Here is a 453,943-nt window from a genome sequence, read left to right on the forward strand (position 1 = left end):
TGTCGGCCGCCACCTGGCGGCCTTTCCTGGCCGACGTGCCTGGCGCCTCATCGAACAGGACTCAAAGCCTGCGCCGCGCGCCACCGCGAAATCCATCTGCAGCGGCGCTTTTGCAACGGCCGCCGCGCCGCATCGCGGAGACGATGCGACGCGCTCTTTCGTGGCGATGCTGTAGAACAACGACCTGGACTCCGCCGCGCGCAAGCAATGCACAACGATCGCTTTGGATCCGCTTCCTTCTCGCCCAGCCGGCGCGACCTGCTGCGTCTGGCCGTACTGGTTCCCGCTGCGTGCGCAGTGGGCATGCTGCCGGGCTGTGCGAAGCCGCCGCGGTTCGACGGCAGCTTCATCCAGCCGTGGCGCAGCCACCTGCAGCTGGGCGCGCAGGACTGGCAACAGCACATGGCGCTCGCCCAGCGCCTGGGCTGCCGGCAGATCGTGGTGCAGTGGGCCGGACTGTACGGCGGCGGCGGCGATGCGGACTGGACCCTGCCGGACAGCACGCTGCAGCTGATCTTCTCCACCGCCGCCGCCGCCGGCCTGCAGGTGCGGGTCGGCCTGCCGTATCACAGCGGTTGGTGGAAGGCACTGCAGGCGCCGGACCTGACCACGCTGGATGCGTTCCTGGCGCTGACCCTGGACCACGCGCGCGCCTATCTGCAGGCCGCGCCGTGGAGCAGGCAGGCCAACTTCGACGGCTGGTACCTGCCGTACGAACTGGAGCAATTCCACTGGGCGCAGGACGCGCGGCAGCAGCGCCTGTGCAGTTGGCTGGCCGCGCTGTGCGCTGCGGCCAGCGCCGGCACCGAGAAGGTCAGCGCGATCTCCACGTATTTCAGCCGGCTGCAGACCAGCGGCTCGCTGCCGCAACTGTGGAATCGCATCCTCGACCAGGTGCCGCTGCGGCCGATGGTGCAGGACGGCGTCGGCGTCGCCGGGCTGGACAACCTGGACGGGGTGAATCCGCTGCTGGCGGCGCTGCGCGCGCGCCAGGTCGCCTTCGACGTGGTGGTCGAGCTGTTCGAGGAATTGCCCAGCTCGGCCGCCGACGGCAGCCACTTCCAGGCGCAGACCGCCGATGCCGCACGCATCCAGAAACAGCTGGACTGGGCGCAGCGCAGCGGCGCCGCCGGCATCTTCGCGTTCGCGCTGGACCCGTGGCTGTCGCAGGACTCGCCGCGCGCGCAGGCGCTGCGCCGGCAGTGGCGCGCCGGGCGCCAGTAGCCGCCCGGCGCGCGCCCGCTACAGGGCGCGGCCGATGATGTCGCGCAGGATCTCGCTGGTGCCGCCGAAGATGCGCAGCGCACGCGCGTCGGCCCAGGCGCGGCCGATGCCGTATTCGCTGCTGTAGCCGTAGCCGCCGTGCAGCTGCAGCAGCGCGTCCAGCACCTGGCCCTGGATCTCGGTGGCGTTGAGCTTGGCCATCGCCGCGGTGGTCGCCTGCAGCCCGCCCTGCATGTGCGCGTCCAGGCACTGGTCGAGGAAACTGCGCAGCATCGCCAGCCGCGACGCCGCGTCGGCGAGCACGAAACGGGTGTTCTGGTGGTCGATCAGGTGGCGGCCGAACGCCTTGCGCTGGCGCACGTAGGCCAGGGTTTCTTCGAGCATGCCCTCGGCCGAGGCCGCGGCGCGCAGCGCGATCGCCAGGCGTTCGGCGGCCAGTTGTTCGCCGAGGTAGTCGAAGCCGCGCTGTTCCTCGCCGAGCAGGTGCGAGACCGGCACCGCCACGTCCTGGAAGAACAGCTCGCTGGTGTCCTGCGCGTGCTGGCCGATCTTGGCCATCGGCGCGCCGCGGGTGACGCCGGGCAGCGCGGTCTCGACGCAGAACAGGCTCAAGCCGCGCGCGCCCAGTTCCGGCGCCACGGTCGCCACCACCACCGCCACGTCGGCGTTGCTGCCGTTGGTGATCCAGGTCTTCTGGCCGTTGAGCAGGTAGTGCTCGCCCTGGCGCACGGCGCGGGTGCGGATCGCCTTGAGGTCGCTGCCGGCGCCGGGTTCGGTCATCGCGATCGCGCCGATCGCCTCGCCGCGCGCCATCTTCGGCAACCACGCGTCGCGCACCGTGTCGCTGCCGTACTGCATCAGGTACGGCGCGACCATGTCCGAATGGATCGAGAAGCCGATGCCGAGGAAATTGGCCCGCGCCAGTTCCTCGATCACGCAGGCGGCATGCCCGGCGTCGCCGCCCAGGCCGTAGGGTTCGGGCAACTGGCAGTTGAGCAGGCCGGCCGCGCCGGCCGCACGCCACAGCGCGCGCGGGGTGATGCCGTCGCGCTCCCACTGCGCGTAGTGCGGGGCGATCTGGCTGTCGATGAAACGCCGCACCTGGGCGCGGAACAGCGTGTGGTCTTCGCGGAACACGGGGCGCTCGCGCATGGCTCAGCGGCCGACCGGATCGGTGCCGCTGAGCTGGCCCTGCAGCACCGGCGCATTGCCGCTGCCGCTCAGGAACAGGCTGTAGTGGTCGCCGGGCTGCAGCGACGGCAGCGCCAACGGCGCGCTGTCCTTGCTGCCGCACGCGGCCACCAGGCGCGCCTTGACCGGGTTGATCGCACGCGCGCCGCTGGCGCCCGCGGCGACGGCCGGGAACACCACCGCGCCGTTGTCGGCGATCGCCAGCCGCGCCTGGCCGCAGTCGCTGGCCAGGTTGTAGAAGCGGATCTCGGCCTTGAGCGCATCGCTGCTGCCGCCGCCATCGGCCAGCACCGCCAGCGGCCGCGACGGCGTGGCCGCATCCAGCACCAGTGTGGTGAAACTGCCGGCGGCGACCTGCGCCTGCTCGCGGGTCTTGCCGGCCACGCGCAGCGCGAACGGCTTGCCGCCTTCGATGATGGCGTAGCGGGTGGCGCGGGTGGCCGGGCCGATGCGCTGTGCGGCGCCGTTGCCGATGCCGACCTCGAGCGCGGCGTTGCCCGGGTTGAGCACGCGCACGAACGCCGAGCCGGCCGGCGGGCGCGCGGCGTACAGCTGCGCGAGGCGGCCTTCCGCGGCGCCCTGTTGGGCGTTGGCGGCCAGTGGCGCGAGCGCGGTAGCGGCGAGCAATGCGAGCATCAATTTCATCGTGGCGTTTCCTGGCTGCGGAGCGTGCGCGCCATGGCATAGCGCTGCTCCAGTTGTTTGCGATCGACCTTGTCGCTGTTGCCGGTCGGCAATGCGTCCACGGCGATCAGTTCGGAGGGAATCATGTAGGCCGGCACGCGGCGGCCGAGTTGCTGCTTCCAGTCCTGCAGCGCGTCCGGCAGCGGCTGTACCGCACCGGCGCCCGCTACGGTCAGTTCGACGAAGCCGATCATCCGCACCAGGCTGCCATCGGGCCGGCGCAGCACCACCGCGGCACCGGCGACCACGCCGTCCAGGGTCGACAGCGCCGCATCCACTTCCGCCAGTTCGATGCGGTAGCCGTTGAGCTTGATCTGGTCGTCCCTGCGGCCGCGGAAGTAGAGCCGGCCCTGCGCATCGACATCGCCCAGGTCGCCGCTGCGGTAGGCGCGTTTGCCGTGATGGTCGAACAGCACGCCCTGGTCGAGGTCGGGACGATCCAGATAGCCGCGCATCACGTGGTCGCCGGCCATGCAGATCTCGCCGGCGTCGAGGAACACCTCGGCATAGGGCTTGGCCACGCCGATCGGGAACGGGTTGGGCGCGGCCGCGCGCAGTGCCGGATCGATCTCCACCCAGGTGGTGGAACAGGTCGCTTCGGTCGGGCCGTAGGAGTTGACGATGCGCGCCTGCGGGAAGCGCGCCCACAGCTCTTCGGCCACGCGTGGGGTCAGCGACTCGGCGCCGAACACGAACACCCGCAACGCGGGCAGGTGTTCGGCAGCGAAGCGCGGGTTGAGCAGTTGCTGGCGCACGAACGACGGCGTGGATGCCCACACCGCCACCTCGGACTGGCGCAGGCGATCGACGAAACGTTCGCTGTCGGCGATCACCTCGCGCGGGCACAGCACGCAGCACCCGCCCAGGCCGAGCGCGCCGCACAGGTCGAACAGCGAGAAATCGAAGTTGAACAGCATCTGGTTGAGGAACGCCGGCGCCGAGCCCAGCGCCAGACAGTCGCGAATCCAGCCGGCGAACAGGGCCACGCTGTCGCGGCCGATCTGCACGCCCTTGGGATCGCCGGTGCTGCCGGAGGTGAACATGATGTAGGCCAGGTCCGGCACCGCCAGCGCGCGCGCGGCGTCGGCACCGGGACCGAACGCATCGGTGGCGGCGTCGTAGACCGCGGCGGCATGCACCAGCGCGACGATGCGCTGCAGCCGCGCCGGCGGATTGATCGTATCCACCGGCACATAGGTCACGCCCAGCTGCAGGCAGCCGAGCATGGCCACTACGAAGGCGGCCTGCTTGTGGCCCCAGATCACCAGCGCATGGCCCGGCCGCACGCCGGCGCGCTGGGCGCGGGCGATCCAGTCCTGCGTGGCCAGTTCCAACCCGGCCCAGTCCAGCACGCCGTCGGCAGCGTGCAACGCCGGCGCCTGCGCGGCATGGTCGCGCTCGACGAAGCGGCAGCGGTCGAAATCAAAGCGCATGCGTGCGACTCCTTGCGCGGTCCGCGCTCAACGCCGGTGCGCGGCCACGTACTCGGCCAGCACCTGCACCGATTCGACCAGCGTGTCGATCTCGTCGATCGGCAGGGTCACGCCGAGGCGGTCCTTGACCTCGACCATCAGCTGCACCTTGGACATCGAATCGAACAGCGATTCCATGTATTCGTCGGGCTGCACGCGGGTACCGATCACGCTCTCGACGATGTCGCCGAGTTGGGTCTGGAGGGTCTGCATATCCATGGGGTTCACCTTGTCAGAACTGGAAATAGAGGAAACGCGATGCCTTGTGCAGGCTCGACAGGCACAGCGCGAGCAGCGCCAGCATCGCCAGCAACCACGGCAGGTTCGGCTGCCAGCGCATCCACGCGCGCGGCGCCGGGCTCGGCTTGGCCAGCGCGGGCGAGTACACGCCCATGATCTGGTGCGCATTCGGCGCCAGCCACACGATCGCCAGCAACGCCGCGACGTAGAGCGCCTGCAGATGGTGGCCGATCAGCAGGCGCCAGGCATCGCCCACGCCCAGGCCGGCGACAAGGCCGAGCCCGTGCAGGCTTTCCATGCCGCGCAGGCCGGCCATGCCCTGCACCAATCGCCAGGCATCGCCCACCCCGTCGGCGCGGAAGAAGGCCTGCGCCACCAGCACCGCGGCGAAGGTCAGCGCCAGATAGCCGGCATGCTGCAGCGGCCTGGGCGTGCGCAGCGCCGCCGGTTTGCGGCCGACGACGAAGATGCGCCAGGCATGGTTGATCGCCAGGTAGGCGGCATGCAGCAGGCCGAAGATCAGGAACTGCAGGCCGGCGCCGTGCCAGATCCCGGCCAGGCCCATCGCCCACACCGTGGGCAGCACGATCAACGACGCGAAGCCGCCCGTCGACGCCACCGCGGCCGGGCCGCTGGCGCGCCCGTGGCGGCTGCGCCAGCGGGTCACCGCCATCGCCACCGGGTAGTACAGGTAGGCGGTGATGTAGCGGGTCAGGGTCATGTGCCAGCGCGACCAGAACTCGATCACGCTGGTCGCCTTGTACGGCGAGTTGAAGTTGAGCGGGAAGCGGATGCCGAACATCCGCGCCAGCCCCAGCGCCATGTCCGAGTAACCGGAGAAATCGAAGTACAGCTGCAGCGCGTAGCTCAGCGCGGTGGCCCAGGCGCCCCACAACTGCAGCTCGCGGGTGCTGGCGAAACCGGCATCGGCGTACGGCGCGATGCTGTCGGCCAGCAGCACCTTCTTGGCCAGGCCGATCACGAACAGCATGCCGCCGACCGACAGGTTGTCGGCGTGGAAGCGGTAGGTCTCGCGCCTGCTGAACTGCGGCATCATTTCCTTGTGGTGGAGGATGGGGCCGGCGATCAGGTGCGGGAAGAAGGTCACGAACAACACGTAGCTGAGCGGGCTGCGATCGTTGACCAGGCCGGCGCGGCAGTCGAGCAGGTAGCCGATCTGGGTGAAGGTGAAGAAGGAAATGCCCAGCGGCAGGATCAAGGCATCCATCGGGCCGATGTCCACGCCCAGGCCGTGCACGAAGGTGACCATCGCCGCGACGTACTTGTAGTGCACCAGCAGCGCAAAGTCGGCGGCCACGCCTAGCGCGAGGACCAGCAGTTGCAACCGCGGCCGCCTGGCCAGCGCCAGCACGCTCAGGCTGACCAGGTAGTTGAACGCGATCGAGCCGAGCAGCAGCACCACGAACTGCGGGTTCCACCAGCCGTAGAACACGATCGAGGCCACGCACAGCCACAGCGCGGCCAGGCGCGGCTGCAGCGCACCGAGCAGGTAGTGCACGCCCAGCGCGATCGGCAGGAACAGCAGCAGGAACAGGAAGGAGTTGAACAGCATCGTCGGTCGGCGCTCAGTCGATCCCGGCCAATGCCGCCTGCTCGCCATCGGTCAGCGGCAAGGACAGGGCCATTTCGGAGAATTCCCAGATCACCAGCTTCAGGCTCGGCGGCCATTGCGCGCGCTGCGGCCAGACCGCCAGCAGCGCGCCGGAAAACTGGCCGCCGTCCAGGCTCTGGTTCCACACTTCGCGGCCCAGGGCATTGCCCAGGCGCTCGCCGAACAGGCTGCGGCGCCCGTTGGAGCTGCCCAACAGCAGCACCTCCACCGGTGGCGTGTCGTCGAGCAGGCCACCGCCGCGCAGCGGTGCGATGCTCTGCTCCGGTTCGCGATCCAGCGCCGGACGCCAGGCCGGCGGCGCGTGCTCCAGGCCGGCCAGCACGATTAGGTCGCCCATCCGCGGCGTCGGCGCACCGGGCGCAGCGACCGCGAAGGCCTGCCCGCCGCGCCCGCCGAGCAGCGGCAGCGCGGAGGTGGCTACCGCATCGGCCGCGCGCTGCGCGCCGATCCGGTTCATGTGCACATCGGTGCGGAAGAACACCGGCGCGTCGCCGGCCTGCAGCACCGGCAGCAGGTCGGTCGATGCCACGCCCGCGGCGGCCAGCGCCTGTTGCCATTGCCCCAGCCGCGCGCGCATCGGCGCCGAGTGGCGCAGGCCGCAAGTGTGCGCCTGCTCGATCCGCGATTTGTCCGGCACCACCACCACCAGCAACTGCACGCCCTGCGCCTGCAACTGCCGCGACCAATGCCGCATCAGCCGCACGCGCTGCGCGAACACCGCTTCGCCGGCCGCCGCCGGCGGACGCAGGCCATCGCGGTAGAACAACCAGCCCGGGCAGCCCAGCGCGACCTGCGGCCCCGCATCGCCGAGCAACCTATAGCGCAACGCCGCGCCGACTAGGTCGGCGCGCGCCTGCAGCGGCAACTGCAACGCCGCATCGATCGCACGGCCGGCCTCGCCATCGCTCCAGCGCGCCGGCGCCAGCGCCGCCGCCGGTAGCGGCGCGCGGCCCAGCATCCAGCCACCGGACAGCAGCCCGGCGACCAGCAGCATCATCACCACCGCAGCGGTGGTCACATGCGCACGCGCTGGGGCCGCCGCAGGCAGGGGCGCAGGCGCGCCGGGACGTGCAGGCATCGGCTACTTTCCCACGGCCTTGTGCAGGCGCGCCTGCCACTGCGGCGCACTCATGATCGAGGCGTTGTCCCACTGCCCGCGCGCATCCGGGCCCTGCGCATAGGACGGCTCGAACATCTGCCACACCAGCACCTGCGGCCTGGCCTTCTGGAACTCGGGCGATTCCAGGTATTCCAGCAGCATCGCCCAGGGACCGACGTTGCCGGGCTTCCAGTTCACCGAGACCGGGCGATCGAGCAGGTTGGACAGTTTCTGCGGGAAGCCGAAGTACGGCTGCACCATGCTGTGCCCGGTGACATGCAGCGGCGCAGGCGCGTCGTCCAGCAGCGCCTGCTGCTCGGACTGGCGGCGCACGGTGAAGGTGTCGCGGCCGATCGCCTTGCGCTGCGCATCGGTCAGGAACAGTTCGGCCAGATCGCCGAAGCGGCGCTCGGTGATCTCGCTACCCAGGGCCATGCCGGTGCCGTCCTGGCCGTGCAGCCGCGGCACCCGCTGGCGCACCTGCGCGGCCACCGCCACCGCCACCGCGTCGGCCGCCGGCTGGGTCCAGTGCTGGTCGCTGCGGTAGAACACCTCCTGCCCGCCCTGCTTGACCTGGCGCAGCACCTGCAGCGCATCCACCGCCGGCACCTGCGCCTTGCCCAGGCCATCGTGGATCAGCGCATAGCGCCCGCGCACCGCATCGCTCATGCGCCTGCCGTCGGGCAGCTTGTCCTCGTAGAACAGCGCCTTGTCCGGCAACACCAGCACGTCCAGCTCGACGCCGGCCGCGGCCAGCGCGGTACGGGCTTCGGCGATCAACGCGGTGTTGCGTTCGATCGCCGCGCCATCGACCTCGGTCAGGCTGCCCCAGGCCGGGAACAACCAGCCGTCCTTGCCGACCAGCACGATCGAGGAATCCTGCGCGGCGGCGGAGGCGGCGGCCGGAGCCGGAGCCTGGGCCAGCGCCGGCACGGCGGCGAACGCGCACAGCAGGCCCAACCACAGGGCGCGGGTACGCATGGGAACAATCGGGGCGACAGCATCGGTCATGGCGGTTCTTTCGGCAGGTGTCAGTAGTTGAAGGTGGCGGTGGCGAACAGGCCCTTGGCGCGCTGGGAATCGCCGCCGCCGAGCGCGAAGCGGTACTGCACGCTCAGGTCCAGCGAGGAGCGCGCCGCGTTGTAACGGTCCTCGCGGAACCAGTAGCGCACGCCGAGGCCGGGGCCGGCGCCCAGCGACCAGCTGCGATCGGTGTCGGACAGGGCGAACGCCTGCTCGCCGATCAGCGGGTAGTCGATGCCGCTGACCCGCGAGCGCTGGTCGAGCCAGTCCGCGGCCACCACCAGATACGGATTGAGCACCCAGCGGGTCTGCTCGGCACCGAACCGGTAGCTGCGGCCGGCACGCAGTTCCGCAGCGGCGAAGGCTTGCGTGCGATGCAGGCGGCCATCGGAGTCGAGCAGGGTTTCGACCGGCGCGCCGCTGGCGTCGAGCCGATCCACGCTGAAGCGCGCGCGGTTGTCGTCCCAGCTGTAGCCGGCCTGCGCATAGCCGCTCAGCGTCCACCACTGGTTGACGTCGGTGCGCACGCCGGTGCCGTGATAGAAGCCGTAGGTCAGGTACGACATCCAGCCGCCGGCATGGTCGTCCAGGCGATAGCGCGCCAGCGTGTTGATCTGCTGCGGCTGGTTGGAGTCGCGCTGGATGCGGCACTGGATCGCGGCCGCGTCCGGATAGACGCCGCCGCTGCGGGTGCCGCTGCCGAGGAACTGGCGGCGCTCGATGCCGGCGCTCAGGCCGGTGCGGCCGAACGCGTAGCGCACGCCGAACGATCCGACGGTGGAGGGCCAGCCGGCGCTCGAACGCGAGCGGCTCAAACGCTCGGCGCGGGCGCGCGCGTCCTCGGTGGCTTCGCCGGTGCACGGGTCCACGGCGCGCACCGATTCGAACGTGCCGCCCGCGTCGTACAGCGTGTTGGCCGCGCGCGCATACGCTTCCAGCGTGCCATGGCGGTTGTTGAGCGCCGCGGGCCGCCAGAACGCCTCCAGCGTGCTGAACACCGAATCGCCGGGAGTGCTGATCGCCGTGCCGCCCAGGTTGCTCGCAGCCTGGCGCGCGCCGCGGTAACCGGCCGAGGCGGTGATGCCCCACTCGCGCCCGAGGTTGGCGATCGAACTGCGCGTGTTGTAGCGCTGCGCCGTGTCCAGCGGCAACGCGCCCTGGTCGGCGCGATCGATCGCGCTGCGCAGCAGCGCCACCGCCTGCGCGTTGTCGCCGTTGGCGGCGCTGGCATAGGCCTGGTCGAGCACCACGCTGGGCGGCGCCTTGCCGGTGGCCTCGGCCGCGCGGAAATCGTCGAGCGCCTGCGCCGGTTGCCCGTCGCGCTGCTGCAGGTAACCGCGCTGCATCAGCAGCCCGGCATCGGCCGGGCGCTGGCCCAAGGCGCTGTCCAGGCGCTGCCGCGCCTGCGCGCGTTGCGCAGTGTCGCCGGCGGCTAACGCAGTGGTGAGCAGGTTCTGCAGGCTGGCGTTGTCCGGGTTCTCCTGCAGCGCGCGCTGCGCTTCGCGGATGGCCTCCTGGTAATCGCGCCGTCCGTAGGCGGCGTAGGCGCGCTGCGCGGCGCTGCCGGTGCCCTGCAGGTCGGCCGGCGTCAGTTCGCACTGCGTGCCGTACGGCGTATCGCGGCATTGCTGGAACGGCGCCGGGTACGTCGCCAGGGTCAGCGACGGCGCCGGGCGCGTGCTGCGCAGCGCCTTCTCGCGCTGGGCGATGGCCTGGCCGAGTTGCTTGCGCGCGGTCTCGTCCGCGCCGGCCAACGGATCGGCCTGCAACGGCTGCAGCAGGCGCGCGCCACGCGCACGATCGCCCGCGGCGATCGCCGCATCCACCGCCAGCAGGCGCACGTTGCGTTGCTGCTGCGGATCCAGCCAGTCCTGGCGCAGGGCCGCGTCGAAATCGGCATTGGCCTGCTCGGTATGCAATTGGCGCTGGCGCAGATACGCGCGCATCACCAGCGCCACGGTGTCTTCGCTGTCGTTGTCCAGCGCCGCGTCGGCAGTGGCCTCGGCGGCGGGCAACTGCCCGTCCAGCAGTTGCGCGGTCATCAGCAGCAGGCGATGCGAGGCCACGTCCGGCGCATACGCCACCGCTTGCCGGGCGTACCCGGCGGCGGTGGCGAAGTCCTGTTCGATCAATGCCTGGTAGCCCTGCTGCGCCGGCTTGACCGCGCGCTGGCGGCCCAGCGCCACGCGCTTGGCCTGCAGGTCGGCGACATTCGGCGCGCCCAGCTGGATCGCCGCGGCGGCGGCGGCCTCGGCCTGTTCGAACTGCTGCCGGGCCTCCAGCGCGGCCACCCACAGCACCGCCCAGGCGCCCTGCTGCGGCTGCTGGCGGAAGGCCTGTTCGGCCTTGTCCGCGGCCTCGGCCATGCGATCGTTGTTGTAGGCGTCATAGGCCTCGGTGGCGAGCGCGAAGGCGCGCCGGTAGGCCTGCTCGGCCGGGCTCGGATGCGCGCTGGCGCGTGGCGCGGGTGCACCGCCGGCGCGCGCAGCCGCCGCCGCCGTGGCGGGTGCCGCGTTCGCGCTGACCGCCAAGTGCGGCAATGCCGGATCCTGCAGCCCATCGGCGAGCGCACGGCGTGCCTGCGCGCGCGCTTCGTCGCCGCGGCCCAGCTTCTGCAGCGCGTAGATCTGCAACAGGCGCAGGCGCACCACGTCCGGGCGCAGCCGCGCCGCTTCGGCGGCCTGGCGGCTGGCCTGCGGGTAATCGCCGCGGGCGTAGGAGGCGTAGGCATCCTCGGCGATGCGGTAGGCGGCGCCGGCCAGCGGCAGTTGCTGCGCGTGCGCGGTGACGCTGCCCAGGCCGAGCAGGCTCAGTGCGATCACGCCGGAGAGCAGGCTGATTCTCATACGCTCAGCTCTCCGCCAACGCTGTACTGGGGATTGGCCGCACGGCGATGCTGCTCGCGCACGGCGGCGGCGATCGCCGCCTGGGTGGCGACGCCTTGCTTCACCAGGTGGTCGCCGATGCGGCCGTCGCGTTGCGGCCGGTATTCTTCCAGCACGCGCTCGAACTGGTCGCGCGCGATCAGGCGCAGCTCCACCAGCAGATCGCCCAGCAGCGGCACCGCGTCGACGCGGTAGCTTTCGCCGCTGATCAGGCGCAGGCCGGCGTTGATTTCGCTTTCGCGCGCGATCGCCTGCCTGAGCACGCTCGCGTCCAGGTCGTGCAGCAGCCGCGCCTGCTCTTCTTCGGACAACGCGTTGGAGACCGCGACCGCCACTTCGCCAAGCGTGTCCGACGGCAACGGCAGCAACCGCCATTGCACGCAGGCCTGCACCGACAACGGGAACCGCCCGGCCTGCAGATACGCCACGTCGATCGCCGCGCGCGGCAGGTCGCCCTGGAAGGCGATGGCCTCGGCCAGGGTTTCGTCGTCCAGCCAGCCCTGCGCCACCAGGATCCGTCCCAACGGTTGCTGGCGCCCGCCCTCCTGCTGCCGCAGCGCCTGCACCAGGCGCTCGGGCTCGACCGCTTCCCACGTTGTCAGCAGTTCGCCCAGGCGCCTGCGCGTATGCACCAGCTGCGCGGCGCTGGGGAAATCGTGCATGGTCTTGTCCCACACCATGCGCTTGCCGAACAGCAGGTACAGCAGGAACAGGCGCCAGGCGCGCGCGGTGGCCATGAAGTTGATCATGTTGCCGACCACCATGCGCGGGATCGACATCAGCGCGTGTTCCCAGCCGTACAGGCGGTTGACGAAGTAGAAGCGCTGCGCCACCCGCGTGGCCAGCGCGGCGGTGGTCAGCAGCGCCACGTTCATCTGCCAGGTGCCGCGCTGGAAGATGGTCGGGAACTGGGTGTCCCACGCGCCGGCGATCTTGAGCAGCCAGAACAGCAGCAGCTGCAGGAAGATCAGATAGGCGAAGACGCTGACAAACGAGGTGACGATGCCCTTGCGGTCGCGCGCGAGCAGGTACTTGGTCGCCAGCGAACCGCGCCAGCCCAGCGTTTCCCAGCTCTGCAGGCCGATGCCCAGCACCCAGCGCGCCTTCTGCCGGTACGAGGCGCGGAAGTTGTCGGGGAAGTATTCGCGCACGCACAGCGCCATGTGCAGGGTGCGCTCGCGCACCGGGCCCCAGCCGAACCACGACGGGCGGCGCACGCGGAACTGCACCGGGAAGCGCGCGAAGATCGAGTGCATGCCCATCGCCGCCAGGCGTGCGCCGACGTCGTAATCCTCGGTCAGGCTGTCGGTGTTGAACGGCTGGTTGTCGCTGGCCTCGCTCAGCGCCAGCAGCGCCTTGCGCGAGAAACAGGTGCCGACACCGGCCGACGGCACCATGCCGGACACGCTTTCGCGCACCACCAGGTCCTTGGCGTGCCATTCGGCGAATTCGTCCATGTACACGCCGGCCACCAGTTCGTACCACTCGCGGTCCAGCGAGGTCACCGGCAACTGGATCATGTCCTTGCGCGGCAGCAGGTAGTTGAAGAAGCGCAGCTCCATCGGGTGCAGCACGTCTTCGCTGTCGTGCAGGACCACGCCGGCGAACTCGATGTCGTTCTGCTTCTCGTACTCGAAGATCGCCAGCACCAGCCAGTTCAGGCAGTCGGCCTTGCTGGTCGGGCCGTCGTGCGGCACCTCGATGCGGCGCATGCGCTTGTAGCGGCGGCGCATGCGTTCCACCTCGGCGATGGTCTGCTCGTCGTTGGGATAGGTGCCGACGAAGACCATGTAGTCGTGGTAATCGAGCACATCGATCATGTTCTCGACCATCTGCCCGATCACGTCGAACTCGGCCCAGGCCGGCACCATGATCGCCAGGGTCTGTTCCGGGCGTTGCAGCAGGTCCTGCTGGGTCAACGGCCGGTATTCGCTGCGTTGCTTGACCACCACGCTGCGCCAGATTTCGCGCACCCAATACCAGGCATCGATGAACAGGTCGTCGAGGCTGGAGATCAGGATCACCACCGCGACCACCACCGCCGCCGTCTCCAGGAAGGCGTAGTAGTTGGCCAGGTGGATGTTCCAGTACAGACTATCCACGTGCGATCAGTTCCCGCTCTGCGCGGAGCGGCGGCGGCGACGGACCTGCACCACGCGCGCGGCCAGCAGCATGAACACGATCACTCCCACCAGCACCACCAGCCACACCATGTGCTGCTGCCACAGCGGCTCCGGGTTGCTCTGCTCGGCCATGCGCGCGCCGGTCGGGTCCTGCCCGTCGAAGTCCTGCACCACGCCGCTGGCATCCAGCAGCGCCAGGTTGCCGCGGATCAGCCGGAACGGTTCGGCGATCTGCGGTCCCTGCGTGCCCAGCTCGCGGTAGATCACCCCGGTGTTGGCGCCGCTGCCGACCACTTCGACCAGGGCGGCGCGGTCGAGCCCGGCCAGGTCCAGCAGCACCTGCTTGCCCGGGCCGGACACCACCAGCTTTCCGTCGCGCACCGCCCCGCTCTGCGCCAGCCCCTGCGGCGCCAGCACGAAGCTGAGGTAGGGACCGATCGGCGCGATCGCGGTCTTGGCATCGCCGACCTTGAGCGAGGCCTGCATCGGCGAGGCGCCGGTCGCGCCGGCGAGATGGATCACCTTGAGCAGCGACGCCGGTGCGTCCTGCAGCCAGACGCTGGGCACGAACACTTCGTGCGCGCCGGCCAGCTGCGAGGCCGCGCCGACGAAATCGGCGGCGAGGCTGCGCTCGGCAAGACGGATGTGGCTGCTGGGCAGCACCGACACCGGGTAGCCGGTGGCCGGATCATGGCAGTACGGACGCGCCGGCTGGCGCAGGAAACTGATCCGCACCTGGTTGCGCGCGGCCAGCGCGTAGCTCGGCACCTTGGCGACCAGCCGCTGCGGCTTGCCGTCGGCGTTCAGCACCTTGGCGCCCAGCAGATAGTCGTTGAAGAAGATCGAGGCGACCGCGCCCTGCCCGGCCGGGTTCGGCGCCGCGCTGACGTCGATCACCACTTCGCTGGGCAGGCGCCCCTCGCTGGACAGCGCGCCCAGGTCGAAGTTCGCGGTGCGGTCGCCGCGCGAGACGATGTCCAGGGTCCCGGCCATGTCGCCGAGGCGGCCGAGCAACACCACGTCCTTGTCGGCCGGCGGCAGCAACGCCGTGCTGACCAGCAGCGCACGGCCCTGTGCATAGGCGCGCCATTGCTGGGTCAACAGACCGGCGACCTTGGCGCCGGCGCCGCTGGCGACCAGCAGGGTCGGATGCCCGCCGACCAGCGCCACCTGCACCGACGCGGTGCCGGCCGGCTGTTCGAACCCGGCCATGTCGGCCTTGCGCCACGCGGCGAACGCGCCGGCCGCGTCCGGCGCGGCGCTGGCGACCTGAGTACCCAGCGCATCCAGCGCGGCGCGCACGCCGGCGCGCAACGGATCGCTCAGCACCGCCACGTCGACCGCGAGCGGACCGCCATCGCCGAGCGACAGCAGCGCGCCGACTTCGGCCAGGCTGCCGATGCGGTGGCTGGCGCTGCCATCGGACAAGGCCGCATAGGCGGGGATGCCGGCCAGGCTGGCCGGGATCGCCAGCCCGCGCAGGTCCACGCTCGCGCCCACCGCCGGCAGCGCGACCACGTCGACGCGCTTGCCGCCGTTCTCCAGCGCCGTGCCCACGCGCCAGGCGGTGTCGTAGCTCTGCACGCTGCTGGCGCGGCCCTCCACCAGCAGCCGCACGGTGGCCGGCAACGCGCCCCAGGCCTTGGCCACGGTGTCGATCGCGCGGCCGTCGAAGCGGTAGCTGAAGCGCGACTCCGGCGACAGCCGCAGCACGTTGGCCGGCGCGCTCTGGTCGGCGCACTCGTACTCGGAGACCACCGACCACCAGCCCACGCCGAAGCGCACGAAGCCGTTGGCGCGGGCGAAGCCGTCGATGCCGATGCGCTGGCTGACATCGCCCTGGGCATCGGTGATCGAACGCGCCGACACCGGGTCGCCGTCGATCGACAGCAGGCTGGAACTGCGCCCGGTGTGCCCGCGCACGTAGCGCGCATCGACCTGCAGTTGCGCATCGCGGGTCGCCACACCGGCCGGCACCGGCAGGTAGATCTCGCGCTGGCTTTCCTGGCCGCTGAGCACCAGCGGCTGCTTGAAGCCGAGTTCGCGCAGGGTCATCGAGCGGGTGACCGTGGTGGCGCCGGCCCACTCGCCGAACTGGCCGGCGACGGAGTCGGCGGCAGCGGCAGGCGGCAGCGCGGTCGCCAGGACCAGGGCCAGCGGCAAGACCTGGGGGAAGCGTGCGGTAGGACGGCGGGTCTGGGTCATGGCATCGATTCTGAAAAAAGAGGGAGGTGGGACACCGCCGCGGCACGGCCGGGCACGAAACTGTCGAAGGACTGGCCGCGCAGCGCGGCCACGATCCGCGCCGCTGCGCGGCCATCGCCGTAGGGGCTGGCGTGGGGCAGGAACCGCGCGGGCCGCGCCGGCAGCTCGCAGGCCGCGGCGACCGCGGCCACGATCCGCGCCGGATCGGTGCCGACCAGGGTCACCACGCCGGCCTGGACCGCCTCGGGGCGCTCGGTGACCTCGCGCATCACCAGCACCGGCCGGCCCAGCGCCGGCGCTTCTTCCTGCACGCCACCGGAATCGGTCAGCACCACGTGCGCGCGCTGCATCAGCCGCACGAAGGCGAGGTAGTCCTGCGGCGCGATCAGGTGCACGTTGTCCAGCCCGCCCAGCTGCGCGTGGACCGGGCCCTGCACGTTCGGATTCAGATGCACCGGATAGACGATCTGCAGGTCCTGGCGCTGCGCCAGTTCGGCCAGCGCACGGCAGATGTTGGCGAAGCCGTCGCCGAAGCTTTCGCGGCGATGCCCGGTGACCAGCAGCAACTTGCGCCGCGGATCCAGGAACGCGAACTGCGCATCCACCGTCGCGCGCAACGCGGCATCGCGCTCGAGCCGCTCCACGGTCAGTTGCAGCGCATCGATCACCGTGTTGCCGGTGACGCTGATGCGGCCGGACAGGTGCTCGCGCTGCAGGTTGCCGCGCGCACTGGCGGTGGGCGCGAACAGATGGTCGGCGACCACGTCGATCACCCGCCGGTTCATTTCTTCCGGCCACGGCTGCTGCAGATTGCCGGTGCGCAGGCCCGCTTCGACGTGGCCGACCGGAATGCGCCGATGGAATGCGGCCAGCGCGGCGCTCATCGCGGTGCTGGTATCGCCATGCACCAGCACGCGGTCAGGCTGCACCTGCGCGTACAGGGCATCGAGTTTGGCGAGCAGCCGCGAGCACAGGCCGTTGAGGGTCTGGTCGGCCACCATCACATCGAGATCGTGATCCGGCTGGATCGCGAACAACGCCATTACCTGGTCCAGCATCGCCCGATGCTGTCCGGTGATGCAGACCAGGGGATCGATGTCCGGCGCGGCGCGCAGCGCGCGGACCAGCGGCCCCATCTTGATCGCCTCGGGGCGCGTACCAAAAACGCAAAGAACCTTCACCAACCACTCCATTGGTCACCAACTAATAGTGACCATCGTCACACAAGATGTGCGAACTGGTGTGTACAAATCGTGCGAACTACAAGACGATGGTCAGCCTGATGCGGCGCATCGCCAAGCGCAGCGGGGCGTTTGGCCTCCGTCCTGAGCGAGTGAAAGCTTGAATTTGCAGGGCGTATCGCCAGCCTCGCGCTGGCGTCGCACGGGTGCGTGCGCCGCCGGCGGCGCCGCGTTCCGCCGCCTCACCGTCGCTGCACAACCGCTTGAATGGTGCGGCGCAGCGCGATATCGGCCCCGCCAATCGCGCCGGCAGACGCTCAGCTTCGAACCCAGCGGTCTTGCTTCGGGGTGCCGAAGCAAGGCCGCTGTCTGCTGGCGCTGGAGCCGCAGCCCCTCTCTGCAAGGTCTGCGACCGCTGGTCGCAAGCCCTGCGCGAGCGACCTCGGTCGCGACGCAGGAAGCGCGCTCCTGCCCTACTCGCCCACGTACGGCGAGGCCAGCACCTGCGGGCGGCGGCCGAGGCCGGCGCCGAGCCGGTCGAGCACGAAGCGCACGTAGAGGTTGGTGCTGAACTGGTTGTAGTCGCGGGCGTTGTTGAAGATCAGCCGCCCGCCCAGGAACAGCTGCGGGGCCAGCTGCCACTCGGCGGCGCCGGCAACGTTGTAGGACACGCCGGTCTTGCTCTGCCCGGCGTAGACCGGCGCGGTGTAGGTGTCCACCAGGCCCAGCAGCGCGGCCAGCGATGCGGCGTCGTAGGCGTCCTGCTGCATCTGCGCGCTGGTCGGGAAGTAGTTGCTGTCGTCGCTGCGGAAATGCTGCACGCCGACGCTGGCGTCCACGCTCCAGTTGACCTTGCGCCCGGACGAACGCCCGCTCCAGTGCACCGGGAAGCCGAGATCGACGTAGTCCTGCGGGCTGAAGTAGCCGCCCTGGCCGTAGGTGTAGCCGCTCAGGTTCTTGTCGTACTGCATCGCGGTCAGGTTGAGGCCGGCGGTCAGCGACTGGTTCTCGGTCTCCAGCGCGTGCACGTACACGCCCAGGTCCACCTGGCGGTGGTCGTTGTCGGCGACGTTGTGGCCGACCAGGCGATCGGCGGTCAGGTTGGCGTAGCCGCCGAGCAGGCCGTTGTCGAGCGTGGCCGACAGGCGCACGCCGTTGCTGGTCACCCCGCCCCAGCTGAGTCCCGCGCGGCCGTCGTCGACGCCGGCGAAGGACAGCAGGCTGTCGCTGACCGCGCGCCGGAACGCCTGGCCCGAGTAGGTCAAGTTCTCGCCGATCTGGCCGCGGTAGCCGACGCCGCCGACGATGCGCTGCTCGGGGAAGCCGACCGGGGTGCTGCCGAGGTCGGCCGCGAAGCCGCCGTGCTTGTACTTCACCGACACGCCGACGCCGCTGGCGTCCTGGCCCATGCGCCGCGAGGCCGAGCCGTTGGCCGCCATCGTGTACAACGCCTGGCTGAAGCCGGCCGGGGTCAGGCTGGCCGCGGTGGTGTTGGCGGCCAGCGCCTGGAAGCGGGCGATGTCGGCCGCGCTGAGATCGGCGCTGCGCGAGGCGTCGCCGAGGATGTTGCTGGCCAGGGTGCTGATCGACACGTCCGCGGCGACGTTGCCGAGCAGGAACGCCGACAGCGGCTCGGCGTACAGCGCCTGCAGTGCCGCGGCTTCGCGCTGCGCGTTGGTCAAGGTGGCGTCGGTGTCGTTGTACAGCTCGTTGTACAGGCCGGTGTTCACTGCATAGGTGCGCAGCGCGTTGCGGGTGGCGTTGGTGTCGCCCTCGGTGAGCAGCAACTGGTACAGGTCGCTGCCGATCAGCTCGTTGATCGGAGTGCGATCGGCGGCCAGCGCATCGCCCATCGCCGCGGTCGGGCCGGCACCGAAACGGCTGGCGGTGGAATAGGCGGTGTCGAGCGTGCCGGCGTCGAGCAGGGTCGGGGTGACATCGACGCTGAGCTTGCCCTCGCCGACCGCGAATTCGCCGTGCAGCGGCACTTCCAGATCGTTCAACTTGCCCAGTCCGGCCTCGCCGTCGCGTGCACGGTAGGTGGCACCGGCGGCCAGGCTGTCGCTGTTCTCCGACTGCACTTCGCGCAGTTCGTCGAGCACCGTGCCGGTGCGCGCCGGGGTCGCCAGCGCCTGCGCCTGGCGCGCGCTGCCGGTGGTGGCGACGCGGTCGTCGGGATAGTAGGACGGGGCCAGGCTGGCCGCGGCCGGCGCGCGCTGGCCCGGCACCGGCAGTGCCGCCAACTGCACGCCGCCGGCAACGCTGGCGGTGGCCGGCGGCGGCAGGTCGTCGCCGCCGCCGGCGTAAGCCGCGCCGGCACCGGCCGGCATCGCCGGCAGCGGAGCCTGGCCGGCCGCGGCATAGGCCGGCGCCGGATAGCCGCCGCCGAGGCTGTCGGAGACCACCGCCGGGCTGCGCGGCATGCGTCCGCTCATGCCGGCGAACGGGTTCAGCGGGCGCCCGGCGCCGGCGAAGGACGCCGGCCCGTTGGCGGCCGGCAGGCCGTTGTCGTGCTGGCCGGCCTCGCGCGCCTGCGCCGCCAGCGCGGCGCGGAAATAGCTCTCGGCCTTGCGGCTCTTGCCGGCGCTGCGGTACACGCGGCCGGCGGCGCTCAACACCGCCGGCGAATCCGGCGCCTGCGCCAGTGCGCGCTGCAGATAGTCCTCGGCGCTGTCCAGGTCGCGCAGCGCGGCGGCGGTATTGGCCGCGGCGATCAGCGTGTCCAGGTCGTTGGGCGATTGCTGCAGCTGCTGCTGATACAGCACCAGCGCCTGGCGCTGGTCGCCGGCACCGGCATACAGCCGCGCCAGCGCCGCCACCGCCTTCGGATCCTGGTTCTGCTGCGCCAGCAGCGGCGCCAGCGCGTCGTAGGCCGCTTCCAGGTTGCCCAGTTCGCGCAGCGCATCCACCTGGCGCAGCGTGTAGCCGCTGCGCAGGGCCTGGTAGCGGCGCTGCTGTTCGGCGTTCATGTCGGTGTCGCGCAACTGGCGCAGCGTGGCCGCCAGTTCGGCGTCCTGCTGCGCGCGCAGCAGCACGCTGGCGTACTGCAGCCGCGCCTCGGTGTTCGGGTTCTGCGCGACCAGGCGCTGCGCCAGGGTCAGCGCGCGCTGGTTGCTGCCGATGTCGGCATAGGCGCCGGCCATCGACGCCAGCAGCGCCGGCTGTTCCAGCGCACCGCCGAGCGCGGCCTCGGTGCGCGCCAGCAGCAGCTGCGCCTCGCCGGCGCGGCCCTGCTGTTGCAGCAGCCGCGCCTGCGCGGCCTGCTGTTCGACCCAGGCGGTGTTGCGCAGCGCGCTCATTTCCGCGGTCCGCGCCGCGCCGGGAATGCGTTCCAGGCTGGCGTAGGCGCTGGCCCAGTCGCCGCGTTCCTGCGCCAGCAACGCATTGGCGTACAGCGCCTCGGGCATGTCGCCATGCACCGCGAGCAGGCCGTCCATCACGCTGCGCGCTTGGTCCGGGCGCCCGGCCTGCTGGTACAGCCGCGCCAGGTCCAGCCGCACCCACGGATCGCCGGGACGCTCGACCATCGCCGCTTCCAGTTCGCTCTGCGCCGAGACCGTGTCGCCGGCCTCCAGCGCCTGCTTGGCGCGGGCGCGCTGCACGTTGGAGCGCAGCGTGGTTTCGCCGCCGGCCTTCTCGCGCTGCGCCGGGCTGAGCTTGGCGAACAGGGCGCTGGCTTCGTCGGCACGGCCCTGGCGGCTGTACAGGCCGATCAGGCCCTGCAACGCGCCGGCATTGTCGGCGCTCAGCGCCAGCGCCTGGCGATAGCTGCGCTCGGCCGCGGCCGCATCGCTGGCCGCCTGCAGGTCGCCGAGCAGCACGTAGCCGGTGGCTTCGTTGGGCTGCAATTTGAGCGACTGCTGGGTCAGCCGCAGCGCTTCGTCGCTGTCGCCGCGGCCACGCGCGGCCTGCGCCTGCTGCAGTTGCAGCCAATAGCGCGCGCTGTCCAGCGCCGAACGCCACTTGCCGTTGCCGGCCGCGGCCGGACGCAGCAGCTCCTGCGCCTCGCCGAAGCGTTGCTGGCGCAGGCGCACCGAGCCCAGGCCGCCGAGCGCGTCGGCATCGCGCGGACGCGCGCGCAGCACCTGGGTGAAGCGCTGCTCGGCCACCGCCAGGTTGCCGGCGTTGAGCGCCTTGAACGCCTCGCCGAGTTGTTCGCCGGCCGGATCGCCGGCCTGCGCGGCACGTTGCTCGCCCAGCTTGGTGGCCTTGGCGGCGACCTCGGCATCGTTCGGATTGGCCGCCAGGAACGCCTGGTACAGCGGCGCGTCGGCGCTGCCGGCATTGAGCCACAGCAGCGCCTGGCGCCAGGCGGCGCGCGCCGGGCCGCCGACGTCGGGACGCTTGCTCATCGCACCGAGCTGGGCGATGCCTTCGCGCCGCGACGGTTCGCGGTAGGTCAGCACCTGCGCCAGCGCCAGCGCCGCGGCGCCGTTGTTGGGCTGCGCGGCGACCAGCCGACGCAGGCCGTCGCGGGCGCCGTCCCAGCCCTGCGGGGTGCCGGCCAGGGCCTGGTAGTACTCCAGCGCCAGGTGATCCGGCGGCGCCTTGCCGTCGAACAGCGCCTGGTACTCGCGCACCGCTTCCACGTAGCGTCCGGCCGAGGCGGCGCGGCGCGCGTTGCGCAGGTTGACGCTGTCGCCAGTGCCGCCGATCGCCTGGCTCAGGCGCTGCGTCTGCGGCGCCTGCGGATGGGTGTTCTGCAACTGCTGCAGGCGCTTGCGCGCCTCGCCCTGGCGGCCCTGCGCCAGGTCGATCTGGGCCAGGCCGAGCAGCGCATCGGGCTGGTTGGGATCGACCCGCAGCAGCTTGCGCCAGGTATCGGCGGCGAGATCGTCGCGGCCCTGGTCGTGCCAGTAGTTGCCCTGGCTGACCAGTTGCTGGGTGGCGTTGCCGGTCTGCGCGTGCGCGTTGCCGGCGAGCAGGCACAGATCGATCATGCCGGCCAGGTAGAGAGGTTTGAGTTTCATGCGGAACATTGGGTTCTCCAGGCGGGCTGCAGCAGGCCGTCTGCGGAAAAGCGATAGCGGTTATCGAGCCAGCCGCGCCCGAACAGGACCAGCACCCGATCGTAATAGGGAAGTTTCGCCGCGGCGGCATCGCCGGGCGCGGGAATCTGTTGCGCCTGCGCCTTCAGCAGCAGCGGTTGGCGCAGCGCGCTCAGGTACGGCAGCAGCGCGGCGGCGAAGCCGGGCGGCGCGGTGCCGCTGCCGACGCCCAGGCGCGTGTCCACCTTCTCGCTGAAATGGCCCTGCGCCTGCAACTGCTGCAGCGGACCGGACAGGTCCTCGAGCAGGGCATTGCGCAGCGGTTCGCCGGCATCGAGCATGCCGGCCCACAGGTACACGCGGACCGCGTCGTAGCTGCCCAGCGCGCCCTTGCCCGGATCGACCGCGAACGCGCGGCCGTCCCAGCCGATCCAGTCCGGGGCGAACCCGACCGGCGCGCTGTCGCGCAGCAGGCGCGCGCTGCGCTGCGCCAGTCCGGCCCACGGCCCTTTCGGATCGGCGGCGGCGAACCGGCGCAGCAGCTGGATCGGCATGTAGCTGGGATTGAGCGTCCAGCGCGGCGGCTTGGCGAAGCCCTGCATCGCCGGCAACAGCATGCCGCCGAAGCCGGGCAATTCGGCCAGTTCGTGGCGCCGCACCAGCGCCAGCATCTGCATGCCGGCCTGGGTGTAGCCGGGACGCTTCCACAGGCGTCCGGCCTCCAGCAGTGCGTAGGCGATCCACAGGTCGGCGTCGCTGGCGGTGTTGTCGTCGAGCACGCGCCAGCTGCCGTCGCCGGCGCGGCCCCACAGCCAGGCCGGCAGCACCTGTTGCGGGCGGCCGCCGCTGAGGTTGTGCCGGGTCCAGCCGAGCAGCCGGTCGAACAGCACCTGATCGTTGGCGACCAGCGCGAAGAACAGCGCGTAGGACTGGCCTTCGGAGGTGCTGCGCTGGTCGGCGTTGCTGAAATCGATCACCCGCCCGCTGGCGTCGATGTGCTTGGCGACGAAGCCGGTCCACTCGCGCCACGGCGCGCAGGCCGCCGCCGCGGCGGCGGCCGGCAGCGATGGCAGCAGCGCCGCAGCGCCCGCGGCGAGCGCGCCGCCGAGCACGCGGCGGCGCTGTCGCGCGTGCGGGGTCATTGCCCTTCCCGCAACCGTTGCGCCGAATGCCGGCGCAGCACCACGCGTGCGGCCAGCGCCAGCAGCAGGCTCAGCAGCACCACCGCCAGGCCGAGCAGCAGCGGATGCTGCGAGAAGTACCAGCGCGCCCAGGTCGGCAGCGGCAGGTGGCCGACGTAATAGGACTGGTTGCCGGCCAGGCTGCGGATCTTGCCCTGCTGCAGCAACACCACGCTGCCCTGGAAATCCTTCAGCGTGGCCGGCTCGAACCACGCGTCGAACAACTGGCCGACGCTGGCCGGATCCTCGGCCAGCAGCGCGACCACGCTGCGCCCGGGCTTGAGCGGCGACTCGAAGCCCATCAGCACCACGTCGCCCGGGGCCGGCTTCACCGCCACTTCGGCGGTGGTCGGCAGGTCGGTGCGACGCGCGTCGAAGGACAGGAAGCCGGGCAGCTTGTCCTTCACCCAGTCGGTCATCGAGAAGCGCCGGCCGGTGGCGCCGTCGCCGATCGGCAGGTACTCGCTCCAGCGCTGGAACAGCGGCTGCGAGCGCGAGGAACCGAACACCAGCAGGTCGCTGTCGGCGTGCTGGTCCACTTCGCCGGCATGGATCAGGGTGGCGCGCAGCGCCGGATAGCCGGTGGAGGCGCCGAGCTTGCCGAGCAGGGTCAGCAGGTTGGACACGTCCTGGTCGCTGGCTTCGTCCGGCACCACGATGGTGGATTCGGACAGGTCGGCCAGGCGCGTGAACGGATAGCCGGCATTGCCGAATGCGGCCAGGTTCGGCATCGCCATGTAGTGGTGGAACGAACTCAGATCCACGCTCGAATCGGCGTCGATCGCGCCGGACACGTCGGGGAAGGTGTTCTTGCATTCGCCGGCCTGCGGGCGGTCGAAGAAGAAGTGGAAGCGCAGCTGGCTGTTGGCCGAGAACGGGCCGGTCGGCAGCAGCAGTTTCTGCTCCACCGGCATCGCGCCCTTGGCCTTGAGGTCGTGCCACCACTGCAGCGGCAGCGATTCGGCATACGGACGCCCGCTCAGCGGCAGCGTGGTGACGAAGGCATCGTTGATGCTGACGTTGAGCGCGGACTTGTTGCGCACGTCCGGCACCGTGTAGCGGTAGCGCAGGTTGACCGGGATGCCGTCGCGCTGCCACACGAACAGGTCAGGCGGCAGCTGCAGGCCGACCCGGATCAGGTCCGGGTGGTAGCCGCTGACGTTGAGCTGCGAGGTCTGCGCGACCAGGTCGGCGAAGCGCACCGGGCCATCGCTGGAAATCCAGTTCGGCGCGTCGTAGGGCTTGCGCGGCTGCGCCTGCTTGAGCTCGCCGATCCTGGCCACGGCGCCGTTGAACGGCGTGCCCAGCGCCAGCGCGGTGGCGGCCTGCTGCAGGTCGTTGTCGTTGCGGCCGAGCACCAGCAGCAGCTTGCCGGCCGGATCGCGCGGATTGGAAACCACCGCCAGGGTTGGGCCGGCGATCTCGCCCAGGCCGTTCTCGGCGGTCGCCAGTTCGGCCGGCAGCGTGTTCGGGGTGGCGAACAGCACCGCGTTGCCGGTGGCCGGCACGTCGCCGATGGAGACGTTGAACACCGCGCCGCGGTAGCCGGCTTGCGCGCCGAACCACGAGGACACGATGCCGGCGCTGCGCAGCGTGGCCAGGTCCGGACGCTGCGGGAACACGAACGGCAATTCCAGCCGGCGCGTGTCGCGCTTGTCGTAGAACGGCACCGGCAGCAGCGCCAGGTCGTTGGCCAGCACCAGCGGCGTGGTGCTCAGCGACAGCCGCGTGGCCGGGTCGATGTTCGCCCACAGGCTGGTGTGGTCGGGATCCTCGCATTCGCGGGTGTAGTGCCCGATCAGCTGCAGGTTGAGCTGGTTGTAGTCGCTGACCAGGCGCGGATCGATCGGCACGTCGGTCTGCTGCAGCTTGCCGGCGTTCTCGCGGGTCACCGGCAGGGTCGCCACGGTGACGCCGTTGACGGTGACCTTCAGGTGCGACAGCTCCGGCAGCAGCGCCGGCGAGTAGCTGTAGCTCAGGTGCAGCGTCGCCGCCTCGACCACCTCGTCGGTGCGTGCACTGAACGACACGCCGGCGCTGCCCTGGATGCCGCGCAGGGTGATCTCGTAGTCCATGCCGAGCTGCTTCAGCGTCGCCGAGCGCTCCTGCACGCCCAGCGTCGGCGCGGCGGGCGCCGGCGCTGCCGGCAGCGGCGCAGCGGCCGCGCCGGCGGTGGCCGGCGCCGCCGGAGTGGCGGGAAGCGTCGGCTCCTGCGCCAGCGCCAGGCCGGACAGGATGGTGAGGCAGCATGCAGCCAAGGCAGGTAGACGCATCGAGGGAAACCGGAAGAAAGAGGAGAGGAAAGACGGGGAAACGCGGCTCACGGCGCGGATTCCTCGCCGGCCGGACGCGAACGGAAACCGCCGCGTACGCTGTCGCCGACATGCTGGCCCAGGCGCTGGAAGCCGCGCATGCTTGCCGCGAACACCTGGCCCATCGATTTCCAGAAATTGTCGCGGTCGTGGCGGCCCCACTGCGACACCCAGATGTCGGCGCGGGCGAAGGTACAGGCGACCAGCCAGCGCTCCTGCTCGATCGACATCGCACGGAACTGCACGCTGATGTGCCCGTCGCGATCGTGGCGCACGATCGCCGGCAGGCGCCGTTCGACGTTGCGATGCGACAGGCCCACGTCGACCAGCATGTCCGGCTCCACCGGCGACGCCTCGACCAGGTTCAATGCCATGCCGCCGGTGGAGAAGTTGACGGTGCGGCAGGCCAGTTCCTTGCCGTCGGGCAGGTATAGCGTGGCCGGGATGTCCAGCGGCACGCGATGCGAGCGGCGCACCTGGCGCATCTCGCTGGCGGTGGCGATGGTGGCGCCGAGCAGCAGCACGTTGTAGACGGTCCACACCAGGTTGAACCAGATCGTCTGCGCTTCGCCGGTGGCGTCGGTGTAGACCAGGCGCAGCGCCCCGGCGGCCAGGCCGGCCAGGTTCAGCACCAGCAGGAACAGGTAGGGCTTGGCGATCTGCCGGTCGAAATAGCTGCGCGTGACCAGGCCGCCCTTGGGGGTGACGTTGAACTTGCCGAGCTTGGGATTGAACAGCGCCACCAGGGTCGGGCGCAGGATGTACCAGGCCAGCGTGGTCTCGTAGACCTCGTTCCACAGCAGATGGCGGAACTTGCCCTGGGTGCGCAGGTTGGTCAGGTTGGCCTGCATGATGTGCGGCAAGGCGTAGGCCAGGATCATCAGCGCCGAGGCGTGGATCACGTGCGCGCCGAAGAACAGGAAGGCCAGCGGCGCGGTCAGGTAGATGATGCGCGGCAGCCCGTAGAAGAAGTGCAGCATCGCGTTGGCGTAGCACAGCCGCTGCGACAGGCGCAGGCCCTTGCCGAGCAGCGGGTTGTCCAGCCGCGCGATCTGCGCCATGCCGCGCGCCCAGCGGATGCGCTGGGCGACGTGGCCGGACAGGCTCTCGGTGGCCAGGCCGGCGGCCTGCGGCACGGTGATGTAGGCGCTGCGGTAGCCGCGCCGATGCAGCTTCAGCGCGGTGTGCGCGTCCTCGGTGACGGTTTCCACCGCCACCCCGCCGATTTCCTCCAGCGGCTTGCGCTTGATCACCGCGCACGAACCGCAGAAGAAGGTCGCGTCCCACTGGTCGTTGCCGTCCTGCAGCAGGCCGTAGAACAGCTCGCCCTCGTTGGGCACCTTGCCGTGGTTGCCGAGATTGCGCTCGAACGGATCGGCGGAGAAGAAGTAATGCGGCATCTGCACCACCGCCAGCATGCGGTCGCGCAGGAACCAGCCCATCGCCACCTGCAGGAACGAGCGGGTCGGGATGTGGTCGCAGTCGAAGATCGCCACGTACTCGCCGCTGGACTTCTTCAGCGCGGCGTTGATGTTGCCGGCCTTGGCGTGGAAGTTGTTGGTGCGGGTGACGTAGTGGATGCCGGCCTGCACGCAGAACTCGCGGAACTCCTCGCGGCGGCCGTCGTCGAGCAGGTAGATGTTGAGCTTGTCCGCCGGCCAGTCCATCACGCTGGCGGCCAGGATGGTGGAGCGCACCACCGACAGCGGCTCGTTGTAGGTGGGAATGAACAGGTCCACCGTCGGCCATTGGCTCTGGTCGGCGGGCAACGGCACCGGGCGCCGGTTGAGCGGCCACAGCACCTGGAAATAGCCCAGCACCAGGATCGTGAAGGCATACACCTCGGCCAGCAGCAGGCCCAGGCCGAGGCTCAGATCGACCACGCTGCTCACCCCCATGGTCTGGGTGATGCGCCACCAGATGTAGCGCGAGGACATCGCCAGCGACAGCGACATCATCACCAGCACGGCGAGCCGGCTACCGCTGCGGCGCAACAGCATCGCCGCGGCGAACACCACCAGCGAGAACAGCATCTGCTGCGGCACGTCCATCGGAATGGCGACCACGAACACCAACAACAAGGCGCCCAGCGCCCACAGCGACCAGGTGGCCAGTGTGTGCATGGGTTGACCGGTACGCGATGCGGACGCAGCGCTCATCAGCGATTCCTAACGAAAAGGGGGCGAAGCCGGCGCGCGTTTTCCCCTCCGCGCGGCGACAGGACGACGATGCGCGGCGCCAGCGGCCGCGCGCGGGTCAGCGGTTCTGGAAACGCTTGAGCGGGCTATCGGGCGCCGCTGCGCGCGCGCTGTCGCTGTCGAGCAGTCGCTGGAACAACCGGGTCAGCGGCGTGGCCGCGCTGGCCGGCGCCGGCTCCGGCAGCGCGGGCTTGGCCAGCGGCGCGCGCGCCGGTTCGGCCGCGAGCGGCCGGACGGCAGGCGGCGCTGCCGCCAGCCTGGGCTCGGCCGGCGCCCGCACCACCGACAGCGTCGGCGCCGGTGCAGGAGCGGCGGCAGGCGGCAGCGCCGCGGCAGCCGGCGGTTCGGCGGCGGCAGGCTCCGGCGCGCTCAGCCGCGCCCCGGAAAAATCCTGGTACGCACTGGCGCCCTGGCTGCCGAGCTTGGCGAACAGGCTGGAAATGTCGTCGGCCGCATCGGCGCCCGCATGGTCGGTTTTCTTGGACATCGATCACCCCCTAAGATGATTTTTTGTAGCCGGTGAAATCGGATGGCCCGCTCAGGCGACCCGGCACAGCACGAAACGACGGACATCCTCTTCGACGGCCGGCACTGCGCGGATCCCCAGACCCGCCAACATGCCGGCCTGCTCGAACCAGGCGTGGTACACCCCTTCCAGGAATCCATCCGCTCCGGCCGTCTCCCCGGCCAGGGCGATCTGCAACGGCGAGCCGACGTGGGCCAGGTCGACCCGGTCGGCCTGCTCCTCGAAGCGCGCATAGCCCCACTCCATGAGGTCCCAGACCCGGTTGACCGCGGCCTGCGCCTCGTCCAGCGTGGCGCAGGCCCCGATCGGATGCTCGCCGGCGAAGCGACGCCCGATCCGCGCCATCAGCAACCCCAGGTCCTCCGTCGACAGCTCCGCCGCGAACTCCTGGGCCAAGGCGCGCAGAAAGCCGCGCCACTGCCGCGAACAGGCCTGGGTGCGGAAATGCGTCTGCAGCTCGGGAGAGCTCATTCGGTGCTGCCTCTGATGGAAAAATGACGCGACGAGCGCCTGGCAAGGGTATCCAGCAAGCACGATGCCAAGATGGCAGCCGCTGCCACTAATGCGACACAGTTCTCACTTTCAGCGCCAATGGTAGCCCACTGCTGCGCCACAGCAAAGTCCCTACAACCGAATCCTCGCTGCCATTTTCGTCGCAACCGGCCGCAGCGAGGCAGGCACACGTCCCACTATGCGGGATCGGCGGCCACGTCAAAGACCTGGCGCAGATAGGCCAGGTACGCCGGGTCGTCGCACAGGTTCTTGCCTGGCGAGTCGCTGAGCTTGGCCACCGGCTGGCCGTTGCAGCGGACCATCTTGATCACGATCTGCAGCGGGGTCGGCCCCAGGTCGTTGGTGAGATTGGTGCCGACGCCGAAGGCGAGCATGCAGCGGCCCTGGAAATGCGCGTACAGCCGCATCACCTTGTCGATGTCCAGGCCGTCGCTGAACACCAGGACCTTGCCGCGCGGGTCCACCCGCTGCCGCTGCAGGTGCGCCAGCACGCGCTCGCCCCATTCGAACGGGTCGCCGGAATCGTGGCGCATGCCGTCGAACAGCTTGCAGAAGTACGGGTCGAAATCGCGCAGGAAGGCGTCCAGCCCGACCACGTCGGACAGGGCGATGCCGAGGTCGCCGCGGTATTCGCGCGCCCACGACTCCAGCGCCGCGGCCTGCGAATCGCGCAGCCGCGGACCCAGCGCCTGGAACGCCTGCAGGTATTCGTGGGCCATCGTGCCCAGCGGGGTCAGCCCGTAGCGATGCGCGAAATACACGTTGCTGGTGCCGACGAACTGCGCGCCCAGGGTCTCCTGCAGCACCGGCAACAGCTCGCCGTGCCAGGCTCGCGAATAGCGGCGGCGGGTGCCGTAGTCGGCAATCGCGCAGCCGCCGTAGCCGCTGCTGTCGCGCAACAGCGCGATCTTAGCCTGCAGCCGGCGCAGGCCCTCGGCGTGATGGTCGCCGCTGGTGTTGCGGAACCAGACCTCGTTGACGATCGCCAGCAGCGGCACCTCGAACAGGATGGTGTGCAGCCACGGCCCGCGGATGCGCAGTTCGATCTCGCCCGGCACCGTGGCCGAGGCCTGCAACTGCAGGTACTTGCGGTCCAGATGGAACAGCCCGAGGAAATCGGCGAAGTCCGGCTTGATGAAGCGCAGGCCGCGCAGGTAGTCCAGCTCCTCGGCGCGAAAGCGCAGCGTGCACAGCGCGTCGATCTCGTCGGAGATCTGCCCCAGGAACTGCGCCAGATCGATGCCCGGCGTGCGGCACTTGAAGCGGTATTCCACCTGCGCGCCGGGATGCTGATGCAGCACCGCCTGCATCATCGTGAACTTGTAGAGGTCGGTGTCGAGCAGCGAATCGATGATCATCGCGCGATTATGCGCCCAGCGTGTCGCCGGCTCCCGCCTCCACCCCTGTAGGAGCGGCTTCAGCCGCGACCGGGTCTTACCGGATGATGTCTGTCGCGGCTGAAGCCGCTCCTACAGAAGCGTCAGTGCGCGGCGCTGCGCGCCAGCACCGCCTGCGCCGGCTTGTGCTGCACGGTGAAATCGCTGTCGTGCGCGCCGCCGGCATCCGGATCGGTGTACCAGCACCACAGCGCGATGCCGGCGATGCGCTGCTCGCCCAGTACGCGGCGCCAGTCCTGCAGCACCTGCGCCTGCAGCGCGGTATCCACCGCGGCGCGGCGTTGCTCGGGACTCTCCCAGGGCGCGGCCAGGCTGCCGCGCGCCGAGCGCAGGCCCAGTTCCGCCACCCACACCGGGCGTCCGCTGCGCGTACCCAAGGCCTGCACCCGCGCCGCCGCGGCGCGCATCTGCGTCAAGCGCTGCGCCGGCACCGCCGACAGCGCCGGATACAGGCTGGTGCCGACGAAATCGAAGCGTTCCCAGTAGCCGAACCGCTCGGCCTGCTCCAGGCCGTCGGCCACATAGCCGAGCGGACCGCGATAGACCTGGCGCACTGCCGCCACCAGCGCCGGCCACTGCGGCGCGTCCTGCAGGCCGCGCAATTCGGTGCCGACGATCAAGGCCGCGGCCCGCTCGTCGGCGGCGACCTGCGCCAGCTGCAGCAGCGCGCGCTGGTAGGCGCCGAACCAGGCCGCGCGATCGGCCGGCGCGGCGTCGCCGGCCCAATGGCCGGGGATCCACAGATGCACCTTCAGCACCGGCTGCAGGCCGGCCGCGCGCATCTGCCGCAGCCCGGCGCGCACCTGCTCCACGCTGCTGTCGCTGCCCAGCACCGGATCGTCGGACTGCGGCGTGGCCTGCCAGACGAAGGCGACCAGCAGCGCGCGCTGCGCGCCGGCATCGGCCAACTGCTGCAGCGAGCGCTGCGCCGCGTCGCTGCCCCACGGCGCCTGCGCCGACACCTTGACGTTGGCGCCCATCCACGGCGCGGCCGCGGGCGTGGCCGCGCCACAGCCGCACACGCTCATCGCGAACAACATGCCCAGCAGCCACCTCAAGGCGATCGACGCCATACCCGGTAGGACCCTTGTCGGTAGACCAGACTGTAGCCCGGCAGGCCCTGTCGCCACAGCTGCGGCAGGCGCCGGTTGACGCTGTCCAGGACCCCGGCCTGGCTCGCCGGGTCGGCCACCACCACCTGCGCCGGCATCTGCCGCGGGTCGTCCAGCGCGCGCTTGAAGCGCGGGTCGAACGGCAGGATCAGGCCCTGCGCATCGCCGCGCGCCACGATCACCGCGTAGCCGGCGCGATCGTCGAGCAGGGTCGGCAGCCGCGCCTCGGCCAGCCAGGCGCCCAGCCGCGCTTCGTCCGGATGCCGCGGCGCCACCGGCGCGCGCAAGGCCGTCGCCCAGTCGCGGGTGGTCGAGGCGGCGGTCTGCGCGATGACCCAGCCGCTGGCGACGCCACCCAACAGCAGCAGCGCCAACGCCGGCCAGCGCAGGTCGCGGCGCAGGTCGCCCAGCAGCAGCGCCGCCGGTACCACCATCAGCGCCAGGAAATCCAGCGGCTGCGCGCTGAAGCGCGCCCATGCCGCCAGCGTGCCGGCGCCGATCACGGTGACCGTCGCCACCAGCACCCAGCGCCAGGTGTTGCTCAGGCGCGTGCGCCGCACCAGCAACAGCAGCGGCGTGGTGACCAGGCCGGCCAGCGCCAGGTACAGCGGCGGCCACCACGGCCGCGCCATGGCCTGCTGCAGCCACGGCTGCAGCGCGGCCTGCGCGTAGCTGCCGCGGAACGCCGAATGCTGGTCGCGCACGAACAGCAAGGCATCGCCGAAGAACAGATAGTTCAGATACATCCAGGTCGCGACCGCGAACAGGAACGGCAGATAGCACACCAGGTAGAACGACAGCGGCGCACGCCGCAGCATGCCCTGCGGCGCGATCAGGCCCAGCCACGGCGCCATCGCCACGGCCAAGAAGCAGGCGCGCTCGTCGACGAAGAACAGCAGGCACAGGCCCAGCGCCAGGCGCAGGTAGGCGAAGGCTTCCGGATCGTCGCGGAAATGGCGCAGCGCGCGGCAGGTCAGGTAGAACACCAGCAGGCCCAGGCCCTGGTTGTTGCCCGACAGCGTCGGCCACAGGAAGAACGGCTGCAGCACCAGCGCCGCGCACAGGCCCCAGGCCCAGGCGCGGCCCAGGCCCGCGGCGAGGTCGCGCCACAGCAGGGTCACCATCGCCGCGCCGGCCAGCACGTCCACCAGGTACGGCAGCAACGGCGTGGACAGCCCCGGCACGCCGCCGATCAGCAGGCCCAGGTACAGCGACGCCTGCGCGTACAGGAAGCCCAGGTATTCGGTGCGGAAACCGGCCGCGTCGCGCAACAGCAGCAGCTTGGCGTACTGCGCCATCGCGTCGTCGCTCATGTAGCCGTGCGCGAGCAAGCGCTGGCACAGCAGCGCCAGCAGCGCGGCGGTGACCACGAACACCGCGACGCCGCGCGGGCGCCGCGGCGTGTCAGTCGTCGAGTGCGGCGCGGCGCTCTTCGGCCATGTGCTTGCTGATGCCATGGGTGGTCTTTTCCCAGTAGAACGGATTGTGGATGAGCTGCCACAGGCCCTTGTAGGCGGCGACCGACTGCAGCAGCCAGTACAGCGGCACGGTCAGCGCATACGGCGCCAGCCGGAAGTAGTCGCGCTTGAACGCCGCCAGCAAGGTCATGTAGATCAGGAAGCCGTTGCCCAGCAGCAGGTTGAGCAGGCTCAGGTACAGCAGCGCGGGCGGGAAGAACGGATTGAACGCATGCGTGTCGGTCAGCGCCCAGATGCCGTAGATCAGCCACATCGGCGGGGCGATCAGCGCGGTGAAGAAGGTGCCGCCGACGAAGAACTGGAAGCCCCAGAAGCCGCGGAAACCGACCGAGCGGTACAGCTGCACCGGATCGCGCATGTGCACCAGCCAGGTCTGCATGTAGCCCTTGAGCCAGCGCGAGCGCTGCCGGATCCAGTTGGGAATGCTGACGTTGGCTTCCTCGAACGTGGTCGAGTTGACCACGCTGACCCGGTAGCCCTGCTGGGTCAGGCGCACGCCCAGGTCGGCGTCCTCGGTGACGTTGTACGGATCCCAGGCGCGCACCTTGCGCAGGATGTCCAGGCGGAAATGGTTGGAGGTGCCGCCCAGCGGGATCGGGATGCGCAGGGTTTCCAGCGCCGGCAGGTAGAAATCGAACCACAGCGTGTATTCCAGCGTGAACATGCGCGTGAGCCAGTTCTCGTCGGCGTTGTAGTAGTTCAGCCGCGCCTGGATGCAGGCCACGTCGGCCGGCGACTTGCGGAACGCGGCGACCGCGCGCTTGAGCTGGTCCGGCTCCGGCTTGTCCTCGGCGTCGTAGATGGTGAGCATCTGCCCGCGCGCGAACTGCAGCGCGTAGTTGCACGCCTTCGGCTTGGTCTTGGGCTGCGACGGCGGCACCCGGATGATCTCGAAGAACGCCTCCAGGCCCAGCGCCTTGGCCGCCTCGATGGTCTCGGTGTCGTCGGCCTCCAGCACCAGCTTCACGTCCAGCTTGGAGGTCGGGTAGTCGAGCCGGCGCAGCGCGTTGGCCAGGATCGGCAACACGTCCGGCTCCTTGTACATCGGCACCAGCACCGTATACACCGGCAGATCCTCGTCGCTGAGCGCGGCCACTTCCGCGTCGGTGACCTTGATCTCGATGCGGCGCCGCGCGCCCAGCCAGGCCAGCGCGAACTTCAGCGCGAACGTGGCCACGAAGGCGATGCCGACCACGCTGTTGAGCGCGATCAGGCTCGGTACCGGCCAGATCGCCAGCGCCAGCAGCGACAGCGCCGCCACCGTGCACAGCGACACCACCTGCTTGCGCGTGACCACCTGCTTGGCCGAATGCTCCGGCGCGTGTTCGGCGAGCAGGTTCAGCGCGTCGTGGGTGAGCTGCGCATCGGCCTGCTGCTGCAGGCCCCAGACGACATCGAACTTGGAGGTGCCGACGAAGCGCACGTCCGCGCCGTACTGGTTGCGCGCCCAGGCGAAGGTCTCCGGGCCGGGATCGGCCACCGCCAGCACCAGCCGGCCCTCTTCCATCCGCCACGGCAGCACCAGGCGCTGCGCGTAGTCGGCCAGCCGCGCCGGCTCGAACAGCGCCGGGTCGATCGGCTGCTGCAGCAGGTTGACGAAGTTCAGCCCGAAATGCGCCGACAGCACCGTGTAGAAGCGCAGCGCGGTGACCCCGCGCTGGGCCAGCACCACGTCGCCCAGGCGCGAACGCCAACGCGCCTGCAGCGCCAGCGCCTCCTGCAACTGCGCCGCGTCGATGACCCCGGCTTCGACCAGCGCGGTGCCGATCGGACTCTGCCAGCCGCGCGGCTCGGGCACGCTGCCGAGCGGACCGATCGCGTCGCCGGCCATGCCGGTCGCCGCGGGAGGGTTGACCGCCGCCACCGTCAGAACCGCCACCAGGCGGCGACGAACGGACCGCCGGCGCCGCCGGTGTTGCGTCCGGCCACCGGCTGCTGGTAGCCGAGCTGCAACTGGGTGCCGCCGGGCAGCGTGTGCAGCAGCGAGGCCTGCAGCTTGGTCAGGTCGTAGTTGTTGCTACGGATCGGGGTGCTGTCGCCGGGCGCGTAGACCGGGTTGGGGCCGTTGCCGTTGCCCAGACCCTGGATCACGTTGAGTTCGCCGATCAGCATCCAGCGCGGCGCCAGCGCCAGGCCGCTGCTGATGTCCACCCGCGCCTCGTCGGCCGAGTCGCCGCCGCGCAGGCGTACCGCCGCGCCGAGGTCAACGTAACCGTCGAGGTTGCCGGCCCGATAGCCGCGGCCGACGCTGTAGCGCAGTTCGGCGCCGTAGTCGCCCTGCCCCAGCGCCGGATGGTCGCGATTTTTGGCCACGTCGCGCCAGTCCTGGCGGCCGTAGCCGGGGATCAACGCCAGTACCTGCAGCGCGCCCTGCCACGGGCCGTCGTTACCGTCCGGATCCAGGCGGTAGCGCAGCCCGACTTCCTGGTCGGCCCAGCCGGTCGCGTTCCGGTCCTTGTAACTGCCGTCGTTGCGATAATCGACCTTGCTGAAATAGAAGTTGCCGACCAGGGTCAGGTCCGCGCTCAGGCCGTACTCGGCGTAGAGATTCAGCTGGTCCTGGCGGCTGCGCCCGGCATCGGGGAAATTCTGGTCCTGGCCGTGGCTGTTATAGACCGCGCCGCCGTCGCTATGGCTGGCCTTGAGGATCGCCAGCGCGGCGCCGTCGTCCTGCACCCAGGCACCGGCGAAACACGGTCCGGCCACGAGTGCGGCCAGGCCCAGCGCCAGCGTCGACAGCCTGCGTGCGCGCCGGGCAGGTCGGTGCCGGGCGCGGCCAGCGCCGGCCACGGAAGAGGGAGCCGCGCATAGGCGCGACCACGAGCGCAGACGCTCGCCGTACGACTGGTTCATCGCAATTGTTTCCTGGAGGGGGGCCCCTGGAACAGGGAGCAGGAAACGATTCCGTAGCGGAATCGCGACAGGAACGTAGCACCTTTCCTATGTGATTCAAATCACGCGATAAATGAACTGCTCATCACGCATACAGCCTGTGGCGGCGCACGCACCAGCCTGGTGCTGCGTTCAGCCAGGACGGCGCCAGCACAGCCTGGCGAAGGTCACCCAGGCGTGCAGCCAGATCACCGCCCACACCGCCGCACGCACCGGCGCGGTGCGCGCCGGCGCCTCGAACTTGCGGAAATAGCGCCACAGCCCGCGATGCTTGTGCCATTCCACGAACCAGGGCCGCTTGCGGCTGGAAACGCCGCGCACGTGCAGCACGCGCAGTCGGTTGCACACCGCCACCGTGGCCCCGGCCTGGCGCGCGCGGCGGCACAGGTCCAGGTCCTCGGCATGCAGGCGGTAGCCGGCGTCCCAGCCGCCGATGCGGTTGAACAGCGCCCGCGGCAGCAGCATCAGCGCACCGGAGATCGCGTCCACGCGCTGCAGCGGCTGCGCGGGATCCACCGTTACAGCCAGCCGCGAACCGGCCAGCGGATGCCGCAGCATCGCCGCGAAGTCCGGATCGCGGCGGCGCACTGCGGCGTCGGCGCGGCCATGCTCGTCGACCTGCTCCACCCCGAGCAGCGCGTCGCCGAGCGCGGCGACCTGCGCGCGCAGCAGCGCCAGCGTGTCGGCCTCCACCATCAGGTCCGGATTGACGAACGCCAGCCACGGCGCATCGCTGGCCGCCGCGCCCTGGTTGCAGGCGCTGGCGAAACCGGGATTGTCGGGGTTGGCGACGAAGCGCACGCGCCGATCCTCCAGCGCGTGGCGCTGCACGATCGCCAGGGTGTCGTCGCGCGAGGCGTTGTCGACCACGCGGATCTGGGCGACGTCCGCCGCCGCGCGCAGCCGCTGCAGGCAGGCGTCGATGGTGCTGCCGCTCTCGTAGGTCACCACCACCACGGCCATCTGCTGTTCGCTCATGCGCCGATTATCCGGGCAAAGCCGCGCGCGCAGAAGGCGTCGCACCTCGCCGGCGTTCCGCGCGCGGCGATTCTGCGGCGTGGGCCCGCGCCGACGCGGTAGAATCTCCGGTTCCATGCCTTGCGCGGTGTAGATGACGGCTAGCGCCCACTACCGCGCGCTGCCGCCAGGATCGATACGCATCGGTCGCCCAGTTCGCTGGCGGCCGTGCATGCCGATGGCCCGGCAGCGTCGCCGCTTTTCGACCGATGTCGCCGTCGGCCGCCGCCGCAAACCCCAGCATCCCTGGTCTAGACCAACTTCCAAAAGGCGCGAAGCATCGCGCCATTGCGACGCCACGCGTGCGTCCACGCCGCCGGGACAGGCCCGATGAGCGCGCACCAGATCCACGGCATGAGCCTGGCCCTGGCCGCGGCGGACTGGCCGCCGCTGCGCAGCGACGAGGTGGACGCGCTGCTGCGGCACATGGGCCTGCCCGACGCGGTCCGCGCCTTGCGCTGGCACAGCCCGCGCCCGTTCTCCGCCGCGGCCGAGGTCGACAGCGCCGTGGGCACGCTGTTCGTCAAGCGCCATCACCGCAGCCTGCGCGATGCGCGCACGCTGGGCGAGGAGCACCGCTTCATCGAGCACCTGCGCGCGCGCGGCATGCCGGTGCCGGTCCTGCTGCGCGCGCCCGATGGCGCCAGCGCGATCGCGCTCGGCGACTGGACCTACGAAGTGCAACGCGCCGCCACGGGCGAGGACCTGTACCGCGACACGGCCTCGTGGCTGCCCTTCGCCGACACCGCGCATGCGCAGGCCGCCGGACACGCACTCGCGCTGCTGCACCAGGCCGCGGCGGGCTACACGGCGGCGCCGCGCAGCACCACCCAGTTGGTCGCCAACCTGCGCCTGTTCGGCAGCGCCGATCCGCTGCAGGCGCTACAGCAGGACCTGCGCGCGCGACCGGCGCTGGCGGCCTGGCTGCAGCGGTGCGACTGGCGCGGCGACCTGCGCCGACACCTGCTGCCGTGGCACGCGCGCGCCTGGCCGCTGCTGCGCTCACCGGCGCCGCCGCTGTGGACGCATGGCGACTGGCACGCCTCCAACCTGCTGTGGCAAGGCCATGGCGCGGCCAGCGCGGTCAGCGCGGTGTTCGATTTCGGCCTGGCCGACCGTACTTTCGCGCTGTTCGATCTGGCCACCGCGATCGAGCGCAACCTGGTGCCGTGGCTGGAGCTGGACGCCGGCGGTCGCGCGCGCGCCGACCTCGATCAACTCGACGCGCTGCTGCACGGCTACGCGCAGCTGCTGCCGCTGGACGCGGCGCAGTTGCGCCTGCTGGCCGCGCTGTTGCCGATCGTGCATGCCGACTTCGCGCTCGCCGAGATCGACTATTTCGCCGGCATCACCGGCTCCGACGCGAATGCCGAGATCGCCTATCGCCGCTACCTGCTCGGCCATGCCGACTGGTTCGGCGGCGAGGAAGGCCAGCGCCTGCTGCGGCGGTTGCAGCGCCACGCGGACACGGCGCGATGAGCGTCTTGCGTTCGCTGCCGCACGCGCCGGCGCGCCCATCGCGCGTGCATGCCCGGTCGCGCTGCCGGCATCGCGTCCGCCCCCGCCTCCGCCGTTGCCTGCGCGCAGCGGCCTCCGTCTTTTCCATTCCGACTTCCGCTTAGAGGTTCTCTCATGTCCCATGCCTTCCCCGCACTCGCGCCGCTCGCCCTGGCCTTGGCGCTGGCCGCCACCACCGCACCGGCACGCGCCGCCGATACCGAGACGCAGACGCCGGTCGAGCTGGACGCGGTCAACGTGCAGGGCGAGCAGCCGCGCAACCGTTCCGCGCTGGGCGGCTACGGCGACGCCGCGCTGCTGGACACGCCCGCCTCGATCGCGGTGATCGACCGCACGCAGCTGGACGACCGCCAGGTGCGCGTGCTCAGCGAAGTGCTACGCGCCGACGCCTCGGTCGGCGACAGCTATGCGCCGATCGGCTACTACGAAAACTTCGTGGTGCGCGGCTATTCGCTCAACGCCGCCAACAGCTACCGCATCAACGGCCTGACCGTCGCTGGCGAGCAGAACGTGGCGCTGGAGAACAAGCAGCAGGTACAGGTGCTCAAGGGCCTGTCCGGGCTGCAGTCAGGGCTCACCGAGCCGGCCGGCGTGATCGGCTACACGACCAAGCGCCCGCAACAGGTGCGCACGCTGACACTCGGCACCGACGACGACGGCGGCCGCTACGCCGCGGCGGACCTGGGCGACTGGTTCGGCCGCGAGCGCCAGTTCGGCCTGCGCGTCAACGCCGCGCACGAGGACATCCGCAGCTATGTCGAACATGCCGACGGCCACCGCAATTTCCTGTCGCTGGCCGCGGACTGGAACATCGATCCGCAATCGACGCTGCAGTTCGACGTGGAATACCAGGACCGTCAACAACGCTCGGTGCCCGGCTATCAATTGCTCGGCGGCGAGCGCGTGCCCGGCGACGTATCGGTGCACCGGCTGCTGGCCTACCAGCCCTGGTCCAAGCCGGTCGGCATCGACTCGCTCAATGCGCAACTGCGCTATCAATACCGCTTCAACGACGCCTGGCGCGCGCAGCTGGCGGCCGCCCTCAGCCGCGCGGTGATCGACGACTATTCCAGCTTCGCCTGGGGCTGCTACGGCGCCGCCAGCTGCGCCAGCGACGCGATCCCCAACTACTTCAGCCGCGAAGGCGACTACGACCTCTACGACTATCGCAGCCCCGACGACACGCGCCGCAACGACCAGGTGCAGGCGACCGTGTCCGGCAGCTTCACCACCGGCGCGCTGCAGCACCAGCTCAACGTCAGCGTGGACTATCTGCAGCGCACCATCGATCGGCATGGCTCGATCAACGAATGGATCGGCAGCGGGAATATCAAAGCCGATCCGCCGCTGCTGGCCCAGGCCGACGCCGAACTCGGCCTCAAGCGCCGGCGCCTGGACAGCACCCAGCAATCGCTGCTGGCCAGCGACCGCATCGGCATCGGCGAGGCCTGGCAGCTGCTGCTGGGCGCGCGCCAGGTGCGCTACGACGAGCGCGCCTGGGACCGCGACGGCGCGTTGACGCGCCACACCCGCCGCTCGGAGTTGCTGCCGCAGGCGGCGCTGCTGTTCAAGCCGCAGGACACGCTGTCGCTGTACGCCAGCTTCGCCAAGGGCCTGGCGCCGGGCGGCACCGCGTCGTGGTTCGCCAGCAACGCCGATGCGATCCTCGCCCCGACCAGCGCCTACCAGACCGAAGCCGGCCTGAAATACGAGCGCGCCGGCCTGGCGCTGGGCGCGGCGGTGTTCGACATCCGCCAGGCCTATCAGTACGCGCAGCCGCAGGCCGACGGCAGCTTCCTGTACCTGCAGCAGGGCCGCCTGCACAACCGCGGCATCGAACTGTCGGCCGACGGCGCGATCGGCGAGCGGCTGCACCTGCAGGCCAGCGTCGCCGGCATCCGCGCGCGCGCCGAGGACACCGGCACGCCGGCCTACGAAGACCATCAGGCCTTGAACGTGCCCAGGCTGCGCGCCAGCGCGCAGGCCAGCTGGGACGTGCCCGGAGCGAGCGGCCTGGCGCTGCTGGGCGGCGCGCAGTACAGCGGCGCCAAGTACGCCGACCGCAGCGGCCGCGTCGCCGTCGGCGGCTACACCGTCTACAACCTGGGCGCACGCTACGCGACGCGACTGGGCACGGTGCCGACCACGCTGCGGCTGAGCGTGGACAACCTGACCGACAAGCGCTACTGGCGCGACGTCGGCGACTACATGGGCGACGACTATCTGTTCCTGGGCGCGCCGCGGACGGCGCGGCTGGCGCTGCAGTTCGATTTTTGAGGGCCGGGATTGGGGAATCGGGATTGGGGATTCGTAAAGGCCGGAAGCGGGACGCGGAGCGTCACCGTCGCAGCAGCGGTTTTAGCCGCGACCGGGCTTCCCTGGAACGCCTGTCGCGGCTGAAGCCCCTCCCACAAGGGCAGGGATTGGGGAATCGGGATTGGGGATTCGTAAAAGCCAAGCACAGGACACGGAGCGTCACTGTCTTAGGAGTGGCCTTGGCCGCGACAGGACTTCCCTGGGAAGCCTGTCGCGGCTGAAGCCGCTCCTACAAAAACGAGCGCATCGCTTCGCGCTCGCGGAACATCCCCAATCCCAATCTCCAATCTCCAATCCCGAATCCCGGCCTTCCAACCATGTCTCCCCTCGAACTTCTCGCGGTATTAGTCAATGTGCTCGGCGTGTGGCTGACCGCGCGCCGCGTGCGCTGGTGCTGGCCGGTCAACGTCGTCGCGGTACTGCTGTACGCGTGGCTGTTCTACCAATGGAAGCTGTACTCGGACATGCTGCTGCAGGGCGTCTACGTGTTCCTGCAGGCTTATGGCTGGTGGCGCTGGAGCCAGGGCCGGCTGGACCACGGCAAGGTCCAGGTCGGCCCGCTGCCGCGGCGCGAAGCGGCGCTGTCGCTGCTGGCCGGCGCCGCCGGCGCGCTGTCGCTGGGCTGGCTGATGCATCGCCATACCGATGCCGCCCTGCCGTGGCTGGACGCGGCACTGTCCGCCTTCAGCCTGGTCGCCAGCTTCTGGGCGGCACGCAAGCGCATCGCCAACTGGACCCTGTGGATCGTGCTCGACTGCCTCTATGTCGGCGTCTTCGTCTACAAGGGGCTGTATCCCACCGCGGCGCTGTACGCCGGCTTCGTGGTGCTGGCGATATACGGCCTGTGGCTGTGGCGGGCGGACCTGCGGCGCGCTGTCGCTGCGCAGCCGTTGTCATGAGCCTGCGCATCCGCCTGCGCCGCATTCGACGCAGGCCGGCGTCAGCGAGCAGCCGATCGTCGTGACCGGCGTGCAAGAGGCGCAGACGATTCACGTCAGCCTGCGGTAGCCCGGCGTGCCGGTCGCGCCGCGGTGCCACGAGCGCACGCGGCATCGCTATGCTGGAGCATTCTCGATCCCGGGCATGTGCAGTGAGCGCAGTGTTGTGCAAGCGACTGCGGGTGGCTTCGTGCCATTCGCCGCGGCAGGCGTTGCAAGCGAGGCCTGCCGAGACTGCAGTCGCTCCCACGAGTTTCGCTGCCTGCGACCATGGGCAAGAAAAGTGCAGCACCGCCACGGAGACCGCATGCCCACACCGTTGAATCCCGCCGCCGGCTTCGGCCAGCGTATCGTCGATGCACTGCTCGCGCGCATCGTCGGCGGCGAATGGGCCGCGGACCAGCGCCTGCCGGTGGAGCGCGAACTGGCCGCGCTGTTCGGCTGCACCCGCATCACCTTGCGCGAGGCGCTGCAGCAACTGGAATCGGAAGGCTACATCTACCGCGAGAACCGGCGCGGCTGGTTCGTCAGCGCCGCGCGCGTGCGCCACGATCCCACCAGCATCGCCGGCTTCATGCAGTACGTCGCCGCGCAAGGCGGCACGCCGCGCACCGAACTGCTCGGCGCGCGCCGCCAGCCGGCCGGCGCGACGCTGGCGCGGCACCTGGAACTGGACGATGCGCAGGCCGAGGTGTTCGTGCTGCAGCGCCGGCGCTGGATCGGCCGCCGCGCGGTGCTGCTGGAGACCAATGCGATTCTCGCCGCGTGGGCACCGACCCTGCTCGATCACGACCTGGCCGGCTCGCTCAGCGCCGTGCTGGGACAACGGCTCGGATTGCGCCAGGCGCGCAGCCGGCTGTCGATGTATCCGGCCACGCTGGTCGCCGAGCAGGCCGCGCTGCTGCAGTCCACCGCCGGCACGCCGTGCTTCCGGCTGCAGCGGGTGTGCTACGCCGCCGACGGCCGCGCGGTGGAATTCGACATCGAGTCCTGGCGCCACGACGTGCTGGAAGTGACGGTGGAAGTGCAGGCGCCGCCCGAGTGAGGCCGGCCTGCGCCCTGGCCGAAGCACGGCGAACATGCGCCTGTAGGAGCGGCTTCAGCCGCGACAGATTGCCGGCAACTTGTCGCGGCTGAAGCCGCTCCTACAGGTGTCGCAGACTAGGCGTCGAACAGCGCGCGCTGCGGGTCCGGCGGCGGCAGCTCGGCGTACAGGCGTTGCAGGTCTTCGCGGCGCGCGCGCAGCGGATCGTGCATCAGGAAGCCGGCCAGGCGCGCGTGCCAGGCCGGCCAACGCGTGGCCAGCGCGTCCATGTCGCCGTCGGCGGCGCGGCCTTCGCCGCTGCGCGCCACGTAGGAAGTGACGGTGGAAGTGCAGGCGCCGCCCGAGTGAGGCCGGCCTGCGCCTTGGCCGAAGCACGGCGAACATGCGCCTGTAGGAGCGGCTTCAGCCGCGACAGATTGCCGGCAACTTGTCGCGGCTGAAGCCGCTCCTACAGGTATCGCGCGCTAGGCGTCGAACAGCGCGCGCTGCGGGTCCGGCGGCGGCAGGTCGGCGTACAGGCGCTGCAGGTCCTCGCGGCGCGCGCGCAGCGGATCGTGCATCAGGAAGCCAGCCAGGCGTGCGTGCCAGGCCGGCCAACGCGTAGCCAGCGCATCCATGTCGCCGTCGGCGGCGCGGCCTTCGCCGCTGCGCGCCACGTAGGCGGTCTCGCACAGCACGTTGCGCCAGCCGAGTCCGGCCATGCGCAGCGACAGGTCGATCAGCGCCGCGTACCAGGAACCGTAACTGCTCGCGTCCAGGCCGCCGGCGCGCTGCCGCGCCGCACCACGCAGGGCCACCGCGTGGCACACCGCCGACGGCAGCTCCGGATGCTCCGGCGGCAGCGCTGCGCAGGCGCGCGCCAGGCGCTCGCCATCGTCGGGCAGCGGATTGATCTCGCCCAGCCGCGGCCAGGCGCAGGCTTCGCCGGCATTGCTCCATGGCGTGGCGCTGGCGATGGCCGCATCGCGCGCCAGGCACGCGCTCAGTTGCTGCAGCCAGCCGGGCAGCGGTTGCGCATCGGCGGCCAGCACCACCACGTCGGCGGCGGCGCAGGCGCGCAGCATCTCGTCCAGGTGCGCGACCTCGCCGAGCATGCGCGGGCGCCGGGTGTAGTCGGCCTGCAGGCGGGTACGCGCAAGCCAGGCCTCGATCACGCGCTGACCGCGCGGCCCGGCCTGCGCGTCGTCGGCCAGCCACACGCGGGTGCCGGCCGGAGTGTGCGCCTCCAGCGCGCCCAGGCATGCGTCCAGCGCAGCGTCGTCGACGCCGACCGGCAGCAGCACGATGGGCAGGGTCACCAGCGCTTACTTCTTGCCCGAGGCCGGCAACGGCTGCATCGACTTGAACTTCTGCCCGTACTCGTCGGTGAGATTGCGCGCTTCCTGCGGGTTGCGCACGATGGTTGGAGTGAGCAGCACGATCACTTCGTTGCGGGTCTTGTCCTGCGTCTTCTGACCGAACAGCGCGCCGACCACCGGCAGCTTGCTCAGCAGCGGCACGCCGGCGCTGCCGTCGGTGGTGCTGTCGTTGATCAGGCCGGCCAGCATGATGGTGTCGCCGCTCTGCACCGCGGCCTCGGTCTTGACCCGGCGCGTATTGATGTCCACGTTGCAGGACGCGCTGTTGGCCACGGTGGAGGTGCCCGAGGTGCACGCCGCCGGACGCGCGCCGGGCGTGCTGACTTCCTGCACGATGTCCAGGAACACCATGCCGTCCTTGGTCACCCGCGGACGCACCTTCAGGATCACGCCGGTATCGATGTACTGCACCGACGAGTAGGTGCTGTCGGTACCGATGCCGGTGTTGATCGAGGTCGAGTTGATCGGGATGCGCGTGCCCACGTTGAGCGTGGCCTCGGCGTTGTTGCGCACGAACACCGACGGGGTCTGCAGCAGCTTGAGGTTGGTGACCTGGTCCAACGCGCTGATCACCGCCGCGGCGTTCTTGCCGAGAAAAGTCCAACCAAGACCGCTACTGCTGGTGACCTTGCCAGCGATGTCACCCCAGATGCTGCGTCCCGCGGCGCTGGGCAGGCCGGCGCCGGCGCCGAGTCCGGTGCTGTTGGCCACGGTTCCGTCGGCGGAGGCATTGACCGAATTTTCGAAGAACCAGTTAACGCCGTACTGCAATTTGCCGGTCAGGCTGACCTCAGCCACCTGCGCCTCGATGTGCACCTGCATCGGCATCACGTCGAGCTTCTCCACCACGTCGCGGATCGAGCGCCACGACTGCGGCGTGGAGCGCACCAGCAAGGTGTTGGTCTCCTCCACCGCCGACACGCCGACCTTGTCGCCCTGCACTTCCAGGGTCACGCTGCCGTTGCCGGAGGTGCGCGGCGACAGTTGCAGGCTGCCGTTGCCCAGACCGCCGCTGCTGCTGCCGGACGAGGAACCACCGCTGCTTGAAGACAGGCTGTCGCTGCTGCCGTTGAGGCTGCCGCTGCCTCCCAGGCTGCCGTCGCTGCTGCCGTTGAGGCCGCCGCCGCCCATCTGGCTCAGCTGCGTGCCCGGCATCAGCGAGGCGTTGGAATCGCCGCGGTTGCCGCCGGCGCCGAACACTTCGGCCAGGCGATCGGCCAGGTCCTTGGCCTTGATGTATTTCAGTTCGTAGGAGAACAGCCGGCTGCCGCCGCCGGCGCTGTCGATCCGGTCCAGCCACTCCTGGATCTGGTCCAGATAGCGCGCCTGCGGGGTGATCACCAGCACCGCGTTGGCGTTCTCCAGCGGCATGAAGCGGAACATGCCGGCGCTGGGCGTCTTGCTGTTTTCGCCGAACACCTTTTCCAGGTCGGCGGCGACCTGCTCGGCCTTGCCCGTCTGGATCGGGAACACGCCCACCGACATGCCCGACAGCCAGTCCACGTCGAAGATCTGCACCGTACGCAGGTAGTTCTCCAGTTCCGCGCGGGTGCCGCCGAGGGTGATGACGTTGCGCGAGCCGTCGATGCCGACGATCGCGTTCGGCCGCGCATACGGCTCCAGCACCTTCTTCATTTCGCTGGCGGAGATGAACTTCAGCGGCACCACCCGCACCTCGAAGCCGCGCGCGCTGGCCGGCGAGGCGGTGCTCGGCGCCACCGTGCCGGCCAGGGCCTGGTCGGCGGGCACGATGTTGTAGCGGCCGCCGCTGTAGACCATGCGCGCGTTGTTCCAGCCCAGCACCATCTCCAGCAGGTTCAGCGCCTGCGCCGGCGACACCGGCTTGGGCGTGGCCAGGGTCACCGTGCCCTGCACGCCCGGCGCGATCACGTAGTTCTGCCCGAGCATGTCGCCGAGGATCGCCTTGACCACCGCATGCACCGACTCGCCTTCGAAGTTGAAGGTGGCGCTGCCGCTGCTGGCGTTGCCCAGTGACGGCGCCGGCGCGGCGGCGGCGCCGGAATTGATCATGGTGCCGCTGCCGCGGCGGATCACCGGAGCGACGCGGTCCGGCACGTCGTTGGCATCGGCCGTGCCGGTGGTTCCGTCGGTCGTGGCGCTGGTGCTGCCGGCGGCGCCGACGTTGGGATTGATCGCGGCGCCGCGGCGGACGTCCGGCGAGGGCGTGGTGGCGCAGCCGGCCACCAGGCCGATCGCGAGGAACAGGGAAAACAAGCGCGGCGTCATGCGATCACTCTTCAAGGGTTCTGGCCGGGGGTGGTGCCGTTCTGGCGCTGCTGCTGCAACTGCCGACGGCGGGCTTCGATACGTTCGCGGATGGCTTGCAACTGTTCCGACGACGGCGCCGGCGCGGCCGCCGGTGCGCTCGGCGCAGGCGTTGTCGGCGTGCCGTTGGCGCCCGCCTGCGGCGTGGCGGCGACGGGATTGACCGGGGCGTTGACCGCAGGCGCGGCAGGTGGCGGTAGCGGCGGTAGCGGCCCCGACCCCGACTGCATGCCCGGCGGCCGCGCGCCTTGGCCGAGCGCGGTCGGCGGCTGCCCGCCCTTGCCGTCGAACACCTGCAACTCCAGGGTCTGGGTGCCGCTGCCGCCGCTGACCACCGCGCGGCGCGGTTCCAGCGACAGCAAGCGCCAGCCCTTCACCGGGTCGTGGCCTTCCTGCAGGCGCAGCGACTCGCCCTGCTCTGTGGTCAGCGTGGCCATCTTGAAGCTGTCGGTGAGCAGCACGCCGGTCAGGCGCACGCTCGGCGCGGCGCCCTGGCCGTTATCGGCGCTGAGGAAGAACGGATGCGGCCGGCGGTCTTCGGCGAACACCGGACGCGCGGCGATCTCGGCGTAGCGCGAATAATCGCCGAGGCGCTCGGCGGACGCCGCCGGCAAGCTCGGCAGGCGCTGGGTCATGCTCGGATCGTCGGGCAGCGGCACGATGCGCTGGCCCAGGCCGGCCAGGCCCAGCGCCCAGATCAGCAGCCCCCACAGCGCCAATGTCGCCAGCCACACGGTGCGCAGGCCGATCGCTTCAATTCGCATGCGCGCCCTCCACTTGTTGCGGCGGCTGCGGCATGGCCGCATCGCGCATGGCAGGCGGTGCCTGCGCGGGCGGCTCGCTCGGCCCGGGGCCGGCGGGCGTGCCGGCGTCCATCGCCGGCGCGCCGGGCGGTGTCCCCACAGGCGGCGACGGTGGCATGCCCGGCGGCACGCCTGCGGCGGCGGCGGGCGGCGGCAGCATCGCGTTCGGGCGCAGATAGCCGGCCAGTTCGAAGGCCACGTCCAGGCCGTTGCCGCTCTCGCCCGGCGACAGTTGGTAGCGCTGCGCCATCACGTTGAGGTTGTCCACGAACAGCGCCGGGGTGCCGCTTTCCAGCGCGTGCAGCACCGCCGCCAGTTCCGGCGTGCCGCAGCGCAGCCGCACCTGCACCGCGACGCGGGTGAAGCGGTCGCGGCGGTTGTCGGCGGCCAGCGGCGAACGGTTGCTGATCGCGCAGCTGCGGTTGCCGGGGCTGGCGGTGGCCACCGCGCTTTCCAGGCGCTGCACCAACCCGGCCGAAGCCAGCTCGGCCGAGGTCTCGCGCAGGAAGCCCGGGCGCGCGGCCAGGTCGCGTTGCGCCTGCTGCAGCCGCTGCGCCACCTGCGGCGCCTGCTGCAACTGCATGCGCACGCGCAGTTCGCGCTGGCGCAATTCCTGGATCTGCGCCTCGACCTCGCGCATCGGCACCGTCCACCACGGATGCACCAGCAGCAGATAGGCCAGCGCCAGCGCCGCCAGCAGCAGGCCCAGCGCCAGCCAACGGTCGCGCTTATCGACCTGCACCGGCATTGGCGGCCTCCTTGCGCTTGGTTCCGGCCAGTTCGGCGGTCAGGGTGAAGCGGTCGCGGTGGCTGCCCGGATCGGCCTGCAGCACGCCGGTCAGCGACGGCGTGCGCCACAGCGGCGAACCCTCCAACCGCCCAACCAGCGAGGACGCTTCGCTGCTGAGGCCGATCAGCTGCAACTGGTCGCCCTCGACCGAGAATTTTTCCAGATAGGTGCCCTCGGGCAGGCGCTTGCTCAGTTCATTCCAGATTTCCAGCGCGGTCGGGCGCTCGGCGCGCAGTTGGTCGAAGAAGGCCGCGCCTTCGACCAGGTCCACCAGTTGCTGGCGCTGCGCGGACACGCCGCGCGCGCGCTGCGCGCCGCTGTCCACTTGCGCTTGCAGCTGCTCGAGCGCGTCGCGACGATTGTCCAACAGCTGCCAGCCGGCGGCGAACAGCGCCAGCAGCGCGGTCGCGGCCAGGATCGCGTTCCAGCGCCGCATCGGATCGGCGCGGCGATGGCGCTGCTCCGGCGGCAGCAGGTTCACGCCCAGCGGCGCGCCGTCGGCGCCGGCGACATCGACTCCGGCCAGGGTCGGGCGCAGCGCGCCGGCGCTGGCGTGCAGTTCGTCCAGCACGCGGCGCGGCGCCACCACCAGTTCGGCGTCCAGTTGCGCATCGTCGCGGCGCGCGCCCAGGCGCACGTCGTAGACCACCTGGTCGGCCTGGAACGGCGTCTGCCGGTCGATCTCGAAGCGGACCACGTCGCGCAGGTGTTCGGCGGCCGCGGCCGGAAGGCGCAGCGTGCGCTGCAGCGCGGACTGCGCCGGCAGCAGCCAGACCCGCGGCAATGCGGCCAGGCGCGGGCCGAGCACGGCCTCCAGGTCGCTCGGCAGCAGCGGCCACGGCAACGCCAGCGGCGTGCCCAGTTCGGCATCGATCTGGCGCGCGACGTACAGCTGTTCGCCCTCGCGCCACAGCAGCAGCCGCGCCTGCGACCAGCCCAATTGCAGCTGCCAGCGCGGCGGCAGCCACGCCATCAGCGAACGCTGCCACCAGGCCAGCAAGCCGCCGGCACCGGGCGCCATGCGCACGCCGAGCTTGTCCATCGTGTCCCGCCACGCAGTCATCGAACGGTCGATCCTTCTTCCCATCGCAGCACAGTGTAGGCGGAGCCCGGTAGCGCCGACGAGCCTGGACGCACCACCGCGCGCAGCACCGCCGCGCGCCCCGCGGCCAATTGCGCCCGGCTTTCGATGCTGTAGGTGCCGCCGCCCCCGCCGATCGCCGCGGCCTGCGCCGGGTCGTTGCGCTCGCGTTGCGCCAGCACCTGCTGCGCATCCAGGCCGAGCGCGGTCAGCACCGGCGCCGGCGCGAAATCCGGCGCCGGACGCGAAATCCCGCTGTACAGGGTCAGGTTCGGCAGCAGCTTGGCGTACAGATCCGCGTCCATGCCCAGCACCAGTTGCAGTTCGGCCAGGCTCTCGAACGGCGCGTCCTTGGCGCCGTACGGCAGCCCGGCGGCGGCGTAGTCCGGGTCCTCGGCGCCGCCGTTGGGCTGGCTGAGGTTGTCGGCGTCGCGCCAGTCCACGATCGCCGCGGCGATGCGGTCGGCGCGCTGCGGATCGCCGCCGACCGCGCGCACCAGCGCCGCCAGCAGCGGCGCGTCGGCCAGGTTCAGATCGACCTTGCCGCTCTCGTCGGTGATCCGCAAGTCGATGGTGGCGTCTTCGTACTGCCAACGGTAGCGGCGCCCGTCCGCGCGCCAACCCGGCTGCGTCGGCGTGCCGGCGAGCCGGGTCAACGCGTACTCCAGCCCGGCGCGGGCGCGTTCCTGCGCCGCCGCGCCGTCGCCCAGCACCTTGCCCTGCAGGCCCTCGGTGCGCGCGGTCAGCGCGAACGCGCCGATCAACGCGGTCAGCAGCGCGATCAGCCACAGCACCAGCACCAACGCCGCGCCGCGCGCCTGCCGAGGTGTCGCGCTCATTGCCGCGCCTCCGCGCCGCCGGCCTGGCGCAACGCCACCACCAGCGGCGGCCACACCATGCCGTCGTCGCTGCTCAGTTCGATCGACACCAGCAGCGGCAATTGGTCGGTCTTCTCCCAGCGTTCCTGCCAGGGGCCGATCGTGCCGCGCTCCGGATCGATGCCGCGGTAGCGGAAGCGCACCTGGCGCAGGCCATCGGCCAGCGGCTCGGGCGCACGCGGCTTCTCTTCGGCGATCTGCTTGCCGGCCTGCACCTGCACCAGCGCGATCGCCAGCCGCTGCCGGCCGCTATCGCCGCTGACACTGAGGTCGTGCACGTAGGGACCGCCGCGGCCCAGGTAGTCGGGAAGATCGGCGACGAACTGCATGCGCTGCGGTTCGCCGACGAAGCGCACCGGCTGCAGGGTGCGGCTGTCGATGTCCAGCGCCAGCGCCTGCGCGCCGCTCAGGCGCCGGCGCAGGAAGCCCTCGACCGCGCGCATGCGCTCGCTGCGCCCGGCGATGGTCTCGCCGCGGCCGCTGATCGCGGTGGCCGAGCGCAGCGTGGCGAAGGCCAGGGTCAGCCCGCCGACCAGCAGCACCGTGGCCAGCAGCACTTCGATCAGGGTGAAGCCGCGCGCGGCGGCGCGGCGCGGTGCGCGGTTCACTGCGGCACTCCGTTGTTCTGCGCGCTGACCAGGCGCAGCGTCTTCCACTGCAGCGCCTGCGCCGGCGCATCGCCCCAACGCACCTGCAGGTTCAGCTGCAGCAGCGTCGGCGCGCCCGGCGTCAGGGTCGTGTCAGGCGGGCGCCGCGCATCCACGTACGGCGCCACGTCCAGGGTCCAGCGGTAATGGCCCTGCTCGAAGCTGCCCTGTTCGCGGCCGGGCTGCAGCGGCTGCTCCACGCCTTGCGCGGCCAGCACCGATTGCGCGTACAGCGTGGCGCGGCTGAGCTGGTCGGCGCGCTGGACCTGGCGCGCGGCGCCGGACAGCGAGCCGAGCAGCAGGGTCAGCGCCAGCGCCAGCAGCGCGAACGCCACGATCACCTCGATCAGCGTGTAGCCGCGTTGCGCCTTCATGGCATGCCCTGCTGCGGCGGGCGTCCGACCTTGACCTCGCCGGTCAGCCAGGCCACGTCGATGCGCCAGCTGGCCTTGCGGGTCAGCAATTCGATGCGCCCGCCGGTGGCGGCGCCGTCCTCGAAGAACTGGATCGCGCCTTCGTCTTCGCGCCGCTGCGCCTCGCGCGCGCCGCTGAAGCGGATCGCCAGCGACGGCGGAATCTCGCCGTGACGGCCGTTGGGCGCCTGCCAGCGGTGCGCCTGCGGATCGATCAGGAAACGCTGCGGCTGGCCGCTGGCGATCGCCTGCGCCCGCGTGTAACGCAGTTGCGCGGCGATCTCCTTGGCCGATGAGCGCAAGCGCATGCCGTCGATGCCGCCGGTCAGCACCGAGGCCGCCAGCATCGCGGCGATCGCGATCAGCCCCACCACCAGCAGCATCTCCAGCAGCGACACGCCGCGCATGCGCGCACGCGCCAGCGGTACGCACGCGTGCGCACCGCGCTGGGGAACGCCGGCAGGGGCATGGATCACGGCGCCGGGATCACTCGTACTTGATGTCGGCGTCGTAGCTGGTGCCGCCGGGCTGGCCGTCCTTGCCCAGGCTGATCAGGTCGAACGGCTTGCCGTCGCCCGGCACCTTGTACTCGATCGGGTGGCCCCACGGGTCGTTCAACTCGGCGGGCTTGGCATACGGGCCGAGCCAGCCGCTGACGCCGCCCGGCGCGGCGACCAGGTCGTCGAGCTTGGACGGCAGCTTGCCGGTGTCGAGCTGGTAGTTGTCGATCTTGCCGGCCATGGTCTGGATCTGCGACTTGGCCAGGTTGGCCTTGCCGCGATCGGCGCCGCCCAGCACGCGGCTGCCGACCAGGGTCAGCACCGCGCCGATCAGCACGATGACGATGATGATTTCCAACAGGCTCATGCCCGACTGGCGCGCGGCGGAAGGAGAACGGGTCAGGGAACGGATATTTCGCATTGCATCGGATCCTTGCGGTGGAAAACCTTATGTAACCGAACGCGGTGACAAGGGTCGCCATCGTGTGCGGTGCGTGCAGCTGCGCTTCATGCGCGGGAACGGGATTGGCGTGGCGGCGATCGACGCATGCCGCAGTTCGAGCATGATGTGGCGCACAGATGCCGTGGTCATGGTTGCCGCCATCGCTTGGACCGCGCGCGGCGCCCTGGGTTCACGTTGCCATTCATGGCGCGGCACCATGGGCGCCGGAGGCGCCATGGCACAGCGCGTGAATGCTGCCGGCATTGCCGTTGCCGTCCATGGCGCGACATCGCCGCGCCTTGACAGACCTGCCCGGCCATCCATGGCCGGGCGTTCGGCCATGCGCGAACCAGTGGTTCGCGAACGCATGGCATCCTTCAATCCGGCAATTCGCTGCGCCTTGGGTTCACGCCGCCATCCCTGGCGCGGCACCACGTGCGCCGGAAACGCCGGCCCGGCCATCCGTGGCCGGGCGTTCGGCGCCACATGCGCCATGGCGCAGCGCGAGGATGCTGCAAGCATGTCCGCTGCCGTCCATGGCGCGACATCGCCGCGCCCTGACAGACCTGCCCGGCCATCCATGGCCGGGCGTTCGGCCATGCGCGAACCAGTGGTTCGCAAACGCATGGCCTCCTTCAATCCGGCAATTCGCTGCGTCTTGGGTTCATGCCGCCATCCCTGGCGCGGCACCACGTGCGCCGGAACCGCCGGCCCGGCCATCCGTGGCCGGGCGTTCGGCACCACATGCGCCATGGCGCATGAGCGTGGCGCCTCACCCAATCGCATTGGTGAGGTCGTATAGGGGGACGAGGACGGAAATGATCACCAGCCCGACCACCGAGGCCAGGACCAGGGTGATCAACGGCACAAGCGCGGCGAGCAGGCGGTCGATCGCCTGCGCGGTTTCCTGTTCGAAGGTGTCGGCGGTCTTCAGCAGCATCGTGTCCAGCGCGCCGGATTCCTCGCCGACCTGGATCATCTGCAGCGCCAGCCGCGGGAAGCGTTTGCCCTTGGACAGCGACGCCGACAGGCCGTGGCCGTTCTTGACGTCGTCGGCCGCGGCGCCGACGTCGGCGGTCAGCGCCAGGTTCGACAGCACGTTGCGCGAGATGCCCAGCGCGGCCAGCAGCGGCACGCCGTTGCGCAGCAGCGTGCCCAGGGTGCGGGTCAGCCGCGCGGTTTCCAGCCGCGCGATCAGCACGCCGATGAAGCGCTGCTTCAGCAACCAGGCGTCGAAGCTGGCGCGGAACACCGGATCGCGGCGCTTGCGGTCAATCGCCAGCAGCGCCAGCCCGGGCACCACCAGCAACACGATCCACCAATCGCGCACGAACAGGCCCACGCTCAGCACCGCCTGGGTAAACCACGGCAGCTGCACGTCCAGGCTCTCGTACATCAGCGCGAACTGCGGCACCACGTAGCCGAGCAGGAACAGCAGCGCGCAGCCGACCACGCTGACCAGGATCGCCGGATAGATCAGCGCATTGATCACCCGCCCCTTCAGTTCGCGGCTGCGCTCCAGGTATTCGGCCAGGCGCTGCAAGGTGTCGTGCAGGCTGCCGCCGGCCTCGCCGGCGCGGACCATGTTGATGTACAGACGCGAGAACAACCCATGCTGCCGCTCCAGCGCGGTGGACAGCGGAGCGCCGCCGCGCACCGCGTCGCGGATGTCGCCGACGGTGCGCTTGGAACGCTCGTCCTCGGGCAGTTCGAGCAGGATCGTCAGCGCGCGGTCCAGCGGCTGGCCGGCGCCGAGCAGGGTCGCCAGCTGTTGGGTGAACTGCACCAGCGCCGCACCGTCGAACGGCTTGGGCCGGAACAGGCCGCGCAGCGAGGTGCCGCCGCCCTGCGCCGCGAGCTTGGCCTCCATCGGCATATGCCCCTGCTCCTGCAGGCGCAGCGCCACCTCGGCGTCGCTGGCGGCCTCCATCTGGCCTTCCAGGATCTCGCCGTGCGGGTTGAGCGCTTTGTAGCGGTACAGGGGCATTAGGGCTGGGAATGGGGAAAGGGGAATCGGGAATGGGAAAGCGGGCTGCGCGCGTGCCGGCGCGGCCGCGGCAGCGCCACGATGCAAATGCGCGCTGACGCACCTGCGCGCATCAGGTTTCCTCCGTCACGCGCAGCACTTCCTCGATCGTGGTCTGGCCGCTGAGCGCCTTGCCGATGCCGTCCTCGTACATCGTGCGCATGCCCGCTTCGCGCGCCAGCTGTTCGATTTCGCCCATGCCGGCGTGGCGCATCACCGCGCGGCGCAGCGCGTCGTTCATCACCAGGAATTCCATGATCGTGGTGCGGCCCAGGTAGCCGGTCGGCGCGATCGCCGAAGGTCGCGGGCGGAACAGGAAGATCTCGCCCTCGGGCTGCAGCCGGCGCAGTTCGAACTTCTCGATCTCCTCCGGCGAAGCCGGATAGCGCTCGGCGTGGGTCGGCTCCAGCCGCCGCACCAGGCGCTGCGCCAGGATGCCGTTGATGGTGGAGGTCAGCAGATAGTCCTCCACGCCCATGTCGAGCAGGCGGGTGATGCCGCCGGCGGCGTTGTTGGTATGCAGCGTGGACAGCACCAGGTGGCCGGTCAGCGCCGACTGGATCGCGATGCGCGCGGTTTCCAGGTCGCGCATTTCGCCGATCATGATGATGTCCGGGTCCTGGCGCACGATGCTGCGCAGCGCGTGCGAGAAATCCAGCCCGATCTGCGGCTTGGCCTGGATCTGGTTGATGCCCTCTATCTGGTATTCGACCGGATCCTCGACAGTGATAATCTTGACGTCGGCGGTGTTGAGCTGGCTCAGCGCGGTGTACAGCGTGGTGGTCTTGCCCGAGCCGGTGGGGCCGGTGACCAGCAGGATGCCGTGCGGCTGCTCCAGCACCTTGCGGAACTGCGGCAGGAATGCGTCGGTGAAGCCGAGCCGGTGGAAGTCGAACACCACCGTCTCGCGGTCGAGCAGGCGCATCACCACGCTCTCGCCGTGGGCGGTGGGCATGGTGCTCACGCGCAGGTCCAGTTCCTTGCCCTGCACGCGCAGCATGATGCGTCCGTCCTGCGGCAGGCGGCGTTCGGCGATGTTGAGCTTGGCCATGATCTTGACCCGGCTGATCACCGCCGCGGTCAGGTTGGCGGGCGGGCTTTCGCCGTCGATCAGCACGCCGTCGACGCGGTAGCGCACCTTCAGCCGGTTCTCGAACGGTTCGATGTGGATGTCCGAGGCGCGCAGTTCCACCGCGCGCTGGATCACCAGGTTCACCAGCCGGATCACCGGCGCTTCCGAAGCCAGGTCGCGCAGGTGCTCGATGTCGTCGGCCGCCGTGCTGTCGCCGTCGGCGGTCTCCACGATCGCGCCCATCGCGCTGCGGCCCTGGCCGAACCAGCGCTCGATCAGGTCGTCGATCTCCGAGCGCAGGCCGACCCGCGGCAGCACCTGGAAACCGGTGGCCAGGCGCACCGCATCGGCGGCATAGGCCTCGTGCGGGTCGGACATCCACAGTTCCAGCACGCCGTCGTGCTCGCCCAGCGGGCACACGTGGAATTGCTTGAGGAAGCGCAGCGACAGCGGCTGCGCCTCGGGCAGGTGCTCCGGCGCGGTGGCCGGCAATTGCTTGGCGTCGAGCAGCGGCAGGCCCAGCACTTCGGCGCTGACCTCGGCGTGGTCGCGTTCGGACACCAGCCCCAGCCGCGCCAGCAGCGACAGCAGGCCGCCGCCGGATTCGCGCTGCAACTGGCGCGCGCGCAGCAGGTCGCCCTCCTTGAGCCGGCCCTTGGCCAGCAACGCATCGACGATGCGCGCCTCGGGCATATCGACAGCGGCAGCAGTGTCCTTGACGAGCGCGTTCACACAATCCCTCCAGAGCGTGCGGCGACTTTAGCAGTTCGGCGCGACTTGCCGCCTGCCTGCGCCGCGCCGGCCCGCCGCACTGTCTACGACGCCGCAGCAGCGCGGCACGCCGTCATTGGCATGACATACGCGGCGCGCAACATCGCGCGTTGCGGCGTCGTATGCACGGCGAGCGCGGCGTCGGCGCTGCAGCGCACAAGCGCGGCGGACAGCGGCCGCACGCCTGCGCAACGGTGGCTGCGCCGGCAGCGGCCGCGAACGCTGCGCTCGCGGTTTTCAGCTCCCGAACGCAGAAAACCCGGCCGAAGCCGGGTTTCCTGGGTCACTCCGGCGCCGTCGCCGGCGCCGTCCACTGCACGCTTACTGGCGCGCGACCAGGCTGACGCCGCTGTAGCTCGAGGTGCCGACCAGCTTGACGTAGTAGGTGCCGGCCTGCGGCGCGGTGAAGCGCACCGTCTCGTTGTTGCCCGGACGCGCCGACTTGGCGTCGTAGCTGGTGGTGCTGGGCTCCTTGTCGAAGCTCACGTACAGCGACACATTGCCGCTGCCGCCGTAGGTGAGGAAGCTCAGCACCGCGCCAGCCTCGGCCTCGAAGCTGTACAGCACCTCGTTGCCTGCGGCACCGGTCAGGCCGGCCACCGCCACCTTGTTGGTCAGCGCGGTCGCCGGCGGTGCGCATTCCTCGGTCTGCGGATCGCACGGCACTTCCAGCGCCTTGTCCAGCGCGGCCTTGGCGTCGACGATGCCGGTACCGATCGGGGTGCTGGTCGGGATCGACACCGGGAACGGACGCGCGGTCTGCTTGAGCAGGGTTTCCAGCGCGGCCGGGGTCAGCGGCGCATTGCCGGCGGCGATCGCCGCGCTCTGCACCAGGGCCGCCACCGCCGCCACGTGCGGCGAGGCCATCGAGGTGCCGCCCATGCCCATGTAGGTGTAGTTGCCCGAAGTCGGCGTGGTCGCGCCGGTGTAGCCGTTCTGCCAGACGTAGCCGCCCGGGTTGCCGTCCACGCCGCCGCCGCCGCCCGGACCGGACAGGTCCACCGCCGCGCCATAGTTGGAGTAGGAGGCGATGCCGCCGGTGATGCGCGTCGCGCCGACCGCGATCACGTTGGCGCAGCTGGCCGGACGGAAGTTGGCGGCATTGCCGGCGCTGTTGCCGGCCGCCACCACCACCGTGGTGCCGCGCGCCACCGCGCCGTTGATCGCGTCCTGGTACAGCGCGTCGCAGGTGCCGCTGCCGCCCAGGCTCATGTTGATGACCTCGGCCGGATTGGCGTTGGCCGGCACGCCGGCGACGGTGCCGCCGGAGGCCCAGGTGATCGCGTCGGCGATGTCGGACAGGTAGCCGCCGCACTTGCCGAGCACGCGCACCGGCAGCACCGTGGCGTTGGGCGCGACGCCGGCCATGCCAACGCCGTTGTTGGTGGCCTCGGCGACGGTGCCGGCGACATGGCTGCCGTGCCAGGAGCTGTCCTCGGCCAGCGAGCCCGCATAGCACTCGTTGTCGTTCTCGACCCAGTCGCCGTAGTCCAGCGCGCCCGGCACGCGCGCGTCGGTCGGACGCCGCGAGGTCTCCGCATCGGAGATGAAGTCATAGCCCTGCAGCAGGTTCACCGCCACGTCCGGATGGTTCGGCAGGATGCCGGTATCCAGCACCGCGACGACCACGCCGTCGCCCTTGGACACGTCCCACGCGGCCGGCGAGTTGATGCCGCCGGTGGCGCTACTCAGATGCCACTGGTACTGCGCGTACAGCGGGTCGTTGGGCACCAGCTGCGGCTGCTCCAGCGCAGCCTTGGGCAGCTCGGAGCGCTGCTGTTTGAGATCCTTCACCGCGTACTTGACCGCCGGATCGGCGGCGATTTCCGCCACCACCTTGTCCACGTCGGCCTTGCTCAACTTGCCCGACAGGCGGATCAGGTCGGCGCCCACGCCGAGGGTGCGCACGTATTCGGCGCGCACGCTGGCGGCCGCGGCACGGGAGATGCCGTTGCTGCCGCCCAGGCTGGCGCGGGTCACCGCCGACTGCACCGCCGACAGCTTGGCGCTGCGGTCGCTGGCGGCGGCGGTGCCGGCGTTGTAGCGCACCACGATGCGGCTGGAAGTCTGCGCGTCGGCCGGCGCGGCCTTGGCCGGCTGCTTGACCGGCAGCGACGCGGCACCGGCCGCGAATGCGCTCGAGGCCCCAAGCGACATTGCCAGCATGGCGGCGGCGATGGCATTGATACGGAGATTTTGCTTGTCGATCACGTTGACGTCCTCTTCAAAGTTTCGTGGATCAGGCGACTGTTGCGGCCGTAAAAAAACTCCTTTTTCCCGAATCCGTTGGCCGGCCCAGCCAAGGTCCTTAGGTCTGCCCCCTCAGGCCATTGCGTGGGCGGACGGCGGCACGCGCCGCCGTCCGCGATGGCTCACCAGCCGAAGCCGGCACCGATGCCGACCGAGCTGTCGTCGCCGCTGAACGCGCCGCCGATGGTCAGCGTGGCGCGCTCGCTGAAGGCGCGCTGGTAGCCCACCGACAGCGCCGACTCGCCGTTCTGGAAACCGACGCCGGCACCGACCCGGTTCTGGGTGCGGATGCCCGCGGCGCTGGTGGCCATGTTGAGCATCGCCGCGCTCATCGCGCCCTGCCGGTCGATGCGGCGGTCCTGGTCGCGTAAGCGCGCATCGACATCGCCGCGCAGCACGTCGAAGCTGTCGGCCATGGTGTTGAAGCGCGTGTCGGTGTACGACTTGGCGGTGGCGACGCCGCTGTCGAGCTGGCCCTTGTTGACCGCATCGGTGGCCTGCGTGCCGGCGGCGACGTTGGCGACCTGGCGCTCGTTGCCGGCGCTGCCCACCGACACCGTGTTGGCGCGGTCGGCGACCGACCCCTGGCCCAGCGCGACCGCTCCCTGCGCGGTGGCGCTGGCACCCTGGCCGAGCGCGGTGCCCGAGGCGGCGGTGACGCTGGCGCCCTCGCCCATCGCCACCGCATTGGTCGCCACCGCGGCGATGTGGCTGTTGGCGCCCACCGCGGTGCTGCCGTCGGCGTTGACCTTGGCGTTGCTGCCGATCGCGGTGTCGTTGGGGCCATGCGCATAGGCGCTGCCGCCGATCGCGGTGCCGGTGACGTCGTTGGCGCGCGCCGCGGTGCCGACCGCGGTCGCGCTCGCCCCCGCATCGGCCACGACCGCCTCGCCGACCTGCGCGGTGGACGCGGTGCCGGACACCGTCGCCGACTCGGACGCCGCCTGCGCGGTGGCCACGCTCGACTCCGGCTCGGCCACCGAGGCCACGCTGGCGACACGCGCATTGCGGGAGACACTGGCAGTGCCGCCGCTGCGCGCATCCAGTTCGCTGACCTTGCCATCCAGCGCCGCCAGCGCATCGCCGACGTTGCTGTAGCTGGCGCCCTGGATCACGTAGGTCGGCGCCACGAACAGGCCTTGCGCGCCGAGCCCGGCACCGCCGCCGAGGAACGTGGCCATGTTGCTCAGCGACTGGTACAGCTGGCTGCCGTTGATCGCCTCGGTGCTGCCGGCGGCGATGCTGCCCGCGGTCAGATTGACGATGCGCCGGGTGGCCGGGCCGCCGCGGCCGTTGCCGCTGCCCAGCGACACCGTATCGGCCTCGTAGACGCGCGAACCGGCGCCGAGCGCGACCGCATTGTCGGCCGACACGCCGGCGTTGGCGCCGATCGCCACACCGTTGCTGCCGCTGTTGCGGACGAAGCTGTTGTAGCCCAGCGCCACGCCGTTCTCGCCGATCGCATTGGTCTGCAGGCCGATGGCGGTGCTGCGTGCGCCGCTGGCCGAACTGCTGGCGCCCGACGCGGTCGCGCCGGCGCCGCTGGCGAGGCTGTCCACGCCCAGCGCGGTGCTGCGCAGGCCGCTGGCGGTGGCGCCGGCACCGGCCGCGGTGCTGTTCACACCGCTGGCGCTGGCCACGCCGCTGCCCGAGCTCTGGAAGTCGGCGCTGGTTTCGCCGGCGGCCGCCGCCACCGCATCGAGCTGCGTCTTGTTCACCGCATCGGTGGCGTTGACCGCCGCGCCGACGTTGGTGATGCGACGCGTGGCCGGCGCGCTGACCCCGTTGCCGCCGCCCACCGACACCACGTTGGCTTCGCTGGCGCGCGAACCGGCGCCGAGCGCGACGCTGTTGCTGCCGCTGGCCCAGGCGCTGGTGCCCAGCGCGGTGGCGTTGATGCCGCTGTAGGCGTAGGCATCCTGGCCGATCGCGGTGCCGCCCTGCGCGGTGGCCCAGGCGAACTGGCCCACCGCGGTGGTCTGCGCCGCGGTGGCCCAGGCCGACGCGCCGAGCGCGGTCGCATCCTCGCCGGTGGCGCGGGCGCTGTAGCCCAGCGCCGATGCATACGCGCCGGACGCGGTGCTGCCCCAGCCCAATGCCGAGGCGTAGTCGCCCGCCGCCTCGGCGCCGTAGCCGAAGGCGCTGGTGCGGGTGCCGCTGGCACTGCTGAACGCGCCGACCGCAGTGCTGTAGTCGGTCGTGGCTTCGGCCTTGTAGCCGTTGGCGGTGGACTGCACGCCGCTGGCCGTGGCGCCGGCGCCGCTGGCGCTGCTGAACGCGGCGGTGGCCTGCGCGCCCGCACCGAGCGCGGTGGCGCCGACTTCGCTGGCGGTGGTGGTGCCGTCGAGCAGCACGTTGCCGGCGTCGTCGGTGTAGTACAGCGAGCCGCCGATCGCGGTGCTGGACTCGCCGGTGGCAGTGGCGTTGTAGCCGGACGCGGTGGCGTACTGCGCACCGGCCAACGCGCCGCTGCCGAACGCCGAGGCGCCGGTGCCGAAGGCATTGGACGCCTCGCCGGCGGCGGTGGCGTAATTGCCCTCGACATAGCTGCCGACGTCGTCGGCCGGCGCTGCGCCGCCGCTGGCCTTGAACTGCTTGCCGGTGGCATCGGCGGACTGCTTGACCGCATCCAGCTGCGCAACGTTGACCGCATCGGTGTCTTCGGTACCGGCGGCGACGTTGGCGATCTGCCGTTCGCTGCCGACGCTGCCCACCGACACGGTGTTGTCGCGATCGGCCTCGGACCCTGCGCCCAGCGCCACGCTGTTGCTGGCGGAGGCATAGGCGCCGTAGCCGAAGGCGCTGGAATCTTCGGCGCTGGCGTAGGCCAGACTGCCGATGGCGGTGCTGAAATCGGCGGTGGCGCCGGCGCCGGCACCGAATGCCGACGAATTGGCACCGGAGGCCTCGGCCGGAATCAGCCCGAAGAACGAGGTGCCGCCGACCGCGACGCTTTCCTCGCCGGACGCCACGCTGGACTCGCCCAGCGCCACGCTGCCGCTGCCCGAGGCGGCCGCACCGACACCGACCGCGGTGCCGTAGTCGCCGCTGGCGAGCGCGCCGTAGCCCAGCGCCGAGGACAGGTAACCGCTGGCTTCGCTGTAGCCGCCGAGCGCGGTGGCACCGATGTTGGAAGCGCTGCTGCGGAAGCCCGTGGCGGTGGCCTGGTTGTCCGAGGCCACCGCTTCGCTGCCGGTGGCGGTGGAATAGGTCCCGCTGGCCTGCGCGCCGGCACCGCTGGCGGTGGCGCCGATCTCGCTGGCCAGCGCACCGTTGCCGATGGCGATGCTGTCCTGGCCCAGCGCCTGACTGTCGCTGCCGAGCGCGACCGCATCGCTGCCGCTGGACACCGCGTTGAAGCCGATCGCGGTGGCGCCGGCGGCCAGCGCATTGGCGCCGCCGCCCAGCGCGGTGCTGCCGTCGCCGATCGCATTGGCCGCCTCGCCGGCGGCCAGCGCATTATCGCCTTCGACATAGGCGCCGGCATCGCTGGCGTCGCTGCCGCTGGCCTGGAAGTACTTGCTGGTGGTTTCCGCCGCCTGCTTGACCGCATCGAGCTGGGCGACGTTGACCGCGTCGGTGGCGTCGGTGCCGGCGGCGACGTTGGTGATCTGGCGCTCGTTGCCGGCGCTGCCCACCGACACGCTGTAGGCGCGGTCTGCGACCGAACCCGCACCCAGCGCCACGGCGTTGGAGGCGGTCGCCTCGCTGCCGGCGCCGATCGCCACTGCGCTTTCCGCATCGGCCAGGCTGTTGGTGCCCAGGGCGATGGTGTTGACCTGGTTGCCCAGCGCCTGGAAGCCCATCGCCACGCTGTAGTTGCCGTAGCCGAACGCACCGCGACCCACCGCGGTGGCGCTGAGGCCCGGTGCCCAGCTGTTGAAGCCGATCGAGGTGGCGCCGCTGCCGCTGGCCCACGCCCCGGTGCCGAATGCCGAGGCATTGGTGCCGGTCGCCCAGGCCGAAGCGCCGAACGCCGAGGCGCCATCGGCGGTGGCCCAGGCGTACGCGCCGCTGGCGGTGGCGTCGTCGCCGCTGGCCCAGGCATTGTCGCCCTGCGCCAGGCTGTAGCTGCCGGTCGCACGCGCCTTGTAGCCGCCGGCGGTGCTGTGGTCGCCGGTGGCCTGCGCGCCATAGCCGGTGGCGGTCGCCAGCGCGCCGGTGGCCTGTGCGCCGGCACCGATGGCGGTGGCGTTCTCGCCGGCGTTGGCGCCGATCATCTGCGCATTGCCGTCGGCATCGGTGATCGGCTGGTTGTACTGGTCGAACGCCTGGCCCTGGCCGCCAATGGCGGTGCTGCCGGCGCCGCCGGCGGTGCTGCCGTTGCCGAGCGCGACCGCATCGCTGCCGATCGCGGCGGCGCCGCTGCCGTACGCGGCCGCGCCGTTGCCGTAGGCGTTGGCCGCATCGCCTGCCGCGACGGCGCCCTCGCCATCGGCGTAGGCGCCGACCGTGCCGCTGCCGCTGCTGGTGAAGAACTTGGCGGTGGTCTCGGCGGTCTGCTTCACCGCGTCCAGCTGCGCCACATTGACCGCGTCGGTGGCCTGGCTGCCGGCGGCGACGTTGGCGATCTGCCGTTCGCTGCCCACATCGCCGACCGACACCGTGTTGGCGCGGCGCGCGACCGAGTTGGAACCCAGCGCCACGCTGTCGGCGGCGAGCGCGGTGCTGTAGTAGCCGATCGCGGTGCTGTTGGCGCCGCTGGCCCAGGACTCGGCGCCGAGCGCCGTAGCGAAGGCGCCCGGCGCATAGGCGAAGTAGCCCAGCGCGGTGCTTTCCAGGCCGGAGGCCTCGCTGAGGCTGCCGCTGGCCAGGCTGTAATCGCCCGACGCGATCGCGCCGGCGCCGAACGCCGCCGAGCTCTCGCCGCTGGCCTGGGTCTGCACGAACAGGCCCAGGCCCGGGATCAGGTCGGCCGGGCCGCCGACGGCGACGCTGCTGGCGCCGGTCGCCGCGCTCTGCGTGCCGATCGCGGTGGCGTAATCGCCGCTGGCATTGGACACCGCGCCGAACGCCGAGGCCTGCGCGCCGCTGGCATAGGCGCCCACGCCCACCGCCGAGGCGGCAAAGCCGCCGGCATCGGCGCTGGCGCCCAGCGCGGTGCCGCCGACGCCGGCGCTGGTCGCACCGGTATCCACCGCCACCCCGCCATTGGTGATCAGCGGGTCGCCGTTCTCGTCGACCGCTACCCCACCCACGGCCACCGCCGCCGGGCCGGTGGCCTGCGCGTTGGTGCCGAACGCGGCGCTGTTCTGCCCCGCCGCGACCGCGCCGCTGCCCACCGCGGTCGCCCCGCTGCTCAACGCATCGGCGCCAGCGCCGAGCGCGGTGCTGCCGTTGCCGATGGCATTGGCCGCCTCGCCCGCGGCCAGCGCATCGTCGCCTTCGACATAGGCGCCGGCGTCGCTGTTGCCGGCGCTGGCCTGCAGATACTTGCCCGCTTCCTGCAGCTGCGCGACGTTGACCGCATCGGTGGCCTCGGTGCCGGCGGCGACACTGGTGATCTGCCGGGTCAGGCCGCTGGCCACGTCGCCGACAGAGACGCTGTTGTCGCGGTCCGCGTAGGAATACGCGCCGAGCGCGACCGCGCTGGATGCGGAACGTTCCTGTGCATCCGCGAGCCAGCTGCTGACCCGCGCGCCGTAGCCGATCGCGGTCGCGTCGGTGCCGTTGGCCGCGCTGTTGGCACCGATCGCGGTGCTGCTGTCGTGGAACATCGAGGTCACCGCATCGGCGCCGAGAGCCACGCTGTTGGCGGTCCACGCGGTGGACGCCTGGCCGATCGCCACTCCGCCCTCGCCCGCGGACAGCGCATGGGCGCCGAGCGAGACGGTGTGCGGCGCGAACGAACCGGCGCTGTGGCCGATCGCCACCGAGTCGACGGCATCGTTATCAAAGCTCGGGAACACGTTGGCGTTGTAGCCCAGCGCGATCGCGTAGTTGCCCTGGCTCTGCGCGCCCGCGCCCAGGGCGACGCCGCCGACGCCGGTCGCCGCGGCGATGCCGACGCTGTTGCCGGCACTTTCGGCGGCGGTGCTGACGCCGCCGATGGCGACGCTGTCGGTGCCGCTGGCCAGGGCATTCATGCCCATCGCCACGGTGCTGGTCGCGGTCGCCCGCGCGCCGATACCGGTCGCGGTGGCGTAGTCGCCCGCAGCGCGCGAGCCGTAGCCCACCGCCGTGCCCAGCGCGCCGGACACTTCGGACAGGCCGCCGACCGCGGTGGCGCCGTCCTGGAAGGTCTGCGCGTGGTAGCCCAGCGCGGTGCTCTGCACGCCGCTGGCGGAACTGCCGGTGCCGACCGCGGTGCTCAGCGCATCCAGCGCCTGCGCGCCGCCGCCGACCGCGGTGGCCGCAGTGCCCAGCGCCTGCGTGGTCTGCTCGCGACTGCCGACGATGAAACCGTCGTCGTCGTATTCGTAGACGGTGGCGACGCCGCCGATCGCGGTCGCCGACTCGCCATTGGCAGTGGCATTGGCGCCGAGCGCGCTGGCGTTCTGGCCATTGGCCACCGCGCCGCTGCCGATCGCCGAGGCGGCGGTGCCGCCGGCGAAGCTGCTGGAGCCGAGGGCGGTGGCGTAGTCGCCATCGGCCAAGGCGTTGGAACCGGAGGCGGTGGCGTCTTCGCCCTGCGCCAGCGCGCTGCCTTCGCCGTTGGCGGAGAACAGGCGCGCGGTGGTGTCGGCGACGTTGGCGACCGCATCGAGCTGGTCCAGGTTCACCGCATCGGTGCCCTCGGTGCCGGCGGCGACGTTGGCGATCTGGCGTTCGTTGCCGGCGCTGCCGACCGACACCGTGTCGGCGCGGTCGGCAGTGGAACCCTGGCCCAGCGCGACGCTGCCGGCGGCCGACGCCTTGGCGCCGTAGCCCAGCGCGGTGGAGTCCTCGGCCTGCGCCCATGAGGCGCCGCCGAGTGCGGTGCTGGAGTCGCCGTCGGCCGAACTGAGCCAGCCGATCGAGGTGGAGAACGCGCCGTTGGCCCAGGCGCCGGCGCCGAACGCCGAACCGCCTTCGCCCTGCGCTTCGGTCGTCAAAAAGCCCAGCACGCTGCCGCCGACCGCGGTGCTGGATTCGCCGCTGGCCAGGCTCGACTCGCCCACTGCCACGGCACTGCCGCCGCTGGCATTGGCGCCGTAGCCGAACGCGGAGGCGAACTCGCCGCCGGCCTGGCTGAAGCCGCCGTTCGCGGTGCTCGCCAGACCGCCAGCTGCGGCGGAGAAACCGGTCGCCGTGCTCTGCACGCCGTCGGCGCGCGCGGCGGTACCGAGTGCGGTGGAGAACGCGCCGTTGCCCTGCGCCCCGGCGCCGAACGCGCTGGCGCCCTGCGCCGCGGCGCTGGTGGTGCCTTCCAGCAGCACCTCGCCGTTCTCGTCGACGATCGACAGCGCACCGCCAACCGCGGTCGCCGAGGCGCCCGTCGCGGTCGCGTTGCTGCCCACCGAGGTGGCATTGCCGCCGATGCTGGTGGCGCCGCTGCCGAGCGCGCTGCTGCCGTTGCCGATCGCGTTGGCGGCTTCGCCGGCGGCCAGCGCGTTGTCGCCTTCGACATAGGCCCCGGCGTCGCTGTCGGCGCTGCCGCTGGACTGGAAATACTTGGCGGTGGTGTCGGCGGTCTGCTTCACCGCGTCGAGCTGGGCCACGTTGACCGCGTCGGTGGCTTCGCTGCCGGCGGCGACGTTGGTGATCTGGCGTTCGGCGCCGGCCTTGCCGACCGATACGCTGTTGTCGCGATCGGCGAGCGCATCGGCGCCCAGCGCCACGCTGTTCTCGCCCTGCGCCACGGCGGCATTGCCCAGCGCGGTGCTGTTGTAGCCGGACGCGCTGGCGAAGCCGCCGACGGCGGTCGCGAAGTCGGCATCGGCGGTGGCGCCCAGGCCGACCGCCGCGGTGGCGGTGCCGTTGGCGACGCTTTCGGCGCCGAGCGCGGTCGCGCCGATGCCGCTGGCGGTGCTGTAGTAGCCGAGTGCAGTGGATTCCAGGCCGTTCGCTTCGCTGAGCGCGCCGCTGGCCACGCTGCCGTCACCGCTGGCGTTGCTGGCTGCGCCGGTGGCGGTGCTCTGTTCGCCGCTGGCGTTGCTTTCGGCGCCGACCGCGGTGGCGTAGTCGCCGCTGGCGCTGGCGCCGTCGCCGATCTGCAGCGCCTGCGCCTGTACGGCCGAGGGCAGTACGGATCCGCCGGCGCCCAGCGCCATGGCGATCGCGGCCGACAAGGCCAGGCCCTGCGCGCGCCCAGCCCTGCCTTCGCGAACGAGCTGGCCGCGGGAATCGCCGCTGGCCAGTTCCGAGGCCACGGTCCACATCCCCAACGCCTTGTTCCAGACCTTGCGATAAATCCGATTCATCGAGTACTGCTCCTCAATAGGCTGGTTTTTGGTCAAAAAGCCACCCTCGCCCGGCATTCCAGCCGGCCGACCCCCTGTCGGTATTTGCGCCGCATCCCTGACCCGGAGCGCGAGAGGCTGGTGCCTGTCGCTGCGCGTCTGCCTTGATGAACCAAGACGAAATGCGGAACTGTCTGGAGTGTTAACCCCGTATCTTGAGTACGTCAAGTTTTTGACTAAAAACGGCACGAACAGGGATGGAAATCTCGGATTTACAACTTAATTGTTAATATTTCGATAAATTTCAATCAAAACAAGACATTCCGCCAAATTCTCGGCACGGCACTTGCCATGCGTTGACATCGGGAGGGAGCGACATTCGCTGCTGCGCCAAGGGTTTGACGCAGATCGGGGGTGATGGCGGAAAGCGGTTGCCGCTGGTCTGAGGGAGGGGCCGCGTTCCGCCGTGCACAAGCGCAACTGCGCAGAACGCGGTCGTTGGCCGGCGGTAGAAGGCGATGGCCGGGCAGTCGCCGGCGGGTGCGCATAGCGGGGGCTTCTTCAGCCGGTTGCAAGCTGCGGCGGCTGGCGGTCACTCGGCGATTCGGGACGGCTCCGGCAGTTCACCGAGGCTTCGCCCGTACCCTCATCCGCCCCTGCGGGCCACCTTCCCCCGAAAAGGGGGCCATGGTCCCGAGGGGAGAAGGGAACAGCCGAGCGCGCAAAGCCCCTCTCCCATCGGGAGAGGGGTTGGGGTGAGGGTGCGGCGCGCAGCGTCTCGCGATGTTTAGGGTGCACGAGGCTTCGCCCGCACCCTCATCCGCCCCTGCGGGGCACCTTCCCCCGAAAAGGGGGCCATGGTCCCGAGGGGAGAAGGAAACAGCCGAGCGTTCGTAGCCTCTTTGCGCCGGAGGCGCAGGGTGAGCCCGTATCACGCAGCCGCGCCCGCCGATGGCGGACGCGGCAGGCGGGCGCTCAGCCCACCCACACCCGCGCGTTGCGGAACATGCGCAGCCACGGCGAGGCATCCGCCCAGCCCTCGGGGTGCCAGCTGAGGTTGAGCGCACGCGGGGTGCGCTCGGGATGCGGCATCAGGATCGTCACCCGGCCGTCGTCGCTGGTCAGGCCGGTGATGCCGTCGGGCGAGCCATTCGGGTTCAGCGGATAGCGCGCGGCGACCTCGCCGTTGCCGTCGACGAAGCGCAACGCCACACGCGCGGCGGCCTGGTCCACGGCGTTGTCGAACTCGGCGCGGCCTTCGCCGTGCGCCACCGCCACCGGCATCCGCGAGCCAGCCATGCCGCGCAGGAAGATCGATGGCGACTCCACCACTTCCAGCAGGCTGGTGCGCGCCTCGAACTGCTCGCTGCGGTTGCGCAGGAAACGCGGCCAGTGTTCGGCGCCGGGGATGATGTCCTTGAGCTGGCTGAGCATCTGGCAGCCGTTGCACACGCCCAGCGCGAACGTGTCCGGGCGCGCGAAGAACGCCGCGAACGCATCGCGCAGCGCGGGCCGCTCCAGGATCGAGGTGGCCCAGCCGCGGCCGGCGCCGAGCACGTCGCCGTAGCTGAAGCCGCCGCAAGCCGCCAGCCCGACGAAATCGGCCAGGTCCACGCGACCGGCGATCAGGTCGCTCATGTGCACGTCGAAGGCGCGGAAACCGGCTTGCTCGAACGCGTTGGCCATCTCGATCTGGCCGTTGACGCCCTGCTCGCGCAGGATCGCCACCTTGGGCCGCTGCCCGCTGGCGACGAACGGCGCTCCCACATCCTCGGCCGGGTCGAACGCCAGCTTCGGCTTCAGCCCAGGCGCGGCGAAATCGCGCGCCACCGCGCGTTCCTCGTCGGCGCTGTCGGGGTTGTCGCGCAGCTTCTGCATGGCGTGGCTCACCGACCACCACGCGTCGAACAACTCCTCCCAGCGCCATTCGACCAGGGTCTTGCCGGCCAGCCCCACGCGCACCACCGCGGCGGTGCTGGGGCGGGCGATGCGCTGCGCGCACTCGGTCAGCGCGTGCCGCTCGATCAGATCGGCGAACGCGGCGCGGTCCTCGTTGGCGACCTGTACCACCGCGCCCAGTTCCTCGTTGAACAGGCTGCGGAAGGGATCGTCGCCCCAGGCATCGAGATTGATCTCCAGGCCCTGGCGCGAGGCGAACGCCATCTCGCACAGGGTGGCGAAGGCGCCGCCGTCGCTGCGGTCGTGGTAGGCCAGCAGCAGCCCGGCCTCGCGCGCATCGCGGATCAGTTCGAAGAACGCGCGCAGGCGCTGCGCATCGTCCAGGTCCGGCACCGCGCCGCCGAAGGCCGGCAAGCCGCCCTCGGCATGCACCTGCGCCAGTACCGACCCGCCCAGGCGCTGCTTGCCGCCGCCCAGCCCGATCAGCCACAACTCGCTCTCCGCCTCGCGCGCCAGCAAAGGCGTCAGCTGCGCGCGCGCGTCGGCCACCGGGGCGAACGCGGTGACGATCAGCGACACGGGTGAAACGCTCTTGTGCGTTGCGCCGGGACCGGAGAATGGGGAATCGGGAATCGAAGAAGCGGAGTCGTCGGTCGCGGAAACGTCGCGCGTTTCCCCATTCCCGATTCCCGATTCCCGATTCACGGCGGTCACCGCCCACTGCGCCTGCATCGACAACGAATCCTTGCCGACCGGAATGCTCAGGTCCAGCTGCGGGCACAGTTCCATGCCCACCGCCTTGACCGCAGCGTACAGCCGCGCGTCCTCGCCGGCGTGGTTGGCCGCGGCCATCCAGTTCGCCGACAGCTTGACCTGCGCCAGCGCCTCGACCGGCGCCGCGCACAGGTTGGTGATCGCCTCGCCGACCGCCATGCGCGCCGCCGCGGCGGCATCGAGCAACGCCAGCGGGGTGCGCTCGCCGATCGCCATCGCTTCGCCGGCGTAGGTCTCGAACCCGGCCAGGGTGATCGCGCAATCGGCCAGCGGCAGCTGCCACGGACCGATCATCTGCTCGCGCGCGGTCAGCCCGCCGACGCTGCGGTCGCCGATGGTGACCAGGAAACTCTTCGCCGCCACCGCCGGATGCGCCAGCACACGCAACCCGGCCTCGCGCAGGTCCAACGTGTCGGTGTCCAGTTCCGGCCAACGCGGTGCCGGCGGCCGCCGCGCATCGCGGTGCATCTTCGGCGGCTTGCCGAAGAGGACGTCCATGGGCAGGTCGATGGGGTGCCGGGATTGGGGATTGGGGATTGGGGATTCGTGAGAAGCAGGTGCGGCTGGCTGTTCACCATTCCCGATTCCCGATTCCCCATTCCCGTCGCCGAAGACCCCATATCCCACCACCAGCCGTTCCTCGGCGGTCGCCACGCCGACCGCGGCGAACGGGCAGCGTTCGCGTTCGCAGATCGCGGCGAATTCGGCCAGGCGCGCCTGCGGCACGCCGAGCACGTAGCGTTCCTGCGATTCGTTGCACCACAGCTGCATCGGCGACAGCGACGGGTCGTCGCTGGGCACGCGGTCCAGGTCGATGAGGCCGCCCACGCCGGAGTCGTGCAGCAGTTCGGGAATGGCATTGGACAGTCCGCCGGCGCCGACGTCGTGGAACCAGCGGATCGGGTTGTCGGCGCCCAGCGCCACGCAGCGGTCGATGACCTCCTGCACGCGCCGCTCCATCTCCGGGTTGTCGCGCTGCACGCTGGCGAAATCCAGGTCCTCGGCGCTGTCGCCGGAGGCCACCGAACTGGCCGCGCCGCCGCCCAGGCCGATCAGCATCGCCGGGCCGCCGAGCACGATCACCGCATCGCCCGGCTGCAGGCGGATCTTCTCGACCTGGATGCGGTCGATCGCGCCGAGGCCGCCGGCGAGCATGATCGGCTTGTCGTAGGCGCGGGTCAGGTCCTGCGTCTCGGGCAGTTCGAAGCTGCGGAAATAGCCGAGCAGGTTGGGCCGGCCGAATTCGTTGTTGAACGCGGCGCCGCCGAGCGGGGCCTCGAGCATGATCTCCAGCGCCGGGGCCATGCGCGGGTTCAACGGGCGCTCGGCTTCCCACGGCTGCGGCAGGGTCGGGATGCGCAGGTGCGAGACGCTGAAGCCGGTCAGGCCGGCCTTGGGCTTGCCGCCGCGACCGGTCGCGCCCTCGTCGCGGATCTCGCCGCCGGCGCCGGTGGAGGCGCCCGGGAACGGCGCGATCGCGGTCGGGTGGTTGTGGGTCTCGACCTTGATGCAGAACGCCGACGGCGTCACCGGCTCGCTGCGGTATTCGCCGCTGGCCGGGTCCGGGCGGTAGCGCGCGGCCGGATGGCCTTCCACCACCGCCGCATTGTCGCTGTACGCGCTGAGCGTGTGCTGCGGGGTCTGCTGGTGGGTGTGCTTGATCATCCGGAACAGCGAGCGTTCCTGCTCCTTGCCGTCGATGCTCCAGCTGGCGTTGAAGATCTTGTGCCGGCAGTGCTCGGAATTGGCCTGCGCGAACATCATCAGCTCGACGTCGGCCGGATCGCGGCCGAGTTCGCCGAAGCGCTGGCGTAGGTAGTCGATCTCGTCCTGGGCCAGGGCCAGGCCCAGCCGCGCGTTGGCCGCTTCCAGCTGGTCCAGCGCGATGCGCTCGACGTCGCCGCGCACCGGCGCCTGGAACAGCGCCTGCGCCTGCGCGGCGCCGTCCAGCAGCGACTGGGTCATCGGGTCGTGCAGCAGCTTGGCCAGCGCCGCCTGCTGGATGGTGTCTTCCGGCCAGCCGGCCAGGTCCAGGCGGGTGCCGCGCTCCACGCGGCGGATCGCCAGGCCGGCGCCGCGCACCAGTTCGGTGGCCTTGCTCGACCACGGCGAGCGCGTGCCCAGCCGCGGCACCACGTAGCGCGAGCGGATGCCCGCCTCGGCCACGGCCGGCGCGTCCTGCGCCTGCAGGATGCGCTGCGCGGCGGCGGTATCCACCGCGCCGTCGGCGTCGCTGTCGATGAAGTAGACGTGCCAGGCGCCTGCGATGCGCAGACCGGGAACGACGGATTGCAGGCGGGTTTCGAGCCGAGCGCGACGGAACGGCGAAAGGGCGGAAGCGCCCTCGAGGACGATCATGTCCGGGGAACCGTGTGAGGTAAACGGGCTGCGTAGTGTAGCCGGGACTCGGGACCGGGGACTCGGGACTCGCAAAAGCTGTTTTAAGGGAGCGGGGAAATTCCCAGAAAATCAATGACTAACACACACGACGCGAACGCCCACGTCAACGTTCACATGCCGGGGGACGCGCGTTTGCGAATCCCCAATCCCAAATCCCCAATCCCAGCCGCTTAGCGACTACCGCCCGCCCGACCCGCCTCGGCCGCACGCTTGTCCAGCGCCTCGCGCAGCTGCGCCGGCGGCAGGTAGCCGCCGAGCTGGGTGCCGTCCGGGGCGAAGATCGCCGGAGTGCCGTTGACGCCCAGACGCTGGCCCAGGTTGTACTGCATGGTCACCGGGTTCTTGCAGCTGGCCGCGCTCGGCACCTTGCCGTTGGCCTTGGCCTCGGTCAGCGCCTTCTTCTTGTCGGCCGCGCACCACACCGCGACCATGTCCTTGTAGTCCTGGCTGCCCAGGCCCATGCGCGGGAACGCCAGATACTCCACCGCGATGCCCTGCTTGTTGAGCTCGGCGATCTCGCTGTGCAGCTTGCGGCAGTAGCCGCATTCGATGTCGGTGAACACGCTGATGGTGTACTTCGGGTTGGCCGGGGCGAACACGATGCGCTCGGTGCGCGGCGCCGATTCCAGCAGCTTGCGGCGGTAGTTCAGCAGGCCCTCGCTGGAGGCGAACTGCTTTTCCTGGATGTCGAACGGCTGCGCCTGGAACAGGTAGCGGCCGTCGTCGGACACGTACAGCACCTGCCCGCCGACCACCACTTCGCGGAAGCCCGGGAACGGCGCGGCGCCGATGAAGTCGGGCTTGAAGTTCGGATCCAGCTGCAGCAGCGCCGCACGCACGCGCTGGTCGCCCGGGGTGCCGGCAGGAGCGACGGCCGGCTTGGCCGGGGCGGCGGCGGCGCCGGTGGGCGAAGCCGGCTGCGCGCAGGCGGAAAGGGACGTGGCGCCCAGCAGCGCAAAAAGAGCAAAACGGAGCATTGGCTATCCATGTAGGGCTGCGAATCGGCTGGATTGTCGCATACCGATTGGTCCGCTCCATGTAGACAGGCTGAGCGGCCACGGCGCGGTCCGCGCAGGCGGACAGGGGCGCCGCCGGGGGCCTCAGCCGCGCGGATGGTGCTTGCTGTGCAGTTTCTGCAGGTGTTCGCGCGCCACCAGGGTGTAGATCTGGGTGGTGGACAGCGAGCTGTGGCCGAGCAGCATCTGCAGCGCGCGCAGGTCGGCGCCGCGGTTGAGCAGGTGGGTGGCGAAGCTGTGGCGCAGGCCGTGCGGGCTGACCGAGGTGGGGTCGATGCCGGCCAGCGCCGCATAGCGCTTGACCAGGCCCCAGAACTGTTGCCGGCTCAGCGGACGCCGCGCCGCGTCGATGAACATCGGCACGGTGCCGTCGCTGGCCGGCACCGCCTGCCCCGCCGCCAGCGCCGGCCGCGCGGTGTCCAGATAGCGCTGCAGCCAGTGCTGCGATTCCTCGCCCAGCGGCACCAGACGCTCCTTGCTGCCCTTGCCGGTGACCCGCAGCACACCCTGGCGCAGGTTCACCGCATTCGCCGGCAGGTTGACCAGTTCGCTGACGCGCAGCCCGGCCGCGTACATCAGCTCGAGCATGGCGCGGTCGCGCAGGCCGGCCGGGTCGGTGTCGTCCGGCGTCGCCAGCAGCGCGTCGATCTGGCTCTCGGCCAGCGCCTTGGGCAGGGAGCGCGGCAGCTTGGGCGGGTCCAGCAGCGCGGTCGGGTCGTCGCTGCGCTCGCCGCGGCGCAGGCGCAAGCCGAAGAACGCGCGCAGCGACGACAGCCAGCGCGCGTTGCTGCGCTGCGAATAGCCCAGCCGGGTGCGCCAGGCCAGGTAATCGAACAGGGCCTGGCGATCGGCCCCGGCCAGGCCGCCGCCGGCGCCGTCGCGCCAGCGCGCGAAGCCTTCAAGGTCGCGCCGGTAGCTGTCCAGGCTCTGCCGTGCCAGGCCCTGTTCGGCCCAGGCGGTGTCCAGGAACTGCTGGATCGCGGCGGCGTCGGCATCGCGCAGCGGGGCGAGCCGTTGCGCCTGTTGGCGGCGTTCGGCTGGGGTGTGGAGGTCGGGCATCGGGAGAGCTTACGGGACTCGGGATTCGGGATTCGGGATTCGGGAAAAGCCTAGCGCCGACTTCGCGCGGCGCAAGGCGTTGGCGGCGCGGGCCGGTGACGCGCCGGTGGCGCTGCCGCTAAGCTGTGGCGATGACCGCCGCGTCCACCGCCACCGCTTCCCGTCCGCGCGCGCTGCTGCCGTGGCGGCTGCTGGCGCTGTTCTACGACGCCTGGCCGGTACTGGCGCTATGGTTCGCGATCTCCGCGCTGTTCACCCTGGGCTACACCCTCGAAGGCCACGCGCCACGCGAGAACATCGCTCCGTTCAGCGCCTTGCAGTGGCTGTTGTGGCTGTGCTGCTGGCTGGCGGCCGGGCTGTACGCGACGCTGAGCTGGCGCCGCGGCGGCCAGACCCTGGGCATGCGCCCGTGGCGGCTGCGCCTGCATGGCGCCGATGGCGGCACGCCGAGCTGGGGCGCGCTGTGGCGGCGCTACTCGGTCGGCACGCTGTCGCTGCTGCTGGGCGGGCTGGGGTTCTGGTGGGCGCTGGTAGATCGCGAACGGTTGACGTGGCACGACCGCGCCAGCGGCACGCGGTTGGTTCGACTTCCGAAGAAGCCCTGACCGCAACACATGTGCGCGCGGCGAATCCCCATGGCCGCGCCAATGCCACTGCGGCGCAAGGAGCTCGGCTCAGCCCGGACGCGCAAGGCGTTTCGCGACGCGGCGCAACGTCGCCTCCAGTAGATGTCCGGCCAGATACAGCAATAGCAACAGCGGTGGCACCAGCAACAAGTAACCGGCAACCCAGGACATGCCGCGCAACCAGGCGTCGACCCCGAGCGCATCCAGCAACAGCAACTGCGGGGTCAACGGCAGTTGCAGCAACACGAAGTGCCCTTTGTCGTCGGCACCTTGGGCACCCACACGCACAACGCGGTCGGTACGGCATACAGCAGGCACAGGCCCACGCCGAGCAGGCTCAACCGGCGCCGCGACTCAACTGCTGCGTTTGCGGAACAACAGCCACGACACGGTCAGCATCACCAGCGGCGGCAGCGCGTAGGCGATGCGGTAGTCGAACTTGAGCGCACCGGCCATGCGCCCGAAGAACAGCTGCAGCAGCCAGAACACCAGCGCGAACAGGATGCCCAGGAACAGGCGCTTGCCCATGCCGCCGCTGCGCAGCGCGCCGAACGCGAACGGAATGGCGGCGAAGCACAGCGCCAGCACGTTGACCGGATAGAACCAGCGGCTCCAGTACTGGTCCTCGTAATCGCGCGCGTCCAGGCCGTTGCGGCGCCGGTACTCGATGCTGGTGTGCAGGTCGTGCGCGGACAGGTTGCGCGGCTTGGCCAGGCCCGAGGCTAGCGCGGCGGCATCCAGCCGCGAGGCCCACGGCAGGCTGTCGAACTTCTCGCGCTGCACCGAGCGCTCGGCGAAGGTGTCGCGGTAGGCCTGCTTCAGGGTCCAGCCGCTGCTGCGGTGCTCTGCGGTGGTGGCGTGGGTCAGCGAGGCCAGGCGCCCGGCCTGGTCCAGCGTGTACAGGCGCACGTCGCGCAACTCCAGCCAGGTACCGCCGTTGCCTTCCAGGTGTTCCTCGCCGGCCTGCGCGTTGAGGAAGGTGTCGCCCTCGCGCGCCCACACCCCGGAATAGCGGGCCATGCTCATGTTGCCGTTGTACTTGGCGTTGGCCTTGATCGTGTCGGCCTGGTTCTGCGCCCACGGCGCCAGGGTCTCGCCGCTGAACACCATCGCCACGGTCAGCAGCAACATCGTCGCCGCCGCGGCCACGCTCAGCCGCGGCCGCGACAGGCCCAGTGCGCGCAGCGCGGTCAGTTCGGAGGTGGCCGCCAGCTGCCCCAGGCCCATCAGCACGCCGATCACCGCGCCGGTCGGGAACAGGGTGTAGGCGCGCCGCGGCACGGTGTAGGCGACGAACGCCACGGCGTGGCCGAGGCTGTAGCTGCCCTTGCCGATGTCCTTGAATTCGTTGGACAAGGCCATGATCACGTCGAGCCCGAGCAGGACCGCCCAGGTCAGCAGGACGGTGCCGAGCACGGCACGGCCGACGTAGACGTCGTGCAGGTTCGGGCGCAGCCTCATGCCGCCTGCCTCCGCGGCCGCGACAGCTGGCCGTCGCGCAGATAGGTCCACACCGCCAGCACCAGCAGCGGCACGGTCAGCCACCACAGGCCCAGCGCGCGCGGCAGCTTGTCGGTGCTCAGCCACTGGGTGCCGATGAACATCAGGTTGGTGCCGACCAGGTAGGCCAGGAACGCCAGCATGATCCGGCCGTAGCGCTGCTGCCGCGGCGAACTGCGCGACAGTGGCAGGGTCAGCAGGGCGAAGGCCAGCGCCAGCAGCGGCGGGGCGATGCGCGCGTGCAGCTGCGCATTGGCCTGCGGCCGCGGGTCGCCGATCAGCTTTTCGGTGGGCAGCAGCTCCGGATCGTCGTCCTTGCGCGCCTCGCTGCGGTCCGGCAGGGCCACGTCGTTGCTGACGTAGCGCATCAGCCGGTAGTCCATGTCGTCGCCGGCCAGCGGCCCTTCCACGCGGTAGCCGTCCTCCAGGCGCAGGTAGCGGTCGGCCTTGCCTTCGAAGAACATCGCGCCGCGCTGCGCGGTGACCACGTCCAGACGGCCGTCCTTCTGCCGCTGCATGAACACCTTGCCCAGCTTGGTGCCGTCGCCGGACAGGGTGCTGATGTAGACGATGCCGCCGTCGGACAGCGGGGTGAAGCGCCCGGCCTCCAGCCCGGCCATCAGCAGGCTGCGGTTGGCCTCGTCGATCAGGCGGTCGGAGGTGCGGTCGGCCCAGGGACCCAGCCACAGCGAGCACAGCCCGACCAGGACCACCACCGGCACCACCAGCATCAGGATCGGCCGCAGCAGGCGCCGCGGGCCGACGCCGATGGCGGTGATCACCGCCATTTCCGAGTCGCGGTACAGCCGCGCCAGCGCCAGCAGCAGGCCCAGCATCAGCGCCAGCGGCAGGATCAGCGGCAGATACACCACGAATTGCAGACCCAACTGGGAAAACAGCAACTTGGCCGGGATGCGGCCATCGGCGATGTTGCCCAGGATGTCGACCAGCACACCGCCGACGCTGACCACCAGCAGGACGATGAGGGTGGCCAAGAAGCTCTGGATGAAATCGCGCAGCAGGTATCGATCGAGCTTCGGCATGGGGGTGGGTTGATTTAAACTCTCGGATTCGTTCGCGGCGGAGCCAGCCTAACCCGGCTGGACGTAAACAGCCCGCGATTGTACGGATTTGCCAACGGAATCTGATCAATGGCCCTGGAATTCACCCTGAACCACGACGCCCCGGCTACTGCGGCGTTCGATTGCATCGTCGTCGGCGTGTTCGCCGACAAGCGCCTGTCGCCCACCGCCCAGGCCCTGGATGCGGCCAGCGGCGGACGCCTGACGGCCCTGGCCGGCCGCGGCGACCTCAACGGCAAGACCGGCGCCAGCGCGCTGCTGCACGACCTGCCCGGGGTGACCGCGCCGCGCGTGCTGGTGGTCGGCCTGGGCGAGGCCGCCAAGTTCGGCGTGCCGCAGTACCTGAAGGCGGTCGGCGACGCGGCGCGCGCGCTGAAGAGCGGGCCGGCGGCCAAGGCCCTGTTCACCCTGTCCGAGCTGGAGATCAAGGGCCGCGACCAGGCCTGGGCGATCCGCCAGGCGGTGATCGCCAGCGACCACGCCTGCTACCGCTACACCGCCACGCTGGGCAAGAAGAAGCCCGACGACAGCGGCCTGGCCAGCCTGGCCGTGCTCGGCGAGGACGCCACCGCGCTGGCCCAGGGCCAGGCCATCGCCGCCGGCGTGAAATTCGCCCGCGAGCTCGGCAACCTGCCGCCGAACCTGTGCACCCCGGCCTATCTGGCCGAAACCGCCGCGGCGTTCGCCCATGGCATCGACGGCGCCGAGGCCGAGATTCTCGACGAGACGCAGATGCAGGAACTGGGCATGGGCTCGCTGCTGGCGGTGGCGCGCGGCTCGGCCAACCGCCCGCGGCTGCTGGTGCTGAAGTGGAACGGCGGCGGCGACGCCAAGCCCTACGTGCTGGTCGGCAAGGGCATCACCTTCGATACCGGCGGCGTCAACCTGAAGACCCAGGGTGGCATCGAGGAGATGAAGTACGACATGTGCGGCGGCGCCAACGTCATCGGCACCTTCGTCGCCACCGCCACCGCGCGCCTGCCGCTGAACCTGGTGGTGGTGGTGCCGGCGGTGGAGAACGCCATCGACGGCGACGCCTACCGTCCCTCCGACGTGATCACCAGCATGTCCGGCAAGACCATCGAGGTCGGCAACACCGACGCCGAAGGCCGCCTGATCCTGTGCGACGCGCTGACCTACGCCGAACGCTTCAACCCCGAGGCGCTGATCGACGTGGCCACCCTGACCGGCGCGTGCATGGTCGCGCTCGGCCACCAGACCGCCGGCCTGATGAGCAAGCACGACGACTTGGCCAACGAGCTGCTGGCCGCCGGCGAGCACGTGTTCGACCGCGCCTGGCGCCTGCCGCTGTGGGACGAATACCAGGGCCTGCTCGATTCCAGCTTCGCCGACGTCTACAACATCGGCGGCCGCTGGGCCGGCGCCATCACCGCCGGCTGCTTCCTGTCGCGCTTCACCGAAGGCCAGCGCTGGGCGCACCTGGACATCGCCGGCGTGGCCAGCGACGAAGGCAAGCGCGGCATGGCCACCGGCCGGCCGGTGGGGTTGTTGTCGCAGTGGTTGCTGGACCGCGCCGCAGGCGGCGCGGCGTGATTGGGGATTCGGGATTGGGGATTGGTGAAAAGCACCTCCCCTTTTCCCCCGTCCCGCACCATCCGCCGACGATCGTGACCTGCTTTAGCCAATCCCCAAGCCCGAACAGCGAATCCCCGCTCTGATGCGCGCCGATTTCTACCTGATCGCCAAGCCGCGCTTCCTCACCGAGCCGCTGCGGCTGGTCTGCGAGCTGGCGCGCAAGGCCAACGACGCCAATCTGTGGACGCTGGTGCTGGCGCGCGACGAGGCGCAGGCCGAGGAGCTGGACGAGCTGTTGTGGGCGTTCGACCCCGATGCCTACATCCCGCACCAGATCGCCGGCGCCGATGTCGACGAGGAAGAGGCGCAGGTGCTGATCGTCCCGCCCGGCCTGGAAGCGCCGTCGCGCGCGCTGGTGATCAACCTGCGCGACGACGCTTACCTCGGCACCTGCGAGCGCGTGCTGGAAGTGGTGCCGGCCGACCCCGCCGCGCGCGAGCCGCTGCGCGAACGCTGGAAACAGTACAAGGCGCTGGGCTTCGAGGTCAGCAAGTACGACATGTGATGGCGCCGGGAGTGGGGATTGGAAATTCGGGATGGATCCCTGCCCTGTCCCCCTTCATCGGCATCGCACCGCAACGAATCCCGAATCACGAATCCCCAATCCCGGCTCCCAATGACCACCCTCGCCCCCAGCTACGACCCCACCTCCTTCGAATCGCGCCTGTACGCCCAGTGGGAAGCGGCCGGCTATTTCAAGCCGTCCGGGCAGGGCGAGCCGTACACGGTGCTGCTGCCGCCGCCGAACGTGACCGGCACCCTGCACATGGGCCACGCCTTCCAGCAAACGCTGATGGATGCGCTGGTGCGCTACCACCGCATGCGCGGCTTCGACACGCTGTGGCAGGTCGGCAGCGACCACGCCGGCATCGCCACCGAGATGGTGGTGTCGCGCAACCTGGCGCTGGCAGGCAAGGGCGAGACCCGCGACTCGCTGGGGCGCGAGGGCTTCATCGCCAAGGTGTGGGAATGGAAGGCGCAGTCGGGCGACACCATCGAGCGGCAGATGCGCCGCCTGGGCACCTCCAGCGACTGGTCGCGCAGTACCTTCACCATGGACCCGCAGCCGTCGGCGGCGGTGGTCGAGGCGTTCGTGCGCTGGCACGAACAGGGCCTGATCTACCGCGGCCAGCGCCTGGTCAACTGGGACCCGGTGCTGAAGACCGCGATCTCCGACCTGGAAGTGGAGAACGTCGAGGAAGACGGCTTCCTGTGGTCGATCGCCTACACGCTCGAGGACGGTGCCAGCTACGAGCACGTCGAGCACGATGCCGACGGCAACGAGACCCTGCGCGAGACCCGCGACTACCTGGTGGTGGCCACCACGCGCCCGGAAACCCTGCTCGGCGACACCGCGGTGATGGTGCATCCGCAGGACGCGCGCTACGCGCACCTGATCGGCAAGACGGTGACGCTGCCGCTGACAGGCCGCCAGGTGCCGGTGATCGGCGACGACTACGTGGACCGCGCGTTCGGCACCGGCGTGGTCAAGGTGACGCCGGCGCACGATTTCAACGATTACCAGGTCGGCGTGCGCCACAGCCTGCCGATGATCAATCTGTTCACCCCGACCGCGGCGATCAACGACAACGCGCCGGAGAAGTACCGTGGCCTGGACCGCTACGACGCGCGCAAGGCGGTGCTGGCCGACCTGGAAGACCTCGGCATCCTGGTCGAGACCAAGCCGCACAAGCTGCAGGTGCCGCGCGGCGACCGCACCGGCCAGGTGATCGAGCCCTACCTCACCGACCAGTGGTTCGTGAAGATGGACGCGCTGGCCAAACGCGGCCTGGAACTGGTCGAGTCGGGCCAGGTCACGTTCGTGCCGCCGAACTGGATCAACACCTATCGCCACTGGATGGACAACATCCAGGACTGGTGCATCAGCCGCCAGCTGTGGTGGGGCCATCGCATTCCGGCGTGGTTCGACGACGCCGGCAATTGCTACGTCGGCCGCGACGAGGCCGAGGCCCGTGCGAAGAGCGGCCTGGCTGCCGACGTCGCCCTGCACCAGGACAGCGACGTGCTGGAGACCTGGTTCTCCGCGCAGTTGTGGCCGTTTTCGACGATGGGCTGGCCGGATCCGCAGGCGATGGCCGAGCGCGGCTTCGACCGCTACCTGCCGTCGAGCGTGCTGGTCACCGGCTTCGACATCATCTTCTTCTGGATGGCGCGGATGATCATGGCCACCGACAGCTTCACCGGCCAGGTGCCGTTCCGCGACGTGTACATTACCGGCCTGATCCGCGACAAGGACGGGCAGAAGATGTCCAAGTCCAAGGGCAACGTGCTCGACCCGCTGGACATCATCGACGGCATCAGCATCGAGGACCTGGTCGCCAAGCGCACCACTGGGTTGATGCAGCCGCGCATGGCCGAGAAGATCGAGAAGGCCACGCGCAAGGAATTCCCCGAGGGCATCATCGCCCACGGCGCCGACGCGCTGCGCTTCACCATCGCCGCGTTGGCCGGCCACGGCCGCGACATCAAGTTCGACTTGGGCCGCGCCGAGGGCTACAAGAATTTCTGCAACAAGTTGTGGAATGCCAGCCGGTTCGTGCTGATGAACACGGAGGGACGGGACTCGGGACTCGGGACTCGGGACTCGGCACACGTACCGGTCACCGATGCCGAGAAGTGGATCCTGGTGCGGCTGGACAAGGTCGCCGCCGAGGCGCAGTCGCATTACGCCGCCTACCGCTTCGACCTGCTCGCGCAGTCGCTGTACGAGTTCGCCTGGAACGAGTTCTGCGACTGGTTCCTGGAGCTGACCAAGCCGGCCTTGAACGGCGACGATGCCGCGGCCGCCGACAGCACCCGCCACACCCTGCTGCAGGTGCTGGAGACGCTGCTGCGCCTGCTGCATCCGCTGACCCCGTTCGTCACCGAGGAACTGTGGCAGCAGGTGGCGCCGCGCCTGGGCATCGCCGCGCCGACCATCTCGCTGCAGCCGTATCCGCGCGCCGGCGACCTGGACGTGAGCGCCTACGCCGGTGCCGAAGCCGACATCGAGTGGCTCAAGGCGATGGTCTCAGCGCTGCGCCGGGTGCGCAGCGAACTCAACGTGCCGCCGTCCAAGGTGGTGCCGCTGCTGCTGCAGGGCGGCCACGCCGAGGACCGAGCGCGGGTGGAACGCTTCGCCTCGCAGTTGAAGTTCCTGCTGCGGCTGGAGGCGATCCAGTGGCTGGACGCGGCGCAGGACGCACCGCCGGCCGCCGCGGCGATCGTCGGCGAGCTGCGGCTGCTGGTGCCGCTGGAAGGCCTGGTGGACTTGGACGCCGAGCGCACCCGCCTGGACAAGGAGATCGCCCGGGTCGGCGCCGAACAGGAAAAGAGCACGGCCAAGCTGGAGAAGTTCACTGACAAGGTGCCGGCGGCGGTGGTCGAGCAGGAACGCGTACGCCTGGCCGACTGGACCACGCAACTGGCCGGCCTGCGCGAGCAGCGCGCCAAGCTGTAGGACGCTGCCGGCGGCCGCCCCCGCGTTCTTTTTTGCAACCTGCTTTCTTACAACCTGTAGGAGCGGCTTCAGCCGCGACCGGGGCTTTCCCGGTAATGCGCGTCGCGGCTGAAGCCGCTCCTACAGTGGCATTGCCCGAATCGACGCGGCACACGCAGCGCCGCCTGTACCGCCGCCCATGCCGGGCGGCGGCACACTTCTTCAGAGCTTGCCGGCGCCCGCCTTGGACTTGACGTCGTTCGCCACCTGGTTCGCCGGCAGCAGCGAATAGGTGTACGGCGGGGTCCAGCCGATGTTGTTGTTCCACGAGCAGGTCAGCGCCTTGCCGTTGAGCAGCGAGCCGAAATCGCGGTACACGCTGCCGCCGTAGTTGGCGGCGATCTTGTCGCAGCTGCTGACCCCGGCGATGTCGAAGGCGTTGTTCTCGGAGAAGATCTTCGACTCCTTGCCGACGCCGTGCGCATGCGAGAACGGATACACCGCGTTGCTGGTGCTGCCGACGTGGTAGTTGTTGTACAGGTGCACCTGGCCAAAACGCACCCGCGGCGCGCGCGCGGAAATGTTCTCGAACAGCGTGTTGTGGATGGTCACCTTCAGCTTGCCGCTGTCGGTGCTGGAGGCGCTGTCGCTGGAGCCGATCAGGTTGTTCTTCTCGTGCGACTTGAACGCCGAATACGAGATGGTCACGTAGTTGGCGCCTTTCTTGACGTCCAGCGCGCCGTCGTGATGCTGCTTGGGGCGGCCGTTGGCGGTGCCGTTCTGGTCGTCGGTGCGGCGCCCGTCGGTGAAGGTGACATGGTCCACCCACACGTTGCTGGCGCCCTCGATGGTCAGGCCGTCGTACTCGGAATTCCAGTTGCCGGCGCTACCGTCGTCCGGATCCCACACCGGCTGCGGATCCCACGGATTTTCGATGGTGAGGTTGCGGATGATCACGTCGTTGGCCTTGACGTACAGATAGCCCTCGCGGATCTGCGCATTGGAACCGACGCCGATCAGCGTGGTCTTGGTGGGGACATCCAGGCGCGCACGGCTCTTCATGTCCGCGGTGGTGCTGTACGGCGTGCCCTCGCTGACGTCGATGATGCCGCTGATCTTGATGATGCGGCCGTTGCTGCCGACGCTGGCCTTCAGCGCGGTCTTCAGCTGCGCGGCGGTGCTGACGCTGTAGACGTTGGCCGCGGCGGCCTTGGAACCGCCCTTGGTACCGCCGTTCTGCGTCGCCCACCCGGTACTGGCGACCTCCAGGCTGGCATCGGCGTAGGCGCTGCCGGTCGCGCCCGCCAGACAGACTGCAAGCGCAATCGCATGGGTGAGCGTGCGCGGGGATGCGATGAGTGACTGTGTCTTCATCCTGGAACCTCGTAAGCATGGGTGGAGTCGTCGCAGGCGCGGCGTTTTCCGCAGGCGGAAAACGCGGCAGCGCGAGCGCATTCGCTGTCCCCTCGGACAACTGCGCTAGATGCCATCGCATAAGGCAGCGCCGAAGAGGCGCGCACTGTAGGGAGCGCGTTCGGCTTGGGAAGAGACAAATGCGCTGCGCGCGGATCCAGCGCTGCGATATGGGGACGGCATCTAACAAACGGCGTTCGCGATGCGTCCGATACGCCGGCTACCGCTGCAGGACAACAACGCTGTCCCGACGACAAGTCGCGACATTGCGAAGACGCGCCGCGCACTCCGGAAAACCCCGGAAGAAATGCAGACCCGGCGCTGCCGACAGCGCAATCGCATCTCATGGATGCACCGCGAGGCGACGACGCCAGAGGCTCGAACGGACACGGACCGCACAGCGCATGCGCCCAACGCCGCGCAACGCACAGCGGGCGCAACGCTGCACCCTGCAACTATTTATCGGAAGGAAAACGGCTGGCCGCGAGAAACGGCGAAGCATGCGAGAAACCCATGCCGGCGCGGTGCCGGCTGCACGCCGTCGTGCGTTAAGACATGCCTTCGAAGAACAGCTCGATCGCCATCACCAGCGCGTCCTCGCGGCCGTTCGCCGCCGGGTAGTAGCGCGGGCGGCGGCCGATCTCGTTGAAGCCTTCGCTGTGGTACAGCGCGATCGCGCTGGGATTGGACGGGCGCACTTCCAGGAACACTCGCCGTGCGCCCAGGTCGGCGCCGTACTTGATCAGCGCGCGCAGCAGCAGGCGGCCGTAGCCGCGCGATTGCCGTTCCGGCGCGACGCAGACGTTGAGAATGTGCGCCTCGTCGGCGGCGACGCTGATCACGCCGTAGCCGACGATCTGGCCCTGTTCCAGCAGCACCCAGCCCGGATAGCCGGCCTGCAGGCAGTCGCGGAAGATGCCGCGCGTCCATGGGAACGGATAGGCGCGGCGCTCGATCTCCATCACCGTGTCCAGATCGGTCTCGCGCAACGTGCGCAGCGTCGCCGCCGCCGGCGAGGACGCCGAGCCCAGCGCGCTCACCGCGGCGCCTGCTTGCGCAGCGCGCGCAGCTGCGGCCACAGCGCGCGCTTGGCGGCGGCATTGCCGCGCAGCTCGGCCAGCGGCCAGGTTGCCATCAACGCCTGCGTGGCCGGATCGTTCGGATTGCGCCCGGAGGCGCGCAGCAGCGCGATCTGCAGCCGATCGGGCAGCCGCAGACCGGCCCGGCGCGCAGCCGGCGCCGGCGCGGCGCGTTGCGGCTCCGGATAGTCCGCAGGCGCGGCCGGCGCGCGCCCGCGCGGCGACGGCTCCGCGGGCGTGGGTGCTGTAGCACGCGGCGCATACGCCGGCGCTGCGTGTGCGGACACCGCTGCAGGCGCAGCCGCGGCGGCGGCAGGAGCATTGCGCTCCTCGGCCAGCGCCGGCTGCGCGACCACCGCGCCGACGTCGGTGTCGGCCCCGACATAGAGCGTATGGCCCAACGCCTGCAGCCAGCCGTGCTGCTCGGCCGACCACAGCGGCGCCGCGCTGGACATCGCCTCGCTCACGTCGCGTCCGGCAGCTTGCGCCAGCGCCGCCATAGCCAGTAGCAGGGGCCGGACAACGCATACAGCACGCCGATCGCCAGCAGCGCGCGCGACAGGTCGATGACCAGTATCGCGATCACCACCGGCGCCAGCACCAGCATCAGGAACGGCACCCGGTCGGCGCGCGGGCCTTTGGCAGCGCCGCCCTTGAAGCTCCAGAAACGGATGCGGCTGACCATCAGCAGCGCCGCGACCACGGTCACGCCCAGCGCCACGTAGCGCAGTTGCTCGCCGTCCCAGCCGAGGTTGCCGTCGGCGAACGCCCACACGAAGGCCATCATCAGTCCCGCCGCGGCCGGGCTGGCCAGGCCCACGAACCAGCGCTTGTCCACGGTGCCGACCTGGGTGTTGAAGCGGGCAAGGCGCAACGCGGCGCAGGCCGCGTACAGGAACGCCACCGACCAGCCGACCCGGCCCATCACGCTGCCGTCGAACTTCAGCGCCGACAGCGACCAGTGGTACATCACCAGCGCCGGGGCCATGCCGAAGCTGACCAGGTCGGCCAGCGAGTCGTACTGCACACCGAATTCGCTACTGGTGCCGGTCAGCCGCGCCACGCGCCCGTCCAGCCCGTCCATCACCGCGGCGACGAACACCGCCACGCTGGCGTGCACGAACTGGCCGTTGGCGGCGGCGATGATGGCGTAGAAACCGGAGAACAGGCCGGCGGTGGTGAACAGGTTCGGCAGCAGATAGATGGTGCGCGAACGGGGAGGCGGTCGGGATGGTTCCATGCCCGGCAGTTTAATCGACTTGCCAGGCCCGACGGCGGGTGCTGCAATCGGCCCTCGCCCGTACCCCTGGAGAACGTGATGCGCGCCCTGACCCGGCTTTGCTGCCTGTGCCTGCTCGCCGCCAGCGGCGTGGCCGGCGCCGCCACCCTGTACCAATGGAAGGATGCGCAGGGCGTCACCCACTATTCGCAGAGCCCGCCGCCCGGCGGCCAGTACCAGGCGCGGCGGGTCGACAGCCACGGCGGCGCCCCGGCCGAGGCCAGCGAAGCTGCCGCCCCGGCGGAGAACGCCAACTGCCTGAGCGCGCGCAAGAACCTGGACATCCTCGGCAAGCCGGGCAAGGTGATGACCGACCGCGACGGCGACGGCAAGCCGGACGGGGAACTGGACGAGGCCCAGCGCGACGCGCAGAAGGGCCTGGCCGAGGCCGCGATCAAGGCCTATTGCGCGCCGCCCGCCGCGGCGGAATGAGCGCGACGCGGCCTGCGCGGGCACGGCGCGGGCCGCCTTCTGTTCCCGCAGCGCCGGCAATGACTGGCAAAATGGGCGCCCGCCGTTAGCGAAGCCCCTCGATGCGCCTTTCCCAGTTCCACCTGCACACCACCAAGGAAACCCCGGCCGACGCCGAACTGGTCAGCCACCGGCTGATGCTGCGCGCCGGCATGATCCGCAAGCTCGCCTCCGGCCTGTACACCTGGTCGCCGCTGGGTCTGCGCGTGCTGCGCAAGGTGGAAGCGGTGGTGCGCGAGGAAATGAACCGCGCCGGCGCGGTGGAAGTGCTGTTCCCGACCATCCAGCCGCGCGAACTGTGGGAAGCCACCGGGCGCTGGAAGAAGTTCGGCGGCCTGATGCTGCGGATGAAGGACCGCAAGGAGCAGGAATACTGCTACAGCCCCACCGCCGAAGAGGCCGCGGCCGATTTCGCGCGCCAGGAGCTGAGCAGCTACAAGCAGCTGCCGGTCAATTTCTACCAGATCCAGACCAAGTTCCGCGACGAGATCCGGCCGCGCTTCGGGGTGATGCGCGCGCGCGAGTTCCTGATGAAGGACGCCTATTCGTTCCACGTCAGCGACGAGGACCTGGCCCGCGAATACGAGAACATGAAGGCCGCCTACAGCCGCATCTTCACCCGCCTGGGCCTGCAGTTCCGCGCGGTGCAGGCCGATTCCGGCGACATCGGCGGCGACGCCTCGCAGGAATTCCACGTGCTGGCCGAGTCCGGCGAGGATTCGCTGGCGTTCTCCACCGGTTCGGACTACGCGGCCAATGTCGAGACCGCGGTCGCCGCCGATCCGGCGCCGCGCGCGGCGGCGCAAGAGGAACTGCGCAAGGTCGCCACGCCCACCCAGAAGACCTGCGAGGCCGTGGCCGAGTTGCTCGGCATCGCGCTGCAGCGCACGGTCAAGTCGGTCGCGGTGATGGCCGGCGACGCCTTCGTGCTGGCGCTGGTGCGCGGCGATCACGCGGTCAACGAGATCAAGCTGGGCAAGGTCGCCGGCCTGGCCGGCTACCGCATGGCCAACGAAGCCGAGATCCGCGCCCACCTCGGCAGCGAGCCGGGCTTCCTCGGCCCGCTGAACCCCAGCCAGCCGATCCGCGTGGTCGCCGACCGCGACGTGGCGGCGATGGCCGATTTCGTGGTCGGCGCCAACGAAGCCGGCTTCCATCTGGCCGGGGTCAACTGGGGCCGCGACCTGCCCGAGCCGGGCACCGTGGCCGACCTGCGCAACGTGGTCGAGGGCGAGCGCGCGCACGACGGCGGCGAGATCCGCCTGGCGCGCGGCATCGAGGTCGGCCATGTGTTCCAGCTCGGCCGCCAGTACGCGCAGGCGCTGGACGCCACCGTGCTGGACGAGAACGGCAAGACCGTGGCGATGGCGATGGGCTGCTACGGCATCGGCATTTCGCGCATCGTCGCCGCGGCGATCGAGCAGAACCACGACGAGGCGGGCATCCGCTGGCCGCAGCCGATGGCACCGTGGTCGGTGGCGGTGTGCGTGATCAATCCCAAGCGCGATCCGGCGATCGACGCAGCCGGCGAGACGCTGCTGGCCGAACTGCAGCAGGCCGGCCTGGACGCCGCGCTCGACGATCGCGGCCTGCGCGCCGGCGCGATGTTCGCCGACATCGAACTGATCGGCATCCCGCACCGGGTGGTGGTGTCCGAGCGCGGGCTGGCCGCCGGCACCTTCGAATATCGCGCGCGCAGCGGCGGCGAGGCCGAGAACCTGGACCGCGCCGCATTGCTGGCGCGCCTGCAGGGTTAATCGGAAAGGCCGGGAATATATCCCGGCCTTTTTTTCTTGCGCCGCGATCTTCACGACACGGTCTCGACATTCGCCGGGTCAATATGCCGGTCGAATCAGCGGCGTTACCCGGCGTTGATTTGACAATCGGAATTCGGTGCGTATAAGTGACACCCACGCCGATCCAGCGATCGGCGTCCCTATCGAAATACCCGGAATATTTGTCAATCCGATAAAGCGATATTATGATTCCGCTCTAGCCAGGGAATGGCTGTAGGTCCATCACCCATTTTCCGGAGTACAAATGACCATCGATCTCAGTGGCCTGTCGGCCAAGCAGTTGGGCGCTCTTATCAAGACGGCCAAGAAGCAACAGACCATCGTCGCCAAGCGCACGCCCATCGCCAAGGTCCGCACCCTGCTGGCACGTCTGGCCAAATCGCACGGTTACGGCATCGACGAAGTGTTCGATGGCGCCGCTCCGGCCAAGCGCGGCCGCAAGCCGGCTGCCGGCAAGCCGGGTCCGAAGCCGGGCCGCAAGCTGGGCAAGGTGCCGCCGAAATACCGCAATCCGGCCAATGCCGCGGAAACCTGGACCGGCCGCGGCAAGCAGCCGCGCTGGCTGGCCGAGCAGGTGGCCAAGGGCAAGAAGGTCGACGACTTCCTGATCGCCGCGCCGGCCAAGTCCGCCGCGCCGGCCAAGAAGACGGCGAAGAAGGCCACCAAGAAAGTCGCCAAGGTCGCCAAGAAAGCCGGCAAGTCCGCCGCCCCGAAAAACTGATCGGAAAACCGATCCGGCAACGGGTCGGGGATCGGTAGGTTATTCAAGAAAACGCCGGCGCAAGCCGGCGTTTTTCATGCCTGCCGCAAGGGCGATGCCGCTAGAGATTCTTCCGCGCCGGCACCAGCAGATTGCCGAACAGCAGACCGGCGACCAGCGCCATCACGATATTGGTCACCGCCAGCAGCGCCGACTGCCCGCCGGACACGTCGTGCTGCTGCACCAGGGTCAGCAGTCCGCGCAGGCTGGCGCTGCCGGGCACCAGCATGATGATGCCAGGCAGCCGGATCAGCGCGCCCGGACGCTGCACCAGCCGGCCGAACAGATTGCCGGCCGCGGTCAGCGACATCGCCGACAGAAAGATCCCGACCGGGCTGCCCCATGCCTCGCCGGCGAAGCGCGCGATCGCGTAGCCGGCCACCGAGGCCGCCATCACCCACGGATAATCGCGGCCGTTGGCCTTGAACAGCAACGCGAACGCATACGCCGCGACCAGCAGCGAGGCCCATTCCACCCACACCGCCTGCGGCCGCGACGCGTGCACCAGCGGCTCCAGGCCCAGCAACTGCGCCAGGGTCACCGCGATCACCGCGCCCACGGTGAGCTTGAGGATGGTGGTGACCGCGCCGGCGAAACGCGCCGTGCCGGACACCCAGTGCTGGCTGGTCAGTTCGTTGACCGCATTGGTCAGCGCCATCCCCGGCAGCAGCACCACCAGCGAGGCGATGATCACCGAATTGAGGTTCAGCGGCGCCACGAAGGTCGCCACCAGCGCGGCGACGACGCCGGCCAGCAGCGCCGCCAACGCCTCGTTAGCCTCCTTGGCCGCCGGGCGCTTGTCGGTGAGCTGGGTCAGCGCGCCGATCAACAGGCCGATCGCGGCGGCGGTGGCGATGTCCAGCCACGGCAGCCGCCACAGCCCGGCCACGCCCAGGGCGGCCAGGCCGAAGCCGAGCACCTGCATCGCCTTCCAGCGCCGCCCGGGCGGGCGGTCCAGCTGGCGCAGCGCGGTATGGCCCTGGGCCACGCTCATGCGCCCGCTGGCGACGTCGTCGGCGATGCTGTCGGCGACGCTGAGCTTGTGCAGATCGTTGTCGCCCGGCGCCAGCCGCACCACCCGGGTGATGTCGCTGGAGCCGATCGCCTTGGTCGGATCGCTGAAGCTGAGGATCAGCCCGGTCGGGTTGGACCAGGGTTCACAATCCAGGTCCAACTGCTGCGACAGCGCCACCACGGCCGCCTCCAGGCGTTGCGCGGTGGTGCCGTAGGTGTGCAGGCGGCCGGCGATCTCGGAGACGAAGGCGATCCGTTGCGCATAGGTGGCGCTGGCGGAGGGATTGGCGATGGGCGCGGCTTGCATGTCGGCTAGTATGGCGCGAACCCCGCGCACAGCCACCCTGTGGCGCACGACGACATTGCGGTGCAGGCGAAACAGGTATGCTCGCGCCCGGACGCCCCATGATCGAACCGCAACCGCCAACACTCAGCCAGGACGACCGAGACCCCTCGCGGGTGCGGCTGTCCGGCAGTTGGACGCTGGCCACCGCGCTGGCGTCGTCCGACGTGCTGCGCACGCTGCCGGCCGGCACTACCGGCATCGACGCCAGCGGCATCGCCCAGCTGGATTCGGCCGGCGTGCTGCAGCTGATGCGCTACGCCACCCGCAACGGCATCGCCCACGAGGCGCTGAACTTCCGCCACGACCACCAGGCGCTGGTCAGCACCATCGAGGACGTCGCCGACGATCGCCCCAAGCGCAAGCGCGACTACGGCTTCGCCGCGGCGCTGGAGCGACTTGGCTATGCGGTACACCACAACGGCAAGGAAATCGTCAACCTGGTCGGCTTCCTCGGCGAGACCCTGGTCAAGGTGCTGCGCCTGGTGCACGAACCGCGGCGTTTCCGCCTGACCGCCACCGTGCACCACATGGAACAGGTCGGGCTGGACGCGGTGCCGCTGGTCGCCCTGCTGTCCTACCTGGTCGGCGCGGTGATCGCGTTCCTGGGCTCGACCATCCTGCGCGACTTCGGCGCCGAGATCTACGTGGTGGAACTGGTCAGCATCGCCTTCCTGCGCGAGTTCGCGGTGCTGCTGACCGCGATCGTGCTGGCCGGGCGCACCGCCAGCGCGTTCACCGCGCAGATCGGCGCGATGAAGGCGCGCGAGGAGATCGACGCGATCCAGACCCTGGGTCTGGACCCGATGGACCTGCTGGTGATCCCGCGACTGGTGGCGCTGCTGGTGATGCTGCCGCTGCTGACCTTCGTGGCGATGATCGCCGGCCTGGCCGGCGGCGTCACCGTCGGTGCCTTCGACCTGGGCATCCCGCCGCAGATGTACCTGGCGCGCATGCACGACACCATCCAGTTGCGGCACATGCTGGTGGGGATGTCGAAGGCGCCGATCTTCGCGATCGTGATCGGCCTGATCGGCTGCCTGGAAGGCCTGCGCGTGGAAGGCACCGCGCAATCGGTCGGCGAGCGCACCACCACCAGCGTGGTGCAGACGATCTCGCTGGTGATCATCATCGACGCGATCGCCGCGCTGTGGTTCATGAACGTGGGGTGGTGATGGAGCCGGGATTCGAAATTGGGGATTGGGGATTCGTAGAAAGCGGGCGCCGTGCGCTGCCTCGTCGGGAGCCGTTGCTTTGACCAATCCCGACTCCCCAATCCCGAATCCCGAATTAGCCATCTCGGTCCGCGGCCTGCTCAACCGCTTCGGCACCCAGACCGTGCACGAAGACCTGGACCTGGACGTGCGCCGCGGCGAGATCCTCGGCGTGGTCGGCGGCTCGGGCACCGGCAAGTCGGTGCTGATGCGCAGCATCCTCGGCCTGCGCGAGCCCGACGCCGGCCACATCCGCGTGCTCGGCGTGGACACCGACTCCAAGCGCCGCGAAGACCGCCTGCATGTGGAGCGCAATACCGGCGTGCTGTTCCAGGACGGCGCGCTGTTCTCCTCGCTGAGCGTGGGCGAGAACGTGCAGGTGCCGCTCAAGGAGCACTTCGGCGAACTGCCCGACAGCTGGCATTACGAACTGGCGCTGCTGAAGGTGAAGCTGGCCGGACTGCCGGCCGATGCGCTCAACAAGCTGCCCTCGCAGCTGTCCGGCGGCATGCGCAAGCGCGCCGGGCTGGCGCGCGCGCTGGCGCTGGACCCGCCGCTGCTGTTCCTGGACGAACCCACCGCCGGGCTGGACCCGATCGGCGCGGCCGCCTTCGACCGCCTGATCCGTACCCTGCAGGAAGCGCTGGGCCTGACCGTGTTCCTCATCACCCACGACCTGGACACCTTGTACGCTATCTGCGACCGCGTGGCGGTGCTGGCCGACCGCAAGGTCATCGCCACCGCGCCGCTGGCCGAGATCGAGCAAGTGGACCACCCCTGGATCCAGGACTATTTCCACGGCCCGCGCGCCCGCGCGGCCCGCGACGCCAAAACCGCCTGGACCGAGAAAGCCTGAGCCATGGAAACCAAAGCCAACTACGTCCTGATCGGCGCCTTCACCATCGTGGCCGGACTGGCCCTGCTGCTGTTCGGGCTATGGGCCGCCAAATATTCGTCCGACCGCACCTGGCAGGAATACCGGGTAGTGTTCCGCGAGGCGGTGACCGGCCTGTCGGTGGGCAGCCCGGTGCAATACAACGGCATCGCGGTCGGCTCGATCACCGAGCTGACCCTGGCGCCGAACGATCCGCGCCAGGTGGTGGCGCGGGTGCGGCTGAACTCGACCACGCCGATCAAGAGCGACACCCGCGCCAAACTGGGCATCACCAGCCTGACCGGGCCGTCGATCATCCAGCTCTCCGGCGGCACCCCGGAGGCGCCGTCGCTGACCTCCATCGACACCAGCGACGCGCCGATCATCCAGACCACGCCGTCGGCGCTGCAGAACATCACCGACACCGCCAACCGCATCGTCGAGCGCCTGGACGAAGTGCTCAGCGACCGCAACGTGGCCAGCATCACCGCCACCCTGCACAACCTGGAAACGATCAGCGGCTCGCTCGCCGACCGCGACGAAGGCATGCAATCGCTGATCCTCAGCGCGCGCGACGCCGCTCGCAATCTCGACGTGACCCTGAAGACCACCAACGGCACCATCCAGCGCCTGGACCAGAACCTGGTGCAGCAGCTGCCGCCGATCCTGGACAAGCTGGAAAGCACGCTGAGCAAGCTCGATTCGGCGTCCGGCAATGCCGACAAGATCCTGGGCGAGAACCGCGCGGCGATCAACAGCTTCGCCAACGACGGCCTGGGCCAGCTCGGCCCGACCCTGACCGAACTGCGCGGACTGATCCGCGACCTGCGCCGGGTCAGCGACCGCCTGGACAACAACCCCGCGCGCTACCTGCTCGGCCGCGACGCCCCGAAGGAGTTCAAACCCAAATGAAGCCGACGCGCGCCCTCCTGCTGCTCGCCGTCCCGGCCCTGCTCCTCGCTGCCGGCTGCTCCGCGCTGACCGGCGGCAGCAAGGATCCGGTGACGATCTACGCGCCCAACGTGCGCGTCGCGCCGGATCCGGCCTGGCCGCAGGTGACCTGGCAATTGGCGATCGCCAAACCCAGCGCCGCGCGGGTGGTCGACAGCCCGCGCATCGCGGTGCGCCCCACCCCGGACGAACTGCAGGTCTACAGCGGCGTCAGCTGGGCGCAGCCGGCCACCGACATGCTGGAGGACACCCTGGTCCGCGCGTTCGAGGATTCCGGCCGCATTCCCGGCGTGGCCCGGCTCGGCACCGGCATCCGCGCCGACTACAAGCTGTTGCTGGACCTGCGCCGCTTCGAATCCGACTACGCCGGCCACGACGTGCCATCGGCCACGATCGAGCTCAACGCCAAGCTGCTGTACACGCCCGACCAGCGCGTGGTCGCCTCGCGCACCTTCCTCGCCGCGCAACCGGCGGCCAGCACCGCGCAGGCGCAGGTCGCCGACGCCTTCAGCCAGGCGCTGTCGCAGGTGACCGGCGATGTGGTCGGCTGGACCCTGCAGCAGGGCCAGGCCGATGCGGCCACGGCGCTGGCGCCAGTGCCGAAGGTCGCACCGGCACCACGCCGCTGATCCAAAGCCCCTCTCCCACCGGGGAGAGGGGTTGGGGTGAGGGTACGGCGCGAAGCGACTCGCGGAGTTTGGGTACACGAGGCTGCGCCCGGACCCTCATCCGCCCCCTTCGGAGCACCTTCCCCCGAAAAGGGGGCCATGGTCCCGACGGGAGAAGGAAGCTCGACCTGCGCGGCCTGAGACGCTGGCTTAAGCCCCTCTCCCCCCGGGAGAGGGGTTGGGGTGAGGGTGCGGCGCGAAGCGACTTGCGGAGTTTGGGTGCGCGAGGCTGCGTCCGGACCCTCATCCGCCCCTGCGGGGCACCTTCCCCCGAAAAGGGGGCCATGGTCCCGACGGGAGAAGGGACCGTCTAGCCCCTCTCCCACCGGGAGAGGGGTTGGGGTGAGGGTCCGGCGCGAAGCGACTCGCTGAGTTTGGGTGCGCGAGGCTTCGCCCGTACCCTCATCCGCCCCTTCGGGGCACCTTCCCCCAAAAAGGGGGCCATGGTCCCGATGGGAGAAGGGAATTCGTGGCCGCTTACGCTGCGGCGATTTTCCGAAACGTCAGATTGATCCGCTCGCCGACCGGCTTCGCGGTCCGCGGCAAGGCATGCCGGTACAGGCGCTGGGTCTCGCCGCCCATCAGCAGCAAGCCACCGGCGCTCAATTCCAGCGCCTGGCGCAGCGCCGGCTCCTGGCGGTGGCGCAGCACGAAGCGGCGCGTGGCGCCCAGGCTCAGCGAGGCGATCAGGGGACGCAGCCCCAGTTCCTTCTCGTCGTCGCTGTGCCAGCCCATGGCGTCGCGACCGTCGCGATAGCGGTTGGCCAGTACGCTGTTGAACGCGACCCCGGTTTCCGCCGCCAGCCGTTCGCGCAGCGGCTGCAACGCCGGCGGCCACGGATGCGGCGCGAAGCGGGTGCCGGAATAGCGGTAGCTCGCCTCCGGGTCGCCGATCCAGCAGCTCAGCCGCGGCGAATCGACCATCCGCCCGAACAGGCGGATGCGGTGCACCTCCCACTCCACCCCGGCCAGCAAGTGCGCCAACAGCGCCGCCGCCTCGGCCGGGGCGAGCCAGCCGGGTAGCCAGCGGACGTCGGCGCCGGGCAGATCGAGTTGCATCGCGCCACGCTAGCATGCCTGCCGGCACCATACGCCAGCGTGCGGAATTTGCCCCGTCACGCACAAAGCCTGAAAATGCAGACAGCCAGATCGAGCCAACGGGAGCGGACCAGATGACGGAATTGGAGGGCGGCGCCAGCGCGCCGGAGCCAGTGGAACGCGACGTCATGGAATACGACGTGGTCACCGTCGGCGCGGGTCCGGCCGGGCTGGCGTTCGCGATCCGGCTCAAGCAGCTCAACCCGGACATCTCGGTCTGCGTGATCGAGAAGGCCAGCACGGTCGGTGCGCAGATCCTGTCCGGCGCGGTGATCGAACCGGCGCCGCTCGACGCGCTGCTGCCCGGCTGGCGCGACGCCCCGCCGCCGATCTGCGTGCCCGCCGGCGAGGACGAGTTCTGGCACCTGAGCAAGGACGGCGGGCGCAAGTTCCCGATCGTGCCGCCGGGCATGCGCAACCACGGCAATTTCATCGTCAGCCTCGGCGCGCTGTGCGCGTGGCTGGCGCCGCAGGCCGAGGCACTGGGCGTGGAAATCTATCCGGGCTTCGCCGCCGCCGAGACCCTGCATGCCGACGACGGCACCGTGCTCGGCGTGCGCATCGGCGACATGGGCGTGGCCAAGGACGGTTCGCACAAGCCCGGTTACACCCCCGGCATCGATATCCGCGCTAAGGTCACGGTGCTGGCCGAAGGCGCGCGCGGGCACCTGACCAAGCGCCTGGTCAAGCGTTTCGCGCTGGACGCCGACAGCGACCCGCAGGCCTATTCGATCGGCATCAAGGAGCTGTGGCAGCTGCCGGAAGGCCGCGTGGTGCCCGGCAAGATCGTGCATACCCTGGGCTGGCCGGCCGACAACGCCACCTATGCCGGCAGCTTCCTGTATCACCTGGAGAACAACCAGGTGGCGCTGGGCTACGTCAGCGGCCTGGACTACCACGATCCCGAATACCGGCCTTGGGAAGCGTTCCAGCAGTGGAAGAACCACCCGCTGATCAAGCCGCTGCTGGAAGGCGGCACCATCCTGTCGGCCGGCGCCCGCGCCATCGCCAGCGGCGGCTGGCAGTCGTTGCCGAAGGTGGAGATGCCCGGCGCGCTGCTGATCGGCGACACCGCCGGCCTGCTCAACGTGCCCAAGATCAAGGGCACCCACCAGGCGATCCGCAGCGGCATGCTCGCCGCCGAACACCTGGCTGCCGGCACGGCGCTGAACCCGGCAGGGTTCGACGCCAAGCTGCGCGGTTCGGAGGTCATGGCCGAGCTGCGCCAGGTGCGCAACATCAAGCCCGGTTTCAAGAAGGGCATGTGGTTCGGCCTGCTCAACGGCGCCTGGGAGACCCTGGTCAAGGGCGCCTCGCCGTGGACGTTGAAGGTGACCGCCGACTGGTCGTCGCTGGACCGGCTGGGCGAACACGAACAGCCCAAGCGCGACTACGTGCAGCGCGAACTTGCGCCGCGCGACCGCCTGCAGGGCGTGTACTTCGCCGCCACCGAACACGACGAGGACCAGCCCGTGCACCTGCAGGTGCTGGACCCGCAGATCTGCGTGACCCGCTGCACCGAGGAATACGGCAACCCCTGCACCCGCTTCTGCCCCGCCGCGGTGTACGAGATCGTCGACGACGCAGCCGGCAAGCGCCTGCAGATCAACGCCGCCAACTGCGTGCACTGCAAGACCTGCGACATCAAGGACCCCTACGAAATCATCAACTGGGTCACGCCGGAAGGCGGCTCCGGGCCGAACTACCAGAACCTGTGAGCCCTCCTGCCCTGCTCCCGCGGACCAAAACCTCGCTCTATCTGGCGCTGCGCGCCGCGTTCCGTGCGCTGCCGCTTTCGCAAGGCTATCGCGACCGATTACGCGCGCGCTTCCTTGCGCGCTTTTCAAGCATCGTGCCTCCGCCCCCACGCGGCCAACTGGCGCAAGGCCAGATGGAGCGCAGGCCGCGGGTGCGGGCCGACGAACGCGCCATCGGCCATGTCCCGCACCGTTTCGCCGCATTGCCCGAACCGATGCCTGCCACCCTGGTGGCGTTCTACTTGCCCCAGTTCCATCCGATCCCGGAAAACGATGCATGGTGGGGCGCAGGCTTTACCGAATGGCGCAACGTCACCCGCGCGTTGCCGCAATTCGAAGGCCATGTGCAGCCCCGCCTGCCCGCCGACCTGGGGTTCTACGACCTGCGCAATGCCGAGAGCATGCGGCAGCAAGTGGCATTGGCGAAGGAATACGGCATCGGCGCGTTCTGCTTCTACTTCTACTGGTTCGGCGGCAAGACCTTGCTGGAGACGCCGCTGCGCCAGTGGCTGAGCGACCCTTCGCTGGATCTGCCGTTCTGCCTGTGCTGGGCGAACGAGCAATGGTCGCGGCGCTGGGACGGCCGCGACGGCGATGTGCTGATGGCACAGGCGCATAGCGAACAGGACGATCTGGCCTTCATCGCGCATGTCGCCGATTATTTGCGCGACCCGCGCTGCCTGCGCGTGGACGGCCGGCCGATGCTGCTGGTGTACCGGCCGCACTTGCTGCCGGAACCTAAAGCGACCGCGACGCGCTGGCGCGACTGGTGCCGGCAGCACGGGATCGGCGAGATCCACCTCGCCTACGTGCAGGGTTTCGAACGACCGGACCCGCGCAGCATCGGTTTCGACGCCGCGGTCGAGTTTCCGCCGAACATGAGCAACCCCACGTCGCTGGCGGCGACGCAACATTTGCTGGATCCGGATTACTGCGGAGCGGTGCTGGACTGGCGCGGGTTGGCGGCGGAGGTCGGCACCCGCACCTTGCCCGACTACACGCTATATCCGGGCGTCAACCCAGGCTGGGACAACGAACCGCGGCGCCCCGGTGCCGGCCGGGTCTATCTGCATGCCTCGCCGCGCGGCTACGAAGACTGGCTGCGCACCACCATCCACGATCGGCTGCAGCAGCGCAGCGTCGAGCAGCGCCTGGTGTTCATCAATGCCTGGAACGAGTGGGCCGAAGGCGCCGTGCTGGAGCCCGATGTGCGCTTGGGCCATGCCTACCTGGATGCGACGCGCAAGGCGCTGTGGCCGGCGCGCGTACGCAATCTGGCGCAGCCGCCGTGGGCGATCGTGCACGCCTGGTATCCCGACGTCCTCGAGGAAATCCTGTGCTGCCTCGCCGCCACACGGCTGCCGTGGCGTTTGCTGGTGACCACATCGGCCGAACAGGCGGATGCAGTGCAGGCGCAGTTGCGCACGTATTCGCTGCCCTATGAAGTGATGGTGCTGGAAAACCGCGGCCGCGACATCTTGCCGTTCCTGCATGCCGCCGAGCGCCTGCTCGACGAGGGCGTGGACGTGGCGCTGAAACTGCATACCAAATGCAGCACGCATCTGGACAATGGCGATGCCTGGCGCACCGAACTGCTGCAACGACTGACCGGGACCGACCGTGCCGCGCGGATTCTGCAAGCCTTCGCGGCGGACGCCTCGCTCGGCCTCGTCGCCCCGGAAGGGCACTTGCTGCCGCTCGACGACTACTGGGGCGGCAACCGCACGGCCGCCGACTATCTGTTGCGCCGCACAGGTCGCTGCGAGCAACCGCTCGACGACGCGCGCTTCATCTCCGGCAGCATGTTCTGGGTCCGGCTGGATGCGCTGCGGCCGCTGCTGGACAGTGGCCTGTGCCCATCTGAGTTCGAGACCGAACAGGGCCAGATCGACGGCACCCTGGCGCATGCGGTGGAGCGGCTGGCGGCACCGCTGGCCGCTCAGGCCGGCTATCGCGTGGTCGATGCCGCCGAACTGCTCGGCCTGGCGCCGAGCGCAGTGTCCGGCCACTACGCTTACGCGCGGCGCGGAGCCTGATCGGGAACCTCGCGCGCAACGCTACGAACGCACAGCCATGCGCTGAAACGGCACCCCGGTCTTGGCAACGAGCTCCGCCTCCTCCACGCCATCGGCCGCCTCGACCAGTACCAGGCCCTCCGCACTCACGTCGAACACCGCCAGGTCGGTGATGATGCGGTCGACCACGCCCACGCCGGTCAGCGGCAGGTCGCACTCGGGCAGGAGCTTGTGGCTGCCGTCCTTGGCCACGTGCTCCATCAGCACCACCACGCGCTTGACCCCGGCGACCAGGTCCATCGCCCCGCCCATGCCCTTGACCATCTTGCCCGGCACCATCCAGTTGGCCAGGTCGCCGCGCGCGCTGACCTGCATCGCGCCGAGGATTGCCAGGTCGATATGCCCGCCGCGGATCATCGCGAAGGAATCGTGGCTGCCGAAATAGCTGGCGCCGGCGCGCGCGGTGACGGTCTGCTTGCCGGCGTTGATCAGGTCGGCGTCGACCTCGTCCTCGCTCGGGAACGGGCCGATGCCGAGCAGGCCGTTCTCCGACTGCAGCCACACGTCCACGCCCTCGGGGATGTGGTTGGCGACCAGGGTCGGCAGGCCGATGCCCAGGTTCACGTAGGCGCCGTCGATGAGTTCGCGGGCGGCGCGCTGCGCCATTTCGTCGCGGGTCCAGGCCATGTCAGGCGTCCTTCTGGCGCAGGGTGCGCTGTTCGATGCGTTTCTCGGGATGCGGGTTGTGCACGATGCGGTCGACGTAGATGCCGGGCAGGTGCACCTGGTCCGGATCGATGCTGCCGGTGTCGACGAGTTGCTCGACCTCGGCGATGCAGACCTTGCCGGCCATCGCGCAGGCCGGGTTGAAGTTGCGCGCGGTCTTGCGGAACACCAGGTTGCCGGCCGCATCGGCCTTCCACGCCTTGACCAGGGCCACGTCGGCCTGCAGCGCGGTTTCCAGCACGTAGTGCTTGCCGTCGAACTCGCGCGTCTCCTTGCCATCGGCGACGATGGTGCCGTAGCCGGTGGCGGTGAAGAACGCGGGAATGCCGGCGCCGCCGGCACGCAGGCGCTCGGCCAGCGTTCCCTGCGGATTGAATTCCAGCTCCAGTTCGCCGGCCAGGTACTGGCGCTCGAATTCCTTGTTCTCGCCGACGTAGGACGAGATCATCTTGCGGATCTGCCGGGTCGCCAGCAGTTGGCCCAGGCCGAAGCCATCAACGCCGGCGTTGTTGGAGATCACGGTCAGGCCGGTCACCGCACTGTCGCGCAGCGCGGCGATCAAAGCCTCGGGGATGCCGCACAGGCCGAACCCGCCGACCGCCAGGGTCTGGCCATCGCCCACCACGTCGGCCAGCGCCGTGGCCGCGTCGGGGAAAAGCTTGCCGCGCCGTCCGGTCGCCCGGGTAGAGGTGTCGCCCATTCGCCAGCTCCGCATTCGGAAGTAGACAAGTAGTTTAGCCGCTCGCCGCGCGCGGCCTGCTGCGCACCGCCGCAATGACCGATTAAGGGCCGGAACGTTACACTCCAGGTTCCCCCATCCAAGGTCCCTCCCCTATGTCGCTTCCCGCATTCAAGGCCTACGACATCCGCGGTCGCGTTCCCGACGAACTGAACGAGGACCTGGCCCGCCGCATCGGCGTGGCATTGGCGGGGCAACTGGAAAGCGGGCCGGTGGTGGTGGGCCACGACGTGCGCCTGGCCAGCCAGGGGCTGCAGGACGCGCTCTCGGCAGGCCTGCGCGCCAGCGGCCGCGAGGTCATCGACATCGGCCTGTGCGGCACCGAGGAAGTGTATTTCCAGACCGATCACCTGCGGGCTGCGGGCGGGGTGATGGTCACCGCCAGCCACAACCCGATGGACTACAACGGGATGAAGCTGGTGCGCGAGAATGCGCGCCCGATCAGCTCCGATACCGGCCTGTTCGCGATCCGCGACACCGTGGCCGCCGACACCGCGCCGGCCGGCACGCCGACCGCGGCGCAGCACAGCCGCCCGGACAAGTCCGCCTATATCGCGCACCTGCTGAGCTACATCGACATCGGCTCGCTGAAGCCGCTGAAGCTGGTGGTCAACGCCGGCAACGGCGGTGCCGGCGCCATCGTCGACCTGCTGGCGCCGCACCTGCCGTTCGAGTTCGTGCGCGTGTTCCACGAGCCGGACGGCCACTTCCCCAACGGCATCCCGAACCCGCTGCTGCCGGAAAATCGCGAGGCCACCGCCAAGGCGGTCAAGCAACACGGCGCCGACTTCGGCATCGCCTGGGACGGGGATTTCGACCGCTGCTTCTTCTTCGACGAGAACGGCCGTTTCATCGAAGGCTATTACCTGGTTGGCCTGCTCGCGCAGGCGATCCTGGCCAAGCAGCCGGGCGGCAAGGTCGTGCACGATCCGCGCCTGACCTGGAACACGATCGAAATGGTCGAGGACGCCGGCGGCGTGCCGGTGCTGTGCAAGAGCGGGCATGCCTTCATCAAGGAGAAGATGCGCAGCGAAAACGCCGTGTACGGCGGCGAGATGAGCGCGCACCACTATTTCCGCGAGTTCGCCTACGCCGACTCGGGCATGATCCCGTGGCTGCTGATCGCCGAACTGGTGTCGCAGTCGGGTCGCTCGCTGGCCGACCTGGTCGAGGCGCGCATGCAGAAGTTCCCGTGCAGCGGCGAGATCAACTTCAAGGTCGCCGATGCCAAGGCCGCGGTGGCGCGGGTGATGGAGCACTTCGCCACGCACGCGCCGGCGCTGGACTATACCGACGGCGTCAGCGCCGAATTCGCCGACTGGCGCTTCAACCTGCGCAGCTCCAATACCGAACCGCTGTTGCGCCTGAACGTGGAAACGCGTGGCGATGCGGCATTGCTGGAAGCGCGCACGCAGGAAATTTCCGACCTGCTGCGCGACTGATCTCCCCTCCCCCAGACGCACTATGGAGTTCCCCCGCCCATGAGCGACGTCCTACCCATCATCCTGTCCGGCGGCTCCGGCACCCGGCTCTGGCCGCTGTCGCGCGAGTCCTATCCGAAGCAGTTCCTGCCGCTGGTCGGCGAACACAGCATGCTGCAAGCCACCTGGTTGCGTGCGGCGCCCGTCGCCGGGCACGCACCGATCGTGGTCGCCAACGAAGAGCACCGCTTCGTCGCCGCCGAGCAATTGCAGCAGATCGGCGTCAAGCCGCAGTCGATCCTGCTCGAGCCCAAGGGCCGCAATACCGCGCCGGCCATCGCCGTGGCGGCGCTGGAGGCGACCCGCAACGGCGCCGATCCGCTGCTGCTCGTGCTGCCCTCCGACCACGTGATCCGCGACGAAGCGGCGTTCCAGGCCGCGGTACGCGCGGCCGCCGCGGCCGCCGAGCAAGGCAAGCTGGTCACCTTCGGGATCAAGCCGACCGCGCCGGAAACCGGCTACGGCTACATCAAGGCCGGCGCCGGCAACGGCGTCAGCGCGGTCGAGCGCTTCGTCGAGAAGCCGGACCTGGCTACTGCGCAGGGCTATCTTGCTTCGGGCGAGTACTACTGGAACAGCGGCATGTTCCTGTTCCGCGCCTCGCGCTACCTGGAAGAGCTGCGCCGCTTCCAGCCGGCGATCGCCGACGCCTGCAGCAAGGCATGGGAGGCAGCCAAGCGCGATGCCGACTTCATCCGCCTGGACAAGGACGCGTTTGCCGCCAGCCCGTCGGACTCGATCGACTACGCGGTGATGGAGAAGACCGCCGACGCGGTGGTGGTGCCGCTCGACGCCGGCTGGAACGACGTCGGTTCCTGGTCGGCCCTGCTCGAAGTCTCGCCGCAGGACGCGCAGGGCAATGCGCACCACGGCGACGTGATCGAGATCGATTGCCGCAATACCTACGCCTACGGTTCGCGGCTGATCGCGATGGTCGGGCTGCAGGACGTGGTGGTGGTGGAGACCGACGACGCGGTGCTGGTCGGGCACCGCGAGCGCATCCAGGAGGTCAAGGAAATCGTGGCCAGGATCAAGGCCAGCGGCCGCTCCGAGGCCACCTGGCATCGCAAGGTGTATCGCCCGTGGGGCGCCTACGATTCGATCGACAACGGCCAGCGCTTCCAGGTCAAGCGCATCACCGTCAAGCCCGGCGCCACGCTGAGCCTGCAGATGCACCACCACCGCGCCGAGCACTGGATCGTGGTCAGCGGTACCGCCGAGGTCACCCGTGGCGAGGAAGTGCTGCTGCTCACCGAGAACCAGAGTACCTACATCCCGCTGGGCGTGACCCATCGCCTGAAGAACCCGGGCAAGCTGCCGCTGGAACTGATCGAGGTGCAGTCCGGCAGCTATCTGGGCGAGGACGACATCGTGCGCTTCGAGGACACCTACGGGCGCACTTGAGTCCTGCTGCAGCGCAAAGAAAAAAGCCGGGTCGATGCCCGGCTTTTTTCGTTTCCGCCTTTCAGGCTGGCATGCGCTGCGCTATGCGGACTGCGGCGCTTGTGTAGCCAGTTCGCCGATCACCTGGCGCAGGCCATCGCGCCATTCCGGCAGCACCAGCGAAAAGTCGCGCTGCAGCTTGGAGATGTCCAGCCGCGAATACGCCGGGCGCTTGGCCGGGGTCGGATAGTCGGCCGTGGTGATCGGCAACACGCGCGGCGCGCGTGCCAGCAGGCCCGCCGCGAGCGCGTCTTCGAAGATCGCCTCGGCGAAGCCGTGCCAGGTGGTCTCGCCGGCGGCGGTCAGGTGCCAGGTCCCAGATTGCGCGGCAGCGCGTTGCTCGAGGACTTGCGCGGTGACGTCGGCGATCAGCGCCGCCGGCGTCGGCGTGCCGGCCTGGTCGGCGACCACGCGCAGTTCGTCGCGCTCGGCACCGACGCGCAGCATGGTGCGCAGGAAGTTGCTGCCATGCGCGGCGTAGACCCAGGCGGTACGGAAGATCAGGTGCTGCGCGCCGGAAGCGCGGATCGCGTCTTCACCGGCGAGCTTGGTCGCGCCATAGACGCCCAGCGGCGCGGTCGGCGCGTCCTCCGGATACGGGCGGGTGCCCTGGCCGTCGAACACGTAGTCGGTGGAATAATGCACCATCGGCACGCCATGCGCCGCACACCAGCCGGCGATCGCCGCAGGCGCTTCGGCGTTGGCACGCAACGCGGCGTCGCGCTCCTGCTCGGCACGATCCACCGCGGTATAGGCCGCCGCGTTGACCACGGCCGTCGGCTGCAACCGGTCCAGCAAGGCACCCAGCGTCTGCGGCTGGTCGAAGTCGGCGCTCTCGCAGGCGCTGCCGTCAGGCAGGCGGCCGCTGCGCGTGGTGGCCAGCAACGGCCCGCGTGCGCCCAGCGCGCGCAGCAGCTCCTGGCCGACCTGGCCGTTGGCGCCGAATACCAGCGTGGTCACGGCGCGTACACCGGCAAACGTTCGGCCGCGATGTCGGCCAGGAAAGGCGCCACCGCATCCTTGGCCGACAGCAGCGGCTGGCTGATCGGCCAGTCCACGCCGATCGCCGCGTCGTCCCAGCGCACCCCGGCGTCGGCTTCCTTCACGTACACGTCGGTGCACAGATAGCTGAACACCGCACGCTCGGACAGCACCGCGAACCCATGCGCGAAGCCTTCCGGGATCCAGAACTGTTTCTTGTTCTCCGCGCTCAGCACCACCGCCGCCCAGCGACCGAAGTGCGGCGAACCGCGACGGATGTCCACGGCGACGTCGTAGACCTCGCCTTCCAGCACGCTGACCAGCTTGCCCTGCGGGCGCGGCCATTGGTAATGCAGGCCGCGCAGCACGCCCTTGGCCGAGGTCGAGACGTTGCTCTGCACGAAATTGGTCGGCAGCCCATGCTGGCCGAAACGCTCGGCGTTCCAGGTCTCGAAGAAATAGCCGCGTTCGTCGCCGAACACCGCCGGCTCGATCACCACGCAGCCAGGCAGATTGGTTTCAATCACTTTCACGGAACGATTCCTCGTACAGCCAGTTCATGCAGGTATTTGCCGTAGTCGTTCTTCAACAGCGGCGCGGCGAGTTTCTCCAGCTGCGCGGCATCGATCCAGCCCTGGCCGAACGCGATCTCTTCAGGGCAACACACCTGCAAGCCCTGCCGCGACTGGATGGTCTCGATGAAGTTGGAAGCCTCGTGCAGCGACTGGTGCGTGCCCGTATCCAGCCAGGCGTAGCCGCGGCCCAGCGGTTCCAGATGCAGTTCGCCCGCGTCCAGATAACGCCGGTTGAGATCGGTGATTTCCAGTTCCCCGCGCGGCGAGGGCTTCAACGCGGCTGCGTGCTCGCTGGCCTGGCCGTCGTAGAAGTACAGGCCGGTGACCGCGTAGTTGGAGCGCGGCTGGGCCGGCTTTTCGGCGATGTCGATGACCTTGCCGGCCTGGTCGAACTCGGCCACGCCATAGCGCTCCGGGTCGTTGACCCAATAGCCGAACACGGTGGCGCCGTGCTGCCGCGCATCGGCGCGGCGCAGGGTCTCGGTCAGGCCATGGCCGTGGAAGATGTTGTCGCCCAACACCAGACAGCTCGGCTTGCCGTCGACGAACTCGCGGCCGATCAGGTAGGCCTGCGCCAGTCCGTCCGGACTCGGCTGCACCGCGTACTCCAGGCGCATGCCCCACTGCGAGCCGTCGCCCAGCAGCGCGCGGAACAAGGCCTGCTCGTGCGGGGTGTTGATGATCAGCACCTCGCGGATGCCGGCCAGCATCAGCACGCTGAGCGGGTAGTAGATCATCGGCTTGTCGTACACAGGCAGCAGCTGCTTGCTGACGCCCTTGGTGATCGGATACAGCCGGGTGCCGGAGCCGCCGGCCAGGATGATGCCTTTGCGTTGGGTCATGAGGTGCTTCCTAGGAAGTCCGCACATCGGTGTGCGGGCTCTTGCGAGGGACTCGCGTTATGCCGCCGTGCCGATGCGTTCCAGCCGGTAGCTGCCGTCGAGCACGCCCTGCACCCAGGCCTGGTTGGCCAGGTACCAGTCCACGGTGATGGCGATGCCCTGCTCGAAGCTGTACTTCGGCTCCCAGCCCAGTTCGTTCTTCAGCTTGGACGCATCGATCGCGTAGCGCCGGTCGTGGCCGGGGCGGTCGGCGACATGGGTGATCTGGCTGGCGCGCGGCTGGCCGTCGGCGCGCGGGCGGCGCGCATCGAGCAGCGCGCAGATCGCCTGCACTACCTCGATGTTCTGCTTCTCGGAGTTGCCGCCGACGTTGTAGGTCTCGCCGACCCGGCCCTTGGCCAGCACTGTGCGGATCGCCTCGCAATGGTCGCCGACGAACAGCCAGTCACGCACCTGCTTGCCGTCGCCGTAGACCGGCAGCGGCTCGCCGGCCAGCGCCTTGGCGATCACCAGCGGCACCAGTTTTTCCGGGAAGTGGTACGGGCCGTAGTTGTTGGAGCAGTTGGTGGTCAGCACCGGCAGGCCGTAGGTGTGGTGGAACGCGCGCACCAAGTGGTCGGAAGCGGCCTTGGAGGCCGAGTACGGCGAATTGGGCGCGTACGGCGTGGTCTCGGAGAACTTGCCGGTCTCGCCCAGGGTGCCGTAGACCTCGTCGGTGGACACGTGCAGGAAACGGAACGCGGCGCGCGGTCCTTCCGGCAGCGCCTTCCAGTGGTCGCGCACCGCTTCCAGCAGGCCCAGGGTGCCGACCACGTTGGTCTGGATGAAGGCGCCGGGGCCGTCGATCGAGCGGTCCACATGGCTCTCGGCGGCGAAGTTCAGCACCGCGTCGGGCTGGTGCTCGCGCAGCAACCGGGCGACCAGGTCGCGGTCGCCGATATCGCCTTGCACGAAGACGTGGTCGGGATTGCCCTCCAGCGTCGCCAACGTGTTCAGATTGCCCGCGTAGGTCAGCGCATCGAGATTGATCACGCGGACGCCGCGCGACACCGCTTCCAGCACGAAATTGCCGCCGATGAACCCGGCGCCGCCGGTTACAAGCCAAGTAGCCACTGTCACGTCTCCTGGTCGGCACTGCAAAGCGCGCCGCTGCTCAAACCGCACAGGATATACGCTTTGCCGGGGACGGTCGCCTGCGCCCGCTGCGCCGGGTTCAGACTCTGGTAGCCACCCCAAACCGACACCATACGCCCTCGCATGGTCCACCGCCGCCGGTTAGAATCCACCGACTGCCCCGTGCCAGCCGCCGCGGCCGGGCCTTCCCGCATTGCTGAAGGATCTCGTACAAGATGAAAATCCTCGTCGCCTACAAGCGCGTGGTGGACTACAACGTCCGCATCCAGGTCAAGCCGGACGGCTCCGGCGTCGTGACCGAGGGCGTCAAGCTTTCCCCCAATCCGTTCGACGAAATCGCCCTGGAAGAAGCGCTGCGCCTGCGCGACGCCGGCATCGCCAGCGAAGTCGTGGTGGTCACTCTGGCCCCGGTCGATGCCGCCGCGCACCTGCGCAACGGCTTGGCGATGGGCGCCAACCGCGCCATCCACGTGGTCACCGATGCCGCGATCCAGCCGCTGACCGCGGCCCGCACGCTGCTCAAGCTGGTCGAGCAGGAGCAGCCGGACCTGGTGATCCTGGGCAAGCAGGCGATCGACGACGACGCCAACCAGACCGGGCAGATGCTGGCCACGCTGTGGGGCCGCCCGCAGGCCACCTTCGCCGGCAAGCTGGTGGTCGCCGACGGCAAGGCCACGGTGACCCGCGAGGTCGACGCCGGCCTGGAAACGCTGGAAGTGGACCTGCCGGCGGTGGTGACCACCGATCTGCGCCTGAACGAGCCGCGCTTCATCAAGCTGCCGGACATCATGAAGGCCAAGAGCAAGCCGCTGCAGACCCTGGCCTTCGCCGACCTGGGCGTGGAGTCCAACGACAGCCTCGCCACCACCCACTACGCGCCGCCGCCCAAGCGCAGCCGCGGCGTGATGGTCAAGGACGCCGCCGAACTGGTGGCCGCACTCAAGCAGAAGGGGTTGTTGTAATGGCCAAGATCCTCGTCGTCGCCGAACACCTGAACGGCCAGCTCAACGCGGCCACCGCCAAGACCGTCAGCGCCGCGCAGGCGCTGTCGCCGGAAACCATCGACATCGTGGTGCTGGCCGCCGACCCGGCCGCGGTCGCTGCGCAGGCGGCGCAGATCGCCGGCGTGAGCCGCGTGCTCACCGTCGCCAATCCGGCCAACGCACACGCCATCGCGCAGGTGCTGGGGCCGCAGATCGCGCAGCTGGCGCAGGGCTACAGCCACGTGTTCGGCCCCTCCACCACCTTCGGCAAGGACCTGATGCCGGTGGTCGCCGCGCTGCTCGGGGTCAACCAGATCTCCGACCTGATGGCGGTCGATGGCGAATACGCCTTCAAGCGCCCGATCTACGCCGGCAACGCGATCATCAGCGTGCAGGCGCCCGCCGACCAGACCGTGGTCGCCACCGTGCGCAGCGCCTCGTGGCCGGAAGCGGCCCGCTCCCGTGAAGGCGATAGCGGCAGCGCGGCAATCGAAGCGGCCAGCGTGAGCGCCACGCTGCCCACCCATACCCGCTTCGTCGGCCTGGCCGCCGGCAGCTCCGACCGCCCCGACCTGCAGAGCGCCAAGCGCGTGGTCTCCGGCGGCCGCGGCGTGGGTTCGGCGGAGAATTTCCAGATCATCTACAAGCTGGCCGACAAGCTCGGCGCCGCGGTGGGCGCCTCGCGCGCGGCGGTGGACGCCGGCTACGTGCCCAACGAACTGCAGGTCGGCCAGACCGGCAAGATCATCGCCCCGGACCTGTACGTGGCGGTCGGCATCTCCGGCGCGATCCAGCACCTGACCGGGATCAAGGACGCCGGCACCATCGTCGCGATCAACAAGGATCCGGAATCGCCGATCTTCGAGATCGCCGACATCGGGCTGGTGGGTGACTTGTTCACCTTGCTCCCGGAACTGGAAACGGCGCTGGGTTGACGCCGATGCGGTTCCGATGACCTCGCTGCCGCCCTCCGGCGCCGACGGCATGCCGATGCCGCGGCGGCGGCGCATCGATCACCTGGCCGGGTTCGTGCTGCTGTTGTGCGCGGGCTACGTGGCCACGCTGTTCTGGGTGGACCGCGGCAACGGGACGTTCTCGCGATTGAGCGAGGTCGGCCACCTGATGGCGCTGGCGACCTTGCCGGTCAGCGCCAGCTACCTGTTCCGGTACTGGCGCTGGCGCTGGCTGCTGCAGCGCTACGGCCATCCGGTCCCGTTCGTCGCCGGACTGGCCGGCTACCTGGCCGGCTTCGCCTTGACCGCGACGCCGGGCAAGGCCGGCGAATTGCTGCGTATCCGCTATTTCGCCCGCATGGGCGTGCCCGCGCGGCGCACCATCGCCGTGTTTGTGTTCGAGCGCGCGTCCGACCTGCTGATCATTCTGGCGCTGTCGCTGCTGGCCGCTCCCGTATTCCCTACGCTGGGCGTGCTGGCGGCGGTGGTCCTGGCCTTCGTCGGCCTGTTGTTCGGCGCGGCCGCCTGGCCGCCGCTGCTGGACCGGCTGACCGGCCTGGTGCGCTGGATGCCCGGGCGCTGGCTGCAGCGCCTGGCCCAGTTCGCGCTGGCCGCGGCGCTGGAGCTGCGCGGCTGCCTCGGTGCGCGCCAGTTCGGCCAAAGCATGGTCGCCGGGTTGATGGCCTGGGGCCTGACCTCCTCGGTGTTCGTGGGCCTGTGCCTGGGGATGGGCCTGCAGTTGGACCCCATCGTGGCGTTCGGTATCTACCCGCTGGCGATGCTGGTCGGCGCGCTGTCCTTCGTGCCCGGTGGCGTCGGCACCACCGAACTGGCGATCGTGCTGATGCTCGACCGCCTCGGCATCGCCACCGCCGACGCGATCGCCGTGGCGGTGGCGGCGCGCCTGGTCACGCTGTGGTACGCCATTCTGGTTGGCGCGCTGGCGATGATCAGAGCCGAGTTCCGGCCCCGCGGCAGGGCCATCTGATCCGCTAGGTATAATCGCGGCCCCGCAATGGACCGCCAGGCCGTCGAATGTCCGCCCCTACCAGTTCCCCGCCCCACCATCCGGCAGTTTCGGGGCGAGCCCTGTGCGTGGATCTGGATGGCACCCTGCTGAACTCGGACATCCTCTACGAGTCGGTGCTGGCGCTGCTGGCACGCAATCCGCTGTACCTGTTCCTGCTGCCGCTGTGGTTGCTGCGCGGCAAGGCGGCGCTGAAGCGCGAACTGGCCACGCGCGTCACCTTGCCGGCCGAGACCCTGCCCTACAACGAGAAAGTCCTGGAACTGCTGCGCACCACCACGCAGCGTCCGCGCGTGCTGTGCACCGCATCCGATGCCTTGCTGGTGACGCCGATCGCGGAGTATCTGGGCCTGTTCGAGCAGGTGATCGCCAGCGACGGCAAACGCAATCTCTCCGGGCGCAACAAGGCCGATGTCCTGGTCGAAACGTTCGGTGCCGGCAATTTCGACTATGCCGGCAACGGCAGCGTGGATCTGCACGTGTGGGAGAAAGCCGGCGGCGCCTGGGTCGTCAACAATGGCACCGCGCTCAGCAAGGCCGCCGCGCAACGCACCACGGTGCATGCGCATTGGCCCGCGCCGCCGCGCGCCCGTGCCTGGCTGAAGGCGCTGCGGCTGCACCAGTGGCTGAAGAACCTGTTGGTGTTCGTCCCGCTGTTGACCGCGCATCGCTTCCTGGATCCGGCGTCGGTGCTGCAGGCGGCGATCGCGCTGATCGCGTTCGGCTTGTGCGCCTCCGGCGTGTACGTGCTGAACGATTTACTCGACCTCACCCCGGACCGGCAGCACCCGCGCAAGCGCAAGCGTCCCTTCGCCGCCGGCCGCCTTCCCCTGCTGCACGGCCTGTTCGCCGCTCCGGTGCTGACCGTGGCCGGGCTCGCGCTGTCGCTGGCCTGCAACCTGGAATTCACCCTGGTGTTGCTGGCCTACTACGTGATGACGCTGGCGTACTCGCTGCGGCTGAAGCGGATCGTGATGATCGATGTGGTGCTGCTGGCGGCGCTGTACACGGTGCGCATCATCGGCGGCGCGATGGCGATCGGCGTCGAGCTGTCGTTCTGGCTGCTGGCGTTCTCGATGTTCATGTTCCTGTCGCTGGCCCTGCTCAAGCGCTATACCGAGTTGCACGCGATGCTCAACAGCGGCAAGACCAAGGCCAGCGGACGCGCCTACTCGGTGGAGGACCTGTCGCTGCTGCAGTCGATGGGCGCCGCCGCCGGCTACATCGCGGTGATGGTGATGGCGCTGTACATCAACAGCCCGGAGAGCGTGGAACTGTATAGCCACCCGAAAGTGCTGTGGCTGGTGTGCCCGGTGCTGCTGTATTGGGTGAGCCGGGTCTGGGTGATCGCGCACCGCGGCGACATGCATGACGACCCGATCGTGTTCGCCGCCACCGACCGGGTCAGCCAGGTGGTGGTGGTGCTGTGCGGACTGTTCGCGCTGAGCGCCATCTGATGGCGGACGCGGGGCAATCCTGGGGACGCTATCCGAAGGCGACGCAGGCCTTGCTGCCAGTCACCGACCGGGCGGCGGACTTGCCGGCATTCGAGGGCCACGCGCTGCCGCGCGGCAACGGCCGCAGCTATGGCGACAGCTGCCTCGACCCGGACGGCAGCTTGCTGTGCACGCGCGGCCTGGACCGGTTCATCGCATTCGATCCGGCGACCGGCCTGCTGCGCTGCGAAGCCGGGGTCACCCTGGCCGAGATCATCGACTTGGCGCTGCCGCAAGGCTGGTTCCTGCCGGTCACCCCGGGCACCCGCTACGTGACAGTGGCCGGCGCCATCGCCAACGACGTGCACGGCAAGAATCACCACCGCACCGGTAGCTTCGGCCACCATGTGCGCGCCTTCGAGCTGCTGCGCAGCGACGGCACGCGCCGCGTGTGCACGCCCGACGACGACGCCGAAGGCTGGTTTGCGGCCACCGTCGGCGGCCTCGGATTGACCGGCCTGATCACCTGGGCGCAACTCCAGTTGCGCCGGGTCGCGAGCGCCGCCCTGGAAACGGAGAACATCCGGTTCGGTTCGCTCGACGAGTTCTTCGCCTTGTCCGCGGCCTCCGCCGACAGCCACGAATACAGCGTCGCCTGGATCGACTGCCTGGCCAGCGGCCGCGCGCGCGGCCGCGGCCACTTCACCCGCGCCGACCATTGCCCGGGCCTGCCGGAAGAACGGCCCAAGCCCCCGGGCGCAGGCCTGCCGATGCCGCTGACGCCGCCGTTCTCGCTGGTCAACCAGCTGTCGCTGCGGCCGTTCAACGCGCTGTACTTCTGGCGCCAGCCTGCGCCGCGCAAGCGCTCGGTCAGCCACCTGCTGCCGTTCTTCTATCCGCTGGACGGCATCCGCAACTGGAATCGCATGTACGGCCCGGCCGGTTTCCTGCAGTACCAGTGCGTGCTGCCGCCGGCGGCCTCGCGCGACGGCATCGATGCGTTGCTGGCGGAGATCGCGCGCAGCGGCAGCGGCTCGTTCCTGGCGGTCCTGAAGGAATTCGGCGCCGCACGCTCGCTCGGCATGCTGTCGTTTCCGCGCCCGGGCACCACCCTGGCGCTGGATTTCCCCAATAGCGGCCCGGAGGTGTTTCGGCTGCTGGAGCGGCTGGACCGCATCGTCGACGCGGCCGGCGGCGCTCTGTACCCTGCCAAGGACGCGCGCATGAGCGCGGCGTCGTTCCAGCGCGCCTACGGCCGCTGGCGGGAATTCAGCCATTACCTCGATCCACGTTTTTCTTCCGGCTTCTGGCGCCGGGTCACGGAGTAGACATGCAACGCGTCCTCATCATCGGTGCCACCTCGGCCATCGCCGAAGCCACTGCCCGACGCTACGCCGCACGCGGCGCAGCGATCCACCTGCTCGGCCGCCAGGCCGCGCGCCTGGAGGCAATCGCGGCAGACCTGTCGGTGCGCGGCGCCAAGAGCAGCACCGGCGTGCTCGACGTCAACGACGGCGCGCGCCACGGCGATGCGTTCGACGCGGCATGGTCGGCCCTCGGCGGCGTGGACGTGGTCCTGATCGCGCATGGCACCCTGCCGGACCAGGCCGCGTGCGACGCCTCGGTCGACCTGTCGCTGCGCGAGTTCGCCACCAACGGCACCTCCACGATCGCGCTGTGCGCGGCGCTGGCGCCGCGCCTGACGTCTGGCGCAACGCTGGCGGTGATCTCGTCGGTCGCCGGCGACCGCGGCCGCGCCAGCAACTACCTGTACGGCAGCGCCAAGGCCGCGGTCAGCGCCTACCTCAGCGGCCTCGGCCAGCGCCTGCGTCCGGCCGGGATCAACGTGCTCACAGTCAAGCCGGGCTTCGTCGACACGCCGATGACCGCCGCCTTCAAGAAGGGCGCGCTGTGGGCCAAGCCCGACCAGATCGCAAAGGGCATCGTACGTGCCGTCGATCGCCGGCGTGCCGTTGCATATCTGCCTGGGTTCTGGTGGGCAATAATGATGGTGATCAAGAACATCCCGGAGTTCGTTTTTCGTCGCATTTCTCTATAAACCGATCCATCCACCAAGGAAGTGCTGAGATGCCTGATATCGACCAAGATCTGGATGTGCTCTACCAACACCGTTTCCCCAAGGAAGAACTCGCCAACAAGAACCGGATCTGGCAGGTGTTGTGCAGACAGTATTTCAGCCGGTTCGTCGAACCGAATGAGACCGTGGTGGACATCGGCGCGGGCTACTGCGAGTTCATCAACAACATTCAGGCGGCGCACAAGATCGCCGTCGATCTCAATCCCGACGTGCGCAAGTTCGCCGCCGACGGCATCCGGATCATCAACGAGTCGTGCGTCGCGGTCAGCTCCATCCCCAGCGCCAGCGTCGATGCAGTGTTCATGAGCAACTTCCTTGAGCATCTGCCGACCAAGGACCTGGTCCTGCAGACACTGCGGGAAAGCGCACGCATGCTCAAGCCGGGCGGCAGGGTGATCATCCTGCAACCCAACATCCGCTTCCTGTACGACGAGTACTGGGATTACTTCGACCACCATACGGCGCTGAGCGATCGCAGCCTGGTCGAGGGCGTATTGATGGCGGGGCTGGATCCCAAGGTCGTGATTCCGAAATTCCTGCCGTATACCACCAAGAGCCGGCTGCCGCAGGCCCCTTGGCTGGTGTCGCTGTATCTGCGCATCCCGCTGGCTTGGCACATTCTTGGCAAGCAGGCGCTGGTCGTCGCGTACAAGCGCGCCTGACCCTTCATCCACTGTTTTCGAGTCCGTCCATGGCACAGAAAAGTGACAAGATCGTCTTGACCGGTGCCGCAGGCCTGGTGGGGCAAAACCTCATCGTCGAGATGAAACAGCAGGGATACACGCAGCTGGTCGCCATCGACAAACATGAGCACAACCTCGAGATTCTGCGCAAACTGCACCCGGACGTGAAGACGGTATTGGCCGACCTCGCCGAACCTGGCACTTGGACCGAAGCGTTTGCGGGCGCTCAGTTGGTGGTGCAGTTGCATGCACAGATCACCGGCAAGTTCCGTACCTTGTTCGATCGCAACAACCTGCAGGCGACGGAGCGCGTACTGAAGGCCTGTGTTGAGCATCAAGTTCCCTACATGGTGCACATCAGCTCTTCGGTGGTGAAGTCGGTTGCCACCGACGACTACACCGAGACCAAGAAGCTGCAGGAGGCGCTGGTCCGCGCCAGTGGAATTCCTCACTGCGTGCTGCGCCCGACGCTGATGTTCGGCTGGTTCGATCCCAAGCACCTGGGTTGGTTGTCGCGCTTCATGGCGCGCACTCCGATATTCCCGATCCCCGGCGATGGCAAGTTCATGCGCCAGCCGCTGTACGAGCGCGATTTCTGCCGCTGCATCGCCAAGTGCATCGAAACGGAGCCGGATGGCACGGTGTACGACATTGTGGGCGACACTCGCGTGGACTATGTGGACATCATCCGCACCATCAAGCGGGTCAAGAAGCTGCATACGCTTATCGTGCACATCCCGATCGGCTTCTTCGCGTTCCTGCTGCGCACGTATTCGTTGTTCAGCAGCAAGCCTCCCTTTACTGCCGACCAACTGAAAGCACTCAGCGCCGGCGACGATTTCAAGGGAATCGACACCGAAGCGGTGTTCGGCGTGCGGCAGACACCGTTCGAGGACGCCATCCGCGAAAGCTATACCGACCCACGCTACAGCCATATCGTGCTGAAGCGCTGACCAGACAAAACAGACGGAACAACATTGGAATGAGCAAATTCGCCATCACCGGCAGCGGGCCGATGGGCCTAATGGCAGCGCTGGAGCTACTCAAGCAGGGCCACGCGGTCGACGTCTACGAGCGCGACGACCGGATCGGCGGCATGTCGGCCGACTTCGATTTCGATGGCCTGCGCATCGAGCGCTACTACCACTTCATCTGCAAGACCGACTACCCGCTGTTCAAGCTCCTGGATGAGATGAAGCTGTCTGATCGCCTGCATTGGACAGACACCAAGATGGGCTATTACTACGAAGGCAAGCTGCACAAGTGGGGCACGCCGTTCGCGCTGCTCGGCTTCCCGCACTTGGGCCTGATCGACAAGGCCCGCTATGCCCTGCACGTGATGCACACCAAGGGCATCAAGGACTGGACCGCGCTGGACAAGCAGAATGCCCGCGACTGGATTACCCGCTGGATCGGCCCGAAGGCCTACAAGGTGATGTGGGAAAAAGCATTCGCGCTGAAGTTCTTCGAGTACCAGAACGACCTGTCCGCATCCTGGATCGGCACGCGCATCAAGCGCGTGGCGCTGTCCCGGCGCAATCTGTTCAACGAGAGCATGGGCTACCTGGAAGGTGGCTCGGCGGTGCTGCTCGACCGCATGGCCGAAGAAGTCCGTCGACTGGGAGGCAACATCCTGCTCGGGCAGCCTATCGAGGAAATCACTTCCGATGCCGGCAAGGTCACCGGTATCCGCACCCGCGACGGAAAGCATGCCTACGATCGCGTTATTTCCACTGCACCAATACAGTACGTCCCCAAACTGGTGCCTGGTCTGCCAAAAGACTATGCCGACAAGGTCGATGCCATCGACAACATTCCCGTTGCGTGCGTGATCCTGAAACTGTCACAGCCGCTGAGCGAGAATTTCTGGATGAACATCAGCGACGATCGGATCGCGATCCCGGGCCTGATCGAATACAGCAACCTCAATCCGGGCAAGGGGCCGGGCGAGCACATCGTGTACGCACCTTACTACATGCCCAAGACGCATCCGAAGTGGCAGTGGAGCAACCAGCAACTCATCGATGAAGTCATCAGCTACCTGCCGATGATCAACCCGGAGTTCAAGCCCGAATGGATCCGTGCGACCCATTGCCACCGCTATGAGTACGCACAGACCATCTGCCCCCCGGGCTTCCAGGACATGTTGCCGCCGATGAAATCGCCGCTCGACGGCTTTTTCATGGCCGACACGGCCTATTACTATCCGGAAGACCGTTCGATCAACGAAAGCATTGCCGTGGGTCAGACCTTGGCCCGCGTGGCGTCGTCTGGCACGGGCAACGAATGAGGACTTCCGTTCCGTCCCGCCAATTCGTGCTGTTCCTGATCGCCGGTGGACTTGCCGCGGCGATCAATGTCGGCTCGCGTATCGTTCTCAGCCATTGGCTGCACTATGTGCCTGCCATCGTCGTCGCCTACTGCCTGGGCATGATCACCGCTTTCACGCTCAATAAGATGTTCGTCTTCGGCGAAACCAGCAATCGCTTCCACCAACAGGTCCTGTGGTTTGCTGCAATCAACCTCGCTGCCGTCGCGCAGACGATCGCGATCAGCCTGCTGTTCGCGCTTTTGCTCCTGCCAGCCATGGGCATCGACTTCCACAGCGAAACAATCGCGCACGCAATTGGCGTCGCCGTCCCAGTCATCACCAGTTACTTCGGCCACAAGCGCTTGTCGTTCGCGTAGAAACGCATCGTTGAAAAAACACAACGGATACCACCATACATGATCCTGCACTCCAATCCGCCGAGAGATCGGCAGTTCCAGACGCTCAAGGACCGGATTGGGTTCTTTCTCGTCGTCCTATTCGCTATCGCCTATAAGAGCAACGACGCACTCAGCAACCCGCAGTTCTGGGCGGAAGATGCCACCGTTTTTTTCAAGGATCAGTTCGGAAGCGCGCTACCCCAGCTGTTCACCCCGTATGCCGGTTATCTGCACACCATCCCCAGACTGGTGGCATGGATCGCGTCCTGGCTGCCTTCTGCGAAGGCGCCGCTGATCTACAACGCATGCGCCATCATCTTGAGCGCAGCAGCGCTTGCGCTTACCTGCAAGCGGCTGCAGACCTACATTCCCACTTGGATCGTTGCACTGTCCCTCCTTGCTGTACCGACCAGTGGCGAGATATTCGGCACGATCACCAACGCGCAGTGGTTCCTGCAGTTCGCGCTGGCAGCCTACTGTCTTACACCGGCGGAGCGAAGCGGCACGACCCGCGCCTATTTGCTGCGCGCCATTGGCATTCTAGCCATTGCGCTGACCGGCCCCTTTTCCATCTTGCTGCTGATCGTCGTCGCAGGAATGCTCGCTGCTAGCTGGGCAGCCAAGCGGTTTGCCTTGGATCCGTTCGATGGCGCCCTGAGCGACTTTGTCGCCAGCCGCGATTGGTACATATTTTCGGCGCTGGCACTGGGCGCAGTGGTTCAGGCGGCCGTGCTGATCACCAACCCCCCAGCGGAGAACGGAATCCAGCATGGCCTGCTTCCGACACTCAAGAGCACCTTCACCGAGCTCGTGCCAATCCATACCTTTGGCAGCGACTTCCTGACGGGAACTGCCTGGCTTCTTCTGTATGCGCTGATCATCGGTACGCTGGTGCTCTCCAAAAAGATTGACGGGCGTGCCCGCCTGATCGTAATGGGATTCATGGCATTTGCCGCGATCGAAGCCTTCGCGCCCGTCGCCAGGATGAAGGATTTTTCCCCTCTTTACACACTCGCGGCAGCGGACCGCTACTTCTATTTGGCCAAAGTGATCTGGTGGTGGGCGGTGTGGCTGGCACTCTCTGCAACCGGCAGGCGCAGCCGATCGAATGCCACTGTGATGACCGCCGCGCTGATCTGCTTGTTTGCTATCACCAATCTACAAAACCTGCGGCGAACTGCGTTCATAGATTACGCGTGGCGGAGCCATGCCAAACAGCTTGAGCTGCCTGGTCCTCATACGGTCCCGGTCAATCCTCCGGGATGGGGCGTTACCGTCGAAACCACGCCAACTGAGGCGAAACGATGAGCAGCCGAGGCATAGCCCGAATGGTTCCGCAGAGAGCCGGCTGCCGATGAGGACTCCCGCTCTTTCCCGGCAATTCTTGCGATTCCTGGCAGCCGGCGGCCTTGCCGCGGCGGTCAACTTCGGCTCGCGTATCGTCTTCAGCCAATGGCTGCACTATGTCCCCGCGATCGTTGCCGCGTTTTGCCTTGGTTTGGTCACCGGCTTCACTCTCAACAAACTGTTCGTGTTCAACGAGGCAGGCAATCGTTTGCACCATCAAGTATTGTGGTTCACAGCGATCAACCTCGCTGCCGTCGTACAGACGATCCTGATCAGCCTGCTGTTTGCGCGCTGGCTGTTGCCAAGCTTGGGGGTCGATTTCCACAACGAAACAATCGCGCATGCCATCGGCGTGGCTGTTCCCGTCGTCACAAGCTACCTTGGTCACAAGCGCTTTTCATTCCGGACATGATTCGACTCAGCCGGCCCCTGCTTGCGTTCGGCTTGACCAAGCTGTCAGAGTCCGCCGATACAGCGTGTCTGGCCGAAGTGATCATGGATATACCACCTTGTAGCCCTACAGCCGCATAGTGAACATCGTTGCGCTCGGGCACAGCGTCCCTGCAAGCTGTAGCGCGATGTCGATCGTCCAGAAGCGCGATGCCTACCCTTAGCTTGCTGGAAGATGCGCTGGCGACGGCCTACCCCATGCGCTGCTGAACCGCAGGTCTGGATGGAAAGGACTCCCGGCTGGGACCTGGCCAGGTTTCAGTGCGACGCGCTGAACCACCGTCCTCTCGCGACACTATTCGATTACGAGCTCAGCAACCGAGGCCTGACGCTGTCCAGGAATCCGCCCGCAACCCAGCAGACGTAGGCGGCTCTGAACCATCCTGGCAGCAAGCTGCTGGCGCGACAATGAGACGGCACGCGGACCGACGTACCAGCAGCCTCGCAGCCCGGCAGCTCCCAGGTGTTCGCATCACACTGAGGAGCCCAATACCCCTCACCCGGAAGAAGCGTCAACTTGTGCTGGCAACACTGATGCCCTGTTCGTCACTGTCCAGGCTAGCCAGGGACAGAGCGGCAGCTGACGACGACGTTACCTGGATGGCGCCGGCACATCATCTGTCCGATGGATTGTGAGCATCGCAGGACTACAGAGCAGTTGCCGGCTGCCATTGTCTTGGACAACGCGGATCTGGGCATCAGCGGGAAGCTGCCGAACGTCCACATAAGCCTCATAGCCTGCATATTCGAGTACGGGTTGCTTGAAATAATCAGCTACATCAGGGCGAGATACGTGGCTCGCCGGCACGACATGCGTCACCAGATCGCGTCCGGTGACAAGCAGGGCCACCCCATTGTTCGGCCTGCCTTTAGCGCTGTCCAGCGCGGCCCACCCTCTGATGACCACTATGCTGCCGGACAGATCCATGGCCGAGGCCGTGACTTTGCGACGGTCAACGTCGTCGATGTTGCAATCACCGCCTGTCGCATACGACGACGGCGGCGGGCTTGGCGTGCTCGATCCGGCCAACACCGTATCCGCTTCGACCGACGACGGGATATCCAGGCGCGCGAAGCTGACGCGATAATCGAGATCCCAGAAAAACCGCGTGCCGCTGTCACCGATCACGTTGAATGCGACCACCTTGCGCTTGCCAAGCAGCTCGGAACGATAAAGTGAACCGATCGCGACGAAATCCCTGGCATCGGCCACCGTGGGCGAAAGCAGGAAGCCGGTCTGGGTCATGCCCGCAACGAGCCGGAAGTCGGCGGTATCGCCGTTCTCATAGCGCGCTTTCAGCGACAACTTTGGCGCCTTGTAGAAGATCGAGAACAGCCTGCCGACAAGGGTAGGTCTGATATCCATCGTGACCCACACCGGCTGGTCCGAACCGACTACCGTCACCTCTTCTCCCAGCACGGCGCTTACCTGCACCGGTGTCTGAGGAACCAGCGCTGGCCTGCCGGGATCAGCTCGCTCGAGCACCGCATACCCACCGTCGAGAGCCTTCGGAGTGAAACTGCCGAGCAACGCCAGCCAGCTGGCGCCATCCTCGAGCGAAGGATACCGATGATCGATGGGAGCGGCTTTGAAATACACGCGCGACGGCGGGTTGTTGGCCAAATGAGCGGCATTGACTTTGAGAAGACGAGGCGAATAAGCCGCATAGCTCTGCAGCATGGGGCGCGGCTTCCAGACCCCGCCGGCGGCCAACATCGGTGACAGTTCCGAGGGATAGACATCGGCGGTTCCCATGTAACCGGCGAATGGTGGCCGCGTTCCCATATACGCGACCTGCTTCTTGAACTGCCCAGACAATAGGTCCGGCTGGGTCATCCGCAGCCATACGCCGTGCGCATGATGACGCACCATCAGGGAGAACCTCGCTGTCGAGGTATCCCAGGTGACCGGCATGTAGGCGTTTGCGATCAGTCCCCAGCCCAGCAGCCCTGCAAAGACTGCAAGGGCGCCTGCGCGGCCACCCTGGGCCAAGCAAAGAAGAAGTCCCACAAACGCCAGGGCGACAGCGGAAACAAGCGCATGCTCGTCATGCCTGACGAAACCGGATTTGAAGGTGATGAACAGATAGGCAGTCACCAGGATCGGGGCATACCAGTGACGACGCAGCCCGCCAAGCGTGGAGATTGCCAACAAAAATGCGCCGGCCACCATGAAGATGACAATATCGAGCGTACGCCCCTCCACCGACATGCCATCGGTGTATCCGGAGAGCGTCGGTCCTTGTGCCAGGAAATAGCTCGGCAGATCAATCAGCGCCTGCCCGGAAATCAACCAGGCACCCACCATGACGATAAACTGGACGACGAGGATAATGAGTGCGGTCTTGCGCGAAGAGCGCCAGCAGAGAATCAACGCAATCGCCGTTGTCAACGCGACTATCAGACCGAAGTTGCCCTTCACCAGGGGCAGAATGGCCATGGCGGCCGCCACGATGCACAAAGTCGCCGTGAACGGCTTGCCCCGCTCCACTCCGCGCATGACGACATAGGGCAGTAACAACGGCAGGAAAAGGAGAGCGGCATCACGCCCCCATCCAAGGCTGATGACCACAGGCAGCAGCAGCAGCAGGGTACGCCGTTGCGGAGGTACTACCGCGAACAGTCCAGCGAAGAGCGCGATGGCAATGAGCAACGACCCACCAAGCATCAAGCTGTCAGTGGCGGGGTGGTAAATGCCTGTGTAGATCGATGCAAGCGGGCCAAACGTAAAGACGATGTCCGACCCGAACCTCAGGTGTTGCGCGGTCGCGACATTCATGGCGTAGGCCCACGATCCATCGATACCAGCGAAAGGCATCGTCACGGCGAAATGCGTCAACATCAGCACCGTCAAAATGCAGGCAAACGCCGACGCAAGCCAGCTCCACGTCGTCGTCGACTCGCTGTCGGTTTTTGCGTTGCCGTTGTCCATGTGTACCTTACTGTTCCGCGTATCAAGTGATGCGCCGTGGTGGACTTGGATCAACCCGGCACAAGTGAACGCAGTTTACGCCTTGCTCTCTGCACTAACGATGCCTTTTTGCGAACAGTGAAGAATCCTTGCGGCAGCAGGCCCGGATCGTCGACGAATGCGATCGACCGAGCCAGCGCACCAATCTCCCTTTCCACGAAGGCCGGCGGCATGGCCGCCCACCCATAGTTTGCCGCCTCCAAGACGTCCGCATTGCCCGCCACGGCGGCATACACATGCTCACCGGCAGCGTAACGACGACGCGCGTCCGCAGGGTCGGCAAACATATGCGCATAGTCCTCTTCGTAGCGATTGCGACCGCTCTCCTTGAGCGAGCACGCCTGGCATAGCTCAAGGAAATGATCGGTCGTGGTGGTCATGACCAATGTGCCGCCCGGCTTGAGCACTCGCATCAACTCACCCAGCCAGAACGTCGCCGACACCGCCGAAAGATGCGAGAACACCGAAAACGCATAAACGATGTCGAAGTAACCGTCTTCGTAAGGAAGGCGAGCATTAGGGCCGATAAGACTCAGGTTGCCTGGAACTCCCGTTGCCCGGGCCACATCGAGAATGGCTTCGTCGACATCGACACCATGCAGGTTGCTCGCATCCACATCGTTGAGGAAGAACCGGATGATACGTCCCCAGCCAACGCCGAAATCGAGAACCCGGGAATTGTTGCGGAGGGGATAACTGTTTGCCTTGACGATCTTGTAGAACGTGAAGGCTTCGGCCAACGCAACTTCGTTCGACTTACCAACGAAGACTTCTTGCTGGTATACAGATGGAAACCCTGGCAACCCAAGTGATGGATCGTCCACGGAACGAAGAATGCGCTCATACCACTGCTGATCATCCATTTCTTGCTCCGTTGGGTAAAGCCACTACATCAGGAAGGCAAAACGGAAATACCCTGCTTCTCGTAATCATCATGGCGCAGTGCGATGCGAGGCGAGCGTGTGGTTGCCGCGAAGTAGCCTGCCTGCTCGACCCACAGCACAAAGAGCCGCTCGATCACGTGCGCGAGCGTAGCATCGCGCTGTCCTGCCTCCGGATCGAATTCGCTCAGTCCGATGTTTCGCGTACGAAGCGCAGCCAGCGCAGCAGGCCGGAACCAGAACATTGTGCCGGCGAAGAAGCCCAGACGGATGCGCGCGTCGTCGATACCCGTCTCGGCGGCGAGGACGCGCAGGCGCTCCTCATTGCCCCCCCAGAACCGCGCATTGCTGAGGTAAGCCGACTCTGGGCCAACGATACCGCAAACCGGATTGTCGTCAAAAGCGCGAAGAATCCGCAGGACATCGAACGAAGAGCCCAGCAAGGACTTCATCAATTCATCGCGCCACTGACCACCACCATCGTGATAGACGCTCTTTTTCGAATGGATCTTGCAGACCGCGTCGTAGCGATCGAGCAGGCCGGTGTTTAGCAGACTGACGAATGGTCCGACGTCCCGCCCTACATTGGGGTGGATGAATACGAACGCCCGAACCTTATGCTCCTGAAAGTACCGAACCGCGATGCGACGATCGGCAATCGACTTCACTGACACGAAAACATCGTGATCGACGATCACGTTGCGCATGTACGCGTAAATCGAATCGATCAGATCGACATGGAACAGGTGCAATACAATCGCGAAGCGCGCGCCCAAGCTTTCGGCATCGATCGCCCCCACACCATAACGTTCTAATTCTTCCGGGGTCGGGACATCGCGCTCTCCCGTGGCGATTGGCATGGTGTTCTTGCGTGTCTGGCGCATCCGCGCAATTTCACGCTCGAGCATCGCACGCGCGCCGGCATCGGGGATCACGCGTTCCAGCTCTACATCGAGCACGCCATTAGGGTCATCACGGAGAACTTCGCTCTTGATGAAACCAAAACGACGATACAGCGCATCCCAGAGATAATGAGCGGGATTGGCATGCATCACCCCCTGCTTGCTCGGCGCTGCGATCAGGGCATTGACACCATCGCGCAAGCGCTTCCGCTTCAATCTGACCGCCACGGTCCGCTGTGCAGCGGCATCGGGCTGGAATGCCACCCCGATCTTCGCGCCGTGAGAGAGCAGCCACTGGGTCAAACCGACTTCATAGGAAAGAATGATTTCCCACTTGTCGTCCAGTACCCGGACATTCCTCCAGAACCGTTCGAAGTAATGGCTGAAAAAGGCGCTCTTGCGGAATACCAAGAAATAGGATTGCAGGTGGCGACTTACCTGCAACGACTCGGTCATTCCCCAAACATCGCATTCGACATCTCGCATCTGCGCGAAAGCCTTGCCTATGCCCCCCCGATCGATCGTAATCACGCTGTCATTGGCAATGATCAGTTCGTCGTAGGAATACAGTGCCTCGACGGCGAAGATGCCAGTACGGAATGAGTAGAAATCATAGCCGACGTTTTCGCGTACGATCACCTTGATCCGATCATCCAGACCCGCGGCCTGCTCGGGCGCCAGCCGTGTCGACACCAGCACGATCCGCTCGGCGTGCAGCAGCAACTCATCGAGCAGGCGCCGAGTGAACTCGGTCAACAGGCCTTCGGCGTCGAAGTGGGCGACGACCGCAACCCGACGCGTGGCCGTCATCGATTCCATACCTGGTAGATCTGGACAGCGGACGCACGGAGTCGCGGAAAGGGTCTCAGCATCCTTCCGATCAGCGATCGAACACGGGACGGCTTAATGACAGGAGCTTCCAGGGGCTTCGCCCGGCGTAGTTCCGCGGAAAGCAGAACCACTTCGTTGATGAGACGGTCACGGTCATCCAGCAACGCCGCCGCGCGTTCGCCACCGATTGCGCGAAGCAACTTGCCATCCTTGAGAAGATCGTCCAGATCGGGATTGCCCCCTGTCACCGCGACATGTGTCGCCTCGAGATAGGCCAGGCCATGCTTCAGATCGGGCTCAAGATGGCAGCCCTCCCCCCATTCGTTCCACGCATTAATGAAGATCAGCTGGTCGTCGGGCGCGTTATTGAGACGCGTGTACTCGACCAGCAGGCGCAGCCAATACTGGTAGAGCGATGGCGAGGAATCCACCAAGATGTGCGACGTATGCTGGCGTCGGGCAGTGTTGTCCCATGACGGGACGATGCCGCGGTACCAGCGAAAATCGGGCTTTTCGCGGCTGATGGACTGTGCGATGACCTTGCGGTAATCGGCCATGCCACCCCGGAATTCCGGATTGATCATGTCCACGTGGTGGGTTACCCGGTTTTCCGAGCCGAGGAAGGTATGCGGCGGGAATTCAACGGCAGCATCGAAACCCCAGTCGCGCGGATCCACGATCCCGTAGAACTGCACGGCGACCAGATGGATTTCGCCGATGCCATGCTCCCGCGCGACATCGCGCCAGCGCTCGGCGGTCTGCTTCGAGTTCGGAAACAGGTCTGCGCGGTAGACGAGCAGCATCGGCTTGCCGTCTACCCGGATCGCCCGCCGGTCGCCCAGCAGCGGAAGGATATCTTCGAGGAAACGGCGATCTTCATCATCGCCATGCTTCTGCTCCAGCAGGACATCCTTCTCCATGCCGTCCCAGGTGCGCGTCCAGTTCTCGTTCGCCCAACAGATGCAGAACGGGAACTCGATGTCGCTCTTCAAATAGTTGTCGATCGGCAGCTCGAGGATACGACGCCCATCGAACCAGTAGTAATAGAAGCAGAACCCATGAATACCGTAAAGCTTTGCAAGTTCGGCTTGCGCTCGCATGTTGTCGACAAGGCGCAGATCATAGAACCCAAGTTCGCGGGGAACATGCGGCTGATAATGGCCGACGAAATTCGGCCGCCCCTTGGCAACATTGGTCCATTCCGTGAAACCGGGCCCCCACCATTCTGAGTTTTCAGCCACCGGGTGATATTGCGGCAGATAAAAGGCAATTGGCTTTACAGTCGACATTGTTATCCCAAAAATTCGGATAGATCCCGGTTACCGAGACACCTTCAAGGCTGGAAGCAGAAAATCCCCCTGCTACAGACTGATTGATCGTACATGACCAGGAACTCCCTAGTCTTTTGCAGCCTTGGCAGCGAGAGACGCGACCGAGACACACAGCGTGAGCTTAGTGGCCAATCAACGACGCCACCAGCGTCGCTGCAGCAGCAACTTATCCAGTTTTTGCTCACTACTCTCCAAATGTGGCACCACCACGGCCTTCATTTCGTTCAGCGCCTGTGCGTGATCCTCGGCAATTGTCCGCTGCAGCTCTGCCGACGCCGCCGAGTCCTGTGAAAGCTGTTGAATCTGCTGCTCCATTAGCTGAGCACGCAACAAGTATTCCTGGGACTGCTGTCCAAGTTGCTGGAGGTGCTGCTGGACCTGCTGCTCTAGCTGATGGACCTGCTGCTGCAGCTGTTGTTCCTGCTGCTCCAGTTGCTGGACGCGCTGCTGATGTATCTGCTCCTGCTGGGTGAGGCCAACAACCTGACCACGCGCATCGGCAAGACCGGCGTAGACGCGCTCAAGTTCCTCAGTGCCCTTGACGTTACGCCCAAGCACATCGAACAAGCGGTTGATGAGCGCAAACTCGCCAGCGGCGGCTGTATCGGCAAGCTTCAACAACGCAGGACTGCGCTCCTCGCCGACCAGCAGCACGCCCAATCCATGCGTGTGGGTAAATTCGAATGCAGGATATTGCTGGCTGATTTCGGCCCAATATTGCCAGACGCCAAATCCACGCTCGCGTACGCAGGTGTCATGGAACAGGACCACGCCGCGACTGGAAAGCTTCGGCAGCCACGTCTCGAAATCCTCACGGACGGCTTCATAGGTATGCAGGCCATCGATGTGCAGAAGGTCGACTGAGCCGTCGGCGAAGTACTCCAGCGCCTCGCTGAAGCGCATCCGCAACATCTCGGAAATGCCGGCATAGTTGCGCTGTTGGTAGTCGCGCAGTTCGTTATAGATGTCGTCGCCGTAGAAACCTGCATGTTCATCGCCTTCCCAGCTGTCGACAGCGAACACGCGCGAAGTGAACTCTTGCTCCTCGACGGCCTGGCAGAAGGCAAGGAAAGACGCACCGCGATGCGTCCCCAGTTCTACGATCGACTGCGGCCGAAGCTGTTCCACCAGCCAGGACGCGAATGGAATATGTCCCAACCATGCGCTGAAGGAGACCGAGCGCGGAGCGATCAACATACTGGGGGATAACGGAAAATCGATCATGGGACGGTATGGTTCGCAAAAGGGGAAACGGAATCGTCGGCGCGCGGCGCAGCAGCGACGAAGGCACTGATGTCGTCGGAACACAACAGGGACTCGAAGGCACGGATCTTCTCGATCGGCCACTGCCACCAACGAATCTCCAGCAGGCGAGCGACGATCTGCTCGTCGAAGCGCATGCGCACCACGCGCGCGGGGTTGCCGGCGACAATCGCGTAAGGCGGCACATCCCTGCTGACGACCGCGCCAGCACCGATACACGCACCGTCGCCCACGGTGACACCGGACACCACCATGGCGCCATGGCCGATCCAGACGTCGTTACCGATGACCGTGCGACCCTTCGTGTGCGGATGTCCGTCCTGCCCTGCGCCCGGGGAATTCAACGCAATTCGCAGCGGATAGGTAGTGACCCAGTCCAGGCGATGCTCGCCACCACCGAAGATAAGCACATCGTCGGCGATCGAACAAAACGCACCGATATCGATCCTCTCGCCTTCACTCCACACTTTGAACTGCGGATTGCCGTAGGTGAAGCGACCAATGGAGATGCGCGGGTCGTTCGTCACCAATGGCGGGATGAATCCGCTGTGCTCCGTCACTGCCATTGGAAGAGATGCATCACTCATGGTTTGGGACTCGTGCGCTCCATCGTCACCTCATCGAAAGGAATGCCGACCAATCCGTAGCGCAGACGGGGCGAAGCGACCCGGATCAACACAGCATCATGCAACCAGGCATGCTGCGTATTAGCATAAGGATCGCCATCGGCGATAGAGACCGTCATGGAGTATTCGCCATTGGGCAGAAGCGGCAAGGTGAAGCGGAAGGACGCTTCCAGACCGGTATCGGCCTCCACCTGCATGGGCGGCTGCACATAGGTATAGGTGTGCTCGCCGAACAACGACTGGCCGAGCCGGTCCTTGACGAAGAATCCGATCAGTGGACTCTGCAGCGGTTGGTAGGCAGTGGCCCGGATTTTTAGCACCACATCCTCGCCACCGGCGAAAGAAGTAAAGGGCTCTCCCCGGTCGTTGCACAGCGTCACCGAATCGATGCTCGCAACGCCGGACTGCCACCCACCGGAGTTGGCCACGTTGTCGAAAAGCTCGACCTTCAGGTCCTTTTCTATGCGACCCGGCGACAGCGCCTTCGGCTCGGCCTTGCCTGCCTGTCGCGACTGCAGCTTCACCGTGTCGCCATAGACTTCCTGGGAGCAATACTCGATGTAGGCGTTGCAGGTGTCCTGTGCCGTGCCGTGCATCCGCATCTCGCCACGATCGAGCCATACCGCGCTCTGGCAGAAATTCAGTACCGAGGACGTGTCATGGCTGACGAACAAGAGAGTGCCGTTCTCGCGGAATTTGCGCAGGAAACGCATGCACTTCTGCACGAAGATGGCGTCGCCTACCGCCAGGGCCTCGTCGATCACCAGGATGTCGGCGTCGACGTGAGCGATCACCGCGAACGCCAGTCGCACATACATGCCGCTGGAGTAGGTCTTGACCGGCTGTTCAAGGAAGTCGCCGATATCGGCGAATGCCACGATGTCGTCGTACTTGCGATCGATGTCCTCGTACGACAGACCGAGGATCGAGGCACTCATGTAGACGTTCTCTCGACCGGTGAATTCTGGGTTGAAACCCGCACCCAGTTCCAGCAGCGCCGCGACGCGCCCACGCACGGCGACTTCGCCGGTGGTCGGTTGCAACGTGCCGCAGATGATCTGCAACAGGGTGGACTTGCCTGAGCCGTTGCGTCCGATGATGCCTACCGTATCGCCACGGCGCACTTCGAAATTGACGCCCTTCAGCGCCCAGAACTCGCGGTAGTGTCTGTGGCCAGGCTTGCCCAGGAAGCGGGAAAGGCGCGGCAGGATGGCCTGCTTGAGGCGATCCTGTGGCTGCGAGTAAACCTGGAAACACTTGGTGACGTCCGATACGCGGATCGCAAGCTCCGCCTGGTCCTGGACCGATTGCTTAGATGACATCGGCAAATCCTCGGCGCATCTTCTGGAAACACACGTAGCCGAACCAGGCGACGAACGCGGCGAAGACGGTGTATTTGCCCAGCCCGCTGAAATCGGGCGTCTTGTTCCAGATCAGCACATCGCGCGATGCTTCGATGATGAAGGTAAGCGGATTGAGATAGATCCACTTGCGAATGCCCTCGGGCAACGAGGAGACCGGATAAAAGACCGGCGCCAGGAACAGCAGGATCGTCGTCAGGATGCCGGTCATCTGTCCGATGTCGCGCACGAACACACCCAGTGCCGACAGCAGCCAAGCCAGGCCCATGGTGAGCAGCACCAGCGGGAGCAGCACCAGCGGGAGGTAAACGACCGTTATCGGCAGAACCCCGCGAATGAGCAACTGCGCAAGCAGCAACACGCCCAGCGATACCAGCGCATGGAACAGCGCGGCGCCCATTGCCACCCACGGCAGCGTCTCCAACGGAAACACGACGCGCTTGACGTAGCTTGCGTTGCCGACGATCAAGCTGGGGGCACGATTCACGCATTCGGCGAAGATGCCATGCACCAGAATGCCGACGAACAGAATGATGGCGAAATCACCCTTGTTCGCTGTCTCCACGCCCCAGCGCGCATTGAAGACCACCGAGAACACGAACGTGTAGACGGCCAGCATCAGCAGCGGATTGAAGAACGACCAAGCCAGGCCCATCAACGAACCGCGATAGCGGCTGATAACCTCGCGCTTGGACAGTTGATAGATGAGCACGCGATTGCTGACGAAGCTGCGGATCATTGCCATCGGCGAACCCGAGATGGCGACGGAGGAAGAGATCATCGGGTTCATGCGGAAGTACCAGCTAGCGCCCTTTGCAAATCCGCCCGCAAATCCCCCACATCCTCAACCCCAACGCTCAACCGCACCAGCGCATCGCTGATGCCGAGCTGGGCGCGCCGTTCCACCGGCACCGAGGCGTGGGTCATGACCGCAGGATGGTTGACCAGGCTTTCCACGCCGCCCAGCGATTCGGCCAGGGTGAACAGCTCGGTACGTTCGCAGAAGCGCTTGGCCGCGTCGAAGCCGCCCTTGAGCACGATCGAGACGATGCCGCCGAAACCGGACATCTGCCGCTGCGCCAGGGCGTGCTGCGGATGCGAGGCCAGGCCGGGGTAGATCACCTTGTCGATCGCCGGATGGGTGTCCAGCCACTGCGCCAGCTGCAGCGCATTGTCGCAATGCGCGCGCATCCGCAGCGGCAGGGTCTTGAGCCCGCGCAGCGCCAGGAAGCTGTCGAACGGGCCCTGCACGCCGCCCACCGAGTTCTGCAGGAACGCCAGCTGCTCGGCCAGTTCGGCATTGGCGCCGACCACGGCGATGCCGCCGACCATGTCGGAGTGGCCGTTGAGGTACTTGGTGGCCGAATGCACCACGATGTCCGCGCCCAGTTCCAGCGGGCGCTGCAGCATCGGCGAGGCGAAGGTGTTGTCCACCACCACCAGCAGGCCGTGCTGGCGCGCGATCGCGGCGATCGCGGCAATGTCGACGATCTTCAGCATCGGGTTGGTGGGCGTCTCGATCCACACCATCTTGGTCTTGGACGTGATCGCGGCGGCGAACGCGGCCGGATCGGTCAGGTCGACGAAGCTGAAGTCCAGTGCGGCGGTGCGCCGGCGCACGCGCTCGAACAGGCGGTAGCTGCCGCCGTACAGGTCGTCCATCGCCACCACGTGGCTGCCGCTGTCCAGCAGTTCCATCACCGTGGAGGTGGCGGCCATGCCCGAGGCGAACGCGAAGCCGCGCGAGCCGCCTTCCAGCGCGGCGACGCAGCGCTCGTAGGCGAAGCGAGTCGGATTGTGAGTACGCGAGTACTCGAAGCCCTGGTGTTCGCCGGGGCTGGACTGGGCGTAGGTGGAGGTCGCATAGATCGGCGGCATCACCGCGCCCGTGGACGGGTCCGGATGCTGGCCGCCATGGATCGCCAGGGTCGCCAGCGACAGCGCGCGGCCGTCGCCATTGGGGTTGGACGTGTGGTCCGTCATGAGGGGTTCCCGGAGAAGGGGCGTGATTCTAGCAGCGAGGTCTGAACGGCCCCCTGTATCGGGAGCCGTCCACGAAGCACCGTCACTGAACGCGGCGGCGCAGGTAGTTGAGCAGGTCGATGCGGGTGATCAGGCCGAGGAAGGCGCCGTCGTTCATGACGATGGCGACCTGGCCGCGGTCGAACACCGGCAGCAGCGCTTCGATCGGCGATTTGACGTCGAGCCGGTCCAGCTTGCTGACCATGGCCGTGGAAACCGGATCGCGGAACCGCGCCTCGTCGCCATAAACGTGCAACAAGACGTCGCTTTCGTCGACGATGCCGACCAGTTGGTCGCCGTCCATCACCGGCAGCTGCGACACGTCGTACAGCTTCATGCGCTGGTAGGCGGTGGTCAGCAGGTCGTTGGGGCCGACCACCACGGTGTCGCGCTGGCTGTACGGGCGCAGGATCAGGTCGCGCAGGTCGCCGTGCTGCGGGCGCTCCAGGAAGCCGTTGTCCAGCATCCAATAGTCGTTGTACATCTTCGACAGGTACTTGTTGCCGGTGTCGCAGACGAACACCAGCACGCGCTTGGGCTCGGTCTGCCCGCGGCAGTACTTGAGCGCGGCAGCCAGCAGGGTGCCGGTCGAGGAGCCGCCGAGGATGCCCTCCTTGGCCAGCAATTCGCGCGCGGTATGGAAGCTCTCGGCGTCGCTGATCGAATAGGCTTTCTTGACCCGCGAGAAGTCGGAGATATCGGGCAGGAAGTCCTCGCCGATGCCCTCCACCAGCCAGCTGCCGGACTTCTCGCTGACCGTGCCCTGCTCGATGTACTCGGTCAGGATCGAGCCGACCGGGTCGGCCAGCACCAGCTCGGTATGCGGCGAGGCGGCGGCGAACGCGCGCGACAGGCCGGTCATGGTGCCGGAGCTGCCGCAGCCGAACACGATCGCGTCCAGCTTGCCGTCCATCTGCCGCAGGATCTCAGGGCCGGTGCCGAACTCGTGCGCGGCCGGGTTGTCGGGATTGCCGAACTGGTTGACGAAGTACGCCCCGGGCGTCTCGGCGGCCAGGCGCGCGGCCAGGTCCTGGTAGTACTCGGGATGGCCCTTGGCCACGTCCGAGCGGGTCAGCACCACTTCGGCGCCCATCGCCTTGAGGTTGAAGATCTTCTCCCGGCTCATCTTGTCCGGCACCACCAGGATCAGCTTGTAGCCCTTCTGCTGGGCGACCAGGGCCAGGCCGATGCCGGTGTTGCCGGCAGTGCCCTCCACCAGCACCGCGCCGGGCTTCAGGTCGCCGCGGCGCTCGGCCGCCTCGATCATCGACAGGCCGATGCGGTCCTTGATCGAGCCGCCGGGGTTGGCGCTTTCCAGCTTCAGGTACAGCTCGCACACGCCAGTGTCGAGCTTGCTGGCCTTGACGATGGGGGTGTCGCCGATCAGGTCGAGTACGGAAGAGTGAATGGCCATCGCGTCCGGATGCATCGCGCCGTCATAGCGGCTGGACCGGTGATTATCCGCGGTATGCGCCGGAATGTCAGACATAGCGCGGAACCGGCACGAAAAAAGCCGCGATCGCGGCTTCGGGAGGAGATGACGCGGACGGTGGCAAGCCGACGAGGAGGCCGGCCACCGCCCGCGACAATTGAACGCTTGTCGTGGGAGAGAGGAATCAGTGAGGCTTTTGCTGCTCGTCGTAGAGCCGCAACAGCTTTTCCTTGGCCGCGAGCTTTTCCCGCTTCATCTGCGACAGGGTGAGATCGTCGATCGGCAGCACGCCGAGCTCGGCGTCCATACACTTCTTGTCCAGGGTCTTGTGGCGTTGGTAGAGCTGCTTGAATTCCGGATCGGACTTGATCAACGCGTCGATTTCGGTCTGCGGTTGCCCTTCGAACATAGGAATAGCCTCCTTCAGCTGGAAACAAGAACGCCCCGGCCGGAACGGCACGGGGCGTTGCCTGGGAGCGGAGTCGCGCGGGTCGCCAGCCACTCCACCGCAACGCCCGGGCCTGCTGCCCTTGGAACGTCTCGCTGCGGTGCGTGCCACTGCTTCATCGGCCCGGAGTCTCCGTGGAACCAGGCGACGATGTATCGCCTGGGAGTTCGACCCTACGCCTCCCCACCAGTTCCGGCAAGGGCAGCAGCGCGCGCTTTCCGCATTCAGTTGCTTGCCGCTCAGGCCCAGAGAAAAACCGCGTTAAACGGGCTCCAGGACCTGCAACGGCCAGCCCCGCTCAGGGCGCGATCACCACCTCGGCGGCACGCGCCTTGGTCGCCGGCGCCTTCTTGCCGACCGCCTGCAGGCGACCCGCCGCGACGCCGCCAGCGACCAGCGCGTCGCGCAACGCGTCGGCGCGCTTCTGCGCCACGCCGGCATCGGCGTCGTAGGCCTCGATCCGCACCCGGCCCTTGGCGCCGATCTGCAGATACTGCGCCAACGCCTTGGCCTGGCCGCCGGCATCGGCCGACAGCGCCGCCTTGCCTGCGGCGAAGGCGCCGCCGGTGACGGTGAACACCTCCCCGCGCGGCTCGAAACGCGACGCCGGCAGCTTGGCCCCGGCGACCAACTCGGCCTCCTCGCGGGCCAGCTTGGCCGACTTCTGCTGCGCGGCGCTGAGCTTGGCGGTCTGCTGCCCGGCGACGTTGGTCAGCGCCTGCTCGGCATCCTGCCGCGCCAGTTGCTCGGCCTCGGCGGCCTGGCGCAGGCTCTCGGCCTCTTCGGCCTGGATCTGCGCCTGCACCCGCAGCCGCTCGGCTTCCTGGCGCGCGCGCGCGGCCTCGCGCCGGCTGGCCTCGACCAGCAAGTCGCTGCGGGTCTTCTCCAACTGGTCGACCTGGCGCCGCGCCAGTGCCGCGCGTGCGGCGGTCTCGGCGATCTCGACGCGGCGCTCGGCGAGATAGCGTGCGTCGTCCTGCTCCTTGCGCTTGGCCGCGGCGAACGCGGCGACCGCCTGCTGCGCCTGCAGCCGCTCGTAGGCGGCCACGTCGGCACTCAGCGGATCGGCCTGCAGCGCGACCAGGCGCTGGTTCAGCACCGCCAGTTCCGGATCGTCGGCCGCGAACGCGGCCAGCGGTGCGACCAGCAACAACAGCGCGGCCAGGCGGCCGGCCATCCCCAGGTAGCGGCTCATGGACGGCCCTCCCCGGTGTTCAAGCTGCGCTCCAGCTCGGCCACTTCGGCCTTGCGCTGCTTGAGCTGCGCGTTCGCCACCGCCTCCTCGCTGCGCACCCGCGCCAGGTCGGCGTCGGCCGCCACGCGCAGCGCCAGCTGCGGTGCGGTCTTGCGTTGGCGGCGGTCCAGCGCCGCCTGTTGCGCCTGCTCCAGGCCCTGGCGGGCGGTGGCGATCAGGTCCGGGGCGTATTGGTCGGCGTCGGCCTGGATCGCGCGCTGCACCGCCTGCTGCGCGGTCTGCAGTTCCGGCGAGGCGACCTGTGCAAAGGCGGCGGGCGTGGCAAACAGCGCCAATGCGCACGCCATCACGTACTGCGGGCAACGGATTTGTGCGAAGCTAGTTTTCATCAAGGGGGGCCGTAGGCGGAGACGTCGAGCACGGCCATTGTCGGAAGCCTGTGGCGCGCTTGCAACGGGCTGCCGCGGATTGTTGGGGAATCATTGCGCATGGATATCGGCTACTTCCTGAAGCTGATGACCGAAAAGAACGCCTCGGACATGTTCCTGACCACGGGAGCACCGGTCTATATCAAGATCGAAGGCAAGCTGTACCCGCTCGGCGCCACCGGCCTGCCGCCGGGCATGGTCAAGAAGATCGCCTATTCGCTGATGGACGAGGGCCAGGTACCGCAGTTCGAGCGCGAGCTGGAGCTGAACATGGCCATCGCGCTGCAGGACGCCGGCCGCTTCCGGGTCAACGTGTTCAAGCAGCGCGGCGAGGTCGGCATGGTGATCCGCGCGATCCGCAGCAAGATCCCCAGCATCGAGGAACTGCACCTGCCGCAGGTGCTGAAGGACGTGATCATGACCCCGCGCGGGCTGGTCCTGGTGGTCGGCTCCACCGGCTCGGGCAAGTCCACCTCGCTGGCGTCGATGATCGACCACCGCAACAGCACCACCACCGGGCACATCCTCACCATCGAGGACCCGATCGAATACCTGCACAAGCACAAGATGTCGATCGTCAACCAGCGCGAGGTCGGCCTGGACACCCATGCCTTCCACAACGCGCTGAAGAACGCGATGCGCGAGGCGCCGGACGTGATCCTGATCGGCGAGATCCTGGACGCGACGACGATGGAGGCGGCGATCGCCTTCGCCGAGACCGGCCACCTGTGCCTGGCCACGCTGCACTCCAACAATGCCGACCAGACCATCGAGCGCATTCTCAACTTCTTCCCGGAAAGCGCGCACAAAAACGTGCTGATGAACCTGGCGCTGAACCTGCGCGCGGTGGTCTCGCAGCGCCTGGTCAAGGACAAGAACGAGCGCCGCCGCCCGGCCACCGAGGTGCTGCTGAACACGCCGATGATCCGCGACCTGCTGCGCCGCGGCCAGGTCCACGAGATCAAGGCGGCCATGGAGGAATCGCTGGAGGAAGGCATGGAGACCTTCGACCAGTGCCTGTTCCGGATGGTCAAGCAGGGCCAGATCGAACAGGAGGAAGCGCTGCGCGCGGCCGACTCGCGCGACGGCCTGGCGCTGAAGTTCCGCCTGTCCGAAGGCTCCAGCGGCGAACACGACCCTTACGCCGACTATGACGCCGGCGGCAGCGGCGGCGCCAGCTCGCCGCGGATCACCCACGGCTTCGGCTGAGACAGCTGCGCATCCTGTGGGCGGCTTCGGCCGCGACACATATCGCCCGGCAAGACCCTGTCGCGGCTGAAGCCGCTCCTACAGGGTCGAGGCGCCAGGCTCAGCCTTGGGCGTCCGGCTGCCGCTCCGGGCGCGCCGCCTCGAATGCCGGTAGCGCCAGGCAGGCCTGCTCGATCCGCGCGATGGTCGGATACGCCTGCATGTCCACGCCGAAGCGGCGCGCGTTGAACGCCTGCGGGACCAGGCAGCAATCAGCCAGTCCCGGCTGTTCGCCATGGCAGTAAGTGCCGGTATCCGGCGATTCGGCCAGCAACTGCTCCAGCGCATCGAAGCCCAGCACGATCCAGTGCAGCATCCACTCTTCGCGCTCGGACTGCGGCACGTTCCAGACGTTCTCGAAGAATTGGGTCACGCGCAGGTTGTTAAGCGGATGCACGTCGCTGGCGATCAGTTGCGCCAGCCCGCGCACCCGCGCGCGGTCGATCGCCGCATCGGGCAGCAGCGGCGGCTCCGGCCAGCGTTCGTCCAGGTATTCCAGGATCGCCAGCGACTGGCGGATCGGTTGGCCGTCGTGGCACAGCGTCGGCACCAGTTCCTGCGGATTGAGCCGCGCGTACTCCGGCGAATGCTGCTGGCCGCCGTCGCGCAGCAGGTGCACCGGCAGCGCCTGGTAGGCCAGCCCCTTCAGATTGAGACCGATGCGAACGCGATAGGCGGCGCTGGAACGCCAGTAGGTGTACAGCTGCAACGCCTCTTCCACGCTCTGCACTCCGCATTCGGACGATCAAGATACCGGTGGACACCGGCGCAGCGGTACCGCCGGTCGTCTGGGCAACGCCGCCGGCCGGGTCAGGGCCGGGACACGGGCTCGATGCGCTGCTCGATCGCGCCGAAGATGCTCACTCCATCACGGTCAAGCATCTCGATCCGCACCACATCGCCGAACTTCATGAACGGCGTGCTCGGCTGGCCGTCGCGCAGCGTCTCCACCACGCGCAGCTCGGCGAAGCACGAGGCGCCGCGCGAGGTGTCCTGGTTGGCGATGGTGCCCGAACCGATCACCGCGCCGGCCGCCAGCGGCCGCGTCTTGGCCGCGTGCGCGACCAGCTGGGCGAAGTCGAATTGCATGTCCTCGCCGGCTTCCGGCGCGCCGAACCAGGCGCCGTTGATGTGGGTCAGCAGCGGCAGGTGCAGCTTGTTGTCGCGCCAGGCCTCGCCCAGCTCGTCGGGGGTGACGAACACCGGCGACAGCGCCGAGCGCGGCTTGGACTGCACGAAGCCGAAGCCCTTGGCCAGCTCGGCCGGAATCAGGTTGCGCAGCGACACGTCGTTGACCAGCCCGACCAGCTGGATATGCGCAGCCGCCTGCTGCGCATCGACCGCCATCGGCACGTCGTCGGTGACCACTACGATCTCCGCCTCCAGGTCGATGCCGTAATCCTCGCTGACCACCTTGACCGCCTCGCGCGGGCCATAGAAGCCGGCGCTGACCGCCTGGTACATCAGCGGATCGGTGTAGAAGCTCTCCGGCACCTCGGCGCCACGCGCGCGGCGTACCCGCTCCACGTGCGGCAGGTAGGCGCTGCCGTCGAGGAATTCGTAGGCGCGCGGCAACGGCGCCGCCAGCGCGGCGATGTCCAGGTCGAACTGGCCGTCGGCGCTGCCGTCGTTGAGCGACTCGGACAGCGCATTCAGGCGCGGCGCCAGATTGCTCCAGTCCTCCAGCGCGCGCTGCAGGGTCGCGGCGATGCCGGTGGCGCGCACGGCGCGGGTCAGATCGCGGGAAACGACGATCAGGGTGCCGTCGCGGCCGCCTTCCTTCAGGGAACCTAGCTTCATGTCCGTCCAGTGCTGGGGAGCTGATCGGGCGATTGTACGGCCAGACCGGATATTGGTTGCAACTGAAACGGAATCGCCGACTGTCGGCTGCTTCACTGCGACTTTTGTGCAACGCGCCAATTCAGCGTAGACTGGCCAGGTCTGCATGCGGCCGTCCGTTTCCCTTAGGGATCGCCGGCGAGGCCAGGATCGTTCCGATCCGCTCGCCCGCCCCGCCCGACGCCTTTCGTGGTGCCGACAAACCCGAGCGCTGTTCTGCTCCGGGTTGATCCACCCTCTCGCAGCGCGGTTCACGGGAACGCTCCGAGCCTCACCCTACTTGCGTCTGCATTCCGGGCACGTCCCGGCGACGGCGCGTTATCCGGAGCTTTCCTCGATGTCTTTCGAATCCTTGGGCCTGGCGCCCTTCCTGCTGCGTGCGTTGGCCGAGCAGGGCTATGAAACCCCCACCCCGATCCAGTTGCAGGCGATTCCGCTGGCGCTGGCCGGCCACGACCTGATGGCCGGCGCGCAGACCGGTACCGGCAAGACCGCCGCGTTCGGCCTGCCGCTGCTGCAGCACCTGGGCACCTCGCCGCAGCCGGTCGGCAATGGCGCACGCAGGCCGCGCGCGCTGATCCTGACCCCGACCCGCGAGCTGGCCACCCAGGTGCACGACAGCCTGCGCGGCTACAGCAAGTACCTGCGCATCCCCAGCACCACCATCTACGGCGGCGTCGGCATGGGCAACCAGCTCGACGCGCTGCGTCGCGGCGTGGACCTGCTGATCGCCTGCCCGGGCCGCCTGCTCGATCACCTCGAGCGCCGCAGCGTGGACCTGTCGGGCATCGAGATCCTGGTGCTGGACGAAGCCGACCGCATGCTCGACATGGGCTTCCTGCCCTCGATCAAGCGCATCCTGGCCAAGCTGCCCAAGCAGAACCGGCAGACCCTGCTGTTCTCGGCGACCTTCGAGGAAGGCATCAAGCAGCTGGCCCGCGAGTTCATGCACAACCCGCAGGAAATCCAGGCCACGCCGAGCAACACCGTCGCCGACACCATCACCCACCGCGTGCACCCGGTCGATGGCACCCGCAAGCGCGAGCTGCTGCTGCACCTGCTGGCCGCCGATTCGCGCATGCAGACGCTGGTGTTCGCGCGCACCAAGCACGGCGCCGACAAGCTGACCATGTTCCTGGACAAGTCCGGGCTGAAGACCGCCGCGATCCACGGCAACAAGAGCCAGGGCCAGCGCCTGCGCGCGCTGAGCGACTTCAAGGCCGGCCGCATCACCGTGCTGGTGGCGACCGACATCGCCGCGCGCGGCATCGACATCGACCAGCTGCCGAAGGTCATCAACTACGACCTGCCGATGGTCGCCGAGGACTACGTGCACCGGATCGGCCGCACCGGCCGCAACGGCTCGCAGGGCGAGGCTGTGTCGCTGGTGGCGCAGGACGAGGCCAAGCTGCTGCGTGCGATCTCGCGCATGCTCAAGCGCGAGATGGACATCCGCGACGTGCCGGGCTTCGAGCCGTCCACGCCGATCCGCTGGGGCAACAACAATCCGGCCGACGAGCGTCCGGGCGGCCAGCGTCCGCCGCGCAAGAGCACCCACGCACGGCGTCCGCACGGCGACGCGCCGCGCCCGCACGCGCATGCCGGGGCCAAGCCGGCCGGCGGCACTCAGCCGGGCGGCGCACGCCGCCAGGGCGAGCGTCGTCGCAGCGGCGGCCAGCCCAGCGCCGCGCGCTAAGCGCAGCCGACCGCAGCACCACGAACGCCGCCTTCGGGCGGCGTTCGTGTTTTCGCGACGCACCGTTATCGCGAAACCGCAGCAGTGCCGGCGATCCGCCGGCCAATTCCCACGCCACCTACAATGACGCCATGGATATCTTCAAGAGTTTTACCCTGGAGGCAGCGCACCGCCTGCCCAACGTCCCGCCCGGCCACAAGTGCGCACGGCTGCACGGGCATTCGTTCCGGATCGAGCTGCACGTCAGCGGCGAACCCGGCGCCGACACCGGCTGGGTCATGGACTTCGGCGACATCAAGGCCGCGTTCCGCCCGCTCTACGACCGCCTCGACCACCACTACCTCAACGACATCGAGGGACTGGAGAACCCGACCAGCGAACGCCTGGCGATGTGGATCTGGGAACAGCTCAAGCCGGCATTGCCGCTACTGAGCGAGGTGGTGGTCCACGAAACATGCACTTCTGGCTGCCGGTATCGCGGGCCTGCTTGAGGCAGGGATTCGGGATTGGGGATTCGCAAGGGCGGCATGGCGGCGACTGACCGGTGCGGATGGATGGATGGCCCCGTTCCGGGGTGCCCGCCTCAGCGCAACCGGCGTCCGCGCGGTGCCTGCGCAGGCCAGATCAGCGCCAGGCAGATCGCCTCCAACTCATTGATCCGAAAGAAAGTTTGAACGAAACCTGAGCGGCTTCAGAAAATAATGTTGCATTGCAGCAGAATGCGCGTATGTTGCACTGCAACAGCAATCGGCATTCCCTTGGAGTCGCATGATGTCCGCTCAGTTCAACGATCAATTCAGCAGCTACACCCAGCAGTTCGCCGCCGCCGCTTCGCGCGCCAACCGCCTGGCATTGGAAAGCGCTGAGAGCGTGTTCGGCGTGCAGCTGAAGACCTTCGAGAAGAACGTCGCCGCGACCACCGGCTTCCTCGGCGAGCTCACCGAAGCGCGCGACATCGGCAGCGTGCAGTCGCTGTGGCCGAAGGGCCTGCAGATCGCCCGCGACAACTTCGAGCGGCTGGCCACGGCCAACCAGGAAATGTTCGGCCTCGGCCTGAAGACCTCCGAAGCCATCGGCCAGCTCGCCAAGAGCCAGTTCGAGGCGGCCAGCGATCAGGCCGCGCCGAAGGCTAAGACCAAATAAGTCCACTGCGGCGCAGCCGCACGACTGACCAGTGGTACGCGCGGGTCCCTCCCCCCGCGCAGCCAAGACCCGGTAGATCCCTCCCTCTACCGGGTCTTTTTTATGGCCGGGATTTGGGATTCGAGATTTGGGATTCGCAAGTGCGGGCATTCCTGCGCTGCTTGCCAGGGTCTAGGGCCGAAGTTTTTCCAGTCCGGCATCCGGGCTGAAAGCCCCTCCTGCACATCAGGCCTTTGCTCGCGGAAGTGCTTCCTGCGCTGCGTGCGCTCCGGCCAGGTGCCGGCTCAGCCCTGCGCCATCTGCACGCCCTGCCATGGACTCAGCGACGCCGCCAGCGCCGCCGGGTCCGGCTGCGGCCGATACGGCAGCCGCCCCCAGCACGGTATCGGCAGCCGCTCCTGCAGCATGCGCATGTTGGCGTCGATGCGCTCCATCGCCGGATCGATCTCGTTGCCGATCCAGCCGATGCAGCGCAGGCCGTCGGCGGCGATCGCTGCGGCGGTGAGCCGGGCATGGTTGAGGCAGCCCAGGCGCAGGCCGACCACCAGGACTACCGGCAGCGCCAGCGCGCGCGCCAGATCGGCCTGCTCCAGGCTCGCCGACAGCGGCGCCGCCCAGCCGCCGACGCCTTCCACCACCACCACGTCGGCTTGCGCACGCAACCGCGCGAAAGCCTCGGCGATCGGCGCCAATTCCACGCACACCCCGGCGTCGGCCGCGGCCAGTTCCGGTGCCAGCGGCAGCGGCAAGGCGTAGGGATTGAGGTCGGCATAGTCCGGGCGCGGCATGCTCGCCGCCTGCAGCGCCAGTGCATCCTCGTTGCGCCAGCCGTCCGCGCTGCGCTCGCAGCCGCTGGCGACCGGCTTCATGCCCACCGCCGTCTGCCCGCGCGCGCGCAACGCGTGCAGCAGCGCGGTGCTGGCGACGGTCTTGCCGATGCCGGTATCGGTGCCGGTGACGTAGAAGGCGGGAAAGCGCATCGTGGCAGGATCCTCGAAGTCGGCGCATGCGGCGCGGGCGCGCAGGATAGCCGGCGCGCCGCGTCAGCGCTGCCCGTCTGTACCGATGCGCTCGGGAGTGGCGCCTCGGGATGTCGCCCTGCCTCGCGCCTCGACCGGCGCTGGCGCGCAGGCCGCCATCGGCCGCTGCTAAACTCGCGCGATGTTCGCTTCCTCTTCGCTCACCGGCAGCAAGCCGGAACAGTACGCCCAACTGCTCGCGCAGGCCCGTTCCCTGGTCAGCGGCGAGCCCGACCGCATCGCCAATGCCGCCAACCTGGCGGCGCTGGTGTACCACGCGCTGCCGCGGCTGAACTGGGTCGGCTTCTACCTGTACGACGGCAAGGAACTGGTGGTCGGCCCGTTCCAGGGCCTGCCCGCCTGCGTGCGCATCCCGCTGCACAAGGGCGTGTGCGGCGCCGCCGCCAGCAGCGGCCAGACCCAGCGCATCGACGACGTCGAGGCCTTTCCCGGGCATATCGCCTGCGATGCGGCCTCGCGCTCGGAGCTGGTGGTGCCGCTGCTGCGCGCCGGCGAGCTGATCGGCGTGTTCGACCTGGACAGCCCGGACCTGGCGCGCTTCGACGCCGACGATCAGCACGGCCTGGAAGCGATCGCGCAGGTCTTCGTCGACGCGCTGCGATGAGCACCGAAAAACTGCGCAACATCGGCCCCAAGAGCGCGGCCTGGCTGCGCCAGGTCGGCCTGCGCACGCAGGAGGACCTGACTGCGGCCGGCGCGGTCGGCGCGTTCCTGAAGGTCAAGCGCGCCGGCTTCAAGCCCAGCCTCAACCTGCTGTATTCGCTGGAAGGGGCGCTGACCGGCTGCCATTGGCAGGAACTGCCCGAGGCGCGGCGCGCGCAGCTGCTCGGCGAGCTGGAAGCCGCGGCGGCGCAGCTGCCGGCGCAGCGCGGCCTGCCGGTGGCCGGACCGGTGGCGACCACCCATTTCGACCGCGACGGCGACCATAGCGATACGCCGTATGCCGACGACGCGTCCGGCGGCCATGCCTACGACGCCGAGCGCGACCACGGACGCGACGACGACGGCCACGCCGGCGAGCGCGACGCCGACTGATCCGCGCGTCACGCCGGCGATCGCGTACAATCGCGCCGCTTCAAGGTGACCTGCCGGCCCCGGCCTGCAGGTTGAAACGGGAAGCCGGTGCGTCTTGCGACAAGGCCGGCGCTGCCCCCGCAACGGTAAGCGATCCGCGCTGACGACTTGCGCCACTGTGCCTTGGGCATGGGAAGGCGTCGCAGCCGGGAGTCCGACTCCCAGATCGCCAGCCCGGAGACCGGCCTTGCAGTTCACTGGTTGCGATGCGGAGGGCGTCGCGGCGTGCCGCGCCGCGTCTGGCGCCGTCCGCTTGCACCCTCGGTTCGCGACTCCTTTGCCGTCACAGCGCGCCCGCGCGCCGGAGTTGCCCCATGTCGTTCCGCCTGCTTTCGGTCGCGATCGCGTCCGTCCTGTCCCTGCCCTCGCTGGCGCTCGCCGCCGATGCCGCCACCGACCTGGACCAGGTCCTGGTCACCGCCACCCGCACCCAGATCTCGGTCGAGGACAGCGTGGTCCCGGCACAGGTGATCGACCGCGCCGAGATCGAGCGCAGCCAGGCCACGTCGCTGGCGCAGCTGCTGCAGGGCCGCGCCGGCATCGGCGTGTCCAACCAGGGCGGGCTGGGCAAGCTGACCACGCTGAGCCTGCGCGGCAGCGAATCGGACCACGTGCTGGTGCTGGTGGACGGCGTGCGCATCGGCTCGGCCAGCGCCGGCCTGGCCGCGTTCCAGGACCTGCCGCTGAGCCAGATCGATCGCATCGAGATCGTGCGCGGCCCGCGCTCGAGCCTGTACGGCTCCGATGCGATCGGCGGCGTGATCCAGATCTTCACCCGCCACGGCGGCCAGGGCCTGCAGCAGAACCTGAGCCTGGGCGCCGGCAGTCACGGCCTGCGCGAGGCCAGCGCCGGCTTCAGCAACCGCGGCGAGCGCGGCTGGCTGTCGGTGCAGGGCGGCTACCAGAACAGCGACGGCATCAATGCCTGCAACGGCTCGGCCACGCTGTTCGCCGGCTGCTTCGTCGATGAGCCGGACCGCGACGGCTACCGCAACACCTCACTCAGCGCGCGCGGCGGCTATGCGCTGAGCGACACGCTGCGCATCGAAGGCCAGGCGCTGAACATCGACAGCCGCAACGAGTACGACGGCGATGCGCTGTTCGCCGGCAACGAGGCCGACAACACCCAGCAGGTGTTCGGCGGCAAGCTCGACTGGACCCCGTCCGAGCGCGTGCACCTGGCCGCGCAGCTCGGCCGCAACACCGATCAGGCCGACAGCTACTACCACGCCGCCGGCAGCGACACGCGCAGCTTCGTCAGCACCTTCGACAGCCGCCGCGACACCGCCTCGCTGCAGGGCGATTTCGGCCTGGCCGAAGGCCACTTGCTCAGCGCCGGCGCCGACTGGCAGCGCGAGGAAGTCACCGGCACCACCGCCTTCGATGTGGACCAGCGCGACAACACCGGCGTGTTCGCCGAGTACCAGGGCCGCTTCGGCGCGCAGCAGGTGCAGGCCAGCGTGCGCAGCGACGACAACGAGCAGTTCGGCCAGCACACCACCGGCAGCCTCGGCTGGGGCCTGGCGCTGGACGGCGGCTTCAAGCTCACCGCCAGCCTCGGCACCGGCTTCAAGGCGCCGACCTTCAACGACCTGTACTACCCGTTCTCCGGCAATCCGGAACTGAAGCCGGAGAAGTCCAAGAGCGGCAACCTGGGCGTGGCGCAGTACGCCGACAGCTGGAACTGGACGTTCAACGTGTACGAGACCCGGGTCGACGACCTGATCTCCTACGATGCCGCCACCTTCCTGCCGGTCAACGTGGACAAGGCGCGGATCCGCGGCGCTGAGCTGACCGGCTATGCGACGCTGGCCGGCTGGGAACTGTCGGCGCAGCTCAGCCACACCGATCCGCGCAACCGCAGCGACGGCGCCAACCGCGACAACTGGCTGGCGCGGCGCGCGCAGGACACCGCGCGACTGGACGTGGACCGCGGCTTCGGCCCGGTCAAGCTCGGCGTCACCGCGTTCGGCAGCGGCCACCGCTACGACGACGCGGCCAACAGCGTGCGCCTGGCCGGCTACGGCACGCTGGACCTGCGCGTGGAATACGCGTTCGCGGCGGACTGGACGCTGCAGGCCAAGGCCAGCAACGTGTTCGATCGCGACTACCAGACCATCAGCTGGTACAACCAGCCGGGCCGCGAATACGCGCTGACCCTGCGCTACGCGCCGGCGGCGCGCTGAGTCGGGAAGGGCTGCGCCATTCGGCGCAGCCCGCTGCACGAACACGGTCCGTATTCCTGCGGTCTCGCCAACGCCGCTAAGCGCTTGGCGGTCGTGAACGCAACTTCCTCGATGCGCACGTGACAGTTACCGCGATGGTGTGGGAGCGACTTCCGTCGATCCCACAATTTTTTGTGCCTGCAGTTGCGTGAAAAACACTTCTGAAGAACGCTGCGGCCATACCAGATCGGCCACGCCGACGACCGCACCCCCAATGTCGGCAATTCGCATGCCGTGCATCGGCGGACGAGTGCAGAGGCTGCACGCCCCTGTAGGAGCGGCTTCAGCCGCGACAGAACGTATCGGTAAAGCCCGGTCGCGGCTGAAGCCGCTCCTACAGGGGTTGATCGACCGTCATGTCGATTGCAGCGGCACGCGTGCGATAGCCCGCATCACCCCAACGCCAGCAACTCGCGCATGTCGTCCATCAGCAGCACCACGTCGGCGGTGGCTAGGTCCAGGTCGCGCGGATAGCCGTAGCGCACCAGCGCGGCCGGCATGCCGGCGGCGTGCGCGGCCTGCAGGTCGGTGCCGGAATCGCCGACCATCAGGCAGCGCGCCGGCGGCTGCGCGAACTGCTGCGCCAGGTGCAGCAGCGGCAGCGGGTTGGGCTTGCGCTCGGGGAGGCTGTCGCCGCCAAGCGCCGCGGCGAACGCATCGGCCACGCCGAGATGGCGCAGCAGCGGCAGCACGAACGTCGACGGCTTGTTGGTACACAACGCCAGGGTGACGCCGCGCGTGCGCAACTGCGCCAGCGCCTCGGCCACGCCCGGATACAGGCGCGGGCTGCGCAGCAGGCATTCCTCGTAGTGGCGCATGAAGGTCGGCATCACCGTGTCGATCGGGGTGGCGTCGTGCGCATGCCGCCACGCGGCTTCGACCAGCTTGCGCACGCCTTCGCCGATCCAGCCGAGCACGGTGGCCTCGGGCACGCGCGCCAGGCCGAACTCGGCCAACGTGCGATTGAGCGCTTCGGCGATGTCGGCGCCGCTGTCCACCAGCGTGCCGTCCAGATCGAACACCACCAGCGCATACGGAAATGTCATGTCGTTCCTGGATGCAAGAGCAGCGCCCATTGTAGGCGCCGCGCTCAGTCGCGATCCCAGTACGGCACTTCGCCGAAACGCGCGACCAGGAAATCCAGGAACGCGCGCACGATCGTCGGCTGCTGCCGGCGCGATGCGTACACGCCGAAGATGTCCATCGTGTCCAGTTCGTGGTCGGGCAGCACGCGCTGCAATTCGCCGCTGCGCAGCAACGCCGCGGCCTGGTAGGTCGGCAGCATGGCGATGCCGGCGCCGGCGCGCACCGCCTCCAGCAGCACGGTGGCTTCGTTGGCGGTGAAGTTGCCGCTCACCGCCACCGACACCGGTTCGCCGCGATAGCGCAGCGGCCATTCGTGCTTGCCGACGTAGTGATGGCCCAGGCAGTTGTGCGCGGCCAGGTCGGCGGCACTGTGCGGCGCGCCATGCCGCTGCAGATAGGCCGGCGCCGCGCACAGCACCGAGCGGCACACGCTCAGGCGCCGCGCGATCAGCCCGGGGTCGACGCGATGGGAAATGCGCACCGCCAGGTCGATGCGCTCCTCGATCAGGTTGACCGTGCGGTCGGCCAGCAGCATGTCCACCCGCGCCTGCGGGTAGCGGGTCACGAACTCGGCCGCCGCCGCGGCCAGATGCGCCTGCCCGAACGAGGCCGAGGCGGTGACGCGCAGCTGTCCGTGCGGCTCCGGGTCGTCGCTGGCCAGTTCGTCGCGCAGCGAGGCGCCGATCGCCAACATCGGCCGGAACCGCGCCAGCGCGGTTTCGCCGGCGCCGGTCAGGGTCACCCGCCGCGTGGTCCGGTGCAGCAGGCGCGCACCCAGCCAGCGCTCCAGTTCGGCCAGATGCCGCGAGACCATCGCCCGCGACAGGTCCAGCGCCTCGGCGGCCGCGGTGAGGCTGCCGCGCTCGGCGACCTCGACGAACACCGCAATCGCGGTCAGACGGTCCATTTGATCGTTCCATGCAACAAATTGGCGACTTATACGCTGTTTATCGTGCTAATTGCCAGGACTAGGCTGTGCGCATCCCGTCCACACTCCCCGGAGAACCTCAATGCACATCGCCCTGTTCGGCGCCACCGGCAATATCGGCCGCCATATCGCCCAGGAAGCCCTGCGCCGCGGCCACGCGGTCACCGCCCTGGTCCGTCGCACACAACCGCTGCCGCCGGAACTGGACGGCGCCAGCATCGTGCTCGCGTCGCTGGACGACCGCGCCGCCCTCGCCGCCGCGGTGCGCGGCCACGACGTGCTGGCCAGCGCCTACGGCCCCAGCGCCGCGGCCGCCGACACCATTCCGGCCGTCGCTCAGGCGCTGATCGAGGTCGCCCGCGACGCCGGCGTGCAGCGCCTGCTGGTGGTCGGCGGCGCCGGCAGCCTGGAAGTGGCGCCGGGCGTGCAGCTGGTGGACACGCCGAACTTCCCCGACGCCTACAAGCCCTACGCGCTGGCGCACCGTGCCGCCCTGCAGCACTTCCATGCCGCCGCCGACCTGGACTGGACCTTCTACGCGCCGGCCGCGGAAATCGGCCCGGGCGCCAAGCGCGGCGGCGTGCGCACCCAGGCCACCGCGCTGCTCAGCGATGCGCAGGGCCGCAGCGCGATCAGCTATGCCGACTACGCCAGCGCCTTCGTTGACGAGATCGAGCGCCCGCAGTACTTGCGCCAGATCGCCACTGCCGCGTACTGAGCGCAACGCCGGGCAGGCGGTTGCGGGCCTGCCGATGGCAGCGCGCGCAGTCGCCCTCCCCCACCGCGGCCGCAGCACGGTCGCGTTCCGATTCCCGCACGCCATGCCGATGCATGGCCTCGCCTTCTCCGATGGAGTTCCGCATGCCTAGCCTTTCGTTGCCGCGCCTGAGCGCCGCGCTGATCCTTGCCCTCGGTCTCGCCGGCGCGGCGCATGCCGCCACCGGCACCGCCGCCCACGCCGCGGCTGCCACCGCCACCGCGGCACAGCCGGCCGCCGCGCCGCTGCAGGTGCAGGTCTACCACCCGGACGCGAACGCGATCTTCGGCGTCGCCTCGGTGCTGGTCAGCGGCGCCAAGGACGCGATCCTGGTCGACGCGCAGTTCTCCGCGGCCGATGCGCGCGCCCTGGTCGCGCAGATCCGCGCCTGCGGCAAGCGCCTGACCACGATCTACATCAGCCACGGCGATCCGGACTACTACTTCGGCCTGGACGTGCTGACCCAGGCGTTCCCGCAGGCCAAGGTACTGGCCAGCCCGGCGACCGTCGCGCACATCCGCCAGACCCAGGCGCAGAAGCTGCAGGTGTGGGCGCCGAAGCTGGGCGCCGACGCGCCGCAGCGCATCGTGCTGCCGCAGCCGCTGCACGGCGACCGCCTGCTGCTGGAAGGCCGCGAACTGCAGATCGTCGGCCTGGACGGCGCGAGCCCGGACCGGACCTTCGTGTGGATTCCGTCGATCAAGACCGTGCTCGGCGGGATCCCGGTGATGGCCGGCGAACACGTGTGGATGGCAGATACGCAGACCCCGGCGTCGCACGCGCAGTGGCTGGCCACGCTGCAACGGATCCAGGCGCTGCAGCCGCAGCGGGTGATTCCCGGACACTTCGTGCCGGGCGCGGCGCAGGACCTGGCCGCGGTGCGCTTCACCGCCGACTACATCCGCGCCTTCGACGAGGAAACCGCCAAGGCCAAGGATGCGGCCGCGCTGGTCGCGGCGATGCAGCAGCGCTATCCGCAGCTGGGCGGCGCGGACTCGCTACAGCTCAGCGCGAAGGTCGCCAAGGGCGAAATGCGCTGGCCCTGAGCCGGCGCAATGCGTTGGCCATGAGCGAACTGCCGGCGCGCGCGGCGGTGCATACGACCGCCGGCGCCGGCGCGCGGCTCAACGGAACAGCCGCCCCTGCGCCTGCCCCGGCTCGCGCTCGTGGAAACCGGCCAGGCCCACGCCGACCAGGCGGTAGCGCGTGGACGCGGGCAAGTCGACGCGCTGGCGCAAGGCCAACGCGATGTCGGTCAGCGCCTGCAGCGAGTCCGGCGGTTGCTCCGGGGTGAAGCTGCGGGTCAGGATGCGGAACTGCGCGGTCTTCAGCTTCAGCACCACGGTGCGCGCGACGCGCTCGGTGCGGCGGGTCGCGTTCCAGGTCTTTTCCGCCAGTTGCCGGATCGCCGGCTCCAGCGCGTCCAGCGCCAGGTCTTCGGCGAAGGTGTCTTCCGAAGAGATCGACTGCACCTGTTGGTCCGATTCCACCGGGCGCTCGTCGATGCCGCGCGCACGCTGATACAGGCGCAGCCCGAAGCTGCCGAAGTGCGCTTCCAGCTCCGCTTCGGCGTGCGTGCGCAGGTCGCCGACGGTGACGATGCCCAACGCCGCCAGCTTGGCCTGCATCACCTTGCCCACGCCGTGCACCTTGCTGACCGGCAGCGGGGTCAGGAACGCTTCCACCTGGTGTGGGCGGATCACGAACTGGCCATCGGGCTTGCGCCAGTCCGAGGCGATCTTGGCCAGGAACTTGTTCGGCGCGATGCCGGCCGAGGCGGTCAACTCGGTTTCCTCGCGGATCTGCGCGCGGATGGTCTGCGCGATCTCGGTGGCGGTGGCGGTGGCCAGTTCGCCCTTCGGCGCGGTGACGTCGAGATAGGCCTCGTCCAGCGACAGCGGCTCGATCATGTCGGTGTGGCGCTGGAAGATCTCGCGCACCTGCCGCGACACCGCCTTGTAACGCGCGAAGTCCGGCGGCACGAAGATCGCGTCCGGGCACAAGCGCTCGGCGCGCAACGCCGGCATCGCCGAGCGGATGCCGAACACGCGCGCCTCGTACGACGCGGCGCACACCACCGAACGCATGCCGCGCCAGGCCACCACCACCGGCTTGCCGCGCAATGCGGGATCGTCACGCTGCTCCACGGACGCGTAGAACGCATCCATGTCGACGTGAATGATCTTGCGCATCGGCCCTGCACCCTACGCCAGCGAACGGTAGCCGCATGATAAGCCAGGCCTGCGCATGCGCTGCGAACGCACGCCTTGATTTCGCTCAGCGCGCCGCATTGCAGCACTGCCTACGCTACGCGTGCGTACGGATAAAACGTTTGATTGAAAGCGCGGGCGTCGTGCACGCTTGCGCGCCTCGACTGTCTGCCCTGGAAAATTCGCTCATGAGCCGCCTCACTTCGTATTCACGCGAACACCTTCTCGCCAGCGCGCGCGGCGAACTGTTCGGCGCCGAGGCCGCACGCCTGCCCAACGATCCGATGCTGATGTTCGACCGCATCACCCATATCGACGACAACGGCGGCACGTACGGCAAGGGCGTGGTCCGCGCCGAACTCGACGTGCGTCCGGACCTGTGGTTCTTCGGCTGCCACTTCATCGACGATCCGGTGATGCCCGGCTGCCTGGGCCTGGATGCGCTGTGGCAACTGACCGGGTTCTTCCTGACCTGGATCGGCGCGCCCGGCCGCGGCCGCGCGCTGGGCGTGGGCGAAGTGAAGTTCAGCGGACAGGTGCTGCCGACCGCCAAGCAGGTGGTCTACGAGCTGGACATCAGCCGGGTCATCAACCGCAAGCTGGTGATGGCGGTGGCCGACGGACGCATGTCTGTGGACGGCCGAGAGATCTACACCGCCAAGGATCTGCGCGTGGGCCTGTTCACCTCGACGGAGGCGTTCTGATGCGCCGCGTCGCGATCACCGGCATGGGCATCACCTCCTGCCTGGGCAACGACCTGGACACGGTGTCGCGCGCGCTGCGCGAGAGCCGCGCCGGCATCCGCGCCAACCCCGAGGCGGCCGAACACGGCCTGCGCAGCCAGGTCGCCGGCGACGTGCAGCTGGACCTGGAGGCCTTGATCGATCGCAAGCTCAAGCGCTTCATGGGCGATGCGTCCGCGTACGCGTACCTGGCGTTGCGCGATGCGATCGCCGATGCGGGCCTGGACGAGGCCGCGGTCAGCGACGTGCGCACCGGCCTGATCGCCGGTTCCGGTGGCGGTTCCAGCCACTGGCAGGTGGAAGCGGCGGACCTGCTGCGCAACCGCGGCGTGCGCAAGGTCGGCCCTTACATGGTGCCGCGCACGATGTGTTCGGCGGTCTCGGCCAGCCTGGCCACCGCGTTCAAGATCAAGGGCGTGAGCTATTCGCTGTCGGCGGCCTGCGCGACCTCGGCGCATTGCATCGGCGCGGCCGCGGACCTGATCCGCCACGGCCAGCAGGATGTGATGTTCGCCGGCGGCGGCGAGGAGCTGGACTGGACCATGAGCCTGATGTTCGACGCGATGGGCGCACTGTCCAGCGGCTTCAACGACCGCCCGGCGGTGGCCTCGCGTCCGTACGACGCCGAGCGCGACGGCTTCGTCATCGCCGGCGGCGGCGGCATGCTGGTGCTGGAGGATTACGAACGCGCGGTGGCGCGCGGCGCGCGTATCCATGCCGAGCTGCTCGGCTATGGCGTGACCTCCGACGGCGCCGATATGGTCGCCCCGTCCGGCGAAGGCGCGGTGCGCTGCATGCAGATGGCGATGCAGGGCGTGGACGCGCCGATCGACTACCTCAACACGCACGGCACCTCGACGCCGCTGGGCGACGTCACCGAGCTGGGCGCGGTGCGCGAAGTGTTCGGCGATGCGGTGCCGCCGCTGTCCTCGACCAAGGCGCTGTCCGGGCATTCGCTGGGCGCGGCCAGCGTGCACGAGGCGATCTACTGCCTGCTGATGATGCGCGACGGCTTCATCGCCGGCTCGGCCAACATCGATGCGCTGGACCCGCGCGCCGAGGGCTTCCCGATCGTGCGCGAGAGCCGCGAGGCGAACCTGCGCACGGTGATGTCGAACAGCTTCGGCTTCGGCGGCACCAACGCCGCGCTGGTGTTCGGCAAGCGCTGAGCGAGCCGATGGATTGAGCGACGGCAGCGTTGTCGCCAGCCGTCACCTGTTGTAACCGGGTGACGGCTGATTCGGACGGAAACCGCGGTGACCGCTGTGCAGAGCCGGTGGTGGGTGTGCATTTCTCATCAGGAAGTGCGTGCCCTTTCTATTTTTCAGATCAAGGTAGCCAACCGCGTCTCCGCCGCTGGTGCCTGCAAAGCCCAGAACTTCATGGCCGATGCGTTGTCCGCCTGTCAGAAACCCATGACGTTTTCGCATAGATTCAAGCTCAGCTCCCGATTTTTGAAACCCAGAAAGCAGTACACATGAAGGTCGATGAAATGAATCCACCCATTTTCGAAATGAGTACACTGCTCTCCAAGGCCGGTTTCTTTGATTTCTTAAGGAGCCTGGACAGCGAAGCTGCCCTGGACTCAAGGGATGAGGATCGATTCGACAGCGCCTGGATGGGCGACTTCCATGCCATCGAAGCGCAAAAAAGCAAGATTTCAGAAGAAGATCGCAGCCTTATCGACGACCTGCGCGAAGTGGCATTCAAGAACTCTTTCCGCGCCTTGGGCGACCCCGAAATTTCGGCAAGAATCGCCGACGACATCGAACTGATCGCCAAGAGCCTTTTGCTGCGAAAGGATGATGCATGGAGTGTGCAAGTCCTTTGGCAATCCTATAGAAATCGAAAATTTCCGGTCTGATTCGCGTTCACCCGGCAAGCCTATACGCACAACGGCCTGGGACGTCCTTGCCGCTCGCCGACATCAGCGTTCGAGTTGTTTGCCATCGCGGCGCTTACGCTCATCTTCCTGCTTCTGCCGCTCCTGCTTGGACGGCGGCGGTGGAGGTGGCTGTTGTGGCGGTGGCGAAGATGGCTTCGGCGGTGGCGGCGTGTGCTGCGCCGCCTGCACCACCGTCTCCGGCTTCGGCGGCCACCATGGCGAGGCGGACGACGAGGGTTGCGACGGCTCGGGCGTCTGGTGCAGGGACTCGCGCCAGCGGCGATCCTCTTCGTCGCGCCGCTGCTGCTCGGCCAGTTCCTTGTTGCGCTTGGGGTTGAGCGCATCCGGCGGCGGCACCTGGTACATGCGCTCGCCCGGCGGCACCCATTGCGACTGCATCGGCGCCTCCACGGCGGGCGGCGCCGGCTGGTAGCCGCGCGTATCGGCGATGCGTTGCGGGATCAGCTGGCGCTTGAGCGCCTCGGGCATCGGCGCCGGCGCAGATGGCGAGGCCTGCGCTTGCTGCCGCCAGCGTGCGCGGTCGCGGGCCCAGGGCCGGCCACGGTAATGCGCGTCCCAATAGGGATCGATGGCGAACCCGATGGCCGGGGCGAAGACACCGTCGCGCGCGTCGAACTCGACCACGCCGGCCGGCAACCATCCGCGCGCCTCGCGCCAGCGCACGTCGCACCACGAAAAGTCGTTGACGCACCCGTAGACGGTGATGCTGTCGCCGCCCACCACCGTGGCGACACGCGGATAGTCGTTGGCCGGGCCTGCGCGCAGATTGGCGCCGCTGCGGGCGAACCCGCCGTTGCTCTGCGCCAGCACCGGCGCGACGGCGGCCAGCAACAGCGGTGCGATCCAGATGCAGCGTTTCATGCCCAACCTCCTGTGCCTGGCCGGCCCCGTGGCCGGGGTTTCTTCCATGGGCTCGTGCGAGCCATCGTGTTCGGCAATGTTCTAGCACGCCGATGCGCTAAGGACCTGTTAACCCGCTCGGGCCGCGGTGCAACTAAGCGCATGCCGGCCGGAAGACAAGGAAGAAACCGTTGCCATAAGCCACCACGCGCACATGTGGCACGTGCGCACCCAGACGGATTGGCGGATTGCTGCGGCTGCGCGCGACAAGCGGATGCCTGCGCCAGCGCATTCGGCACGTCGCCCCCGCGCCGCATGGATCGCGGCGCGGTAGCGTGCGATCAGCCAGCCATGCCGCTGTGCCGCAGCAAGGCATCCAATTCCGGCGCACGACCGCGGAACGCGGTGAAGTTCTCCAACGCCGGACGGCTGCCGCCGCGCGCCAGGATCTCCTGCAGAAAGCGCGCGCCGGTGGCGGCCAGTTGGTCCGGCGCCTCTTCGAATGCGGCGTACGCATCGGCGCTGAGCACTTCGGCCCACTTGTAGCTGTAGTAGCCGGCGCCGTAGCCGCCGGCGAAGATGTGGCTGAACTGATGCGGGAAGCGGTTCCATGCCGGCGGCCGATTCACCGCGACCTCGTCGCGCACGCGTTCGAGCAGTTGCAGCATGCTGTCGCCGGCGGCGTCGAAGCTGTGATGCAGCTGCATGTCGAACAGCGCGAATTCCAGCTGGCGCACGGTGAACATGCCGCTCTGGTAGTTCTTCGCCGCGAGCATCTTGTCGAACAGCGCGCGCGGCAGCGGCTGCCCGCTGTCCACGTGCGCGGTCATCGCCTGCAGCCGCGGCCACTCCCAGCAGAAGTTCTCCATGAACTGGCTGGGCAGCTCCACCGCGTCCCATTCCACGCCATTGATGCCGGCCACGCCGAGTTCGCCGACCTGGGTCAGCAACTGGTGCAGGCCGTGGCCCATCTCATGGAACAGCGTGGTGACTTCGTTGTGGGTGAAGGTGGCCGGCTTGCCGTCGCCGCCGCGGCCAAAGTTGCACACCAGGTAGACCAGCGGCGTCTGTACGCCATCGGCGTGGTCGCGGCGGTTGCGGCAGTCGTCCATCCAGGCGCCGCCGCGCTTGCCCTCGCGCGCGTACAGGTCGAGGTAGAACTGTCCGATCAGGCGGCCGCGCGCATCGCTGACGCGAAAGAAGCGCACGTCCGGATGCCAGACCGGTGCGCTGTCGGCCTGCACCTGCAGGCCGTACAAGTCGCCGATGACGCCAAACAGGCCATCCAGCACCTTCGGCTCGGTGAAATACTGCTTCACTTCCTGCTCGGAGAAGCTGTAGCGCGCCTGCTTGAGCTTTTCGCTGGCGTAGGCGACATCCCAGGCCTGCAGTTCGTCCAGGCCCAGATGCTCGCGGGCGTAGGCTTCCAGTTCGGCGCGGTCGCGCTGTGCGTAGGGCTTGGCGCGCGCGGCCAGGTCGCGCAGGAAACCCAGCACCTCGTCGGGGTTCTGCGCCATCTTGGTCGCCAGCGAATATTCGGCGTAGCTGGCGAAACCGAGCAGCCCGGCCAGTTCGCCGCGCAGCGCCAGGATGCGTTCGATCGCCGCGCTGTTGTCCAGCGCCGGGTCGCCGAACTCCGAGGCGCGGATCGCGTTGGCGCGGTACAGGGTCTCGCGCAGCGCGCGGTCGTCGGCGTACATCTGCACCGGCAGGTAGCACGGCATCTGCAGGGTCAGTTTCCAGCCGGCCTGGCCGTCCTTGTCCGCCGCCGCGCGCGCCGCGGCGATCACGTCGCCGGGCAAGCCGGCGAGCCGGGCCTGGTCGTCGACGAGCAGCGACCAGCCATCGGTGGCATCTAGCACGTTCTGCGAGAACTTCGCCGACAGCGCCGACAGTTCTTCCTGGATCGCGGCGAAACGCTGCTTGTCGGCATCGCCCAGTTCGGCGCCGTCCAGGCGGAAATCGCGCAGCGCGTTATCCAGCACCTTGCGCCGCGCCGCGTCGTAGCCGGCGGCCTCGGGCGTGGCGGCCAGCGCGCGGTACTGCGCGAACAGCGCCAGGTTCTGCCCCAGCGCGCTGGAGAAGCGCGTCACCTTGGGCAGTTTGGCGTTGTAGGCCTCGCGCAGCGCCGGCGTGTTGATCACGCCCTGCAGGTGGCTGACCTGGCCCCAGGCGCGCCACAGGCGTTCGGTGGCATCGTCCAGCGGCGCCACGAAGCTGTCCCAGCTCACCGGCGCGACCTGCTCGGCGTGCGCGACCGCGGCCTCGGCGGCGGCCAGCAGCGCGTCGATCGCCGGGCCGATGTGTTCGGGCTGGATCGCATCGAAGCGCGGCAGGCCGGAAAAATCGAGCAGGGGATTGGTCATCGCAGGAATCTCGCTAACGGGGAAAGGGCCGGCGCTGCCGGCCTCGAGGAGGATATGGCGGTCAGGTCAGCGCGGCACAAGCCAGCGGCGGCAACCCGGCACCGGCCACCGCCGCGGCCAGCTGCGCGTCGGCCTGCTCCACGTCGATGCCGTGCTCGCGGTACCAGTCCGGCCGGTAGTAGCTGTGCCCGTAGCGCTCGCCGCTGTCGCACAGGATGGTGACGATGGAACCGCGGCGGCCGTGCTCGCGCATCCGCGTCGCCGCCTGCAGCACGCCGACGAAGTTGGTGCCGGTGGAGCCGCCCACACGCCGGCCCAGGCGCGCGCTCACGTAGCGCATCGCCGCCAGGCTCAGCGCATCGGGCACCTTGACCATCGCATCGACGCAGCTGGGGATGAAGCTCGATTCCACCCGCGGCCGGCCGATGCCCTCGATGCGCGAACCGCCGGTGCTGGCCAGGCCGGCGTAGTCGCGCCCGGCCAGTGCCTCGCAATAGCCGTCGAAGAACACCGACACTTCCGGATCCGCGCACAGGATGCGGGTGTCGTGGCGGCGGTAGCGCACGTAACGCCCCAGCGTGGCGGCGGTGCCGCCGGTGCCGGGGCTGCACACGATCCATTCCGGCACAGGATGCGGCTCTTCCTGCATCTGTCGGAAGATCGACTCGGCGATGTTGTTGTTGGCGCGCCAGTCGGTGGCGCGTTCGGCGTACAGGAACTGGTCCATGAAGTGGCCGCCGCTCTCGCGCGCCAGCTGCACCGAATCGGCGTGCAGGTCGCAGGCGCGCTCGACCAGGTGGCAGCGCCCGCCCTGGAACTCGATCGCGGCGATCTTCTCCGGCGAGGTCGTGGCCGGCATCACCGCGATGAACGGCAGCCCCAGCAGGCGCGCGAAATAGGCTTCGGACACCGCGGTGGAGCCGCTCGACGCCTCGATCACCGGGCGCCCCTCGCGCAGCCAGCCGTTGGCCAGCGCGTACAGGAACAGCGAGCGCGCCAGGCGGTGCTTGAGGCTGCCGGTGGGATGGCTGGACTCGTCCTTGAAATACAGGTCGATGCCGGGGAAACCGGGCAGGTCCAGCGGAATCAGGTGGGTGTCGGCCGAGCGGTTGAAATCGGCTTCGATCTTCTGGATGGCGTTGGCCACCCAATCGCGATAGGTCATGGCGGTGCGCAGGACGGAAAAATCGCGTCCACGATACACGCCCGCCCCGCGCACCGGGGCTGCGCCGGGCGGCGAGGCGTGGCGACGTTCACTTGGCGGCGGTGGCTTTGCCCCAGACGGCGCGGCGCCGCTCAGCGGGCCGCGACGCCGAAGCCGGCATCGACGATGGCGCGCTCGATCGCCGCGGCGTCGGTGCGGGCCTCGTCGTAATCGACGCCGACGCGCCCGCCGTCCAGCACCACCTCGGCCGCGGCGACTCCGGCGCTGGCGTCCAGCACCCGTTTCAGCCGCGCCGAGCAGCCGCCGCAGGTCATGCCCTGAACGGTCAATTCGAGATGGCGCATTGCAGTGTCCTCGTTTGGAAAGCGCGTTGCCGCGGCACCGCGCTCAGCGCGGCCGCCAGCGGTTCAGCAGCAGGGAATTGGCCAGCACCGAGACCGAACTCAGCGCCATCGCCGCGCCGGCGAGCACCGGGTTGAGCAGGCCGAACGCGGCCAGCGGGATGCCGAGCACGTTGTAGACGAAGGCGAAGAACAGGTTCTGGCGGATCTTGCGCAGGGTCGCCGCGGACAGGTCGATGGCGGTGGCCACGCCGTCCAGGTCGCCATGCACCAGCACCACGTCGGCCGCCTCCACGGCGATGTCCGAGCCGGCGCCGATGGCGAAGCTGACGTCGGCCGCGGCCAGCGCCGGCGCGTCGTTGATGCCGTCGCCGACCATGCCGACGTGGGCGCCCGGTTCGGCCTGCAGGCGCCGCACTTCCTCGGCCTTGTGCTGCGGCAACACCTCGGCCAGCACCCGCGCGATGCCGACCTGCGCGGCCACGGCCTGCGCGACATGCCGGTTGTCGCCGCTGAGCATGATCACCTCGATGCCGCGCGCCTTGAGCCGCGCCACCGCATCCAGGGCACCGTCGCGCAGCGGATCGGCGATGGCGATGTAGCCGGCGAGGCGGTCGTCCAGCGCGACCGCGACCACGCTCTGGCCCTGCGCCTGCGCCGCCTCGGCGCGCTGCAGCAGCGCCGCGTCCGGCGCCTGCATGGCCAGCTCGCGCAGCCACGCCAGCGACCCCAGCGCCACCTCGCGGGTATCGACGCGGCCGCGCACGCCCTTGCCGGGCACCGTCTCCACCGCCGCCACCGGCAGCGGCAGCGTCCCGCGCACGCCCTCGTCGGCGGCCCGCCGCACGATCGCATCGGCCAGCGGATGCGCCGAACCGACCTCCAGCGCCGCGGCCAGGCGCAGCAGCGCCGTCGCATCGCCGCCTTCCGCCACGCCGATCGCGGTCACCTGCGGACGGCCTTCGGTCAGGGTGCCGGTCTTGTCCAGCACCAGCGTGGTCAGCGCACGCGCGCGCTCCAAGACCTCGGCGTTGCGGATCAGGATGCCGGACCGGGCGCCCACGCCGGTGCCGACCATGATCGCGGTCGGCGTGGCCAGGCCCAGCGCGCACGGACAGGCGATCACCAGCACCGCCACCGCGTGCACCAGCGCGGTGGCGAAGCTGCCGCTGAACCACCAGGTCGCGGCCAGGGTGAGCACGGCGATGGCGATCACCGCCGGCACGAACACCGCGGCGATGCGATCGACCAGGTGCTGGATCGGCGCCTTGGAGCCCTGCGCCGCATCGACCATGCGGATGATCTGCGCCAGCAAAGTATCGGTGCCGACGCCGGTGGCGCGCGCGCGCAACATGCCGAACTGGTTCACGGTGGCGGCGAACAGGCGGCTGCCCGGCTCCTTGGCCACTGGCATCGCCTCGCCCGACAGCATCGCCTCGTCCACGCTGGAACGGCCGTCGAGCACCTCCCCGTCCACCGGCACGCGCTCGCCGGCGGCGACCACGAACACATCGCCGACGATCAGTTCGGCGGCATCGATCTCCACGATCGCGCCGTCGCGCTCCACCCTGGCGGTCTTGGGCTTGAGGTCGAGCAGCGCGCGGATCGCCGAGGAGGTCCTGCGCCTGGCGCGCGCCTCCAGCAAGCGCCCGAGCAGGATCAGGGTGATGATCGAGGCGCTGGCCTCGAAATACACATGCTGCCCAGCCAGGCCGAACACGGTGATCGCGGCGCTGTACAGGTAGGCCATGCTGGTGCCGAGCGCGACCAGCACGTCCATGTTGGCGCGGCCGTTGCGCAAGGCCCCGAACCCGGCGCGGTAGAAGCGCGCGCCGAGCCAGAACTGCACCGGCGTGGCCAGCAGCAGCTGCAGCCAGCGCGGCAACGGCTCGGCGTGCTGGCCGCCGAGCGCATGCTCGATGGCGGAGATGTCCAGCATGCCGAACATCTGCACGAACAACGGCAGGGTCAGCAGCGCCGCCGCGGCGAACCGGCCCAGCTCGTGGTGCCAGGCGCGGCGCTCGGCCTGTTCGCGCGCTTGCAGCTGGACCTGGTCCAGCTCGCGCACGACGCTGGCGCCGAAGCCGGCGCTGCCGATCCGCGCGACGATGTCGGCCGGCGCGACCAGTTCCGCCACGTACTCCACACGCGCCCTGGCCGAGGCCAGGTTGACGCTTCCGGCAATCACCCCGGGTGTCTTCGCCAGCACTGTTTCGATCGAGGCCGCGCAGGAAGCGCAGCTCATGCCTGTGAGGTCCAGCGTCAGCATCTGCGTCGGCACCGTGTAACCGGCCTGGCCGATGCGCTGCAGCAGCGTCTGCGCATCCACCTGCTGCGGGTCGTAGTCCAGGCGCACGCGCGCGGCGGCGTAATTGGCCTGGGCGTCGACCCCGGGCAACTGCTTGAGCGCCTGCTCCAGGCCGACCGCGCAGGACGCGCAGCTCATGCCCTGCACCGGCAGGCTCACCGTGGCGGTGTTCGCGGCCGGCGCGTTCACGGCTGCGGCTTGCCAGGCGCGGCGTCGCCGCGGATGTCGCCGAGGATCGGGCAGCCGGCGGGTTCGCCGCTGCCCGGGCATTCGGCGACCAGTACGGCCAGCGCATCGCGCATCTCGGTCAGCTGCGCGATGCGCCGATCCAGTTCGTGCAGGCGCTTGCTGGCCCGCTGCTTGATGCCTTCCACGCCATGCAGGCGGTCGTCCTGCAGCGCGAGCAGGTCGCCGATCTCCTCCAGCGAGAAGCCCAGGTCCTTGGCGCGGCGGATGAAACGCACCCGCTCCACCGCGGCCGCATCGTAGTCGCGGTAGCCGGACGCGCGCCGCGGCGGCACCGGCAGCAGGCCCTGGCGCTCGTAGTAGCGGACCGTGTCGATGGCGACGTCGGCCTGGCGCGCGAGCGCGCCGATGGTGAAGCGGGACGGAGGGGCGACCGGATTCATGCGTGCAAGCTACTCCCTGGACGCCGGTCCAGGGTCAAGCCATTGTCGCCGTTGCGCGCGAATTGTTCATTGGCGGCTCACGTTGACTCGAAACCCTTGCCCCGCAGGCCATCGCCGGGCGTGGACGCGCGCCCTGGACCCGGCTCCAGGGTGCGTCGATGGCGAGCCGCCGCCTCGTCCCGGCGCTTGCCCGCTGCCATCGCTGCAGTATTCTCCACGTATCCCTTTGCGTGCCGTGCGTGTTCCGTGCCGATCTTCGCCTTGCTGACCCGCCTGCTGCTGTGCCTGAGCCTGCTGCTCAATGGCGCCGGCACGGCTGTGGCGATGCCGGGCATGGCAGAGGCGCCGCAGCGCACCGACGCTGGCGTCTCCCAACACCACGCCGCCGAGCACGCGCATGCCACGCGCGTCGCCGCCGCGGCGATGCCGTGTCACCACCACGAGGCCGCACCGCCCGCCGCGGAGCATGGCGATGGCCATTGCCCCAAACAGGCCGGCAAGCACGGCTGCTGCGGCACCGCGGCCGGTTGCCAGTGCCCGCATGCGCAGCCGCTGCCGGCGCTGATCGCGCTGCCGCTGGCGCTGCCGGTCGCCGCGCAACCGCTGTTCCCAAGCGGCCGCCAGGATGGCCGCGGCGCGCCCGGCCTGCCGCGGCTGGAGCGACCTCCCAGCGCCTGATCGCGACGCCGCCGCCCGCTCGGGCTGCGCCACGGCGACCGCGCATCCGCGCGCCGTCGCTTCTGTGCACGCACCGCCCACGCGGTCGCGCATCGCATCGCATCGAGGTTCGCTCATGAAACCACCTTCCTCCGGCCCTGCCCTGCCGTCGCGGCGCCGTTTCGTCACCGGACTGGCGCTTGGCGCCGCCGCCGGCATCGGCGGCCTGTCGCTGCGGCAAGCCCAGGCCGCGGCGCTGGCGCGCAATGGCGCCGTGCCTTATCAGTTGCACGGCACCGATTTCGACCTCAGCATCGGCAGCGCGCGGGTCAACTTCACCGGGCGCGAGCGTCCGGCCATCACCGTCAACGGCAGCGTGCCCGCACCGATCCTGCGCTGGCGCGAAGGCGACACCGTCGAGGTGCGCGTCGCCAATCGCCTGCCGGGGCACGCGCAAACCTCCGTGCACTGGCACGGCATCCTGCTGCCGGCGAACATGGACGGCGTGCCGGGCATGAGCTTCGACGGCATCTACCCGGGCGAGACCTACCGCTACCGCTTCGCCCTGCGCCAGTCCGGCACCTACTGGTACCACAGCCACTCGCTATACCAGGAACAGGCGGGCCTATACGGCGCGATCGTGATCGACCCGCTGCAGCCGCCGCCCTATCACTACGACCGCGAACACGTGCTGCTGCTGTCGGACTGGACCGACCTGGACCCGGCGGCGCTGTTCCGGCGGCTGAAGAAGATGCCGTCCTACGACAACACCTACCAGCGCACCGTCGGCGACTTCCTGCGCGACGCGCGCGAAGACGGGGTGCGCGCCACCCTCGCCGACCGCGGCATGTGGGGACGCATGCGCATGACCCCCAGCGACCTGTCCGACGTCAACGCCAACACCTACACCTACCTGCTCAACGGCGTCGCCCCCGGCGGCAACTGGACCGGCGAATTCCGCCCCGGCGAGAAGTTGCTGCTGCGCCTGATCAACGCCTCCAGCATGACCTATTTCGACCTGCGCATTCCTGGGCTGAAGATGACCGTGGTCGCCGCCGACGGCCAGTACGTGCACCCGGTGAGCGTGGACGAATTGCGCATCGCCGCGGCCGAGACCTACGACGTGCTGGTGGAACCCAACGGCCAGGACGCCTACACCGTGTTCGCCCAGGACATGGGCCGCACCGGCTACGCGCGCGGCACCCTGGCCGTGCGCCAGGGGCTGCAGGCGCCGGTGCCGGCGAACGACCCGCGCCCGCTGCTGCGCATGCAGGACATGGGCCACGCCATGGGCGGGCACGCCGGCATGGACCACAGCGGCGCGGCCACGATGAAAGGCATGGAAGGTGGCTGCGGCGCCAGCATGGGTATGGCCGGCATGGACCATGCTGCGATGGGCCCCGGCACGATGGACCACGGCACGCATGCGGCTGGCGACGCCGGCGCTGCGCCCACGCATCCGCGCAGCGAACGCGGCAATCCGCTGGTGGACATGCAGTCCTCCGCCACCGCGCCGAAGCTGGACGATCCGGGCATCGGCCTGCGCGACAACGGCCGCCGGGTACTGAGCTACGCCGACCTGCACAGCCTGTTCGACGACCCCGACGGTCGCGAACCCGGGCGCGAGATCGAACTGCACCTCACCGGCAACATGGAGAAGTTCGCCTGGTCCTTCGACGGCATCCCGTTCGCCAGCGCCGAGCCACTGCGGCTCAACTACGGCGAACGCCTGCGCATCGTGCTGGTCAACGACACGATGATGCAGCACCCGATCCACCTGCACGGCATGTGGAGCGACGTGGAGAACGCCGCCGGCCAGTTCCAGGTGCGCAAGCACACTGTGGACATGCCGCCGGGCACGCGCCGCAGCTACCGCGTGCGCGCCGACGCGCTGGGCCGCTGGGCCTACCACTGCCACCTGCTGTACCACATGGACGGCGGCATGATGCGCGAAGTGCGGGTGGACGCATGAACGCCACGCCGCTCGCCATACTGGCGCAGGCCATCGGCCTGGCGCTGCTGTTCGCGCACGGTGCTGCAGGTGCGCAGCATGTGCATGCGCTTCAAACTGCCGATGCCGATGCCGATAGCGCAGCAGCTGCATCTACATCTACATCCGCACCTGCGGCATGCGTGTGTCCGCCGCCCGACGATGGGGCGCATGCGCACACCTCGCCATCGCCGCCCACCACCGCCGACGGCGATGACGCAGCGATGGTACATGCCGGCATGGATCACGCGGCGATGGGTCACGCCGCACACGTCGCCAATGTTCCGGCAGCGCCGACGACGAGCGACGGCGGCATGCAGCACATGGACATGGACCACGAGGCGCATGCCGACCATGCCATGCCCGGCCATGAAGACATGCAGCACATGGACATGCACGCGGCCACGATGGAGCACGGCACGCCAACCGCAGCGCAGGCAGATAACGCGATGCAGGACCATGCCGGAACGCAGCCGGGGATTGTGGAGCCGGGACCACAGGCCGAGGACCAGGGGCCTGGGAAAACAGAAGCGCGCCATGCTCACTCCAGCGCAGCGGCGACGTGCACCTGCGCCAGTGCGTCGATTCCCACGCTGCCGCGCGAGCCGATCCCAGCGCTCACCGACGCCGACCGCGCCGCCGCATTCCCGGGCCTGCGGACGCACGCAATGCTGCATGCGCCGTCGCGCACCGGCTACCTGCTGTTCGACCGGCTGGAAGGCTGGGACAACGACCACGGCAACGGCCAGGCCTGGGAAGCCAGTGCTTGGTACGGCGGCGACATCGATCGGCTGTGGCTGCGCAGCGAAGGCGAGCGCAGCGGCGGCCGCACCGAAGCGGCGGACCTGGAAGCGCTGTACGGCCACGCGGTTTCGCCGTGGTGGGACCTGCTGGTCGGCGTGAAACAGGACGTCGCCCCGGGCGATGCGCGCACCTCGGCCGCCTTCGGCGTGCAGGGCATGGCGCCGTACAAGTTCGAGGTCGCGGCCACGCTGTATATCGGCGAAGGCGGCAGCGCCAGCGCACACCTGGAAAGCGAGTACGACGTGCTGCTGACCAACCGCTGGATCCTGCAGCCGCGACTGGAAGCGCAGGCGGCATTCGCCGACGATCGCGCGCACGGCATCGGCAGCGGCCTGTCCACGGTCGAGGCCGGGCTGCGTTTGCGTTACGAGATCAGCCGCCGTTTCGCGCCGTACCTCGGCGTGGTCCACGAGCGCGCGTTCGGTGCGACCGCGGACTATCGGCGCGACGCGGGAGAAGCTGTGCGCGAAACGCGTGTCGTCGCCGGCGTACGCGTCTGGTTTTGAGCGGCCGCGGGAGGATTCTTCCCGTCCGTTTGAACGGCAATTAGTTTTTGTAGGAGCGGCTTCAGCCGCGACAGGTACCGATAGATCCTGTCGCGGCTGAAGCCGCTCCTACACCGCTTCGCCAGCCGTATTGGCTCGGCGCGCATCGCGCCACCACGGTGTCTCGCAACCGCTCACTCACACCAATCCCGGCCGCTCAAGCACGCAGCGAACCATCCTCACCGATCCGCCAGTCGCGCGGCGGACGCAGCGCGCCCAGCGTGCGCACCAGTTCCTGGTAGCTGCGCGCCAGCTGCCCAAACAGGCCGGCATCGCTGGCGCGGGTTTCGGCCACTTCGTAGTAGGCACCGCGGCCCAGATCGATGAAGTAGTCCACGCTGACCCGGCGCCGCGCGGCCACGCCGGGAAACAGGCCGGCGATCAGCAGACAGCCGTCGCCGACCTCGCGCAGCGCATCGGCGCGGGCGCGCCCGACCTGTTCCTGCGCATGCAGCCAGGCCAGCGCCTGGGTGCGCGACAGCAGGTGTCCATCGGCCTGGTAGCGCAGCAACACGAACACCAGATAGCTCTCGCGTGACTCGTCCAGCGGCCGGCCCAGCCGCTGCCCTGCCTCGTGCACCAGCGCCTGCCACAGTTCGGCCGGCGCCCCCTGTCTGAAAGACTCGTACATGCGTCCTCCTGCGTGGTGGGAACCCTCGCCAGGAGCTTATGCATAAGCTGGGCCACTGCGTTGGCAGCCGACCGCGGCGGCTGCCAATCCGGCGTGCGTGCACGGCGAACGCCGCGGAGGCCCGACGGATACGCGGATGCCGTGTGACGCCGCTATTACCGGACATCCACACATGACTCGGTGCGGCATGCACCGACGACCAGCGGCGGTCCGGCAACCGAAGAGACGCGCGACCGCAATGACGTCACACAGCGCCAGCATGTTGACCAGACCGGTCCGCTACACGCGCCGTGCCGACGCCGCGACGCGACGAAAATCCCGCTACTTCTTCTTGGGAGCGATCTTGCGGCCCGGCACGGCGGCCGGCTGCGCCTGCGCGCGCCGTGCCGCCAGGCCATGCAGGATCAAGTCGATGCCAGCCAGGAAATCCACCCGGTCGTCATGCGTGCGCAGGTGTACGGCCATGCCGCGCACGAACGGGTACGTGTCCGCATCCAGCCGCGACCACGCCGTCGCCACCGCATCCAGGAAATCGGACCTGACGATGCCGCGCGTGCGCGCGAGCTGCGTGTTGGCCGCGTTCTGCCCGGCAACGCCGAGGATGTAGCTCAACAACGCGGAGACCGCGGCCCACTGCTCGTGGTCCGGCACGCCGAGCGCATGCACCTGCTGGCCGATGCGCTCGACGACGCGCACGATCGGCAATTCGCCGGGCGCGCGGGTGAGCGCCGACCCCATCCACGGATGCGCATCGATCGCATCGAACATGCCCAGCGCCAGCGCGCGCAGCGCCGCCTCCGGCGTGGCATCGGCGCAGGGCGCATGCAAGGTGCGCGCGACGATGGCGTCGCAGGCGGCGGTCAGCAGATCGCGCTTGTCGGCGACATGCCAATAGAGCGCACCGGGCCCGGTGGCGAGCCGTTCGGACAGCGCGCGGAAGGTCAGGCCGCCCTCGCCGCCGCTGTCCAGCAGCGCGATCGACGCGTCCACGATCTGTTCACGCGAGAGCGATGCCTCGCGTCGCGGGGTGCCGCGCGTTGTCTTGGCCATGCCCCATCTTGACACGGATGGAACGCCATTCCAACATGTGGAACGACGTTCCATTCGTACTCGCGTCCGTCCCGGCGCATCCACTCGACCAAGGATTCAGATGCACACTCCCATCGCGATCATCGGCGCCGGGCTCGGCGGGCTCATGCTCGCCCGCGTGCTGCACGTGCACGGCATCGCCGCCACGATCTACGAAGCCGAGGCCTCGGCGGATGCCCGCCCGCAGGGAGGCCTGCTCGATATCCACACCTACAACGGCCAGCGCGCGCTCAAGGCCGCAGGCCTCTACGAGGCGTTCCTCGGCCTGGTCCTTCCCGGTGCGGACGCAAAGCGGGTCGTCGACAGCCAAGGCGCCATCCTGATCGACCGGCCCGACACGGGCAGCGGCGCCAGGCCCGAAGTGGATCGCGGAAACCTGCGCCGGCTCCTGCTCGACTCGCTTCCCGCGGGCACCATCCGCTGGGGGCGCAAGTTGGCCACGGCCGCCCCGCTCGGCGACGGGCGGCACCTACTGCGCTTCGCCGACGGCGCGACCGTGACCACCGATCTGCTGGTGGGCGCGGACGGCGCCTGGTCGCGCGTGCGTCCGTTGCTGTCGGCCGCAGTGCCCGCCTACGCCGGCACCTCGTTCATCGAGACCTGTCTGTTCGACGGCGACACCCGCCACCCCGCCAGCGCGCAGGTGATCGGCGGCGGCACGCTGATGGCGGTCGCGTCGGGCAAGGGCATCCTCGCCCACCGCCATGCCGATGGCACCCTGCAGACCTACGTGTCGCTGAACAGGCCGCAGGACTGGTTCGCCCGCCTCGACTTCGCCGATCCGGCGGCCGCACTGGCCCGCGTCGCCGCGGAATTCGATGGCTGGGCTCCGGCGTTGACGGCGCTCGTCACCGATGGCGACACCGACCCCGTGCTGCGCCCGATCCATGCCCTGCCGATCGAGCACCGCTGGGAGCGCACGCCCGGCGTGACCTTGCTCGGCGATGCGGCGCACCTGATGTCGCCGTTCGCCGGCGAAGGCGCCAATCTCGCGCTCCACGACGGCGCCGAACTCGGCCAGGCCATCGTCGCCAATCCCGGCGCGATCGAAGCCGCGCTCGTAGCCTACGAAAGCGAGCTGTTCCCGCGCAGCGCGGCCTTTGCCGAAGAGTCGGCGCAGAATCTGGCGATGTTCTTCGACGCCGATGCGCCGCAGGGCCTGGTCGACTTCTTCGACAGCGTTGCCGGGTAGCCGAATCGGTTACGCAGCGGCAGTCGTGCCGCCTCGCGCCGACGCGGCGGTGCCGACATCGGCCATCGGCTGCGCTTTCTCGAACCAGCGCTGCGCCAGCGATTTCCCTGCGCGGCGCATGCCGGCCTGCGAAGGCACGCAGTCCGGCCGCAGCGGCGCACGCCCGCCGCTATTCCACCGTCACCGACTTGGCCAGGTTGCGCGGCTTGTCCACGTCGGTGCCGCGCGCCAGCGCGGTGTGATACGCGAGCAACTGCACCGGGATGGTGTGCACCACCGGGCTGAGCAGGCCGGCGTTGCGCGGGGTGCGGATCACGTGCACGCCTTCGGATTCGCTGAAGTGGCTGTCCTGGTCGGCGAACACGAACAGCTCGCCGCCGCGCGCGCGCACTTCCTGCATGTTGGATTTCACCTTCTCCAGCAGCGCGTCATTGGGCGCGATCACCACCACCGGCATGTTCGCATCCACCAGCGCCAGCGGGCCGTGCTTGAGCTCGCCGGCCGGATAGCCCTCGGCATGGATGTAAGTGATTTCCTTGAGCTTGAGCGCGCCTTCCAGCGCGATCGGATAGTGCAGGCCGCGGCCCAGGAACAGCGCATTGTGCTTGTCGGCGAAACGCTCGGCCCAGACCGCGATCTGCGGTTCCAGGTTCAGCGCGTGCTGCACGCTGCCTGGCAGGTAGCGCAGCTGTTCCAGGTACTCGGCTTCCCGCGCGGCGCTCAGTCGCCCGCGCAGCTTGGCCAGCACGCAGGTCAGCTGGAACAGCGCCGCCAACTGCGTGGTGAAGGCCTTGGTCGAGGCCACGCCGATCTCGGCGCCGGCGCGGGTGTACAGCACCAGCGCGCTGGCGCGCGGGATCGCGCTCTCGGGCACGTTGCAGATCGACAAGGTCTTGGCGTGGCCCAGCGACTTGGCGTATTTCAGCGCCTCCATCGTGTCCAGGGTCTCGCCGGACTGGGAAATGGTGACGATCAGCTGGCGCGGGTTGGCGTAGGCGGCGCGGTAGCGGTATTCGCTGGCGATCTCCACGCTGCATGGCAGGCCGGCGATCGACTCGATCCAGTAGCGCGCGGTCAGCCCGGCGTAGTAGCTGGTGCCGCAGGCGAGGATCTGCACGCCGTCGATGTCGGCCAGCTGCTCGGCGTTGCGGCCGAACAGCGTGGTGTCGAAGCCGCCGGCGTCGAACAGCGCTTCCAGCGTGTCGGCCAGCGCGCGCGGCTGCTCGTGGATCTCCTTCTGCATGAAGTGGCGGTAAGGGCCCAGTTCCAGCGAGGCCAGCGACACTTCGGACATGTGCACTTCGCGTTGCGCCGGCCGGTCTTCGGCGTCGTATATCTGCACGCCACTGCGGCTCAGCTCGGCGGTGTCGCCCTCTTCCAGGAACATCACCCGGCGCGTGGCCTGGATCACCGCCGACACGTCGGAGGCGATGAAGTTCTCGCCCTCGCCCAGGCCGATCAGCAGCGGACAGCCCATGCGCGCGCATACCAGCACGTCCGGGCGCGACTTGCTGACCGCGGCCAGCGCATAGGCGCCGGTCAGTTCCTTGGCCGCGGCCTGCAGCGCCGCCAGCAGCGAAAGGCCCTGCGCGGCGTGATGATGGATCAGGTGCGCGATGACCTCGGTGTCGGTCTGCGACTCGAACACATAGCCCAGCGCGCGCAGCCGCTCGCGCTGCTGCTCGTGGTTCTCGATGATGCCGTTGTGCACCAGCGCCAGGTCGCCATGGCTGACGTGCGGATGCGCGTTGGCCTCGGTGACGCCGCCATGGGTGGCCCAACGGGTGTGGCCGATGCCCAGCGTGGCGTGCAGGTCCTCGGCCAACGCCGCGCTTTCCATCTCAGCCACGCGCCCGGTGCGGCGCACCCGGCGCACGCCGTCGCCGGCGACCACGGCGATGCCGGAGGAGTCGTAGCCGCGGTACTCCAGCCGCTTCAGGCCTTCGATCAGCACCGGCACCACGTCCCGTTCCGCAATCGCACCCACGATCCCGCACATAGCCGCACCCTGCACCGAAAGATCGCCATTCTAGCTTTGTCCGCTGAATGTCCTATAGGACCTGCCGGCGCGACTTGGATGCGCCATCGCACGCCCCGGCGGTACGGCTCGGGTTGCGGCGAACCAGCACGAAGCTTCCGTATGTGGCGCGACCGAGTTGGGACCGCCGGACCTGGCCCCGTACACGATCCAGACGCGGATCGCGGCAGCGCGGCCTGTCCCGGTCGTCCGGGCCGGCCGCGGACACGGTGTCCGCGAACGTGTCCGCGGACACGCGGACAGCCGTCCGCCCCAATCGAACCGTAGCAATTTCAGGCATTTGCGATTGGCACGCGACGTGCTTTGGATTCGTTCATTCTCCACTGCGCCGACCCGACCGATGATCCGCGACACTTCCGCCCAGGACCAGGTTCTCGCCCGCCCCCGCTCCGCCGCCGCCTGGCGCCGCTGGTTCTGGCCCGCACTGATCGCGCTGGCGGTGCTGCTCGGCATCGCCTTCGCCGCGCGCGGCTGGATCGCCGGCAGCCGCTCGTTCGACGCGCAACGCGTGCGCATCGCCACGGTCAGCCGCGGCGACCTGGTCCGCGACATCTCCGCCGACGGGCGCCTGATCGCCGCCAACAGCCCCACCCTGTACGCGATCTCCGGCGGCACCGTGAGCCTGAAGGTGGTCGCCGGCGACGTGGTCAAGCAGGGCCAGGAACTGGCCGAAATCGACAGCCCCGAACTGCGCAGCAAGCTCGCCCAGGAAGAAGCCACGCTGGCCGGCCAGGAAGCGGAAGCCGGCCGCGCCGACCTGGATGCGGTGCTGGCGCGCGCCAATGCCAGCAAGCTGGTCGACCAGGCGCAGATCGAGCGGCAGGCGGCCAGCCGCGACCTGGAGCGCTACCAGCGCGGCTACGACGGCGGCGCAGTGCCGCAGGTGGAACTGGCCAAGGCGCAGGACTCGTTGAAGAAAGCCGACATCGCGATGAGCCATGCGCAGAAGGACTCCGGCCTGCAGACCCAGGGGGCCAGCCTGGACGCGCGCAACAAGCGCCTGCTCGCCGAGCGCCAGCGCGCGGTGGTCACCGAGGTGAAGCGGCAGGTGGACCTGCTCACCCTGCGCTCGCCGTTCGACGGCCAGGTCGGCCAGGTGCAGGTATCTCAGCACACTAACGTCGCCGCCAATGCGCCGGTGCTGAGCGTGGTCGATCTGTCCAAGTTCGAACTGGAGATCAAGGTACCGGAAAGCTTCGCCCGCGACCTGGCGATCGGCATGCCGGCGCAGCTGACCAGCGGTGCCGGCGAACCGTTCGCCGGCGCGATCTCGGCGGTGTCGCCGGAAGTGGTCAACGGCGAGGTCAACGCGCGCATCCGCTTCACCGACAAGCAGCCGCCGGGCCTGCGCCAGAGCCAGCGCATGAGCGCGCGGGTGCTGCTGGATACCCGCAAGAACGTGCTCAAGCTCGAGCGCGGTCCGTTCGTCGAACAATCCGGCGGCCGCTACGCCTACGTGATGGACGGCAACTCGGCGATCCGCCGCCCGGTGGAGCTGGGCGTCACCAGCCTCGGCGAAGTCGAGGTGCGTTCGGGCCTGCAACCGGGCGACCGCGTCGTGGTCTCCGGCAGCGACCTGTTCGGCGAGGCGCCGCAGGTGACGGTGCATTGAAGGCTGGGATTGGGGATTCGGGATTGGGGATTTGTAGGCCCCTGCCGTTTTCCTTCCCAGCTTGCTGATTCCGAATCCCGATATCCCCAATCCCCGATCCCCGCTCCACCGCCAAAGGACTACGTCATGCTCGAAATGCGCTCCGTCTCCAAGGTCTTCCGTACCGAACAGGTCGAGACGCACGCGTTGCGTTCGCTGGATCTGCATGTGCGCGAAGGCGAATTCGTCGCCGTCACCGGGCCGTCCGGCTCCGGCAAGACCACCTTCCTCAACATCGCCGGCCTGCTGGAAACCTTCACCAGCGGCCAGTACCTGCTCGACGGCCAGGACGTCAGCAACCTCAACGACGACGCGCGCTCGCGCATGCGCAACCAGAAGATCGGTTTCATCTTCCAGGGCTTCAACCTGATCCCCGACCTCAACCTGTTCGACAACGTCGACGTGCCGCTGCGCTACCGCGGCATGGCCGCGGCCGAGCGCAAGCAGCGCATCGAGGACGCGCTGGGCCGGGTCGGGCTGGGTTCGCGGATGAAGCACTACCCGTCCGAGCTGTCCGGCGGCCAGCAACAGCGCGCGGCGATCGCGCGCGCGCTGGCCGGCAGCCCGCGCCTGCTGCTGGCCGACGAACCGACCGGCAACCTGGACTCGCAGATGGCGCGCGGGGTGATGGAACTGCTGGAAGAGATCAACGCGCAGGGCTCGACCATCGTCATGGTCACCCACGATCCGGAACTGGCCGCGCGCGCGCAGCGCAACGTGCACATCGTCGACGGCCAGGCCACCGACCTGCAGCGCGAACCGGTGCTGGGGCATACCGGCCACGGCGCCGCGGCCAACGGCTGACGGCGCGGCGACGGCAGGCGGAGACGGCATGTTCGGCTACTACCTTCAACTTGCGCTACGCAGCCTGCGCCGCAGTCCGGTGTTGAGCGCGTTGATGGTGCTGTCCATCGCCGTCGGCATCGGCGCGGCGATGACCACGCTGACGGTGATGCGGCTGCTGTCCGGCGATCCGTTGCCCGGGCGCAGCCAGCGGATCTTCTACCCGCAGCTCGATCCGCGTCCTGCCGGCAGCACTGGCCGGCAGCCGTTCGACAAGCTCGACTATCCCAGCGCGATGGACCTGTGGAAGAGCGGGCGCGCCGATCGCCAGGCAATCGTGGCCGAAAGCCAGATCAAGCTGCGCGCGCCCGAACGCGACGGCCCGGCGTTCATGGCGCAGATGCTGTCCACGCAAGCCGATTTCTTTCCGATGTTCCAGGTGCCGTTCGCCTACGGCAGCGGCTGGCGTGCGCGGGACGACCAGGACCACGCCCGGGTGGCGGTGATTTCGGCCGATCTCAACAACAAATTGTTCGAGGGCCGCAACAGCGTCGGACAAAGCCTGCTGGTACGCGGCAATGCGGTGCGCATCGTCGGCGTGCTGGCGCCCTGGCGGCCGTCGCCGCAGTTCTACACGCTGGCCGGCGGCAGCTTTTCCCACGGCGATACCGGCAGCTTCTATGGCAAGCCGCAGGACGTGTTCGCGCCGCTGTCCACCAGCCTGGAGATCAACGACGGCCACATCGAGCCGTGGACCTGCTTCGGCACGCCGGCGCAGCCGCTGGACCTGCGCATTGCACCCTGCGTGTGGGTGCAGTTGTGGGTGCAACTGGATACGCCAGCCAAGGTGGCCGCCTACCGCCGCCTGCTGGCCGATTACGCCGCCCAGCAGCAGGCGGCCGGACGCATCGGCCGCACCGACACGGCGCGCCTGCTGTCCTTGCCGCAGTGGCTGGACCACAACCGGGTCGTGCCTGGCGACGTGCGCCTGCAGAGCTGGCTGGCCGTGGCGTTTCTGGGCCTGTGCCTGTTCAACAGCGTCGGCCTGCTGCTGGCCAAGTTCCTGCGCCGCGGCGGCGAAATCGGCGTGCGCCGCGCGCTGGGCGCGTCCAGGCGCGCGATCTTCGCCCAGTGCCTGACCGAAGCCAGCGTCATCGGCTTGATCGGCGGCATCGGCGGATGGCTGCTGACCCTGCTGGGGCTGTGGAGCGTGCGCCAGCAGCCGGCCGCCTACGCCGATCTGGCGCGCCTGGACCTGGTGGCATTCGCCGGCACCTTCGTGCTGGCCGTCGGCTGCAGCGTGGCCGCCGGCCTGTTCCCGGCCTTGCGGGCAAGCCGGATCGCGCCGGCGCTGCAGCTCAAGACCCTGTGACCGGGACCCCTCCATGATGCAGATCGCCCCCATCCTGCGCGCCCTGTCGCGCCACCGCATCGCCGCCACGCTGATCGCGCTCGAAGTCGCGCTGGCCTGCGCCGTGCTGTGCAATGCGTTCTTCCTGATCGGCAACCGGCTGGATCTGATGCACCTGGACAGCGGCGTCGACGAAGCCGCGCTGGGGCTGGTGTCCTTGTCCGGCTGCGACGGCTGCAACCATGCCGATCTCAATGCGCGCGTGCTCGATGCCGTGCGTCGCATCCCCGGGGTGCGCGCGGCAGGCACCATCAACACCGTCCCGTTCGCTCCGGCTGCAGGCAACAACGGCATTTGCCTGGACCAGGCCTGCACCGAGGTCGGCGGCGTGCCGCATTTCTATACGGCCAGCCCCGGCGCCGTTGCCGCCCTGGGCCTCAAGCCGGACAGCGGCCGCGCGTTCGACGACGCCGACTACCAGCCGTTCGAGCACTTCGCTCCAGACACGGCCGACGTGTGGGTCACCCGTGCCCTGGCCGACCACCTGTGGCGTGGCCAGGATCCTCTGGGCCGCGAATTCTGGGCCGGCGGCCGCTACCGCGTGGTCGGCACCCTGCCGCACCTGGCCCGGCCCGATCCCGGCCGCAGCGAGGATGGCGCGATCGGCAGCGACTGGTCGGTGCTCATCCCGGTGCGCGAGGCGTCGCAATCCGGTGTCTACGTGCTGCGCGCCGATCCGCGCGAACTGCCGCGCGTGATCGAACAGGCGCGCACCGCGGTGGCGCGCGCGGCACCCGATGCGGTCCTGGACGGCGAGTACAGCAAGCCGTTGAACGAACTGCGCCAGCGCTACTTCCAGAGCGACCGGGCCATGGCGAAGCTGCTGCTGGCGGTCATCGCCGCGATGCTGCTGGTGACCGCGCTGGGCATCGTCGGCCTGGCCAGTTTCTGGGTGCAGCAACGCACCCGGCAGATCGGCATCCGCCGCGCGCTGGGCGCCACCCGCCGCGACATCCTGCAGCACTTCCACACCGAGAACCTGCTCATCGTCGGCGCCGGCGTAGTGCTGGGCATGCTGCTGGCCTATGCCGGCAACGTCCTGCTGATGCGCTTCTTCGAACTGGATCGGTTGCCGGCGACCTACCTGCCGGCCGGTGCCGCGCTGCTGTGCGCGCTCGGCCAGCTCGCCGTGCTCGGCCCCGCGCTGCGCGCCGCCGCCGTCCCACCCGCCACCGCCACCCGCAGCGCCTGACCCGGGACCCACGATGTTCGGTTACTACCTCCACCTCGCCTTGCGCAGCTTCGGCCGCAACAAGATCCTCACCACGCTGATGGTGCTGGCCGTGGCGCTGGGCATCGGCGCCTCGATGACCATGCTGACGGTGCTGCATACGCTGTCCGGCGATCCGCTGCCCGGCCGCAGCGCCACGCTGTTCCATCCGCAACTGGACCCGCGTCCGCGCGACCTGCCGGGTGCCGACCAGGAGCCGCCCGACGAACTGACCTGGCAGGACGCGAACGCGCTGTACCGGCTGCACGCTGCGCCGGCGCAGACCATGACCAGCGCGAATTGGCTGCCGGTCCGCCAGACCGTGGCGGACAGCCCCTTGCGCATGCTCACCACCCGCGCCGCGACCGCCGACCTGTTCGCGATGTTCGGCATGCGCTTCCTCTACGGCAGCGGCTGGAGCCGTGGCGACGATGCGCAGCGCGCGCAGGTCGTGGTGCTGACCCGCACGCTCAACGACACCCTGTTCGGCGGCGCCGACAGCGTCGGCAAGACCCTGACCATCGCCACCCGCCCGTTCCGGGTGATCGGGGTGATCGACAGCTGGGATGCGCAGCCGCGTTTCTACGATCTCAACTCGGGCGCGTACAAGGCGCCGGAAGCGCTGTACGTGCCGTTCGAGACCTGGCTGGACCTGCCCCAGGACTACGGCTATGGGCCGATGCAGTGCTGGGGCCGGGACCAGGAAGCGGGGCTGCACAATCCCAAGAGCGCGCAATGCACCTGGGTGCAGTATTGGGTGCAACTGCACACGCCGGCGCAGGTCCAGCGTTACCGCACCGCGCTGGACGACTACAGCGCGCAGCAACGCCAGTTGGGCCGGTTCGAACGCGCACCCAACACACGCCTGCGCGATCTGCTCGACTGGCTCGACTACAAGCGCGTGGTGCCGGCCACCGTGCGCATGCAGAGCTGGATCGGCTTCGGCGTGCTGCTGGTGTGCCTGCTCAATGCGGTCGGCCTGCTGGTCGCCAAGTTCATGCGCAAAGCCGCTGAGATCGGCGTGCGCCGCGCGCTGGGCGCCAGCCGCCGCGCGGTGTTCCTGCAATGCCTGGCCGAATCCGGGCTGATCGGCTGCCTCGGCGGACTGCTCGGCATCCCGCTGACCTGGATCGGCCTGTGGCTGGTGCGCCAGCAACCGGTGGCCTACGCCCAACAGGCGCACGCCGACCCATCGCTGCTTGCGCTCGCGCTGGCCGTGGCGGTGCTGTCTGCCCTGGCGGCCGGCGTGTGGCCCGCATGGCGCGCTTCGCGCATCGCTCCCGCCCTGCAGGTGAAATCGCTATGACCGCGCTGAGACACGCACGCCCCATTCTTTCCGCGCTGGGCAGCCATCGTGCCGCGGTGGTGTTGATGGTCTTGCAGATCGCCCTGACCCTGGCGGTGCTGTGCAACCTGGTGTTCATCATCGCGCGCACCTACCAGCGGGTGGACACGCCGACCGGGGTGATGGAGCAGGACATCGGCCTGATCCAGAGCATCTCCGTGATCGGCGAGCAAGACAGCAAGAGCAGCGTCGGGCGCAGCCTGGATGTGTTGCAAGCGGTGCCCGGTGTGGAAGCGGCCGCCTTTGGCGCACCGCCGCTGTGGAATCCGAATCGGGTGCAACTGTTCCGGGAAGCGCAGGCGACGCAACCGGCGGCGCACGCGACGCTGTTCTCCGGCAGCCAGGGCCTGAACCGCGCCCTGGGCATCCGCATCGTCGCCGGCCGCGACCTGCACGACGCCGAGCTGCCGGCTGCCGCCGAGACGTTCGCGGACACCAACCATGGCGAGCGACAGCTGCCGACGCTGATCACCCCGTCGCTGGCTGCCAAGTTGTTTCCTGGCGTTTCGCCGCTGGGGCAGAAGATCTACACCACGATGTGGAACCAGGCGGTACGGCTGGATGTCGTTGGGGTGATGGCACCGCTGCGTGGCGTGATCGCCGGCCACGACGACGATGCAGACGCGCTGCTGACCGAACTGCGCGTCAGCGCCGAAGGCTGGGGCGGCGGCTATCTGATCCGCAGCAAACCGGGGCAACTGCCGCAGGTCCTGCAACGCGCGGCGGCGGCGATGCAGCATGCCAACCCGACCTATGTGCAACACCAGGTCGCCACCATGCAGGAACTGCGCGCCGACTATTTCAGGAGCGACAGCGCAGTGGCGCGCATGCTGCTGGCGATCATCGTGATCCTGCTCACCGTCACCGCGTTGGGCATCGGCGGGCTGGCCAGTTTCTGGGTACAGCAGCGCACCCGGCAGATCGGCATCCGCCGCGCCATCGGCGCCACCCGCCGCGACATCATGGGCTACGTCCAGCTGGAAAACTTCCTGATCGTCGGCGGCGGCGCCGCGCTGGGCGCCGTTCTCGCCTACGTCATGAACCAATGGCTGATGCAACGCTTCGAACTGGAGCGGCTGTCCTCGCCTACGGTGCTCACCGGCATCGTGGCGGTATGGCTGCTCGGCCAGCTCGCCGTCCTCGGCCCCGCACTGCGCGCCGCCGCCGTCCCACCCGCCACCGCCACCCGTAGCGCCTGACCCGGAGCCACCCATGTTCGGCTATTACTTCCGCCTCGCCTTGCGCAGCTTCCGCCGCAACAAGGTCCTCACCGCGCTGATGGTGCTGGCCATCGCGCTGGGCATCGGCGCCAGCATGACCACGCTGACCGTGTTCTACGTGCTCTCGGGCGACCCGATCCCGCAGAAGAGCGACCGGCTGTTCTACGTGCAGGTGGATGCGCAGCCGAAGGCTGGCTTCCAGCCCGGCGAGGAACCGGACTTCCAGAACACGCGCTACGACGCCGAAGCGCTGCTGCGCGAGAAGCGGGCCAAGCGGCAGGCGCTGATGACTGGCGGATCGGTGGCGGTGGAACCGCTCAAGAGCGGGCTGAAACCGTTCAAGTCGGAAGTGCGCTTCACCTCGGCGGACTTCTTCCCGATGTTCGACACCCCGTTCCTGTACGGCCATGGCTGGACCGGCACGGAAGACGAGCGCCACGAGCGCGTGGTGGTCATCAGCAAGAAGCTCAACGAAAAACTGTACGACGGCGCCGACAGCGTCGGCCGCGAACTGCGCATGGACCAGAACACCTTCCGCATCGTCGGCGTGCTCGACACCTGGGCCCCCAATCCGCGCTTCTACGACATCACCAACACCTACGGTTCGGACGAACAGGCCTACCTGCCGTTCTCGGTGGCGATGGACCTGAATATGGATCGCAACGGCAGCCTGAACTGCTTCGGCAAAGGCCCCAGCGACGATCCGATCACCTCGCTCAACGCTCAGTGCACCTGGATCCAGTATTGGGTGGAACTGGAAACCCCGGCGCAGGCCGCCGACTACAAGGCCTACCTCGAGAACTATTCCAACCAGCAGCGCGCCGGCGGCCGCTTCGAGCGGCCGAACAACGTGCGCCTGCGCAACGTGATGCAGTGGCTGGACAACCGGCAGGTGGTGCCGGGCGACGTGCGCCTGCAGCTGTGGCTGGCGATGGGCTTCCTGCTGGTGTGCCTGCTCAACACCGTCGGCCTGCTGCTGGCCAAGTTCCTGCGCCGCAGCGGCGAGATCGGCGTGCGCCGCGCGTTGGGCGCCTCGCGCCGCGCGATCTTCGCGCAGTGCCTGGTGGAGGCCGGCACCATCGGTCTGGCCGGCGGCATCGCCGGTCTCGGCCTGGCCGTCCTCGGGCTATGGGCGGTCCGCCAGCAGCCCACCAGCTACGCCAAGCTGGCTCACCTGGATCCGACGATGCTGGCGCTGACCTTCGCCCTGGCCCTGGCCGCCAGCCTGCTGGCCGGCCTGTTGCCGTCCTGGCGCGCGATTCAGGTCGCGCCGGCACTGCAGCTCAAATCGTCCTGACCACCACGCCTGCCGCACCGCGGCGGGCAGACCGCCAACGAAGGTCCCTCACAAGGTTACCGCCATGGACATCCGCCCCATCCTTTCCACCCTGCGCCGGCACAAGACCGCCGCCGCGCTGATCGTGCTCGAGATCGCGCTGGCTTGCGCGATCGTGTGCAACGCGCTGTTCCTGATCGGCAATCGCATCGAGACCCTGCACCGACCCAGCGGCATCGCCGAACAGGAATTGGTGACGATCTCACTCGGCGGCATCGGCCAGCAGGTCAACGCCGCCGCGCGCACCCGCGAGGACCTGGCCGCGTTGCGCGCGGTGCCGGGTGTGCGCAACGCGACCATGCTCAACCAGGTACCGTTCGTGCACTACTCCCAGAACACGAGCGTGGCCCTGACGCCGGACCAGGAGCGGCCCTCCCTCAACGCGGCGCAGTACCTGGCCGAGGAAGGTGCGCTGCAGACCCTGGGCCTACGGCTGGCGGCCGGGCGCGATTTCGCTCCCGACGAATACCTCGACCAAGAAGCCGTGCGGAAAGACAAAGCGGCGCAGGACAAGGGCACCTCGGTGATCCTCAATCGCGCCACCGCGGAAAAGCTGTTCCCCGGCCAGAATGCGTTGGGCAAGACCGTATACACAGGAACGGTACCGTTGCGTGTGGTCGGTGTCGTCGAGACGCTGGCGCGGCCGAATCCGGCCAGCGGCCTGGCCGAGATCGAGTACGCGATGCTGCTGCCGCTGCGCGTCAACTACCCAGATGGCCTTTATGTCGTGCGGGTCACCGATCCCGCACGGCGCCAGGAAGTGCTCGCCGCGGCGACCGCGGCGCTGATGAAGGTGGACAACAGCCGGCTGGTGCTGAAGCAGCAGACCTACGCCGAAATCCGCGACGACTACTTCCAGGGCGATCGCGCGATGGTGTGGCTGCTCGGCGCGGTGTGCATCGCGTTGCTGATCGTGACCGCGCTGGGCATCGTCGGCCTGGCCAGCTTCTGGGTGCAGCAGCGCACCAAGCAGATCGGCATCCGCCGCGCGCTCGGCGCCACCCGCGGGCAGATCCTGCGCTACTTCCAGACCGAGAACTTCCTGCTGGCCAGCACCGGCATCGTGCTCGGCATGCTGCTGGCCTACGCGATCAACCAGTGGCTGATGGGCAAGTACGAACTGCCGCGGCTGCCGCTGTACTACCTGCCGTTCGGCGCGCTCACGCTGTGGCTGCTCGGCCAGATCGCGGTGTTCGCGCCGGCGCGCCGCGCCGCGGCGGTGCCGCCGGCGGTGGCCACGCGTAGCGCTTGAAGCGTCCCCTTTGGCCGGCGTCATGCCGGCCCTTTTTTTCCCCAGGACTTCCCATGTTCGGCTACTACTGCAAACTGGCGTTGCACAGCTTCGGCCGCAACCGGCTGCTGACCGCATTGATGGTGCTCGCCATCGCGGTCGGCATCGGCGCGTCGATGACCACGCTGACCGTGTTCCACGTGCTGGCCGCCGACCCGATCCCGGGCAAGAGCGCGCAGCTGTTCTACGTGGAGATGAACGTCTATCCGGACGAAAAGTACGAACCGGGCGCGACCGAACCGCTGCAGCTGACCCGCCGCGACGCCGAAGCGCTGTTGCGCGACAAGCGCGGCGACCACCAGGCGATGATGTCCGCCGGCGGCGTGAACGTGGTGCCGGTCAAGGCCGAACAGACGCCGTCCCACGTCGAAGCACGCTTCACCTCGGCCGACTTCTTCCCGATGTTCGCGGTCCCGATGCGCTATGGCCACGCCTGGACCGCCGAGGACGACACGCGGCGCGCGCGCGTGGCGGTGCTCTCGCGCAAGCTCAACGATCAATTGTTCGGCGACGTGGACAGCACCGGGCGCGACCTGCAGGTCGGCGAAAACATGCTGCGCATCGTCGGCGTTACCGAAGACTGGAGCATGAACCCGCGCTTCTACGACCTGACCAACACCGAATACGGCGACAGCGAGGACATCTTCATTCCGTTCTCGACCTCGCGCGACCTGCAGATGGGAGCGAGCGGCAGCATGGAGTGCTGGGGCAGCAGCGGCGATGGCCAAGACAGCGAGAACGCGCCGTGCGCGTGGATCCAGTACTGGGTGGAACTCGCCGACGCCGGCAAGCGCACCGCCTACCGCGATTACCTGGACAGCTACGCGCGCCAGCAACACGATGCCGGCCGTTTCAGCCATCCGGCCGATGCGCGCCTGAGCGACGTGATGACCTGGCTGGACCGCAATCACGCAGTGCCCGCCGACGTGCGCCTGCAGCTGTGGCTGGCGCTGGTGTTCCTCGGCATCTGCCTGCTCAACACCGTCGGCCTGATGCTGGCCAAGTTCCTGCGCCAGGGCGGCGAGATCGGCGTGCGGCGGGCGCTCGGCGCATCGCGCCGGGCGATCTTCGCCCAGCACCTGGTGGAAGCGGCAATGATCGGCACGGTTGGCGGCGCGATCGGCCTGCTGTTCGCCTGGATCGGCCTGTGGCTGGTGCGGCAGCAGCCGGCCGACTATGCCGGGCTGGCGCACATGGACGGCAGCATGCTGCTGACCGCACTGGCGCTGACCCTGGGCAGCAGCCTGCTGGCCGGCGCGCTGCCGGCGTGGCAGGCCATGCGCGTGCAGACCGCCCTGCAACTCAAGTCGCAGTGACGCGCCGCGCACCCTCCTTCCCATCAGGAACGTTCCCGTGCATATCCGCCCCATCCTCTCCAGCTTGCGCAAGCACAAGATCGCCGCACTGCTCATCGTGCTGGAGATCGCCTTCAGTTGCGCCGTGGTCTGCAACGCGCTGTTCCTGATCGGCACGCGCCTGCACAACATCCAGCGCCCCACCGGCGCAGCGGAATCGCAGCTGGTCTACGTCAAGGTCGGCAACGTCCTCGGGCAAAGCGATGCCGCCGCGCTCACCCGCGCGGACCTGGATGCGCTGCGGCGCATTCCCGGCGTGCGCAACGCCAGCGTCGTCAACCAGCCGCTGTTCGGCAGCTCGATCGGCTCCAGCGGCGTCTCGCTCGGCCCGGACCAGCAACGCGCCACGCTGAGCGCCACCAACTACTTCGGCGACGCGCAGTTGCTCGACACGCTGGGCCTGAAACTGGTGGAGGGCCGCCGCTTCAACGCAGACGAGATCCTCGACTACGCGCACCTGATGGACCCGAACGACAAGGCCGTGGTGCCGTCGGTGATCCTGAGCCGGACCCTGGCCCAGCGCCTGTTCCCCGGGCAGTCGGCGATCGGCAAATCGATCTACGTGTACGGCCAGCAACGGGTGGTGGGCGTGGTCGAACGCCTGGTCCAACCCCGCGACTACGGCTCGGCGATGGACTACGAAAGCGCGATGCTGTTCCCGGTGAACATGCCCTACACCCGCGGCACCTACGTGCTGCGCGTGGACGACCCGGCGCAGCGCGAGGCGGTGCAGCAGCAGGCGCGCAAGCTGCTGCTCGCGCACGGGCCGCGGCGCATGATCCGCGACAAGAGCAGCGTGTCCCTGGAGCAGGCGCGCGCGCACTACTACCGCAACGACCGCGCGATGGCCTGGCTGCTGGTCGCGGTGTGCGCGATGCTGCTGTTGATCACCGCGCTGGGCATCGTCGGCCTGGCCAGCTTCTGGGTGCAGCAGCGCACCAAGCAGATCGGCGTGCGCCGCGCGCTCGGCGCCACCCGCGGGCAAGTGTTGCGCTATTTCCAGCTGGAGAACTTCCTGCTCGCCAGCGCCGGGATCGGCCTGGGCATGCTGCTGGCCTATGCCGCCAACCTGTACCTGATGAGCGCCTACGAACTGCCGCGGCTGCCGCTGTGGTACCTGCCGGTCGGCGCGCTGGCGCTGTGGCTGCTCGGCCAGCTCGCGGTACTCGGGCCGGCGCGCCGCGCCACCCGCGTGCCGCCGGCGGTGGCCACGCGCAGCGCCTGAGCGGGGACCATCCGGCGCATGGATCGATTGCTGATCTCGCCGTGCAGGCACCCGCTGCTGGCGGCGCTGATCGTGCTGCAGATGGCGCTCGGCTATCCGGTGCTGCTCGCCATGGGCACGCTGGCGTTCCAGGCGCATGCGCGGATGCACGCCTCCAGCGGCATCGACGACGACGCGGATCTGCTGACGCTGCGGCTCAACGGCCGCGTGTCCGCCGCGCAAGCGCAGCGCCAGGCCGCGGCATTGGGTGCGATCCCCGGCGTCCTGCACGTGGCGGCGATCAATCAGCTGCCGTTCGGACCCGAGCAGTGGAACACGCTGATGGGACCGCGCGCCGACGGTGCCGGCGGACAGTTCCGCGTGACCACCTACCTCGGCGGTCCCGGACTGCTGGCCGCGCTGGGCCTGCGCCTGCAGCGCGGCCGCGATTTCGCCAGCGACGAGTACCGCGACCTCACCTCGCCCACCGCGCTGGACCTGGCGCAGCGGGTGATCCTGACCCAGTCGCTGGCAGCGAGACTGTTCCCCGGCCGCGACGCAGTGGGACAGGCGGTGTATCTGGGCGGCCGGTCGCCGGCGCGGGTGGTCGGCATCGTCGAGCGGCTGCGCGCGCCAGGCGCCGGCGACGAGGACGGCGCCATCCTGGCGCTGCGCCTGCGCGATGACGGCGACGCGCTGTATGTTCTGCGCGTCGCGCACGGCGATCCGGTGCAGGTCCGCGCGCGCCTGTGGGCCGATGTGCAGCGGATCGCAGCGGGGCGAATGCACGACCTGGGCAGCGCCGACGAACTGCGCTCGCAGCAACGGCGCCAGCATCGCCAGCGGCTGATGCTGCTGGCTGCAGGTGCGGCGCTGTGGCTGCTCGCCACGACCGCGACGGTCTACGCCATCAGCGAGCTGATGGTGCGCCAGCGTTACCGGCAGATCGCGTTGCGGCGTGCGCTGGGCGCGCGCGCGGCGCAGATCCGCCGGCAGCTGCATCACGAGAACCTGCTGCTGTGCGGCCTGGGCCTCGCCATCGGCGCGGGTGTCGCCGCGCTGTTGCGCCGGGTCTTGCCGGATGCCGCAGCGCTGTCGCCGCCGCCACTGTCCGCCCTGGCCATCGCGTTGCTGTTGCTCGCTGCCGGCTGGCTGGCGATGCGCGGGCCGGCGGTCCGCGCGGCGCGGCTGTCGCCTGCGGCGTATCGGTGATGCGCATGCGCGTGGTCGCCACGTCGCGCGCGCCCGCAGTGGCAGCGGCCGCATGCCGGCGGCAGCTGACGCACACGACAAGCCACACCGGGACTGCGATGATGCCGCTTCGTCCGGCATTCGCCCGTTCCGCCCAAGCCATCCGACAAGGTTCCCGATGCCCTGCATCCTGATCATCGACGACAACCCCGCCGTCGCCACCGCGCTGGAAGTGCTGTTCTCGCTGCACGACATCGAGACAGTGCATGCGGACAGCCCCGATGCCGGGCTGCAGCGCCTGGCCGAGGGCGATATCGACCTGGTGCTGCAGGACATGAACTTCACCGCCGACACCACCTCGGGCGAGGAAGGCGTGGCGCTTTTCGATGCGATCCGCGCGCGCCACCCGGACCTGCCGGTGATCCTGCTCACCGCCTGGACCCAGCTCAGCAGCGCGGTGGAACTGGTCAAGGCCGGCGCCGCCGACTATCTGGCCAAACCCTGGGACGACCGCAAGCTGCTGACCACGGTCAACAACCTGCTGGAACTGTCCGAGGCGCGGCGCGAACTGGAACGGCGCCGCGAGGGCGAACGCCGCCATCGCCAGCAGCTGGCGCAGCGCTACGACCTGCGCGGCGCGGTGTTCGCCGACCCGGCCAGCGAGCGCGCCATCGCCCTGGCCTGCCAGGTCGCGCGCTCGGAACTGCCGGTGCTGATCACCGGCCCCAACGGCAGCGGCAAGGAGAAGATCGCCGAGATCGTCCAGGCCAACTCGCCGATGCGGCAGGGCCCGTTCGTGGCGCTGAACTGCGGCGCGATTCCGGCCGAGCTGATCGAAGCCGAGTTGTTCGGCGCCGAGGCCGGCGCCTACACCGGCGCCAACAAGGTCCGCGAAGGCAAGTTCGAGGCCGCCGACGGCGGCACCCTGTTCCTGGACGAGATCGGCAACCTGTCGCTGGCCGGGCAGATGAAACTGCTGCGCGTGCTGGAGACCGGGCGCTTCGAACGGCTCGGCTCCAACCGCGAGCGCCAGGTCAAGGTGCGGGTGATCAGCGCCACCAATGCCGACCTGACCACGATGATCCGCGAAGGCAGCTTCCGCGAGGATCTGTACTACCGGCTCAACGCGGTGGAACTGTCGCTGCCGGCGCTGGCCGACCGCCCCGGCGACATCCTGCCGCTGGCCGAGCACTTCCTGTCCGGCGCCAAGGCGCTGTCGGCCGGCGCCGCGCAGGCGCTGCAGCGGCATGCCTGGCCCGGCAACGTGCGCGAGCTGCGCAACGTCGTCCAGCGCGCCGAACTGCTGGCCGGCGGCCGCCTGATCGAGGCCGCCGACCTCAACCTGCCCAAGCCCGCAGCGCAGCGTCCCGCGCCCGGCGCCGAACCGGACCGCGAGCGCATCGTCGCAGTGCTTGGCCGCGCCAACGGCGTCATCGCCCAGGCCGCGGCCGAATTGGGCATGAGCCGGCAGGCGCTGTACCGGCGCATGGACCGCTACGGAATCCCGCGCGAATGAAACTGCGCCGCTCCTTCACCGTCGGCCTGTTCCTGCGCCTGTTGCCGGTGCTGGCGCTGGCCGCGGCGATGCCGTGGCTGCTGGCGTACTGGATGGACCGCGGCTGGGAAGTGGTGACGTTCTCGGCGCTGTCGCTGCTGGCGCTGATGTGGTGGACGCTGCGCCGCGCCACCGCGCCGATGCGCTCGCTGTTCCGCGCCCTGGCCGGCACCGTCAGCAGCTACCGCGACGGCGAATACAACTTCGGCGTGCACTGGCGCGGCGACGACGAACTGGGCGAGATGGTCGCCGCGCACCGGCAGCTGGGCGAGATCCTGCGCGAGCAACGCCAGGGCCTGGCGCAGCGCGAACTGATGCTCGACACCATGGTGCAGAACACCCCGGTGGCGATGCTGCTGACCTCCAACGGCGGCGACGGCCTGCGCCGCGTGGTGTTCTCCAACCTGGCCGCGCGCAAGCTGCTGCACGGCGGCTGGAAACTGGAAGGCCAGCGCCTGGACGACCTGTTGCTGGGCATGCCGCCGGCGCTGCGCGAGGCCGTGGCGCGCGGCGGCGACAGCCTGTTCACCATCGACGACGACGAGGACCCGGAAGAGGAGCAGGTCTACCACCTGTCGCGGCGCCGCTTCCGCCTCAACGGCCGTCCGCACGAACTGCTGCTGATCCGCCTGCTCACCGCCGAGCTGCGCCGCCAGGAAGTGCATACCTGGAAGAAGGTGATCCGGGTGATCAGCCACGAATTGAACAACTCGCTGGCGCCGATCGCCTCGCTGGCACACTCCGGCGCCGAGTTGGTGCGGCGGCAGAAGGTGGAACGGCTGGAAGAAGTGTTCGGCACCATCGAGGAGCGCGCGCGGCACCTGGAAGGCTTCATCCGCGGCTACGCGCGCTTCGCCAAGCTGCCGCAGCCGCAGTTGCAGACCGTGCACTGGGCGCAGTTCCTGGCCGGGCTGCAGCAGCAGATCCCGTTCGCGCTGGAACTGGAAGCGCCCGACCTGCACAGCCGGGTCGATCCGGCGCAGTTGCAGCAGGCGCTGCTCAACCTGGTCAAGAACGCGCACGAATCCAGCCCCGAGGGCCAGGCACCGGCGGACAGCGTGCGCATCCGCGTCTCCACCCGTCCCGAATGGCTGCGCATCGAGGTGCTGGACCGCGGCAGCGGCATGAACGAAGCGGTGCTGCACAACGCGCTGATGCCGTTCTATTCGACCAAGCGCAACGGCACCGGCCTGGGCCTGGCGCTGACACGCGAGATCGTCGAAGCGCACGGCGGCCGCCTGTCGCTGCAGAACCGCGACGAAGGCGGGCTGTGCGTGGCGGTGCAGTTGCCGCTGGCATCGGCGAGCTAGCGCCTCACGCCCCCTGTAGGAGCGGCTTCAGCCGCGACAGGTTCTACCGGAATGTCTGTCGCGGCTGAAGCCGCTCCTACAGGGTGCACACGCACTTACTCGTGTACGGTGCCGCTCTCGACGATGCGCGGCGTACCCAGCGCGCCGCAGGCATCGTCGGCGCCCGTCGTGGCCGTGGCCGGAATCGCGCCGTAGTAACCGGCGCCGACCGTGTTGTCGACGAAGCGCCCGCCCTGCGACGGACATTCGCCTTGGTCCGGGTCGAACCAGTCGGAGAACGCGGCGTACTTGCCGGCGCGCACGAAGTGGTTGCCACGCACGACGGTATCGTCGGAGGCATCACGGGTGCGCACCACGTCGCCGTTGACGTCGGTGAAGCTGTTGCCCTCGACCGTATTGCCGGTCGAATGCCGCGCCAGGTACAGCGCATGGATGTAGCCGGAGGTTTCCTTGCTGTTCTCGATCGCGCTGAACTGGTTGTCGGCGATCACGTTGTCGCGCGAGTTCTGCAAGCGGATCGCCGCATACGAATACGCCGGATCGCCCTGGCCGTGGATGCCGCCGATGCGGACGAAGCGCATGCCGCGGATCTCGTTGCCGGCATTGCCGTCGGCGGCCGCGTTGCTGCTGCCCAGGTCCATCGCCATCCAGTAGTCGCTGACTTCCAGGCCGACGAACTGCAGCTGGGTGCGCTGGTTGCCGCCGCCACGCAGGGTGAACCAGGTGCCGCCGCCGCGTCCGTCGAAGTGCGGCATCGTGCTCGCACCGGAGGCGGCGACGATGCGCAGCGGCGCGCCATTGCGGAACGTCCAGCGCACCGACTGGCCCAGATAGGTGCCGGGCGCGACCACGATCTCCACCGCCGCCGGCGGCGGTTGCGCCAGCAGCCGTTGCTGCGCGGCGCTCAACGTCTTCAATGCGGTGGCGGCGCTGGTCCCGGCCGCGGCATCGTCGCCATCGGGCGCCAGGTACAGGCGGAAGGTCTGCGCGTGCACGCCGCCCGCCGCCACCAGCACCATCAAGACCCACCATCGCATGCGTCGTACCGACATCGAACACCTCCATGGAGCGTTGCGACGCTGGCGCCGGATCCGGCCAGCCGCGCCACCTTAGCGCGGCCCTGCGCGTGCGGCTGCGATGCCTGTCACGCGCCGCCCAGCGCCCCGCTGCCGGCTATTTCTTCTTCGGCCGCTTCCAGTCTTCGTGCGTGGCCTGCCGCGCCCGCGCCACGGTGAGCTGGCCGGCCGGCGCATCGCGCGTGATCACCGACCCGGCGCCGATGGTGGCGCCCGCACCGATCGTCAACGGTGCCACCAGGGCGCTGTTGGAGCCGACGAAGACGTCGTCGCCGATCGTGGTCTGCGACTTGTTCACGCCGTCGTAGTTGCAGGTGATGGTGCCGGCGCCGATATTGACCCCGCTGCCGATGGTCGCATCGCCCAGATAGCTCAGATGATTGGCCTTGCTGCCGACGCCGAGCACCACCTTCTTGGTCTCGACGAAATTGCCGATGTGCACGCCGTCGGCCAGCACCGTGCCCGGCCGCAGCCGCGCGAACGGCCCGATCATCACCGCGCCTTCGGTGACCACGCCTTCCAGGTCGCAGTGCGCGCGCACTTCGGTGCCCGGCCCCAGCACCACGTCCTTCAGCCGCACGAACGGACCGATGCTGACCCCGTCGCCCAGTTCCACCTCGCCTTCCAGCACCACGTTCACGTCGATGCACACGTCGCGGCCCACGCGCACGCGGCCGCGCTGGTCCAACCGGTTCGGATCCAGCAGGTGCGCACCCTGCTCGCACAGCGCGCGCGCCGCGCGCAGCTGCCAGGCGCGCTCCAGCTGCGCCAGCTGCCAGGGGTCGTTGGCGCCCTCGGCCTCGATCGGATCGGCCACCAGCACCATCTCCGCCGGGGTGAATTCGGCAGCGGCGGCGGCGAACACGTCGGTGAGGTAGTACTCGCCTTGCGCGTTGTCGCTGCGCAATTGCGCCAGCCAGCGCTTGAGCGCGGTGGATTCGGCGGTGACGATGCCGGTGTTGATGGCGCGGATGCGGCGCTGATCGTCGTCGGCATCCTTGTGCTCCACGATCGCCGCGACCTTGCCCGCCGCGTCGCGCACGATGCGGCCATAGCCGCTGGGGTCGTCGGGTTCGGCCACCAGCACCGCCAGCCGCCCCGGCGAGTGCAGCAGGCGCAACAAGGTGTCGGCGCGGGTCAGCGGCACGTCGCCGTACAGCACCAGCACGGTGGCCGCATCCGGCACCGCGGCCATCGCCTGCTGCACCGCATGCCCGGTGCCCAATTGCTGCGCCTGCTCGGCCCACAGCAGATCCGGCTGGTCGCCGAAGGCCGCGCGCACCGCGTCGCCGCCATGGCCATAGACCACATGGATCGCCGCCGGCTGCAACTGGCGCGCGGTTTCGATCACGTGGGCCAGCATCGGCCGGCCGGCGATGGGTTGCAGCACCTTGGGCTTGGCGGACTTCATCCGCTTGCCCGCACCGGCGGCAAGGATCACGACGTGCAGGGGCAGGCTCATGGGGAAGTTCCATTCCGGGTCTGACGGGGATTTTAGAGGCAGCCGCGTGTGCGTGCCGCAACGCCCGAAGCCTCGCGACGCCGCGGCATTTACATCTGCGTGGCAGACGCTAGCATGCGCGCTTGATCCCAACCCAGGGCTTCCATGAGTCTGCTGCGCCAGGGCGGTCAATTCGTGCTGATCGGATTGCTGCAACTGCTGATCGACTGGAGCGTGTTCGTCGCGGCGACCGCCGCCGGCATGCCGCCGATCCCGGCCAACGTGCTCGGCCGCGTGTGCGGCGCGCTGCTCGGCTTCTGGCTCAACGGCCGCATCACCTTCGCCAGCGACGACGGCGCGCGCCTGGGCTGGCAGCGCTTCGGCCGCTTCATGGCGATGTGGATCCTGATGACCCTGCTCAGCACCTGGCTGGTGTCGCTGTGCGTGGACGCGCTGGGCCTGCGCCTGGCCTGGCTGGCCAAGCCGGTGGTCGAGGGCCTGCTGGCGGTGCTGTCGTTCTTCGTCGGGCGGCACCTGGTGTACCGCTAGGCGCTAGGCGCTGGCTTCAACATGCACAGACCCCTGTAGGAGCGGCTTCAGCCGCGACAGGCCCTATCGGGAAAGCCCGTCGCGGCTGAAGCCGCTCCTACAGAATTGACCGAATTGCGACCGCATCTGCGCGCAATCTGATTGCGACGCGCACCGCTCAGTGGCAGAAATCGCCCAGGCTGCGCACCAGCGCGGTGCGATGGACCTGGTCCAGTTGCCAGCGCAGCGCATAGGCCTCGGCCGCGCGCGCGGTCGCCGCCGGGCAATCCGGCGCCTGCCGGGTCGCGGCATTGGCCTGCAGGGCGTCCAGCATCTCGCCCTGCAACTGGTCCAGGCGCGCGCGCAATGCGGCCAGGTCCGGACGCGGCTGGTCCGGCGCGCGGCCGCGCAGCCGCCAGCGCTCCAGCAACTGGTATTGCACCAGCTTGTTGGACTCGATCTGCATGCCGAAGAAGCGCGCCGCATCGTCCGCATCCACGCCGTGCGCCGGCGCCTGTTCGCGCACGCTGGCCAGCACCGCGGCCTCGCGGGTGGCGTCCAGTACCGGCTTGCCGCTGTCCCACTTGCTCAGCGCGACCTGGTCGCCGATCGCGTTGCGTTCGACGATGCGGTCGAGCAGCGGCTCCAGCGGCGTGGCGCTGCGCGCGGGCATCGCGCAGCCCAGCATGGCGGTACCGGCCAGCAGTGCGCTCAGCACGCGCGGAAGTGTGGCAGCAGCGGAAGCGGTCATCGGGTCTCTCCTGAAAAACCGTCTGCGTGGGGGAAGGAGTCCGCAGATCGGGCCGCCATCTTGCACAAGCCGTTGGACGATTTCGTTGCAGCACGCCGCGGTTGCGACGCGCGCGTGCAATCGAGTCAGCGGCGATAAAGCCTGCGCCGTGCGCCATGTCACTGTTGCGCGACGATGCCGGCATACGCGCGCTGCGCCAGCTGCGCTCTTCGCCGCTGCATAACGGCGCCGCGCGGCAATCGGCGAACCGCACCGCACAAACGAAAAACGCCGGCAGTTGCCGGCGTCTTCGTCGCATGCCTGCGCCAGGCGGCGCGCGCAGCGAGGCTCAGTGCTTGAGGTTCTTGCGCAGGCGTTCCAGCGCCTGCAGCTGCGCGGTGACTTCCGCCAGCTTGGCCTGCGCCTCGGCCACATCGATGCCGTCGCCGCGGTTGGCGAGCATGCGCTCGGCTTCTTCCTTGGCCTTGCGAACCGACGCCTCGTCGATGTCCTGCGCGCGGATCGCGGTGTCGGCCAGAATGGTCACCACCTGCGGCTGCACCTCGAGGATGCCGCCGGAAATGGCGAAATCCAGCTGCTCGCCGCTGGCGGTGGTGACCACCACCTTGCCGGGCTTGAGCCGGGTGATCAGCGGCGCGTGCTTGGGCGCGATGCCCAGCTCGCCCAGCTCGCCGGTGGCGACCACCAGGGTCGCTTCACCGTGGTAGATCTCGTGCTCGGCGCTGACGATGTCGCAACGGATGGTGCTCATGGTTACCTCGCTGGCGCGAGGCGGGATTGGGGATTGGGGATTCGGGATTGGCCAAAGCGGTCACGCCGCCTTGCCTTCACTCCGAATCCCTCGCCCTCGATGCCGCCTTGCGTATCCCTAATCCCGAATGCCGAATCCCGGCTGTTACGCCTTCTCGGCCATCTTCTTGGCCTTCTCGACCGCTTCTTCGATGCTGCCGACCATGTAGAACGCCTGCTCCGGCAGGTGGTCGTACTCGCCTTCGACGATGCCCTTGAAGCCGCGGATGGTGTCCTTCAGCGACACGTACTTGCCCGGCGAGCCGGTGAACACTTCGGCCACGTGGAACGGCTGGCTGAAAAAGCGCTCGATCTTGCGCGCGCGCGACACCGACTGCTTGTCCTCTTCGGACAGCTCGTCCATGCCCAGGATCGCGATGATGTCCTTCAGTTCCTTGTACTTCTGCAGGGTCATCTGCACGCGGCGCGCGGTGTCGTAGTGCTCGTGGCCGATCACGTTCGGATCCATCATGCGCGAGGTCGAATCCAGCGGATCCACCGCCGGGTAGATACCCAGCGAAGCGATGCTGCGCGACAGCGCGACGGTCGAGTCGAGGTGGGCGAAGGTGGTCGCCGGCGACGGGTCGGTGTAATCGTCCGCGGGCACGTACACGGCCTGGATCGAGGTGATCGAGCCGGTCTTGGTCGAGGTGATGCGCTCCTGCAGCACGCCCATTTCCTCGGCCAGGGTCGGCTGGTAACCCACCGCCGACGGCATGCGGCCCAGCAGCGCCGACACTTCGGTACCGGCCAGGGTGTAGCGGTAGATGTTGTCGACGAACAGCAGCACGTCCTTGCCCTTGCCGTTCTCGTCCTTCTCGTCGCGGAAGTACTCGGCCATGGTCAGGCCGGTCAGCGCGACGCGCAGGCGGTTGCCCGGCGGCTCGTTCATCTGGCCGTACACCATCGCGACCTTGTCCAGGACGTTGGAGTCCTTCATCTCGTGGTAGAAGTCGTTGCCCTCGCGGGTACGCTCGCCCACGCCGGCGAACACGGACAGACCCGAGTGCGCCTTGGCGATGTTGTTGATCAGTTCCATCATGTTGACGGTCTTGCCGACGCCGGCGCCGCCGAACAGGCCGACCTTGCCGCCCTTGGCGAACGGGCACATCAGGTCGATGACCTTGATGCCGGTTTCCAGCAGCTCGGTGGCCGAGGACTGGTCTTCGTAGCTCGGCGCGGCGCGGTGGATTTCCCAATGGTCGGTGGCCTGCACGTCGCCGGCCTCGTCGATCGGGCGGCCCAGCACGTCCATGATCCGGCCCAGCGTGCCCGGGCCGACCGGCACCGAGATCGCGCGGCCGGTATTGGTCGCCAGCAGGTTGCGCTTGAGGCCGTCGGTGGAACCGAGCGCGATGGTGCGCACGATGCCGTCGCCGAGCTGCTGCTGCACTTCCAGCGTGATGGCCGTGCCTTCGACCTTCAGTGCGTCGTAAATCTTCGGCACATCGGCACGCGCGAATTCGACGTCGACGACCGCGCCGATGATCTGAACGATCTTGCCCTGACTCATTTTGCTGCTCCGGTTAGCTTTAGTTCTGTGCGGATGGCCTGCGCCATCCCATGGATTTCGTGATTCGGGATTTGGGATTCGGGATTCGTAAAAGCGCGCTTCGCAGCTCTTGCCAATCCCGATTCTCCAATCCCGAATCCCGGCACTTAGACGGCCGCCGCGCCGCCGACGATCTCGGAAATTTCCTGGGTAATCGCCGCCTGCCGCGCCTTGTTGTAAATCAGCTGCAAGGTGCTGATCAGCTTGTTGGCGTTGTCGCTGGCCGCCTTCATCGCGACCATGCGCGCGGCATGTTCGGAGGCCACGTTCTCCAGCACCGCCTGGTACACCAGCGACTCGATGTAGCGCGTCATCACGTGCTCCAGCACGGTCGCGGCATCGGGTTCGTACAGGTAGTCCCAGTCGTGGTGCGCGACCTGGTTCTCCGCCGCCGGCAGCGGCAGCAGCTGGTCGAAGCTGGCCTTCTGCGTCATCGTGTTCACGAAGCGGTTGTAGACCAGGTAGACGCGGTCGACCTTGCCCTCGGTGAACGCATCCAGCATCACCTTGATCACGCCGATCAGCTGCTCCAGCTGCGGCACGTCGCCTAGGTGGCTGACGCTGCCGACCATCTCGACCTTGAGCCGGCGGAAGAACACCGAAGCCTTCTGGCCGATGGTGACCACGTCGATGCCGGCGCCCTTGTCCTGCCACTGGCGCACTTCGCCCAGCATCTTGCGGAACAGGTTGTTGTTGAGGCCACCGGCCAGGCCGCGATCGGAGGAGATCACGATGTAGCCGACACGCTTGACCTCGTCGCGCTGCACCAGGAACGGATGCGTGTAGTCGGTGCTGGCCTGCGCCAGATGCCCGATCACCTGCTTCATCGCCTGCGCGTACGGGCGCGAGGTCTTCATCCGATCCTGCGCCTTGCGGATCTTGGAGGCCGAGACCATCTCGAGCGCGCGCGTCACCTTGCGGGTGTTCTGCACGCTCTTGATCTTGGTTTTGATTTCGCGTCCGCCTGCCATTACTCGCTCGCTCCGCTCGTGGGATTCGGGATTGGGGATTGGGGATTAGCTAAAGCTCCCAAACTCACCTCACCTACAACCCAAAATACCTGAATCTGGAGATCCGGAACGATGCTCGGGGATCGACCAAGCCCCCTGAACCACCGCTCTTGCGAATCCCGAATGCCCAATCCCGAATCCCGGCTCTTTACCAGCTGCCCGTGGTCTTGAACTCGCCGATGCCCTTCTTGAACGCCGCTTCGATCTCGCCGTTCCAGTCGCCGCTGTCGTTGACCTTGGCGATCAGCTCGCCGGCGGTGTTGGCGAAGTGCGCGTGCAGGCCTTCTTCGAACGCGCCGATCTTGTTGACCGGCACGTCGTCCAGGAAGCCTTCGTTGACCGCGTAGATCGACAGCGCCTGGTTGGCGATCGACATCGGCAGGTACTGCTTCTGCTTCATCAGTTCGGTGACGCGCTGGCCGCGCTCGAGCTGCTTGCGGGTGGCTTCGTCCAGGTCCGAGGCAAACTGCGCGAACGCCGCCAGCTCACGGTACTGCGCCAGCGAGATGCGGATGCCGCCGGAGAGCTTCTTGATGATCTTGGTCTGCGCGGCGCCGCCGACGCGCGACACCGAGATGCCGGCGTTCACCGCCGGACGGATGCCGGCGTTGAACAGGTCGGTTTCCAGGAAGATCTGGCCGTCGGTGATCGAGATCACGTTGGTCGGCACGAACGCGGACACGTCGCCGGCCTGGGTCTCGATGATCGGCAGCGCGGTCAGCGAACCGGTCTTGCCCTTCACTTCGCCGTTGGTGAACTTCTCCACGTAGTCCTCGGACACGCGCGCGGCGCGCTCCAGCAGGCGGCTGTGCAGGTAGAACACGTCGCCCGGATACGCTTCGCGGCCCGGCGGACGCTTCAGCAGCAGCGAGATCTGGCGGTAGGCCACGGCCTGCTTGGACAGATCGTCGTACACGATCAGCGCGTCTTCGCCGCGGTCCATGAAGTACTCGCCCATGGTGCAGCCGGCGTAGGCGCTGATGTACTGCATCGCGGCCGATTCGGAGGCGGTCGCGGCGACCACGATGGTATGCGCCAGCGCGCCGTTCTCTTCCAGCTTGCGCACGATGTTGGCGACGGTCGAGGCCTTCTGCCCGATCGCCACGTACACGCACTTGATGCCGGTGGTCTTCTGGTTGATCACCGCATCGATCGCCAGCGCGGTCTTGCCGGTCTGGCGGTCGCCGATGACCAGCTCGCGCTGGCCGCGGCCGATCGGGATCATCGCGTCGACCGACTTGTAGCCGGTCTGCACCGGCTGGTCGACCGACTTGCGCCAGATCACGCCCGGCGCCACGCGCTCCACCGGCGCGGTCTGCGAGGTGCCCAGCGGGCCCTTGCCGTCGATCGGCTCGCCCAGCGCGTTGACCACGCGGCCGAGCAGTTCCTTGCCCACCGGCACTTCCAGGATGCGGCCGGTGGTCTTGGCCACGTCGCCTTCGCGCAGGTTCTCGTAGTCGCCGAGCACCACGGCGCCGACCGAGTCGCGCTCCAGGTTCAGCGCCAGGGCGTAGGTCTCGTTCGGCAGTTCGATCATCTCGCCCTGCATCACGTCGGCCAGGCCGAAGATGCGCACGATGCCGTCGGACACGCTGGTGACCGTGCCTTCGTTGCGCGACTCCGCAGTCAGCTTGACCTGCTCGATGCGGTTCTTGATCAGTTCGCTGATTTCGGAGGGGTTGAGCGTGGTTGCCATCTTGGTTTCCTTCGGATCGTCCACCGCGCGAAGGCGGATGGCGACTTTTGGTTAGCTTCTTTGAGAATCGGGAATGGGGAATCGGGAATCGCTGGTGGCGTCGCCGCCGGGCCGGGTTCTCTTTTCTCTATTCGCCATTCCCGCTTCTTAGTGGGCCAGTGCGGATTGCAGGCGCGACAGCTTGCCTTTCAGCGAACCGTCGATGACCACGTCGCCGGCATCGATCACCGCGCCGCCGATCAGCGAAGCGTCCACCGCCGTGGTGATCTCGACCTCGCGGCCGAAGCGCTGCTTCAGCGCCACCTTCAACGAGGCCACCTCCGCGTCGCTCAGTTGGGTGGCCGAGGTCACGTTGGCCTTGACCACGCATTCGGCCTCAGCACGCAGCTGATCGTACAGCCCGGCGATCTCGGGCAGCAGCGGCAACCGCTGCCCTTCGGCCAGCAGGCTCAGGAAGCGCGCGTACTGCTCGTCTGCCACCTGCGGCGCCAACAGCGCCACCGCCTGCTCGCGCTGCAGCTGCGGGTTGTGCAGCAACGCCGCCACGCGCGGATCGGCGGCGACCTGGGCGGAGAACGCCAAGGCCTGCGACCAGGGCGCGAGCTTGCCGGCATCGCTGGCCGCGGCGAACGCGGCGCGGGCATACGGACGCGCCAGTGTGAGGGCCTGGCTCATCTCAGATCTCCGCCGCCAGCTCGTCGAGCAGCGCCTTGTGGGCGGTGGCGTCGATTTCGCGCTTGAGCAGCCTTTCCGCACCGCTCACCGCCAGCAGCGACACCTGGCGACGCAGTTCTTCGCGCGCACGGTTGGCCGCGGCGTCGATCTCGGCCTGGGCCAGATCCTTCTGCCGGTTGGCCTCGGCGATCGCCTCGTTCTTGGCCGCTTCGACGATCTGGTTGGCGCGCGCGTGGGCCTGGTCGATGATTTCGTTGGCCTTGACGCGTGCGTCCTTCAGCGCTTCGTTGACCTTTTCCTGCGCCTGCGCCAGATCCTTCTGGCTGCGATCGGCGGCGGCGAGGCCTTCGGCGATCTTCTGTTGGCGCTCTTCGATGGCCTTCATCAGCGGCGGCCAGATCTTGGTCGCGACGATCCAGATCAGACCGGCAAACGCCAGCGCCTGGGCAAAGAGGGTGAGACCGATATTCATTGGGTACGCTCAGCCAAAGTGACGGGGTGGACGCACCGCCATCGCGGCGGGCGCGTCCGAACCTTCATCCGCAGCGGGGCGGCCGCATCGCTGCGGCCGTCCGCCGGTGCTACTGGATCAACCGCCCTGCGGCAGGCGCGACACGAACTCGCCGATCATCGGGTTGGCGAACGCGAACAGCAGGCCGACCGCGACGCTGATGATGAACGCGGCGTCGATCAGGCCGGCGGTGATGAACATGCGCACCTGCAGCACCGGGATCAGTTCCGGCTGGCGCGCGGCCGACTCCAGGAACTTGCCGGCCATGATGGCCAGACCGAGGCCGGCACCCAGCGCGGCCAGGCCGATCATGATGCCGACGGCGAGGACGGTGGAGCTCTGGACTTGGGCGAGGTTGGTCAGGACGGCGAAGTACATGGTTTTCTCCGAGAACAAAGTTGCTTGAGGATGGTGAATCGAACGAAGGGTTGCGTAAAACGCGTGAAGCAGAAACGTCAGTGGCTGTCTTCCGCCAGGCTCAGATACACGATGGACAGCATCATGAAGATGAAAGCCTGCAGCGGGATCACCAGCAGGTGGAACAGCATCCAGCCGAAGCCGAACGCGCCGCCGGCCAGGGCGCCGAAGATGCCGGCACCGCCCAGCACCCAGATCAGCAGGAACACGATCTCGCCGCCGAACATGTTGCCGAACAGTCGCATCGCCAGCGAGATCGGCTTGCTCACCCACTCGACGATATTGAGGATCAGGTTGAACGGCAGCATCCACTTGCCGAACGGGGCGGTCAGGAATTCCTTGGTCATCCCGCCCACGCCCTTGGAGCGCAGCGAGAAGAAGATCATCAGGAAGAACACGCTGATCGACATGCCCAGGGTGGCGTTGACGTCGGCGGTGGGCACCGGCTTCCAGTAGTGAATGCCGGCCAAGGCTAGCGGGATCGCGATGAAGTCCGCCGGGATCATCTTGATGAGGTTCATCATCAGGATCCAGAAGAACAGGGTGATCGCGATCGGGGTCACCAGCTTGCTGGTGCCGTGGTAGGTGTCCTTGGCCTGGCGGTCGACGAACTCCAGCAGGATCTCCACGAACGCCTGCCACTTGCCCGGCACGCCGGCGGTGGCCTTGCGCGTGGCGATCCAGAAGCCGAACACCATCAACAGGCCGGACAGCACCGACATCACCAGGGTGTCGACGTGCACCTGCCAGAACCCGCCTTCCTGCACCTGGAAGGTGAGGTTCTGCAGGTGGTGCTGGATGTAGGAGGTAGGGGTTGCTTCCTCGCCCGCCATGAGTCCTGAGCCTTTATCGTGATTCGATCAACGTCTGGCCAGAGCCAGAACCTGGAACATCAGCCCGACGGCGATACCCGCCAACAGGGCCAGAGGAGGCAGCCGCCACCAGGCAAAGCCCAGCGCCAGTACCGCGAACACCAACACCCACTTCAGCACCATGGCCACGATCAACCGCGCCATCGCCGCACCTGCCGCCTGCACGCCGCCGCTCAACGCGGTGCGTGCCGCCAGCCATCCTCCCGCCACCGTCGCCAGCCCGGTTGCGGCAGCGCCCATGGCGTACTTCGGCCCCACCAGCAGGAACGCCAGGGAAACCACGGCCACCGCCACCAGCGGGTAAATCGCTGCGCGCAGCATCAGCCGCCGACCCGCATCAACGGAGTTCAGCACAGAAAATCCTGCAGTTGGTGGTGGGTTGAGGACGTCTTCGCGTCCGTCGAGCCGTGGAATTATAGCAATGGGACAATTTGCGAGACAACCGCCAAAGGTCGCGGCCGTCCCCCGATCGAGCCAAGCCGCCAACGATAGCACGTCGCGGACCCGCGCCGCGGCCCGCATTGATGCATCGCAACAGGGATTTGCGTGGGAACTTTTCATCCCGTCCCCGGTCCGATCCTGCAGGGACTGCGCCCATCCTCGTCGATTTGCAGCGCGGACCCATGGAGCCCCGGGCGACCGGGGCTCTTCTTTTTGCCTGCGATTCTGTGACCGATGCACCTCCATACCTTCACGGATGGTGGACATGGTTTTAAGGATAGTTGCGGCACGCGGTGGCGCTCGCCATCGGCGCATCCATCCCCAGATGACGGAGCTTCGCCCCCTATGAAACATTTGCTCGCCCTTGCGTTGCCGTGCGCGCTCGCCGCCGCCTACGCCCTCCCCGCCCACGCCGAAGACACCGACGACCGCTTCACCATCCGTCTCGGCGCGATGAACGTGGACAACGACAACACCCTGCGTGGCAACACCACCATTGCCGGCAACGAAATCTCAGGCTCGCAGGACTTCGACTTCGGCGGCAAGGAATGGGAGCCGCGCGTGGACGGCATGTTCCGCATCAGCACCCGCCAGCGCCTGATCTTCGACTACTTCAAGTACGACAAGGACCGCCGCGAGGAACTGGGCGAGGACCTCAGCTACGACGGCGCCACCGTGCCGGCCGGCAGCTTCGTCAAGGGCGAGCTGAAGTACCAGGTCGCCAGCCTGGTGTACGACTACTCGGTCATCGACACCCCGCAGTTCAGCCTCGGCCTGCAGATCGGCGCCGAATGGGCCAAGGTGCAGGCCAATGCCTACGCCGACCTGGGCGACCTGTATTCGGGCACCTTCATCGACGAGAGCGAAGACGGCGCCGCGCCGGTGGTCGGCGTGCGCTTCACCGCACAGCCGAACGAGCACTGGCTGTTCAGCGCGCAGGGCCAGTACGTCAACACCAAGTGGGGCGATTTCGGCAAGTACGACGGCGACCTGAGCCGCGCCAATGCGATCGTCGAGTACCGCTTCACCCGGAACTTCGGCATCTTCGCCGGCTACGACTGGTTCAAGCTGGACGTGGACCGCGAGACCGACTCCAACTCCGCCTCGCTGACCAACGTCGGCCTGAAGCAGGAGTTCAAGGGCCCGGTGGCCGGCGTGACCTTCGCGTTCTGATCGCGCGACCTCCGTTGCACCCCGAGAAGGCCCGCCATGCGCGGGCCTTCTTGCGTCCGCAGCGAGCGCGTCGCTACGTGCCAGCGCAGGTGCGCCGCCCAGGCAGATCGACCGGGTCGCCGCGCCGCAGCCCCCGTCACGGCAGCTTGGTGGCGCCCGCGACCAACAAGTGCTTGTGCAGTTCGCAATAGCACTCGTCGTGCCAGCCGTAGTGCGGATCGCGGCATACCGTGTGGCGCACCGCCGCGGGCAGATCGCCCATGACGCTGCGCAGATCGTGCCGCAAGGCCACGAACACCGAGCCAGGCTCGGGCCAGTCGCTGCAGTGTGGCGGTTCCTGCATGCGGTTGCCCTGGCCAAGTTCGCGGTCCAGCAACGCCTGCAGTTCGGGGCACAGCGGCATTTCGCGCATCGGCTTCTCCACAATCGCCGCAGCGCAGACACGACGACGCCCCGCAGCGGCGGGGCGTCGTCGGCATCGCCAGGCGCGAGGCGGTTTACTTCTTCTTCGGGATGTACAGGTCGGTGATGGTGCCGTCGTAGACCTCGGCGGCCATGCCGACCGACTCGCTCAGGGTCGGGTGGGCGTGGATGGTGTGGCCGATGTCCTCGGCCTCCGCGCCCATCTCGATCGCCAGGCCGATCTCGGCCAGCAGGTCGCCGGCATGCACGCCGACAATGGCGCCGCCGATGATCCGGTGCGTTTCCTCGTCGAAGATCAGCTTGGTGAAGCCCTCGGTGCGGCCGATGCCGATGGCGCGGCCGCTGGCCGCCCACGGGAACTTGGCCACGCCGACCTTCAGGCCCTTGGCCTTGGCCTCGGTCTCGGTGACACCGACCCAGGCGATCTCCGGGTTGGTGTAGGCCACCGACGGAATCACCCGCGCCACCCACTCCTTCTTCTCGCCGGCGGCCACTTCGGCGGCGAGCTTGCCCTCGTGCGTGGCCTTGTGGGCCAGCATCGGGTTGCCGACGATGTCGCCGATGGCGAAGATGTGCGGCACGTTGCTGCGCATCTGCCGATCGACCGGGATGAAGCCGCGCTCGGTGACGTTGACGCCGGCCTTCTCCGCGCCGATCTTCTTGCCGTTCGGCGAGCGGCCCACCGCGACCAGCACGCGGTCGTAGCTGGTCGCGCCCAGCGCCGGCTGCTCGCCCGCGGCCGCGGCCTCGAAGGACACGGTGATGCCCTTCTTGTCGGCCTTGACCTCGGTGGCCTTGGTCTTCAGGTAGACCTCCACGCCCTGCTTCTTCAGGCGATCGGCCAGCGGCTTGACCAGGTCCTTGTCGGCGCCCGGCATCAGCTGGTCCATGAACTCGACCACGGTGACCTTGCTGCCCAGCGCGCTGTACACGGTGGCCATTTCCAGGCCGATGATGCCGCCACCGACCACCAGCAGGGTCTTGGGGATCTCCTGCAGTTCCAGCGCGTCGGTGGAGTCCATCACCCGCTTGTCGTACCACGGGAAGTTCGGCAGCTTCACCGCCTGCGACCCGGCGGCGATGATGCAGTGCTCGAAACGCAGCAGTTGGGTCTTGCCGTCGGCGCCGACGATTTCCAGCTCGTTGGGCGACACGAACGACGCCACGCCGGTGACGGTGCGCACCTTGCGCTGCTTGGCCATGCTGGCCAGGCCGCCGGTGAGCTTGCCGACCACGTTTTCCTTGTACGCGCGCAGCTTGTCCAGGGCGATCTTGGGCGCGCTGAAGGTCACGCCGAAGTCGCCGGCATGGGCCACCTCGTCGATCACCGCGGCAGCGTGCAGCAGCGCCTTGGACGGGATGCAGCCAACGTTGAGGCAGACGCCGCCGAGGCTGGCGTAGCGCTCGATCAGCACCGTGTCCAGGCCCAGGTCGGCGGCGCGGAACGCGGCGGTGTAGCCGCCGGGGCCGGCGCCGAGCACCACCATCTTGCATTCGATGTCGGCCGGCTTGCCGCTGGCCAGCGCCGGCTTGGGCGCCGGCGGCTCGGCCGGGGCGCGGTGCGACGGCGCCACCGGCGGCTTGCTGGCCGGCGCCTCGGCTTTGGCCGCCGCGGGCGCAGCGGCCGGCGCGGCGCCGGCGTCCTCGGTTTCCAGCAGCGCGATCACCGCGCCCTCGGACAGGACGTCGCCGAGCTTGACCTTCAATTCCTTGATCACGCCGGCCGCCGCCGACGGCACTTCCAGCGTGGCCTTGTCCGACTCCAGGGTCAGCAGGCCCTGATCCTTCTTCACCGTGTCGCCGACGGCGACCAGCACTTCGATGACCGGAACCTCGCTGTAGTCGCCGATATCCGGGACCTTGACCTCAATGACCGCCATGCAGCTTCTCCTGTGGCCCGGCCGGCGCGCCGGCGGGCGATTGCAGTTTTACGGCGGCGCCGCGATGGACGCGGCGCACGCAGGTGGGGGAAACACGGGCCGCGCCGGGCGCGGCGCCGTTGCGGCAGGACTTACAGCAGCACGCGGCGCATGTCCGCCAGCACCTGGCTCAGGTAGGTGGTGAAGCGCGCCGCCGCGGCGCCGTCGATGACCCGGTGGTCGTAGCTCAGCGACAGCGGCAGCATCAGCTTGGGCGCGAATTCCTTGCCGTTCCACACCGGCTGGATCGCCGACTTGGACACGCCCAGGATCGCCACTTCCGGCGCATTGACGATCGGCGTGAACGCGGTGCCGCCGATGCCGCCGAGCGAGCTGATCGAGAAGCAGCCGCCGCTCATCTCGGCCGGACCGAGCTTGCCGTCGCGCGCCTTCTTGGCCAGCTCGCCGCTCTCGCGCGCCAGTTCGACCACGCCCTTCTTGTCCACGTCGCGGATCACCGGCACCACCAGCCCGTTCGGGGTGTCGGCGGCGAAGCCGATGTGGAAGTATTTCTTCAGGGTCAGGTTCTCGCCGGCCGCATCCAGCGAGGCGTTGAAGTCGGGGAACTGCTTGAGCGCCGCGGCGCTGGCCTTGAGCAGGAAGGCGAGCATGGTCAGCTTGATGCCAGCCTTCTCGTTCTCCTTGTTGAGCGCCACGCGCAAGGCTTCCAGGTCGGTGATGTCGGCCTGCTCGAACTGGGTGACGTGCGGGATCATCGCCCAGTTGCGCGCCAGGTTGGCGCCGGAGATCTTCTTGATCCGCGACAGCGGCTTGACCTCGACCTCGCCGAACTTGGCGAAATCGACCTTCGGCCACGGCAGCAGGTTCAGGCCGTTGCCGCCGCCGGCCGACGATGCGCCGGCCGACGATGCGCCGCCAGCCGCTGCGGCCGGCACGCCGCCAGCCAGCGCGGCCTTGACGTAGCGCTGCACGTCGTCCTTGGTGATGCGGCCGCCGTGTTCGGTGCCGCTGACCTGGAACAGATCCACGCCCAGTTCGCGGGCGAACACGCGCACCGCCGGGCTGGCGTAGGGCACCTTCTGCGGCAGCACGCTGTCGGCGTTGAACTCCACCGGCGGGCTGCTCGGGGTGCCGGCCGACGGCGCCGAGGCGCCCGCCTTGGCCGGCGCCGAACCCTGCACCTGGGCGATCTCGCGCTGCGCGAGCTTGTCCGGCGCGGCCGAGGCTGGCACCGGCTCCACCCCGCCACCGGTCTCGGCGGTGGCCTGGATCGCGCCTGCCGCCGGCGCATCGGCGCTGGCGCCGGCGACTTCGATCAGCGCCACGACCTTGCCCTCGGACAGGCTGTCACCGACCTTGACCTTCAGTTCCTTGACCACGCCGGCCACCGACGAAGGCACTTCCATCGTTGCCTTGTCCGATTCCAGGGTCACCAGGCTCTGGTCCTTGGCCACGGTGTCGCCGACCGCGACCAGCACTTCGATCACCGGCACGTCGCTGTAGTCGCCGATATCCGGCACGCGCGCCTCGACGATGCCGCCGCCGCCCGCAGCCGCCGCCGGCTTGGTCGCCTGCTGCGCGGCCGGCGCCGGCTGGGCCGGTTCCTGCTTGGCCGGCGCGGGCGCGGCCTTGGCCGCTGCCGGAGCAGCTGCGGCGGTGCTGGCGCCGTCCTCGGCCACTTCGATCAAGGCCACCAGCTTGCCCTCGGACAGGCTGTCGCCGAGTTTGACCTTCAGCTCCTTGACCACGCCGGCGAACGGCGACGGCACTTCCATCGTCGCCTTGTCCGACTCCAGGGTGACCAGGCTCTGGTCCTTCTTCACCGTGTCGCCGACCGCCACCAGCACTTCGATTACCGGGACGTCGCTGTAGTCACCGATATCGGGGACAAGTGCTTCCTTGATTTCGGCCATGCGGGCAACTCCGGCAACTAATGAGGGGGAAACCCCTATTGTGGCGGCCCGCAGCCGCAGCGCCAACCTTTGCCGGGCAAAAAAACCTACAGCGGCCGCGCGGCGGCGCCGAGAAGCGCCGGTCTGCGGCGTTCGCGGCGGACTGTACGCCTGCGCATTGTCCCGGCGTCATCGCCGCGGCAAGCGCCGCACCGCCTTCACGGGCGCGCGCCTAGGATGCGCCGCACCCTGATCGGAGTGCCGCCATGCGTGCGTTCGTGCTGTTGATGTCGCTGGCGATGCCGCTGGTCGCCTGGTTCGCGCAGCGTGGTGCGTTCGGCCCGACCAATGGCGCGATCTCCGACCGCTACCCCACCCTGGTCGTCGCCGCCGGCTACGCGTTCGCGATCTGGGGCCCGATCTTCCTGCTCGACCTGGCCTTCGGCCTGTGGCAGCTGTCGCCGCGGCGCCGGCGCGACAGCGCGCTGGCGCAGGTGCGGCTGCCGGCGGCACTGGGCTTCGGCCTGACCGCGCTGTGGATGCCGGTGTTCTCGCAGCAGCATTTCCTGCTGGCGCTGGCGGTGATCTGGGCGGCGTTGGCGTGCCTGGCGCTGGCCGCGCTGCGCCTGTCGCGCGATCCGCGCGCCGAGCCGTGGCAGGCGCTGTGGGCCTGGCTGCCGCTGTCGCTGCACGCCGGCTGGCTGTCGCTGGCCGCCTTCCTCAACACCGCGCAGGTGATCGTCGCCTACCGCTGGCTATCCACCGAACACATGCTGCCGTGGAGCCTGCTGCTGTTCGCGCTGGCCGCGGCGCTGCTGCTCGGCCTGAACCGGGCGATGCGCGGCAATCTGGCCTATGTCGCCGCGGCGCTGTGGGCGCTGGCCGCGGTCTACGTCAAGCAGGCCGGCAGCGGCCTGGACGGTGCGCGCAGCGCGGCCTGGGTGGCGCTGGCGCTGGCCGCGGTGCTGCTGGTGCAGACGCTGTGGCTGCGGCTGCGCGCGCCGAGACTGCGGGCACGGCGCTGATCAGCGCTGCGCTGGCGCTGCAGGCGGCGGCATGAGCCAATCCTGCAGCGGCGCCCACGCCTGCTGCAGCCGCGACAGCGAAAACGCGGCGTTGGCCGGACTGGTCGAAGGCAGCGCCAGCACCGCCAGCGGCGGTACGCGCGGCGCCAGCTGCGGCTGCACGAAACGCGCGAACGCCTGCGCCGCTGCGGCGCCATTGCAGGCGATCGCGCGCAGCTGCGGCAATTGCGCGATGCGCGCCGGCAAGGGATTGGGCACTTCGCTGCCGCGCACGATCGCCGTGTCCAGGCTGCCGCTGCGCCGGCACTGGCCGATCACGTCCCACAGCCCAACGCCGCAGGCCTGCATCGCCTGCAACCGCGCGGCGTAGTCCAGTTGTGGATCGAAGCCGCACAGCGCGCCAAGCAATGGCCACAAGCGATTGCGCGGATGCGCGTAGTAGCGCGCGTGCTGCAACGACATCGCGCCGGGCATGGAGCCGAGAATCAGCACCCGGCAATCGTCGCGAATCTGCGCAGGCAAGCCGTGCAACACGTCCTGCATCGTCACGCCGCACGCATCTGGGTAAACATCGGCAAGTCTTAAAACCTCGTTATTTCAAGCATCCAACGCCGGTGTCTGAACGATGCCTGCATCCATCCGACCGAGGTCGGCGTCGATTCATCTTCTCATCGATACGGTGTGCGCGCCCACTCCTGTGGCCCCACAAAAAAAAGATTGAGGAGATTCCCATGCGGTCCATTCAAATCCTGAGCCTGGCTGTCGTTTCCGCCCTTGCGTTCGCGCCTGCCGCATTTGCGCAGGACGGCGACACCGCATCCGGCAAGCGCTTTGCCGTCGTCGGCAGCGCGACCCTGCTCGACCCCCATTCCAAGCCGGCCAACGGCCTCGACGTCGACGGCGGCCCGGCGCCGACCATCAGCGCCAGCTGGCTGATCAACGACAACTGGGCCGTCGAGCTGTGGGGCGCCGCCGACAAGTTCAACCACCGCGTCAGCGCCAGCGGCGTGGGCAAGGTCGGCACCGTCGAGCAGCAGCCGATCGCGCTGAGCGGCCAGTACCACTTCGGCCAGGCGGACAACGTGTTCCGTCCGTTCGTCGGCGTCGGTTACTACGAGTCCAACTTCAGCAACGAGAAGATCGACGGCCTGTCGGCCAGCGGCCAGCACGTCGGCCTGGACACCGCCAAGGGTGCGATCGGCACCGTCGGCGTGGACATGAACATCAACTCGACCTGGTTCGCCCGCGCCGATGCCCGCTACATGCATTCGCGTCCGGAAGTGCAGGTCGCCGGCAGCGGCACCGGCCAGGATCTGAAGCTGGATCCGTGGCTGGTCAGCTTCGGCGTCGGCGCGCGCTTCTAAGCACGCCTGCACCGCGTCACATGCAAACGGGCCTTCGGGCCCGTTTGTTTTTGTGTCGCCGCTTGGCGCTCAGCGCGGCGAGCGGTCGTAGCCGCGATAGCGATCGAAGTGGCGCACGCGGCGCCGCAACAGCCACGCATACGCGCACGCGTACCCGAGCAACAACGCCGCGGCGCCGAGCAGGCTGGCGTGGCTCATCCAGCCCTGCGCCGGCCACGCCGCGCCCTCGCTCATGCTGCGCCAGCCCTGCAGCAGGCCGGCGCCGATCCGCGCCACCACCAGCAGCGTCAAGCCCAGCACCAGCCACAGGTTCGGCGTGTAGTACAGGCCCTGCGGCAGCGGTTCGAACCGGCTCAGCCAGATGCCCAGCGCGCCCAGCGCCAGGCCCGCTACCCAGCCGATGCAGGCATACGTCGCCGCATCGGGCCACCAGTGCGTGGCGATCAGCGCGAAGCCCAGCAACACGAGGCTCGACACCAGCGCCGACCAGAACTGCACGCTGGCCAGCCACGCCCGCGCCTGGCGCCGCGAGGTGCCGTAGCGGAAGCGCTGCAGCAGCGACAACGGCAACAGCACCGCGGTCACCGCCAGCGCGATCACGATCGCCAGGGGAATGGCCAGCAGCAACGGCATGCGCGCGCTCCGCTCAGAACGCCGGCAGTACGGCGCCCTGGTACTTGCGCTCGATGAAGGCCTTGACCTCGGGGCTGGTCAGCGCCTTGGCCAGCTTCTGCACGCGCGGATCGTCCTTGTTGTCGGCGCGCGCGACCAGGAAGTTCACGTACGGCGAGTCCTTGCTCTCGATCGCCAGCGCGTCGCGGGTGGGATTGAGCCCGGCGTCGAGCGCGTAGTTGGTATTGATCAGCGCCAGATCGACCTGGTCCAGCACGCGCGGCAGCATCGCCGAATCCAGTTCGCGGAATTTCAGCTGCTTCGGGTTGGCGACGATGTCGCGCTGGGTGGACAGTGCATTGCCCGGATCCTTGAGCTTGATGATCCCGGCCTTGTCGAGCAGGATCAGCGCGCGGCTGTTGTTGCTGGGATCGTTGGGGATCACCACGTCGGCGCCCTGCGGCAGCTCGGCCAGCGACTTGAAGCGGCGCGAATAGGCGCCGAACGGCTCGATGTGCACGCCGATCACGGTGACCAGGTCGCTCTTGCGATCGCGGTTGTAGGCATCCAGGTACGGCTCGGTCTGGAAGTAGTTCACGTCGATCTGCTTCTGCACCACCTGGTCGTTGGGCTGCACGTAGTCGTTGAACACGCGCACGTCCAGGGTCAGGCCCTCTTTCTCCAACATCGGCTTTACCACTTCGAGGATCTCCGCATGCGGCACCGCGGTGGCGGCGACGCTGAGCCGCGCGGTGTCGGTCGCGGGCGTGGACTTGCCGCAGGCGGTCAGGGCGAGCACGGCGGCGCCAAGCAGCAGACGAAGCGGGAGTTTGGTCATGGGCAGGAATCCGGAAACGTGGGGAAGAAGAGCGGCCAGGCCGCCATGCGGGCAAGCTAGCAGACCCGGCCGATACGTGCGGCGAAAGGCCCGCGGCGGCCCTCCTGTAGGAGCGGCTTCAGCCGCGACCGGGATTTACCGGTAGAGCGGTCGCGGCTGAAGCCGCTCCTACAGAAGAGCGATGCAAGGCACTGCGCGCTCAGCGCCGGCTGTAATGCGCGACCAGCCGATCGCCGAGCATCTGCAGCCCCTGCACCAGCAACAGCAGCACCACCACGGTGATCAGCGCCACGTCGGCGTGCGAGCGCTGGTAGCCGTCGCGATAGGCCAGGTCGCCCAGTCCGCCGGAGCCGATCGCGCCTCCCATCGCGGTGAAGCCGATCAGCGCGATAGTGGTCACCGTGGCGCCGGCGATCAGCCCCGGCCGCGCCTCCGGCAGCAGCACCCGCGTCACCAGTTGCCAGGTGGTCGCGCCCATCGCCAGGCTGGCCTCGACCACGCCGCGGTCCACTTCGCGCAGCGCCGTCTCCACCAGCCGCGCGTAGAACGGCGCCGCGCCCACCACCAGCGGCAGGATCGCGCCGCGCACGCCCAGCGAGGTGCCCATCGCCCACAGCGTCAGCGGGATCATCGCGATCATCAGGATGATGAAGGGCACCGAGCGCAGCACGTTGATCGCCAGCGCCAGCGCGCCATACAGCACCGGCCGCTGGTGGGTCTGGCGCGGCCCGGTCAGGAACAGCAGCACGCCCAGCGGCAGGCCGATCAGCAGGGTCAGCGGCAGCGAGCCGCCGAGCATCAGCAGCGTGTCCAGCGTGGCGCGGCCGATCTCGGCCCATTTGCCGGCATCGAGATTGCGGAAGAAGCCGCTGGCGGCGGTGGCGAACGGAATCATCGGCGCAGCTCCTCGACATGCACGCCGGCGGCGACGAACCCGGCCTGCGCCGCGTCCAGATCGCCGCCGACCAGGGCCACGGTCAGCTGGCCATACGGGGTGTCCTTGATCCGGTCGATGCGCCCGGACAGGATGTTGTAGTCCACCGCGGTCTCGCGCGCGATGCGCCCGAGCAGCGGGGCGTAGGTGTCGCCGCCGAGGAAGGTCAGGCGCAGGATGCGCCCGGCCACCGCGGTGAAGTCGCGATGCAGTTCGCCCTCGTCCACATGCTCGGCCTCGGACACGAAGCGGCGCGTGGTCGGATGGCGCGGATGCAGGAACACTTCGGTCACCGGCCCGCTCTCGACCAGATGCCCGGCGTCGAGCACCGCCACGCGATCGCAGACGCGGCGGATCACTTCCATCTCGTGGGTGATCAGCACGATGGTCAGGCCCAGCTCGCGATTGATCTGCGCCAGCAGGCTCAGCACCGAGGCGGTGGTCTGCGGATCCAACGCGCTGGTGGCCTCGTCGCACAGCAGGATCTGCGGCCCGGTGGCCAGCGCGCGGGCGATGCCGACGCGCTGCTTCTGCCCGCCCGACAGCTGCGCCGGATACTTGTTGGCGTGCTCGGCCAGGCCGACCCGGGCCAGCAGCTCGGCCACCCGCGCATCGATCTGCGCGCGCGGGGTGCCGGCCAGTTCCAGCGGGAAGGCGACGTTGCCGGCCACGCTGCGCGAGGACAGCAGGTTGAAGTGCTGGAAGATCATGCCGATGCGCCGGCGCAGCGTGCGCAGCCCGGCACGGTCCAGCGCGGTGACGTCCTCGCCGTCGATCAGCAGGCGTCCGCCGCTGGGCTCCTCGAGCCGGTTGATCAGCCGGATCAGGGTCGACTTGCCGGCGCCGGAGTGGCCGATGATGCCGAACACCTCGCCGGCCCGGATTTCCAGGTCGAGCGGATGCAAAGCCACGACCGACTGGCCGGCGACGGGGTAGGACTTGTGCAGGTGCTCGAACTGGATCACCGCGCGGGGCCGGCAGCGAAGGGGGCGCAAAGCCTAGCAGGCCAGGCCTGCAGACGTTATTCCATTCGATTCTAACGCTTGCGCTCGGAAGGCCGCGGCGGGGCCCCTAGGGATGCGCCAGCGGCGGCGGACGCACGGTGGCGCGGACCCGCTCGCGATGCAGCAGGTACAGGCCGCTGGCGACGATGATCGCCGCGCCCAGCCAGGTCCAGGCGTCGGGCAGCTTGCGCCACAGTAACCAGTCCCACGGGATCACCCAGATCAGGCCGCTGTACTCCAGCGGCGCGATCAACGAGGCGTCGCCGCGGCGGAACGCCTGGGTCAAGGCCACCTGCCCCAGCGCACCGGCCAGGCCGAGCGTGGCGATCCAGCCGGCATCGGCCAGGCGCAGCGGGATCCAGGCCGGCCACGCCAGCGCGCCGGCGCCGAGCGCCATGATCAGCAGGAACCAGACCACCAGCGACTGCGGCGTCTCGGTGCGCGCCAGCAGGCTGACCAGCACCGCCGCGAGCGCATAGGCGGTGGCAGCCAGCAGCACCATCAACCCCGGCAACGACACGAAGCCGCCCACGCCCGGGCGCAGCACCACCAACACCCCGACCAGGCCGATGCCGATCGCGGCCCAGCGCCGCGGGCCGACCTGTTCGCCCAGCAGCGGCACCGACAGCGCCGTCACCAGCAGCGGCGCGACGAAGTAGATCGTGTAGGCGGTGGACAGCGGCAGGCTGCGCAGCGCCCAGGCGAAGCAGCCGATCATCGCGATGCCGAGCACGCCGCGCAGCAGATGCAGGCCCCAGCGCACCGGCAGGATCGAACGCGGGCCGGCGGTGGCCAGCACCCACAGCAGCACGAACGGCAGCGAGGCGCCGCCGCGCAGCGTGGCCACCTGCAGCGCCGGATAGTGCGCGGTCAGCAGCTTCATCGCCGCATCCATCAGCGCGAAGCAGGCGACCGCCGCGATCATCCAGGCGGCGGCCGCGGCGTTGGAACGGGAGGTGGGCATGCGCGGATTATCGCCGCGATCGGCAGCGCCGCCCAGCGGCGCGAACGCGACGGCAGCGGCGCTGCGGCGAGATCGGTAGGATATAGGGTCTTTCCCGAGGAACTGCCATGCCTTCCTTCGACGTCGTCTCCGAAATCGACAAGCACGAACTGACCAATGCCATCGACCAGGCGAACCGCGAGCTGTCGACCCGCTTCGACTTCAAGGGCGTGGAGGCCAGCTTCGAGCTCGACGACCAGGTCATCAACCAGACCGCGCCGAGCGACTTCCAGGTCAAGCAGATGACCGACATCCTGCGCGCGCGGCTGATCGCGCGCGGCATCGACGTGCGTTGCCTGGAATTCGGCGACGTGGAAACCAACCTGGCCGGCGCGCGGCAGAAGGTCACGGTCAAGCAGGGCATCGAGCAGAAGCTGGCCAAGAAGATCGTCGCGACGATCAAGGACGCCAAGCTCAAGGTCGAAGCGCAGATCAACGGCGACAAGCTGCGCATCAGCGGCAAGAAGCGCGACGACCTGCAGGACGTGATGGCGCTGCTGAAGAAGAGCGATTTCGAGCTGCCGCTGCAGTTCGAGAATTTCCGCGACTGAGCCGCGCGCGGCGGCACACCCGCCGCATCCGCTTCGCCCAATCGCCGCCCGCCCTCGCCCGCCGGAATCGCCTTGAACGACCTCGCCCCCACCGCCGACCCGATCGCCGCAACCCGCCTGTGGCTGGAACGCGCGGTGATCGGCCTGAACCTGTGCCCGTTCGCCAAGGCGGTGCACGTCAAGCAGCAGATCCGCTACGTGCTCAGCGACGCGACCACGCCCGAGGCCCTGCTGGAAGAGTTGAGCGAGGAACTGCTGTTGCTGCGCGACACGCCGGCCGAGCAGATCGACACCACCCTGATCGTGCATCCGCAGGTGCTGGGCGATTTCCTGGACTACAACGATTTCCTCGACAACGCCGACGCCGCGGTCGAAGCGCTGGACTTGCACGGCATCCTGCAGGTGGCCAGTTTCCATCCGCACTACCAGTTCGCCGGCACCGCGCCGGACGACATCGGCAACTACACCAACCGCGCGCCCTTCCCCACCTTGCACCTGCTGCGCGAGGACAGCGTCGAACGCGCCGTGGCCGCGTTCCCGGACGCGGACGTGATCGTGGAGCGCAATCTGCAGACGTTGGAGACGCTGGGGCTGGACGGGTGGAAAAAGCTGTTCGAGAGCCGGGATTCGTGATTGGGGATTCGTGATTGGTAGCGGCAAGGATCGCCAGAGCGCACTGACCGCGCTTTTACCAATCCCCAATCCCCAATCCCTAATGCCGAATCCCGGCCCCCAACACCCGCCCCAGATCCGCCGCATCCAGCGCGCGCCACTGCCCGGCAGGCAGGGTCTCGTCCAGGGCGAAGCCGCCGATGCGGCTGCGGTGCAAGGTCGCCACGTGGTTGCCGACCGCGGCGAACATGCGCCGCGCCTGGTGGTAGCGGCCTTCGTACAGGGTGATACGCGTCTGGCGCGGGCCGAGCACTTCCAGCTCCACCGGCAGCAGCGGCGTGGTCTCGCCGTCCAGCAACAGGGTGCCGCTGGCGAACTGCGCCGCCTCGTCGCCGCGCAGGTCCTCGGCCAGGGTCGCTTCGTAGACCTTGGCCAGCTGCGATTTCGGCGAGACGATGCGGTGCAGCAGCGCGCCGTCGTCGGTCATCAGCAACAGGCCGCTGGTGTCGCGGTCCAGCCGCCCGACCGTGGACAACAGCGGCGAGCGCAGGCGAAAGCGCGGCGGCAGCAGGTCGTAGACGATGCGGCCCGGATCCTTGGTCGAACAGGTGTAGCCGACCGGCTTGTGCAGCGCCAGGATCAGCCCCGGCGGCGGGTCCAGCGCCTCGCCATCGACCCGGATCGCGGCATGCTCGACCTGGTCGTCGGCGTACAGCACCTCGCCGTCGGCGTCGGTGATGAGGCCTTCGCGGAACATCTGGGTGACCTGCTTGCGGCTGCCGTAGCCCAAGTTGGCCAGGTGCTTGACCAGCTTCACCGGCGCACCGTGGCGCGGGCGCGCACCGCCTGGATCAGCTTGAAGCCGTCGCGGGTGGCGATCACGCTGGTGTCGCCGAAGCTGGCGTCGAGCACCGCCTCGTACGGCAGGTGCCGGTTCGCGACCAGATACAGCTTGCCGCCGGGCTTGAGCGCCTGCGCGGCCACAGCGATGAAGCGGCGGCCGATGTCCGGGCGCTCCATCCGCCCCGGCGCGTGGAACGGCGGATTGGTGACGATGAAGTCGTACTGCGCCGGCAGCCCGGCGGTCACATCGTGCCAGTGGTAGCCGATCTCCACCGCGGCCGGCGCCTGCGCCAGGTTCGACCGCGCCAGCGCCAGCGCGCGCGCATCGGCTTCGAACAGGTCCAGCGCGGCGATCTTCGGGCAACGTGCCAGCAATTCCGCCGACAGATAGCCATAGCCGGCGCCAAGATCGGCGCCACGGCCGGCCAGGTCGGCCGGCAGGTGCTCGGCCAGCAGCGCCGAGGCAGGATCGATGCGGTCCCAGGCGAACACGCCGGGGCGGCTGCGGAAACGCCCGTCCAGGATCGGCCGCGCCGCGTCCAGCCTGGCCCAGCGCTGCTGCAGCGCCACGTCGTGGCCGCCGTGCAGCGGCACGGTCCAGTACACGCGACAGTGGTGCTTGGTCAGCTTGCCGCCGAGGCCGGCCAGCTGCTGCAGGTCGTCCTCGCCCGAGCGGGCGCCCTCGTTGTTGGACTGGCAGGCCACCACCACCCCGCCCGGCGCGGCCAGCGCCAGCGCGCGTGCCAGCAGCGCCCGCGCCTCGTCGCGCTGGCGCGGCGGCAGCACCAGCACCAGCGCATAGCCGCCGGCGTCGTCGTGGTCGTCGGCATCCTCGGCGCGGACCTGCCAGCCGCCCTGCTCCAGGGCGGTCGCGAACGGGCGGTAGCCCTGCTCGCAGACCAGTTGCGCCGGCTGCGCGTGCTGGCGCAGCGCCCAGCCGTCGCGGGCGCGCAGGAACAGCACCTTGCCGGCCGGCCAGCGCAGCGCGCCTTGGGCGAAGGGCAGGAACAGGGTATCGAGGGGAGCGTCTTGCAGAGCCGGCATCGGGATCGGAATCGGTCGGGGAGCGCGCATTCTACCGGCTGCCCGGCGCCGGCCCGGTTTTGCGCCAAGTGAACGCATCATTGATGCAATGGCAACATCGCCGCGCCTAGGCTGCAGGTCAACCCGGACGGATGGAGTGGCATATGCGCGCAGTGTTCATCGGTGGCGTCGTCGACAACAGCGAAGTGGATCTGGAAGGCAGCCAACCGCCGCTGCACTATCCGGAAAACACAGGCACCGGACGCCCGCGCTACCGCCTGCACCAGCGCGGCGAGCGCGACGACGGCAGCGTGGTGTACGCGGTCTATGCCGCGCCGGAACTGGGCGACACCGAGGTGGAGCGCGTGTTCAACGAGCGCGGCTACGCGCGCCGCTTCGGGGTGGAACCGGCGCCGGTGGAGCATTGAGCGCAGGCGGGGCCTTCGGATCGGTTAGCGCGGCGCTTCGCCTGAATTGACCCTTCCATCCAGATGTAGACAACTGTGGGAGCGACTTCGGTCGCGACGGGCGCTATCGATAAGCCCGTCGCGGCCGAAGTTGCTCCCACATGAATATTTCGATCTAGGGCGAATTGCCCCAAGGCAAGTCGGTTGTGGCGAATTGGCCTTCAAGGCCGCGGTAGCTCGCGAGACCACTTGAAGCTGCTTCCTACGGATGCAGCTCGTTTCTGCCTAGATGTAGGCTAGGCAAACCCACGGAACTCGGACATCCAACCCAGCGCCTGAGTTGGGCATCAACGAAGACACCGGCGATCGGCGGCGCAGCGATGCGACCGCCTGTCGCGCCGCAAGGCTCTGCGAGAGCCGGGCGGCGCAACCACGCAATTACGGCCCGGCCTTCGGCGTCACCCGCCAGATCACGTTGCCGACGTCGTCGGCCACCAGCAGCGCGCCGGGCTTGTCCACCGCCACGCCGACCGGGCGGCCCTGGGCCTTGCCTTCGGCATCGAGGAAGCCGGTCAGCACATCCTGCGCCTTGCCGCTGGGCTTGCCGTTGGCGAAGGGCACATAGACCACCTTGTAGCCGGACGGCGGATCGCGGTTCCAGGAGCCGTGCTGGCCGATGAAGGCGCCGCCCTGGTAGGCCTGCGGCAGCAGCGCGCCTTCGTAGAAGGTCAGGCCCAACGAGGCGGTATGCGCGCCCAGCGCGTAATCGGGCTTGATCGCGCTGGCCACCATCTCCGCGTTCTGCGGCTGCACGCGTTCGTCCACGTGCTGGCCGTAGTAGCTGTACGGCCAGCCGTAGAAGCCGCCTTCGCGTACCGAAGTCAGGTAATCAGGCACCAGATCGCTGCCGATCTCGTCGCGCTCGTTGACCACCACCCACAGCGTGTCCGCGCCGGGCTGCCAGGCCAGGCCCACCGGGTTGCGCAGGCCGCTGGCGAACACCCGTGTGGCGCCGCTGTGCGCATCCACTTCCAGGATCGCGGCGCGATTGAGTTCGGCATCCATGCCGTTCTCGGCGACATTGCTGTTGGAGCCCACACCGACGTAGAGCTTGTTGCCGTCGCGGCTGGCCAACAGGCTCTTGGTCCAGTGATGGTTGATGCCGCCGGGCAGGTTGGCGACGAAGCTCGGCGCGGCGCTGATCTGGGTGTCGCCGTCCTTGTACGGGAAACTGACCAGCGCGTCGGCATTGGCGACGTACAGGCGGTCGCCGACCAGGGCGATGCCGAACGGCGAATACAGCCCTTTGAGGAATTGCGTGCGCACCTCGGCCACGCCGTCGCCATCGGCGTCGCGCAGCAAGGTGATGCGGTTGGCGCTGGGCACGGTGGAACCGGCCTTGGCCATCATCGCGCCCTGGATCTTGTCGCGCAGGCCGCTGCTCTCTTTTTCCGGCGCCGGCGGCGCGGCGGTCTCGGCCACCAGCACGTCGCCGTTGGGCAGCACGTACAGCCAGCGCGGATGGTCCAGGTCGCGGGCGAAGGCCTGCACCGCCAGGCCGGCGGCCGGCACCGGCGCGGCGCCTTCGGCCCAGCGCTTGACCTCGGCGACCTTCACCGTGGGGATCATGCGCTTGACCGGATCGGGCAGCACCGGATCGGGCCCCATCCCATCCTCGATGGAATGCTTGGCGGTATCGCCACAAGCGCTCAACGCGGCAGCGGACAGGAGACACAGTGCCCAACGGGCCGGGGACGAGGGAAGGCGCATCGCTGCTCAACTCTCCAGGGTGGCGACAGGACCACCGATGATGCACAGCGCGCGCTCGGCAAACGTGAAATAGATGTCAAATGCCGTTACGCGGCGCCCGCTGCGCTCATGAGGTCGGCGTCAATGGCTCGATCTCGCGGATCCGGTCCAGCCAGATGTAGTGCTGCTGCTCCGGATGCAGCAGGTCGTCCAGCCGCACCACGCCGTTGATGCCTTCATGCTCCTCGTGATCGCGAAAGGTCTGCAAGGTGGGACGCACGGAGACCGTGCCGCTGACCTGGCTGCCATCGACCAAGCGCAGCAGCACCTGCGCCTGGTCCGGCAATTTCGGCAGCCATGCCTGCAATGCGGCGATGGCCTCGGGATCGGTGTGCACCGCGTCGGCGTACTTGCTCATGCGCATCTCCAGCGAGGGAAAACCCGCACGCTAGCGGCCATCGCGTGAATGCACGGGAAAAACGCCGCGGCTATTCCTGCCGCGCGAAACGCACCGCGGACACCAACTGCGCCACGCTGTATGGCTTGGCCAGATGCTCCTGGAAACCGGACTGCAGGGCGCGCTGGCGATCGTCGTCGCGCGCCAGCGCGGTCACCGCCACCGCCGGCAACTCGGCCGCCTGCAGGCCCATGTTCTCGCGGATCGTGCGGATCAGGCCGTAGCCGTCCATGCCCGGCATGCCGATATCGGTGACCATCACGTCGATGCGGGTGTGGCCGCCATCGTCGAGCACCGCCAACGCCTCACTGGCGGAACCGGCCGCGACCACCTCGGCGCCCTGCTCTTCCAGCAGCCGCCGCAGGTATTCGAGCATGTCCGGCTGGTCTTCCACCGCCAGCAGGCGCATGCCCTTCAGCGCATACGCTTCCACCACCTGCTCGGCCATCGCAAACGCGCGCACCTCGCGCAACGGCCGCTTGCCCGGCGTGTCGCGGTGCAACGGCAGGCGCACGGTGAACACCGCACCGCAGCCGCGGCCCTCGCTGGCCGCGCTGACCTGGCCGCCATGCATTTCCACCAGCTGCTGCACGATCGCCAGGCCCAGGCCGAGCCCGCCGTGCAGACGCGTGGTGGTGCCGTCGGCCTGGCGGAAACGGCCGAACAGGTGCGGCAGGAAATCCGCTGGAATGCCATCGCCGGAATCGCGCACCGCCACCGTCACGTGCTCGCCATCGGCATCGAGGTCGATCGCCAGTTCGATCCGCCCATGCGCCGGGGTGAACTTGATCGCGTTCGACAACAGGTTCCAGAACACCTGCTGCAGGCGCGTGGCATCGCCCAGCACCAGGCACGGCTGCGCCGGCTCGCGCAGGCTCAACGCCTGGTCCTTGCCTTCGGCCACCGGCTCCTGCGCACGCAGCGCCTCGCGCACCTGTTCGGTCAGGTCCAGCGTCTCGATTTCCAGCTGCACCTTGCCCAGCAGCATGCTGCTCAGGTCGAGCATGTCCGAGATCAGCCGTTGCTGCGCGCGCGCGCTGCTGGCGATCACCGACAAGCCCTTGTTGCTCGGATCGCCCGGCGGCAACCGCTGCAGCAGCAGGTCGCTCCAGCCCAGGATGGTGGTCAACGGGGTGCGCAGTTCGTGCGACAGCGTGGCCAGGAATTCGTCCTTCAGCCGCGCCATGCTCTCGGCGGCATTGCGCGCGCTGCGTTCCGATTCCAGCAACTGCTCGCGGGCCAGTTCGATGTCGCGGCGCTCGGTGACGTCCGGGCTGCTGCCGGCCAGGCCGATGAACTCGCCCTCGGCCGAATAGCGCGGCACCGCGGTCATCTCCACCCAGCGCCATGCGCCGTCGTGGCGGCGCGCGCGCACCAGCGCGCGCAGGTTGCGTTGTTCGTCCAGCGCGCTGCGCAGCTCGAAGGCGAACACGCCGGCGTCCTGCGGATGCAGCACATCGCCCCAGCCCGGCCGCGCCTCGTCGGCCTGCAGGTCGATGCCGAAGAATTCGGCGTAGGCGGTATTGGTGAAGCGCAACTGGCCGGTGGCGTCCAGCACCCAGACCGGCATCGGCAGGCCTTCGGCGAGCGCACTGAAGCGCGCCTCGCTCTCGGCCAGGTCGCGCTCCACGCGCTTGCGTTCGGTGATGTCGAGGAACTGCACGGCGACCAGGCACTGTTCCGGCGCACCGATGCGGAACGCATCCACCGCCCACCAGCGGCCCAGCGCGGACGCGTAGTTCTCGAACTTGGCCGAGCGCCCGCTCAGCGCGACCTCGCCATACACGCGGAACCAGTGGTCCTCGTGGGTCGGCGACAGCTCGCGCATGCGCCGGCCGATCACGTCGCGCATGCCGGTCTCGCGCTCGAACGCCGGATTGACCTCCAGGAACACGTAGTCGACCGCGCGTTGCGTGTCGTCGAACAGCACCTGCACCACGCAGAACCCGGAGTCGATCTTGTCGAAGATCTCGCGGTAGTGCAGGCCCGACGCCTGCATGCGCGACGTGGAGGAAGATTCGGTGCTGACATGCATGAGGAAATTTGCTCTGGAGACGGCCTGCGGTGGCAGAGGCGGCGACGCGCTCCGCGCCTGCGGCGCGATGACGATGGCTCAGGACCGGAAGATGCTCAGACCGGGACAGCGCGACGGACCCTGCATCTTGTTAAGCCGCTCCGCTGCCGTCAAGCCGGCCAGGCTGGCCGGCGCTGCAGCGGCGCCGGGTCACCAGAGAAAAGCGACGACCAGCACGATCCCGAGCAGCGACAGTGCGATACCGGCGATGACGCCCCATTGGGTCAGCCGCGCGCTGCGCAGTGCCTGCTCTTCCAGCCAGCGCTCGGCTTCCTGCCGCCACGACGGCGGCGGCGACTGGTCCAGCATCTGCTGCACCCGCGCCACGCCGAGTTCGCGGCATTGCTGCCGGCACTGTTCGGGCGCGGTGACGTCGTCGGGCGAGATTGCATAGGACATGCGCGGTCTCCCTATTCTCTAGCCCAGCGTGAAACGCGGGCTGTCGCTGGCCAGTTCGTGCTCCACCGCCATCCGCGCCAGGCGCGTGTAATTGGCGCGCGGACCGGCGCCGCGGCCGACGATCAGGCCCAGGTATTCCAGGCCGGTCCAGACCCGCGCCTTCCACTCGACCCCGCTCTCGGCCAAGACCAGGGTCAGCGAGTAGCGGAACGCCTGCCCCTGCGGACTGCGGTAGGCATAGATCGGCGGGAACTGCACCGCCACGTCCTGCTGCTCGCCCAGCGAGGCCAGGTAGCGGCGCAGTTCCTGGCGCACGTCTTCGCCCGGGTTCAGGCGCAGGTGGCGTGCGGCCGCATCCAGGTCCGCTTGCTGATCGACGAAACTGGCCGCGCCGCTCGCCGGGCTGTGCCCGTGCCGCTTGGCCCAGTCGATGAACTGCAGGCGGACGTCCGACGCTGCGTGGGCCTGGTGGAACAGCGGCATCTTCATGCGGTCGATCCCCGAATCGTGTTCATGTGTGAATGTGCGCATGGTCGCGCGGGCGGCGTGAAGCACGCGGCGAGGCAGCGTGAACCGCATGTCACATGCCAGGGCCCATGAACCGACGGAGAACGAGCGCGGCCGGTGGCCGCGTCGCGATTGCGGCGGCGCCCGCGCAGGCACACACTGACGGTGCCGTTTCCGTGGAGATCCGCGATGAAGATCCGATATGCCTGGACGGCGCTGGCCCTGGTCTGCCTGGTGGCAGGCGGCGCTTCCGCCGAAATCCGCAACGTCACCGATCCGCAGGCCGTGCGCAGCACCGAAGGCGACAGCCCGGTGCAGGTGCGCTGGACCGACCCCGCCGCCCTCAGCGAACTGCGCTACAGCCGCAATCGCTGGGAAGCGCAGCGCGGCGACTGGGTGCGCGACCTGGCCGATTACCTGCAGCAACGCGCCAGCAAGCAGCTGGCGCCCGGCCAGCGGCTGGAGGTGGAGCTGACCGACATCAAGCGCGCCGGCGACTACGAGTCCTGGCACGGTCCGCAATGGAACGATGTGCGGGTCATGCGCGACATCTACCCGCCGCGGATCAGCCTGAATTTCACCCTGTACGGCGCCGACGGACAGGTGCTGGAACAGGGCGAGCGCAAGCTGCTCGACAGCAGCTACCTGATGAACAGCTCGATCGGCCTGAACACCGACCCGCTGCGCTACGAGAAGCGGATGTTTGACGATTGGCTGCGCCGCGAGTTCCGCGACAAGGCGGCGGTGGCCGAGCGCTGAGCGGGTGGCGTGCCTTCGGGTACTCGTTTGTCGCGGCTGAAGCCGCTCCTACAGAAGAGCCGAGGACACGCCGCGGCGCGCCTCTCTGTGGGAGGGACTCCAGTCCCGACGCTGTCTGGTTGAGGCACATCCACCGCTTCGCTCGTCGCGACTGAAGTCGCTCCCACAGTCGCTTGTGGGACGCATGCCGGAGCACTGCGGGAGGGGCTTCAGCCCCGGCGGTCTCCGAAGCCGAAGGTCTATCGATCAGATTGTCGCGGCCAAAGCCGCTCCCGCAACAGGCTGCGTGGCACCGGTCAGGCGCGAGCGCGCCGCTCAGCCGTCCAGGTACTGCCGCGGCGCGCGCTTGAGGCCGCACAGCAGGCGGTAGGCGCTTGAACTGCAGCGCGCCGCCAGGGTATCGATGCGCGGCTGCGCGCCCCACAGCTGTACCTCGCTGCCGAGTCCGGCCTGCGGGTGCTCGGTGAGGTCCACGGTCAGCATGTCCATCGACACCCGCCCGATCAGCGCGCCGGGCGCGCCGTCGATCAGCACCGGCGTGCCGTTCGGCGCGAACTGCGGATAGCCGTCGGCATAGCCCATCGCCACCACGCCGACCCGGGTCGGCCGCGGCGCGACGAAACGCGCGCCGTAGCCCACCGGCTCGCCGACTGCCAGCTCGCGCACCGCGATGACCCTGGACTGCAGGGTCATCACCGGGCGCAGCTCGCCCGGCAGTTCGGCACCGGCGGCGAACGGGTCGGCGCCGTACAGCATCAGCCCGGGGCGGCCCCAGTCGCTGTGCAGTTGCGGCCAGCCCAGCAGGCCCGGCGAATTGCACAGGCTGGTCTCGCCGGCCAGGCCGGCGGTGGCCTGGCGGAACACCTCGGCCTGCTCCAGGGTGCGCGCGCTGTCCAATTCGTCGGCGCGCGCGAAGTGACTCATCAGCACCAGCCGTTCGACCTGCGGCAGCACGCTCAGCCGCGCGTGCGCGGCACGGAATTCGTCCGGCGCCAGGCCCAGCCGGTGCATGCCGCTGTCCAGCTTCAGCCACAGGCACAGCGGCTGCGGCGCGGCATAGGCGGCGACGGCCTCCACCTGCCACGGCGAGGCCACCGCGCACCACAGCCGGTGCTCGGCGATCAGCGGCAGTTCGTCGGCGTCGAAGAACCCTTCCAGCAGCAGGATCGGCACGGCGATGCCGGCCTGGCGCAGTTCCAGCGCCTCCTCGATGCAGGCCACCGCGAAGCCGTCGGCCTCCGCTTCCAGCGCACGCGCGCAGGCCACCGCGCCGTGTCCGTAGGCATCGGCCTTGACCACCGCCAGCGCCTTGCCGCCGCCCAGTCGCCGGGCCAGGCGGTAGTTGTGGCGCAGCGCCTGGAGATCGATCAACGCACGGGCTGGGCGCACGAACTTGCCTCTGCGACGGGCGCCGAGGCGCCGCGCGAATAACGGAAAATGTCCAGGCCCTCGCCGCTGATCTGCGGCTGGCGCTGGGCGATCAGGTCGGCCAGATAGCGGCCGGAGCCGCAGGCCATGGTCCAGCCGAGGGTGCCGTGGCCGGTGTTGAGGAACAGGTTGCGGTAGCCGGTGGCGCCGACCACCGGGGTGCCGTCGGGCGTGGCCGGGCGCAGCCCGGTCCAGAATTCGGCGCGGGCCAGGTCGCCGCCGCGCGGGTACAGGTCGTTCACTACGTTTTCCAGGGTGGCGCGGCGGCGCGCCGGCAGCGACAGGTCGAAGCCGGCCAGTTCGGCCATGCCGCCGACGCGGATGCGCTGGTCGAAGCGGGTGATCGCCACTTTGTAGGTTTCGTCGAGGATGGTGGACATCGGGGCCAGCGCCGCGTCGCGGATCGGCAACGTCAGCGAATAGCCCTTCAACGGATACACCGGCAGGCGGATGCCCAGCGGCGCGAGCAGCTGCGGAGAATAGCTGCCCAGGGCGACCACGTAGCGGTCGGCGCGTTCCAGGCGGCCGCCGATGCGCACGCCGTCGAGGCGGTCGCCATCGGCATGCAGGCCGTCGATCGTCTCGCCGTAGCGGAACTGCACGCCGGCCGCGGCGGCCAGCGCGGCCAGGCGCTGGGTGAACAGGCGGCAGTCGCCGGTCTGGTCGTTGGGTAGGCGCAGCGCGCCGACCAGGGTGGCCGGGGCGCTGGCCAGCGCCGGCTCGATTCGGGCGATGCCGGCGCGGTCGAGCAGTTCGTAGGGCACGCCGTACTCGCGCAGCACCTCGATGTCCTTGGCCGCGCCGTCCAGCTGCGCCTGGGTGCGGAACAGCTGGGTGGTGCCGAGCTGGCGGCCTTCGTATGCGATGCCGGTGTCGGCGCGCAGCTGGTCCAGGCAATCGCGGCTGTATTCGGACAGCCGCACCATGCGCGCCTTGTTGATCGCATAGCGCTCGGCGGTGCAGTTGCGCAGCATCTGCGCCAGCCACAGGTACTGGTGGATGTCGCCAGTGGGGGTGATGGCAAGCGGCGCATGGCGCTGGAACAGCCATTTCAGCGCCTTCAGCGGCACCCCGGGCGCGGCCCACGGCGAGGCGTAGCCGGGCGACACCTGGCCGGCGTTGGCATAGCTGGTTTCCAGCGCCGCCGCGGGCTGGCGATCGACCACCGTCACCTCGCAGCCGCTGCGCGCCAGATACCACGCTGTGGCCGTGCCGATCACACCGCTGCCGAGAACCAGAACGCGCATGCGCTTACCTCTGTCGGATCAAATCCCTGGCTGAATGGCGCCAGAGATGGGTTTAGGCGCAGTATATGGAGCGCAAGCCAGGATTTTCCGCTAATTTTCGAATACCCGGCAGGTCAATCCCCTGCCCCAGCCCACCGAGACCCGCGTCATGGCCGCACGCACCCGCGAACTGGACAAGATCGACCGCAAGATCCTGCGCATTCTGCAGCAGGAAGGGCGTATTTCCTTCACCGAGCTGGGCGAGCGGGTCGGCCTGTCGACCACGCCGTGCACCGAGCGGGTGCGCCGGCTGGAACGCGACGGCGCCATCACCGGCTACTACGCGCGGCTGGACCCGCACTTCCTCAAGGCCAGCCTGCTGGTGTTCGTGGAGATCAGCCTGGCCTACAAGTCCGGCGACATCTTCGAGGAATTCCGCCGCGCCGCCTTGAAGCTGCCCAACGTGCTGGAGTGCCACCTGGTCTCCGGCGACTTCGACTACCTGCTCAAGGCGCGGATCAGCGAGATGGCCTCGTACCGCAAGCTGCTCGGCAGCACCTTGCTGACCCTGCCGCACGTGCGCGAGTCGAAGAGCTACATCGTGATGGAAGAGGTGAAGGAGACGCTGAGCCTGCCGATCGCCGACTGAGCGTGAGCCCCTCTCCCGCCGGCGACCGAAGGAGGTCCCGTGGGAGAGAGGGGTTGGGGTGAGGGTGCGGCGCGAAGCGGCTCGCGGAGTTTGGGTGCACGAGGCTGCGCCCGTACCCTCATCCGCCCCTGCGGGGCACCTTCTCCCGAGGGGAGAAGGGAACAGGCGCTGGCCCCTCTCCCATCGGGAGAGGGGTTGGGGTGAGGGTACGGCGCGAAGCGTCTCGCAGAGTTTGGGTGCACGAGGCTGCGCCCGTACCCTCATCTACCCTTCGGGCACCTTCCCCCCAAAAGGGGCCATGGTCCCGAGGGGAAAAGGGGTTAGGCGCATGCCAAATCGGCCTGCGCGAGGGACACGCTTACGCCAGCAGCTTTTCCAGCTCGTCGCGCGAGGTGTGCGCATGGTTCTTGGCAAGTTCCGACACCACCCGCTTCTGGACTTCCTTGTGCAGCAGCGGCCGCAGCTGGCCCAGGGTCTGCGGGTCGGCGACCAGCACCAGGTGCTCGAAGTCGCTGCGCAGCGCGCTCTGGTACAGGCGCTCGGCCAGCTGGCGGACGAAGCCGGCCTCGTCCATGGTCATCGGCCGGTCGCCGTCTTCGACGCCCTCGATCGGCGTGGGCGTCAGCACTTCGGTCTGCTCCAGCAGCGAGGTCTGGCCGGCCAGATTAGTGCGGAATAGGCGGGCGCTGGCGCGGTCGGCGACGACCACCAGGGTGTTGTCGGGAAGCTTGCTCATCGGTTCTCCTAGCGAAGGTGCGGCGCAGGCACCGGTGGCACCTGCGTGCAGGCAGTCTAGGAACCGGTTCGTGAGGATTGCGGCCACGGAACGTTCGCCGCGCGTTCACGTGAGCGCAACGGATCGCCCGGGCGCACGGCACACCGGCTGTGCGGGCATGTCTGCGTCGTCCGGCTACTCGTCGATGCGCTGGCCGTCGCCGCTGGGCACGGTGCTGTAGTAGCGGCCGCTGCGCGTGTCCAGCACGCGGTTGGGACCGACCTGCACCGCGCCGGGAATGACGCGGCCGCCACGGTCGTAGAGCTTGACCGGCTGCCGGTCGGTTGCGGCATTGACGCCGTTGGCGGATGCCGGCTTGGCCTTGGTTGGCTTGTGCGCGGACGATTGTGGCGACTGCGGGCGGTCATCTAGGCTGGACGACACCGGTGCGGCCTTCGGCGCGGACTGCGACGGCTGCGGCCGGTCGTTCAGGCCGGACGACACGGGGGCGGCCCTGGTGGCCGGCGCCGACTGCAGTGCGGTCGATTGCCGCGTGGCGGTCGGCGAGGACGGTGCCGAATCGAGGCTCTGCGCCGTCGCCAGCGCCGGGGCCAGCAACGCGATGGCGGCCATGCGAACGAGGGAAGGATGCACAACAGCTCCGTAGCACGGTGATCGGGAAGCCGACGCTAGCGCAACCAGGGCGCCACGTCGATGCCCCGCCGCTGCGGCTTGATCGCGGCAGCGGCGCCCTCATCTTGTGCCCATCCTTCCGCGCCACAGGCCCCTGCCATGAGCCGATTCGACCTCACGCCTCCCTCGCCCGCCGAACGCGAGCGCCTGATCGCCGGACTCGACGACGAGGAGCGGCGGGTGCTGCTGCAGCACGGCACCGAGGCGCCGTTCTGCGGCGTGTTCCTGGACAACAAGCTGGAGGGCGTCTACAGCTGCCGGCTGTGCGGGCTGCCGCTGTTCCGTTCCAGCGCCAAATTCGATTCTGGCACCGGCTGGCCCAGCTTCTTCGCGCCCTATCATCCGGCCCATGTGCGCGAGATCCGCGACACCAGCCACGGCATGATCCGCACCGAAATCGTCTGCGCCCGCTGCGACAGCCATCTGGGCCACGTGTTCCCGGACGGCCCGCCGCCGAGCGGCGAGCGGCATTGCCTGAATTCGGTGTCGCTGCACTTCACCGAACAGGGCCAGGCGCTGCCGAACCCGTTGCAGCGCGGCGGCGGCGACACCGAACCGGCCTGACCGGCGCCGACCCGGCGCCGCGGAGGGGATCCATGCGTCCCTCATTGGTTGGTTGCCGATCTTGCCGTGCAGCGCGCGCGGACCCGCAGCCACTTCCGCACCGCACCCAGCCGCCAGCGCGACCCTGCACGCCGATGCGCTGCACGTGCCATGGCACTTCGGCGATAGCGGTGCAGGCCGCGTTCGCTGCGGCGCGCGAAGGCACGGCGATGCCGATGCGCGCCCGTACCTTGCGCATGCATCGGGTCGATGCGGACAACGCTGAGCGCCACGCCGAGGCCAAGACAAGGCGCCCTGTAACCCTTCGTGCGATCCCGCCACGCTTGGCCTGTTCAAGCAACGCAATACGCTCGAGGGTGTGCACCAAGGCAACGGCGCAACCGGCTGAGGCAAGGCCTCCAAACGCCTGCGTACGTCGCCGCAGCGGCGGCAAAAATGACGCCTTCACATGCGTCTTCACGCAGGCGCCGCAGCGCCGCCGCCTTCAGAAAGCCGCCGCCGGGCCGAAATGAAGGTATCCCCGTTCACGGCTCGCAGGCTGCTTCCGCCATGCTCATCATTGTTGGCTTCCTTGTCGTCATCATCAGCGTGGTCGGCGGCTACGTGCTCTCGCACGGCAAGCTCGGCGCGCTGTGGCAGCCCTACGAATTGCTGATCATCGGCGGCGCGGCGCTGGGTGCGTTCCTGGTCAGCACCCCCGGCAAGATCGTGAAGGCGACCTTCGTCGACATCGCCGGCGTGTTCAAGGGCCCGAGGTACAAGTCCGACGACTACCGCGCCACCCTGACCCTGATCTACGAACTGCTGAACAAGGCGCGGCGCGACGGCTTCATGGCGCTGGAAGATCACGTGGAGAAACCGGCCGAGAGCGCGATCTTCAGCAACTACCCGAAGGTGCTGGCCGACCACCACCTGCTCGACTTCATCACCGACTGCCTGCGCCTGATGATCGGCAGCAACATCGAGCCGCACGAACTGGAGCCGCTGCTGGAACTGGAGCTGGAGAAGCATCACCACGAGGCGATGGCACCGGCGCATGCGTTGAGCAAGGTCTCCGACGGTCTGCCCGGCTTCGGCATCGTCGCCGCGGTGTTGGGCATCGTCATCACCATGGGCTCGATCGGCGGCCCGATCGAAGAGATCGGCCATCACGTCGGCGCCGCGCTGGTCGGCACCTTCCTCGGCATCCTGCTGGCCTACGGCTTCGTCGCCCCGCTGGCGGCGGCGATGGAAGCGCGCGCCGAACAGGACAGCCGCATCTTCGAGTCGGTGAAGACCGCCCTGCTGGCCTGCCTGCGCGGCTACAACCCGAAGATCGCGCTGGAGTTCGCACGCAAGACCCTGCCGAGCAACGTGCGGCCGAGCTTCGCGGACTTCGAGACGCACCTGAAGACGATCAAGTAGCGCTGCCGTCATGCCCGAAGCCAAAGCTACCGTCGTCATCCGCCGGGTCAAGAAGGTCCAGGGCGGCGGCCATCATGGCGGCGCCTGGAAGGTGGCGTTCGCCGACTTCGTGACCGCGATGATGGCGTTCTTCCTGGTGCTGTGGCTGGTCGCGGCCACCACCAAGGAACAGCGCATGGCGATCTCCGAATACTTCCGCAATCCCAGCCCGCTGGAGGGCAAAAGCCCGGCGCCGAGTCCGGGCATGGCCGGTCCCGGCGGCGCAAGCACCTCGATGATCAAGCTCGGCGGCAGCGCCGACATACAGCGCGGCAACAACAAGGATCCGTTCGGCAGCAAGAGCCTGACGGGCGACACGGAAAGCAAGACGGCGCAACGCGAGAAGGAAAAGCAGCGGCTGGAAACGCTGATGCAGGAGCTGAAGGAAGCGATCGACAAGAGCCAGGCGCTGGAACCGTTCAAGGACCAGTTGCTGCTGGACCTGACCCCGGACGGCCTGCGCATCCAGATCGTGGACAAGGAGAACCGGCCGATGTTCGACATCGGCAGCGCGGTGCTCAAGCCCTATACCCGCGACATCCTGCACGAGCTGTCCAGCTTCATCAACGAAGTACCCAACCACATCAGCATCACCGGCCACACCGACGTCACCCAGTACAGCGGCAAGAACGGCTACAGCAACTGGGAGCTGAGCGCCGACCGCGCCAATGCGGCGCGGCGCGAGCTGGTCGTTGGCGGCATGGGCGAGGACAAGGTCTCGCGCGTGGTCGGCCTGTCGTCCTCGATCCTGTTCGACAAACAGAATCCGGACAACCCGATCAACCGCCGCATCAGCATCGTGGTGATGACCAAGGACGCCGAGGATGCGGCGCTGGCCGGCAGCGATCACGCCGTGGCGCTGGGCCAGCGGCAGAACGATGCCGACACCAAGATGCCGGACCTGAGCGCTGGCGCTGCCGCTGCGCCGCCGGTGCGGGCTGCGACTTCGACCACGGTTGCGACTGCAGTTCCGACTGCGACTCCGGCAGCGAATGCCGCTGCCCCGGCGGCAAACATCGCCAAGCAAGCGACGGTGACGATCGCGCCGCCGCGCACCACTTCACCGGAGGCCGCAGCCGACGCCGCCCGCGAAGCGATCCGCGCGGTCAACAGCGTCACCGGCAACACGCCGCGCAGCAGTGCCGTGCCGTCGCCGGCAACGGCCGCCGCCGCCGCCGAGAGTCCCGCGCAACGCTGAGGCTTTTCCTCTCGGGTTTACACGACCTGCTGAGCTCCGGCCACGGCCGGAGCTGTTCTGATCGAGCCAGGTCGCGAGCAACTCCTGCAAGAAGCTCGCGGCTATGGCGTCGCGGTTCCCGACTTCGCTCGTCGCGGCTGAAGCCGCTCCTACAAGGACTCGTGGCCAACTTGCCGGTGCACTGCAGGAGGGGTTTCTACGCCGACGGATAACCAGCTGCGCGCCCGCAGCGCGCCTCACTGCGGCAGCGGTTGTGCCACGCCCTGCGCGATCGCCTGGCGGGTGATGCGTTCGATGTCGCGTTGCAGCGCCGCGTTGGCGACCTGCTGGCGCTTTGCCAGCACTTCCTGTTGCCGGGCCAAGCCCTCCTGTTGCTCGGCCAATGCCGATTGGCGCGTTTCCAGCGCAGCCATCTGCTGCGCGAAGTCCGCATGCGCGGCATCGGTACGTGCCGCGGATTGGGCAGCGGCCTGGCCGCCGCTGGCGGCAAGTCGTGCCTGCTCGCCAGCGCGCCTGGCTTCCTCCATCGCCTGGCCTGCCTGGCCCTGCGCGATGGCGCCCTGTTGCCGGCCGATCTCGCCCTGGCGCGTGCCCAGCCGCCCCTGCCGCTCGCCCAGTTCGCCCTGTTGCCGCCCCAGCGCTTCGACCGGCGCGTAGGCGGCCTTTAGCTGCTGGATCGTGGCCGCATCGCGCACCACGTAGCGCTTGCCGTCCCTGCGGATCCACCACAGCGTCTCGTCGCCGTGGCGCGCGCGCCGCGCCTCGCGCAGGTCGTCGCTGCTGCCGTACATGTTGGTGCTGGATTGTTCGAACAACACCGACGCGTTGCGGCGATCGTCGGACAGGGTGATGGTGGAACTGCTCGTCACCCGATGCGCGCCGGCCACGGGCGCGGGCGGCACCGGTGGCACCGGTGGCACCGGTGGCACGGGCGGAACAGGCGGAACAGGCGGCGCTGCGGGCGACGCCGGTTCGGCTGGTTCGGCGATGTCGGTGGTTGCATCCTGGGCGCTCGCCGGCACGGACGCGATCGCGCCGGCCGTGGCGCCGGCCAGGACCAGCAATGCGGCGCCGCGGCGCCAGAGCGGGATGTTCGAGTGCAGCATGGCGGATCTCCTTGTGGGCATGACGGATGGACGAAGCGATGGCCTAAGCCGTGGCGACCAGCGGCCCGAGCGGCGACGCGAACCGCGCGTCGCCGAGCTCCGCAGATGCACCTCTGCCGTGGCTGCGAATCCGCTGCTCGCGCAGCGGGCAACGGCATCAGGGCTGGATAGCTACAGCTGTAGTCAAACTAGCCATGCCTACAAATGTAGTCAAGCCTGCCGAAGGTCATGCCTAGCCACCCCGCTTACAATGGCGGTCACTCCGCGAGCGAGACGAACGTGTCCAAGCAATCCAAAGCCAAGCGCGACAAGCGCAAGAAGCAGCAACCCAAGCGCGCATTTGCCCGACTGGGCCGCGACCAGCCCATCGCCAACCACGCCGTGCTGCAGGACGAGAGCGGCCGCGTGCTGGCCGCGATCGGCCTGCAGGGCACCGAATGGCTGCTGTCGGTCGGCGGCCAGACCATGGGCAACGCCGACAACCCCGTGCCGATGCTGGCGATGCTCAAACACCTGGCCAACGTGCAGGAGCAGGAAGGCAACACCATCACCCTGGACTATTCGACCCAGTTGCAGCAGATGATCGACGACCTCGCCGCCGATGAGGGCAAGACCGCGGCCGAGTATCTGGACGCGCTGGTCGCCGAGTTCGCCGAGAGCGATGGCGACGCGGCCGAAGAAGAAGATGGCGTTGCCGAGGCCGGCGACGATGCTGCCGACGGCGCGGATGCCGAGGCATCGGCGGGCGAGGCAGAAAGCGACGCGGTGGCGACCCCGGACGCCGAAGCAGACGCCGACGGCAAGCACAAGCCAGCCTGATCGGCGCGATGGCGGTCTACATCGACGATGCGGTGCATCCCTGGCGCGGCCAGCGCTGGGGACACCTGCTTGCCGATACGCTGGACGAACTGCATGCGATGGCGGCGCGGCTGGGCATTCCCCGCCGCGCCTTCCAGAACAAGCTCAGCGGCGCGCACTACGACGTGCCCGCCGCCTTGCGCGACGAAGCGATCCGGCTCGGCGCGGTGCCGGTGTCCCGGCACACCGATCGCGCCCTGATGAAGGCGCTGATCCGCCAGGCCCGCGCGCAGGCGCGCGGCGAGGCCGATTGAACATTTATGGCGGCATTGGAGCACGGCGCATGGCTGTGGCGCGGGCTTGCGGATGCATTGGGGCGTCGCTTCGGGCAGCGGCCGTCGCGGTTGCTGCTCGCGGCTCCGCTCGTCGCGGCTGAGGTCGCTCCCACAGGGAGGTGCGGATGCTCGCTGGTGCACTGCTTCGGATGCCTGGCTGGTGTGCTGTAGGAGGGGCTTCAGCCCGACATTCGCCGAAAAAGCAGTGCAGTTCCAGGCTCCATTGTCGCGGCTGAAGCCGCTCCTACAAAGAGCTTGCGGCAAGCTGGCTGGGTGCACTGTGGGAGGGACTTCAGTCCCGACTGCATCCAAAGTCGGAAAATCCACCGCTTTGCTCGTCGCGACTGAAGTCGCTCCCACAGGGAGCTGCGGATGCTTGCTGGTGCACCGCTTCGGATGCTTGGCTGGTGCGCTGTAGGGCTTCAGCCCGGACACCCGCCGAAGCCGGTGTAGTTCCGGGCTCCGTTCGTCGCGGCTGAAGCCGCTCCTACAGGGAGCTTGCGGCAAGCTGCTGGGTGCACTGCGGGAGGGACTTCAATCCCCGCTCGCCCGGCGGAGCATGCCTAGAACGGGTCGCTGCCCGGGCGCAGGTCGATGCCCAGGATCGCGGCCAGGCGCTGCATGTCCTCGTCGTCGCGGCTGAGCGCCATCCAGCCGGCGCGGTCGTCGTTGCCGGTGTCCCAGCACCAGATGCTGTAGCCGTACTCGCGCAGGCGATCGTAGGCCACCGCCAGCAGCGAGGCGGTGTCGTGGGCGCCGAGGAAGTCCTCGTCGTCGATGTCGCCGCCCCAGTCCAGGCGCAGGTTCCAGCGCGCGGCCAGTTCGTTGATCGCGCCGATCAGCGCTTCGCTGTCGCCGCCGTCCACGTAGAAGCCGGAGGTCCAGTCGATGGCATCCTTCAGCGTCCACAGCCAGCCGTCGCCGTCGCTCTCCCCCTCGCCCGCCGCCTCGCGGTAGGCGTTGAACTGGCGCAGCGCGGTCTCGTCGTCGCCGGGATTGATCAGCAGCAGCAGGTTCCAGATCAGCCCCTGCTGGGTATCCGGATCGTCGTCGTCCGCGTCGCCGCTGAGGTCGTCGGGGTCTTCGTAGTCGGCGCTGTTGTCGGGCATGGCGGCGGATCGGGCAGTGCGGGACGCGCAGTGTGACGCGCCGGGCGCGGCGACGGAAGCGCGGCGAAACTCGGCAGCGGCGCCGCAGGCGTTTATCCTTCGCCCCCGGAAGACGGCGCCACCCGCCGCCAAGCGAACCCACGACGATGAGCGATACCCCTCCCGATCACCTGGCGATCAGCCCGCAGAGCCCGTTCCACGACGCCGAGGCGCTGGCGCGCGGCGTCGGCATCCGCTTCAACGGCGTGGAGCGCGACAACGTGGAGGAGTATTCGGTCAGCGAAGGCTGGATCCGCGTGCAGGTCGGCAAGGCGCGCGACCGCCGCGGCAATCCGATGACGATGAAGATCAAGGGCGCCGTCGAGGCGTACTACCTCGAGACCAACTGACCGCGCAGGCGCGGCGAGCGCGCGACAGTGTGCGATGGCAGCTGCCGCGTTGGCGATCGATGCGCTCAGGGTGGCCATGGTCTGCCCCCCCTGTCGTGTGACGCGGCTCGTGTTGATGCGGTCGGGCGGGCGCATCGCTTCCACCTGCGCAGCAGGCCGGGGACGTAGTCACCGACCTGTTCTGTCGCGGCTGAAGGGCACCTCGAACAACCCATAGTTTCATCACTATGAGCCGCGAATGGGCAGCGTCAGCGTGTCTTGAGGACGACTTCGGTGTATTGCCGGCTTGCTGGATGGCATTGATGTGCCAGGTAAGGCGGCCGTCGGCCGCCTTCTAATCACGCCGGCACGATGCCGCGATGCTGCAGCCGCGCCAGCCGCATCAGGTTGTGACTGGCGACCTTCAACCCGATCACCACCGTGGCCCGTGCCAACCCGATGGTGCGCAGGCATTTACCGCCCTGCTGCGCCAGCCGCGCGAACGGGTGTTCGCCGAACACCCGGTCCTTGGCAAGCCGCCGGTTGCGGCGCTGTTCGGCCGCGCTTAGCGGCTTGCGCGCCTGGCCCTGGTGCTGAATGGCCGACCGATAGCCGCGTTGCGTCAGATCGGCCTCCCGCGATGCGTCGGCATAGCCACTGTCGGCCCACACCGTGCGTCCGCGATTGCTGGGGTCCAGCACCTCCTCGAAGTGTCGGCTGTCATGCACGTTGGCTGCGCTCACCGCATGGCGGCGGATGAAGCCCCAACGCCGATCGGTGCTGGCGTGCAGCTTGTAGCCGTAATGCGCCTTGCCGTGCTTGCGGGTCCAGCGGGCTTGCACATCCTTCTGCGCCCGCTTGGCGTCGCTCCAGTCTTGGCCTACCTCGCCACCCTGCTTGATCTGTGCGTTCTCCTCGCGCGTGTTGCGTTGGATCGGGGCGCTGACGATGCTCGCATCGATGATCTGGCCGCCACGCGCAATGAATCCCGCCCGCTGCAATTGCACGCCGACCGCTGCGCTGATGTCGCCCATCAGATCCTGCGCCTTGAGCCGCTCGCGCCACACCCAGATCGTCTTGGCGTCAGGCACCTTGCCGCTGTGTTCCAGTCCAAGGAACTGCTGGAAACTGCGCCGATCCAGCACCTGGTACTCCAGCGCATCGTCAGAGAGGTTGTACAGCTGCTGCAGCAGCAACAGTTTGATCATGACCACCGTCGGCCAAGCCGGACGGCCCCCTCGCGTACCGGTGCCCAAGGACAGCTTCGCATCGACGGCTTGGGCAATCGCTGCGAAATCGATATGACGCGAAAGCAGGGTCAGCGGGTCGCCTATCTGCTGGCGCTTGGCTTCGCGTTCGTGTCCGGCAAACAAGCTGATCATCGCGCGACCTCGGCTGTTGGCTAAGACCCTATGATGCCAAAGCAGGCAGGTTTTTAGAGGTGCCCTGAAGCCGCTCCTACACAGGGTGCCATGTGGGACTTCGGCCCCGGCAGTGGCCAGATCCGTCCTCGCGTTGCCTCTGCACCGCGCCGGATCGCGGCGGCGGCCCGCGCACAAGCGTCGCGGCGGCAACGCGCGATCGGCGCCGGCTCAGGACTTGAGCCGGTAACCGCTGCGGAAGATCGCCCAGACCACGAGCAGGCACAGCGCCAGGAACACCGCTGTCATGCTCGCGCTGACCGCGATGTGCACGTCGGCCTTGCCGAAGAACGCCCAGCGGAAGCCGCTGACCAGGTACACCACCGGGTTGAACCAGCTGATCTTCTGCCACAAGGGCGGCAGCATGCTGATCGAGTAGAAGCTGCCGCCGAGGAAGGTCAGCGGGGTCACCACCATCAGCGGGATCACCTGCAGCTTCTCGAAGCCGTCGGCCCAGATGCCGATGATGAAACCGAACAGGCTGAAGGTCAGCGCGGTCAGCACCAGGAAGCCGAACATCCACAGCGGATGGGCGATCTCGTAGGGCACGAACGCGCGCGCGGTGAGCAGGATCAGCAGGCCCAGCAGCACCGACTTGCTCGCCGCCGCGCCGACATAGCCGATCACCACCTCCCACCATGCCACCGGCGCCGACAGTACCTCGTAGATGGTGCCGGCCCAGCGCGGCATGTAGATGCCGAACGAGGCGTTGGACACGCTCTCGTTGAGCAGCGACAGCATCACCAGCCCGGGGATGATGTAGGCGCCGTAGCTGATGCCGTCGATGGCGCCCATGCGCGAGCCGATCGCCGCGCCGAACACCACGAAGTACAGCGAGGTCGACAGCACCGGCGAGGCGATCGACTGGGTCAGCGTGCGGAAGGTGCGTGCCATCTCGAAACGGTAGATCGCGGCGATCGCATGCAGGTTCATGCGCGCGCCTCCGTGCGGCCGGCGGCCGGGCGCACCAGGTTGACGAAGATCTCCTCCAGCGAGCTTTCGCTGGAATGCAGGTCCTTGATCTCCACGCCCTGCTCTTCCAGTTGCCGCAGCAGGCTGCCGATGCCGGTCTGCTCGGCCTGCACGTCGTAGGTGTAGGTCAGCACGGCGCCGTCGGCGGACAGTTCCAGCGGCTGCGCGGCCAGCGCCGCGGGCAGCGCCGGCAGCGGCGCCTGCAGGGTCAGCGCCAGCTGCTTCTTGCCGAGCTTGCGCATCAGCGTGCGCTTGTCCTCCACCAGCACCAGCTCGCCGCGGTTGATCACCCCGACCCGGTCGGCCATGTCCTCGGCTTCCTCGATGTAGTGCGTGGTCAGGATGATGGTGGTGCCCTGCTCGCGCAGGCGCCGCACCATCTGCCACATGTCGTGGCGCAGCTCCACGTCCACGCCGGCGGTGGGTTCGTCCAGGAACAGGATGCTCGGCTCGTGCGCCAGCGCCTTGGCGATCAGCACGCGCCGCTTCATGCCGCCGGACAGGGTGGAGATCTTGCTGTCGCGCTTGTCCCACAGCGACAGCTCGCGCAGCACCTGCTCCAGGTAGGCGGGATTCTTCGGCTTGCCGAACAGGCCGCGGCTGAAGCGCACCGTCGCCCACACCGTCTCGAACGCATCGGTGGCCAGCTCCTGCGGCACCAGGCCGATCTTGGCGCGCGCGGCGCGGTAGTCGCGGACGATGTCGTGGCCGTCGGCCAGCACGGTGCCGGAGCTGGGATTGACCAGGCCGCAGACCACGCTGATCAGCGTGGTCTTGCCGGCGCCGTTGGGCCCGAGCAGAGCGAAGATCTCGCCGCGCTGGATGTCCAGGTCGATGCCTTTCAGCGCCTGGAAGCCACCTTTGTAGGTCTTGGTAAGCTGCTGGATGGAAATGATCGGCGACACACGAACTCCTTGCGCAGCGGTCGGGCACTGCGAGCGCCGACAGGGTAGAGGTCCGCCACGCTCCGATAAACCGCGTTAGGCGGAAGCAGTCTCCCGCATGCGGGATAGTGGCGGGACTCGGGACTCGGGACTCGGGACTCGGGACTCGGGACTCGGGACTCGGGACTCGGGACTCGAAGAGCCTAGCAGCAAGGTCGTCGCGAGCATGACAAGCACAGCATCCGCCAGCCGGGCCAGCATGCAGCGACGCAAACCTCCGAGTCCCGAGTCCCCAGTCCCGGTGTTCAATTTTTCCGCCGCGCCTCCAGCAGATCCAGATTGCGGATCAGCCGGCGCGCGATCTCGTCGGAGATCCTGCGCTGGCGGGTCAGCTTGAACAGTTCCTGGCGTTCGGCCTGCAGGCCGGCGTGGCGCAGTTGGCGCAGCACGTCGTCCAGCCGCCGCGCCTCTTCCGGATCGCTCTCCATCGCCTCGCCGTGGTCGAGGTGGCGCTGGTACAGGGCGCTGACCCGGATCGCCGCCTCGTTGTAGAGGTCGGCATGTTCGCTGTCGTGGACCAGCCGCTGGCGCAGTTTCTCCACCGCCACCAGCGCCGCGCGCGAGGATTCGCGCCGCGCCAGGTCCTCCTCCAGGCGATCGCTGGGTTCCTCCGGCAGTTCCAGGCCGCGCAGCAGCCGCGGCAGCGCCACGCTGGCGACAAGCAGCGAGGTGACGATCACCGCGCTGGCCAGGAAGATCACCAGGTCGCGCGCCGGGAACGCGGCGCCGGTGGGCAGCAGCAGCGGCAGGGTCAGCACGCCGGCCAGGGTGATCGCGCCGCGCACGCCGGCCAGCGAGGCCGCCACCACGATCCGCCACGGTGGACTGAGATGCGCCTCGCCGCGGCGCCGCGCCTTGAGCAGGTTCCAGCGCAGCGACAGCCACACCCACACGAAGCGCAGCAGCAGCAGGCCGACATAGATCGCCAGCGCATAGCCCAGCAACCACCACGGATTGAGGTGCCCGGCCTCGTCGATGTTGTGCACCGCGCCCTGCACGATGCCCGGCAACTGCTCGCCGAGCAGCACGAACATGATGCCGTTGAGGGTGAACTGGACCATGTCCCACACCGCCGAGCGCTGCACGCGCATGCTGCCCGGGGCGCGGCCGCTCAATTCCACGTAGCTCATGCTGATGCCGGCGGCGACCGCGGCGAGGATGCCGGAGGCGTTGATCGCCTCGGCCAGCAGGTAGGCGGCGAACGGCAGCAGCAGGTTGACCAGGATCGCCGCGCCGGGTTCCTCGCCGACCTGGCGCCAGATCCAGCGCTGCGCCAGGCTCGCGCCCAGGGTCACGCCGACGCCGGCGGCGACGCCGACCAGGGACACCCACAGGAAGGTCAGCGAGGCGTCGGCCAGCGAGAACGTGCCGGTCATCGCCGCGGCCACCGCGAACTGGAAGCAGACCAGGCCCGACGCATCGTTGAGCAGCGATTCGCCCTCCAGGATGTGCATCAGCCGCTTCGGGATCGGCGCCCGCGCCGCGATCGAGGACACCGCGATCGGATCGGTCGGCGAGACGACCGCGGCCAGCGCGAACGCCACCGCCAGCGGCATCGCCGGGATCATCCAGTGGATCAGGAAGCCGGCGCCGACCACGGTGAACACCACCAGCCCCAGCGCCAGCTCCAGGATCGCGCCCTTGTCGCGGAACAGGCCCTGCTTGGGGATGCGCCAACCGTCCAGGAACAGCAGCGGCGGCAGGAACAGCAGGAAGAACAGCTCCGGCTCCAGCGCGTAGCCCTTCTTGAACACCCCGGCGATGACCGCGCCCAGACCGATCTGCACCAGCGGCAACGGCAGCGAGAACGGCAGCACGCGCACCAGATAGCCGCTGGCCACCACCGCCAGCAACATCGCCAACACCACTTCGATCGAATGCATGCTCGTCCGGACGGCGGCGCCGCGCCGCCGGCACCGCACCATGAATGGGGGAAGCGGCAAGCAAAGCGCACCGCAGGCGCGATGTCCAGTGGCAGGCACACGCGGCATTTAGGCGGCGGCCCGGAACCGCGCGAGCGCTACGCCCGGTTGGCGGGCAAACCTGCGCGATCCGGCGCCGCAGCGCGGCACGCGCTACCATCGAAGCGATCCGCACGCAGACCCGAACCCAGCGTGCCGCCGCCGTCGGAGACTCCATGCTCAGCATCCAAGAACTCAACCGTTTCATCGACGACCCGGCGGTGAGCGACAACGTCACCCAGGTCTGGAACCTGATCGGCGCGCATTTCGAGCAGGCCCAGGCGAGCCTGCCGGCCGAGCACGCGATGTCGCGGCGCGAACTGTCGTTCCACGATCACGTGCGGCTGTTGGGGTATCTGTGCCTGCTGCTGGAGGGCATCCCCGGCGACCTGGTGGAGATCGGCGTGTGGAAGGGCAAATCGCTGGTACTGATGAACGAAATCAGCAATCGCCAGCGCCGGGTGATCGGCATGGACCCGTTCGCCTTGCCGAACCAGTTCGAGGAATTCAACCACTACCGCCAGCTGCTGCTGCCCAATGCGCAGTTCATCCGCGGCTACTCGGAGTTCTGCGCCCAGCACTTTTACAACATGAAACCCGAAGTGGCATTGCTGCATATCGACGGCGGCCACACCGGGCGCAACGTGCTGCTGGATTTCCTGCTGTATGCGCCCAGCGTGGTGACCGGCGGGTTCGTGGTGTTCGACGACTACGGCGACCACCAGCATTCGCCGGAAGTCGGTCCCGCGGTCGACCTGCTCAGGGCCACCGGCTACTTCAACGACTTCCATGTGCTGGGCTGCGCGCATGGGTTCGAGAACAGCTACGTGCTGCAGCGGCGCTGAGCCAACGACGCTTTGCCCGTCCGGCGCCGCCTACATTGGCGGCGGCATTGCCTGCGTGAGTACACAACGACGCAACACATGCATTACGGGCATGGCGCACGAGTCGCCGCGGAGCGCGGCTTTAATGACTGCAGCGTTTGCGCTGCTCTGCACAGGCGCGCTTGCCGGGAAAAAGGCCCGTAGCGCGTGTGGCGATCCTTGCCCGCGACGCCCATTCATCATTATCTGGGTCGCGTGATGCAACCGCGCCAGCGCAATCGCCGTAAAGCCTGTGCTCGGTCGACTGGCCGGGCATTCCCTCAAGGAGCAACCCATGAAGATCCACTTGCTGGCCCTCGCCCTCGCTGGCCTCGTCGCGATGCCCGCCATGGCCGCGACCGGCCAAACCGCGATGCACGACCACGCCGCGATGACCGAGGCCAAGCCGAATCCGATGGTCGGCGGCGCCCCGATGTACGCGACCAAGGACATCATCGACAACGCGGTCAACTCCAAGGATCACACCACCCTGGTCGCCGCGGTCAAGGCCGCCGGCCTGGTGGACACGCTGAAGGGCGCGGGCCCGTTCACCGTGTTCGCACCGACCAACGCCGCCTTCGCCGCACTGCCGGCGGGCACCGTGGACACGCTGCTCAAACCCGAAAACAAGGAAAAGCTGACCCAGGTCCTGACCTATCACGTGGTCGCCGGCAAGCTCGATGCGACGACGCTGCTGGCGCAGATCAAGGCCGGCGGCGGCAGCGCCAAGCTGACCACGGTGCAGGGCGAAACGCTGGTCGCCAAGACCCGCAGCGGCAAGGTCACCCTCACCGACGCCAAGGGCAATACCGCCCACGTCACCACCGCCGACGTGATGCAGAGCAATGGCGTGATCCATGTGGTGGACAAGGTTTTGATGCCGTAAGCACCCCTCGGGGAGTGCATTGGCATCGCGGGGACGGCTACGGCCGTCCTCGTTTTTTGCGCCGTGCATTCGGCCGGCAGCGGACGGCGTGGCCTGCCCACTTCAACGACGGACGAACTCGCACAGGCGGTCAGTCGCCGGCACTGGCTGCGCGCGACGCCTGCATCTGCCCTGCCAGAACGCGCAAGTCGTGCACGAAGCTTCGATAGGCGGCATCGGCCGCATCGCCGCCGTGCTGGCGCAGCACCCATGACGGATGCACGGTGGCCAGCGCTCGGGTGCCATCGGCCAGCGCCTGCCATTGCCCACGCTGCGCCATCAGCGCAAAACCGTTGCCCAGCACCGCGCGCGCTGCGGTCGCGCCCAGGCACAGCACGATGCGTGGGCGCACCCGCGCCAACTCGCCGGCCAGCCAGAAGCGGCAGGCCTCAACGTGCGCACGTTCGGGATTGCGATGCAGCCGCACCTTGCCGCGTTGCTCGAAGCGGAAATGCTTGACCGCATTGGTCACGTACAACCCGGCGCGGGCAATGCCGAGTTCGTGCAGCGCGCGATCGAACAGCCGCCCGGCCGGACCGACGAACGGCCGCCCGCTCAGATCCTCCTCGTCGCCGGGCTGCTCGCCCACCACCATCACCGCCGCATCGTGCGGCCCCTCGCCGAACACGGTCTGCGTGGCCGGCTGCCAGAGCTCGCAACGCCGGCACTCGCGTGCCGCGGCACGCAGCGCATCGAGACTGCCATCGGCATCGACCGCGGCCGGCGGCGGCGGCTTGGGAATACGCCGCCGCACCGGCTCCGGCGCGCGCTCGGCCATCTCGCGCACGCGCTGCCCGGCATCGCGAATCAGGCCCGGCAGCAACTGCGTCTCCGGCAGGTTCTTCCAATACTTCTGCGGCATCTCCTGGCGCATCATGTCCGGGTTGAGCCGTGCCGGATTGAAGATGTTGGCGTAGTAGGTGCGCCACAACGCATCCTGCGCATCGTCGGCCGGCGCATCGGCACGTTGCGCGCCGGCACCGAACTGCAGCGACTCACCGTCCCAGCGCACGCTGCGATACGGGGTCAGGATCGCCCAGCGCATGCCGGCGAAACGTCGCGCGAAGAACGGCGCGATGCGATCGACGATGTGATGTTCCGGCTCGAACCAGGCGACGAACGCCTCATCCTCGCCGGGCACCTCACGGAAGCGCACGAACGCCTTCATCTTGTGGCTGTCGCGGCGCACCGCCTGCGCCCACTGCTGCGCCCGATGCACATCGGCATCGGTGACCCGCTGCAACAGCGCCCGCTCGCCCGACGCGATCCGCCACAACAGCCGATACAGCAACGCATGCCGCTGCGGATCGCGATGGCACAGCACCGCCCCCGCCAACGCCAGGAACTCCGCGGACACCCGCGGCGCCGCCACCGTCGCCGGCAATGCAGCCACATCGGTCCCGGCCAGCAACCCGCCCTGCGCATCCCCTTCCCAGACCAATAACTCCGGCACCACCTGCGCACACCACGCCGCCCGCGCCGCCGCCCGCCACGCCTCCAGACACCACGCCGGCACCACCTCAGCCCGAAACACAGTTCAACCCTCGCATCACCCCACCAACACCAACCCAACAGCCACCAGCGCCACCATCACCAAAGCAACGGCCGTTGCAGTTGTTTTTGCCTTTGCTGTTGCTGTTGCTGTTGCTGTTGCCGGTGATCTTGCCGTTAAACCTTCCCGCCTTAAAGCGAGCCGAGCACCGCAGTGGCGAGCGGCCGAAGAGGCGCCCTTGTTTGAGCGAAGCGAGTTTGGGCGCCGTGCCGCTCGTCGCGAGGAGCGCAGGGCACCGGTGCGGCTGTATCGCACCGGCTCGTGTCGGGCGGGAGCGGTTTTGGTTACTTTTGCCAAGACAAAAGTGACTCGCGCCGACCGGCGCGAAAGCTCTTGATCTTGCTTCGGCAACTGCCGTTGCCTCTGCAGTTGCAGTTGCAGCAATCATCGCAACAACCCAGCCACTACAGCACCACAGCACAGCGTCAATCGAACAACCCACCCTGCCGCGGCGCCGGCGCCAACTGCGCCCGCAACCGCTGCGGATCGTCCAACCGTTGGCGCGGATGATGATCCACCACACTGACGAACGGCAGCACCTTCTTCATCGGCATCCGCAACCGCGCCAAATCCCCGACCCGCAACCGCGCATGCCGCCGCGACAACAACAACCGCTCCACATTGCGCGTACCCAACCCCGGCACCCGCAACAACATCTCCCGCGCCGCCGTATTCAAATCCACCGGAAACCGCTCCGGATGCCGCAGCGCCCAGGCCAGCTTCGGATCCACGTCCAGATCGAGCATGCCGCTGGCCGCCTCCGGCGCGATCTCCTCCACCGAGAAATCGTAGAACCGCAGCAGCCAATCGGCCTGGTACAGACGATGCTCGCGCTGCAACGGTGGCGCCTGCAGCGGCAGCTTCGACGACGCATCGGGAATCGGACTGAACGCGGAGTAGTAGACCCGCCGCAACCGGTAATTGCCGTAGAGATTGTGGCTGGTGCGCAGGATCGCGCGGTCGTCGGCACCGTCCGCGCCGACGATCATCTGCGTGCTCTGCCCGGCCGGCGCGAAACGCGGCGGCTTGGCGCTGAGCTTGCGCTCGGCCTTGCGCGCCTCCTTGCTTTCCTCGATGCGCCAGCGCAGCTCGCCCATCGCCGCGCGGATACCGCCGACGCTCTTTTCCGGCGCCAACTGGGTCAGCCCCTGCTCGGTCGGCAGTTCGACATTGATGCTCAGCCGGTCGGCGTAGCGGCCGGCCGCGGCCAGCAGTTCCGGCGCCGCATCGGGAATGGTCTTGAGATGGATGTAGCCGGCGAAGCGGTGCTCCTCGCGCAGCTGCCGCGCCACCTCAACTAACTGCTCCATCGTGTAGTCGCTGTTGCGGATGATGCCGCTGGACAGGAACAGGCCCTCGATGTAATTGCGCTTGTAAAAGTCCAGGGTCAGCTTGACCACTTCGGCCGGCGTGAAGCGCGCGCGGCGCACGTTGCTGGACACGCGGTTGACGCAGTACGCGCAATCGAACACGCAGAAGTTGGTCAGCAGGATCTTCAGCAGCGACACGCAGCGGCCGTCGGGCGTGTACGAGTGACAGATGCCCATGCCCTCGGTGCTGCCGATGCCGCCGCTGCGCAGCGAATGGCGCTTGTCCGCACCGCTGGAGGCGCAGGAGGCGTCGTATTTGGCCGCATCGGCGAGCACGGCGAGCTTTTCGAGGGTATTCACCCGTGGACGATGCCCGCTTGCCGTCTCAGCCTGTGAGACGGCGATGCGTTTTCGCCTTCACCGCGATGAACCGCTCAGGCCGTCGCGGCCGCCGCCGGCTCAGGCGGCGATGCGTTGCGCGCCGCCGTCGAACCGGTACAGGTCCATCGCAATCATCCCGGCGTCGATACCGGCATCGATGCGCTGCGCGCCCAGACCCTGCTCGCCGGCCGCGCCCATCGCGAAATAGATCGGCAGCCAGTGCTCGTCGGTCGGATGCGCGCGCTCGGCGAACGGCGCCTGGCGGCGGTAGTCGAGCAAGGCCGGCAGATCCTCGCGCAGCAAGGCCTGTTCCACCCACTCGATGAACGGACGCACGTACGGCGCATCCTTGCCCTCGGCATAGCGGCCGAAGTCGTGCAGGTTATGGGTGATGCTGCCCGAGCCGACCAGCAGCACGCCGTCGTCGCGCAGCGGCGCCAGCGCGCGGCCCATCGCCAGTTGGTGGGCCGGGCCCAGTTCCGGCTGGATCGACAGCGGCAGCACCGGGATGTCGGCCTGCGGGTACAGCAGCGACAACGGCACCCACACGCCATGGTCCAGGCCGCGGCGCTCGTCCACGTAGGGCTGCAGGCCGGCGCGTTCGAGCCGTTCGGCGACCTCGCGCGCCAGCGCCGGCGCGCCCGGCGCCGGGTACTGCATCTCGTGCAGCGCGCGCGGGAAACCGCCGAAATCGTGGATGGTCTGCGGCTGCGCCGCCGCGCCTACCAGCGGCCGCCGCCCCAGCCAGTGCGCCGACGCCACCACGATCGCGCGCGGACGCGGCAGCGTCGCCGCCAGTTCCGCCAGGCGCACGCCCACCAGACCCGGGTCCAGCGCGGTCATCGGCGAACCATGCGAGATGTACAGCGAGGGCAGACGGGGCATGACAGGTTCTCCAGGCGGATGGGGCGCGGCGTCGGCCGATCGGGACGTTGCCGGGGCCGGCGCCGCTGGCACGCGTGGCCATGGATCGCAGGGGCCATGACGGCAGATCCACAGGGTATTCCCGCTATGAGGGGAGATAAATTACCCTGCAATCGGATATCTATTTCAGGAACGGCAACAATGGATACGCTGGAAGCGATGCGCGTGTTCGTCACCGTGGTCGACCGCAACGGCTTCAACGCCGCCGCCGACGCGCTGGGCATGTCCACCGCCAGCGTGACCCGGCAGGTGGCCTGGCTGGAGAAGCGGCTGGGGCTGCGCCTGCTCAACCGCACCACGCGCCGGGTCAGCCCGAGCAGCGTCGGCACCGCCTACTACCAGCGCTGCCAGGTGCTGCTGGCCGAGTTCGACGACATGGAGGCGGCGGTCGGCGAGCAGGCGCTGACTCCGTCCGGCACGCTGCGCATCAACGCGCCCTTCAGCTTCAGCATCGCCCGGCTGGGGCCGCGGCTGGCCGGCTACCGCACGCGCTATCCGCAGGTCGCGCTGGACCTGTCGCTGTCCGATCGCATGGTGGACATCGTCGAGGAAGGCTACGACATGGCGATCCGCATCACCCGCCAGGTCACCCCGACCCTGATCGCCCGCAAGCTCGGCGAGGTGCAGGCGTATCTGTGCGCCGCACCTGCCTACCTGGAACGCGCCGGCACGCCGCGCCTGGCCGCCGACATCGCCGGCCACGAATTCCTGACCTACAGCTATTCGCCGATCGGCGACGAGCTCGCCCTGCAGGGCCCCGACGGCGAGACCCGGGTGCGGGTGAGCGGCGGACTGCGCGCCAACAGCGGCGACGTGCTGCGCGAGGCCGCCATCGCCGGCATGGGCATCGTCCTGCAGCCGGACTTCATCGCGCAGAAGGAACTGGAGGACGGGCGCCTGGTGCGGGTGCTGCCCGACCATCAGCTCGCCCCGATCGGCGTCTACGCGGTCTATGCCAGCCGCAGCCACCTGGCGCCGAAGGTGCGCAGCTTCATCGACTACCTGGTCGAGGTCGGCATCGAACGCGAGATGCATGGCGCCGTGACGCCCTGAGCCGCGGCCGGCCGGCGCGCCGCGGCCATTGCTCGGACACAACATCCTGCACGTGGCGCTGATCGAAGCGACGGGGCATGCGCACAATGCCCGCGCTTCATCCCCCCTTCCTTTCAGGAGTTCGCCCATGAGCAAGATCGCGATCGTCTATTTCAGCGGCTACGGCCATACCGTCAAGCAGGCCGAGGCGGTGCACGCCGGCGCCGCCAGCGTCGGCGAGGCCACGCTGTACCGCATCGACCAGGACGGCAACCTGCCGGAGAGCGCCTGGGACGCCATCGGCCAGGCCGATGCGATCGTCTACGGCAGCCCGACCTACATGGGCGGCCCGGCCTGGCAGTTCAAGAAGTTCGCCGACGCCAGCTCCAAGCCGTGGTTCTCGCAGGCCTGGAAGGACAAGATCGCCGCCGGCTTCACCAACTCCGCGTCGGTCAACGGCGACAAGTTCTCCACCATCGAATACTTCTGGACGCTGTCGCAGCAGCACGGGCAGATCTGGGTCGGCACCGGCCTGCTGCCGGCCAACACCAAGGCCCATGGCCCGGCCGACACAAACTGGACCGCCGGCTCGGGCGGTGCGCTGGCGATCTCGCCGTCGGACGCCTCGGCGGAGGAAGCGCCGCGCGCCGGCGATCTGGAAACCGCCAGGCTGCTCGGCAAGCGCGTGGCCGAATACGCGGCCAAGCTGAAAGGCTGAGCCGCGCGCGGCGTCGCCACCGCCATGCGGGCGACGCCGGTTGCGCGCTTGCGCGCCCGCTGGCGGCGCCGAGCACGAACGGACGCGGCGGCTACCCTGCTGCCGCGTTCGCCGCGCGCAGATGGTCGATGAACACGCGCAGTTTCGGCGCCAGGTGTTCGCGCGCCGGGTAGTAGAGATAGAAGCCGGCGAAGGGCTGCTGCCAGTCGTCGAGCACGCGCAGCAGGCGGCCGGCGGCGACATCGGCGGCGACCACCGATTCGAAGCCCTGCGCCAGGCCCAGCCCCGCCAACGCCGCGGCATGGGTCAGGCCGCTGTCGTTGAACACCAGGGTGCCGGTCACCTCCACTTCGAAATCGCGGCCGTCGCGGGTGAACTCCCAGGCCATGCGCCGGCCATTGCTCATGCGGTGCACGATGCAGTCGTGCTCGACCAGGTCGGCCGGCGTCTGCGGCGGCGGATGGCGCCGGAAATAGCCCGGTGCCGCGCAGATCACCTGGCGCTGCATCGGCCCCAACGGCACCGCGATCATGTCGCGCGCCAGGCATTCGCCCAGGCGGATGCCGGCATCGAAACCCTCGGCCACCACGTCCACCAGCGCCGGATCCACACACAGTTCCACTTCGATCTGCGGATAGCGCGCCAGGAACGACGGCAGCCACGGCATCACCAGTTGGTCGGCGACCACCCGCGGCAGGGTGATGCGCAGGCGCCCGGCCGGGCGTTCGCGCACCGTGTCCAGGTCCAGGAACGCCGCCTCGATCTGCGCCAGGCCGGGTTTCACCCGTTCCAGGAAGCGCGCGCCGTGTTCGCTCAGCGCCACCCGGCGCGTGGTCCGGTGCAGCAGGCGCACGCCCAGCTGCGCTTCCAGCGCGCGCACCGTCTGCGACAGGGCCGAGGCCGAGACGCCGAGTTCGTCGGCGGCGCGGGTGAAGCTGGCGTGGTGGGCGACGCGGGCGAAGGCGACCACGGCAGGCAGGGGACTGGCGGCCATTGTGAAGCTCAACTTCAAGGAAGATGCAGACTATGCCAGTTTATCCGCCTGGTCGAGCGGCGCATCCTGCCGTTCCCGCGGTCCGATCCGCTTGCCAGGAAGCTCCCCATGTCCCTCGACCACTACCGCCTGCTCGGCCGCTCCGGCCTGCGCGTCAGCCCCATCTCGCTGGGCACCATGACCTTCGGCAACGACTGGGGCTGGGGCGCCGACGAAGCCGAAGCCGGGCGCCTGTTCGCGCGCTACGTCGACCATGGCGGCAATTTCATCGACACCGCCAACACCTATACCAACGGCAGTTCCGAGACCCTGCTCGGCAAGTTCACCGAAGGCCGCCGCGACCGCCTGGTGATCGCCAGCAAGTACACCCTCAACCCCTTCCCCGGCGATCCCAACGGCGGCGGCAACCACCGCAAGAACCTGCTGCAGTCGGTGGAGGCCAGCCTGAAGCGGCTGCGCACCGACTACCTGGACCTGCTGTACCTGCACATCTGGGACGACACCACGCCGGTGGAGGAAGTGATGCGCGGCTTCGACGACCTGGTCCGCGCCGGCAAGATCGTCTACGCCGGCATCTCCGACACGCCGGCCTGGCAGGTGGCGCGGATGCAGACCCTGGCCGACCTGCGCGGCTGGTCGCCGCTGGTGGCGCTGCAGATCGAATACAGCCTGGCGCAGCGCACGGTCGAGGCCGAACTGGTGCCGATGGCCGAGGCGCTCGGGCTCGCGGTGCTGGCCTGGTCGCCGCTGACCATGGGCATCCTGACCGGCAAGTACAGCCGCCAGGATCTGGCCGCGGTGCAGCGCCGCGCTGCGGACGGCCAGGCCAGCGCCGAGCGCGGCGATGCCGCGCATGCGCACGAAATGCTGACCGAGCGCGCGCTGGACATCGCCGACGTGGTCAAGCAGGTCGCCGCGGAGATCGGCCGTTCGCCGGCACAGGTGGCGCTGGCCTGGCTGCTGCAGCGGCCGGGCGGCGGCGCGATCCCGATCGTCGGCGCGCGCACCTTGGCGCAGTTGGACGACAACCTCGGCGCGCTGGAACTGCAACTGGACGCGGCACAGCTGCAGCGGCTGGACGCGGTCAGCGAAGTGGCGCATCCGTTCCCGCACGCGTTCGTGCGCCTGCCGATGCCGCGGCAGTTGGTGTCCGGCGGCACCCGCCTGCGCCCGCGTACGCCGGCGATCTGAACCGCGCCGCCGATGCGTGCCCGAACGCGGCACTGACTTTGCGCAAACGTCGGCCATGGCATGGTCGACGTCTGCACGAATCGCGGCATGGCACGGCGCGTTTGCAGGATCGGACAAGGATCCTGCGCGATCGCGATAACGCATCGCCGCGTCGCGCTCGCATCCTCCCTGCCCGCGACCATGGCGTCCGCGCCGCATTTTTTCTTCCACGTCTCTTCCCGCTTTCCAACAGGAGTTTCCCGATGCAAACCCGCACTCTCGGCCGCAACGGCCCCCGCGTGTCCGCCCTCGGCCTCGGCTGCATGGGCATGAGCGCGTTCTACGGCGGCCGCAGCGACGACGCGGCCTCGATCGCGGTGATCCATGCCGCGCTCGACCATGGCGTCACCCTGATCGACACCGCCGACATGTACGGCCCGCACACCAACGAGGTGTTGGTCGGCAAGGCGCTGGCCGGGCGCCGTGACCAGGCGTTCCTGGCCACCAAGTTCGGCATCAGGCTCGACCCCAACGATCCCAGCGTGCGCGGCGTCGACGGCCGCCCCGAGTACGTGCAGGCCGCCTGCGAGGGCAGCCTGCAGCGCCTGGGCGTGGACCACATCGACCTGTACTACCAGCACCGGGTGGACCCGAACGTGCCGATCGAGGACACCGTCGGCGCAATGGCGCGGCTGGTGGAACAGGGCAAGGTGCGCTTCCTCGGCCTGTCCGAGGCCGCCGCCGGCACCATCCGCCGCGCGCATGCGGTGCACCCGATCACCGCGCTGCAGAGCGAGTACTCGCTGTGGTCGCGCGATCCGGAGAGCGACCAGGTGCTGGACACGGTGCGCGAGTTGGGCATCGGCTTCGTGCCGTACTCGCCGCTGGGCCGCGGTTTCCTGACCGGGGCGATCCGTTCGCCGGAGGACTTCGAGGCCGACGACTACCGCCGCCATTCGCCGCGCTTCCAGGGCGAGAACTTCGCGCGCAACCTGCAACTGGTGGAACAGGTGCGCACGCTGGCCCAGGCCAAGGGCGTGACGCCGGGCCAGCTGGCGCTGGCCTGGGTGCTGGCGCAGGGCGACGATCTGGTGCCGATCCCGGGCACCAAGCGCCTGGCCTACCTGGAAGAGAACCTGGGCGCGCTGCAGGTGACGCTGAGCGCCGAGGATCTCGCGCAGATCGAGGCGATCTTCCCGGTGGATGCCGCCGCCGGCACCCGCTACCCGCCGGCGATGATGGCGACGCTGCAGCGCTGACACGCCGCTGCGCTCCGGCCGCGCCGCGCCTGCGGCCGGCCGGTACGCGGCGCGGGCCGATTTGCCCGCGCCGCGCCGGCGTCGCATGATGCCGGACGTGATCTCGTTCATCGTTCCCGCCCACGACGAAGCCGCCCTGATCGGCGACACCCTGGCGTCGCTGCATATCGCCGCCGAAGCCTTGCGGCTGGACTACGAGACCCTGGTCGTCGCCGATGCTTGCAGCGACGACACCGCGCAAATCGCGCGCCGCCATGGCGCGCAGGTGCTGGACGTGCAATTGCGGCACATCGCCGCCACCCGCAATGCCGGCGCCGCCGCCAGCCACGGCCGTTACCTGTTGTTCGTCGATGCCGACACCCGCGTCAACACGCCGCTGCTGGCGGCGGCCCTGCGCGCGCTGCACACCGGCGCGGTCGGCGGCGGCGCGCAGGTGCAACTGCTCGGCGCCATCGCCTGGCACGAACGCGTGGCGCAAACCGTGTTCGGCTGGCTGTTCCGCCGCACCGGCATCGCCCCGGGCTGCTTCCTGTTCTGCACGCGCAGCGCGTTCGATGCCGCCGGTGGTTTCGACGAACGCTATTACGCCGGCGAGGACGTGGCGCTGAGCCGCGCGCTGGCCCGGCGCGGGCGCTTCGTGATCCTGCGCGAGCCGGTGCACACCTCCGACCGCAAGCTGCGCAGCTTCAGCAAGCGCGAGCACCTGGGCCTGCTGCTGCAGTTGCTGCGCCGCGGCCGCGGCATGCTGCGCTCGCGCGACGCGCTGGGGTTCTGGTACGGGCAGCGTCGCGGCCGCTAGGCGCGTCGTCCATTTCGCATAGATTGCGTTGGGCCTGCAAAGCGGTTGCGCCCAGCTTGGGCGACTTTCTACCATCTGCACATGGACGAAAACAGCAAGCTGGAGATCAGGAACGCGGTGATGGCGGACCGGCAGGCGATCGTGGCATTGATGGCGGCGCTGGACTATGCCGGAACCGAGGACTTCATCGAGGCGCGCCTGGCGCAGCTGCTGGCGCATCCGGACGAGGCCTTGCTGGTGGCCGCCGCAAGGGGCGACGTAGTAGGCGTGTTGTCGCTGCATTTCCTGCCGCAGTTGGCATTGGCCGGCGACATCTGCCGCATCAGCTATTTCTGCGTGGACGATCGCGCGCGCGGCGCCGGGGTGGGGCAGCGTTTGCTGGCGCAGGGCGAGGCGTTGGCGCGGCAGCGCGGCTGCGACCGCCTGGAGGTGCACTGCCATCGCCGGCGTGAACGCGCGCACGCCTTCTATCGGCGGGAAGGCTTTGTCGAAGCGCCCAAATATTTCGCCAAGTCGCTGCGCGAATAAGCCGGCTGCCTGAGATCGCCGCGGCACACCGCGGCGCGCTCTTCCCGGGAGCGGTTGCCGGCGCCGATCCGCTGGCAGTACGCTGCGCCTCCTTTGCCCGAGCTTTGGCAGTGACCGTCGAACCCAGCAGGCCCATCGCGGTGCGCATCCTCGGCACGGGCGACTATCTGCCCGCGCAGCAGGTGACCTCGGACAGCTTCGACCAGCGCTGGGGCAAGCCCGCCGGCTGGACCCTGCGCCATGCCGGGGTCGGCGTGCGCCACTACGCCGGCGCCGAGGAACCGGCCTCGCTGATGGGCGAACGCGCCGCGCGCGCGGCGCTGGCGGCGGCGCAGCTGCAGCCGCGCGACGTGGATTGCGTGATCTCCGCCTGCAGCCTGATGGAGCAGGCGATCCCATGCAGCGCCGCGCTGCTGCATGCGCGGCTCGGCCTGCAGGGCAGCGGGCTGGCCGCGTTCGACATCAACGCCACCTGCCTGAGCTTCATCGCCGCGCTGGACCTGGCCGCCTGCGCGATCGCCGCCGGCCGCTACCGGCGCGTGCTGATCGTGTCCAGCGAGATCGCCAGCGTCGGCCTCAACGGCGAGGACATGGACACCGCGCCGCTGTTCGGCGACGGCGCCGCGGCGGTGGTGCTGGGTGCGGACAGCGGCGACAGCGGTTCGCAACTGCTGGCAGCGCATCTGGAAACCTATTCCGAAGGCATCGAGCATTGCCGGGTCCGCGCCGGCGGCACCCGCCTGCGCCTGGAACACGGCATCGACGCCTTGCGTGCCGGCTCGCTGTTCGAAATGAACGGCCGCGCCACCTACCGGCTCGCCGCGGCGAAGCTGCCCGGGTTCCTGCAGCGGCTGCTGGACAAGGCCGGCGTCGAACTGGAGCAGTTGCAGCGGATCGTGCCGCACCAGGCCAGCGCCAAGGCGCTGCGGCATCTGCAGGTCGCGCTGCGGCTGGCGCCGGACACGCTGGTCAACGTGATCGGCGCGCGCGGCAACCAGATGGCCGCCTCGATCCCGAGCGCACTGCACCAGGCCATCGCCGACGGCCGCATCGTGCGCGGCGACCTGATCGGCCTGGTCGGTTCCGGCGCCGGGCTGGCGTTCGGCGGCGCGGTGCTCAGGTACTGACATGGCGCGCATCCTGGTCACCGGCGCCTCCGGTTTCATCGGCGCGCATATCGTCCGCGCCCTCGCCGCCGAAGGCGCGCAGGTCCGCGCCAGCGGCCGCAATGCCGCCGCACTGGCCGCCTTCGCCGGCGACCCGCGCATCGACGTGGTCCGCGCCGACCTGTGCCGCGACGATCTGGCCGCGCTGCTCGATGGCTGCGACGCGGTGATCCACTGCGCCGCGCTGTCCGCGCCGTGGGCCAGCGCCGAGCTGTTCCGCCAGGCCAACGTGGTCGCCACCGAGCGCATGCTCGCCGCGGCGCAACGCGCGCGGGTGCGCCGCTTCGTGCACTTCAGTTCGCCGAGCATCTATTTCCGCTTCGCCGACCAGTACCAGGTGACCGAGGACTTCACCCCACCGGCGCGCTGGATCGGCGGCTATCCGCAGACCAAGTGGGAAGCGGAGGAGAAAGTGCGTGCCGCCGCCGCGGCCGGGCTGCCGGCATTGGTGCTGCGCCCGCGCGCGGTGTTCGGCCACGGCGACAACGCGATCGTGCCGCGGCTGCTGGCGGTGGCGCAGCGCGGCTGGTTCCCGCTGGTGCACGGCGGACGCGCGATGATCGACGTGTGCTGCGTGGAGAACGCGGTGGCCGCGGCGCTGGCCGCGCTGCGCGCCGAACACCTGGGCGACGGCCGCGCCTACAACATCAGCAACGGCACGCCGATCGCCGTGCGCGACCTGCTCACCGAGTTGTTCGCCGTGCTGCAGCTGCGCGTGCGCCTGCTGCCGGTGCCACGCCGGGTGGCCCTGGCGCTGGCCACGGTCGGCGAACAGATCGCGCTGCGCCGGCGCGGACAACCGGAGCCGCGGCTGAGCCGCTACGGCATCGGCGTGCTCGGCTATTCGCAGACGCTGGATATCGGCCGCGCCCGCCGCGAACTCGGCTACGCGCCTGTGCTGTCCACCGAGGCCGGGCTGGCGGCCCTGGCGCGCACGTGAGGCGGCCCTGGCGAGCTTCTGGCCTGCTCCCGGCCTACGCAGGCGCATGCGCTTCTGCAGGTGTGGGAGGGACTTCAGTCCCGACGGGACTTACCCGCTACAGCCTCGCCGCCGAAACATCCCCCACGCATCGTGCGGCCGGGCGGGAACACGCATGAGCGCACCGACGCTGCACTGGCGGCTGTACGAAGCCGGGCACTGCACCCATCCCGAACGCGCCACGCGCCGCGGCGCGACGCTGACCCCTTGCCAGTTCCCGGCGCTGGCGGCGCTGCTGCAGCACCCGGTGCACGGCAACCTGCTGTTCGACACCGGCTACTCGCAGCACTTCCTCGATGCCACCGCGCGGTTCCCCGAGCGCCTGTACCGCGTGCTGACGCCGGTGCACCTGGCGCCGGGCCAGTCGTTGCGCGAGCAGTTGGCCCGCGACGGCATCGACGCGGCGGCGATCGACTGGATCGTGCTGTCGCATTTCCATGGCGACCACGTCGGCGGCGTGGCCGATTTCGCGCAGGCGCGCATCGCCTGCGCACAGCAGGCCTGGAACGATCTGCAACGGCGCGGGCGGCTGGCGGCGCTGCGCGAAGGTTTCCTGCCGGCGCTGCTGCACGGCGCGCGCGCGCGCATGCACTGGTTCGAGGCATTGCCGGCATGCGCGGCGCCCGCGGCGCTGCAAGGTTTCGGCACGCTGCGCGACCTGTTCGGCGACGGCAGCGTGCTGCTGGTGCCGCTGCCCGGACACGCACCCGGCCACTACGGGCTGTGGTTCGAAGACGCGCACGGGCCGGTGTTCCTGGTCGCCGATGCGGCCTGGTCCAGCGCCGCGATCGCCGACGGCACGCCGCCGCCGGCGCTGGTCACCCATCTGCTCGGCGAGCACCGCGTCTATCGCGACACCTTGGCGCGTCTGCATGCGCTGCGTCTGGCCGAACCGGCGCTGCGCATGGTGCCCTCGCATTGCCGGCAATGGCGGCCGGCCGCGCACGAGGCCGGCGGTGCCTAGCGCGCCGGCGGTGCTGATCACCGGCGCGCGTGCGCCGGTGGCACTGGACCTGGCGCGCCGCTTCGCCGCGCAGGGCTGGCGCGTGCACCTGGCCGACAGCGTGGCCTGCCGCATCTCCGGCTGGTCGCGCGCGGTCAGCGCCAGCCACCGCATCGCCTCGGCGCGCTACGCCCCGGCCGCCTACATCGCCGACCTCAACGCGCTGGTCGCGCGCCAGCGCATCGCGCTGCTGCTGCCGACCTGCGAAGAGGTGTTCTACCTGGCCCGCTACCGGCACGCGCTGCCGGCGCAGCTGGACGTACTGGTGGACGGCTTCGACACGCTGCGCGCGCTGCACAGCAAATGGCAGTTCCTGCATCTCGCCCGCACGCTCGATGCCGACGTGGACGTGCCGGACAGCATGCAGGTGCGCAGCCTGGCGCAGGCGCGCGACTGGGCCGGTAGCGCGCCGCTGGTGCTGAAGCCGGAATACTCGCGTTTCGGCGTGCATGTGCGCGTGCATCCGCACGGACTGCCCGCCGACGCGCCACCTTTGCCCGAACAAGGCAACTGGGTCGCGCAACGCTATTGCGCCGGCGAGGAGCGCTGCTCGTACGCGGTGGCCCGCGACGGCGTGCTGCTGGCGCATGCGGTGTACCGTCCGCGCTACCGGCTGCAGCGCAGCTCCAGCTATTACTTCGACGCCGCGCCGGCGCCGCAGATCGAGCGCTTCACCGCGCAACTGGTGCGCTCGCTGCGCTTCAGCGGACAGCTCTCCTTCGATTGGATCGTCTCGGCGCAAGGCCACTACAGCGTGATCGAATGCAACCCGCGTGCGACCAGCGGCCTGCACCTGTTCGCCGCATCCGACCCGCTGGTCGCGGCGCTGGACGGCAGCCAGCGCGACCCGGCCGCGCTGGTGCGCCCGGCGCCGACGCGTGCGGCGATGCTCGGCCCGCTGATGCTCGGCGTCGCGCTGCCGGCGGCGCTGTGTCATGGCCGACTTCGGCAATGGCGCGACGACTACGCCCGCGCCGACGATGTACTGGCGCCGCGCGGCGACCGGCGTCCACTGGCCGGCGCGCTGCGCGACCTGGGCAGCCATGCGCGGCTAGCGCTCGCGCAGCGCTGCACGCTGCGCGAGGCGTCCACCCGCGATACCGAATGGGACGGCGAGGCCCTGCCGCCGCCATGAACGGCGCCGCCGAGGCCTGCACCGACTACGCCGTGCAGGCGCAGCGTTTCGCCGAACTGCATGCCGGCCGCGATGCGCAGCGCGTGGCCGGCAACCTGTACGCGCGCATCGACATGCTGCAGGCCGGCACGCTGTCGATGCCGGTCACGGTGAGCGAGGAGCGCACGGGCAACGCCTGGGTGTGCTCGCCGCGCACCACCTATGCCGACTACGCCGCCGAGGAGGCCGCACGCTTGTTGCCGCCGGCATTGGCCGCCCCGCTGCGCGGGCTGTGCGGCGGCATCGGCGCCTGGCTGGACTGGGCACGGATCGACCGTGCGGTCACCCTCAACAACTGGCTGCTGTCCACCAATCTGTATCCGCCACTTCCGCCCGAGGGCCTGGGCGGTCTGCTGGACGCCGCGCGTGCACGCTGGCCGGACCACGCGCTGTGGTTTCGCTCGCTCAACCGGGTGGACACGCCGCAGTGGCTGGACGCGCTGCAGGCGCAGGGCTTCACCCTGATCGGCAGCCGCCAGGTGTATCTGTACGACGACTGGCCGGCGCTGCTGCAGCACCGCGACCTGGCCCGCGATCTCAAGCTGACCGCGCGCACCGACCTGCAGCGCTGCGGCAACGACGCGATCGGTGAGGCCGACTACCCGCGCATCGCCGCGCTGTACGCGCAGCTGTACCTGGACAAGTATTCGCGCTGCAATCCGGCCTACCACGCCGACTTCCTGCGCGCCTGGCACCGCGCCGGGCTGCTGCGCTTCGACGGTTTTCGCAGCGAGGACGGCGAGCTGGCCTGCATCACCGGGCTGTTCGGCATCGGGCGCACGCTGACCGCGCCGATCGTCGGCTACGACCTGCGGCAGCCGCAGCGGCTGGCGTTGTACCGCACGCTCACCGCCTGCGGCTTCGAGCATGCGCTGCGCCACGGCCGCCGGCTCAACCAGAGCGCCGGCGCGGCCAGCTTCAAGCGCCAACGCGGCGGTACCCCGGTGATCGAGTACAGCGCGGTGGACGCGCGCCACCTGCCGCTGCGTCGGCGCCAGCCGATCGCCGCGCTCGGCGCGTTGACCGAACGCATCGGCGTGCCGCTGATGCGCCGCTATCGGCTTTGAACGACCGACCTGCCTTTTCCACCATGGTGGCGGCGGCAAGGGACTAAAGGCCGCGCACCCGCCGCCGATACCGCGTCAAGCCAAGCTCCAGCGCCAGGAATCCGGATGGACCGCCCCCCTTCCTATCGACCTGTGCCGCGCCTGCAAAACCAATTCGGCGGCCGCGCGAACGTCACGGTGTCCCGCAAGGTATCTGGAAACGTTTGCAACGCGAAAACCGCTGCAAACAGGCGGCTCGCATATTCTCGCGGCCTTATACTGGGCGGCATCTGAAAATCGTTTGCGGCGTGGATCGGGGGACCTGTGGAATGGATCGCACACCTGGCTCACGCTGGTACCTTGCTGATCGTCAACGCGTTGCTGGCGGCGGTCTCCGCGGCGATGTTCCTGGCCCTGCATTTGACGGCAGGGAAAGCCAGGAACACCAGGGGCTTGCTGCTTCTTAGCCTGAGCTACGGCACATTCGCCGCAGGCTTCGGCACCCTGCTGCTGCCGCGCGCATCGCCAGGGCACCCCGACGCGATGGGGTTGATCGGCAATCTGACCATCGATATCGCCACGGTATTGACCCTGTTCGCGGTGAACGCGTATCTGCGGCGGCCGCTGCTCCAGTTGTGGATCCTGATTCCGGTGGCGGCGATCGGCGCCGCGGAGATCTATTGTCTGCGCGGCGACGGCGACAATCTCAGGGTCATGGTGATCTGCGGCTGCACGCTGCGCGGCCTGCTGACGGTGGCCACGGGCGTGGCCCTGTGGCGCCATGCGGACGAAAGGATTCGAACCGCGGCGCGCTTCACCGCCCTCTTCCACTTCCTGTGGGCGCTGATGCTGCTGTTGCGCATCGCCTGGTGGTCGACCCATCCGTCCGCGGACGCGTCCTACGACCCCACCTCGACCTTCGGCCTGCTCTCGCGCATGGTGTTGACCGCCGTCATCACGCCCGGATTCCTATGGATGCTGACCCGCGAGATGCATGCGGAACTGGAACGCCACGCGTCCCAGGACTCCCTCACCGGCGTCGCCAACCGCCGCGTCATGTGGGAAAAGGGCGAGTCGGCCACGCAGGAGGCGCGCGGCAGGAACTCGCCGATCGCGGTGCTGATGATCGACGTCGACAACTTCAAGTCGATCAACGACCGCCTGGGCCACGCGACCGGCGATCAGGTCCTGGTCGCCATCGCCGATACGCTGGCGCGGCATATCCGCAGCCCGGACTTTCTCGCCCGCGTCGGCGGCGAGGAGTTCATGGTGTTGATCCCGCATGGCGACGAATCGGTGGTGCGCGATATCGCCGAACGCCTGCGGCGCGTGGTCGAACGCCAGGAAATCGCGCCTGCGGCCAGCGCCGCGCTGGTCTGCACGGTCAGCATCGGCTACTGCATCTCGGCGCAGGCCCAGATCGAGTGGCAGAAGCTGGTCGTCATCGCCGACCAGGCGCTGTATGCGGCCAAGCGCGGCGGACGCAACAGGGTGACCGGCACCGTCGTCGCGTAATGCGCCGCCGGCGTTCGAGCGCGCATCCAGACATCCGCCCACCGCGCATGCGACGCTAGCGGCCATGAACGACTGGCATCCCTCGCTGTACCGACACTGGTTCGCCGTGGCCCGGGCCGACGCGCTGCGGCAGCGGCCGTTGGCGGTGACGATCATGGACCGGCATGCGGCGATCGCACGCTGCGCCGACGGCAGTCTGCTCGCGCTGGAAGACCGTTGCCCGCACCGGCATGCGCCGCTGTCGGCCGGCTGCGCCAGCGGCGAAAGCCTCGCTTGTCCGTACCACGGCTGGCGCTTCGACCGCGACGGCGCGCTGCGCGAGATTCCCGGCATGCCGCCCGGACAGGCGCTGCCGGCGGTGCGGGTGCGCGCCTTCGCCGCGCGCGAACACGACGGCTTGATCTGGCTGCGCCCGGATCCCGACGGCGACGCGCACCCGGCGCAGCTGGTGCAGGACTTGCAACCGTCGGCACGGCGCTTCCTGTGGCGCACGCGTTGGGAGGCGCACGTGGTCGATGCGCTGGAGAACTTCCTCGATCCGCTGCACACCCACCTGCTGCATCCGGGGCTGGTGCGCCGCGGCGGTGCGCGCAGCGCGATGCGCGCCAGCCTGCAGACTACGGACGAAGGCTTCCATGTCGACTATGCCGGCGCCGCCGCGCAGAGCGGCTGGCTGTACCGCTTGTTCGAATCGCCGCGCACGCTGGAGCGCGCGCATTTCGCCGCGCCCGGCACCGCGCAGATCGAATACCGCTATGCCCGTGGCGGCCGCGTGCGCATCAGCCTGCACTTCACCCCGGTCGGCATGCGCAGCACCGAGGTGTTCGCCAGCCTGCACGTGGATGGACGCTGGGCGCCGGCATGGGCGGTGCGCTGGCTGGTGTGGCCGCTGCTGCGCAAGGTCGGCGAACAGGACCGGCGCATGCTCGCGTTGCAGTCGCACAACCTGCAGCGCTTTCCCGGCGTGCGCGGCGCCTCGACCGCGCTGGACCTGGTCCGCGAACCGTTGCGCCGCTACTGGGACGGCGAGCCGCTGCCGGCGCCGGGTGCGCCACACTGCATCGACCTCATGCTGTGACTGCGTCCTGCGCGTCCTGCGCGTCGCGCGTGCCCAGCGCGGCGAGCACCTGCGCCAGCGGCGCCGGCCGGCCCAGCAGATAGCCCTGTACCTGGTCGCAGCCGTGCGCGCGCAGCCACTGCAACTGCGCGTCGTTCTCCACGCCTTCGGCGACCACCTGCAGGCCCAGGCTGCGGCCCAGCGTCAGCAAGGCCTCGCAGATCGAGGCGTTGCGCGCATCGCGATGCACGTCGGCGACGAAGCTGCGATCGATCTTCAGCGTGTCCAATGGCAGGTCGCGCAGGTAGGCCATGCTGGAGAAGCCGGTGCCGACGTCGTCCAGCGCCACGCCCACGCCCAGCGCGCGCAGCTGCCGCAGCACGTCCAATGCCTGCTGCGGTTGCCGCATCAGGCTGCTCTCGGTCAGTTCCAGGTGCAGGCCGTCGGCAGCCAGGCCGGCCGCGGCGCAGGCCTGCGCCAGGTCCGCGACCAGGTCGCCGTCGAAGAACTGCAACGCCGACACGTTCACCGCCACCGGCAGGTCGGCCCAGCCGTGCAGCGCCAGCTGGCTACGCGCCTGCGCGGCGGCCTGCATCACCCAGCGGCCGAGCGGCAGGATCAACCCGGTGTCCTCGCACAGCTGGATGAACTGGTCGGGGGCGATGAAGCTGCCATCGTCCTGCGGCCAGCGGATCAGCGCCTCGAGCAGCCGCGGCGCGCCGGTATCGGCGCGCAGGATCGGCTGGAAATGCAGTTCGAACTCCTGCCGCGCGATCGCCTGATGGATGCGCCCGGCCAGGCGCAGGCGCTCGCCGATGCGTGCGGACATGCTGCGCTCGAAGCGGGCGACGCTGCGCCTGTCGGCCTGCGCCGCATGCGCGGCCTGCGCGGCGCTGCCGATGGCGTCCTCGGCGCCCGCGGCGTCGTCCGGACACAGCGCCACGCCGATGTGCGCCTGCAGTTGCTGGGTGAAGGCGCCGCCCTGCACCGGCGTGGACATCGCCTCGAGCAAGGCCTGCAGCGCCTGCGGCAGCTGCTGCGGATCCAATACCGCCAGCACGAAATCCTGCGACGGCTGGTGCGCGGTCAGGCCGAAGCGTTCGCCCAGTGCGCGCAACCGCGCCGCCACCGCGCAGCGCACCGCATCGCCGGCGGCGCGGCCCAGGGTGTCGCCGATCAGCGCCAGTCCGCGCACCTGCACGTACGCCACCGCATAGCCCGTTTGCCCACGCGCATCCAGCGCCTCGGCCAGGGCGCGCGGATCGAGCAGCCCGGTGGTGACGTCGTGGCTGGCGCGGAATGCCAGTTCGCGCTCGTGGGCGACGCGCTCGCTGACGTCCTCGGCCAGGATCAGGCGCGCCGGCACGCCGCCGAAGTCGACGTCCGCGCTGTGCACCCGCACCGACAGCAGGCTGCCGTCCTTGCGCCGGTGGGTCCACACGCTGGGCGCGTCGAAGCCGTCGCGCGGCTTGCGTACGTCCGCCAGCAACCGTTCGGCCTCGCTGGGCGGGCGCAGTTCGAGCAGGGTCATGCCCAGGAATTCGTCGCGGCTGTAGCCGTACTGGCGGATCGCGGCCTGGTTCACTTCCAGGAAACGCAGGCTGTCCACCGCGAACAGCCAGAACGGCAGCGGGTTGCGCTCGAACACTAGGCGGAACTGACGCTCGGCGTCGAACAGCCGCGCCTGCGCCTCGAGCCGCTCGCTGACGTCCTGCACCGCACCGGTCATGCACAGCCCGTCGCGGCCCTGCACCCGCGCACCGCGCGCGGCCAGCCAGCGCAGGCCGCCATCGGGCGAATGCATGCGGTACACCACGTTGTATTCGCCGTTGCCGTGCAGCGCCTCGTCGTACAGCTGCTGGACCCGCGCGCGATCGTCGTCGTGCACCAGGGCCAGGAACGCGCTCAGGGGCATGCGCAGCTGCGGCGCCCCGAACAAGGTCCCGGTCTGTTCGGCCAGCAGCAGGTGGCGCCGGTCGGCCTCGATCCGCCAGGTGCCGATGCCGCCCATCGCGTGCGCCAGGCGCAAGTCCTCGTCGCCGCGGCGCAGGCGCTCCAGCAACTGCCGCTGGCGGCCCTCGGCACGGCGCAGGCTGCCCAGCAGGAAGGCGAAACCGAGCAGATACAGCAGATACACCAGCGCCGCAGCGCCAGCGAACCACCACCACGGCGCCAGCGCTTCGCGCACCGCCAGCCCGGACACCGCCAGCAACGGATAGTCGCGCCCACCGCTGACCGCCAGCATGCGTGGCTGTTGGTCGAACAGGCTGCGGTGCATGCCCAGCGCACTGCCCTGCGGCAACCCCCGCACCAGGCCCAACGGCAGCAGCACGCGGGTGCCGGTGGCGCCGGCAGCGGGACTGCTGGCCGCCAGCAGCAGGCCATGCGTATCGGTCAGCGCGACCACGCCGTCGCGGCCGGCATCGACCCCGCCGACGATGCGCTGCAATGCCGCGACCCGCCAGCTCGCCACCACCCAATCGCCCGACGCCAGCGGCAACGCGAGGCGCACCACCGCTTCGCCGTCGGCCAGGCGTTGATACGGGCCGACGAACACCTGATCGCCATTGCGGCGCGAGCCCAGCGCCCATCCGCGCACGTTCGGATCGCCCTCCGCACCGTAGCGGCGCCGGCCCTGCGCATCCAGCAACGCAATGCCATGCAGTTCCGGATGGCGCAGCAGCACGCCGTGCAGCGATGCCTCGATCAATGCCGGCGCGCGTGCCGGCGCGTCGGCCAGCAGCGCCTGCGCGCCCATGCCTTCGCCGCGCAGCGTCTGGCTTAGGTTGTCCAGCTCCAGCTGCAGCAGACGGTCGGCACCCGTCGCCAGCGCCAGGCTCTGCCGCTGCGCGGCGGCCAGGCGGTTGGCGCGGTCCTGCACCAGCACATAGGCCAGCCCGCACACCAGCAGCAGCGCCAAGCCCAGGCCCCAGACCAGGATCGCGCGCAACGGCGCACGCAACGCGCGCCGCAGCCGCTGCCTGAAGCGGACGTCGTAGAGTTTGTCGGCGGCGGAGAAACGGCGCTGCATGGGTCCTGCATAGAGCGGCCCAGGCGCGGCGATCTTGACCGGACAGCAGCGTCACGCCGGATGCCGCGCGACGGATCGGCCATACGGTTCAGCTTCGCCAGCGCGAGCGTATGCGGCAACACAAGCCCACAAACGTCGGCGACCCGCTCACTCCGGCCACTGCGCCAACTGCTGCGAGGCGATGCCGACGCGGCGGCAGGCGCGCTGCGCGATGCCATCGTTGAGCGCAATGCGGAACAGCGGCGCCAGCCCATGCAGCACCCGCGACGAGGCCGCGGCCTGCGTGCGTTGCAGGCGCCCGTGCCCGAGCATCGCGCTCGCCCATGGCGGCAGCAGCGCGGCGCCGGCGCCGAGGAACAGCTCGCGCGACAGGCCCGCCGCCGGCACCGGCAGGCGCAGCCCGGCCAGCACCGCGAGCACCTCGCGCGATCGCGCATCCATCAACAGCTGCGGGCGCACCTGGGCGAAGTACTCCAGCACCTCGCGCTCGCTGGCCGGCACCGCCTGCGCGCCCAGCGCCTCGGCCACGCGCCGGCCCTCGGCGTAGTAGCGATCGGCGATGGCGACCGGCACCGCGCGGCAGTAGCGGCGATAGCCCTGCAGGAAGCCGTAGGCCTCGGTGACGTGGACCCAGGTCAGCAGCACCGGATCGTCGGCGGCATAGGCGCGGCCGTCGGGCGTGTGGCCGCGGATCCGCGCGTGGATGCTGCGCACGCGCGCGATCAGGCGCTGCGCTTCGGCCACCGGCGCATAGCTGGTGGCGGCGACGAACTGGGTGGTGCGGCGCAGGCGCCCGACCAGATCCTCGCGGAAGTTGGAATGGTCGTAGACGCCGGCCAGCGCCAGCGGATGCAGGGTCTGCAGCAGCAGCGCGCACAGGCCGCCGGCGAGCATGCCGGGGAATTCGGCATGGATGCGCCAGGTGACGCTGTCGGGGCCGAACAGGCCGGCATCGCCGAGCGGCTGGTCGTAGTCGATCCCGCCCTGGCCACGCGGGAACACGTCCAGCACCCAGTTGCGGATCCGGGCGGCGGCGGGAGCGGTGAGGGTACGCAGCATGGCACTCATCGCCGCATGGTAGCGGGCGGCGATGCATGCGCCGTGCAAACCGCTGCGCGCATGCTTGGCGACGGCACCCAGGGTTTCGGGGCGCGAACGCGCGTCTCCGCATCGCCGCGTGCGGCCTTCATGTGCGCCTGCAACATGCCGATCCCGGCCACTGTGCTAGAAAGAAGCTGCTTCAAGATCACCGAGACACCGCCGTCCGCCACCGCATCTGCAGGGAGCCTGTCATGATCGCTTTGTTCAAGGGGTTGGGGTTGTTGCTGGAGGACAACGCGCTGCACCAGCGCTCGTTCCCGGAACAGGTCGCGCATTGGCAGCACAAGAGCGAGGCGCAGCTGCGCTCGGAAGTGGATCTGCTGGCCAAGGCCAAGCAGCAGTGGCTGGTGGTTTCGATCATCGGCTGGCAGGCGATCTCGCTGATCATCCTGGGCGTGATCACCAACCAGTTGTGGCAGCACGACTATCACCTGACCTTCTCGCGCATCGTCATCGTGGTCAGTTCCTGGGTCGCGATCCTGTTCGTGATCTGGTTCATCGCCAACATGTTCGACCGCACCGCCGGCTTCGAGCGCTGGCTCACCGCCTTCAACAGCCGTGAACCGTTGTCGGCCGACGCCGATACCGTGGAGTGCGTCGCCGACGCGCTGAACATGGCGCGCAAGTATCCGGAAATCCTTGAGTACAAGCGCGAGGTGGTGGCCAACCGCGAACTGCGCCACGAGGACATCCGCATCATGCGCGAGATGGGCCGCATCCGCCTGCATGCCGAACTGGTCGCCGCGCTGATCCAGTTCGAGGGCGTGCCGCCTGGCGGCCAGAACGGCGTGCTCCGCGTCGCCGGCTGAGTTGGTGGCGCGCGGCGCGCGCCTGAATACAGCACGCGCTTTGCATCGACATCGGCGACAGGCGCGACAGTGCCTGCCGCCGTAGTGGCCACCGCCCCGCCCTGACGTCGTCTGGACAACTCACCGCCGCATCCCACCGCGACGCACGCAGCGCCGACATCGACGTTGCAGTGCCTCAGCGCTGGCGTCATCCGCGCTGGAGCGCAGTCGCTTTCCTAGCGACAGTTCGGCGTTGCCTATCGACAGCGGCGCCCTGGATGCGTGCCGCTGTCGCAAGTGCCGACCCGGACTTATCGAGGGCCGCCACTGCGGCAAACGCCCTGGCTTGCCCGATCGCCTGCGTGCCCTGCCGCAGCTGGACTGTGCCCGGTGAGCGCCCGCCACCGCCGACCGGGTCTTCGCAATCGCCACATCGCGAAATATAATCATTCTCGATTAGCCCCTTCCCCACCCCACGGTCTCGATGAAACTGCACCCCCTCCCGCTCGCCTGCCTGCTCGGCATGGCGGCTTCCCCTGCTGCGCGCGCGGCCGATACCGCCGATACCGCGCAAGCCACCGCACTGCCGGCAGTGCAGGTCCGCGCCGAGGCGGCCGACAGCGGCTTCCGCAGCACCAAGCCCGCGCAGTCCGACAAGTCGGATACGCCGCTGGCGCAGACGCCGTTCTCGATCACCGTGGTGCCGCGCGCGCTGCTGGACAGCCAGCAGGCGCAGACCCTGGCCGATGCCTTGCACAACGTCTCCGGCGTGGTCGCCAACACCTATGGCCGGCGCGGCTGGGACGACCTGATCATCCGCGGCCAGACCGCGTCCGACTCGCTGTTCGTCGATGGCCTGCGCACCGCCTCCAACAACCGCGTCGCCGAGCAGCTGTTCGGCATGCAGCAGGTGGAAGTGCTGAAGGGCCCGGCCTCGCTGCTGTACGGCCAGGTGCTGCCGGGCGGGCTGGTCAACCTGGTCAGCAAGCGGCCCGAACCGGCGCCGCTGCGCCGCGCCGAACTGGGCGTCGGCAGCGACGGCCTGCGCGAGGGCAGCTTCGACCTCAACCAGCCGCTGTCGGCCAACGGCAAGGTCGCGCTGCGGCTCAATGGCCTGGCGATGAATTCCGACGATCCCACCGACCACGTGTATTTCCGCAGCCGCTGGATCGCCCCGTCGCTGTCGCTGGACCTGGGCGAACGCACCGACTTCGTGCTCCTCACCAGCTACCAGGAACGCGACTACATCCGCCAGCAGGGCCTGCCCTGGGAAGGCAGCGCGGAGGCCAATCCGAACGGCAGGATCGATCGCTCGCTGTTCACCGGCGAACCCACCCAGCCGCCGTACCACAGCCACCAGAGCCGCGTCGGCTACGTGCTGGAGCATCGCTTCGACAACGGCTGGACCCTGCACCACGCGGCGCGCTGGCAGGCATTCGGCCTGGACGGCTTCGTCATCGCCAACAACGGCCTGGCCGCCGACCTGCGCACGCTGCGCCGTACCGCCACCGACCAACACTTCGACGGACGCACCTGGGTACAGGACACCTACCTGCAGCGCGGCTTCGCCACCGGCGCCTGGCAGCACACGCTGACCGCCGGCGTGGACGCGTTCAAGACCTGGGAATGGAACGTGCAGTCCACCTGCCGGGTCGGCACCCTGAACGTGTACGCGCCGGTCTATGGCGGCGCGGTCACCTGCCCGGCCACGCCCAGCCGCGACAACCTCAGCGTGGTCACCTCCGGCGGCCTGTACCTGCGCGACCGCATCCAGTTCACACCCGACTGGCAGCTGCTGCTGGGCATGCGCCACGACCGCAGCCGCAACCTCAGCGAGGACCACCTCACCGACACCAACACGCGCAACGATGCCAGCGCCACCACCGGCTCGGCCGCGCTGATGTTCGATGCCGGCGGCGGGCTGCATCCCTATGCCAGCGTCGCCACCTCGTTCTATCCCAACGTCGGCACCGACGCGCAGGGTGCGCAGTTCGATCCCGAGCGCGGCCGCCAGGTGGAGCTGGGGCTGAAGATGGAACTGGACGCGGGCACCAGCCTGAGCATGGCTCTGTACGACCTGCGCCGGCGCAACGTGCTGCAGAGCGATCCGTTCAACGACGGCTACAGCATCGCGGTCGGCGAGCAGCGCAGCCGCGGCGTGGAACTCAATGCCGCCGCCGACCTGGGCAGCGGCGTCAGCCTGTTCGCCGGCTACGCCTACACCGACGCGGTGGTCACCGACGATGGCGAACAGAGCGTCACCACCGTCGGCGACCGTCTGTACAACGTGCCCAAGCACAGCGGCTCGCTGTGGCTGCAGTACGCGCCGCACGGCGTGGACGACGGCTGGACGTTCAGCGGCGGCGCACGCGCCGAAGGCGAGAAGATCGCCTATGGCCATCGCATTCCCGGCTATGCGGTGTTCGACGCCGGCCTCGCCTACCGCCAAGGCCATTGGCGCTACGCCTTGAACCTGAAGAACGCGTTCGACCGCGACTACTTCGCCGGCGGCCTGCAGCGCGCAGTGGCGCTGGGCGACCCGCGCACGTTGCTGTTCTCGGTGGGCGTGGATTACTGAGCTACCGAGCGCGTGTTGCTCTTGGCAGGAAGTTCAGCGGCCCGGCAGCGTGTCGCGGCTGAAGCCGCTCCTACAGTGCACCGGTGAGTCGGTAGCGAGCTCCGTGTAGGAGCGGCTTCAGCCGCGACAAACGAAGCCATCCAGCTACCAGCCTTCGGAAACAGTCGGGACTGAAGTCCCTCCCACAGTGCACCCAGCCGGTTCGCCGCGAGCCTCTTGTGGGAGCGACTTCAGGGCACCTCTAAAAACCTCCTTCTTTGGCATCATATGGTCAGAAGAGAGAGCCGAGGCCCCGCGATGATCAGCCTGTTTGCCGGACACGAACGCGAAGCCAAGCGCCAGCAGATAGGCGACCCGCTGGCGGTGTTGTCTCGCCATATCGATTTCGCAACGATTGCCCAAGCCGTCGATGCGAAGCTGTCCTTGGGCACCGGCACGCGCGGGGGCCGTCCGGCCTGGCCGACAGAGCTCATGATCAAACTGTTGTTGTTGCAGCAGCTGTACAACCTCTCTGACGATGCGCTGGAGTACCAGGTGCTGGATCGGCGCAGTTTCCAGCAGTTCCTTGGACTGGAACACAGCGGCAAGGTGCCTGACGCCAAGACGATCTGGGTGTGGCGCGAGCGGCTCAAGGCGCAGGATGTGATGGGCGACATCAGCGCAGCGGTCGGCGTGCAATTGCAGCGGGCGGGATTCATTGCGCGTGGCGGTCAGATCATCGATGCGAGCATCGTCAGCGCCCCGATCCAACGCAACACGCGCGAGGAGAACGCACAGATCAAGCAGGGTGGCGAGGTAGGCCAAGACTGGAGCGACGCCAAGCGCGCGCAGAAGGATGTGCAAGCGCGTTGGACGCGCAAGCACGGCAAGGCGCATTACGGCTACAAGCTGCACGCCAGCACCGATCGGCGTTGGGGCTTCATCCGCCGACATGCGGTGAGCGCAGCCAACGTGCATGACAGCCGACACTTCGAGGACGTGCTGGACCCCAGCAATCACGGACGCACGGTGTGGGCCGACAGTGGCTATGCCGACGCATCGCGGGAGGCCGATCTGACGCAACGCGGCTATCGAGCCGCCATTCAGCACCAGGGCCAGGCGCGCAAGCCGCTAAGCGCGGCCGAACAGCGCCGCAACCGGCGGCTTGCCAAGGACCGGGTGTTCGGCGAACACCCGTTCGCGCGGCTGGCGCAGCAGGGCGGTAAATACCTGCGCACCATCGGGTTGGCACGGGCTAGGGTGGTGATCGGGTTGAAGGTCGCCAGTCACAACCTGATGCGGCTGGCGCGGCTGCAGCATCGCGGCATCGTGCCGGCGTGATCAGGTAAGGCGGCCGACGGCCGCCTTACCTGGCACATCAATGCCATTCAGCAAGCCGGCAATGCACTGAAGTCGTCCTCAAGACACGCTGCTGCTGCGTACTCGCGGCTCATAGTGATGAAACTATGGTTGTTCGAGGTGCCCTTCAGTCGCGACGAGCGGAGCTGTCCGGTTGCCGGGGCTTCAGAAGCGATCGCGACAAATCGACCGCGAAAAGGGCCGGGTATCGCAGCGACTTCGGCAACCTGTCGCGGCTGAAGCCGCTCCTACAGTGCACCCGGTGAGTCGGCAGCAAGCTTCCTGTAGGAGCGGCTTCAGCCGCGACGAACGAAGCCATCCAGCTATCCGACCTCGGATGCAGTCGGGACTGAAGTCCCTTCCACAGTGCACCCAGCCGGTTCGCCGCGAGGCCCTTGTGGGAGTGACTTCAGTCGCGACGAGCGGAGCAGTCCGATTGCCGGGCTTCAGAAGCGATCGCGACAAATGGACCGAGAAAAAGGGCTGGGTATCGCAGCGGCTTTGGCGACCTGTCGCGGCTGAAGCCGCTCCTACAGTGCACCCAATGCGTCGGCCGCTTGCTCCCTGTAGGAGCGGCTTCAGCCGCGACGAGCGGAGCCATCCTGCTACCCGGGCCTCGGAAACAGTCGGGACTGATGAGCGGACTCTGATCGGCGACGGTATCGGTAGTTAGGTCCCAATCCCTCGACGCCAATCGCCCCTCAACCCTGCGCGCACGGCTGCGATGCGGCCGATGTCTCGGGCGCGACGCATTGGCCGAAGTCGCGCGGCAGGCCGCCGATCTCGCGGCGCTGGCCGACCTGCAGGTCGAACTCCTGCAGCATGCGCGGCGCGCACGCAGCCGCCGCTGTATTGCCATTGCCGGCAGCAGCGGCCGGCGCCGCGCAGGCGGCGTAGACCTGGTAATGGCAGCGCCCGCTGCGGCTGTCCACGCAGCGGAACGTGGCCAGTCCGCCGCGGTAGCTGGTACGGCTGAAGATCACCGCGGACCCGCGCTCGCTGCTATGCACCACCGTCTCGCGGTGGGCATCGGTGGACAGGTCGAAGGTGGCGTGGCCCTGGCATCCGACGATGCCGAGCAGGCACGACCACAGCGCGGAGAGCAGACGCATGGCGAATTCCTTGTTCCAGTGCACAGATGCGGGAGGCGGCGCTTACATGCCGCGGAACAGACTCATGTACGGCAGGCTGACGGTCAGCACTTCATCGCGGTGGCGCAGCTTCATCCGGCCCTTGCCGGTGTCGTCGCGGACCACCGAGGCCACCGCTTTCAGATTGACGATGGTGGAACGGTGGATCTGCCGGAACGCGGCCGGATCCAGCACGTCCAGCAGTTCGCGCAACGGCGTGCGCAGCAGCGCTTCGCCGTCGCGGGTCAGCACCGTGGTGTACTTGTTGTCGGCCTGGAAATAGATCACGTCGTCGAGCAGGATCAGCCGCGTCTCGCGGCCGCTGTTGGCGGTGATCCAGGCCAGCGGCGGCGGCGCGGTGGGCGATGGCGGGCGCTGTCCCAGGCGTTGCAGCAGCGCATCCAGCACCGCCACGTCCGGCCCCTGCGCGGCGCGCGCCTGCAGCCGCTGCACGGTCGCCTGCAGGCGCTCGCGCACGATCGGCTTGAGCAGGTAGTCCACCGCACCCTGCTCGAACGCATCGATCGCGTACTGGTCGTAGGCGGTGACGAACACCACCTGCGTGCGCGGGCTCAATTCGCCCAGCGCGCGCGCCACCTCGATGCCGCTCAGGCCGGGCATGCGGATGTCCAGGAAGGCCACGTCCGGCTGGTGCTCGGCCAGACGTTCCAGCGCGCTGGCGCCATCCTCGCATTCGGCGACGATGCGCAGCTGCGGCCAGACCTCGCCGAGCAGCCCGACCAATGCGGTGCGCAGCAGTTCCTCGTCTTCGGCGATGACGGCGTCAACCATGACCGGCTCCTGTCGGCGGCGGCGAGGGTGACGACGACGGCGGCGGAGACGGCAAGGTGATGGTCGCGGCCACGCCGCTGGGGAAGTTGGACACGATGGCGAACGTGGCCGCGCCGGCATAGGTCAGGCGCAAGCGCTCGCGCAGGTTCTTCAGGCCGATGCCGGTGCCGCTGGACTGGCTGTTGAAGCCCAGGCCGTCGTCGGCGACGGTGATGGTCACGTGGTCGTCGAACGCGCGGGCCAGGATCCAGACCGTGCCGCCGCCGGGCTTGGGTTCCAGGCCATGCTTGATCGCGTTCTCGACCAGGGTCTGCAGCATCATCGACGGCAGCGGCAGGCTCTTCATCGCCTCCGGCACCTGCAGTTCCAGCTGCAGCCGCGCGCCCATGCGGATCTTGAGGATCTCCAGGTAGGCCTGGGTGCGTTCCAGCTCCTCGCCGAGCGAACTCAGTGCGTCCTCGGCGCTGGGCAGCGAGCGGCGCAGGTACTGGATCAGATAACCGAGCATCAGGTCGGCGCGCGGCGGATCGGTGCGCGCCAGCACCTGCGCGCTGGCCAGCGTGTTGTACAGGAAGTGCGGCTCGACCTGCGCGTGCAGCAGATTCAGCCGCGCCACGGTCAGCTCCTGATCGGTGGCCGCCTGCTTGGCGGCGGCCTGCTCGTCGCGGCGCAGTTCGGCGACGCGGCGCGCCACCGCGCGGCTCAGCGCCTCGGCGTTCTCGTAGTTGCTGCCCTCGTCGACCGCGAACAGGTCGATCCAGGCGCTGGCGTCGGGTTCCAGCAGCAAGGTCAGACTGCTGGTGCCGGCGCCAGGTGCCAGCGTCGCCAGCACCTGGTTGCGCTTCACCGCGAAGCGCGCGGCCAGGTTCCAGCGCGACGGCGTGCGGCCGTTGTACGGGTCGATGCGGCGCACCTTGGCGCGCACCTGCAGGCTGTCGGCGGCGCTCTCGATCTCTTCCACCCGCGGCAGTTCGCGCACCGCCGCAGCGACCAGCGCGAACGCCTCGCCGGTGTCCAGCGGGATCTCGATCTGGCGGCGCTGGCGGCTGGACAGGGTGGCGTTGTCCAGCCGCCCGGCAATCAGCCAGACCCGGCGCAGATGGGTGATGCCGGCGACCAGCGCCGACAGTATCAGCAGCATCGCCAGCAGGCCGAAGAACCAGCCGGGCCGGTTTTCCATGCCGTAGAACAGGCCGCTCCAGACGAAGCCGGCGACGATCACCGCCGCCACCCAGGCGCACAGCAGGCGGAGGATCAGGGACACGCTGGAAAACATGGCGGCGGGGATCGATGACATGGCCGCGAGCATAGCCGCGGCAGCGCAGGCCGCCAGTCCCCTTGCGACAAAACCCTGCAAGTGCGGACGGAACCTCGGATCGGCGGCGCCAAACCGCGGCACCGGCGACGCTTCGGCGTTGCGTCTGCGCGTGCGCCTATCGCGGACCTGCGGAAGCGACGTGGACCTACACGCTCGCTTAGACTTCGGTCGTCACGATCAGGAGCCCGGCATGCACCGACGACATTTCCTGCGCAGCGGCGCACTGGCCGCCGCCACCTTCGGCGCCGGTCCCTTGCTCGCGCAGCCGCGGCGCGACGCCGCGCCGCCGCAGCCGGCGCCGACCCGGCCGATCCTCCCCGCAACGCCCGCTCCCAGCGCTGCCTTCGCGGTGCCGGCGCCGCTGGCGCCGATCCGCGCCAGCGCCGACCGCATCGTCGCGCTGCACGCGTGCACGCGCCCGTTCCGCGCGCAGGGGCCGCGCATCGAGGCCGAGCGCATCGGCCGCAAGACCGTGATCCACAACTACGGCCATGGCGGCAGCGGCTGGTCGCTGTCGTGGGGATCGGCGGCGATCGCCACGCAGCTGGCGCGCGCCACCGGCCAGACCCAGCTGGCGGTGATCGGCTGCGGCGCGATTGGCCTGACCACCGCACTGGTCGCGCAGCGCGCCGGGCTGCGCGTGCGCATCTACGCCAGGGAGCGGCCGCCGGAAGTGCGATCCTCCTTCGCCACCGGGGTGTGGTCGCCGGATTCGCGGGTGTGCACCAGCGCTTACGCCACGCCCGAGTTCGGGCAGCGCTGGGAACGGATGGCGCGCACCTCGTTCGACATGTACCAGAACCTGCTCGGCCTGCCCGGCGACCCGATCGAGTGGCGCGACGGCTATGTGCTGTCGGATGTGCCGTTCGACCAGCCCAGCGGCCATGGCGGCAACGGCGAACCCGACTACCCGCCGCTGGAGGCGCAGTATCTGGCCGACCTCGGCCCGCACTCGCAGCCGCTGGCGGCAGGCCAGCATCCGTTCCGGGTGGCGCATGTGCGCCGCTACACGCAACTGGTGTTCAACATCAGTGCCTATGCGCGGCTGCTGCTGGACGATTTCCTCGCCGCCGGCGGCGAGATCGAAACGCGCGAGTTCGCAAGCCCGCGCCAGTTCACCGACCTGCGCGAGAAGACCCTGGTCAACGCCACCGGTTATGGCGCGCGCGCCCTGCTCGGCGACGACAGCCTGGTGCCGGTGCGCGGACAGACCGCGCGGCTGGTGCCGCAGCCGGAAGTGAACTACGGGCTGGTCTATCGCGGCCACAACCTCAACGTGGTGCCGCGCCGCGACGGCATCCTGGTGCAGGCGCAGGCCGACGGCGATTTCGGCAACCCAGATGCCACTCCGGATCGCGCCGCCTCCGAGGCGGCGGTGGCGCGGCTTGCTACGCTGTTCGCGTAACCGCGATGCCCCGCGCTACAGCCGACTGACGCTGCGGATGCGGATGTCGTCGCTGTCCACGCCGTGCCGCTGCGCCGCCTGCGCGCGCAGTCGTTGCAGCAGGCATTCCGGGTCCAGCGGCGCATCGTCGTCCCAGCTGTGCGCCAGAGTGCCCCAGGCCACGCGCTGACCGAAGCTGTAGGCGTCGTAGTCGGCCAGGTAGTGGCGCGCGGACTCAGGTGCCGACGTGGACATCGCCTTCGTAGCCATTGCAGCCCAGGTGTTCCAGCGCGATCGACAGGGCCAGCGCGTAGCTCTGCGCGCAATAGCCGCCGACCTGCCCCACGCGCTGCCGCGAGGCCGCGCACAGGCAGGGTTCGCGCTGGTCGCAGGCATCGTCGTGCACTTCCACGTACGGCCGGCCGAGGTGCGCGACCGCCGCGGCGGTGGCGGCGCTGTCCGAGCACGCGCCCGGATCCAGCAGCAGCATTTCCACCGCCGCCGCGTCGGCCTGGGCCAGCGCCTGCAGCAGTTCGCTCTCGCTGGCGCAGCCGCGCACCGCCAGGGTCTTGCCGGCACGGCCGGCATGCTCGAGCAATTGCCGCATCACCCGCGGCGCGATGCGCGCCGGGCGGCCGCGATGGCCGGCCACGCAGTCCGGGCCGCGCAACAACAGGATCGACATGGCGGCGCCCTCAGTTGGCCAGCGCCGCGCGCGCGCCGAGATGGCGCGCGGCCACGCCCAGCGCGATCGCGTAGCTGTCGGCGAGCGCACCATTGGCGATCACCGTCAGCAGCGGCATGTGGCGCGGATGCAGCAGCGGCTCCAGCGCCTGCGCGCTGGCGTCGTGCACTTCGATGTAGGGATGGCCGAGCGTATCGAGCGCATCGCGCAGCTGCGCGCCGTGATCGGCCAGGTCCGCGGCCGGCAGCTCGCCGGAGTCAAGCAGCACCAGTTCGGTCTCGTCGTGCGCGCCCTGCTGCAGCCGCGCCACGATCTGCGCCGCATCGGCGCAGGCCACCGGCACCACGCGGGCACCGGACGCGCCGGCCAGGCAACGAGCCACGGCAATGGCCGGCGCATCGCGGTGCGGGCCTTGGATCACCAGAATCGACATGGAACACATCCAACGGAAAGGACGCTGCAGACTCTAGGCCTGTGCCGCGTAAGCGCGCCATTGCGGTAGGCAGCTGGGGCGTAAAGCTTGCGTAAGAACTGCCGGGATTGGGAATTCGGGATTCGGGATTCGGGATTGGGAAAATCCAAGCCGGTAGCGCCCCGCCTCGCGACCATCGCCTTTACGAATCCCGCAATCCCCAATCCCGAATCCCGGAAGTGCGGCGCCGCCGCGCATCTGCGATCATCCCCGGTTTCCCGCTGCCGACGCCGCCAGGAACCTTCCATGACCCAAACCGCCTTGCGCCGCGATGTCGGCCCGTTCGCCCTGATGCTGACCGGCCTGGGTTCGATCATCGGCTCCGGCTGGCTGTTCGGCGCCTGGCGCGCGGCCGGGCTGGCCGGTCCCGGCGCGGTCTGGGCCTGGCTGCTGGGCGCGGCGATCGTCACCACCATCGCCCTGGCCTATGCCGAACTGGGCGCGATGTTCCCCGAGTCCGGCGGCATGGTCCGCTACAGCCACTACTCGCACGGCTCGCTGGTCGGCTTCATCGCCGGCTGGGCCAACTGGATCGCGATCGTGTCGGTGATCCCGGTCGAGGCCGAGGCCTCGGTGCAGTACATGGCCTCGTGGCCGTGGCAGTGGGCGCAGGATCTGTACGTGCAGCAGCCCGGCGGCGCCGGCGAGCTGTCGGTGCCGGGCCTGTACATCGCCGCGGCGCTGGTGCTGGTGTATTTCCTGCTGAACTTCTGGAGCGTGAAGCTGTTCGCGCGCTCCAACAGCCTGATCACCGTGTTCAAGCTGGTGGTGCCGGCGCTGACCGGCGTGGCGCTGATCGCCAGCGGTTTCCACAGCGAGAACTTCAGCGTCGGCCTGCATGGCGGCACGCATACGATCGATTTCGCCGCGGTGCTGACCGCGGTGGCCACCGCCGGCATCGTGTTCAGCTTCAACGGCTTCCAGAGCCCGGTGAACCTGGCCGGCGAAGCGCGCGATCCCGGGCGCAGCATCCCGTTCGCGGTGCTCGGCTCGATCGCGCTGGCCACGGTGATCTACCTGATCCTGCAGGTGGCCTACATCGGTTCGGTGCCGCCGGAGCTGCTGGCCAAGGCCGGTTGGCACGGCATCGACTTCCGCTCGCCGTTCGCGCAGCTGGCGATCATCGTCAACCTGCACTGGCTGGCGATGCTGCTGTACGTGGACGCCTTCGTCAGCCCCAGCGGCACCGGCATCACCTACACCGCGACCACCGCGCGGATGATCTACGGCATGGAGAAGAACGGCACCTTGCCGAAGGTGCTGGGCAAGCTGCATCCGCACTGGGGCGTGCCGCGCCCGGCAATGTTCTTCAATCTGGCGGTGTCCTACCTGTTCCTGTTCTTCTTCCGCGGCTGGGGCACGTTGGCGGCGGTGATCTCGGTGGCCACGATCATCTCCTACCTGACCGGCCCGATCAGCGCGATGGCGCTGCGCCGCCACGCCCCGGACATGCACCGTCCGCTGCGCATCTTCGGCCTGCCGGTACTGGCCGCCACCGCCTTCGTGCTGGCCACCGAGCTGCTGTACTGGGCGCGCTGGCCGCTGACCGGCGAAATCATCCTGCTGATGCTGGTGGCGCTGCCGGTGTACGCGTATTACCAGCACCGCCAGGGCTGGAAGGATTTCGGCAAGCACCTGCGCGGCGCCAGCTGGCTGATCGCGTACCTGCCGACCATCGCGCTGCTGTCGTGGGCCGGCAGCACCACCTTCGGCGGGCATGGCTACCTGTCCTACGGCCCGGACCTGATCGTGGTCGGCGTGGTCGCACTGTGCTTCTACTTCTGGGGCGTGCGCGCCGGCTGGCGCACGCCGTCGCTGCAGCAAGCCAGCGCCGGCTGAGGCCGGCGCCGGCGCGGGGTCAACGCAGCGCCTGCAGCAGGCGCGAGACCAGCGTGGCGCCGACGAATCCCGGCAGGCTGCACAGCAACGCCATGCTGAAGGTCTCGATGGCATCGCGCTGCGTGCTCAGCACCGCGAACGCGATGCCGAGGCAGATCAGGGACGACAGAAATCCCACCAGGCCGATCCGCGCATGCGCGCGCCAGCCGCGCAATCGTGGCCAGTACCACGCGGCGATCGCGCCGGTCAGCAAGGCCGGCAACGCGCCGAACAGGTAGGACACCAGCGCGATCGCCAGCGCGGCCAGCAGCGCATTGCCGAACGGCAGGCTGCCCCCCACCGATCCGATCAGCAGCAACGGCGCCGCCACCAAGAACGTGCCCAGCGGCGGACCGGCGATCAGGAACGCCAACACCACGCCGGTGCGCACCAGGCCCGGATGCAATGGATCGATGGCATCGGCGGTGGCGGCCCGATCGTCGCCTTGCGGCATATCGGTGCCGGGCGCCTGCGCCGGTGCCGTCGGCGCGGCAGAGACGGTATCGGTATCGGATGGATCGTCGGTCGTCATGGATCAGTGCCGTTTAGGGTCATTTGGTTCGTCGTTGCGGTAGGGGTGCGCGCGCTACGCGGCGACCGCGCGACCGGGAATGCCGATCATCACTATCGGCAGGCGGCGCAGCGGCGGGCGACGATCCCGGCGATCAGTCCAGACGAATACGATGCCTGTAAAGGCGCGGACGGCAGCGATGCGGCTATGTCGATTCGGGCATGCGTGCAGGCACCGGTGTCCCGCCACGCAGCGCCTGCAGCAAACGCGAAACCAGCGTGGCGCCGACGAACCCCGCCAGCGCGCACAGGGCCAGGGCGATGGCGACCTCGTTGGCGGGCGGCGGCGGGCGGCGCAGCAGCGCGATCGCCGCGCCGACGCAGATCGCCGACAGCAGCGCGGCGGCCAGGCCCAGCCGCAGATGCGCGCGCCAGCCGCGCAGGCGTGGCCAAAACCATGCGGCCAGCAGGCCGGTCAGCAGGGCCGGCAACGCGCCGAACACATAGGAAAACAGCGCCATCAGCAGGGCCAGCAACAGGCTACTGACGGAGGGGCCTTCTCCCGACCACACGATGGCCACCGGAAAGCCGACCACGGCCGTGCCCAGCGGCGGGCCGGCGATCAGGAACGCCAGCACCACGCCGGTGCGCACCAGGCCAGGATGCAGCGGATCGATCACGTCTGCCGCGCCGGGATCGGCGACGGCGGCCTCGACCGCCGTCGGCCACGACGATGCTGCGTCGTCCTGCAGCCGCGCCACCGGCACGGCGTCCGGCGGCTCGGTCGTCATGGCTCAGCCCCGGCCTATTGCCGCTGCGCCGTGCTGGCGTCGCGGGTGGCACGGAACTCAGAGTCGCTGCTCCAGTTCGGCCATTGCGGCGAGTTGGCCAGCTCGCTGCCCAGCGTGTACAGCACCTGCAGGTCGCGCGCGGCGCCGGCGAAGGTCCAGCTCGGCAGCCATTCGTCGCCGGGCTGGTGGTAGCGCTTGGCGGTGTAGTCGTCGGAGGCCGCCTTGCCGGCCTTGATCCCGCCGTCCACCCAGTCCTGCCCGGCCGCGAACGACAGCGCCGGCACGCCGCGCTTGGCGAAGGAGAAGTGGTCGGAGCGGAAGAAGTAGCCGGCTTCCGGCTTCGGGTCCGGCGTATAGCGCAGGTCCCAGCGCTTGGCGACCGTCTTCAGATCCTCGAGCAGGTCCAGCTTGGCGGTGCCGTAGATGCCGAAATCGCGCGACGGGCCGAACGGGCTCATGCCGTCCATGTTGATCACCGCCACCGTGCGCGCCAGCGGGTACAGCGGCTTGGACGCGTAGTACTCCGAGCCGAGCAGGCCCTTCTCCTCGGCGGTGACCGCCAGGAACACCAGCGAGCGCTGCGGCGCCGGACCCTTGGCGAACACGCGGCCCAGTTCCAGCAGCGCGGCGGTGCCGCTGGCGTTGTCCAGCGCGCCGTTGAAGATGCGGTCGCCGTTGGCGTCGGGCGCGCCCACGCCGATGTGGTCCCAGTGCGCGGTGTAGATCACGCTGTCGTCCGGATGGGTGCTGCCGGGCAGCCGCGCGACCACGTTGTGCGAGGTGATGACCTCCGACTTCACCGCATAGTCGGCATGCAGGCGCTCGCCCTTCAGTTCCACCGGCTTGAAGTCGCGCGATTGCGCCTGCTTCTTCAACGCCTCGAAATCCAGCCCGGCGCGCTTGAACAGGTCCACCGCCAGGTCGCGCTGGATCCAGCCTTCGAGCGTGGGATGGGCGGCCTTGGGATCGTCGCGGACCACGTCGAACATGCTGTTGGTGTTGGAGCTGGCCACCGTGGCCCAGCCGTAGGAGGCCGGGGCGGTCTCGTGCACGATCAGCACGCCGGCCGCGCCCTGCCGCGCGCCCTCTTCGTACTTGTAGGTCCAGCGGCCGTAGTAGGTCATGCCCTTGCCGTCGAACGCGCCCTTGCCGGTCTCGAAGTCCGGATCGTTGATCAGCACCACCGCGATCTTGCCCTTCAGATCCACGCCCTTGAAGTCGTCCCAGTCGCGCTCCGGCGCCTTGACCCCGTAGCCGACGAACACCAGCGGCGCGGCGTCGATGGCGACCTGGGTGCTGCCGTCGAGCGCGGCGCGCACGGCGATCTGCTGGCCCTGGGTCAGCGCCTGGCGCTTGCCGCCGGCCTCGACCGCCACCTGCGGGGTGCCGACGATGTCGGCGCGGCGCAGCGGCACCGCCTGCGTCCACAGGCGCTTGCCGTCGCGCAGGTCGCCGCCCGGCTGCAGGCCCGCGGCCTGGAACTGCGCGCTGAGGTAGGCCACGGTCTTGTCCTCGCCCGGCGTGGCCGGCGCGCGGCCTTCGTACGCGTCGGAGGACAGCGTCTTGACGTCGGCGGAAATGCGCTTGGTGTCGAAACTCGGTGCGGACGGCGGCGCCGCCATCAGTGCGCCGGAAATCGCCAGCGCCAGCATGCCCATGATCGGTCGCTTCACTCTTGCCCCTTGGATGGATGTACCCGCCCGAGTGTAGCGACGCCCGCGACGGGCGGCCAAGCGGGGCCTGCACCGACCAGAAAGACGTGACGCACTGCTCATATTGCCATCTGCGCGTGCTCTAATCGCCGCGCTCGCCAAGCGCATCGCAGCGTCCGTGGACAAGCCGCCCTTCTGTGCCGGCAATCACGACGCCCGCCACATCGGCTGCCGATGATGGTCGCCATGCGCCCCGCCTGCGCCCCCACCTTTGGCCGCCCGTCTTGGGCCGGCCGTTTTCGGAGATAGAGAGATGTCGACGTCGAAAAAATCCCGCATCACCCGCTGCCTGCTGGCCGCGGCGCTGTTGGCGGCCAGCGGTTCGGCCTGGAGCTATGCCATCAATGGCGGCAAGGTGGTGGACGACAGCGGCAACGCGGTGCAGCTGCGCGGCGTCAACTGGTTCGGCTTCGAGACCAACGTGCACAGCGTGCACGGCCTGTGGGCGCGCAACTGGAAGGACATGATCACGCAGATGCAGGGCCTGGGCTTCAACGCCGTGCGCCTGCCGTTCTGCCCGCAGACCTTGAACGGCACCGCGCCGAGCAGCATCGACTACGGCCTCAATCCGGATCTGCAGGGCCTGAGCGCGCTGCAGGTGATGGACAAGGTGATCAACGAACTCAGCAGCCGCGGCATGTACGTGCTGCTCGATCACCACACGCCGGACTGCAACGCGATTTCCGAGCTGTGGTACACCTCCTCCTACAGCGAGCAGCAGTGGCTCAACGACCTGACCTTCGTCGCCAAGCGCTACGCCAGCGTGCCTGGCGTGATCGGCCTGGACCTGAAGAACGAGCCGCACGGCGCGGCCACCTGGGGCAGCGGCAACGCCGCCACCGACTGGAACAAGGCCGCCGAACGCGCCTCGGCCGCGGTGCTGAAGGTGGCGCCGAAATGGCTGATCGTGGTCGAAGGCATCGGCGAGAACGCGAACTGCTCCAGCAGCGGCGGCCACTTCTGGGGCGGCAACCTGGAGCCGCTGGCGTGCACCGCGCTGAACATTCCTGCCAACCGCTTGTTGCTGGCGCCGCACGTGTACGGCCCGGACGTGTTCATGCAGCCCTACTTCAGCGCCTCCAATTTCCCGGCCAACATGCCGGCGATCTGGGAGCAGCACTTCGGCAAGTTCGTGCAGTCCGGCCACGCGCTGATGCTCGGCGAGTTCGGCGGCAAGTACGGCCAGGGCAATGCGCTGGACGTGAAGTGGCAGAACGCGCTGGTCGATTACCTGGTCGGCAAGGGCATCCACAGCGGCTTCTACTGGTCGTGGAATCCCAACAGCGGCGACACCGGCGGCATCCTCAACGACGACTGGAAATCGGTGCGCACCGACAAGGTCACCCTGCTGAAGAAACTGTGGGGCGATTCCAGCGGCTCCACGCCGACGCCTACTCCGACGCCGACGCCCACTCCAACACCCACACCGACGCCGACCCCCACGCCGACTCCCGGCAGCGCCAGCTTCAGCACCAAGACCGTGGTGGACAGCGACTGGAACGCCGGCTATTGCCACCGCGTGCAGGTAACCAACACCGGCAGCGCCAGCGGCAACTGGGCGGTCACGCTTTCGATCAGCGGCACCGTCAACAACCTGTGGAATGCCAGCTGGTCGCAATCCGGCAGCACGCTCAAGGCATCCGGCGTGGACTGGAACAAGACCCTGGCCCCCGGCGCCATGGCCGAATTCGGCTTCTGCGCCGCGCGCTGATCGCGTGCAATGAAATCGTCGCCGCGCCCACCGCGTGGCGACGGCGGCAACGGCAGCGTCGCGCGACGCTGCCGTTCGCGTTTCAGGCCATCGCTCTGTGTCGACGCGCGTGGCGATCCGGATGGCGATCGCTGCGGGAGCGGAGCGGACCCGTGCCGTCTCGAAGCATCTGGCACAACGGGGTTTCTCGTCGGCGCCGATCGCCACTGAAATCGCTCCCAGCGTCCGCCGATCGGCAAAGCCGCGCGGCCAGACATCGCCTCCGTGCCATAAGTCACGTTCCGGGTCCGGCACGTGGCCACTATGCTGGCCGATTCTCCTGATCAGGCCCGGCCCATGCTTCGACCCCTGTCGTTGTTGATTTCCAGCATCCTCACCCTTGGCGTCGGCGCCGCCATCGCACCGGCCAGCGCCGCGCCGCCGGCGCTGGCGGCCAAGGCCACCGTGCCGGAGATCGCCTACACCCGCTTCACCCTGCCCAACGGCCTGACCGTGGTGGTGCACGAAGACCACAAGGCGCCGGTGGTGGCGGTGAGCATCTGGTACCACATCGGCTCCGGCGACGAGCCGGCCGGCAAGACCGGCTTCGCCCATCTGTTCGAGCACCTGATGTTCTCCGGCTCGGAGAACAACAAGGGCACCTATTTCCAGCCGTTCGAAAAGGTCGGCGCCACCGACATGAACGGCACCACCTGGTTCGACCGCACCAACTACTTCGAGACCGTGCCGACCACCGCGCTGGACATGGCGCTGTGGATGGAATCGGACCGCATGGGCCACCTGCTCGGCGCGATCGGGCAGAAGGAACTGGATACCCAGCGCGGCGTGGTGCAGAACGAAAAGCGCCAGGGCGAGAACCGTCCGTACGGGCGCGTGGACGAGAACATCCTGGCCAACATCTTCCCGGCCAACCATCCGTACCAGCACGACACCATCGGCTCGATGGCCGACCTCGACGCGGCCTCGCTGGACGACGTCAAGCAGTGGTTCCACGACAACTACGGCGCCGCCAACACCACCCTGGTGCTGGCCGGCGACATCACCGTGGCCCAGGCCAAGGCCAAGGCCGAGCAGTACTTCGGCGACATCCCCGCCGGCAAGCCGGTGCCGCGCCAGCAGCCGTGGATCACCCCGCTGGCCAGGCAGACCCGCGGCGTGCAGCACGACCATGTCGCGCAGCCGCGCATCTACCGCACCTGGGTGGCGCCGCAGCTGGGCAGCGACGACGCCGTGCAGCTGGACCTGGCCACCACCGTGCTCGGCGGCGGCAAGACCAGCCGCCTGTACCAGCGCCTGGTGTACCGCGACAACCTGGTGGACGACGTCTCGGCCAGCATCCAGCCGTTCGCGCTGGCCAGCCAGCTGCAGATCACTGCCGACGTGAAGGACGGCGTGGACCCGGCCAAGGTCGAGGCCGCCATCGCCGACGAACTGAAGAAATTCCTGGCCGAAGGCCCGAGCGCCGACGAACTGCAGCGCGCCCAGGTCAACTACCGCGCCGGCTTCGTGCGCGGCCTGGAGAAAGTCGGCGGCTTCACCGGCAAGGCCGCGATCCTGGCCGAGGGCCAGGTCTATCGCAAGGATCCGGGCGCCTACAAGCACGACCTGGAGCGCGCGCAGGCGGCCACCGCGGCCAGCGTGCGCAAGGCCGCCGACACCTGGTTCGGCAAGGGCGACTACCTGCTGACCGTGCTGCCGGCCGGCGACGGCTTCGACCCGGTGGCCGAGGACAAGGCGGTCAAGCCGCTGCCCGCGGCCGACGGCAAGCCCGCGCCCACGCTGCCGGCCAAGGCCAGCTACAGCGTCGGCAAGAACCAGGTCGATCGCGCCGCCGGCATCCCGGAGACCACCCAGTTCCCGAGCCTGAGCTTCCCGCAGCTGCAGCGCGGCAAGCTCAAGAACGGCATCGAGGTGGTGCTGGCCGAGCGCCACACCATCCCGGTGACCCAGGTCGAACTGCTGTTCGACGCCGGCTACGCGGCCGACCAGGGCGGCAAGCTCGGCACCGCCAACTTCACCGCGGCGCTGATGAACGAGAGCACCCGCAGCCTGGATTCGGTGGAAGTGGCGCAGCGCCGCCAGCGCCTGGGCGCGATCACCAGCGTGGCGTGCGAGCTGGACAGCTGCGCCGCCTCGCTCGACGCGCTCAACGACCAGTTGCAGCCGTCGCTGGCGCTGTTCGCCGACATCGTGCGCAACCCGGCGTTCAAGGCCGAGGACATCGAGCGCGTCCGCGGCCAGTGGCTGGCCTCCATCGCGCAGGAGAAGACCCAGCCGCAGGGCCTGGCGCTGCGCACCCTGCCGCCGCTGCTGTACGGCCCGCAGCATCCCTACGGCGTGCCGCTCACCGGCAGCGGCACCGAGAAGGCGATCAAGAGCCTGAGCACCAGCGACCTGACCGCGTTCCAGAACGGCTGGCTGCGCCCGGACAACCTGCGCATCCTGGTTGCCGGCGACACCACCCTGGCGCAGATCATCCCGCAGCTGGACGCGGCGTTCGGCGACTGGCAGCCGCCGGCGGCCACGCGCCCGAGCAAGACCCTGTCGCAGGTCGCCGCGCAGCCCAAGCCGCGCGTGTTCCTGATCAACCGCGCCGACGCGCCGCAGTCGCTGATCCTGGCCGGCCTGCTGGCGCCGTCGACCAAGGCACCGAACAACCTCGCCATCGGCGTGGCCAACGGCGCCTTCGGCGGCACCTTCACCTCGCGGTTGAACATGAACCTGCGCGAGGACAAGCGCTGGGCCTACGGCGCCAACAGCTTCATGCTGGATGCGCAGGGCCAGCGCCCGTTCCTGTTCTTCGCCCCGGTGCAGACCGACAAGACCGCCGAGTCGGCCGCCGAGATCCTGAAGGAAGCCAAGGCCGTGGTCGGCGACAAGCCGCTGACCGCCGACGAGATCGCCAAGATCAAGAACCAGCGCATCCGCGCCCTGCCGGGCAGCTTCGAGACCACCGGCGCGGTGCTGGGCGCGGTCGAGAGCATCGTCCAGTACGGACGTCCGGACGACTACGTGCAGACCCTGAAGACGCGCCTGGAAGGCATCGACCAGACCGCGGCGGAAGCGGCGATCAAGGAAATCGTCGCGCCGCAGGCGATGACCTGGGTCATCGTCGGCGACCTCAAGCAGATCGAGGCGCCGGTACGCGCGCTGAAGCTGGGCGAGGTGCAGGTGCTGGACAGCGACGGCCAGCCGGTCAAGGCGAAGGCCAAGGCCGCCGCCAAGCAGTAAGGCGACACGCGCATGGTCGGGAGATCCCGGCCATGCGTTGCAAGGCGGCGTGCGGGCGGATCGCCCGCGATGCCGGAACGTCTTTGCCTCGCGACGCGCGCGCAGTGGTACACACGCTGCCCGATCCCCAGTCTCGCGTTAGAGGCGCGCGCATAAGCGCGTTGCCTGCAGCCGCCATCGTTGCGCGCTGTAAGCATCGGTTGCTCGACATGCAAGCAGTGCAAGGTCGGGACGACGGCAGCGAGCCGGTCCTTGTGGTTTCCGGGAAAGCCGGCTGATCGAGCATCCTCCTAGAAGTAGACTCGCCTCCTGGACGCGGCTGCCGATCGGAGATCGCAATGCTTGAAAACACATTCTCGGATGGCGAAGCGGCCATCACCCCAACGGACCTGGATCACCTGGAATCGGTGATTGGCAGGAAGCTGCCGACTCCCTTCAGGGAGCATTACCTCAAGTACAACGGCGGTATGCCTGAGCGAGCGTATTGGGTCGGCGAAGATGATTACGAGCCGATCGAGATCGCCACTTTCAAACCGATCGCGCATTGCGACTACACGCTGCTGTCCAGCTACCGGTTGATGCTGCAGAAACAGGTTCTGCCCGCACGCCTGCTGCCGTTCGCGAACGACTGCGGCGGCAACTTCTTTTGTCTGGATCTGGACACGGGAGCCGTCAGCTATTTCACCACCGACACCTTCGACAGCGACCTCAGCCCGGAACAGAACCAGGCCCACTCCGAAAGGCCGCTCTGCCAGGATTTCCTCCAGTTCGTCCAAGGGCTGATCGACGAGGAGGATGCGGACGAGGAATGAACCGGGCAGCAAAACGCGCATGGCCGGCAATGTCCTTCACGGCTCTTGGCCGCAGCGCTTGTTATCCCGGAGGCCTGTCCTCGCCTGCCACCGCCGATGCCGACCGCCTCGCCCCGCCGCCGCGCCGACGCCGCACCGCGCATCCGCGTCGGCTGTGCCGGCTGGTCGATCGCCAGCACCCAGCGCGCGCTGGTCGGCGACGGTGCCAGCCAGCTGGAACGTTATGCCACGCGCTTCGATGCGGTCGAGATCAACTCAACGTTCTATCGCGCCCACCGCGCGAGCACCTATCAGCGCTGGGCCGACAGCGTGCCGGCGGATTTCCGCTTCTCGGCCAAGCTGCCGCGCAGCATCACCCACGACGCGCGCCTGTCCGGCGTGGGGCCGCTGTTGCAGGCCTTCCTCGATGAAGTCGGCCACCTCGGCGACAAGCTCGGCTGCCTGCTGGTACAGCTGCCGCCGAGCCTGGCCTTCGATGCGCGCACCGCCGCCACCTTCTTCGCCATGCTGCGCCGCCGCTGGCACGGCGGCATCGCCTGCGAGCCGCGCCACGCCAGCTGGTTCGGCGCACGCGCCGAGGTCCTGTGGCAGCGCCACCGCATTGCCCGCGTCGCCACCGATCCGGCGCTGAACGCCAGCGCCGCGCAGCCCGCCGGCACCGCGACGCCGGCCTATTGGCGCTGGCACGGCGCGCCGCGCATCTACTACAGCGACTACGCCGACGACACGCTGCGCGGCCTGGCCGAACGCGTCGTCGCCGCCACGCCGCACACGGACGAAGCCTGGGTGATCTTTGACAACACCGCGCTCGGCCACGCGCTCGACAACGCCGCCACGCTGCAGGCGCAGCTGCGTGCGCTCGGCGCCGCCGCAGCCGGCTGACCGCCCCGGCGCGCCGTTTGCGGCGACAAGGCCAGACACTCATTCGCCGCCCCTGTAGGAGCGGCTTCAGCCGCGACACATCGTGTCGGCATCCGACACTGCCGCCGATGCAAGGCGCTCCGCTTTCGTGCACCAGCTCGGCAGGCGCATGCCAGCAGCCGACGTCGGCACACTCCGCCGTCCCGCCCGCAGCCGCGGCGTCAAGCCCGACGGGCGGCAGCACCTGATTGGCCCCGCTCTTGCATCGCCTCCGGCATGCCTCCGCAATCCGCTCCGATTCAAGCCCACCGGCGCATGGCCGATATCGCCAGATCGGCCGATGGCATCGCGCCCCAGCCGGACCGCTCCGCGCTTCCAGGTTTCGCCGGCACGCGGCCGCCACAGCCGCCAGTCACCCGCCCCCTCCTTCGGTCGTTTACCATGCCGCACGCATCCTGCTCTGGACCCGAGATGAGCCATGCCGCTCCTCCCTGTTGCACGCCGCTGCTGAGCCTGTCGCTGGGCTTGCTACTGGGCAACTACGACACCGCCTCGGCGCAGCCCGCGCCGGCGCCGATGCAGACCGCGCCGGCGCCGGCGCCGCTGACCCCGGATCTGGCCTACCCCGAGCTGTTCCAGGCCGTGCAGCAGCAGGAATTGTTCGACGACCAGAAGCACTTCGTCGATGCGCTGCCGCTGCGCGACCCGGCCCTGATCAACGCCGACTACCTGGCCCAGCGCCAGCAGCCGGGCTTCGACCTGCGCCGCTTCGTCGCCGCCAACTTCGAGGAATCCGGCCCGGTGCAGACCGAGGCGATCCGCCAGGACACCGGCCTGCGCGAGCACATCGACGCGCTGTGGCCGCTGCTGGTGCGGCGCCAGGTGGACGTGCCGGCGCACAGCAGCCTGCTGTCGCTGCCGCAGCCCTACGTGGTGCCGGGCGGGCGCTTCCGCGAGGTCTACTACTGGGATTCGTACTTCACCATGCTCGGCCTGGTCGAGAGCGGCGAGCGCGAACGCAGCCGGCAGATGCTGGACAACTTCGCCTACCTGATCGACACCTACGGGCACATCCCCAACGGCAACCGCAGCTACTACCTGAGCCGCTCGCAGCCGCCGTTCTTCTCGCACATGGTGCAGTTGCAGGCCAAGGTGGAAGGCGACGCGGCCTATGCGCGCTACCTGCCGCAGCTGCAGAAGGAATACGCGTACTGGATGCAGGGCGCGCAGGCGCTGGCGCCGGGCAGCGCGCAGGCGCACGTGGTGCGGCTGGCCGACGGCAGCCTGCTCAACCGCTACTGGGACGCGCGCGATACGCCGCGCCCGGAAGCCTGGCTGCACGACGTGCGCACCGCGGCCGAAGCCAAGGACCGCCCCGCCGCCGAGGTCTACCGCGACCTGCGCGCCGGCGCCGAGAGCGGCTGGGACTATTCCAGCCGCTGGCTGGGCGACCGCAAGACCCTGGCCACGATCCGCACCACCGCCATCGTCCCGGTCGATCTCAACAGCCTGCTCTACCATCTCGAAACCACCCTGGCCCTGGCCTGCGCCAAGAACCCGGGCGCGGCCGGCTGCGACACCGACTACGCGGCCCTGGCCAGCGCGCGCAAGACCGCGATGGACAAGCACCTGTGGAGCGACGCCGGCTACTACGCCGACTACGACTGGCAACAGCGCAGACTGCGCGACCAGGTCACCGCCGCGGCGCTGTATCCGCTGTTCGTCGGCATCGCCTCGCCGGCGCGCGCCAAGCGCAGCGCCGACACCGTGCAGGCGCAGCTGCTGCGTCCCGGCGGCCTGGCCACCACCCGCCTGCATACCGGCCAGCAATGGGACGAGCCCAACGGCTGGGCGCCGCTGCAGTGGATCGCGGTGGACGGCCTGCGCCGCTATGGCCAGGACGCGCTGGCGCAGCGCATCGGCAGCCGCTTCCTGGCGCGGGTGCAGGCGCTGTTCGCGCAGCAGCACAAGCTGGTGGAGAAGTACGGCGTCGACGCCAAGGCCCAGGGCGGCGGCGGCGGCGAATACGCGCTGCAGGACGGCTTCGGCTGGACCAACGGCGTGACCCTGCTGTTGCTGGACCTGTACGCCAAACCCGCGCCCGCCGCAGCGGTGGCGCCGGCCGCGCAGCAGGCGCGGCAACCGGAGCCGGCCACGCCCTGAGTCGGCGGCCGGCGGGTATGCTGCGATCCTTGCCCATACCAAGGATCGAAAATGAGCGTACGTACCCTGGCCGAATTCCTGTCGGCCTCGCGCGAGAAGGATGCCTCCGCCGACGCGTTCGAACTGGAAAGCCCACACCTGCTGGAAGTGCGCCTGGACGGCCTGGTCTGGGCCAAGGCCGGGGCCATGGTCGCGCGCAAGGGCGCGGTCAAGTTCACCCGCCAGGGCCTGCTGGAACAGGGCCTGGGAAACCTGCTGAAGAAGGCGGTCAGCGGCGAAGGCATGCAGCTGATGAAGATCGAGGGCCAGGGCCGCGTCTACCTGGCCGACGCCGGCAAGAAGATCACCCTGCTGCGCCTGGCCGGCGAGTCGATCTTCGTCAACGGCAACGACGTGCTGGCCATCGAGGCCGGCATCGACAGCCAGATCACCATGATGCGCAGGGTCGCCGGCATGCTCTCCGGCGGCCTGTTCAATGTGCGCCTGAGCGGCCACGGCATCGTCGCCATCACCTCGCACTACGAACCGCTGACGCTGCCGGTCAACGCGCAGAGCGGCCCGGTGTTCACCGACCCCAACGCCACCGTGGCCTGGTCCGGCGGGCTGACCCCGGAGATCGTCGCCGACGTCAGCCTGGGCACGCTGCTCGGGCGCGGCTCCGGCGAGAGCATCCAGCTGCGCTTCGCCGGCGAGGGCTGGGTGGTGGTGCAGCCGTACGAGGAAGTGGCGCTGCAGGCGAAGAGCTGAGGTCGGGCGCCGGAGACCGGCGCCGGCGTCGCCTGGACGCGCTGCTTGGCCGCGGCTCCGGTGAGAGCATCCATCTGCGTTTCGCCAGCGGGAGCTGGGTCATGGTGCAGCCGTACGAAGAAGTGACGCTGCAGGCCACGAGCTGAGGCCGGCCCACCCAGCCAGCCGCGCTTGCCCGTGGAGCGGCTCGGCCTGCCGCATGGCAGCCGTGACGGCGCATCATGCATCCGTGCAATGCCGCTCGTTTCGTTGCTGCGACGGCCGTGCCGTGGCAGCAGCTTGCGGGCAGCGACTTCGCGCTTGCGCGCGCGGCTGCAGCCACGTGCGCAAGCACGCGGCCCGCAAACGCCCGACGCAAACCCGCGCTACTGCGCCGGTGTCTCTGTCTTGATCCCCATCGCCTCGCGGTAGCGCTGGTACAGCGCCATCACCTTGTCGATGTAATCGCGGGTTTCCGCGTAGGGCGGCACGCCGCGGTAGCGCGCCACGGTGCCGATACCGGCGTTGTAGGCGGCCGCGGCCAGGGTGCGGTCGCCCTGGTAGCGGCGCAGCAGCGCCTGCATGTAGCGCGCGCCGCCGGCGATCGACTGGTCGGCGGCGAACGGATCGGCCACGCCGTATTCCTTCGCCACCTCGGGCATCAGCTGCATCACGCCCTGCGCGCCCTTCGGCGACACCGCTGCCGCATCGAAGCCGCTTTCGGCATGCGCGATCGCGCGCAGCCACGGGTCGTCCACGCCGGTGGCGCGCGCCGCGGCGCGGAACTGCTTGGCGTGCATGTTCAACTGCGGCGCGCCGACCTTGCCCAATCCCGGATGCGCCGCCTCGCCCGGCGGAGTGACCGCGGTGAAGCGCAGGTACGGGCGCGACCCCGGCAGGTTGCGCGTGGAATACACCAGGCGCCCGTCCTGCTCGCGCTCGTACAGGGTGCCGCTGAACACGCCCATGCTGCCCCACAGGTTGGGCGTGGCGATCGCGGCATCGTCCAGTTCCTTGGCGGTGCAGCGCGACCCCGGCTCCGGCGCGGTCGCCAGGCTGACCGTGCCGTCGCGCACGCAGCGGTACACCGTGCGCGCCTGCGCCACGGCGACGACGCCGCAGCACAGCAGCAGGCTCAGCAGCGTTCGGGAACAGAACATGGGGTGGCGGACGGAACCGGCGAAGGCGGGCGCGCATCATCGCGCACCGGGCGTCGGCGCGGGTGAGGACCGCCCAGCCCACCCGTTCTGACGCGCGCCGTTGTAGGAGCGGCTTCAGCCGCGACAGGTTGCCGAAGCCGCTGCAGTTCCGGCACCGCTCGTCGCAACTCCAACTCCGCTCGTCGCGACTGAAGTCGCTCCCACAGGAGGCTTGCGGCGAGCTGCCAGGTGAACTGTGGGAGGCACTTCTGTCCCGAATGCCTACGAAATCGGATAGCCCGCCCACTCCGTTCGTCGCGGCTGAAGCCGCTCCTGCAGGAGACTTGCGGCGAGCCAGCCGGGTGCACTGTGGGAGGGACTTCTGTCCCGACTGCTTATCAAATCGGATAGACGGGCCACGCCGTTCGTCGCGGCTGAAGCCGCTCCTACAGGAGACTTGCGGCGAGCCGGCTGGGTGCACTGTGGGAGGGACTTCAGTCCCGACTGCTTTCGAAATCGGATAGCCGGCCCACGCCGCTTGTCGCGGCTGAAGCCGCTCCTACAATGGCGCGCAGCCGGGAAACGCCACCGCCTACGGCGCGCACGCCGCCAGTTTCTGGTCGGCGTACCACAGCGCGCGCCGCGCCAGGTCGTAGGCGCTGTCGGCGGCGCGCGGCAGGGTCTGCTGCGCCAGGACCGGATCGGCGCCGTGGGCCATGGCGTTTTCCACGCGCTGCAGGTCGCCCAGGTTGTCCAGCACCGGCTGCAGCAGGCGGCTGCGCTGCGCCGCCGGACAGGCCGCACGGCGCTGCTCCAGTTCGCCGATCGCCTTGCGGATGCGGCGGCTGGCTTCGCCGTCCAGGCCCGGCGCCTTTTCCAGCGCGATCGGCGCGGCCTTGTAGGCGTCGCCGGTAGCCTCGCTGCCGAGGTCGCCCGGGCGCTCGTGCAGCGCCGGGTCGAAGCGCACGTCCGGCGGCGGCCGCGCCACCGCCGACTGGTGGGTGCTCTTGGGCAGCATCTTCTTCATCGCATCGCCGATGCCCTGCATCGCCACGTCGCCCAGGGTGCCGCTGGTGGCCCAGTCCTTGTCGAAGCGGGTGGGCCGGTAGTCGATCGGGTTCGGACGCTCGAGCAGGCGCTTGGCCTTGGCCAGGTCGCGCGGGTTGGTGGTGCCCGGCGGCGTGCCCTGCGCCTCGGCGAACGGATCCACCGCCACGCCGTCCGGCAGCCGCGCGCTGCCGTCGCGGGTGTACAGCGTGGCGCTCATCGGCGCGGCCTGGGTGGCCACGGGGGCGGCGCTGCGGGTCGGTGGCGGCAGCGGCGCTTGCGCCGCGCGCGCGGCGGCCGGCGCGCGCCGTGCCGCGGCATGCGGCGCGGACGGGGCGGCCTGCGCTTGCGGCGGCGGTGCGGCGACCGGGACCGAGCGCGGCACGAACACCAGCCGCATCGCGTCATCGGCGCGCGGCGGCGCCGCTGCCGGCGCGATCAACAGCAGGCGGCCCAGCAACAGCAGGATCAGCAGGGTGGTGGCTGCCGCGCCCAGGCGCAGCAGCCGGTCTTCCGCAGGCGCAGACGTCACGACGATCGAGATTCCATAGCGAGGTATGCGTCCACCGGAGGATTGTCTCCGGACTCCGCTATGGTGCCGTGAGTTCCTGTGCCGCAACGTGTCGGTCGGCGTCCAACACGGTCATCCACAGCCACGCGCCGCCGGACTGCAGGTGCAAAACCCCTGCCACGCTTGACGCTGCGCCCTATCGCGAGGAAACCGGCTAAGGTGGCCGGCGCTGCTGCGGCGACAGCCGGCGTACAGCCAGCGCGCATCGCTGCCCCTGTTTTTGGAGAACGCCTGTCGTGGAAACGCATCTGCCATGCAACACCCAATGATCCGATGGCTGGGCGCCTGCCTGCTGAGCGCCGCCGCCGCACTGCCGGCCATGGCCGCGCCGTCGCACCTGGACAGCATCACGCAGCGCGGCACGCTGCGCGTGTGCACCACCGGCGACTACCTGCCCTACAGCCTGCTGCGCGCGGACGGCGGCTACGAAGGCATCGACATCGCCCTGGCGCAGTCGCTGGCGGCCAGCCTGGAGGTGCCGGTGACCTGGGTGCCGACGCGCTGGGCGACCTTGCTGCCGGACCTGCTCGCCGATCGCTGCGACATCGCCGTCGGCGGCATCTCGGTATCGCTGCCGCGGCAGCGCCACGCCTGGTTCAGCGCCGTGCTGGACGTGGACGGCAAGATCCCGCTGGTGCGCTGCGCCGACCAGGCACGCTACCGCGACATCGCGCAGATCGATCGCGCCAAGGTGCGGGTGATCGAACCGCGCGGCGGCACCAACGAAGCCTTCGCCCGCCGCGAACTGCCGCAGGCGCGGCTGACCCTGTCCGACGACAACACCGCGATCTTCCGCGAACTGCTCGAAGGCCGCGCCGACGTGATGATCACCGACGCCTCCGAAGCGCGCTTCCAGCAGCGTCGCATGCCCGGCTTGTGCGCGGTGAATCCGCAGCAGCCGCTGCAGTACAGCGAAAAAGCGTTCCTGCTGCCGCGCGACGACATGGCCTGGAAGGCCTACGTGGACCAATGGCTGCACCTGAGCAAGGCCAGCGGCGAATACCGCAAGGCGCAGGCGCCGTGGTTGGGGGATGACGCGGACTAGTTCGCCGCGTGTTGCCGGCAGCCGCATTACGCAGTACCCGCCCCCGCAGCGATGACATCGGTAAGGCGCTATGCTGCCAGTGCCGGCGGCGATCGCCCCGGCGGAAAAGGACATCGACAAGGGGACATCATGAAGAACCTATGGAGCGTGCTCGCGTTGGCGGGCGTCATGCTGGTGGCCGGCTGCTCGACCAATAGTGTCGTGCGACAGAGCTACAAGGCCACGGCACCGGAGACCTACTGGTACCAGATCAAAGGCAACGAAGATACCGACGCCGAAAGCCTGGGCATGTTCCAGCGCCAGCTCGACGAAAAGTTGGGCGAGGCGCATCTGCGCGGTGCCGAAGGCAGCGCCGACGCGCGCAAGATGACGATCACCATCGACCACTACTACATGCGCAGCAACGGCGCGCGTTTCTGGGCCGGCATCATGGCCGGGCGCGACAAGATCAAGAGCAAAGTCGAGGTCGCTGGCGCAGATGGCAAGACCGCCGCGCGTTTCGATGTCGAGTCGACCAATACCAGCGCCTGGGGCACTTCCGAAGGCCTGGTCGGCCGCCACGCCGAAGAAATCGTCGAACGGCTCAAGCAGTTGCAGTAAGTCGGCGTGTTCTGCGGAGGCGCAACTGGTGTCCTCCGCAAGCGATAGCTGTGCCAGACCACTTGCCATTCGCAGTGTTGTGAGAGTGACTTCAGTCGCGACGGGCTTTATCGGTAATGCCCGTCGCGACTGAAGTCGCTCTTACAAGAGGTTGATGCCTGCAAGCCGATAAGCGCATCGGCTCCAGGCTCGTCTTCGCAGTCGGCTCGGCTGCCGTCGTGCGCGCGCATGTCGCCGCGGTGCCTGCGCCTATTCCAGCGTCACCCGTAGGTCGCGATTGGCGATGGCCTGGTTGCCGCTGTAGTCGCTTGCGGTGATGCGGATCAAGTAGTCGCCTGCGGGCAGCGCGTCCGGCTGCCATCGTCCTTCGGCAATGTGGCCGTCGCGCACGGTGTTGGTCACCACGTAGCGGAAGCGGGTCGTGGCGCTGCCGTGCACGGTGATGCCGCTGTCGGCGGCGTAGGCCACCTTCACCGCGTCGGCATCGGCGGGCATGCGGTCGAACTGGATGCTCGGCTGCGGCGGCGCGGCACCGGGCAACGCCCGGCCTTGCGCATCGAGCACTTCGTAGCCCAGCGCGTACAGGCCAAGGCGCCGGCGCGGCAGGTTGCGATCCACCTGGTCCCAGGCCTCCACCACGATCTGCACGCCGCCGTTGCCGCGCGCCACCCGCACCCGTCCTTGCGTCGCCGGCAGCGCCTGGCCGGTGCCGTCGAACAGTTCGATGCGCTGGATCTGCGGCGGGTAGTGATCGGCGTAGTCGCGGAAGCCGAGCAGCACTGCATTGCGTTCGAAGCCGCTGGCGCCGACGCTCAGGTGCACATGCGCCATCGCGTTGATCGTGCCCAGCGCGTCGCCGGCGGCGAAGCGGGTGCCGCGCAGCACGCGCACCCGCTCCGGCGCGCCGCTGTCGTCGGTGAGCAGGTGGAAGCGTTGCGGATCCAGCGGCGCGCCCTGCGCGGTGCGGCCCACGCGCATGTGGATGTAGCCGAGCTGGTCCAGCGCCATGCCTTCGCCGAGCTTGCCCAGCGCCCAGGTCGCGCTGGCGCTGGCGACCTTGGCATCGGCGATGGCGTAGACCGTCTGCCCGACGTCGCCGCGGATATCCAGGCCTGCATGCAGATGGTCGCGGCTCTCGCCCTGGTAGTTGCCGCGCACCTCGCCGAGCGTGCCGACCACCTCGTGCCAGCCGTCCTGCGGGCGCAGCGGCCAGCGGCCGTGGGTGATTGGCAGCGGCTGTGCGGCGGCGGGTCCGATCACCGCGGGCGCGGCGGCGGCGGCGGCCTGCGGCGCGGTCGGCAGCAGCCGGTGCACCCGCGCGCTGCCCGCATCGGTAACGTAGACCACGCCGTCCGCGGCCACGGTCACGCCGGCCGGACGCGCCAGGCTGGTGTCGCTGCGCTCGCCGGACAGCACCAGCACGTGCCCGGTCGAGGTGACCTGCAGCACGCGGCCGTCGTCGCTGCCGACGTAGCCGTGACCATCGAAGGTCAGGCCCAGGCTCAGCGGCCGCGATAACGGCGACGCCTCGCTGGCGCCGGCCAGGGTGATCACTCGCCCGTCCGGCAGCAACTGGCGGATCGCGTCGTTGCGCAGGTCGGCGATCCACAGCACGCCGGCACGGTCCACCTTCAGATCGGTCGGCGTATCGAAGCGCGCTTCGGCGCCCATGCCATCGGCATAGCCGGGGCGTTCGCCGCCGGCGAGCGTGCGCACCTGGCCGTCGCGTTCGATCACGCGGATGCGGTCGTTGTAGGTGTCGGCGACGTAGACGCGCCCCTGCGCATCCACCGCCACGCCCATCGGGCCGTTGAAGCGCGCCTGCGCGGCCGGACCATCGCGGAAACCGGCCGTGCCGTCGCCGGCCAAGGTGCTCACCACGCCCTGCGCGCTGAGCTTGCGGATCGCATGGTTGCCGGTATCGGCGATGTACAGCGTGCCCGCCGCGTCCACGGCGATGCCCGATGGCGTCGCGAAGCGCGCGGCGCTGGCAGGGCCGTCCACGAAGCCTTCGGCACCGCCGGCGATGGTGGACACCACACCATCGCGGGCGATGCGGCGAATGCGGTTGTTGTCGCCGGCATCGGCCAAGTACAGCACGCCATGCGCATCGACCACGATGCCGTAGGGATCGGCGAAGCGTGCACGCCCGGCGGCGCCATCGGCCAAGCCGCGCACGCCGTCGCCGGCTACCCACTGCAGCTGCGCCAGCCAACCCAGTGGTGTCGGCGCCGGCGCGCTGGAGGTGCGCGCCGCGCTGTGCGGATGTTCGCTTCGCCACCACGCCAACGACGCGAGCGATACCAGCGCCAGCAACAGCAGCCACACCCCGGTCTTTCTCATGCCCTGCCCGCGCAACGAATGGTCACGCACCTTAGACAAAGCGCGCGGCGCAGGGAAGCGCTTGCGCGCGTGCCTGGCGGCCTCCTAAGCGACCGCAGCTGCGAAATCGATGAACGCCACCGGCACCTGCGCGGTCAGCCAGACGCCGTTGTCGGCGCGATAGAACGCATGCCCCGCCTCGGCCATGGCCTGCGCGCGCACCGTCAGCAACACGGCCTGCCCGTAGCGCTGCCCGACCTGCAAGGCCGTGTCGGGCGACACGGACAGGTGCACGTGCTGGCGCTGGCCCGGCAGCAACCCGTCGCGGCGGATCGCGTCCACGAACCGGGTCGCGGTGCCGTGGTACAGCTGCGGCGGCGGCTCCGCGGATGCCAGGCCCAGGTCCACCGGCAGCGAATGCCCCTGATTGGCGCGGATGCGGTGGCCATCGGTGCTGAGCGCGAAACGCTGCTTGTCGCTGTGCGCCACCACCCGCTGCAGTTGCGCATGGGTCAACGGATGGGTGGGCTGCGCCAGCCGCAGCAGTTCGTCGATCGAGGCCCAGCCCTGCGCATCGAGCCGCAGCCCGATCGCCTGCGGCTGGTGCCGCAACACCCAGCTCAGGAACTTGCTTGCGGTCTCGTCGGAACAGTCCATCGCAGCGGCCTCGGCCTGCACTCGGGCCGGGCACGATAGACCAGGCCGGCGCGGTCAGCCACCCAGGCCGAGCTGTTCGGCCAGGTCGTTGCGCGGCGAGCGGCCATACAGGCGGCTGTATTCGCGGCTGAACTGCGACGGGCTCTGGTAGCCGACGCGATAGCCGGCCGAACCCACGTCCATCCGCTCCACCACCATCAGCCGCCGCGCCTCGCGCAGGCGCAGCTGCTTCTGGTATTGCAGCGGGGTCATCGCGGTCACCGCGTTGAAATGGTGGTGCAGCGACGAGGCGCTCATGTTCACCTGCCGCGCCAGGTCTTCGATCCGTATCGGCTCGGCGTAATGCTGGCGCAGCCACGCGATCGCCTTGGCGATGCGGTTGCTGGGGCTGTCCTCCTGCGCGATGCGCAGCAGGTTCGGGCCGCACGGGCCGGTCAGCAGGCGATACAGGATTTCCTGCTCGATCAGCGGCGCCATCGCGGCGATGTCGTCGGGCTGTTCGAGCAGCCGCAGCATGCGCAGCGTCGCATCCAGCAGCGCCGCGCTGGCGGTGTTGACCGACACCCCGCGCACGCAATCGGCGCTGGCCTGCGCCGGCAACGGAATGCGTTCGAGCAGGTCGCGCAGCCGGTCCGGGCGGATCGCCATGGCCAGGCCCAGCAATGGCTGCTCCGGGCTGGCCTGGGTGATGCGCGAGACCACCGGCAGGTCCAGCGCCACCAGCAGATAGGTGCCGGCCGCGTAGTGGTATTCCTCGGCGCCCAAGCTCAGGCACTTCTCGCCCTGCACCACCAGGGCGAAGCACGGCCACTGCGCGGTGTGCGTCTTTGGCGAGGGCGCGGTGCGGTACGAACAGTACAGGCCGTCGATGGCGGTATCGCCGTCGCCGTCGGGGACGGCCAATCGGGCAATGAGGGCGGCGATTTCTTGATAGCGGTCGGCAAGCGCGGTCATCGGCGTCGGCGCGGTGGCGGGCAATCCAGGGACATACAGCTTGCCTGATGCTGCGACGGCGCGTTCGCCGCCGCGGCACGGTTTGCAGGATCGGACAAGAATTCCGCGGGATCGCGATAACGCGGCCCGGCGCCGCGCTCGCATTCTGTGCAGGCCGGATCCCCCGTCGCGTCTACCGGAGTGCTCCCATGCCCATCCTGCTCCCCTCCTCCCCCACCTGCGCGCCGATCGCCGCCGCCGCGCCCCGCCGCACCCGTTCCCTTCACTGCGCCGCGCCGCGCAAAGCGCAGGGCTGAGCCGATGCAAGCGCATAGCGAAGCCCTGGAAATCACCACCTTCCGCCTGCAGGACTGCACCTGGCGCACCTTCCTGCGCGCCAACGCCGAGGTCGATGCCTGGCTGCAACGCCAGCCCGGCTTCCGCTCGCGGCGCATCGCGCGGCGCCGCGACGGCACCGTGGTCGACATGCTGCTGTGGGACAGCGTGGCGCACGGCACCGCCTCGGCGCGGCGGCTGATGCGCGAACTGCGCGGCGCGGCGATCCACGCGCTGATCGACCCGGACACGGTGTCCTGGGACATCGCGCCGGTACAGCACGTCAGCGGCGAAGAGCGCGGCGAAAGCGAGGCGGAAGCCGAAGCGGACAGCCTCGCCGCCTAGCAAGCGCGAGCGCCTGCCGCCGCGCTCACACCCAGCCGCGGCGGCGGAACCACGCCAGCGGCAGCACCACGCTCAGCGCGATCACGCCCAACGCCCAGTAATAGGCGCCGTGCCACTTGAGTTCGGGCATGTGCGCGAAGTTCATGCCCCAGATGCCGACCAGCACCGTCGGCGGAATGCCCACCACCGACGCCACCGCCATCACCTTCATCACGTTGTTCTGGTCCATGTTGATCATGCCCAGCACGCTGTCGAGCAGGAACTCGACGCGGTCGTCCAGGTGCTGCTCGAACTCGCTCAGGGTGACCAGGTCCTTGTGCAGCAGGACGATGCGCTTGGCCGCATCGGCGCCGAACCAGTCCGGCGCGGCGCCGTCCAAGTAGGTGGCCAGGCGCAACAGGCCCTGCCCGGCGTTGTGCATGCCGCCGAGCCGCCGCCCCATGCCGCCGACCGCATTGAGCATCCGCTCCAGGTCGCGCGACTTGTGCGGTTCGTCGAAGGCCATCCGGGTGGTCTCGGTGATCTCCGCTTCAAGCGCTTCCAGCCGGTCCGCCAGGCGGCCGACCACCTGATCGAGCAGGCGCAGCAGCAGATCGTCGCTGCTCCGGCACGGGTTCTTCTCCAGTTGCGCGGCCACCGCCTGCAGCGAGCCCATGCGCTGCTCGCGCTGGGTCACCAGCATCCGCGGCGACAGCGCGAAGCCCAGCGGCGCAGTCGGGCCGTCGTCGTCCTGGAAACGCGGCACGTTGAGGAACAGCACGTCGCCCTCGGTGCGCACCCGGCTGCTGAACTCGATCTCGCCGATCGCCGCCCGCGTGGGCAGGGCGAACCCCACCTGCCGGTCGGCCTCGGCGAGTTCCTCGGCGCTGGGCTGGCACAGGTCCACCCAGCAGAACGGTTGCGCGGACGTTCCGGCAATGCGGTGGATCGTGATCATCGGGATCGGCTTGATGGCGGGAGGGCGCGAGCATCCTCCGCCGCGGCTGAAGCGAACGTCAACGGCGCAGGCACGCACCGCAGCCGCGACCGCCGCGACACCGCACCGAAAAGCGCCATCGCTGCGCTATGGCCGGCCCACGCCATGCCGCCGCTCAGGCGCGCGCGCCACCGCGGCGCTTCAACGCATAGCCGATGCCCAGCAGCAGGAACCAGGCCGGGCTGGCCAGCAAGGCCTGCCGGGTGTCGTCCTGCAGGGTCAGCAACGCCAGCACGAAGGCGAAGAACGCCAGGCACACGTAGCACATGAGCACGCCGCCGGGCATCTTGAACGCCGAGGCCGCATGCAGCTGCGGGCGCTTGCGCCGGTAGGCGATGTACGCGCACAGGATCAGCGACCAGACGAACATGAACAGCACCGCGGCCAAGGTGGTGACCAGGGTGAAGGCGGTGACCAGGTTCGGGATCAGGTACACCAGCAGCGTGCCGCCGAGCAGGCAGGCGCAGGAGAACAGCAGCCCGCGCGCCGGCACCGCCGCGCGCGACAGCCGGGCGAACCCGCGCGGCGCATGCCGCTCCTCGGCCAGGCCGTAGAGCATGCGGCTGGTGGAGAAGATGCCGCTGTTGGCCGAGGAGGTGGCCGAGGTCAGCACCACGAAGTTGATCAGGCTAGCCGCGGCCGGCACCCCGGCCAGCACGAACAGCTCCACGAACGGGCTCTTGCCCGGCACCACGTCGCGCCACGGCGTCACCGCCATGATCGCGATCAGCGCCAGCACGTAGAACACCAGGATCCGCACCGGGATCGAATTGATCGCCTTGGGCAGGTTGCGCTGCGGGTCGGCGGTCTCGGCGGCGGTGGTGCCGACCAACTCGATGCCGACGAAGGCGAACACCGCGATCTGGAAGCCGGCGAAGAACCCCCCGATGCCCATCGGGAACATGCCGCCGTCGTTCCACAGATTGGCCAGCGACGCCACGTGCCCGGACGGCGACTGGAAGCCCCAGGCCACCAGCCCGGCGCCGGTAATGATCAACGCGCAGATCGCCACGATCTTGATCAGCGCGAACCAGAATTCCATTTCGCCGAACAGCTTCACCGTCACCAGGTTCAGGCTCAGCAGCAACAGCACGCACAGCATCGCCGGGATCCACGGCGCCAGGCCGGGGAACCAGAACTGCGCATAGGCGGCGATCGCGATCACGTCGGCGATGGCGGTGATGATCCAGCAGAACCAGTAGGTCCAGCCGCAGAAGAACCCGGCCCACGGACCGAGCAGGTCGGTGGAGAAGTCAATGAACGACTTGTACTCCAGGTTCGACAGCAGCAGTTCGCCCATCGCGCGCATCACGAAGAACAGCATCGCGCCGATGATCAGGTACACGAACAGGATCGACGGGCCGGCCAGGCTGATGGTCTTGCCCGAGCCCATGAACAGGCCGGTGCCGATGGCGCCGCCGATCGCGATCAATTGCAGGTGGCGGTTGGACAGGCTGCGCTGCAGATGGTCGGGCTGGGCGGACGGGTCGGACATGGGCGCGGCCATCGGCAGGGGACAATCGGACAACATAGTGAACCCGGCCAGCGTCCGCCAGTAGCGACGCATTGCATGCCGCCGCACGGCGGCAACCGCGGCCGGACGCTGCCATGCACCGCGCAGCGCCCGGACGCGGTATCGCGATCACACCGGCTTGGCGCCCTGGCCCAGCGCCACGAAACTGAAGTCGCGATCGGATTGCGCGCCGTTGCCGTCGCCGGTCTTGATCAGCACCTGCCGCGCGTCGATGCGGATGATGACCGCGTTGTCGCGGGTGTCGCCGTCGCCGCCGTAGATCTGGGTGATGGCGGCGCCGCCCAGGGTCTCGAACGCCGGCTGGAACGACAACAGATAGTGTCCGGTGCCGGTCCGCGCCACCGAGAATCCGCTGCCGTTGCGGATCTGGCCGTTGCCCGCCACCACGCCTGCCACCACGCGGCCCGAAGGCCCCTGGACGAAGCCGATCGCCTCGCCCGCCAATTCGTTGATCATGAAAATCTCCAGATTCGATGGAAGAAAAGAACCGGCGCCGCGCGCCCATGCCGTGCCTCGTCCGTGAGAGGCCAGCATCGGCACGGCGCGCACGGCGCACCATCGGGGATTTGCTGATCGCGTGCGGTCTGCGCACTGAGGCGGTGCGGCGCAGCGCCGCAGCGGAGCGAGCGCCAGCGCGGACCGCGCGCGGCGCCGGCGCCTCACACGATCTTGGTGCGCCGCCACCACTGCGTGACCTTTTCCTCGCGCACCAGGGTGAACAGGCCGGCGCCCAGGATCAGCGCGATGCCGACCAGCATCGGCCAGTCCAGGTGATCGTGGAACAGCAAGTAGCCGAAGCCGATCGCCCACAGCATCTGGCTGTACTGGGTCGGCGCCACCGCGCTGACCGGCGCCGCCCGCGAGGCGTACATCATGAAGATCGCCGCCAGCCCGGCGAGCAGGCCATAGCCGGCCAGCAGCACCCATTGCTGCCAGGTCGGCCACACGAAGGTCGGCAGCATCAGCAGCGCGCCCATCAGCAACGGGCCGAGCACGCCGGCACCGTACAGGGTCAGGCGTTTCTCGCCCGGCCCGGCCATGCGCAGGCTGATCACCGAGATCGCCCCGACCAGGCCGCAGACGATGGCCGCGACATGGCCTTCGCTCAGGTGCCGGAAGCCGGGCCGCAACACGATCAGCACGCCGACGAAACCGACGATCACCGCCAGCCAGCGCCGCCAGCGCACCTCCTCCTTGAGCAACAGCACCGACAGCACGGTGACGAAGATCGGCATCAGGAAGATCAGCGCGAACGCCTCGGCCATCGGCAACAGGGTGAACGCGGTGACCGCGGACAGATTGCCGACCGCACCGGTGAACGCGCGCAGCAACCAGATGCTGGGACGCTGCGCCACCACCACCTCGCGCCAGCGGTCGCCGCGCTTCTTCAGGAACGGCAGCGCGGCGAGCATCAGCAACGCGCCGAAGAACACCACCTCGTACGCCGGCAGCGTGCCCTCCAGGCCCTTCACGAACGCATCGCTGATCGAATAGGCGGCATAGCAAGCGAAACCGAGCAGCACACCTTTGAGCATCGCGGATCCTGGCAGCTGGCGCCGCGTGCGGCGTCGGCCATTGAAGGGGGAGGACGCCGCCATTATGCGTCGCCATCGCCACGGCCACCATGACGGTTCGCCGCAACCAGCACACGCGCGAGCCACGTGCCGCAGTGCGGATTGCGCCGTCGTCGCCGATGAGTCCTGTGCGACGCATGCCGGCAAGCGCCTGCCTGACACGCCGCGGCCGCGCCGGCGCAGGACTTCGCCGCGGGCCTCGGTTACGATGCCCTCCCCCGTACCGACGACCCGGCCTCGCGCAGCGCGCGCGGCGCAGCGCCTCCCTCGACGTGACCCATTCCTCCGGCCCCCTGCTGACCCGCCCGCTCGCCGACGCGCTGCTTGCCGCACGCGATGGCGGCGCCGCCACCTGGACCGGGTCGCTGGATCTGCAGCGCAGCGAAGGCCAGGCCGTGCTCGACGCGGACAGCTGGCAGTGGCGCGGGCAGGCGTATCCGTATCCGTCCAAGCTCAAGGACCGCACGATCTACCACTGGGATGGCGAAGCATTCGCGCCGGTGTCGCGCTTCGGCGGCGCGCTGATCAAACTGGTGCCGACCGAATGGGGCGCACCGACCTTCGAGATCGACGGCATCAAGATGCTGCCGAGCGCGCAGCTGTCCCCGTTCGAGGATGCGCGGCGCAAGGTCGCGTTGATCGAACCGCGCGGCAAGCGGGTGCTCGACACCTGCGGCGGGCTCGGCTATTTCGCCGCCTGCGCGCTGGAGGCCGGCGTGGCGCAACTGCACTCGTTCGAGAAGAACGCCGACGTGCTGTGGCTGCGCACGCTCAACCCGTGGTCGCCGGATCCGGCCGCCAGCGACGGCCGCCTGCAGCTGGTGCACGCCGACGTCGCCGAGGCCATCGTCGCCATCGCCAGCGATTCGATGGATGCGCTGCTGCACGACCCGCCGCGCTTCGGCATCGCCGGCGAGCTGTATTCGCAGGCGTTCTACGACCAACTCGCGCGGGTGCTGCGTCGCGGCGGGCGGCTGTTCCACTACACCGGCAGCCCGAACAAACTGACCAGCGGCCGCGACGTGCCGCGCGAGGTGGCCAAGCGCCTGGAGAAAGCCGGCTTCCGCGCAGAACTCGCGCTGGACGGCGTGCTGGCGACGCGCCGCTAGCCCATCTCGATCCGGTTGCAGAAGCGGCTGGATCATCGGTGCGACACGCGCAAGCTAGCCGCACGCCCTTGTAGGAGCGGCTTCAGCCGCGACAGACACCCCATCGCGATCGATGCACGGCGCAGCTGCACGGCGCATGCAACGCCGAAACAACGCCACCCACAATCACTCCTCACACCAAAGCAGCAATCCGCTCGCGCAACCAGCGATGCGCCGGATCGCGGTGCACGCGCTCGTGCCAGAGCATGGCCATCTCGTAACCGGCCACGGCCACCGGCGGCGCGCAGACCTTCAGCCCGGGATGCGCACGCACCAGGCGCGACGGCAGCATCGCCACCAGGTCGGTGTGCAGCAGCGCGTCGATGACGAACAGGAAATGCGGCACCGACAGCACCACCCGGCGCTGCAGCCCGCGCGCGTGCAGCGCCGCGTCGGTGACGCCGCTGAACCCGCCGCCGTCCGGCGACACGATCACGTGTTCGAGCTTGCAGAACTGCGCCAGCGTCGGGCGCCGCTGCAGCTGCGGATGCCCGGCGCGGCCGGCCAGCACATAGCGCTCGGCGAACAGCGTGCGCTGGCGCAGGTTCGGCGGCGCGCCGTCGCGGGTGTGCAGGGCCAGGTCGATCTCGCCCTGCTCGGCCTGGCGCGCGATCTGCAACGGCGCCATTTCCAGCACCGCCAATCGCGTGCCCGGCGCCGCGCTGCGCAGCGCGGCCAGCGCCGGCAGCAGGATGGTCGATTCGCCATAGTCGGTCGCGGCCACACGCCAGCTATTGCTAGCCTGCGCGGGGTCGAACGGCGCATCCGCCGCCACCGCGCGCTGCAGCGCCTCCAGCGCCTGCCGCAGCGGTGCGCGCAAGGCCTCGGCGCGCGCGGTCGGGCGCATGCCGCGCGGCCCGGGCAGCAGCAGCGGATCGTCCAGCGCCTCGCGCAGCTTGGCCAGGTGCACGCTGACCGAGGGTTGCGACAGGTGCAGGCGCGCGGCGGCGCGGGTCACGTTGTGCTCGGCGAGCAGCGCGTCCAGGGTCAGCAGCAGGTTGAGGTCCAGGCGTCCGAAATTAAGCATGGTTATAGCTGGGATTCCTGTAATTCATTTCAACTATAGCTGGCTACAACCTACCTTGGCTGCATCCCATTGCCGAGGTCGCCCATGAACGTGCTGCTGGTCTATGCCCATCCCGAACCCACATCGCTCAACGGCGCGCTCAAGGACTTCGCCGTGCAACGCCTGCAGGCCGCCGGGCACCAGGTGCAGGTATCGGATCTGTATGCAATGCAGTGGAAGCCGACGCTCGACGCACAGGACAGCCTGGACGGCGCGGCCGGCGATCGCTTCGATCCGTCGCTGGACTCCCAACGCGCCTTCGCCAACGGCCGCCAAAGCGCGGACATCGCAGCAGAGCAGGACAAGTTGCGCTGGGCCGACGCCGTGCTGCTGCAGTTCCCGCTGTGGTGGTTCTCGATGCCGGCGATCCTGAAAGGCTGGGTGGACCGGGTCTATGCGTATGGCTTCGCCTACGGCGTCGGCGAACATTCCGACCTGCGCTGGGGCGACCGCTACGGCGAGGGCACGCTGGCCGGCAAGCGCGCGATGCTGATCGTCACCACTGGCGGCTGGGAATCGCACTACGCGCCGCGCGGCATCAACGGCCCGATCGACGATGTGCTGTTCCCGATCCAGCACGGCATCCTGCACTACCCGGGTTTCGACGTGCTGCCGCCATTCGTGGTCTATCGCAGCAGCCGCATGGATGCGGACCGGTTCGCACAGATCCGCGACACGCTCGGCCAACGCCTGGACGCGCTGTGGAGCGCCGTGCCGATCGCGTTCCGCAAGCAAAACGGCGGCGACTATGCCATTCCGGAGCTGACGCTGCGGCCGCAGGTCGCGCAGGGCCAGGTCGGGTTCGCGGCGCATGTGATGGGGTCCGAAGAAGATCGCGCCGCAGCGACAGCGGCTGCGCACGACCAGCGGATCCCTCAGACATGAAGCCCAGCGCCGGGCGGTAGGATGGCACGTGCGGCGAATGCGCCGCGCCTGCCTTCGGAGCCCAGCCGCACGTGATCGCATCCACATCCGCCCGCCTGCTCGCCCTGTGCGCCACCCTGCTGCTCGGCGCCTGCGCCACGCAGGCACCGCGCGCGCCCGAGCGCACGCCGACCGAGATCAAGGCCGACATCGCGCGGCGCATCCCGGCCGCGATCCCCGACCGCAGCGGCTGGGCCAACGACGTGTACGTGGCGCTGTCCTCGCAGGAACTGGCTACCAGCGCCGACAACATCTGCGCGGTGCTGGCGGTGATCGAACAGGAATCCACCTACCAGGCCAATCCGCCGGTGCCCGGCCTGGGCAAGATCTCGCGCGCCGAACTCGGCCGCCGCGCGTCCGCATTGCATGTGCCCGTGTTCATGCTCGACGCCGCGCTGGCGGTGAATTCACCGAATGGCCGCAGCTACGGCGAACGCATCGCCGCCGCGCGCACCGAGCAGGAACTGAGCGCCATCTTCGAAGACTTCGCCAGCAGCGTGCCGCTGGGCCAGCGCCTGTTCGGCGACCTCAACCCGGTGCATACCGGCGGGCCCATGCAGGTGAGCATCGCCTTCGCCGAGGCGCATACCGATGGCTACCCGTACCCACTGCAGGACACGGTGCGCCACGAGGTATTCGGTCGCCGCGGCGGCGTGTGGTTCGGCACCCGCCATCTGCTCGGCTACCCGAGCGACTACGACGCGCTGCTGTACCGCTTCGCCGATTTCAACGCCGGCTGGTACGCCAGCCGCAATGCGGCGTTCCAGGCGGCATTGGCGAAGGCCAGCGGCACCACCCTGGCCCTGGACGGCGATCTGCTGATTCCCGGCAGCGACATCGACCAACCCGGCGCCACCGAACGTGCCGCGCGCGGCCTGGGCTCGCGCCTGGCGCTGGACGACAAGGACATCCGCCGCGCCCTGCAGCGCGGCAACGCCGCCGATTTCGGCGACACCGCACTCTACCGCAAGGTGTTCGCGCTGGCCGAACGCAACGCAGGCAAGCCGCTGCCGCGCGCGATCCTGCCCGGCATCACCCTGGAAAGCCCGAAGATCACCCGCACCCTCACCACCGCCTGGTTCGCGCAGCGCGTCGCCGAACGCTGGCGCCGCTGCATGGGCAAGTGACTGCAGCGGCATGTCCCGCCGCCGCCGGGCTACTTCGGCTTGTCCAGCACCAGGAACACCCACGCGATGGCCACGGCCAGCAACAGCAACAGGACGGTGAAAACCCCGTCCCATGCCATCCAGAACCAATAGCGCCCGGGATCGGTGTCCAGCAGATACACCTGGGGCGAGCCGAAGCGCGATCCGCCCGTGTACACGCCGCTCAGCAACGCCTTCACCAGCAGGTAGAGCTTCAACAAGGCGCTCGCCGCCGCCAGCGCGACGACCAGCAGCGACACCGGCCAACGCAACCAGGCGGGCAGGCGGCGGCCGGATCCGCGCGCAGCTGCGCTCCCATGTTGCCGTCGTCGACGCTTTCCCATCGTCTCCACTGCCTGCGTTGATGGCCTGCATTCTAGAGCCGCCGCAGCGGCTGGCGCGCGCAAACTGCGCCTGCGCAGCGTTGCCGCTATACTTGCCGCGCATCGCTTGCGCAGAACGCGTTACCGGCCCGGACTGCCGCCATTGCACCCATCAAGGATGATCGCGCCGGCCTCGCCCCGGCATGCCGCACGCGTCGATTTCCTTGCCTTGCGCTCCCAGGCCGGTCACCCGGCGGAAAGCGCGTTCCCACCAAGGAAACCCCTCTTGAAAAATCTTCTCACCCTCGTCCTGCTGGCCCTGTGCGCGGCCGCGCTGTCCGCCTGCGATCCCACCACCGGCAAAAAGAACATGTCGCCGGAGGACTACCTGACCTACAACGTCTCGGCCTGGAACGGCGTCACCTCGGTGACCGAGCCGTGGATCGGCGGCGAGCGCGGCGAGCAGCTGCTGGCCGATGCGAGCGAACTGAAGTCGATGCAGCCGCACCGCAACGCGCTGAACAATCCGCGCAAGCAGGTCGCCAGTTCCAACACGGGCTACGAAGGCTTCGGCATTCCCGAAGACGCGCAGGACATGGACGCCATGCTGAAGGCCTACTACAAGAAGACCGACACGGTGCTGGCGACGTTGCAGGAAATCACCGCGCTGCCCGACGGTTACACCGAAGCGCAGGTGCAGCCGCTGCTGGAACGGCTGAACACCGAATCGGACGCCCTCGACAAGGAAGCGACGGCGCTGGACGCCGCGCAGAATGCCTACGCCAAGAAGCACCGCATCCATCTGGTGACCAGCGGCTGAGCCTGCGGCGCCAATGGACAAGAAAAAAGCGGCCTCCGGGCCGCTTTTTTTGTTTGCGCCGAGCAGAAGAGCCGAGCGGCGCGTGATCGGCACTATTGCCGCTATCGCACCACGCCCTGCCGCGGCAAGCCGAGCAAACCGATGCGGCGGAACCACATTTCCAGCGGCACCGTGACCAGCGGCGGCAATGCCGCCAGCAGACTCAGCAGCCACGCCCACCACGGCCAGCGCAGGCGCACCGCAGCGATCACGCTCGCGACCAGGTAGACCAGGAACGCCACCCCGTGCAGGCGGCCGAACAGCCACACGCCCAGTTCGGTGGTCTGGGTGCCGTACTTGAGCAGCATGCCGAGCAGCAGGCCGGCCCAGGTCAGGCCCTCGAAGAAGGCGGCGGCGGCGAACAGCCGGCCGACAGGCGAAATCGGATGGGAAGGCACAGGCAACTCCAGTGGGAAGGAAGACGCCGCGACGCGATGGCGGCGGCGACGCCCGCTGGCGCCATCATTCTACAGGCCCGGCGCCGGCCCTCGGCGCTTGGCCGCGGCGAATACGGCTTCACTCGTCGTCGAGCAGCGCATCGAGCATGCGCTGCGGTTGCTCCAGGAACGCGCGCGTCAGCCGGTAGTGCTCGGTGTCGCGGTACGCCACGCGCTGCAATCCATCCTCGCCGATCTGCAGGATGTCCGCATGCGGGTACGCCATCAGGATCGGCGAATGCGTAGCGATCACGAACTGCGAGCGCTGTTGCACCAGCTGATGCAGCCGCGTCAGCATCGCCATCTGCCGCGACGGCGACAAGGCCGCCTCCGGCTCGTCCAGCACATAGAAACCGTTGCCGCCGAAGCGGTGCAGCATCAGCGCGAAGAACGACTCGCCGTGCGACTGCGCGTGCAGCGATACGCCGCCGTAGCTGTCGATGACGCCTAGTCGTTCGATTTCGCTGGCGACGTTGTAGAAGCTTTCGGCGCGCAAGAAGAACCCGTCGCGCGGGCGGCGGCCGCTGCGGCCCAGGCGCAAGGCGTCGTGCAGGTTGGAATGCGACGCCAGCGTGCTGAAGTTGAAATTCCTGGTCCCGCCCTCGGCATTGAAACCCCAGGCCACCGCGATCGCTTCCAGCAGGGTCGACTTGCCACTGCCGTTCTCGCCGACGATGAAGGTCACCTTCGGATGGAAGCGCAGCACGCCCAGGTTGCGCACCGCCGGCAGCGAATACGGCCAGGCCTGCATCGAGGGCACGCGGTCCTCCTTCAGCGTGACATCCATCAGATAGTGCTCGGCATCGATCGCGCGCACGGGTTCCCTCCCGGCCGGCGGTAGGCAGGCACAACGGCATCAAGTGTCGCGGCGACGCTTGCTGCACGCAATGCGCGCGCAGCCCGAAGTGTCCGCCATGTCATTCCTGCGCCGATCCGCACATGCCGCATGCACGGATCGGCCGCACGATGTCAGCCGCGCATCGCAACCGCACTCAGCGGCGATCGTCCAGCACCGCCACGCCCTCCGGCGCCAACTGCACCACGTCGCTGGCCGCACCCGCGCCCAGCAGCGAGCGCATCGGCGCCGGCAGGCGCACCTGCTGCGCATCGCTGCCATGGTTGATCAGCACCAGCACGCGGCGGCGGCCGTCGCTGCGCACGCCGACCTCCACGTCCTCCGGCACGTCCGCCAGCGGCGCGCGCACCTGCGCATCGCGCAGCCAGTCGCCGGTGAGGCGATCCAGGGTCACGTCGTCGAGCCAGGCGCCGACGTAGCTGATGCGGCCCTTGCCGACCCGCCGGGTCAGCACCGCCGGCTCGCCGTCCAGCCAGCCGTTGGCCTGGCCGTAGCGCAACGGCACCTCGGTCTGCGCCGTACGCGCCTGCAACTGCTCGGCCCAGATCTTCGCAATGCCCTCGCCCGCCGCACCGGCAACCGGGATCGGCTTGTCCAGCGCATAGAACTGCTGCACGCGGCCGCCCAGCAGCTCGCCGAGCGGCCCGGGCTGGCGCTGCGGTTGCAGGCCGTTGTCGGCGTTCTTCATCGCGCTGCGCGGGCCCAGCACCAGATGCCCGCCGCGTTCGACATAGGCCTTCAGCCGCTGCGCCTGCGCCTCGCTGAGCACGTTGAGCGACGGCGCGACCACCAGCTTGTAGCCGTCCAGCGGCGCCAGCGCCGAGACCACATCGACCACCTGCGCCTGCTGCCGCAGCGGCCGGTAGAACGACTTCATCTGCACCACCGGATCGAAGTCGGCCGAATGCTTCTGGAAACCCAGCGCCCAGCGGCTGTCGAAGTCGTTGATCAGCGCCACGTCCGCGTGCGGCGCGGTGCCCGCCAGCGCCGCGCCGGCCTTGGCGAACTCCGCGCCGACCTGCTGGATCTCCGCATACACCGGCACCGGCTCGCCATCGGCGCCGACCAAGGTACCGTGGTATTCCTCCTGCCCGTTCGGCGCTGCGCGCCACTGCCAATACGCGACCGCATCGGCGCCGTGCGCCACCGCCTGCCAGGCCATCGCCCGCACCTGGCCCTTGCGCAACGCCACGTTGGTCGCGCGCCAGTTGACGAAGCCCGGCTGCGTTTCCATCACCCAGTAGTTGCGCTGCTTGTAGCCGCGGGTGAGATCGTGGCGCGCCGCGTTGTCCACCCAGTCGTAGCGCTCGCCGGCGACGTAGTCGTCCCACGCGGCGATGTCGAGTACATCGTGCACCTTGTAGGCGTCGAAGCCGGCGAACCAGCCCATGGTGTTGGTGGTGATGAACTGGCGCGGATCGGCATGCGGGCGGATGGCGTCGATCTGGTTGCGCGAGTAGTCGGTCCAGGTGTCGCTGACGAAGCGCTTCCACTCCAGCAGCAGCGCCGGATTCTGCCCGTCCTCGTGCACCGGGATCTGCACGAAGTCGTTGTAGGTCTGGCTCCAGTACGCGGTGGCCCAGCGCCGGTTCAATTCCTCGATGCTGCCGTACTTGCGCTGCAGCCAGGCATGGAACTGCGCCTTGGCCTCCGGATCGAACGAGGCCTGCGCGTATTCGTTGTCCAGCTGCCAGCCGACCACATGCGGGTTGCGACCGTAGCGCTGCGCCATCTGCTCGGCGATGGCATGGGCGAAACGGCGGTAGCGCGCACTGGCGAAGGAGAACTGCTGGCGATTGCCGTGCTCGTCGCGCACGCCGTCCTCGCCGACGCGCAGCGTGTCCGGATAGGCCTGGGTCAACCACGCCGGCGGCGCCGCGGTCGGCGTACCGAGCACCACCACGATGTGGTGCCGCGCCGCCGCGGCGATGGCGCGATCCATCCAGGCGAAGTCGTATTGGCCCTCGCGCGGCTCCATGCGGCTCCAGGCGAACTCGCCGATCCGCACCACGCGCACGTGCGCCGCCTCCATCAATGCCAGGTCGTGCTCCCACTGCGCCTCCGGCCATTGCTCCGGATACCAGGCCACGCCCAGCAGCAACGGCGCGGCATCGGCGTAGCGCGTGGCCTGCGCATGCGCAGCGGGAATCGCTGCCGCAAGAGCGAACAGCGCGCCGAACGACAGCGCGATCGCGCGCTGCAGAAACCAGGAAGGCGATGGCATAGACAGACTCGTCGATAGAGGGAAGGACGGCCGGTGAAACGAGCGGCCGCCAACAGCCATTGTGCACGCATGCACTACGCGCGCACTTGCGCAACTTGCCGAACCTGGATGCGCAACTGTGCACAAAATCGGCAGTACCGCGGTTTTGCGCGGCACAGGATTGCGCGGCGCAGCATCAGGCGTCTTGCAAAGCTCCGGCATGCACACGCACACATGATGCCTCGCAGATAGGCACGCACCATGCTCAGCCTGTGCGGCAGTGGCGACATCTCTGATCGGCATGCACGTGTCCTGAGACAAGCGCGCGACTGTCCTGCGCCTTCGCGAATGCAATCCCTGCCTCCCTGCGCCTTGCATCTCAGTTGCCGCAGTTGGCGCATGCACCGATTGTCTATGTCATGTCGACGGCGTAGGGTCACGCCCTGTCACACCCCCTGTTGCATTCCCCCGGAGACACACATGAGAACACCACGGATCCTCGCCACCCTGCTGGCGATGACCACAGCGGTCCTTTCGGCCGCGCCCGTCCTGGCACAGAACGTCACCGTCACCCCGAGCCAGACCTACCAGACCATCCAGGGATTCGGCGGCATGAGCGGCGCCGGCTGGATCGCCGACCTCACCCCGGCCCAGGTCGATCTGGCCTTCGGCAGCGACAACGGCCAGATCGGCCTGTCGATCATGCGCATGCGCATCGACCCCTCCAGTTCGGGCTGGAGCCAGCAGGTCCCGGCCGCGGTGCGCGCGCGCTCGCATGGCGCGGTGTTGCTGGCCACACCGTGGTCGCCGCCTGCGTACATGAAGTCCAACAACAGCCTCAACAACGGCGGCAAGCTGCTGCCGCAGTACTACGGCGCCTACGCCAAGCACCTGCTGGACTTCTCCAGCTACATGTCGAGCAAGGGCGCGCCGCTGTATGCGCTGTCCGTGCAGAACGAGCCGGACTGGCACCCGGACTACGAGTCGGCGGAATGGAACGGCAGCGACTTCACCAACTTCCTCAGCGCCCAGGGCGCCAGCTTCGGCAACCTGAAAGTGCTCGCGGCCGAATCGTTGAACTTCAATCCCAACCTGACCGATGGCTTGCTCAACAGCAGCGCCAGCCAGCACGTGGACATCATCGGCGGCCATCTGTACGGGGTGCAGCCGAAGGACTATCCGCTGGCGCGCAACAAGGGCAAGCAGCTGTGGATGACCGAGCACTACACCGACAATACCGACGCTAACGCCTGGCCGTCCGCGCTCGGCGTGGCCAGCGAGCTGCACAAGAGCATGGCGGCCAACTACAGCGCCTACATCTGGTGGTACATCCGCCGCAGCTACGGCCTGATCACCGAGGGCGGCGCGGTCAGCAAGCGCGGGTACGCGATGGCGCAGTACGCGCGCTTCGTACGCCCCGGCGCCAAGCGGATCGGCGCGACCGCCGCGCCCTACAGCGATGTCGCCGTCACCGCCTACAAGCGCGCCGACAACAAGATCGTGCTGGTCGCGGTCAACACCGGCACCCAGTACCGCGAACTGAAGGTCACCCTGCCCAGCGGCAGCGCCGCCAGCTTCACCAAGTACAGCACCTCGGCCAGCGTCAACGTCGGCTACGGCGGCGCGTACCAGGTCAGCAACGGCCAGACCGCGTTCTACGTCGATCCGCAGAGCGTGGCGACGTTCATCAGCAACTGAGCGTTTGCGTTGCGGCGCCCGGACAGATGTCCGTTCGCCCACAGCGCACGATGCAGGGAGGATCTGCGGCCCGACGGGCCGCAGATTCGTCCGGCCACGCATGCTGCGCGTTGGGCGTGGCGACCGTGCCGCAACCTCAGGCGCCGCATTTCGCGTGCAGACGATTTCCGCATGCAGACGGATGGATAGGCGCTCGGTTCTTATCGGCCTGGCGACATGCACAGGCAGCTGCGTCGGCGCCGACGCCCCGCTGCCCCGCATCAGCGGTCAACTCGCGGAGCGGGGAGCGTCCATGAGGCTCGATTGAATAGATTCATGAATAGATAGTCAAACCAATCTGGCTACCTACCACCATATTTATCAACTACTTCCTTAAAATTTCCCAGCTAAAAAAAGAAAAAGTGAATAGATAAAGATTGGATTCATGCCTTGTCGCCGGCATAAGACTGGGACCCGCGGCAAGTCCGACCCGGCATCCGCTAATGCAGCATCCACGCTGGACAGTGGAACGTGGCCATACGGCGACAGCCTGATGAAGAGCAGGGAAAGTGTCACGGGCTGACAGACATCGCAGGCGCAATGACGCTACAAGTTCCGCTCGGTGGCCCCATCAAGATGCCTGCCGAGCGGAACGCCCAGATCCCTAGGTCCAGTTGTCGTCGCCATCCAGACTGGTGTCGTCCGAAAAGTCCTGGCCGGCGTCCTGCTGAGGCGCATCGTCGTAGTAGTTGTTGGTGACGTTCTCGACCACGGTGGGCTGCGACGATCCGCCGCCCAGGAAGCCGCCGTGGTGGCCGCCGCCGAGCAGGCTCTCCACGCCTTCGAACAGGAACATGCCGCCGGCCACGCCTGCGGCCGTGGTGGCCGCGGTGCCGAGAAAACTAGAACCGCGTGCGGCCGGCGCGGCCTGCGCCTGGTCCGGCACGCTGGCGCCGCCGCCGAACAGGCGCTCGCGCCAACCCGGTGCGGCCTGCTGCGCGGGGGCCGGCGGCAACGGCGGCGGTGCCGCATTGAATCCCTGGCCCAGAAAACTGGTGGCCGGCGGCGGCGGCGGCGCGGCCTGCTGCAGCTGCGCGATCTGCGCCTTGGCACTGTCCAGTGCGTGTTCGAGCAGCAAGGCCCGCTGCACCAGCAGATAGGCCGCATCCGGCTGGCCAGCCAGGCGCTCGCGGATCAGCGCGTCCGCCTGCGGATCCATCGTCACGCCGCCGGCGCTGCGCACGCGGGCCAGGAAATCTTCGAGGAGCTGTTGTTCTTGCGGAGTCATACCAATACCTGGAGGAGGTGACCGGCTCGATGCCGGCAGGCACAGCATGGGCACGGACGCGCCACCGCCAAGGGCCACTGCGCGTCCTGGTGCGGCGACATTCATCAAAGCCACCAGGCCGGCGCACTTGCACCAGGGCGCAATCGACGGCACCCACGCCGATTCCGGCATGACTTCCGGCATTTCCGCCGCAATCGCCGATGACTACACTTGTAGTCAAATACGGCTACGCAAGGTAAACGACGATGCAGTGGCGAAGGATGCGATGGATACCGGCGCTGGCATTGCTCGCATCGGCGCCGGCATGGGGCGGCGAGCAATGGATCGTGGCCACGGATCTGTGGGGCAACCGCAGCTATCAGACGCTCGAGCTGGATGCGACCGGCACGCAACTGCAGGGTCGGCTCGACAACGATCCGGTTCGCGGCACCCGCCATGGCGATGCGCTCGCCTTCGTGGCCACCTCCACCGACGGCAGCGTCTACCGCTTCGACGGCCGCGTCGAGGGCCAACGCATGCGCGGCCGCAGCGACCAGCCGGATCCCAATGCCGCCGACATGCGCGCCAACCACGCCTTCGACGCATGGCGCGTGCCGACCCGCGACACCGCCGCGCCGCGCACCCACGACTTCGTGCCCAGCGACTACGCCAATACCTTCAGTGCAGATCGCCCACCCGTGCTGATGCTCTGGCCGGGCGATACGCTGCGCACAAAGACGCTGGATTCTGGCGGCGTGGATGCGGGCGGCGTCACCCGCGCGCTGTTCGGCAATCCGCAGGTCGGGCCGTTCTTCGTCGTCGGCGCCGAAGCGGGCGATACGCTCGCCATCCACGTGGTCTCGCTGCGGCTCAACCGCGACTCCGCCGACAGCCTCGACGGCCTGGTCGGGCGCCTGCAGACCCCGCGCGTGGCCGCGCAGGCCAGCGCACTTGGCAAGCACGTGCGCTGGCGCCTGGACCGCGATGCGGCGCTCGCGCATCCCGTCGACGGCGAAGGGCCGATGAAGCACTTCGCGATCCCGCTGCGACCGATGCTCGGCGGCCTGGCGCTAGCGCCCGGCTTCGGCAGCGCCGCCCTGTCCACCGGCGATACCGGCGCCAGCGGCGGCAACATGGACTTCAATGCGGTTGTCCAGGGCAATACCGTGTATCTGCCGGTGCAACAGCCGGGCGCGTTGCTCTATCTCGGCGACGGCCACGCGCTGCAGGGCGATGGCGAGACCACGCAGTGGGCGCTGGAGACGTCGCTGGACGTGGAACTGCGGGTCGAACTGATCAAACACCGCGCGATCGCGATGCCGCGGGTCGAATCGCCCGAGCAGATCATGACCCTGGGCCAGGCCGGCTCCAGCGACGACGCGCTGCGCGTGGCCACTTCCGGCATGCTGCAGTGGCTGCAGCAGGACTACGGCCTGTCGCTGGCGCAGGCCACCCAGGTGCTGGGCGTGGCGGTGCAGTACCGGGTGGCCAATCTCGCCGGGCGCAGCATCGGCGTAGCCGCCAGCATCGACAAGTCGGTGTTGCGCACCCTGGATGCGCCGGCGCGCTGAAACGCATTCGCCGACGCAGTTGCAGCCAGCACGGCCATTGTGGAAGCGACTTCAGTCGCGACGCGCGTTACCGGCAATGCCCGTCGCGCGCGATGGCCCAGGAACGAACGGCACTGCTTCCAAGTCACACACCGCGACTCGCTCCATCCGCTACAACCCTATGCGCAGGCAACGCCTATTCCTCCACGGCGTCGTCCTCCACGGCGGCGTCCGCCGCGTCTTCGCCGCGCGGCAGACGCACTGCCCACATGTTGTCGATCAGGTTCGGATACGGGCGGCCGTTCTCTTCTGCGCGCTGTCGCGCCGCGGCCTTCTGCGCAGGCGACAGCGGTTGCGAACGCTGGCCGCGCGGCTTGGGTTTCTTCCAGGGCGGTGTTTTGGAGGTGGGCATGGGCATTGGCGGGAAGCGCGAAGTGGGCAGCGTGAAGCACGGCGGCTCGCGGGAAAGTGAACGCTGCACGCGCGCCCAGGCAGACCCGACCCGACTGCCCTATTCCGAATCGATCCCGGCCAGCGCGAACACCCAACCCGGCACCGCCGGCTCGCCGGCATAGAAGTCCTTGGGCTTGTGCTCGGCCATGGCCCAACGGTGCAACCAGCTGATGCCACCGCCGCCGGTATAGCCCTCCGCGTGCCGGTAGGCCGGATCGCGCAGCGCTTCGTCCAGGGTGACGAACGCATAGCCGCGGCGGCGCGTGGCGGCGATCAGTTCCGGGAACGCGACCGCGTTCAACTCGTTGGCATGCATCAGCCACACCTGCGCGATGCGGCGACCGAACAGGCGCTGCGATTGCGCCTCGAAATAGTCCAGCTTGTTGAGCATGTACGGCACGTAGCCCTTGCGCAGCCGCAGCAGCGTGGCCGCGCGCGCCGCACCGTCCGGCTCGGTCTCCAGCACCCGCGCATAGGCGAAGGCCCACACCCAATCGCCGTTGTCCACGGTGACCGGCGCGATGCGGTAGCCGCGCGCGGCGACGAAGGCGACCACCGCCTCGCGATCGGCATCGCTGCGGCCGGTCGCCAGGTAGGGGTGGCGGAACCAGCGCAGCGGCTGCCCGTACTCGGCCAGCAGCGGCCGCAGCGTGCGTTCGCCGTGCACGATCGCGTCCTCGTAGGCCGGCAACCCCACCTCGTGCAGATTCACGTGGCCGTAGGTGTGATTGCCCAACTCGTAGCCCGCATCCAGCCAATCGCGCAGCATCGCTACCCGCTGCGGTTGCAACTGGCCATCCTGTTCGAGCTTGTCCTCGTTGACGAAGCCGACGATCGGCACGTTCGCCTGCCGCAACGAGGCCATCAGCTGCGCATGGAACGCCGGCACCTGCGCGGCCGGCGTCTTGCCCATGCGCTGCCATGGCAGATCGTCGATGGTCACGGCGATACGGCGCTCGTCTTGCGCCTGCGCGACACCGAATACGGCCAGCAAGGCCAGCAAGGCCAGCAACACGAAGCAGTAGCGGTTCATCGGCCTCACCAGATTCCGGAGAACGCAAGTCTAGCGGCTGCGGTCGCTTCCATGCCCATGGCGCGCGTACCGCGCCAATCGCTGGCGCAGCTTCCGCGCCGTCGTCGGCTTGCCGAGCTCTTCGATCGAAAACAGCAGGGCAGCGTTGCGGCATGGCATGATCCGGCCCTGTCCATGCGTTGGACCAATCGAGCCAATGCGGCCAGGAGATCGGGATTGAACAAATCGTTGTCGGCGGGATTGCTTGCAGTGCTTCTGGTCGCCTGTACCGATACGTCGCAGGCACCGGCGCCGACGTCCGCGCAACACGCGGCGAAACAAACGCCGGCCGCGCGCACCATGGCGTCGGTCGCCGGCGCGCAACGCGGCGAAGGAAAGCCTTACGAAATCGCGGACAGCCAGGTCTGGAACGTGCCCGACCCGGTTTCAGGCCGCGACTATCAAGTATTCGTCGCGCTGCCGCGTTCCTATGCCGACGACCCCGGCCGCCGCTATCCCGTGCTCTACGTCACCGACGCCGACTACTCCTTTCCTCTGGTCCGGCAGATCGCACGGCGCTTGAACGGCGAAGGGCCGGCCATCGACGATTTCATTCTGGTCGGCCTTTCCTACGCGATCGGCGACGAGCCCATGCCGAGCCGGCGACGCGACTACACCCCGACGCCGGAAGGCGGAGCGGACGCGGCGCCGAACGCGACGCATGGCAAGGCGGACGCCTACATCGCCTATCTGCGCGACCAGGCGTTGCCGTTCGTGGCGCAGCGCTATCGCACCGACGAACACCGGCGCCTGTTCCTCGGCCACTCCTACGGCGGCCTGCTCGGCGCGCAGATCCTGCTGACCGCGCCGGACATGTTTTCCGGCTACATCCTGGGCAGCCCGTCCTACTGGTACGGCGAGCACGCCATGCAGGCGCAGGAAAAGGCCTTCGCCGCCAGCCACAAGGACTTGCCGGCACAGGTCTACATGTACGTCGGCGAATACGAGCAGCGGCGTTATGGACAGAACTACGACATGGTGTCGGATGCGCAGGAGATGACGCGGACGCTGCGCGCGCGGGGCTATCCGTCGTTGCAGCTGCAGTTGGACGTGCTCAACGACGAAGATCATCTGAGCGTGGCGCCGCGCGGGCTCACCCATGGGCTGAAATACCTGCTGGGTACCAAGGAACCCCGATGACACGACCGCCGCGCCGATGGGCGAACCGGTACGTACGCGCAGCGTTGGTTGTCCTGGCCGCCGCATCGGCTGCCGCGGGCGCGGCGGAACCGCCAATGGCGCCGGCGCCGGGGACGGGATTCGAGGTCGAACGCTACGCGGTGACCCTGCAGCCCGATCTGGTGACCACCGCCGTCGCCGGGACACAGAGCATCACCCTGCGCGGCACGCAGCGGGTGTCGCAACTGGTGTTCTCGCCCAACGTGTTGCGGCTGCACGCAGCGACGCTGGACGGGCGCGCGGTGACGGTGGTCAGGCGCGCCGAGGGCATTGTCTTCGACCTGCCCGTGCCGCTGCAGAAGGGCGCGACCGCCACGCTCCGCTTCGCGCTGGAAGGCGTGCCGGCGCGCGGCCTGATCCGCGCCGGCGACGGCGTCTACAGCAGCTATTTCGCCTGCGACTGGATGGTCTGCCTGCAGGACACACCCGGCGACAAGGCCGAGTTCGCGCTCGACCTGCTGCTGCCGGCAGGCACGGCCTCGCTGGGCGTCGGCAAGGCGTTGCCGCTGCGCGCGCGCCGCGATGGCCTGGTCCTGCATCGCTGGCGCTCCACACGGCCCTACTCCGCCTACCTGTTCGGCTTCGCCGCGGGAACCTTCGCCAAGGCAACGGTCAAGACCGACGTGGGCGAGTTGGTGTACATGGACGCCACCGGGCAAGGGACCGACCTGGCGGCAGCGTTCGCACAGGCGCCGGGCATCGCGCACTTCCTGGCCGACAAGGCCGGCATCGCGCTGCCCGACCGGCGCTACACCCAATTGCGGGTGCCGGGACAGGAAGCACAGGAAGCCGCGACGTTTTCCCTGATCGGCCAGGAGGCACTGGAAGAGGACAACCAGGCACCGTCAGAGGCGTGGATCGTGGCCCACGAGATGGCCCACCAGTGGTGGGGAAATCTGGTGACCTGCGCGTCGTGGCAGGACTTCTGGTTGAACGAAGGCATTACCACCTTCATGACCGCAGCCTGGAAGGAACAGGCAGTCGGAGCGGACGCCTACCGGCAGGAGCTGGAACAGGCGCAGCGGCGGCTCGAGCGCGCCCGCGCCGCGGGATTCGACAAGCCGCTGGCCTGGTCGGGCAGCTATCCCTCCCTCGGCATGCGCCGCGCGGTCCAGTACAGCAAGGGTGCGCTGTTCCTCGCACATTTGCGCGAGCGCCTGGGCGAACAGGCCTTCTGGAACGGCATCCGTGGATTCACCCGCGGCCATGCCGGAAAGACCGTCACCAGCCGCGATTTCCAGGCCGCGATGGAGCGCGCCAGTGGACAGGACCTGTCGGCCGTCTTCGCCGAATGGGTCTATGGCGCCACTGAGCCGGCGCCAGCCGCGATACCGCCTGCGACGGCAACTGCTGCGCCGACCCGATGAACGAGGCGTGGCAGATCGACGACCTGCCACGCCCCGCGCTCACATCGCCTTCTTGATCGCTTCCGCTTTCGCCAGATGCTGCTCGACGTGGGTCTTGGTCTCGGCCAGGTGCGCCTTGACCGGCTCCGTCGAGGCCGCTGCCATCATCTGCTTGTCGATCAACTGCAAAGCATCCTTGTGCCCGGCGATCATCGCGTCGATATAGGCCGCGGCGTAGTCCTTGCCGGACTTCTGGCCCAACGTCGTCAGCTCCTGCTCGCCCTTGTTCTCGAGTTGCTTGACGTCGGGCGTCTCGGCCAGCGTGCCGAGCGCCTTGGTCTTTTCCAGGTTCTCGGAGTGCTCTTTCTCCATCATCTTCGCGTAGTCCAGCACCGCGCCTGTCACTTTCTTTTCCTGCGCCTGCTTCGCCGCGGCGATTTCGTTCTTGTCGACCGCTCCCAGCAAACCCAAGGCGATGTCATCGCCGGAACTCGCGCGCGCAGCGCCCTCCGGCGCCGGACTCGCCTCGCCGACCGGCGGCGTGGTGGGGGTGGCGGCGCCGCCCACCGGCGTCGGCTCGGTGCTTGCGGCGGCCGGCGTGTCGGCCGTGGGTGCTGGCACGTCGTTGTCCTTGTTCGGCTTGCAGCCCGCGATGGCCAGCGCAGCCGCGACGGACAGGACCAACAGTGAATGTTTCATGTGCGATTCCCTCTTGGATGGGAGCATCAGCATCGCGCCATGCAGGTGAAGAAGGCTCATGCAATTTTCCTGAATTCTTCAGTTCGCCGCTTCACGCAATGCGCACTCGGCGGATTGCACGTCGGCGTATCGCCACCTCCGGACGGACGGCGGCGAGCGGGGACATCGCGCTCCCGACACCGCCGCTCTTCGTGATGCGCTGCACGTCGATCGTCAGGATCGATCGCATGCCTGCGCGTGCATCACTCAGTACTTGAGCGCATCCGCCGCAGGCGCAAGCGGCGCGAACCGCGCGCCGGTGAAATCGTGCAACAAACGGAAAACCGCTTCGCCTTCCTGCGCATAGCGCCGGAAATCGCTTTTGACGAGGCGATACAGGCAACCGTTGCGGGCGAACACCAGGTCCCCGCCATCCCAATCGGCCCAGTCGGTGCCGGGCAGGTCCAGCAGCACGGCGCCGTCGCGATCCAGCACACGATGATCCAGGCTGTACCACGCTTCGTTTTCGCGGCCGATCGCATGCAGCAGCGATTGCAGCCGGCGTCCGCTGGCGCCAGCCTTCTCCCATACACGCGGCCAGTTGAAGCGATAGAGCGTGGTGGAACTCATGCCGCCGGTTTCGCCCGCACCCGCATCGATCGCCTGCCAGCCGTCGCGCTGCCGCAGCACGCCATCGATCGGCTGGTCTTCGCCGCCGCCAGAGCCACGGCCGAACGGCCGGACCTGCATGTCGTGCGGTACCTGGAAGCCGGTCGGCAGCGGAAAGGGATCGCGGCCTTGCTGCGGGCGATGGTTCAACAGCAGCGTCCGCTCGTCCTCGAACATGCCGCCGCCGCCCCAGCAGTCGCCCTTCGGCCACAGCGCCAACGCGGTGAAGAACGGTGGGCGCGACACCGCCGTCCAGGTGACGAAATCACCATGCTGCTTGGACGCGAAATACACCAGCAGCCTGCCCGACGGTGACAGATCGCAACGCCGCTCATAGATGCGGCCCTTGAACCACTGCCCGTGTTCGAAGCTGTCGTCGCGCAGGTCCCAGCGGATCAGCTGCACCTGCTTGCTGGGCCCGCGGCGGAAAATCACGCCGCTGCGCGCATCGCGCGCCAGCAGCGCGTAGAGCCGCGTGGCCGGGGGACGCTGTTCCTGGTCGTTCTGCATCAGTCGCATGCCATCGCTTCCATGAGAGCGCACGCTGCACCAACCTCGCGCGCATGACAAGCCTGGCACGCATTGCGCCCACAGCCTGAATAAGATGCACGTTCGCCCCCCAACGATCGAACCGAGGCGATGTGATAACGAACAAGCGGAATTGGCTGCGCGGCGCCGCCACGCGCATGACACTATCGCGTTGGAATTGGCGCCGCGTGGTGGGTTTGTCGGTTATCTGAAAGCGGAGTGAGAGACAAAGCATGGCGAAGACGCATCATTCCCTGAAGCTAAAATGGTTCGCCTGCGCGGCGATCGCGGCGCTATGTAGCGCGGCTTGCTCGGCGCAGCCGCTTGCCGCAGCCTCCAAGCCAAGACAAAGCAACGCGCAACCCGCGTCGCCCGCAACATCGGGGGAAACGTTGAAGCCCGGCGAATACCTGACCGAAAAGGGATGGGGGCGGCTGCTGCTTAACAAGCAGAACGGGACGTTGATGTTTTCCCTGGAAAGCACCTCCGGGGGAGACATGTGCCTGCTGGATGGAGCGATCCAAGGCGACCATGGCATCGTAAAGGACGACGCTGGCGTTCCTTCCTGCAGCGTAAAGTTCACGGCCAATGCGCAAGGCATCGAGGTGACGGCAGCCACACCTACCGAGTGCAAGGCCTTCTGCGGCTACAACGCGGGCTTCGAAGCGCCCTACCTGCGGGTGGCCGAAGGCTGCGGCCAAGACGATCTCGATCGCACACGCTCTGCATTCCAGCGTCTCTATGACGCCAAGAACTACAAAGCGGCGCTGAGCACCTTGTCTCCAGTGCTGGCGAGGTGCTTGCCGACGCTGGAATGGGAAGAAGAAGGCGCCATTCGCAACGACCTGGCCATTGCCCAGTACAAGAACGGGCTGTACGCGCAGTGCCTGGCCACGCTCGACAAGTATGCCGAGGACGCCGGCAAGGACGACGACGCAGTGGTGGAAGGATGGACGCCGACGCTGGCGGATCGCTACCTGGCGATCGTGCGCGCGGCAAGGACCAACATCGGCTTGTGCCGTAAAGGCGCAATGAAGAAGTAAGCCCAAAAGGGATGGAGTGATGAGGACAACACGCATTCGCCAGCGGCACTGGCGGATGCGGAGTTGCGGATCCTCACCTAGCTAGTGTCATCCTGGCGGCAACCGGGCAACACGAAGGAGCCCGCTGCCTCGACAACGTCACCCCAACGACTGCCCTTGATTTCTAGACAAGTCGCGTTGCTGGGTCATCGCTTGTTCCTGAGCAATTGCCTGGTTCGCCACCATAAGTTTGGCGTCTGACTGCTCTACCGGTGTCTGCGTCGCTTGCTGTACGAGGACATGGGCACGCAGGTGCGCGGGATCGTTCAACTCACCTTGAACCGCGAACAGACGCTCGGGACCAGCGACGACATGATCCACCCTGGTCAATGCATTGCCGGATAGCGAGGCGCTGGAAGCATTCGGATACTGGTCTCGATTGTCCTTGCAGGCGGCGAGAAGGCTCCTGCACACGCGCTCGCTGCTCTCATCGAATGGCACGCCGGCCTGGCTGCCGAGCCGCTGCACTCCCTCCCTGATTTGCAGGAGCATTGCGTGATCGGGGTGCGCAGGATTGTCGGGTCCGGTCCTGCCACCGTGCTGTTGCGGAGCGGGCCGAAGTTCCGGTGCATGAGGATCCACATGTAGCAGCCGTTGCGTCTGGCCTCCCTGCTGCACATTGAGATCGGTAGTGCCATCTTGGTTTCGAGCGCGCGTCAGATTCTCGCGCGCGACAGAGCTCCATTCACCGTTCAAGAAGGCATGGCCCTGCCCATGCTTGTTCCAGTTGACCAGATCATTCCCTGCGGCATAGAAGCCCGGCCCATTGAAGCGCTCTGGGTGCGCGCGATCCGCAGGACCGTACTGATGCGTCGCACCTCTATCCAAAACCCCGATGAACTGCCCTGCGCGATCATCATGGATGAACAGGTTTTTGATGACCGGGTACTCGTGCGGCAAGTTCTGGTGCGTCCTGTCCGCAGTGAGGACGGTTGGATTGACAAGCGGATCAGCCAAGACACTTGCCCAAGCCGTCGAGAGAGGGCTTTCTCGATTCGCGTTGCGCAGCGCGTTGACGACATCGGCCCCTCTCAGGGCGTCGTCACGCCCCAACTCAAAGTAGTCGTTCCGACCCGAGCGTTTGGGGAGAAGCCCGTCGATGGCAGCACTGACGTCTGCCACAGAGTCATATTGATTGCCCTCAAGCTTGCGAATCATTGGTGCAGCGCGTACTTCGTTCTGGTTGTACACCTTGCCAACCATCGCCGCCAGTTTCACTTGGTCGTCGAGTGAAGCGTTCTGATACAGGTTGCTTCGCTGCAGAGGCGCAATGGCATGATCCATCAATTTGTCGATCTGGGCGATGTCGCGATCGTGCACCCAAGTGATACCGGCGTCCGAGGACAAGAACGCGTCCAACCGCGATTTGACATCCGCATCCAGCGGGCGCCCGTGGTCGCTTCTGATCGCATCTCCATCACGACCAAGATCCGCAATCGCTCTCGTCGCCTGATCTTCGGTCAACACCGACTGCGGCTGATGCGCGCTCGCCCAGTCCTGGTACGCATTAATCAAGTCCCTTGGAACATTTTCGCCATTAGGATCATTGGGCTGATAGTGCTGCCCAAGATCCGTTTGGATGGTGCCGATCGAGTAGCCGCTTTTGTCCGCCGGTTCGAGCGTCGGGGTTGCGGCCTTGTCGCCTGCAACAGCCAGTCGATATGCATCGTATCGACTCTCGGAGGTGACACCCACAGCGAAGTAGAGGGTCGCGCGCAACTCCTGATCTGTGAGCGTACTCATTGTTCGTCCTCGGGATCCGTACAATCCTTGTCAAAAGGCACTTCCTTCCCTGCGATGTCCGGATGAAGCGCGACGCTACGGTGGTAGTCGGAACCGTACTTCTGATATCGAACAAGTTGCCCATTTTCCAGCCGGAACTGATCATCTGGCCCCGAGAACGCGGGGCATGCGGCGTAGCCCTTTCCCCCGTCATCGCTACAGTAGCGGACATACAACGTGTCTCCACGCACTTGTCCCTGCAGTTGCCCGTCATTGCCGTGGGCATTCGTCCCCTCGCTCCAATCCCCCGTGACGCGATCACCATGCTGCTGCAGATGCAGGCTCAGATAGTGGCCCAAGTCGCATTTCTTGGCATACGCCCACTCCCCGGAAAACGGAGTGGCCTTGCTCGCGGAAGCGGAGCTTGCACACGAGGTGATCAACCCCATCGCTACAACCAGCGCGGCCACGGGAAAACACGGCCTGGATCGCACTTGCTCAGCCATTTCGGTCACTCCTTGGACATGCCTGCGGCTCGTATGCGCGGAAGATAGCAACTAGACCTGAGGCATTCCATACATCTCCTGCGAGATGAACCGGCAACGCTCCGCCAGCCAGCCCACCGGCGGAGCGTTCTTGCCTCACCTCAGCCATGTGGGATCAATGCAGCCGCCCGCCTCCTGCAGGCGGCGCGGCCCACTCCACCGCATAGACCGCCCGTTCCTCGCGTACGCCGTTGGGCGTGGGTTCGCGCAGCGGCTGGTGCTCGATCTGCAGCAGCAGCGCCCGCGTTGCGTTCGCTGCGTCGCAGAGCGTGTCGCCCACCGCTGGCAATGCCTGGCCGGCGCGCGCGGTTGCATCGCCGGCCGCCACCACCCGGGCATGGGCCGAGACGGTCTCGGCCAGCAGGTTGAGCCGGTCGAGTTGCGCCAGCGTGACGCGGAAGGCGCCGCCGCCCACGTCCGGCGCCACCGCGACGGTGGCAGCGGGCCGGGCGCCGTGCGTCGTGTCGGTCCGCTGCGCAGGATAGGACAGCGCGTCCAGCACCAGCTCCACCTGGTCGGCCAACAGCTCCAGACAGACCGCCAACTCGCCCATGCGCACTTTGGGCTCGGCAGCACGCTCCTCGTCCGGCGTGCGCGGCTGCGCCAGCCGGACCAGGAACCTCACGTGATCGCGCAGCTTCGCCAGCCGGAACTGGCTCTCCTCCGGCAGGAAATAGCCGGGCATGTCTTCATCGTCCAAACGGTCGTACGACATCGTTGCCTCCTCGTTCCATGAAGGGGTCCGCCCGCCACACATGGCGGACGGGAAGTCGGGAGGTTCGAAACCGCTAAGAGCCGGCGGGCGTATTTCCCCGAAGGGTGTTGTATTAGCCGCCCTCCCGACGCAGGCATCGCATCGGCTTGCACCCGAGCCTCGGGCACAAAAAACCCACCGGTTTTTCGGAGGTGGGTACCGCTCTTAGAGGAGTTTCGACGCTCCTTGCAACTAGAGTGCGACTAGAGAATGGGCGTGTCAATAGTGTTTTGGGAATATTTTTTTCAGACTTAAATATGCGCTAGCGCGCAAAGCGCGGCTACGGAATACTGACGTCACGGACAGACCAGCGCTTAGGTAGAGGGAAGCATATGACGTCAAAGGAAGAGACCGTTGCGAAGCCTCATGGTGACGCACATCAAACAAACACCGCGCTCGCGGACTTACGCTTTCCTTCGCTCGCTGCGGCGATGGACCGCTATCTGCAGGCAACCGACTACAGCCGCGCCGGCCCCGTGGAGCGCTGGAGTTTTGCTATCGCCCTGCTCGGCGCGGGCGTGGGAATGCTATTCGGCACCCTGCTTGATGGCAAGGCTGCGCTTTACTGGGCGATAGGTGGGCTTACGGTAGAGCTGACGGGCGTCATGACCTCTTTCGTGCTGGCCTTCAAGCGTGAGCTACCGGGTTTTCGTCGCCCCTATGCCAGCCACGCGGACGAGATGGAGAAAGAATTTCATTACTACCACGCCATCGTTGCGGCGCTGCGGACGTTTCCGCTGGAAGAGCGGCGGCGCCGCGAAACCTTCATGCGCGACCGCCGCACCAACATGCATGACCGTCTGGGCTTGTTTACCGGCGGCATGGAAAGGCTCGGCATCATGCCTGTCCTGCTGGCGCTTTATCTCCAGCTCAAGGACTGGCGCTGGGGCGACTGGGGCGTCCTCGGCAAGATCACCATGATGCAAGGCATCTTGGCCTTTCTCCTGATGTTCGCTTACGCGATGTCCTGGCATCTCATTCGGCTGCGCATTCGCGTGCAATCGTATGAGCAGTTGCTTGCTGAGGCGAATCGGCAGGATGGCGCCGCTGGTTCTTGACCGTCGTCACAGGCCGGGCGGTCCGAACGAAGGACCTCCTACATTTTGCTCTCCAGCGTAGCTGACGCCCATACGGAGTTCGCACAGGACTGCTGGTCGCAGCCTTCCATGCAAGCCAATGCCCCGTTAATTGCTTTCGCCCCTTCGCCTTAGGTAGCGGTCACAACCTCAAAGCGGAAGCCATCTCGTTTTCCAGAAGTCACTTAACCGACGGGCTTGAGCTCCAAACTAGATGGCCGATAATTTAGCAATTAAGGGCATGACTGGGACAGCGGCAAGCTCCCCAGCCAATTGGGAAATAACAAAAAGGGACGGAGCCTGTGCAGACACAGATTAATCAAGCGCTTAGCGATAGCGCTCGCGACTTTCAGGATATTGTCTGGCCTCGCATTTCCGTCGCTCCACTGATCAACGGCGGCGTGATTCGTCCGGTGGAAGCCGTTGCTGAAAATAACTTCAAAGACGAACTAGATCTGCTTGCTGGGATCGACGCTTGGCACATTCAGTACACTCCGACGGCTATACGAGGAATTGCTAGCCGTGTTCAGTGGGGCGGATGTTACGAGTCATTTACGATCCGAACACGCCTACCATCGGGCAACGAGACGGAATTTCAGAAACGATTACGGGCACTTCATAATGTTGACGATGGGCACCTCTTTCCACACCTGACAGTTCAAGCGTACCTTGATCGTCGCCAGGGCGCCCTAATCGCTGCGGCAGCTGTTCGCACCAAAGAATTGATTGAGACAGCCTCTGTGCTTATAGATCTCGGTGAAAGACTTGTTCCCAGACCAGACTTCTACGGGTTCAAGACTAATCCGGATGGCACTGAATTCCTCTATATGCGATGGCGCTACCTGCAATTTAAGAATGTCCTCACCGACGGTAATTTAGTCTACTGACCTGCTTCCCGGACAAGGTCAAACCGGCATGAGAAAAAGTGAGCCGACCCCTGACTTTTCCCTTCTATTTAATCTCCGCCACCGCAGTCATGCCGAGGATCTCTACTCTCTTGCGGAAGAGGACCATATGCGGCAGCTGCTCTTCAGGATCGATATAGTGAGAAAGAAGCTGACTAGCCTTATGTCCTATGCGACGCGTCACGACCTGAAGATCTTTCTTTACTTCACTGCTCAGACATTGCAGATGACGCATCTCGTCAAGAACCATGGCCGAAAAGCAAACTGAGAAAAGTAAGGCCTCTATTTGAAGCTCATTCTCAAGAGGATTCAACCGCCCTACATCATCGAGAACGAGCTGGAGACTCATGAAACTTGGATGCGTATAGTCGGAAAGAAATTTATATAGGCAATCGAACAGCTCAAGATCGACCGCATAACGGCTAGCTACTGCCATTTTGTAGTGCGAAATGTGCCCAACAAACATGGCACCGTCGGCATTCCGGATGATCTTCCTTGTATCGATGTCGCCCTTGTTATTTCTAGCGTAACCATGTGTGCCGAGTTTAAGTCCTATTACTGCATCCAATAGGTGCTCCAGCATCTCCGGCCGCTCAACTGAATAGACAATGTGAAGGTAATTTTCGTAGATGTGTCTAGCCAATGGTAGGCAGTCTGCACCTATCTGTTCCTTCAGGAGGAGTCGGACCGCGCGGAGGGTCTTGATGCTTTTCGTAGCGCATAGCAATACATAATCATCGACCGTGAATAAGTGACTAGAAGATGCGGTCTTAAGTCCGACATCATGCACACCATTCTCCAGTACATACCCCAGGCACATGATGCAAGATTCCAACTCCTTCTTGAAGTCCGCCCAGATCAGATCAAATTGATTCTTCGCCGGTGGATTTTTCTTAAGGAAAAAGTACTCTTCTATAGCAGCGTTCCACTCTTCAAGATCGACCGTGGTAGCAAAGCCTTCATTAGATTCAGATAGAAGAAGCCCGCCGGTACGCTGGTATGCGTGAATGAATTGCGGTGGCATCTCCGCTTTGCGCAACGCTTCAACGGCTTCCCTTTTAATATCTTCGTCAGAGTAAAGGTACTTCCCAAGGAAAATCGGATCGTCACTGTGCGGTGCACGCTCAAAGATGTACTGGTAAGCAACCTTCGTTTCCTCCAGCACCTGGAGCGCCTCTTCAGAAAGTGGTATCTGTTTGTGCACATACCCATCATCATCAATCATCCATTTAAAGCGACGACCGCGGCAGCAACGGGCATAACGTTGGCCACTCTCACAGGGACAGTAAGCTTGCCCTCTAATTTCTCGCATCCTGTATCACCCATAGAAGATAAAATAATGGCAACCAGTATGAAGCCTGGAGATGCAACGGACTCGGCCAAGCCAACGCGCGCCACCATGTGGAAGCTGTCTAGCCACCGCCACAATTGCCGAACGCACAGATCACTATCGTCGCTTCATTCTAGATGCCATCGGCTCGAGATCACCTCCGTCGCCTCAACCTGCAGCGCTAGCATGCGCTGGACAACAACCGCCTTCATGCGGCGTTGATCACCAGCTTGAACGTAGCGTCGCGCTCGCTACGCGGATACTTAGTTAGGCCACCGCAAGTCAGGCTTAACAGGTGAGGAAAGTGCACTCTGACCCCTGTTTCACTGTTTCACTCTCTCCTGTTTCGTTCTTTAGCAGCTTGTCGATCGAATCCGCACCTTCAACCGCCATGGCAAAAAGCGGCAAAGCAGACACCACCTTGTAAACCGCCGTCACGTTCTCCCCTATAATCACGTCGGCCCTGACTCCTAGCTAGACTATAGGAACTCATGGACCCGGTCATGTGATGCCCACTGATAGGGCAATTTGACCCCATTACTACTGTTCAAAACGGCAACCTGCCGCCTGCAGAGCTCTGAGGGCACTATATGCAACGAGGGACCATATTTTCTACGGAATTCCGGGTGACTCAATTACAATTTGCATTCACACAAATCCCATTATGAATCCATAAGGAAACCTTAGACATGGAGAATCTTACTTTTACTTGGACATCTTTGTTTACTGCGGCCATTTCGGGCGGAGCCGTTGCAAAGATCGCGGACCACCTAGTCTCGTGGATCGGCAGGCTACGAAAAGAACGAAAGTCTGCTAAAAGCGTGGTCGATGCACATCTAGATCCTCTACTGAAGGCTGCTGATGCGATATCGGGAAAGACAATATCACTTGCCGAACGCGACTTTATACCACTATCGGGCAGAGATGACGCGGCCACACATAGCCTGGATCCGGACCTTATAGGACTTACCTATCTGTATGCGAATTTCTGGAGCCGCATTGAGATTCTAGAAAGAGAAAGCCTCGGAATCTCACTTTCGGTCGACAAGCGCGGAAGGAAACTGAGCAAATTCATAGCTTGCTTAGGGTCAAAACAGATCAGGCTCGTAAATCGAACTCACCAGAAAGCGATCGGAGAAATTGCATCTCAAGTACTTTCCACCGGAGGACTTAGAACGATCGGCGTCGTCGAGTTTGGAGAGATTATTACTTCTAACGAGTCCGCGAAGAAGTGGTGTGCACCGCTAACTCAGCTTCTTAGCGATACCACAACTAAGGCAACGCGCCAGAAGCTACTTGTTTACGGAGTGGTACTGCACGCATTAGTGGATACGCTAGACCCGACACACCTTTCAACTCACGAGCGCCCGTCGTATCCTAACAAGCTATCAAATGAATCAAAGCGACGAGTCAAACACCTGATCTTTGGCGAGTACCTTAAGGGCATCGACGCTCACAATAACTACACATAAAAAGTGGGCCCGCCGCCACATTCTTTCAAAGAAAGATGTGACATTGGGCCCGCTCTACACCCTTAAATTAGCATGACCTCAGCAGGAAGGCAACCGTCTTCCGGTGGAAACTTACCGGCCGCGGCGCTAACGCTCAGATACAGATACAGATACAGATACTTCCGGGACGGAGGTAAGCCCCCCTTCGGCGCCTAGCGCTAATCACGCAAAATACACAACAGTGAAAAGCTTCCTTTAACTCATTTCAGGACGATGGAGGCGCGGATGCAACGTCCGCCACAGCCAAGCTTACGACTTGCCCTTCAAACACCTTCGCATGACCATTTCTTGCGCAGTCGTACGCGTACATGGTGCGAAGCAACCAGATCTTCTGCCATAGCTCATCATCATGAGCTAAATCTATGACGTCCAATCCAAGCTTAGCAGCCTCCTTAGAGTCAACCACTGAACCGTGCGAGTGATAATGATTTCGCGACGCCAGCTTTTCTACCACGTCAGCAACTTCGGTTTCGCGCCCGGCCAGCATCCCTGTACGCAACAGATCCCCGGCAAGCTTTCTCGTCTGATTACGAAATGACTGAGCGACCTGTACCATTATTGGGTCAACGCTTCCCGGAGGCGCATTCAAAATGAACTCGATTGGCGTCCCACTAAGATGTGGATCAATCGGCCCAAGTTCGGAGGTAGCAGACATAACCAGCTTCTGACCACAAAGGGCGATCACGGTACCGTTACTCTTCGCGCGTCTCGGCACAATGACTCGGAGTTTCGGAGCCATTTGCCTTAAGATCGAGCAAATTTTCTCAGTTGGATCCGTAAATCCGCCATTTGTTTCAAGAAGGAGATCGACTTCTTCACTCTTTCGCTGTCGAAGGAGTTCAAACAGATATTGATCGTCCCCCTGATCAATTTGAGCATTCGTTCGCTCAGTATCAGTGAAATAGACAACAAGCTCCCTACCCGTTAACTCCTGAATATCCCTAATGAGCAATTGGCGCAAATATCGATCTTTATGAGTCACCCAAAAGAAAGGTGACTGCTTAGGCAAATCAGAGTTTCGCGGAAAAGAATCAGCCATCCACGACGTCCTCAGCCCACTGCTCCATATTCGGCGCCTCTCGACGAAGACGTACGATAGCGCACAACAACGCATCGCCCTCACTCAGGATCGGAGGAAAAACGATTTCATCTCGAACAAGCTTCTGGTGAGAGCGGACACCAAAAGTATCAAGCTTTAAGCTCTTCGGGAGTTCCGAGCTTAGATGCGCAGCTCCAGTTCTATATCGCATGATCATCATCTTCACCTTGCGCCCGAAAGATCTTCATTGTTACCCGTGGAGTCTCAGTGGCTGCGACTCTCGTACCAGGCAGCATGCGCTTCCCAAATCCCAGCAGTCAAATCATCAAGTTAGGGATACCCGGCCCTCGCAAGGGCCGGGCATCGCCAATCAAACCCCAACCGGATTCCCCTTCTCCGCATCGATCTTGTACTGCTTGATCGCCCGAGCCACGTCCTTCCCGGTCATCTTGCCATCCTTCGCCAGCGCCGCAATCGCGGCATGCGCGATGTAGTACCGGTCCACTTCGAAGAACCGCCGCAGGTTGGCGCGGGTGTCGGAGCGGCCGAAGCCATCGGTGCCCAGGACGGTGTAATGCCCCGGCACAAACGCACGGATCTGGTCGGCAAACGCCCGCACATAGTCCGTAGCCGCCACCACCGGCCCCTGGCGCCCTTCCAGCAGCTGGGTCACGTACGGCTTGCGCTGTTCGCCTTCCGGATGCAGGCGGTTCCAGCGCTCGGCGTCGAAGCCGTCGCGACGCAGTTCGTTGAAGCTGGGGCAGGACCAGATGTCGGCGGTGACGCCGAAGTCCTTGTCCAGCAGCTCCGCCGCGGCGATGGCTTCGCGCAGGATGGTGCCCGAGCCCAGCAGCTGCACGCGCAGTTCGCCCTTCTTGGGCTTGCCGGCGTCGGTCAGCAGGTACATGCCCTTGATGATGCCTTCTTCTGCACCGGCCGGCATTTCCGGGTGGGTGTAGTTTTCGTTCATCAGGGTGATGTAGTAGTACTCGTCCACCTGCTCTTGCATCATCCGCTTCATGCCGTACTGCATGACCACGGTGACCTCAAAGCCGAAGGTGGGGTCGTAGCTGCGCACGTTGGGGATGGAGCCGGCGATGACCTGGCTGAAGCCGTCTTCGTGCTGCAGGCCTTCGCCGTTGAGCGTGGTGCGGCCGGCGGTGCCGCCGAGCAGGAAGCCGCGGGTGCGCATGTCCGCTGCCTGCCAGGCGATGTCGCCCACGCGCTGGAAGCCGAACATGGAGTAGTAGATGTAGAACGGCAGCATCGGCACGTTGCTGACCGAGTAGCTGGTGCCGGCGGCCAGCCACGAGGAGATCGCGCCCGGCTCGCTGATGCCCTGCTGCAGCACCTGGCCGGACTGGTCCTCGCGGTAGAACATCAGCTGGTCGGCGTCCACCGGCTTGTACTTCTGGCCGAACGGGGCGTAGATGCCGATCTGGCGGAACATGCCTTCCATGCCGAAGGTGCGCGCTTCGTCGGCCACGATGGGCACGATGCGCGGGCCCAGGTCCTTGTCGCGCAGGGCGATGTTGAGGCTCTGCACGAAGGCCATGGTGGTGGAGTAGCTGCGCTCGCCGCTGGACTTGAGCAGGCGGTCGTACTTGTCCAGGCCGGGCACGGTGAAGGACTGGTCGGCCTTGCGGCGGCGCTGCGGCAGGTAGCCGCCGAGCGAGGCGCGGCGCTCCTGCAGGTACTGCACTTCCGGCGAGTCCGGGCCGGGGTGGTAGAACGGCACCTGCTCGGCGTCGGCCAGCTGCTTGTCGCTGAGCGGGATGTTGAAGCGGTCGCGGAACGCGCGCACCGCGTCGTCGTCCAGCTTCTTGGTCTGGTGGGTGGGGTTGAGCGATTCGCCCGAGGAGCCCATGCCGTAGCCCTTGACGGTCTTGGCCAGGATCACGGTGGGCATGCCCTTGGTGTTCACCGCCTGGTGGTAGGCGGCGTAGACCTTGTGCGGGTCGTGGCCGCCGCGGTTCAGGCGCCAGATGTCGTCGTCGGACAGGCCGGCGACCATGGCCGCGGTCTCCGGGTATTTGCCGAAGAAGTTGGCGCGGGTGTAGGCGCCGCCGAAGGCCTTGCAGTTCTGGTATTCGCCGTCGACGGTTTCCATCATCAGCTTGCGCAGCACGCCGTCGGTGTCGCGCGCCAGCAGCGCGTCCCAGTAGCCGCCCCACAGCAGCTTGATGACGTTCCAGCCGCCGCCGCGGAACACACCTTCCAGCTCCTGGATGATCTTGCCGTTGCCGCGCACCGGGCCGTCCAGGCGCTGCAGGTTGCAGTTCACCACGAAGATCAGGTTATCCAGGCCTTCGCGGCCGGCCAGGGCGATGGCGCCCAGGGTTTCCGGCTCGTCGCTCTCGCCGTCGCCGATGAAGCACCACACCTTGCGGTCGGACTTCTCGATCAGGCCGCGGTGCTCCAGGTACTTCATGAACTGCGCCTGGTAGATGGCGCTGAGCGGGCCCAGGCCCATCGACACGGTGGGGGTCTGCCAGAAATCCGGCATCAGCCACGGGTGCGGATAGGAGGAGATGCCCTGGCCGTCCACTTCCATGCGGAAATGGTCGAGCTGGGTCTCGTTGATGCGGCCTTCGAGGAAGGCGCGGGCGTAGATGCCCGGGGCGCTGTGGCCCTGGATGTAGAGCAGGTCGCCGGGGTGCTTGTCGGACGGGGCGCGCCAGAAGTGGTTGAAGCCCACGTCGTACAGGGTGGCGGCCGAGGCGAAGGAGGCGATGTGGCCGCCCAGGTCGCCGGGCTTGCGGTTGGCGCGGACCACGGTGGCCATGGCGTTCCAGCGGATGATCGAGCGGATCTTCCACTCGATGGCCGCATCGCCCGGGCTCTTGGCCTCGTTGGCGGGCGCGATGGTGTTGACGTACTCGGTGGTCGGCGAGAACGGCAGGTAGGCGCCGGAGCGGCGGGTCAGTTCGACCATGTCCTCCAGCAGCTGATGCGCGCGTTCGGGGCCCGCGACATCGATGACGGCCTTGAGCGATTCGATCCACTCCTGGGTCTCAGTGGGGTTCGGATCGTTCTGCAGCACCTCGTTCAACCAGTTCATAGCGCTCCCGTAGGTCGCACGCACGCGCGCGATTGCATGTGTTTTTCGAAGCCTCCAAGTGTAGCGCAACCGCCCCGCCGGACCTCGTACGGCAGCGTATGGAACGGACTGTCACATTGGCCCGGGACCGCGCGCGCCCCGGATGCGCGGCGGGGCGCGGCTGCGCTTATGATCGGGGCCGACTCCCGCGGAAACGCCGCCATCGCCGCTCTCTCGCCAGTGCAGGACGCTTCAGCGGTCGCCTGGCGGCACAGCCTGCGCACCCGGCTGATGCTGTGGGGCAGCCTGATCCAGGTGGCGCTGCTGCTGGGCCTGGCGGTGCTGTTCTACCTGGGCGCGCGCCAGGTGGTGGTGCGCAATGCGCGCGAAGAAGTGGCCGGGCTGGCGCAGCAGACCGCGCGCAGCCTGGACGCCACGCTGGGGTCGGTGCAGGTGAGCGGGCGCACGTTGGCCGCCGGCGCCTCGGCGGTCGGGCGCCAGCCGTTCAACCTGCGCAGCCTGCTGCACGCCACCCTGGAGGGCGATCCGGACATCGCCGGGGCGCTGCTGGTGATCGAGCCGGGCGCGCTGAAGGGCGACGACCGCGGCTTCGCCTGGCACCTGCGGCGGGCCAACGGCACGGTGACCGAGCAGCCGGCCGATGCGCTTGGCTACGACTACCGCACCATGCCCTGGTACCGGCGCACGCTGGCGGCGTCGGCGCCGTGGTGGTCCGAGCCGTACAGCGACGCCTCCACCGGCGGCGACTACCTCACCACCTACAACCTGCCGCTGCGCCTGCCCGGCGACGATCCGGGGGCGCCGGCGATCGGCATGGTCAGCGTGGACGTGCCGCTGAAGCGGCTGCAGGCCATCGTCGGCGAGTTGCCGGCCAGCGCCGGGTTGCAGCCGATGCTGCTGTCGCCCGACGGCCTGTTCGTGCTGCATCCGGACCCGGCGCTGCGCTTCCGCCGCACCCTGGAGGCGCACGTGGCACGCGCCCGGCCGGACCTGTCGCCACTGGCCGCCGCCGTAGCCGCGCATGCGCCGGTGCGCTTTTCCCACACCGCGCCCGACGGCGAGCGCTACCTGACCCAGAGCGCGGCGGTCGGCGACACCGGCTGGACCTTCGCGCTGACCGTGTCCGAGCGCTACATCGTGGCTGGGCTCAACCGCATCGCGCTGTGGGTGGGGCTGGGCGGCGGCACCGCACTGCTGCTGTGGCTGTGGCTGCTGCACCGCTACACCGCGCGGCTGGCGCGGCCGATCGAGGACCTGACCAACTCGGCCGGGCATTTCAGCCAGGGCGAATTCGACTATCCGCTGCGGCATGTGGAACGGCACGACGAAGTGGGGGTGATGGCGCGCGCCTTCGACAGCGCGCGCGGCTCGATCAAGTTGCAGCTGGAGGAAATCGCCACGCTGGCGCAGGCGCGGCAGCGGATGCAGAGCGAGCTGTCGATCGCGCGCGACATCCAGCAGGCGATGCTGCCGGACGGGCGTACCTTCGACAGCGCGCACAAGCACCTGGAGACCTACGCGCTGCTGGAACCGGCGACGATGGTCGGCGGCGACTTCTACCAGTTCTTCGAGACCGAGCCGGGGCTGCTGTGGTTCGTGGTCGGCGACGTGTCCGACAAGGGCGTGCCGGCGGCGCTGTTCATGGCGCGGGCGATGACCGTGCTGGAGGTGGCTGCGCGCCGCCACACCAGGCCGGACGCGATCCTGATCGCGGCCTCGCAGCGCATGGTCGAGGGCAACGACACCTGCATGTTCGCCACCGTGCTGTGCGGCTTGATCGACGTGCACAGCGGCGACTACTGGCTGTCCAGCGCCGGCCACGAGCCGCCGGTGCTGCTCGGCGCCGACGGCCATGCGCAGTTGCTGGCGGTGGAATCGGGGCCGCCGCTGGGGATCGAGCCGCAGACGCGCTACCCGGTGGTGCGCGGGCGTCTGGCCGCCGGCGCCACGCTGCTGAGCTATACCGACGGCATCACCGAAGCGATGGATGCGCGCCTGCAGGCCTACGGCGCCGAGCGGTTGCTGGCCGCGCTGCAGCCAGGCATCGACGCGCAGGCGCAGTGCGCGCGGGTGCTGGCCGACGTGCACGCGTTCACCGCGGCCGCACCGCAATCCGACGACATTACGTTGCTGGCGATCCGGTTGCGCCAGGATCCGACCCGGGAGGGAAGCCCATGAAACTACGTCTGCAGATGGTGCCGGCGCTGGACACGCTGGCGCAGCTGAGCGACACGCTGGAGGCCGCGCTGCTGCGCCACGGCGTGGTCCTGGACCACGTGCACCGGGCGCGGCTGATCATCGAGGAGTTGGCGTGCAACACGCTCGAGCACGGTCACCTGGCCTGCGAACAGCCGCCGGTGGAAGTGCTGTTGCAGGTGGACACCGGCGCGCTGGTGCTGGAATTCCACGACAGCGGCCCGGCCTTCGACCTGCGCACCGCACCGCCGCCGGACCTGGACGCGGACATCACCGAGCGCCCGATCGGCGGCCTCGGCCTGCATCTGGTGCGGCAGCTCGCCGACCACATCGACTACCGCCACGACGCTGGCCGCAATGTCGTGCGCATCACCTTGCTGCAACCCTTCGACCCCATCCCCCAGGAGTTCCCCGCATGACCACGTTGAGCCTGCAGATCGACCCCACCCAGGACAGGCGCCAGCGCATCACCCTCAGCGGGCGTCTGGACACCCACACCTACCAGGCCCTGGACGAGGCGCTGGCACCGCTGCTGGCCACCCAGATCACCACCCTGGTGCTGGACCTGTCGCACCTGGACTACATCAGCAGCGCCGGCATCCGTTCGATCTTCAAGGCGCGCAAGGTGCTGGCCACCCGCGACGGCCGCGTACTGGTGGTCAACCCGCAACCGCAGATCCGCAAGGTGTTCGACGTGGTCAAGGCGGTCCCGTTGAACGAGATCTTCACCTCGGTGCAGGAACTGGATGAGTACCTGGACGAGATGCAGCGGCGGGTGTTGGAGGAAGGCGACGGCGGCTGAATTCGGCGAGGTGTTCGCCTGCGTTGCGGCTGGCTGGGTCCACTGTGGGAGGGACTTCAGTCCCGACGCATTGCACCGCCGGAAAGCGAACGGCTCCGCTCGTCGCGGTTGAAACCACTCCTACAAAAAGCGCGCGACCAACCCGCTAGCTGCACTGTAGGAGGGGCTTCAGCCCCGACAGACAGACTCCGAAGCCTACTCACCGACCCACCCCGCGTCGCGACTGAAGTCGCTCCCACAAGGGGTGCGCCGATGACCGATGCGATTGCACTGTGGGAGGGACTTCAGTCCCGACGCATTGCACCGCCGGAAAGCGAACGACTCCGTTCGTCGCGGTTGAAACCGCTCCTACAAAAAGCGCGCGACCAACCCGCTAGCTGCACTGTAGGAGGGGCTTCAGCCCCGACAGGTAGGCACCGAAGCCTACTCACCGACCCACCCCGCGTCGCGACTGAAGTCGCTCCCACAACAAGCAGTCGCTCCCACAAAACGCGCAATAGCCGACGCGGTACCGACAGAGAAGCCGCCGCCTTGCGGCCAGCTGGCACGACGCTGTGCAGCATCCTTGTGGGAGCGACTTCAGTCGCGACGCGATCAACCCAACCGCGCCGCGCCCACCACGCGCGGCACTAGCTACCTGCCAGCTCCCGCCACTGAACCATCCCCCACCCCAACCACGCAAGCCCCACCAGCAACCTTGCCCACCACCCAAATTCGATATATCGTTTCGCAACACTTAGACATATCGAAACGATGCCCCGCCCAACCGACCCCAGCCACCGCGATCCGCGCCGCCTGTTCGACGACGACAGCGCCGGCCGCAGCCAGCATGGCCGCGGCGGCGGACGCGGCAGCCGCCCGCTCGGCCATGGCGACCTGCGCCTACTGCTGCTGGCGATGATCGAAACCCAGCCGCGCCACGGCTACGAGCTGATCCGCGCGGTCGCCGACCTGTTCCATGGGCTGTACACACCCAGTGCCGGCACCATCTACCCGACCCTGGCGCAGTTGGAAGCGCAGGGCCTCGTGCAGGCCGATGCCGGTGCCGCACGCAAGCGCTACGCGATCACCGCCGACGGCCTGGCCTTCGTACAGGCGCAGCGCGCGCAGCTGGACGCGGCGGTGGAACGCACCCATCAAAGCGCCCGCGCGCTGGTCCGCGCGAATGTGCCGGCCCCGGTGCGCGAGGCGATGCGCCGGATCAAGCATGGCCTGCTGGCCCGGCACGGCCGCTGGACCGAGGCGGAGATCGAACGCGTCGCGCAACTGCTCGCACAGGCCGCCGACGGCATGGAACGCGACGGCGATGGCTGAGCGCTGCCCGCGCGCCGCAGCCAACCACCCTTTCTCTCCGCTGGCGCAACGCGCCCCCCCCCCTTCCCCCAAGGATTTTCCGCATGAACACCCATGAAAACCGCCTGCTGCGTCATCCGCTGCGGTTCCGCCACCTGCAGGTGCTGCGCACCCAACCGCTGACCCCGCACATGCGCCGCATCGTGGTCGGCGGCGCGGAGCTGGACGGCTTCGTCAGCGCCGGACCCGACGACCACGTCAAACTGTTCTTCCCCAACGCCGATGGCGCGTTCGTGCTGCCGACGATGACCGACAGCGGCCCGGTCTACCCGGCCGACGCCGCGCCCTCGCCGGCGCGCGACTACACCCCGCGCCACTACGACGCCGCGGCGCAGGAACTGACCCTGGATTTCGTGCTGCACGGCGATGGCCCGGCCTGCCGCTGGGCGGCGCAGGCCAACCCGGGCGACCCACTGGTGGTCGGCGGCCCGCGCGGCTCGTTCGTGGCTGCCGACGACTACGACACCTATGTGCTGATCGGCGACGAGACCGCGCTGCCGGCGATCGGCCGCTGGTTGGAAGAATTGCCAGCCGGCGCGAAGGTGGAGGCCCTGATCGAGATCCCCGGCTTCGCCGACCGGCAGGCATTGCCGTCGCGCGCGCAGGTGCGCATCACCTGGCTGGAACGCAACGGCGTGCCCGTGCTCGGCAGCCAGTTGCTGGAAGATGCGCTGCGCGATTTCGAGGCGCCGGACGGCGATGCGTTCTATTGGATCGCCTGCGAATCGGCGCGTGCACGGATGATGCGCAAGTTCGTCGAAGGCCGGCTCAATGTGCCGAAGGAGTGGATCCGGGCGACGGGGTATTGGAAGTCGGGAGAGGACGAAAACGGGGGTAGCGCGCGGTAGTCAAGATGGCGCCAATGACTGAAGCGGGATCGTCACGAGTACAAGCGCAGCCTCTGAAATGTAGACACGACGTGAATTTGTGAATTAAATCCCAGTATCAAACAACTTTACATCTAAAACTCTCCCACCAATCGACGGATATCGAGAGGCGGCTTGCAGATGGATAAGGCATTTCACGAGATTGATCCCCGCGGCATCACGCTGAACCCGGACGGATCACTCAACTTCGCCAACCATCGATTGCGCGCTGCGGCGATCGCTTCAGCGACAGCAGGATCGATTCGCCCGATGAGCGAAAATGCCGGAACGTGCACCAACTCCGGCACCTGCTCTTCCACGAATTACACCTGCAACAACACCGGTGACTGCTCCAAAGCGTCCAATGTCGGCTCTTGTAGAACCGGCGGCCAGCCCTCGCCGAACGGTTGAGACAGAATGATGCTGAGCGAATCCACCATCGCCGAAGCGCTTTCTCCGCGCATCCTGTCTCTCATCCTCCTGCCGACCGAAAAATGTAATTTCCGCTGCACCTATTGCTATGAAGACTTTGCAATAGGCCGTATGCAACCGAGCGTGGTCGGCGGCATCAAGGCGTTGATCACCAATCGCGTACCTCACCTGGATCGGCTCAACATTTCCTGGTTCGGGGGGGAACCACTCCTGGCGCCTGATGTCGTCCTGGATATCGGTCAACACGCAAACGCAATGTGCGCACAACACGGCGTTGCGTTCAGCGCCGGCTTTACCACCAATGGTTATCTGCTCGAGCCGGCTCTGCTGCAGAGGTTTACTGAACTCCAGCACCACGAGTTCCAGATCACACTGGACGGTGACGCGGAATGGCACGACAAGACACGGATCACCGCCAACAAAGGCGCCACGTTCGAGAAAATATGGTCGAACCTCATCGCCTACCGGTCACTATCGGCAAATTTCGCCATCTCGCTGCGCCTGCACCTGCATCAGGACAATATCGAATCGGTACGGCGCCTATATTCCAGCCTGCATCGCGAGCTGCTGAGCGACCCACGGTTTTCTGTTTACTTCCACAAGGTCTCCAATCTGAGCACGGGCGGCACGATCGGGGAAAAGATATTGCCGCGCGACCGCTACCTTGAAGCGATCTCTTACATCACTTCCTGCGTCGATCGCCCCCAGAACGGCGAACGCCCAATTTCGGAAGAGCATCTGGATGGATACATCTGCTATGCGGCAAAGCCTAACTCTCTGATGATCCGTGCCAATGGCAAGATCGGCAAGTGCACGGTTGCACTGAACGATGATCGCAACGACCTCGGACGACTCCACGCCGACGGCACCATCGACATCGCAAACGACAAGCTGCGTCGCTGGATGAGCGGATTTTCCGACCTATCCGAACGCACACTCGGCTGTCCGCTTTCCACCTTGGCCAGCACGTGAGATACGTCCCATGCCAATCCGCATAGATCCGGACAAGATATCAATAGGCAAGAATGGAGAAGTGCTGATCGATGGATCAGACGCATCCAGCGCTGCCGCCGTCGAAGCACTGGCAGCACGGCGCTTCGGCACGCTCGCCACCAATGAGGTCTGCAACGGTACAAATCCCGCATGCACCAATACGAAAGACTGCTCATTGGGCAGCAACACCAACTGCAATAACAAAGGCTCCTGCTTCACTCCCAACCCCGGCCCTGGCCAGGGCTGACGCGCAAACTCCAGGTGGATCGCCATGACGACACAGACGAACGACAGCCGCCGTAACTTCCTCCTCGGCACCGCCGCCACCGCAATCGCGGCGATTGTCCCTGCTGCGGCTGCAGCGACCGCGGCCACCGATGCCAGAGCGACACAGGCGGCGGCGTCTCTCGGCCGCGCCCTCCCCGAAACGCAGACCTTCGCCGTTCAGGTGCTCGGCGACCTACGGCAACTGTCGACCGACCTGCAACTGATTCCCGGGCAGCTCTCCGAGCCGCTCGCGCTCAAGGGGAACGGCACCTATCGGGTGAAGATCAGCCCCACCGACATCACCACGCGCTTCGGACCGATCTACCGGCTGACCCTCGCCGACGCGCAGGGCGCGCCGCTGGAGGAGATGAACATCGGCAGCGACACCACCGCCACCTTCACCCGCTACGGCGTGCAGGTGTACGCGCTGTCGATCGAACAGGCGATGTAAGAGCACCTCGACCAAACGCGCTTTTGCCGAGGCTCGGCAGGACGCATCACTGCCTTGCATGAGCGATTCTTGTCCGCGTTTGTGGGATCACCGCGACGGGGCATTCCCGGTAACGCCCGTCGCGGCTGAAGCCGCTCCTACAGTGCGCCTTCCGTAGCTACGAGCGGCTCCCGTGAGCCCGTCCACCTCGCGACACACAGCGAGTGACCAAAAACGCAAACGCCCGCCGGATGGCGGGCGTTTGCGTTGTAGCGGCGGCGCGCGAGGCGCCGCCGCGAGCGCAGGCAGGTTTACTTGGCGGCGTCCTGCAGCGCCTCGGTGGTGATGCGGATCTTGACCTCGTCGCTGACGTTCGGCACGTACGCGCCCAGGCCGAAGTCGCTGCGCTTGATCGTGGTGCTGGCATCGAAGCCCAGCGCCGGCACCTTCTTCATCGGGTGCGGACCGGCACCGTTGAGCGTCACCGCCAGCACCACCGGCTTGGTGATGCCCTTGATGGTCAGGTCGCCCGTCACGCTCAGCTTGTTGGTGCCGGCGGCGGTGACCTTGGTGCTCTTGAAGGTGGCGGTCGGGAACTTGGCGGCGTCGAAGAAGTCGCCGCTCTTCAGGTGTTCGTCGAACTTGGCGGTGAAGCTGTTGAGGCCCGACAGCGGCAGGGTCACCTGGACGCTGGACTTGCCCACGTTCTCGGCGTTGTAGACCAGGGTGCCGTCGACGTCGCCGAAGTGCGCGCTGGGGTTGGAGAAGCCGAAGTGGCTCCACTGCACCAGCACGTCGGTGTGCGAGGGGTCGAGCTTGTAGGTGCCGGTGGTGCCCTTGATCGCGGTGGCGGCCGCAGCGGCCGGCGCGGCGAAGGCGGTGGTGGCGGGCTGGGCGACGACGACGGCCAGCGCCAGGGCGAGCGGAAGCAGCAGTTTGCGGGTCTTGTTCATGGGCGGAGCTCCTGAAGAAATCGGTGGTTGGGAAACTGCGGCAAGCGCAGGCACAGCGGTGTGAGGGTGAAGCGGAAACGAGCCGGCTTACTCGATGCGCGCGGCCTCGTCGAAACTCAGCCGCGGCAGGCGCGGGAACAGGCCGGCAGGATCGCCGTAGCCCAGGTTGACCAGGAAGTTGGACTTGATCGCAGTGCCGGCGAAGAACGCCGCATCGACCTTGGCGTTGTCGAAGCCGGACATCGGGCCCGCATCCAAACCCAGCGAACGCGCGGCCAGGATCAGGTAGGCGCCCTGCAGCGAGCCGTTGCGGAACGCCGACTCGCTGCGGCCTTCGCGCGGGCCGTCGAACCAGCTCTTGGCATCGGCGTGCGGGAACAGGTACGGCAGCTTCTCGTGGAAATCCTCGTCGTGGGCGACGATGACCGTCACCGGCGCGGCCAGGGTCTTGGCCAGGTTGCCTTCGGACAGCGCCGGCTTGAGCTTTTCCTTGCCCGCGGCCGAGGTCACGAACACGAACCGCGCCGGGCTGCTGTTGGCCGCGGTCGGGCCCCACTTCAGCAGGTCGTACAAGGCGCGCAGGGTGTCTTCGCCGACCGGCGTGTCGCGGAAGGCATTCTGGGTGCGGGCGGTACGGAACAGTTGATCCAGGGCGGCATCGTGCAGAACGTCGGACATGCGGAGGTACCTTTTGTCGTCGGAGGAAGCCGATGCCCAGCCACGGTGGGCGGTTTCGGCGCAAGGCGGCCAGTGTAGAGTGGCACGATAGCCGCAACACCCAGCCGCAATGCAACGGATTACTACCAAACGTGAAACGATCGGGCGCGCCCTGGGCGATTAGCGACGGCCGCGCCGGCAACGCGCGCCAGGCGGAAGCGCTCGCCGCGGCGCTGGCTGGACCCGCAATGCCGCCCGCCCCTGCGCTGGTGCTGCAACCGCACACGCCCTGGCGCTGGCTGGCGCCGCGGCGGCTACCCGGCGCAGCGCAGGCCTATGGCCCCGCCTTCGCCGAGCTGCTGCGGCAACCACCGGCGCTGGCGATCGGCTGCGGCCGCCAGGCGGCGCTGGCGACGCGGCTGCTGCGCGCGCGCGGCAGCGCGGTGGTGCAGGTACTGGATCCGCGCCTGTCGCCGCGGCACTGGGACGTGGTGGTGGTGCCCGAGCACGATCGCCTGCGCGGCGACAACGTGCTCACCCTGCTCGGCAGCCTGCATCCGATCGACGATGCCTGGCTGGCCGCCGCGCGCGCGGCGTTCCCGCACTTCGGCGCGCTGCCGTCGCCGCGCACCGCGTTGCTGGTCGGCGGCCCGGCCGCGCTTGCGCCATGGACGGCCGATGCCGCGGCGTCGGTGTTCGGACAATTGGCGTCGCAGTTGCGCGACAGCGGCGGCAGCGTGCTCGCCAGCACCTCGCGACGCACGCCGCCGGCGGTGGCCGCCGCGCTGCGTGGCGCGTTTGCCGGTGTGCCAGGCGTGGTGTGGTGCGGCGAAGGCGACGGCGCGAACCCCTACGCCGGCCTGCTGGGCTGGGCCGAACGCATCGTGTGCACGCCCGATTCGGTGAACCTGCTGTCGGAAGCCTGCGCCACGCGGGTGCCGGTGGCGGTGGCGATGCCGACGTCGGCACGCGGCCGCGCACGCGACTTCCATGCGACGCTGCACGCGCGCGGCCGCCTCGCCGATGCATCGGCCGTGCATGGCGCCGTTGCCGGCACGATCGAACCGCTGCGCGAAACCGCACGCATCGCCATGCGCATCCGCGAGCGCCTGCAACTGGATTGAAGCAAGGCCGTCTAGGCCATGCCTGCGCAAACGCAACGGGGCCGCAGGCGCGCCGGCATCGGCGCACCTGCGGCCCCGTTGTTGCTTCCCGTCAGGTCAGGGATTGCTGGGCGAGCGCGGCGCGCCGGCCGGAGCCGCGTCCAGCGCACCGATCAAGGCGCGCACGATCGGCGTCCCGAGGCCGGCCGTGTAGTTGTACCTGCCCTTGAGCGGCACGTTGTTGTCGACGACGCCGTTGTTGCCCGGGATATCGCGATGGAACGCCTGCGGGTAATTGGCCGCGAGCCGATACAGGTAATCGTTGAGATTGCCCTGGCGTCCCTGCTTCTCCACCAGCAGCGCGGCCACGCCGGCGAACTCGGGCGCGGCGACGCTGGTGCCGATCGTCGAATAGAACTCGCCCTTGTACACCGACAGCACCGAACTGGCATACAGCCCCCGGCCTTCGCGGCACGGCTGTTTCGCGTCACCGGGGCAGCCGCCGACCAGCATGCCGATGTCGGGCAATACGCGCATCGACGTGCGGGTGCCGCCCAGCGCGCGCAGCTGATAGGCCGGCCGCTGGAACAAGGTGCTCACCCCTCCGCCGGCGCCCCAGTAGCCCCCGGCCAGCAGCGCGCCCACGCCGTAGTAGTCCTGGGTCAGCAGCGGATCGGCATAGGCGCTCTCGGACCGGTAGCTGGAGTCCGGCGATCCCTGCTTGTAGTTGGTGGACAGATTGCCGCCGCCGACCGCGGTCACATACGCATCGGCCGCGGGATGCTCGACGCCGGCAACGAAGTTGCCGTCCTTGCCCTCGACCGCATAGTGCGTATCCGCACAGGCGACGCCGGCGTTGTCGCCGCTGGAGGCGATGAAGGTGATGCCTTGCGCGTTGCCCTGCTTGAAGATCGCATCCATGGTGTGGAAGGGCGAGGTGAGATCCTTGCCGTCGTTGTAGGCCTTGGTGTAGTACAGCTCGCAGGCGCCGAACGAGGAAGTGACCACGTCCGCTTCGTTGTCCTGCACGATCTGCCGGTAGCCCGCGGCGAGCGATGCGTCGGTCAGGTCGGGGATCACGTACAGCAGCACATGCGCGCCCGGTGCGCCGGCCAACGCCATCTCCACGTCCAGCGCCGCTTCGCCTCCCGCCCCGCCATCCTCGTTGATCCCCGGCTTGGCGCCGGCCACGTAACGACGTGCGAACAGTTTCGGATTGACGTGACCGGCGCCATAGCGGCTGAATTTCTCTTCGTTGAACAGCGCATCCACGTCCGAATCCAGCACGTCGCTGGAGATCAGCACCGCGATCGTGGTGCCGGTCCCGTCGAGGCGACGCTGCTGGCCTGGCGCGCCGATCATGCTCTGGTAGGACGGATAGCCGTAGGCCTGCTTGAGATCGTTGTACGCGTAGACGCCGAGGCGGCCATTGCGATTGGCCGGATCGACCTGCCGCAGCCTCTGCGAATGGACATGGTGCAGCGGCAGGCCGCCGGTCAGGCCGGTGACCACGGCGCCACTCTCGCGCAACGCGGCCGGCAGCTGCAGCGTGCCGGCGGCGGCGGCGAGTTTGGCATGCCCGCCTTCGGGCAGATCAACCGCCAGCGGCGCGGAGAACAGGCGCTCGACGTTATCGGCACTGGCGCTCACATGCAGGCTCGCGCCCTGCTGGGTGACGGTCATGTGCGCGGCCTGCAAGGCCGAGCGCACGCGCTCGACCTGCGCAGGCAACGGCGCGAAGCGGCGCTCGAACTCCGCCCGCGACAGCCAGTGGTGATACTGCGGCGACACCGGATCCTGGATGTCCGCCAGCAATGCGTCCAGGCCGGCCTGGTCACGCAACGGCAGGTGCACGTCGAAGCTGACGGGCGCGGTGCGCAACGTGGCGGACATCGCGGCGAGCGTGGCGTCCTGCGCGGCATGGGCATTGCCGAACACGAGCGCGCAGCCGGACAACGCGGCGGCCAGCAGCGGCTGACGGCGAATACGATCGATCATGCATCTCTCTCCTTGGATGGAACGATAGGGCGTCGCCTGCAAGCAGTTGCAGGCGGCGTCGCGTGGGAACGAAACACGCACAGGCGCGCAGCGGCCGCTACGCGCCACAGCAACTTGCGATCGACTAGCGCATCTGCACGGCCACCGCGGCCGCACGCAGGTACGGTGAGGACTCCCCAGCGAATGCGCGCCGCATTCGCGTGTGCAACGGGCTTGCTGGCGGCAATGCCATCCGGTCATCCGATACCTGTGTCGGCAATGTCACGAGCGAAGTCCAAACGATGACGTGGCCGCAATCATTGATGAAGCCACGCGTCGAAACTTTGACGTTGCACCGCATTTTCGATCCTGAAAAGAAATGCATCGGCAATGTTTCATCGGCATCGTCGACGCACGTGTGCGCTTCAGAAAAATGTGCGGGCGATGCGTGTTTTTCGCCGGAAAAAGCAGGCATGCCCCGCGTCATTCTCGAACGGTCGCATGCGCCGTTTTGCGGCCGTTTAGTTTTCACGCAACGACGCCAGGCCACCTCAGGTGACCTGGGCAAATGTGTCGCCTGTGTCGGCATTGCATGACAACCGCAACATGCGTGACGCGATCCTGAAACCTCGCTGTCGCATCTTCGCCCGACCTCCTTTAGCGAATTTTTCACGCATGCCTACCCATCACTTGCTGAGCGCCGCGATCCTCGCCACGTTGCTGTCGCCGCTGGCGGCGCACGCGGCAGACGCGCCGGCAGACAGCGCGACCGGCGATGCCCGCCAACTCGATACGGTGTCGGTGATCGGCCAGGGCGAGACCCGCCAGGTGCAGCGCATCGCCCGCCAGGACATTGCGGTACTGCCGCCGGGCACCAGCATCCAGAAACTGCTCAACCGCATTCCCGGCGTCAACGTGCAGTCCAACGACGCGTTCGGCGCCAACGAGGAGTCGCAGACGGTGAGCCTGCGCGGCTTCAACGGCACGCGCCTTGGCTATACGCTCGACGGCCTGCCGCTGGGCGACAACGCCTACGGCAACTACAACGGCCTGAACATCAGCCGCGCGCTGATCGCCGAGAACTTCGGCGGCGTGGAACTGGCCTCGGGCATCGGCAGCCTGGGCACCGCGTCCACCAGCAACCTCGGCGGCACCGTGCAGTACTTCTCGGACGATCCGTCCACCGAAACCGGCGTGCGCCTGTCGCAGACGGTCGGCTCGGACCAGAACCGCCGCACCTACCTGCGCCTGGACACCGGCGAGCACAACGGCTTCTCGGCGTACCTGTCCGGCGTCTACGCCAGCGCCGACATGTGGGCCGATCCGAAATCGCCGACCAGCACCGCGCAGTTCAACGGCAAGGGCGTGTACCAGTTCGAAGGCGGCAAGATCACCGCCTTCGTCGATACCTCGCGCACCTCGCAGGCCGACTATGCCTACCTGTCCAAGAGCGGCCTGCACCGCGGCCTGGGCTGGGACTGGAACCTGTACGCGCCGGACTGGCAGCGCGCGCTGGCCGCGGCCTACTGCGCGCCGGCTACCCGCGACGCCAGCCGCTGCGCCTACAGCGGCGGCGTGGACAATACCGACGACGCCTACTACCAAAGCCGCGCGCTGCGCAACGACGACCTGTATTACCTCGCCGGCGACTTCCAGCCGTCGGATGCGGTGAGCGTGCACACCCAGGTCTACCACCACGAGAACGAAGGCCAGGGCCATTGGTGGTCGCCGGGCCAGGCCTCGAATCCGGGTACGCCGCAGGCGCTGCCGATCTCGATCCGCAGCACCAACTACACCATCAACCGCACCGGCGGCATCGCCTCGCTGGGCTGGGACCTGGGCCCGCACCACCTGGAAGCCGGCGTGTGGTACGAGCGCAACAAGCACCACGTGGAGCGCAACTTCTACTGGATCGACGGCCCGATCGACGACGACCTGTTCCTCAGCGGCCCGGACCGCCGGCTGTTCTCGCAGGACTACACGATCACCACCAAGCAGGCCTATGTGCAGGGCACCTTCAAGCTGCTCGACGAGCGCCTGACCCTGGACGTGGGCGCGAAGAGCCCGCACACCACGATGACCGCGCGCGAGACGCCCGGGATCGCGGTGGAAGCGCCGGTCGCCAACGGCACGCTCAAGGCCAGCGAAGCGCTGCTGCCGCAGGCGGGCGTGAGCTATCGCCTGGCCGAGGGGCAGGAAGTGTTCGCCTCCTACGCCGAGAACATCGCCGCGTTCCAGGGCGGCGGCGCCGGCGGCCCGCTGCTGGTGACCCAGGCTTCGTTCGACGCCAGCGTCGGCGCGCTGGAGCCGGAGAAGTCGAAGACCTTCGAGGCTGGCTACCGCCTGGTGCGCGACACGTTCGAGGCCTCGCTGGTCGGCTACGACGTGACCTTCGACAACCGCCTGCTCTCGCTCAACCCCTGCCCGAGCATCCAGCAGGGCACCACCCCGGCGTGCACCACGCGCTTCTTCAACGTCGGCTCGGTCAGCAGCCGCGGCGGCGAGCTGACCTTCATCTGGAAGCCGACCGCGCATCTGCAGTGGTACAACTCCGCCTCGATCAACCGCTCCACCTACGACGACAACTACGTGCAGAACGGCGTGACCATCCCCACCGCCGGCAAGTACACGGTGGACACGCCCAAGCGCATGTTCACCAGCGAGATCAGCTGGAACTACAACGGCTGGAACGCCAATCTGCGCGGCAAGTACACCGGCCAGCGCTACTACACCTACACCAACGACCAGGGCTTCGGCGGCTACACCGCGTTCGACGCCGGCACCGGCTACGACTTCGGCGCGGTGTCGTTCCTGCAGGACCTGAAGCTGTCGCTCAACGTGACCAACCTCACCGACAAGCGCTACGCCTCCAACCTCTCCGCCTTCGGCAACAGCGACCCGAACGGGCGTTCGCTGGCGTTCCATGCCAGCGCGCCGCGGCAGGTGTTCCTGACCCTGGACGCGCGCTTCTGAACGCGCGCATCCTGCCCCCACCTGCCCGCCGAGCGCATGCGATGATGAAACCCATGATCTGGATGCTGGGATGTTCGATGGCGCTGTCGTCGCTGACCGCCGCGGCCGACACGGTCGCGGCGGCGGGTACGCACAAGCCGCTGGTGATCGGTCACCGCGGCGCCAGCGCGCTGCGCCCCGAGCACACGCTGGCGTCGTATGCGAAGGCCATCGCCGACGGCGCCGATTTCATCGAGCCGGACCTGGTCTCGACCAAGGACGGCGCCCTGGTGGCGCGCCACGAGAACGAGATCGGCGCCACCACCGACGTCGCCGCGCATCCGGAGTTCGCCGCGCGCAAGACGGCCAAGCAGATCGACGGCCAGCGCGTGGAGGGGTGGTTCACCGAAGACTTCACCCTGGCCGAGCTGAAGACGCTGCGCGCGCGCGAGCGCCTGCCGCAACTGCGCGGCACCGCGTTCGACGGGCAGTTCCAGCTGCTCACCTTCGACGAGATCATCGATTTCGCCGCGGCCGAATCGGCCGCGCGCGGGCGCCCGATCGGGCTGATCCCGGAGATCAAGCACGGCACCTATTTCCAGGCGCTGGGCCTGGCAATGGAGGACAAGGTGCTGGCCACGCTGGACGCGCATGCGTACACGCGCAGCGCGCCGGTGATCGTGCAGTCGTTCGAGATCGGCAACCTGCAGTCCCTGCACCGCAAACTCGGCAAGGACCATCCGAACGTGCGCCTGGTGCAGTTGCTGGGCGACCCGAAGGAACGCCCGGGCGACCAACTGCGCGAAGGCCCGACCTATGCGCAGATGGGCAGCGCGCAGGGCCTGCGCGCGATCGCCAAGTATGCGCAACTGGTCAGTCCCAACCTGCGCACCATCATCCCGGTCGATGCCGACGGCGCCCTGGCCGCGCCCACCGCCTTCATCGCCGACGCGCATGCGGCCGGGCTGCAGGTGGTGCCGTACACGTTCCGTCCGGAGAACTACTTCCTGCCCAAGCGACTGCAGGACGCGCGCGGCCCGGCGGCGGTGAACGCCGCCGGCAGCATCGCCGAGATGCGCGCGTTCATTGCCGCGGGCGTGGATGCCTTCTTCACCGACGACCCGGCGCTGGGCCGCGCCGCGGTGGATGGGACGGCGCCGCCGCAAGAACGCTGAGGGCGCTTTCCTCGGCGGCTCGCCCGTTGTAGGAGCGGCTTCAGCCGCGACAGGCGTTACCGGGAAGGCCCGTCGCGACTGAAGTCGCTCCCACAAGAGAGCGGCGCGCTTCTCCCTTGTAGGAGCGGCTTCAGCCGCGACCGAAACTCTACCGGTACCGCCCGGTCGCGGCTGAAGCCGCTCCTACAGGGAGCAACGGCGTCGCGGCCGGCGTGCCGTGCTGCTGGCCGCGACGCCGCCGCATCGCGATAATGCGCCGCTTCGCCTTGCCCGCCGCGCCGCCGCCCAATGCCTCCGCCGTCCTCGCCATCGCCTACGTTCGCCGCACTGACCCCGCGCGCCCTGCTGTTGGCGGTGCTGGCGATGGGCGCAGTCGTACTGCTGTCGAACGTGCTGGTGCAGTTCCCGATCAATGACTGGCTGACCTGGGGCGCCTTCAGCTATCCGGTGGCGTTCCTGGTCAGCAATCTGATCAATCGCCGCTTCGGTCCGCGCGCGGCACGGCGCGTGGCCTGGTGCGGCTTCGCGCTGGCGGTGCTGCTGTCGATCTGGATCGCCACCCCGCGCATCGCCGCCGCCTCGTGCCTGGCGTTCATCGCCGCGCAGCTGCTGGACATCGCGGTGTTCGACCGCCTGCGCCGCGGCCGCTGGTGGCGCGCGCCGATCGTGGCCACCACCTGCAGCGCGACGCTGGACACGGCGATCTTCTGGTCGGTCGCCTTCGCCGGCTCGGCGCTGCCGTGGGTCAGCTGGGCCGCCGGCGACCTGGCGGTGAAACTGGGCATCGGCGTGTTCCTGCTGGCGCCGTTCCGGGCGCTGCTGTGGCGGATGGCGCCGCCGGCCGCGACCGGCGCATCGGCCGCGCGGCCGCGACAGCGCTAGGACGCAGCACAATTCAATTGGCGGCCGCAGACGAGGACAAAGATCATGGGAGATTGGAACACGCAGCCGTGGGCCAACGATGAGGCGGCGGATTGGTTTCAGCGGTTCTGGAAAGCACATGACATTTCGCTCCTGATCGACGAGATCAATGGGTTCGACCCGAGCCAGGAGCGCTACGACTCGGTCAGAGCCGCCAGCTACCTGTTGCAGACGCTGGGCATCGCCTATGTCTGGCCCTCCCGCTATCTGGAAGACTTGAAGCCGCTGCTCGAAAGCGCCATCGAGATCTTGAGCAACATGCTGGATCCTCCCGATGCCACTTGGGGATTCATCGACATGTGGGGAAACAATCCGCAGGTGATGGAGGCCGTGCAGGAGCAAATCGCAGCACTCAAGGTGCGACTGGGCGACTTGGTTGCGTAGACATGGCGGTGTGCATACGCTGCTGCCGCTTACCCACCATCTCACGTCCGGCCAAAACTGGCCGCTGCTCAGCCACCAGCCGTGCAGCGATCTATCGCTCGCTGCGCTCCGGCTCGAACGACAGCCCCTTGGCCTGCGCCGCGACGGTGATCGCCGCGCGCACGCGCACGACGGTCTCCGTGCTTGCGGTCAGGCGCAGCCGCCGGTCCAGCGTGCAGCTCAGGCCGGCGCCGACCCCAGCGGCACTCGCCACGCCAGGTCGACTTCGGCAACATCGTCGCCGAGCCCGTGCGACGGATCGAACGACGCTGCTACGTGCTGTCGCGCATGTGACTCGGATCCAACACACGCCTCAAAAAACGAAAGGAAGCGAAGACAGATGACATCGAACCACAGGCGCATGCTCCGCGATCCACTGCTGCTTCCGTTATTGCTCGCCTCGCTTTTGAATGCGCTTTCCGCAGACGTTCTTTGGCAGAAAATTGCGGCCGCATGCGACCTCGGCGCCGGCTGGCCGGAATTGCTGCAAGGACTCTGCGGCTTTCTTCTGCTTGTGCTCATGCTCATCAGGGCGCTTTGGCTCAAAAAGCGAGCCAACCCCGGATGACGGGCACACCCCATGTTCGCCTCAGCGGCGTGCCATCCACTTCCGGGCAGGCCGGGTGGGATCCGGCGGGCCGGCGGCGGACCAGCCGCGCTATCGCTCGCCGCACCCCGGCTCGAATGCCAGGCCCTTGGCCTGCGCCGCGGCGGTGATCGCCGCCCGCGCCCGCGCAATCGCGTCGGTGCTCGCAGTCAGCCGCGGGCGCCGGTCAAGCGTGCAGGCCAGACCGGCGTCGACCAGCGTTGCGTGCGCCTCGTGCAAACGGGCGGCAGTCGGCGCATCGAACCATGCGCTCGCCGCTAATGCGTCGATCAGCGCCGGCGTAGCGCGCGGCACGGTCAGCTCGGGATGCTGCGCGGCGCCGAGCAACACCCCGGCCTGCAGCAGGAATTCCAGATCGACCAGGCCGCCGGCGCCCTGCTTCAGGTCGAAGCGCGCGGCATCGCTGCGGTCCAGTTCGGCGCGCATGCGTGCGCGCATCTTCAGCACTTCCTCGCGCAGCTGCGCCGCGTCGCGCGAACGCGCCAGGGTCTGCTCTCGCACCTGCTCGAAGCGTTGCAGCAACACGGCGTCGCCGGCGACGCCGCGCGCGCGTACCAACGCCTGGTGCTCCCAGGTCCAGGCGCGCTCGCGCTGGTACTCGGTATAGCTGGCCAGCGACGACACCAGCGCGCCCTTGCCGCCGTCCGGGCGCAGGCGCACGTCGATGTCGTACAGGCGGCCGCCGCCGGTGACCGCACCGAGCAGCGCGATCACCTTCTGCGCCAGCCGCGCGAACCAGCGCCCGCTTTCCAGTGGGCGCGGTCCGGCGGAAGCCTCCACGCCGGCGGCATGGTCGTACAGGAACACCAGGTCCAGGTCCGAGCCGATGCCAAGTTCGATGCCGCCGAGGCTGCCGTAGCCGACGATCGCGAAACTGCCGCTCGCCACTTCGCCATGGGCTGCGACCAGCTCGGCGCGGGCTAGGCGCAACACGGTCAGCACCACGCCTTCGGCCAGTTCCGCGAGCTGGCAGGCACTGTGCACCGCCGGCTGGCGCCGGTCCAGCGCGGCCAGCGCGATACGAAAACTCAGTGCCTGGCGCGCTTCGTTGAGGCCGCGCAGGGCGGCTTCCGGATCGTCGCCGGCGGCGGCGACCGCGCTGTCGCACAGCCGCTGCATTGCCGCCCGATCCGGCATCGGCCCGGCGACGCGGCTGTCGAGCAGTTCGTCGAGCAGCAACGGATACGCGACCAGGCGTTCGGACAGGAACGCACTGCGCGCGAGCACGTCGACCAGCCGCGCCAGCGCGCTGGGCTGTTCGTCGAGCAAGGCGAGATAGCTGGCGCGGCGCAGGATCGCCTGCAGCAGGCCGAGCACGCGGTGCAACGCGGCGTCGGCCTGCGGCGAGCGCGCGGCGGCGTGCAGCAATGCCGGCAGCACCCGGTCCAGCCGTGCGCGCGCCGCGTCCGACAGCGTGCGCACGCCCAACGACTGCACGAAGCCGCGCAGCGCCTGGTCGGCACCCTCGGCATCGGCGAAGCCGGCGGCGGCCAGCACCTGCGCGCCGGCGTCGTCCGGCAAGCCGCGCCAGTAACTGGCCAGCGCATCCGGCGCCACTGCCTGCACGCGCGGCGCCAGCAACTCGGCGAATTCGGCGGCGACACGGTCGCGCTGCACCTGCAACGCGGCATACAGCTGGGTCCAATCGGCGTAACCGAGACCGAGCGCGATGCGCGCGCGATCCAGCGCGTCTTCCGGCAGCGCATGGGTCTGCGCGTCGCGCAGCATCTGCAGGCGGTTCTCGACCTGGCGCAGGAAGCGGTACGCGTGGGCCAGCGCCGCGCCATCGGCGGCCGCGACCTGGCCGCCGGCGACCAGCGCCTGCAACGCCGGCAGCAAGCGGCGCTCGCGCAACGCCGGCTCGCGGCCGCCGCGGATCAGCTGCAGCGACTGCACCAGGAATTCGATCTCGCGGATGCCGCCGGGACCGCGCTTGATGTCGTCGAGACGATCGTGCCGCGCGACTTCGGCGGTGATCGCCGCCTTCATCTCGCGCAGCCCGTCGAGCGCGGTGAAGTCGAGGTAGCGCCGGTACACGAATGGGCGCAACGTCTGCAGCCAGTCCTCGCCGGCGGCGATGTCGCCGGCCACCGCGCGCGCCTTCAGCCACGCATAGCGCTCCCAGTCGCGGCCCTCGCGCTGGAAGTAGTGGTCCATGCCGGCGAACGACAGCGCCACCCGCCCGGCGGTGCCGAACGGACGCAGGCGCAGGTCCACGCGATGCGAGAAGCCGTCGGCGGTGGTCTCGTCCAGCAACCGCGCCAGGCGCTGGCCGAGGCGCGCGAAATATTCCTCGGCAGCGAGCGCACGCGCGCCATCGGATTCGCCGCCCTGCGGATAGGCGTAGACCAGGTCCACGTCCGAGGAAAAATTCAGTTCGCCGCCGCCGAGCTTGCCCAGGCCAAACACCGCCAGCCGCTGCGCGCTGCCGTCGGCGGCGCGGACCACGCCGTGGCGCGTGGCGAATTCGTCTTCCAGCGCCTGCAGCGCGATATCGAGGCAGATCTCGGCCAACTGGGTGCTGCCGGCCAGGGTCGCATCGACGTCGTCCAGGCCCAACACGTCGCGCCATACCAGCCGCGCCGAGGCCGCCGCGCGATAGCGGCGCAGTTGCGCCGGCCACGCCGCCGGCTGCGCCGGATCCAGCTGCGGCACCGGCAACGGCGGCGGATCGGGCTGCGCCAGGTGTTCGAGCAGCGCCGGTTGCCGGCACAGCGTGTCGAGCAGGAAATCGCTGGCGAGCACCGCGCGCTGCAGGTCGGCGTCGAAGCCGGGACGATCGGGCCAGGAGCGCGCGCCGACGGCTTGGCGCAAGCGCGCCAGGTTGCGGTCGAGCAAGGGTTGCAAGGTGTCGGGGACAAGCGGCGAGGAGGTGGGCATCCGTCGATGATGGCATCCCGGCGCGCCGGCAGACAGAGGGCCGCGCAGCGCACCGACAACGCGATTGGCCAAGCCGTAGGCACGATCAGGCGAGGGCGCGTGGTACACGATTGGCGTCCATGCCTGGCGCCATACGAAAAGCACTGCCTGAAAAGGCGACGCAGCGTCCTGGGTTACCCAAACTCGAGGCAAAAAAAAAGCCCGCTTGCAGCGAACTGCCAGCGGGCCTTGCTCCCTCCCCCACGTCGGGATGCAGGTTGATCTTGGGCGCTTTATTTGCACATTGCACGCTGCACTGCAAAATGAAACCGGGTGGTACATTCTGCTGCAATGCAGTATGCGGCGACGTCTCGTCTTCACAGACTACGCGTATCGACACAAGGTGCGCGACATCGGCGCGCAGGCGTCACGTGATCACGCATGGGCACGTGCTGCGCCTGATCGATTCGATCGCGACGCGCTTTCATCGTCGCGACCGATTGCCCAGGCGATCCGCAGTCGCTCCATAGGAACACGGCTTGCCTGGCGACGAAGGCACGATTCGAGCAACCTGGCGCGCCTGCGTAAACGCAACGCCGCGCGAAGCACGCGCCGCCTTGCGGCTCAGGGCGACAACGGCGTCGGTGCCGGAGCGGGCAGCGTGTCCGACAACCACGCCGGTTGCCGCTCGTACCACTCGCGCGCGCCGAGCAGATGCCATTGCCGCTGTTCGCCGCGCAGCGCCACGCCGACACCGAGCACGCCCCAGCGCGCATACAAATCGCCTTGCGTACCGGCATCGCCGACGCGCAGCCGCGCGCGCAGCGACACGCGCTGGTTTTCCGCCTGCAAGCGATCCAGCCACAGCGCGTCCTTGCGCCAGCGCAGCTGGCCGCTCGCCTCCAGCTGTCCGGCATCGGCTAGCTTGAGCAGCCAGGCCGGCGCATCGCTGCGCTGCGCGAACACCGCCAGCACCGGACCGGCGTCGCGCATCTGGATCTGCACCTGCGCATCGGCTTGCGTGGCCGGCGTTGCGGCGATGCGCCCCTGCGGCACGCGCAGCGTGGCCCACCAGTCGCGCTGCTTGGCGCCGTCGCCGTAGCGCACGCCCTGCAGGCGCAGCGTGCTGCCGCTCAGGTCGAAGCGCTTGCCCTGCAGCTCCCCGCGCCGCAGCCGCGCATCCAGATCCAGGTCGCCCGCCAGCGCCAGTCCGGCCGCCTGCAGCTGCGCCTGGCGGCCGCGCATGCGCACATTGCCTTCGCCCACCTGCCCGGCCGCGTCCAGGTGCAGGTCGCCGCTGAGCGACCCGCTGCCGCCGAGCACGCGCACCTGCGATGCCGGCAGGTAGCGGTTGTAGGCGCGCAGGTCGGGCACGCGCGCATCGTCGAAGCGCAGGCGCGCCTGCAACGATTCCTTCAACGTCGCCAGCGCGCCGTCGCCCTGCAGGTCCAGGCGCAGGTTCTCGCCCTGCACGAAGATCGCCTTGGGTTCGGCCAGCGGCGCCAGCGCGAATGTATGCATGCGCACGTCGACCTCGGTGCGCGGCTGCGCGGCAGTGCCAACGATGCGTCCGACCGCCTGCGCCTGGCCGCGGATGCGCAACCGCAACACATCGGCCGTGGCCTGCACGTCGGGCACGTCGAGGCGACTGCCCGGCTGCAGCGCGCCGTGCGCCAGGCGCAGATCGGCGGACACGTCGCCGCCGCCGTCGAGCCGGAACCACGGCTTGCGCACCAGCAGGTCGCTGATCCAGTTCAGCGATTCGAAATGCCAGCGTCCCTGCACCGTGCCGGACAGGCGCGGCAGCAACGCCGCGGGATCGGCAAACGGTACGCTGCGCCCGGCGATGCGCACGTCGGCGTCGAGCATGCTGCGCGGATCGACCTGCCCAGGCAGGCGCGCGCGCAGCCGGATGTCGCGATCGACGTCGAGCAGCAGCGCCAGCACGCCGCGATCGGTGGCACCGACGCCAGCGTGCAGCGGCACGCGCCAATTGAGCTTGCTGCCCGGCTGCAGTTCGCCGCGCAGCATGCGCAGGTTGGCGTCGATGTGGCCGAGCCCGGGTTCGGTGCTCAGCTGCGTATTCGCCCCGGCAGTGTCGATGCGCAGCGCCACGCTGCGCCCGTGCAGCTGCAGCGCCAGGTCGGTGATGCCGAGCTTGCGCAGGCCCGGCGCCTGCGCCCGGTAGTGGCGGGGGAACGAGAAGCGCGCGTCCAGATGCGCCTGGTCGGCGATCTGGCGCTTGCCGTAGCGCACGCTGGCCTCGTCGAACACGATCTGCGACGGGAACAGTTCCGACGGCCCGCCCTTGAGTTGTTTGAGGAACCCCACCGTGCCATGGCCCTTGCCTTCGATCGCCAGTTCGCCGAAGCGCGCGCGGCGCAGCGTGCCGCTGTGGATCGCGTCGAAGCGCAGGGTCCAGCCCTGGTCGCTCTGCGGCGGCGGCGGGATGGCGTCGGCGACGCGGTCGATCTCGCCGATCACGTTCACCGCCTCCATCCATGGCAGGCGCACCTCGCGGTGCAGCAGCGGCAGCAATGCGATGCGCGCGCTGGCGCGGTCGGCGCGCAGGTGCCATACGCTGCGCTGCACATGTCCGCGCATGCGCACGTCCCACGCCGTGACGAAGCCCGGCAGCACGGTCAGCGCCGGCCCGGTCTGCATGCGGAATTTTTCCGGCTTGCGGTTGGTCGCCATGTCGAACAGCGGCGTGTTGAGGAACACGTTGCCGAGCAGCAGGTACAGCAGATAGGCGATCAACAGCCCGCGCAGCAGCAGGCGCAACGGCCGCGGCCAGCGCCGGTAGCGTTCGAGGGCGGCGTTCGGAGAGAGGCGGGCGAAGGGCGGCACCGACGCACTATCGCTGTGGCGCGGCGTGGGGCGCGTGAAAGCCACAACGCCGCCACTGCACCATCGGCGCAAAGCCGCGACCGGCGCGATCCGCGATAATCGGCCTCTCCCCTGCCCCCATGGTTGCCCCATGTCCGCCGAACGCATCCTCCACCCGCGCCTGCGCGAGCGCATCGTCACCGCCGAGGCCGCCGCCGCGCTGATCCAGCCCGGCGAGACGGTGGCGATGAGCGGCTTCACCGGCTCGGGCTACCCGAAGGCGGTGCCGATCGCGCTGGCGCAGCGGATCGAGGCCGCGCACCTGCAGGGGCAGGCGTTCAAGATCCGGCTGATGACCGGCGCCTCCACCGCGCCGGAACTGGACGGCGCGCTGGCCAAGGCCGAGGGCATCGCCCTGCGCATGCCGTTCCAGACCGACCCGGACGCGCGCCAACGCATCAACGCCGGCACCCTGGACTACATCGACATCCACCTCAGCCATGTCGCCCAGCACGTGTGGTTCGGCTTCTACGGCGAGATCGACACCGCGGTGGTGGAAGTGGCCGGCATTCGCGAGGACGGCAGCCTGATCCCGTCCACCTCGATCGGCAACAACAAGACCTGGCTGGACCTGGCCAAGAAGGTGATCGTCGAGGTCAACGACTGGCAGCCGGCCGGCATCGACGGCATGCACGACGTGTACTACGGCACCGCGCTGCCGCCGCAGCGCAAGCCGATCCCGCTGCTGCACGCCGACGACCGCATCGGCGAACCGTCGCTGCGCTGCGATCCAGACAAGATCGTGGCGGTGGTGCGCACCCATGGCCCCGACCGCAACAGCCCGTTCGCCGCGGCCGACACCACCAGCGAGCGCATCGCCGCGCACCTGATCGACTTCCTCAAGCACGAAGTGAGCAAGGGCCGGCTGCCGGCCAACCTGCTGCCGTTGCAGTCGGGCGTGGGCAACATTCCCAATGCGGTGCTGGCCGGCCTGGCCAGCAGCGGCTTTCGCGACCTGAGCGCCTTCACCGAGGTGATCCAGGACGGCATGCTCGACCTGCTGCGCAGCGGCGTGCTGAAGGTGGCCTCGTGCACCGGTTTCGCGCTGAGCCCGGAGGCGAACGAGGAGTTCAAGCGCAACATCGATTTCTACCGCGAGCGCATCATCCTGCGCACGCAGGAGATCTCCAATCATCCGGAACTGGTGCGGCGGCTGGGCTGCATCGCGATGAACGGCATGATCGAGGCCGATCTGTACGGCAACGTCAACTCCACCCACGTGATGGGCAGCCGCATCATGAACGGCATCGGCGGCTCCGGCGACTTCGCCCGCAACAGCTTCCTGTCGATCTTCCTCAGCCCCAGCACCGCCAAGCACGGCAGCATCTCGGCCATCGTGCCGATGGTCAGCCACGTGGACCACACCGAACACGACGTCTCTATCATCGTCACCGAACATGGCCTGGCCGACCTGCGCGGGCTGCCGCCGCGGCACCGCGCGCGGCAGTTGATAGACCACTGCGTGGACCCGAGCTACCGCGCGCAGCTGGAAGACTATTTCGACCGCGCCCTGCACGACAGCTACGGCAAGCACACCCCACACCTGCTGCCCGAGGCGCTGTCCTGGCACCAGCGCTGGCTGGACATCGGGACGATGCGGGTTTCCGCGTGATGCTGGACGCACTGCTGAGCAGGCTTGGACCGAAATCCGAACGCGAGGAGAGGTTGCGTCTGCGTGACTTCCAGGACCGTGCGCGCGGCACGTGTCATGTCGGCGATCTTCCCGAGCCGCTGCACATGGAGGCGGCCGAATGGATCCATTTTCGTTGCGGAGGGCGCAGATTCGATGCGGACTTCCTCGATGGGCTGGAACTCGGGGACGAGCAGCGTAAATGCTTCGAAGCGATCCTGGTGACCTTCCTGCGCGTTGCGGAACGCATCGTCGGTGCGAAGGCGCCTCGCAAAGGCGACGCCGCGTGGCCATGGCGGCTGAGCGTCTTCATCGCACCGACGCTGGAGGTCAACGCCTGCGTGAAATCCAGCTTCGACTCCAAACAGCATACGATCTTCATCGTCATCAACGCCGGTCTTCTCCTGCAGCTGACGCATCGCATCAGCGCTGTCCTGCAGACACCATCGTTCACACGGACCTTCGGCATCGAGCCGGCGATCTCTAAGGCCAGCACTGCCCCGCCCTCCAAGCACGGACCATGGCTGGTGCCGCTGCACGGCAATCCGTTGGTGCTCATGGCGACGCTGTACGCGGCGGTGATGGTGCTGACGCATGAGCTGGCGCACTTCTATCGCGGCCATCTGCACCTTACGCGCAACGTGTTCGGCGACGATGCACTACTGGAAGAATCCGACACGCGGGGCGAAGTGCGTTCCGAGCGCCTGCCTCCCAACGAGCGCCGTCTGCTCGAACTGGACGCAGACGAGACCGCCGGCAGGCTGGCTTCCGTACTCTGGCGTCAACTGGATTATCCGCAGTTCGGCCCCGACGACTCGTCGAACGAAAACTTCTTCCTCGGCATGCTGCTCGGCACAACCTGTCTGTTCCTGCTGCTCGACGAGACAGTGGCATCCGAGCGCTACTACAGCCCGTTCTGGCGTCTGCGCATCACCGTGGCCAGCTTCAATCGCGACTACTTTGCCGCACCCGATGATGCGGATGCAGAGCACGCCGCGGATTCGATCGAAGTCTTCAAGCTGATGCAAACCGTGATCGAAGCCTGCCAGGCCGCGCATCGCGAACTGGGCTGGAGCGAAGGACTGGACAGTCGGCGCTTCCTCGCCGAGGCCGAGGTGCTGCTCGCCGACGACCGGCAGGCCCTGCAAGATTTGCTGCTCAACCGTCTGGCGCCGTTGATGCCGTATGCCTTTCGAGGCGAGAACACGATCGACGCGACATAGCGCGGTCTGAGTAGGCGGTACGCGCAGACCCTGGTGATCTGGCATCCGCGCCAGCTGATCGCGGCGCTGGTGGAGCAGCGGGATTGCCTGCACCACGTGCTGATCAAGGAACCTGGTCAGGCCGAAGTCGCCGGTCAACGCACACCCGACCACTCCACCCCCGGCACCACTTCAACCGCCGAGACCACGCCTGAAAGCGCTCATGAAACCGGCGGCAGTCCCCCTCGGTGGTGCGTGCCGAGCAGTTAAAGAAATTTCGCGTCGGGGCTGAAGCCCCTCCCACAGTGCACCCAGCAAGTTCACCGCAAGTCCCCGTAGGAGCGGCTTCAGCCGCGACAAGCGAAGCGGCGGGGCTTACCGGCGTCGGAAAAAGTCGGGCTGAAGCCCCTCCCACAGTGCACCCAACAAACTCGCCGCAAGCCCCCTGTAGGAGCGGCTTCAGCCGCGACGAACGAAGCGGCGATGCTGGCCGGCCGCAGACGCGATCGAGGCCGAGACCTCCACAGCCCCGCTATGCGTCGATGGACGCGGAAACCCGCTCAGGCTCACTCAGGAACGCCAGCTTGCGCGCGCGCGGCAGTTGCTTGAGCGCGTATTCGGCGCGCGACGCGGCGGCGCGGTCCGGGTAGGCGCGGCTGGCCAGCAGCCGCAGCGGCGGGTTGGCGCGGGTGTACTTGGCGCCGGTGCCGCGCAGATGCGCCTGGTAGCGCGCCTGCAAATCGATGGTGATGCCCGCGTAGTAGCTGCCATTGCGGCATTCGAGCAGGTACAGGAACCAGGGCGGGGAGTCGGCCATGGGCGCATTATCGGTCAGCGCGCGGAATGCGCCAGTCCACATGCGGCGGCACGCGCAGCCAGACCAGAGCGCCGACCGAATGCGAGCGCCGGGCGCATCGCATGCAGCGCATTGCCGACCAGCATCGACGCCGCCTGCTGCGATCGCGTTGCCGCGCTGAACCGCCACGAAACCGGCTTTAACGCAACCCGAACACCTTGTCGGCCGCTGGCACACGCCGGCAAACCGCAGCCACGGCACGGGCGCATAAATTCACCACCGGCCGGATGCCGTCGATGAAGAGGCTCTCTCCCTTTGGATTCGACGGCACGGCCGGGTCTTTTTTGGGTGATGCGCAACGGACACCTTGGGCCTTGCCTGCAGCCCGCCACCGGATCGACACCGCTTCGACAGCCCGCGCCTGGTGCCGCATCGGATGCGCCTCTCCAAGCCTTTGCTGACAACGCCGGCTGTCGCAGCTGAAGCTGCCTACAAAGACCTGCGCTCCCTGCTACGCGCGTTGTAGAAGAAGCTTCATCCCTGCTGTCACCGGAGTTGGAGCGATCGCGCCTTCGCTCGTCGCGGCTGAAGCCGCTCCTACAGAAGAGCGGCATGTGTGCATAACAGCGGCGCGCGTGCTGTGGTGCTTGCCGCTTCGCTCGGGCCGCCGCGGGCATCGGGATAACCGCGAGTCTTTCGGGCGACAGGCATCTGGCTGCAGCCCGCTGCCTGTCGCTGCGCTGCGCCGCTCAGGCCGCCTGCGACAACCGAGCCTGGCGCCGCGCACGCACTGCCTGCGCCAAGCGTTCCAGCACCTGCACCGAGCTGTCCCAATCGATGCAGCCGTCGGTGATGCTCTGCCCGTAGACCAGCGATTGGCCTTCCACCAGTTCCTGGCGGCCGCCGACCAGGTGGCTCTCCACCATCGCGCCGACGATATGGGTCTGCCCGGCTTCCAGCTGCGCGGCGATGTCCTCGATCACCTTCGGCTGGTTGTCCGGGTTCTTGCCGCTGTTGGCGTGGCTGGCATCGACCATCAGCCGCGCCGGCAACCCGGCCTTCTCCAGCACCTGGCCGGCGGCGGCGACGCTGGCTGCGTCATAGTTGGGCAGCTTGCCGCCGCGCAGGATCACGTGGCAATCGGGATTGCCGGTGGTGGTGGCGACCGCGGTCTGCCCGTCCTTGGTCACCGCCAGGAAATGGTGCGGATGCGAGGCCGCGCCGACCGCATCGACCGCGATCTTGACGTCGCCGCTGGTGCCGTTCTTGAACCCGACCGGGCACGACAGGCCCGAGGCCAGTTCGCGGTGCACCTGGCTTTCGGTGGTGCGCGCGCCGATCGCGCCCCAGGCCACCAGATCGGCGATGTACTGCGGCGAGATGATGTCGAGGAATTCCACGCCGGCCGGCAGGCCGAGGCGGTTGATGTCGCGCAGCAGGCCGCGCGCCAGGCGCAGGCCCTTGTTGATGTCGAAGCTGCCGTCGAGATTGGGATCGTTGATCAGGCCCTTCCAGCCAACCGTGGTGCGCGGCTTCTCGAAGTACACCCGCATCACGATCTCCAGCGCATCGCCGTAGGTGTCGCGCAGCGGGCGCAGGCGCTGCGCGTACTCCATCGCCGCCACCGGATCGTGGATCGAGCACGGGCCGATCACCACCGCCAGGCGGTCGTCGCGGCCATGCAGGATCTCGTGCAGCGCCGCGCGCGAGGCGGCGACGGTCTGCGAGGCCTCTTCGTCGCAGGGCAGCAGCGACAGCAGCTGGGCGGGCGGGGTCAGCGGTTCGATCTTGCGGATGCGCAGATCGTCGGTATGGGGAGGCATGGGAATCTCTCGTCGGGTTCTGGGTGGGGGGCCAGGTCCGGCGGCATGAAAAAAGCCGCCAGGTTCGCTGGCGGCTTTCGGGGATGCGGCTGAAGTTTCCTTCAGGGTGAACGCATTCCTTCCTCCGCCAGCGGCATCGGAAAACCGTAGTACCAAAAATAAAAGCTGCGGTTGGCGTTCATGGGTTGCATTGATAGCACAGGATTTTTGGTGGCGCCACAGTTGCATTGGCAACTGTGGTGCTGGGAATGGGGAAACGAGAATGGGGAATGGGCAGAGCGCCGCGCGGTGGGAATGGCAGTAGAGCCCCATTCCCGATTCCCCATTCCCGACTCCCGGCTCTCAGAAATCGAACACATACTCCGCAGCCACCTCGCGCCCGATCGCGTCGTACAGCGTGGTGTTGTAGAACTGGTAGCCGTAGTAGCGTTCCTTGTTGTCGTAGCCGGTGGTGTTGAGCACGTTGTTGACGTACAGGTTCACCTTCATCTTCGGGGTGATGCGGTAGCCGGCGGTGAGGTTCCAGTACACCGCGGGGCCGACGCGGCCGAAGTAGCGGGTGGTGCTGTCGCCGAAGTGCGGGTTGGCACTGTCGGTGACCAGGCACTCGTCCGACGGGCTCGGCTGGTAGCCGTCGTCGAAGCGCGTGCAGGTGCCCCAGTTCACCGCCTGGGTGGAGCCGAAGCGCTTGGCGTAGACGGTCAGGTCCAGCGGGCCGCCGTTCTCCCAGTGCACGCTGCCGCGCAGCTTGCTGCGGATCTTCTGGTCGCGCAGGTTCTTGTAGTCGTCGGTGCGGTAGGTCTGCTCGCGATAGCTGATCAGGTTGTTGTAGTCCAGGCCGACACTGAAGTTGCCCCAGCGCGCGGTGTTCACCCGGTACTTCAGCGAGGCATCGACGCCGGAGACCTGCATCTGCGCGATGTTGATCGGGCCCTGCTCGATGCCGGTCACGCGGCCGGCCGCATCGCGCGTCACCCGCGAGACGATGCGCGCGCAGTATTCGGCACCGCCCGGGTTGACCCACAGCCCGCCGGCGGTGGTCAGGCCGGTACGGCAGCCCGCTTCGGCGGTCAGGATCTCGTCGCGATTGATGTCCTTGATCATGTCCTGCAGCCGGATCCTGTAGTAGTCGACGGTCAGCGACAGGCCATCTGCGATGTCCCACACGAAGCCAGCGGTGGCCGAGCGCCCGTGCTCCGATTCCAGGTCCGGGGTGCCGCGGCGGTTGACCTGCATCAGGTAGTAGACGTCGGCGTTCTCGGCGCTGCAGCCGCCGGTCAGGTAGTAGCCCTGCTGGATGCAGCGGTACTGGTCGATCACGGTCTGCTGGGTGGAACTGGGTTCGCCGAGCACGTAGTGCATGTCCGGGGCGCGGAAGCTGGTGGCCAGGCTGCCGCGCAGCAGCAGCGTGCTCAGCGGGCGCCACTCCAGGCCGGTGCTCCAGGTGGTGTCGCTCTGCTTGCCGATCGCCGAACCGAGGTCGCTGTTGTACGACTTGTAGTCGCCGTAGCGGTCGTGGCGCGCGGCGAGGCTGGCGTTGAGCGAGGGCAGCAGCGGCACGTCGAACTCGATGCCGCCGGAATAGCGCAGGCGCTCGCCGCCGCCGTAATCGACCACGTCCAGCGGATAGCAGGTGTTGGCGCAGGGATCGGGATCGAGCCGGTAGCCCTGCTTGGCCACCTCGCCGACCGCGGCGAACTTGATCGGCCCGGCCCAGCCCTGGAACAGTTCGCCGGTGATGTTGGCGCTGGCCTGGTTGACCCACGAATCGGCCTGGTTGTGCGCCTTCACCGCCAGGTCGTTGTACTGCGCGCCGCTGAGCGGCTGGTACCAGCGCTCCTCGTTGAGATCGTAGATCCGGGTGCCGTCGGCGGTGCTGCCCAGTTGCGGCCCGAGGAAATAATCGGTGGCCTTCTGCGTGTCCACGGTGCGCACGTGTTCGTCGGTGGTGTAGCGCGCGCGGCCGAGCGCGATTTCCCAGTCGAAGCGATCGGCCAGGGTGCCTTTGAGCCCGGCGCTCAGATCCCAGGACAGTTCCTTGGTGGTGTTGGCCAGGTTCTTCCAGCCGCCGGATTCGTAGCGGGTCAGCTGGCGGATCGCGTACAGGTTGCGGTCGGTCCCGGTGTCGTGGAACGGGCCCAGATAGACGTAGGGCGGATCGTAGGTCCAGTAGCCGATGCTCTTGTTCACCGACAGCGTGCTCCAGGCCTGCATGCCGTTGTCGAAATCGAAGGTGCCGTACAGATACGCCGAGCCGCTGTCGCCGCCGCTGGCGGCGAGCCAGTCGGCGTAGTCGTGGGCCATACCGCAATAGCCGCCGAGATTGGTGAGCGTATCGCTGTTGTAGTCGTAGCTCAGCCGCTGCGAATCGACGAACTGGCCGCCGAAGCGCGCGCAGGTGCCGCTGGGCGGGGCCAGGCGCTGATTGGTGTCGGCGTCGAGCAGGGTCAGGCCGGTGTAGGAATTGAAGCCGTACTTGCGCGCCTGCGCGGTCCAGTTGCTGTAGGACTCGTCGTCCTGGTCGTCCATCTTCGGACGCTCGCCGACCGACAGCGGATCGCGCCGCGTCCACTGCAGCGCGTAGGTCAGGTTCCACCTGTCGCCGCTGGTGCCGCCGACCCAGGACAGGTCGAACACGTCGCGGCCGCCTTCGGTGGCGGTGCCGCCGCGCAGCCGCACCTGGTTGCCCTGGTAGCCCTTCTTCAGGATCACGTTGATCACGCCGGCCACCGCATCGGAGCCGTAGATCGCCGAGGCGCCGCCGGTGAGGATTTCGATCCGCTCCACCGCGGCGGACGGGATGCTGCTGTAGTTGGCGAAGTTGCTCTCGCCCGCGTAGGGCTGCGGGTAATCGGCGACGCGGTAGCCGTTGACCAGCAGCAGGGTGCGGCCCGGGCCGAGGTCACGCAGGCTCACCGGCGAGGCGTTGGGCGTGTGCGAGCCGTACTTGGTATCGGCCTCGACGCCGCCCTGCTGGTTCAGCGTATTGAGCACGTCGTACACGGTGAGGAAGCCTTCCTGCTGGATCTGCTGCGCACTGATCACCACCACCGGTTCGGCGCCTTCCACTTCCGAGCGCTTGATCCGCGATCCGGTGACCACGACCTGGCCCAGGTCGGTGGCGGCGGCCTTGGGTGCGGCATCGCTTGCGGCGTCCTGCGCCAGCGCGTCGGGCGCGCCATGCAGCGCCAGCACGATGCCGAACGCGAGAGTGGTGAGGTGATGACGAGGCATGCGGATCTCCCTGCTGCAGGCTAGCGCGGAAACGCCGACGGACGCCGGCGCGACGTTGCGCGTCTTCGTTCCGCCACCACACGAGGTATCCCGTGTCGTTGCCCACGGCGCAGCCGCGCGCGTGCGATGGCATGCGCTGCGTTGCGCCGCATCGGCGCGCAGAAGGAAGACGAGCGTGCGAGCGCGTATATCCCCTGACGTGCTCGCGGACTTAACCTGCAGTGCGGCGACAACGTTGTCAACACGTCGCCACAGGGATCTTGTAGACGATGCCACTTTATGCGCGATTCGTTGCGCAACGCGTCGATTTGCGCAGAGTCCGCATCGCATCTCCGTGGCGGCGACGGCGCCTGAATACATTGCAAGACACCGCCTTGCTGCGGACGTCCGGCCATCGATGCAAGACCTATTGCGGTACGGCGCAGGCAGCGGTGCCGGCTTCGCGCTTCGTCAAAAACGCGGCAAGGCCGGATGCGGCCGCGTCCAGGCGAGCGATGCCGCGCTGGCGCCTTTTTTTCTGCCGGGCATTTGCAGCTTTTGCAGCGAGGCTTGGCGATCTCGGGCAATCGAGCCGACCGGCGCTGAAGGCAATGCTTGTCGCGGCTGAAGCCGCATGCACACGGCATCGTCTCTGCCGCTAGCTGCCCACCGCCTCGCGCCGGCCGCTGGCATACGGGCCGTGCATGGCCAGCACGCGATCGGATTCGTCACTGTTATCCAGCACCACGATGCGATACCGCGCGCCGCCCGGCTCGACCCGCACCACCACGTGCCCGTTGAGGCTGGTCATCTCGCGCACGCGCTTGTTGGCGATGATGTTCTCCGGCTTCATCGCGGTGGCGTAGATATCGCGCGGGCCGGGATACAGGCGCTGGCTGAGCATGTTCTCCAGCGGCGTGATCGACGGATGCGCCGAATCGTTACTCAGGATCACGAAGGCGCGCGGGCGCAGCGCACGCACGCACGCCGGCCCCATCGCATCGGCATACGCATGGTGGTTGGCGACGGCCACGTCGACCGGCCCGGCGATCTGCGCCGCTGGCGTTTCCACGTCGCGCCAAGGGTCGTCACCGTAGTAGTTGGTGGTATTGCTGACGTCGCCACCGCTGTAGTACTTGAACGCGCCGTAGTCCATGCGCAACGCCAGCGAGCACTGGTTCTCGGTCGGCACCGCTCCGGGCGGAAACAGGTTGCGGGTGCGTTCGCCCTCGCCGGTCCACACTTCGCCGTTGACCATCAGGTTGCGCACGGCGAAGTCGGGATATGCGGCGGGTTTACGGCGCAGCCGCAGTTGATCGCCAGCCCCAGCGCGGAAGCGCTCGACCACTGCGCCGCGTGCGCGCTCGGCCTGAATGAAGGCGCGGTAATTGAGCTGGTTCGGGTCGTCCAGCGGCGCGGGGAAGTCGTAGTCGGGATAGCCGCGATCCAGATAGCGGCGGATCGGCACGATCTGCGCCACGTCGATCAGGCCGGTCAGCGCGTACTTGCCGTTGCTGGCCATCGGCGTGTCCGGCAGGCGCTCGCCCATGTGATCGCGGTGGAAATGGGTCAGCACGAAATCGTCGATCTCGTGGCGGCCGGCCTGCGCCAGGTGGCGTCGCGCATAGCGCCCCACCCATTCGCCGGCGCGCCGCGAATCGTTGGGACGCTCGTCGATCAGGTATTTGTCCAGACCGTCGATCGCGCCGGCGTCGATCATCATCGAGGTGCCGTCCGGGCACACGATCAGGGTGGCGTTGCCGCGGCCGGTGCCGATGTGGTGGATATCGAGCATGCCGGGCGTCCAGCCGCTCAGCGGCTCGCGCAGCTGATCGGCGGATGCGGCCGCCGCGGCGGAAGCCTGCGCCCAGGCAGGCATCGGCAGCATGCCCGCGGCAAGCGTGGTGCCAAGGCCGCCGAGGAAGCGGCGGCGGGTGATATTCATGGAATGCATGCGTGTGTCCTTTGGGCGGAACCGGAGGCCGGTACGACGCGTTGCCGTGCGTGCGCCGTCGACGCTGGCGCACGCACGGCATCGCCAGTGGCGCGCTACCAGGCCCACTGCAGCGAGGCAACGTAGCTGCGGCCGAAAATCGGCCGCCCGACCGTGGCGTCGGCCTGCACCAGATCGCCGGACACGCCCGGCGCGCGCGCATTGCCTTCGGTCAGGCCATGCGAATCGGTCACGTTGGTGCACAGCAGCTGCGCGCTGAAGTTGGCGTCGAGTTGCAGGTGCACGCCGACATCGAGCGTTCGGTAGGCCGGCAGCACGCTGGCGTTGGTGAAGTCCTGGAAGCGCCGGCCGATGCCGAACCAGGTGGCATAGACGCGTGTCTCCACCTCGCCGGCCTGGAAGCGATAGCTCGGCTGCAACGACCAGCTGTACTTGGGCACGCGCGGGATCTCGTTGTCGACCAGGCTGGCGCCGGACAGGCCGCTGAAGGTGTCGGCACCGCTGATGCGCGGATCCTGCACGGTGACCGAGCCGGCGATCTCGAACGCGTCGGTCGGCCGCCAGGTGCCTTCCAGCTCCACGCCCTTGGTGCGCGTGTCGAGCATCAGCGGCACGTTGACCAGCAGGCCGCTGGCATTGGCGACATAGGTGCTGGAATTGAGGTTCTTGAAGTCGCTGTAGAACCCGATCAGCACCAGGTCCAGCGGCCGCGAACCGTACTTCAGGCCGATCTCCGCCTGGCGGATCGGCGTCACCGGCGTGGCACTGCCGTCGGGCATGCGCCCGCCGACGCCGTTCACCACATTGCCCCATTGCTCGCTCAGGCGCGGGAAACTGAAGCTCTCGGTATAGCGCGCGAATGCATTGAACGGCTCGGAAAATTTGTAGGACGTGCCCAGCGTCCACGAGGTGCCGGCCATGTTCTTCTCGTAGGGCACGCTGCCGACCAGACCGGTGACGCTGCGTGCGGCAAGCGGGCCGCTGCTGGCGATGGTCTGGGTGCCGATCACGCCACGGTTGCCTTGCTCGCGGCGCCATACCCGGCGCAGGCCGGCATCCACTTCCCAGGCATCGGCCAGCTTCCAGGTATCGGCCGCGTACAGCGCGGTGGCGGTGCCGTGGCTGTCGCCGATCAGGTCGCCGCTGCCATAGGACGTGAAGCCGTTCTCGGTGACGTTGCCGAGCACCTGCCCGGCGGCGTTCAAGGCCTGGATGTCGAGCGCGTCGGGATTAGTCTTGACGTCGGTCAGCAGCGCATTGCCGAGCTGCTGTTGCTGCAGGTCGAAACGGCTGAAGCTCAGCCCCAGCGACACGTCGTGGCTGCCGCCGCCGGCGGTATCGAACAGCCGGCCCAGGCGCAGGTCGTTGACGAAGTCGCTGTAGTGGGTCTGGGTGCTCGACCAGGTGTTGATCATGGTCAGCCCGGCGGTGGAGGCCGGATCGAACGGCGTGTTGGTCCCAGCCAGCACGTAGCGCAGCGCCGCGGTGCCCGGGAACGCGGCGCGCGCGGCGGCCAGGCGGCCGCTCAGGGTACTGGCCGCATCCACCGGAGACCCGTTGAGCAGCGCATTGAAGCCGACGTCGCCATCGACGTAGCGGGCCTTGTCGCTGAGCCGCCAGCCGTTGGCGAACTCGGTCTCGCCGCCCACGGTCAGAGTCCGCGTGACCGGATGCACGCCATCGGCCAGGTCGCGCGTCTGCACGCGGTTGCCACCCTTTCCGTCCAGGGTGCGGATGCTGACGTTGCGGAAGCTGTCGCTGTTGAGCGTGCCGGTGCCCGGATCGATCAGGTCGCCCAGCGAATTGCCGTTGCGCGGGTCGGACAACGGGATCGCGCTGTAGAACACCCCGCGGTCGTTGAGGTATTTGAAGTCGGCGAAGATCTTGCCGAAGTCGAACTTGTAGGTGCCGCCGAGCTTGATCTGGCCGCCCTGGTTGCCGTCGCCGAAGCCCGGATCGCGCAGGCCGTCGCTCTGTCGGTAGAAGCCGCTGACCGCATACAGCAGATTGTCGTTGCCCTTGACCGGCCCGGAGGCGGTGGCGTCCATGCGGCCCAGTGCGTTCGACCCGCCGGTCAGCTTTACCGCGCCCTTGGCGATGTCGGTGCCGTGGTTGGTGATGAAGTTGAGCACGCCGCCGGAGGCGTTGTTGCTGTAGATCGGCGCGGTCCCGCCGCGCACGACTTCCGCGCCGGTGGTGCCCAGGTCCAGCCGGTACACCTCGTCGATCTGCAGCTGGCGCTCGTAGTTGGACTCGAACAGCGGCAGGCCGTCCTCGAGCACGTCGAGCAGGCGGAAACCCGACCACGGCAGACCGCGGATCACCACGTTCTCGCCGCCGGCCTCGCCACCGGAATTCTCCACGGTGACGCCGGGCACCGAGCGCAGCATGTCGACCATGCTGCGCGGCGCCTGGCGCGCGATCGCTTCGGCGCCGATCGTGGAAATGGCGTACGGGGCTAGGAACTTCGGCTGCTGGGTGGCGGTGCCGGTGACCACGATCTGGTCCAGGTCGATCGCTTCGGCCGCGGCCGGCGCCGCACTCGCCTGTGCTGCGTCGGCATTGGCATCGGCGCTGGCGGACTGCACGATCACCGTGTCCCCGTCCAGGCGGAAGCCCAGGTCGGTGCCGCGCAGCAGGTGCGCCAGCGCTTGCCGTGCATCGCCGGCGACGCTGCCGCCGGGGCTGCGCTTGCCGCGCAGCAGGCTCGGGTCGGCGATCACCTGCAGGCCGGTGGCGCGCGAGAACGCATTCAGGGTGTCGCCCAGATCGCCGGGCGGCAGCACCGCCGCGGCGCCGGACGCGGCAGCCGGGGCGGGCTGTGCGGCGAGCGGCGCCGCCGCCACGGCGACCGCAAGTGCCACGGCCAACGCGGTGACCGGAGGGAAGCGGGAAGAACAACGGAACGGGATACGGGGCGGCATGAGCGTCGTCTGTCTGGTTGCCAACGTGGCGTGGCGAACATCCAAGACGACGCACAGCGACGATCCTGACAAGCAATCGCCATGAAATTTTTATGACGCGTCGCAATGCGGGTTGCGACCGACGTCTTATCCCGGAAATTCGCTGCCTACCTGGGAGCGGCACCGCCCGCGGCAGCAAGCGTAGCGGCGTCTACTGGTGAACGGCGGTGTCGCCGGTCAGCGTGATGCCCGTTGCCGTGCGCTGGATCCGCAGCGGATACAGCCGTGCCAGGTGCGCCAGGGTCTGCTCCGGCTGGTCCAGGCGGAAGCGCCCGGACACCTGCAGCGCGCCCACCGCCGGATCGGCGATGGCGATCGACTGCGGCGAGCGGCGGTTGAGCCGTTCCACCAGCCGCGACAGCGGGATGCCGGCGGTCTGCAGCCAGCCTTCGCGCCAGTCGCCGGCGTCCGGGTCGAAGCGGGCCAGCGCGCCCAGGCCATCGCCCACGGCGTCGATGCGCATGCCCTGGGCCAGCACCTGGCGTGCGCCGCGGCTGACGATCTCCACCCGTCCCGAGTACACCGACAGCTCGCTGGTGGCGCCATCACGCGCCAGGTTGAACACGGTCCCCAGCACCCGCACCCGGGCCGGGCCCAGGGCGACCTCGAACGGGCGCCGCGCGTCGTGGGCGACGTCGAAGAACACTTCGCCGGCCTCCAGCGCAACCTCGCGCCGGTGCGCACGCAGCTGCACGCGCACGCGGCTGGCGCCGTTGAGGGTGAGCACGCTGCCGTCGTCGAGCTTGAGCACGCGCACCTGTCCCGGCGCAGTGGCGGCCAGCAGCGGCGCCGGGTCCGGACGCAGCCATGGCCACGCCAGCACGGCCAGCAACGCCAGGCTGGCGGCCAGCGCCACCGCGGCCTGCCAGCGCCGCCGGTGCCGTAGCGGCGCTGCCGCGGGTGCCGATGCGGAGGCGGACAGCACCCGCGGCATCGCAGCCGGCGTATCGAAGCCAGCCAGCGCCTCCAGCAAGGCCGCATCGTGCGCCAGCGCCCACAGCGCATCGAACGCGGCGCGATGCGCCGGATCGGCGGCCAGCCAGCGCTGCAGGCCGGGCGGATCGGCGCCGTCGCCGGCAAGCTTGCGTGCCACCCAGTCCGCGGCGTCGCCGGGAGCCTGTGCGCGATCGCCGGGGGGCAAGGCCGGATCCCGGCTCATGCGTCGTCGTCCTGCGCCGGGCCGCGCTGCGCAGCGCGCACCGCGGCGCCGGCCGGCGGACGCGTGGCATCGGTCCGCGCCACCGCCTCCTGCAGCCAGCGCAGCCCGCGGCTGACGTGCTTTTCCACCGCGCCCTCGCTCAGGCCCAGCGCCTCGGCGATCTCGCGATAGCTCTGCCCGCGCACCCGGCAACGCACGAACACCTCGCGGCGCAGTGGCGGCATGCCCTGCAGCGCGCGGGCGAAGCTCTCCACGCGCTCGCGCTGCATCGCCGCCTCCTCCACGCCCACGGCCGGGCTGGGCACGTCGTCGCTGATCGATTCGGTGCGTTGGCGCTGGCGCCGGCGCAGATGGTCGTTGAGCAGGTTGAGCGCGATGGAGCGGGCCAGCGCCGCCATATCGGTGACCACATGCTCGCGCGCGTACACGACCAGGCGCAGGAAGGTCTCCTGCACCAGGTCCTCGGCCAGTGACCAGTCGCCGGTGCGCCGGAACAAAAACCGATGCAACGCCGGCCGGTGCTGGTCCAGCCGATGCTGATCGAGGTGGCAGACCGGTGTGACCATGGCTTCCCATGCATGGCGATGCGTGCGCAGCTTATAGCGCATCGGCATGCAACCGGCATGACCTGTGCGGCGCTGTCCTGCGCCGGCGCCACGCAAGCGCACAAAAAAAGAGCCCCGCATCGCTGCGGGGCTCCTTTCGATTGCGTACTGCAGGTCGGCTTGCGCCGGTGCGGATCAGAAATCCATACCGCCCATGCCACCCATGCCGCCGCCCATACCACCGCCACCGCCGGCCGGCTCGTCCTTCTTCGGCGCTTCGGCCACCATCGCTTCGGTGGTGATCATCAGGCCGGCGATCGACGCGGCGTTCTGCAGCGCCGAACGGGTCACCTTGGTCGGATCCAGGATGCCGAACTCGACCATGTCGCCGAACTCGCCGTTGGCGGCGTTGTAGCCGAAGTTGCCGGTGCCTTCCTTGACCCGGTTCAGGATCACCGACGGCTCTTCACCGGCGTTGGTGACGATCTCGCGCAGCGGCGCTTCCATCGCGCGCAGCGCGATCTGGATGCCGTGGGTCTGATCTTCGTTGGCACCCTTCAGCTCGCCGATCGCGGTCAGCGCGCGCACCAGGGCCACACCGCCGCCCGGGACCACGCCTTCTTCCACGGCCGCACGGGTCGCGTGCAGGGCGTCTTCGACGCGCGCCTTCTTTTCCTTCATCTCGATCTCGGTCGAAGCACCGACCTTGATCACCGCCACGCCGCCAGCCAGCTTGGCCACGCGCTCCTGCAGCTTCTCGCGGTCGTAGTCCGAAGAGGTCTCTTCGATCTGCGCCTTGATCTGCTTGATGCGCGACTCGATCGCCGAGCTGTCGCCAGCGCCGTCGATGATGGTGGTGTTCTCCTTGGAGACCTGCACCTTCTTGGCGCGGCCCAGGTCCTTGATGGTCGCCTTCTCCAGCGCCAGACCCACTTCCTCGGAGATCACGGTGCCGCCGGTCAGGGTGGCCATGTCTTCCAGCATCGCCTTGCGACGATCGCCGAAGCCCGGCGCCTTGACCGCGACGACCTTGACGATGCCGCGGATGGTGTTGACCACCAGGGTCGCCAGCGCTTCGCCTTCGACTTCCTCAGCCACGATCAGCAGCGGCTTGCCCGACTTGGCCACACCTTCCAGCACGGGCAGCAGGTCGCGCACGTTGGAGATCTTCTTGTCGTGCAGCAGGATGAACGGGTCGTCCAGGTCGGCCGACTGGCTCTGCTGGTTGTTGATGAAGTACGGCGACAGGTAGCCGCGGTCGAACTGCATGCCCTCGACCACGTCCAGCTCGTTGTCCAGGCCCGAGCCTTCTTCAACGGTGATGACGCCTTCCTTGCCGACCTTCTTCATCGCGTCGGCGATGATTTGACCGATCGACTCGTCGGAGTTGGCCGAGATGGTGCCGACCTGGGCGATCGCCTTGTCGTCGGCGGTGGGCTTGCTGATCTTCTTCAGCTCGACCACGGCGGCCTTGACGGCCTGGTCGATGCCGCGCTTGAGGTCCATCGGGTTCATGCCGGCGGCGACCGCCTTGGAACCTTCGCGGATCAGCGCCTGCGCCAGCACGGTGGCGGTGGTGGTGCCGTCGCCGGCGTTGTCGGAGGTCTTGGACGCGACTTCCTTCACCATCTGCGCGCCCATGTTCTCGAACTTGTCGGCCAGTTCGATTTCCTTGGCGACGGAGACGCCGTCCTTGGTGATGGTCGGCGCGCCGAAGCTCTTCTCGAGCACGACGTTGCGGCCCTTCGGGCCCAGGGTGGCCTTGACGGCATTGGCGAGAATGTTGACGCCGCGCACCATGCGCGAACGAGCGTCTTCACCGAAACGGATATCTTTGGCAGCCATGTGTGTAACTCCGGGATTCGTGATTGGGGATTGGGGATTCGCTAGAAGCGGGATTCGGGCCGATCAGGGATCGCGGCGCGGCAGGCGCGCTGCGAATCCCGAATCCGATTGCCGGATCCCGCTATCAGGGGGCTCTTAGCCCACGATCGCCAGGATGTCGTCTTCGCGCAGCACCTTGTACTCGACGCCTTCGGCCTTGTAGCTGGAGCCGGCGTACTGGCCGTAGATGACCTTGTCGCCGACCTTGACCGCCGGAGCGCGGACGCTGCCGTTGTCCAGCGGCTTGCCGCTGCCGATGGCGACGATCTCGCCCTTGGTGGACTTTTCCTTGGCCGAATCCGGGATCACGATGCCGCCGGCGGAAATTTCATCGGCTTCGATCGGCTTGACTACGACGCGGTCGTGAAGCGGCTTGATGCTCATTGAGAGAGACCCTCTTAAGTGATTGATTGGTCTAGGAAAGGCTGGCGATGTTAGCACTCGCATGTGACGACTGCCAGCAACGCTCGCGAAAAAACCCGGTACGCCGGGATGCGCAAGATGTGGTGCTGGCCGGCGCCCTTTCAAGGGCTGGCCACAAAAAAATTTCGCTTCGGCGCCCGTCCGGCCGCGGAACTGGTACCCGGATTCCGCAACGCTGTCACAGGAGCAGGCTAGGCTCGCAGACCCAGGGGGGACCATCCAAAAGGAGTTGTCGATGAAGCCATCCGCCGTTGCCTTACCTCTCGCCTGTCTGCTGGCCCTGGCCGGCCACGCCCAGGCCGCCGTGTTCATCAACGAATTGCACTACGACGATGCCACCGCCGCCGGCGACACCGGCGAGGGCGTGGAGATCGTCGCCACCGCCGGCGAGAGCCTGAGCGGCTACAAGGTCTACCTGTACAACGGCAGCAACCCCGGCGCCGCCGCCGTCTACGCCACGACCTCGGTGCCGGCCGGCAGCCTGGTCACTTGCGGCGGGCAGGTGCGCATCGCCACCGTCGGCTATGCCAGCAACGGCGTGCAGAACGGCCCCAACGACGGCATGGCGCTGGTCGACGGCAGCGGCCAGGTGGTGCAGTTCCTCAGCTACGAGGGCGCGATCACCGGCGGTGGCGGCCCGGCCGCCGGCCTCACCAGCCAGAACCTGCCGGTCAGCGAGAGCAACAGCACCGCCGCCGGTACCTCGCTGCAGCTGCGCGGCAGCAACGGCAGCGCCGCGTCCGACTTCAGCTGGGCCGGCAGTTCGGCCAGCAGCTTCGGTGCCTGCAACAGCGGCCAGACCTTCAGCGGCGGCAGCAGCAATACCGCGCCGTCGGTGACCGCGACCACGCCGGCGCAGGGCGCCAGCAACTTCCCCGCCGCCGGCGACCTGGCGGTGACCTTCAGCGAAGCGGTGACCCTGGCCAGCGGCGCGTTCGGGCTGAGCTGCAGCCAGTCCGGCACGGTGGCGCTGAGCTACCCGAGCAGCGGCAGCCAGTTCGCGATCTCCACCAACACCGCGCTGGCCGCCGGCGAAAGCTGCAGCCTGAGCATCCTGGCGGCAAAGATCAGCGACGCCGGCGGCGCACACCCGGCGCAGGACAGCAGCATCGCCTTCAGCGTCGCCAGCGGCAGCGGCGGCGGTACCAGCGGCTACTACTCGCGGGTCAACACGTCCAACGCCAGCCAGTTGCGCTGCTCGCTGCACGAGACGATCAAGGGCCACACCGTCTATCCGTACAGCAGCAGCTCCGGCACCAGCACCTGGACCATCCTGGAAATCGCCGACGAGGACCCGAACAACAGCGGGCGCATCCTCGACGCCTACCGCAACCGCAGCTACGCCAAGGGCACCGACCGCGCCGGCAGCGGCAGCGGGCTGAAGTACAACCGCGAGCACAGCTGGCCGAACTCGCTGGGCTTCGGCACCGCCAGCGGCGACAAGGGCCTGCCCTACGCGCCGTACACCGATACGCACATGCTGTACCTGACCGACTCCACCTGGAACGCCGACCGCGGCAACAAGCCGTACGCGAACTGCGACAGCAACTGCGGCGAGCGCATCACCGAGGCCAACGCCGGCTTCGGCGGCGGCAGCGGCAGCTACCCGGACAACTCCAACTGGGTGCGCACCCCGGACGGCAACGGCGGCAGCTTCGAAGTGTGGAACCACCGCAAGGGCGACATGGCGCGCGCGGTCATGTACATGGCGATCCGCTACGAAGGCGGCACCGACGCGGCCACCGGGCAGTCCGAGCCGGACCTGGAACTGACCGACGACCGCAGCAAGATCGTGCAGACCTCGGCCTCGCCGGCCTACATGGGCCTGCTGTCGACGCTGATCGCGTGGAGCCAGCAGGATCCGCCGGACGACGCCGAGCGTGCCCGCAACGAAGTGGTGTACAGCTTCCAAGGCAACCGCAATCCGTTCATCGACCACCCGGAGTGGGCGACCTCCTCGCTGTTCACCTCGGCCAAGCCGGGGACCTGCCAGCTGCTCAACTGAGCCGGATCTCCGGCGCGCCGACGGCGGCGCGCCGGAGCATCCAGCGCGCGATCCGGGTGGCCTCGGGCCATCCGGCATCGCTCGCGCATGCAATGGGCGCTCGGCGGCAGATGGCCGCCGCCAGCGTGCGAACGCCGGCACGATCACGGCCCTGTTTTCCCGCCTGCTGCCCTGCATCGCCATCGGGCTACCGTGCATGTCCCGCGACGAAAATCGGTTCGCCGCAGTGCGGCCCTGCGCCATGCCCGGCCCGCGCCATCCCGCGCAGCCCCGCACAGGCCTGCAACCGCACGCCCGCGGGCGCGCACTCATGCCCGAACCAGGCCCGGCAAAGCCCTGCCGGCGTCCCTATACTGTCGGCCGCATGTCTTCGCCCCCACTCCGTTTGCTGTTCAGCACCTGCCCCGATCCGGCCAGCGCCGCGCGGATCGCCCAGGTCTTGGTCGAAGAACGGTTGGCCGCGTGCGTGAGCCGCCTGCCCGGCGTGCACGCCACCTATCGCTGGCAGGATGCCGTGGAGCAGGCCGAGGAAGTGCTGCTGCTGATCAAGACCGCCGCCGACCGCATCCCCGCGCTGCAACAGCGGCTGTGCGAACTGCACCCCTTCGACGTCCCCGAACTGATCGAGGTCGACGTCGCCGGCGGCCTGCCCGCCTACCTGCAGTGGATGTACGCCGAAACCCGTGAGGAACCGTAAGCCGATGACCGTGCTGCACCGTATCGCCGCCCTGTGCCTGCTGGCCCTGGCCGCCTTCCCCGCCCTGGCGATCAGCGAAAAGGATCTGCTGCCGGTCGATCAGGCCTTCGTGCTGAGCGCGCAGGCGCCCGAGCGCGGCCGCATCGAGCTGCACTGGAAGATCGCCGACGGCTATTACCTGTATCGGCACCGGATCGCGGTGCGGGTGCTGAGCGGCTTCAAGGCCAACCCGACCGTGCAGCTGCCGGCCGGGCACAAGAAGACCGACCCGTACTTCGGCGAGGTGGAAACCTATCGCGGCGAGTTGAACGCGGTGCAGAGCGGCGTCGCCGATGCCGCCACGACCAGCCTGCAGGTGGAGGTGCGCTACCAGGGCTGCGCCGACGCCGGCGTGTGCTATCCGCCGCAGAAGCGCCTGCTCACGGTGGCGCTGCCGGCGGCCGAGGCCGGCGCGGCGACGACCGCGTCCTCGCCGTTGCCGGGCAGCGCGCCGGGCGCGGCCGGCCCGGCCGCCAAGCCGTTGTTCGGCGCCGGTGCCGGCGCCGTGCAAGGCCTGCCGCTGCCGTCGGACCAGGCGTTCGGCTTCGAAGCCATCGTCGGCGACGGCAACACCCTGCTGCTGCGCTTCACCCCGGCGCCGGGCTATTACCTGTATCGCGACCGTACCGCGCTGGCGCTGGAAGGCGCGACCGGCATCCGCACCGGCATGCCGCACTGGCCGCAGGGCCGCTCGCACCAGGACGAGCACTTCGGCAACGTGGTGGTGTATTTCGACCAGACCGAGGTCAGCGTGCCGCTGCAGCGGCAGCGCGCCGATGCCGCCGACGCGACCCTGGTCGCCACCTTCCAGGGCTGCCAGACCGACGGCATCTGCTATCCGCCGATGACCCGGCGGGTGAAGCTGTCGCTGCCCAAGGGCAAGCTCAGCCCAACCGACCAGGCCGAAGTGACGCCGCTGCTGGTGACGCCGCTGGACAGCCGCCAGGCCGACGCCAGCGCTGCGGCGGCCGACGCGGCCACGCCGGTGACCGCGCCCGACGCGGCGAGCGTGCCCGACGCCTCGGTGCACAACGCCGCGCGCAGCACCGCGCCCGCGGCCGAGCCGCAGAACCTGCTGTGGGTGTTGCTGGCGGCGCTGGGCGGCGGCCTGATCCTGAACCTGCTGCCGTGCGTGCTGCCGATCCTGTCGCTGAAGGTGCTGGGCCTGGCGCACAGCGGCGAAAGCCATGCGCGCGCCCGCAGCCATGCGCTGTGGTACACGCTGGGCGTGCTGGCGTCCTTCGCCGTGGTCGGCGGCATCGCCGTGGCCGCGCATCTGCTGTGGGGCTTCCAGCTGCAGCGCCCGGGCTTCGTCGCGGTGCTGGCCTACCTGATGTTCGCGATGGGCCTGAGCCTGTCCGGCGTGTTCACGCTCAGCGCCAACCTGGGCGGGCTCGGCCAGTCGCTGTCCTCGCGCAGCGGCCCGCTCGGCGACTTCTCCACCGGCGTGCTGGCCTGCGTGGTCTCCAGCGCCTGCGTCGGCCCGTTCATGGGCCTGGCGCTGGGCTATGCGTTCGCCGCGCCGCCGGCGATTGGCATGCTGGTGTTCCTGACCATGGGCCTGGGCCTGGCGCTGCCGTTCCTGCTGGTCGGCTTCATCCCCTCGCTGGCCAAGCGCCTGCCCACGCCGGGCCCGTGGATGGAGACGCTCAAGCAGGTGCTGGCGTTCCCGATGTACCTGACCGCGATCTGGCTGCTGTGGGTGCTGGGCAAGCAGCGCGGCGTGGATGCGGTGGCGCTGCTGCTGGTCGGCGCCACGCTGCTGGCGCTGGGCCTGTGGTGGATCGAGCGCGCGCGCTGGCGCAGCCACACCCTCGGCTTGCGCCTGGCCTCGCTGCTGGTGCTGCTGGCGCTGCTGCCGGTGTGGGGCGTGACTCGGCTGGCGCCGCCCAGCGTCACTGCAGAACGCAACACCGTCGCCTTCTCGCCGGAGATGCTGGACCGGCTGCGCACCGACAACCGCGTGGTGTTCGTCAACATGACCGCCGACTGGTGCGTGACCTGCAAGGCCAACGAACGCAACGTGCTCGGCAGCGACGCCTTCCGCGACACGCTCAAGCGGGTCGACGCGGTGTACATGAAGGGCGACTGGACCAACGAGGACGCGCGCATCAGCGCCTTCCTGGCCGAACACAAGGCGGTGGGCGTGCCGCTGTACGTGGTCTACGGTCCGGGCGCACCGCCGACCGTGCTGCCGCCGGTGCTGAGCCAGGCGGTGGCCGAGGACGCCCTGCTGCGCGCGGCGCGATGAACGCCACGCCGCCGCGCCTGCTCGCGGTGGCGGCGATCGCGGCTGTGCTGGGCATTGCCGCCGCGCAGGTCTGGTGGCGCACGCCGGCGACAACGCCGTCGGCGCCGGCCACCGGCAGCGCGCTGCCGGCCGGCGTCGCCGCGGCCCGCCCCGGCGATCCGGCACCGGCGCTGCGCCTGCCCACGCTCGACGGCGGCAGCCTGACCTTGGCCCAGTTCCGCGGCCGCCTCTTGTTGGTCAATGTCTGGGCCAGCTGGTGCGAACCGTGCGTGCGCGAGATGCCGGAACTCGATCGCCTTGCGCGTGCGCAGCCGGCCGACGGCCTGCAGGTGCTCGGCATCGCCCTGGACCACCCCGAGGACGTGCGTGCGTTCCTGCAGCGGGTGCCGATCGGCTACCCGATCGCGCTGGAAACCCCCGGCCCGGCCGACGCCAGCGTGCGCCTGGGCGACACCCAGGGCCTGCTGCCCTACAGCGTGCTGATCGACGCCAACGGCCGCATCGTGCGGCAGAAGCTGGGGCCGTTCGCACCGGGCGAAGCGGAGCGCTGGGCGCAGTTGCCGTAGGCGCTCGTTTGCGTACTGGCCCCTGTAGGAGCGGCTTCAGCCGCGACAGGAACTTGCCGAAGGTGCCTGTCGCGGCTGAAGCCGCTCCTACAGGGATCGGGATCGTCGCCTGGATCGGCTTGCGCTATACCGCCTGCCGCTGCGCCTTCCTGCCGGCGCCGCCGCCGGCAACCCGCGCCGGCCCCAGCGCCGCCAGTTCCGCGGCCAGAAGTTGCACGCCGGCGCGCAATTCCGGCACAGCGGTGATTTCCCACAGGCCGCCGCGCAGCAGCGGTCCCAGGCAGTGCAGCCCGGGCACCGGATGGCCGCTGGCATCGCGCACCTGCAAGCGCGCGTCCACCACCAGGCCCAGGCCCAGCGGATCGGCCTGCAGCAGGCCCGCATCGCGCATCGTCGCGACCAGCGGATGGCTGGTGCGCGCGACGTCGGTGTCCAGCCCGGTGGCGCGGATCAGCACGTCGAAGTCTTCGGTGCGCGCGCTGTTGCTGGCGCGGTCGCGGATCACCGCCTCCACCGCGTTCTCGCCCAGCCGCGCGCGCAGCAGGCGCCCGGCGCGGATGCGCAACTGGCCCTGCTGCTGCATCTGCGCCAGTGCCGTGGCCGCGGCCGGCGCCAGCCGATGCCGCGCCGCTTCCCAGTACGGGCGTAGGTGGCGCAGGAAACGCGCGCGCGCTGCCGGCGCCAGGCCCTTCCAGAACGGCTGCAGATGCGGACGCAGCGCATCGACCACGCAGCGCCAGTCCTCCACCACCGTGGTCAGCTGGCGCAGGCTGCGCACCAGGCCGGTGAGGTCGTGGTTGCGCAGCGCCTGCGCCACGCTCGGCGGCAGCGTCACCGGCGCGCCCGGCTGGGCCAGATGCGCCTGCGGCGCCAGGCCGCGCCGCGACAATGCGGTGATCGGACCGCGATGGCCGCGACGGCGCAGGGTCAGCGCGACATCGGCCATGGTCAGGCCGGTGCCGACCAGCAACAGCCGCGCCTGCGGTGGCACCTCGTCCAGTACCCCGTCCTGCCACGGCCAGCCGATGTAGCGCCGGTGCACCGCCAGGCGCGGGCCGATGCCAGGTAACGCCGCCGGCGGCAGCGCGCCGATCGCCAGTACCACCACGTCGCTGACCACGTCCTCGCCGTTGGCCAGGAAGATGCGGAAGCCATCCGGCCCGCGTTCCACCGCCACCGCCTCTTCGCTGACCCGCGCCACTTCCACCGCCGAGGCGGCCAGCGCCGCGTCCAGGTGCTGCTCCAGGTAGCGGCCGTAGCGCAGCCGCGGCAGGAATTCCAGGCGCTGCGCGGCGTCGAGCTGCAAGGCGTCGGCGAACCCGCCCGGATCCTGCGGGTCCACGCCCAGATCCTTGGCGCGCACGTTCAACAGATGCTCCGGCCGCGCCGCGCCATAGGCGATGCCGCGGCCGAAGGTGTCGGCCACGCCGATCAATGTCAGCCGGCTGGCCGTTCCCTGCCTGGCCAGGGCCGCGGCCAGCAGGTTGCCGCAGAATCCTGCGCCGATGATCGCAATTCGCATGGCTGACACTCGTGGCCGGTCGGGCGTCCTTTGTGCCCGGGATGCCGGCGGCGGGTGTAAATCGCCGGTTAATGCGCGCCATCTGGCGCATGCCGATCGGGTATCAGCAGATGCGTTTGTTCCATAAGCGGCGTGCGCCGGACCTTGGCGATGGCGTCGCACGATCGTCGCGCGATGCTGGAATGGCCAGGTGCATTTCCCTCACTGGGAAACGCAGCCACGATGGACGTGCGCGCGATCGACCTACTGAAGCCCTTCTTCGCTCAGCGCCCGCTGCACCGAAGGCCGCGCGTGCACGCGCTGGTACCACGCCTGCAGGTTCTGCAACGCGTCGAAGTGGATGTCCGCCTGGTAGTGCGAGATCAGCCAGGGCGCCTGGCCCCAGCCGGTCAGCGCGTAGAGATAGGCATCGGCGACGGTGAAGGCATCCCCCATCAGGAACTGTCGACCGGCGAGCTGCGCATCGATCCAGGCGAAGCGCTGCTCCAGCTTCGGCCGCGCGGTATCCACGTACTGGCCGGCGAGCCGCGCGTACAGCAGCGGAATGAAGCCCTTGTGGATCTCCGTGGCCAGGAAGTTCAGCCATTCCTGCAAGCGGTAGCGTTGCATGCTGCCGTTGGGCGGCACCAGATCGAGTTCCGGCTTGCGGTCGCCCAGGTACTGGACGATGGCCGGCCCTTCGCGCAGCACGCTGCCATCGTCGAGTTCGAGCGCCGGCACGTAGCCCATCGGATTGACCCGATGGAAATCCTCTCCGTCCCCGGTCAGATGCTTGCGGTGATCGACCCTCACCAGCGCCGCCTCGAGGCCGAGCTCGTGCAGCACGATATGCGGCGCGAGGGAGCAGGCGGCCGGGATGTAGTACAGCTTCATTGCGATCTCCAGAAAGTGGGCGCAGCTCTAGGGCGAGCAGCCCGACGCATTCTAGAAACCAGGTATAGAAAAGGAAGAAGGCACTATAATGTTATGTAGGTACAAAATTTATACCTAGCGTGCGCACACCGAGGGACTTGCGATGAAGGACAACGTGTCCGGCTGCTCCGTGGAAGAGGCCATGCGCCTGCTGGGCGGAAGATGGCGCCTGTTGCTGGTGTCGTACCTGCTCGACGGCCCCAAGCGGTTCAACGAACTGCGCCGCGACGTTCCGGCCATTTCGCAGCGCATGCTGACCCTGGACCTGCGCGCCCTGGAAGAAGCGGGGCTGATTCAGCGCACCGTCTATCCGACCGTGCCGGTCAAGGTCGAATACGCGCTGACCGAGGACGGGCGGCGCCTGGAACCGGTGGTGGCGGTGATGAAGGAGTTCGGGCTGTGGGTCAAGGCGCGGTCTGCCGGCTGAGCGCTGCCGGCTCGGGACCGGAAGGGATGTCCCGGGCTTCAGAGACGCACGTGCGAGACGACTTCGGAATGCAGCCAGTGCCATGCGTCGTCGCACATCGCGCACCGCAACAGCCTCCGCGCAAGAAAGCGCCTCGACTGACCTCGCTCTGGACGGGCTAGGATGCGAGCAGGGCAACTGCGACCAAGCCGCCTCGCGCCTTGCACTGCCCGCGCCGCACGCCGCAGAACCAAACATCCGTTTAAAACACGCGCAACTTCGCCGAACTGGACAGTAATCCCGGCTTCGCGCAGACTGCCGCCCTTTCCGATGCTTTGTCTTCCATGGCGCGACTGCTGCTGTTGCATGGCCCCAACCTCAACCTGCTCGGCACCCGCGAGCCGGGGGTCTATGGGCACACGACGCTGGCGCAGATCGATGCGGCGCTGCTCGCGCAGGCCACGGCCGCCGGGCACCAGCTGGACAGCCTGCAGTCCAACGCCGAGCACGTGCTGGTGGAGCGGGTGCAGGCCGCGCGCGGCGACGGTACTGCCTTCATCCTGATCAACCCGGCCGCGTTCACCCACACCTCGGTGGCGCTGCGCGACGCGTTGGCGGCGGTGGCGATCCCGTTCATCGAGATCCACCTGTCCAACCCGCACAGCCGCGAGCCGTTCCGCCACCACAGCTATTTCAGCGACCACGCGCTCGGCGTGATCTGCGGCTTCGGCGCCGACAGCTACCGCTACGCGATGGACGCGGCGCTGGCCCGGCTGGGAGCCGGCGCATGAGCGGCACTCCCGGCTTCAGCGCGCGTCGCGCAGCGCTGCGCCACCCTCTCCGTGTTCGCCGGGCCGCGTGCCCGGTCATTTCCCGATTCACCTCAAGAGGCCGTTATGGATCTCCGTAAAATCAAGAAGCTGATCGACCTGCTGGAAGAGTCCAATCTCGCCGAGATCGAGATCAAGGAAGGCGAGGAAAGCGTGCGCCTTGCGCGTACGCCCAAGGGCATGATCGCCAGCGCCCCGCAGTACGCCCCGGCCCCCGTCGCCGCGCCGCCTGCGGCCGCGCCGATGCCGATGAGCTCGCCCACCGAGGCCTCCACCGGCGGCACCGCCAAGCCCGGCAACGCCCTGCCCGAGGGCCACGTGCTGCGCGCGCCGATGGTCGGCACCTTCTACACCTCGCCGTCGCCGGACAAGCCGGCCTTCGTCACGGTCGGCCAGGCGGTCAAGGCCGGCGAGACCCTGGCGATCATCGAGGCGATGAAGATGTTCAACCCGATCGAAGCCGACGTCTCCGGCACCATCGTCGCGATCCTCAGCGACAGCGGCGTGCCGGTGGAGTTCGATCAGCCGTTGTTTGTGATTGGCTGAGCGGCCGGGATTGGGGATTCGTGATTTGGGATTCGCAACAGCGGCCGCACGAGCGCCTCACGGTGTGGCGCGATGCGATGGCGTTGGTCGAAGCGATCTACCATCTCACCCAGAACTTCCCCGATGCCGAACGCTTTGGACTGACCGCACAGATGCGGCGCGCGGCGATCAGCGTTCCCTCCAACATCGCGGAGGGCGCCGCGCGGCGGTCCACTGCCGAGTACCTGCGCTATCTGTCGATGGCGCGAGGCTCGCTGGCCGAATTGGATACGCAGATGCAGATCGCGACACGGCTGCAGTTCGGTTCGCCGGACGCGGCAACCCTCGATCTCTTGAACCGCACCTTTTCCAGGCTCAACGCATTGATCCGCACGCTGGACGATTCGCGACATCTGCGCGAGCCCGGCGCCCTCTACGAATCTCCAATCTCGAATCCCGAATCCCATGCTCGATAAAGTCGTCATCGCCAATCGCGGCGAAATCGCACTGCGCATCCTGCGCGCGTGCCATACGCTCGGCATCCGCACGGTCGCGGTGCATTCCACCGTCGACCGCAACCTCAAGCACGTGGCCATGGCCGACGAGTCGGTGTGCATCGGCCCGGCGTCCTCGGCCGAGAGCTACCTCAACATCCCGGCGCTGATCGCCGCGGCCGAGGTCACCGACGCGCAGGCCATCCATCCCGGCTACGGTTTCCTGTCGGAGAACGCCGACTTCGCCGAGCGCGTGGAACAGTCCGGTTTCATCTTCATCGGGCCCAAGGCCGACACCATCCGCCTGATGGGCGACAAGGTCGAGGCGATCCGCGCGATGAAGGCCGCCGGCGTGCCGTGCGTGCCCGGCTCGGGCGGCCCGTTGGGCGACGACATCGTCGCCAACACCAAGGTCGCGCGCGAGATCGGCTACCCGGTGATCATCAAGGCGGCCGGCGGCGGCGGCGGCCGCGGCATGCGCGTAGTGCATTCGGAGGCGGCGCTGAAGGCGGCGATCGAGACCACCAAGTCCGAGGCCAAGGCCGCTTTCAGCAACGACCAGGTGTACATGGAGAAGTTCCTGGAGAATCCGCGCCACGTGGAGATCCAGGTGCTGGCCGACGGCCAGGGCAACGCCATCCACCTGGGCGAGCGCGACTGCTCGATGCAGCGCCGCCACCAGAAGGTGGTCGAAGAAGCGCCCGCGCCCGGCATCACCGAGCAGCTGCGCAGCGAGATCGGCAAGGTCTGCGTAGATGCCTGCGTGCGCATCGGCTACCGCGGCGCCGGCACCTTCGAATTCCTGTTCGAGGACGGTCGTTTCTACTTCATCGAAATGAACACGCGCATCCAGGTCGAGCACCCGGTCACCGAGCGCATCACCGGCATCGACCTGGTCTGCGAACAGCTGCGCATCGCCGCCGGCCACAAGCTGAGCATCAAGCAGAGCGACATCGTGCTGCGCGGCCATGCGATCGAGTGCCGCATCAACGCCGAGGACCCGGAAACCTTCATGCCCAACCCGGGCCTGATCACCGGCTTCCACCCGCCCGGCGGCCCCGGCGTGCGCGTGGACACGCACATCTACAGCGGCTACAGGGTGCCGCCGAACTACGACTCGATGATCGGCAAGCTGATCGTGCACGGACCGGACCGCGACACCGCGATCGCGCGCATGCGCGTGGCGCTGAGCGAGATGGTGGTGGACGGGATCAAGACCAACATCCCGCTGCAGCAGCGGATCATGCGCGACAAGGGCTTCCAGGCCGGCGGGCAGAACATCCACTACCTGGAAAAGCGCCTGGCCGAGCGCAAGAACAAGTCGATTGCGTTGGTTTGAGAGCCGGGATTGGGGATTCGGGATTGGGGATTCGCAAATGCGGGGTCCGGGTCGCGATCCCTTCCTGGTGATGGCAGGCGACCGGTTCTAGTCGCTGCCAGGACGCGTCTTGGGCAAGCGTCGCCGGATGCGCGTTGCGCGGCACATTGCGGATCGCATCCGGCCGCTTCGGATTGCTCGCAGATGGCGTTGCAAAATCCTGCCGTCGGCATCGCCGCCGCGTTTTCCGTCAGCGCTTGGCGTAGTGGCTGGGCGCTTCGCCCACGTGGCGGCTGAAGGCGACGCTGAAGCTGCTGGTCGAGCCATAGCCGACGCGTTGCGCCACCTCGGCCACGTTCGATCCGCGCCGCAGCAGGTCCTTCGCCAGCTCCATGCGCCAGGCCAGCACGTACTCCATCGGCGGCACGCCGACCGTGCGGGCGAAGCGGTCGAAGAACGTCGAGCGCGACAGCGCGGCCGCCTGCGCGAGTTCGCCCACGGTCCAGGCGTGATCGATGCGGGCATGGATCCGCGTGAGCGCCGGCGCCAGCCGTTCGTCGCCCAGACCGCGCAACAGGCCCGGCGGCGCATTTCCCGCCGTCGTCCAGCGCATGGCCTCGACCAGCAGCATCTCGACCAGCCGCGACAGCATGTAGTCGTTGCCCGGCTTCCTGTCGTGGTACTCCTCTCCCACCATCTGCACCAGTTGCATCAGCCGGCCCACGCCGCGCACGTGGACCACCGCCGGCAGCAGCGAGACCAGCAGCCCGGCATGGGCGCTGTCGAACAGGAAGGCGCCGCCCAGTGAGCGCATGTCCGGCGCGCCGTCGGGTTCGCCGTGGCGCCGCTCGCCCTGCCCGCCGGGAACGACCTTCGGATCGATGAACACCGGCGGCCCCGGCACCAGGCTGGAGAGCGTGAACGCCGGCGTGGTCGGCAGCAGCACGAAATCGCCGGCGCCGATCGCGAGCGGCGGATGCCCGTCCACCGCCAGCACGGCGCTGCCTTCCAGCACGATGCAGAACCCCGGCTGCCCGTACTCGGCATAGCGCACCGCCCAGTTGCCCTTGCCGCTGATCAGGTTGGCGAACACCGCGCGGGGGTGGAGCAGGCGGACGAGCTCAGAAAGCGGATCGTGCATTTCGGACTTTCGCTAAAACAAAACGGATTCCGCATTATCGATCATCCGAGACAGCTGACCTATCGTTTCCTCCCGAGTCCACTCACTTCTGGAGACCGCAATGAAGACCGTCCTGATCACTGGCTGCTCCTCCGGCTACGGCCTGGAAACCGCGCGCCACTTCCTGGCCCAAGGCTGGAACGTCGTCGCCACCATGCGCCAGCCCCGACCGGCGCTGCTGCCGGCCTCGCCCGACCTGCGCATGCTGGCGCTGGACGTGACCCAGCCCGACAGCATCGCGCTGGCGCTGGAGGCGGCCGGCCCCATCGACGTGCTGGTCAACAATGCCGGCATCGGGCTGTTCGGCGCGTTCGAGGCCACGCCGATGGCGACCGTGCGCGAGGTGTTCGAGACCAACACCTTCGGCGTCATGGCGATGTGCCAGGCCGCCATTCCCCGGTTTCGCCAGCGCGGCGCGGGCGTCATCGTCAACGTGACCTCCAGCGCCACGCTGGCGCCGTTCCCGCTGGTGGCCGCGTACACGGCGAGCAAGACTGCGGTGCAGGGCTTCACCGCATCGCTGCGCCACGAACTGCAGGCGTTCGGCCTGCGGGTCAAGCTGGTGGAGCCCGGCTACGGCCCGTCCACCCAGTTCACCGCCAACGGACAGCAGCGCATGCAGGGCCTGATCCCGGACGCCTACGCGCCCTTTGCCCGCGAGGTGTTCTCGCACCTGGGCCAACCGGCGGCGGTGACCATGGCCAGCGACGTCGCCCAGGCGATCTGGGAAGCGGCCAACGACGTTTCCGAGCGGCTGCATTTCCCGGCCGGCGCCGATGCCGTGGCGCTGTCCGAACAGCGCTAGGTGCGCCGCACGTCCGCCGCGATGCGCTGAAATATCGGGTCGCACCAACAGATCGGGGCCGAAGACTCGCCTTTGCGAATCCCCAATCCCCAATCCCAAATCCCGGCTACTTCGCCTGCGTCCCCGGCACCGGTTCGGCGCCCAGGGTCGAGGTCGGGCTGACGATCATCACCGTCTCGGTGGAGCCGTCCGGCCACACGATCTGGAAGGTGCTGCCCGGGCTCAGCGTGGAGAACGGCATGCCGCTGCGGGCGCGGTAGATCGCCGCCACCTGCGCGGCGCCGGCGCGGCGCAGGTCCGGGTCGGCGTGCGTGGTGGTCAGTTCGACCTTGGACAGACCGCGGTAGCGCTGCTCGGCCGTGTCGATCAGCAGCAAGCCGGCCGCCGCCGCCGAATAGGCGACCAGGGCCAGCACCCAGAACCAGAACTTGGCGCCGTGCAGCCATCGCCGGTAATTCATGAGCCCGCTCCTGTCGTATCCACCAGACGGTTGACCATGTCGTTCATCGTGTCCGTGCCTTGCCGCGGCACCGCGGCGTCGTAAACAAAACTGCTGAAATCCTGGGTCGGGTCCTGCGAACAGATCCCGCCGTTGGCGCAATAGCGGGTCATCAACTCGCTGTTCGGGCCGCAATCCAGCCCCAGCCGGCAGGCCGCCAGCTGCCAGGCCAGTTCGGTGAAGGCGGTGCCGGCGATGCGCTCGTCCAGGCTGTCGTCGCCGCTGGCGGCCAGGCCCATCGCCGGCGCCAGCGCCATGTAGGCGTCCGGATCGCCGGAGGCGCGCACCCGTTCGACCAGGTCGCGCTTGTAACCGGCCGAGGACTGCAGCGGCTGCCCCAGCGTCAGCAGCGCCGCCTCCGCGGCCAGGTTGCCGCCGCGCGCGGCCTGCACGCGCTGGGCGACGATGGCCTGGCGGGTGAGGCCGTCGCCGGGCACGAAGCCGGCGCAGCGGCGGCCGACCCGCGCGCGCGCATCGACCATGCGCCCCGAGGTCGGCAACTGCGCCGCATCGATCGCGCGGGTGTCGGCGGCATAGCCGGCCGGATTCATCGCATAACCGGCGCAATAGTCGTAGATGCGGCTGAGCAGCCAGGACGCATCGGCATCGCCCTGCGCGGCGGCGGCGGACAGTTGCTGCGCGGTGCGGTACAGGTCGGGGCTGCGTTCCAGCGCGGTGCGGCGGTCGGGCGACGCCGCCGGCAATGCCTGCACCGAGCTGCGCCTGCGCTGGTCCTGCCCCGACACGTCCGCGATGACCGGGGTGGCCACAGCGGCACCCGCGGTCACCGGCAGCGCCGGCGCCGCCGCCAGCAGCAGCAGCGCGCGATAGCCGACCACGCCCAGCAGCAGCGCAGCGGGCGCCAGCAACAGCCAGGTTTTGCGGGACACGGCGAAGGGCATGCGCGTAGTCGATCGGGGCAGCAGGCGAGGAGCGCGGCCGCGTCCGCTGGAACCGGGGGCCGCCGCAATGTCGCAGTCTAACGCAGCCGATGGCGGGCCACGGCAGACAATGGCGGCCGCGGTCACGGCGCGCGCGACCGGCGCCGGTTCGGGCCGCCGCGGCGGTCGTCTAAGATGCGCGGTCATTCCTCCTTGTGCCCGACCGATGCCGTTCCTCGAACTGACTGTGCGCTGCACCGATGCCACCCAGCCCCGCTACGAGAACGCGCTGGAGGACGTCGGCGCGCTGGCGGTCACCCTGCTCGACGCCGAGGCCGACACCAGCAACGAGCGCGCGATCCTGGAACCAGGGGTCGGCGAGACCCCGCTGTGGGGCACGCTGGTGCTCAGCGCGCTGTTCCCCGCCGAGCAGGACGCGTTGCTGCTGCTGGCCGCGCTGGAAGCGTTCGATCCGGGCCTGGACTGGGCCCAGGCCACGTTCCGCAAGGTCGACGACCAGGACTGGGAACGCGCCTGGCTGGACCAGTTCCAGCCGATGCGCTTCGGCACGCGCACCTTCATCGTGCCGTGGAACCACGACCTGCCCGAGGACGCGCGCGGCGCCGATGCCGCGGTGGTGCGGCTGGACCCGGGCCTGGCGTTCGGTTCCGGCACCCACCCGACCACCGCGCTGTGCCTGCGCTGGCTCGATGCCCTGGCCGCCGACGGCGCGCTGGCGCAGGCGCGCGTGCTCGACTTCGGCTGCGGCTCCGGGATCCTGGCGCTGGCCGCGCTGAAGCTGGGCGCGGCGGCGGCGGTGGGCGTGGACAACGACCCGCAGGCGCTGCTGGCCACGCACGACAACGCCGAGCGCAATGACGTCGGCGCGCGCCTGACGGTGCACCTGCCGGCCGACGAGCCGGCGGCCACCTATCCGGTGGTGGTCGCCAACATCCTGGCCTCGGCGCTGGACGCGCTGGCGCCGACCCTGGCCGAACGCGTCGCGCCGGGCGGGCGCATCGCCCTGTCGGGGATCCTGCATGGCCAGGAACAGGAGCTGTTGCAGCGCTACGCACCGTGGTTCGAGCAGCTGCGCAGCGAACAGGACGGCGACTGGATGCGCATCGACGGCGTGCGTAGCGCCTGAGTTCGCGGACCGGCGGGTCCGCTCACGCGCTCGCGCCGGATCCAGCACTCACCCGCGGCCTGCGGCCAGGCTGCGGATCGCCGCGGTCAGCAACGCCGCCTCGGCATGGATCGCCAGCACCCGGGTCCGCGGCCGCCAGCCCTGCGCGCGCAGGCGGCGCTCGTGCCAGCGATGGCCGCGCCGCGCCCGCGGCAGCCGCCAGGCCAGTTCCAGCAGCACGCCGATCAGTGCCGATGCGCCCAGGGTCTGCACCAGCGCCAGCCAGCCCGCGGCGTGCACCAGCAGCCATAGCAGCGCCGGCGCCCGCGACGGCGGCGCGGGCGGATACGGCAGCGCGAACACCTGCCACGACCAGCCCTGCCTGACCGCGCAGCGGCCGTCGCCGGCATCGGCCCAGATCCGGTAGCGGTGCGCGCCGATCCCCGGCGGCGGCCGCGGGCGGCTGTGCGTGCGCAGCGGGGCGATCGCGAAACGAGAGCGGTGGGCATCCTGCAGCGGGGCATCCTGCGTGTGCATCGGCGCGTCCTGGTCCATGGCAGCGGGTCGGGCGGCGGCGGCAGAGACGGCGCAAACGATGCGGCGTCTTCACTGCGCACAGCCATCGCCGACGACAGTATCAACAACAAAGCCCACATTGAAAGCCGTACGAACCAACTTTCCCAGTCGGCGCGGCTATATCTCGCCTCCCCCGCGGAGGTGAGTGTGAACAGCAGGCTGTACGAACGGGTGCGCGAAGCGCGCAAGCTGACCGGTCTCACCCAGGAAGCGCTCGCGCTGGACCTGTCGGTGACCCGCAGCGCCGTGGCGCAGTGGGAGATGGCCGACGGCACCGCGCCGGCGGTGGAGCACCTGATCGCCCTGGCCCGCCGCAGCGGGCTGACCTTCGAATACCTGGCCACCGGCCGCGGCGAACGCGTGTTCGGCGAACCGCTGTCCGTCGCCGAGGAAGCCGCGCACTACCGGCAGCTGTCCGACCAGCAGGCGCGCCTGCTCGACAGCTTCGAGACCCTGAGTCCCCGCCAGCGCGCCGGCCTGCTGGACCTGATCGGCACCGGCAAGCACCGGCGCTGAGCAGGGATCCGATGTCCCTGTAGGAGCGGCTTCAGCCGCGACAGGAACTTACCGAAGGTGCCTGTCGCGGCTGAAGCCGCTCCTACAGAAGCCCACGAAGGCCACGAGCGCACTGCAGCTCGCTCCCGCGCGTGCTTGAATAGGGGTCTCGTTGCCGCCGTCGCCTGCACGCATGCCCGATCCCACCCCGCCCCGTCCCAGCCTGGCGACCTTGCTGCGCCAGCCCCAGCCCCAGCAGCCGGTGCCGGAACAGGCCGATGCCGCCGAGACGGCAGGTCCCGCTGCGGACGCGGCGGCCGGCCCCGCCGAGACGGGCGATACCGGTAACGGCGCGGCGCCGCGTGCCGATGCCCCCGGCGCGCCGGAGTCCGAGCCGGCGTCGATGTCGGAGGCGGACGCCTCGCGCGCCGCCGGAGTCGCCGCAACGCCGCCCGCCGCGGCGACCGGCGAGTCGATCGCGCCTGCCGGACTCGAACCGCAGTCCGAACCGGAGCCGGTGCTGGAACCGGCGCTGGCGCCGCCGCCGGAGCAGGAACCGGAACTTGCCACAGCAGCGATCGCCACCACCAGCGCCGCGCCCAGTTTCATGCAGCCCAGCGCGCCACGCCGGCCGGTACTGCGCGCCGCGCCCTGGCAGTGGATCGCGCTGGTCGGGCTGGGCCTGCTGCTGGCGCTGCAGATCCTGGTCGCCGACCGGCAACGGCTGGGCGCCGACGTGCGCTGGCGACCGTGGGTGGCCGGCGTGTGCCAGGCGCTGCGCTGCAGCCTGCCGCCGTGGCGCGAGCCGAGCGCGTTCACCATGCTCAGCCGTGAGGTGCGGCCGCTGCCCGGCCGCGCCGGCACCCTGCAGATCCAGGCCACCTTCCGCAACGACGCGCGCTGGGCGCAGGCCTGGCCGCTGCTGCAGCTGTCGCTGGCCGACGCCGACGGCCGCACCATCGGCAGCCGCGTGCTGCGCCCGGAGGAGTACCTGGGCCGCACCCGCCCGGATACGGCGACGCTGGCACCCGGACAGAGCGCGCAGGTGGCGTTCCAGGTGCGCGAACCGGCCGCGGGAACCGCTGCATTCAGTTTCGACTTCCACTGAAACGCTGTGACACCACGATCCGGCATGGCAGCGAGGCAGGCCACGCGCTAGACTCGTCCCCCCGCGCCGGCCCTCCAACCTTCCGGCGCCGACGTCATCCGGGGACCCGCCGAACTTGAACGCTGCCACCACTCGTCCTGACTCCAGTCGCGGCGCGCCGAAGCCGACGCTGCGCGAACACGTGGCGCAGTCCGTGCGCCGCTACCTGCGCGACCTCGATGGCTGCGACGCCGACGATGTGTACGAGATCGTGCTGCGCGAGATGGAGATCCCGTTGTTCGTGGAAGTGCTCAACCACTGCGAAGGCAACCAGAGCCGCGCCGCGGCGATGCTGGGCATCCATCGCGCCACGCTGCGCAAGAAGTTGAAGGAATACGGGTTGGCTTGAGGCGGGACTCGGGACTCGGGACTCGGGACTCGGGACTCGGGACTCGGGACTCGGGACTGCAGAATCGCCTCCTCATGCAAATCGTCAAGCGACCCGAGAAAAAGCCGCCCTTTCTGCAGAAAAGGCAGCTTTTTTATTTCAGCCCGGGCGCTTTTGTGTAGGAGCGGCTTCAGCCGCGACGCCTTACCGGTAACGCGTCGCGGCTGAAGCCGCTCCTACAGAAAGCGGTCGCTCGCGCGAATCCCCAATCCCCCGCTTTTCCACAGCCGCATGGCTGGTCATCCCGGCCCCTCACACCCACCCATAGCGGATCAGGTGGAAGAACACCGGCGCGGCGAAGCACACCGAGTCCAGCCGGTCGAGCACGCCGCCGTGGCCTTCGATCATGTGGCCCCAGTCCTTGATGCCGCGGTCGCGCTTGATCGCCGACATCACCAGACCGCCGAAGAAGCCCATCAGGTTGGCCACCAGCGCCAGCGCGAACGCCTGCAGCGGCGAGAACGGGGTGATCCACCACAGCGCCGCGCCCAGCGCGCTGGCCGACAGGATGCCGCCGACGAAGCCTTCCACGGTCTTGGACGGCGACAGCTTCGGCGCGATCAGGTGCCTGCCGATCAACTTGCCCCACACGTACTGCAGCACGTCCGAGGACTGCACCACGATCACCAGGAACGCGAACAGCAGCAGGTTGCGGCCTTCGTAGCCGGGGATCTCCAGGTTCAGCAGCGCCGGCACGTGCGAGATGCAGAACACGCAGATCATCAGCCCCCACTGCACTTTCGCGGTGCGCTCCAGGTAGCGCGTGGTGTCGCCGCCGATGGTGGCCAGGATCGGCAGCACCAGGAACGCGTAGACCGGGATCAGCAGCGTGTACAGCCCGTACCAGCCGCTCCACACCAGCCAGTATTGCCACGGCAGCACGATGTAGAACGCCACCAGCAGCGCGTAGTAGTCGCCGCGCCGGGTCGGCGCCAGGGTGATGAACTCGCGCAGCGCGAACAGCGACACCAGCGCGAACAGCACGATCACGCCGATGCGTCCGAACACGAACGCCAGCGCCACCACCGCGGCCATCACCCACCACGCGCGGATCCGCGCCACCAGGTTGTCGAGCACCGCACTGGGGCGCCCGCGCGCGCGCCAGCGCAGCGTTTCGGAAATCAACGTGGCCAGCAGCAGCACCGCGGCGATGCCGAGGAACAGCCAGATGGTCTGCTGCCGCAGCGAAGATTGCTGCAGGTGGTCGCTGAAGGCGATCGCGCTCATCGTGCGGCCTCCATCTGTTCCGGCGACAGCGCCAACAGCGCCGCCCGCGTGCGCTCCAGGAACGCCTGCTTGTCCTCGCCGGCGCCCAGCCGCAACGGCTCGCCGAAGGTGGTGGTGCACAGCAACGGCAGCGGCAGCCACTTGCCCTTGGGCATCACCCGCTTGAGGTTGTCGATCCACACCGGCACGAATTCCAGTTCCGGGCGGTGCCGCGCCAGGTGGTAGATGCCGCTCTTGAACGGCAGCACGCCTTCCTCGGTGTTGCGCGTGCCTTCCGGGAACAGGATCAACGAACCGCCGCCATCGACCGCCTCGCACAGGCACTCGATCGGATCGCGGCTGCGCTGCGCGGCCTCGCGCTCGATCAGCACGCCGTTGAACACCGAGTGGATCAGGTAGCGGCGCAGCGCGTCGCGCTGCCAGTACTCGGCCGCGGCCACCGGCCGCACCTCGCGCCGCAGCGCCGCCGGCAACGACGACCAGATCAGCACGAAGTCGCCGTGGCTGGCGTGGTTGCCGTAGTACACGCGGCGCTCGCTGGAGGGAATGCAGCCGCGCCAGAACGCTCGCGCGCCGGTCAGGATGCGGATCGCGGCACTGCAGCCGCGGGCGATCAGGCGCTCGATCATGTCCACTCCAGTTCGCGCACGATGGCGCGCAGACGCATCACGATGGTCAAGGCCGCGCCGCCGATCAGCAGCGCCATGGTCGCGACCAGAATCATTTCGGCGACGGCCGTGTATTGCAGCAGCAGCGCGACGGCCGCCAGCAACGCGGCCAGCGACAGCCAGCGCATGCGCTGCACGCGCGCCATCGGACCCTGCACCGGCTCGCTGACGCCGCAGGCCAGGCCGAGCATGCGCACGTAGGCGGTGCCCACGCACAGCAGGGCCGCGGCCCAGCCCAACTCGGCGCCCCAACTCAGCACGTGCTGCAGGCCGTAGCCCACGCCCAGGCACACCACGACATCGGACAGCCGGTCCGGCGCTTCGTTGTAGACCTCGCCGGCGCGGCCGATCATCTGCGCCTGCCGCGCCATCAGCCCGTCCAGGCGGTTGCACAGCAATCGGCCTTGCAGGGCGAGCGCGGCCAGCAGCAGCAAGCCGGCCGCATCGCGCGGCGGCTCGCGCCAGGCGCAATAGAACATCAGCGCCGCCAGCGCGGCGAAGCCGGTGGCGGTCCAGGACAGGCCATTGGGGGTGGCGCCGCGGGCGCGCAGCGCCGTCGCCAGGCGCGCGCGCCACTGCGCGCGGCGTTCGCTGATCGTCGGTCGTGCCATCAGTCGCCGCCTCCGCCGCCGCAACCGCCGCAACCGCTGCTGCAACTGCTGCCGCCGCCTCCATCGCCGCTGCTGCCGCTGGTGCAGCTGCTGGTGCTGGTGCAGCTGCTGCCGCTACCGTTGCCGCTGCTGGCGACGATCGGCGTACGCAACGCGTGGTAGTCCACCCATGGCGTCCCCAGCAGCACGCCGGTGCCGGCCAGGGCCAGGGGCGATGCCAGGTGCAACGCCTGTGGCGCGGGCGCCGCTCCGGCGCCTGCGCGCCATGCCTTGTCGCGCTCGGCGAGCAAGCGCTCGCCGGCGACGCTGCGCCGCGGCGGCGTCAACAGGAAGCCGAGCGCGAGCATCGTCACCAGCACCATCGCCGCGACCAGGAAGCCGACCGGGCGCTGCAACTGCAGGCCGATGTCGATCTTCAGCGCGCCGGCGATCCACAGCGCCAGCAGCGGCGCGGCGCCGAGCAGACGCGCGCACCAGGCCTGGCCGCGGCCGAGCAACAGGCGCTTGCCGATCAACGCCTCGTGCAGCGGCAACGCATCGTCGCGCAATGCCTGCAGCGCCAGCGGCAATTTCGGGTTGGCGCGCACCAGCAGCAGCGCGCGCTGCAGCGCCGCCGGCACTGCAGCGTCCGTGACCTGCAGCTGGGCCGCGTCGCGATGGCTGCCACGCAGGCTCGACGGCGCCAGCTGCAACTGCACTGCGTCGCACGCCAGCAGCAAGGCCAGTTGCATGTCCGCCACGCGCTCGCTGCCGCCGGCCAGGAACGCCAGTTCGGCGTTGTCCACCTGCCGGACCGCGCGCTGCTGGCCGAGGCCGCGCACCGCGCGCCGCAGCCGCGCGGCCGATGCGCAGGCCAGCCCGATCGCCACCAGGAACAGCAGCAGGAACGAACCGCCGCGCCAGTGCAACGGCGACGCGGCGGGGTTGATCGAACTCAGCCACCCGCCCAGCAGCAGCGTCGCCAGCAACCACAGCCACAGCCACAGCGCTTTGCCACCCTCGCGTGGCATCGGCCAACGCCGCGCCGCGACATCGCTGCGCAGCCGCGGTGGCGGCGCTGTCGTATCGCCCGGCGCTGGCCAGCACGCCGCCGGCGGATCGCCGAAATGGCGGCGGTAGCGCGCCAGGGTGGTCCGGTACTGCAGCGCGTGGCGATCGGCGTCGGCGGCGTCGCCGCGCCCGGGCCGATGGTGCAGCGTGGTCTGCAACACCTGCGGGCAGAAGCGCTGCCAGTATTCGTGGGTATCGGTGAGGTGGGTATGCCAGACCTGGTCGATCAGCGTGCTGGGCGTGACCTCGGCGTCGGCGCTGCTGCAGGCCAGGAAGCAGAAGCGTCGGTATTCCTCCACCGCCTGCGCGGCTTCGGCCAGGGAGACCTTGGCTTCCTTGGCCACGCGGCGCACGAATACCGGCAACGCGTCGTCCTCCTCGCCGAAACGGTAGGCCTGCAGGCGCTGCCACAGCGCCTGTTGCGCGGCATCGGCGTCGTGCAGCGGCGCCGGATCGGCGGATGTGGTCATGGCCTGCACTCCGTCATGCGAACTGCGCCGCGATCGGCGCCGCCAGCAGCGCCAGCAGTTGCAGCGCCAGGCTGGCGATCTGCCGCAGCAGCAAGCCGCGCATGCCGCGCCAGCGCGCTTGCCAGTCGCGCGGCGGCGGTAGGCGTCGCAGCAGGCCGAGCCGATGCAGGGCGGCGTCAAGATCGCTGCCGGCCTGGTCGAAGTTCGCTTCGGCCAGCACCGCTTCGAGCAGCGCTGCATCCAGGCCGACGCGCGCGGCCCAGTAGCGCTGCACCACGCCGGCGAGCACGCTGAGCAGGCACAGCATCGCCGCCAGTGACGCGTCGGCGTTGGCGTACCACGCACCCAGCAGCAGCGCGACGGCGAGCAACGCCAGCGACAGCCGGTCCAGCGGGGCCACCTGCCGCAGCAGCGCGGCCATCGTGCGCAGTTCCAGCGGCGTGCTCATGCCGGCAGCTCCAGGGCGTGCGGCGGAGCGGCCGGAGCGGCGCACGAGGCGGCGATGGCATCGCGCTGCGCAGGCCCCAGCACGATTCGCGCTGCGCGTGCGCGCAGCAGCGCGAGCGCGGCATCCAGATCGGCGACGCGACCGCTATGCAGCAGCCAGGTGGCGACCGCCGCTGCGCTGCGCGAATAGCCCAGCGCGCAGCACACCAGCACCGGACCATGGCGGCGGGCGGCCTCGATCGCGGCGGCGGCCTCGCGCAATGCATCCGCGGGCGGCGCGACCAGGTCCAGCATCGGCACGCTGCGATCGTGCGCACCGGCATCGCGCAGCGACAGTTCGGCGCAGACATCGACCACCGCGGCGAACGCAGCGCGCTCGCCGCGGCCGGGAAGGCGCCCCAGCCAGACGCCGTCGGCGATCTCGCGCGGCGCCGGATCGCGCCGGGTCCAGGCGCGCGAGTTGAGCCAGGCCGCGACCAGGTACGGCGCGTACAGCCAGCGCGCGGCCAGGCTGAGGCGGCCGTCGGCGCGCTTCTGCAGGCCGATCGCGCCGAGCAGCGCGTAGTCGAACGCGACCAGCAGCAGCGACAGCGCCGGCCACAGCAGCCACCATGCCGCGCCGCCCAGTCCCCAGGCCAGCGCGACGCAGGCGGCGCTGCCGCACAGGTAGGCGCCGGCCAGCCTCCAACGCACCGGATCGCGCGCCACGGCCAGTGCGCTCCACGGCGCCGCCACCCGCTGCGGCCACAGCCACACGCACAGCCAACCCGCGGCCAGGCCGGTGGGAATGTCCAGGAAATGGTGCTGGTAGGTGGTCAGCACCGACAGCCCGATCAGCGCAAACCAGACGTGCAGCGCGCCGCGCGCGAGACCGTGCAGATGCTGCGCATAGCGCACCCACAGCACTACCAGCAGCACGATGTGCAGCGACGGCGCCTGGTTGAACGGCTTGTCGAAACCCAGCAGCACCGCGAACAACCAGCCGAACACGCCATCGCTGGGCGGCCGTTCGAAGCCGAAGCGCAGCGGCCACAGCAGGAAGCAGCCCACCGCCAGCAACTGCGCGGTCAGCAGCCGTCTGGCATGCGTGTCCAGTTCGGCGCGGCTGCGGCAGACGAAGAACGAGATCACGTAGAACAGGTCGATCGACCAGTACGGCACGATCGTCCACGGCCAGAACGGAATCTGCGTTTCCCACGCGAACGGCAGCGACGGCACGTAGGCGCGGCGCTCGGCCAGCGTATTGGCCAGGCCGTAGCTGAGGAAGAAGAACGGCCCCAGCAGCGCCAGCCACGCCAGCGCCCGCCGCCACGGCCGCGGCGCCGCTTTGCTCACGGCGCGATCCGCTGCGCCAGCGACACGGTGAAGATGCCCCATTCGTCGATGCGCTGCTCCAGCTTGCGGAAGCCGGCCGCGCGCACCAGTTCGTCCATCTCCTGCTGGGTGCGGCGGCGCATCACCCAGGCCGCGCCGCCGCGGTGGCTGGTCAGCGCGCGGGCGATGAATTCCAGCTGCGGATGCCAGGGCTGGCCGGTGTAGGCGAGGTAGCCGCCCGGTTCGACCGCCGCGGCCACGCCCTGCAGCGAACGCAGCACCTGATCGTTGTCGGGGAACAGTTCGTACAGGCCCGACACCACCGCCAGCGTCGGCCGCGGCTGCAGCGCCGCCAGCGCGTCGCGGTCGAAGGCGTCGCCCTGTTCGAAGCGGGCGATGTCGGCGGCGCCGAGTTCGGCGATCAGCGCGCGCCCGCGCTCCACGTTCAAGTCGCTGAAATCGCGCAGCGCGATCGCATCGGCACGCTGTTCGCCGCCGGCCAGCGCTTCCAGCACGTAGCGGCCGTGGCCGGCGGCGATGTCGAGCACGTGCACCGGCGCGCCAGCGTCGCGCAGGCGCTGCATGGCCAGGCGCAGCAGTTCGTGCAGATGGGTGCGGCGCACGCGGATGCCGCGCCAGCCGATCGCATCCAGGTAGTTGCGGTCGATGAAGCGGCCCAACGAGCTCTTGCCGGCGGCGCGGTCGCGATACACGTAATCCAGCGTGCTGCCGGAATCGAAGCCGGTCTGCAGGCCCAGCGCCACGCCCTCGGACAAAGTGCCGCCGAAGCGCAGGTTGGCGCGCACGAAGCGCCAGCGCAGGTCCTGCAGGCTGTACTTTTGCGGCGGCCAGGACAGCCGCTCGGCTTCCTCGAAGGTGGGCCCGCGCCGGTGCGCCTGCAGCAGGCCCGGCAGTGCCGGCGCTTCGGCGAAGCGTTCGCGCACGAAGCGGCGGATCTGCGCCAGCGCCGGCGCGCGGTCGCGCTCGCCCAGGGTGTCGTGGAAGAACCCGGGCAGCAGGTGCCGCTCCTTCACCGGCGAGGACAGCCGCTCGTAGAAACGGTCCTGCGGGCCGCGATGCACCACGAAGTCGTCGCCGGACACCAGCAGTTGCACCGGCACGGTGATCGCCTGCGCATCGCCGACCACGCGGTCGGCCGCGGCGTACACGCCCAGCAGCACCCGCACCGAGATCGGCCGGGTGATCAGCGGATCGTCGCGGTAGCTGGCCACGCGCGCCGGGTCGTGGGTCAGCCACTGCGGCTTGACGTAGCTGTTGACGAAGAAATTGCCGCGCAGCTTGTGCATCAAGGCCAGCCCGGGCCGCGCGAACGGCACGTACAGCTTGACCTTGAACGCCGGCGAGGCCAGCACCAGCGCGCGCAGCGGCGGCGCGTAATCGTGCACCCAGGTGCTGGCGATCACCGCGCCCACGCTCTGCGCGATCACCACGATGTCCTGCATCGCGATGCCGTGGGTCTCGCCGATATGGGTGATGAAGCGGTCCAGGTCGCGCACCAGCGCCGGGAAGCCGGGCGCATCGCCGCGCACGCCGGGCGAGCGGCCGTTGCCGCGCGCATCCCAGGCGAACATCGCGCAGTCGTCCAGGCCCAGTTCGTCGGCCAGGTGCACGACCCGCCCCGAATGTTCATGGCCGCGGTGCAACAGCACCACCGCGCGTGGCGCCGCCGCCGGCGCCGTGGCCGGCCAATGCCGGTAGAACAGCCGTGTTCCGTCGAAACTGCAAAACTCGCTTTCGCTGACCTGCCGCATCCGTTGCCGATTCCCTGTCGTCGTACTTGCTCTTGCCGTGAGTACCGCTACCGCTTGCGTGTCGTTGCCGCGGCCCGCGCCGCGCGGCTCAGCGCGGCGCGCCCTCGCGCAGGCCGGCGGCCACGCGCCGCAGCACCGTCGCCGCGCACAGCAGCGCCAGCACGATCGCGAACCCGTCCACCGTCTTCGCCCCCACCCAACCGCCGGCCAGCAGCAGCCCCAGCAGGCCGATGGCGAAGGCGCGATCGCTCTTGCCCATCGGTCCGTCGTAGCGCCGTCCGGCACCGACCATCAGCCCCAACACCCCGGCATACTCGGTCAATGCCGCCGCCAGCGCCAGCGCCCACAGCCAGCCGGCCCCCGCGCCGGGCACGCTGGCCAGGCTCAGGTACAGCGCCGCATCGGCGATCACGTCGCTCAATTCGTTGAGGTAGGCGCCGAGCCTGGACTGCTGGCCGAACTCGCGCGCCAGCATGCCGTCGACCGCGTTCAAGGCCATGCGCAGCAGCATCCACGCCGGCAGCAGCGCGTACCACAGCGGCTGCGCCGGACCGCGCCAGAACACCCAGGCGGCGACCAGCAGCGACACCGCAGCGGCGCCCACGGTGACCTGGTTGGCGGTCACCCCGAGCCGGTACAGGCCGCGCACCCCGGGCCGCAGCAGGTCCTGGAAGCGTCCTTTCAATGCGTAGATCGAAACCATTGCGGGGTCCTGAGGGTCCATGCCGGGGCGGCGCAGCCTACAATATCCACTCCCCGCTCCGATGTGTGCCCTGCCCCCATGTCCTCCGATTTCCTGCCCGTGCGCCGGGCATTGCTGTCCGTTTCCGACAAGACCGGCCTGATCGACCTGGCCCGCGCGCTGGCCGCGCGCAACGTCGAGCTGCTGTCCACCGGCGGCACCGCCAAGGCCATTCGCGAGGCCGGGCTGGCGGTCAAGGACGTGTCCGAGCTGACCGGCTTCCCGGAAATGATGGACGGCCGGGTCAAGACCCTGCACCCGCTGGTGCACGGCGGCCTGCTCGGCCGCGCCGGCACCGACGACGCGGTGATGGCCGAACACGGCATCGCCGCGATCGACCTGCTGGTGCTGAACCTGTATCCGTTCGAGGCGGTCACCGCCAAGGCCGACTGCACGCTCGCCGAGGCGGTGGAGAACATCGACATCGGCGGCCCGGCGATGCTGCGCTCGGCGGCGAAGAACTTCGCGCGCGTGGCGGTGGCCGCCGATCCGGCGCAATACGCCGACCTGCTCGCCGAACTGGAGGCGCACGACGGCCAGCTGTCGGCGGCCAAGCGTTTTGCGCTGTCGGTGGCCGCGTTCAACCGCGTGGCGCAGTACGACGCGGCGATCAGCAATTACCTGTCCACGGTGACCGACCCTGCGAGCGAGGTGCCGGTGCGTGCCGCGTTCCCGGCGCAGGCCAACGGCACCTTCGTCAAGGTAATGGACCTGCGCTACGGCGAGAACCCGCACCAGCACGCCGCGTTCTACCGCGACCTGTGCCCGGCGCCAGGCTCGCTGGCCACGTTCCAGCAGTTGCAGGGCAAGGAGCTGAGCTACAACAACATCGCCGACAGCGACGCGGCCTGGGAATGCGTGCGCCAGTTCGATGCGCCGGCCTGCGTCATCGTCAAGCATGCCAATCCCTGCGGTGTGGCGGTGGGCGCGGCCTGCGGCGATGCCTACGAACTGGCCTACGCGACCGACCCGACCAGCGCCTTCGGCGGCATCCTCGCCTTCAACCGCACGCTGGACGCGGCCACCGCCAAGGTCATCCTGGACCGCCAGTTCGTGGAGGTGCTGATCGCGCCGGACTACGAAGAAGGTGCGCTGGAATACGCGAAGAAGAAGGCCAACGTGCGCGTGCTGCGCATCCCGCTGGCGCCGGTGTCCGGCGGCTTCGTCGACACCAAGCGCATTGGCTCGGGCCTGCTGATGCAGAGCGCGGACGACCGCGTGGTGACCCGCGACGAACTGAAGGTCGTCACCCGGCTGGCGCCGACCGAGGCGCAGTTCGCCGACCTGCTGTTCGCGTGGAAGGTGGCCAAGTACGTCAAGTCCAACGCCATCGTCTATGCCAAGGACCACCGCACCATCGGCGTCGGCGCCGGGCAGATGAGCCGGGTGTATTCGGCGCGGATCGCCGGGATCAAGGCGGCCGATGCGGAGCTGGCGGTGCAGGGGTCGGTGATGGCCTCCGACGCGTTCTTCCCGTTCCGCGACGGCATCGACGCCGCCGCAGCAGCCGGCATCAAGGCGGTGATCCAGCCCGGCGGCTCGATGCGCGACGGCGAGGTGATCGGCGCCGCCGACGAACACGGCATCGCCATGGTGTTCACCGGCGTGCGCCACTTCCGCCATTGAGCGGCCAAGGAATCGGAACGATGAAACGCACTCCATTGCGCCACGGCCTGCCGCTGCTGCTCGCACTCGGCATGGCCGCCTGCAAACCGACCGCGGCACCGACGACGCCCGCGCCGGCGGCCGCAGCAGCGCCGGCCGCCACACCGGCACCGACTGCGCACGTGCCGCGCACCGAGCGCCTGCAGGCCTTCCTGCAGACGCGCTACGGCAAGCAGGCGCGCCTGTCGGAGAGTTGGTCCGGCCAGGCCGACGGCAACGCGGTGCAGAGCGAAGTCTGCGCCGAACAGCCGGTGGTGGTCGGCGACCAGGTCCAGGAACTGCTGGCCGTCTGCCACCGGCTCAGCGACGGCGGCCACGCCAATCCGGGACTGATCGATTTCCTGATCCTGCGCGACGCCGGCCAGGGCCTGGCGGTGGTCGCCGAGAAGCTCGGCGACGGCTTCGGCAGCGACGGCGACCCGGGTGCGGTGGACATCCTGCGACTGGGCAGCGATTTCTACGGCTTCGTGGTCTACAGCGACTGGATGGGGCAAGGCACCGTGCTGCAATCGCAGGACCTGGTGCTGCCCGGCCCCAAGGGCCTGGTCAACGCCGGCTCGGTGCGCGAGCACATCGACAACCATGGCGCACTGGATTGCAGCGACGACGGCCGCGATCCGCAGCAGACCGCCGAACAATGCCAGGCGCAACTGTTCGACGTGGACTTCAAACTCGACGTGGACGACAGCGACCGCGGCGCGCGGGTGTGGCCGGTGACCATCGAGGAACGCGGCATCTCCTGCGGCAAGAAGCTCGGCACTACCCAGGTGTTCGCCTTCGACGCCAAGCGCTGGGCCTATCCGTTCCCCGAATCGATGCAGCGCGAAGCCTGCGAATAGTCCTTCCTTCGACCTCACGAGACACGCCTTGAAAATCCTCGTCATCGGCGCCGGCGGCCGCGAACACGCCCTGTCCTGGAAGCTGGCCCAATCCCCGCGCGTCAGCGAAGTGCTGGTCGCCCCGGGCAATGCCGGCACCGCCACTGAAAGCAAATGCCGCAACGTGGCGGTCAAGGTCGACGACCTCGACGGCTTGCTCAAGCTGGCGCAGGACGAGGCCGTGGCGCTGACCGTGGTCGGCCCGGAAGTGCCGCTGGTGCTGGGCGTGGTGGACCGTTTCCGCGCCGCCGGTCTGCGCATCTTCGGGCCCAGCGCCAAGGCCGCGCAGTTGGAAGGCAGCAAGGCCTTCGCCAAGGAATTCCTCGCCCGCCACGGCATCCCGACCGCGTTCTATGAAGTGCATACCGAGGTGGACGCGGCGCTGGCCTATGTGCGCGACAAAGGCGCGCCGATCGTGGTCAAGGCCGACGGCCTGGCCGCGGGCAAGGGCGTGATCGTGGCGATGAACCTGGACGAGGCCGAGGCGGCGGTGCGCGACATGCTGTCCGGCAATGCCTTCGGCGATGCCGGCGCGCGCGTGGTGATCGAGGAATTCCTCGACGGCGAGGAAGCCAGTTTCATCTCCATGGTCGATGGCGCCACCGCGCTGCCGATGGCCACCAGCCAGGACCACAAGCGCGTCGGCGATGGCGACAACGGCCCCAATACCGGCGGCATGGGCGCGTATTCGCCGGCACCGGTGGTCACGCCCGAGGTGCACGCGCGGGTGATGCGCGAGGTAGTGGAGCCGACCGTGCAGGGCATGATCGCCGACGGCGTGCCGTTCACCGGTTTCCTGTATGCCGGGCTGATGATCGACGCCAGCGGCGCGCCGAAGGTGATCGAATTCAACGTGCGCTTCGGCGATCCGGAAACGCAGCCGGTGATGCTGCGCCTGCAGTCGGATCTGGTGGAGCTGATCGAGGCGGCGATCGACGGGCAACTGCACGCGACCCAGGCGCAGTGGGATCCGCGCCCGTCGCTGGGCGTGGTGCTGGCGGCGGCGCCGTATCCGGAAAAGCCGATCACCGGCGAAGCGATTTCCGGCCTGGACCAGGTGCCGGCCAGCGCCAAGGTGTTCCATGCCGGCACCGCGCTGGACGCCACGGGCCGCGTGCTCAGCGCCGGTGGCCGTGTGCTGTGCGTGGCCGCGCTCGGCGACAGCGTGTCGGATGCGCAGCGCAATGCGTATGCCGGCGTGGCGCAGATCCGCTGGCCCAACGAATTCCATCGCAGCGACATCGGCTGGCGCGCGATCGCCCGCGAACGCGGCGAATAGAGCGCACACTGCCCCTCTGTAGGAGCGGCTTCAGCCGCGACAGACCCTATACGCAGGTCCCCATAGGATCTGTCGCGGCTGAAGCCGCTCCTACAGGTTGCACCATCGGCATTCGAGGGACATTGCATGGCACTGGATCCCGACCTGCGCAAACAATTCCGCGAGCTGGCGGCGCAGACCGACGGCATCGACACAAAGGTCTACGCCGACTACGCCAAGGATCCGCTCGAGCCGATCATCGGCCTGGGCCGCCGCACCGCGCGGCTATGCTTCTTCGGCCGCGATCCGGGCCGCAGCGAAGTCGAACACGGCGAACCCTTCGTCGGCAGCGGCGGACAACTCGTGCGCAAGGCGTTGTACCGGCACCTGCACGATGGCCAGCCGATGCCGGACTTCGCGGCCTCGCTCAAAGTCGGCCGCGCCTTCTTCTGGATCAACACCGTGCCGTACAAGCCGATCGGCAACAAGGCCTGGTCGATGCAGGCCAAGCGGCGTTTCCATCCGCTGATGCGGCGCCTGCTGATCGAGCAATGGCGCGGCCGCGAAATCGTCACCCTCGGCCGCGAAGCGTTCCTGTGGTTCGGCATCGACCAGCCCAAGGACGTGCGCGCGCAACTGGATGCGTTCTGGGCCAGCGAATCGCGCTTCAGCGCACACACCGAGGTCCGCCTGCAAACCGAAACCGGCGCGGCGCGACGCTTCACGCTATATCCGCTGCCGCATCCCTCGCCGCTCAACCAGACCTGGTTCAAGCGTTTCCCGGCGCTGCTCGAAGCGCGCTTGCGGCAACTGGACATCTGAGCGGACGGCGCCGCGCTAGCACCGCGGCGCGCCGATCCGCCAGCGGCTGCGATACGGCGCGCCAGCGTTGCGTTATCGTGTCGCGGTGCCGAAATCCTCGATCGAATCGCGCCTCAGCCGCCTGTGGGCCCACGAAAAGGCCAGCTACGGGCTGCGCGTGTTCATCGCCCTGGGCGTGGCGATGGGCGTGTGCTGGCAGCAGCAGCAACTGACCGCGCTGCCGGCGATCTTCCTCGGCGCCATCGCCAGCGCCATCGCCGAGACCGACGACAACTGGCTGGGCCGGATCAAGTCGGTGCTGCTGTCGCTGCTGTGCTTCGCCGCCGCCGCGGCCGCGGTGGCGCTGCTGTTCCCGTATCCGCTGGCGTTCGTCGCCGGCATGGCGCTGTCCACCTTCGCCCTGACCCTGCTCGGCGCGCTCGGCGAACGCTACGCCTCCATCGCCCAGGCCACCGTGGCGCTGGCGATCTACGCGATGATCGGCATCGACCATGGCGGCCGCACCGGCCACGTCGGCGGCAACGCCTGGCACGGCATCGCGCTGCTGATGCTCGGCGCCGCCTGGTACGGGCTGCTGTCGATCCTGTGGACCCTGCTGTTCGCCAACCGCCCGGTGCGCGAGCGGCTGTCGCGGCTGTTCTTCGAACTCGGCCGCTACCTGCGGCTCAAGGCCGCGCTGTTCGAACCGGTGCGGCAGAGCGACCTGCATGCGCGGCGGCTGGCGCTGGCCGAACAGAACGCGCAGGTGGTGGCGGCGCTGAACGCGGCCAAGACCGCGATCATGAGCCGCTTCGGCCGCTCCGGCCGGCCCGGTGTGCAGTCCGGCCTGTACTTCCGGCTGTATTACATGGCGCAGGATTTCCACGAACGCGCCAGCTCCTCGCACTACCCCTACGAAGCGCTCACCGACGCCTTCTTCCACAGCGACGTGCTGTACCGCTGCCAGCGCCTGCTTGCCCTGCAAGGCAAGGCCTGCACTGCGCTGGGCGAGGCGATCCGGTTGCGCCAGCCGTTCGAATACGGCGAGCAGACTCAGCAGGCCACCACCGACCTGCGCCAGTCGCTGGACTTCCTGCACGCGCAGGCCGATCCGCGCCATGCGCGGCTGCTCGGCTCGCTGGAACTGCTGGTCACCAACCTGCAGAGCATCGAGCGGCGGCTGTCCGAATCCGCGCAGTCCGACACCACCAGCGACACGCTCGACACGCGCCTGCGCGACTCCTCGCCGCACACCCTGCGCGAGATGCTGGTGCGCGTCGGCCAGCAGCTGACCCCGGGTTCGGTGCTGTTCCGGCACGGGCTGCGCATGGCGATCGCGCTGGTGGTCGGCTACGCCGTCATGCAGTCGATCGACGCCAACAACGGCTACTGGATCCTGCTCACCACCGCCTTCGTGTGCCGGCCGAACTACGGCGCCACCCGGCTGCGCCTGGCGCAGCGCATCGCTGGCACGCTGATCGGGCTGATCGCGACCTGGGCGCTGATGCAGCTGTTCCCCGGCACCGAATTGCAGCTGCTGTTCGCGCTGTTCGGCGCGCTGCTGTTCTTCGTCACCCGCACCGACCGCTACATGCTGGCCACCGCCGCGATCACGGTGATGGCGCTGTTCTGCTTCAACCTGCTCGGCGACGGCTTCGTGCTGATCTGGCCGCGCCTGGTGGATACGCTGATCGGCTGCGCGATCGCCGCGGCGGCCTCGTTCCTGATCCTGCCCGACTGGCAGGGGCGGCGCCTCAACCAGGTGATGGCCACGGTGCTGGCCAGCTGCGCGCGCTACCTGGCGCAGGTGCTGGAGCAGTACCGCAGCGGCATGCGCGACGACCTGCCCTACCGCATCGCCCGGCGCGACATGCACAACGCCGACGCGGCGCTGTCGGTGGCGCTGTCCAACATGCTGCGCGAACCCGGCCGCTACCGCCGCAACCTGGATGCCGGCTTCCGCTTCCTGGCGCTGTCCAACACCTTGCTCGGCTACCTGTCGGCGCTGGGCGCGCACCGCGCCGCGCTGGCCGGCGAGGCCGATCCGGCCATCGACCGCGCCGGCGGTTACCTGCAGGACACCCTGGGCGCGATCGCCGACGCGCTGGCCCAGCGCCAGGCGCTACCGCCGGCCGACGAATCGGCCGAAGTGGGCATGGCCGATGCGCTGGAGCACGAGGACGGGATCGACGAAGCCAAGCGGCGGCTGGTGCGCAACCAGCTGGCGCTGACCCTGCGCCTGCTGCCCAAGCTGCGCGCCGCCGCGCATGCGGTCACCGCTCCGGCGGCGTCGCCAGCGCCGCCGGCGGCCGTGCCGGCCGCACGCTGATCCCCATCCACAGCAGCGCGGCCAGCGCCAGCGCCGCGCCGCCGACCACCACCCCGTGCCAGCCGGCGTAGGCGTAGGCGGCGGTGCCCAGGCTGGAACCGATCGCGCCGCCGATGAAGTAGCAGGTGACGTAGGCCGAGGTGATGCGGTTGCGCGCCTTCGGATCCAGTTGGTAGATCACGTGCTGGTTGCCGATGTGCACGCCCTGCACCGCCACGTCCAGCAGCAGCACCCCGGCGATCAGCAGCCACAGCGAGTGCGGCGCGGCGGCCAGCAGTAGCCACGACAGCAGCAGCATGGCCAGCCCGCCCCAGCCCACCCAGTGCCCGGCGCCGCGGTCGGCGAGCTTGCCCGACAGGTTGGCGGCGAACGCGCCGGCGGCGCCGATCAGGCCGAACAGGCCGATCGTGGCGGTGCCGTAACCGTAGCTTGGACCGGACAGCAGGAACGCCAGCGTGGTCCAGAACATGCTGAAACCGGCGAAGATCAGCCCGCCCAGGATCGCGCGCGAGCGCAGCACCGGTTCGTCGCGCAGCAGCGCCAGCACCGAACCGATCAGGTGCGGATAGGACAGCCGCGGATTGCCCGGATGCCGCGGCAGCGCGCGCCACAGCAACGCCGCCACCAGCAGGATCAGCGCGGCGGCCACCCAGTACACGACATGCCAGCCGCCGACGCCGGCCAGCAGCCCGGACACGGTACGCGCCAGCAGGATGCCGAGCAGCAGACCGCTCATCACCGTGCCGACCACCCGCCCGCGCTCGTGCGGCGCGGCCAGGGTGGCGGCGAACGGCACCAGGATCTGCGCGGCCACCGAACTGAGGCCGGTGACCAGGGTGCCGAGCAGCAGCAGCGCGAGGCTGCTGGAGGCGGCGCTGATCAGCAGGCCCACCGCGCTGAGCGCGTACAGCCCCACGATCAGGCTGCGGCGCTCGAAGCGGTCGCCCAGCGGCACCAGCAACAGCAGGCCGGCGGCGTAGGCCAGCTGCGCGGTGGTGACCACCGCGCCGGCGCTGCGCACGTCGATCGCGAAGGTCTGCGCCAGCACTTCCAGCAGCGGCTGCGCGTAGTAGTTGCTGGCCACCGCCAGGCCGGTGGCGGCGGCCATCAGCAGCACCAGGCCGCGGTGCATCGGGGGGTGCGGGGAGCTGTCCATGAGTGGATCCAGGGGGTGCGAGAGGAATGGCGCCAGTCTGGGCAAGCGCCATCGATCTTTCCAATGTATTGTTTTCACTCGACCCATCTTGTTTGCAGATGCCATGCTGACCCTGCGCCAACTCGAATTCGCCGTCGCCGTGGCCGAGGAAGGCAGCTTCACCGCCGCCGCGCGGCGCTGCCACACGGTGCAGTCGGCGCTGAGCCACCAGATCGCCAAGATCGAGGAAGCGCTGGGTGCGCGCTTGTTCGAGCGCGGCGCCCGGCAGGTGCGGCTGACCGCCGCCGGCGAAGTATTCCTGCACAACGCCCGCGCCACCCTGCGCGCCGCCGAACGCCTGCATGAGGAGATGGCGCAGGCGCTGGGCACGGTGCGCGGGCGCCTGCACATCGGCCAGATCTCCTCGCTGACCACGGTGCAGGTGCCGGCCCTGCTGCGCCGCTTCCGCGCCGCGCACAGCGCGGTGGACGTGCACCTGCGCACCGGCATGAGCGATGCGCTGCTGCTCGAGCTGGGCGAAGGCCGGCTGGACGTAGCCCTGGTCGGCGTCGGCCCGCATATCGTCCTGCCCGAGCAGCGCCTGTTGCTGCACGAGGAGCCGCTGGCGCTGATCGCCGCGCCCGGCAACCGCTTCGCCGCGCGCGCCGAAGTGTCCCTGCAGGAACTGGAGGACGCGCCGATGGCCGGGCTGATCGCCGGCGCCGGCGTGCGCGGCATCATCGACCGCGCCTTCGCCGAGGCCGGCCTGCGCCAGCGCTTGCAGTACGAGGTCACCCATGCCGATCTGCAGCGGCAGCTGGTGGTCGAGGACCTGGGCCTGGCGATCGTGCCGCAGAGCATGGCCGCGGCGATGCACGGCGTGGCGGTGATCGCGCTGCGCGAGCGCTTCCGCTTCCTGACCTACGCCACCTGGCGCTCGGACCCGACCCCGGCCGCACGCGCGCTGATCGCGCTGCTGCGGCAGCAGGCAGGCGCTGTCGCACCCGACTAGCCGCGTCGCACCGCCCCCCTGTAGGAGCGGCTTCAGCCGCGACGAACGAAACACGCCACCCTCCCGCGCCTCCAAAAACGGCAGCACGCGCAAACCCCGCAGACGCCACCACCAACACACCCCGCACCGCGGCACCCCCGCTCCGCGCCCCCGCCTCCACCGCGCAACGAACCTGCTAGGCTGCGCGCGTTCGCAAAGGAGCCTGCATGTCCGGCCATAGCCAGTTCGCCCTGCTGAAACAGCGCCGCTTCCTGCCGTTCTTCGTGGTCCAGGGGTTGGGCGCGTTCAACGACAACGTCTACCGGCAGGCGATCATCGGCCTGCTGTTCTATCTGGGCGTCACCCCCGAGCAGCGCACGCTGTACACCAACCTGGCGCCGGCGCTGTTCATCCTGCCGTACTTCCTGTTCTCCGCATTGGCCGGGCAGATCGCCGAGAAGCTGGAGAAATCGCGGCTGGTGGTGATCACCACCACGATGGAGATCGCGATCATGTCGCTGGCCGCGGTCGGCTTCCTGACCGAGAACATGGCGGTGCTGCTGGTCGCGCTGTTCTGCACCGGCCTGCAGTCCACCCTGTTCGGCCCGGTGAAGTATTCGATCCTGCCCTCGGTGCTCAAGCCGGAAGAACTGACCGGCGGCAACGGCCTGGTCGAGATGGGCACCTCGATCTCGATCCTGTGCGGCATGATCCTGGGCGGGCTGATCTTCCAGATCGCCGGTAGCCATGGCCCGGTCGCCGCGGCCACCGCGGTGATCGCGCTGGCGGTCACCGGCAACCTGGTCGCGCGGCTGATCCCGAAGGTCGATGCCGGCGCGCCGGAGCTGAAGATCAACTGGAATCCGCTGCCCGAGTCGCTGGCGATCATGCGCCTGACCCGGCGCCATCTGGCGGTGCGCAACGCGGTGCTCGGCGTGTCCTGGTTCTGGTTCATCGGCACGGTGCTGACCGCGCAGTTGCCGACCTACGCCGAACTCAATCTCGGCGGCGCGCAGGATCTCTACATTTTCGCCCTGGCGCTGTTCTCGATCGGCACCGGCACCGGCTCGCTGCTGTGCGAAAAGCTGTCCGGGCGCACCGTGGAAATCGGCCTGGTGCCGCTGGGCGCGTTCGGCATCAGCGCGTTCATGCTCGACCTGTATTTCGCCCGCCCCGGCGGCGCGCTGCAGGCCGGGCTGGGCATCGGCCAGTTCGTGCATCAGGCCGGCAGCTGGCGGATCATGCTCGACCTGGTCGGCATCGGCCTGTGCACCGGCCTGTTCGTGGTGCCGCTGTTCGCGCTGATCCAGAGCCGCACGCCCAAGGCCGAGCTGTCGCGGGTCATCGCCGGGCTCAACATCCAGAACTCGATGTTCATCGTCATCGCCGCGATGGTCGGCATCGCGCTGCAGATGCAGCAGCTGACGCTGTTCGGCGTGCGCGTGCCGATGCCCGGGCTGAGCATCCCGCAGGTGTTCCTGGCGCTGGCCATCGCCAACGCGGTGGTGGCAATCTGGATCTTCAGCATCGTCCCCGAATTCCTGATGCGTTTCCTCAGCTGGGTGATGGTGCGCGCGCTGTACCGGCTGCGCCTGCACGGCATCGAGCGGCACGTGCCCGACGAGGGCGCGGCGCTGATCGTGTGCAACCACGTCAGCTACATGGACGCGCTGGTGCTGGCCGCGTCGATCCCGCGGCCGGTGCGTTTCGTCATGTACTACCGCATCTTCAACATCCCGGTGATGCGCTGGATCTTCCGCACCGCCAAGGCGATCCCGATCGCCGGCGCGCGCGAGGACCCGGCGCTGATGCAGCGCGCGTTCGACGAGATCGACGCGGCGCTGGCCGACGGCGAGCTGGTGTGCATCTTCCCCGAGGGCGCATTGACCAAGGACGGCGAGATCGCCAAGTTCAAGTCGGGCGTTGAGAAGATCGTCGAGCGCCGCGCGGTGCCGGTGCTGCCGATGGCGCTGCGCAACATGTGGACCAGCATGTGGAGCAAGCGCGACTCGCGGCTGCGGCGCATGCGCGTGCCGCGGCGCTTCCGCGCGCACGTGGAGGTGATCGCCGGCGCGCCGGTGGACGCCGCCGAGGTCAGTGCGGAACTGCTGGAAACGCAGGTGCGGCAGTTGCGCGGGGACGCCGCGTGAACCTGCGGGGTGCCTGAAAACGCCGCTTCGGGTAGATTAGGCGCCGGGGAGACGCCTGCGTACTGCAGCGGCGTCCATTTCAGGGGTCGATCAGTGAGTCAGGTATTGCCGCCACCACCGCCCAACGGCGCGGGCATCTACGTCCCCAACAATCTGGTGTGGGCGATCCTGTCCACGCTGTTCTGCTGCCTGCCGCTGGGCGTGGTGTCGATCGTCTATGCCTCGCAGGTGGACGGCAAGCGCGCCGCCGGCGATGTGGCCGGCGCCCGCGACGCCTCGCGCAAGGCCGGCCTGTGGGCGATGTGGTCGGCGCTGGCCGCGCCGATCCTGCTCGCACTGTGGTTCCTGCTGTTCGGCGGCATCGCGATCCTCAGCAGCGCGCTGGGGCAGTGAGCCGACCCGCTTTCTCGTTTTTTCTTCGTTCCACCACGCAACCGGAGTAACACGGATGAATACCACCGCACCGCAAGTGTCCAACAATCTGGTCTGGGCGATCCTGAGCACGCTGTTCTGCTGCCTGCCGCTGGGCATCGTCTCGATCGTGTTCGCCGCCCAGGTCAACACCAAGCTCGCCGCCGGCGACGTCACCGGCGCCCGCGAATCGGCCGACAAGGCCAAGAAGTGGGCGATCTACTCGGTCGTCGCCTGGGTGGTGCTGGTCGTGCTGTACCTGATCTTCCTGTTCGCCCTGGGCGGCATGAGCATGATGCAGCAGTCGGCCACGGCCTGATCGAAGATCCGGGCCGCCGCTGCCGCGCGCAGCGGCGGCCCTGTTCGATCGCTCCACGATTCCGCTACCGACGATTCCGTTACCGATGTTCCTGCGCGGACGCCCCCTACCCCGCTGGCTACCGCTGGCCGCGCTGAGCGGCGCCGCCGTGGTCGCGACACTGGTGCTGCGCCGGGTCGATCCCAATGTGCCGGGCAATCCCTTGCCTGCGTGCCCGTTCTACGCGCTCACCGGCCTGTATTGCCCGGGCTGCGGCAGCACCCGCTGCCTGCACGCACTGGTGCACCTGGATCTCGCCCATGCCATGGCGACCAATCCGCTGCTGGTGGTGGCCCTGCCGCTGCTGGCGATCATGGCGCTCAACGCCGCCGGGCTGCGCATGCGCGTGCTGGCGCCACTGCTGAAGATCCTCGCCGACCCGCGCCTGTGGCTGTGGCTGCTGCTCGGCTACGCGGTGCTGCGCAACCTGCCGTGGTACCCGTTCACGCTGCTCGCGCCGCACTGAGCGCGGCACGCGCGCCGAAAGATGGAGGCGCGGCGGCCACCTCGTCTAGACTTGGCCCCATGCCCAGCGCATAGCCCGTCAAGGAGATCCACACATGAGCACCGTCAGCCCCGTCACGCCGCCGCCCGCCCCCGGCGCGATTCCCAATCATCTGGCCTGGGCGATCATCGCCACGGTGCTCGGTTTCTGCCTGTGCTGCCCGTCGATCATTCCGGGCATCGTCGCGATCGTGTTCTCCAGCAAGGTCAACGGGCTGCTCAACCAGGGCGACCTGGACGGCGCGCGGCGCGCCTCCAACAACGCCAAGACCTGGTGCTGGGTGACCACCGCCATGGCCATCATCGGCGTGCTGCTCAACATCGGCATGGTCGCCACCGGCGGCATGCAGAAGTACATGGAATACGTGAACCAGATGCAGCACATGAGCTGATCGGCATGCGCGCCTGGCAACAACGGGCGTGCCTCGGCGCCGCCACCGCCCTCGCGGCGGCCGGCGGCGCGCTGCTGTACCGGTTCGACCCCAACGCCGCGGACAATCCGTTCGCGCCGTGCCTGTTCCATGCGCTCACCGGCTACTACTGTCCCGGCTGCGGCATGACCCGTGCTCTGCACGCGCTGGTGCACCTGGATCCGCTCGGCGCCTTCGCGATGAATCCCGGCGCGATGCTGGGCCTGGCCGTGCTGCCGGGCCTGATCGCCTGGAAGGCGGGCTGGCGCGCGGCGTGGTTCGCGCCGGTGGTCGCGCTGCTGTCGCGGCCGAATTTCTGGCTGCTGGCGCTGCCCGGTTACTGGATCGCGCGCAACCTGCCGTGGTTCCCGTTCACCCTGCTCGCGCCGACTTAGGGCGTGTCATCAATCCCCGAGCAGCTCGCGCCGCTCTCGCGCATGCGCGTTCATGTCGGCGCTGGCACGGCAGCGTGCACGCGCAAGAGTGGCCCTACGGGTTGGGCCTGTCAGGCCGCCAGCCGGCACCGCGCGGCTTGACCTGACCGCCAGTCAGGCGCTGCGCCACGCAGCACCGGCTGGCAACCTGACAGACCCAACGCGACCTACTCGGGAATCGATGACACGCCCTAGTCAGCTGACCCAGCCGGCGATCACCAGCAACGCCAGCACCACCAGCCACAGCAGCAGCACCCGCCAGATCTGGCTCATCGCATCGCGCAATTCCGGCAGGCGCCGCAGCACCGGCACCGCCATGCCGGCATCGCTGTAGTCGTGCGCCTCATCGTCGAGTTCGCCGCGCACGCTGGCGCAGGCCACCGGGCCAAGGAAGCCGCTGTCCAGCTGCCAGCGATTGCCGCCGGCCGCGCGCCAGGCGCCGAACACGGTCTCGAAATTGCCGACCAGCGCCAGCGAGAAGGTCATCAACTGCGCCACCGGCCATTCCATCGCGGCCAGCACGGTGCGCGCGCCGAGCGCAGTGGCCAACGGCAGCCGCGGCGCGTACGGGCCGACCGCGGCCAGCGCCAGCAGGCGATAACCGAGCGCGCCGAACGGCCCCAGCAGCAGGAACCAGAACAGCACCGCGAACCAGCGCCGCAATGCGCTGACCGCCACCGCCTCCACCAAGCCCGCCGGATCCTCGCGCGGCGGCCCGCCATCGGCATGCAGGTGCGCGACCGCCACCCGCCGTGCGGCCACGTCGTCGGCCTCGATCACCGCTTCCACATCGGTATCCAGATCGCGCGGACCCCAGCTGAAGGCCAGCACCAGCACCCCGAACAGCAGCGCCAGCAGGCCCAGGTGCGGCGCGGCCAGCAGCCACTGCAGCAGGCCGACCAGCAGCAAGGCCGGCAGCAGTGCCAGCGCGATGCCGTAGCGGCCGCGCCAGCCGCTGCCTTCGCCGGCATGCGCATCCAGCCACGACAGCCAGTCGCCATAGGCATCGAAACGGCGCAGCGAGGCCACCATGCCGGGCGCGACATGGCCCAGCACCAGGGCGACGATCACAGCGACGAGGGTAGTGAACATGCAGGTCCTCCGGGACCGTTCTGAAGCGTGTGCGGCAGATGCCGGGCGGCCTGGCGGTCTACGCGTGCGCGCCGCCGCGGCGATACCAGTCCACCACCAGCGCGCGCGCGATGGAGATGCCCGGCGGCAGGCGCAGGCCATGGCCGTCGTCGACGCTGTCGCCCTGTTCCGCGGCGCGCTGCAGGGCGGCCCCGATCTCGTCGCGCTCGAACCAGCGGGCGTCTTCCAGCTCGCCATCCACCTGCGGCGCGTCGGGCTCGGCCAGCGCGCTGAAGCCGAGCATCAGCGCGCCGGGGAACGGCCATGGCTGCGCGCCGTAATAGCGGCAGCTGCCGGGCCGCACCCGCACCTGGGTCTCCTCGGCCACTTCGCGCGCCACGGTCTGCTCCAGCGACTCGCCCGGCTCGACGAAGCCGGCGATCACCGAATAGCGCCGCGCCGGCCAGCTCGCCTGGCGCCCCAGCAGCAGCCGCGCGCCGTCGCTGACCGCCACGATCACCGCCGGATCCACGCGCGGATAGTGTTCGCTGGCGCATTGCGCACACACGCCGAGGAAGCCGCCGCGGCGGAAGCCAATGGCGCCGCCGCAAACGCCGCAGAAGCGGGTGCGCGATTGCCAATGCAGCATGCCGCGGGCATAGGCGAACAGGCCGGACGCGAATGCCGGCCACTCGGCCGCGGCGCGGCGCAGGTCCATGCGCTGCGGCGGATCGAGGTCTGCGTCGAGCATGCCCGCTGCTACGGCGAACCAGGCCTGGCCATCGCGCAGGCCGAGAAAGATCGCCTGCTCGACCCTATCGCCCAGCGCGGCGCCGGTCAGCGCCAATGGCTGGCCGTGCGCATCGGCGTAGGCGTTGCCGTCGGCATCGAGCAGCAGCAGGTGCGCGGCGGGCCAGGCGCGGCGCAAGGCCTCGGGATCGTTGCGCAGCGCATCGGCGCGGTCGATGACCGCGTCGGCGAACGCGAAGGAAACAGGCGTCAGTTCGGGCATGCGGCGCAGGGTGCAGGCAAACCGCGCATCCCGCAAGCCGCAGCGTGTCTACACGCTGAAGCTGCTGCCGCAGCCGCAGGTGGTCTTGGCGTTGGGGTTGCGGATCACGAACTGCGCGCCGTGCAGGCCTTCGCTGTAATCCACTTCCGCGCCCATCAGGTACTGCAGGCTCAGCGGGTCGACCAGCAGGGTGACTTCGTCGGTACGCACCGACAGGTCGTCCTCGGCGCGGTTCTCGTCGAACTCGAAGCCGTACTGGAAACCGGAACAGCCGCCGCCCTGGATGTACACGCGCAACGCCAGCGCCTCGTTGCCTTCCTCGCGGATCAGCTCGCGCACCTTGGCCGCGGCGGCCTGGGTGAAGTTCAGCGGCCGCTCCAGCGACTGGTAGTCGGGGGCGGGCGCGGCGCTGGGCAGGGAAACGAGAGTGCTCATGGCTGCAGGATGGGGGCGGCCGGGAGCCGAATCAAGCATCCGCCGCGGTCAGCGCGCGCTGCGCCGGCGCGGCCTGCGGTTCCTCGTGCGACGGCTCCGGCGGCGCCAGCGCGGCCATGCTGCCGACATGGATCAGCCGCCCGGTCAGCTGCGCGCCGGCGTTCATCTCCACCACCTGGTAGTGCACGTTGCCCTGCACCCGCGCCTTCGGCGCCAGTTCCACGCGCTCGGCGGCATGCACGTCGCCGGTCAGCTGGCCGTTGATGATCACGATCGGCGCGCGCACCTCGCCCTCGATGCTGCCGTGCTCGGACAGGGTCAGCGTCGCCGGCGCGCCGTCCTCGGCCAGCACCTTGCCGAGGATGCGCCCTTCCACGTACAGGCCGCCGCTGAACACCAGGTCGCCCCGGATCACCACCTGCGCGCCGATCAGGGTATCCACCACGGTCTGGCCGCTGCTGCGGCCGTTCTTGTTGCTTCCGAACATAAGCTGCCTACTCCCCTTTGCCGTTGCCGGCCAGTGTCCAATCGAAACTCTGGGTGACCGGCGCCCCTCCGCCGGACAGCGATACTCGCACCCGTTGCGGGGTGAAATCCTTGGGCAGGATCACGCTGCCGTCCAACTGCTGGAAATAGCGGAACGAATAGTCCTGCCCGGGCACGCCGCTCTTCTGGTGCAGTTCGTCCCAGCCCACGCTGGTCAGCTTGCCGCCGCGCACGCCTTCCACCGCCAGGCGCATCTGCCCCTGGCTGATCGCGCCGCGGTTGAGGTTCTGGGTCAGCACCACGTTGTAGTGCCAGGTGCCGCCGGCCTCGGCCGAGAACTCGGCCGAATGCACGGTCAGGCCCTTGCGCTGGCTGGTGGCGCCGACCAGGCGCTCGTAGAAGGCCACGTCGGCCCGCAGCCCGGCGATCTCCTCGTCGCGCTCGGCCAGCGAACTCTGCACCTCGTTGTTGGCGGCGCGGCTGATCTGGTCGGAGCGGGCCAGGGTGGCCTGGCGCTGGTTGAGCGTGTCGATCTGCCGCTGCTGCGCCTGCAGCTTGGCGTCGGCCTGGCGCAGTTGCGTCCTCACCTCGCCCAGCTCCGGCGCGGCCTGGCGGCTGGCCAGCAGCCAGGTTCCCGCCAGCGACAACAGCCAGACGATGACGATCAGCAGCCACAGGCCGCGTCCGCGCACGGGCGCGGCGCCGTTGGGCACGATCTGGAAACGGGGGACGGGTCGGTTCATCGTCAAAGCCGCGCCACCGAGGCGGCAGCGGCGTCGATCCTCGCGGGGGGTCGGCCGGCCGGCTAGTGTAAGCCACGCGCCGTAGCTTGCCGTTGCCGGCAGCGGCGGCGCGGGCGGCGGCCCGTGCGCTGGCCTTCGCCGCACGCTTGGCCGATAGTGGCCGCCACCCGCGCATCTGCAGGAGCGCCTCGCCATGACCGACGCCCACCTCTTCGCAATCGGCATCCTGCTGGCCTGGCTGGCCGGCATCCGCGTCTACCTGACCGTGTTCGGGATCGGCGTGGCCGGCCTGCTCGGCTGGCTGGACTTGCCGCCGGCGCTGCAGGCCACCGAGTCGTGGTGGGTGCTGGGCACCTCCGGCGCGCTGGCGCTGGCCGAGTTCTTCGCCGACAAGATTCCCGGTGTGGATTCGGTCTGGGACCTGCTGCAGACCCTGACCCGGATCCCGGCCGGTGCGTTCCTGGCCGCGGCCACGCTGTCCCAGGACGGCCAGCTGGGCGCCGGCGCGCTGGCTACCGGCGCCGGCGTCGCGCTCACCAGCCACGTACTGAAGGCCGGTTCGCGCGCCTTGCTGAACACCTCGCCGGAACCGGCCAGCAACTGGATCGCCTCGCTGACCGAGGATTCGGTGGTCCTGGCCACGCTCGCGCTGGCCCTGGTGCATCCGTGGCTGGCGTTGGCCGTATTGCTTGGGGCGAGCGTGCTGGGTGCGCTGCTGGTGTGGTGGGTGTGGCGCACGCTGTGGCGCGGCGTCCGCCGCCTGCTGGCGGTGCCCGCGGACGCCGCCGTTGCCGGTCCGGGCCACAAGGGCTCCCTGTCTTCGTGAACTTCATCGCATAATTGCGCGCGCACCAGGATAAAGACGCGATGGCCGCAAGAGACACCGCACCACTTTCCAGCCGCGACGATCCGCGTTCGCGCAACGTCCGTGCCGAGACCCCGCCACCGCACTACTGGCGGCGCTGGGCCGCCGACGCCGTGCCCGACGCGCCAGAGCCGGCGCCCGACCTGGCCCTGGCGCCGAGTGCGGAAGACGGCACAGCGTCCGCCGCCGCCCCCGGCGAGCAGACCTTCGCCGCCGCAGCGCCTAGCGCGGCAAGCGACGGCACCGCGCCGCCGCAACCGCTGGACGCGCCGTACCGCATCCTGATCGTCGAGGACGACCGCTCGCAGGCCTTGTTCGCGCAGAGCGTGCTGCACGGCGCCGGCATGCAGGCGCAGGTGGAGATGCAGGCCGAAGGCGTGCAGCAGGCGATCGCCGAATACCGCCCCGACCTGATCCTGATGGACCTGCATATGCCCGGCCTGGACGGCATGCGCCTGACCGCGCTGATCCGCCAGCAACCGCAGCACCAGTTGCTGCCGATCGTGTTCCTGACCGGCGACCCGGATCCGGAGCTGCAATACGAAGTGCTGGACAGCGGCGCCGACGATTTCCTGACCAAGCCGATCCGCCCGCGGCACCTGATCGCCGCGGTCTCCAACCGCATCCGCCGCGCGCGCCAGCAGGCGCAGCAGAGCGCCAGCGACGGCGTGCCGCTGAACAATCCCGAGACCGGCCTGCCGACCCGCACCCACGTGCTGCAGTTGCTCGGCGAGTCGCTGCGCGCGCGCGCCGGCGGCGGCCTGTTCTTCATCGAGATCGCCAGCGCGCTGGGCCTGCGCGAACGCTACGGCTACGCCGCGTTCGAACGCCTGATGACCCAGGCCGGACGCCGCCTGGCCAGCGTCACCGCGCCGCAGCCGCTGGCCCGGCTCAACGACAACAGCTTCCTGCTGCTGGCCCAGGACAGCGACCTGGACGCGCTGCGGCAGCGCGCCCAGTCCTTGCGCGAAGCCCTGGCCAGCCATGCGTTCCCGCTGCGCGACGACGAAGCCGTGCACCTGCGCTGCGCGATCGGCTATGCCGACCTGGCGCAAGGGTTCGAAGACGCCGGCAGCGCGCTGGAAGCGGTCGAGCGCACCGCGCTGCAGGCGCGCCTGCACCCGCAGGGCGTGGCCGCGTACGCGCCGCCGCGCGAGGAAGAGGACCTGGGCCGCATCGCCATGTTCGAAGGCCAGCTGGAGCCGGCCTACCAGCCGATCGTCGCCGTCGCCGGCGGCGATACCGCGCAGTACCAGGTGCTGCTGCGCCTGCGCCAGCGCGACGGCACGCTGCTGTCGGCCGGGCAGGTGCTGCCCGCGGCCGAGGCCGGCGGGCGCATCGCCGATCTCGACCAGCAGGTGCTGGACCACGCGCTCGGCCTGCTGCACCTGTACCAGCACGCCACGCCGCCGCTGCGCCTGTTCGTGTCGCAGTCCTCGCGCACGCTGGCGCGCGGCGCCTTCGCCGACTGGCTGGTCGAAGCGATCGGCCGCCGTGGCGTCACCGGCACCTCGCTGGTGATCGACCTGCGCCTGGACGATGCGCTGATCCACACGGTGACGCTGCAGCAGTTCTGCGCCCGGCTGATGCCGCTGGGCGTGCAGTTCTGCCTCAGCCAGTTCGAGCCCGGCGCCGAGGCCGAGGCCTTGCTCAACCAGTTGCCGCTGGGCTACCTGCGCCTGTCCGCGCGCTTCGCCAACGCGCATGCCGATGCCGCACTGCGCGACCAGTTGCGCGCCGCGATCGACCTGGCACACCGCGCCGGGCTGCTGATCATCGGCCAGCAGATCGAGGAAGCGCAGGCCGCCGCGGCGATGTGGATGGGCGGGGTCGATTTCATCCAGGGCAACCTGGTGCAGTCGGTCGGCGACGAACTGAACTTCGACTTCCAGAACGCGGTGCTGTAGCGATGCCCGCACGCCGGCGCCGGCCCCTGCCGTGGCTGGCCGCGTCGAGCGCGGCGAGCGCGGTCGCCGGCGCGCTGCTGGCGGTGCCGGTACTGGCCCCGCCGCCGCCCTGGCATCTGCTGGCCCCGCTGTGCATCGGCATCGCCGCGCTGCTGGCGGTGGTGGCCGGCTGGCGCACGCGGCAGCAGGCCGGCGCACTGGACGCGGCGCTGGCACGCGCCGCCCTGGCCGAATCCGAACGCGATGCGCTGCAGCGCGACGTGCACCTGCGCGAACGCCTGGAACGGGAGCTGGTGCAGGCCAAGCAGGCCGCCGAGGCCGCGGCGATGGCCAAGGGTGAATTCCTGGCCACCATGAGCCACGAGATCCGCACCCCGCTCAACGGCATCATTCCGATGCTGGAACTGATCGCGCGCGGCCAGCTCGGCACCGAGCAGCGCGAGATGCTGCGCGCCGCCAACGACTCCTCGTTGCAGCTGCTGCGCATCGTCGACGACATCCTCGACTACTCCAAGCTGGAAGCGAACCGGCTGGAGCTGGAGATCACCAGCTTCAACCTGCGCGACCTGCTCGACGGCGTGCTGCAGCTGATGCAGCGCTCGGCCGAGGCCAAGGGCCTGCGCGTGAGCCTGCAGTTGGATCCGGCGGTGCGCCTGCCGGTGCGTGGCGACCCGGTGCGGCTGCGCCAGGTGCTGAGCAACCTGATCGGCAATGCGATCAAGTTCACCGCGCGCGGCAGCGTGGAATTGCGCGTGCGCCGCCTCGGCGAGACCCCGGCGCAGCACCTGCTGCGCCTGGAAGTGCGCGACACCGGCATCGGCATCAGCGCCGAGCAGCAGGAACGGCTGTTCCGCTCCTTCACCCAGGCCGATGCCTCCACCACCCGCCTGTACGGCGGCACCGGCCTGGGACTGGCGATCTGCAAACGCATCGTCGACCTGATGGGCGGGCGCATCGGCGTGGAATCGGGCAGCGACCAGGGCGCCACGTTCTGGTTCGAGATCCCGCTGCTGAAGGTGATCGGCGACCTGCCGCAACTCCAGGGCGGCCTGCCGCGGCTGCACGCGCTGCTGGTCGGCGCCGACCTGCGCCTGTACCAGCGCTTGAAAGCGCTGCTGCCGAACTGGGGCGTGCAGCTGAGCAAGGTCGACTCGACCCAGGAAGCGCTGGAGCGGCTGCGCGCCGCCGGCCCCGCGCTGCCGCCCTACGACCTAGTGATCGGCGACCTCGACGGCCTGCGCCAGAGCGCACGCGCGCTGCAGCGTGCCGTCGGGCGCCTGCCGGCGCCGCATGGCGTGCGCCTGATCTGGCTGTACGGGGAAGTGGAGATTCCCGATGAAATCCGCGCGCACGGTGCGCTGCTGTCGCGGCAGGCGGCGGATCTGGACCTACGCGGGATGCTCGCGCTGGCGCCGGCCGCGGCCCCCGCTGCCAGCGTCGGGCTGGCCTCGGCCGATGACGCCCTCTACCCCGCGCACGCCGCCGAACCAACGCCAACCTCGGCCAGCGCCACCGAACCGGAGCTGGACACCGCTGCCGGCCCGGCCTCGCCGCCCGCCGATTACCGCCTGCTGCTGGTCGAGGACAACCCGGTCAACCTGCTGGTCGCGCAGAAGCTGCTCGACGTGCTCGGCTACCGCAGCGACAGCGCCACGGACGGCGCCGCCGCGCTGGCGCGATTGGATGCGCAGCCCTACGACCTGGTGCTGATGGACTGCCAGATGCCGGTCCTGGACGGCTATGCCGCGACCCGCCAGTGGCGCCAGTCCGAAGCGGCGGCGGGAAGGCCGCGGCTGCCGATCGTGGCGATGACTGCCAACGCGATGGCAGGCGACCGCCAGCGCTGCCTGGAGGCCGGCATGGACGACTACCTGTCCAAGCCGGTCAACCGCGAACTGCTGGCGGAATGCCTGCAGCGCTGGCTGCCGCACCATGCCGCCAATGCCATGCCGGTGAATGCCGCGCTGGCGGATGTCGCGCTGTCGGCGGACGCGGAAGAAGCGGCTGCAGAAAACGCGGCAGCGCCGACACCAACCGCCGCTGTCGCCGCCACGCCCGCAGCCAGCGTCGCCGGCACGGCGCCGATGCTGCCACCGACCCCGTTGCCGGTGCTGGATATCGCGGTGCTCGACGAATTGCGCGAACTCGCCGGCAGCGCGACCACCGCGCAGATCGTGGAACTGTTCCTGGACGATGCGCCGCAGCTGATCCAGCGCCTGGAGCAGGCCGCCGCGATCCCGCAACTGGACCCGTTACGCGACGCAGCGCATACGCTGAAGTCCTCGGCCGCCAACGTCGGCGCACTGGCGCTGTCGGCCGCCGCCGCGCGCATCGAGGCCGGCGTACGCGCCCATCAGCTGGAGCGCCCCGCGGTCGCGGTGGCGCTGGTCATCGCCGAATTCGCGCGTGCGCGGCTGGCCTTGAAGGGCTACCGCAACACCTTGCGCGACGCCGCGGAAAGCACGGCGCCGTAGAAGACCAGTAACCCCTGTAGGAGCGGCTTCAGCCGCGACAGATCCTATGAGTGCCTTCGGATAGAGCCTGTCGCGGCTGAAGCCGCTCCTACAGGGATGCCAGCATCCGTGGCTACCTGACGCTGGCCCGAGTGCGGACCAAACACGACCAGGCAGCGACGCCCGGCTCAGTCCTCGAGCTTGGTCAGCAGATAGTTCGGCTCGCCGATGCGGCCGATCAGATCGAGCTGGGTTTCCAGCCAATCGATGTGCTCTTCCTCCGACTCCAGGATATCGGCCAGCAGCTGGCGGCTGACGTAATCCTGGATCGACTCGGCGTAGGCGATGCCGTCGCGCAAGGTGGTGGTGCCGTCCTGCTCCAGCGCCAGGTCGCACTCGAGGATTTCCCTCGGGTTCTCGCCGATGCGCAACTTGCCCAGCGCCTGGAAGTTGGGCAGCCCCTCGAGGAACAGGATGCGGTCCGCCAACTTGTCGGCGTGCTTCATCTCGTCGATCGATTCCTTGTACTCGTGTTCGGCCAGTTCCTTCAGCCCCCAGTTCTTCAGCATCTTGGCGTGCAGGAAGTACTGGTTGATCGCGGTCAACTCGTTGTAGAGGACCTTGTTGAGGAACTCGATGACCTTGCTGTCGCCCTTCATCGCAGTGCTCGCTCATGCGTGGAAAGCGCAGACTTTAGCGAATCGGCCGCGGCCGTGAAGGAACGCGAATCGTGATCATCCCGCTGCGCATCGGCGCGGCGGGGACGCCGCTTTCAGGCGGCGCGGGCCATGCCGCCCAGCAGGGGCAACGGCAGCTCGCGCAGCAGCGCGCGTTGCAGCAGGTCGCCGGCCATGTCCAGGCAGGAACCGCAGGTGGCACCGCAACCGGTGCGCATGGTCAACTCGGACACGCTGCGGCAGCCGGCGTCGGCGGCTTCGCGGATCTGGCGATCGGTAACCCCATTGCAGATGCAGACGTACACGATGGCGTTGGCGGCGGACGGCGCGGACTGCGCCTGCCGCCATTCAACCCAAAGTGAGAATGGTTGTCAATTCCGACCGTTAATCGTTATTAATACGGGCGACCAGCGGACCGCCACGCTTGCGCGGCCGCTTGCGCGGGCGCTCGTGGCCGGCGTTGTTGCCGGGCATCCACGCTTCCTGCGCCAGGGTCGGCATGGCGCGAATGCCCGGCCCGGCGATGCTCTGCGCCAACGGCGCCAGGTGGCGCAGCGCGCGGGCGTACACGCCGCGCTTGAACAGCACCACGTGCTCCACCGGATACCAGAAGTCGACCCAGCGCCAATGGTCGAATTCCGGGGTCTCGGTCAGCTCCAGGTTCAATTCGCTCTCGTCGCACTGCATGCGCAGCAGGAACCAGACCTGTTTCTGGCCGATGCACACCTGGCGTTCGTTACGGCGGATGGCGCGGCTGGGCAGCCGATAGCGCAGCCAGCCAGGCGTCGCACCGAGCACTTCGACGTGCTCGGGCAACAGCCCGGTCTCTTCACGCAACTCGCGGTACATGGCCTCGACCGGGGTCTCGTCGGTATTCATGCCGCCTTGCGGGAACTGCCAGCCATCCCGGCGCACGCGACGTGCCCAGAACACCTGACCGTCCGGCCGCATCAGCACGATGCCCACGTTCGGTCGATAACCGTCCGGATCGATCACGATGCGGACTCCTGAAAAATCTACTGGCTCCGACTCTGCCATGGCTGCGTCCGGCCCACAAGCGCGGCAAAAACCCGTTGACAGCTGCCCCATTTCCTATAAGAATTGGCGGTTCACCAAGGCTATGTAGCTCAGCCGGTTAGAGCACAGCACTCATAATGCTGGGGTCGGTGGTTCGAGTCCACCCATAGCCACCATGGTGTCCACGCGGCAAGCGTGCGATAATTGCGATCTGCGACATTGCCCCGTCGCCAAGCGGTAAGGCACCTGACTCTGACTCAGGCATCGGTGGTTCGAATCCATCCGGGGCAGCCAAACAAAAAAGAAAGGCCGATCTTTGATCGGCCTTTCTTTTTTGTTTGGCGCGGGGTTTGCGTAGGCGCGTTGCGCCTACGCCCCGCACCTTGCTGCGCAAGATGCGGGCCCCGGCCTTCCCTCTCCACATCCCCGCGCCTGTCGGCGCGCCCCCTTGGACTCCAAGGGGGCTTTTCACCAGACGCTTTGATGCAGGTTGGCGGTAAAGCCTTGACCCGCGGGCGGGTCGCGCTTGACTGCCGACACTATTGAATAAGGCATTGCCAATTGCGATGGGCGTATCGATCGAACGCGAGCAGCCAGCAACAGCCGCCATTTCGATGGACTGCCGGCCAGCGCGACACAGACCCCCGAAGCCCAAAACGACAAAAGCCCGGCCGGAGCCGGGCTTTTGCGTTCCCAGGGGAATCCCGAAGGATTCCTCGCCAGGCGCAGTGGATCAGCGCTTGGAGAACTGGGTCGCGCGACGGGCCTTGTGCAGACCGACCTTCTTACGCTCGACTTCGCGGGCGTCGCGGGTCATGAAGCCGGCCTTGCGCAGCTCGGACTTCAGGGTTTCGTCGTACTCGACCAGCGCGCGGGCGATGCCCAGGCGGATCGCACCGGCCTGGCCGGTGGTGCCGCCGCCGGCTGCGGTGACGAAGATGTCGAAGCTCTCGGTGTTCTTGGTCAGCTCCAGCGGCTGGCGCACGATCATGCGCGCGGTCTCACGGCCGAAGAACTCGTCCAGCGGACGGTTGTTGACGGTGATGTTGCCGGTGCCCTTGCGCAGGAACACGCGGGCAGTGGAGGACTTGCGGCGGCCGGTGCCGTAGTTTTGCGTGATAGCCATGATTAGATATCCAGAACTTGCGGCTGCTGGGCGGTATGCGGATGCTCGGAGCCCTTGTAGACCTTGAGCTTGCGGTACATGGCGCGACCCAGCGGACCCTTCGGCAGCATGCCCTTGACCGCGATCTCGATGACGCGCTCGGGATGACGCTCCAGCGCCTGCGCCAAGGTCTCGGTCTTCAGGTTGCCGATGTAGCCGGTGAAGCGGTGGTACTTCTTGTCGTTGAGCTTGTTGCCGGTGACCGTGATCTTCTCGGCGTTGATTACCACCAGGTAATCGCCGGTATCGACGTGCGGGGTATAGACCGGCTTGTGCTTGCCGCGCAGACGGCGGGCCAATTCGGTGGAAAGCCGGCCCAGCGTTTTGCCGGCGGCGTCGACGAGATACCAGTCGCGCTGGACGGTCTCGGACTTAGCGGTGAAGGTGCTCATTAAGAAGACTCGGTTGGTCGGGCGGATTCCGGCAGCACGCTGCCTGAACTTTGCCACGCGTTGTGACTTGCAAAAACGCAAGAGGCGGAATTCTACGCGCCAGCAGCGGCACGCGCAAGTCCGCCCCTGCGCGGGACGCCAGCGCCGGCCGGCGCTTGGCATCGCGGCGACCCGGGGCGAAAATCGAATCCCCCACCGCTCCCAGGCCCCTCGCGATGACGGCTCCCCGCCTGCATACCCCGCTCGACCGCGCCCTGGTCGAAGCCCAGCGCGCGCTGGAGACGGTGTTCGGCAATCCGCCGGCGCAACGCCCCTACCCGGCCGCGGCCACCGCCGACGTGGTGCTCGCGCCGGACGAACGCCGCCACGCCGCCGGGCTGATGCGCATCAACCATGTCGGCGAAGTCTGCGCGCAGGGCCTGTACTTCGGCCAGGCCGCGGTCGCGCGCGACCCGGCGACCCGCGCGCACCTGCTGGAGGCGGCGCAGGAAGAGACCGATCACCTGGCCTGGTGCGCGGCGCGGCTGCGCGAACTGGACAGCCGCCCGAGCCTGTTCAATCCGGTCTGGTACGCCGGCAGCTACGCGATCGGCACCCTGGCCGGGCTGCGCGGCGACGGCTGGAACCTGGGCTTTGTGGTGGAGACCGAACGCCAGGTCGAGGCGCATCTGGACGAGCACCTGCAGACGCTGCCGCCGGCCGACCTGCGCAGCCGCGACGTGCTGAAGGTGATGAAGGCCGACGAGGCGCGCCATGCCGAGCATGCCGAACAGGCCGGCGCTCGGCGCTTGCCGGCGCCGATTCCAAGCCTGATGGCCGCCGCCTCGCGGCTGATGAAAGCGGTCGCCTACCGGCTCTGAGCACGGCGCGACAGGCATGCCGCGAACGGTCGTGCTGGCATTGCCGGCGCATTCGGGTTAAAGTGAACGAAAGCTGACTGATTCCACGTCGGCTTGCCCTGTTCCAGCGACCGGCGGTTCCATCCCGGCATCGCCTTCATCCGCTGCACCACTGCGCCGAGCCATGCCGCTTGCGCGCGCTTTACCGACCGACATGCCCGCACGCTCCACCCACATCGCTTCGCCACGGACCCGCTGGCTCTCGCGCCTGCTGTTCGCCAGCCTGTTCGCGCTCGGTGGCGGCGCGTTGCTGTACCACCTGCTCGGCGACTATCGCCACGCCAGCGCGATCCTGTCCGACCACTCGGTGGCCACGGTGCCGGTGATCGCCGACGGCGCCTTCGGCGTGCATGCCGAGCCGCTGGTGCATTACCGCTTCCACTATGTGTTCGAGAGCAAGGGCCGGCTGCACCGCGGCACGTTCGAGGCCAGCGGCGCCGAGGCCGCGCCGCTGCTGCTCGACGGCGCCACGGTGGAGATCGCCTACGCCAATGCCGACCCGTCGCGCTTCGGTCGCCTCGACCAGCTGCAGCACGCCGGCAACCTCGGCGGCGTGCTGACCCGCCTGGCGATCGCGCTGTCGATCGTCGCACTGCTGGCCGCCGCCGCGCACCAGGTACTGATCGGACGCGTGCTCGGCACGCGCCGCCGTCCCGCCGTGGCCTGAGCGCCGAGCGTTCGGACCAGGTGCGCCGGCACAGACGCCGCTGCGCCCACCCCAAGCGTTACGGCATGAGCTTGCTTCTCAGGCTGCGAACCCGGCAGCGCTCAGGACTGGACCAGCTTCAGGCCGATCACCCCGGCCACGATCAGGCCGATACAGGCCAGCCGCGCCGGCGAGGCGCTGTCGCCGAACAGCGCGATGCCCAGCGCCGCGGTGCCCAACGCGCCGATCCCGGTCCAGATCGCATACGCCGTGCCCAGCGGGATGTGCTTCAGCGCCTGGGTCAGCAGCCACAGGCTGATGCCGGCGCCGGCCAGCGTGCCCAGGGTCGGCCACAACCGGGTGAAGCCTTCGCTGTACTTGAGGCCGAGCGCGAAGCCGATTTCGAACAGGCCGGCGAGCAGCAGGTAGATCCATGGCATTGTCTGTCTCCGTAGACAAATAAAAACAAAAACGGCCCGATGTCTGCACATCGGGCCGCCGTCGGCAGGGGTCGCAGCGCAAACGCCGCGTGGCGGGCCGTCCCGCCGAATGTGACGTGCTACTCGGCCAGATTGCGACCGTGGAACAGTTCCTCGATCTCGCGCTTGAGCAGCGCCTCGATCCGCATGCGCTCCTTGAACGAGAGATTCTTGGCCTTTTCCTCGAACAGGTACTGGTCCAGGTCGAAGTCCTTCAGGTGCATCTTGGTGTGGAAGATGTTCTCCTGATAGACGTTGACGTCGAACATCTCGTAGCGCGCCTTGATGTTCTTGGCCAGGAAGTTCTGGATCGAATTGATCTTGTGGTCGATGTAGTGCTTCTTGCCCTTCACGTCGCGGGTGAAGCCACGGATACGGTAATCCATGATCACGATGTCCGATTCCAGCCGCTCGATCAGGTAATTGAGCGCCTTCAGCGGCGAGATCACTCCGCAGGTGGCGACGTCGATGTCGGCGCGAAAGGTAGCGATACCGTGCTGCGGATGGGTTTCCGGGTAGGTATGGACGGTGATGTGGCTCTTGTCCATGTGCGCGACCACTGCGTCGGAGATGATCTCCTTGCCGGCCAGCTTCTTGTCGATCACCGGCTCTTCGGAGATCAGGATGGTCACCGAGGCGCCCTGCGGATCGTAGTCCTGGCGCGCGATGTTGAGGATGTTGGCGCCGATGATCTCGGCCACATCGGTGAGGATCTCGGTCAGGCGGTCGGCGTCGTACTGCTCGTCGATGTACTCGATGTAGCGCTGGCGCTCCTCTTCGGAGACCGCGTAGCAGACGTCGTAGATGTTGAAGCTCAACGCCTTGGTGAGGTTGTTGAAACCTTGCAGCCTCAGGCGAGGCAACGGCTTGACCACGGGCGTGAATCCTCTAAAAGATGGATGGGGTAGAAAGGGCAGCAATTATGGGCCAAACGCGCCCGTAGCGAAACGTGGGGTCTGGCGCTCGTTTGCCGCAGACAACGCGTCCCGTTAAGCTTCGGGACTCACGTAGTAGCGAAGCCGCCATGAGTCCCGGAAACACCTCCACTGCAACACCTGTGCGCATCGCTCCAAGTCCTCTGACGTTGGACACCGCCACCATCGACCGCTTCCTGGCGCACAGCCATCGGCGTCGCTATCCGGCGCGGACCGACGTGTTCAGGCCCGGCGATCCGGCCGGCACCCTGTACTACGTCGTCAGCGGCTCGGTCAGCATCATCGCCGAGGAAGATGACGACCGCGAGCTGGTGCTGGGCTATTTCGGCAGCGGCGAGTTCGTCGGCGAGATGGGCCTGTTCATCGAATCGGACCAGCGCGAGGTGATCCTGCGCACCCGCACCCCGTGCGAACTGGCCGAGATCAGCTACGAACGCCTGCACCAGCTGTTCCTGGGCTCGCTGTCGGCGGATGCGCCGCGGGTGCTGTACGCGATCGGCGTGCAGCTGTCCAAGCGCCTGCTCGACACCTCGCGCAAGGCCAGCCGCCTGGCGTTTCTGGACGTCACCGACCGCATCGTGCGCACCCTGCACGACCTGGCGCAGGAACCGGAAGCGATGAGCCACCCGCAGGGCATGCAGCTGCGCGTGTCGCGGCAGGAGCTGGCGCGGCTGGTCGGCTGCTCGCGCGAGATGGCCGGGCGGGTGCTGAAGAAGCTGCAGGTGGATGGCATCCTGCACGCCCGTGGCAAGACCGTGGTGCTGTACGGCGCGCGCTGAGCGCAAGGCCGCGACCGCGCGCCGCGCTAGCGGCGGCGGTCCACCGCGATGGTTCTGAGCGAGACGTTCTATTGGTTCGTGCTGGTCGGCCTGGCGGCGCAGCTGGTCGATGGCGCGCTGGGCATGGCCTTCGGCCTGGTGTCCTCGTCCGTGCTGCTGAGCATGGGCCTGCCGCCGGCGGCCGTCAGCGCCAGCGTGCACAGCGCCGAAGTCTTCACCACCGGCGCCTCGGGCCTGTCGCATCTGGCGCTGGGCAATGTCGACAAGCGCCTGTTCCTACGCCTGGCGCTGCCGGGCATGGCCGGCGGCATCCTCGGCGCCTACGTGCTGACCCAACTGCCGGGCGATCTCATCCGCCCGCTCGTGCATCTGTATCTGCTCGGCCTGGCGGTGCTGATCCTGTTGCGCGCCGCCGGCCGCGCGCTGCCGCGGCAGCAGGTGCAGCGGGTGCCGCTGCTGGGCTTCGTCGCCGGCCTGCTCGACGCCAGCGGTGGCGGCGGCTGGGGGCCGGTGGCGACCTCGACCCTGCTGGCGCGCGGCGGCCAGGCGCGCACCACGATCGGCACGGTCAACGCCGCCGAATTCCTGGTGACGCTGTCGATCTCGCTGACCTTCCTGCTGACGATGGGCATCCAGCACCTGGACATCGTGCTCGGACTGCTGGTTGGCGGCATGCTGGCCGCGCCGCTGGCGGCGCTGCTGGTCAAGCGGGTGCGCGAACGCTGGGTGCTGGTGGCAGTGGGCCTGCTGGTGCTCGGGATCAGCCTGTACCAGATCGGCAGCACGCTGCATCGCTGGTGGGCTTAGGCCTGCCGACGCGCTCGTGCTGGGGATAAGCCCTAGTTCCGCGGCGCGGCCAATCCGGTCGCCGCGTCGCCGGCGCGGTCGCGGCACCCCCAGTTCAGGATCGGCGTGCCGGAGGGCAGTTCACGGCGGAAGCGGGCCACGGCCGAGGCCTTCGGATTGACCACCACCGGTACCGCGGCGGCCTGCAGCAGCGGCAGGTCGGCGGTGCTGTCGGAGTAGGCGGTGGCGATCTCGCCGTAGCCCAGCTCGCGCAGCATGCGCATCTTCTCTTCGTTGTGGCAGTGGCGGGTGGCGGTGACCGCGCCCAGCCGCGGGCCGATCAGGCTGCCGACCACCGGCACGTCCTGGTGGGCGACGAAGCCGAGGATGGCGCGCGCCAGTTCCGGCGGCGCACCGGTGGCGACCACCACCCGGTCGCCGGCGGCGCGGTGCCGGGCGAACACCTCCAGCGCGTGCGGCAGCAGGCGCTGGCGGATCCGCGCCTCGTGCTGCAGCACGTACTGGTCGATCACCCGGTTGAACTCGCGGGCGCGGTGCAGGCCGAAGCTGGCGATCCACACGTAGCCGGAAATGCCGGTGCGCCGGGTCGGCAGCATCGCCACCAGCGGCCCCAGCAGCGGCGTGGCCAGCAGCGCGGCGGCCAGGCGCACGGGATTGCGCCGGATCAGCCAGGCGAACAAATGGCTGCCCGAGTCGCCGTCGTACAGCGTGTGGTCGAAATCGAACACCACCAGCGGCGCATCGGCGCGCGGCGCGGGATAGGCCTCGCTCATGGTTCGAAGAACAGCTGGCGCAGCGCCTCGCCGGGTTCCTCGGCGCGCATGAAGGCTTCGCCGACCAGGAACGCGTGCACGCCGGCCGCGCGCATCGTCGCCACGTCGGCCGGGCCGAGGATGCCGCTCTCGGTGACCAGCAGGCGATCGCGCGGCACCGCGTCCTGCATTGTCAGCGTGGTCTGCAGCGACACCTCGAAGGTGCGCAGGTTGCGGTTGTTGATGCCGATCAGCGGCACCGGCACCTGGATCGCGCGTTCCAGCTCGTCGATGTCGTGCACTTCGACCAGCACGTCCATGCCCAGCTGCAGCGCCAGCGCCGACAGTTCGGCCAGCTGCAGATCGTCCAGCGCGGAGACGATCAGCAGGATGCAGTCGGCGCCGAGCACGCGCGCCTCGTACACCTGGTACGGGTCGATGATGAAGTCCTTGCGCAGCACCGGCAGCGTGCACGCCTCGCGCGCCTGCTGCAGGTAGCGGTCGTGGCCCTGGAAGAAGTCCTCGTCGGTCAGCACCGACAGGCAGGCGGCGCCGCCGAATTCGTAGCTGACCGCGATGTCGGCCGGATGGAAGTCGGCGCGGATCACGCCCTTGGACGGGCTGGCCTTCTTGACCTCGGCGATCACCGCCGGATCGCCGGCGGCGATCGCGGCCTGCAGCGCACGCGCGAAACCGCGTACCGGCGGCGCCGTCTCGGCGCGCGCCATCAGCTCGGACAGCGGCACGCGCGCGCTGCGCGCGGCGATCTCTTCGGCCTTGCGGGCGAGAATGGTGCGGAGGATGTCGCTGCTCATAGGGCTTGGATCCTGGGGGACGGGCATTATCGGTCAAGACGGTGAAGGCCGGGGTCATGCGGCCGGATTGGGGATTCGGGATGCGGTCAGCAGCATGAGCGTCGGTTTTTGGGGGCCGGCAAGCGCGAGCGGACAGCTGCCGCGCGCATCTATGTGCCCCTCCCGCGCCGGTTCGGTTGTGGCGCCGCTTGCTGCCGTGGCACCGCGGCGACAGCCGCGCCGCATTCGCGGCCAATCGCCACGTGCGGCGGGGGCCTGCGGCGTCAGTCCCTGGCCTCGCCCGCGCCGGACTCCTCCTGACCGGACAATTCGAAGTACAGCACCTCGGACCAGTTGGTGAGTCCCAGTGGCCGCTCGGTGGCGCCGGTGCGCGTGCTGTCGCAGTCGTCGTCGAAGCGCAGGCCATGGAACACATCCAGCGGCGGCGCCCCCTCTTCGACCGCCAAGCGGCGCAGCAGGCGCGCCGCCTCGTCGGTGTCGGCCGGCAAGGCCTCGAAGGCGGCGCCGACGGCGCGACAGCGTTCGATCTCCTCCTCGACGCATGCGCGCAGGTCCGCTTCTCCCATCGCCGACATCATGTCCAGTTCGACGGTCTCCAGCAGCAGGAACGCATCGCGGTTCTCCTCCAGGAAAGCGATCGTTTCGTCCAGCCAGCCCGGCAAGTGCTCGACCGTCGCCGGCGCCTGCACTGGCGCCTCGACCGGTGCCGGCGCCGGCGCCGGTGCAGAGAGCATCCGCGTGAGACGCCCCAGCAAGGACGCCGGTGGTGGCGCGGCGATCGGCGCCGGAGCGGGCGGCGCGGCAGGCGCAGCCGTCGCGATCGCCTTCACGATCCCGGCGAAACGCCGGACCCGCTCCAGGCCCGGCGCGAACGGACTGCTGATCGCATGCAGGCGCGGAGGCTGGTCTTCGTCTTCGTTTTCTTCTTCGCCCTCGTCGGCTTCCTGAGCGCCAGCCTCGAGCGCATCTTCGCCTTCGTTCTCGTCGTCGTCCTCGTCGTCATCCAGGCCTTCCGCCACCAGCGAGGCGCACAGCTGGGGATCGGCCGACATCAGCAGCCGGTACACGAACGGCACGTCGTACGCCCACTCCGAGAGGCTGGAAATGGTCTCGGGCCGGTCGTAGTACGACGTCGGCCGGTTGCCGAGGCTGTAGAGATAGGATCGGTTGGCCATGCAAATCCTCGTGTCGTGTTGCGCCGCCGATGCGCAGCGGAAGGCAGCTTAGCGCGCCGGCCAACGCAGCGGCCCTGCGCAATCGCCCTGCCCTCGCATCGCTACCGGCACATTTGCTCACCCGCGTGACGCGCGAACGACATGGCGATGCGCGCCAAGCCTGCATTGCCGACGGCATGGATGGACGCGGCGGCGACGCGGGAGCGCCGATCGCCTTGCCGATCCGACGCGTTCAGCCGGCAGCGGGCGCTACGTCCTGCAGATCCACCAGGCGCCGCGTATACGCCACATACGCGTCCAGCTTGGCGCGGGCGCGACCGTCGGCGATCGCCGCGCGCGCCAACCCGATGCCGGCGCCGATATCGGCCGCCACGCCGGCCACGTACAGCGCCGCGCCGGCGTTGAAGGCGACGATGTCCAGCGCCGGACCGGGCACGTTGTCGAGCACGCTCAGCAGCATCGCCATCGATTCGGCGGCATCGGCGACCTTGAGGTTGCGGCTGGCCGACATGGCGATGCCGAAATCCTCCGGATGCACTTCGTACTCGCGCACTTCGCCATCGCGCAGTTCGCCGACCAGGGTGCCTGCGCCGAGCGAGAGTTCGTCCATGCCGTCGCGGCCCCACACCACCAGCGCGCGCTCGGCGCCCAGTTCGTGCAGCACGCGCGCCTGGATGCCGACCAGGTCGGGATGGAACACGCCCATCAGGATGTTCGGCGAACCGGCAGGATTGGTCAGCGGTCCGAGGATGTTGAAGATGGTGCGCACGCCCATCTCGCGCCGCACCGGCGCCACCACCTTCATCGCAGGGTGGTGCACCGGCGCGTACATGAAGCCAATACCGGTGGCGTCCAGGGCCTGCGCCACCTGCTCGGGTTGCAACTCGATCGCCGCGCCCAGCGCTTCCAGCGCGTCGGCGCTGCCGGACTTGGAGGACACGCTGCGGTTGCCGTGCTTGGCCACCTTGGCCCCGGCCGCGGCGGCCACGAACATCGCGCAGGTGGAGATGTTGAAGGTATGCGAGCCGTCGCCGCCGGTGCCGACGATATCGACCATATGGGTGCGGTCGGCGACCTCGACGGTGCGCGAGAACTCGCGCATCACCGCGGCCGCGCCGGCGATCTCGCCGATCGTCTCCTTTTTCACCCGCAGCCCGGTGAGGATCGCCGCGGTCATCATCGGCGACACTTCGCCGCGCATGATCTGCCGCATCAGCCCGACCATCTCGTCGTGGAAGATCTCGCGGTGCTCGATGGTGCGTTGCAGGGCTTGCTGCGGGGTCAGCGTCATTGCGGTTCCTGGACGTTCAAAGACTGGCGTGCTCGAGGATTTCCTGGCCCATCAGCACGCAGTCGCCGTCGCGCATCGGGTAGTAGAGCAGGCGCATGCGGTACTCGCCCTTGTAGATGGAGCCCCACACCTGCAGCACCTCGAAGCGCTGCTTGGGGTTGGCCGGATTGACGATGGACGGCAATCGCTCGACTTCCTCGCCGACCTCGGCGCGCTCGTCGTTGCCGGAATGGAAGGCGAGCAGCTTGGCGGCCTGCTTCAGCGCCTCCGCAGCGCACTGCGGCGCGGCCGGCTTGGCGGCGGCAGGCGCCGCGAAACACGGAGCGCAGGTCAGCAATGCGATCGCCGCAAGCACCAGACGTAAAGGCAGACGCATACTCATCGCTCCAAAAAGTTCTTGAGCAAGGCGTGGCCGTGCTCGGTAAGGATGGACTCGGGATGGAACTGCACGCCCTCGACCGGGAACTGGCGGTGACGCAGGCCCATGATCTCTTCCATGGTGCCGTCTTCGTTTTCGGTCCAGGCGGTCACTTCCAGGCAGTCCGGCAGCGTGCTCTTCTCCACCACCAGCGAGTGGTAGCGGGTGGCCTCGTAGCGGTCCGGCAGGCCGGCGAACACGCCGCGGCCTTCGTGGCGGATGCGCGAGGTCTTGCCGTGCATGATGGTGCCGGCGCGAACCACCTCGCCACCGTAGGCCTGGCCGATGCTCTGGTGGCCCAGGCACACGCCCAGGATCGGCGTGCGCTGGCCGAGCCGCTCGATCAGCTGCAGCGACACGCCGGCCTCGTTCGGCGTGCACGGGCCGGGCGAGATCACGATGCGCTCCGGCGCCAGCCGCTCGATCTCGTCCACGCTGAGCGCGTCGTTGCGCACCACCTTGACCTCGGCGCCGAGCGCCTGCAGGTACTGCACGAGGTTGTAGGTGAAGCTGTCGTAGTTGTCGAGCATCAGCAGCATGGCGAAGGACTCATTGCGCGATCAGGAAGACCGCATAGACGTTTTCGGAAAGGGTGAGGCTGCCGGCTTCGAGGGATTCGGCCACGCGATCGGCGGCGCGCGGTTCTGCGAAGTGGAATCCCGGTCCAGCAACTCCACTCACCAATTGCAGAGTGGCCGGTTCCGACGGCCAGCGGCCGGCCTGGATGCCGTAGGCGAAGTTCGGCGCCACTTCCGAGATGGTGTACAGGCCGCCCAAGCGCACGCCATAGGCCTTGGCCAGCGCCTGCGCCGACGTGCGGGTCTGCTCGGCCGCCTGGCGCTTGAGCTCAGCGCGCAACGCAGTCTCGCCGCTGTAGTGAGGCGTGACACCCGACACCTGCAGTTCTTCGCTGGTGCTGAGCTTGCCGAGCAAGCCGCGGAGGTCGTCCAACGAACTGAAGTCGGCGGACAAGGTGCGTTGCACGCGCGTGCCGCTGAAGACTTGCTTGTTGTCTTCGTAGCGCTGCTCTGGCTGGATCGACAGCGTCGTCGCCTGCACGCTGTCGGCTAGCGCATGCTGCTGCTTGAATGCGGCCAGCATGCTTGCCGCATTGGCCTGCACGCGCTTGCGCGCCGCACCCGGGTCGGCATCCACTGCGCTCAAGGTGATCTTGAGCCCGAAGCGATCCGGCAGGACTTCGCGCTGCGCCTCGCCCTTGACCAGCAGGTGCGGCTGCGACGGCAGGCTGTTGACCTGCGCGCTGGCGAACGCCGGCACTGCCAGCAACACAGCAATGACCCAGCGACCGAGCGTGTTCGTGTTCATCCTTGCTCTCCTTGGCGAATGTCAGCCGGCCGCGCGTTGCGCGCCGGGGTACGAAAGCGCGGCGAAATCGCGACACAGCGCGTCGACCGCATCGGTCTGCGTGGCCCACGAGGTTACGAAACGGATCACCCAGCGGCCGTCGGCCAGCACCTGCCAGCGCTCGAAGTCGTAGCGCTGCGCCAGCGCCTCGACGGCGTCGGCCGGCAGTGCCACGAACAGCTGGTTGGTCGGCGAGTCCGACGCGAACTGCGCGCCGGCCGCGGCCAGGCCCTCGCGCAGGCGCGCGGCCATGCGGTTGGCGTGCGCGGCCAGTTCGTAGAACAGGCCATCCTCGAACAGCGCGGCGAATTGCGCGCCCAGTACCATGCCCTTGGCCAGCAGCGCGCCGCGCTGCTTGAGCAGGTAGCGGAAATCGGCCTGCAACGCCGGGTTGACGATCACCAGCGCTTCGCCGAGCAGCGCACCGTTCTTGGTGCCGCCGATGTAGAACGCGTCGGTCAGCGCGGCGACATCGGCCAGGCGCAGGTCGTTGCCCTCGGCGGTCAACGCGCTGCCGATGCGCGCGCCGTCCAGGAACAGCCACAACCCGTGCGCATCGCAGAACGCGCGCAAGGCCTGCAGTTCATGCTTGCGATAAACGGTGCCGAACTCGGTGGTGTTGGACACGTACACCAATCGCGGCTGCACCATGTGCTCGTTGCTGTGCTCGGCCAGCAGCGGCGCGATCAGCTCGGGACTGAGCCGGCCATCGGCCGCGTTCACGGTCAACACCTTGTGCCCGGTGGCCTCGATCGCGCCGGTCTCGTGGGTGGCGATATGCCCGCAGGCGGCGGCGATCACCGCCTGGTGCGGGCGCAGGAAGGCGCCGATCGCGGCCAGGTTGGTCTGGGTGCCGCCGACCAGCAGGTGCACCTCGGCATGGTCGCAGGCGCATTCGCGGCGGATCAGTTGCGCGGCGCGTTCGCTGTGCCGGTCCAGGCCGTAGCCGCCGTTCTGCTCGGCGCTGGCCGCGGCCAATGCGGCAAGCAGGCGCGGATGCGCACCTTCGCTGTAATCGTTGCGGAAGGCGATCCGCGCGGTCGGTGCGGACACGCTCACAGCCCCTTCGCCGCCTCGGCTACCGCGCGGAACAGCGCGCGGCCCTTGTTCATGGTCTCGTCCCATTCCTTCTGCGGATCGGAGTCGTAGACGATGCCGGCGCCGGCCTGCACGTGCAGGCGGCCGTGCTTGATCACCGCGGTGCGGATCGCGATGGCGGTATCGGCGTCGCCGTGCCAGCCGAGGTAGCCGATGCTGCCTGCATAGACGTTGCGCTTGATCGGCTCCAGCTCGCGGATCACTTCCAGCGCGCGGATCTTCGGCGCGCCGCTGACGGTGCCGGCCGGGAACGTGGCGCGCAGCACGTCGGCGTAGCTGAGCCCGGGCAGCAGCGTGCCGGTGACTTCGCTGACGATGTGCATGACGTGGCTGTAGCGCTCGATCACGAAGCGCTCGCCGACCGCGACGGTGCCGGCCTGCGACACGCGGCCGGCGTCGTTGCGGCCCAGGTCGATCAGCATCAGGTGCTCGGCGCGCTCCTTCGGATCGGCCAGCAGTTCCGCTTCCAGCGCCAGGTCCTCTTCCACGGTCTTGCCGCGCGGGCGGGTGCCGGCGATCGGGCGCACGGTGACCTGGCCCGCTTCCAGCCGCACCAGGATCTCCGGCGAGGAGCCGACCACCTGGGTGTCGCCGACGTCGAGGAAATACATGTACGGCGACGGGTTCAGCGCGCGCAGCGCGCGGTACACGTCCACCGGGCGGGCGCTGAACGGCACGCTCAGGCGCTGGCTCAGCACCACCTGGAAGATGTCGCCGGCGCGGATGTATTCCTTCGATTTCTCCACCGCGGCGATGAAGCCGTCGCGGGTGAAACCGGACACGAAGTCGCTTTCGTCGAGCACGTCGCGCGCCAGCGGCACCGGGTAGCCGGCGCCGGGCTGGCGCAGCGTGGCGGTCAGCGCGTCCAGCCGCGTCTGCGCCCGGTCCCAGGCGTCGGCGTCGCGCGGATCGGCGTGCACGATCAGGTACAGGCGGCCCTTGAGGTTGTCGAAGACCGCGACCTCGTCGGACAGCATCAGCAGGATGTCGGGCGTGTCGAGCTCGTTGCGCTTGTCGCCGCTGTCCAGGCGCGGCTCGATGTAGCCGATGCATTCGAAACCGAACCAGCCGACCAGGCCGCCGGTGAAGCCGGGCACGCCGTCGAGCTTAGGCACCGAATGCGCCGAGCGCAGCGCCTCGACCTCGGCGAACGGATCGGCGACCTCGCGGCGCTCGATCAGCTCGCCGTGATCGCGCACTTCCAGCGTATGCCCGCTGAAGGTGTACACGCGCCGCACCGGCAGGCCGATGATCGAGTAGCGGCCGAAGCGTTCGCCGCCCTCGACCGATTCGAACAGGTAGGTATGCGGGGCGTCGGCGAGCTTGAGATAGACCGACAGCGGCGTGTCCAGATCGGACAGCACTTCGCGGACGACGGGGATGCGGGTGTGGCCTTCAGCGGCGTAGCGCTGGAACAGCTCGCGGGTGATCAAGACGACTTTCCTTCCGGGACTCGGTGGCGGGGCGGACGACGGCTACAGGCCACCATCGCCACGCACGGCGAGCGGAAGTGAAGGAACGCTGGGTCGTCAGGCTGGACACGGCGGCTACTTTACCGCAACTGCGGCGACTGGCAACGGTTGCAGAAGGGACCATCGGCGCTGCGATGCATGGGTTGTTGCAGCCTGGAAAGCGCCAGGACTGCCTGGGCTGGATGCAGTCGGGACTGAAGTCCCTCCCACAGTGCACCCAGCCGGCGCGCCGCAAGTCCCATTGTGGGAGCGACTTCAGTCGCGACGCGGCATTTCCTCCGGCAAGTGATAGCCGCGCCGCTACCCCCCGGCCGCGTAGCAATCCAGAATCGGCCGGCAGGTGCAGAAGCGACTATCGGCGCTGCGCTGCAGGCTATCTATTGCGCACCCTGCAAAGCGGCAGGCCTGCCTGGGTTGGATGCAGTCGGGACTGAAGTCCCTCCCTCAATGCACCCAGCCGCCGCGCCGCAAGTTCCATTGTGGGAGCGACTTCAGTCGCGACGCGGCAACCCTTGAGACCAGCGACTCGCGCGCCGCTACCCCACCCGGCCGCGCAGCAACGCCGAATCGGCCGGCAGGTGCATGCGCAGGCGGCCGGCAACGCAATCGATGCGGAAGTGCCGCGAGGTCTCCGGTTCGCCGTCCAGGTTCAAGGTCAGCGGCATCGACGCCTCGATCCGCACCCACGGCAGCTGCGCGCGCACCGCGACCCGCTCCAGCGCGGCCTGCTTGCCGGAGGTGACCAGCGTGCCCAGGGTCGCGGCGACTTCGCCGCTCATCTCCGGGACGATGGTCAGGTCGAGCAGGCCGTCGTCGAGCAACGCGTCCGGGCACAGCGCCTGACCGCCGCCGGCCTGGCGCCCGTTGCCCAGGCCCAGCGCGATGAATTCGCCCTCCCAGGCGAAATCCGGCCCTTCGAACCGCGCCTGGATCGGATCGATCTGGCCCAGCTTGCCCATGCCGGTGATCAGGTAGGCCAGGCCGCCGAGCATCTTCTTCAGACCCTCGTCGGTTTCTACCGTGACCTGGGTGCCGAAGCCGCCACTGGCGACGTTGGCGCACCAGTGCGGCCCGTGCTCGGCCTCGATGCGCAGCAGGTCGATGGCCACCGCCGGCGCCTGCGCGACCAGCTCCAGCGCCGCCAGCGCGGTGTCGGGAATGCCGGCGGCGGTGGCGAAATCGTTGGCCGTGCCCAACGGCACCAGGCCCAGCGCCGGCAGCGCCGCGGCATCGGCGTCGTGGTGCGCAAGCGCGCTGGCCACCTCGCTCAAGGTGCCGTCGCCGCCGGCGGCGACGATGCAGTCGGCACCGTCGGCCACCGCTTCGGCCACGTAGCGTTCGGCGTCGCCTTCCTCCCAGGTCACCCGCACCTGCAGCTGGATGCCGCGCGCGCGCAGCGCGGACACGGCGGCGCGCAGCGGCTCGTCGCCCGCCGACTTGCCATTGAGGATCAGACGCCAGTGCGGTGCTGCCATGCGGACCTTCCCGAGATCAGGCCTGCAGCCTAGCCGCCGGCGGATGCGGAGATCGTGAATGCGCAACGTACCGGCGCGCGGGCCGTGGGCGCCACGGCAGGCATGCGCCACGACGCGCCATCGGCATTGGCCGACCAGCCGCAATTGGCTGCTGGCGCAGCGCCCGGCAAGCAGCGCGATGTCGACCACGCTGTCATACCTGCGTCACCGATCGCCCGGAACATGGAAGGCCATAGCAAGGACGACGGATGGAGGCAGGATCAGCCTCCGATTTCTCCCAGGGGCCGCACTGGCGACAGTGCGGTTCTTTCTTTTGCGCCGCCGCTCAGCCGGCCGCGAACCTGGCCAGCGCCTCGCCCTGCAGGCGGTACACGGTCCACTCGTCCTGCGCCTGCGCGCCAGCGGCTCGGTAGAAGTCGATCGCCGGCTGGTTCCAGTCCAGCACCGACCATTCGAAACGGCCGCAGCCCTCGGCCAGCGCCTGCCGGGCCAGATGCCGCAGCAAGGCCTTGCCGGCGCCGCTGCCGCGGTGTTCCGGTGCCACATACAGGTCTTCCAGGTACAGGCCGTTGCGGCCGAGCCAGGTCGAGTAGTTGTAGAAGTACACCGCATAGCCGATCGGCTGCGCGTCGGCCTCGCAGATCAGCGCATGCGCGGTGGCGCCGGGGCCGAACAGGCTGGCGCGCAGGCCGGCCTCGTCGGTCTGCACCGCGTCCTCGGCGCGCTCGTAGCGGGCCAGGTCGCGGATCAGGCGCAGGATCAGCGCGGCATCATCAGGGGTGGCCGGACGGATGTGCAGCGCGGCCATCTCAGCGTGCCTCCACCGCGGCCCGCATCTGCGCGATCACCGCGGCATAGTCGGGCGCGTTGAAGATGGCCGAGCCGGCGACGAAGGTGTCGGCGCCGGCGGCGGCGATCGCGGCGACGTTGTCGGGCTTGACCCCGCCGTCGATCTCCAGCCGGATCGGCTTGCCGCTGGCGTCGATCCTGGCGCGGATCGCGCGCAGCTTGTCCAGCGCCGACGGGATGAAGGCCTGCCCGCCGAAGCCCGGGTTGACCGACATCACCAGCACCAGGTCCAGGTCGTCGAGCACCCAGTCGAGGATGTCCACCGGCGTGGCCGGATTGAGCACCAGCCCGGCCTTGCAGCCGTGCGACTTGATCAGCTGGATCGTGCGGTGCACGTGGCGGCTGGCCTCGGGGTGGAAGCTGATGAGGCTGGCGCCGGCCTCGGCGAAATCCGGGATCAGCCGGTCCACCGGCTCGACCATCAGGTGCACGTCGATCGGCGCGGTGACGCCGTGCTTGCGCAGCGCCTGGCACACCATCGGGCCGATGGTCAGGTTGGGCACGTAATGGTTGTCCATCACGTCGAAATGGATCCAGTCGGCGCCGGCCTTGAGGACGTTGTCCACTTCCTCGCCGAGGCGGGCGAAATCGGCGGAGAGGATGGACGGGGAGATGATGCAGTCGGACATGGCGAAGGTCTCAGCGCTTGCGCAGGGTGCGGATACGGTCGTAGGCGGTGTTGAGCTGGCTGGCCTTCTTCTCGGCCCGCGCACGCAACTCCGGACTGGCGCCGGCGACCTTGTCGGGGTGGTACTGGGAGATCAGCCGGCGGTAGGCCAGCTCGATCTCGGCGTCGGTGGCGTCGCGGCGCACGCCCAGTTCGCGGTAGGGGTCGTCGCGCTGGCCGAGCTTGAACCAGTCAGCATCGAAGGCGTGCCCGACCAGCAGCCCGAGCACCGCGCCGAACACCGGATTGGGCCGGAACAGCAGCGCCCCGGCGATGGCGCCGAGCAGTTTTCCGTACCAGTGCATGGGCGAGGGCGGGCTCGGCGGACAAGGCCTCGCATTTTACGGCACAGCGGGGCTTTCCGGCCGTACACTACGCGGCCCGCTGTCGAGCCGCGGGCCCGCCGGGTCCCGGGACAGCCGCCATTGCGAAGTCCGTAGGAGTGCCTGTGTCCACCACGCTGTTGCAATCCGATCTGCCCGGCCTGCCGTTGCGTCACCGGGGCAAGGTCCGCGACGTATTCGATATCCCCCGCGACCGCCTGCCTGCCGACGCCCCGCCCGGGGACTACCTGCTGATGGTCGCCACCGACCGCCTGTCCGCGTTCGACGTGGTGCTGCCCGACCCGATTCCCGGCAAGGGCGAGATGCTGTGCCAGGTCTCCAACTTCTGGTTCAAGAAGACCGAGCACCTGATGCCCAACCACCTGACCGGCATCGATGTGGCCGCGGTGCTGCCCGCCGGTGTGGACGCGGCGCTGTACGCCCGGCGCGCGGTGGTGACCAAGAAGCTCAAGCCGGTGCCGGTGGAAGCGATCGCCCGCGGCTACCTGATCGGCAGCGGCTGGAAGGACTACCAGCGCACCGGCAAGGTCAGCGGCATCGAGCTGCCCGACGGCCTGCGCCAGGCCGAGAAACTGGCCGAGCCGATCTTCACCCCTTCGACCAAGGCCGCGGTCGGCGACCACGACGAGAACATCGACTTCGACGCGATGGTCAAGACCGTCGGCGCCGAGCTGGCCGAGCGCGTGCGCGACGCCACGCTGCGCATCTACCGCTTCGCCGCCGACTTCGCCGCCGAGCGCGGCATCCTGCTGGCCGACACCAAGTTCGAGTTCGGCACCGACGCCGACGGCCGCCTGTACATCATGGACGAGATGCTGACCCCGGATTCCTCGCGCTACTGGCCGGCCGACGAGTACGAAGTGGGCACCAGCCCGCCGAGCTACGACAAGCAGTTCGTGCGCGACTACCTGGAGACGCTGGACTGGGGCAAGACCGCACCCGGCCCCAGCCTGCCGCAGGACGTGATCGACCGCACCCGCGCCAAGTACGCCGAAGCGCTGCAGCGGCTGGCGGGGATTTCGATCGACTGACGATCCAGCGGACGCGCTGGAACGGTGGGGCCTGGCGTTTCCTGCAGGCCCTCCCGGACGTGCACCCGTACGCGCACTACCGGCGCAGCCTGCAGCCCGCTCCGGTGCATGCAACCTGCACGCTCGCCGTGCAGACGCGGTCCATCCCGCAGAGGCCGCCATGACGCCGTGCGCTCTGCTTCATTCTCCCGTACTGCACGGCCTGGCCTCTGCCGGCGCATTGCTGATGCCGGGCGCATGCGCCGCAGACGATCGCGCCGCGCCGCCGCGCCACGTGCAGCGGTACACCGGCCAGCGCCCAGAGCGCACGGCACCCTGACTGCCGCGGTGCCTCAGCCTGTGGCGGTTCGCGGCATGCTCGACTCGCGCTGCATGTCGCGCTGCAGCCCGCGGAGCAGGAACCAGGCGACCAGGGACACCGCGACCACTACATAGCCGACGACCTCGAAGTGCTGCAGCCTGCCGTCGGCGCCGATGCTGACGATGTGCCCGGCGATCAGCGATGCCAGGCCGCCGGACAGTTGCTGCACGGAGGCGCCGATGGCGTTGAAGGCGCCGCGCTGCGCCACCGACGGCACCGAGGCGGCCAGCGCCTGGAACGGGATCATGCGCGAGAAGATCGCCGCGAACAGCAGCACGTTGACCACGATCAGCAGCGGCAGCGACGCCCGCACCAGGTTGGTGTAGACCAGCACCATGACGATCGAGGCGAGCGTGCCGAAGGTGAACACGCGCAGGATGCCGAAGCTGTCGGTCGCGCGCCCGATCATCGGGCCGAACACGATCGCGCACAGTCCGGTGATCAGGTAGATGGTGGGCAGGCTGTGCAGGTCGATGCCGAGGTTGCCGACGATGAAGGCGCTGCCGAACGGCATCAGCATGAAGCCGCCGATGCTCAACAGCGCGGTCGCCGCGAACGCGGGCAGGTGTCGCGGCACGGCGAAGGTGTGCAGCAGGTGCCGCCATGCGCCGTGTTCGCGCGGCGCATGCAGGTGGTCGGTGACCGGCTGCAGCCGCCAGGCCACGACCAGGCCGGCGAGCAGGCCGAGCCCGGCCATCGCCAGGAACGGCGCATGCCAGTCCCAACGGTTGGACAGGGACAGGCCGATGGGGATGCCCAGCACCTGGCTGGCCGCGAAGGCGGTCTGGATCAGGCCCATCACCCGCCCGCGCTGCTGCGCGGGGAACAGGTCGGCGGCGATGGCCAGCACCACCGAGCCGATCACGCCGCCGAACAGGCCGGTGACGATGCGCGCCAGCAGCAGGCTGTGGAAGCTCTGCGCCAGGCCGCACCACGCGGTGCCGACGATGAAGCCGGCGTAGAAGAACAGCAGGATCCTCTTGCGGTCGAAGCGGTCGGCGAAGCCGGCGGTCAGCAGTCCGGAAATGGCGGCGCTGAACGCATACGCGGAGACCACCAGCCCGAACTGGGCCGGGCCGATGCGCAGCGCCGGCATGATCGTCGCGCCCAGCGGCGACATCAGCATGAAGTCGAGGATGACGGCGAACTGCAGGAACGCCAGCATGCCCGCCACCGCCTTCTGGTAGCCGCTGAAACCCGGCGGGGACGCCGCGGCCGCCGCGCTCATGCCGGCTCCCCGCGGCGCAGCGTGATCGCATGCTCCGGGCAGGCGGCCACGCACAGGCTGCAGCCACGGCAGGCGTCGGCGTTCGGCGCATAGGCCACGCGCATGCCGTGCACGCGCAGCTTGAACCGGTGCAGCAGGCCCAGGCGGCGATAGTCGGGCGCGTCGATGCGGCGCAGTTCGAACACCTGCTCCGGGCACACCGCGACGCACTCGCCCTTGCCCTCGCAGCGCGCCAAGTCGACGCTCGGCCGCACCGCGCCCGGCGCCTGCCGGCACACCGTCATCGCATCGTGCAGTGGCTTCACTGGCGTTCGCCCCGGTGCCGGCGGCGGTGCATGGCGTGCTTGAACTGCTCGCGCTCTTCCGGCGTCATCGCCTGCCATTTCTCCCAGTGGCGGTGCCTGTGCCAGCCACCGTGCCCGCGGAATCCGCCGAACAGAATGCGGCTGAGCACCAGCAATCCCAGCGCATGCGGATAGTCGATCGGGTTCGCGCCACTCACTGCCACTGGCACGACCGCATTCCACAGCAGCATGACCACCGCGCCGAGGACGGCCAGCGCCGCCAGCACGAACACCGCCTTGCCCAGATATCTCGCTTTGAATGCCATCTTGTTCACTCCTTCAGAATTCGAGTTCGTCGTAAGCCGTTTGCAGGCGCGCGCGCAGGTAAAGCACGGCGTAGCGCTTGCGCGCCAACAAGGTGTTGATCGCGACGCCGCTGTCGGCGGCCATCTGCTTGAAACTGCGGCCCTCGAACTCGTGGGCCACGAACACCTCGCTCTGGTTTTCCGGCAATTCGTCCAGCGCCTGCTGCAAGGCCAGCAGCAAGCGCGTGCGCGCATAGGCGGCGTCCGGCCCGCCGCCAGGCGCCGGCAGCGCCAGATCCAGGCGTAGCGTGTCGTCGTCGTCGGCAACGTCGGCGCCCTCGTCGAGATGTCTGTCCGGCGGCTGCGCCCGGCGCTTGCGGAAGCGGTCGATGATGCGGTTGCGCGCGACCTGGAACAGCCAGGCGCTGGCCTGCTCGATCGGCGCGGGAAGCCGGTAGGCCTGCACGAACTCGGAGAGCACATCCTGCAGGATGTCCTCGGCCTCGGCGCGGTCGAGCACGCGACGGCGGATGAAGTTGCCGAGCCTGGAGCGCTCGCGCAGGACCGTCGCGGCGATGGCGCGGTCGGTCTCGGGCGCTGGATTCGATGGGCTCATGCTGTTGCAGACGTGACAGCGCGGTCGATATTGTGCCGACGATGGGCTTTTTTTGCGTTGTGCCGATTCGACCGCCGCACGATGGCCCGACGGAGGCCAACAGACACGGCCCAGGCAAGCGCCTGCGCCGGCGCGGCCGCTGTCTCCGCATCGCCGCGCCGATGGCGCTATCCTGGCCCGACTCCTGGGAGGGACGATGGATACCACCGCCTACGCGCGCCCGATCGACCGCTATTTCGCCAGCTATTCCGACGATCACCGCAATGTCGCCAACCAGCGCATCCATGTGCTGGCGGTACCGGCGATCCTGTGGTCGGTGGTGGCGCTGCTGTGGTGCATCCCGGTCGGCGGCAGCTGGTTCCAGAGCGGGCTGTGGGCGGCACTGGGCATGTTCGCGGCGTGGATGTTCTACAACCGGCTGTCGCGGCCGCTGGGCTACGGCATGCTGGCCGCGTTCTTCTTCTGCGGTTGCCTGTGCCGGCTGCTGGAGGCGCGGCTGGGCCTGCACGGCCTGCTGTGGCTGGCCATCGGCGTGTTCGTGGCGGCCTGGATCGCGCAGTTCGTCGGGCACAAGCTGGAAGGCCACAAGCCCAGCTTCCTGACCGACCTGGTGTACCTGCTGATCGGGCCGGCGTGGGTGCTGGCCAAGCTCTATCGGCGCATGGGCTGGCGCTACTGAACCTGCCGCCGGGCCTGCCGCCTGCGCCTCAGCGCGGCTCGCCCAGCATCGCCGCATCCGGGGCGAAGGCGCGCGGCGCGTAGCCGAAATCGCGCTGCGCCGGCGCCAGATCGAACACCAGGTCCTCGCCCATGCGCTGCAGCGCGGCGCGGTTCATGCCGCGCAGGCGGCCGCCGGCATGGGCGATGCGCAGGGCCAGCGCGAACACGGCATGCGGCAGCGACAGCAGCCGCGCCGGCGGCTGCAGCGCGGCCAGCACCCGCCGCACCATCTCGCGGTAGCTGAGCACTTCGCCGCCGCCCAGCGCATAGCTGCGGCCATGCGTGGCCGGATGCGCCAGCACCGCCAGCGCCGCATCGGCCAGGTCCTGCACATGCACCGGCTGGCGCAGGCCGCGCGCGCTGCGCGGCAGCACGAACCAGCCGCTGCGCCGCGCCAGCGTGGCGATCGCGCTCAGCGTGCGGTCGCGGCCGGCGCCGTAGACGAGCGTCGGGCGCAGCACGGTCACCGCGGCGCCGCGTTCGGCCGCAGCGGCGAACAGGGCGGCCTCGGCCTCGCGCAGGCGCCGGGCGACGTCGCGTTCGGCGGCGTCCAGCGAATCGCGCTTGACCTCCAGGCTGGTGGAACCGAACGCGACCACGCGCGAAGCGCGCAACGGCGTGCGCCGGTACCAGTCGGCGAACGCATCCAGCGGGCCGCAGCTGAAGATCGCCTCGGCCTGCACCGGCGGCGCCTGCAGCTGGCTCAATTCGCCCAGATGCCAGTGCAGGCCGTCGCGCGGCGCTTGCGGCGTGCGCGAGAACGCATGCACCTGCCAGCCGGCGGCCAGCAGGCCGTGCAGCAGGCGCTCGCCGATCTGGCCGCTGCCGCCGAACAGCAGCGCCACGCGCGCTCCCGTCGTGGGCGTAAGCGCCGGGGAGGCGGCAGCGGTGACAGGAGGCGCATCGGTCATCGCGCAAGCATAGCGAGCGCACGCCGCCACGCCCAATCCCGTGGCCGCCGCGCGCTCGCAAGCGCCTCACCCGGCCTGCGCTATCGTGCAGCGATGACCTTGCATGCGCCGACCACCATCGCAGGCCAGCGCCGGGAAGCGCCTGTTACACTCAGGCACCTGCTCGCGAATCTCGTATTCCCTGCATGATCCCCGTTCTGGACATCCTGCTGGCCTTGCCATTCCTGATGGCGGCGGCCGTCATCGCCCTGCGCCACCGTTCGCGCGCCACGCTGGCCTGGGTCGCCGCGGCGGCGCCGTTGGCCGGGCTGATCGTGCTCGGCACGCTGACCCCGACCGTGCTCGGCGGCGGCATCGTGCGCGCCGACCACGCCTGGCTGCCGCAGATCGGACTGCAGTTCTCGCTGCGCCTGGACGGGCTGGCGTGGATGTTCGCCGGGCTGGTGCTGGCGATCGGCGCGCTGGTGGTGATGTACGCGCACTACTACCTCAGCGCGCGCGAGAACGCGGCGCGCTTCTACGGCTACCTGCTGCTGTTCATGGGCGCGATGCTGGGCATGGTGATCGCCGGCAATCTGCTGTTGCTGATGGTGTTCTGGGAACTGACCAGCATCAGCTCGTTCCTGCTGATCGGGTTCTGGTCGCATCGCAAGGATGCGCGCGACGGAGCGCGCATGGCGCTGGTGATCACCGGCGGCGGCGGCCTGGCGCTGCTCGGCGGCGTGCTGCTGCTGGGGCGCATCGTCGGCAGCTACCAGCTCGATGCGGTGCTCGCCGCCGGCGATGCGATCCGCGCCAGCGCGCTGTATCCGTGGGCGCTGGGGCTGATCCTGCTCGGCATCTTCACCAAGAGCGCGCAGTTCCCGTTCCATTTCTGGCTGCCGCATGCAATGGCCGCGCCGACGCCGGTGTCGGCGTATCTGCACTCGGCGACGATGGTCAAGGCCGGCGTATTCCTGCTGGCGCGGCTGCATCCGGCGCTGGCCGGCAGCGACCTGTTCTTCTACACGGTCAGCGGCATCGGCGCGGTCACCCTGCTGGCCGGCGCCTGGCTGGCGATCTTCCAGCACGACCTGAAAGGCCTGCTCGCGTATTCGACGATCTCGCACCTGGGCCTGATCACCATGCTGTTCGGGCTGTCCACGCCGATGGCGGTGGTGGCCGGGGTGTTCCACATCCTCAACCACGCGGTGTTCAAGGCCTCGCTGTTCATGGCCGCCGGCATCATCGACCACGAGACGCATACCCGCGACATGCGCCGGCTCGGCAACCTGCGCCGCTGGATGCCGTTCACCAGCGCGCTGGCGATCATCGCCTCGCTGTCGATGGCCGGCATCCCGCTGCTCAACGGCTTCCTGTCGAAAGAGATGTTCTTCGCGCAGGCGCTGGATGCCGGCGGCCCGGCGGCGATGCGCGTGTTCACCGCCACCGCGGCGCTGCTGGCCGGCGTGTTCGGCGTCGCCTACAGTCTGCGCTTCGTCTACGAGACGTTTTTCGGCAGCGGGCCGCGGCAGCTGGAGGCGATGCCGCACGAGCCGCCGCGCTGGATGAGAATCCCGGTGGACATCCTGGTGCTGCTGTGCGTGGCGGTCGGCGTGATACCGGCGCTGACCGTGGCGCCGGTGCTGCGCACCGCCGCGCGCTCGATCCTCGGCGACGCGCTGCCCGCCTACAGCCTGGCGGTGTGGCACGGCTGGAACGCGCCGCTGGCGATGAGCTTCGCCGGCGTGGTCGGCGGCGTGGCGCTGTATTTCGGCCTGCGCCGGCTGACCGCGCTGTATACCGAAGTGCGCCGCTCGCTGGGCAAGCGCGTGTTCCACTGGCAGGTGGACGCGCTATTCGGCATCGCCGCGCGCTTCACCCGCCTGCTGACCAACGGCAGCCTGCAGCGCAGCCTGCGCTGGCTGCTGCTGAGCGCGGTGGTGGTCGCGGCGGCGCCGTTCGTCGCCGCGCCGCCGCTGTGGAGCCAGTGGCCGGCGCCGCAGCCGATGCCGCTGCTGGGCTGGGCGCTGTGGCTGCTGATCGTCAGCTGCGCGCTGGCGACGCTGTTTTTGTACCGGCAGCGGCTGCTGGCGGTGCTGGTGATCGGCGGCAGCGGCCTGGGCGTGAGCCTGGTGTTCGTGTTCCTGTCGGCGCCGGACCTGGCGCTGACCCAATTGCTGGTGGAGATGGTCACCCTGGTGCTGATGCTGCTGGCGATGAACTACCTGCCCAAGGCCTCGCCGGTGGAGCCGCAGCGCTGGCGCAAGCTGCGCGATGCGGCGCTGGCGATCGCCGCCGGCACCGGCATGGCCTTGCTGGCGTATTCGGTGATGACCCGGCCGGCGGCGACGATGGCCGGCGAGCTGTTGCAGCGCGCGCTGCCGCAGGCCTATGGGCGCAACGTGGTCAACGTGATCCTGGTCGATTTCCGCGGTTTCGATACGTTCGGCGAGATCACCGTGTTCGGCATCGCCGCGCTGGTGGTGCACGCGCTGCTGCGGCGCGCGCGGATGGCGCCGGAAAAAGTGATGCCGGGGCCGCCGATCAAGCTGCCGGTGCCGGCCGACCTGGCGCAGCTGATGTTCCCGCTGACCCTCACCGTGTCGATCTTCCTGTTCCTGCGCGGCCACAACGCGCCCGGCGGCGGCTTCATCGCCGGCCTGGTGCTGGCGGTGCCGCTGCTGATCCAGTACGTGATCCAGGGCGCGGCCTCGGTGGAATCGCGCTTCGGCTTCGACTACATCCGCTGCATCGGCCTGGGCCTGTTGCTGGCCGCGCTCAGCGGCATGGCCTCGATGCTGTTCGGGGTGCCGTTCCTGACCAGCGGCCACTACGACCTCTACGTGCCGCTGATCGGCGACATCCCGCTGGCCAGCGCGCTGGGCTTCGATACCGGCGTGTACCTGGTCGTGTTCGGCGGCACCATGCTGACCTTGTCGATGATGGGCACGATCAAACCCTCGCGCACGCGCGAGTCGCAGCGCGGCGAGATCGATCCGGCGCAACGTTCGGCCCGTACCGGGGAGATGCGCTGATGGAACTGGCATTGGCGAGCGCGATCGGCGTGCTGACCGCGGTCGGCGTGTACCTGCTGCTGCGCGCGCGCAGCTTCGACGTGATCCTGGGCATGACCGTGCTGTCCTATGCCACCAACCTGCTGATCTTCGCTGGCGGGCGGCTGGTGCAAGGCAAGGCGCCGGTACTGCGCGACGGCGTCGCGCCGACCCTGGCCGACTACACCGACCCGCTGCCGCAGGCGCTGGTACTGACCGCGATCGTGATCGCCTTCGCGATGACCGCGGTCAGCATCGTGCTGGCGATGCGCAGCCGCGGCGACAACCGCAGCGACCACGTCGATGCGCGCGTCGATCACGACGGCGGCAGCGCGCTATGAACCATCTGGTGATCCTGCCGATCCTGATCCCGCTGCTGGGCGCGGCCCTGTCGCTGTTCGTGGAGCACCGCCGCTACGGGCGCCACGTGCGCCGCGCGGTGGCCTGGACCGCGATGGCGGCGCTGGCGGCGGCGGTGATCGTGCTGTTCGTGCGCGCCGGCGACGGCCAGGTGCAGGTCTACCTGCTCGGCGACTGGCCGTCGCGGCTGGGCATCGCGCTGATGGCTGACCGCCTGTCGGCGTGGATGCTGTTGACCACCACCCTGCTCGCCGCGGCCTGCCTGCTGCACGCCTGCGCCGGTTGGGACCGGCGCGCGCCGCACTTCCATGCGCTGTTCCAGTTCCAGCTGGTCGGGCTCAACGGCGCGTTCCTGACCGGCGACGCGTTCAACCTGTTCGTGTTCTTCGAGGTGATGCTGATTGCCTCCTACGGCCTGCTGCTCAGCGGCGGGCGCGGCCTGCGCCTGCGCGTGGGCTTCCACTACGTGGTGTTCAACGTCACCTCCTCCACGTTGTTCCTGATCGCCCTGGGTCTGCTGTACGCGCTGCTCGGCTCGTTGAACATGGCCGAGCTGTCGCAGCGCATCGCGCAGGCGCCGCCGGAGAACCTGCGCCTGATCAAGGCCAGCTTCGGCCTGTTGCTGCTGGTGTTCTGCGCCAAGGCCGCGCTGCTGCCACTGTACCTGTGGCTGCCGGAAACCTATGCGCGCGCGCCGGCGCCGGTGGCGGCGCTGTTCGTGATCATGACCAAGGTCGGGCTGTACGCGGTGCTGCGGGTGAGCACGCTGATCCTGGGCAACCAGGCGCAGGCGTTGGACGGCTACGGCCGCGATTGGCTGCTGTGGCTGGGCATCGGCACGCTGCTGCTGGCCGCGCTCGGGGTGCTGGCCGCGGTGCGCCTGCGGGTGCTGGTCGGCTACCTGGTGATCGTGTCGGCGGCGACGCTGTTCATCGCTTTCGCGCTGGACGCGCCGGGCACGCTCGGCGCCGGCCTGTACTACCTGGCGCACAGCAGCTTCGTCGCCGCGGCGCTGTTCCTGGTCGCCGACCTGATCCGGCGACGCCGCGGCGACGCCAGCGACCGCAAGGAAGTGATCGCTCCGCTGCCGGGCAAGACCGTGCCCGGCGTGCTGTTCCTGATCGCCGCGGTGTCGGTGGCGGGGTTGCCGCCGCTGTCCGGATTCCTGGCCAAGGTCGCGATCCTCAGTGCAACGCCCGCAGCCAACGCCGGCCCGGTGTGGGCCGCAGTGCTGCTCAGCAGCCTGATGGTGATCATGGGCCTGACCCGCGCCGGCGTGCGCCTGTTCTGGCGCGTGCCGGGCGACCAGCGCATCGACGATGACAGCCTAGAACAGCTGCCGCTGCCGCAGCCGCGCAAGGCGCGCGCACGGCCGCTGGAAACCGCCGCGACGCTGCTGCTGCTCGGCTACGGCGTGGCGATGACGGTCGCCGCCGGGCCGACGCTGCGCTATACCGAGGCGGCCGCGGCGCAGTTGCTGCGTCCGGCCGATTACGCCACCCAGCTGCGCGCGACCGCGCCAGCGCTGCGGGAGCCCTGACATGCGCCGTCCCTGGTTGCGCCGCCTGTTTCCGTCCTGGCCGCTGAGCGTCACCGTCACCGTGTTCTGGCTGTTGATGAGCGACAGCTTCGGCCTGGGTCAGCTGCTGCTGGGCGCGGTGCTGGGCGTGGCGGTGCCGCTGTTCGCCGCGCGCCTGGACCGCGAGTTCGCGCGCATCGGCTCGCTGCGCTCGGTGCCGAAGATGCTGTGCGTGGTCGCCTGGGACATCGTGCGCTCCAACGTGGTGGTGGCGCTGCAGGTGCTGGGCCCGGAATCGCGGATCCACCCCGGCTTCATCTGGGTGCCGCTGGACATCGCCAATATCCATGGCATCGCCGCGCTGACCAGCATGATCACGCTGACCCCGGGCACGGTGTCGGCGGCGCTGTCGGACGACCGCAAATACCTGTTGGTGCACGTGCTGCACCTGGACGATGCCGAGACCGTGATCCGGCAGATCAAGACGCGCTACGAAGCGCCCCTGATGGAGATCTTCCCATGACCGGCCACATGTTCATCGAGGGCACCATCGCCGTATGCATGCACGTGGTGGCATTAGCGATGCTGCTGGCGCTGTGGCGGCTGCTGCGCGGACCGACCGTGCCCGACCGCATCCTGGCGCTGGATACGCTGTCGGTGACCGCGATCGCCGAGCTGATGCTGTTCGGCATGTACCTGGATTCGCCTGTGTACTTCGAAGCGGCGCTGGTCATCGCCATGCTCGGCTTCGGCAGCACCGTGGTGCTGAGCAAGTACGTGCTGCGCCGGGACATCGTCGAATGATCGGGCTGCTGCAGGTCGGGCTGTCGCTGCTGCTGATCGTCGGCTGCTTCTTCATCCTGCTCGGCGCGCTGGGGCTGGTGAAGCTGTCGGACTTCTTCAAGCGCCTGCACGCGCCGACCAAGGCCAGCACCCTGGGCGTGGGCTGCGTGCTGCTGGCCTCGGTCGGCTACCACCTGTTCCTGGGCCAGGACCCGCAACCGCGCGAACTGCTGATCACCGCGTTCCTGTTCATCACCGCGCCGATCAGCGCGCACATGATGGCCAAGGCGGCGCTGTCGCTGATGATGGAACAGCGGCCGCAGGTACCCGACAGCCGCGACCATGCCGACCAGGAAGGGCTGCCGCCGCCAGCGCAGCAGGACGACGAGGGCACAGCCCTGTAGGAGCGGCTTCAGCCGCGACCGGACCTTACCGGTAACGCCCGGTCGCGGCTGAAGCCGCTCCTACAGGTGGCAGCGTCTGCATGGCGGGCTCCAGCCGCGTCTCACCCCACCAGCACCACTTCCAGCCCGACCCAGGCCAGGAACGCGACCAGCAGCACCGCGCCTTCGCCGCGGCTGATGCGCATGTCGCCGCGCAGCATCGGATACAGCACCACGCTCAGCGCCACCGCCGCCGGCAGCTCCAGGCGCACGAACGAGGCCGGCAACGGTAGCGGGCGCAACGCCGCCATGCCGCCGATCACCACCAGCAGATTGAACAGGCTGGAGCCGAGCACATGCCCGACCACCATGTCGCCCTGCCCGCGGCGCGCGGCGGCGATCGCGGCGGCGGCTTCCGGCAGCGCGGTGCCGATCGCCACCGGCAACAGGCCAACCAGCAGCGGCGACAGGCCCCAGGCGGCGCCGAGCCGCGGCGCCGCATCGACCACGAGCTTGGCGCCGAAATACAGCAGCACGATCGCGATCAGCAGACGCAGCAGGTTCAGGCCGAGCGCGGTGCGGGTCACCGCATAGCCGGACAGGCCGAGCTGGCGCGCCGCATCCTCGCCGCGGGCGCGGCGCAGCAGGAACACCACCACGCCGACGAAGCCCAGCAACAGCAGCACGCCTTCCAGTCGCGAGATCGCCCCATCCAGGCCGAATCCGATCAGCGCCAGCGTCGCTACCGCCAGCACCAGCAGCAATGGCGCCAGCATCCGCGTGCGCACCAGCAGCGGTGCCGCCAACGCGGCCAAGGCCAGGGTCAGGCCGAGGTTGGCGATGTTGCTGCCGACCGCATTGCCCAGCGCCAGGTCCTGCGCGCCGACCATGTAGGCGCGCGCATTGACCGCCAGTTCCGGCAACGAGGTCCCGAACGCCACCAGCAGCAGGCCGGCGACGAACGGTGAGGCACCGAAGCGTTGCGCCAGCCCCGACGCCGCCTTGACGATCGAGTCGCCGCCCAAGGCCAGCAGCAGCAGTCCCACCAGCACCAAGCCGATCGCGCTCGCCATCGCCCATCCCCTCGCCATTACGATGCGCGATTCTATGCGCAGCGCGGATGATGTAGCTGTCATCGTGGCGACCGGGCGGGAAACGGCTGGCTGGCCAGGCGGGTTTCGTCAGCGGAACCGGGTGCCGGCGGCGTGGATCGCGACCGCCACCGCTGCACCCGCAAAAGCCTGCGGATCGGCGAGCCGGTGCAGATCGCGGCCGAGTTCCTGAAGGAAACAAAAAGGGCGACGAGACCCTTTTATCAACGAACTCGCCCCACTTGTCTCACACCCGAATACCGTTGGAGCAGTCCACAAATCGCAAGCCTCCAAGCCCGGACGCCTCGCATTGCTGCTTTAGCTGCTGGGAAACGAAAATGCGCTGCGAGCTTTCCTTGGCCCGGACGATGTGGTGACCAGCCAAAGCCGCAGGCGGCAGACTCTGAAGCGTTGAGAATCTCAGTGGCCCATCAGGCATAAAGCCGAACATGGGGGCATGCTGGGAGTGTTCGAGGTCGATGCAGGGCAACGTCTGGATCACATTGAAGACGTAGAAGCCCTCCAGCCTTTCCTCTTTGAGGTAGACGTCGGCTGGAAACAATTGGACGTCATCAGGATATTGGCGCAACACCTCAGCCGTTGCCTGGCTGACGAATTCGAGCGTGTCGCTTTGGAGGAGATCGAACGCCAGCAAGCGTGACCTGCTTACTTTCTTGTTGTTTCTGAAGGTCGGAGTGGCAGCAATCGTCGATTGCGTTTCGCCACTGATGAACAGCAGGTGGTCGGGCGAGAGCTTCTGGTCGTATTTGAACCAGAAAATTTCCGAGTAGCTCTCGCTGATGTCCAATAGGTACATGGCATTCCCTGCAGCGACCTGCACGAGTTGATCTTTATGCAGCGGGCATGCCCAGTACGTAACTGCCCTGCGCGCTGACAACCGGCTTGACGCCCGCGCTAGCCGCAGCCTTCGACGTAGTCCACCTGCGGCGGCAGGCCGACGCGCCAAGAGGTCGCTTTGCCCGCGGCGTCGGTCTCGAACACCAGCACGCCAGGGTGGTCTGCACCGCTGCGGATACGCAGCACCTTGCCGCCTTCGACGTATTTGTGCGGCTGCTCTTCCACGCGTCCGGCGTACAGCGTGCGCAATTGCGCCAGGTCCATGCCGACCTTGCCGCCGCCCGGCGCGGTTTCCTTGGCGGTGCGCACGTCGTAGCGGACCAG

Annotated in this window: 401 protein-coding genes, 2 tRNA genes, 2 pseudogenes and 1 riboswitch (1 of these 406 only partly in view); of the genes and pseudogenes, 179 read left to right on the top strand and 226 right to left on the bottom strand. The window is 68.6% G+C overall.

All coding sequences use genetic code 11. From position 1 onward, the window contains the following. Positions 1 to 207: 207 nt before the first annotated feature. Positions 208 to 1,224 carry a DUF4434 domain-containing protein gene (locus tag HEP74_RS17485; protein WP_185813937.1) on the top strand — a complete coding sequence of 339 codons (1,017 nt, stop codon included), beginning with the start codon at positions 208 to 210 and terminating at the stop codon, positions 1,222 to 1,224. Between the two features lie 18 nt (positions 1,225 to 1,242). On the opposite strand, the gene HEP74_RS17490 is transcribed toward HEP74_RS17485, so the two are convergent. The 23 genes from HEP74_RS17490 to HEP74_RS17600 all read right to left on the bottom strand — a co-directional run bounded on the left by HEP74_RS17490 (position 1,243) and on the right by HEP74_RS17600 (position 36,535). Then, on the bottom strand, positions 1,243 to 2,376 hold the full coding sequence (locus HEP74_RS17490; protein WP_185813938.1) for an acyl-CoA dehydrogenase family protein: 1,134 nt from the start codon (positions 2,374 to 2,376) through the stop codon (positions 1,243 to 1,245). Positions 2,377 to 2,379: 3 nt separating this feature from the next. After that, positions 2,380 to 3,060: an alginate O-acetyltransferase AlgF gene (locus HEP74_RS17495; protein ID WP_185813939.1), complete on the bottom strand. Its 681-nt coding sequence runs from the start codon at positions 3,058 to 3,060 to the stop codon at positions 2,380 to 2,382. Continuing rightward, positions 3,057 to 4,532, bottom strand: a complete 1,476-nt coding sequence (locus tag HEP74_RS17500; protein WP_185813940.1) for an AMP-binding protein — start codon at positions 4,530 to 4,532, stop codon at positions 3,057 to 3,059. Before HEP74_RS17500 ends, HEP74_RS17495 begins: the two co-directional genes overlap by 4 nt. Positions 4,533 to 4,559: 27 nt before the next feature. Then, a complete protein-coding gene (locus HEP74_RS17505) occupies positions 4,560 to 4,790 on the bottom strand; it encodes an acyl carrier protein (protein ID WP_185813941.1) in 231 nt (76 codons plus the stop codon). A gap of 13 nt (positions 4,791 to 4,803) precedes the next feature. Continuing rightward, the gene (locus HEP74_RS17510; RefSeq protein WP_185813942.1) at positions 4,804 to 6,384 is read right to left on the bottom strand and encodes an MBOAT family O-acyltransferase; all 1,581 of its coding nucleotides are present in this window, start codon (positions 6,382 to 6,384) and stop codon (positions 4,804 to 4,806) included. A gap of 13 nt (positions 6,385 to 6,397) precedes the next feature. Beyond that, positions 6,398 to 7,522, bottom strand: a complete 1,125-nt coding sequence (locus HEP74_RS17515) for an alginate O-acetyltransferase AlgX-related protein (protein WP_255427780.1) — start codon at positions 7,520 to 7,522, stop codon at positions 6,398 to 6,400. Positions 7,523 to 7,525: 3 nt separating this feature from the next. Next, positions 7,526 to 8,524: an alginate O-acetyltransferase AlgX-related protein gene (locus HEP74_RS17520; RefSeq protein WP_185813943.1), complete on the bottom strand. Its 999-nt coding sequence runs from the start codon at positions 8,522 to 8,524 to the stop codon at positions 7,526 to 7,528. A gap of 50 nt (positions 8,525 to 8,574) precedes the next feature. Next, the gene (locus HEP74_RS17525; protein ID WP_185813944.1) at positions 8,575 to 11,412 is read right to left on the bottom strand and encodes an NfrA family protein; all 2,838 of its coding nucleotides are present in this window, start codon (positions 11,410 to 11,412) and stop codon (positions 8,575 to 8,577) included. After that, positions 11,409 to 13,553, bottom strand: a complete 2,145-nt coding sequence (locus HEP74_RS17530; RefSeq protein WP_185813945.1) for a glycosyl transferase family protein — start codon at positions 13,551 to 13,553, stop codon at positions 11,409 to 11,411. The genes HEP74_RS17525 and HEP74_RS17530 overlap by 4 nt, the downstream gene beginning before the upstream one ends. Positions 13,554 to 13,559: 6 nt before the next feature. Beyond that, a complete protein-coding gene (locus HEP74_RS17535; RefSeq protein ID WP_185813946.1) occupies positions 13,560 to 15,779 on the bottom strand; it encodes a hypothetical protein in 2,220 nt (739 codons plus the stop codon). Beyond that, a complete protein-coding gene (wecB, locus tag HEP74_RS17540; RefSeq protein WP_185813947.1) occupies positions 15,776 to 16,960 on the bottom strand; it encodes a non-hydrolyzing UDP-N-acetylglucosamine 2-epimerase in 1,185 nt (394 codons plus the stop codon). The genes HEP74_RS17535 and wecB overlap by 4 nt, the downstream gene beginning before the upstream one ends. Positions 16,961 to 17,433: 473 nt before the next feature. Further along, complete coding sequence (locus tag HEP74_RS17545) at positions 17,434 to 21,939, bottom strand: cellulose synthase subunit BcsC-related outer membrane protein (RefSeq protein WP_185813948.1); 4,506 nt, start codon at positions 21,937 to 21,939, stop codon at positions 17,434 to 17,436. Beyond that, complete coding sequence (bcsZ, locus tag HEP74_RS17550; RefSeq protein ID WP_185813949.1) at positions 21,927 to 23,090, bottom strand: cellulose synthase complex periplasmic endoglucanase BcsZ; 1,164 nt, start codon at positions 23,088 to 23,090, stop codon at positions 21,927 to 21,929. The genes HEP74_RS17545 and bcsZ overlap by 13 nt, the downstream gene beginning before the upstream one ends. After that, positions 23,087 to 25,402 carry a cellulose biosynthesis cyclic di-GMP-binding regulatory protein BcsB gene (gene bcsB, locus HEP74_RS17555; protein WP_185813950.1) on the bottom strand — a complete coding sequence of 772 codons (2,316 nt, stop codon included), beginning with the start codon at positions 25,400 to 25,402 and terminating at the stop codon, positions 23,087 to 23,089. The genes bcsZ and bcsB overlap by 4 nt, the downstream gene beginning before the upstream one ends. Before the next feature lie 47 nt (positions 25,403 to 25,449). Further along, entirely contained in the window at positions 25,450 to 27,600 is a 2,151-nt protein-coding gene (gene bcsA / locus HEP74_RS17560) for a UDP-forming cellulose synthase catalytic subunit (RefSeq protein WP_185813951.1), read from the bottom strand. 97 nt (positions 27,601 to 27,697) lie between these two features. After that, the gene (locus HEP74_RS17565) at positions 27,698 to 28,126 is read right to left on the bottom strand and encodes a hypothetical protein (protein WP_185813952.1); all 429 of its coding nucleotides are present in this window, start codon (positions 28,124 to 28,126) and stop codon (positions 27,698 to 27,700) included. A gap of 51 nt (positions 28,127 to 28,177) precedes the next feature. Continuing rightward, the gene (bcsD, locus tag HEP74_RS17570) at positions 28,178 to 28,636 is read right to left on the bottom strand and encodes a cellulose biosynthesis protein BcsD (RefSeq protein WP_185813953.1); all 459 of its coding nucleotides are present in this window, start codon (positions 28,634 to 28,636) and stop codon (positions 28,178 to 28,180) included. A 218-nt stretch (positions 28,637 to 28,854) separates the two neighbouring features. Then, complete coding sequence (gene pncB / locus HEP74_RS17575) at positions 28,855 to 30,036, bottom strand: nicotinate phosphoribosyltransferase (RefSeq protein WP_185813954.1); 1,182 nt, start codon at positions 30,034 to 30,036, stop codon at positions 28,855 to 28,857. A gap of 122 nt (positions 30,037 to 30,158) precedes the next feature. Then, positions 30,159 to 31,148 carry a glycoside hydrolase family 113 protein gene (locus tag HEP74_RS17580; RefSeq protein WP_524540748.1) on the bottom strand — a complete coding sequence of 330 codons (990 nt, stop codon included), beginning with the start codon at positions 31,146 to 31,148 and terminating at the stop codon, positions 30,159 to 30,161. After that, the gene (locus HEP74_RS17585; protein WP_185813955.1) at positions 31,130 to 32,644 is read right to left on the bottom strand and encodes a hypothetical protein; all 1,515 of its coding nucleotides are present in this window, start codon (positions 32,642 to 32,644) and stop codon (positions 31,130 to 31,132) included. Before HEP74_RS17585 ends, HEP74_RS17580 begins: the two co-directional genes overlap by 19 nt. Continuing rightward, positions 32,592 to 34,496 (bottom strand): glycosyltransferase family 2 protein, encoded by a 1,905-nt coding sequence (locus tag HEP74_RS17590; protein WP_185816683.1) that lies wholly within the window; start codon positions 34,494 to 34,496, stop codon positions 32,592 to 32,594. The genes HEP74_RS17585 and HEP74_RS17590 overlap by 53 nt, the downstream gene beginning before the upstream one ends. 35 nt (positions 34,497 to 34,531) lie before the next feature. Beyond that, positions 34,532 to 35,518 carry a hypothetical protein gene (locus tag HEP74_RS17595; RefSeq protein WP_185813956.1) on the bottom strand — a complete coding sequence of 329 codons (987 nt, stop codon included), beginning with the start codon at positions 35,516 to 35,518 and terminating at the stop codon, positions 34,532 to 34,534. Positions 35,519 to 35,689: 171 nt separating this feature from the next. Next, positions 35,690 to 36,535 (bottom strand): glycosyltransferase family 2 protein, encoded by an 846-nt coding sequence (locus HEP74_RS17600; RefSeq protein WP_185813957.1) that lies wholly within the window; start codon positions 36,533 to 36,535, stop codon positions 35,690 to 35,692. A 369-nt stretch (positions 36,536 to 36,904) separates the two neighbouring features. Here HEP74_RS17600 and HEP74_RS17605 point away from each other — a divergent pair, with 369 nt between their 5' ends. The 4 genes from HEP74_RS17605 (at position 36,905) to HEP74_RS17620 (ending at position 42,391) form a co-directional block, all read left to right on the top strand. Beyond that, a complete protein-coding gene (locus HEP74_RS17605; RefSeq protein ID WP_185813958.1) occupies positions 36,905 to 38,053 on the top strand; it encodes a phosphotransferase enzyme family protein in 1,149 nt (382 codons plus the stop codon). Between the two features lie 153 nt (positions 38,054 to 38,206). Continuing rightward, positions 38,207 to 40,369, top strand: a complete 2,163-nt coding sequence (locus HEP74_RS17610; RefSeq protein ID WP_185813959.1) for a TonB-dependent siderophore receptor — start codon at positions 38,207 to 38,209, stop codon at positions 40,367 to 40,369. 356 nt (positions 40,370 to 40,725) lie between these two features. Then, complete coding sequence (gene pnuC / locus HEP74_RS17615) at positions 40,726 to 41,307, top strand: nicotinamide riboside transporter PnuC (protein WP_185813960.1); 582 nt, start codon at positions 40,726 to 40,728, stop codon at positions 41,305 to 41,307. A gap of 346 nt (positions 41,308 to 41,653) precedes the next feature. Next, positions 41,654 to 42,391 (top strand): UTRA domain-containing protein, encoded by a 738-nt coding sequence (locus HEP74_RS17620; protein WP_185813961.1) that lies wholly within the window; start codon positions 41,654 to 41,656, stop codon positions 42,389 to 42,391. A 116-nt stretch (positions 42,392 to 42,507) separates the two neighbouring features. Here the strand turns inward: HEP74_RS17620 and HEP74_RS17625 are convergent. The 19 genes and pseudogenes from HEP74_RS17625 to xerD form a co-directional block, all read right to left on the bottom strand. Next, positions 42,508 to 42,699: pseudogene (locus HEP74_RS17625) on the bottom strand (glycosyltransferase); the annotation flags it as partial. A 156-nt stretch (positions 42,700 to 42,855) separates the two neighbouring features. Beyond that, positions 42,856 to 43,689, bottom strand: a complete 834-nt coding sequence (locus HEP74_RS17630) for a glycosyltransferase (RefSeq protein ID WP_185813962.1) — start codon at positions 43,687 to 43,689, stop codon at positions 42,856 to 42,858. 6 nt (positions 43,690 to 43,695) lie between these two features. Beyond that, the gene (gspD, locus tag HEP74_RS17635; RefSeq protein ID WP_185813963.1) at positions 43,696 to 45,996 is read right to left on the bottom strand and encodes a type II secretion system secretin GspD; all 2,301 of its coding nucleotides are present in this window, start codon (positions 45,994 to 45,996) and stop codon (positions 43,696 to 43,698) included. 11 nt (positions 45,997 to 46,007) lie between these two features. Next, positions 46,008 to 46,799 carry a type II secretion system protein XpsN gene (xpsN, locus tag HEP74_RS17640; RefSeq protein ID WP_185813964.1) on the bottom strand — a complete coding sequence of 264 codons (792 nt, stop codon included), beginning with the start codon at positions 46,797 to 46,799 and terminating at the stop codon, positions 46,008 to 46,010. A 187-nt stretch (positions 46,800 to 46,986) separates the two neighbouring features. Then, positions 46,987 to 47,586, bottom strand: a pseudogene (gspM, locus tag HEP74_RS17645) (type II secretion system protein GspM); the annotation flags it as partial. Continuing rightward, complete coding sequence (locus HEP74_RS17650; protein ID WP_185813966.1) at positions 47,567 to 48,691, bottom strand: PilN domain-containing protein; 1,125 nt, start codon at positions 48,689 to 48,691, stop codon at positions 47,567 to 47,569. The pseudogene gspM and the gene HEP74_RS17650, both read right to left, overlap by 20 nt. Further along, complete coding sequence (locus HEP74_RS17655; RefSeq protein WP_185813967.1) at positions 48,688 to 49,548, bottom strand: type II secretion system minor pseudopilin; 861 nt, start codon at positions 49,546 to 49,548, stop codon at positions 48,688 to 48,690. The genes HEP74_RS17650 and HEP74_RS17655 overlap by 4 nt, the downstream gene beginning before the upstream one ends. Next, positions 49,545 to 50,195 (bottom strand): type II secretion system protein J, encoded by a 651-nt coding sequence (locus HEP74_RS17660; protein WP_185813968.1) that lies wholly within the window; start codon positions 50,193 to 50,195, stop codon positions 49,545 to 49,547. The genes HEP74_RS17655 and HEP74_RS17660 overlap by 4 nt, the downstream gene beginning before the upstream one ends. Beyond that, a complete protein-coding gene (xpsI, locus tag HEP74_RS17665) occupies positions 50,192 to 50,608 on the bottom strand; it encodes a type II secretion system protein XpsI (protein ID WP_185813969.1) in 417 nt (138 codons plus the stop codon). Before xpsI ends, HEP74_RS17660 begins: the two co-directional genes overlap by 4 nt. After that, positions 50,605 to 51,054 (bottom strand): type II secretion system protein XpsH, encoded by a 450-nt coding sequence (gene xpsH, locus HEP74_RS17670; protein ID WP_255427986.1) that lies wholly within the window; start codon positions 51,052 to 51,054, stop codon positions 50,605 to 50,607. Before xpsH ends, xpsI begins: the two co-directional genes overlap by 4 nt. 79 nt (positions 51,055 to 51,133) lie before the next feature. Continuing rightward, positions 51,134 to 51,568 (bottom strand): type II secretion system major pseudopilin GspG, encoded by a 435-nt coding sequence (gspG, locus tag HEP74_RS17675; RefSeq protein ID WP_185813971.1) that lies wholly within the window; start codon positions 51,566 to 51,568, stop codon positions 51,134 to 51,136. A gap of 27 nt (positions 51,569 to 51,595) precedes the next feature. Beyond that, on the bottom strand, positions 51,596 to 52,342 hold the full coding sequence (locus HEP74_RS17680; RefSeq protein ID WP_185813972.1) for a hypothetical protein: 747 nt from the start codon (positions 52,340 to 52,342) through the stop codon (positions 51,596 to 51,598). A 19-nt stretch (positions 52,343 to 52,361) separates the two neighbouring features. Further along, positions 52,362 to 53,576, bottom strand: coding sequence for a type II secretion system protein XpsF (xpsF, locus tag HEP74_RS17685; RefSeq protein WP_185813973.1), 1,215 nt, complete (start codon positions 53,574 to 53,576; stop codon positions 52,362 to 52,364). Positions 53,577 to 53,688: 112 nt separating this feature from the next. Next, positions 53,689 to 55,380, bottom strand: a complete 1,692-nt coding sequence (gene gspE / locus HEP74_RS17690) for a type II secretion system ATPase GspE (RefSeq protein WP_185816685.1) — start codon at positions 55,378 to 55,380, stop codon at positions 53,689 to 53,691. Positions 55,381 to 55,779: 399 nt separating this feature from the next. Continuing rightward, complete coding sequence (locus HEP74_RS17695) at positions 55,780 to 57,669, bottom strand: S8 family peptidase (RefSeq protein WP_185813974.1); 1,890 nt, start codon at positions 57,667 to 57,669, stop codon at positions 55,780 to 55,782. Between the two features lie 161 nt (positions 57,670 to 57,830). Further along, complete coding sequence (locus tag HEP74_RS17700; RefSeq protein WP_221893133.1) at positions 57,831 to 66,050, bottom strand: ESPR-type extended signal peptide-containing protein; 8,220 nt, start codon at positions 66,048 to 66,050, stop codon at positions 57,831 to 57,833. A 954-nt stretch (positions 66,051 to 67,004) separates the two neighbouring features. Then, a complete protein-coding gene (gene purL / locus HEP74_RS17715; protein ID WP_185813975.1) occupies positions 67,005 to 71,060 on the bottom strand; it encodes a phosphoribosylformylglycinamidine synthase in 4,056 nt (1,351 codons plus the stop codon). A 212-nt stretch (positions 71,061 to 71,272) separates the two neighbouring features. Then, positions 71,273 to 72,079, bottom strand: a complete 807-nt coding sequence (locus HEP74_RS17720; protein ID WP_185813976.1) for a DsbC family protein — start codon at positions 72,077 to 72,079, stop codon at positions 71,273 to 71,275. A 123-nt stretch (positions 72,080 to 72,202) separates the two neighbouring features. Continuing rightward, positions 72,203 to 73,177 carry a site-specific tyrosine recombinase XerD gene (gene xerD, locus HEP74_RS17725; RefSeq protein WP_185813977.1) on the bottom strand — a complete coding sequence of 325 codons (975 nt, stop codon included), beginning with the start codon at positions 73,175 to 73,177 and terminating at the stop codon, positions 72,203 to 72,205. 131 nt (positions 73,178 to 73,308) lie between these two features. Here xerD and HEP74_RS17730 point away from each other — a divergent pair, with 131 nt between their 5' ends. Beyond that, a complete protein-coding gene (locus tag HEP74_RS17730; protein ID WP_185813978.1) occupies positions 73,309 to 73,782 on the top strand; it encodes an RDD family protein in 474 nt (157 codons plus the stop codon). 69 nt (positions 73,783 to 73,851) lie between these two features. Here HEP74_RS17730 and HEP74_RS17735 read toward each other — a convergent pair whose 3' ends face one another. From HEP74_RS17735 to lptF, 3 genes are all read right to left on the bottom strand, one after another. Then, positions 73,852 to 74,049: a hypothetical protein gene (locus tag HEP74_RS17735; protein WP_524540749.1), complete on the bottom strand. Its 198-nt coding sequence runs from the start codon at positions 74,047 to 74,049 to the stop codon at positions 73,852 to 73,854. Positions 74,050 to 74,157: 108 nt separating this feature from the next. Continuing rightward, positions 74,158 to 75,264, bottom strand: coding sequence for an LPS export ABC transporter permease LptG (lptG, locus tag HEP74_RS17740; protein WP_185813979.1), 1,107 nt, complete (start codon positions 75,262 to 75,264; stop codon positions 74,158 to 74,160). Then, positions 75,261 to 76,346 carry an LPS export ABC transporter permease LptF gene (gene lptF, locus HEP74_RS17745; RefSeq protein ID WP_185813980.1) on the bottom strand — a complete coding sequence of 362 codons (1,086 nt, stop codon included), beginning with the start codon at positions 76,344 to 76,346 and terminating at the stop codon, positions 75,261 to 75,263. The genes lptG and lptF overlap by 4 nt, the downstream gene beginning before the upstream one ends. A gap of 108 nt (positions 76,347 to 76,454) precedes the next feature. Here lptF and HEP74_RS17750 point away from each other — a divergent pair, with 108 nt between their 5' ends. From HEP74_RS17750 to HEP74_RS17760, 3 genes are all read left to right on the top strand, one after another. Further along, positions 76,455 to 77,939 (top strand): leucyl aminopeptidase, encoded by a 1,485-nt coding sequence (locus tag HEP74_RS17750; RefSeq protein WP_185813981.1) that lies wholly within the window; start codon positions 76,455 to 76,457, stop codon positions 77,937 to 77,939. Between the two features lie 121 nt (positions 77,940 to 78,060). After that, positions 78,061 to 78,486, top strand: coding sequence for a DNA polymerase III subunit chi (locus HEP74_RS17755; RefSeq protein ID WP_185816687.1), 426 nt, complete (start codon positions 78,061 to 78,063; stop codon positions 78,484 to 78,486). Between the two features lie 111 nt (positions 78,487 to 78,597). Continuing rightward, positions 78,598 to 81,441 (top strand): valine--tRNA ligase, encoded by a 2,844-nt coding sequence (locus tag HEP74_RS17760; protein WP_185813982.1) that lies wholly within the window; start codon positions 78,598 to 78,600, stop codon positions 81,439 to 81,441. 201 nt (positions 81,442 to 81,642) lie between these two features. Here HEP74_RS17760 and HEP74_RS17765 read toward each other — a convergent pair whose 3' ends face one another. The 4 genes from HEP74_RS17765 to pssA all read right to left on the bottom strand — a co-directional run bounded on the left by HEP74_RS17765 (position 81,643) and on the right by pssA (position 85,152). Continuing rightward, on the bottom strand, positions 81,643 to 82,794 hold the full coding sequence (locus HEP74_RS17765; RefSeq protein ID WP_255427781.1) for a pectate lyase family protein: 1,152 nt from the start codon (positions 82,792 to 82,794) through the stop codon (positions 81,643 to 81,645). Positions 82,795 to 83,381: 587 nt separating this feature from the next. Then, entirely contained in the window at positions 83,382 to 83,795 is a 414-nt protein-coding gene (rimI, locus tag HEP74_RS17770) for a ribosomal protein S18-alanine N-acetyltransferase (RefSeq protein WP_458309694.1), read from the bottom strand. Positions 83,796 to 83,869: 74 nt separating this feature from the next. Then, positions 83,870 to 84,367, bottom strand: a complete 498-nt coding sequence (locus HEP74_RS17775; RefSeq protein ID WP_185816690.1) for an alanine acetyltransferase — start codon at positions 84,365 to 84,367, stop codon at positions 83,870 to 83,872. An 8-nt stretch (positions 84,368 to 84,375) separates the two neighbouring features. Then, positions 84,376 to 85,152, bottom strand: a complete 777-nt coding sequence (pssA, locus tag HEP74_RS17780) for a CDP-diacylglycerol--serine O-phosphatidyltransferase (protein ID WP_185813983.1) — start codon at positions 85,150 to 85,152, stop codon at positions 84,376 to 84,378. Between the two features lie 78 nt (positions 85,153 to 85,230). On the opposite strand from pssA, the gene HEP74_RS17785 reads away from it, so the two are divergent. The 3 genes from HEP74_RS17785 to HEP74_RS17795 all read left to right on the top strand — a co-directional run bounded on the left by HEP74_RS17785 (position 85,231) and on the right by HEP74_RS17795 (position 88,179). Beyond that, positions 85,231 to 85,623, top strand: coding sequence for a DUF4124 domain-containing protein (locus HEP74_RS17785; RefSeq protein ID WP_185813984.1), 393 nt, complete (start codon positions 85,231 to 85,233; stop codon positions 85,621 to 85,623). Positions 85,624 to 85,724: 101 nt separating this feature from the next. Then, entirely contained in the window at positions 85,725 to 87,419 is a 1,695-nt protein-coding gene (locus tag HEP74_RS17790) for a proline--tRNA ligase (protein WP_185813985.1), read from the top strand. Positions 87,420 to 87,702: 283 nt separating this feature from the next. Next, complete coding sequence (locus HEP74_RS17795) at positions 87,703 to 88,179, top strand: H-NS histone family protein (RefSeq protein WP_185813986.1); 477 nt, start codon at positions 87,703 to 87,705, stop codon at positions 88,177 to 88,179. Positions 88,180 to 88,279: 100 nt separating this feature from the next. Here the strand turns inward: HEP74_RS17795 and HEP74_RS17800 are convergent, their stop codons facing one another. Next, a complete protein-coding gene (locus HEP74_RS17800; protein ID WP_185813987.1) occupies positions 88,280 to 89,539 on the bottom strand; it encodes a threonine/serine exporter family protein in 1,260 nt (419 codons plus the stop codon). A 98-nt stretch (positions 89,540 to 89,637) separates the two neighbouring features. Between HEP74_RS17800 and HEP74_RS17805 the strand changes: the two genes are divergently transcribed. From HEP74_RS17805 to HEP74_RS17820, 4 genes are all read left to right on the top strand, one after another. Next, positions 89,638 to 90,750, top strand: a complete 1,113-nt coding sequence (locus tag HEP74_RS17805; protein ID WP_185813988.1) for an ABC transporter permease — start codon at positions 89,638 to 89,640, stop codon at positions 90,748 to 90,750. 79 nt (positions 90,751 to 90,829) lie between these two features. Continuing rightward, entirely contained in the window at positions 90,830 to 91,645 is an 816-nt protein-coding gene (locus HEP74_RS17810) for an ABC transporter ATP-binding protein (protein WP_185813989.1), read from the top strand. A 3-nt stretch (positions 91,646 to 91,648) separates the two neighbouring features. Then, positions 91,649 to 92,575 carry an MlaD family protein gene (locus tag HEP74_RS17815; RefSeq protein WP_179568569.1) on the top strand — a complete coding sequence of 309 codons (927 nt, stop codon included), beginning with the start codon at positions 91,649 to 91,651 and terminating at the stop codon, positions 92,573 to 92,575. Beyond that, entirely contained in the window at positions 92,572 to 93,243 is a 672-nt protein-coding gene (locus HEP74_RS17820; protein ID WP_185813990.1) for an ABC-type transport auxiliary lipoprotein family protein, read from the top strand. Before HEP74_RS17815 ends, HEP74_RS17820 begins: the two co-directional genes overlap by 4 nt. Positions 93,244 to 93,759: 516 nt before the next feature. Here the strand turns inward: HEP74_RS17820 and HEP74_RS17825 are convergent. Further along, on the bottom strand, positions 93,760 to 94,341 hold the full coding sequence (locus HEP74_RS17825) for an alpha-ketoglutarate-dependent dioxygenase AlkB family protein (RefSeq protein ID WP_185813991.1): 582 nt from the start codon (positions 94,339 to 94,341) through the stop codon (positions 93,760 to 93,762). Between the two features lie 113 nt (positions 94,342 to 94,454). On the opposite strand from HEP74_RS17825, the gene HEP74_RS17830 reads away from it, so the two are divergent. Further along, complete coding sequence (locus HEP74_RS17830; RefSeq protein ID WP_185813992.1) at positions 94,455 to 96,098, top strand: electron transfer flavoprotein-ubiquinone oxidoreductase; 1,644 nt, start codon at positions 94,455 to 94,457, stop codon at positions 96,096 to 96,098. Beyond that, positions 96,095 to 98,173 carry a glycoside hydrolase family 99-like domain-containing protein gene (locus HEP74_RS17835; RefSeq protein WP_185813993.1) on the top strand — a complete coding sequence of 693 codons (2,079 nt, stop codon included), beginning with the start codon at positions 96,095 to 96,097 and terminating at the stop codon, positions 98,171 to 98,173. The genes HEP74_RS17830 and HEP74_RS17835 overlap by 4 nt, the downstream gene beginning before the upstream one ends. Positions 98,174 to 98,194: 21 nt before the next feature. On the opposite strand, the gene HEP74_RS17840 is transcribed toward HEP74_RS17835, so the two are convergent. Both HEP74_RS17840 and HEP74_RS17845 read right to left on the bottom strand, forming a co-directional pair. Continuing rightward, positions 98,195 to 98,839: a CoA transferase subunit B gene (locus HEP74_RS17840; protein ID WP_185813994.1), complete on the bottom strand. Its 645-nt coding sequence runs from the start codon at positions 98,837 to 98,839 to the stop codon at positions 98,195 to 98,197. Position 98,840: 1 nt separating this feature from the next. Beyond that, a complete protein-coding gene (locus HEP74_RS17845) occupies positions 98,841 to 99,578 on the bottom strand; it encodes a CoA transferase subunit A (RefSeq protein ID WP_185813995.1) in 738 nt (245 codons plus the stop codon). Positions 99,579 to 99,712: 134 nt separating this feature from the next. Here HEP74_RS17845 and HEP74_RS17850 point away from each other — a divergent pair, with 134 nt between their 5' ends. After that, entirely contained in the window at positions 99,713 to 101,059 is a 1,347-nt protein-coding gene (locus HEP74_RS17850) for a phosphohexomutase domain-containing protein (RefSeq protein WP_185813996.1), read from the top strand. A gap of 39 nt (positions 101,060 to 101,098) precedes the next feature. Beyond that, positions 101,099 to 102,502, top strand: a complete 1,404-nt coding sequence (locus HEP74_RS17855) for a mannose-1-phosphate guanylyltransferase/mannose-6-phosphate isomerase (RefSeq protein WP_185813997.1) — start codon at positions 101,099 to 101,101, stop codon at positions 102,500 to 102,502. An 81-nt stretch (positions 102,503 to 102,583) separates the two neighbouring features. Here HEP74_RS17855 and rfbD read toward each other — a convergent pair whose 3' ends face one another. Genes rfbD through rfbB form a run of 4 tightly spaced genes read right to left on the bottom strand, consistent with a single transcriptional unit; the run spans position 102,584 to position 106,052 of the window. Next, positions 102,584 to 103,501 (bottom strand): dTDP-4-dehydrorhamnose reductase, encoded by a 918-nt coding sequence (gene rfbD / locus HEP74_RS17860; protein WP_185813998.1) that lies wholly within the window; start codon positions 103,499 to 103,501, stop codon positions 102,584 to 102,586. Beyond that, a complete protein-coding gene (rfbC, locus tag HEP74_RS17865) occupies positions 103,498 to 104,055 on the bottom strand; it encodes a dTDP-4-dehydrorhamnose 3,5-epimerase (RefSeq protein ID WP_185813999.1) in 558 nt (185 codons plus the stop codon). The genes rfbD and rfbC overlap by 4 nt, the downstream gene beginning before the upstream one ends. Then, on the bottom strand, positions 104,052 to 104,939 hold the full coding sequence (gene rfbA, locus HEP74_RS17870; protein ID WP_185814000.1) for a glucose-1-phosphate thymidylyltransferase RfbA: 888 nt from the start codon (positions 104,937 to 104,939) through the stop codon (positions 104,052 to 104,054). Before rfbA ends, rfbC begins: the two co-directional genes overlap by 4 nt. Before the next feature lie 57 nt (positions 104,940 to 104,996). After that, positions 104,997 to 106,052: a dTDP-glucose 4,6-dehydratase gene (gene rfbB, locus HEP74_RS17875; RefSeq protein WP_185814001.1), complete on the bottom strand. Its 1,056-nt coding sequence runs from the start codon at positions 106,050 to 106,052 to the stop codon at positions 104,997 to 104,999. A 236-nt stretch (positions 106,053 to 106,288) separates the two neighbouring features. On the opposite strand from rfbB, the gene HEP74_RS17880 reads away from it, so the two are divergent. The 12 genes from HEP74_RS17880 (at position 106,289) to HEP74_RS17935 (ending at position 117,721) form a co-directional block, all read left to right on the top strand. After that, positions 106,289 to 107,035: an electron transfer flavoprotein subunit beta/FixA family protein gene (locus tag HEP74_RS17880; protein WP_185814002.1), complete on the top strand. Its 747-nt coding sequence runs from the start codon at positions 106,289 to 106,291 to the stop codon at positions 107,033 to 107,035. Further along, positions 107,035 to 107,991: an electron transfer flavoprotein subunit alpha/FixB family protein gene (locus HEP74_RS17885; protein WP_185814003.1), complete on the top strand. Its 957-nt coding sequence runs from the start codon at positions 107,035 to 107,037 to the stop codon at positions 107,989 to 107,991. Before HEP74_RS17880 ends, HEP74_RS17885 begins: the two co-directional genes overlap by 1 nt. A 16-nt stretch (positions 107,992 to 108,007) precedes the next feature. Beyond that, positions 108,008 to 108,997 (top strand): lysylphosphatidylglycerol synthase transmembrane domain-containing protein, encoded by a 990-nt coding sequence (locus HEP74_RS17890; protein WP_185814004.1) that lies wholly within the window; start codon positions 108,008 to 108,010, stop codon positions 108,995 to 108,997. A 107-nt stretch (positions 108,998 to 109,104) separates the two neighbouring features. Then, the gene (locus tag HEP74_RS17895; protein ID WP_185814005.1) at positions 109,105 to 110,493 is read left to right on the top strand and encodes a UbiA family prenyltransferase; all 1,389 of its coding nucleotides are present in this window, start codon (positions 109,105 to 109,107) and stop codon (positions 110,491 to 110,493) included. Next, entirely contained in the window at positions 110,493 to 111,800 is a 1,308-nt protein-coding gene (locus tag HEP74_RS17900; RefSeq protein ID WP_185814006.1) for an FAD-binding oxidoreductase, read from the top strand. The genes HEP74_RS17895 and HEP74_RS17900 overlap by 1 nt, the downstream gene beginning before the upstream one ends. Positions 111,801 to 111,802: 2 nt before the next feature. Beyond that, positions 111,803 to 112,531, top strand: coding sequence for an SDR family oxidoreductase (locus HEP74_RS17905; protein WP_185814007.1), 729 nt, complete (start codon positions 111,803 to 111,805; stop codon positions 112,529 to 112,531). A 29-nt stretch (positions 112,532 to 112,560) separates the two neighbouring features. Beyond that, on the top strand, positions 112,561 to 113,232 hold the full coding sequence (locus tag HEP74_RS17910) for a class I SAM-dependent methyltransferase (RefSeq protein WP_185814008.1): 672 nt from the start codon (positions 112,561 to 112,563) through the stop codon (positions 113,230 to 113,232). Positions 113,233 to 113,261: 29 nt separating this feature from the next. Then, a complete protein-coding gene (locus tag HEP74_RS17915; RefSeq protein WP_185814009.1) occupies positions 113,262 to 114,206 on the top strand; it encodes an NAD-dependent epimerase/dehydratase family protein in 945 nt (314 codons plus the stop codon). Positions 114,207 to 114,235: 29 nt separating this feature from the next. Beyond that, positions 114,236 to 115,543: an NAD(P)/FAD-dependent oxidoreductase gene (locus tag HEP74_RS17920; protein WP_185814010.1), complete on the top strand. Its 1,308-nt coding sequence runs from the start codon at positions 114,236 to 114,238 to the stop codon at positions 115,541 to 115,543. Continuing rightward, on the top strand, positions 115,540 to 115,941 hold the full coding sequence (locus tag HEP74_RS17925) for a GtrA family protein (protein ID WP_185814011.1): 402 nt from the start codon (positions 115,540 to 115,542) through the stop codon (positions 115,939 to 115,941). The genes HEP74_RS17920 and HEP74_RS17925 overlap by 4 nt, the downstream gene beginning before the upstream one ends. A gap of 39 nt (positions 115,942 to 115,980) precedes the next feature. Further along, positions 115,981 to 117,270 (top strand): hypothetical protein, encoded by a 1,290-nt coding sequence (locus tag HEP74_RS17930; RefSeq protein WP_185814012.1) that lies wholly within the window; start codon positions 115,981 to 115,983, stop codon positions 117,268 to 117,270. Between the two features lie 46 nt (positions 117,271 to 117,316). Continuing rightward, positions 117,317 to 117,721, top strand: coding sequence for a GtrA family protein (locus HEP74_RS17935; protein WP_185814013.1), 405 nt, complete (start codon positions 117,317 to 117,319; stop codon positions 117,719 to 117,721). A gap of 630 nt (positions 117,722 to 118,351) precedes the next feature. Here HEP74_RS17935 and HEP74_RS17940 read toward each other — a convergent pair. The 13 genes from HEP74_RS17940 to HEP74_RS18000 form a co-directional block, all read right to left on the bottom strand. Next, on the bottom strand, positions 118,352 to 120,691 hold the full coding sequence (locus tag HEP74_RS17940; protein ID WP_185814014.1) for a hypothetical protein: 2,340 nt from the start codon (positions 120,689 to 120,691) through the stop codon (positions 118,352 to 118,354). A gap of 50 nt (positions 120,692 to 120,741) precedes the next feature. Continuing rightward, the gene (locus HEP74_RS17945) at positions 120,742 to 121,593 is read right to left on the bottom strand and encodes a class I SAM-dependent methyltransferase (protein ID WP_255427782.1); all 852 of its coding nucleotides are present in this window, start codon (positions 121,591 to 121,593) and stop codon (positions 120,742 to 120,744) included. A 29-nt stretch (positions 121,594 to 121,622) separates the two neighbouring features. Continuing rightward, entirely contained in the window at positions 121,623 to 123,332 is a 1,710-nt protein-coding gene (locus HEP74_RS17950; RefSeq protein WP_255427783.1) for a rhamnan synthesis F family protein, read from the bottom strand. Further along, on the bottom strand, positions 123,320 to 124,633 hold the full coding sequence (locus HEP74_RS17955) for a glycosyltransferase WbsX family protein (RefSeq protein ID WP_185814015.1): 1,314 nt from the start codon (positions 124,631 to 124,633) through the stop codon (positions 123,320 to 123,322). The genes HEP74_RS17950 and HEP74_RS17955 overlap by 13 nt, the downstream gene beginning before the upstream one ends. Positions 124,634 to 124,807: 174 nt before the next feature. Further along, entirely contained in the window at positions 124,808 to 125,899 is a 1,092-nt protein-coding gene (locus HEP74_RS17960) for a class I SAM-dependent methyltransferase (protein ID WP_185814016.1), read from the bottom strand. Further along, entirely contained in the window at positions 125,896 to 126,525 is a 630-nt protein-coding gene (locus HEP74_RS17965) for a CatB-related O-acetyltransferase (RefSeq protein WP_185814017.1), read from the bottom strand. The genes HEP74_RS17960 and HEP74_RS17965 overlap by 4 nt, the downstream gene beginning before the upstream one ends. After that, positions 126,522 to 127,886 (bottom strand): ABC transporter ATP-binding protein, encoded by a 1,365-nt coding sequence (locus tag HEP74_RS17970; RefSeq protein WP_185814018.1) that lies wholly within the window; start codon positions 127,884 to 127,886, stop codon positions 126,522 to 126,524. The genes HEP74_RS17965 and HEP74_RS17970 overlap by 4 nt, the downstream gene beginning before the upstream one ends. Beyond that, entirely contained in the window at positions 127,876 to 128,715 is an 840-nt protein-coding gene (locus tag HEP74_RS17975) for an ABC transporter permease (RefSeq protein WP_185814019.1), read from the bottom strand. Before HEP74_RS17975 ends, HEP74_RS17970 begins: the two co-directional genes overlap by 11 nt. Continuing rightward, positions 128,712 to 129,908, bottom strand: coding sequence for a cystathionine gamma-synthase (locus HEP74_RS17980; protein WP_185814020.1), 1,197 nt, complete (start codon positions 129,906 to 129,908; stop codon positions 128,712 to 128,714). The genes HEP74_RS17975 and HEP74_RS17980 overlap by 4 nt, the downstream gene beginning before the upstream one ends. An 82-nt stretch (positions 129,909 to 129,990) precedes the next feature. After that, positions 129,991 to 131,361: a pyridoxal-phosphate dependent enzyme gene (locus HEP74_RS17985; protein ID WP_185814021.1), complete on the bottom strand. Its 1,371-nt coding sequence runs from the start codon at positions 131,359 to 131,361 to the stop codon at positions 129,991 to 129,993. A 202-nt stretch (positions 131,362 to 131,563) separates the two neighbouring features. Continuing rightward, on the bottom strand, positions 131,564 to 131,788 hold the full coding sequence (locus HEP74_RS17990; protein WP_009575526.1) for an HP1242/YdcH family protein: 225 nt from the start codon (positions 131,786 to 131,788) through the stop codon (positions 131,564 to 131,566). Between the two features lie 337 nt (positions 131,789 to 132,125). After that, complete coding sequence (locus HEP74_RS17995; protein ID WP_524540750.1) at positions 132,126 to 133,022, bottom strand: coiled-coil domain-containing protein; 897 nt, start codon at positions 133,020 to 133,022, stop codon at positions 132,126 to 132,128. Further along, entirely contained in the window at positions 133,019 to 133,411 is a 393-nt protein-coding gene (locus HEP74_RS18000) for a DUF4398 domain-containing protein (protein ID WP_185814022.1), read from the bottom strand. Before HEP74_RS18000 ends, HEP74_RS17995 begins: the two co-directional genes overlap by 4 nt. 99 nt (positions 133,412 to 133,510) lie before the next feature. On the opposite strand from HEP74_RS18000, the gene HEP74_RS18005 reads away from it, so the two are divergent. Further along, positions 133,511 to 134,659: a PilT/PilU family type 4a pilus ATPase gene (locus tag HEP74_RS18005; RefSeq protein ID WP_185814023.1), complete on the top strand. Its 1,149-nt coding sequence runs from the start codon at positions 133,511 to 133,513 to the stop codon at positions 134,657 to 134,659. 100 nt (positions 134,660 to 134,759) lie between these two features. Here HEP74_RS18005 and maiA read toward each other — a convergent pair whose 3' ends face one another. Next, the gene (maiA, locus tag HEP74_RS18010; protein WP_185814024.1) at positions 134,760 to 135,419 is read right to left on the bottom strand and encodes a maleylacetoacetate isomerase; all 660 of its coding nucleotides are present in this window, start codon (positions 135,417 to 135,419) and stop codon (positions 134,760 to 134,762) included. An 89-nt stretch (positions 135,420 to 135,508) separates the two neighbouring features. Continuing rightward, positions 135,509 to 136,498 (bottom strand): fumarylacetoacetate hydrolase family protein, encoded by a 990-nt coding sequence (locus HEP74_RS18015; RefSeq protein ID WP_185814025.1) that lies wholly within the window; start codon positions 136,496 to 136,498, stop codon positions 135,509 to 135,511. A 376-nt stretch (positions 136,499 to 136,874) separates the two neighbouring features. Here HEP74_RS18015 and HEP74_RS18020 point away from each other — a divergent pair, with 376 nt between their 5' ends. The 3 genes from HEP74_RS18020 to HEP74_RS18030 all read left to right on the top strand — a co-directional run bounded on the left by HEP74_RS18020 (position 136,875) and on the right by HEP74_RS18030 (position 139,376). Beyond that, positions 136,875 to 138,233 (top strand): DEAD/DEAH box helicase, encoded by a 1,359-nt coding sequence (locus HEP74_RS18020; RefSeq protein WP_185814026.1) that lies wholly within the window; start codon positions 136,875 to 136,877, stop codon positions 138,231 to 138,233. Between the two features lie 131 nt (positions 138,234 to 138,364). Continuing rightward, positions 138,365 to 138,724 (top strand): 6-carboxytetrahydropterin synthase QueD, encoded by a 360-nt coding sequence (queD, locus tag HEP74_RS18025; RefSeq protein ID WP_185814027.1) that lies wholly within the window; start codon positions 138,365 to 138,367, stop codon positions 138,722 to 138,724. A gap of 280 nt (positions 138,725 to 139,004) precedes the next feature. Continuing rightward, a complete protein-coding gene (locus tag HEP74_RS18030) occupies positions 139,005 to 139,376 on the top strand; it encodes a phasin family protein (RefSeq protein WP_185814028.1) in 372 nt (123 codons plus the stop codon). Between the two features lie 284 nt (positions 139,377 to 139,660). On the opposite strand, the gene bioD is transcribed toward HEP74_RS18030, so the two are convergent. Next, the gene (gene bioD / locus HEP74_RS18035) at positions 139,661 to 140,356 is read right to left on the bottom strand and encodes a dethiobiotin synthase (RefSeq protein WP_185814029.1); all 696 of its coding nucleotides are present in this window, start codon (positions 140,354 to 140,356) and stop codon (positions 139,661 to 139,663) included. A gap of 181 nt (positions 140,357 to 140,537) precedes the next feature. Here bioD and msrC point away from each other — a divergent pair, with 181 nt between their 5' ends. From msrC to btuB, 3 genes are all read left to right on the top strand, one after another. After that, positions 140,538 to 141,020: a free L-methionine (R)-S-oxide reductase MsrC gene (msrC, locus tag HEP74_RS18040; RefSeq protein WP_185814030.1), complete on the top strand. Its 483-nt coding sequence runs from the start codon at positions 140,538 to 140,540 to the stop codon at positions 141,018 to 141,020. Next, on the top strand, positions 141,017 to 141,451 hold the full coding sequence (locus HEP74_RS18045) for a TfoX/Sxy family protein (protein ID WP_185814031.1): 435 nt from the start codon (positions 141,017 to 141,019) through the stop codon (positions 141,449 to 141,451). Before msrC ends, HEP74_RS18045 begins: the two co-directional genes overlap by 4 nt. Positions 141,452 to 141,477: 26 nt before the next feature. Then, positions 141,478 to 141,694: riboswitch (cobalamin riboswitch) on the top strand. Positions 141,695 to 141,804: 110 nt separating this feature from the next. Continuing rightward, positions 141,805 to 143,676, top strand: coding sequence for a TonB-dependent vitamin B12 receptor (btuB, locus tag HEP74_RS18050; protein WP_185814032.1), 1,872 nt, complete (start codon positions 141,805 to 141,807; stop codon positions 143,674 to 143,676). 431 nt (positions 143,677 to 144,107) lie between these two features. Here btuB and gph read toward each other — a convergent pair whose 3' ends face one another. Beyond that, positions 144,108 to 144,761 carry a phosphoglycolate phosphatase gene (gene gph, locus HEP74_RS18055; protein WP_185814033.1) on the bottom strand — a complete coding sequence of 218 codons (654 nt, stop codon included), beginning with the start codon at positions 144,759 to 144,761 and terminating at the stop codon, positions 144,108 to 144,110. A 44-nt stretch (positions 144,762 to 144,805) separates the two neighbouring features. Then, positions 144,806 to 145,708, bottom strand: a complete 903-nt coding sequence (locus tag HEP74_RS18060) for a LysR family transcriptional regulator (protein WP_185814034.1) — start codon at positions 145,706 to 145,708, stop codon at positions 144,806 to 144,808. 103 nt (positions 145,709 to 145,811) lie between these two features. On the opposite strand from HEP74_RS18060, the gene HEP74_RS18065 reads away from it, so the two are divergent. Continuing rightward, a complete protein-coding gene (locus HEP74_RS18065) occupies positions 145,812 to 146,447 on the top strand; it encodes an NAD(P)-dependent oxidoreductase (RefSeq protein WP_185814035.1) in 636 nt (211 codons plus the stop codon). Positions 146,448 to 146,590: 143 nt separating this feature from the next. Beyond that, on the top strand, positions 146,591 to 147,532 hold the full coding sequence (locus tag HEP74_RS18070; protein WP_185814036.1) for an MBL fold metallo-hydrolase: 942 nt from the start codon (positions 146,591 to 146,593) through the stop codon (positions 147,530 to 147,532). Positions 147,533 to 147,610: 78 nt separating this feature from the next. Here HEP74_RS18070 and dinB read toward each other — a convergent pair whose 3' ends face one another. Then, positions 147,611 to 148,678: a DNA polymerase IV gene (gene dinB, locus HEP74_RS18075; RefSeq protein ID WP_185814037.1), complete on the bottom strand. Its 1,068-nt coding sequence runs from the start codon at positions 148,676 to 148,678 to the stop codon at positions 147,611 to 147,613. Between the two features lie 206 nt (positions 148,679 to 148,884). On the opposite strand from dinB, the gene fabA reads away from it, so the two are divergent. From fabA to HEP74_RS18090, 3 genes are all read left to right on the top strand, one after another. After that, positions 148,885 to 149,400, top strand: coding sequence for a 3-hydroxyacyl-[acyl-carrier-protein] dehydratase FabA (fabA, locus tag HEP74_RS18080; RefSeq protein WP_185814038.1), 516 nt, complete (start codon positions 148,885 to 148,887; stop codon positions 149,398 to 149,400). Further along, positions 149,400 to 150,608, top strand: a complete 1,209-nt coding sequence (gene fabB, locus HEP74_RS18085; RefSeq protein WP_185814039.1) for a beta-ketoacyl-ACP synthase I — start codon at positions 149,400 to 149,402, stop codon at positions 150,606 to 150,608. Before fabA ends, fabB begins: the two co-directional genes overlap by 1 nt. A 308-nt stretch (positions 150,609 to 150,916) precedes the next feature. Then, positions 150,917 to 151,303, top strand: coding sequence for an immunity protein PIM1 family protein (locus HEP74_RS18090; RefSeq protein WP_221893134.1), 387 nt, complete (start codon positions 150,917 to 150,919; stop codon positions 151,301 to 151,303). 63 nt (positions 151,304 to 151,366) lie between these two features. On the opposite strand, the gene HEP74_RS18095 is transcribed toward HEP74_RS18090, so the two are convergent. The 6 genes from HEP74_RS18095 to HEP74_RS18120 all read right to left on the bottom strand — a co-directional run bounded on the left by HEP74_RS18095 (position 151,367) and on the right by HEP74_RS18120 (position 158,994). Beyond that, positions 151,367 to 152,206 (bottom strand): SH3 domain-containing protein, encoded by an 840-nt coding sequence (locus HEP74_RS18095; protein WP_185814040.1) that lies wholly within the window; start codon positions 152,204 to 152,206, stop codon positions 151,367 to 151,369. A 320-nt stretch (positions 152,207 to 152,526) separates the two neighbouring features. Beyond that, positions 152,527 to 154,551 carry a M3 family metallopeptidase gene (locus tag HEP74_RS18100; RefSeq protein ID WP_185814041.1) on the bottom strand — a complete coding sequence of 675 codons (2,025 nt, stop codon included), beginning with the start codon at positions 154,549 to 154,551 and terminating at the stop codon, positions 152,527 to 152,529. 61 nt (positions 154,552 to 154,612) lie between these two features. Beyond that, positions 154,613 to 155,716, bottom strand: coding sequence for a PLP-dependent cysteine synthase family protein (locus HEP74_RS18105; RefSeq protein ID WP_185814042.1), 1,104 nt, complete (start codon positions 155,714 to 155,716; stop codon positions 154,613 to 154,615). 131 nt (positions 155,717 to 155,847) lie between these two features. After that, positions 155,848 to 156,060, bottom strand: a complete 213-nt coding sequence (locus HEP74_RS18110) for a heavy-metal-associated domain-containing protein (RefSeq protein WP_009609530.1) — start codon at positions 156,058 to 156,060, stop codon at positions 155,848 to 155,850. 43 nt (positions 156,061 to 156,103) lie between these two features. Next, positions 156,104 to 158,503, bottom strand: coding sequence for a heavy metal translocating P-type ATPase (locus tag HEP74_RS18115; RefSeq protein ID WP_185816695.1), 2,400 nt, complete (start codon positions 158,501 to 158,503; stop codon positions 156,104 to 156,106). Between the two features lie 47 nt (positions 158,504 to 158,550). Further along, on the bottom strand, positions 158,551 to 158,994 hold the full coding sequence (locus HEP74_RS18120) for a heavy metal-responsive transcriptional regulator (protein WP_185814043.1): 444 nt from the start codon (positions 158,992 to 158,994) through the stop codon (positions 158,551 to 158,553). A gap of 246 nt (positions 158,995 to 159,240) precedes the next feature. Between HEP74_RS18120 and HEP74_RS18125 the strand changes: the two genes are divergently transcribed. From HEP74_RS18125 to HEP74_RS18135, 3 genes are all read left to right on the top strand, one after another. Further along, entirely contained in the window at positions 159,241 to 159,672 is a 432-nt protein-coding gene (locus HEP74_RS18125) for a CopL family metal-binding regulatory protein (RefSeq protein WP_185814044.1), read from the top strand. 115 nt (positions 159,673 to 159,787) lie between these two features. Next, positions 159,788 to 161,623 carry a copper resistance system multicopper oxidase gene (locus HEP74_RS18130; protein ID WP_185814045.1) on the top strand — a complete coding sequence of 612 codons (1,836 nt, stop codon included), beginning with the start codon at positions 159,788 to 159,790 and terminating at the stop codon, positions 161,621 to 161,623. A 377-nt stretch (positions 161,624 to 162,000) separates the two neighbouring features. Next, complete coding sequence (locus tag HEP74_RS18135) at positions 162,001 to 162,951, top strand: copper resistance protein B (protein ID WP_255427988.1); 951 nt, start codon at positions 162,001 to 162,003, stop codon at positions 162,949 to 162,951. A 196-nt stretch (positions 162,952 to 163,147) separates the two neighbouring features. Here the strand turns inward: HEP74_RS18135 and HEP74_RS18140 are convergent, their stop codons facing one another. Both HEP74_RS18140 and HEP74_RS18145 read right to left on the bottom strand, forming a co-directional pair. After that, positions 163,148 to 163,621: a hypothetical protein gene (locus tag HEP74_RS18140; RefSeq protein WP_046978691.1), complete on the bottom strand. Its 474-nt coding sequence runs from the start codon at positions 163,619 to 163,621 to the stop codon at positions 163,148 to 163,150. A 321-nt stretch (positions 163,622 to 163,942) separates the two neighbouring features. Next, positions 163,943 to 164,725: a TetR/AcrR family transcriptional regulator gene (locus HEP74_RS18145; RefSeq protein WP_255427784.1), complete on the bottom strand. Its 783-nt coding sequence runs from the start codon at positions 164,723 to 164,725 to the stop codon at positions 163,943 to 163,945. Positions 164,726 to 164,771: 46 nt separating this feature from the next. Here HEP74_RS18145 and HEP74_RS18150 point away from each other — a divergent pair, with 46 nt between their 5' ends. After that, on the top strand, positions 164,772 to 165,902 hold the full coding sequence (locus tag HEP74_RS18150) for an FAD-dependent oxidoreductase (RefSeq protein WP_185814046.1): 1,131 nt from the start codon (positions 164,772 to 164,774) through the stop codon (positions 165,900 to 165,902). 169 nt (positions 165,903 to 166,071) lie between these two features. Here HEP74_RS18150 and glmS read toward each other — a convergent pair whose 3' ends face one another. Then, positions 166,072 to 167,901: a glutamine--fructose-6-phosphate transaminase (isomerizing) gene (gene glmS / locus HEP74_RS18155; protein ID WP_185814047.1), complete on the bottom strand. Its 1,830-nt coding sequence runs from the start codon at positions 167,899 to 167,901 to the stop codon at positions 166,072 to 166,074. A gap of 379 nt (positions 167,902 to 168,280) precedes the next feature. On the opposite strand from glmS, the gene HEP74_RS18160 reads away from it, so the two are divergent. The 13 genes from HEP74_RS18160 (at position 168,281) to HEP74_RS18220 (ending at position 184,802) form a co-directional block, all read left to right on the top strand. Then, complete coding sequence (locus HEP74_RS18160; RefSeq protein WP_185814048.1) at positions 168,281 to 169,552, top strand: efflux RND transporter periplasmic adaptor subunit; 1,272 nt, start codon at positions 168,281 to 168,283, stop codon at positions 169,550 to 169,552. Positions 169,553 to 169,678: 126 nt separating this feature from the next. Beyond that, positions 169,679 to 170,395, top strand: coding sequence for an ABC transporter ATP-binding protein (locus tag HEP74_RS18165; protein ID WP_185814049.1), 717 nt, complete (start codon positions 169,679 to 169,681; stop codon positions 170,393 to 170,395). Positions 170,396 to 170,423: 28 nt separating this feature from the next. Beyond that, positions 170,424 to 171,746 (top strand): ABC transporter permease, encoded by a 1,323-nt coding sequence (locus HEP74_RS18170; protein WP_185814050.1) that lies wholly within the window; start codon positions 170,424 to 170,426, stop codon positions 171,744 to 171,746. Between the two features lie 16 nt (positions 171,747 to 171,762). Next, entirely contained in the window at positions 171,763 to 172,977 is a 1,215-nt protein-coding gene (locus HEP74_RS18175; RefSeq protein ID WP_185816698.1) for an ABC transporter permease, read from the top strand. A gap of 13 nt (positions 172,978 to 172,990) precedes the next feature. Next, complete coding sequence (locus HEP74_RS18180; RefSeq protein ID WP_185814051.1) at positions 172,991 to 174,301, top strand: ABC transporter permease; 1,311 nt, start codon at positions 172,991 to 172,993, stop codon at positions 174,299 to 174,301. Further along, positions 174,298 to 175,539 (top strand): ABC transporter permease, encoded by a 1,242-nt coding sequence (locus tag HEP74_RS18185; protein WP_185814052.1) that lies wholly within the window; start codon positions 174,298 to 174,300, stop codon positions 175,537 to 175,539. Before HEP74_RS18180 ends, HEP74_RS18185 begins: the two co-directional genes overlap by 4 nt. A gap of 13 nt (positions 175,540 to 175,552) precedes the next feature. Continuing rightward, on the top strand, positions 175,553 to 176,857 hold the full coding sequence (locus HEP74_RS18190) for an ABC transporter permease (protein ID WP_185814053.1): 1,305 nt from the start codon (positions 175,553 to 175,555) through the stop codon (positions 176,855 to 176,857). A 64-nt stretch (positions 176,858 to 176,921) separates the two neighbouring features. Next, positions 176,922 to 178,148 carry an ABC transporter permease gene (locus HEP74_RS18195; protein ID WP_185814054.1) on the top strand — a complete coding sequence of 409 codons (1,227 nt, stop codon included), beginning with the start codon at positions 176,922 to 176,924 and terminating at the stop codon, positions 178,146 to 178,148. 53 nt (positions 178,149 to 178,201) lie between these two features. After that, positions 178,202 to 179,503 carry an ABC transporter permease gene (locus HEP74_RS18200; RefSeq protein WP_185814055.1) on the top strand — a complete coding sequence of 434 codons (1,302 nt, stop codon included), beginning with the start codon at positions 178,202 to 178,204 and terminating at the stop codon, positions 179,501 to 179,503. Between the two features lie 37 nt (positions 179,504 to 179,540). Continuing rightward, the gene (locus HEP74_RS18205; RefSeq protein WP_185814056.1) at positions 179,541 to 180,767 is read left to right on the top strand and encodes an ABC transporter permease; all 1,227 of its coding nucleotides are present in this window, start codon (positions 179,541 to 179,543) and stop codon (positions 180,765 to 180,767) included. 18 nt (positions 180,768 to 180,785) lie between these two features. Then, the gene (locus HEP74_RS18210; RefSeq protein WP_185814057.1) at positions 180,786 to 181,958 is read left to right on the top strand and encodes an ABC transporter permease; all 1,173 of its coding nucleotides are present in this window, start codon (positions 180,786 to 180,788) and stop codon (positions 181,956 to 181,958) included. Positions 181,959 to 182,115: 157 nt separating this feature from the next. Next, positions 182,116 to 183,453 carry a sigma-54-dependent transcriptional regulator gene (locus HEP74_RS18215; RefSeq protein WP_185814058.1) on the top strand — a complete coding sequence of 446 codons (1,338 nt, stop codon included), beginning with the start codon at positions 182,116 to 182,118 and terminating at the stop codon, positions 183,451 to 183,453. Further along, the gene (locus tag HEP74_RS18220; protein WP_185814059.1) at positions 183,450 to 184,802 is read left to right on the top strand and encodes a sensor histidine kinase; all 1,353 of its coding nucleotides are present in this window, start codon (positions 183,450 to 183,452) and stop codon (positions 184,800 to 184,802) included. Before HEP74_RS18215 ends, HEP74_RS18220 begins: the two co-directional genes overlap by 4 nt. Positions 184,803 to 184,897: 95 nt before the next feature. Here the strand turns inward: HEP74_RS18220 and HEP74_RS18225 are convergent, their stop codons facing one another. Together HEP74_RS18225 and glmU are read right to left on the bottom strand one after the other, a co-directional pair. Next, the gene (locus HEP74_RS18225) at positions 184,898 to 185,854 is read right to left on the bottom strand and encodes a right-handed parallel beta-helix repeat-containing protein (protein WP_185814060.1); all 957 of its coding nucleotides are present in this window, start codon (positions 185,852 to 185,854) and stop codon (positions 184,898 to 184,900) included. A 121-nt stretch (positions 185,855 to 185,975) separates the two neighbouring features. After that, positions 185,976 to 187,340 (bottom strand): bifunctional UDP-N-acetylglucosamine diphosphorylase/glucosamine-1-phosphate N-acetyltransferase GlmU, encoded by a 1,365-nt coding sequence (gene glmU, locus HEP74_RS18230; RefSeq protein WP_185814061.1) that lies wholly within the window; start codon positions 187,338 to 187,340, stop codon positions 185,976 to 185,978. 144 nt (positions 187,341 to 187,484) lie between these two features. On the opposite strand from glmU, the gene HEP74_RS18235 reads away from it, so the two are divergent. Further along, positions 187,485 to 187,868, top strand: coding sequence for a GtrA family protein (locus HEP74_RS18235; RefSeq protein ID WP_185814062.1), 384 nt, complete (start codon positions 187,485 to 187,487; stop codon positions 187,866 to 187,868). Between the two features lie 157 nt (positions 187,869 to 188,025). Here the strand turns inward: HEP74_RS18235 and HEP74_RS18240 are convergent, their stop codons facing one another. From HEP74_RS18240 to HEP74_RS18285, 10 genes are all read right to left on the bottom strand, one after another. Further along, complete coding sequence (locus HEP74_RS18240; protein WP_185814063.1) at positions 188,026 to 188,598, bottom strand: chorismate mutase; 573 nt, start codon at positions 188,596 to 188,598, stop codon at positions 188,026 to 188,028. Positions 188,599 to 188,926: 328 nt separating this feature from the next. Beyond that, a complete protein-coding gene (locus HEP74_RS18245) occupies positions 188,927 to 189,349 on the bottom strand; it encodes a F0F1 ATP synthase subunit epsilon (RefSeq protein ID WP_145705148.1) in 423 nt (140 codons plus the stop codon). A 144-nt stretch (positions 189,350 to 189,493) separates the two neighbouring features. Then, positions 189,494 to 190,900 (bottom strand): F0F1 ATP synthase subunit beta, encoded by a 1,407-nt coding sequence (atpD, locus tag HEP74_RS18250; protein WP_179568762.1) that lies wholly within the window; start codon positions 190,898 to 190,900, stop codon positions 189,494 to 189,496. 146 nt (positions 190,901 to 191,046) lie between these two features. Then, positions 191,047 to 191,910, bottom strand: a complete 864-nt coding sequence (gene atpG / locus HEP74_RS18255) for a F0F1 ATP synthase subunit gamma (RefSeq protein ID WP_185814064.1) — start codon at positions 191,908 to 191,910, stop codon at positions 191,047 to 191,049. 187 nt (positions 191,911 to 192,097) lie between these two features. Further along, a complete protein-coding gene (atpA, locus tag HEP74_RS18260; protein ID WP_179568766.1) occupies positions 192,098 to 193,645 on the bottom strand; it encodes a F0F1 ATP synthase subunit alpha in 1,548 nt (515 codons plus the stop codon). A gap of 147 nt (positions 193,646 to 193,792) precedes the next feature. Further along, complete coding sequence (locus tag HEP74_RS18265; protein ID WP_179568768.1) at positions 193,793 to 194,320, bottom strand: F0F1 ATP synthase subunit delta; 528 nt, start codon at positions 194,318 to 194,320, stop codon at positions 193,793 to 193,795. Between the two features lies 1 nt (position 194,321). Next, on the bottom strand, positions 194,322 to 194,792 hold the full coding sequence (locus HEP74_RS18270; protein WP_185814065.1) for a F0F1 ATP synthase subunit B: 471 nt from the start codon (positions 194,790 to 194,792) through the stop codon (positions 194,322 to 194,324). A 117-nt stretch (positions 194,793 to 194,909) separates the two neighbouring features. Beyond that, positions 194,910 to 195,209, bottom strand: coding sequence for a F0F1 ATP synthase subunit C (gene atpE / locus HEP74_RS18275; protein ID WP_046978353.1), 300 nt, complete (start codon positions 195,207 to 195,209; stop codon positions 194,910 to 194,912). 77 nt (positions 195,210 to 195,286) lie between these two features. Then, positions 195,287 to 196,081 (bottom strand): F0F1 ATP synthase subunit A, encoded by a 795-nt coding sequence (gene atpB / locus HEP74_RS18280; RefSeq protein WP_185814066.1) that lies wholly within the window; start codon positions 196,079 to 196,081, stop codon positions 195,287 to 195,289. Between the two features lie 27 nt (positions 196,082 to 196,108). Next, positions 196,109 to 196,474 (bottom strand): ATP synthase subunit I, encoded by a 366-nt coding sequence (locus HEP74_RS18285; RefSeq protein ID WP_185814067.1) that lies wholly within the window; start codon positions 196,472 to 196,474, stop codon positions 196,109 to 196,111. Between the two features lie 432 nt (positions 196,475 to 196,906). On the opposite strand from HEP74_RS18285, the gene HEP74_RS18290 reads away from it, so the two are divergent. Continuing rightward, positions 196,907 to 197,734 carry a porin family protein gene (locus tag HEP74_RS18290; protein WP_185814068.1) on the top strand — a complete coding sequence of 276 codons (828 nt, stop codon included), beginning with the start codon at positions 196,907 to 196,909 and terminating at the stop codon, positions 197,732 to 197,734. A 136-nt stretch (positions 197,735 to 197,870) separates the two neighbouring features. On the opposite strand, the gene HEP74_RS18295 is transcribed toward HEP74_RS18290, so the two are convergent. The 3 genes from HEP74_RS18295 to aceF form a co-directional block, all read right to left on the bottom strand. After that, positions 197,871 to 198,146, bottom strand: a complete 276-nt coding sequence (locus tag HEP74_RS18295; RefSeq protein WP_185814069.1) for a hypothetical protein — start codon at positions 198,144 to 198,146, stop codon at positions 197,871 to 197,873. Between the two features lie 85 nt (positions 198,147 to 198,231). Then, positions 198,232 to 200,037, bottom strand: coding sequence for a dihydrolipoyl dehydrogenase (gene lpdA, locus HEP74_RS18300; RefSeq protein ID WP_185814070.1), 1,806 nt, complete (start codon positions 200,035 to 200,037; stop codon positions 198,232 to 198,234). Between the two features lie 131 nt (positions 200,038 to 200,168). Then, a complete protein-coding gene (aceF, locus tag HEP74_RS18305) occupies positions 200,169 to 201,950 on the bottom strand; it encodes a dihydrolipoyllysine-residue acetyltransferase (RefSeq protein WP_185814071.1) in 1,782 nt (593 codons plus the stop codon). A gap of 245 nt (positions 201,951 to 202,195) precedes the next feature. Here aceF and HEP74_RS18310 point away from each other — a divergent pair, with 245 nt between their 5' ends. After that, positions 202,196 to 202,954, top strand: coding sequence for a TspO-related membrane protein (locus HEP74_RS18310; protein ID WP_185814072.1), 759 nt, complete (start codon positions 202,196 to 202,198; stop codon positions 202,952 to 202,954). On the opposite strand, the gene HEP74_RS18315 is transcribed toward HEP74_RS18310, so the two are convergent. Beyond that, positions 202,955 to 203,497: a DNA-deoxyinosine glycosylase gene (locus tag HEP74_RS18315; protein ID WP_185816699.1), complete on the bottom strand. Its 543-nt coding sequence runs from the start codon at positions 203,495 to 203,497 to the stop codon at positions 202,955 to 202,957. It lies immediately after the preceding gene. Positions 203,498 to 203,685: 188 nt separating this feature from the next. Here HEP74_RS18315 and HEP74_RS18320 point away from each other — a divergent pair, with 188 nt between their 5' ends. Beyond that, positions 203,686 to 204,318, top strand: coding sequence for an OmpW/AlkL family protein (locus HEP74_RS18320; protein ID WP_179568786.1), 633 nt, complete (start codon positions 203,686 to 203,688; stop codon positions 204,316 to 204,318). Positions 204,319 to 204,387: 69 nt separating this feature from the next. On the opposite strand, the gene HEP74_RS18325 is transcribed toward HEP74_RS18320, so the two are convergent. From HEP74_RS18325 to HEP74_RS18345, 5 genes are all read right to left on the bottom strand, one after another. Further along, positions 204,388 to 204,951 carry a CcdC protein domain-containing protein gene (locus HEP74_RS18325; RefSeq protein ID WP_185814073.1) on the bottom strand — a complete coding sequence of 188 codons (564 nt, stop codon included), beginning with the start codon at positions 204,949 to 204,951 and terminating at the stop codon, positions 204,388 to 204,390. Positions 204,952 to 204,964: 13 nt separating this feature from the next. Next, complete coding sequence (locus HEP74_RS18330; protein ID WP_185814074.1) at positions 204,965 to 205,768, bottom strand: MetQ/NlpA family ABC transporter substrate-binding protein; 804 nt, start codon at positions 205,766 to 205,768, stop codon at positions 204,965 to 204,967. Between the two features lie 199 nt (positions 205,769 to 205,967). Next, positions 205,968 to 206,663 (bottom strand): methionine ABC transporter permease, encoded by a 696-nt coding sequence (locus tag HEP74_RS18335; RefSeq protein ID WP_185814075.1) that lies wholly within the window; start codon positions 206,661 to 206,663, stop codon positions 205,968 to 205,970. Then, positions 206,660 to 207,667 (bottom strand): methionine ABC transporter ATP-binding protein, encoded by a 1,008-nt coding sequence (locus tag HEP74_RS18340; RefSeq protein WP_185814076.1) that lies wholly within the window; start codon positions 207,665 to 207,667, stop codon positions 206,660 to 206,662. Before HEP74_RS18340 ends, HEP74_RS18335 begins: the two co-directional genes overlap by 4 nt. Before the next feature lie 106 nt (positions 207,668 to 207,773). Beyond that, positions 207,774 to 208,670, bottom strand: a complete 897-nt coding sequence (locus HEP74_RS18345; protein ID WP_185814077.1) for a DMT family transporter — start codon at positions 208,668 to 208,670, stop codon at positions 207,774 to 207,776. Between the two features lie 107 nt (positions 208,671 to 208,777). On the opposite strand from HEP74_RS18345, the gene HEP74_RS18350 reads away from it, so the two are divergent. Further along, positions 208,778 to 209,260, top strand: coding sequence for a YajQ family cyclic di-GMP-binding protein (locus tag HEP74_RS18350; protein WP_185814078.1), 483 nt, complete (start codon positions 208,778 to 208,780; stop codon positions 209,258 to 209,260). A 72-nt stretch (positions 209,261 to 209,332) separates the two neighbouring features. Next, positions 209,333 to 209,893 (top strand): DUF1415 domain-containing protein, encoded by a 561-nt coding sequence (locus tag HEP74_RS18355; protein WP_185814079.1) that lies wholly within the window; start codon positions 209,333 to 209,335, stop codon positions 209,891 to 209,893. A gap of 79 nt (positions 209,894 to 209,972) precedes the next feature. On the opposite strand, the gene HEP74_RS18360 is transcribed toward HEP74_RS18355, so the two are convergent. Both HEP74_RS18360 and HEP74_RS18365 read right to left on the bottom strand, forming a co-directional pair. Beyond that, a complete protein-coding gene (locus HEP74_RS18360) occupies positions 209,973 to 210,689 on the bottom strand; it encodes a pseudouridine synthase (RefSeq protein WP_185814080.1) in 717 nt (238 codons plus the stop codon). After that, positions 210,686 to 211,759, bottom strand: coding sequence for a class I SAM-dependent methyltransferase (locus tag HEP74_RS18365; protein WP_185814081.1), 1,074 nt, complete (start codon positions 211,757 to 211,759; stop codon positions 210,686 to 210,688). Before HEP74_RS18365 ends, HEP74_RS18360 begins: the two co-directional genes overlap by 4 nt. A gap of 143 nt (positions 211,760 to 211,902) precedes the next feature. Here HEP74_RS18365 and HEP74_RS18370 point away from each other — a divergent pair, with 143 nt between their 5' ends. Beyond that, positions 211,903 to 212,166 carry a hypothetical protein gene (locus HEP74_RS18370; RefSeq protein WP_184413239.1) on the top strand — a complete coding sequence of 88 codons (264 nt, stop codon included), beginning with the start codon at positions 211,903 to 211,905 and terminating at the stop codon, positions 212,164 to 212,166. Between the two features lie 417 nt (positions 212,167 to 212,583). Here the strand turns inward: HEP74_RS18370 and HEP74_RS18375 are convergent, their stop codons facing one another. The 5 genes from HEP74_RS18375 to HEP74_RS18395 form a co-directional block, all read right to left on the bottom strand. Then, positions 212,584 to 213,915 carry a PQQ-dependent sugar dehydrogenase gene (locus tag HEP74_RS18375; protein ID WP_185814082.1) on the bottom strand — a complete coding sequence of 444 codons (1,332 nt, stop codon included), beginning with the start codon at positions 213,913 to 213,915 and terminating at the stop codon, positions 212,584 to 212,586. A gap of 106 nt (positions 213,916 to 214,021) precedes the next feature. Further along, positions 214,022 to 214,312 carry a DUF3247 family protein gene (locus HEP74_RS18380; RefSeq protein ID WP_185814083.1) on the bottom strand — a complete coding sequence of 97 codons (291 nt, stop codon included), beginning with the start codon at positions 214,310 to 214,312 and terminating at the stop codon, positions 214,022 to 214,024. Positions 214,313 to 214,382: 70 nt separating this feature from the next. Further along, a complete protein-coding gene (locus tag HEP74_RS18385; RefSeq protein ID WP_185814084.1) occupies positions 214,383 to 216,386 on the bottom strand; it encodes a PAS domain-containing hybrid sensor histidine kinase/response regulator in 2,004 nt (667 codons plus the stop codon). 189 nt (positions 216,387 to 216,575) lie between these two features. After that, the gene (locus HEP74_RS18390; protein WP_185814085.1) at positions 216,576 to 216,824 is read right to left on the bottom strand and encodes a hypothetical protein; all 249 of its coding nucleotides are present in this window, start codon (positions 216,822 to 216,824) and stop codon (positions 216,576 to 216,578) included. A gap of 18 nt (positions 216,825 to 216,842) precedes the next feature. Then, positions 216,843 to 217,313, bottom strand: a complete 471-nt coding sequence (locus tag HEP74_RS18395; RefSeq protein ID WP_179568814.1) for a hypothetical protein — start codon at positions 217,311 to 217,313, stop codon at positions 216,843 to 216,845. Between the two features lie 207 nt (positions 217,314 to 217,520). Here HEP74_RS18395 and HEP74_RS18400 point away from each other — a divergent pair, with 207 nt between their 5' ends. Further along, positions 217,521 to 218,090 carry a DUF3016 domain-containing protein gene (locus HEP74_RS18400; protein ID WP_185814086.1) on the top strand — a complete coding sequence of 190 codons (570 nt, stop codon included), beginning with the start codon at positions 217,521 to 217,523 and terminating at the stop codon, positions 218,088 to 218,090. Between the two features lie 315 nt (positions 218,091 to 218,405). Here the strand turns inward: HEP74_RS18400 and alr are convergent, their stop codons facing one another. Further along, the gene (gene alr, locus HEP74_RS18405) at positions 218,406 to 219,479 is read right to left on the bottom strand and encodes an alanine racemase (RefSeq protein WP_185814087.1); all 1,074 of its coding nucleotides are present in this window, start codon (positions 219,477 to 219,479) and stop codon (positions 218,406 to 218,408) included. Beyond that, positions 219,458 to 220,765, bottom strand: coding sequence for a D-amino acid dehydrogenase (locus HEP74_RS18410; RefSeq protein WP_185814088.1), 1,308 nt, complete (start codon positions 220,763 to 220,765; stop codon positions 219,458 to 219,460). The genes alr and HEP74_RS18410 overlap by 22 nt, the downstream gene beginning before the upstream one ends. 148 nt (positions 220,766 to 220,913) lie before the next feature. Between HEP74_RS18410 and HEP74_RS18415 the strand changes: the two genes are divergently transcribed. Further along, positions 220,914 to 221,393 carry an Lrp/AsnC ligand binding domain-containing protein gene (locus HEP74_RS18415; protein WP_185814089.1) on the top strand — a complete coding sequence of 160 codons (480 nt, stop codon included), beginning with the start codon at positions 220,914 to 220,916 and terminating at the stop codon, positions 221,391 to 221,393. Positions 221,394 to 221,751: 358 nt separating this feature from the next. Here HEP74_RS18415 and HEP74_RS18420 read toward each other — a convergent pair whose 3' ends face one another. Continuing rightward, on the bottom strand, positions 221,752 to 222,129 hold the full coding sequence (locus HEP74_RS18420; protein WP_185814090.1) for a baeRF12 domain-containing protein: 378 nt from the start codon (positions 222,127 to 222,129) through the stop codon (positions 221,752 to 221,754). 174 nt (positions 222,130 to 222,303) lie between these two features. Next, complete coding sequence (locus HEP74_RS18425) at positions 222,304 to 222,762, bottom strand: hypothetical protein (protein ID WP_185814091.1); 459 nt, start codon at positions 222,760 to 222,762, stop codon at positions 222,304 to 222,306. Positions 222,763 to 222,900: 138 nt separating this feature from the next. Between HEP74_RS18425 and msrB the strand changes: the two genes are divergently transcribed. The 3 genes from msrB (at position 222,901) to motB (ending at position 226,006) form a co-directional block, all read left to right on the top strand. Further along, on the top strand, positions 222,901 to 223,365 hold the full coding sequence (gene msrB / locus HEP74_RS18430) for a peptide-methionine (R)-S-oxide reductase MsrB (RefSeq protein ID WP_185814092.1): 465 nt from the start codon (positions 222,901 to 222,903) through the stop codon (positions 223,363 to 223,365). Between the two features lie 549 nt (positions 223,366 to 223,914). Continuing rightward, positions 223,915 to 224,769 carry a flagellar motor stator protein MotA gene (gene motA / locus HEP74_RS18435; protein WP_185814093.1) on the top strand — a complete coding sequence of 285 codons (855 nt, stop codon included), beginning with the start codon at positions 223,915 to 223,917 and terminating at the stop codon, positions 224,767 to 224,769. A gap of 10 nt (positions 224,770 to 224,779) precedes the next feature. Further along, positions 224,780 to 226,006, top strand: a complete 1,227-nt coding sequence (gene motB / locus HEP74_RS18440; protein ID WP_185814094.1) for a flagellar motor protein MotB — start codon at positions 224,780 to 224,782, stop codon at positions 226,004 to 226,006. 236 nt (positions 226,007 to 226,242) lie between these two features. Here motB and HEP74_RS18445 read toward each other — a convergent pair whose 3' ends face one another. Beyond that, the gene (locus tag HEP74_RS18445) at positions 226,243 to 226,908 is read right to left on the bottom strand and encodes a hypothetical protein (RefSeq protein WP_255427786.1); all 666 of its coding nucleotides are present in this window, start codon (positions 226,906 to 226,908) and stop codon (positions 226,243 to 226,245) included. Between the two features lie 483 nt (positions 226,909 to 227,391). Between HEP74_RS18445 and HEP74_RS18450 the strand changes: the two genes are divergently transcribed. Both HEP74_RS18450 and HEP74_RS18455 read left to right on the top strand, forming a co-directional pair. Then, positions 227,392 to 227,931 carry a hypothetical protein gene (locus tag HEP74_RS18450; RefSeq protein WP_185814096.1) on the top strand — a complete coding sequence of 180 codons (540 nt, stop codon included), beginning with the start codon at positions 227,392 to 227,394 and terminating at the stop codon, positions 227,929 to 227,931. A gap of 8 nt (positions 227,932 to 227,939) precedes the next feature. Further along, entirely contained in the window at positions 227,940 to 228,224 is a 285-nt protein-coding gene (locus HEP74_RS18455; RefSeq protein WP_145705080.1) for a DUF4031 domain-containing protein, read from the top strand. Positions 228,225 to 228,808: 584 nt separating this feature from the next. Here the strand turns inward: HEP74_RS18455 and HEP74_RS18460 are convergent. Continuing rightward, complete coding sequence (locus tag HEP74_RS18460) at positions 228,809 to 229,354, bottom strand: DUF6630 family protein (RefSeq protein ID WP_185814097.1); 546 nt, start codon at positions 229,352 to 229,354, stop codon at positions 228,809 to 228,811. 146 nt (positions 229,355 to 229,500) lie between these two features. On the opposite strand from HEP74_RS18460, the gene HEP74_RS18465 reads away from it, so the two are divergent. Continuing rightward, complete coding sequence (locus HEP74_RS18465) at positions 229,501 to 229,743, top strand: DUF3297 family protein (RefSeq protein ID WP_185814098.1); 243 nt, start codon at positions 229,501 to 229,503, stop codon at positions 229,741 to 229,743. Positions 229,744 to 230,081: 338 nt separating this feature from the next. Here HEP74_RS18465 and HEP74_RS18470 read toward each other — a convergent pair whose 3' ends face one another. The 4 genes from HEP74_RS18470 to HEP74_RS18485 all read right to left on the bottom strand — a co-directional run bounded on the left by HEP74_RS18470 (position 230,082) and on the right by HEP74_RS18485 (position 234,942). Beyond that, positions 230,082 to 231,104, bottom strand: coding sequence for an IS5 family transposase (locus HEP74_RS18470; RefSeq protein ID WP_185814099.1), 1,023 nt, complete (start codon positions 231,102 to 231,104; stop codon positions 230,082 to 230,084). A gap of 210 nt (positions 231,105 to 231,314) precedes the next feature. After that, entirely contained in the window at positions 231,315 to 232,076 is a 762-nt protein-coding gene (locus HEP74_RS18475) for an ABC transporter permease (protein ID WP_185814100.1), read from the bottom strand. Continuing rightward, positions 232,073 to 233,020, bottom strand: coding sequence for an ABC transporter ATP-binding protein (locus tag HEP74_RS18480; protein ID WP_179568844.1), 948 nt, complete (start codon positions 233,018 to 233,020; stop codon positions 232,073 to 232,075). The genes HEP74_RS18475 and HEP74_RS18480 overlap by 4 nt, the downstream gene beginning before the upstream one ends. A gap of 284 nt (positions 233,021 to 233,304) precedes the next feature. Continuing rightward, entirely contained in the window at positions 233,305 to 234,942 is a 1,638-nt protein-coding gene (locus tag HEP74_RS18485; protein ID WP_185814101.1) for a Na+/H+ antiporter, read from the bottom strand. Positions 234,943 to 235,196: 254 nt separating this feature from the next. Here HEP74_RS18485 and HEP74_RS18490 point away from each other — a divergent pair, with 254 nt between their 5' ends. Together HEP74_RS18490 and HEP74_RS18495 are read left to right on the top strand one after the other, a co-directional pair. After that, a complete protein-coding gene (locus HEP74_RS18490) occupies positions 235,197 to 235,865 on the top strand; it encodes a class I SAM-dependent methyltransferase (protein WP_185814102.1) in 669 nt (222 codons plus the stop codon). 358 nt (positions 235,866 to 236,223) lie between these two features. Further along, positions 236,224 to 236,769 (top strand): fasciclin domain-containing protein, encoded by a 546-nt coding sequence (locus HEP74_RS18495; RefSeq protein WP_524540801.1) that lies wholly within the window; start codon positions 236,224 to 236,226, stop codon positions 236,767 to 236,769. Positions 236,770 to 236,899: 130 nt separating this feature from the next. On the opposite strand, the gene HEP74_RS18500 is transcribed toward HEP74_RS18495, so the two are convergent. The 3 genes from HEP74_RS18500 to HEP74_RS18510 form a co-directional block, all read right to left on the bottom strand. Next, positions 236,900 to 238,342, bottom strand: coding sequence for a UdgX family uracil-DNA binding protein (locus HEP74_RS18500; RefSeq protein WP_185814104.1), 1,443 nt, complete (start codon positions 238,340 to 238,342; stop codon positions 236,900 to 236,902). Between the two features lie 443 nt (positions 238,343 to 238,785). Beyond that, entirely contained in the window at positions 238,786 to 240,030 is a 1,245-nt protein-coding gene (locus HEP74_RS18505) for a putative DNA modification/repair radical SAM protein (protein WP_185814105.1), read from the bottom strand. Between the two features lie 99 nt (positions 240,031 to 240,129). After that, positions 240,130 to 240,936 carry a DODA-type extradiol aromatic ring-opening family dioxygenase gene (locus tag HEP74_RS18510; RefSeq protein WP_185814106.1) on the bottom strand — a complete coding sequence of 269 codons (807 nt, stop codon included), beginning with the start codon at positions 240,934 to 240,936 and terminating at the stop codon, positions 240,130 to 240,132. A 180-nt stretch (positions 240,937 to 241,116) separates the two neighbouring features. Between HEP74_RS18510 and HEP74_RS18515 the strand changes: the two genes are divergently transcribed. Then, positions 241,117 to 242,028 (top strand): LysR family transcriptional regulator, encoded by a 912-nt coding sequence (locus tag HEP74_RS18515; RefSeq protein ID WP_185814107.1) that lies wholly within the window; start codon positions 241,117 to 241,119, stop codon positions 242,026 to 242,028. A gap of 127 nt (positions 242,029 to 242,155) precedes the next feature. Further along, positions 242,156 to 242,725: a flavodoxin family protein gene (locus tag HEP74_RS18520; RefSeq protein WP_185814108.1), complete on the top strand. Its 570-nt coding sequence runs from the start codon at positions 242,156 to 242,158 to the stop codon at positions 242,723 to 242,725. 91 nt (positions 242,726 to 242,816) lie between these two features. On the opposite strand, the gene HEP74_RS18525 is transcribed toward HEP74_RS18520, so the two are convergent. Then, positions 242,817 to 243,719: a LysR family transcriptional regulator gene (locus HEP74_RS18525; RefSeq protein ID WP_185814109.1), complete on the bottom strand. Its 903-nt coding sequence runs from the start codon at positions 243,717 to 243,719 to the stop codon at positions 242,817 to 242,819. Positions 243,720 to 243,827: 108 nt separating this feature from the next. On the opposite strand from HEP74_RS18525, the gene HEP74_RS18530 reads away from it, so the two are divergent. The 11 genes from HEP74_RS18530 (at position 243,828) to HEP74_RS18580 (ending at position 255,436) form a co-directional block, all read left to right on the top strand. Next, positions 243,828 to 244,910 (top strand): aldo/keto reductase, encoded by a 1,083-nt coding sequence (locus HEP74_RS18530; RefSeq protein WP_185814110.1) that lies wholly within the window; start codon positions 243,828 to 243,830, stop codon positions 244,908 to 244,910. A gap of 242 nt (positions 244,911 to 245,152) precedes the next feature. Next, positions 245,153 to 246,148: an aldo/keto reductase gene (locus HEP74_RS18535; RefSeq protein WP_185814111.1), complete on the top strand. Its 996-nt coding sequence runs from the start codon at positions 245,153 to 245,155 to the stop codon at positions 246,146 to 246,148. 97 nt (positions 246,149 to 246,245) lie between these two features. Beyond that, positions 246,246 to 246,947, top strand: a complete 702-nt coding sequence (locus HEP74_RS18540) for a glycosyltransferase (RefSeq protein WP_185814112.1) — start codon at positions 246,246 to 246,248, stop codon at positions 246,945 to 246,947. Between the two features lie 81 nt (positions 246,948 to 247,028). Beyond that, complete coding sequence (locus HEP74_RS18545) at positions 247,029 to 247,475, top strand: GNAT family N-acetyltransferase (RefSeq protein WP_221893135.1); 447 nt, start codon at positions 247,029 to 247,031, stop codon at positions 247,473 to 247,475. A 110-nt stretch (positions 247,476 to 247,585) separates the two neighbouring features. Next, positions 247,586 to 248,602 (top strand): 3-oxoacyl-[acyl-carrier-protein] synthase III C-terminal domain-containing protein, encoded by a 1,017-nt coding sequence (locus tag HEP74_RS18550; RefSeq protein ID WP_185814113.1) that lies wholly within the window; start codon positions 247,586 to 247,588, stop codon positions 248,600 to 248,602. Position 248,603: 1 nt separating this feature from the next. Then, a complete protein-coding gene (locus tag HEP74_RS18555; RefSeq protein WP_185814114.1) occupies positions 248,604 to 249,581 on the top strand; it encodes an NAD-dependent epimerase/dehydratase family protein in 978 nt (325 codons plus the stop codon). Positions 249,582 to 249,735: 154 nt separating this feature from the next. Beyond that, positions 249,736 to 250,584 (top strand): MBL fold metallo-hydrolase, encoded by an 849-nt coding sequence (locus HEP74_RS18560; protein WP_185814115.1) that lies wholly within the window; start codon positions 249,736 to 249,738, stop codon positions 250,582 to 250,584. Then, positions 250,577 to 251,758 carry an ATP-grasp domain-containing protein gene (locus tag HEP74_RS18565; protein WP_185814116.1) on the top strand — a complete coding sequence of 394 codons (1,182 nt, stop codon included), beginning with the start codon at positions 250,577 to 250,579 and terminating at the stop codon, positions 251,756 to 251,758. The genes HEP74_RS18560 and HEP74_RS18565 overlap by 8 nt, the downstream gene beginning before the upstream one ends. Further along, entirely contained in the window at positions 251,755 to 252,864 is a 1,110-nt protein-coding gene (locus tag HEP74_RS18570; protein WP_185814117.1) for a hypothetical protein, read from the top strand. Before HEP74_RS18565 ends, HEP74_RS18570 begins: the two co-directional genes overlap by 4 nt. A 303-nt stretch (positions 252,865 to 253,167) precedes the next feature. Continuing rightward, positions 253,168 to 254,358 (top strand): GGDEF domain-containing protein, encoded by a 1,191-nt coding sequence (locus tag HEP74_RS18575; RefSeq protein WP_185814118.1) that lies wholly within the window; start codon positions 253,168 to 253,170, stop codon positions 254,356 to 254,358. Between the two features lie 64 nt (positions 254,359 to 254,422). Beyond that, positions 254,423 to 255,436, top strand: coding sequence for a Rieske 2Fe-2S domain-containing protein (locus tag HEP74_RS18580; RefSeq protein WP_185814119.1), 1,014 nt, complete (start codon positions 254,423 to 254,425; stop codon positions 255,434 to 255,436). Here HEP74_RS18580 and HEP74_RS18585 read toward each other — a convergent pair. Both HEP74_RS18585 and HEP74_RS18590 read right to left on the bottom strand, forming a co-directional pair. After that, positions 255,426 to 258,446, bottom strand: coding sequence for a bifunctional diguanylate cyclase/phosphodiesterase (locus HEP74_RS18585; RefSeq protein ID WP_185814120.1), 3,021 nt, complete (start codon positions 258,444 to 258,446; stop codon positions 255,426 to 255,428). The genes HEP74_RS18580 and HEP74_RS18585 overlap by 11 nt on opposite strands. A 147-nt stretch (positions 258,447 to 258,593) precedes the next feature. Continuing rightward, positions 258,594 to 259,514, bottom strand: coding sequence for an oxygenase MpaB family protein (locus HEP74_RS18590; protein ID WP_185814121.1), 921 nt, complete (start codon positions 259,512 to 259,514; stop codon positions 258,594 to 258,596). A 224-nt stretch (positions 259,515 to 259,738) separates the two neighbouring features. Here HEP74_RS18590 and HEP74_RS18595 point away from each other — a divergent pair, with 224 nt between their 5' ends. The 3 genes from HEP74_RS18595 (at position 259,739) to HEP74_RS18605 (ending at position 264,233) form a co-directional block, all read left to right on the top strand. After that, a complete protein-coding gene (locus tag HEP74_RS18595; protein WP_179568904.1) occupies positions 259,739 to 260,356 on the top strand; it encodes a hypothetical protein in 618 nt (205 codons plus the stop codon). A gap of 463 nt (positions 260,357 to 260,819) precedes the next feature. Further along, the gene (locus HEP74_RS18600) at positions 260,820 to 262,913 is read left to right on the top strand and encodes a TonB-dependent siderophore receptor (protein WP_185814122.1); all 2,094 of its coding nucleotides are present in this window, start codon (positions 260,820 to 260,822) and stop codon (positions 262,911 to 262,913) included. Positions 262,914 to 263,129: 216 nt separating this feature from the next. Next, on the top strand, positions 263,130 to 264,233 hold the full coding sequence (locus HEP74_RS18605) for an IS5 family transposase (RefSeq protein ID WP_255427787.1): 1,104 nt from the start codon (positions 263,130 to 263,132) through the stop codon (positions 264,231 to 264,233). A gap of 719 nt (positions 264,234 to 264,952) precedes the next feature. Here the strand turns inward: HEP74_RS18605 and HEP74_RS18610 are convergent. Genes HEP74_RS18610 through HEP74_RS18620 form a run of 3 tightly spaced genes read right to left on the bottom strand, consistent with a single transcriptional unit; the run spans position 264,953 to position 267,449 of the window. Next, positions 264,953 to 265,363: a hypothetical protein gene (locus HEP74_RS18610; RefSeq protein ID WP_185814123.1), complete on the bottom strand. Its 411-nt coding sequence runs from the start codon at positions 265,361 to 265,363 to the stop codon at positions 264,953 to 264,955. 42 nt (positions 265,364 to 265,405) lie between these two features. Beyond that, positions 265,406 to 266,173 (bottom strand): LytR/AlgR family response regulator transcription factor, encoded by a 768-nt coding sequence (locus HEP74_RS18615; protein ID WP_185814124.1) that lies wholly within the window; start codon positions 266,171 to 266,173, stop codon positions 265,406 to 265,408. After that, a complete protein-coding gene (locus HEP74_RS18620) occupies positions 266,166 to 267,449 on the bottom strand; it encodes a sensor histidine kinase (RefSeq protein ID WP_185816701.1) in 1,284 nt (427 codons plus the stop codon). The genes HEP74_RS18615 and HEP74_RS18620 overlap by 8 nt, the downstream gene beginning before the upstream one ends. A 232-nt stretch (positions 267,450 to 267,681) precedes the next feature. Between HEP74_RS18620 and HEP74_RS18625 the strand changes: the two genes are divergently transcribed. After that, positions 267,682 to 268,896, top strand: coding sequence for an FAD-dependent oxidoreductase (locus HEP74_RS18625; protein ID WP_185814125.1), 1,215 nt, complete (start codon positions 267,682 to 267,684; stop codon positions 268,894 to 268,896). Positions 268,897 to 268,911: 15 nt separating this feature from the next. Here the strand turns inward: HEP74_RS18625 and HEP74_RS18630 are convergent, their stop codons facing one another. From HEP74_RS18630 to HEP74_RS18640, 3 genes are read right to left on the bottom strand one after another with little or no spacing between them, the layout of a single operon-like run. After that, positions 268,912 to 269,130 carry a hypothetical protein gene (locus HEP74_RS18630; RefSeq protein ID WP_185814126.1) on the bottom strand — a complete coding sequence of 73 codons (219 nt, stop codon included), beginning with the start codon at positions 269,128 to 269,130 and terminating at the stop codon, positions 268,912 to 268,914. Next, positions 269,111 to 269,560, bottom strand: a complete 450-nt coding sequence (locus HEP74_RS18635; RefSeq protein ID WP_179568916.1) for a type II 3-dehydroquinate dehydratase — start codon at positions 269,558 to 269,560, stop codon at positions 269,111 to 269,113. Before HEP74_RS18635 ends, HEP74_RS18630 begins: the two co-directional genes overlap by 20 nt. A 10-nt stretch (positions 269,561 to 269,570) precedes the next feature. Further along, positions 269,571 to 269,993: a hypothetical protein gene (locus HEP74_RS18640; protein WP_185814127.1), complete on the bottom strand. Its 423-nt coding sequence runs from the start codon at positions 269,991 to 269,993 to the stop codon at positions 269,571 to 269,573. A gap of 285 nt (positions 269,994 to 270,278) precedes the next feature. Between HEP74_RS18640 and HEP74_RS18645 the strand changes: the two genes are divergently transcribed. Continuing rightward, complete coding sequence (locus HEP74_RS18645; RefSeq protein ID WP_185814128.1) at positions 270,279 to 271,871, top strand: APC family permease; 1,593 nt, start codon at positions 270,279 to 270,281, stop codon at positions 271,869 to 271,871. Positions 271,872 to 271,890: 19 nt separating this feature from the next. On the opposite strand, the gene HEP74_RS18650 is transcribed toward HEP74_RS18645, so the two are convergent. The 3 genes from HEP74_RS18650 to HEP74_RS18660 all read right to left on the bottom strand — a co-directional run bounded on the left by HEP74_RS18650 (position 271,891) and on the right by HEP74_RS18660 (position 274,884). Next, positions 271,891 to 272,442: a hypothetical protein gene (locus tag HEP74_RS18650; protein ID WP_255427788.1), complete on the bottom strand. Its 552-nt coding sequence runs from the start codon at positions 272,440 to 272,442 to the stop codon at positions 271,891 to 271,893. A gap of 184 nt (positions 272,443 to 272,626) precedes the next feature. Then, positions 272,627 to 273,211, bottom strand: coding sequence for a hypothetical protein (locus HEP74_RS18655; protein ID WP_255427789.1), 585 nt, complete (start codon positions 273,209 to 273,211; stop codon positions 272,627 to 272,629). Between the two features lie 14 nt (positions 273,212 to 273,225). Next, complete coding sequence (locus HEP74_RS18660) at positions 273,226 to 274,884, bottom strand: M28 family metallopeptidase (RefSeq protein ID WP_185814129.1); 1,659 nt, start codon at positions 274,882 to 274,884, stop codon at positions 273,226 to 273,228. A 292-nt stretch (positions 274,885 to 275,176) separates the two neighbouring features. Here HEP74_RS18660 and HEP74_RS18665 point away from each other — a divergent pair, with 292 nt between their 5' ends. The 6 genes from HEP74_RS18665 to HEP74_RS18690 all read left to right on the top strand — a co-directional run bounded on the left by HEP74_RS18665 (position 275,177) and on the right by HEP74_RS18690 (position 284,448). Next, a complete protein-coding gene (locus tag HEP74_RS18665) occupies positions 275,177 to 276,634 on the top strand; it encodes a glycoside hydrolase family 5 protein (RefSeq protein ID WP_185814130.1) in 1,458 nt (485 codons plus the stop codon). Between the two features lie 336 nt (positions 276,635 to 276,970). Next, positions 276,971 to 279,865 carry a M16 family metallopeptidase gene (locus HEP74_RS18670; protein ID WP_185814131.1) on the top strand — a complete coding sequence of 965 codons (2,895 nt, stop codon included), beginning with the start codon at positions 276,971 to 276,973 and terminating at the stop codon, positions 279,863 to 279,865. A 338-nt stretch (positions 279,866 to 280,203) separates the two neighbouring features. Continuing rightward, positions 280,204 to 280,677, top strand: coding sequence for an SMI1/KNR4 family protein (locus tag HEP74_RS18675; RefSeq protein ID WP_185814132.1), 474 nt, complete (start codon positions 280,204 to 280,206; stop codon positions 280,675 to 280,677). Between the two features lie 96 nt (positions 280,678 to 280,773). Next, on the top strand, positions 280,774 to 281,559 hold the full coding sequence (locus HEP74_RS18680) for a DUF72 domain-containing protein (protein ID WP_185814133.1): 786 nt from the start codon (positions 280,774 to 280,776) through the stop codon (positions 281,557 to 281,559). Between the two features lie 450 nt (positions 281,560 to 282,009). Continuing rightward, a complete protein-coding gene (gene treA, locus HEP74_RS18685; RefSeq protein WP_185814134.1) occupies positions 282,010 to 283,701 on the top strand; it encodes an alpha,alpha-trehalase TreA in 1,692 nt (563 codons plus the stop codon). Between the two features lie 51 nt (positions 283,702 to 283,752). Next, positions 283,753 to 284,448, top strand: a complete 696-nt coding sequence (locus tag HEP74_RS18690; RefSeq protein WP_185814135.1) for an AIM24 family protein — start codon at positions 283,753 to 283,755, stop codon at positions 284,446 to 284,448. A 365-nt stretch (positions 284,449 to 284,813) separates the two neighbouring features. Here the strand turns inward: HEP74_RS18690 and HEP74_RS18695 are convergent, their stop codons facing one another. Then, entirely contained in the window at positions 284,814 to 285,587 is a 774-nt protein-coding gene (locus tag HEP74_RS18695) for a lytic transglycosylase domain-containing protein (RefSeq protein ID WP_185814136.1), read from the bottom strand. 571 nt (positions 285,588 to 286,158) lie between these two features. Continuing rightward, positions 286,159 to 287,061, bottom strand: a complete 903-nt coding sequence (locus HEP74_RS18700; RefSeq protein ID WP_524540802.1) for a hypothetical protein — start codon at positions 287,059 to 287,061, stop codon at positions 286,159 to 286,161. A 388-nt stretch (positions 287,062 to 287,449) separates the two neighbouring features. Between HEP74_RS18700 and HEP74_RS18705 the strand changes: the two genes are divergently transcribed. Together HEP74_RS18705 and HEP74_RS18710 are read left to right on the top strand one after the other, a co-directional pair. Beyond that, complete coding sequence (locus HEP74_RS18705) at positions 287,450 to 288,229, top strand: transporter substrate-binding domain-containing protein (protein ID WP_185814137.1); 780 nt, start codon at positions 287,450 to 287,452, stop codon at positions 288,227 to 288,229. 129 nt (positions 288,230 to 288,358) lie between these two features. Continuing rightward, positions 288,359 to 288,829 (top strand): hypothetical protein, encoded by a 471-nt coding sequence (locus HEP74_RS18710; protein WP_185814138.1) that lies wholly within the window; start codon positions 288,359 to 288,361, stop codon positions 288,827 to 288,829. A gap of 249 nt (positions 288,830 to 289,078) precedes the next feature. Here the strand turns inward: HEP74_RS18710 and HEP74_RS18715 are convergent, their stop codons facing one another. The 3 genes from HEP74_RS18715 to HEP74_RS18725 form a co-directional block, all read right to left on the bottom strand. Further along, positions 289,079 to 291,172: an NHL repeat-containing protein gene (locus tag HEP74_RS18715; RefSeq protein ID WP_185814139.1), complete on the bottom strand. Its 2,094-nt coding sequence runs from the start codon at positions 291,170 to 291,172 to the stop codon at positions 289,079 to 289,081. 84 nt (positions 291,173 to 291,256) lie between these two features. After that, positions 291,257 to 291,808 carry an RNA 2'-phosphotransferase gene (locus tag HEP74_RS18720; RefSeq protein WP_185814140.1) on the bottom strand — a complete coding sequence of 184 codons (552 nt, stop codon included), beginning with the start codon at positions 291,806 to 291,808 and terminating at the stop codon, positions 291,257 to 291,259. A 54-nt stretch (positions 291,809 to 291,862) separates the two neighbouring features. Further along, positions 291,863 to 292,762, bottom strand: a complete 900-nt coding sequence (locus HEP74_RS18725) for an AraC family transcriptional regulator (RefSeq protein ID WP_185814141.1) — start codon at positions 292,760 to 292,762, stop codon at positions 291,863 to 291,865. 300 nt (positions 292,763 to 293,062) lie between these two features. On the opposite strand from HEP74_RS18725, the gene HEP74_RS18730 reads away from it, so the two are divergent. Beyond that, positions 293,063 to 293,422, top strand: a complete 360-nt coding sequence (locus HEP74_RS18730) for a hypothetical protein (RefSeq protein ID WP_185814142.1) — start codon at positions 293,063 to 293,065, stop codon at positions 293,420 to 293,422. 25 nt (positions 293,423 to 293,447) lie between these two features. Here HEP74_RS18730 and HEP74_RS18735 read toward each other — a convergent pair whose 3' ends face one another. From HEP74_RS18735 to HEP74_RS18750, 4 genes are all read right to left on the bottom strand, one after another. Further along, positions 293,448 to 294,359, bottom strand: a complete 912-nt coding sequence (locus HEP74_RS18735; protein WP_185814143.1) for a CorA family divalent cation transporter — start codon at positions 294,357 to 294,359, stop codon at positions 293,448 to 293,450. A gap of 154 nt (positions 294,360 to 294,513) precedes the next feature. Next, positions 294,514 to 295,893 (bottom strand): D-serine/D-alanine/glycine transporter, encoded by a 1,380-nt coding sequence (gene cycA, locus HEP74_RS18740; RefSeq protein WP_185814144.1) that lies wholly within the window; start codon positions 295,891 to 295,893, stop codon positions 294,514 to 294,516. A gap of 147 nt (positions 295,894 to 296,040) precedes the next feature. Continuing rightward, complete coding sequence (locus HEP74_RS18745) at positions 296,041 to 296,388, bottom strand: hypothetical protein (RefSeq protein ID WP_185814145.1); 348 nt, start codon at positions 296,386 to 296,388, stop codon at positions 296,041 to 296,043. Between the two features lie 203 nt (positions 296,389 to 296,591). Continuing rightward, entirely contained in the window at positions 296,592 to 297,467 is an 876-nt protein-coding gene (locus HEP74_RS18750; RefSeq protein WP_185814146.1) for a DMT family transporter, read from the bottom strand. A gap of 311 nt (positions 297,468 to 297,778) precedes the next feature. Between HEP74_RS18750 and HEP74_RS18755 the strand changes: the two genes are divergently transcribed. Next, entirely contained in the window at positions 297,779 to 298,615 is an 837-nt protein-coding gene (locus tag HEP74_RS18755; RefSeq protein ID WP_185814147.1) for a class I SAM-dependent methyltransferase, read from the top strand. Between the two features lie 172 nt (positions 298,616 to 298,787). Here HEP74_RS18755 and HEP74_RS18760 read toward each other — a convergent pair whose 3' ends face one another. Continuing rightward, a complete protein-coding gene (locus HEP74_RS18760) occupies positions 298,788 to 299,681 on the bottom strand; it encodes a LysR family transcriptional regulator (protein ID WP_185814148.1) in 894 nt (297 codons plus the stop codon). An 84-nt stretch (positions 299,682 to 299,765) separates the two neighbouring features. Between HEP74_RS18760 and HEP74_RS18765 the strand changes: the two genes are divergently transcribed. Both HEP74_RS18765 and HEP74_RS18770 read left to right on the top strand, forming a co-directional pair. Then, the gene (locus tag HEP74_RS18765) at positions 299,766 to 300,605 is read left to right on the top strand and encodes an NAD(P)H-dependent oxidoreductase (RefSeq protein ID WP_185814149.1); all 840 of its coding nucleotides are present in this window, start codon (positions 299,766 to 299,768) and stop codon (positions 300,603 to 300,605) included. A 74-nt stretch (positions 300,606 to 300,679) separates the two neighbouring features. After that, positions 300,680 to 301,771: a DUF1615 domain-containing protein gene (locus HEP74_RS18770; protein ID WP_185816705.1), complete on the top strand. Its 1,092-nt coding sequence runs from the start codon at positions 300,680 to 300,682 to the stop codon at positions 301,769 to 301,771. A gap of 29 nt (positions 301,772 to 301,800) precedes the next feature. On the opposite strand, the gene HEP74_RS18775 is transcribed toward HEP74_RS18770, so the two are convergent. Continuing rightward, a complete protein-coding gene (locus HEP74_RS18775; RefSeq protein ID WP_255427791.1) occupies positions 301,801 to 302,049 on the bottom strand; it encodes a hypothetical protein in 249 nt (82 codons plus the stop codon). A 349-nt stretch (positions 302,050 to 302,398) separates the two neighbouring features. On the opposite strand from HEP74_RS18775, the gene HEP74_RS18780 reads away from it, so the two are divergent. Next, complete coding sequence (locus tag HEP74_RS18780; RefSeq protein WP_185814151.1) at positions 302,399 to 302,932, top strand: hypothetical protein; 534 nt, start codon at positions 302,399 to 302,401, stop codon at positions 302,930 to 302,932. Positions 302,933 to 303,033: 101 nt separating this feature from the next. Here the strand turns inward: HEP74_RS18780 and HEP74_RS18785 are convergent, their stop codons facing one another. The 3 genes from HEP74_RS18785 to HEP74_RS18795 all read right to left on the bottom strand — a co-directional run bounded on the left by HEP74_RS18785 (position 303,034) and on the right by HEP74_RS18795 (position 306,488). Continuing rightward, complete coding sequence (locus tag HEP74_RS18785; protein WP_185816706.1) at positions 303,034 to 303,354, bottom strand: DUF3817 domain-containing protein; 321 nt, start codon at positions 303,352 to 303,354, stop codon at positions 303,034 to 303,036. Between the two features lie 133 nt (positions 303,355 to 303,487). Beyond that, positions 303,488 to 304,225, bottom strand: coding sequence for an AAA family ATPase (locus HEP74_RS18790; RefSeq protein ID WP_221893136.1), 738 nt, complete (start codon positions 304,223 to 304,225; stop codon positions 303,488 to 303,490). A 175-nt stretch (positions 304,226 to 304,400) separates the two neighbouring features. Beyond that, positions 304,401 to 306,488 carry a beta-galactosidase gene (locus HEP74_RS18795; protein ID WP_185814152.1) on the bottom strand — a complete coding sequence of 696 codons (2,088 nt, stop codon included), beginning with the start codon at positions 306,486 to 306,488 and terminating at the stop codon, positions 304,401 to 304,403. A 459-nt stretch (positions 306,489 to 306,947) separates the two neighbouring features. On the opposite strand from HEP74_RS18795, the gene HEP74_RS18800 reads away from it, so the two are divergent. After that, positions 306,948 to 308,165 (top strand): glycoside hydrolase family 30 protein, encoded by a 1,218-nt coding sequence (locus HEP74_RS18800; protein ID WP_185814153.1) that lies wholly within the window; start codon positions 306,948 to 306,950, stop codon positions 308,163 to 308,165. 643 nt (positions 308,166 to 308,808) lie between these two features. On the opposite strand, the gene HEP74_RS18805 is transcribed toward HEP74_RS18800, so the two are convergent. After that, positions 308,809 to 309,432 (bottom strand): DUF2076 family protein, encoded by a 624-nt coding sequence (locus HEP74_RS18805; protein WP_185814154.1) that lies wholly within the window; start codon positions 309,430 to 309,432, stop codon positions 308,809 to 308,811. Positions 309,433 to 309,692: 260 nt separating this feature from the next. Here HEP74_RS18805 and HEP74_RS18810 point away from each other — a divergent pair, with 260 nt between their 5' ends. Then, positions 309,693 to 310,982 (top strand): acetamidase/formamidase family protein, encoded by a 1,290-nt coding sequence (locus tag HEP74_RS18810; RefSeq protein ID WP_185814155.1) that lies wholly within the window; start codon positions 309,693 to 309,695, stop codon positions 310,980 to 310,982. Positions 310,983 to 311,157: 175 nt separating this feature from the next. Here HEP74_RS18810 and HEP74_RS18815 read toward each other — a convergent pair whose 3' ends face one another. Then, the gene (locus tag HEP74_RS18815) at positions 311,158 to 311,373 is read right to left on the bottom strand and encodes a hypothetical protein (protein ID WP_185814156.1); all 216 of its coding nucleotides are present in this window, start codon (positions 311,371 to 311,373) and stop codon (positions 311,158 to 311,160) included. Positions 311,374 to 311,472: 99 nt separating this feature from the next. Further along, a complete protein-coding gene (locus HEP74_RS18820) occupies positions 311,473 to 312,447 on the bottom strand; it encodes a polysaccharide deacetylase family protein (protein WP_185814157.1) in 975 nt (324 codons plus the stop codon). A 174-nt stretch (positions 312,448 to 312,621) separates the two neighbouring features. Here HEP74_RS18820 and HEP74_RS18825 point away from each other — a divergent pair, with 174 nt between their 5' ends. Together HEP74_RS18825 and HEP74_RS18830 are read left to right on the top strand one after the other, a co-directional pair. Next, positions 312,622 to 313,626, top strand: a complete 1,005-nt coding sequence (locus HEP74_RS18825; RefSeq protein ID WP_185816708.1) for an alpha/beta hydrolase — start codon at positions 312,622 to 312,624, stop codon at positions 313,624 to 313,626. A gap of 95 nt (positions 313,627 to 313,721) precedes the next feature. Then, on the top strand, positions 313,722 to 315,032 hold the full coding sequence (locus tag HEP74_RS18830; protein WP_255427792.1) for a M1 family aminopeptidase: 1,311 nt from the start codon (positions 313,722 to 313,724) through the stop codon (positions 315,030 to 315,032). 39 nt (positions 315,033 to 315,071) lie between these two features. On the opposite strand, the gene HEP74_RS18835 is transcribed toward HEP74_RS18830, so the two are convergent. Together HEP74_RS18835 and HEP74_RS18840 are read right to left on the bottom strand one after the other, a co-directional pair. Then, the gene (locus HEP74_RS18835) at positions 315,072 to 315,770 is read right to left on the bottom strand and encodes a DUF4142 domain-containing protein (protein ID WP_255427793.1); all 699 of its coding nucleotides are present in this window, start codon (positions 315,768 to 315,770) and stop codon (positions 315,072 to 315,074) included. A gap of 186 nt (positions 315,771 to 315,956) precedes the next feature. Beyond that, a complete protein-coding gene (locus tag HEP74_RS18840; protein WP_255427794.1) occupies positions 315,957 to 317,051 on the bottom strand; it encodes a hypothetical protein in 1,095 nt (364 codons plus the stop codon). A 68-nt stretch (positions 317,052 to 317,119) separates the two neighbouring features. Here HEP74_RS18840 and HEP74_RS18845 point away from each other — a divergent pair, with 68 nt between their 5' ends. Then, complete coding sequence (locus HEP74_RS18845; protein WP_255427795.1) at positions 317,120 to 317,929, top strand: outer membrane protein assembly factor BamD; 810 nt, start codon at positions 317,120 to 317,122, stop codon at positions 317,927 to 317,929. A gap of 138 nt (positions 317,930 to 318,067) precedes the next feature. Here the strand turns inward: HEP74_RS18845 and HEP74_RS18850 are convergent, their stop codons facing one another. The 3 genes from HEP74_RS18850 to HEP74_RS18860 all read right to left on the bottom strand — a co-directional run bounded on the left by HEP74_RS18850 (position 318,068) and on the right by HEP74_RS18860 (position 320,950). Continuing rightward, positions 318,068 to 319,711, bottom strand: a complete 1,644-nt coding sequence (locus HEP74_RS18850) for an XVIPCD domain-containing protein (RefSeq protein WP_185814159.1) — start codon at positions 319,709 to 319,711, stop codon at positions 318,068 to 318,070. Then, positions 319,708 to 320,139, bottom strand: a complete 432-nt coding sequence (locus HEP74_RS18855; protein WP_255427996.1) for a hypothetical protein — start codon at positions 320,137 to 320,139, stop codon at positions 319,708 to 319,710. Before HEP74_RS18855 ends, HEP74_RS18850 begins: the two co-directional genes overlap by 4 nt. 211 nt (positions 320,140 to 320,350) lie before the next feature. Next, entirely contained in the window at positions 320,351 to 320,950 is a 600-nt protein-coding gene (locus HEP74_RS18860; protein ID WP_185814161.1) for an XAC0095 family protein, read from the bottom strand. 371 nt (positions 320,951 to 321,321) lie between these two features. Between HEP74_RS18860 and HEP74_RS18865 the strand changes: the two genes are divergently transcribed. Both HEP74_RS18865 and HEP74_RS18870 read left to right on the top strand, forming a co-directional pair. Then, positions 321,322 to 322,047 (top strand): hypothetical protein, encoded by a 726-nt coding sequence (locus HEP74_RS18865; RefSeq protein ID WP_255427796.1) that lies wholly within the window; start codon positions 321,322 to 321,324, stop codon positions 322,045 to 322,047. A 320-nt stretch (positions 322,048 to 322,367) separates the two neighbouring features. Further along, the gene (locus HEP74_RS18870; protein WP_185814162.1) at positions 322,368 to 322,952 is read left to right on the top strand and encodes a hypothetical protein; all 585 of its coding nucleotides are present in this window, start codon (positions 322,368 to 322,370) and stop codon (positions 322,950 to 322,952) included. Between the two features lie 64 nt (positions 322,953 to 323,016). On the opposite strand, the gene HEP74_RS18875 is transcribed toward HEP74_RS18870, so the two are convergent. Further along, on the bottom strand, positions 323,017 to 324,195 hold the full coding sequence (locus HEP74_RS18875) for a DUF5677 domain-containing protein (RefSeq protein ID WP_185814163.1): 1,179 nt from the start codon (positions 324,193 to 324,195) through the stop codon (positions 323,017 to 323,019). Positions 324,196 to 324,989: 794 nt separating this feature from the next. On the opposite strand from HEP74_RS18875, the gene HEP74_RS18880 reads away from it, so the two are divergent. Continuing rightward, the gene (locus HEP74_RS18880) at positions 324,990 to 325,772 is read left to right on the top strand and encodes a hypothetical protein (RefSeq protein WP_185814164.1); all 783 of its coding nucleotides are present in this window, start codon (positions 324,990 to 324,992) and stop codon (positions 325,770 to 325,772) included. Positions 325,773 to 326,016: 244 nt separating this feature from the next. On the opposite strand, the gene HEP74_RS18885 is transcribed toward HEP74_RS18880, so the two are convergent. Both HEP74_RS18885 and aceE read right to left on the bottom strand, forming a co-directional pair. Further along, positions 326,017 to 326,850 (bottom strand): SDH family Clp fold serine proteinase, encoded by an 834-nt coding sequence (locus tag HEP74_RS18885; RefSeq protein WP_185814165.1) that lies wholly within the window; start codon positions 326,848 to 326,850, stop codon positions 326,017 to 326,019. 370 nt (positions 326,851 to 327,220) lie between these two features. Next, positions 327,221 to 329,911 (bottom strand): pyruvate dehydrogenase (acetyl-transferring), homodimeric type, encoded by a 2,691-nt coding sequence (gene aceE / locus HEP74_RS18890; RefSeq protein WP_185814166.1) that lies wholly within the window; start codon positions 329,909 to 329,911, stop codon positions 327,221 to 327,223. Positions 329,912 to 330,181: 270 nt separating this feature from the next. On the opposite strand from aceE, the gene HEP74_RS18895 reads away from it, so the two are divergent. From HEP74_RS18895 to HEP74_RS18935, 9 genes are all read left to right on the top strand, one after another. Then, positions 330,182 to 332,089, top strand: coding sequence for a SpoIIE family protein phosphatase (locus HEP74_RS18895; RefSeq protein WP_185816713.1), 1,908 nt, complete (start codon positions 330,182 to 330,184; stop codon positions 332,087 to 332,089). Then, positions 332,086 to 332,526: an ATP-binding protein gene (locus HEP74_RS18900; protein ID WP_185814167.1), complete on the top strand. Its 441-nt coding sequence runs from the start codon at positions 332,086 to 332,088 to the stop codon at positions 332,524 to 332,526. Before HEP74_RS18895 ends, HEP74_RS18900 begins: the two co-directional genes overlap by 4 nt. Continuing rightward, positions 332,523 to 332,909, top strand: coding sequence for an STAS domain-containing protein (locus HEP74_RS18905; RefSeq protein ID WP_185814168.1), 387 nt, complete (start codon positions 332,523 to 332,525; stop codon positions 332,907 to 332,909). Before HEP74_RS18900 ends, HEP74_RS18905 begins: the two co-directional genes overlap by 4 nt. A gap of 753 nt (positions 332,910 to 333,662) precedes the next feature. Further along, positions 333,663 to 334,223, top strand: coding sequence for a PadR family transcriptional regulator (locus tag HEP74_RS18910; protein ID WP_185814169.1), 561 nt, complete (start codon positions 333,663 to 333,665; stop codon positions 334,221 to 334,223). An 83-nt stretch (positions 334,224 to 334,306) separates the two neighbouring features. Further along, positions 334,307 to 335,110, top strand: coding sequence for a siderophore-interacting protein (locus tag HEP74_RS18915; protein WP_185814170.1), 804 nt, complete (start codon positions 334,307 to 334,309; stop codon positions 335,108 to 335,110). 159 nt (positions 335,111 to 335,269) lie between these two features. Further along, the gene (locus HEP74_RS18920; RefSeq protein ID WP_185814171.1) at positions 335,270 to 335,539 is read left to right on the top strand and encodes a hypothetical protein; all 270 of its coding nucleotides are present in this window, start codon (positions 335,270 to 335,272) and stop codon (positions 335,537 to 335,539) included. A 6-nt stretch (positions 335,540 to 335,545) separates the two neighbouring features. Next, positions 335,546 to 336,532, top strand: coding sequence for a radical SAM protein (locus HEP74_RS18925; protein WP_185814172.1), 987 nt, complete (start codon positions 335,546 to 335,548; stop codon positions 336,530 to 336,532). Between the two features lie 10 nt (positions 336,533 to 336,542). Beyond that, a complete protein-coding gene (locus HEP74_RS18930; protein ID WP_185814173.1) occupies positions 336,543 to 336,800 on the top strand; it encodes a hypothetical protein in 258 nt (85 codons plus the stop codon). Positions 336,801 to 336,824: 24 nt separating this feature from the next. Then, complete coding sequence (locus HEP74_RS18935) at positions 336,825 to 337,271, top strand: hypothetical protein (protein ID WP_185814174.1); 447 nt, start codon at positions 336,825 to 336,827, stop codon at positions 337,269 to 337,271. Between the two features lie 290 nt (positions 337,272 to 337,561). On the opposite strand, the gene HEP74_RS18940 is transcribed toward HEP74_RS18935, so the two are convergent. Then, complete coding sequence (locus tag HEP74_RS18940) at positions 337,562 to 338,203, bottom strand: YceI family protein (RefSeq protein WP_185814175.1); 642 nt, start codon at positions 338,201 to 338,203, stop codon at positions 337,562 to 337,564. 87 nt (positions 338,204 to 338,290) lie between these two features. After that, positions 338,291 to 338,881, bottom strand: coding sequence for a malonic semialdehyde reductase (locus HEP74_RS18945; protein ID WP_185814176.1), 591 nt, complete (start codon positions 338,879 to 338,881; stop codon positions 338,291 to 338,293). Positions 338,882 to 339,012: 131 nt separating this feature from the next. On the opposite strand from HEP74_RS18945, the gene HEP74_RS18950 reads away from it, so the two are divergent. After that, positions 339,013 to 339,984 (top strand): mitochondrial fission ELM1 family protein, encoded by a 972-nt coding sequence (locus tag HEP74_RS18950; RefSeq protein WP_255427797.1) that lies wholly within the window; start codon positions 339,013 to 339,015, stop codon positions 339,982 to 339,984. A 96-nt stretch (positions 339,985 to 340,080) separates the two neighbouring features. On the opposite strand, the gene HEP74_RS18955 is transcribed toward HEP74_RS18950, so the two are convergent. Next, complete coding sequence (locus HEP74_RS18955; protein WP_185814178.1) at positions 340,081 to 341,961, bottom strand: S53 family peptidase; 1,881 nt, start codon at positions 341,959 to 341,961, stop codon at positions 340,081 to 340,083. A gap of 302 nt (positions 341,962 to 342,263) precedes the next feature. Here HEP74_RS18955 and HEP74_RS18960 point away from each other — a divergent pair, with 302 nt between their 5' ends. The 5 genes from HEP74_RS18960 (at position 342,264) to HEP74_RS18980 (ending at position 347,372) form a co-directional block, all read left to right on the top strand. Further along, a complete protein-coding gene (locus HEP74_RS18960) occupies positions 342,264 to 342,536 on the top strand; it encodes a hypothetical protein (protein WP_185814179.1) in 273 nt (90 codons plus the stop codon). Positions 342,537 to 342,615: 79 nt separating this feature from the next. Further along, complete coding sequence (locus HEP74_RS18965; RefSeq protein ID WP_185814180.1) at positions 342,616 to 344,913, top strand: TonB-dependent receptor; 2,298 nt, start codon at positions 342,616 to 342,618, stop codon at positions 344,911 to 344,913. 77 nt (positions 344,914 to 344,990) lie between these two features. After that, on the top strand, positions 344,991 to 346,067 hold the full coding sequence (locus tag HEP74_RS18970) for a glycerophosphodiester phosphodiesterase (RefSeq protein ID WP_221893200.1): 1,077 nt from the start codon (positions 344,991 to 344,993) through the stop codon (positions 346,065 to 346,067). 288 nt (positions 346,068 to 346,355) lie between these two features. Then, positions 346,356 to 346,949: a queuosine precursor transporter gene (locus HEP74_RS18975; protein ID WP_185814182.1), complete on the top strand. Its 594-nt coding sequence runs from the start codon at positions 346,356 to 346,358 to the stop codon at positions 346,947 to 346,949. Between the two features lie 45 nt (positions 346,950 to 346,994). Next, on the top strand, positions 346,995 to 347,372 hold the full coding sequence (locus HEP74_RS18980; RefSeq protein WP_185814183.1) for a hypothetical protein: 378 nt from the start codon (positions 346,995 to 346,997) through the stop codon (positions 347,370 to 347,372). A 91-nt stretch (positions 347,373 to 347,463) separates the two neighbouring features. Here the strand turns inward: HEP74_RS18980 and HEP74_RS18985 are convergent, their stop codons facing one another. Next, complete coding sequence (locus HEP74_RS18985; protein ID WP_185814184.1) at positions 347,464 to 347,625, bottom strand: hypothetical protein; 162 nt, start codon at positions 347,623 to 347,625, stop codon at positions 347,464 to 347,466. A gap of 126 nt (positions 347,626 to 347,751) precedes the next feature. Here HEP74_RS18985 and HEP74_RS18990 point away from each other — a divergent pair, with 126 nt between their 5' ends. Beyond that, positions 347,752 to 347,979, top strand: coding sequence for a hypothetical protein (locus HEP74_RS18990; RefSeq protein WP_185814185.1), 228 nt, complete (start codon positions 347,752 to 347,754; stop codon positions 347,977 to 347,979). Positions 347,980 to 348,069: 90 nt separating this feature from the next. Here HEP74_RS18990 and glnE read toward each other — a convergent pair whose 3' ends face one another. Beyond that, positions 348,070 to 350,898, bottom strand: coding sequence for a bifunctional [glutamate--ammonia ligase]-adenylyl-L-tyrosine phosphorylase/[glutamate--ammonia-ligase] adenylyltransferase (gene glnE, locus HEP74_RS18995; RefSeq protein ID WP_185814186.1), 2,829 nt, complete (start codon positions 350,896 to 350,898; stop codon positions 348,070 to 348,072). A gap of 603 nt (positions 350,899 to 351,501) precedes the next feature. Next, positions 351,502 to 353,859: a translocation/assembly module TamB domain-containing protein gene (locus tag HEP74_RS19000; RefSeq protein WP_524540803.1), complete on the bottom strand. Its 2,358-nt coding sequence runs from the start codon at positions 353,857 to 353,859 to the stop codon at positions 351,502 to 351,504. Here HEP74_RS19000 and scpC point away from each other — a divergent pair. The 3 genes from scpC to HEP74_RS19015 are packed head-to-tail and all read left to right on the top strand — an operon-like array spanning position 353,858 to position 356,868. Then, entirely contained in the window at positions 353,858 to 355,378 is a 1,521-nt protein-coding gene (gene scpC / locus HEP74_RS19005) for a succinyl-CoA:acetate CoA-transferase ScpC (RefSeq protein ID WP_185814188.1), read from the top strand. The two genes, HEP74_RS19000 and scpC, sit on opposite strands and share 2 nt — an antisense overlap. Next, a complete protein-coding gene (locus HEP74_RS19010; RefSeq protein ID WP_185814189.1) occupies positions 355,378 to 356,619 on the top strand; it encodes a hypothetical protein in 1,242 nt (413 codons plus the stop codon). Before scpC ends, HEP74_RS19010 begins: the two co-directional genes overlap by 1 nt. A gap of 33 nt (positions 356,620 to 356,652) precedes the next feature. After that, positions 356,653 to 356,868 carry a hypothetical protein gene (locus tag HEP74_RS19015; protein WP_185814190.1) on the top strand — a complete coding sequence of 72 codons (216 nt, stop codon included), beginning with the start codon at positions 356,653 to 356,655 and terminating at the stop codon, positions 356,866 to 356,868. Positions 356,869 to 357,130: 262 nt separating this feature from the next. Here HEP74_RS19015 and HEP74_RS19020 read toward each other — a convergent pair whose 3' ends face one another. From HEP74_RS19020 to HEP74_RS19060, 9 genes are all read right to left on the bottom strand, one after another. Further along, entirely contained in the window at positions 357,131 to 357,415 is a 285-nt protein-coding gene (locus HEP74_RS19020; RefSeq protein ID WP_185814191.1) for a GIY-YIG nuclease family protein, read from the bottom strand. Between the two features lie 728 nt (positions 357,416 to 358,143). Further along, positions 358,144 to 359,217 carry a 3-deoxy-7-phosphoheptulonate synthase gene (locus HEP74_RS19025; RefSeq protein WP_185814192.1) on the bottom strand — a complete coding sequence of 358 codons (1,074 nt, stop codon included), beginning with the start codon at positions 359,215 to 359,217 and terminating at the stop codon, positions 358,144 to 358,146. A gap of 342 nt (positions 359,218 to 359,559) precedes the next feature. Continuing rightward, positions 359,560 to 362,451 carry a TonB-dependent receptor plug domain-containing protein gene (locus HEP74_RS19030; RefSeq protein WP_255427798.1) on the bottom strand — a complete coding sequence of 964 codons (2,892 nt, stop codon included), beginning with the start codon at positions 362,449 to 362,451 and terminating at the stop codon, positions 359,560 to 359,562. 637 nt (positions 362,452 to 363,088) lie between these two features. Then, on the bottom strand, positions 363,089 to 364,375 hold the full coding sequence (locus HEP74_RS19035) for a ComEC/Rec2 family competence protein (protein WP_255427799.1): 1,287 nt from the start codon (positions 364,373 to 364,375) through the stop codon (positions 363,089 to 363,091). 104 nt (positions 364,376 to 364,479) lie between these two features. Then, the gene (locus tag HEP74_RS19040; RefSeq protein WP_185814194.1) at positions 364,480 to 367,248 is read right to left on the bottom strand and encodes a TonB-dependent receptor; all 2,769 of its coding nucleotides are present in this window, start codon (positions 367,246 to 367,248) and stop codon (positions 364,480 to 364,482) included. Positions 367,249 to 367,498: 250 nt separating this feature from the next. Then, complete coding sequence (locus HEP74_RS19045) at positions 367,499 to 368,506, bottom strand: FecR family protein (RefSeq protein WP_185814195.1); 1,008 nt, start codon at positions 368,504 to 368,506, stop codon at positions 367,499 to 367,501. Next, positions 368,503 to 369,072 carry an RNA polymerase sigma factor gene (locus HEP74_RS19050; protein WP_185814196.1) on the bottom strand — a complete coding sequence of 190 codons (570 nt, stop codon included), beginning with the start codon at positions 369,070 to 369,072 and terminating at the stop codon, positions 368,503 to 368,505. Before HEP74_RS19050 ends, HEP74_RS19045 begins: the two co-directional genes overlap by 4 nt. 174 nt (positions 369,073 to 369,246) lie before the next feature. Further along, a complete protein-coding gene (gene groL, locus HEP74_RS19055) occupies positions 369,247 to 370,896 on the bottom strand; it encodes a chaperonin GroEL (RefSeq protein WP_185814197.1) in 1,650 nt (549 codons plus the stop codon). A 135-nt stretch (positions 370,897 to 371,031) separates the two neighbouring features. Then, positions 371,032 to 371,319: a co-chaperone GroES gene (locus HEP74_RS19060; protein WP_003470504.1), complete on the bottom strand. Its 288-nt coding sequence runs from the start codon at positions 371,317 to 371,319 to the stop codon at positions 371,032 to 371,034. A 274-nt stretch (positions 371,320 to 371,593) separates the two neighbouring features. Between HEP74_RS19060 and HEP74_RS19065 the strand changes: the two genes are divergently transcribed. The 4 genes from HEP74_RS19065 to HEP74_RS19080 all read left to right on the top strand — a co-directional run bounded on the left by HEP74_RS19065 (position 371,594) and on the right by HEP74_RS19080 (position 376,916). Further along, a complete protein-coding gene (locus HEP74_RS19065) occupies positions 371,594 to 373,363 on the top strand; it encodes an endonuclease (RefSeq protein WP_185814198.1) in 1,770 nt (589 codons plus the stop codon). Between the two features lie 364 nt (positions 373,364 to 373,727). Next, complete coding sequence (cutA, locus tag HEP74_RS19070) at positions 373,728 to 374,060, top strand: divalent-cation tolerance protein CutA (protein ID WP_185814199.1); 333 nt, start codon at positions 373,728 to 373,730, stop codon at positions 374,058 to 374,060. A 4-nt stretch (positions 374,061 to 374,064) separates the two neighbouring features. Beyond that, the gene (locus HEP74_RS19075; protein WP_185814200.1) at positions 374,065 to 376,350 is read left to right on the top strand and encodes a protein-disulfide reductase DsbD family protein; all 2,286 of its coding nucleotides are present in this window, start codon (positions 374,065 to 374,067) and stop codon (positions 376,348 to 376,350) included. Beyond that, positions 376,347 to 376,916, top strand: a complete 570-nt coding sequence (locus HEP74_RS19080) for a TlpA family protein disulfide reductase (RefSeq protein WP_185814201.1) — start codon at positions 376,347 to 376,349, stop codon at positions 376,914 to 376,916. Before HEP74_RS19075 ends, HEP74_RS19080 begins: the two co-directional genes overlap by 4 nt. Positions 376,917 to 377,040: 124 nt before the next feature. Here HEP74_RS19080 and HEP74_RS19085 read toward each other — a convergent pair whose 3' ends face one another. Next, positions 377,041 to 378,438: an FAD/NAD(P)-binding protein gene (locus tag HEP74_RS19085; protein WP_185814202.1), complete on the bottom strand. Its 1,398-nt coding sequence runs from the start codon at positions 378,436 to 378,438 to the stop codon at positions 377,041 to 377,043. Between the two features lie 243 nt (positions 378,439 to 378,681). After that, positions 378,682 to 379,311, bottom strand: coding sequence for a glutathione transferase GstA (gene gstA, locus HEP74_RS19090; protein ID WP_185814203.1), 630 nt, complete (start codon positions 379,309 to 379,311; stop codon positions 378,682 to 378,684). 154 nt (positions 379,312 to 379,465) lie between these two features. On the opposite strand from gstA, the gene HEP74_RS19095 reads away from it, so the two are divergent. From HEP74_RS19095 to accC, 5 genes are all read left to right on the top strand, one after another. Continuing rightward, positions 379,466 to 379,777 carry a winged helix-turn-helix transcriptional regulator gene (locus HEP74_RS19095; protein ID WP_221893137.1) on the top strand — a complete coding sequence of 104 codons (312 nt, stop codon included), beginning with the start codon at positions 379,466 to 379,468 and terminating at the stop codon, positions 379,775 to 379,777. A 323-nt stretch (positions 379,778 to 380,100) separates the two neighbouring features. Continuing rightward, positions 380,101 to 380,547, top strand: a complete 447-nt coding sequence (gene aroQ / locus HEP74_RS19100) for a type II 3-dehydroquinate dehydratase (protein ID WP_185814205.1) — start codon at positions 380,101 to 380,103, stop codon at positions 380,545 to 380,547. Positions 380,548 to 380,652: 105 nt separating this feature from the next. Continuing rightward, on the top strand, positions 380,653 to 381,132 hold the full coding sequence (accB, locus tag HEP74_RS19105) for an acetyl-CoA carboxylase biotin carboxyl carrier protein (RefSeq protein WP_185814206.1): 480 nt from the start codon (positions 380,653 to 380,655) through the stop codon (positions 381,130 to 381,132). 20 nt (positions 381,133 to 381,152) lie between these two features. After that, positions 381,153 to 381,587 carry a four helix bundle protein gene (locus tag HEP74_RS19110; protein ID WP_185814207.1) on the top strand — a complete coding sequence of 145 codons (435 nt, stop codon included), beginning with the start codon at positions 381,153 to 381,155 and terminating at the stop codon, positions 381,585 to 381,587. After that, on the top strand, positions 381,577 to 382,944 hold the full coding sequence (gene accC / locus HEP74_RS19115; RefSeq protein ID WP_185814208.1) for an acetyl-CoA carboxylase biotin carboxylase subunit: 1,368 nt from the start codon (positions 381,577 to 381,579) through the stop codon (positions 382,942 to 382,944). Before HEP74_RS19110 ends, accC begins: the two co-directional genes overlap by 11 nt. 229 nt (positions 382,945 to 383,173) lie before the next feature. Here the strand turns inward: accC and HEP74_RS19120 are convergent, their stop codons facing one another. After that, positions 383,174 to 384,064 carry an AraC family transcriptional regulator gene (locus HEP74_RS19120; RefSeq protein WP_185814209.1) on the bottom strand — a complete coding sequence of 297 codons (891 nt, stop codon included), beginning with the start codon at positions 384,062 to 384,064 and terminating at the stop codon, positions 383,174 to 383,176. Positions 384,065 to 384,164: 100 nt separating this feature from the next. On the opposite strand from HEP74_RS19120, the gene HEP74_RS19125 reads away from it, so the two are divergent. Continuing rightward, positions 384,165 to 384,908: an SDR family oxidoreductase gene (locus HEP74_RS19125; RefSeq protein WP_185814210.1), complete on the top strand. Its 744-nt coding sequence runs from the start codon at positions 384,165 to 384,167 to the stop codon at positions 384,906 to 384,908. Positions 384,909 to 385,014: 106 nt separating this feature from the next. Here HEP74_RS19125 and HEP74_RS19130 read toward each other — a convergent pair whose 3' ends face one another. Further along, the gene (locus HEP74_RS19130) at positions 385,015 to 385,368 is read right to left on the bottom strand and encodes a hypothetical protein (protein ID WP_185814211.1); all 354 of its coding nucleotides are present in this window, start codon (positions 385,366 to 385,368) and stop codon (positions 385,015 to 385,017) included. Further along, the gene (locus HEP74_RS19135; RefSeq protein WP_185814212.1) at positions 385,365 to 386,309 is read right to left on the bottom strand and encodes a hypothetical protein; all 945 of its coding nucleotides are present in this window, start codon (positions 386,307 to 386,309) and stop codon (positions 385,365 to 385,367) included. The genes HEP74_RS19130 and HEP74_RS19135 overlap by 4 nt, the downstream gene beginning before the upstream one ends. A gap of 205 nt (positions 386,310 to 386,514) precedes the next feature. On the opposite strand from HEP74_RS19135, the gene prmA reads away from it, so the two are divergent. Next, positions 386,515 to 387,435 (top strand): 50S ribosomal protein L11 methyltransferase, encoded by a 921-nt coding sequence (gene prmA, locus HEP74_RS19140; protein ID WP_185814213.1) that lies wholly within the window; start codon positions 386,515 to 386,517, stop codon positions 387,433 to 387,435. A gap of 48 nt (positions 387,436 to 387,483) precedes the next feature. Here the strand turns inward: prmA and HEP74_RS19145 are convergent, their stop codons facing one another. Continuing rightward, positions 387,484 to 387,951 (bottom strand): hypothetical protein, encoded by a 468-nt coding sequence (locus HEP74_RS19145; protein ID WP_185814214.1) that lies wholly within the window; start codon positions 387,949 to 387,951, stop codon positions 387,484 to 387,486. A 186-nt stretch (positions 387,952 to 388,137) separates the two neighbouring features. On the opposite strand from HEP74_RS19145, the gene HEP74_RS19150 reads away from it, so the two are divergent. The 3 genes from HEP74_RS19150 (at position 388,138) to fis (ending at position 389,981) form a co-directional block, all read left to right on the top strand. Next, positions 388,138 to 388,506 carry a helix-turn-helix transcriptional regulator gene (locus tag HEP74_RS19150; RefSeq protein ID WP_185814215.1) on the top strand — a complete coding sequence of 123 codons (369 nt, stop codon included), beginning with the start codon at positions 388,138 to 388,140 and terminating at the stop codon, positions 388,504 to 388,506. Between the two features lie 172 nt (positions 388,507 to 388,678). Beyond that, positions 388,679 to 389,593 (top strand): DUF3426 domain-containing protein, encoded by a 915-nt coding sequence (locus HEP74_RS21965; protein ID WP_255427800.1) that lies wholly within the window; start codon positions 388,679 to 388,681, stop codon positions 389,591 to 389,593. A 115-nt stretch (positions 389,594 to 389,708) separates the two neighbouring features. Further along, positions 389,709 to 389,981, top strand: a complete 273-nt coding sequence (gene fis, locus HEP74_RS19160) for a DNA-binding transcriptional regulator Fis (protein WP_185814216.1) — start codon at positions 389,709 to 389,711, stop codon at positions 389,979 to 389,981. A 291-nt stretch (positions 389,982 to 390,272) separates the two neighbouring features. Here fis and HEP74_RS19165 read toward each other — a convergent pair whose 3' ends face one another. The 8 genes from HEP74_RS19165 to HEP74_RS19200 all read right to left on the bottom strand — a co-directional run bounded on the left by HEP74_RS19165 (position 390,273) and on the right by HEP74_RS19200 (position 398,282). After that, complete coding sequence (locus HEP74_RS19165; RefSeq protein WP_185814217.1) at positions 390,273 to 391,247, bottom strand: phosphatidate cytidylyltransferase; 975 nt, start codon at positions 391,245 to 391,247, stop codon at positions 390,273 to 390,275. Next, complete coding sequence (locus tag HEP74_RS19170; RefSeq protein ID WP_185814218.1) at positions 391,244 to 391,876, bottom strand: lysophospholipid acyltransferase family protein; 633 nt, start codon at positions 391,874 to 391,876, stop codon at positions 391,244 to 391,246. The genes HEP74_RS19165 and HEP74_RS19170 overlap by 4 nt, the downstream gene beginning before the upstream one ends. After that, positions 391,873 to 392,526, bottom strand: coding sequence for a CDP-alcohol phosphatidyltransferase family protein (locus HEP74_RS19175; RefSeq protein WP_185814219.1), 654 nt, complete (start codon positions 392,524 to 392,526; stop codon positions 391,873 to 391,875). Before HEP74_RS19175 ends, HEP74_RS19170 begins: the two co-directional genes overlap by 4 nt. Next, on the bottom strand, positions 392,526 to 394,046 hold the full coding sequence (locus HEP74_RS19180; RefSeq protein WP_185814220.1) for a TIGR04222 domain-containing membrane protein: 1,521 nt from the start codon (positions 394,044 to 394,046) through the stop codon (positions 392,526 to 392,528). Before HEP74_RS19180 ends, HEP74_RS19175 begins: the two co-directional genes overlap by 1 nt. Positions 394,047 to 394,059: 13 nt before the next feature. Continuing rightward, the gene (locus tag HEP74_RS19185; RefSeq protein WP_185814221.1) at positions 394,060 to 394,494 is read right to left on the bottom strand and encodes a hypothetical protein; all 435 of its coding nucleotides are present in this window, start codon (positions 394,492 to 394,494) and stop codon (positions 394,060 to 394,062) included. Further along, positions 394,491 to 395,828 carry a phosphatase PAP2/dual specificity phosphatase family protein gene (locus HEP74_RS19190; RefSeq protein WP_185814222.1) on the bottom strand — a complete coding sequence of 446 codons (1,338 nt, stop codon included), beginning with the start codon at positions 395,826 to 395,828 and terminating at the stop codon, positions 394,491 to 394,493. The genes HEP74_RS19185 and HEP74_RS19190 overlap by 4 nt, the downstream gene beginning before the upstream one ends. Next, positions 395,825 to 397,579, bottom strand: a complete 1,755-nt coding sequence (locus HEP74_RS19195; protein ID WP_185814223.1) for a bifunctional alpha/beta hydrolase/class I SAM-dependent methyltransferase — start codon at positions 397,577 to 397,579, stop codon at positions 395,825 to 395,827. Before HEP74_RS19195 ends, HEP74_RS19190 begins: the two co-directional genes overlap by 4 nt. An 88-nt stretch (positions 397,580 to 397,667) precedes the next feature. Further along, on the bottom strand, positions 397,668 to 398,282 hold the full coding sequence (locus tag HEP74_RS19200) for a CDP-alcohol phosphatidyltransferase family protein (protein WP_185814224.1): 615 nt from the start codon (positions 398,280 to 398,282) through the stop codon (positions 397,668 to 397,670). A gap of 78 nt (positions 398,283 to 398,360) precedes the next feature. Between HEP74_RS19200 and purH the strand changes: the two genes are divergently transcribed. The 5 genes from purH to yccS all read left to right on the top strand — a co-directional run bounded on the left by purH (position 398,361) and on the right by yccS (position 405,252). Then, positions 398,361 to 399,947: a bifunctional phosphoribosylaminoimidazolecarboxamide formyltransferase/IMP cyclohydrolase gene (gene purH, locus HEP74_RS19205; protein ID WP_185814225.1), complete on the top strand. Its 1,587-nt coding sequence runs from the start codon at positions 398,361 to 398,363 to the stop codon at positions 399,945 to 399,947. Positions 399,948 to 399,967: 20 nt separating this feature from the next. Next, positions 399,968 to 400,825, top strand: a complete 858-nt coding sequence (locus tag HEP74_RS19210) for a hypothetical protein (RefSeq protein ID WP_524540751.1) — start codon at positions 399,968 to 399,970, stop codon at positions 400,823 to 400,825. Positions 400,826 to 400,853: 28 nt separating this feature from the next. Continuing rightward, a complete protein-coding gene (gene purD, locus HEP74_RS19215; protein ID WP_185814226.1) occupies positions 400,854 to 402,143 on the top strand; it encodes a phosphoribosylamine--glycine ligase in 1,290 nt (429 codons plus the stop codon). A gap of 126 nt (positions 402,144 to 402,269) precedes the next feature. Next, entirely contained in the window at positions 402,270 to 402,944 is a 675-nt protein-coding gene (locus HEP74_RS19220; protein ID WP_185814227.1) for a uracil-DNA glycosylase family protein, read from the top strand. Positions 402,945 to 403,029: 85 nt separating this feature from the next. After that, on the top strand, positions 403,030 to 405,252 hold the full coding sequence (gene yccS / locus HEP74_RS19225) for a YccS/YhfK family putative transporter (RefSeq protein WP_524540804.1): 2,223 nt from the start codon (positions 403,030 to 403,032) through the stop codon (positions 405,250 to 405,252). Here the strand turns inward: yccS and HEP74_RS19230 are convergent. Then, positions 405,197 to 406,408, bottom strand: a complete 1,212-nt coding sequence (locus tag HEP74_RS19230; protein WP_185814229.1) for an MFS transporter — start codon at positions 406,406 to 406,408, stop codon at positions 405,197 to 405,199. The genes yccS and HEP74_RS19230 overlap by 56 nt on opposite strands. A gap of 103 nt (positions 406,409 to 406,511) precedes the next feature. Between HEP74_RS19230 and HEP74_RS19235 the strand changes: the two genes are divergently transcribed. From HEP74_RS19235 to HEP74_RS19265, 7 genes are all read left to right on the top strand, one after another. Then, entirely contained in the window at positions 406,512 to 407,399 is an 888-nt protein-coding gene (locus HEP74_RS19235) for a LysR substrate-binding domain-containing protein (protein ID WP_185814230.1), read from the top strand. A gap of 206 nt (positions 407,400 to 407,605) precedes the next feature. Further along, positions 407,606 to 409,528, top strand: a complete 1,923-nt coding sequence (locus HEP74_RS19240) for an MFS transporter (protein ID WP_185814231.1) — start codon at positions 407,606 to 407,608, stop codon at positions 409,526 to 409,528. 105 nt (positions 409,529 to 409,633) lie between these two features. Continuing rightward, positions 409,634 to 409,921 carry a CD225/dispanin family protein gene (locus HEP74_RS19245; protein ID WP_225210070.1) on the top strand — a complete coding sequence of 96 codons (288 nt, stop codon included), beginning with the start codon at positions 409,634 to 409,636 and terminating at the stop codon, positions 409,919 to 409,921. A gap of 55 nt (positions 409,922 to 409,976) precedes the next feature. After that, entirely contained in the window at positions 409,977 to 410,258 is a 282-nt protein-coding gene (locus HEP74_RS19250; protein WP_185814232.1) for a CD225/dispanin family protein, read from the top strand. A gap of 85 nt (positions 410,259 to 410,343) precedes the next feature. Beyond that, positions 410,344 to 410,763 carry a DUF2752 domain-containing protein gene (locus tag HEP74_RS19255; RefSeq protein ID WP_185814233.1) on the top strand — a complete coding sequence of 140 codons (420 nt, stop codon included), beginning with the start codon at positions 410,344 to 410,346 and terminating at the stop codon, positions 410,761 to 410,763. Positions 410,764 to 410,857: 94 nt separating this feature from the next. Continuing rightward, a complete protein-coding gene (locus tag HEP74_RS19260; RefSeq protein ID WP_185814234.1) occupies positions 410,858 to 411,193 on the top strand; it encodes a CD225/dispanin family protein in 336 nt (111 codons plus the stop codon). A gap of 5 nt (positions 411,194 to 411,198) precedes the next feature. Then, on the top strand, positions 411,199 to 411,606 hold the full coding sequence (locus HEP74_RS19265; protein WP_185814235.1) for a DUF2752 domain-containing protein: 408 nt from the start codon (positions 411,199 to 411,201) through the stop codon (positions 411,604 to 411,606). A gap of 234 nt (positions 411,607 to 411,840) precedes the next feature. On the opposite strand, the gene HEP74_RS19270 is transcribed toward HEP74_RS19265, so the two are convergent. The 5 genes from HEP74_RS19270 to HEP74_RS19290 are packed head-to-tail and all read right to left on the bottom strand — an operon-like array spanning position 411,841 to position 415,392. Next, positions 411,841 to 412,737 carry a hypothetical protein gene (locus HEP74_RS19270; RefSeq protein ID WP_185814236.1) on the bottom strand — a complete coding sequence of 299 codons (897 nt, stop codon included), beginning with the start codon at positions 412,735 to 412,737 and terminating at the stop codon, positions 411,841 to 411,843. A gap of 58 nt (positions 412,738 to 412,795) precedes the next feature. After that, positions 412,796 to 413,728 (bottom strand): NAD(+) diphosphatase, encoded by a 933-nt coding sequence (gene nudC, locus HEP74_RS19275; protein ID WP_185814237.1) that lies wholly within the window; start codon positions 413,726 to 413,728, stop codon positions 412,796 to 412,798. A 48-nt stretch (positions 413,729 to 413,776) separates the two neighbouring features. After that, positions 413,777 to 414,163: an iron-sulfur cluster insertion protein ErpA gene (erpA, locus tag HEP74_RS19280; protein WP_185814238.1), complete on the bottom strand. Its 387-nt coding sequence runs from the start codon at positions 414,161 to 414,163 to the stop codon at positions 413,777 to 413,779. A 31-nt stretch (positions 414,164 to 414,194) separates the two neighbouring features. Further along, positions 414,195 to 414,650 (bottom strand): bactofilin family protein, encoded by a 456-nt coding sequence (locus tag HEP74_RS19285; RefSeq protein ID WP_185814239.1) that lies wholly within the window; start codon positions 414,648 to 414,650, stop codon positions 414,195 to 414,197. Positions 414,651 to 414,657: 7 nt separating this feature from the next. Continuing rightward, complete coding sequence (locus HEP74_RS19290) at positions 414,658 to 415,392, bottom strand: DUF6776 family protein (protein WP_185814240.1); 735 nt, start codon at positions 415,390 to 415,392, stop codon at positions 414,658 to 414,660. A 193-nt stretch (positions 415,393 to 415,585) separates the two neighbouring features. On the opposite strand from HEP74_RS19290, the gene HEP74_RS19295 reads away from it, so the two are divergent. From HEP74_RS19295 to HEP74_RS19305, 3 genes are read left to right on the top strand one after another with little or no spacing between them, the layout of a single operon-like run. Continuing rightward, on the top strand, positions 415,586 to 416,218 hold the full coding sequence (locus HEP74_RS19295; RefSeq protein ID WP_185814241.1) for a DUF4126 domain-containing protein: 633 nt from the start codon (positions 415,586 to 415,588) through the stop codon (positions 416,216 to 416,218). Positions 416,219 to 416,259: 41 nt separating this feature from the next. Next, positions 416,260 to 418,164, top strand: coding sequence for an EAL domain-containing protein (locus tag HEP74_RS19300; protein WP_185814242.1), 1,905 nt, complete (start codon positions 416,260 to 416,262; stop codon positions 418,162 to 418,164). Between the two features lie 2 nt (positions 418,165 to 418,166). Further along, complete coding sequence (locus tag HEP74_RS19305) at positions 418,167 to 420,638, top strand: hybrid sensor histidine kinase/response regulator (RefSeq protein WP_524540752.1); 2,472 nt, start codon at positions 418,167 to 418,169, stop codon at positions 420,636 to 420,638. A 167-nt stretch (positions 420,639 to 420,805) separates the two neighbouring features. On the opposite strand, the gene bfr is transcribed toward HEP74_RS19305, so the two are convergent. The 3 genes from bfr to HEP74_RS19320 form a co-directional block, all read right to left on the bottom strand. After that, positions 420,806 to 421,276, bottom strand: coding sequence for a bacterioferritin (gene bfr, locus HEP74_RS19310; protein ID WP_185814243.1), 471 nt, complete (start codon positions 421,274 to 421,276; stop codon positions 420,806 to 420,808). 113 nt (positions 421,277 to 421,389) lie between these two features. Further along, positions 421,390 to 421,599: a (2Fe-2S)-binding protein gene (locus HEP74_RS19315; RefSeq protein WP_185814244.1), complete on the bottom strand. Its 210-nt coding sequence runs from the start codon at positions 421,597 to 421,599 to the stop codon at positions 421,390 to 421,392. Positions 421,600 to 421,678: 79 nt separating this feature from the next. After that, positions 421,679 to 422,290, bottom strand: coding sequence for an RNA pyrophosphohydrolase (locus tag HEP74_RS19320; protein WP_179569149.1), 612 nt, complete (start codon positions 422,288 to 422,290; stop codon positions 421,679 to 421,681). Between the two features lie 120 nt (positions 422,291 to 422,410). Here HEP74_RS19320 and HEP74_RS19325 point away from each other — a divergent pair. Together HEP74_RS19325 and HEP74_RS19330 are read left to right on the top strand one after the other, a co-directional pair. Beyond that, a tRNA-Met gene (locus HEP74_RS19325) sits at positions 422,411 to 422,487 on the top strand. Between the two features lie 44 nt (positions 422,488 to 422,531). Then, a tRNA-Gln gene (locus tag HEP74_RS19330) sits at positions 422,532 to 422,605 on the top strand. Between the two features lie 439 nt (positions 422,606 to 423,044). Here the strand turns inward: HEP74_RS19330 and rpsI are convergent. Both rpsI and rplM read right to left on the bottom strand, forming a co-directional pair. Further along, a complete protein-coding gene (rpsI, locus tag HEP74_RS19335; protein WP_003470251.1) occupies positions 423,045 to 423,437 on the bottom strand; it encodes a 30S ribosomal protein S9 in 393 nt (130 codons plus the stop codon). Between the two features lie 2 nt (positions 423,438 to 423,439). Continuing rightward, positions 423,440 to 423,868 (bottom strand): 50S ribosomal protein L13, encoded by a 429-nt coding sequence (gene rplM, locus HEP74_RS19340; RefSeq protein WP_003470250.1) that lies wholly within the window; start codon positions 423,866 to 423,868, stop codon positions 423,440 to 423,442. 215 nt (positions 423,869 to 424,083) lie between these two features. Between rplM and coq7 the strand changes: the two genes are divergently transcribed. Both coq7 and HEP74_RS19350 read left to right on the top strand, forming a co-directional pair. Next, entirely contained in the window at positions 424,084 to 424,728 is a 645-nt protein-coding gene (gene coq7 / locus HEP74_RS19345; protein WP_179569151.1) for a 2-polyprenyl-3-methyl-6-methoxy-1,4-benzoquinone monooxygenase, read from the top strand. 193 nt (positions 424,729 to 424,921) lie between these two features. Continuing rightward, a complete protein-coding gene (locus HEP74_RS19350) occupies positions 424,922 to 425,434 on the top strand; it encodes a hypothetical protein (RefSeq protein ID WP_255423918.1) in 513 nt (170 codons plus the stop codon). A gap of 101 nt (positions 425,435 to 425,535) precedes the next feature. Here the strand turns inward: HEP74_RS19350 and HEP74_RS19355 are convergent, their stop codons facing one another. Both HEP74_RS19355 and speD read right to left on the bottom strand, forming a co-directional pair. Further along, positions 425,536 to 425,853 (bottom strand): DMT family transporter, encoded by a 318-nt coding sequence (locus HEP74_RS19355; RefSeq protein ID WP_003470247.1) that lies wholly within the window; start codon positions 425,851 to 425,853, stop codon positions 425,536 to 425,538. Between the two features lie 119 nt (positions 425,854 to 425,972). Beyond that, positions 425,973 to 426,767, bottom strand: a complete 795-nt coding sequence (gene speD / locus HEP74_RS19360) for an adenosylmethionine decarboxylase (RefSeq protein WP_003476431.1) — start codon at positions 426,765 to 426,767, stop codon at positions 425,973 to 425,975. Positions 426,768 to 426,916: 149 nt separating this feature from the next. On the opposite strand from speD, the gene crp reads away from it, so the two are divergent. Next, positions 426,917 to 427,606 (top strand): cAMP-activated global transcriptional regulator CRP, encoded by a 690-nt coding sequence (crp, locus tag HEP74_RS19365; protein ID WP_046979198.1) that lies wholly within the window; start codon positions 426,917 to 426,919, stop codon positions 427,604 to 427,606. 48 nt (positions 427,607 to 427,654) lie between these two features. Beyond that, positions 427,655 to 428,413 (top strand): sulfite exporter TauE/SafE family protein, encoded by a 759-nt coding sequence (locus tag HEP74_RS19370; protein WP_185814246.1) that lies wholly within the window; start codon positions 427,655 to 427,657, stop codon positions 428,411 to 428,413. A 32-nt stretch (positions 428,414 to 428,445) separates the two neighbouring features. On the opposite strand, the gene HEP74_RS19375 is transcribed toward HEP74_RS19370, so the two are convergent. From HEP74_RS19375 to HEP74_RS19435, 13 genes are all read right to left on the bottom strand, one after another. Beyond that, the gene (locus HEP74_RS19375; protein ID WP_185814247.1) at positions 428,446 to 429,186 is read right to left on the bottom strand and encodes a haloacid dehalogenase-like hydrolase; all 741 of its coding nucleotides are present in this window, start codon (positions 429,184 to 429,186) and stop codon (positions 428,446 to 428,448) included. Then, positions 429,183 to 429,980, bottom strand: a complete 798-nt coding sequence (gene trpC / locus HEP74_RS19380) for an indole-3-glycerol phosphate synthase TrpC (RefSeq protein ID WP_185814248.1) — start codon at positions 429,978 to 429,980, stop codon at positions 429,183 to 429,185. The genes HEP74_RS19375 and trpC overlap by 4 nt, the downstream gene beginning before the upstream one ends. A 263-nt stretch (positions 429,981 to 430,243) precedes the next feature. Then, entirely contained in the window at positions 430,244 to 431,155 is a 912-nt protein-coding gene (locus HEP74_RS19385) for a DUF7822 domain-containing protein (protein ID WP_185816763.1), read from the bottom strand. Between the two features lie 232 nt (positions 431,156 to 431,387). Continuing rightward, positions 431,388 to 432,446 carry an anthranilate phosphoribosyltransferase gene (trpD, locus tag HEP74_RS19390; RefSeq protein WP_185814249.1) on the bottom strand — a complete coding sequence of 353 codons (1,059 nt, stop codon included), beginning with the start codon at positions 432,444 to 432,446 and terminating at the stop codon, positions 431,388 to 431,390. A 16-nt stretch (positions 432,447 to 432,462) separates the two neighbouring features. Next, the gene (locus tag HEP74_RS19395; RefSeq protein WP_185814250.1) at positions 432,463 to 432,822 is read right to left on the bottom strand and encodes a hypothetical protein; all 360 of its coding nucleotides are present in this window, start codon (positions 432,820 to 432,822) and stop codon (positions 432,463 to 432,465) included. Positions 432,823 to 432,824: 2 nt separating this feature from the next. Further along, positions 432,825 to 433,403 (bottom strand): anthranilate synthase component II, encoded by a 579-nt coding sequence (locus HEP74_RS19400; RefSeq protein WP_185814251.1) that lies wholly within the window; start codon positions 433,401 to 433,403, stop codon positions 432,825 to 432,827. A gap of 10 nt (positions 433,404 to 433,413) precedes the next feature. Then, a complete protein-coding gene (locus tag HEP74_RS19405) occupies positions 433,414 to 434,190 on the bottom strand; it encodes an SIMPL domain-containing protein (protein ID WP_185814252.1) in 777 nt (258 codons plus the stop codon). Positions 434,191 to 434,211: 21 nt separating this feature from the next. Further along, a complete protein-coding gene (locus tag HEP74_RS19410; protein ID WP_185814253.1) occupies positions 434,212 to 435,282 on the bottom strand; it encodes a threonine aldolase family protein in 1,071 nt (356 codons plus the stop codon). A 2-nt stretch (positions 435,283 to 435,284) separates the two neighbouring features. After that, the gene (trpE, locus tag HEP74_RS19415) at positions 435,285 to 436,760 is read right to left on the bottom strand and encodes an anthranilate synthase component I (RefSeq protein ID WP_185814254.1); all 1,476 of its coding nucleotides are present in this window, start codon (positions 436,758 to 436,760) and stop codon (positions 435,285 to 435,287) included. Positions 436,761 to 437,335: 575 nt separating this feature from the next. Next, positions 437,336 to 438,274: a lipid kinase YegS gene (gene yegS, locus HEP74_RS19420; protein WP_185814255.1), complete on the bottom strand. Its 939-nt coding sequence runs from the start codon at positions 438,272 to 438,274 to the stop codon at positions 437,336 to 437,338. Positions 438,275 to 438,599: 325 nt separating this feature from the next. Next, the gene (locus tag HEP74_RS19425) at positions 438,600 to 439,082 is read right to left on the bottom strand and encodes a GNAT family N-acetyltransferase (RefSeq protein ID WP_185814256.1); all 483 of its coding nucleotides are present in this window, start codon (positions 439,080 to 439,082) and stop codon (positions 438,600 to 438,602) included. 1 nt (position 439,083) lies between these two features. Beyond that, positions 439,084 to 439,752 carry a ribulose-phosphate 3-epimerase gene (gene rpe / locus HEP74_RS19430; protein ID WP_185814257.1) on the bottom strand — a complete coding sequence of 223 codons (669 nt, stop codon included), beginning with the start codon at positions 439,750 to 439,752 and terminating at the stop codon, positions 439,084 to 439,086. 10 nt (positions 439,753 to 439,762) lie between these two features. Continuing rightward, on the bottom strand, positions 439,763 to 440,095 hold the full coding sequence (locus HEP74_RS19435; RefSeq protein WP_145704749.1) for a J domain-containing protein: 333 nt from the start codon (positions 440,093 to 440,095) through the stop codon (positions 439,763 to 439,765). Positions 440,096 to 440,238: 143 nt separating this feature from the next. Here HEP74_RS19435 and HEP74_RS19440 point away from each other — a divergent pair, with 143 nt between their 5' ends. Continuing rightward, the gene (locus tag HEP74_RS19440) at positions 440,239 to 441,165 is read left to right on the top strand and encodes a phosphoribosylaminoimidazolesuccinocarboxamide synthase (protein WP_185814258.1); all 927 of its coding nucleotides are present in this window, start codon (positions 440,239 to 440,241) and stop codon (positions 441,163 to 441,165) included. Between the two features lie 332 nt (positions 441,166 to 441,497). Here the strand turns inward: HEP74_RS19440 and HEP74_RS19445 are convergent, their stop codons facing one another. The 4 genes from HEP74_RS19445 to HEP74_RS19460 are packed head-to-tail and all read right to left on the bottom strand — an operon-like array spanning position 441,498 to position 443,959. After that, positions 441,498 to 442,754, bottom strand: a complete 1,257-nt coding sequence (locus HEP74_RS19445) for an MFS transporter (RefSeq protein ID WP_185814259.1) — start codon at positions 442,752 to 442,754, stop codon at positions 441,498 to 441,500. Continuing rightward, a complete protein-coding gene (locus HEP74_RS19450; protein ID WP_221893138.1) occupies positions 442,751 to 443,059 on the bottom strand; it encodes a 4Fe-4S dicluster domain-containing protein in 309 nt (102 codons plus the stop codon). Before HEP74_RS19450 ends, HEP74_RS19445 begins: the two co-directional genes overlap by 4 nt. Then, the gene (locus HEP74_RS19455) at positions 443,056 to 443,373 is read right to left on the bottom strand and encodes a hypothetical protein (RefSeq protein WP_221893139.1); all 318 of its coding nucleotides are present in this window, start codon (positions 443,371 to 443,373) and stop codon (positions 443,056 to 443,058) included. Before HEP74_RS19455 ends, HEP74_RS19450 begins: the two co-directional genes overlap by 4 nt. Positions 443,374 to 443,377: 4 nt before the next feature. Further along, positions 443,378 to 443,959 (bottom strand): RNA polymerase sigma factor, encoded by a 582-nt coding sequence (locus HEP74_RS19460; RefSeq protein WP_185814260.1) that lies wholly within the window; start codon positions 443,957 to 443,959, stop codon positions 443,378 to 443,380. Positions 443,960 to 444,155: 196 nt separating this feature from the next. On the opposite strand from HEP74_RS19460, the gene HEP74_RS19465 reads away from it, so the two are divergent. Beyond that, a complete protein-coding gene (locus HEP74_RS19465; protein WP_185814261.1) occupies positions 444,156 to 444,638 on the top strand; it encodes an Mpo1 family 2-hydroxy fatty acid dioxygenase in 483 nt (160 codons plus the stop codon). A gap of 28 nt (positions 444,639 to 444,666) precedes the next feature. Here HEP74_RS19465 and HEP74_RS19470 read toward each other — a convergent pair whose 3' ends face one another. After that, positions 444,667 to 445,590 (bottom strand): SDR family oxidoreductase, encoded by a 924-nt coding sequence (locus HEP74_RS19470; RefSeq protein WP_255427801.1) that lies wholly within the window; start codon positions 445,588 to 445,590, stop codon positions 444,667 to 444,669. A gap of 185 nt (positions 445,591 to 445,775) precedes the next feature. Here HEP74_RS19470 and HEP74_RS19475 point away from each other — a divergent pair, with 185 nt between their 5' ends. From HEP74_RS19475 to HEP74_RS19500, 6 genes are read left to right on the top strand one after another with little or no spacing between them, the layout of a single operon-like run. After that, the gene (locus HEP74_RS19475; protein ID WP_185814263.1) at positions 445,776 to 448,607 is read left to right on the top strand and encodes a monovalent cation/H+ antiporter subunit A; all 2,832 of its coding nucleotides are present in this window, start codon (positions 445,776 to 445,778) and stop codon (positions 448,605 to 448,607) included. Then, a complete protein-coding gene (locus tag HEP74_RS19480) occupies positions 448,607 to 448,966 on the top strand; it encodes a Na+/H+ antiporter subunit C (RefSeq protein WP_185814264.1) in 360 nt (119 codons plus the stop codon). The genes HEP74_RS19475 and HEP74_RS19480 overlap by 1 nt, the downstream gene beginning before the upstream one ends. Beyond that, a complete protein-coding gene (locus tag HEP74_RS19485; protein WP_185814265.1) occupies positions 448,963 to 450,525 on the top strand; it encodes a monovalent cation/H+ antiporter subunit D in 1,563 nt (520 codons plus the stop codon). The genes HEP74_RS19480 and HEP74_RS19485 overlap by 4 nt, the downstream gene beginning before the upstream one ends. A gap of 1 nt (position 450,526) precedes the next feature. After that, the gene (locus HEP74_RS19490; RefSeq protein ID WP_185814266.1) at positions 450,527 to 451,027 is read left to right on the top strand and encodes a Na+/H+ antiporter subunit E; all 501 of its coding nucleotides are present in this window, start codon (positions 450,527 to 450,529) and stop codon (positions 451,025 to 451,027) included. Next, positions 451,024 to 451,308 (top strand): K+/H+ antiporter subunit F, encoded by a 285-nt coding sequence (locus tag HEP74_RS19495; protein WP_145704729.1) that lies wholly within the window; start codon positions 451,024 to 451,026, stop codon positions 451,306 to 451,308. Before HEP74_RS19490 ends, HEP74_RS19495 begins: the two co-directional genes overlap by 4 nt. Continuing rightward, positions 451,305 to 451,691 carry a Na+/H+ antiporter subunit G gene (locus tag HEP74_RS19500; protein ID WP_185814267.1) on the top strand — a complete coding sequence of 129 codons (387 nt, stop codon included), beginning with the start codon at positions 451,305 to 451,307 and terminating at the stop codon, positions 451,689 to 451,691. Before HEP74_RS19495 ends, HEP74_RS19500 begins: the two co-directional genes overlap by 4 nt. 101 nt (positions 451,692 to 451,792) lie before the next feature. Here the strand turns inward: HEP74_RS19500 and HEP74_RS19505 are convergent, their stop codons facing one another. From HEP74_RS19505 to HEP74_RS19515, 3 genes are all read right to left on the bottom strand, one after another. Continuing rightward, a complete protein-coding gene (locus HEP74_RS19505; RefSeq protein ID WP_185814268.1) occupies positions 451,793 to 452,743 on the bottom strand; it encodes a calcium/sodium antiporter in 951 nt (316 codons plus the stop codon). A 265-nt stretch (positions 452,744 to 453,008) separates the two neighbouring features. After that, positions 453,009 to 453,578, bottom strand: coding sequence for an imm11 family protein (locus HEP74_RS19510; protein ID WP_185814269.1), 570 nt, complete (start codon positions 453,576 to 453,578; stop codon positions 453,009 to 453,011). 98 nt (positions 453,579 to 453,676) lie between these two features. Further along, positions 453,677 to 453,943 carry the 3' portion of a lectin gene (locus tag HEP74_RS19515; protein ID WP_185814270.1) on the bottom strand. Its footprint extends 393 nt past the window's final position, so 267 of the gene's 660 nt are visible here — the last part of the coding sequence; its start codon lies off the right edge, out of view; it ends in the stop codon at positions 453,677 to 453,679.

This window comes from Xanthomonas sp. SS (assembly GCF_014236835.1).
In the GTDB taxonomy this organism is placed as follows: domain Bacteria; phylum Pseudomonadota; class Gammaproteobacteria; order Xanthomonadales; family Xanthomonadaceae; genus Xanthomonas_A.

What these genes read in the sequence shown, in the direction of transcription:
- HEP74_RS17485 (WP_185813937.1), top strand. Translation starts at nt 208, where the DNA reads ATGCACAACGATCGCTTTGGATCCGCTTCCTTCTCGCCCAGCCGGCGC.
- HEP74_RS17490 (WP_185813938.1), bottom strand. Translation starts at nt 2,376, where the DNA reads ATGCGCGAGCGCCCCGTGTTCCGCGAAGACCACACGCTGTTCCGCGCC.
- HEP74_RS17495 (WP_185813939.1), bottom strand. Translation starts at nt 3,060, where the DNA reads ATGAAATTGATGCTCGCATTGCTCGCCGCTACCGCGCTCGCGCCACTG.
- HEP74_RS17500 (WP_185813940.1), bottom strand. Translation starts at nt 4,532, where the DNA reads ATGCGCTTTGATTTCGACCGCTGCCGCTTCGTCGAGCGCGACCATGCC.
- HEP74_RS17505 (WP_185813941.1), bottom strand. Translation starts at nt 4,790, where the DNA reads ATGGATATGCAGACCCTCCAGACCCAACTCGGCGACATCGTCGAGAGC.
- HEP74_RS17510 (WP_185813942.1), bottom strand. Translation starts at nt 6,384, where the DNA reads ATGCTGTTCAACTCCTTCCTGTTCCTGCTGCTGTTCCTGCCGATCGCG.
- HEP74_RS17515 (WP_255427780.1), bottom strand. Translation starts at nt 7,522, where the DNA reads ATGCCTGCACGTCCCGGCGCGCCTGCGCCCCTGCCTGCGGCGGCCCCA.
- HEP74_RS17520 (WP_185813943.1), bottom strand. Translation starts at nt 8,524, where the DNA reads ATGCGTACCCGCGCCCTGTGGTTGGGCCTGCTGTGCGCGTTCGCCGCC.
- HEP74_RS17525 (WP_185813944.1), bottom strand. Translation starts at nt 11,412, where the DNA reads ATGAGAATCAGCCTGCTCTCCGGCGTGATCGCACTGAGCCTGCTCGGC.
- HEP74_RS17535 (WP_185813946.1), bottom strand. Translation starts at nt 15,779, where the DNA reads ATGACCCAGACCCGCCGTCCTACCGCACGCTTCCCCCAGGTCTTGCCG.
- HEP74_RS17545 (WP_185813948.1), bottom strand. Translation starts at nt 21,939, where the DNA reads ATGTTCCGCATGAAACTCAAACCTCTCTACCTGGCCGGCATGATCGAT.
- bcsZ (WP_185813949.1), bottom strand. Translation starts at nt 23,090, where the DNA reads ATGACCCCGCACGCGCGACAGCGCCGCCGCGTGCTCGGCGGCGCGCTC.
- bcsB (WP_185813950.1), bottom strand. Translation starts at nt 25,402, where the DNA reads ATGCGTCTACCTGCCTTGGCTGCATGCTGCCTCACCATCCTGTCCGGC.
- bcsA (WP_185813951.1), bottom strand. Translation starts at nt 27,600, where the DNA reads ATGAGCGCTGCGTCCGCATCGCGTACCGGTCAACCCATGCACACACTG.
- HEP74_RS17565 (WP_185813952.1), bottom strand. Translation starts at nt 28,126, where the DNA reads ATGTCCAAGAAAACCGACCATGCGGGCGCCGATGCGGCCGACGACATT.
- bcsD (WP_185813953.1), bottom strand. Translation starts at nt 28,636, where the DNA reads ATGAGCTCTCCCGAGCTGCAGACGCATTTCCGCACCCAGGCCTGTTCG.
- pncB (WP_185813954.1), bottom strand. Translation starts at nt 30,036, where the DNA reads ATGATCATCGATTCGCTGCTCGACACCGACCTCTACAAGTTCACGATG.
- HEP74_RS17580 (WP_524540748.1), bottom strand. Translation starts at nt 31,148, where the DNA reads ATGGCGTCGATCGCCTTGAGGTGGCTGCTGGGCATGTTGTTCGCGATG.
- HEP74_RS17585 (WP_185813955.1), bottom strand. Translation starts at nt 32,644, where the DNA reads ATGGCATCAGCAAGCACATGGCCGAAGAGCGCCGCGCCGCACTCGACG.
- HEP74_RS17590 (WP_185816683.1), bottom strand. Translation starts at nt 34,496, where the DNA reads ATGGCCGGCGACGCGATCGGTCCGCTCGGCAGCGTGCCCGAGCCGCGC.
- HEP74_RS17595 (WP_185813956.1), bottom strand. Translation starts at nt 35,518, where the DNA reads ATGAACCAGTCGTACGGCGAGCGTCTGCGCTCGTGGTCGCGCCTATGC.
- HEP74_RS17600 (WP_185813957.1), bottom strand. Translation starts at nt 36,535, where the DNA reads ATGAGCGAACAGCAGATGGCCGTGGTGGTGGTGACCTACGAGAGCGGC.
- HEP74_RS17605 (WP_185813958.1), top strand. Translation starts at nt 36,905, where the DNA reads ATGAGCGCGCACCAGATCCACGGCATGAGCCTGGCCCTGGCCGCGGCG.
- HEP74_RS17610 (WP_185813959.1), top strand. Translation starts at nt 38,207, where the DNA reads ATGTCCCATGCCTTCCCCGCACTCGCGCCGCTCGCCCTGGCCTTGGCG.
- pnuC (WP_185813960.1), top strand. Translation starts at nt 40,726, where the DNA reads ATGTCTCCCCTCGAACTTCTCGCGGTATTAGTCAATGTGCTCGGCGTG.
- HEP74_RS17620 (WP_185813961.1), top strand. Translation starts at nt 41,654, where the DNA reads ATGCCCACACCGTTGAATCCCGCCGCCGGCTTCGGCCAGCGTATCGTC.
- gspD (WP_185813963.1), bottom strand. Translation starts at nt 45,996, where the DNA reads ATGACGCCGCGCTTGTTTTCCCTGTTCCTCGCGATCGGCCTGGTGGCC.
- xpsN (WP_185813964.1), bottom strand. Translation starts at nt 46,799, where the DNA reads ATGCGAATTGAAGCGATCGGCCTGCGCACCGTGTGGCTGGCGACATTG.
- HEP74_RS17650 (WP_185813966.1), bottom strand. Translation starts at nt 48,691, where the DNA reads ATGACTGCGTGGCGGGACACGATGGACAAGCTCGGCGTGCGCATGGCG.
- HEP74_RS17655 (WP_185813967.1), bottom strand. Translation starts at nt 49,548, where the DNA reads ATGAGCGCGACACCTCGGCAGGCGCGCGGCGCGGCGTTGGTGCTGGTG.
- xpsI (WP_185813969.1), bottom strand. Translation starts at nt 50,608, where the DNA reads ATGAAGGCGCAACGCGGCTACACGCTGATCGAGGTGATCGTGGCGTTC.
- xpsH (WP_255427986.1), bottom strand. Translation starts at nt 51,054, where the DNA reads ATGCGCGGCGTGTCGCTGCTGGAGATGCTGCTGGTGGTGGGGCTGATC.
- gspG (WP_185813971.1), bottom strand. Translation starts at nt 51,568, where the DNA reads ATGCGAAATATCCGTTCCCTGACCCGTTCTCCTTCCGCCGCGCGCCAG.
- HEP74_RS17680 (WP_185813972.1), bottom strand. Translation starts at nt 52,342, where the DNA reads ATGGCGCATGTGGTGCCGAACGCCCGGCCACGGATGGCCGGGCCGGCG.
- xpsF (WP_185813973.1), bottom strand. Translation starts at nt 53,576, where the DNA reads ATGCCCCTGTACCGCTACAAAGCGCTCAACCCGCACGGCGAGATCCTG.
- gspE (WP_185816685.1), bottom strand. Translation starts at nt 55,380, where the DNA reads ATGCCCGAGGCGCGCATCGTCGATGCGTTGCTGGCCAAGGGCCGGCTC.
- HEP74_RS17700 (WP_221893133.1), bottom strand. Translation starts at nt 66,050, where the DNA reads ATGAATCGGATTTATCGCAAGGTCTGGAACAAGGCGTTGGGGATGTGG.
- purL (WP_185813975.1), bottom strand. Translation starts at nt 71,060, where the DNA reads ATGATCGTCCTCGAGGGCGCTTCCGCCCTTTCGCCGTTCCGTCGCGCT.
- HEP74_RS17720 (WP_185813976.1), bottom strand. Translation starts at nt 72,079, where the DNA reads ATGCTCCGTTTTGCTCTTTTTGCGCTGCTGGGCGCCACGTCCCTTTCC.
- xerD (WP_185813977.1), bottom strand. Translation starts at nt 73,177, where the DNA reads ATGCCCGACCTCCACACCCCAGCCGAACGCCGCCAACAGGCGCAACGG.
- HEP74_RS17730 (WP_185813978.1), top strand. Translation starts at nt 73,309, where the DNA reads ATGACCGCCGCGTCCACCGCCACCGCTTCCCGTCCGCGCGCGCTGCTG.
- lptG (WP_185813979.1), bottom strand. Translation starts at nt 75,264, where the DNA reads ATGAGGCTGCGCCCGAACCTGCACGACGTCTACGTCGGCCGTGCCGTG.
- lptF (WP_185813980.1), bottom strand. Translation starts at nt 76,346, where the DNA reads ATGCCGAAGCTCGATCGATACCTGCTGCGCGATTTCATCCAGAGCTTC.
- HEP74_RS17750 (WP_185813981.1), top strand. Translation starts at nt 76,455, where the DNA reads ATGGCCCTGGAATTCACCCTGAACCACGACGCCCCGGCTACTGCGGCG.
- HEP74_RS17760 (WP_185813982.1), top strand. Translation starts at nt 78,598, where the DNA reads ATGACCACCCTCGCCCCCAGCTACGACCCCACCTCCTTCGAATCGCGC.
- HEP74_RS17765 (WP_255427781.1), bottom strand. Translation starts at nt 82,794, where the DNA reads ATGAAGACACAGTCACTCATCGCATCCCCGCGCACGCTCACCCATGCG.
- rimI (WP_458309694.1), bottom strand. Translation starts at nt 83,795, where the DNA reads ATGGAGATCGAGCGCCGCGCCTATCCGTTCCCATGGACGCGCGGCATC.
- HEP74_RS17775 (WP_185816690.1), bottom strand. Translation starts at nt 84,367, where the DNA reads ATGTCCAGCGCGGCGCCGCTGTGGTCGGCCGAGCAGCACGGCTGGCTG.
- pssA (WP_185813983.1), bottom strand. Translation starts at nt 85,152, where the DNA reads ATGGAACCATCCCGACCGCCTCCCCGTTCGCGCACCATCTATCTGCTG.
- HEP74_RS17785 (WP_185813984.1), top strand. Translation starts at nt 85,231, where the DNA reads ATGCGCGCCCTGACCCGGCTTTGCTGCCTGTGCCTGCTCGCCGCCAGC.
- HEP74_RS17790 (WP_185813985.1), top strand. Translation starts at nt 85,725, where the DNA reads ATGCGCCTTTCCCAGTTCCACCTGCACACCACCAAGGAAACCCCGGCC.
- HEP74_RS17795 (WP_185813986.1), top strand. Translation starts at nt 87,703, where the DNA reads ATGACCATCGATCTCAGTGGCCTGTCGGCCAAGCAGTTGGGCGCTCTT.
- HEP74_RS17800 (WP_185813987.1), bottom strand. Translation starts at nt 89,539, where the DNA reads ATGCAAGCCGCGCCCATCGCCAATCCCTCCGCCAGCGCCACCTATGCG.
- HEP74_RS17805 (WP_185813988.1), top strand. Translation starts at nt 89,638, where the DNA reads ATGATCGAACCGCAACCGCCAACACTCAGCCAGGACGACCGAGACCCC.
- HEP74_RS17815 (WP_179568569.1), top strand. Translation starts at nt 91,649, where the DNA reads ATGGAAACCAAAGCCAACTACGTCCTGATCGGCGCCTTCACCATCGTG.
- HEP74_RS17820 (WP_185813990.1), top strand. Translation starts at nt 92,572, where the DNA reads ATGAAGCCGACGCGCGCCCTCCTGCTGCTCGCCGTCCCGGCCCTGCTC.
- HEP74_RS17825 (WP_185813991.1), bottom strand. Translation starts at nt 94,341, where the DNA reads ATGCAACTCGATCTGCCCGGCGCCGACGTCCGCTGGCTACCCGGCTGG.
- HEP74_RS17830 (WP_185813992.1), top strand. Translation starts at nt 94,455, where the DNA reads ATGACGGAATTGGAGGGCGGCGCCAGCGCGCCGGAGCCAGTGGAACGC.
- HEP74_RS17840 (WP_185813994.1), bottom strand. Translation starts at nt 98,839, where the DNA reads ATGGCCTGGACCCGCGACGAAATGGCGCAGCGCGCCGCCCGCGAACTC.
- HEP74_RS17845 (WP_185813995.1), bottom strand. Translation starts at nt 99,578, where the DNA reads ATGGGCGACACCTCTACCCGGGCGACCGGACGGCGCGGCAAGCTTTTC.
- HEP74_RS17850 (WP_185813996.1), top strand. Translation starts at nt 99,713, where the DNA reads ATGTCGCTTCCCGCATTCAAGGCCTACGACATCCGCGGTCGCGTTCCC.
- HEP74_RS17855 (WP_185813997.1), top strand. Translation starts at nt 101,099, where the DNA reads ATGAGCGACGTCCTACCCATCATCCTGTCCGGCGGCTCCGGCACCCGG.
- rfbA (WP_185814000.1), bottom strand. Translation starts at nt 104,939, where the DNA reads ATGACCCAACGCAAAGGCATCATCCTGGCCGGCGGCTCCGGCACCCGG.
- HEP74_RS17880 (WP_185814002.1), top strand. Translation starts at nt 106,289, where the DNA reads ATGAAAATCCTCGTCGCCTACAAGCGCGTGGTGGACTACAACGTCCGC.
- HEP74_RS17885 (WP_185814003.1), top strand. Translation starts at nt 107,035, where the DNA reads ATGGCCAAGATCCTCGTCGTCGCCGAACACCTGAACGGCCAGCTCAAC.
- HEP74_RS17890 (WP_185814004.1), top strand. Translation starts at nt 108,008, where the DNA reads ATGACCTCGCTGCCGCCCTCCGGCGCCGACGGCATGCCGATGCCGCGG.
- HEP74_RS17900 (WP_185814006.1), top strand. Translation starts at nt 110,493, where the DNA reads ATGGCGGACGCGGGGCAATCCTGGGGACGCTATCCGAAGGCGACGCAG.
- HEP74_RS17905 (WP_185814007.1), top strand. Translation starts at nt 111,803, where the DNA reads ATGCAACGCGTCCTCATCATCGGTGCCACCTCGGCCATCGCCGAAGCC.
- HEP74_RS17910 (WP_185814008.1), top strand. Translation starts at nt 112,561, where the DNA reads ATGCCTGATATCGACCAAGATCTGGATGTGCTCTACCAACACCGTTTC.
- HEP74_RS17915 (WP_185814009.1), top strand. Translation starts at nt 113,262, where the DNA reads ATGGCACAGAAAAGTGACAAGATCGTCTTGACCGGTGCCGCAGGCCTG.
- HEP74_RS17920 (WP_185814010.1), top strand. Translation starts at nt 114,236, where the DNA reads ATGAGCAAATTCGCCATCACCGGCAGCGGGCCGATGGGCCTAATGGCA.
- HEP74_RS17925 (WP_185814011.1), top strand. Translation starts at nt 115,540, where the DNA reads ATGAGGACTTCCGTTCCGTCCCGCCAATTCGTGCTGTTCCTGATCGCC.
- HEP74_RS17930 (WP_185814012.1), top strand. Translation starts at nt 115,981, where the DNA reads ATGATCCTGCACTCCAATCCGCCGAGAGATCGGCAGTTCCAGACGCTC.
- HEP74_RS17935 (WP_185814013.1), top strand. Translation starts at nt 117,317, where the DNA reads ATGAGGACTCCCGCTCTTTCCCGGCAATTCTTGCGATTCCTGGCAGCC.
- HEP74_RS17940 (WP_185814014.1), bottom strand. Translation starts at nt 120,691, where the DNA reads ATGGACAACGGCAACGCAAAAACCGACAGCGAGTCGACGACGACGTGG.
- HEP74_RS17945 (WP_255427782.1), bottom strand. Translation starts at nt 121,593, where the DNA reads ATGGATGATCAGCAGTGGTATGAGCGCATTCTTCGTTCCGTGGACGAT.
- HEP74_RS17950 (WP_255427783.1), bottom strand. Translation starts at nt 123,332, where the DNA reads ATGGAATCGATGACGGCCACGCGTCGGGTTGCGGTCGTCGCCCACTTC.
- HEP74_RS17955 (WP_185814015.1), bottom strand. Translation starts at nt 124,633, where the DNA reads ATGTCGACTGTAAAGCCAATTGCCTTTTATCTGCCGCAATATCACCCG.
- HEP74_RS17960 (WP_185814016.1), bottom strand. Translation starts at nt 125,899, where the DNA reads ATGATCGATTTTCCGTTATCCCCCAGTATGTTGATCGCTCCGCGCTCG.
- HEP74_RS17965 (WP_185814017.1), bottom strand. Translation starts at nt 126,525, where the DNA reads ATGAGTGATGCATCTCTTCCAATGGCAGTGACGGAGCACAGCGGATTC.
- HEP74_RS17970 (WP_185814018.1), bottom strand. Translation starts at nt 127,886, where the DNA reads ATGTCATCTAAGCAATCGGTCCAGGACCAGGCGGAGCTTGCGATCCGC.
- HEP74_RS17975 (WP_185814019.1), bottom strand. Translation starts at nt 128,715, where the DNA reads ATGAACCCGATGATCTCTTCCTCCGTCGCCATCTCGGGTTCGCCGATG.
- HEP74_RS17980 (WP_185814020.1), bottom strand. Translation starts at nt 129,908, where the DNA reads ATGACGGACCACACGTCCAACCCCAATGGCGACGGCCGCGCGCTGTCG.
- HEP74_RS17985 (WP_185814021.1), bottom strand. Translation starts at nt 131,361, where the DNA reads ATGGCCATTCACTCTTCCGTACTCGACCTGATCGGCGACACCCCCATC.
- HEP74_RS17990 (WP_009575526.1), bottom strand. Translation starts at nt 131,788, where the DNA reads ATGTTCGAAGGGCAACCGCAGACCGAAATCGACGCGTTGATCAAGTCC.
- HEP74_RS17995 (WP_524540750.1), bottom strand. Translation starts at nt 133,022, where the DNA reads ATGAGCCGCTACCTGGGGATGGCCGGCCGCCTGGCCGCGCTGTTGTTG.
- HEP74_RS18000 (WP_185814022.1), bottom strand. Translation starts at nt 133,411, where the DNA reads ATGAAAACTAGCTTCGCACAAATCCGTTGCCCGCAGTACGTGATGGCG.
- HEP74_RS18005 (WP_185814023.1), top strand. Translation starts at nt 133,511, where the DNA reads ATGGATATCGGCTACTTCCTGAAGCTGATGACCGAAAAGAACGCCTCG.
- HEP74_RS18015 (WP_185814025.1), bottom strand. Translation starts at nt 136,498, where the DNA reads ATGAAGCTAGGTTCCCTGAAGGAAGGCGGCCGCGACGGCACCCTGATC.
- HEP74_RS18020 (WP_185814026.1), top strand. Translation starts at nt 136,875, where the DNA reads ATGTCTTTCGAATCCTTGGGCCTGGCGCCCTTCCTGCTGCGTGCGTTG.
- queD (WP_185814027.1), top strand. Translation starts at nt 138,365, where the DNA reads ATGGATATCTTCAAGAGTTTTACCCTGGAGGCAGCGCACCGCCTGCCC.
- HEP74_RS18030 (WP_185814028.1), top strand. Translation starts at nt 139,005, where the DNA reads ATGTCCGCTCAGTTCAACGATCAATTCAGCAGCTACACCCAGCAGTTC.
- bioD (WP_185814029.1), bottom strand. Translation starts at nt 140,356, where the DNA reads ATGCGCTTTCCCGCCTTCTACGTCACCGGCACCGATACCGGCATCGGC.
- msrC (WP_185814030.1), top strand. Translation starts at nt 140,538, where the DNA reads ATGTTCGCTTCCTCTTCGCTCACCGGCAGCAAGCCGGAACAGTACGCC.
- HEP74_RS18045 (WP_185814031.1), top strand. Translation starts at nt 141,017, where the DNA reads ATGAGCACCGAAAAACTGCGCAACATCGGCCCCAAGAGCGCGGCCTGG.
- btuB (WP_185814032.1), top strand. Translation starts at nt 141,805, where the DNA reads ATGTCGTTCCGCCTGCTTTCGGTCGCGATCGCGTCCGTCCTGTCCCTG.
- gph (WP_185814033.1), bottom strand. Translation starts at nt 144,761, where the DNA reads ATGACATTTCCGTATGCGCTGGTGGTGTTCGATCTGGACGGCACGCTG.
- HEP74_RS18060 (WP_185814034.1), bottom strand. Translation starts at nt 145,708, where the DNA reads ATGGACCGTCTGACCGCGATTGCGGTGTTCGTCGAGGTCGCCGAGCGC.
- HEP74_RS18065 (WP_185814035.1), top strand. Translation starts at nt 145,812, where the DNA reads ATGCACATCGCCCTGTTCGGCGCCACCGGCAATATCGGCCGCCATATC.
- HEP74_RS18070 (WP_185814036.1), top strand. Translation starts at nt 146,591, where the DNA reads ATGCCTAGCCTTTCGTTGCCGCGCCTGAGCGCCGCGCTGATCCTTGCC.
- dinB (WP_185814037.1), bottom strand. Translation starts at nt 148,678, where the DNA reads ATGCGCAAGATCATTCACGTCGACATGGATGCGTTCTACGCGTCCGTG.
- fabA (WP_185814038.1), top strand. Translation starts at nt 148,885, where the DNA reads ATGAGCCGCCTCACTTCGTATTCACGCGAACACCTTCTCGCCAGCGCG.
- fabB (WP_185814039.1), top strand. Translation starts at nt 149,400, where the DNA reads ATGCGCCGCGTCGCGATCACCGGCATGGGCATCACCTCCTGCCTGGGC.
- HEP74_RS18090 (WP_221893134.1), top strand. Translation starts at nt 150,917, where the DNA reads ATGAAGGTCGATGAAATGAATCCACCCATTTTCGAAATGAGTACACTG.
- HEP74_RS18095 (WP_185814040.1), bottom strand. Translation starts at nt 152,206, where the DNA reads ATGAAACGCTGCATCTGGATCGCACCGCTGTTGCTGGCCGCCGTCGCG.
- HEP74_RS18100 (WP_185814041.1), bottom strand. Translation starts at nt 154,551, where the DNA reads ATGACCAATCCCCTGCTCGATTTTTCCGGCCTGCCGCGCTTCGATGCG.
- HEP74_RS18105 (WP_185814042.1), bottom strand. Translation starts at nt 155,716, where the DNA reads ATGACCTATCGCGATTGGGTGGCCAACGCCATCCAGAAGATCGAAGCC.
- HEP74_RS18110 (WP_009609530.1), bottom strand. Translation starts at nt 156,060, where the DNA reads ATGCGCCATCTCGAATTGACCGTTCAGGGCATGACCTGCGGCGGCTGC.
- HEP74_RS18115 (WP_185816695.1), bottom strand. Translation starts at nt 158,503, where the DNA reads ATGAGCTGCGCGTCCTGCGCGGTCGGCCTGGAGCAGGCGCTCAAGCAG.
- HEP74_RS18120 (WP_185814043.1), bottom strand. Translation starts at nt 158,994, where the DNA reads ATGAATCCGGTCGCCCCTCCGTCCCGCTTCACCATCGGCGCGCTCGCG.
- HEP74_RS18130 (WP_185814045.1), top strand. Translation starts at nt 159,788, where the DNA reads ATGAAACCACCTTCCTCCGGCCCTGCCCTGCCGTCGCGGCGCCGTTTC.
- HEP74_RS18135 (WP_255427988.1), top strand. Translation starts at nt 162,001, where the DNA reads ATGCCCGGCCATGAAGACATGCAGCACATGGACATGCACGCGGCCACG.
- HEP74_RS18140 (WP_046978691.1), bottom strand. Translation starts at nt 163,621, where the DNA reads ATGTACGAGTCTTTCAGACAGGGGGCGCCGGCCGAACTGTGGCAGGCG.
- HEP74_RS18145 (WP_255427784.1), bottom strand. Translation starts at nt 164,725, where the DNA reads ATGGAACGTCGTTCCACATGTTGGAATGGCGTTCCATCCGTGTCAAGA.
- HEP74_RS18150 (WP_185814046.1), top strand. Translation starts at nt 164,772, where the DNA reads ATGCACACTCCCATCGCGATCATCGGCGCCGGGCTCGGCGGGCTCATG.
- glmS (WP_185814047.1), bottom strand. Translation starts at nt 167,901, where the DNA reads ATGTGCGGGATCGTGGGTGCGATTGCGGAACGGGACGTGGTGCCGGTG.
- HEP74_RS18160 (WP_185814048.1), top strand. Translation starts at nt 168,281, where the DNA reads ATGATCCGCGACACTTCCGCCCAGGACCAGGTTCTCGCCCGCCCCCGC.
- HEP74_RS18165 (WP_185814049.1), top strand. Translation starts at nt 169,679, where the DNA reads ATGCTCGAAATGCGCTCCGTCTCCAAGGTCTTCCGTACCGAACAGGTC.
- HEP74_RS18170 (WP_185814050.1), top strand. Translation starts at nt 170,424, where the DNA reads ATGTTCGGCTACTACCTTCAACTTGCGCTACGCAGCCTGCGCCGCAGT.
- HEP74_RS18175 (WP_185816698.1), top strand. Translation starts at nt 171,763, where the DNA reads ATGCAGATCGCCCCCATCCTGCGCGCCCTGTCGCGCCACCGCATCGCC.
- HEP74_RS18180 (WP_185814051.1), top strand. Translation starts at nt 172,991, where the DNA reads ATGTTCGGTTACTACCTCCACCTCGCCTTGCGCAGCTTCGGCCGCAAC.
- HEP74_RS18185 (WP_185814052.1), top strand. Translation starts at nt 174,298, where the DNA reads ATGACCGCGCTGAGACACGCACGCCCCATTCTTTCCGCGCTGGGCAGC.
- HEP74_RS18190 (WP_185814053.1), top strand. Translation starts at nt 175,553, where the DNA reads ATGTTCGGCTATTACTTCCGCCTCGCCTTGCGCAGCTTCCGCCGCAAC.
- HEP74_RS18195 (WP_185814054.1), top strand. Translation starts at nt 176,922, where the DNA reads ATGGACATCCGCCCCATCCTTTCCACCCTGCGCCGGCACAAGACCGCC.
- HEP74_RS18200 (WP_185814055.1), top strand. Translation starts at nt 178,202, where the DNA reads ATGTTCGGCTACTACTGCAAACTGGCGTTGCACAGCTTCGGCCGCAAC.
- HEP74_RS18210 (WP_185814057.1), top strand. Translation starts at nt 180,786, where the DNA reads ATGGATCGATTGCTGATCTCGCCGTGCAGGCACCCGCTGCTGGCGGCG.
- HEP74_RS18215 (WP_185814058.1), top strand. Translation starts at nt 182,116, where the DNA reads ATGCCCTGCATCCTGATCATCGACGACAACCCCGCCGTCGCCACCGCG.
- HEP74_RS18220 (WP_185814059.1), top strand. Translation starts at nt 183,450, where the DNA reads ATGAAACTGCGCCGCTCCTTCACCGTCGGCCTGTTCCTGCGCCTGTTG.
- HEP74_RS18225 (WP_185814060.1), bottom strand. Translation starts at nt 185,854, where the DNA reads ATGTCGGTACGACGCATGCGATGGTGGGTCTTGATGGTGCTGGTGGCG.
- glmU (WP_185814061.1), bottom strand. Translation starts at nt 187,340, where the DNA reads ATGAGCCTGCCCCTGCACGTCGTGATCCTTGCCGCCGGTGCGGGCAAG.
- HEP74_RS18235 (WP_185814062.1), top strand. Translation starts at nt 187,485, where the DNA reads ATGAGTCTGCTGCGCCAGGGCGGTCAATTCGTGCTGATCGGATTGCTG.
- HEP74_RS18240 (WP_185814063.1), bottom strand. Translation starts at nt 188,598, where the DNA reads ATGACCGCTTCCGCTGCTGCCACACTTCCGCGCGTGCTGAGCGCACTG.
- HEP74_RS18245 (WP_145705148.1), bottom strand. Translation starts at nt 189,349, where the DNA reads ATGAGCACCATCCGTTGCGACATCGTCAGCGCCGAGCACGAGATCTAC.
- atpD (WP_179568762.1), bottom strand. Translation starts at nt 190,900, where the DNA reads ATGAGTCAGGGCAAGATCGTTCAGATCATCGGCGCGGTCGTCGACGTC.
- atpG (WP_185814064.1), bottom strand. Translation starts at nt 191,910, where the DNA reads ATGGCAGGCGGACGCGAAATCAAAACCAAGATCAAGAGCGTGCAGAAC.
- atpA (WP_179568766.1), bottom strand. Translation starts at nt 193,645, where the DNA reads ATGGCAACCACGCTCAACCCCTCCGAAATCAGCGAACTGATCAAGAAC.
- HEP74_RS18265 (WP_179568768.1), bottom strand. Translation starts at nt 194,320, where the DNA reads ATGAGCCAGGCCCTCACACTGGCGCGTCCGTATGCCCGCGCCGCGTTC.
- HEP74_RS18270 (WP_185814065.1), bottom strand. Translation starts at nt 194,792, where the DNA reads ATGAATATCGGTCTCACCCTCTTTGCCCAGGCGCTGGCGTTTGCCGGT.
- atpE (WP_046978353.1), bottom strand. Translation starts at nt 195,209, where the DNA reads ATGTACTTCGCCGTCCTGACCAACCTCGCCCAAGTCCAGAGCTCCACC.
- atpB (WP_185814066.1), bottom strand. Translation starts at nt 196,081, where the DNA reads ATGGCGGGCGAGGAAGCAACCCCTACCTCCTACATCCAGCACCACCTG.
- HEP74_RS18290 (WP_185814068.1), top strand. Translation starts at nt 196,907, where the DNA reads ATGAAACATTTGCTCGCCCTTGCGTTGCCGTGCGCGCTCGCCGCCGCC.
- HEP74_RS18295 (WP_185814069.1), bottom strand. Translation starts at nt 198,146, where the DNA reads ATGCGCGAAATGCCGCTGTGCCCCGAACTGCAGGCGTTGCTGGACCGC.
- lpdA (WP_185814070.1), bottom strand. Translation starts at nt 200,037, where the DNA reads ATGGCGGTCATTGAGGTCAAGGTCCCGGATATCGGCGACTACAGCGAG.
- aceF (WP_185814071.1), bottom strand. Translation starts at nt 201,950, where the DNA reads ATGGCCGAAATCAAGGAAGCACTTGTCCCCGATATCGGTGACTACAGC.
- HEP74_RS18310 (WP_185814072.1), top strand. Translation starts at nt 202,196, where the DNA reads ATGCGTGCGTTCGTGCTGTTGATGTCGCTGGCGATGCCGCTGGTCGCC.
- HEP74_RS18315 (WP_185816699.1), bottom strand. Translation starts at nt 203,497, where the DNA reads ATGCAGGACGTGTTGCACGGCTTGCCTGCGCAGATTCGCGACGATTGC.
- HEP74_RS18320 (WP_179568786.1), top strand. Translation starts at nt 203,686, where the DNA reads ATGCGGTCCATTCAAATCCTGAGCCTGGCTGTCGTTTCCGCCCTTGCG.
- HEP74_RS18325 (WP_185814073.1), bottom strand. Translation starts at nt 204,951, where the DNA reads ATGCCGTTGCTGCTGGCCATTCCCCTGGCGATCGTGATCGCGCTGGCG.
- HEP74_RS18330 (WP_185814074.1), bottom strand. Translation starts at nt 205,768, where the DNA reads ATGACCAAACTCCCGCTTCGTCTGCTGCTTGGCGCCGCCGTGCTCGCC.
- HEP74_RS18335 (WP_185814075.1), bottom strand. Translation starts at nt 206,663, where the DNA reads ATGATTCCGTTCGCCACCGCCGCCAGCGGCTTCTTCCGCAATCTCGAT.
- HEP74_RS18345 (WP_185814077.1), bottom strand. Translation starts at nt 208,670, where the DNA reads ATGCCCACCTCCCGTTCCAACGCCGCGGCCGCCGCCTGGATGATCGCG.
- HEP74_RS18350 (WP_185814078.1), top strand. Translation starts at nt 208,778, where the DNA reads ATGCCTTCCTTCGACGTCGTCTCCGAAATCGACAAGCACGAACTGACC.
- HEP74_RS18365 (WP_185814081.1), bottom strand. Translation starts at nt 211,759, where the DNA reads ATGCCGGCTCTGCAAGACGCTCCCCTCGATACCCTGTTCCTGCCCTTC.
- HEP74_RS18370 (WP_184413239.1), top strand. Translation starts at nt 211,903, where the DNA reads ATGCGCGCAGTGTTCATCGGTGGCGTCGTCGACAACAGCGAAGTGGAT.
- HEP74_RS18375 (WP_185814082.1), bottom strand. Translation starts at nt 213,915, where the DNA reads ATGCGCCTTCCCTCGTCCCCGGCCCGTTGGGCACTGTGTCTCCTGTCC.
- HEP74_RS18380 (WP_185814083.1), bottom strand. Translation starts at nt 214,312, where the DNA reads ATGAGCAAGTACGCCGACGCGGTGCACACCGATCCCGAGGCCATCGCC.
- HEP74_RS18385 (WP_185814084.1), bottom strand. Translation starts at nt 216,386, where the DNA reads ATGCATGTCAGCACCGAATCTTCCTCCACGTCGCGCATGCAGGCGTCG.
- HEP74_RS18390 (WP_185814085.1), bottom strand. Translation starts at nt 216,824, where the DNA reads ATGTCCTATGCAATCTCGCCCGACGACGTCACCGCGCCCGAACAGTGC.
- HEP74_RS18395 (WP_179568814.1), bottom strand. Translation starts at nt 217,313, where the DNA reads ATGAAGATGCCGCTGTTCCACCAGGCCCACGCAGCGTCGGACGTCCGC.
- HEP74_RS18400 (WP_185814086.1), top strand. Translation starts at nt 217,521, where the DNA reads ATGAAGATCCGATATGCCTGGACGGCGCTGGCCCTGGTCTGCCTGGTG.
- HEP74_RS18410 (WP_185814088.1), bottom strand. Translation starts at nt 220,765, where the DNA reads ATGCGCGTTCTGGTTCTCGGCAGCGGTGTGATCGGCACGGCCACAGCG.
- HEP74_RS18415 (WP_185814089.1), top strand. Translation starts at nt 220,914, where the DNA reads ATGGCCGCACGCACCCGCGAACTGGACAAGATCGACCGCAAGATCCTG.
- HEP74_RS18420 (WP_185814090.1), bottom strand. Translation starts at nt 222,129, where the DNA reads ATGAGCAAGCTTCCCGACAACACCCTGGTGGTCGTCGCCGACCGCGCC.
- msrB (WP_185814092.1), top strand. Translation starts at nt 222,901, where the DNA reads ATGAGCCGATTCGACCTCACGCCTCCCTCGCCCGCCGAACGCGAGCGC.
- motA (WP_185814093.1), top strand. Translation starts at nt 223,915, where the DNA reads ATGCTCATCATTGTTGGCTTCCTTGTCGTCATCATCAGCGTGGTCGGC.
- motB (WP_185814094.1), top strand. Translation starts at nt 224,780, where the DNA reads ATGCCCGAAGCCAAAGCTACCGTCGTCATCCGCCGGGTCAAGAAGGTC.
- HEP74_RS18455 (WP_145705080.1), top strand. Translation starts at nt 227,940, where the DNA reads ATGGCGGTCTACATCGACGATGCGGTGCATCCCTGGCGCGGCCAGCGC.
- HEP74_RS18460 (WP_185814097.1), bottom strand. Translation starts at nt 229,354, where the DNA reads ATGCCCGACAACAGCGCCGACTACGAAGACCCCGACGACCTCAGCGGC.
- HEP74_RS18465 (WP_185814098.1), top strand. Translation starts at nt 229,501, where the DNA reads ATGAGCGATACCCCTCCCGATCACCTGGCGATCAGCCCGCAGAGCCCG.
- HEP74_RS18470 (WP_185814099.1), bottom strand. Translation starts at nt 231,104, where the DNA reads ATGATCAGCTTGTTTGCCGGACACGAACGCGAAGCCAAGCGCCAGCAG.
- HEP74_RS18475 (WP_185814100.1), bottom strand. Translation starts at nt 232,076, where the DNA reads ATGAACCTGCATGCGATCGCCGCGATCTACCGTTTCGAGATGGCACGC.
- HEP74_RS18485 (WP_185814101.1), bottom strand. Translation starts at nt 234,942, where the DNA reads ATGCATTCGATCGAAGTGGTGTTGGCGATGTTGCTGGCGGTGGTGGCC.
- HEP74_RS18490 (WP_185814102.1), top strand. Translation starts at nt 235,197, where the DNA reads ATGCTCAGCATCCAAGAACTCAACCGTTTCATCGACGACCCGGCGGTG.
- HEP74_RS18495 (WP_524540801.1), top strand. Translation starts at nt 236,224, where the DNA reads ATGCCCGCCATGGCCGCGACCGGCCAAACCGCGATGCACGACCACGCC.
- HEP74_RS18510 (WP_185814106.1), bottom strand. Translation starts at nt 240,936, where the DNA reads ATGCCCCGTCTGCCCTCGCTGTACATCTCGCATGGTTCGCCGATGACC.
- HEP74_RS18515 (WP_185814107.1), top strand. Translation starts at nt 241,117, where the DNA reads ATGGATACGCTGGAAGCGATGCGCGTGTTCGTCACCGTGGTCGACCGC.
- HEP74_RS18520 (WP_185814108.1), top strand. Translation starts at nt 242,156, where the DNA reads ATGAGCAAGATCGCGATCGTCTATTTCAGCGGCTACGGCCATACCGTC.
- HEP74_RS18525 (WP_185814109.1), bottom strand. Translation starts at nt 243,719, where the DNA reads ATGGCCGCCAGTCCCCTGCCTGCCGTGGTCGCCTTCGCCCGCGTCGCC.
- HEP74_RS18530 (WP_185814110.1), top strand. Translation starts at nt 243,828, where the DNA reads ATGTCCCTCGACCACTACCGCCTGCTCGGCCGCTCCGGCCTGCGCGTC.
- HEP74_RS18535 (WP_185814111.1), top strand. Translation starts at nt 245,153, where the DNA reads ATGCAAACCCGCACTCTCGGCCGCAACGGCCCCCGCGTGTCCGCCCTC.
- HEP74_RS18545 (WP_221893135.1), top strand. Translation starts at nt 247,029, where the DNA reads ATGGACGAAAACAGCAAGCTGGAGATCAGGAACGCGGTGATGGCGGAC.
- HEP74_RS18555 (WP_185814114.1), top strand. Translation starts at nt 248,604, where the DNA reads ATGGCGCGCATCCTGGTCACCGGCGCCTCCGGTTTCATCGGCGCGCAT.
- HEP74_RS18560 (WP_185814115.1), top strand. Translation starts at nt 249,736, where the DNA reads ATGAGCGCACCGACGCTGCACTGGCGGCTGTACGAAGCCGGGCACTGC.
- HEP74_RS18570 (WP_185814117.1), top strand. Translation starts at nt 251,755, where the DNA reads ATGAACGGCGCCGCCGAGGCCTGCACCGACTACGCCGTGCAGGCGCAG.
- HEP74_RS18580 (WP_185814119.1), top strand. Translation starts at nt 254,423, where the DNA reads ATGAACGACTGGCATCCCTCGCTGTACCGACACTGGTTCGCCGTGGCC.
- HEP74_RS18585 (WP_185814120.1), bottom strand. Translation starts at nt 258,446, where the DNA reads ATGCAGCGCCGTTTCTCCGCCGCCGACAAACTCTACGACGTCCGCTTC.
- HEP74_RS18590 (WP_185814121.1), bottom strand. Translation starts at nt 259,514, where the DNA reads ATGAGTGCCATGCTGCGTACCCTCACCGCTCCCGCCGCCGCCCGGATC.
- HEP74_RS18595 (WP_179568904.1), top strand. Translation starts at nt 259,739, where the DNA reads ATGATCGCTTTGTTCAAGGGGTTGGGGTTGTTGCTGGAGGACAACGCG.
- HEP74_RS18600 (WP_185814122.1), top strand. Translation starts at nt 260,820, where the DNA reads ATGAAACTGCACCCCCTCCCGCTCGCCTGCCTGCTCGGCATGGCGGCT.
- HEP74_RS18610 (WP_185814123.1), bottom strand. Translation starts at nt 265,363, where the DNA reads ATGCGTCTGCTCTCCGCGCTGTGGTCGTGCCTGCTCGGCATCGTCGGA.
- HEP74_RS18615 (WP_185814124.1), bottom strand. Translation starts at nt 266,173, where the DNA reads ATGGTTGACGCCGTCATCGCCGAAGACGAGGAACTGCTGCGCACCGCA.
- HEP74_RS18620 (WP_185816701.1), bottom strand. Translation starts at nt 267,449, where the DNA reads ATGTTTTCCAGCGTGTCCCTGATCCTCCGCCTGCTGTGCGCCTGGGTG.
- HEP74_RS18625 (WP_185814125.1), top strand. Translation starts at nt 267,682, where the DNA reads ATGCACCGACGACATTTCCTGCGCAGCGGCGCACTGGCCGCCGCCACC.
- HEP74_RS18630 (WP_185814126.1), bottom strand. Translation starts at nt 269,130, where the DNA reads ATGTCCACGTCGGCACCTGAGTCCGCGCGCCACTACCTGGCCGACTAC.
- HEP74_RS18635 (WP_179568916.1), bottom strand. Translation starts at nt 269,560, where the DNA reads ATGTCGATCCTGTTGTTGCGCGGCCCGGACTGCGTGGCCGGCCATCGC.
- HEP74_RS18640 (WP_185814127.1), bottom strand. Translation starts at nt 269,993, where the DNA reads ATGTCGATTCTGGTGATCCAAGGCCCGCACCGCGATGCGCCGGCCATT.
- HEP74_RS18645 (WP_185814128.1), top strand. Translation starts at nt 270,279, where the DNA reads ATGACCCAAACCGCCTTGCGCCGCGATGTCGGCCCGTTCGCCCTGATG.
- HEP74_RS18650 (WP_255427788.1), bottom strand. Translation starts at nt 272,442, where the DNA reads ATGACGACCGACGATCCATCCGATACCGATACCGTCTCTGCCGCGCCG.
- HEP74_RS18655 (WP_255427789.1), bottom strand. Translation starts at nt 273,211, where the DNA reads ATGACGACCGAGCCGCCGGACGCCGTGCCGGTGGCGCGGCTGCAGGAC.
- HEP74_RS18665 (WP_185814130.1), top strand. Translation starts at nt 275,177, where the DNA reads ATGTCGACGTCGAAAAAATCCCGCATCACCCGCTGCCTGCTGGCCGCG.
- HEP74_RS18670 (WP_185814131.1), top strand. Translation starts at nt 276,971, where the DNA reads ATGCTTCGACCCCTGTCGTTGTTGATTTCCAGCATCCTCACCCTTGGC.
- HEP74_RS18675 (WP_185814132.1), top strand. Translation starts at nt 280,204, where the DNA reads ATGCTTGAAAACACATTCTCGGATGGCGAAGCGGCCATCACCCCAACG.
- HEP74_RS18680 (WP_185814133.1), top strand. Translation starts at nt 280,774, where the DNA reads ATGCCGACCGCCTCGCCCCGCCGCCGCGCCGACGCCGCACCGCGCATC.
- treA (WP_185814134.1), top strand. Translation starts at nt 282,010, where the DNA reads ATGAGCCATGCCGCTCCTCCCTGTTGCACGCCGCTGCTGAGCCTGTCG.
- HEP74_RS18690 (WP_185814135.1), top strand. Translation starts at nt 283,753, where the DNA reads ATGAGCGTACGTACCCTGGCCGAATTCCTGTCGGCCTCGCGCGAGAAG.
- HEP74_RS18695 (WP_185814136.1), bottom strand. Translation starts at nt 285,587, where the DNA reads ATGTTCTGTTCCCGAACGCTGCTGAGCCTGCTGCTGTGCTGCGGCGTC.
- HEP74_RS18705 (WP_185814137.1), top strand. Translation starts at nt 287,450, where the DNA reads ATGATCCGATGGCTGGGCGCCTGCCTGCTGAGCGCCGCCGCCGCACTG.
- HEP74_RS18710 (WP_185814138.1), top strand. Translation starts at nt 288,359, where the DNA reads ATGAAGAACCTATGGAGCGTGCTCGCGTTGGCGGGCGTCATGCTGGTG.
- HEP74_RS18715 (WP_185814139.1), bottom strand. Translation starts at nt 291,172, where the DNA reads ATGAGAAAGACCGGGGTGTGGCTGCTGTTGCTGGCGCTGGTATCGCTC.
- HEP74_RS18720 (WP_185814140.1), bottom strand. Translation starts at nt 291,808, where the DNA reads ATGGACTGTTCCGACGAGACCGCAAGCAAGTTCCTGAGCTGGGTGTTG.
- HEP74_RS18725 (WP_185814141.1), bottom strand. Translation starts at nt 292,762, where the DNA reads ATGACCGCGCTTGCCGACCGCTATCAAGAAATCGCCGCCCTCATTGCC.
- HEP74_RS18730 (WP_185814142.1), top strand. Translation starts at nt 293,063, where the DNA reads ATGCAAGCGCATAGCGAAGCCCTGGAAATCACCACCTTCCGCCTGCAG.
- HEP74_RS18735 (WP_185814143.1), bottom strand. Translation starts at nt 294,359, where the DNA reads ATGATCACGATCCACCGCATTGCCGGAACGTCCGCGCAACCGTTCTGC.
- cycA (WP_185814144.1), bottom strand. Translation starts at nt 295,893, where the DNA reads ATGTCCGACCCGTCCGCCCAGCCCGACCATCTGCAGCGCAGCCTGTCC.
- HEP74_RS18745 (WP_185814145.1), bottom strand. Translation starts at nt 296,388, where the DNA reads ATGATCAACGAATTGGCGGGCGAGGCGATCGGCTTCGTCCAGGGGCCT.
- HEP74_RS18750 (WP_185814146.1), bottom strand. Translation starts at nt 297,467, where the DNA reads ATGCTCAAAGGTGTGCTGCTCGGTTTCGCTTGCTATGCCGCCTATTCG.
- HEP74_RS18760 (WP_185814148.1), bottom strand. Translation starts at nt 299,681, where the DNA reads ATGCTTAATTTCGGACGCCTGGACCTCAACCTGCTGCTGACCCTGGAC.
- HEP74_RS18765 (WP_185814149.1), top strand. Translation starts at nt 299,766, where the DNA reads ATGAACGTGCTGCTGGTCTATGCCCATCCCGAACCCACATCGCTCAAC.
- HEP74_RS18795 (WP_185814152.1), bottom strand. Translation starts at nt 306,488, where the DNA reads ATGCCATCGCCTTCCTGGTTTCTGCAGCGCGCGATCGCGCTGTCGTTC.
- HEP74_RS18800 (WP_185814153.1), top strand. Translation starts at nt 306,948, where the DNA reads ATGAGAACACCACGGATCCTCGCCACCCTGCTGGCGATGACCACAGCG.
- HEP74_RS18805 (WP_185814154.1), bottom strand. Translation starts at nt 309,432, where the DNA reads ATGACTCCGCAAGAACAACAGCTCCTCGAAGATTTCCTGGCCCGCGTG.
- HEP74_RS18810 (WP_185814155.1), top strand. Translation starts at nt 309,693, where the DNA reads ATGCGATGGATACCGGCGCTGGCATTGCTCGCATCGGCGCCGGCATGG.
- HEP74_RS18815 (WP_185814156.1), bottom strand. Translation starts at nt 311,373, where the DNA reads ATGCCCACCTCCAAAACACCGCCCTGGAAGAAACCCAAGCCGCGCGGC.
- HEP74_RS18820 (WP_185814157.1), bottom strand. Translation starts at nt 312,447, where the DNA reads ATGAACCGCTACTGCTTCGTGTTGCTGGCCTTGCTGGCCTTGCTGGCC.
- HEP74_RS18825 (WP_185816708.1), top strand. Translation starts at nt 312,622, where the DNA reads ATGCGTTGGACCAATCGAGCCAATGCGGCCAGGAGATCGGGATTGAAC.
- HEP74_RS18830 (WP_255427792.1), top strand. Translation starts at nt 313,722, where the DNA reads ATGGCGCCGGCGCCGGGGACGGGATTCGAGGTCGAACGCTACGCGGTG.
- HEP74_RS18835 (WP_255427793.1), bottom strand. Translation starts at nt 315,770, where the DNA reads ATGAGCCTTCTTCACCTGCATGGCGCGATGCTGATGCTCCCATCCAAG.
- HEP74_RS18845 (WP_255427795.1), top strand. Translation starts at nt 317,120, where the DNA reads ATGGCGAAGACGCATCATTCCCTGAAGCTAAAATGGTTCGCCTGCGCG.
- HEP74_RS18850 (WP_185814159.1), bottom strand. Translation starts at nt 319,711, where the DNA reads ATGAGTACGCTCACAGATCAGGAGTTGCGCGCGACCCTCTACTTCGCT.
- HEP74_RS18855 (WP_255427996.1), bottom strand. Translation starts at nt 320,139, where the DNA reads ATGGGGTTGATCACCTCGTGTGCAAGCTCCGCTTCCGCGAGCAAGGCC.
- HEP74_RS18860 (WP_185814161.1), bottom strand. Translation starts at nt 320,950, where the DNA reads ATGTCGTACGACCGTTTGGACGATGAAGACATGCCCGGCTATTTCCTG.
- HEP74_RS18865 (WP_255427796.1), top strand. Translation starts at nt 321,322, where the DNA reads ATGACGTCAAAGGAAGAGACCGTTGCGAAGCCTCATGGTGACGCACAT.
- HEP74_RS18875 (WP_185814163.1), bottom strand. Translation starts at nt 324,195, where the DNA reads ATGATTGATGATGATGGGTATGTGCACAAACAGATACCACTTTCTGAA.
- HEP74_RS18880 (WP_185814164.1), top strand. Translation starts at nt 324,990, where the DNA reads ATGGAGAATCTTACTTTTACTTGGACATCTTTGTTTACTGCGGCCATT.
- HEP74_RS18885 (WP_185814165.1), bottom strand. Translation starts at nt 326,850, where the DNA reads ATGGCTGATTCTTTTCCGCGAAACTCTGATTTGCCTAAGCAGTCACCT.
- aceE (WP_185814166.1), bottom strand. Translation starts at nt 329,911, where the DNA reads ATGAACTGGTTGAACGAGGTGCTGCAGAACGATCCGAACCCCACTGAG.
- HEP74_RS18895 (WP_185816713.1), top strand. Translation starts at nt 330,182, where the DNA reads ATGCTGTGGGGCAGCCTGATCCAGGTGGCGCTGCTGCTGGGCCTGGCG.
- HEP74_RS18900 (WP_185814167.1), top strand. Translation starts at nt 332,086, where the DNA reads ATGAAACTACGTCTGCAGATGGTGCCGGCGCTGGACACGCTGGCGCAG.
- HEP74_RS18905 (WP_185814168.1), top strand. Translation starts at nt 332,523, where the DNA reads ATGACCACGTTGAGCCTGCAGATCGACCCCACCCAGGACAGGCGCCAG.
- HEP74_RS18910 (WP_185814169.1), top strand. Translation starts at nt 333,663, where the DNA reads ATGCCCCGCCCAACCGACCCCAGCCACCGCGATCCGCGCCGCCTGTTC.
- HEP74_RS18915 (WP_185814170.1), top strand. Translation starts at nt 334,307, where the DNA reads ATGAACACCCATGAAAACCGCCTGCTGCGTCATCCGCTGCGGTTCCGC.
- HEP74_RS18920 (WP_185814171.1), top strand. Translation starts at nt 335,270, where the DNA reads ATGGATAAGGCATTTCACGAGATTGATCCCCGCGGCATCACGCTGAAC.
- HEP74_RS18925 (WP_185814172.1), top strand. Translation starts at nt 335,546, where the DNA reads ATGATGCTGAGCGAATCCACCATCGCCGAAGCGCTTTCTCCGCGCATC.
- HEP74_RS18930 (WP_185814173.1), top strand. Translation starts at nt 336,543, where the DNA reads ATGCCAATCCGCATAGATCCGGACAAGATATCAATAGGCAAGAATGGA.
- HEP74_RS18935 (WP_185814174.1), top strand. Translation starts at nt 336,825, where the DNA reads ATGACGACACAGACGAACGACAGCCGCCGTAACTTCCTCCTCGGCACC.
- HEP74_RS18940 (WP_185814175.1), bottom strand. Translation starts at nt 338,203, where the DNA reads ATGAACAAGACCCGCAAACTGCTGCTTCCGCTCGCCCTGGCGCTGGCC.
- HEP74_RS18945 (WP_185814176.1), bottom strand. Translation starts at nt 338,881, where the DNA reads ATGTCCGACGTTCTGCACGATGCCGCCCTGGATCAACTGTTCCGTACC.
- HEP74_RS18955 (WP_185814178.1), bottom strand. Translation starts at nt 341,961, where the DNA reads ATGATCGATCGTATTCGCCGTCAGCCGCTGCTGGCCGCCGCGTTGTCC.
- HEP74_RS18960 (WP_185814179.1), top strand. Translation starts at nt 342,264, where the DNA reads ATGAAGCCACGCGTCGAAACTTTGACGTTGCACCGCATTTTCGATCCT.
- HEP74_RS18965 (WP_185814180.1), top strand. Translation starts at nt 342,616, where the DNA reads ATGCCTACCCATCACTTGCTGAGCGCCGCGATCCTCGCCACGTTGCTG.
- HEP74_RS18970 (WP_221893200.1), top strand. Translation starts at nt 344,991, where the DNA reads ATGGCGCTGTCGTCGCTGACCGCCGCGGCCGACACGGTCGCGGCGGCG.
- HEP74_RS18975 (WP_185814182.1), top strand. Translation starts at nt 346,356, where the DNA reads ATGCCTCCGCCGTCCTCGCCATCGCCTACGTTCGCCGCACTGACCCCG.
- HEP74_RS18980 (WP_185814183.1), top strand. Translation starts at nt 346,995, where the DNA reads ATGGGAGATTGGAACACGCAGCCGTGGGCCAACGATGAGGCGGCGGAT.
- HEP74_RS18990 (WP_185814185.1), top strand. Translation starts at nt 347,752, where the DNA reads ATGACATCGAACCACAGGCGCATGCTCCGCGATCCACTGCTGCTTCCG.
- glnE (WP_185814186.1), bottom strand. Translation starts at nt 350,898, where the DNA reads ATGCCCACCTCCTCGCCGCTTGTCCCCGACACCTTGCAACCCTTGCTC.
- scpC (WP_185814188.1), top strand. Translation starts at nt 353,858, where the DNA reads ATGTCCGCCGAACGCATCCTCCACCCGCGCCTGCGCGAGCGCATCGTC.
- HEP74_RS19000 (WP_524540803.1), bottom strand. Translation starts at nt 353,859, where the DNA reads ATGGGGCAACCATGGGGGCAGGGGAGAGGCCGATTATCGCGGATCGCG.
- HEP74_RS19010 (WP_185814189.1), top strand. Translation starts at nt 355,378, where the DNA reads ATGCTGGACGCACTGCTGAGCAGGCTTGGACCGAAATCCGAACGCGAG.
- HEP74_RS19020 (WP_185814191.1), bottom strand. Translation starts at nt 357,415, where the DNA reads ATGGCCGACTCCCCGCCCTGGTTCCTGTACCTGCTCGAATGCCGCAAT.
- HEP74_RS19025 (WP_185814192.1), bottom strand. Translation starts at nt 359,217, where the DNA reads ATGCCTCCCCATACCGACGATCTGCGCATCCGCAAGATCGAACCGCTG.
- HEP74_RS19030 (WP_255427798.1), bottom strand. Translation starts at nt 362,451, where the DNA reads ATGCCTCGTCATCACCTCACCACTCTCGCGTTCGGCATCGTGCTGGCG.
- HEP74_RS19035 (WP_255427799.1), bottom strand. Translation starts at nt 364,375, where the DNA reads ATGAATATCACCCGCCGCCGCTTCCTCGGCGGCCTTGGCACCACGCTT.
- HEP74_RS19045 (WP_185814195.1), bottom strand. Translation starts at nt 368,506, where the DNA reads ATGAGCCGGGATCCGGCCTTGCCCCCCGGCGATCGCGCACAGGCTCCC.
- HEP74_RS19050 (WP_185814196.1), bottom strand. Translation starts at nt 369,072, where the DNA reads ATGGTCACACCGGTCTGCCACCTCGATCAGCATCGGCTGGACCAGCAC.
- groL (WP_185814197.1), bottom strand. Translation starts at nt 370,896, where the DNA reads ATGGCTGCCAAAGATATCCGTTTCGGTGAAGACGCTCGTTCGCGCATG.
- HEP74_RS19060 (WP_003470504.1), bottom strand. Translation starts at nt 371,319, where the DNA reads ATGAGCATCAAGCCGCTTCACGACCGCGTCGTAGTCAAGCCGATCGAA.
- HEP74_RS19065 (WP_185814198.1), top strand. Translation starts at nt 371,594, where the DNA reads ATGAAGCCATCCGCCGTTGCCTTACCTCTCGCCTGTCTGCTGGCCCTG.
- cutA (WP_185814199.1), top strand. Translation starts at nt 373,728, where the DNA reads ATGTCTTCGCCCCCACTCCGTTTGCTGTTCAGCACCTGCCCCGATCCG.
- HEP74_RS19075 (WP_185814200.1), top strand. Translation starts at nt 374,065, where the DNA reads ATGACCGTGCTGCACCGTATCGCCGCCCTGTGCCTGCTGGCCCTGGCC.
- HEP74_RS19080 (WP_185814201.1), top strand. Translation starts at nt 376,347, where the DNA reads ATGAACGCCACGCCGCCGCGCCTGCTCGCGGTGGCGGCGATCGCGGCT.
- HEP74_RS19085 (WP_185814202.1), bottom strand. Translation starts at nt 378,438, where the DNA reads ATGCGAATTGCGATCATCGGCGCAGGATTCTGCGGCAACCTGCTGGCC.
- gstA (WP_185814203.1), bottom strand. Translation starts at nt 379,311, where the DNA reads ATGAAGCTGTACTACATCCCGGCCGCCTGCTCCCTCGCGCCGCATATC.
- aroQ (WP_185814205.1), top strand. Translation starts at nt 380,101, where the DNA reads ATGGCGCGACTGCTGCTGTTGCATGGCCCCAACCTCAACCTGCTCGGC.
- accB (WP_185814206.1), top strand. Translation starts at nt 380,653, where the DNA reads ATGGATCTCCGTAAAATCAAGAAGCTGATCGACCTGCTGGAAGAGTCC.
- accC (WP_185814208.1), top strand. Translation starts at nt 381,577, where the DNA reads ATGCTCGATAAAGTCGTCATCGCCAATCGCGGCGAAATCGCACTGCGC.
- HEP74_RS19120 (WP_185814209.1), bottom strand. Translation starts at nt 384,064, where the DNA reads ATGCACGATCCGCTTTCTGAGCTCGTCCGCCTGCTCCACCCCCGCGCG.
- HEP74_RS19125 (WP_185814210.1), top strand. Translation starts at nt 384,165, where the DNA reads ATGAAGACCGTCCTGATCACTGGCTGCTCCTCCGGCTACGGCCTGGAA.
- HEP74_RS19130 (WP_185814211.1), bottom strand. Translation starts at nt 385,368, where the DNA reads ATGAATTACCGGCGATGGCTGCACGGCGCCAAGTTCTGGTTCTGGGTG.
- HEP74_RS19135 (WP_185814212.1), bottom strand. Translation starts at nt 386,309, where the DNA reads ATGCCCTTCGCCGTGTCCCGCAAAACCTGGCTGTTGCTGGCGCCCGCT.
- prmA (WP_185814213.1), top strand. Translation starts at nt 386,515, where the DNA reads ATGCCGTTCCTCGAACTGACTGTGCGCTGCACCGATGCCACCCAGCCC.
- HEP74_RS19145 (WP_185814214.1), bottom strand. Translation starts at nt 387,951, where the DNA reads ATGCACACGCAGGATGCCCCGCTGCAGGATGCCCACCGCTCTCGTTTC.
- HEP74_RS21965 (WP_255427800.1), top strand. Translation starts at nt 388,679, where the DNA reads ATGCCCGATCCCACCCCGCCCCGTCCCAGCCTGGCGACCTTGCTGCGC.
- HEP74_RS19165 (WP_185814217.1), bottom strand. Translation starts at nt 391,247, where the DNA reads ATGAGCGCGATCGCCTTCAGCGACCACCTGCAGCAATCTTCGCTGCGG.
- HEP74_RS19170 (WP_185814218.1), bottom strand. Translation starts at nt 391,876, where the DNA reads ATGATCGAGCGCCTGATCGCCCGCGGCTGCAGTGCCGCGATCCGCATC.
- HEP74_RS19175 (WP_185814219.1), bottom strand. Translation starts at nt 392,526, where the DNA reads ATGGCACGACCGACGATCAGCGAACGCCGCGCGCAGTGGCGCGCGCGC.
- HEP74_RS19180 (WP_185814220.1), bottom strand. Translation starts at nt 394,046, where the DNA reads ATGACCACATCCGCCGATCCGGCGCCGCTGCACGACGCCGATGCCGCG.
- HEP74_RS19185 (WP_185814221.1), bottom strand. Translation starts at nt 394,494, where the DNA reads ATGAGCACGCCGCTGGAACTGCGCACGATGGCCGCGCTGCTGCGGCAG.
- HEP74_RS19195 (WP_185814223.1), bottom strand. Translation starts at nt 397,579, where the DNA reads ATGCGGCAGGTCAGCGAAAGCGAGTTTTGCAGTTTCGACGGAACACGG.
- HEP74_RS19200 (WP_185814224.1), bottom strand. Translation starts at nt 398,282, where the DNA reads ATGGTTTCGATCTACGCATTGAAAGGACGCTTCCAGGACCTGCTGCGG.
- purH (WP_185814225.1), top strand. Translation starts at nt 398,361, where the DNA reads ATGTCCTCCGATTTCCTGCCCGTGCGCCGGGCATTGCTGTCCGTTTCC.
- HEP74_RS19210 (WP_524540751.1), top strand. Translation starts at nt 399,968, where the DNA reads ATGAAACGCACTCCATTGCGCCACGGCCTGCCGCTGCTGCTCGCACTC.
- HEP74_RS19220 (WP_185814227.1), top strand. Translation starts at nt 402,270, where the DNA reads ATGGCACTGGATCCCGACCTGCGCAAACAATTCCGCGAGCTGGCGGCG.
- HEP74_RS19230 (WP_185814229.1), bottom strand. Translation starts at nt 406,408, where the DNA reads ATGGACAGCTCCCCGCACCCCCCGATGCACCGCGGCCTGGTGCTGCTG.
- HEP74_RS19235 (WP_185814230.1), top strand. Translation starts at nt 406,512, where the DNA reads ATGCTGACCCTGCGCCAACTCGAATTCGCCGTCGCCGTGGCCGAGGAA.
- HEP74_RS19240 (WP_185814231.1), top strand. Translation starts at nt 407,606, where the DNA reads ATGTCCGGCCATAGCCAGTTCGCCCTGCTGAAACAGCGCCGCTTCCTG.
- HEP74_RS19250 (WP_185814232.1), top strand. Translation starts at nt 409,977, where the DNA reads ATGAATACCACCGCACCGCAAGTGTCCAACAATCTGGTCTGGGCGATC.
- HEP74_RS19255 (WP_185814233.1), top strand. Translation starts at nt 410,344, where the DNA reads ATGTTCCTGCGCGGACGCCCCCTACCCCGCTGGCTACCGCTGGCCGCG.
- HEP74_RS19260 (WP_185814234.1), top strand. Translation starts at nt 410,858, where the DNA reads ATGAGCACCGTCAGCCCCGTCACGCCGCCGCCCGCCCCCGGCGCGATT.
- HEP74_RS19265 (WP_185814235.1), top strand. Translation starts at nt 411,199, where the DNA reads ATGCGCGCCTGGCAACAACGGGCGTGCCTCGGCGCCGCCACCGCCCTC.
- HEP74_RS19270 (WP_185814236.1), bottom strand. Translation starts at nt 412,737, where the DNA reads ATGTTCACTACCCTCGTCGCTGTGATCGTCGCCCTGGTGCTGGGCCAT.
- nudC (WP_185814237.1), bottom strand. Translation starts at nt 413,728, where the DNA reads ATGCCCGAACTGACGCCTGTTTCCTTCGCGTTCGCCGACGCGGTCATC.
- erpA (WP_185814238.1), bottom strand. Translation starts at nt 414,163, where the DNA reads ATGAGCACTCTCGTTTCCCTGCCCAGCGCCGCGCCCGCCCCCGACTAC.
- HEP74_RS19285 (WP_185814239.1), bottom strand. Translation starts at nt 414,650, where the DNA reads ATGTTCGGAAGCAACAAGAACGGCCGCAGCAGCGGCCAGACCGTGGTG.
- HEP74_RS19290 (WP_185814240.1), bottom strand. Translation starts at nt 415,392, where the DNA reads ATGAACCGACCCGTCCCCCGTTTCCAGATCGTGCCCAACGGCGCCGCG.
- HEP74_RS19295 (WP_185814241.1), top strand. Translation starts at nt 415,586, where the DNA reads ATGACCGACGCCCACCTCTTCGCAATCGGCATCCTGCTGGCCTGGCTG.
- HEP74_RS19300 (WP_185814242.1), top strand. Translation starts at nt 416,260, where the DNA reads ATGGCCGCAAGAGACACCGCACCACTTTCCAGCCGCGACGATCCGCGT.
- HEP74_RS19305 (WP_524540752.1), top strand. Translation starts at nt 418,167, where the DNA reads ATGCCCGCACGCCGGCGCCGGCCCCTGCCGTGGCTGGCCGCGTCGAGC.
- bfr (WP_185814243.1), bottom strand. Translation starts at nt 421,276, where the DNA reads ATGAAGGGCGACAGCAAGGTCATCGAGTTCCTCAACAAGGTCCTCTAC.
- rpsI (WP_003470251.1), bottom strand. Translation starts at nt 423,437, where the DNA reads ATGGCTATCACGCAAAACTACGGCACCGGCCGCCGCAAGTCCTCCACT.
- rplM (WP_003470250.1), bottom strand. Translation starts at nt 423,868, where the DNA reads ATGAGCACCTTCACCGCTAAGTCCGAGACCGTCCAGCGCGACTGGTAT.
- coq7 (WP_179569151.1), top strand. Translation starts at nt 424,084, where the DNA reads ATGACGGCTCCCCGCCTGCATACCCCGCTCGACCGCGCCCTGGTCGAA.
- HEP74_RS19350 (WP_255423918.1), top strand. Translation starts at nt 424,922, where the DNA reads ATGCCCGCACGCTCCACCCACATCGCTTCGCCACGGACCCGCTGGCTC.
- HEP74_RS19355 (WP_003470247.1), bottom strand. Translation starts at nt 425,853, where the DNA reads ATGCCATGGATCTACCTGCTGCTCGCCGGCCTGTTCGAAATCGGCTTC.
- crp (WP_046979198.1), top strand. Translation starts at nt 426,917, where the DNA reads ATGAGTCCCGGAAACACCTCCACTGCAACACCTGTGCGCATCGCTCCA.
- HEP74_RS19370 (WP_185814246.1), top strand. Translation starts at nt 427,655, where the DNA reads ATGGTTCTGAGCGAGACGTTCTATTGGTTCGTGCTGGTCGGCCTGGCG.
- HEP74_RS19375 (WP_185814247.1), bottom strand. Translation starts at nt 429,186, where the DNA reads ATGAGCGAGGCCTATCCCGCGCCGCGCGCCGATGCGCCGCTGGTGGTG.
- trpC (WP_185814248.1), bottom strand. Translation starts at nt 429,980, where the DNA reads ATGAGCAGCGACATCCTCCGCACCATTCTCGCCCGCAAGGCCGAAGAG.
- HEP74_RS19385 (WP_185816763.1), bottom strand. Translation starts at nt 431,155, where the DNA reads ATGGCCAACCGATCCTATCTCTACAGCCTCGGCAACCGGCCGACGTCG.
- trpD (WP_185814249.1), bottom strand. Translation starts at nt 432,446, where the DNA reads ATGACGCTGACCCCGCAGCAAGCCCTGCAACGCACCATCGAGCACCGC.
- HEP74_RS19395 (WP_185814250.1), bottom strand. Translation starts at nt 432,822, where the DNA reads ATGCGTCTGCCTTTACGTCTGGTGCTTGCGGCGATCGCATTGCTGACC.
- HEP74_RS19400 (WP_185814251.1), bottom strand. Translation starts at nt 433,403, where the DNA reads ATGCTGCTGATGCTCGACAACTACGACAGCTTCACCTACAACCTCGTG.
- HEP74_RS19405 (WP_185814252.1), bottom strand. Translation starts at nt 434,190, where the DNA reads ATGAACACGAACACGCTCGGTCGCTGGGTCATTGCTGTGTTGCTGGCA.
- yegS (WP_185814255.1), bottom strand. Translation starts at nt 438,274, where the DNA reads ATGGCAGCACCGCACTGGCGTCTGATCCTCAATGGCAAGTCGGCGGGC.
- HEP74_RS19425 (WP_185814256.1), bottom strand. Translation starts at nt 439,082, where the DNA reads ATGGCCGCGCTGCACATCCGTCCGGCCACCCCTGATGATGCCGCGCTG.
- rpe (WP_185814257.1), bottom strand. Translation starts at nt 439,752, where the DNA reads ATGTCCGACTGCATCATCTCCCCGTCCATCCTCTCCGCCGATTTCGCC.
- HEP74_RS19435 (WP_145704749.1), bottom strand. Translation starts at nt 440,095, where the DNA reads ATGCACTGGTACGGAAAACTGCTCGGCGCCATCGCCGGGGCGCTGCTG.
- HEP74_RS19445 (WP_185814259.1), bottom strand. Translation starts at nt 442,754, where the DNA reads ATGAGCGCGGCGGCCGCGGCGTCCCCGCCGGGTTTCAGCGGCTACCAG.
- HEP74_RS19460 (WP_185814260.1), bottom strand. Translation starts at nt 443,959, where the DNA reads ATGAGCCCATCGAATCCAGCGCCCGAGACCGACCGCGCCATCGCCGCG.
- HEP74_RS19465 (WP_185814261.1), top strand. Translation starts at nt 444,156, where the DNA reads ATGGATACCACCGCCTACGCGCGCCCGATCGACCGCTATTTCGCCAGC.
- HEP74_RS19470 (WP_255427801.1), bottom strand. Translation starts at nt 445,590, where the DNA reads ATGACCGATGCGCCTCCTGTCACCGCTGCCGCCTCCCCGGCGCTTACG.
- HEP74_RS19475 (WP_185814263.1), top strand. Translation starts at nt 445,776, where the DNA reads ATGATCCCCGTTCTGGACATCCTGCTGGCCTTGCCATTCCTGATGGCG.
- HEP74_RS19480 (WP_185814264.1), top strand. Translation starts at nt 448,607, where the DNA reads ATGGAACTGGCATTGGCGAGCGCGATCGGCGTGCTGACCGCGGTCGGC.
- HEP74_RS19485 (WP_185814265.1), top strand. Translation starts at nt 448,963, where the DNA reads ATGAACCATCTGGTGATCCTGCCGATCCTGATCCCGCTGCTGGGCGCG.
- HEP74_RS19490 (WP_185814266.1), top strand. Translation starts at nt 450,527, where the DNA reads ATGCGCCGTCCCTGGTTGCGCCGCCTGTTTCCGTCCTGGCCGCTGAGC.
- HEP74_RS19495 (WP_145704729.1), top strand. Translation starts at nt 451,024, where the DNA reads ATGACCGGCCACATGTTCATCGAGGGCACCATCGCCGTATGCATGCAC.
- HEP74_RS19500 (WP_185814267.1), top strand. Translation starts at nt 451,305, where the DNA reads ATGATCGGGCTGCTGCAGGTCGGGCTGTCGCTGCTGCTGATCGTCGGC.
- HEP74_RS19505 (WP_185814268.1), bottom strand. Translation starts at nt 452,743, where the DNA reads ATGGCGAGCGCGATCGGCTTGGTGCTGGTGGGACTGCTGCTGCTGGCC.
- HEP74_RS19510 (WP_185814269.1), bottom strand. Translation starts at nt 453,578, where the DNA reads ATGTACCTATTGGACATCAGCGAGAGCTACTCGGAAATTTTCTGGTTC.